Origin of the sequence: Agarivorans albus (assembly GCF_019670105.1) — a bacterium.
Classification (GTDB): domain Bacteria; phylum Pseudomonadota; class Gammaproteobacteria; order Enterobacterales; family Celerinatantimonadaceae; genus Agarivorans; species Agarivorans albus.
Genome location: NZ_AP023032.1, coordinates 437,501 through 898,873, shown reverse-complemented (window position 1 = coordinate 898,873; position 461,373 = coordinate 437,501). Strand labels below are relative to the sequence as shown.

General features: G+C 44.9%; 427 protein-coding genes, 5 tRNA genes, 4 rRNA genes and 2 other RNA genes (2 of these 438 only partly in view). 162 read left to right on the top strand and 276 right to left on the bottom strand.

Annotation, left to right across the window (positions count from 1 at the left end):
• The 3 genes from K5620_RS04240 to yghU all read left to right on the top strand — a co-directional run.
• A protein-coding gene (locus K5620_RS04240) for an MFS transporter (RefSeq protein WP_016400488.1) crosses the window boundary here: on the top strand, nt 1-631 show its 3' portion. Its footprint begins 557 nt before the window's first position; only the last 631 of its 1,188 coding nucleotides appear in the window; the start codon falls outside the window, past its left edge; its stop codon occupies nt 629-631.
• Nucleotides 632-879: 248 nt separating this feature from the next.
• Nucleotides 880-1,470, top strand: coding sequence for a hypothetical protein (locus K5620_RS04235; protein ID WP_016400490.1), 591 nt, complete (start codon nt 880-882; stop codon nt 1,468-1,470).
• A 327-nt stretch (nt 1,471-1,797) separates the two neighbouring features.
• On the top strand, nt 1,798-2,655 hold the full coding sequence (gene yghU, locus K5620_RS04230; protein ID WP_016400491.1) for a glutathione-dependent disulfide-bond oxidoreductase: 858 nt from the start codon (nt 1,798-1,800) through the stop codon (nt 2,653-2,655).
• 103 nt (nt 2,656-2,758) lie between these two features.
• On the opposite strand, the gene K5620_RS04225 is transcribed toward yghU, so the two are convergent.
• The 3 genes from K5620_RS04225 to ygiD all read right to left on the bottom strand — a co-directional run bounded on the left by K5620_RS04225 (nt 2,759) and on the right by ygiD (nt 5,527).
• Nucleotides 2,759-3,364 carry a PEP-CTERM sorting domain-containing protein gene (locus K5620_RS04225; RefSeq protein WP_016400492.1) on the bottom strand — a complete coding sequence of 202 codons (606 nt, stop codon included), beginning with the start codon at nt 3,362-3,364 and terminating at the stop codon, nt 2,759-2,761.
• A gap of 356 nt (nt 3,365-3,720) precedes the next feature.
• Nucleotides 3,721-4,692: a glutathione S-transferase family protein gene (locus K5620_RS04220; protein WP_016400493.1), complete on the bottom strand. Its 972-nt coding sequence runs from the start codon at nt 4,690-4,692 to the stop codon at nt 3,721-3,723.
• A gap of 13 nt (nt 4,693-4,705) precedes the next feature.
• The gene (gene ygiD, locus K5620_RS04215; protein ID WP_016400494.1) at nt 4,706-5,527 is read right to left on the bottom strand and encodes a 4,5-DOPA-extradiol-dioxygenase; all 822 of its coding nucleotides are present in this window, start codon (nt 5,525-5,527) and stop codon (nt 4,706-4,708) included.
• Nucleotides 5,528-5,675: 148 nt separating this feature from the next.
• Between ygiD and K5620_RS04210 the strand changes: the two genes are divergently transcribed.
• Entirely contained in the window at nt 5,676-6,587 is a 912-nt protein-coding gene (locus K5620_RS04210) for a LysR family transcriptional regulator (RefSeq protein ID WP_016400495.1), read from the top strand.
• Nucleotides 6,588-6,611: 24 nt separating this feature from the next.
• Here the strand turns inward: K5620_RS04210 and arsB are convergent, their stop codons facing one another.
• The 10 genes from arsB to K5620_RS04160 all read right to left on the bottom strand — a co-directional run bounded on the left by arsB (nt 6,612) and on the right by K5620_RS04160 (nt 18,310).
• On the bottom strand, nt 6,612-7,628 hold the full coding sequence (gene arsB, locus K5620_RS04205; RefSeq protein ID WP_016400496.1) for an ACR3 family arsenite efflux transporter: 1,017 nt from the start codon (nt 7,626-7,628) through the stop codon (nt 6,612-6,614).
• Nucleotides 7,629-7,681: 53 nt separating this feature from the next.
• Nucleotides 7,682-8,008, bottom strand: a complete 327-nt coding sequence (locus K5620_RS04200) for a metalloregulator ArsR/SmtB family transcription factor (RefSeq protein ID WP_016400497.1) — start codon at nt 8,006-8,008, stop codon at nt 7,682-7,684.
• A 127-nt stretch (nt 8,009-8,135) separates the two neighbouring features.
• Entirely contained in the window at nt 8,136-9,212 is a 1,077-nt protein-coding gene (locus tag K5620_RS04195; protein WP_016400498.1) for a glycerol dehydrogenase, read from the bottom strand.
• Nucleotides 9,213-9,222: 10 nt separating this feature from the next.
• Nucleotides 9,223-10,857 carry a dihydroxyacetone kinase subunit DhaK gene (locus K5620_RS04190; protein ID WP_016400499.1) on the bottom strand — a complete coding sequence of 545 codons (1,635 nt, stop codon included), beginning with the start codon at nt 10,855-10,857 and terminating at the stop codon, nt 9,223-9,225.
• A gap of 533 nt (nt 10,858-11,390) precedes the next feature.
• Nucleotides 11,391-13,061, bottom strand: coding sequence for a choline dehydrogenase (gene betA, locus K5620_RS04185; RefSeq protein WP_016400501.1), 1,671 nt, complete (start codon nt 13,059-13,061; stop codon nt 11,391-11,393).
• 52 nt (nt 13,062-13,113) lie between these two features.
• Nucleotides 13,114-14,568: a betaine-aldehyde dehydrogenase gene (gene betB / locus K5620_RS04180; RefSeq protein ID WP_016400502.1), complete on the bottom strand. Its 1,455-nt coding sequence runs from the start codon at nt 14,566-14,568 to the stop codon at nt 13,114-13,116.
• A 47-nt stretch (nt 14,569-14,615) separates the two neighbouring features.
• Nucleotides 14,616-15,209 (bottom strand): transcriptional regulator BetI, encoded by a 594-nt coding sequence (betI, locus tag K5620_RS04175; RefSeq protein WP_040306845.1) that lies wholly within the window; start codon nt 15,207-15,209, stop codon nt 14,616-14,618.
• A gap of 178 nt (nt 15,210-15,387) precedes the next feature.
• On the bottom strand, nt 15,388-16,416 hold the full coding sequence (locus K5620_RS04170) for a hypothetical protein (protein WP_016400504.1): 1,029 nt from the start codon (nt 16,414-16,416) through the stop codon (nt 15,388-15,390).
• Between the two features lie 10 nt (nt 16,417-16,426).
• Nucleotides 16,427-16,852 (bottom strand): hypothetical protein, encoded by a 426-nt coding sequence (locus tag K5620_RS04165; protein ID WP_016400505.1) that lies wholly within the window; start codon nt 16,850-16,852, stop codon nt 16,427-16,429.
• A 171-nt stretch (nt 16,853-17,023) separates the two neighbouring features.
• Nucleotides 17,024-18,310 carry a DEAD/DEAH box helicase gene (locus K5620_RS04160; RefSeq protein WP_016400506.1) on the bottom strand — a complete coding sequence of 429 codons (1,287 nt, stop codon included), beginning with the start codon at nt 18,308-18,310 and terminating at the stop codon, nt 17,024-17,026.
• Nucleotides 18,311-18,592: 282 nt separating this feature from the next.
• On the opposite strand from K5620_RS04160, the gene dgt reads away from it, so the two are divergent.
• Both dgt and K5620_RS04150 read left to right on the top strand, forming a co-directional pair.
• A complete protein-coding gene (gene dgt, locus K5620_RS04155; protein ID WP_016400508.1) occupies nt 18,593-20,104 on the top strand; it encodes a dGTPase in 1,512 nt (503 codons plus the stop codon).
• Between the two features lie 115 nt (nt 20,105-20,219).
• Complete coding sequence (locus K5620_RS04150) at nt 20,220-20,840, top strand: hypothetical protein (protein WP_016403163.1); 621 nt, start codon at nt 20,220-20,222, stop codon at nt 20,838-20,840.
• A 704-nt stretch (nt 20,841-21,544) separates the two neighbouring features.
• Here K5620_RS04150 and K5620_RS04145 read toward each other — a convergent pair.
• The 6 genes from K5620_RS04145 to gcvT form a co-directional block, all read right to left on the bottom strand.
• Nucleotides 21,545-22,276: a hypothetical protein gene (locus K5620_RS04145; protein ID WP_016403164.1), complete on the bottom strand. Its 732-nt coding sequence runs from the start codon at nt 22,274-22,276 to the stop codon at nt 21,545-21,547.
• 221 nt (nt 22,277-22,497) lie between these two features.
• Entirely contained in the window at nt 22,498-22,950 is a 453-nt protein-coding gene (locus K5620_RS04140) for a hypothetical protein (protein WP_016403165.1), read from the bottom strand.
• Nucleotides 22,940-23,485 (bottom strand): hypothetical protein, encoded by a 546-nt coding sequence (locus tag K5620_RS04135; protein WP_040307506.1) that lies wholly within the window; start codon nt 23,483-23,485, stop codon nt 22,940-22,942. Before K5620_RS04135 ends, K5620_RS04140 begins: the two co-directional genes overlap by 11 nt.
• 97 nt (nt 23,486-23,582) lie before the next feature.
• A complete protein-coding gene (gcvP, locus tag K5620_RS04130) occupies nt 23,583-26,468 on the bottom strand; it encodes an aminomethyl-transferring glycine dehydrogenase (RefSeq protein WP_016403166.1) in 2,886 nt (961 codons plus the stop codon).
• 111 nt (nt 26,469-26,579) lie between these two features.
• Nucleotides 26,580-26,972, bottom strand: a complete 393-nt coding sequence (gcvH, locus tag K5620_RS04125) for a glycine cleavage system protein GcvH (RefSeq protein WP_016403167.1) — start codon at nt 26,970-26,972, stop codon at nt 26,580-26,582.
• A gap of 78 nt (nt 26,973-27,050) precedes the next feature.
• A complete protein-coding gene (gene gcvT, locus K5620_RS04120; protein ID WP_016403168.1) occupies nt 27,051-28,142 on the bottom strand; it encodes a glycine cleavage system aminomethyltransferase GcvT in 1,092 nt (363 codons plus the stop codon).
• A 720-nt stretch (nt 28,143-28,862) separates the two neighbouring features.
• Here gcvT and K5620_RS04115 point away from each other — a divergent pair.
• Together K5620_RS04115 and K5620_RS04110 are read left to right on the top strand one after the other, a co-directional pair.
• A complete protein-coding gene (locus tag K5620_RS04115) occupies nt 28,863-29,591 on the top strand; it encodes a hypothetical protein (RefSeq protein ID WP_221077445.1) in 729 nt (242 codons plus the stop codon).
• Complete coding sequence (locus K5620_RS04110; protein WP_040307508.1) at nt 29,591-30,091, top strand: GNAT family N-acetyltransferase; 501 nt, start codon at nt 29,591-29,593, stop codon at nt 30,089-30,091. The genes K5620_RS04115 and K5620_RS04110 overlap by 1 nt, the downstream gene beginning before the upstream one ends.
• Nucleotides 30,092-30,273: 182 nt before the next feature.
• On the opposite strand, the gene K5620_RS04105 is transcribed toward K5620_RS04110, so the two are convergent.
• The 5 genes from K5620_RS04105 to K5620_RS04085 all read right to left on the bottom strand — a co-directional run bounded on the left by K5620_RS04105 (nt 30,274) and on the right by K5620_RS04085 (nt 35,308).
• A complete protein-coding gene (locus tag K5620_RS04105; RefSeq protein WP_016403170.1) occupies nt 30,274-31,482 on the bottom strand; it encodes an FAD-dependent 2-octaprenylphenol hydroxylase in 1,209 nt (402 codons plus the stop codon).
• A 19-nt stretch (nt 31,483-31,501) separates the two neighbouring features.
• The gene (ubiH, locus tag K5620_RS04100) at nt 31,502-32,722 is read right to left on the bottom strand and encodes a 2-octaprenyl-6-methoxyphenyl hydroxylase (RefSeq protein WP_016403171.1); all 1,221 of its coding nucleotides are present in this window, start codon (nt 32,720-32,722) and stop codon (nt 31,502-31,504) included.
• Nucleotide 32,723: 1 nt separating this feature from the next.
• Nucleotides 32,724-34,019 carry a Xaa-Pro aminopeptidase gene (gene pepP, locus K5620_RS04095; protein ID WP_016403172.1) on the bottom strand — a complete coding sequence of 432 codons (1,296 nt, stop codon included), beginning with the start codon at nt 34,017-34,019 and terminating at the stop codon, nt 32,724-32,726.
• Between the two features lie 24 nt (nt 34,020-34,043).
• On the bottom strand, nt 34,044-34,610 hold the full coding sequence (locus K5620_RS04090; protein ID WP_016403173.1) for a UPF0149 family protein: 567 nt from the start codon (nt 34,608-34,610) through the stop codon (nt 34,044-34,046).
• Between the two features lie 92 nt (nt 34,611-34,702).
• A complete protein-coding gene (locus K5620_RS04085) occupies nt 34,703-35,308 on the bottom strand; it encodes a hypothetical protein (protein ID WP_016403174.1) in 606 nt (201 codons plus the stop codon).
• 269 nt (nt 35,309-35,577) lie between these two features.
• Here K5620_RS04085 and zapA point away from each other — a divergent pair, with 269 nt between their 5' ends.
• Together zapA and ssrS are read left to right on the top strand one after the other, a co-directional pair.
• Nucleotides 35,578-35,892, top strand: a complete 315-nt coding sequence (gene zapA, locus K5620_RS04080; protein ID WP_016403175.1) for a cell division protein ZapA — start codon at nt 35,578-35,580, stop codon at nt 35,890-35,892.
• A 47-nt stretch (nt 35,893-35,939) separates the two neighbouring features.
• Nucleotides 35,940-36,120: non-coding RNA, 6S RNA (gene ssrS, locus K5620_RS04075), on the top strand.
• 280 nt (nt 36,121-36,400) lie between these two features.
• On the opposite strand, the gene K5620_RS04070 is transcribed toward ssrS, so the two are convergent.
• The 3 genes from K5620_RS04070 to K5620_RS04060 all read right to left on the bottom strand — a co-directional run bounded on the left by K5620_RS04070 (nt 36,401) and on the right by K5620_RS04060 (nt 37,793).
• Entirely contained in the window at nt 36,401-36,715 is a 315-nt protein-coding gene (locus K5620_RS04070) for a DUF502 domain-containing protein (protein ID WP_040307510.1), read from the bottom strand.
• 128 nt (nt 36,716-36,843) lie between these two features.
• Nucleotides 36,844-37,068 carry a hypothetical protein gene (locus K5620_RS04065; protein ID WP_215426468.1) on the bottom strand — a complete coding sequence of 75 codons (225 nt, stop codon included), beginning with the start codon at nt 37,066-37,068 and terminating at the stop codon, nt 36,844-36,846.
• Between the two features lie 236 nt (nt 37,069-37,304).
• Nucleotides 37,305-37,793 carry a YcxB family protein gene (locus K5620_RS04060; RefSeq protein ID WP_040307511.1) on the bottom strand — a complete coding sequence of 163 codons (489 nt, stop codon included), beginning with the start codon at nt 37,791-37,793 and terminating at the stop codon, nt 37,305-37,307.
• A gap of 321 nt (nt 37,794-38,114) precedes the next feature.
• On the opposite strand from K5620_RS04060, the gene K5620_RS04055 reads away from it, so the two are divergent.
• From K5620_RS04055 to K5620_RS04045, 3 genes are read left to right on the top strand one after another with little or no spacing between them, the layout of a single operon-like run.
• Nucleotides 38,115-39,296, top strand: a complete 1,182-nt coding sequence (locus tag K5620_RS04055; RefSeq protein WP_016403179.1) for a hypothetical protein — start codon at nt 38,115-38,117, stop codon at nt 39,294-39,296.
• Nucleotides 39,293-40,315 (top strand): sensor histidine kinase, encoded by a 1,023-nt coding sequence (locus tag K5620_RS04050; RefSeq protein WP_040307512.1) that lies wholly within the window; start codon nt 39,293-39,295, stop codon nt 40,313-40,315. Before K5620_RS04055 ends, K5620_RS04050 begins: the two co-directional genes overlap by 4 nt.
• Complete coding sequence (locus K5620_RS04045) at nt 40,303-41,052, top strand: LytR/AlgR family response regulator transcription factor (protein WP_016403181.1); 750 nt, start codon at nt 40,303-40,305, stop codon at nt 41,050-41,052. Before K5620_RS04050 ends, K5620_RS04045 begins: the two co-directional genes overlap by 13 nt.
• Before the next feature lie 72 nt (nt 41,053-41,124).
• Here K5620_RS04045 and K5620_RS04040 read toward each other — a convergent pair whose 3' ends face one another.
• Both K5620_RS04040 and K5620_RS04035 read right to left on the bottom strand, forming a co-directional pair.
• Complete coding sequence (locus K5620_RS04040; RefSeq protein ID WP_016403182.1) at nt 41,125-42,828, bottom strand: solute:sodium symporter family transporter; 1,704 nt, start codon at nt 42,826-42,828, stop codon at nt 41,125-41,127.
• Nucleotides 42,829-42,896: 68 nt separating this feature from the next.
• Complete coding sequence (locus tag K5620_RS04035) at nt 42,897-44,999, bottom strand: alpha-galactosidase (RefSeq protein WP_016403183.1); 2,103 nt, start codon at nt 44,997-44,999, stop codon at nt 42,897-42,899.
• Between the two features lie 265 nt (nt 45,000-45,264).
• On the opposite strand from K5620_RS04035, the gene K5620_RS04030 reads away from it, so the two are divergent.
• A complete protein-coding gene (locus K5620_RS04030) occupies nt 45,265-46,323 on the top strand; it encodes a LacI family DNA-binding transcriptional regulator (RefSeq protein WP_016403184.1) in 1,059 nt (352 codons plus the stop codon).
• 14 nt (nt 46,324-46,337) lie between these two features.
• On the opposite strand, the gene K5620_RS04025 is transcribed toward K5620_RS04030, so the two are convergent.
• Nucleotides 46,338-46,658, bottom strand: coding sequence for an NIPSNAP family protein (locus K5620_RS04025; protein WP_016403185.1), 321 nt, complete (start codon nt 46,656-46,658; stop codon nt 46,338-46,340).
• A 217-nt stretch (nt 46,659-46,875) separates the two neighbouring features.
• Between K5620_RS04025 and K5620_RS04020 the strand changes: the two genes are divergently transcribed.
• A complete protein-coding gene (locus K5620_RS04020) occupies nt 46,876-47,679 on the top strand; it encodes a PEP-CTERM sorting domain-containing protein (RefSeq protein ID WP_016403186.1) in 804 nt (267 codons plus the stop codon).
• Between the two features lie 692 nt (nt 47,680-48,371).
• On the opposite strand, the gene K5620_RS04015 is transcribed toward K5620_RS04020, so the two are convergent.
• A complete protein-coding gene (locus tag K5620_RS04015) occupies nt 48,372-49,028 on the bottom strand; it encodes a cupin domain-containing protein (protein ID WP_016403188.1) in 657 nt (218 codons plus the stop codon).
• Nucleotides 49,029-49,189: 161 nt separating this feature from the next.
• Between K5620_RS04015 and K5620_RS04010 the strand changes: the two genes are divergently transcribed.
• Entirely contained in the window at nt 49,190-49,654 is a 465-nt protein-coding gene (locus tag K5620_RS04010; protein ID WP_016403189.1) for an OsmC family protein, read from the top strand.
• Nucleotides 49,655-50,131: 477 nt separating this feature from the next.
• On the opposite strand, the gene K5620_RS04005 is transcribed toward K5620_RS04010, so the two are convergent.
• Nucleotides 50,132-50,356, bottom strand: coding sequence for a hypothetical protein (locus K5620_RS04005; RefSeq protein ID WP_040307513.1), 225 nt, complete (start codon nt 50,354-50,356; stop codon nt 50,132-50,134).
• A 313-nt stretch (nt 50,357-50,669) separates the two neighbouring features.
• On the bottom strand, nt 50,670-51,290 hold the full coding sequence (locus tag K5620_RS04000; RefSeq protein ID WP_016403191.1) for a PEP-CTERM sorting domain-containing protein: 621 nt from the start codon (nt 51,288-51,290) through the stop codon (nt 50,670-50,672).
• 505 nt (nt 51,291-51,795) lie between these two features.
• Here K5620_RS04000 and K5620_RS03995 point away from each other — a divergent pair.
• From K5620_RS03995 to serA, 8 genes are all read left to right on the top strand, one after another.
• Entirely contained in the window at nt 51,796-52,425 is a 630-nt protein-coding gene (locus K5620_RS03995) for a hypothetical protein (RefSeq protein ID WP_016403192.1), read from the top strand.
• A gap of 9 nt (nt 52,426-52,434) precedes the next feature.
• On the top strand, nt 52,435-53,121 hold the full coding sequence (locus K5620_RS03990; RefSeq protein ID WP_016403193.1) for an ABC transporter ATP-binding protein: 687 nt from the start codon (nt 52,435-52,437) through the stop codon (nt 53,119-53,121).
• Entirely contained in the window at nt 53,109-54,323 is a 1,215-nt protein-coding gene (locus K5620_RS03985; RefSeq protein ID WP_016403194.1) for an ABC transporter permease, read from the top strand. The genes K5620_RS03990 and K5620_RS03985 overlap by 13 nt, the downstream gene beginning before the upstream one ends.
• The gene (locus tag K5620_RS03980; RefSeq protein ID WP_016403195.1) at nt 54,316-55,059 is read left to right on the top strand and encodes an outer membrane lipoprotein-sorting protein; all 744 of its coding nucleotides are present in this window, start codon (nt 54,316-54,318) and stop codon (nt 55,057-55,059) included. Before K5620_RS03985 ends, K5620_RS03980 begins: the two co-directional genes overlap by 8 nt.
• A 201-nt stretch (nt 55,060-55,260) precedes the next feature.
• Nucleotides 55,261-55,980: a YebC/PmpR family DNA-binding transcriptional regulator gene (locus K5620_RS03975; protein WP_016403196.1), complete on the top strand. Its 720-nt coding sequence runs from the start codon at nt 55,261-55,263 to the stop codon at nt 55,978-55,980.
• Between the two features lie 159 nt (nt 55,981-56,139).
• Nucleotides 56,140-56,724 (top strand): 5-formyltetrahydrofolate cyclo-ligase, encoded by a 585-nt coding sequence (locus K5620_RS03970; RefSeq protein WP_016403197.1) that lies wholly within the window; start codon nt 56,140-56,142, stop codon nt 56,722-56,724.
• Nucleotides 56,725-56,860: 136 nt separating this feature from the next.
• A complete protein-coding gene (gene rpiA / locus K5620_RS03965; RefSeq protein WP_016403199.1) occupies nt 56,861-57,514 on the top strand; it encodes a ribose-5-phosphate isomerase RpiA in 654 nt (217 codons plus the stop codon).
• 255 nt (nt 57,515-57,769) lie between these two features.
• Nucleotides 57,770-58,999, top strand: a complete 1,230-nt coding sequence (gene serA / locus K5620_RS03960; protein WP_016403200.1) for a phosphoglycerate dehydrogenase — start codon at nt 57,770-57,772, stop codon at nt 58,997-58,999.
• Nucleotides 59,000-59,070: 71 nt separating this feature from the next.
• On the opposite strand, the gene K5620_RS03955 is transcribed toward serA, so the two are convergent.
• The gene (locus tag K5620_RS03955) at nt 59,071-59,361 is read right to left on the bottom strand and encodes a putative quinol monooxygenase (protein ID WP_016403201.1); all 291 of its coding nucleotides are present in this window, start codon (nt 59,359-59,361) and stop codon (nt 59,071-59,073) included.
• A gap of 133 nt (nt 59,362-59,494) precedes the next feature.
• Between K5620_RS03955 and K5620_RS03950 the strand changes: the two genes are divergently transcribed.
• The 3 genes from K5620_RS03950 (at nt 59,495) to K5620_RS03940 (ending at nt 61,781) form a co-directional block, all read left to right on the top strand.
• Nucleotides 59,495-60,430, top strand: a complete 936-nt coding sequence (locus K5620_RS03950) for a LysR family transcriptional regulator (protein ID WP_016403202.1) — start codon at nt 59,495-59,497, stop codon at nt 60,428-60,430.
• A gap of 95 nt (nt 60,431-60,525) precedes the next feature.
• Nucleotides 60,526-60,804 carry a SemiSWEET transporter gene (locus K5620_RS03945; protein WP_040307515.1) on the top strand — a complete coding sequence of 93 codons (279 nt, stop codon included), beginning with the start codon at nt 60,526-60,528 and terminating at the stop codon, nt 60,802-60,804.
• Between the two features lie 125 nt (nt 60,805-60,929).
• Nucleotides 60,930-61,781, top strand: coding sequence for an ABC transporter substrate-binding protein (locus K5620_RS03940; RefSeq protein ID WP_040307516.1), 852 nt, complete (start codon nt 60,930-60,932; stop codon nt 61,779-61,781).
• A 426-nt stretch (nt 61,782-62,207) separates the two neighbouring features.
• Here the strand turns inward: K5620_RS03940 and K5620_RS03935 are convergent, their stop codons facing one another.
• The 9 genes from K5620_RS03935 to K5620_RS03895 form a co-directional block, all read right to left on the bottom strand.
• The gene (locus K5620_RS03935) at nt 62,208-64,481 is read right to left on the bottom strand and encodes a beta-galactosidase (RefSeq protein ID WP_016403205.1); all 2,274 of its coding nucleotides are present in this window, start codon (nt 64,479-64,481) and stop codon (nt 62,208-62,210) included.
• A 482-nt stretch (nt 64,482-64,963) separates the two neighbouring features.
• Entirely contained in the window at nt 64,964-65,425 is a 462-nt protein-coding gene (locus tag K5620_RS03930) for a NanQ anomerase/TabA/YiaL family protein (RefSeq protein ID WP_016403206.1), read from the bottom strand.
• Nucleotides 65,426-65,455: 30 nt separating this feature from the next.
• Nucleotides 65,456-66,934 (bottom strand): methyl-accepting chemotaxis protein, encoded by a 1,479-nt coding sequence (locus K5620_RS03925; RefSeq protein ID WP_016403207.1) that lies wholly within the window; start codon nt 66,932-66,934, stop codon nt 65,456-65,458.
• Nucleotides 66,935-66,952: 18 nt separating this feature from the next.
• Entirely contained in the window at nt 66,953-67,804 is an 852-nt protein-coding gene (locus K5620_RS03920; protein WP_016403208.1) for a type 2 periplasmic-binding domain-containing protein, read from the bottom strand.
• A gap of 34 nt (nt 67,805-67,838) precedes the next feature.
• Nucleotides 67,839-68,240: a hypothetical protein gene (locus K5620_RS03915; RefSeq protein WP_016403209.1), complete on the bottom strand. Its 402-nt coding sequence runs from the start codon at nt 68,238-68,240 to the stop codon at nt 67,839-67,841.
• A gap of 64 nt (nt 68,241-68,304) precedes the next feature.
• Nucleotides 68,305-71,292, bottom strand: a complete 2,988-nt coding sequence (locus K5620_RS03910; RefSeq protein ID WP_016403210.1) for a hypothetical protein — start codon at nt 71,290-71,292, stop codon at nt 68,305-68,307.
• Nucleotides 71,293-71,366: 74 nt separating this feature from the next.
• Nucleotides 71,367-74,222 (bottom strand): beta-galactosidase, encoded by a 2,856-nt coding sequence (locus K5620_RS03905; protein ID WP_016403211.1) that lies wholly within the window; start codon nt 74,220-74,222, stop codon nt 71,367-71,369.
• A gap of 80 nt (nt 74,223-74,302) precedes the next feature.
• On the bottom strand, nt 74,303-75,712 hold the full coding sequence (locus K5620_RS03900; RefSeq protein ID WP_016403212.1) for a carbohydrate porin: 1,410 nt from the start codon (nt 75,710-75,712) through the stop codon (nt 74,303-74,305).
• 43 nt (nt 75,713-75,755) lie between these two features.
• A complete protein-coding gene (locus K5620_RS03895) occupies nt 75,756-77,024 on the bottom strand; it encodes an oligosaccharide MFS transporter (RefSeq protein ID WP_016403213.1) in 1,269 nt (422 codons plus the stop codon).
• Nucleotides 77,025-77,463: 439 nt separating this feature from the next.
• On the opposite strand from K5620_RS03895, the gene K5620_RS03890 reads away from it, so the two are divergent.
• Entirely contained in the window at nt 77,464-78,546 is a 1,083-nt protein-coding gene (locus tag K5620_RS03890) for a glycoside hydrolase family 117 protein (RefSeq protein WP_016403215.1), read from the top strand.
• 87 nt (nt 78,547-78,633) lie between these two features.
• Nucleotides 78,634-81,105 (top strand): glycoside hydrolase family 2 TIM barrel-domain containing protein, encoded by a 2,472-nt coding sequence (locus K5620_RS03885; protein ID WP_016403216.1) that lies wholly within the window; start codon nt 78,634-78,636, stop codon nt 81,103-81,105.
• A 52-nt stretch (nt 81,106-81,157) separates the two neighbouring features.
• Here the strand turns inward: K5620_RS03885 and K5620_RS03880 are convergent, their stop codons facing one another.
• The 5 genes from K5620_RS03880 to K5620_RS03860 form a co-directional block, all read right to left on the bottom strand.
• Nucleotides 81,158-82,135 (bottom strand): LacI family DNA-binding transcriptional regulator, encoded by a 978-nt coding sequence (locus K5620_RS03880; RefSeq protein WP_016403217.1) that lies wholly within the window; start codon nt 82,133-82,135, stop codon nt 81,158-81,160.
• 95 nt (nt 82,136-82,230) lie between these two features.
• Entirely contained in the window at nt 82,231-85,164 is a 2,934-nt protein-coding gene (locus K5620_RS03875) for a beta-galactosidase (RefSeq protein WP_016403218.1), read from the bottom strand.
• A 312-nt stretch (nt 85,165-85,476) separates the two neighbouring features.
• The gene (locus tag K5620_RS03870) at nt 85,477-86,484 is read right to left on the bottom strand and encodes an Ldh family oxidoreductase (protein ID WP_016403219.1); all 1,008 of its coding nucleotides are present in this window, start codon (nt 86,482-86,484) and stop codon (nt 85,477-85,479) included.
• A 14-nt stretch (nt 86,485-86,498) separates the two neighbouring features.
• Nucleotides 86,499-87,515 carry a zinc-binding alcohol dehydrogenase family protein gene (locus K5620_RS03865; RefSeq protein WP_016403220.1) on the bottom strand — a complete coding sequence of 339 codons (1,017 nt, stop codon included), beginning with the start codon at nt 87,513-87,515 and terminating at the stop codon, nt 86,499-86,501.
• 9 nt (nt 87,516-87,524) lie between these two features.
• Complete coding sequence (locus K5620_RS03860) at nt 87,525-88,997, bottom strand: mannitol dehydrogenase family protein (RefSeq protein WP_016403221.1); 1,473 nt, start codon at nt 88,995-88,997, stop codon at nt 87,525-87,527.
• 341 nt (nt 88,998-89,338) lie between these two features.
• Between K5620_RS03860 and K5620_RS03855 the strand changes: the two genes are divergently transcribed.
• The 4 genes from K5620_RS03855 (at nt 89,339) to K5620_RS03840 (ending at nt 93,901) form a co-directional block, all read left to right on the top strand.
• A complete protein-coding gene (locus tag K5620_RS03855) occupies nt 89,339-90,268 on the top strand; it encodes a sugar kinase (RefSeq protein WP_016403222.1) in 930 nt (309 codons plus the stop codon).
• A gap of 28 nt (nt 90,269-90,296) precedes the next feature.
• The gene (locus K5620_RS03850; protein WP_016403223.1) at nt 90,297-90,926 is read left to right on the top strand and encodes a bifunctional 4-hydroxy-2-oxoglutarate aldolase/2-dehydro-3-deoxy-phosphogluconate aldolase; all 630 of its coding nucleotides are present in this window, start codon (nt 90,297-90,299) and stop codon (nt 90,924-90,926) included.
• 10 nt (nt 90,927-90,936) lie between these two features.
• Entirely contained in the window at nt 90,937-92,028 is a 1,092-nt protein-coding gene (locus K5620_RS03845; RefSeq protein WP_016403224.1) for a mandelate racemase/muconate lactonizing enzyme family protein, read from the top strand.
• Between the two features lie 217 nt (nt 92,029-92,245).
• Entirely contained in the window at nt 92,246-93,901 is a 1,656-nt protein-coding gene (locus K5620_RS03840) for a sugar porter family MFS transporter (RefSeq protein WP_256471410.1), read from the top strand.
• Nucleotides 93,902-93,974: 73 nt separating this feature from the next.
• Here K5620_RS03840 and K5620_RS03835 read toward each other — a convergent pair whose 3' ends face one another.
• Nucleotides 93,975-94,754: an FCD domain-containing protein gene (locus K5620_RS03835; RefSeq protein WP_016403226.1), complete on the bottom strand. Its 780-nt coding sequence runs from the start codon at nt 94,752-94,754 to the stop codon at nt 93,975-93,977.
• Between the two features lie 343 nt (nt 94,755-95,097).
• On the opposite strand from K5620_RS03835, the gene aldA reads away from it, so the two are divergent.
• Nucleotides 95,098-96,546: an aldehyde dehydrogenase gene (aldA, locus tag K5620_RS03830; protein WP_221077444.1), complete on the top strand. Its 1,449-nt coding sequence runs from the start codon at nt 95,098-95,100 to the stop codon at nt 96,544-96,546.
• A 239-nt stretch (nt 96,547-96,785) separates the two neighbouring features.
• Nucleotides 96,786-98,147, top strand: coding sequence for an RICIN domain-containing protein (locus K5620_RS03825; protein ID WP_016403943.1), 1,362 nt, complete (start codon nt 96,786-96,788; stop codon nt 98,145-98,147).
• 91 nt (nt 98,148-98,238) lie between these two features.
• On the opposite strand, the gene K5620_RS03820 is transcribed toward K5620_RS03825, so the two are convergent.
• Complete coding sequence (locus K5620_RS03820) at nt 98,239-99,228, bottom strand: LacI family DNA-binding transcriptional regulator (protein ID WP_016403944.1); 990 nt, start codon at nt 99,226-99,228, stop codon at nt 98,239-98,241.
• 356 nt (nt 99,229-99,584) lie between these two features.
• Between K5620_RS03820 and K5620_RS03815 the strand changes: the two genes are divergently transcribed.
• Genes K5620_RS03815 through K5620_RS03795 form a run of 5 tightly spaced genes read left to right on the top strand, consistent with a single transcriptional unit; the run spans nt 99,585 to nt 105,350 of the window.
• Nucleotides 99,585-100,637, top strand: coding sequence for a sugar phosphate isomerase/epimerase family protein (locus tag K5620_RS03815; protein WP_016403945.1), 1,053 nt, complete (start codon nt 99,585-99,587; stop codon nt 100,635-100,637).
• Nucleotides 100,638-100,646: 9 nt separating this feature from the next.
• Entirely contained in the window at nt 100,647-101,816 is a 1,170-nt protein-coding gene (locus K5620_RS03810; protein ID WP_016403946.1) for a Gfo/Idh/MocA family protein, read from the top strand.
• Entirely contained in the window at nt 101,803-103,338 is a 1,536-nt protein-coding gene (locus K5620_RS03805; protein WP_016403947.1) for a sugar ABC transporter ATP-binding protein, read from the top strand. The genes K5620_RS03810 and K5620_RS03805 overlap by 14 nt, the downstream gene beginning before the upstream one ends.
• Entirely contained in the window at nt 103,335-104,339 is a 1,005-nt protein-coding gene (locus K5620_RS03800; RefSeq protein ID WP_246612311.1) for an ABC transporter permease, read from the top strand. The genes K5620_RS03805 and K5620_RS03800 overlap by 4 nt, the downstream gene beginning before the upstream one ends.
• Nucleotides 104,340-104,375: 36 nt before the next feature.
• Nucleotides 104,376-105,350 (top strand): substrate-binding domain-containing protein, encoded by a 975-nt coding sequence (locus K5620_RS03795; RefSeq protein ID WP_016403950.1) that lies wholly within the window; start codon nt 104,376-104,378, stop codon nt 105,348-105,350.
• A gap of 100 nt (nt 105,351-105,450) precedes the next feature.
• Here K5620_RS03795 and K5620_RS03790 read toward each other — a convergent pair whose 3' ends face one another.
• The 12 genes from K5620_RS03790 to tkt form a co-directional block, all read right to left on the bottom strand.
• Complete coding sequence (locus K5620_RS03790; protein WP_016403951.1) at nt 105,451-106,140, bottom strand: SIMPL domain-containing protein; 690 nt, start codon at nt 106,138-106,140, stop codon at nt 105,451-105,453.
• Nucleotides 106,141-106,165: 25 nt separating this feature from the next.
• Entirely contained in the window at nt 106,166-108,097 is a 1,932-nt protein-coding gene (locus tag K5620_RS03785; RefSeq protein ID WP_016403952.1) for a bifunctional diguanylate cyclase/phosphodiesterase, read from the bottom strand.
• 9 nt (nt 108,098-108,106) lie between these two features.
• The gene (locus tag K5620_RS03780; protein WP_016403953.1) at nt 108,107-108,778 is read right to left on the bottom strand and encodes a transglutaminase-like cysteine peptidase; all 672 of its coding nucleotides are present in this window, start codon (nt 108,776-108,778) and stop codon (nt 108,107-108,109) included.
• Nucleotides 108,779-108,782: 4 nt separating this feature from the next.
• Nucleotides 108,783-109,388 carry an OmpA family protein gene (locus tag K5620_RS03775; protein ID WP_016403954.1) on the bottom strand — a complete coding sequence of 202 codons (606 nt, stop codon included), beginning with the start codon at nt 109,386-109,388 and terminating at the stop codon, nt 108,783-108,785.
• Nucleotides 109,388-110,683 carry a TolC family outer membrane protein gene (locus K5620_RS03770; protein WP_016403955.1) on the bottom strand — a complete coding sequence of 432 codons (1,296 nt, stop codon included), beginning with the start codon at nt 110,681-110,683 and terminating at the stop codon, nt 109,388-109,390. Before K5620_RS03770 ends, K5620_RS03775 begins: the two co-directional genes overlap by 1 nt.
• Before the next feature lie 48 nt (nt 110,684-110,731).
• A complete protein-coding gene (locus K5620_RS03765; RefSeq protein WP_016403956.1) occupies nt 110,732-112,126 on the bottom strand; it encodes an HlyD family type I secretion periplasmic adaptor subunit in 1,395 nt (464 codons plus the stop codon).
• The gene (locus K5620_RS03760) at nt 112,119-114,278 is read right to left on the bottom strand and encodes a type I secretion system permease/ATPase (protein ID WP_221077443.1); all 2,160 of its coding nucleotides are present in this window, start codon (nt 114,276-114,278) and stop codon (nt 112,119-112,121) included. Before K5620_RS03760 ends, K5620_RS03765 begins: the two co-directional genes overlap by 8 nt.
• Before the next feature lie 82 nt (nt 114,279-114,360).
• A complete protein-coding gene (locus tag K5620_RS03755; RefSeq protein WP_221077442.1) occupies nt 114,361-120,963 on the bottom strand; it encodes a retention module-containing protein in 6,603 nt (2,200 codons plus the stop codon).
• A 433-nt stretch (nt 120,964-121,396) separates the two neighbouring features.
• A complete protein-coding gene (fbaA, locus tag K5620_RS03750; protein ID WP_016400870.1) occupies nt 121,397-122,473 on the bottom strand; it encodes a class II fructose-bisphosphate aldolase in 1,077 nt (358 codons plus the stop codon).
• 98 nt (nt 122,474-122,571) lie between these two features.
• Complete coding sequence (locus tag K5620_RS03745; protein ID WP_016400869.1) at nt 122,572-123,735, bottom strand: phosphoglycerate kinase; 1,164 nt, start codon at nt 123,733-123,735, stop codon at nt 122,572-122,574.
• A 55-nt stretch (nt 123,736-123,790) separates the two neighbouring features.
• On the bottom strand, nt 123,791-124,816 hold the full coding sequence (gene epd / locus K5620_RS03740; RefSeq protein ID WP_016400868.1) for an erythrose-4-phosphate dehydrogenase: 1,026 nt from the start codon (nt 124,814-124,816) through the stop codon (nt 123,791-123,793).
• An 85-nt stretch (nt 124,817-124,901) separates the two neighbouring features.
• The gene (gene tkt / locus K5620_RS03735; RefSeq protein WP_016400867.1) at nt 124,902-126,896 is read right to left on the bottom strand and encodes a transketolase; all 1,995 of its coding nucleotides are present in this window, start codon (nt 126,894-126,896) and stop codon (nt 124,902-124,904) included.
• 206 nt (nt 126,897-127,102) lie between these two features.
• Here tkt and K5620_RS03730 point away from each other — a divergent pair, with 206 nt between their 5' ends.
• The 4 genes from K5620_RS03730 (at nt 127,103) to K5620_RS03715 (ending at nt 131,344) form a co-directional block, all read left to right on the top strand.
• A complete protein-coding gene (locus K5620_RS03730) occupies nt 127,103-128,374 on the top strand; it encodes a chloride channel protein (RefSeq protein WP_016400866.1) in 1,272 nt (423 codons plus the stop codon).
• Nucleotides 128,375-128,727: 353 nt separating this feature from the next.
• The gene (locus tag K5620_RS03725; protein WP_016400865.1) at nt 128,728-129,273 is read left to right on the top strand and encodes a YbbN family protein; all 546 of its coding nucleotides are present in this window, start codon (nt 128,728-128,730) and stop codon (nt 129,271-129,273) included.
• Between the two features lie 360 nt (nt 129,274-129,633).
• A complete protein-coding gene (metK, locus tag K5620_RS03720) occupies nt 129,634-130,785 on the top strand; it encodes a methionine adenosyltransferase (protein ID WP_016400864.1) in 1,152 nt (383 codons plus the stop codon).
• Between the two features lie 19 nt (nt 130,786-130,804).
• Nucleotides 130,805-131,344, top strand: a complete 540-nt coding sequence (locus tag K5620_RS03715; RefSeq protein WP_343212555.1) for a SprT family zinc-dependent metalloprotease — start codon at nt 130,805-130,807, stop codon at nt 131,342-131,344.
• Here the strand turns inward: K5620_RS03715 and K5620_RS03710 are convergent.
• Nucleotides 131,341-131,784 carry a hypothetical protein gene (locus K5620_RS03710; RefSeq protein WP_040306939.1) on the bottom strand — a complete coding sequence of 148 codons (444 nt, stop codon included), beginning with the start codon at nt 131,782-131,784 and terminating at the stop codon, nt 131,341-131,343. The genes K5620_RS03715 and K5620_RS03710 overlap by 4 nt on opposite strands.
• 183 nt (nt 131,785-131,967) lie before the next feature.
• Here K5620_RS03710 and rsmE point away from each other — a divergent pair, with 183 nt between their 5' ends.
• From rsmE to ruvX, 4 genes are read left to right on the top strand one after another with little or no spacing between them, the layout of a single operon-like run.
• Nucleotides 131,968-132,699 (top strand): 16S rRNA (uracil(1498)-N(3))-methyltransferase, encoded by a 732-nt coding sequence (gene rsmE / locus K5620_RS03705; RefSeq protein WP_016400861.1) that lies wholly within the window; start codon nt 131,968-131,970, stop codon nt 132,697-132,699.
• The gene (gene gshB, locus K5620_RS03700; protein WP_016400860.1) at nt 132,700-133,656 is read left to right on the top strand and encodes a glutathione synthase; all 957 of its coding nucleotides are present in this window, start codon (nt 132,700-132,702) and stop codon (nt 133,654-133,656) included.
• 27 nt (nt 133,657-133,683) lie between these two features.
• A complete protein-coding gene (locus K5620_RS03695; RefSeq protein ID WP_016400859.1) occupies nt 133,684-134,247 on the top strand; it encodes a YqgE/AlgH family protein in 564 nt (187 codons plus the stop codon).
• Nucleotides 134,247-134,675, top strand: a complete 429-nt coding sequence (ruvX, locus tag K5620_RS03690; protein WP_016400858.1) for a Holliday junction resolvase RuvX — start codon at nt 134,247-134,249, stop codon at nt 134,673-134,675. Before K5620_RS03695 ends, ruvX begins: the two co-directional genes overlap by 1 nt.
• A 71-nt stretch (nt 134,676-134,746) precedes the next feature.
• Here the strand turns inward: ruvX and K5620_RS03685 are convergent, their stop codons facing one another.
• Nucleotides 134,747-136,156: an alanine/glycine:cation symporter family protein gene (locus K5620_RS03685; RefSeq protein ID WP_016400857.1), complete on the bottom strand. Its 1,410-nt coding sequence runs from the start codon at nt 136,154-136,156 to the stop codon at nt 134,747-134,749.
• A 307-nt stretch (nt 136,157-136,463) separates the two neighbouring features.
• Between K5620_RS03685 and K5620_RS03680 the strand changes: the two genes are divergently transcribed.
• Nucleotides 136,464-136,631: a DUF3545 family protein gene (locus K5620_RS03680; RefSeq protein WP_016400856.1), complete on the top strand. Its 168-nt coding sequence runs from the start codon at nt 136,464-136,466 to the stop codon at nt 136,629-136,631.
• Nucleotides 136,632-136,681: 50 nt separating this feature from the next.
• Here K5620_RS03680 and K5620_RS03675 read toward each other — a convergent pair whose 3' ends face one another.
• Nucleotides 136,682-137,239, bottom strand: coding sequence for a hemerythrin domain-containing protein (locus tag K5620_RS03675; RefSeq protein WP_016400855.1), 558 nt, complete (start codon nt 137,237-137,239; stop codon nt 136,682-136,684).
• 416 nt (nt 137,240-137,655) lie between these two features.
• On the opposite strand from K5620_RS03675, the gene grcA reads away from it, so the two are divergent.
• Complete coding sequence (gene grcA / locus K5620_RS03670; protein ID WP_425514907.1) at nt 137,656-138,048, top strand: autonomous glycyl radical cofactor GrcA; 393 nt, start codon at nt 137,656-137,658, stop codon at nt 138,046-138,048.
• A gap of 67 nt (nt 138,049-138,115) precedes the next feature.
• Here the strand turns inward: grcA and tesB are convergent, their stop codons facing one another.
• From tesB to thrA, 5 genes are all read right to left on the bottom strand, one after another.
• The gene (tesB, locus tag K5620_RS03665) at nt 138,116-138,976 is read right to left on the bottom strand and encodes an acyl-CoA thioesterase II (protein WP_016400853.1); all 861 of its coding nucleotides are present in this window, start codon (nt 138,974-138,976) and stop codon (nt 138,116-138,118) included.
• A gap of 355 nt (nt 138,977-139,331) precedes the next feature.
• Nucleotides 139,332-139,970, bottom strand: a complete 639-nt coding sequence (locus tag K5620_RS03660; RefSeq protein WP_016400852.1) for a hypothetical protein — start codon at nt 139,968-139,970, stop codon at nt 139,332-139,334.
• Nucleotides 139,971-140,043: 73 nt separating this feature from the next.
• Entirely contained in the window at nt 140,044-141,321 is a 1,278-nt protein-coding gene (thrC, locus tag K5620_RS03655; protein WP_016400851.1) for a threonine synthase, read from the bottom strand.
• The gene (gene thrB, locus K5620_RS03650) at nt 141,318-142,283 is read right to left on the bottom strand and encodes a homoserine kinase (RefSeq protein ID WP_016400850.1); all 966 of its coding nucleotides are present in this window, start codon (nt 142,281-142,283) and stop codon (nt 141,318-141,320) included. The genes thrC and thrB overlap by 4 nt, the downstream gene beginning before the upstream one ends.
• 1 nt (nt 142,284) lies before the next feature.
• Entirely contained in the window at nt 142,285-144,756 is a 2,472-nt protein-coding gene (gene thrA / locus K5620_RS03645; RefSeq protein WP_016400849.1) for a bifunctional aspartate kinase/homoserine dehydrogenase I, read from the bottom strand.
• A 539-nt stretch (nt 144,757-145,295) separates the two neighbouring features.
• On the opposite strand from thrA, the gene aceK reads away from it, so the two are divergent.
• Together aceK and K5620_RS03635 are read left to right on the top strand one after the other, a co-directional pair.
• Nucleotides 145,296-147,002 (top strand): bifunctional isocitrate dehydrogenase kinase/phosphatase, encoded by a 1,707-nt coding sequence (gene aceK, locus K5620_RS03640; RefSeq protein WP_016400848.1) that lies wholly within the window; start codon nt 145,296-145,298, stop codon nt 147,000-147,002.
• 134 nt (nt 147,003-147,136) lie between these two features.
• Nucleotides 147,137-147,688: a hypothetical protein gene (locus K5620_RS03635; RefSeq protein WP_016400847.1), complete on the top strand. Its 552-nt coding sequence runs from the start codon at nt 147,137-147,139 to the stop codon at nt 147,686-147,688.
• Here K5620_RS03635 and K5620_RS03630 read toward each other — a convergent pair.
• Nucleotides 147,685-148,182, bottom strand: a complete 498-nt coding sequence (locus K5620_RS03630) for a putative 4-hydroxy-4-methyl-2-oxoglutarate aldolase (protein ID WP_016400846.1) — start codon at nt 148,180-148,182, stop codon at nt 147,685-147,687. The genes K5620_RS03635 and K5620_RS03630 overlap by 4 nt on opposite strands.
• Nucleotides 148,133-148,600 carry a DUF3293 domain-containing protein gene (locus K5620_RS03625; protein ID WP_215426355.1) on the bottom strand — a complete coding sequence of 156 codons (468 nt, stop codon included), beginning with the start codon at nt 148,598-148,600 and terminating at the stop codon, nt 148,133-148,135. The genes K5620_RS03630 and K5620_RS03625 overlap by 50 nt, the downstream gene beginning before the upstream one ends.
• Before the next feature lie 344 nt (nt 148,601-148,944).
• Between K5620_RS03625 and arcA the strand changes: the two genes are divergently transcribed.
• Complete coding sequence (gene arcA, locus K5620_RS03620) at nt 148,945-149,655, top strand: two-component system response regulator ArcA (protein WP_016400844.1); 711 nt, start codon at nt 148,945-148,947, stop codon at nt 149,653-149,655.
• Between the two features lie 250 nt (nt 149,656-149,905).
• Nucleotides 149,906-151,318, top strand: a complete 1,413-nt coding sequence (gene pykF, locus K5620_RS03615) for a pyruvate kinase PykF (protein ID WP_016400843.1) — start codon at nt 149,906-149,908, stop codon at nt 151,316-151,318.
• A 58-nt stretch (nt 151,319-151,376) separates the two neighbouring features.
• On the opposite strand, the gene K5620_RS03610 is transcribed toward pykF, so the two are convergent.
• Both K5620_RS03610 and K5620_RS03605 read right to left on the bottom strand, forming a co-directional pair.
• Entirely contained in the window at nt 151,377-151,970 is a 594-nt protein-coding gene (locus K5620_RS03610; protein WP_016400842.1) for a gamma-glutamylcyclotransferase family protein, read from the bottom strand.
• 42 nt (nt 151,971-152,012) lie between these two features.
• Nucleotides 152,013-152,579 (bottom strand): SOS response-associated peptidase family protein, encoded by a 567-nt coding sequence (locus K5620_RS03605; protein ID WP_215426354.1) that lies wholly within the window; start codon nt 152,577-152,579, stop codon nt 152,013-152,015.
• A 113-nt stretch (nt 152,580-152,692) separates the two neighbouring features.
• Between K5620_RS03605 and K5620_RS03600 the strand changes: the two genes are divergently transcribed.
• Nucleotides 152,693-153,148: a methylglyoxal synthase gene (locus K5620_RS03600; RefSeq protein ID WP_016400840.1), complete on the top strand. Its 456-nt coding sequence runs from the start codon at nt 152,693-152,695 to the stop codon at nt 153,146-153,148.
• A gap of 1 nt (nt 153,149) precedes the next feature.
• Here the strand turns inward: K5620_RS03600 and K5620_RS03595 are convergent, their stop codons facing one another.
• The 3 genes from K5620_RS03595 to K5620_RS03585 form a co-directional block, all read right to left on the bottom strand.
• Entirely contained in the window at nt 153,150-153,788 is a 639-nt protein-coding gene (locus K5620_RS03595) for a super-infection exclusion protein B (RefSeq protein ID WP_016400839.1), read from the bottom strand.
• A 114-nt stretch (nt 153,789-153,902) separates the two neighbouring features.
• Complete coding sequence (dusA, locus tag K5620_RS03590) at nt 153,903-154,895, bottom strand: tRNA dihydrouridine(20/20a) synthase DusA (protein ID WP_016400838.1); 993 nt, start codon at nt 154,893-154,895, stop codon at nt 153,903-153,905.
• 188 nt (nt 154,896-155,083) lie between these two features.
• Entirely contained in the window at nt 155,084-155,674 is a 591-nt protein-coding gene (locus K5620_RS03585) for a hypothetical protein (RefSeq protein WP_016400837.1), read from the bottom strand.
• A gap of 195 nt (nt 155,675-155,869) precedes the next feature.
• On the opposite strand from K5620_RS03585, the gene K5620_RS03580 reads away from it, so the two are divergent.
• A complete protein-coding gene (locus tag K5620_RS03580) occupies nt 155,870-156,691 on the top strand; it encodes a glycosyltransferase family 2 protein (RefSeq protein WP_016400836.1) in 822 nt (273 codons plus the stop codon).
• Between the two features lie 216 nt (nt 156,692-156,907).
• Nucleotides 156,908-157,375, top strand: coding sequence for a chemotaxis protein CheX (locus K5620_RS03575; protein ID WP_016400835.1), 468 nt, complete (start codon nt 156,908-156,910; stop codon nt 157,373-157,375).
• Nucleotides 157,376-157,443: 68 nt separating this feature from the next.
• Here the strand turns inward: K5620_RS03575 and K5620_RS03570 are convergent, their stop codons facing one another.
• The 16 genes from K5620_RS03570 to K5620_RS03495 all read right to left on the bottom strand — a co-directional run bounded on the left by K5620_RS03570 (nt 157,444) and on the right by K5620_RS03495 (nt 173,195).
• Nucleotides 157,444-158,049, bottom strand: coding sequence for a peroxiredoxin C (locus K5620_RS03570; RefSeq protein WP_016400834.1), 606 nt, complete (start codon nt 158,047-158,049; stop codon nt 157,444-157,446).
• A 431-nt stretch (nt 158,050-158,480) separates the two neighbouring features.
• Nucleotides 158,481-159,560: an alanine racemase gene (gene alr / locus K5620_RS03565; RefSeq protein WP_016400833.1), complete on the bottom strand. Its 1,080-nt coding sequence runs from the start codon at nt 159,558-159,560 to the stop codon at nt 158,481-158,483.
• A gap of 6 nt (nt 159,561-159,566) precedes the next feature.
• Nucleotides 159,567-160,985: a replicative DNA helicase gene (gene dnaB, locus K5620_RS03560; protein WP_016400832.1), complete on the bottom strand. Its 1,419-nt coding sequence runs from the start codon at nt 160,983-160,985 to the stop codon at nt 159,567-159,569.
• Nucleotides 160,986-161,117: 132 nt separating this feature from the next.
• Entirely contained in the window at nt 161,118-161,411 is a 294-nt protein-coding gene (locus tag K5620_RS03555; RefSeq protein ID WP_040306938.1) for a c-type cytochrome, read from the bottom strand.
• Nucleotides 161,412-161,548: 137 nt separating this feature from the next.
• Nucleotides 161,549-162,166 (bottom strand): ATP-binding cassette domain-containing protein, encoded by a 618-nt coding sequence (locus K5620_RS03550; RefSeq protein WP_016400829.1) that lies wholly within the window; start codon nt 162,164-162,166, stop codon nt 161,549-161,551.
• A complete protein-coding gene (locus K5620_RS03545) occupies nt 162,166-163,854 on the bottom strand; it encodes an ABC transporter permease (protein ID WP_040306937.1) in 1,689 nt (562 codons plus the stop codon). Before K5620_RS03545 ends, K5620_RS03550 begins: the two co-directional genes overlap by 1 nt.
• Nucleotides 163,851-165,032, bottom strand: coding sequence for an ABC transporter substrate-binding protein (locus tag K5620_RS03540; protein ID WP_016400827.1), 1,182 nt, complete (start codon nt 165,030-165,032; stop codon nt 163,851-163,853). The genes K5620_RS03545 and K5620_RS03540 overlap by 4 nt, the downstream gene beginning before the upstream one ends.
• Nucleotides 165,033-165,189: 157 nt before the next feature.
• Nucleotides 165,190-165,642, bottom strand: coding sequence for a 50S ribosomal protein L9 (gene rplI, locus K5620_RS03535; RefSeq protein WP_016400826.1), 453 nt, complete (start codon nt 165,640-165,642; stop codon nt 165,190-165,192).
• Nucleotides 165,643-165,692: 50 nt separating this feature from the next.
• The gene (gene rpsR / locus K5620_RS03530) at nt 165,693-165,920 is read right to left on the bottom strand and encodes a 30S ribosomal protein S18 (protein WP_016400825.1); all 228 of its coding nucleotides are present in this window, start codon (nt 165,918-165,920) and stop codon (nt 165,693-165,695) included.
• 4 nt (nt 165,921-165,924) lie between these two features.
• A complete protein-coding gene (gene priB / locus K5620_RS03525) occupies nt 165,925-166,239 on the bottom strand; it encodes a primosomal replication protein N (RefSeq protein ID WP_040306936.1) in 315 nt (104 codons plus the stop codon).
• 6 nt (nt 166,240-166,245) lie between these two features.
• Complete coding sequence (rpsF, locus tag K5620_RS03520) at nt 166,246-166,680, bottom strand: 30S ribosomal protein S6 (protein WP_016400823.1); 435 nt, start codon at nt 166,678-166,680, stop codon at nt 166,246-166,248.
• Nucleotides 166,681-166,876: 196 nt separating this feature from the next.
• A complete protein-coding gene (gene rlmB, locus K5620_RS03515) occupies nt 166,877-167,611 on the bottom strand; it encodes a 23S rRNA (guanosine(2251)-2'-O)-methyltransferase RlmB (protein WP_016400822.1) in 735 nt (244 codons plus the stop codon).
• A 2-nt stretch (nt 167,612-167,613) separates the two neighbouring features.
• Nucleotides 167,614-170,130 (bottom strand): ribonuclease R, encoded by a 2,517-nt coding sequence (gene rnr, locus K5620_RS03510; protein ID WP_016400821.1) that lies wholly within the window; start codon nt 170,128-170,130, stop codon nt 167,614-167,616.
• 76 nt (nt 170,131-170,206) lie between these two features.
• Nucleotides 170,207-170,926 carry a tetratricopeptide repeat protein gene (locus tag K5620_RS03505; protein WP_016400820.1) on the bottom strand — a complete coding sequence of 240 codons (720 nt, stop codon included), beginning with the start codon at nt 170,924-170,926 and terminating at the stop codon, nt 170,207-170,209.
• 451 nt (nt 170,927-171,377) lie between these two features.
• Complete coding sequence (mdh, locus tag K5620_RS03500; protein WP_016400819.1) at nt 171,378-172,307, bottom strand: malate dehydrogenase; 930 nt, start codon at nt 172,305-172,307, stop codon at nt 171,378-171,380.
• Between the two features lie 180 nt (nt 172,308-172,487).
• Nucleotides 172,488-173,195, bottom strand: coding sequence for a transporter substrate-binding domain-containing protein (locus K5620_RS03495; RefSeq protein ID WP_016400818.1), 708 nt, complete (start codon nt 173,193-173,195; stop codon nt 172,488-172,490).
• A gap of 189 nt (nt 173,196-173,384) precedes the next feature.
• On the opposite strand from K5620_RS03495, the gene argR reads away from it, so the two are divergent.
• The gene (argR, locus tag K5620_RS03490; protein WP_016400817.1) at nt 173,385-173,852 is read left to right on the top strand and encodes a transcriptional regulator ArgR; all 468 of its coding nucleotides are present in this window, start codon (nt 173,385-173,387) and stop codon (nt 173,850-173,852) included.
• Between the two features lie 19 nt (nt 173,853-173,871).
• Here the strand turns inward: argR and K5620_RS03485 are convergent, their stop codons facing one another.
• The 15 genes from K5620_RS03485 to ampD all read right to left on the bottom strand — a co-directional run bounded on the left by K5620_RS03485 (nt 173,872) and on the right by ampD (nt 195,070).
• The gene (locus K5620_RS03485) at nt 173,872-174,930 is read right to left on the bottom strand and encodes an ABC transporter ATP-binding protein (protein WP_016400816.1); all 1,059 of its coding nucleotides are present in this window, start codon (nt 174,928-174,930) and stop codon (nt 173,872-173,874) included.
• 7 nt (nt 174,931-174,937) lie between these two features.
• Nucleotides 174,938-176,620 carry an ABC transporter permease gene (locus K5620_RS03480; protein WP_016400815.1) on the bottom strand — a complete coding sequence of 561 codons (1,683 nt, stop codon included), beginning with the start codon at nt 176,618-176,620 and terminating at the stop codon, nt 174,938-174,940.
• A gap of 101 nt (nt 176,621-176,721) precedes the next feature.
• Nucleotides 176,722-177,756, bottom strand: coding sequence for a Fe(3+) ABC transporter substrate-binding protein (locus tag K5620_RS03475; protein WP_016400814.1), 1,035 nt, complete (start codon nt 177,754-177,756; stop codon nt 176,722-176,724).
• A 134-nt stretch (nt 177,757-177,890) separates the two neighbouring features.
• A complete protein-coding gene (locus K5620_RS03470; RefSeq protein WP_016400813.1) occupies nt 177,891-179,162 on the bottom strand; it encodes an ammonium transporter in 1,272 nt (423 codons plus the stop codon).
• A 45-nt stretch (nt 179,163-179,207) separates the two neighbouring features.
• The gene (locus tag K5620_RS03465) at nt 179,208-179,546 is read right to left on the bottom strand and encodes a P-II family nitrogen regulator (RefSeq protein ID WP_016400812.1); all 339 of its coding nucleotides are present in this window, start codon (nt 179,544-179,546) and stop codon (nt 179,208-179,210) included.
• 351 nt (nt 179,547-179,897) lie between these two features.
• Nucleotides 179,898-180,245, bottom strand: coding sequence for a YacL family protein (locus K5620_RS03460; RefSeq protein ID WP_221077441.1), 348 nt, complete (start codon nt 180,243-180,245; stop codon nt 179,898-179,900).
• A gap of 9 nt (nt 180,246-180,254) precedes the next feature.
• The gene (locus K5620_RS03455) at nt 180,255-181,073 is read right to left on the bottom strand and encodes a winged helix-turn-helix domain-containing protein (RefSeq protein ID WP_040306935.1); all 819 of its coding nucleotides are present in this window, start codon (nt 181,071-181,073) and stop codon (nt 180,255-180,257) included.
• Between the two features lie 238 nt (nt 181,074-181,311).
• On the bottom strand, nt 181,312-183,909 hold the full coding sequence (gene acnB / locus K5620_RS03450; RefSeq protein WP_016400809.1) for a bifunctional aconitate hydratase 2/2-methylisocitrate dehydratase: 2,598 nt from the start codon (nt 183,907-183,909) through the stop codon (nt 181,312-181,314).
• A 233-nt stretch (nt 183,910-184,142) separates the two neighbouring features.
• Nucleotides 184,143-186,359: a patatin-like phospholipase family protein gene (locus K5620_RS03445; protein WP_016400808.1), complete on the bottom strand. Its 2,217-nt coding sequence runs from the start codon at nt 186,357-186,359 to the stop codon at nt 184,143-184,145.
• Nucleotides 186,360-186,440: 81 nt separating this feature from the next.
• On the bottom strand, nt 186,441-187,874 hold the full coding sequence (lpdA, locus tag K5620_RS03440) for a dihydrolipoyl dehydrogenase (RefSeq protein WP_220720298.1): 1,434 nt from the start codon (nt 187,872-187,874) through the stop codon (nt 186,441-186,443).
• A gap of 131 nt (nt 187,875-188,005) precedes the next feature.
• Nucleotides 188,006-189,856: a pyruvate dehydrogenase complex dihydrolipoyllysine-residue acetyltransferase gene (gene aceF / locus K5620_RS03435; protein ID WP_016400806.1), complete on the bottom strand. Its 1,851-nt coding sequence runs from the start codon at nt 189,854-189,856 to the stop codon at nt 188,006-188,008.
• A gap of 12 nt (nt 189,857-189,868) precedes the next feature.
• Complete coding sequence (gene aceE / locus K5620_RS03430) at nt 189,869-192,526, bottom strand: pyruvate dehydrogenase (acetyl-transferring), homodimeric type (RefSeq protein WP_016400805.1); 2,658 nt, start codon at nt 192,524-192,526, stop codon at nt 189,869-189,871.
• A gap of 57 nt (nt 192,527-192,583) precedes the next feature.
• Nucleotides 192,584-193,348, bottom strand: coding sequence for a pyruvate dehydrogenase complex transcriptional repressor PdhR (pdhR, locus tag K5620_RS03425; RefSeq protein ID WP_016400804.1), 765 nt, complete (start codon nt 193,346-193,348; stop codon nt 192,584-192,586).
• Nucleotides 193,349-193,604: 256 nt separating this feature from the next.
• Nucleotides 193,605-194,459 carry a beta-lactamase regulator AmpE gene (gene ampE / locus K5620_RS03420; protein ID WP_016400803.1) on the bottom strand — a complete coding sequence of 285 codons (855 nt, stop codon included), beginning with the start codon at nt 194,457-194,459 and terminating at the stop codon, nt 193,605-193,607.
• A gap of 74 nt (nt 194,460-194,533) precedes the next feature.
• Nucleotides 194,534-195,070, bottom strand: a complete 537-nt coding sequence (ampD, locus tag K5620_RS03415) for a 1,6-anhydro-N-acetylmuramyl-L-alanine amidase AmpD (RefSeq protein WP_016400802.1) — start codon at nt 195,068-195,070, stop codon at nt 194,534-194,536.
• 174 nt (nt 195,071-195,244) lie between these two features.
• Between ampD and nadC the strand changes: the two genes are divergently transcribed.
• The 8 genes from nadC to yacG all read left to right on the top strand — a co-directional run bounded on the left by nadC (nt 195,245) and on the right by yacG (nt 202,339).
• A complete protein-coding gene (nadC, locus tag K5620_RS03410; protein ID WP_016400801.1) occupies nt 195,245-196,084 on the top strand; it encodes a carboxylating nicotinate-nucleotide diphosphorylase in 840 nt (279 codons plus the stop codon).
• A gap of 253 nt (nt 196,085-196,337) precedes the next feature.
• On the top strand, nt 196,338-196,811 hold the full coding sequence (locus K5620_RS03405) for a pilin (RefSeq protein ID WP_016400800.1): 474 nt from the start codon (nt 196,338-196,340) through the stop codon (nt 196,809-196,811).
• Between the two features lie 7 nt (nt 196,812-196,818).
• The gene (gene pilB / locus K5620_RS03400; protein WP_016400799.1) at nt 196,819-198,519 is read left to right on the top strand and encodes a type IV-A pilus assembly ATPase PilB; all 1,701 of its coding nucleotides are present in this window, start codon (nt 196,819-196,821) and stop codon (nt 198,517-198,519) included.
• A gap of 87 nt (nt 198,520-198,606) precedes the next feature.
• The gene (locus K5620_RS03395; protein ID WP_221077440.1) at nt 198,607-199,857 is read left to right on the top strand and encodes a type II secretion system F family protein; all 1,251 of its coding nucleotides are present in this window, start codon (nt 198,607-198,609) and stop codon (nt 199,855-199,857) included.
• 2 nt (nt 199,858-199,859) lie between these two features.
• Nucleotides 199,860-200,741, top strand: coding sequence for a prepilin peptidase (locus K5620_RS03390; RefSeq protein ID WP_016400797.1), 882 nt, complete (start codon nt 199,860-199,862; stop codon nt 200,739-200,741).
• Entirely contained in the window at nt 200,738-201,340 is a 603-nt protein-coding gene (coaE, locus tag K5620_RS03385) for a dephospho-CoA kinase (protein ID WP_016400796.1), read from the top strand. Before K5620_RS03390 ends, coaE begins: the two co-directional genes overlap by 4 nt.
• A gap of 58 nt (nt 201,341-201,398) precedes the next feature.
• A complete protein-coding gene (zapD, locus tag K5620_RS03380; RefSeq protein WP_016400795.1) occupies nt 201,399-202,139 on the top strand; it encodes a cell division protein ZapD in 741 nt (246 codons plus the stop codon).
• Complete coding sequence (gene yacG / locus K5620_RS03375; RefSeq protein WP_016400794.1) at nt 202,139-202,339, top strand: DNA gyrase inhibitor YacG; 201 nt, start codon at nt 202,139-202,141, stop codon at nt 202,337-202,339. The genes zapD and yacG overlap by 1 nt, the downstream gene beginning before the upstream one ends.
• 2 nt (nt 202,340-202,341) lie before the next feature.
• Here the strand turns inward: yacG and mutT are convergent, their stop codons facing one another.
• The 3 genes from mutT to K5620_RS03360 all read right to left on the bottom strand — a co-directional run bounded on the left by mutT (nt 202,342) and on the right by K5620_RS03360 (nt 206,489).
• Nucleotides 202,342-202,746, bottom strand: a complete 405-nt coding sequence (gene mutT / locus K5620_RS03370) for an 8-oxo-dGTP diphosphatase MutT (RefSeq protein ID WP_016400793.1) — start codon at nt 202,744-202,746, stop codon at nt 202,342-202,344.
• A gap of 66 nt (nt 202,747-202,812) precedes the next feature.
• Complete coding sequence (gene secA / locus K5620_RS03365) at nt 202,813-205,530, bottom strand: preprotein translocase subunit SecA (protein WP_016400792.1); 2,718 nt, start codon at nt 205,528-205,530, stop codon at nt 202,813-202,815.
• A gap of 35 nt (nt 205,531-205,565) precedes the next feature.
• On the bottom strand, nt 205,566-206,489 hold the full coding sequence (locus K5620_RS03360) for a M23 family metallopeptidase (RefSeq protein WP_040306933.1): 924 nt from the start codon (nt 206,487-206,489) through the stop codon (nt 205,566-205,568).
• Between the two features lie 17 nt (nt 206,490-206,506).
• On the opposite strand from K5620_RS03360, the gene K5620_RS03355 reads away from it, so the two are divergent.
• A complete protein-coding gene (locus tag K5620_RS03355; RefSeq protein WP_016400790.1) occupies nt 206,507-206,962 on the top strand; it encodes a DUF721 domain-containing protein in 456 nt (151 codons plus the stop codon).
• Between the two features lie 22 nt (nt 206,963-206,984).
• On the opposite strand, the gene lpxC is transcribed toward K5620_RS03355, so the two are convergent.
• The 18 genes from lpxC to rsmI all read right to left on the bottom strand — a co-directional run bounded on the left by lpxC (nt 206,985) and on the right by rsmI (nt 226,148).
• Nucleotides 206,985-207,902 (bottom strand): UDP-3-O-acyl-N-acetylglucosamine deacetylase, encoded by a 918-nt coding sequence (gene lpxC / locus K5620_RS03350; RefSeq protein ID WP_016400789.1) that lies wholly within the window; start codon nt 207,900-207,902, stop codon nt 206,985-206,987.
• A 108-nt stretch (nt 207,903-208,010) separates the two neighbouring features.
• The gene (gene ftsZ / locus K5620_RS03345) at nt 208,011-209,162 is read right to left on the bottom strand and encodes a cell division protein FtsZ (RefSeq protein WP_016400788.1); all 1,152 of its coding nucleotides are present in this window, start codon (nt 209,160-209,162) and stop codon (nt 208,011-208,013) included.
• 38 nt (nt 209,163-209,200) lie between these two features.
• A complete protein-coding gene (ftsA, locus tag K5620_RS03340; protein WP_016400787.1) occupies nt 209,201-210,457 on the bottom strand; it encodes a cell division protein FtsA in 1,257 nt (418 codons plus the stop codon).
• The gene (locus K5620_RS03335) at nt 210,438-211,193 is read right to left on the bottom strand and encodes a cell division protein FtsQ/DivIB (protein WP_016400786.1); all 756 of its coding nucleotides are present in this window, start codon (nt 211,191-211,193) and stop codon (nt 210,438-210,440) included. Before K5620_RS03335 ends, ftsA begins: the two co-directional genes overlap by 20 nt.
• Nucleotides 211,194-211,195: 2 nt before the next feature.
• Nucleotides 211,196-212,119 carry a D-alanine--D-alanine ligase gene (locus K5620_RS03330; RefSeq protein WP_016400785.1) on the bottom strand — a complete coding sequence of 308 codons (924 nt, stop codon included), beginning with the start codon at nt 212,117-212,119 and terminating at the stop codon, nt 211,196-211,198.
• Nucleotides 212,119-213,573 carry a UDP-N-acetylmuramate--L-alanine ligase gene (gene murC / locus K5620_RS03325; protein ID WP_016400784.1) on the bottom strand — a complete coding sequence of 485 codons (1,455 nt, stop codon included), beginning with the start codon at nt 213,571-213,573 and terminating at the stop codon, nt 212,119-212,121. The genes K5620_RS03330 and murC overlap by 1 nt, the downstream gene beginning before the upstream one ends.
• 4 nt (nt 213,574-213,577) lie before the next feature.
• Nucleotides 213,578-214,660, bottom strand: a complete 1,083-nt coding sequence (murG, locus tag K5620_RS03320; protein WP_016400783.1) for an undecaprenyldiphospho-muramoylpentapeptide beta-N-acetylglucosaminyltransferase — start codon at nt 214,658-214,660, stop codon at nt 213,578-213,580.
• On the bottom strand, nt 214,653-215,858 hold the full coding sequence (gene ftsW / locus K5620_RS03315; RefSeq protein WP_016400782.1) for a cell division protein FtsW: 1,206 nt from the start codon (nt 215,856-215,858) through the stop codon (nt 214,653-214,655). The genes murG and ftsW overlap by 8 nt, the downstream gene beginning before the upstream one ends.
• On the bottom strand, nt 215,855-217,159 hold the full coding sequence (gene murD / locus K5620_RS03310; RefSeq protein ID WP_016400781.1) for a UDP-N-acetylmuramoyl-L-alanine--D-glutamate ligase: 1,305 nt from the start codon (nt 217,157-217,159) through the stop codon (nt 215,855-215,857). The genes ftsW and murD overlap by 4 nt, the downstream gene beginning before the upstream one ends.
• 34 nt (nt 217,160-217,193) lie before the next feature.
• Nucleotides 217,194-218,276, bottom strand: a complete 1,083-nt coding sequence (mraY, locus tag K5620_RS03305; protein ID WP_016400780.1) for a phospho-N-acetylmuramoyl-pentapeptide-transferase — start codon at nt 218,274-218,276, stop codon at nt 217,194-217,196.
• Nucleotides 218,270-219,646: a UDP-N-acetylmuramoyl-tripeptide--D-alanyl-D-alanine ligase gene (locus K5620_RS03300; protein ID WP_016400779.1), complete on the bottom strand. Its 1,377-nt coding sequence runs from the start codon at nt 219,644-219,646 to the stop codon at nt 218,270-218,272. Before K5620_RS03300 ends, mraY begins: the two co-directional genes overlap by 7 nt.
• Nucleotides 219,643-221,118 (bottom strand): UDP-N-acetylmuramoyl-L-alanyl-D-glutamate--2,6-diaminopimelate ligase, encoded by a 1,476-nt coding sequence (gene murE / locus K5620_RS03295; protein WP_016400778.1) that lies wholly within the window; start codon nt 221,116-221,118, stop codon nt 219,643-219,645. The genes K5620_RS03300 and murE overlap by 4 nt, the downstream gene beginning before the upstream one ends.
• The gene (locus K5620_RS03290; protein ID WP_016400777.1) at nt 221,105-222,835 is read right to left on the bottom strand and encodes a peptidoglycan glycosyltransferase FtsI; all 1,731 of its coding nucleotides are present in this window, start codon (nt 222,833-222,835) and stop codon (nt 221,105-221,107) included. Before K5620_RS03290 ends, murE begins: the two co-directional genes overlap by 14 nt.
• Nucleotides 222,835-223,152 carry a cell division protein FtsL gene (gene ftsL, locus K5620_RS03285; protein WP_016400776.1) on the bottom strand — a complete coding sequence of 106 codons (318 nt, stop codon included), beginning with the start codon at nt 223,150-223,152 and terminating at the stop codon, nt 222,835-222,837. The genes K5620_RS03290 and ftsL overlap by 1 nt, the downstream gene beginning before the upstream one ends.
• The gene (gene rsmH / locus K5620_RS03280) at nt 223,152-224,087 is read right to left on the bottom strand and encodes a 16S rRNA (cytosine(1402)-N(4))-methyltransferase RsmH (protein ID WP_016400775.1); all 936 of its coding nucleotides are present in this window, start codon (nt 224,085-224,087) and stop codon (nt 223,152-223,154) included. Before rsmH ends, ftsL begins: the two co-directional genes overlap by 1 nt.
• 1 nt (nt 224,088) lies before the next feature.
• Nucleotides 224,089-224,544: a division/cell wall cluster transcriptional repressor MraZ gene (gene mraZ / locus K5620_RS03275; RefSeq protein ID WP_016400774.1), complete on the bottom strand. Its 456-nt coding sequence runs from the start codon at nt 224,542-224,544 to the stop codon at nt 224,089-224,091.
• 341 nt (nt 224,545-224,885) lie between these two features.
• Nucleotides 224,886-225,267, bottom strand: an RNA gene (gene rnpB / locus K5620_RS03270) — RNase P RNA component class A.
• A 41-nt stretch (nt 225,268-225,308) separates the two neighbouring features.
• The gene (gene rsmI / locus K5620_RS03265; protein ID WP_016400772.1) at nt 225,309-226,148 is read right to left on the bottom strand and encodes a 16S rRNA (cytidine(1402)-2'-O)-methyltransferase; all 840 of its coding nucleotides are present in this window, start codon (nt 226,146-226,148) and stop codon (nt 225,309-225,311) included.
• A gap of 139 nt (nt 226,149-226,287) precedes the next feature.
• Here rsmI and K5620_RS03260 point away from each other — a divergent pair, with 139 nt between their 5' ends.
• From K5620_RS03260 to dolP, 4 genes are read left to right on the top strand one after another with little or no spacing between them, the layout of a single operon-like run.
• Complete coding sequence (locus K5620_RS03260; protein WP_040306931.1) at nt 226,288-228,147, top strand: penicillin-binding protein activator; 1,860 nt, start codon at nt 226,288-226,290, stop codon at nt 228,145-228,147.
• Nucleotides 228,140-228,487 (top strand): YraN family protein, encoded by a 348-nt coding sequence (locus K5620_RS03255; protein ID WP_246612310.1) that lies wholly within the window; start codon nt 228,140-228,142, stop codon nt 228,485-228,487. Before K5620_RS03260 ends, K5620_RS03255 begins: the two co-directional genes overlap by 8 nt.
• 1 nt (nt 228,488) lies before the next feature.
• On the top strand, nt 228,489-229,079 hold the full coding sequence (locus K5620_RS03250) for a D-sedoheptulose-7-phosphate isomerase (protein WP_016400769.1): 591 nt from the start codon (nt 228,489-228,491) through the stop codon (nt 229,077-229,079).
• Nucleotides 229,080-229,082: 3 nt separating this feature from the next.
• A complete protein-coding gene (gene dolP / locus K5620_RS03245) occupies nt 229,083-229,655 on the top strand; it encodes a division/outer membrane stress-associated lipid-binding lipoprotein (RefSeq protein WP_016400768.1) in 573 nt (190 codons plus the stop codon).
• 42 nt (nt 229,656-229,697) lie between these two features.
• Here the strand turns inward: dolP and K5620_RS03240 are convergent, their stop codons facing one another.
• From K5620_RS03240 to zapE, 8 genes are all read right to left on the bottom strand, one after another.
• Nucleotides 229,698-230,102: a ClpXP protease specificity-enhancing factor gene (locus K5620_RS03240; protein WP_152780617.1), complete on the bottom strand. Its 405-nt coding sequence runs from the start codon at nt 230,100-230,102 to the stop codon at nt 229,698-229,700.
• 11 nt (nt 230,103-230,113) lie between these two features.
• Complete coding sequence (sspA, locus tag K5620_RS03235) at nt 230,114-230,749, bottom strand: stringent starvation protein SspA (RefSeq protein WP_016400766.1); 636 nt, start codon at nt 230,747-230,749, stop codon at nt 230,114-230,116.
• 86 nt (nt 230,750-230,835) lie between these two features.
• Entirely contained in the window at nt 230,836-231,570 is a 735-nt protein-coding gene (locus tag K5620_RS03230; protein ID WP_040306950.1) for a cytochrome c1, read from the bottom strand.
• Nucleotides 231,570-232,781 carry a cytochrome b gene (locus K5620_RS03225; protein WP_016400764.1) on the bottom strand — a complete coding sequence of 404 codons (1,212 nt, stop codon included), beginning with the start codon at nt 232,779-232,781 and terminating at the stop codon, nt 231,570-231,572. Before K5620_RS03225 ends, K5620_RS03230 begins: the two co-directional genes overlap by 1 nt.
• Nucleotide 232,782: 1 nt before the next feature.
• Nucleotides 232,783-233,373, bottom strand: coding sequence for a ubiquinol-cytochrome c reductase iron-sulfur subunit (gene petA / locus K5620_RS03220; RefSeq protein ID WP_016400763.1), 591 nt, complete (start codon nt 233,371-233,373; stop codon nt 232,783-232,785).
• A gap of 242 nt (nt 233,374-233,615) precedes the next feature.
• A complete protein-coding gene (gene rpsI / locus K5620_RS03215) occupies nt 233,616-234,008 on the bottom strand; it encodes a 30S ribosomal protein S9 (protein ID WP_040306930.1) in 393 nt (130 codons plus the stop codon).
• Between the two features lie 17 nt (nt 234,009-234,025).
• The gene (gene rplM / locus K5620_RS03210; RefSeq protein ID WP_016400761.1) at nt 234,026-234,454 is read right to left on the bottom strand and encodes a 50S ribosomal protein L13; all 429 of its coding nucleotides are present in this window, start codon (nt 234,452-234,454) and stop codon (nt 234,026-234,028) included.
• Between the two features lie 192 nt (nt 234,455-234,646).
• A complete protein-coding gene (zapE, locus tag K5620_RS03205; protein ID WP_016400760.1) occupies nt 234,647-235,762 on the bottom strand; it encodes a cell division protein ZapE in 1,116 nt (371 codons plus the stop codon).
• A gap of 107 nt (nt 235,763-235,869) precedes the next feature.
• On the opposite strand from zapE, the gene K5620_RS03200 reads away from it, so the two are divergent.
• The 3 genes from K5620_RS03200 to degS all read left to right on the top strand — a co-directional run bounded on the left by K5620_RS03200 (nt 235,870) and on the right by degS (nt 238,913).
• Entirely contained in the window at nt 235,870-236,274 is a 405-nt protein-coding gene (locus tag K5620_RS03200) for a Z-ring associated ZapG family protein (RefSeq protein WP_016400759.1), read from the top strand.
• A gap of 79 nt (nt 236,275-236,353) precedes the next feature.
• The gene (locus K5620_RS03195; RefSeq protein WP_016400758.1) at nt 236,354-237,721 is read left to right on the top strand and encodes a Do family serine endopeptidase; all 1,368 of its coding nucleotides are present in this window, start codon (nt 236,354-236,356) and stop codon (nt 237,719-237,721) included.
• Nucleotides 237,722-237,818: 97 nt separating this feature from the next.
• Nucleotides 237,819-238,913, top strand: coding sequence for an outer membrane-stress sensor serine endopeptidase DegS (gene degS, locus K5620_RS03190; RefSeq protein WP_016400757.1), 1,095 nt, complete (start codon nt 237,819-237,821; stop codon nt 238,911-238,913).
• On the opposite strand, the gene murA is transcribed toward degS, so the two are convergent.
• Genes murA through K5620_RS03155 form a run of 7 tightly spaced genes read right to left on the bottom strand, consistent with a single transcriptional unit; the run spans nt 238,897 to nt 243,428 of the window.
• A complete protein-coding gene (gene murA / locus K5620_RS03185) occupies nt 238,897-240,162 on the bottom strand; it encodes a UDP-N-acetylglucosamine 1-carboxyvinyltransferase (RefSeq protein WP_016400756.1) in 1,266 nt (421 codons plus the stop codon). The two genes, degS and murA, sit on opposite strands and share 17 nt — an antisense overlap.
• Before the next feature lie 15 nt (nt 240,163-240,177).
• Nucleotides 240,178-240,432, bottom strand: a complete 255-nt coding sequence (locus tag K5620_RS03180) for a BolA family protein (RefSeq protein ID WP_016400755.1) — start codon at nt 240,430-240,432, stop codon at nt 240,178-240,180.
• A gap of 22 nt (nt 240,433-240,454) precedes the next feature.
• Nucleotides 240,455-240,733 carry an STAS domain-containing protein gene (locus tag K5620_RS03175; protein ID WP_016400754.1) on the bottom strand — a complete coding sequence of 93 codons (279 nt, stop codon included), beginning with the start codon at nt 240,731-240,733 and terminating at the stop codon, nt 240,455-240,457.
• Nucleotides 240,730-241,371, bottom strand: a complete 642-nt coding sequence (locus K5620_RS03170) for an MlaC/ttg2D family ABC transporter substrate-binding protein (RefSeq protein ID WP_016400753.1) — start codon at nt 241,369-241,371, stop codon at nt 240,730-240,732. Before K5620_RS03170 ends, K5620_RS03175 begins: the two co-directional genes overlap by 4 nt.
• Before the next feature lies 1 nt (nt 241,372).
• Nucleotides 241,373-241,840, bottom strand: coding sequence for an outer membrane lipid asymmetry maintenance protein MlaD (gene mlaD, locus K5620_RS03165; RefSeq protein ID WP_016400752.1), 468 nt, complete (start codon nt 241,838-241,840; stop codon nt 241,373-241,375).
• A 14-nt stretch (nt 241,841-241,854) separates the two neighbouring features.
• Nucleotides 241,855-242,631, bottom strand: a complete 777-nt coding sequence (gene mlaE, locus K5620_RS03160) for a lipid asymmetry maintenance ABC transporter permease subunit MlaE (protein WP_016400751.1) — start codon at nt 242,629-242,631, stop codon at nt 241,855-241,857.
• A complete protein-coding gene (locus K5620_RS03155) occupies nt 242,628-243,428 on the bottom strand; it encodes an ATP-binding cassette domain-containing protein (protein ID WP_040306929.1) in 801 nt (266 codons plus the stop codon). The genes mlaE and K5620_RS03155 overlap by 4 nt, the downstream gene beginning before the upstream one ends.
• 147 nt (nt 243,429-243,575) lie before the next feature.
• Between K5620_RS03155 and K5620_RS03150 the strand changes: the two genes are divergently transcribed.
• The 12 genes from K5620_RS03150 to mgtE (K5620_RS03095) all read left to right on the top strand — a co-directional run bounded on the left by K5620_RS03150 (nt 243,576) and on the right by mgtE (K5620_RS03095) (nt 252,774).
• On the top strand, nt 243,576-244,544 hold the full coding sequence (locus K5620_RS03150; protein ID WP_016400749.1) for a calcium/sodium antiporter: 969 nt from the start codon (nt 243,576-243,578) through the stop codon (nt 244,542-244,544).
• Nucleotides 244,545-244,583: 39 nt separating this feature from the next.
• A complete protein-coding gene (locus tag K5620_RS03145) occupies nt 244,584-245,549 on the top strand; it encodes a KpsF/GutQ family sugar-phosphate isomerase (RefSeq protein WP_016400748.1) in 966 nt (321 codons plus the stop codon).
• Complete coding sequence (gene kdsC, locus K5620_RS03140; protein ID WP_016400747.1) at nt 245,549-246,100, top strand: 3-deoxy-manno-octulosonate-8-phosphatase KdsC; 552 nt, start codon at nt 245,549-245,551, stop codon at nt 246,098-246,100. Before K5620_RS03145 ends, kdsC begins: the two co-directional genes overlap by 1 nt.
• Nucleotides 246,097-246,654 carry an LPS export ABC transporter periplasmic protein LptC gene (lptC, locus tag K5620_RS03135; RefSeq protein ID WP_016400746.1) on the top strand — a complete coding sequence of 186 codons (558 nt, stop codon included), beginning with the start codon at nt 246,097-246,099 and terminating at the stop codon, nt 246,652-246,654. The genes kdsC and lptC overlap by 4 nt, the downstream gene beginning before the upstream one ends.
• A gap of 25 nt (nt 246,655-246,679) precedes the next feature.
• Nucleotides 246,680-247,159: a lipopolysaccharide transport periplasmic protein LptA gene (gene lptA, locus K5620_RS03130; protein WP_016400745.1), complete on the top strand. Its 480-nt coding sequence runs from the start codon at nt 246,680-246,682 to the stop codon at nt 247,157-247,159.
• On the top strand, nt 247,159-247,884 hold the full coding sequence (gene lptB, locus K5620_RS03125) for an LPS export ABC transporter ATP-binding protein (protein WP_016400744.1): 726 nt from the start codon (nt 247,159-247,161) through the stop codon (nt 247,882-247,884). The genes lptA and lptB overlap by 1 nt, the downstream gene beginning before the upstream one ends.
• 52 nt (nt 247,885-247,936) lie before the next feature.
• Complete coding sequence (locus K5620_RS03120; RefSeq protein WP_016400743.1) at nt 247,937-249,439, top strand: RNA polymerase factor sigma-54; 1,503 nt, start codon at nt 247,937-247,939, stop codon at nt 249,437-249,439.
• A 24-nt stretch (nt 249,440-249,463) separates the two neighbouring features.
• Nucleotides 249,464-249,751, top strand: coding sequence for a ribosome hibernation promoting factor (gene hpf, locus K5620_RS03115; RefSeq protein WP_016400742.1), 288 nt, complete (start codon nt 249,464-249,466; stop codon nt 249,749-249,751).
• 8 nt (nt 249,752-249,759) lie between these two features.
• Nucleotides 249,760-250,203 carry a PTS IIA-like nitrogen regulatory protein PtsN gene (gene ptsN, locus K5620_RS03110; protein WP_016400741.1) on the top strand — a complete coding sequence of 148 codons (444 nt, stop codon included), beginning with the start codon at nt 249,760-249,762 and terminating at the stop codon, nt 250,201-250,203.
• A gap of 26 nt (nt 250,204-250,229) precedes the next feature.
• Nucleotides 250,230-251,087, top strand: coding sequence for an RNase adapter RapZ (gene rapZ / locus K5620_RS03105; RefSeq protein ID WP_016400740.1), 858 nt, complete (start codon nt 250,230-250,232; stop codon nt 251,085-251,087).
• Nucleotides 251,074-251,343 (top strand): HPr family phosphocarrier protein, encoded by a 270-nt coding sequence (locus K5620_RS03100; RefSeq protein ID WP_016400739.1) that lies wholly within the window; start codon nt 251,074-251,076, stop codon nt 251,341-251,343. Before rapZ ends, K5620_RS03100 begins: the two co-directional genes overlap by 14 nt.
• 69 nt (nt 251,344-251,412) lie before the next feature.
• The gene (mgtE, locus tag K5620_RS03095) at nt 251,413-252,774 is read left to right on the top strand and encodes a magnesium transporter (protein WP_016400738.1); all 1,362 of its coding nucleotides are present in this window, start codon (nt 251,413-251,415) and stop codon (nt 252,772-252,774) included.
• 70 nt (nt 252,775-252,844) lie between these two features.
• On the opposite strand, the gene pmbA is transcribed toward mgtE (K5620_RS03095), so the two are convergent.
• Nucleotides 252,845-254,182, bottom strand: a complete 1,338-nt coding sequence (gene pmbA, locus K5620_RS03090) for a metalloprotease PmbA (RefSeq protein ID WP_016400737.1) — start codon at nt 254,180-254,182, stop codon at nt 252,845-252,847.
• 104 nt (nt 254,183-254,286) lie between these two features.
• Here pmbA and yjgA point away from each other — a divergent pair, with 104 nt between their 5' ends.
• Nucleotides 254,287-254,793 (top strand): ribosome biogenesis factor YjgA, encoded by a 507-nt coding sequence (yjgA, locus tag K5620_RS03085; protein WP_016400736.1) that lies wholly within the window; start codon nt 254,287-254,289, stop codon nt 254,791-254,793.
• Nucleotides 254,794-254,842: 49 nt separating this feature from the next.
• Here the strand turns inward: yjgA and tldD are convergent, their stop codons facing one another.
• The 32 genes from tldD to K5620_RS02925 all read right to left on the bottom strand — a co-directional run bounded on the left by tldD (nt 254,843) and on the right by K5620_RS02925 (nt 290,116).
• Nucleotides 254,843-256,288, bottom strand: a complete 1,446-nt coding sequence (gene tldD / locus K5620_RS03080; protein ID WP_016400735.1) for a metalloprotease TldD — start codon at nt 256,286-256,288, stop codon at nt 254,843-254,845.
• Between the two features lie 5 nt (nt 256,289-256,293).
• Nucleotides 256,294-257,118: a carbon-nitrogen hydrolase family protein gene (locus K5620_RS03075; RefSeq protein WP_040306928.1), complete on the bottom strand. Its 825-nt coding sequence runs from the start codon at nt 257,116-257,118 to the stop codon at nt 256,294-256,296.
• Entirely contained in the window at nt 257,115-260,966 is a 3,852-nt protein-coding gene (locus tag K5620_RS03070; RefSeq protein WP_016400733.1) for a YhdP family protein, read from the bottom strand. Before K5620_RS03070 ends, K5620_RS03075 begins: the two co-directional genes overlap by 4 nt.
• Nucleotides 260,967-260,970: 4 nt before the next feature.
• The gene (gene rng / locus K5620_RS03065; RefSeq protein WP_016400732.1) at nt 260,971-262,440 is read right to left on the bottom strand and encodes a ribonuclease G; all 1,470 of its coding nucleotides are present in this window, start codon (nt 262,438-262,440) and stop codon (nt 260,971-260,973) included.
• Between the two features lie 6 nt (nt 262,441-262,446).
• On the bottom strand, nt 262,447-263,025 hold the full coding sequence (locus K5620_RS03060; protein WP_016400731.1) for a Maf family protein: 579 nt from the start codon (nt 263,023-263,025) through the stop codon (nt 262,447-262,449).
• Nucleotides 263,022-263,507, bottom strand: a complete 486-nt coding sequence (mreD, locus tag K5620_RS03055) for a rod shape-determining protein MreD (RefSeq protein ID WP_016400730.1) — start codon at nt 263,505-263,507, stop codon at nt 263,022-263,024. The genes K5620_RS03060 and mreD overlap by 4 nt, the downstream gene beginning before the upstream one ends.
• Before the next feature lie 24 nt (nt 263,508-263,531).
• Nucleotides 263,532-264,347, bottom strand: coding sequence for a rod shape-determining protein MreC (gene mreC / locus K5620_RS03050; RefSeq protein ID WP_016400729.1), 816 nt, complete (start codon nt 264,345-264,347; stop codon nt 263,532-263,534).
• A gap of 83 nt (nt 264,348-264,430) precedes the next feature.
• Entirely contained in the window at nt 264,431-265,474 is a 1,044-nt protein-coding gene (locus K5620_RS03045; protein ID WP_016400728.1) for a rod shape-determining protein, read from the bottom strand.
• Nucleotides 265,475-265,649: 175 nt separating this feature from the next.
• The gene (locus tag K5620_RS03040) at nt 265,650-269,516 is read right to left on the bottom strand and encodes a DUF6701 domain-containing protein (protein WP_016400727.1); all 3,867 of its coding nucleotides are present in this window, start codon (nt 269,514-269,516) and stop codon (nt 265,650-265,652) included.
• Nucleotides 269,513-269,977: a hypothetical protein gene (locus K5620_RS03035; RefSeq protein ID WP_016400726.1), complete on the bottom strand. Its 465-nt coding sequence runs from the start codon at nt 269,975-269,977 to the stop codon at nt 269,513-269,515. Before K5620_RS03035 ends, K5620_RS03040 begins: the two co-directional genes overlap by 4 nt.
• Complete coding sequence (locus K5620_RS03030) at nt 269,949-270,761, bottom strand: PilW family protein (RefSeq protein ID WP_016400725.1); 813 nt, start codon at nt 270,759-270,761, stop codon at nt 269,949-269,951. Before K5620_RS03030 ends, K5620_RS03035 begins: the two co-directional genes overlap by 29 nt.
• The gene (locus tag K5620_RS03025) at nt 270,761-271,288 is read right to left on the bottom strand and encodes a type IV pilus modification PilV family protein (protein WP_016400724.1); all 528 of its coding nucleotides are present in this window, start codon (nt 271,286-271,288) and stop codon (nt 270,761-270,763) included. The genes K5620_RS03030 and K5620_RS03025 overlap by 1 nt, the downstream gene beginning before the upstream one ends.
• Nucleotides 271,275-271,751, bottom strand: coding sequence for a type II secretion system protein (locus tag K5620_RS03020; RefSeq protein WP_016400723.1), 477 nt, complete (start codon nt 271,749-271,751; stop codon nt 271,275-271,277). The genes K5620_RS03025 and K5620_RS03020 overlap by 14 nt, the downstream gene beginning before the upstream one ends.
• A gap of 48 nt (nt 271,752-271,799) precedes the next feature.
• Nucleotides 271,800-272,261, bottom strand: coding sequence for a prepilin-type N-terminal cleavage/methylation domain-containing protein (locus K5620_RS21790; RefSeq protein WP_016400722.1), 462 nt, complete (start codon nt 272,259-272,261; stop codon nt 271,800-271,802).
• Between the two features lie 36 nt (nt 272,262-272,297).
• On the bottom strand, nt 272,298-272,915 hold the full coding sequence (locus K5620_RS03010; RefSeq protein ID WP_016400721.1) for a pilus assembly FimT family protein: 618 nt from the start codon (nt 272,913-272,915) through the stop codon (nt 272,298-272,300).
• Between the two features lie 58 nt (nt 272,916-272,973).
• Nucleotides 272,974-273,381: a hypothetical protein gene (locus K5620_RS03005; protein WP_016400720.1), complete on the bottom strand. Its 408-nt coding sequence runs from the start codon at nt 273,379-273,381 to the stop codon at nt 272,974-272,976.
• 84 nt (nt 273,382-273,465) lie between these two features.
• Nucleotides 273,466-274,695, bottom strand: a complete 1,230-nt coding sequence (locus K5620_RS03000) for a type II secretion system F family protein (protein ID WP_016400719.1) — start codon at nt 274,693-274,695, stop codon at nt 273,466-273,468.
• Entirely contained in the window at nt 274,695-276,443 is a 1,749-nt protein-coding gene (locus tag K5620_RS02995; RefSeq protein WP_016400718.1) for a GspE/PulE family protein, read from the bottom strand. The genes K5620_RS03000 and K5620_RS02995 overlap by 1 nt, the downstream gene beginning before the upstream one ends.
• 3 nt (nt 276,444-276,446) lie before the next feature.
• Nucleotides 276,447-277,667, bottom strand: a complete 1,221-nt coding sequence (locus K5620_RS02990; RefSeq protein WP_016400717.1) for a tetratricopeptide repeat protein — start codon at nt 277,665-277,667, stop codon at nt 276,447-276,449.
• On the bottom strand, nt 277,664-278,569 hold the full coding sequence (locus K5620_RS02985; protein WP_016400716.1) for an ExeA family protein: 906 nt from the start codon (nt 278,567-278,569) through the stop codon (nt 277,664-277,666). Before K5620_RS02985 ends, K5620_RS02990 begins: the two co-directional genes overlap by 4 nt.
• A 10-nt stretch (nt 278,570-278,579) precedes the next feature.
• The gene (mshL, locus tag K5620_RS02980; protein WP_040306926.1) at nt 278,580-280,295 is read right to left on the bottom strand and encodes a pilus (MSHA type) biogenesis protein MshL; all 1,716 of its coding nucleotides are present in this window, start codon (nt 280,293-280,295) and stop codon (nt 278,580-278,582) included.
• A 3-nt stretch (nt 280,296-280,298) separates the two neighbouring features.
• On the bottom strand, nt 280,299-280,637 hold the full coding sequence (locus K5620_RS02975; protein WP_016400714.1) for a hypothetical protein: 339 nt from the start codon (nt 280,635-280,637) through the stop codon (nt 280,299-280,301).
• Nucleotides 280,630-281,283 (bottom strand): type II secretion system protein GspM, encoded by a 654-nt coding sequence (gene gspM, locus K5620_RS02970; RefSeq protein WP_016400713.1) that lies wholly within the window; start codon nt 281,281-281,283, stop codon nt 280,630-280,632. Before gspM ends, K5620_RS02975 begins: the two co-directional genes overlap by 8 nt.
• Nucleotides 281,276-281,887: a PilN domain-containing protein gene (locus K5620_RS02965; protein ID WP_040306924.1), complete on the bottom strand. Its 612-nt coding sequence runs from the start codon at nt 281,885-281,887 to the stop codon at nt 281,276-281,278. Before K5620_RS02965 ends, gspM begins: the two co-directional genes overlap by 8 nt.
• Nucleotides 281,884-282,765, bottom strand: coding sequence for a hypothetical protein (locus K5620_RS02960; RefSeq protein ID WP_016400711.1), 882 nt, complete (start codon nt 282,763-282,765; stop codon nt 281,884-281,886). The genes K5620_RS02965 and K5620_RS02960 overlap by 4 nt, the downstream gene beginning before the upstream one ends.
• A 191-nt stretch (nt 282,766-282,956) precedes the next feature.
• Entirely contained in the window at nt 282,957-284,849 is a 1,893-nt protein-coding gene (locus tag K5620_RS02955; protein WP_040306923.1) for an EAL domain-containing protein, read from the bottom strand.
• Between the two features lie 147 nt (nt 284,850-284,996).
• Nucleotides 284,997-285,491, bottom strand: a complete 495-nt coding sequence (gene ilvN / locus K5620_RS02950) for an acetolactate synthase small subunit (RefSeq protein WP_016400709.1) — start codon at nt 285,489-285,491, stop codon at nt 284,997-284,999.
• Nucleotides 285,491-287,209 carry an acetolactate synthase 3 large subunit gene (locus K5620_RS02945; protein ID WP_016400708.1) on the bottom strand — a complete coding sequence of 573 codons (1,719 nt, stop codon included), beginning with the start codon at nt 287,207-287,209 and terminating at the stop codon, nt 285,491-285,493. The genes ilvN and K5620_RS02945 overlap by 1 nt, the downstream gene beginning before the upstream one ends.
• Before the next feature lie 283 nt (nt 287,210-287,492).
• Complete coding sequence (locus tag K5620_RS02940) at nt 287,493-287,648, bottom strand: hypothetical protein (protein ID WP_194164074.1); 156 nt, start codon at nt 287,646-287,648, stop codon at nt 287,493-287,495.
• 16 nt (nt 287,649-287,664) lie between these two features.
• Nucleotides 287,665-288,771: an MJ1255/VC2487 family glycosyltransferase gene (locus tag K5620_RS02935; protein ID WP_016400706.1), complete on the bottom strand. Its 1,107-nt coding sequence runs from the start codon at nt 288,769-288,771 to the stop codon at nt 287,665-287,667.
• Between the two features lie 12 nt (nt 288,772-288,783).
• On the bottom strand, nt 288,784-289,272 hold the full coding sequence (locus tag K5620_RS21785; protein ID WP_016400705.1) for a phosphatase PAP2 family protein: 489 nt from the start codon (nt 289,270-289,272) through the stop codon (nt 288,784-288,786).
• Between the two features lie 187 nt (nt 289,273-289,459).
• On the bottom strand, nt 289,460-290,116 hold the full coding sequence (locus K5620_RS02925) for an NAD(P)H-binding protein (RefSeq protein ID WP_016400704.1): 657 nt from the start codon (nt 290,114-290,116) through the stop codon (nt 289,460-289,462).
• A gap of 177 nt (nt 290,117-290,293) precedes the next feature.
• On the opposite strand from K5620_RS02925, the gene leuA (K5620_RS02920) reads away from it, so the two are divergent.
• Together leuA (K5620_RS02920) and K5620_RS02915 are read left to right on the top strand one after the other, a co-directional pair.
• Nucleotides 290,294-291,868, top strand: coding sequence for a 2-isopropylmalate synthase (gene leuA / locus K5620_RS02920; protein ID WP_016400703.1), 1,575 nt, complete (start codon nt 290,294-290,296; stop codon nt 291,866-291,868).
• A 22-nt stretch (nt 291,869-291,890) separates the two neighbouring features.
• On the top strand, nt 291,891-292,853 hold the full coding sequence (locus K5620_RS02915) for a hypothetical protein (protein WP_215426353.1): 963 nt from the start codon (nt 291,891-291,893) through the stop codon (nt 292,851-292,853).
• Here the strand turns inward: K5620_RS02915 and K5620_RS02910 are convergent.
• Nucleotides 292,837-293,115, bottom strand: a complete 279-nt coding sequence (locus tag K5620_RS02910) for a PilZ domain-containing protein (RefSeq protein ID WP_016400701.1) — start codon at nt 293,113-293,115, stop codon at nt 292,837-292,839. The two genes, K5620_RS02915 and K5620_RS02910, sit on opposite strands and share 17 nt — an antisense overlap.
• A gap of 10 nt (nt 293,116-293,125) precedes the next feature.
• Nucleotides 293,126-294,511: a PhoH family protein gene (locus K5620_RS02905; RefSeq protein WP_040306921.1), complete on the bottom strand. Its 1,386-nt coding sequence runs from the start codon at nt 294,509-294,511 to the stop codon at nt 293,126-293,128.
• A 222-nt stretch (nt 294,512-294,733) separates the two neighbouring features.
• Between K5620_RS02905 and K5620_RS02900 the strand changes: the two genes are divergently transcribed.
• Nucleotides 294,734-295,228 carry a hypothetical protein gene (locus K5620_RS02900; RefSeq protein WP_215426352.1) on the top strand — a complete coding sequence of 165 codons (495 nt, stop codon included), beginning with the start codon at nt 294,734-294,736 and terminating at the stop codon, nt 295,226-295,228.
• Between the two features lie 108 nt (nt 295,229-295,336).
• Here the strand turns inward: K5620_RS02900 and K5620_RS02895 are convergent.
• The 3 genes from K5620_RS02895 to K5620_RS02885 form a co-directional block, all read right to left on the bottom strand.
• Nucleotides 295,337-298,137 (bottom strand): 23S ribosomal RNA (locus K5620_RS02895).
• Nucleotides 298,138-298,372: 235 nt separating this feature from the next.
• Nucleotides 298,373-298,448, bottom strand: a tRNA-Glu gene (locus tag K5620_RS02890).
• A 106-nt stretch (nt 298,449-298,554) separates the two neighbouring features.
• A 16S ribosomal RNA gene (locus tag K5620_RS02885) occupies nt 298,555-300,093 on the bottom strand.
• The 16S and 23S rRNA genes sit together here with 1 tRNA gene alongside, the layout of an rRNA operon.
• A 581-nt stretch (nt 300,094-300,674) precedes the next feature.
• On the opposite strand from K5620_RS02885, the gene rapA reads away from it, so the two are divergent.
• The 4 genes from rapA to K5620_RS02865 all read left to right on the top strand — a co-directional run bounded on the left by rapA (nt 300,675) and on the right by K5620_RS02865 (nt 306,194).
• Nucleotides 300,675-303,593 (top strand): RNA polymerase-associated protein RapA, encoded by a 2,919-nt coding sequence (gene rapA, locus K5620_RS02880; protein ID WP_016403724.1) that lies wholly within the window; start codon nt 300,675-300,677, stop codon nt 303,591-303,593.
• 73 nt (nt 303,594-303,666) lie between these two features.
• A complete protein-coding gene (locus K5620_RS02875; RefSeq protein WP_016403725.1) occupies nt 303,667-304,317 on the top strand; it encodes a pseudouridine synthase in 651 nt (216 codons plus the stop codon).
• A gap of 62 nt (nt 304,318-304,379) precedes the next feature.
• On the top strand, nt 304,380-305,156 hold the full coding sequence (locus K5620_RS02870; protein ID WP_016403726.1) for a DUF3530 family protein: 777 nt from the start codon (nt 304,380-304,382) through the stop codon (nt 305,154-305,156).
• 81 nt (nt 305,157-305,237) lie between these two features.
• Nucleotides 305,238-306,194, top strand: coding sequence for a D-2-hydroxyacid dehydrogenase (locus tag K5620_RS02865; RefSeq protein ID WP_016403727.1), 957 nt, complete (start codon nt 305,238-305,240; stop codon nt 306,192-306,194).
• Here K5620_RS02865 and djlA read toward each other — a convergent pair.
• Genes djlA through K5620_RS02850 form a run of 3 tightly spaced genes read right to left on the bottom strand, consistent with a single transcriptional unit; the run spans nt 306,187 to nt 308,662 of the window.
• Nucleotides 306,187-306,990 (bottom strand): co-chaperone DjlA, encoded by an 804-nt coding sequence (gene djlA / locus K5620_RS02860; RefSeq protein ID WP_016403728.1) that lies wholly within the window; start codon nt 306,988-306,990, stop codon nt 306,187-306,189. The two genes, K5620_RS02865 and djlA, sit on opposite strands and share 8 nt — an antisense overlap.
• 2 nt (nt 306,991-306,992) lie before the next feature.
• Nucleotides 306,993-307,673 carry an N-acetylmuramate alpha-1-phosphate uridylyltransferase MurU gene (murU, locus tag K5620_RS02855; RefSeq protein ID WP_016403729.1) on the bottom strand — a complete coding sequence of 227 codons (681 nt, stop codon included), beginning with the start codon at nt 307,671-307,673 and terminating at the stop codon, nt 306,993-306,995.
• Complete coding sequence (locus tag K5620_RS02850; protein ID WP_016403730.1) at nt 307,670-308,662, bottom strand: aminoglycoside phosphotransferase family protein; 993 nt, start codon at nt 308,660-308,662, stop codon at nt 307,670-307,672. The genes murU and K5620_RS02850 overlap by 4 nt, the downstream gene beginning before the upstream one ends.
• A gap of 198 nt (nt 308,663-308,860) precedes the next feature.
• On the opposite strand from K5620_RS02850, the gene lptD reads away from it, so the two are divergent.
• The 6 genes from lptD (at nt 308,861) to K5620_RS02820 (ending at nt 315,467) form a co-directional block, all read left to right on the top strand.
• Nucleotides 308,861-311,089: an LPS assembly protein LptD gene (gene lptD, locus K5620_RS02845; protein WP_016403731.1), complete on the top strand. Its 2,229-nt coding sequence runs from the start codon at nt 308,861-308,863 to the stop codon at nt 311,087-311,089.
• A gap of 62 nt (nt 311,090-311,151) precedes the next feature.
• Complete coding sequence (surA, locus tag K5620_RS02840) at nt 311,152-312,429, top strand: peptidylprolyl isomerase SurA (RefSeq protein ID WP_016403732.1); 1,278 nt, start codon at nt 311,152-311,154, stop codon at nt 312,427-312,429.
• On the top strand, nt 312,426-313,424 hold the full coding sequence (pdxA, locus tag K5620_RS02835; protein WP_016403733.1) for a 4-hydroxythreonine-4-phosphate dehydrogenase PdxA: 999 nt from the start codon (nt 312,426-312,428) through the stop codon (nt 313,422-313,424). Before surA ends, pdxA begins: the two co-directional genes overlap by 4 nt.
• Nucleotides 313,417-314,247 (top strand): 16S rRNA (adenine(1518)-N(6)/adenine(1519)-N(6))-dimethyltransferase RsmA, encoded by an 831-nt coding sequence (gene rsmA / locus K5620_RS02830; protein ID WP_016403734.1) that lies wholly within the window; start codon nt 313,417-313,419, stop codon nt 314,245-314,247. Before pdxA ends, rsmA begins: the two co-directional genes overlap by 8 nt.
• Nucleotides 314,240-314,623 carry a Co2+/Mg2+ efflux protein ApaG gene (apaG, locus tag K5620_RS02825; RefSeq protein ID WP_016403735.1) on the top strand — a complete coding sequence of 128 codons (384 nt, stop codon included), beginning with the start codon at nt 314,240-314,242 and terminating at the stop codon, nt 314,621-314,623. Before rsmA ends, apaG begins: the two co-directional genes overlap by 8 nt.
• 13 nt (nt 314,624-314,636) lie before the next feature.
• Complete coding sequence (locus K5620_RS02820; protein WP_016403736.1) at nt 314,637-315,467, top strand: symmetrical bis(5'-nucleosyl)-tetraphosphatase; 831 nt, start codon at nt 314,637-314,639, stop codon at nt 315,465-315,467.
• Here K5620_RS02820 and folA read toward each other — a convergent pair.
• The 6 genes from folA to rplU all read right to left on the bottom strand — a co-directional run bounded on the left by folA (nt 315,464) and on the right by rplU (nt 319,187).
• Nucleotides 315,464-315,949, bottom strand: a complete 486-nt coding sequence (gene folA / locus K5620_RS02815) for a type 3 dihydrofolate reductase (RefSeq protein WP_016403737.1) — start codon at nt 315,947-315,949, stop codon at nt 315,464-315,466. The genes K5620_RS02820 and folA overlap by 4 nt on opposite strands.
• Before the next feature lie 27 nt (nt 315,950-315,976).
• Nucleotides 315,977-316,444: a threonine/serine exporter family protein gene (locus tag K5620_RS02810; RefSeq protein ID WP_016403738.1), complete on the bottom strand. Its 468-nt coding sequence runs from the start codon at nt 316,442-316,444 to the stop codon at nt 315,977-315,979.
• Nucleotide 316,445: 1 nt separating this feature from the next.
• Complete coding sequence (locus K5620_RS02805; RefSeq protein WP_016403739.1) at nt 316,446-317,267, bottom strand: threonine/serine exporter family protein; 822 nt, start codon at nt 317,265-317,267, stop codon at nt 316,446-316,448.
• 38 nt (nt 317,268-317,305) lie between these two features.
• On the bottom strand, nt 317,306-318,478 hold the full coding sequence (gene cgtA, locus K5620_RS02800; protein WP_016403740.1) for an Obg family GTPase CgtA: 1,173 nt from the start codon (nt 318,476-318,478) through the stop codon (nt 317,306-317,308).
• Nucleotides 318,479-318,600: 122 nt separating this feature from the next.
• Nucleotides 318,601-318,858 (bottom strand): 50S ribosomal protein L27, encoded by a 258-nt coding sequence (gene rpmA, locus K5620_RS02795; protein ID WP_016403741.1) that lies wholly within the window; start codon nt 318,856-318,858, stop codon nt 318,601-318,603.
• A 17-nt stretch (nt 318,859-318,875) separates the two neighbouring features.
• Nucleotides 318,876-319,187: a 50S ribosomal protein L21 gene (gene rplU / locus K5620_RS02790; RefSeq protein WP_016403742.1), complete on the bottom strand. Its 312-nt coding sequence runs from the start codon at nt 319,185-319,187 to the stop codon at nt 318,876-318,878.
• A gap of 243 nt (nt 319,188-319,430) precedes the next feature.
• Between rplU and ispB the strand changes: the two genes are divergently transcribed.
• Entirely contained in the window at nt 319,431-320,402 is a 972-nt protein-coding gene (gene ispB, locus K5620_RS02785; RefSeq protein WP_016403743.1) for an octaprenyl diphosphate synthase, read from the top strand.
• Between the two features lie 66 nt (nt 320,403-320,468).
• Here the strand turns inward: ispB and K5620_RS02780 are convergent, their stop codons facing one another.
• From K5620_RS02780 to K5620_RS02730, 11 genes are all read right to left on the bottom strand, one after another.
• A complete protein-coding gene (locus K5620_RS02780) occupies nt 320,469-321,764 on the bottom strand; it encodes an adenylosuccinate synthase (RefSeq protein WP_040307643.1) in 1,296 nt (431 codons plus the stop codon).
• Between the two features lie 87 nt (nt 321,765-321,851).
• The gene (locus K5620_RS21865; RefSeq protein WP_084682022.1) at nt 321,852-322,040 is read right to left on the bottom strand and encodes a DUF2065 domain-containing protein; all 189 of its coding nucleotides are present in this window, start codon (nt 322,038-322,040) and stop codon (nt 321,852-321,854) included.
• A gap of 32 nt (nt 322,041-322,072) precedes the next feature.
• Nucleotides 322,073-322,948, bottom strand: a complete 876-nt coding sequence (gene hflC, locus K5620_RS02770; RefSeq protein WP_016403745.1) for a protease modulator HflC — start codon at nt 322,946-322,948, stop codon at nt 322,073-322,075.
• 3 nt (nt 322,949-322,951) lie between these two features.
• Entirely contained in the window at nt 322,952-324,139 is a 1,188-nt protein-coding gene (gene hflK, locus K5620_RS02765; protein WP_016403746.1) for an FtsH protease activity modulator HflK, read from the bottom strand.
• A 28-nt stretch (nt 324,140-324,167) separates the two neighbouring features.
• Nucleotides 324,168-325,460 (bottom strand): ribosome rescue GTPase HflX, encoded by a 1,293-nt coding sequence (gene hflX, locus K5620_RS02760; protein WP_016403747.1) that lies wholly within the window; start codon nt 325,458-325,460, stop codon nt 324,168-324,170.
• Between the two features lie 49 nt (nt 325,461-325,509).
• Nucleotides 325,510-325,758, bottom strand: coding sequence for an RNA chaperone Hfq (hfq, locus tag K5620_RS02755; protein ID WP_016403748.1), 249 nt, complete (start codon nt 325,756-325,758; stop codon nt 325,510-325,512).
• Nucleotides 325,759-325,844: 86 nt separating this feature from the next.
• Entirely contained in the window at nt 325,845-326,771 is a 927-nt protein-coding gene (miaA, locus tag K5620_RS02750) for a tRNA (adenosine(37)-N6)-dimethylallyltransferase MiaA (RefSeq protein WP_040307644.1), read from the bottom strand.
• Nucleotides 326,761-328,608: a DNA mismatch repair endonuclease MutL gene (gene mutL / locus K5620_RS02745; protein ID WP_016403750.1), complete on the bottom strand. Its 1,848-nt coding sequence runs from the start codon at nt 328,606-328,608 to the stop codon at nt 326,761-326,763. Before mutL ends, miaA begins: the two co-directional genes overlap by 11 nt.
• 4 nt (nt 328,609-328,612) lie before the next feature.
• Nucleotides 328,613-329,962 carry an N-acetylmuramoyl-L-alanine amidase gene (locus K5620_RS02740; RefSeq protein ID WP_016403751.1) on the bottom strand — a complete coding sequence of 450 codons (1,350 nt, stop codon included), beginning with the start codon at nt 329,960-329,962 and terminating at the stop codon, nt 328,613-328,615.
• On the bottom strand, nt 329,952-330,422 hold the full coding sequence (gene tsaE, locus K5620_RS02735) for a tRNA (adenosine(37)-N6)-threonylcarbamoyltransferase complex ATPase subunit type 1 TsaE (RefSeq protein ID WP_016403752.1): 471 nt from the start codon (nt 330,420-330,422) through the stop codon (nt 329,952-329,954). The genes K5620_RS02740 and tsaE overlap by 11 nt, the downstream gene beginning before the upstream one ends.
• Nucleotides 330,422-331,942 carry a bifunctional ADP-dependent NAD(P)H-hydrate dehydratase/NAD(P)H-hydrate epimerase gene (locus K5620_RS02730; protein ID WP_016403753.1) on the bottom strand — a complete coding sequence of 507 codons (1,521 nt, stop codon included), beginning with the start codon at nt 331,940-331,942 and terminating at the stop codon, nt 330,422-330,424. The genes tsaE and K5620_RS02730 overlap by 1 nt, the downstream gene beginning before the upstream one ends.
• Between K5620_RS02730 and queG the strand changes: the two genes are divergently transcribed.
• Both queG and ppgK read left to right on the top strand, forming a co-directional pair.
• Nucleotides 331,941-333,074, top strand: a complete 1,134-nt coding sequence (gene queG, locus K5620_RS02725; protein WP_016403754.1) for a tRNA epoxyqueuosine(34) reductase QueG — start codon at nt 331,941-331,943, stop codon at nt 333,072-333,074. The genes K5620_RS02730 and queG overlap by 2 nt on opposite strands.
• 59 nt (nt 333,075-333,133) lie before the next feature.
• On the top strand, nt 333,134-333,871 hold the full coding sequence (gene ppgK, locus K5620_RS02720) for a polyphosphate--glucose phosphotransferase (RefSeq protein WP_016403755.1): 738 nt from the start codon (nt 333,134-333,136) through the stop codon (nt 333,869-333,871).
• Here ppgK and K5620_RS02715 read toward each other — a convergent pair whose 3' ends face one another.
• From K5620_RS02715 to orn, 5 genes are all read right to left on the bottom strand, one after another.
• Nucleotides 333,872-334,591 (bottom strand): DNA alkylation repair protein, encoded by a 720-nt coding sequence (locus tag K5620_RS02715; protein WP_016403756.1) that lies wholly within the window; start codon nt 334,589-334,591, stop codon nt 333,872-333,874.
• Nucleotides 334,592-334,888: 297 nt separating this feature from the next.
• Nucleotides 334,889-334,964, bottom strand: a tRNA-Gly gene (locus tag K5620_RS02710).
• A 92-nt stretch (nt 334,965-335,056) separates the two neighbouring features.
• Nucleotides 335,057-335,132 (bottom strand) — tRNA-Gly (locus K5620_RS02705).
• Between the two features lie 91 nt (nt 335,133-335,223).
• Nucleotides 335,224-335,299, bottom strand: a tRNA-Gly gene (locus K5620_RS02700).
• A 224-nt stretch (nt 335,300-335,523) separates the two neighbouring features.
• A complete protein-coding gene (orn, locus tag K5620_RS02695; protein ID WP_040307241.1) occupies nt 335,524-336,078 on the bottom strand; it encodes an oligoribonuclease in 555 nt (184 codons plus the stop codon).
• A gap of 93 nt (nt 336,079-336,171) precedes the next feature.
• On the opposite strand from orn, the gene rsgA reads away from it, so the two are divergent.
• The 4 genes from rsgA (at nt 336,172) to K5620_RS02675 (ending at nt 342,982) form a co-directional block, all read left to right on the top strand.
• The gene (gene rsgA / locus K5620_RS02690) at nt 336,172-337,212 is read left to right on the top strand and encodes a small ribosomal subunit biogenesis GTPase RsgA (RefSeq protein ID WP_016402015.1); all 1,041 of its coding nucleotides are present in this window, start codon (nt 336,172-336,174) and stop codon (nt 337,210-337,212) included.
• 28 nt (nt 337,213-337,240) lie between these two features.
• Entirely contained in the window at nt 337,241-338,095 is an 855-nt protein-coding gene (gene asd, locus K5620_RS02685; RefSeq protein ID WP_016402016.1) for an archaetidylserine decarboxylase, read from the top strand.
• Between the two features lie 134 nt (nt 338,096-338,229).
• A complete protein-coding gene (mscM, locus tag K5620_RS02680; protein ID WP_016402017.1) occupies nt 338,230-341,508 on the top strand; it encodes a miniconductance mechanosensitive channel MscM in 3,279 nt (1,092 codons plus the stop codon).
• Between the two features lie 70 nt (nt 341,509-341,578).
• On the top strand, nt 341,579-342,982 hold the full coding sequence (locus tag K5620_RS02675) for an SLC13 family permease (protein WP_016402018.1): 1,404 nt from the start codon (nt 341,579-341,581) through the stop codon (nt 342,980-342,982).
• Between the two features lie 38 nt (nt 342,983-343,020).
• Here the strand turns inward: K5620_RS02675 and epmA are convergent, their stop codons facing one another.
• On the bottom strand, nt 343,021-343,995 hold the full coding sequence (gene epmA / locus K5620_RS02670; protein ID WP_016402019.1) for an elongation factor P--(R)-beta-lysine ligase: 975 nt from the start codon (nt 343,993-343,995) through the stop codon (nt 343,021-343,023).
• A gap of 197 nt (nt 343,996-344,192) precedes the next feature.
• On the opposite strand from epmA, the gene frdA reads away from it, so the two are divergent.
• The 4 genes from frdA to frdD are packed head-to-tail and all read left to right on the top strand — an operon-like array spanning nt 344,193 to nt 347,477.
• Nucleotides 344,193-345,986, top strand: a complete 1,794-nt coding sequence (gene frdA / locus K5620_RS02665) for a fumarate reductase (quinol) flavoprotein subunit (RefSeq protein WP_016402021.1) — start codon at nt 344,193-344,195, stop codon at nt 345,984-345,986.
• Nucleotide 345,987: 1 nt separating this feature from the next.
• A complete protein-coding gene (locus tag K5620_RS02660) occupies nt 345,988-346,722 on the top strand; it encodes a succinate dehydrogenase/fumarate reductase iron-sulfur subunit (RefSeq protein WP_016402022.1) in 735 nt (244 codons plus the stop codon).
• Nucleotides 346,723-346,724: 2 nt separating this feature from the next.
• Nucleotides 346,725-347,114: a fumarate reductase subunit C gene (locus tag K5620_RS02655; protein ID WP_016402023.1), complete on the top strand. Its 390-nt coding sequence runs from the start codon at nt 346,725-346,727 to the stop codon at nt 347,112-347,114.
• Between the two features lie 9 nt (nt 347,115-347,123).
• Nucleotides 347,124-347,477: a fumarate reductase subunit FrdD gene (gene frdD / locus K5620_RS02650; RefSeq protein ID WP_016402024.1), complete on the top strand. Its 354-nt coding sequence runs from the start codon at nt 347,124-347,126 to the stop codon at nt 347,475-347,477.
• Nucleotides 347,478-347,561: 84 nt separating this feature from the next.
• Here frdD and K5620_RS02645 read toward each other — a convergent pair whose 3' ends face one another.
• The 3 genes from K5620_RS02645 to efp form a co-directional block, all read right to left on the bottom strand.
• A complete protein-coding gene (locus K5620_RS02645; protein WP_016402025.1) occupies nt 347,562-347,924 on the bottom strand; it encodes a hypothetical protein in 363 nt (120 codons plus the stop codon).
• Between the two features lie 326 nt (nt 347,925-348,250).
• On the bottom strand, nt 348,251-348,469 hold the full coding sequence (locus K5620_RS02640; protein WP_016402026.1) for a hypothetical protein: 219 nt from the start codon (nt 348,467-348,469) through the stop codon (nt 348,251-348,253).
• Between the two features lie 225 nt (nt 348,470-348,694).
• Nucleotides 348,695-349,261: an elongation factor P gene (efp, locus tag K5620_RS02635; RefSeq protein WP_040307242.1), complete on the bottom strand. Its 567-nt coding sequence runs from the start codon at nt 349,259-349,261 to the stop codon at nt 348,695-348,697.
• A gap of 34 nt (nt 349,262-349,295) precedes the next feature.
• On the opposite strand from efp, the gene epmB reads away from it, so the two are divergent.
• Both epmB and K5620_RS02625 read left to right on the top strand, forming a co-directional pair.
• A complete protein-coding gene (epmB, locus tag K5620_RS02630) occupies nt 349,296-350,318 on the top strand; it encodes an EF-P beta-lysylation protein EpmB (RefSeq protein ID WP_016402028.1) in 1,023 nt (340 codons plus the stop codon).
• Nucleotides 350,319-350,392: 74 nt separating this feature from the next.
• Nucleotides 350,393-350,707, top strand: coding sequence for a primosomal replication protein PriC (locus tag K5620_RS02625; RefSeq protein ID WP_016402029.1), 315 nt, complete (start codon nt 350,393-350,395; stop codon nt 350,705-350,707).
• Here the strand turns inward: K5620_RS02625 and K5620_RS02620 are convergent.
• Nucleotides 350,697-352,604, bottom strand: a complete 1,908-nt coding sequence (locus K5620_RS02620; protein WP_016402030.1) for a putative bifunctional diguanylate cyclase/phosphodiesterase — start codon at nt 352,602-352,604, stop codon at nt 350,697-350,699. The genes K5620_RS02625 and K5620_RS02620 overlap by 11 nt on opposite strands.
• 12 nt (nt 352,605-352,616) lie before the next feature.
• The gene (locus tag K5620_RS02615) at nt 352,617-353,108 is read right to left on the bottom strand and encodes a putative pterin-binding protein (RefSeq protein ID WP_016402031.1); all 492 of its coding nucleotides are present in this window, start codon (nt 353,106-353,108) and stop codon (nt 352,617-352,619) included.
• Between the two features lie 552 nt (nt 353,109-353,660).
• On the opposite strand from K5620_RS02615, the gene K5620_RS02610 reads away from it, so the two are divergent.
• Nucleotides 353,661-355,652 (top strand): hypothetical protein, encoded by a 1,992-nt coding sequence (locus K5620_RS02610; protein WP_215426413.1) that lies wholly within the window; start codon nt 353,661-353,663, stop codon nt 355,650-355,652.
• A 338-nt stretch (nt 355,653-355,990) separates the two neighbouring features.
• Here K5620_RS02610 and groL read toward each other — a convergent pair whose 3' ends face one another.
• Together groL and K5620_RS02600 are read right to left on the bottom strand one after the other, a co-directional pair.
• Entirely contained in the window at nt 355,991-357,649 is a 1,659-nt protein-coding gene (groL, locus tag K5620_RS02605) for a chaperonin GroEL (protein WP_016402034.1), read from the bottom strand.
• A 52-nt stretch (nt 357,650-357,701) separates the two neighbouring features.
• A complete protein-coding gene (locus K5620_RS02600) occupies nt 357,702-357,992 on the bottom strand; it encodes a co-chaperone GroES (protein ID WP_016402035.1) in 291 nt (96 codons plus the stop codon).
• 331 nt (nt 357,993-358,323) lie between these two features.
• On the opposite strand from K5620_RS02600, the gene K5620_RS02595 reads away from it, so the two are divergent.
• A complete protein-coding gene (locus K5620_RS02595; protein ID WP_016402036.1) occupies nt 358,324-358,506 on the top strand; it encodes a hypothetical protein in 183 nt (60 codons plus the stop codon).
• Nucleotides 358,507-358,578: 72 nt separating this feature from the next.
• Here K5620_RS02595 and K5620_RS02590 read toward each other — a convergent pair whose 3' ends face one another.
• Nucleotides 358,579-359,061, bottom strand: coding sequence for an FxsA family protein (locus K5620_RS02590; protein ID WP_016402037.1), 483 nt, complete (start codon nt 359,059-359,061; stop codon nt 358,579-358,581).
• A 193-nt stretch (nt 359,062-359,254) separates the two neighbouring features.
• On the opposite strand from K5620_RS02590, the gene cutA reads away from it, so the two are divergent.
• Nucleotides 359,255-359,575 (top strand): divalent-cation tolerance protein CutA, encoded by a 321-nt coding sequence (gene cutA, locus K5620_RS02585; RefSeq protein WP_016402039.1) that lies wholly within the window; start codon nt 359,255-359,257, stop codon nt 359,573-359,575.
• Nucleotides 359,551-361,344 (top strand): protein-disulfide reductase DsbD, encoded by a 1,794-nt coding sequence (locus K5620_RS02580; protein WP_040307243.1) that lies wholly within the window; start codon nt 359,551-359,553, stop codon nt 361,342-361,344. The genes cutA and K5620_RS02580 overlap by 25 nt, the downstream gene beginning before the upstream one ends.
• Before the next feature lie 56 nt (nt 361,345-361,400).
• On the opposite strand, the gene K5620_RS02575 is transcribed toward K5620_RS02580, so the two are convergent.
• A complete protein-coding gene (locus K5620_RS02575; protein ID WP_084681860.1) occupies nt 361,401-363,419 on the bottom strand; it encodes a methyl-accepting chemotaxis protein in 2,019 nt (672 codons plus the stop codon).
• 317 nt (nt 363,420-363,736) lie between these two features.
• Between K5620_RS02575 and K5620_RS02570 the strand changes: the two genes are divergently transcribed.
• The gene (locus tag K5620_RS02570; RefSeq protein WP_016402042.1) at nt 363,737-364,633 is read left to right on the top strand and encodes a LysR family transcriptional regulator; all 897 of its coding nucleotides are present in this window, start codon (nt 363,737-363,739) and stop codon (nt 364,631-364,633) included.
• 48 nt (nt 364,634-364,681) lie between these two features.
• On the opposite strand, the gene K5620_RS02565 is transcribed toward K5620_RS02570, so the two are convergent.
• Nucleotides 364,682-365,704, bottom strand: a complete 1,023-nt coding sequence (locus K5620_RS02565; protein ID WP_016402043.1) for a GlxA family transcriptional regulator — start codon at nt 365,702-365,704, stop codon at nt 364,682-364,684.
• Nucleotides 365,705-365,801: 97 nt separating this feature from the next.
• Here K5620_RS02565 and K5620_RS02560 point away from each other — a divergent pair, with 97 nt between their 5' ends.
• Nucleotides 365,802-366,734, top strand: a complete 933-nt coding sequence (locus tag K5620_RS02560; protein ID WP_016402044.1) for an alpha/beta fold hydrolase — start codon at nt 365,802-365,804, stop codon at nt 366,732-366,734.
• 74 nt (nt 366,735-366,808) lie between these two features.
• Complete coding sequence (locus K5620_RS02555; protein WP_246612309.1) at nt 366,809-367,186, top strand: C1orf53 family protein; 378 nt, start codon at nt 366,809-366,811, stop codon at nt 367,184-367,186.
• Nucleotides 367,187-367,215: 29 nt separating this feature from the next.
• Here K5620_RS02555 and K5620_RS02550 read toward each other — a convergent pair whose 3' ends face one another.
• Complete coding sequence (locus K5620_RS02550) at nt 367,216-367,701, bottom strand: ABZJ_00895 family protein (protein WP_016402046.1); 486 nt, start codon at nt 367,699-367,701, stop codon at nt 367,216-367,218.
• Nucleotides 367,702-367,965: 264 nt separating this feature from the next.
• Here K5620_RS02550 and K5620_RS02545 point away from each other — a divergent pair, with 264 nt between their 5' ends.
• Nucleotides 367,966-368,574 (top strand): LysE family translocator, encoded by a 609-nt coding sequence (locus K5620_RS02545; protein ID WP_016402047.1) that lies wholly within the window; start codon nt 367,966-367,968, stop codon nt 368,572-368,574.
• A 62-nt stretch (nt 368,575-368,636) separates the two neighbouring features.
• The gene (locus tag K5620_RS02540) at nt 368,637-369,302 is read left to right on the top strand and encodes a response regulator (RefSeq protein ID WP_016402048.1); all 666 of its coding nucleotides are present in this window, start codon (nt 368,637-368,639) and stop codon (nt 369,300-369,302) included.
• 63 nt (nt 369,303-369,365) lie between these two features.
• Here the strand turns inward: K5620_RS02540 and K5620_RS02535 are convergent, their stop codons facing one another.
• The 3 genes from K5620_RS02535 to K5620_RS02525 all read right to left on the bottom strand — a co-directional run bounded on the left by K5620_RS02535 (nt 369,366) and on the right by K5620_RS02525 (nt 375,179).
• Nucleotides 369,366-370,856 (bottom strand): phage tail sheath family protein, encoded by a 1,491-nt coding sequence (locus K5620_RS02535; protein ID WP_016402049.1) that lies wholly within the window; start codon nt 370,854-370,856, stop codon nt 369,366-369,368.
• A gap of 96 nt (nt 370,857-370,952) precedes the next feature.
• Nucleotides 370,953-371,564, bottom strand: coding sequence for a hypothetical protein (locus K5620_RS02530; RefSeq protein WP_016402050.1), 612 nt, complete (start codon nt 371,562-371,564; stop codon nt 370,953-370,955).
• Between the two features lie 93 nt (nt 371,565-371,657).
• Entirely contained in the window at nt 371,658-375,179 is a 3,522-nt protein-coding gene (locus K5620_RS02525) for a hybrid sensor histidine kinase/response regulator (protein ID WP_016402051.1), read from the bottom strand.
• Nucleotides 375,180-375,823: 644 nt separating this feature from the next.
• Here K5620_RS02525 and K5620_RS02520 point away from each other — a divergent pair.
• The 3 genes from K5620_RS02520 to K5620_RS02510 all read left to right on the top strand — a co-directional run bounded on the left by K5620_RS02520 (nt 375,824) and on the right by K5620_RS02510 (nt 379,239).
• On the top strand, nt 375,824-377,623 hold the full coding sequence (locus K5620_RS02520; protein ID WP_016402052.1) for a DUF294 nucleotidyltransferase-like domain-containing protein: 1,800 nt from the start codon (nt 375,824-375,826) through the stop codon (nt 377,621-377,623).
• A gap of 8 nt (nt 377,624-377,631) precedes the next feature.
• Nucleotides 377,632-378,264, top strand: coding sequence for a 3'-5' exonuclease (locus tag K5620_RS02515; protein ID WP_016402053.1), 633 nt, complete (start codon nt 377,632-377,634; stop codon nt 378,262-378,264).
• 162 nt (nt 378,265-378,426) lie between these two features.
• Nucleotides 378,427-379,239, top strand: coding sequence for a family 16 glycosylhydrolase (locus tag K5620_RS02510; RefSeq protein ID WP_016402054.1), 813 nt, complete (start codon nt 378,427-378,429; stop codon nt 379,237-379,239).
• 122 nt (nt 379,240-379,361) lie between these two features.
• Here the strand turns inward: K5620_RS02510 and K5620_RS02505 are convergent, their stop codons facing one another.
• On the bottom strand, nt 379,362-379,871 hold the full coding sequence (locus K5620_RS02505; protein WP_016402055.1) for a hypothetical protein: 510 nt from the start codon (nt 379,869-379,871) through the stop codon (nt 379,362-379,364).
• Between the two features lie 373 nt (nt 379,872-380,244).
• Between K5620_RS02505 and acs the strand changes: the two genes are divergently transcribed.
• Together acs and K5620_RS02495 are read left to right on the top strand one after the other, a co-directional pair.
• The gene (acs, locus tag K5620_RS02500; protein WP_016402056.1) at nt 380,245-382,197 is read left to right on the top strand and encodes an acetate--CoA ligase; all 1,953 of its coding nucleotides are present in this window, start codon (nt 380,245-380,247) and stop codon (nt 382,195-382,197) included.
• A 200-nt stretch (nt 382,198-382,397) separates the two neighbouring features.
• The gene (locus K5620_RS02495; RefSeq protein ID WP_016402058.1) at nt 382,398-382,760 is read left to right on the top strand and encodes a rhodanese-like domain-containing protein; all 363 of its coding nucleotides are present in this window, start codon (nt 382,398-382,400) and stop codon (nt 382,758-382,760) included.
• 67 nt (nt 382,761-382,827) lie between these two features.
• Here the strand turns inward: K5620_RS02495 and K5620_RS02490 are convergent, their stop codons facing one another.
• Together K5620_RS02490 and K5620_RS02485 are read right to left on the bottom strand one after the other, a co-directional pair.
• Nucleotides 382,828-386,007 (bottom strand): efflux RND transporter permease subunit, encoded by a 3,180-nt coding sequence (locus tag K5620_RS02490; protein ID WP_016402059.1) that lies wholly within the window; start codon nt 386,005-386,007, stop codon nt 382,828-382,830.
• Between the two features lie 23 nt (nt 386,008-386,030).
• Nucleotides 386,031-387,254, bottom strand: a complete 1,224-nt coding sequence (locus K5620_RS02485; RefSeq protein WP_016402060.1) for an efflux RND transporter periplasmic adaptor subunit — start codon at nt 387,252-387,254, stop codon at nt 386,031-386,033.
• A 182-nt stretch (nt 387,255-387,436) separates the two neighbouring features.
• Here K5620_RS02485 and K5620_RS02480 point away from each other — a divergent pair, with 182 nt between their 5' ends.
• The gene (locus tag K5620_RS02480; RefSeq protein ID WP_016402061.1) at nt 387,437-388,087 is read left to right on the top strand and encodes a TetR/AcrR family transcriptional regulator; all 651 of its coding nucleotides are present in this window, start codon (nt 387,437-387,439) and stop codon (nt 388,085-388,087) included.
• A 25-nt stretch (nt 388,088-388,112) separates the two neighbouring features.
• Here the strand turns inward: K5620_RS02480 and K5620_RS02475 are convergent, their stop codons facing one another.
• On the bottom strand, nt 388,113-388,955 hold the full coding sequence (locus K5620_RS02475) for a helix-turn-helix domain-containing protein (protein WP_016402062.1): 843 nt from the start codon (nt 388,953-388,955) through the stop codon (nt 388,113-388,115).
• 142 nt (nt 388,956-389,097) lie between these two features.
• Between K5620_RS02475 and K5620_RS02470 the strand changes: the two genes are divergently transcribed.
• From K5620_RS02470 to accC, 4 genes are all read left to right on the top strand, one after another.
• The gene (locus K5620_RS02470; RefSeq protein ID WP_016402063.1) at nt 389,098-390,483 is read left to right on the top strand and encodes an MATE family efflux transporter; all 1,386 of its coding nucleotides are present in this window, start codon (nt 389,098-389,100) and stop codon (nt 390,481-390,483) included.
• Nucleotides 390,484-390,626: 143 nt separating this feature from the next.
• A complete protein-coding gene (aroQ, locus tag K5620_RS02465) occupies nt 390,627-391,073 on the top strand; it encodes a type II 3-dehydroquinate dehydratase (RefSeq protein ID WP_016402064.1) in 447 nt (148 codons plus the stop codon).
• Nucleotides 391,074-391,109: 36 nt separating this feature from the next.
• Nucleotides 391,110-391,562, top strand: a complete 453-nt coding sequence (gene accB / locus K5620_RS02460; protein WP_016402065.1) for an acetyl-CoA carboxylase biotin carboxyl carrier protein — start codon at nt 391,110-391,112, stop codon at nt 391,560-391,562.
• Between the two features lie 12 nt (nt 391,563-391,574).
• Nucleotides 391,575-392,915: an acetyl-CoA carboxylase biotin carboxylase subunit gene (gene accC / locus K5620_RS02455; protein WP_016402066.1), complete on the top strand. Its 1,341-nt coding sequence runs from the start codon at nt 391,575-391,577 to the stop codon at nt 392,913-392,915.
• A 67-nt stretch (nt 392,916-392,982) separates the two neighbouring features.
• On the opposite strand, the gene K5620_RS02450 is transcribed toward accC, so the two are convergent.
• Nucleotides 392,983-394,011, bottom strand: coding sequence for an MBL fold metallo-hydrolase (locus tag K5620_RS02450; protein ID WP_016402067.1), 1,029 nt, complete (start codon nt 394,009-394,011; stop codon nt 392,983-392,985).
• Between the two features lie 291 nt (nt 394,012-394,302).
• Here K5620_RS02450 and K5620_RS02445 point away from each other — a divergent pair, with 291 nt between their 5' ends.
• The 5 genes from K5620_RS02445 to fis all read left to right on the top strand — a co-directional run bounded on the left by K5620_RS02445 (nt 394,303) and on the right by fis (nt 397,735).
• Entirely contained in the window at nt 394,303-394,698 is a 396-nt protein-coding gene (locus K5620_RS02445) for a hypothetical protein (RefSeq protein ID WP_016402068.1), read from the top strand.
• Nucleotides 394,699-394,805: 107 nt separating this feature from the next.
• Nucleotides 394,806-395,186: a hypothetical protein gene (locus tag K5620_RS02440; RefSeq protein WP_016402069.1), complete on the top strand. Its 381-nt coding sequence runs from the start codon at nt 394,806-394,808 to the stop codon at nt 395,184-395,186.
• 215 nt (nt 395,187-395,401) lie between these two features.
• Nucleotides 395,402-396,280, top strand: coding sequence for a 50S ribosomal protein L11 methyltransferase (prmA, locus tag K5620_RS02435; RefSeq protein ID WP_016402070.1), 879 nt, complete (start codon nt 395,402-395,404; stop codon nt 396,278-396,280).
• Between the two features lie 163 nt (nt 396,281-396,443).
• Nucleotides 396,444-397,400 carry a tRNA dihydrouridine synthase DusB gene (gene dusB / locus K5620_RS02430; protein ID WP_016402071.1) on the top strand — a complete coding sequence of 319 codons (957 nt, stop codon included), beginning with the start codon at nt 396,444-396,446 and terminating at the stop codon, nt 397,398-397,400.
• 35 nt (nt 397,401-397,435) lie between these two features.
• The gene (fis, locus tag K5620_RS02425; protein ID WP_016402072.1) at nt 397,436-397,735 is read left to right on the top strand and encodes a DNA-binding transcriptional regulator Fis; all 300 of its coding nucleotides are present in this window, start codon (nt 397,436-397,438) and stop codon (nt 397,733-397,735) included.
• Nucleotides 397,736-397,869: 134 nt separating this feature from the next.
• On the opposite strand, the gene K5620_RS02420 is transcribed toward fis, so the two are convergent.
• The 3 genes from K5620_RS02420 to udp form a co-directional block, all read right to left on the bottom strand.
• Entirely contained in the window at nt 397,870-398,931 is a 1,062-nt protein-coding gene (locus K5620_RS02420) for an alginate O-acetyltransferase AlgX-related protein (protein WP_016402073.1), read from the bottom strand.
• Between the two features lie 2 nt (nt 398,932-398,933).
• The gene (locus K5620_RS02415) at nt 398,934-400,409 is read right to left on the bottom strand and encodes an MBOAT family O-acyltransferase (protein ID WP_016402074.1); all 1,476 of its coding nucleotides are present in this window, start codon (nt 400,407-400,409) and stop codon (nt 398,934-398,936) included.
• Between the two features lie 305 nt (nt 400,410-400,714).
• Nucleotides 400,715-401,482 (bottom strand): uridine phosphorylase, encoded by a 768-nt coding sequence (gene udp, locus K5620_RS02410; protein ID WP_016402075.1) that lies wholly within the window; start codon nt 401,480-401,482, stop codon nt 400,715-400,717.
• A 242-nt stretch (nt 401,483-401,724) separates the two neighbouring features.
• Between udp and K5620_RS02405 the strand changes: the two genes are divergently transcribed.
• The gene (locus tag K5620_RS02405) at nt 401,725-402,132 is read left to right on the top strand and encodes an META domain-containing protein (protein ID WP_016402076.1); all 408 of its coding nucleotides are present in this window, start codon (nt 401,725-401,727) and stop codon (nt 402,130-402,132) included.
• A gap of 9 nt (nt 402,133-402,141) precedes the next feature.
• Here K5620_RS02405 and K5620_RS02400 read toward each other — a convergent pair whose 3' ends face one another.
• The 3 genes from K5620_RS02400 to K5620_RS02390 form a co-directional block, all read right to left on the bottom strand.
• The gene (locus K5620_RS02400) at nt 402,142-403,191 is read right to left on the bottom strand and encodes an SO_0444 family Cu/Zn efflux transporter (RefSeq protein ID WP_040307247.1); all 1,050 of its coding nucleotides are present in this window, start codon (nt 403,189-403,191) and stop codon (nt 402,142-402,144) included.
• Nucleotides 403,175-403,582, bottom strand: coding sequence for a Zn(2+)-responsive transcriptional regulator (gene zntR / locus K5620_RS02395; RefSeq protein WP_016402078.1), 408 nt, complete (start codon nt 403,580-403,582; stop codon nt 403,175-403,177). The genes K5620_RS02400 and zntR overlap by 17 nt, the downstream gene beginning before the upstream one ends.
• Nucleotides 403,583-403,703: 121 nt before the next feature.
• Nucleotides 403,704-404,120, bottom strand: coding sequence for a VOC family protein (locus K5620_RS02390; RefSeq protein ID WP_016402079.1), 417 nt, complete (start codon nt 404,118-404,120; stop codon nt 403,704-403,706).
• Between the two features lie 131 nt (nt 404,121-404,251).
• On the opposite strand from K5620_RS02390, the gene soxR reads away from it, so the two are divergent.
• The 9 genes from soxR (at nt 404,252) to K5620_RS02345 (ending at nt 414,369) form a co-directional block, all read left to right on the top strand.
• Nucleotides 404,252-404,713 carry a redox-sensitive transcriptional activator SoxR gene (gene soxR, locus K5620_RS02385; RefSeq protein WP_016402080.1) on the top strand — a complete coding sequence of 154 codons (462 nt, stop codon included), beginning with the start codon at nt 404,252-404,254 and terminating at the stop codon, nt 404,711-404,713.
• Between the two features lie 79 nt (nt 404,714-404,792).
• Nucleotides 404,793-404,969, top strand: a complete 177-nt coding sequence (locus tag K5620_RS02380; protein ID WP_016402081.1) for a DUF6435 family protein — start codon at nt 404,793-404,795, stop codon at nt 404,967-404,969.
• Nucleotides 404,970-405,097: 128 nt separating this feature from the next.
• Nucleotides 405,098-406,861 (top strand): sensor domain-containing diguanylate cyclase, encoded by a 1,764-nt coding sequence (locus K5620_RS02375; RefSeq protein WP_084681864.1) that lies wholly within the window; start codon nt 405,098-405,100, stop codon nt 406,859-406,861.
• Nucleotides 406,862-407,156: 295 nt separating this feature from the next.
• Complete coding sequence (gene purH / locus K5620_RS02370) at nt 407,157-408,749, top strand: bifunctional phosphoribosylaminoimidazolecarboxamide formyltransferase/IMP cyclohydrolase (RefSeq protein ID WP_016402083.1); 1,593 nt, start codon at nt 407,157-407,159, stop codon at nt 408,747-408,749.
• Nucleotides 408,750-408,834: 85 nt separating this feature from the next.
• Nucleotides 408,835-410,124, top strand: a complete 1,290-nt coding sequence (gene purD, locus K5620_RS02365) for a phosphoribosylamine--glycine ligase (protein ID WP_016402084.1) — start codon at nt 408,835-408,837, stop codon at nt 410,122-410,124.
• A 155-nt stretch (nt 410,125-410,279) separates the two neighbouring features.
• Nucleotides 410,280-410,876 (top strand): YitT family protein, encoded by a 597-nt coding sequence (locus tag K5620_RS02360; protein WP_016402085.1) that lies wholly within the window; start codon nt 410,280-410,282, stop codon nt 410,874-410,876.
• 9 nt (nt 410,877-410,885) lie between these two features.
• Entirely contained in the window at nt 410,886-412,082 is a 1,197-nt protein-coding gene (locus K5620_RS02355; RefSeq protein WP_016402086.1) for a methyltransferase, read from the top strand.
• Between the two features lie 74 nt (nt 412,083-412,156).
• Nucleotides 412,157-413,788 carry a succinylglutamate desuccinylase/aspartoacylase domain-containing protein gene (locus K5620_RS02350; RefSeq protein WP_016402087.1) on the top strand — a complete coding sequence of 544 codons (1,632 nt, stop codon included), beginning with the start codon at nt 412,157-412,159 and terminating at the stop codon, nt 413,786-413,788.
• Nucleotides 413,788-414,369 (top strand): DNA-3-methyladenine glycosylase I, encoded by a 582-nt coding sequence (locus K5620_RS02345; RefSeq protein ID WP_016402088.1) that lies wholly within the window; start codon nt 413,788-413,790, stop codon nt 414,367-414,369. Before K5620_RS02350 ends, K5620_RS02345 begins: the two co-directional genes overlap by 1 nt.
• Nucleotides 414,370-414,442: 73 nt before the next feature.
• Here K5620_RS02345 and K5620_RS02340 read toward each other — a convergent pair whose 3' ends face one another.
• Entirely contained in the window at nt 414,443-415,609 is a 1,167-nt protein-coding gene (locus tag K5620_RS02340) for an acyltransferase family protein (RefSeq protein ID WP_016402089.1), read from the bottom strand.
• Nucleotides 415,610-415,620: 11 nt separating this feature from the next.
• Nucleotides 415,621-416,061: a hypothetical protein gene (locus K5620_RS02335; protein WP_215426415.1), complete on the bottom strand. Its 441-nt coding sequence runs from the start codon at nt 416,059-416,061 to the stop codon at nt 415,621-415,623.
• A 1,025-nt stretch (nt 416,062-417,086) separates the two neighbouring features.
• Between K5620_RS02335 and K5620_RS02330 the strand changes: the two genes are divergently transcribed.
• Complete coding sequence (locus K5620_RS02330; RefSeq protein ID WP_016402092.1) at nt 417,087-418,040, top strand: NADPH:quinone reductase; 954 nt, start codon at nt 417,087-417,089, stop codon at nt 418,038-418,040.
• Nucleotides 418,041-418,093: 53 nt separating this feature from the next.
• On the opposite strand, the gene dctP is transcribed toward K5620_RS02330, so the two are convergent.
• On the bottom strand, nt 418,094-419,161 hold the full coding sequence (gene dctP / locus K5620_RS02325; RefSeq protein WP_016402093.1) for a TRAP transporter substrate-binding protein DctP: 1,068 nt from the start codon (nt 419,159-419,161) through the stop codon (nt 418,094-418,096).
• Between the two features lie 200 nt (nt 419,162-419,361).
• On the bottom strand, nt 419,362-420,060 hold the full coding sequence (gene aqpZ / locus K5620_RS02320; RefSeq protein WP_016402094.1) for an aquaporin Z: 699 nt from the start codon (nt 420,058-420,060) through the stop codon (nt 419,362-419,364).
• A 279-nt stretch (nt 420,061-420,339) separates the two neighbouring features.
• On the opposite strand from aqpZ, the gene K5620_RS02315 reads away from it, so the two are divergent.
• Nucleotides 420,340-420,879, top strand: a complete 540-nt coding sequence (locus tag K5620_RS02315; RefSeq protein ID WP_016402095.1) for a YfaZ family outer membrane protein — start codon at nt 420,340-420,342, stop codon at nt 420,877-420,879.
• Between the two features lie 67 nt (nt 420,880-420,946).
• Here K5620_RS02315 and K5620_RS02310 read toward each other — a convergent pair whose 3' ends face one another.
• The 3 genes from K5620_RS02310 to K5620_RS02300 all read right to left on the bottom strand — a co-directional run bounded on the left by K5620_RS02310 (nt 420,947) and on the right by K5620_RS02300 (nt 424,031).
• Nucleotides 420,947-422,176 carry an ABC transporter substrate-binding protein gene (locus K5620_RS02310; RefSeq protein WP_016402096.1) on the bottom strand — a complete coding sequence of 410 codons (1,230 nt, stop codon included), beginning with the start codon at nt 422,174-422,176 and terminating at the stop codon, nt 420,947-420,949.
• A gap of 71 nt (nt 422,177-422,247) precedes the next feature.
• On the bottom strand, nt 422,248-423,099 hold the full coding sequence (locus K5620_RS02305; RefSeq protein WP_016402097.1) for a carbohydrate ABC transporter permease: 852 nt from the start codon (nt 423,097-423,099) through the stop codon (nt 422,248-422,250).
• On the bottom strand, nt 423,099-424,031 hold the full coding sequence (locus K5620_RS02300; RefSeq protein ID WP_016402098.1) for a carbohydrate ABC transporter permease: 933 nt from the start codon (nt 424,029-424,031) through the stop codon (nt 423,099-423,101). The genes K5620_RS02305 and K5620_RS02300 overlap by 1 nt, the downstream gene beginning before the upstream one ends.
• A gap of 259 nt (nt 424,032-424,290) precedes the next feature.
• Here K5620_RS02300 and K5620_RS02295 point away from each other — a divergent pair, with 259 nt between their 5' ends.
• Both K5620_RS02295 and leuA (K5620_RS02290) read left to right on the top strand, forming a co-directional pair.
• The gene (locus K5620_RS02295) at nt 424,291-425,394 is read left to right on the top strand and encodes an ABC transporter ATP-binding protein (protein WP_016402099.1); all 1,104 of its coding nucleotides are present in this window, start codon (nt 424,291-424,293) and stop codon (nt 425,392-425,394) included.
• Nucleotides 425,395-425,664: 270 nt separating this feature from the next.
• Nucleotides 425,665-427,344, top strand: a complete 1,680-nt coding sequence (gene leuA / locus K5620_RS02290; protein WP_016402100.1) for a 2-isopropylmalate synthase — start codon at nt 425,665-425,667, stop codon at nt 427,342-427,344.
• 38 nt (nt 427,345-427,382) lie between these two features.
• Here leuA (K5620_RS02290) and K5620_RS02285 read toward each other — a convergent pair whose 3' ends face one another.
• The gene (locus K5620_RS02285) at nt 427,383-427,862 is read right to left on the bottom strand and encodes an FKBP-type peptidyl-prolyl cis-trans isomerase (RefSeq protein ID WP_016402101.1); all 480 of its coding nucleotides are present in this window, start codon (nt 427,860-427,862) and stop codon (nt 427,383-427,385) included.
• Nucleotides 427,863-428,419: 557 nt separating this feature from the next.
• Between K5620_RS02285 and K5620_RS02280 the strand changes: the two genes are divergently transcribed.
• Entirely contained in the window at nt 428,420-428,851 is a 432-nt protein-coding gene (locus K5620_RS02280) for a hypothetical protein (RefSeq protein WP_016402102.1), read from the top strand.
• A gap of 140 nt (nt 428,852-428,991) precedes the next feature.
• Here K5620_RS02280 and K5620_RS02275 read toward each other — a convergent pair whose 3' ends face one another.
• The 3 genes from K5620_RS02275 to K5620_RS02265 form a co-directional block, all read right to left on the bottom strand.
• On the bottom strand, nt 428,992-429,345 hold the full coding sequence (locus K5620_RS02275; RefSeq protein ID WP_016402103.1) for a sirohydrochlorin chelatase: 354 nt from the start codon (nt 429,343-429,345) through the stop codon (nt 428,992-428,994).
• 148 nt (nt 429,346-429,493) lie between these two features.
• Nucleotides 429,494-429,766 carry a nucleoid-associated protein HU-alpha gene (hupA, locus tag K5620_RS02270; RefSeq protein WP_016402104.1) on the bottom strand — a complete coding sequence of 91 codons (273 nt, stop codon included), beginning with the start codon at nt 429,764-429,766 and terminating at the stop codon, nt 429,494-429,496.
• A 165-nt stretch (nt 429,767-429,931) separates the two neighbouring features.
• Nucleotides 429,932-430,519: a YjaG family protein gene (locus K5620_RS02265; RefSeq protein ID WP_016402105.1), complete on the bottom strand. Its 588-nt coding sequence runs from the start codon at nt 430,517-430,519 to the stop codon at nt 429,932-429,934.
• A 115-nt stretch (nt 430,520-430,634) separates the two neighbouring features.
• On the opposite strand from K5620_RS02265, the gene K5620_RS02260 reads away from it, so the two are divergent.
• Nucleotides 430,635-431,567, top strand: coding sequence for a D-2-hydroxyacid dehydrogenase (locus K5620_RS02260; protein ID WP_016402106.1), 933 nt, complete (start codon nt 430,635-430,637; stop codon nt 431,565-431,567).
• Nucleotides 431,568-431,610: 43 nt separating this feature from the next.
• Here K5620_RS02260 and K5620_RS02255 read toward each other — a convergent pair whose 3' ends face one another.
• Nucleotides 431,611-431,847, bottom strand: coding sequence for a TIGR02922 family protein (locus K5620_RS02255; protein ID WP_016402107.1), 237 nt, complete (start codon nt 431,845-431,847; stop codon nt 431,611-431,613).
• Between the two features lie 255 nt (nt 431,848-432,102).
• On the opposite strand from K5620_RS02255, the gene K5620_RS02250 reads away from it, so the two are divergent.
• A complete protein-coding gene (locus tag K5620_RS02250) occupies nt 432,103-432,315 on the top strand; it encodes a DUF4177 domain-containing protein (protein ID WP_016402108.1) in 213 nt (70 codons plus the stop codon).
• A gap of 2 nt (nt 432,316-432,317) precedes the next feature.
• Nucleotides 432,318-432,701 (top strand): TM2 domain-containing protein, encoded by a 384-nt coding sequence (locus K5620_RS02245; RefSeq protein WP_016402109.1) that lies wholly within the window; start codon nt 432,318-432,320, stop codon nt 432,699-432,701.
• On the opposite strand, the gene K5620_RS02240 is transcribed toward K5620_RS02245, so the two are convergent.
• The 6 genes from K5620_RS02240 to nudC form a co-directional block, all read right to left on the bottom strand.
• Nucleotides 432,698-432,865 carry a PLDc N-terminal domain-containing protein gene (locus tag K5620_RS02240; RefSeq protein WP_016402110.1) on the bottom strand — a complete coding sequence of 56 codons (168 nt, stop codon included), beginning with the start codon at nt 432,863-432,865 and terminating at the stop codon, nt 432,698-432,700. The genes K5620_RS02245 and K5620_RS02240 overlap by 4 nt on opposite strands.
• 24 nt (nt 432,866-432,889) lie before the next feature.
• Nucleotides 432,890-433,210 carry a hypothetical protein gene (locus K5620_RS02235; RefSeq protein WP_016402111.1) on the bottom strand — a complete coding sequence of 107 codons (321 nt, stop codon included), beginning with the start codon at nt 433,208-433,210 and terminating at the stop codon, nt 432,890-432,892.
• A 10-nt stretch (nt 433,211-433,220) separates the two neighbouring features.
• Nucleotides 433,221-434,003 (bottom strand): sulfite exporter TauE/SafE family protein, encoded by a 783-nt coding sequence (locus K5620_RS02230; RefSeq protein ID WP_016402112.1) that lies wholly within the window; start codon nt 434,001-434,003, stop codon nt 433,221-433,223.
• A 24-nt stretch (nt 434,004-434,027) separates the two neighbouring features.
• The gene (locus tag K5620_RS02225) at nt 434,028-434,210 is read right to left on the bottom strand and encodes a hypothetical protein (protein ID WP_016402113.1); all 183 of its coding nucleotides are present in this window, start codon (nt 434,208-434,210) and stop codon (nt 434,028-434,030) included.
• A gap of 172 nt (nt 434,211-434,382) precedes the next feature.
• Nucleotides 434,383-435,447, bottom strand: coding sequence for a uroporphyrinogen decarboxylase (hemE, locus tag K5620_RS02220; RefSeq protein ID WP_016402114.1), 1,065 nt, complete (start codon nt 435,445-435,447; stop codon nt 434,383-434,385).
• A gap of 104 nt (nt 435,448-435,551) precedes the next feature.
• On the bottom strand, nt 435,552-436,346 hold the full coding sequence (gene nudC / locus K5620_RS02215; protein ID WP_016402115.1) for an NAD(+) diphosphatase: 795 nt from the start codon (nt 436,344-436,346) through the stop codon (nt 435,552-435,554).
• A 184-nt stretch (nt 436,347-436,530) separates the two neighbouring features.
• Between nudC and K5620_RS02210 the strand changes: the two genes are divergently transcribed.
• On the top strand, nt 436,531-437,010 hold the full coding sequence (locus K5620_RS02210; protein WP_016402116.1) for an Rsd/AlgQ family anti-sigma factor: 480 nt from the start codon (nt 436,531-436,533) through the stop codon (nt 437,008-437,010).
• A gap of 97 nt (nt 437,011-437,107) precedes the next feature.
• On the opposite strand, the gene fkpA is transcribed toward K5620_RS02210, so the two are convergent.
• Nucleotides 437,108-437,875: an FKBP-type peptidyl-prolyl cis-trans isomerase gene (fkpA, locus tag K5620_RS02205; RefSeq protein WP_016402117.1), complete on the bottom strand. Its 768-nt coding sequence runs from the start codon at nt 437,873-437,875 to the stop codon at nt 437,108-437,110.
• Between the two features lie 147 nt (nt 437,876-438,022).
• Between fkpA and K5620_RS02200 the strand changes: the two genes are divergently transcribed.
• Genes K5620_RS02200 through K5620_RS02190 form a run of 3 tightly spaced genes read left to right on the top strand, consistent with a single transcriptional unit; the run spans nt 438,023 to nt 439,729 of the window.
• Nucleotides 438,023-439,000 carry a WD40 repeat domain-containing protein gene (locus K5620_RS02200; protein ID WP_016402118.1) on the top strand — a complete coding sequence of 326 codons (978 nt, stop codon included), beginning with the start codon at nt 438,023-438,025 and terminating at the stop codon, nt 438,998-439,000.
• Between the two features lies 1 nt (nt 439,001).
• The gene (locus K5620_RS02195) at nt 439,002-439,223 is read left to right on the top strand and encodes a SlyX family protein (protein WP_016402119.1); all 222 of its coding nucleotides are present in this window, start codon (nt 439,002-439,004) and stop codon (nt 439,221-439,223) included.
• Between the two features lie 8 nt (nt 439,224-439,231).
• Nucleotides 439,232-439,729, top strand: coding sequence for a GNAT family N-acetyltransferase (locus tag K5620_RS02190; RefSeq protein ID WP_016402120.1), 498 nt, complete (start codon nt 439,232-439,234; stop codon nt 439,727-439,729).
• A gap of 118 nt (nt 439,730-439,847) precedes the next feature.
• On the opposite strand, the gene K5620_RS02185 is transcribed toward K5620_RS02190, so the two are convergent.
• Nucleotides 439,848-440,045 carry a YheV family putative zinc ribbon protein gene (locus tag K5620_RS02185; RefSeq protein ID WP_016402121.1) on the bottom strand — a complete coding sequence of 66 codons (198 nt, stop codon included), beginning with the start codon at nt 440,043-440,045 and terminating at the stop codon, nt 439,848-439,850.
• A 101-nt stretch (nt 440,046-440,146) separates the two neighbouring features.
• On the opposite strand from K5620_RS02185, the gene K5620_RS02180 reads away from it, so the two are divergent.
• Both K5620_RS02180 and K5620_RS02175 read left to right on the top strand, forming a co-directional pair.
• Nucleotides 440,147-442,066 carry an ABC transporter ATP-binding protein gene (locus K5620_RS02180; RefSeq protein ID WP_016402122.1) on the top strand — a complete coding sequence of 640 codons (1,920 nt, stop codon included), beginning with the start codon at nt 440,147-440,149 and terminating at the stop codon, nt 442,064-442,066.
• 73 nt (nt 442,067-442,139) lie between these two features.
• Complete coding sequence (locus K5620_RS02175) at nt 442,140-442,487, top strand: hypothetical protein (protein WP_016402123.1); 348 nt, start codon at nt 442,140-442,142, stop codon at nt 442,485-442,487.
• Between the two features lie 66 nt (nt 442,488-442,553).
• On the opposite strand, the gene mgtE (K5620_RS02170) is transcribed toward K5620_RS02175, so the two are convergent.
• The 3 genes from mgtE (K5620_RS02170) to metA all read right to left on the bottom strand — a co-directional run bounded on the left by mgtE (K5620_RS02170) (nt 442,554) and on the right by metA (nt 448,829).
• A complete protein-coding gene (gene mgtE / locus K5620_RS02170; RefSeq protein ID WP_016402124.1) occupies nt 442,554-443,891 on the bottom strand; it encodes a magnesium transporter in 1,338 nt (445 codons plus the stop codon).
• 226 nt (nt 443,892-444,117) lie between these two features.
• Nucleotides 444,118-447,798 (bottom strand): methionine synthase, encoded by a 3,681-nt coding sequence (gene metH, locus K5620_RS02165; protein WP_016402125.1) that lies wholly within the window; start codon nt 447,796-447,798, stop codon nt 444,118-444,120.
• A gap of 89 nt (nt 447,799-447,887) precedes the next feature.
• Complete coding sequence (metA, locus tag K5620_RS02160; RefSeq protein ID WP_016402126.1) at nt 447,888-448,829, bottom strand: homoserine O-acetyltransferase MetA; 942 nt, start codon at nt 448,827-448,829, stop codon at nt 447,888-447,890.
• A 158-nt stretch (nt 448,830-448,987) separates the two neighbouring features.
• Between metA and K5620_RS02155 the strand changes: the two genes are divergently transcribed.
• Nucleotides 448,988-450,250 carry a cyclic di-GMP phosphodiesterase gene (locus K5620_RS02155; protein WP_016402127.1) on the top strand — a complete coding sequence of 421 codons (1,263 nt, stop codon included), beginning with the start codon at nt 448,988-448,990 and terminating at the stop codon, nt 450,248-450,250.
• An 88-nt stretch (nt 450,251-450,338) separates the two neighbouring features.
• On the opposite strand, the gene rplQ is transcribed toward K5620_RS02155, so the two are convergent.
• The 20 genes from rplQ to K5620_RS02055 all read right to left on the bottom strand — a co-directional run.
• Complete coding sequence (rplQ, locus tag K5620_RS02150) at nt 450,339-450,731, bottom strand: 50S ribosomal protein L17 (RefSeq protein WP_040307251.1); 393 nt, start codon at nt 450,729-450,731, stop codon at nt 450,339-450,341.
• 38 nt (nt 450,732-450,769) lie between these two features.
• Nucleotides 450,770-451,756 (bottom strand): DNA-directed RNA polymerase subunit alpha, encoded by a 987-nt coding sequence (locus K5620_RS02145; RefSeq protein ID WP_016402129.1) that lies wholly within the window; start codon nt 451,754-451,756, stop codon nt 450,770-450,772.
• Between the two features lie 23 nt (nt 451,757-451,779).
• Nucleotides 451,780-452,400, bottom strand: a complete 621-nt coding sequence (gene rpsD / locus K5620_RS02140; RefSeq protein WP_016402130.1) for a 30S ribosomal protein S4 — start codon at nt 452,398-452,400, stop codon at nt 451,780-451,782.
• A 26-nt stretch (nt 452,401-452,426) separates the two neighbouring features.
• Nucleotides 452,427-452,816 (bottom strand): 30S ribosomal protein S11, encoded by a 390-nt coding sequence (rpsK, locus tag K5620_RS02135; RefSeq protein ID WP_016402131.1) that lies wholly within the window; start codon nt 452,814-452,816, stop codon nt 452,427-452,429.
• Nucleotides 452,817-452,829: 13 nt separating this feature from the next.
• On the bottom strand, nt 452,830-453,186 hold the full coding sequence (rpsM, locus tag K5620_RS02130) for a 30S ribosomal protein S13 (protein WP_016402132.1): 357 nt from the start codon (nt 453,184-453,186) through the stop codon (nt 452,830-452,832).
• A 107-nt stretch (nt 453,187-453,293) separates the two neighbouring features.
• Entirely contained in the window at nt 453,294-453,407 is a 114-nt protein-coding gene (gene rpmJ, locus K5620_RS02125) for a 50S ribosomal protein L36 (protein ID WP_000868186.1), read from the bottom strand.
• A 41-nt stretch (nt 453,408-453,448) separates the two neighbouring features.
• The gene (secY, locus tag K5620_RS02120; RefSeq protein ID WP_016402133.1) at nt 453,449-454,774 is read right to left on the bottom strand and encodes a preprotein translocase subunit SecY; all 1,326 of its coding nucleotides are present in this window, start codon (nt 454,772-454,774) and stop codon (nt 453,449-453,451) included.
• 8 nt (nt 454,775-454,782) lie between these two features.
• Nucleotides 454,783-455,217, bottom strand: a complete 435-nt coding sequence (gene rplO, locus K5620_RS02115) for a 50S ribosomal protein L15 (protein WP_016402134.1) — start codon at nt 455,215-455,217, stop codon at nt 454,783-454,785.
• Nucleotides 455,218-455,219: 2 nt separating this feature from the next.
• On the bottom strand, nt 455,220-455,402 hold the full coding sequence (rpmD, locus tag K5620_RS02110; protein ID WP_016402135.1) for a 50S ribosomal protein L30: 183 nt from the start codon (nt 455,400-455,402) through the stop codon (nt 455,220-455,222).
• Nucleotides 455,403-455,408: 6 nt separating this feature from the next.
• On the bottom strand, nt 455,409-455,912 hold the full coding sequence (gene rpsE, locus K5620_RS02105) for a 30S ribosomal protein S5 (RefSeq protein WP_016402136.1): 504 nt from the start codon (nt 455,910-455,912) through the stop codon (nt 455,409-455,411).
• Between the two features lie 10 nt (nt 455,913-455,922).
• Nucleotides 455,923-456,273, bottom strand: a complete 351-nt coding sequence (gene rplR, locus K5620_RS02100; RefSeq protein WP_016402137.1) for a 50S ribosomal protein L18 — start codon at nt 456,271-456,273, stop codon at nt 455,923-455,925.
• A 9-nt stretch (nt 456,274-456,282) separates the two neighbouring features.
• A complete protein-coding gene (gene rplF, locus K5620_RS02095; RefSeq protein ID WP_016402138.1) occupies nt 456,283-456,810 on the bottom strand; it encodes a 50S ribosomal protein L6 in 528 nt (175 codons plus the stop codon).
• A gap of 15 nt (nt 456,811-456,825) precedes the next feature.
• Nucleotides 456,826-457,218 (bottom strand): 30S ribosomal protein S8, encoded by a 393-nt coding sequence (gene rpsH / locus K5620_RS02090; protein ID WP_016402139.1) that lies wholly within the window; start codon nt 457,216-457,218, stop codon nt 456,826-456,828.
• A 26-nt stretch (nt 457,219-457,244) separates the two neighbouring features.
• Nucleotides 457,245-457,550 carry a 30S ribosomal protein S14 gene (gene rpsN / locus K5620_RS02085; RefSeq protein WP_016402140.1) on the bottom strand — a complete coding sequence of 102 codons (306 nt, stop codon included), beginning with the start codon at nt 457,548-457,550 and terminating at the stop codon, nt 457,245-457,247.
• Between the two features lie 13 nt (nt 457,551-457,563).
• Nucleotides 457,564-458,103 carry a 50S ribosomal protein L5 gene (gene rplE, locus K5620_RS02080; RefSeq protein ID WP_040307252.1) on the bottom strand — a complete coding sequence of 180 codons (540 nt, stop codon included), beginning with the start codon at nt 458,101-458,103 and terminating at the stop codon, nt 457,564-457,566.
• Nucleotides 458,104-458,115: 12 nt separating this feature from the next.
• The gene (gene rplX, locus K5620_RS02075; RefSeq protein WP_016402142.1) at nt 458,116-458,430 is read right to left on the bottom strand and encodes a 50S ribosomal protein L24; all 315 of its coding nucleotides are present in this window, start codon (nt 458,428-458,430) and stop codon (nt 458,116-458,118) included.
• Nucleotides 458,431-458,440: 10 nt separating this feature from the next.
• On the bottom strand, nt 458,441-458,809 hold the full coding sequence (gene rplN, locus K5620_RS02070; RefSeq protein WP_016402143.1) for a 50S ribosomal protein L14: 369 nt from the start codon (nt 458,807-458,809) through the stop codon (nt 458,441-458,443).
• Nucleotides 458,810-459,132: 323 nt separating this feature from the next.
• Nucleotides 459,133-459,208, bottom strand: a tRNA-Thr gene (locus K5620_RS02065).
• 40 nt (nt 459,209-459,248) lie between these two features.
• Nucleotides 459,249-459,364 (bottom strand): 5S ribosomal RNA (gene rrf / locus K5620_RS02060).
• Nucleotides 459,365-459,474: 110 nt separating this feature from the next.
• Nucleotides 459,475-461,373: ribosomal RNA gene (locus tag K5620_RS02055) — 23S ribosomal RNA — on the bottom strand (it continues 991 nt past the right edge of the window).

Below are 461,373 nucleotides of genomic sequence, written 5' to 3'. Positions count from 1 at the left end.
AGACAATCAAGAGCACGAACAAGCTGATGAACTAAGCAGTAAGCCTGCTTTCTCCCATCGAGGGAAGGCAGCCTTTTGCGCTTTTTTAGCCACGATTTTTCTTTCGATGCTTACCTCTACCAATTTAATGGAAACCGGCCCGCTGATTATTAAGCAGGTATTTTCTGTAGATTTAGGCCACTCAGCTTTTGGTTTAGCAGCCTCAGCAGTTCTCACCATCGCCTTACTAGAACCTGCTGGACGTTGGGCTGAAAAAAGTGGGCCTTACGTAGTGTGGATAACCGGACTCTGTTGCTATGCGATTACTGCTATTGGTTTATGGCTGGCTGTGGGAACACAGATACCTAGCGCAATACCTGTTCTGTTGATTGTATTGCTGATGCAAGCAATCTCATGGTTTGACATGGTGATTCCCGCCATAGCTGAACAGCTAAGTCCATTTTCTCCGGCACTAACCCAAGGTGTTTTATTGTTTGCCATGTCTTTTGGTTTTGGTACTGGAGCACTTATAGCTGGCGAGCTCATCGACAGCGACGGCTTTGTAGCGGTTGTAGATTTTTGCGCTATTAGCATGCTAATTACTTTAGCCATTGCAGTGCTTACCTTAGGCCTAAAACCGCGCTCAAATTAAAGCATTTGCTATGCAAGTTAAATACGCTAACTTGCATAGCTTTAATGTAGTTATTGCTTGTATCACTAGCCAAACATCCAAACTATCAAGTCTTATGTTTCGCAAAATGCAAACTGAGAATAATCTTTCTTTTTCAACTAACCATGTTAAACAAAAAACCGTCTAAGTATATGTAAGTAAACCTTTAAAAATTTTTGGCTTAATCCCTGCTTAGTGGTTACTGCATCCAATAAACATAGGGAATAGTTATGAATAGACTGTTAGGTATATTTGCAGTAGGCGCGATGTTGCTGGCTTCAAATTTAGCCTCTGCAACCATTATCGGCGATGAGGTGTATTTATCCTGCCAGCAAAGTTCTGGATCTGCACACCAACTGTGTGAGGGTAATGGCGCATTAGCGGCTACCGTAAGTGATGAAATTGAATACCCAGATTATTTCAATTTCGAAAACTCACTAAGCATCGATGTTCTAGCCAACGCACTAAGGGTTGATTTTGATAATGGTCCTTACTGCGGATGGTTTACCTGCGATGGACAGGGCTTATTAAGCTTTGTGCTGTCCGATCTCGATTGGCTAGGTACGCCCAATAAAATGCTCACTGGTCTTGATGTAAGTACCAATATGACAGGGGTACAAACCGACTTTACCGCAGACAGTGTTTCTTTTGCGTTACCTGAAACCTCGGTAACCAGCGATATGTTCCTGCAAATAGATTTTTTAACTAATGCCCCAGCCAGCGTTATTGAGCCAAGCAGCCTTATGGTTTTCGCTTTAGCCGTATTTGGTTTAGCTGCTAGAAAGCTTAGAAATAGCAAACTGAGAAGCAATACTCAGTAATCTCGAATAGACTACATTGCCAGCTTCTGTAGCGGTATCATGCAACACCTGTTGGCATTAGTAGTCTGTTAAACATTATCCGCCGAGTGACCCCAATAGCTCGGCTTTTTTCTCCTTTCTGAACTTAAAATCATTTGCTACTGCTAGTCGTTTCCACCTAAAGTGTAACAACACAGCTAGGTATAGATTCTCGATAATAAGGAGACTTGTTGTGGCTGAATTTTTTTGTTGCTTTAAGCGTTCAAATTAAAACAACCACAACGGTTTTATGTAGCAAAACCATCCCTATATCCATATAGGTAGCACCTAAACAGATAAGGAAACACAATGACAAACCAATACACGCCACCAAAAGTTTGGACTATGGACAGCGAAAGTGGTGGTCAGTGGGCAAGCATTAATCGGCCCGATTCTGGCGCACGGCATGAGAAAACCCTTGCTGTGGGCGCCAACCCTTTACAGTTGCATTCGTTAGCTACGCCAAATGGGCAAAAAGTAACGATAATGCTGGAAGAGTTGCTGGCACTAGGCGTTAAAGAGGCAGAGTACGACGCCTACTTAATTAACATTGGTGAAGGCGACCAATTTTCCTCTGGCTTTGTGGATATTAATCCTAATTCTAAGATTCCGGCTTTAAGCGACCATTCTAGTGACACTCCTATTCGGGTATTTGAGTCGGGGGCTATTTTGCTCTACTTGGCCGAAAAGTTTGGCCACCTGCTGCCTAAAGACCTCGTCACTCGTACCGAAACCATGAACTGGCTATTTTGGCTACAAGGTTCTGCTCCGTATTTAGGTGGTGGCTTTGGACATTTTTATGCGTACGCACCAGAAAAATACGAATACCCTATTAACCGCTTCACCATGGAAACCAAACGTCAGCTCGATGTATTAGATAAACGCCTCGCCAATAATCAGTATTTAGGTGGCAGCGAATATAGCATCGCAGATATTGCTACCTGGCCTTGGTATGGCAACGTTGTGCTTAACACGGTGTATGAAGCCGCAGAGTTTTTAGACGCTGCAAGCTACACCAACGTAATGCGCTGGGCTAAAGAAATAGAGCAACGCCCTACTGTGCAACGTGGCCGTATTGTTAATCGGGTATGGGGCGAAGAATGGGAGCAATTAGCCGAGCGCCACAGCGCCGCAGATATTGATGCGGTATTAAGTAAAAAGCCTTAGGCTCAATTACCCACTAAAAAAGCACCCTAGGGTGCTTTTTCTGTTACCGAGATAAAACTGGCTTAATAATCTAGCGCCCATGCAAGAGCACTCGCATTGCCAATTAAGCTTTACGTTTACGGGAAACACCAAGGCCACATAGTGCTAAACCTAGCATCAGTATTGAAGCAGGTTCAGGCACTGTTACTGCCCCTACGATCGACACCTCAGAACCAAAACCAGCTACGTTAGTTGGAGCGTAAGTACCAAAACGCTGGCTACCGTCAGAAAAAATAGCTAAGGCCGTCGCGCCAAAAAACTGATCGCCATTCAAACCAACTGCATCGGGATCACTTAAGAAATCAGTATCGACACCAAAGGTAAAAAACTCACCCGCATCAAAGTCAGTAAACGAGATGGTTAAAATGCTCGAGCCATTCAAGGCATTGTTGGTAGGGAAAATATGACCTACAGAAGAAGAGGCTCCTAATGTAAGTGGGCTGCTGCTCAAACCAGGGCTCGTATCGGTTGAGTCAAAGAAAGCACCAATTGGGCTTAAGTCCCAAGTTATCGAGGTGATTTTCTCACCCTCTGTAGAATCATTAAAAAACTGAAAAGCATTGTTGCTAGAAAAGGTGGTCCCCTCAATGATCAATCCGCTTGAAATTGGGGTGGCTTGTGCTGCAGTGCTAAATAAAAGCACGCTGATTAAACTAATTAACTTTTTCAAAGTCTGTCCTTAAGTTTTGAAAGTGGAAGTTAGTTGACTAAATTGTCACTCTGGCATCCATAAGCACAAATTAGACCAGTCCAGTAACCAGTTGATATTTATAAAAATATTTTATTACGAAGATTACATTAAGTTCCAAGATGTAAAATAAACTGACAGTTATATCAAATATAATCACTTTAAGTTCATAAGCTTAACTAAATTATTTAGGCCTAAGTCGCTAAAACAGGCTATTTGTTTGCAACAGCTTACTAACTACAAGTTTTCGCTATTTACCTAAAGTATTAAAGCCCAGTGCACTTGGGTAAACTTGCTGCAAGATAGCCTATTTAACAACAAAATCTAGCTTGTCATATTCAACTAAGCACTTCAGCCTTTAGGGCATCAATATGCGCAGGCCCTATTGGCCGCACGCCAGAAGGATTTAAAGCCTTAATCGAATAATATCCGCGAGTAATATGGTCAATACTCACCGTCTCAGCCACACCAGGTATGGCTAGTATTCGCTGCATGTACGCTGATAACTTGGAGTAATCGGCAACTTGTTTGCGATTAGTTTTAAAGAGGCCGTAATAGGCGACATCGAAACGTATTAACGTTACAAAGGTGCGAATGTCCGTTTCGGTAAGCGTGTCCCCGATTAAATATTGTTGCTTTGCTAGCATTTGCTCCAGTTCCTCTAATACTTCAAATACCCCGTTTACCGCTTCTTGGTAAGCAGCTTGCGACTGAGTAAAGCCTGCTTTATAAACGCCGTTATTAAACTGGTGATAAATTCGCGTATTTAGGGCATCAATTTCTTCACTATGTTGCTCTGGATAAAGCCGAATTTTAGAGGGTACTAACTCCTCAAACGCACTATCGAACATGCGCAGAATCTCAGCACTTTCGTTATTCACTATCACATTTTTCTGCATGTCCCAGAGCACTGGCACGGTAGCTCTTCCGGTAAAGTTAGGATCAGCCTGCGTATAAATTTGGTGTAGGTAATTAGCAGAGAACAACGGGTCTTGATCTGCACCTTGGTAGCCGCCAAAACGCCAACCTTGCGGGGTTAAACTAGGGTTAAGCACCGTAACAGGGATTAGCGCTTCTAAGCCTTTTAGCTTACGTGCAATCAGTGTCCGTGATGCCCAAGGGCAAATTAAAGCCACGTATAATCTGTAACGCCCTGCTTCGGCTTTAAAGCCACCCTCACCTGTTGGACCAGGGCTGCCGTCGGCGGTGATCCAATGGCGGAATCCGGAAGTTTGCCTTACAAAACGCCCTTGTTCATCCACTTTTTGTAAAGGCTGCCAGTCTTCCGTCCATACTCCATTTACTAACATAAGTGACTCCTGTTTAAACTTGATGAAAAACAAATGAGCGCATGGATAATGCGCCAAGATCAAAACCTTCGCTTACCATGCTTAGGTAATCGTTATTGTTAGCTGCGCCGGCAACCACAATAGCCGGTATATAGTGCTCTAAACTTGGGTTAGCCATGCGCATTAAACCGCCCATGACTGCTGGGTTGACTAAGTCAGAAAAATTTCGTTGCGCTAAGCGTTTAGCAAAAAAGGCATCAAACTCTTCTGCCCAGTCATAAGGTTGGGAGCTGTGCTTTAGCGCCGCTAGATTATGTACAACATTGCCCGAGCCAATAATCATCACGCCTTCGCGACGCAGCACTGACAAGCTGCGGCCTAGGGCGAAATGCCAACTCAAGTTTTGTGATACATCGATAGAGAGCTGAAATACCGGAACATCCGCTGCTGGATACATCCATTTCAATACCGACCAAGCGCCATGATCAAGCCCCCAACTGCTATCGGTTTGAAGTTGATGATCACTTAACAGTTCAGTAAGCTGCTGCGCCAACAAGGGGTTACCACTGGCTGGATAGCGCTCGGCAAATAAAGCCTCTGGAAAGCCGTAAAAATCGTGAATGGTTTGAGGCTTGGCGGAACTATCTACTAGGCTTACACCGGGTGTCATCCAGTGAGCGGAAACCATCAATATTGCCTGCGGCCTAATTAAAGTTTGACCAAGCTGCGACCAACTTTGGGTAAAGCGATTTTCCTCTAGGGCATTCATAGGATTGCCATGGCCAATAAACACCACCGGCATGGGCGGCGTTGTAGCATTCGCGCCAAGAATATTTAAGCCTTGCTGAGTCGCCATCTCGCCTCTTTCTCCCTTCGGCCCAGTGCCGTTTGGCCTGAGCGAAGCATTAAACGGTAATGCAGCAATTATCAGCCTAAGAGATTCACCTCACAATGGAGAAGATATAGAATGACTATCTCCAATTTGTTCTTAATGGGTAATTAGCATGGACTTGATTGACGGCTTAAAGGCATTTGTTGCTACAGCGCAAACCGGTTCATTTACCGAAGCAGCAAAACGCTTAGGTGTATCCAACCGACTCACCTCAAAATACGTAGCGGAATTAGAAACCAAGCTTGGCGCTCGCCTGTTGCAACGCACTACAAGAAAAGTGGGGCTTACACCTTCGGGTCAGCAGCTACTTAATCGGGCCCCCGCCCTGTTGAACGAATTTGATGATTTGCTGGCGAACATTAATGAGGAAGCCACAAGCTTACACGGTACGTTGCGCATCGCTGCACCAGTGACTCTTGGCGAAATCTACATACAAGGTTTAGTGAGCCGTTTCGCCGCTATCCATCCTGAGCTAAGCATCGACTTGCGTTTAAGCGATCAGCATGTAGATCTGGCAAGCGATGGTTTCGACCTCGCTTTTCGCGTTGGCACTCCCGACGTTTCTACTTTAAAAGCACGTAAGCTATTTGAATTTACCAGCCACTTGGTGGCATCACCCGGCTACTTAAAGCTTAAAGGCACTCCGCTTAGCCCCGGTGACTTAGATACTCACACTTGCATCATCGACACCAATAGGCGCAATGCCAATCGTTGGGTCTCTCAGCAAAACGGCCAAGAATATACCTTTCACCCCACTAGAAACTTGATGGTGAATAGTGCCAATATTGCTCGGGATTGGGCAGCAGAGGGCTGCGGTGTGGCGCTATGTCCCAACTTCGTTTTACATAAACAGTTGAGTGAAGGAAAACTGGTGCGGCTGCTGGAAGACTATCAACTGCCAATGCATCCTCTGTATGCCGTTTACCTAGAAGGCAATGTGCTGCCTCGTAAGGTAAGGGCGCTGATAGATTTTGCGCTTGAAGATGTGCAGAACAACGATATTGTCACCCTCCCCGCGGCTTAGCGCAGAGAGAGTAACTATTTTAGATTAACTAAACCAATGGCGAGTGCGATTGGCAAACCATACCAAAGAGAGCATTACTGGCACTTCAACCAATACACCAACTACGGTGGCTAGCGCAGCACCAGAGTGCAAACCAAATAGCGATATGGCAACCGCTACTGCTAGCTCGAAAAAGTTAGAGGTGCCAATCATGCAAGCTGGGGCAGCAATGTTATGTGGCAAACGCATGCGCTTGGCTAACCAATAAGCCAGCGCAAAAATGCCATAGGTTTGAATAAGCAAAGGAATAGCGATAAGAACAATGGCTTCAGGCTTGGCTAATATTGTTTCCGATTGAAAGCCAAACAACAACACTACAGTGGCCAGCAAACCAATAATCGACCAAGGCTTCATAGTGGCCAAAAACTGATTTAGCCGTGAGTGGTCATTGCTTTTATCTAGCTTTTTACGGGTAATAGCCCCTGCTATTAGTGGTACGACAACGTACAATACCACCGACAATAGCAAGGTATTCCAAGGTACTGTGATATCACTCACCCCAAGCAAAAAGCCGGCTATTGGCGCAAAGGCAAAGATCATAATTACGTCGTTAATCGAAACCTGCACTAAGGTATAATTAGCGTCGCCTTTGGTCAGCTGGCTCCATACAAATACCATCGCGGTACACGGTGCTACGCCAAGCAAGATCATGCCAGCGATATATTCAGTCGCGGTGCTTGGGTCTACCCAATCGGCAAATATACCTTTAAAAAACAACCAGCCTAGCAACGCCATGCTAAAGGGTTTAATCAGCCAATTAATCACAATGGTAAGCAGCAAACCTTTTGGTTTTTTACCCACATCTTTAATCGATGAGAAATCAATTTGCACCATCATCGGGTAAATCATTAGCCAAATAAGTAAGGCAATCACCAAATTAACATGTGCAAACTCAAGGCCAGCCACTACCGCAAATACCTCGGGCACTAGGCTGCCCGCAGCAATGCCAACAACAATGGCTAAACCTACCCATACTGTTAAATATCGTTCAAATAATCCCATTTTGTTACCTTCTTCCCCAGCTAGCTGTGAGGGTGAGTTCTGTGATCAATCCACTAGCAAAGCTGTTGTTTATTCGCTTCAAAGCGCGCTAACTCTGCTTGGTAGTAGTCTTTGTTATTGGCTTGAGTCTCGCGCAACACCCGTTCGGCCCAGCTTGGTAATTCAGGGTGTAATTGGTAATACACCCACTTACCGCGCCGCTGATCGAGCAATACTTGGCATTTGCGTAACTGCGCTAAATGGCGAGAAGTCTTTGGTTGGTCGAGCTGCAAAGCTTGCATCAAATCACAGACACAAGCCTCACCAGCCTCGGCAATAATCATCAAGGCTTTTAGGCGAACATCATCAGCGAGGCATTTATAAAATAATTGAGGGTTCATCGTTCATATGCATTAATTTACATATGTAATATTTTGCATATGTTTGTTTTTTTGTCAACGTTAAAACAAAAAAACCGAGCCTAGTGGCTCGGTAAAAACAACTAAAGTTGTGCTTAAATAGTTGGAGTTAACTACCCAATTGATGGGCAGTTAATATTGCCGACAGTACCGATTGAGCGGTAACAGGGAACGGCATGTTGTGAATGGTTTCGCCCTCTGCGCACGATACTTCGGCTACATTAAGCAACTTATCGCGATCAATCTCTTTAACTCCCATATCGTGCAGGTTAGTAGGCAAACCAATTGATTTACAGAACGCAATCACCTGATTAATTTCCTCTAAAGGTGCATTCTCCAACACCAATTGAGTGAGCGTACCAAAAGCAACCTTTTCACCATGTAGTAAATGGTGACACTCTTCAAGCTTGGTTAAACCATTATGAATAGCGTGCGCTGCAGCTAAACCTGAGCTTTCAAAGCCAATGCCACTTAAATAGGTATTGGCTTCAATAATGTTTTCGACGGCTTTAGTGCTTACCTTGTTCTCTACGGCCACTTTGGCTTTCAGGCCATCGGCCATTAAAGTTTCAAAACACAACTTAGCCAAAGCTTGTGCAGCGCGGGTTGGCGCGCCGCCTGCCATGGTTGTTTTACCCGAGGTCATATTGGCGCGCGCTTCAAACCAGGTAGACAAGGCATCGCCCATGCCGGCAACAATTAAGCGCACTGGTGCTGCGGCAATAATAGCGGTGTCCATAATCACCATATTGGGATTAGAAGGGAATAGTAAGTACTCGCTAAACTCACCTTCTGGGGTGTAAATAACCGCTAAAGCACTGGTCGGTGCGTCGGTAGAAGCAATGGTTGGCACAATCACCACTGGCAACTTGCAATAATAAGCAACAGCCTTAGCGGTATCTAGCGTTTTACCGCCACCAATACCAATAATCACGTCCGCTTTTACCGAATCAGTTTTGTCGATTAAGCGGTTAATTTCTTCTCGCGAGCATTCGCCATTAAAAGTATCAAATTCAACAAGCTGTTCTTTAAAACTCGCTTCAACAGTGCCTTTGGTTAAGCCCATTACAAAATCATCGGCAATCACCAATGGCTGCATACCATAAGTAGCAACATACTCACCAATATTAGCTAATGCTCCTTCGCCCTGAATGTATTTGCTAGGTGAAATAATAATCTTGTCCATGTTCATCTCCCTACTTCGATAATGATTCAAATACTTTTTCAACAGCGAATGCACCAGGGTCTTTTACCCCATTTAAGGTGTCGCTGTTTAAATAAGACGAGCGCCCAGCGTTTGCTTTAGTCATCGTTAGCGTGCTCTCTGCCCCTGCTTTAGCCGCCAGTACTCCCGCAGCAAAACCGTCTTTCTTCCAGGCTTCAAAAGCCGGGAATAAAGCATCGATCATGGTTCTATCGCCTACTGCAGCGCCGCCGTAATGCATCATTCTGGCTAAGCCAGCTTGCAGGGCAGCGACTAAATCATCACTGCCAGCTAACTCTCGACCAGCAGCGGTAAAGAAGATAGACAGCAATACACCCGATGAGCCGCCCATTACCGTAGTTAACTGTTGGCCAATCAAGGTCATCAGCAGTGCAGGCTCGTTTAAAGGCAATTGATTAGCGTCTAATTCGGCAAGCACCTTACGTGCGCCAGAGGCAAAGGTTGAACCGGTATCTCCATCGCCCACGATGGCATCGAGGTGGTTTAGTGCACTTTCGTTATCGATAATGGTGTTACACGCAGTGCGTAAAGCGCTGGCCACTTCATCATTTTGCGAAGCCGCAAATTTAACGGTCGAAGACTGTGACTCACAGGGAGTGAACGCTAAAGGCTGCTTAGTGCTAACGCCAGGCCATGCACTTGTTTGGCTATCAGCAAACAAGGCGGCACGTTTAAGCTCGTCTAGCTTTAACATTGAGATCGAGAAGCCTTTCATATCGATGGCGGTCATCAACGGTGCCGGGCCAATAAAATATTCGGCATTTTCACCCAGCGCAGACTCAACAACATCTTTTGCTACTACGTTCATCTCAATAGGTGATAGGCCGCCTAAGTTGTTAATCAGCACAGCATGGCTGTTGCTAGGGCAAGCGGTTAATAGCTTATCCGCCATTATGCGCACCAACTCTTTACACTGGCTTAGGTCGATAGTTTCTATGCCTGCTTCACCATGAATCCCCAAACCTAACTCAGCTTTACCTTTGGCAATGCGCTCTTCACTGTTATCACTTGGTAAGGTACAACTCTGTAAGGCAATGCCAATGCTTGCCGTTGCATCAATGGTGTCTTGTGCGGCTTTGGTTACGGCGGCTAGATCTTCGCCTTGCTCGGCGACATAACCGGCAACTTTATGCACAAATAAAGTGCCAGCAATACCACGAGGTTTAGGGTTATCCGGAATGGAGATATCATCGCTTACAATTACCATCTCTACCTTGCGGCCCATTTCTTTGGCTTTCTCGCAAGCAAGCCCAAAGTTAAGTCGATCGCCAGTATAATTCTTAATAATCACCAAGCAGCCAGCGTCGCCGGTAACATGCAATATTGCGTTAAGCACTGCGTCTACACTTGGGGCGGCAAACAAATCACCACACACCGCTGCGGTTAACATGCCCTTGCCAACAAAACCGGCATGAGCAGGTTCGTGGCCCGAGCCACCGCCACATATAATTGCCACTTTGTCTTTACGCCAATCTGATCGGGCAATAACTTTAATGTCATTGCCAAAATCTAAGCGGCTAAGGTTATTGTGTTGTTGGGTATATAAGGTTCCATCAATCGAGTCATTTACCCACGATTCTCTGTCATTAATCACTAAATCGGCCATGTAAAAAAACCTCCGTTATTTACTGCTAGTTACTAACTTCTTTAATGCCTTTGCTAGTGCCTTGTTGTTTAATCCGCGTTTCTTATTGTGCTTACACTGTGCAACAAAGCATGCGTAGCAAAACCCACCTCGTTGACTTTTATAGCCATGAACACGGAAATGGAAACGTTTACACACAAAAACAAGAAAACACTGTATTTAGCTTTTAAGGCATAGTGGAGCAAGTAATGAAGAAGCCGCTGCTAAAACACCACAACTGCTAAGCAGTGCGTTAATAACAGTGGAAACTCTATAACAGCTACATTTGGGGTTTAAAAACCAACCAATTGGCAGTGCAACATTTCTGATGTTAATGTGTTCCTCTATAAAAAATAAATCAAGAGAACAAGTGTAAACGTTTACAAAAATGAGATGTACGACATAATTTAGTCGGTAAATAACTGCAAATAATGAAATGATTAGCTGAGGCCAACTAAGCGAGATAGTCGGCCACAGTTGGCACAAAGCTAAGCTTTAGTTAGCGCTATGCAGAGCTAAGTACTTCGCTGTTTAGTTTGCCAATCAGGGGCTATCCAAGTGCTTGCCGTTGAAGGAGCAAGCGGTGGTTTTCCTAAAACAGAGTCCGCTATTTTCTCCGCCACCATAATGGTAGGGGCGTTAAGATTACCATTAGGAATAGTAGGAAATACCGAGGAATCAATCACCCGTAAGCCAGTAATGCCTTTTACTTGGCACTGGCTATTTACCACGGCCATTGGGTCATCATCACCGCCCATTTTACAACTGCACGAAGGGTGATAAGCACTTTCTACATTTTGCCTTACCCACGCATCTATCGCTTCATCGCTGTTAATATTAGCGCCGGGTTGAATCTCTTCGCCGCGATAACCATCCATGGCTGGCTGCGCCAAAATCTCTCGACTTAAACGAATACAGTCACGCCAGTCTTGCTTGTCTTGCTCGGTGCTAATGTAGTTAAACTGAATATTAGGTTTGGCATGAGGATCGGCCGAGCTAATCCACACTCGCCCTCGGCTTTGGGGTTTATTAGGCCCAACATGAACCTGAAAACCATGCCCACTAAAAGCAGCTTGGCCGTCGTAACGCATCGCTGCGGGTAAAAAGTGATATTGAATATTCGGCCATTTCAGTCCAGCCCGCGAGCGAATAAACGCGCAAGATTCAAAATGATTAGTTGCGCCTAAACCATCTTTTCGTAATAACCAACGCGCGCCAATCAAGCCTTTGCTAATTAGCCCTAACTTACTGTTAAGGGTTATCGGCTGGCGACAGGCATATTGAAAATACACTTCTAAGTGATCTTGCAGGTTTTCCCCCACACCTGGCAAATCTTGAACCAGCTCAACACCTGCATCTTTTAAAACGGCTTTCGGCCCAATGCCCGATAACTGCAATAACTGCGGCGAACCTATAGAGCCTGCAGCCAGCAGCACTTCTTTGTTGGTAAACAGCTTTTCTACTTGGCCAGTTCGCTCAATTTCTACCCCAATGGCATGTTGGTCTTTAATTAGTACCTTGCGGGTAAGCACACCTTTTAGCAAGGTGAGGTTGCTGCGCTTAAGGGCTCGGCGTAAGTAAGCGTTTGATGTTGAAGCGCGCACGCCTTTGTCTACGGTCATATGCATGGGGCCAAATCCCTCTTGCTGGTAACCGTTGTAATCACTGGTTGTTGGGTAACCCGCTTGCTGACCAGCATCAATAAAGGCCTGATAAAGCGGGTTTAAGTTCATATTATTACCAGCGCAGGTAGCCAGTGGGCCATCGCCCCCTCGGTAATCATCGGCGCCATCAATCCATGACTCAGCTCGGCGAAAATAGGGCAAGCATTCTTGATAACTCCACCCCTGTGCGCCCTGCTCTGCCCATTCATCAAAGTCGCAAGCATGACCACGCACATACACCATGCCATTAATCGAAGAACTGCCACCGAGCACTCGCCCTCTTGGGCAATGCAAACGGCGATTATCAATACCCGGCTCTGGCTGGCTTTCAAACTGCCATGCATACTTTTTGCTATTCATGGGGTAAGACAAAGCAGTAGGCATTTGAATAAATATACTTTTGTCGCTGCCGCCCGCCTCAAGCAATAAAACCGTATGTTTACCACAAGCACTTAAGCGGTCGGCTAATACACAACCTGCAGAGCCTGCGCCAACAATAATATAATCGTAATTGGTGTTCATCTTATTCCCTGTTTGGCCAACCCAGCCTTAGCAGTGGTTAGTGCTGAATGGCTTATTCGTAAGGGCTTTCTAAGTCACCTAACTCAATCATTACACTCTTATTTTGAGTGTAGTGATTAAGCGTTTCTATGCCATTCTCTCGGCCGATGCCCGACTGTTTATAACCGCCTACGGGCATTTCTGCTGGCGAGCCGCCCCAGGTATTTACCCAGCAAATACCGGCTTCTATTTGTGCAATAACCCGATGAGCACGCGATAAGTTTTGGGTGAACAAACCCGCCGCCAAACCATACTCGGTAGCGTTAGCACGTTTAATCACTTCATCTTCATCATTAAAACGGAGAATCGACATTACCGGGCCAAAAATTTCATGCTTAACTTGCGGCATATCGTCGCTACAATCTGCAAAAATGGTGGGTTGCACGAAGTAACCTTTATCTAAGCCATTGGCCGTTTCACGCTGGCCACCACATAGTAAACGTGCGCCAGAGGCTTTTGCTGCTTCAATAAAACCCAGCACCTTCTCTAAATGCTCGCGCGAGATAAGCGCGCCAATTTGTGTCTCCGTATCACTTGGGTCACCCACCTTTAGCTTGCGTGTTCGATGGGTAATTTTCTCTACAAACTCATCGTAAATGGCATCATGCACAAACACCCGTGTACCGTGAGTACACACCTCTCCTTGGGTATAAAAATTAGCTAGCATGGCTGCCGACACCGCGTTATTTAGCTTGGCATCGTCAAATACAATGAGAGGTGACTTACCGCCCAGCTCCATAGTGATGTCTTTGAGCGTGCCAGCAGCATCGGCCATTACCTTCTTGCCGGTGCCTGATTCACCAGTAAACGAAACCTTGGCGATATCAGGGTGGCGCGACAGCATTTGCCCAACTCGATAATCACCTTGCACCACGTTAAAGACACCTTCAGGCACGCCAGCCTCGCTAAAGATCTCTGCCAATTTGAGTACAGACAAAGGGGTTTCTTCCGAAGGTTTAAACACCATGGCGTTGCCTGCCGCTATGGCAGGGGCAGATTTCCACATGGCAATTTGAATGGGGTAGTTCCATGCGCCTATTCCGGCACATACACCTAAGGGTTCGCGACGCGTATAAAAAAACTGACCGTGGCCTAGGTCTTGTTGCTGGCCTTGAATAGCCGCTGCCAAACCCGCGTAATACTCAATCACATCGGCACCAGTAACAATGTCTACCGCTATCGCTTCTTGAATCGGCTTACCGGTGTCTTTCACTTCTAACTCTGCCAGCTCGTCATTACGTTCACGTAATATGGCAACAGCTCGCATCATAATGCGACCTCGCTCAGCGCCACTCATAGCTGACCACACTTTAAAGCCCTTCTGTGCAGAGGCCACAGCGCGGTCTACATCCTCGGCAGAGGCCTGAGTAATTTCAGCTAGCGCCTCGCCGGTGGCCGGGTTAGTTGTGATAAACGTATCCGCCGAAGAGCCTTCAAGGGCTTCCCCATGGATAAAAAGAGACTTCATTGTCATCAAAATGCCTTAGTAGTTAGCTGTTGTTGCTTAGTTAAAACTTAGCCTAAATAGGGAGCGAGTTGTTTTTCTAGGTAATCTGCTACCAGCTTTTGCGCATAATCAGCAGAAATACCCTCGGGATTAAGTGCCCCGCGCAGCCAAATACCGTCGATAAGTGCTGCTATACCTTGGGCAACAAAAGCGGCTTGTTCGGCAGGTAAAATGTGTTTGAGTTCAAAACGAAGGTGCGACAATAAGCGGCGCTCATTCACACGTTGCAAGCGATGTAAATCTTGGTCGTGCATCGCCTGCGCCCAAAATGCTAACCAGGTTTTAACTACCTTGCCTTCTACTTGGTAGCCATCAAAATTGGCAGCAACAATCGCTTTAACCCTAGCCATTACATCGTTGGGCTCAACGGCTTGCAAATGCGCAATGGAAGCGGCAGATAACTTACGTAACACAGTACGCATAGTTTCTTCTAATAGGCCGTGTTTACCACCAAAATAATGATGAATAATGCCCGAAGACACACCGGCTTTTTTACTAATTAAAGTCACGCTTGCGCCCGACAAACCTACTTCGTTTATTACCGCCATAGTAGCCTCTACCAGCTGCGGTTTACGTATTTCAGGCATCCCTACCTTTGGCATAAGTGTCACTCAAATTTTTATTAATTGAACGTCCAATTAAAAATAAACTACAGTATTTCGAAGGTAAGTTAAAGATTATTCAGAATCGTTTCTGAGATATGAGTTGAGGGAAGGTGTTAAGAAGAAGGCGACAATTAGCTATTTAAATTAAGCAAACCTACGCCTTTATTCATTGGAGCTATATTTGATGCAAATATCTTATACAGTCTTTTTCATCGGCAGACGTCCAACCACTTTCCATTGATTGAATTAAGTAGCTTTTTAAAGATTGATGAAGAGATAAGGCTTGCTTTACCAGCGGGAAGTCACCACTTTTTACCAATTTGGTGTAGTACATTGCAACATCGTCAGCATCAGTTGAATACTTGTCATTTAACTCAACAAAAACACTGAACACTTTATCGAGTTCGTAAGAACACTCTTTCACTAAGGCTGAAGCCATTTGACTTTCTTTAGTAGAGAAAGCATTCGTGAACCTTGGGATAAATGCTTTAGCAAAATCTCCGTCAGGTCCAGCTAACTCAACATACACTTGATCAGAAAGAACTGAACCCAATACACCACCAACGACAACTCCAATTGCCACTCCAATAGGTCCACACCATATGCCTGCTACAGCTCCACCTGCAGCACCGCCAGCGAAACCACCACCAACGTTAGCCGCCTCCCTGCCAGTAGCTTTGAGCTTATTGCTGGCATTACTAATGTTATATACAGCTATACAAGCAGATAGCACCCAAAGAGCGCGCCCCGCTCTGCCTAAGTTGCTCGCTCTCACACTAACTTTAGGGTTGGCTCTTCCTGCACTAGACACGATATTCTTGTAGATAGTTGCAGCTTCAGGCTCAGTTAAATCACTAAAAGCTTTTCCAAAATGCTTATTCGAATATTTATTTAACAGCGTTTCAAGATCTAGCCCCCTAGCCTTAAGCTTTACTACCTTTGCTCGGCCGATATCGCTTGTTTTACTTCGAGCAAAATCCATAATCTCATTGCGCATCTGGTTTGCTGATAACGCTGCTTGCTTTGGTGTAATATGCCCTGATTTGTATGCAGCCTTCAACTCTGTTGCCATGGACTTAGTTTGAGCCATGTATAGAGCACGCACTTTTGAATCATTAATAAAGCGGCTACCAAAGTTAATCGCTGCAACCTCCATTTGCTGGATACAGCTCTCGATATCTTTATCGTTTAAATAAGCATCCATTCTTAATGCCTTACTTCGAAATAGTTAAGTAGCTAGCCTCAAATTTATTTGAGTAATGACAGCCAGCTTGAGGAAAGAAACGAGAAAAACGCAATTTCTTTTGATTTTCTATGGTTACTTGGTGAAAAACGCCTTGCCAAAACTCAAATTGAATAGAGTTATCATTAGCTACAACATCCTTTAGAACACCGGGGGTGTATGGTTTATACAACTCAACTTGCTCAATGAGCTTTAAGTCTTTATCAACTAAACTTATGTGTAGCGTTTCCTCATAAGGCGAATCATCGCTAGTCAACCAAAGAGTACCAATTGCTGGAACGCTAAAACCATGTTCCACAACAACACCTCTTAAGCTAATCTTTTCGCTGGTATCAGATAAAGAAACAACTAAGTTGTCATCTCCAACATCAACGATGAAATCCTTTATCTCTTCCATGTGTACAGTGTTTCCCTTCATACAATATAAAACTCAATCATCAGAAGATAATTAGAGCCCAATAACAATGCTACGAGTACATAGCGATATTACCACTAGTAACACAACAATCAATAAAGTAATTTCAGATTCAGTAAATCAAATAATCGCATTTACCGTTAGTAGATAAGGCTACCTTGTCCGCTTGTTACTTTTAGCACTTCTGCTAGAGCTTTTCCCACTGCGGCTTCCTCGCCCTTTAGATTTACCTTTGTAATCCGCGACAGGGTCTGGCTCAAAATTGCCATACACATCGTCGTCATCACAAGGCGGTTCTGGCTGTTTTTGAGTAGGAGCAAAGCGCGGGATAACATCCAATGTAAACTGGCGGCCAATCAGTCGTTCTATTGCCTTTAGCTGTTTAGACTCATCTTCACTAAACAATGAAATCGCCAAGCCAGAGGCTCCAGCACGCCCGGTGCGGCCAATACGATGCACGTAGTCCTCTGCAACATAAGGTAAATCAACATTAATCACACATGGCAGTTGGCTAACATCAATGCCTCGCGAAGCAATATCGGTAGCCACCAGCACTTTTATGCTGCCACCTTTAAAGCCCTCTAGAGCATTGGTTCGCGCATGTTGGGTACGGTTTGCATGAATAGAAGCAGCCGTAATCCCCACATTCGCTAACTGAGAGACCAAAGCATCGGCACCGCGTTTAGTGCGACTAAACACCAGCACTTGCGTCCATTTATGCTTTTTAAGCAGGTAGATTAACAAGGCGCTTTTACGTGCTTTATCCACTGGGTGAATACGCTGTTTAACCGTATCAACGGTGCTATTTACTGCGGTTACTTCAATAAGCTTGGGGTTATTAAGCATGCCCCTGGCTAGCGCCTTAATCGGTTGAGAAAAGGTGGCAGAGAACAGTAAAGTTTGGCGCTGTTTAGGCAGTAAGCTTTGAATACTGCGAATATCGTCGATAAAGCCTAAATCTAACATCCGGTCTGCTTCATCAAACACTAAAATCTCAAGCTGCTCAAACTTAACAGCCTGTTGTTTATAAAGATCAAGCAATCTACCCGGTGTTGCCACCAGCACGTCTACTCCATCTCGCAGCTGAGCGATTTGCGGCTCAATCCTCACCCCACCAAATACCGCAGCAGTGCTAATGTTCATCTTGTTGCTGTAGTTTTTAACACTTTCGGCAACTTGTGCAGCCAGCTCTCGAGTTGGGGCAATCACTAATGCCCGCACCGCTAAGGCCTGCGGCTTGTTCCCACCCGCTAACAGCTGCACCATTGGCAAGGTAAAAGCGGCCGTTTTACCGGTGCCAGTTTGTGCTGCCGCCATAACATCACGCTGGCTTAACACAGCTGGAATCGCTTCAAGCTGTATTGATGATGGAGTGGCATAACCCTGCTCTGCAACGGCTTTTAGCAAAACATCACACAAACCTAACGCACTAAACGACATAAACAAGCCTTATAAAACAAGGTGCTTTAATAAAAGCACTGTAATACTGGGAGTAAATACTCACCAGCTAAGCGGCTTAGTGTAACCGCCAAGGCCGTAAATACCACGCTAAAACCGTCGCCTTTATCGCAAGTAAATATAAAAACATCACTCCCACTATTATCAACGCCAGCCACTTCTCAGTAATGATCCAAACTACTATTTTCAAAAACCTCACCAATTGATTTTCTATAGATAATACAGCAGTATAAATACTCTAATTGATAGAGAGCGGCTTAGAGTATGACAGTAAATTTCGCTAGCAAAATTCTCGGTACTCGGCCCTACCCAGCTAAGCCAGATCTTAATGCCGACCTAAAGAAGTTTGAAAGCGACCGAGGCCGAATAATTAACAGCGCTGCAGTTAGGCGCTTGCAGCAAAAGACCCAAGTTTTCCCCTTAGAGCGCAACGCCGCAGTGCGCAGTCGCCTTACTCACTCTTTAGAAGTACAGCAGGTGGGGCGTTATATTTCGCAGCTCATTTGCGAAGCCTTAGTAGATGAACAAAACAGCCACCAACTTAAAGGCTTAGAGCGCCAGTTAGAAAGCATTGTTGAAATGTCCTGTTTAATGCACGACATTGGCAACCCGCCCTTTGGTCACTTTGGTGAAGAAGCCTTAATTGATTGGCTAAGTGAAAACCTCAATAGCCTTTACCAAAGCTCGCAAGCAACAGAGCTAGATGAAGACCAGAACGAAAAACCGAAACAAACTCTGCCAGAAGCCATCCACCGAGACTTAGTCAGCTTTGAGGGCAACGCCCAAGGCATTCGGCTTATTCACTCATTATTAAAGCTCAACCTCACCTACTCGCAAGCCTCTGGCATACTCAAATACACTCGCTGCGGAACAGAAGCCAAGCCAGATAAAAGCGCACCGTTTAGTTACTTAAAAAAGAAAGTGGGCTATTACCTTAGCGAGCAAAGTTATGTTGAGGAACTTCGCAACAGCCTAGACATAGACCAATACTGTCGCTCGCCCTTCTCTTACATTATGGAAGCGGCCGATGATGTGTCTTACGGCATCGCCGACTTAGAAGACGCAATAGAAAAAGGCGTGCTGAGCATTAAAGAACTAAAGCACGCGCTATTAGCCACCTTTGCCAAGCTAAGCAGTGAACACGGCTGCTGCAAACCAAAAGAAATGGAAACCATTCTCGAATTTGCTCACCAAAGCAAAAAACAACAGCTAAGTGATGAAGAAAGAGACTCGATGTTTTTTGTTTACCTACGCGTAGCAGTAAACCAACGCTTGCCCGAACATGCCAAAAATCAGTTTGTAGAAAACTTAGAAGCGGTTTATCAAGGCAACTTAAACCGCGCGCTTATCGAAGATGGCAGCGTAAACCACCTGATTGTAGAAACCTTTAAAAGCGTCGCGCTAGAGCGTTGCTTTTGCCACCCAGAGGTAGAAGCCCGCGAACTACAAGGCTACCAAATTATCTCTGGCTTAATGGCCTGCTACCAACCACTACTAGCGCTAAGCCAAGGCCAATTTGAATACTTAGTCGATAACACCAAGCCCAAAGCAAAAATCTCTGCTTACATAAAGCGCCTATTCAAAAAGCTGCCAGCTAAGCATTTGGCGGCCTATCAAAAGGCTACGGGCGAAGCACCAGTAAATGATGCGTTTGGCAACGAACAATGTCGCGAGTTTTACTATCGCACAAGGCTGATTATCGACTACATCAGCGGCATGACCGATCAATACGCCTACGACGAATATAGAGCGTTTAATGTGATAAGTGATTTTTAAAGTTAAGAGACCAAGGCTTTAAAGGTGCAGTTCTTTAAAACTTATAACGGGGTGGCCAAATTTAGTTGACCAGTACACTAATTATGCCAACGACTATAAGAATTTGGGGTGAAAAATGAGATTCTTAGTTATCAGAAAAATTTTGTTAGTTTTAATGGTGACTTTAAGTGCTAATGGATACTCTGGTGAAAGTTTAGAGAAAAAGGCTTTTGAACTTGTCAATAGAAAAGCACTTGAAAGCGAAGGAGTTACTGTACTACTTTTACCTCAAAAAGAGTATGGCGAAAGTGATCTTAGTGTAGATTATTTAAAAAGTGTAGAGTGGTTGAGCCTCGGTGTACTTACTATAGGTTATGTTCGAAGTGATCTCGTTGAAATCGAAGCCATTTCTTACTCAAATAAAGAAAGTATGCAGCGACTCTTTGATGCGAGGGGAAACAAATATCATTTCAATACGAAGAGGGTTCTCAGCAGGAACCTCACTTTCAATTCAGCTTCAATAAGTACACTACCTTATCTATTCGAGAGGGACTGTGATTTGGTGATTGATTCCGTTTCTACAGATAGAACTCGTGTTTTCATAGTGTCAGGATCTATAGAGATACCTGCTAGAGATTATTGCCTTGATATATGGCCGAATATTTTTGCTGCTGGCCGCACCAGAATTAAACTTGATGAAAGTATGAAAAACGATAATGCGGACAACGGGAATGTCATAATAGTGGATTCAAAATAAAAAATTTAGGGCCTCCATAAATAAGAAAATAACAACCAAGGTATAAAAGGGGTCAGAGTAACTATAAATTCAACTGCTCAAACTCTATTACCACAAAGAAAAAAAGCGAAGCATCGCTGCTTCGCCTATCCTCTTAATCCATATCTTTGAATGTGCAAACAGGCTCACCAATCGTGGTTTCACTAATGGGTATACGACAATCCAAATAATAAGAGATTAAATCCAAGGTCACTTCTAAACCATCTGCTGTAAATACTGGAGAAAGGTAATCTACGGCCGCAACGTCTGTTGTTACGTCTACGGTATTACCTTGTTGGTCGGTGTAATTACATAGCGTTTTAGAAACATCTGCATTCTCTAGCCGCAGATAAACACTACCGTTATCAGGCTAACTCGATTAAGCATTGAAACATTCTCTCCAACCAAATGATTGGCTTAAGTGCTTACTGAGATAGAAAGCTAACGTTGAAGAAAGAACACTGGCAGCAAGCTATTGATATGCTTAGAATACTAATAACTAGCCTCGTTGAAAACGAGGCTGGAAAGGCATGAATAAATTTGTGGGGTTCCCTCAGACTCTGCCCCACCTTTATTTACAATGCTAAAGGAGATATCACCTATAAATAATCTAGCTTCGTAATTAGAAAATGGCTCAATTGAGGGTTTTTCTAGATCTTTATTTCTTATTAGGGATATTAAATCATTTAATTTGGTAATTCTTCATTATTTATTAGCTTAAGATTTGAAAATCTAAACAACCAAAAACCCATGAAAGCAAGTATTAATAATAAAACACTTTTCGGTTCTTGCACACTAACTGGTTGTAGTAACTTTATCTCTCCGGAAAACCCATCGGTAAGCTTTAATTGTGTCTCAAATGCCTCTCCATTTTCGAGCACCCCAGTTAATGAATATATGTCTCGTCCAAAATGATCATCCCGACCAATTAGATTGTAATCTAGATTACTCCCTATCACATTTAAAATAGATGCATCAGATAAAGTAATACCTACATCAATGTGCCCCCCCCTGTATGTGATAGAAGAGTTGCCAAAAGCATGGGCATGTCTAACATTACCTGAGTTTATGTTAAGACTGGATGTGTCTCGAGTAAAAGCTGCAAATTCAATATTCCCCCCATCAACGTTTATTATCGAGTCTCTATAACTTGCTACGTTGGCATTAGTTGCGCCACCAATGAAATTGAACTCACTATTATCCCAAAAGTGTAAACGAGAAAAATCCCACTTCCCACTTTGCCAATTTAGTGCAGAATTACCATAAAAGTTGGGATAATCCCAATATGGGTCTTCCCAGATAAAAGGGTTAATGTCTGCATCTAAATCAACATTGATATCAGTGTTGGTAAACGGGTAACTATAAGCTTGTAGTGAAAGTAGAAGAAGACTAAATATGAGTCCTTTCATATAAAACATAATCTTTCCTTAGATTATAAAGTAGTATTTTCAATATTATCATATACTTATGTGATAATCGAGGGCTGAGAAATCTTAAAGTAGGTTAATTATGTAACGATTTTGGTTATATCCTGTGAAGATGAACGAATAAAAACGGCCAGAGTAACTTTAAGCTCAACTAGTTACCCTCACTATACGCACACACAAAGAAGCGAAGCATCGCTGCTTCGCCTATCCTCTTAATCCATATCTTTGAATGTGCAAACAGGCTCACCAATCGTCGATTCGGTAAGTGAAATACGGCAATCCAAGTAATAAGAGATTAAATCTAAAATCACTTCTAAACCATCAGCGGTAAATGTTGGAGAAAGGTAGTCTACAGCCGCAACATCTGTTCTTACATCTACGGTATTACCTTGTTGATCGGTGTACTTACATAGCGTTTTAGAAACATCTGCATTCTCTAGCCACAAAGTGATGCAAGGTTGTTCTTCGGTGTTATATCTCATATAGGTTACGGTTTCACCGCCGACAACACCAACAACTTCATCCCTTACTTGCAAAGATTTATTGTCTTGGGTACAAGCCGCGCCAGAAAGCAATACTAAGCTAAGCGTTATAGCTTTAAATAAGGTCAGTTGACAGCTTGCCCCAATGTAAACTAGCTTTTGTTTTAGCCAATTAGTTATCATATTGCTGGTCTATTATTCGCTCAACAATAGAACCAATACTAATCGATTCACATTCCTCTTTGCTGTACACGTTTCGCTTATGTTTATTTATTTCTAAATAACTTCCATTTATGTACTGTAGTGACTTTGATTCAAAATGACTTTTCGAGCCTTCAAAAGTAAAGAACAAATGAGAAGAACTGCTATCCGCAAGTTTTGGGGAACCAAAACTAAAAAATAGTTCCCGCCAGATTTCCAATTCCTTCGCATTCTCCCCTTCAATTTTTTGTTGAGGATTCTTTAAAAAAGGCCAAACTTCAGACCAGTCCGCCTTATCAGAGTCGTACCAGTTAAATCTGTAATAATAACCATCGACAAACCAGAGACTTTGGCTATCAACCTTAGGACTTAAACTATCGACATAATCACATGAATAGTTTTTCTCATTCGCAGGCATAAATAACCGGCCAATTCGAGTATCAATAAATTCAGTATCAAAACCGGCAAATACTGATGTAGCAAATAGCGACAAAAGATATAAAGCAAAAAATTTCAATCTAGTCACCTATGTCTAACCCTGTGGCAGATAAAACAAAAAAAGCGAAGCATCGCTGCTTCGCTTTAATCATAACACACTGAAAATCTTTTGATTTTTACTCTTGATACGCTTCCATCGGAAGGCACGCACAGAATAAATTCCTGTCCCCATACACATCATCAATGCGGTTTACTGTAGGCCAGAATTTGTTTTGCTTAACTGCGTCACATGGGAACACGGCTAGCTCGCGGCTGTAGTTATGGGTCCACTGGGCGTCGGTTAGGTCGTCTAGGGTGTGCGGGGCAAATACTAGCGGATTGTCTTGTAGCGTCCACTCGCCGGTTTCTACTTTGGCGATCTCGGCACGTATCGATAGCATCGCATCAATGAAGCGGTCGATTTCGGCTAGTGATTCCGACTCAGTAGGCTCTACCATTAGGGTGCCCGCTACTGGGAAGCTCATGGTTGGCGCGTGGAAGCCGTAGTCGTTTAAGCGCTTGGCTACGTCCATTTCGGTAATACCGGTCGCTTCTTTAAGTGGGCGCATATCAATAATACATTCGTGGGCGACTCGGCCGTTTTGTCCGCTATATAAAATAGGGAAGCCTTGGCTTAAACGACTGGCTAGGTAGTTGGCGTTTAGAATGGCTATTTCTGATGATTGGCGCAGCCCTTGGTTACCCAACATAGCTACGTACATCCAACTAATTGGCAAAATAGAGGCACTGCCATAAGGCGCAGCCGATACCGCGGCATTGGCGTGGCTAGCTTTACCATTGCTTACTACGCTGTGGCCTGCCACAAACGGTGCCAAGTGGGCTTTAACACCAATTGGCCCCATACCTGGGCCACCGCCACCGTGTGGAATAGCAAAGGTTTTGTGTAGGTTTAAGTGGCTTACGTCGGAGCCAATAAAGCCCGGTGAAGTAATGCCTACTTGGGCGTTCATGTTGGCGCCGTCCATATACACTTGGCCGCCGTTGTCATGAACAATGTCGCAAATCTCTTTAATGGTTTCTTCGTATACACCGTGAGTACTTGGGTAGGTGATCATCACACATGACAACTGCTCGGCTAGCTCTTCCGCTTTGCTACGCATGTCGTCCATGTCTACGTTGCCCTCTTTATCACAGGCCACTACCACTACTTTTAAGTTAGCCATTTGTGCAGAAGCTGGGTTGGTACCGTGCGCCGAGCTAGGAATTAAACAAATGTTGCGGTGATGGTCGCCGCGGCTAGCGTGGTATTTTTGAATCGCCAATAAGCCCGCATATTCACCCTGCGCGCCAGAATTTGGCTGCATACAAATTGAATCGTAACCGGTAATATTTACTAGCCAGTCTTCTAGCTGGCTAATCATGGCGTGGTAACCCTGCGCTTGGTCACTTGGGCAGAAGGGGTGCATGCTGGAAAACTCTGGCCAAGTTACTGGGATCATCTCGGCGGTGGCGTTTAGCTTCATGGTGCAAGAACCTAGCGAGATCATCGAGTGGTTTAGCGCTAAGTCTTTACCTTCTAACTTGCGAATATAACGCAGTACATCGGTTTCGCTGCGGTAGCGGTTAAATACTTCGTGCTCCAAAATTGGCGTATCGCGTAAAAGCGTTTCTGGTATGCAGGTTTCGCCTTTCACAATATCATCTAAACGCGCGGCGTCTAAGCCGTGATCTTCGCCCAGCAATACCGTGAATAAGTCATTTACGTCGCTTGCTGTGGTGGTTTCATCTAGGCTAAGCGCTACGCTGCCGTCTAAATCCATACGCAAGTTAATACCTAATGCTTCGCTGCGTGCTTTAATCGCCTCTTTATCGCTTACTTTAATGCTTAGGGTATCAAAGTATTGGGCGTGCTCTGGGCTTAGGCCTTTGGCCTCTAGGCCGTGAGCAAGAATAGCGGTTAAGCGGTGAATACGCTGGGCAATAGTGCGCAGGCCGTCTGGGCCATGAAATACCGCATAAAACGAGGCCATGTTGGCTAGCAATACTTGGGCAGTACAAATGTTTGAATTAGCTTTTTCGCGGCGAATATGTTGCTCGCGGGTTTGCAAGGCCATACGCAAAGCAGGCTTACCGCGCCTGTCTTTAGATACACCAATAATACGACCCGGTAAGGAGCGTTTGTAAGCGTCTCGGGTTGCAAAAAATGCTGCATGTGGTCCGCCGTAACCCATAGGTACACCAAAGCGTTGAGCGCAGCCTAGTACTACGTCGGCACCCATGGCACCTGGCGATTTAAGCATTACCAAGGCCATAATATCGGCCGCTACAGCCACAATGCCTTTGTTGCTATGCACTTGTTCGATTAGCTCGCTTAAGTCGCGCACTCGGCCGGTAGTGCCGGGGTATTGTAGCAGCGCGCCAAACACATTGTGCTCAACCACGCTTTCGGCTGGGCCTACTTCAACGTCGAAGCCAAAGAAATCGGCACGCTCTTTTACTACGTCGATGGTTTGTGGGTGCACATCGTCGGCAATAAAGTACAGGTTACATTTTTTATTTTTAGACACACGCTTGGCTAGTGCCATGGCCTCGGCTGCGGCGGTAGCTTCATCCAATAACGAAGCACTAGCTAGCTCTAAGCCAGTTAAATCTAGGGTTAACTGTTGGAAGTTAAGCAGCGCTTCTAAGCGGCCTTGGGCAATCTCTGGTTGGTAAGGCGTATAGGCGGTGTACCAACCAGGGTTTTCAAATACATTACGTAAAATAACGTGCGGTACATGGGTATTGTGGTAGCCCATACCAATGTAGCTACGGTAAACCTTGTTTTGCTTAGCTAGCTTACGTAATGCAGCAAGCGCTTGTTGCTCTGTGAGGCTATCGCCAATACTTAGGTCTTGGTTTAAACGAATTTGCTGAGGCACCGTTTGCTCAATAAGTTGCTCTACAGAGCTTAAGCCAAGCTGTTTAAGCATGGTGTTAACTTCGGCTTGATCGGGGCCAATATGGCGGCGAATAAAGTCTTGGTTTTGCTCTAGTTCGGTTAACGGCAAAGACGGGTTCATTAAACTATTCCTGTATTACTGAAACAAAATGCGTTGCGTTTAGTCGGGTTTATTATTGTGTTACGGATAAAAAAAGCGCCCCGACTAGCGGAGCGCATTTTTGATCAAAGCTTATTCATCTTCTTCGATAGTGGCGGCGTAATCTTCGGCCGAGAGTAAGTTCTCTAGCTCGCTTTCGTCGCTCACTTTAACTTTAAACATCCAACCATCGCCGTAAGCATCGCTGTTTACTTGCTCGGGTGAATCTTCTAGTTCTTCATTAATCTCTACTACTTCACCGCTTAGTGGCGCGTAGATGTCTGAGGCAGCTTTAACCGACTCCGCTACTGCGCAGTCATCGCCTGCGTCTATATCGTCGCCTACGTCTGGTAAGTCAATAAACACCATGTCGCCAAGTAGCTCTTGCGCGTGCTCACTAATGCCAACGGTGTATACGCCATCGCCTTCTGAACGTACCCACTCGTGAGTACTGGCATAACGCAGTTCGGCAGGGATATTAGCCATAATTCCTTTCCTCTATAAGTTCTTACTTAAGGTTTTAATTTAAAGTTAAATCTACAAACAAAATTCGATTATTTGGGCTTACACTTTGGCGCCATTACGCACAAATACAGGTTTTACTACTTTCACTTTAACCTGTTTTTTGCGCATTTCCACTAAGGCTTCTTCTACATCGCAATTGGCGATACGAGCCAAGGCAATACTTTGACCCAAAGTAGGAGAAAAAGTGCCGCTGGTGACAACACCAGGTAACGCTTCGCCATACTCATTCACTACCGTAACCGCTTGGCCTGCACGCATTACGCCTTTGGTTTCCATGACTAAACCAACCAGCTTGTCGGTGCCTTCGGCTTTTTGAGCTTCTAAGGCTTGGCGGCCAATAAAGTCGCGCTCTTGCGGCTCCCATGCAATGGTCCAGCCCATGTTGGCCGCTAGCGGTGATACGCTCTCGTCCATGTCTTGACCATATAAATTCATACCTGCTTCTAGACGCAGGGTATCGCGCGCGCCTAAACCACAAGGTTGTACACCTTGCGCTTCTAGTGCTTTCCAAAGAGCTACCGCTTTATCTTGCGGTACCACAATTTCGTAGCCTTGCTCGCCGGTATAACCAGTGGTAGCAATAAATAAGTCGCCAGCTTGTACACCAAAGAACGGCTTCATGCCTTCTATCGCGAGGTTTTGGTCGTTGTCTAATACTGCAGAAGTCAGCTTTTTAGCCTGTGGGCCTTGTACCGCAATCATCGCTAGCTCTGGGCGCTCGGTAATACTTACTGCAAAATCGCTGGCTTGTTGGTTGATCCACGCTAGATCTTTTTCGCGCGTAGCCGAGTTAACCACTAAGCGGTAATCGGTTTCGCTAAAGTAATAGGTAATAAGGTCGTCAATCACGCCGCCTTCATGGTTTAACATGCCGCCGTAAAGCGCTTTACCTTTAACGGTAAGTTTGGCTACGTCGTTAGCTAATAGTTTTCGAAGGAAGGCTTGGGCTTGCTCGCCCTGCACATCAACAATGGTCATATGGGATACATCAAACATGCCGGCGGCTTGGCGAACAGCGTGGTGCTCTTCTATTTGTGAGCCGTAGTTAATCGGCATTTCCCAGCCGTGAAAATCCACTAACTTTGCGCCTGCGTCGAGGTGCGCTTGATGAAGTACCGTTTGCTGTGTCATGTGCTGATCCCTTTATTATGAGGACGCGAAGGATAAACTCCCCCTGCCAATGCTGAACAATTATAGCGAGATGTGCGCAACAAGAAAGCACCAATCACAAGCTGAGCTAATCTATAAGCTGCACAATTTGCTTACATCCCTTCAACAGCGTGGTGACAAGCTTTAGCTAAAAATGCCCAAAAACAGCAAAAAACACCAACAAACCAAGCCAATTCTTAGTTATTCACTAATTATTGCTAGTCTGCGCAAACATAACCACAATTTAAAAGGCTGACCTAAAACCACAAACCATTAGTTAAACTAATCCACAAGAAAAAACTTAATAAAAATAAATCACCTGTTTGAGCGCATCCAGTTAGACATTTTGGGGATGTAAATCCCTCCAATAACGAATCAGTTATTTCGCTTAGCTTAATACAAGCTAGCTTTACGACACGAAGAGCCTAGCCAAATACAGGCGCAGCCTGTATTAAGTATTTACTGCTCTTCAAAGTAGTAAACGTTAGCGTTGTAACCACTAAATAATAGCCAATTCAAAGCAATAAATAGACATTAAATAAAACTCAGCTGGTTATTCATGAAAGGCCAAGCTTTTATGTGACATCTGTAATAACTAAAAATAACCACCAAAAAAACATCAGCTTTTACTGATTAAGATCAATAATAATAAACATATTTATCATCTAACCTGTAAGTGAATGAATTATGAAGGGATCTCAAATGAATTCACTTAATGAGTTAAAAGGTAAGCTACGATTAATATTTAAATCACCTAACTTAAACATTTCCTTAAAATACAGTCTTGCAAAAAATGAAGGACCTTTTTTTAGCGAGTTCACACGATCATTTTATAAAGAAGTAACAAGACGACATCCTAAAATGCCGATATTTGGCCGAATGACCCGTGGAGTAGCGGTTTGTACGTTGGGTGCCGACTACGATTCATATTTTAACTCTCTAGAAAGTTCAGCTCGAAGAAACGTAAGAAAAGCATTGCGCATGGGTTATGTATTCGAACCTATCATTTACAATGACTACCTTGATGAGATTTACGAAATTCGCTGCTCGACTAGCGTTCGCCAAGGGGCAATGGACGCAGAAATGTTGAATAACAAGCCAAAGCCTAACACTGATAAAAAATCTAAGAGTGGCACCCATAACTATCCATACTTTGGAGTATTTGATAGCAACAGAAAACTAGTCGCTTATGCGGGCTGCATAGTCGCCGGAGAACTTCTTGAGCTTTCACATTTTTTTGGGCACAAAGATTACCAAAAAGATGGAATCGTCCCCTTACTTATTACCGAAATTGCCAGAAAAAGCATTGAGGGCTACTCAGGTGTTAAATACTTCGTTTACGGTTCATATGTAAACTCTTCTGAAACATTAGCTCGATTCAAAAAGAAACTGATGTTTAAGCCTTACCATGTGCATTGGAAATTACACTGATGAAGCAGTTTGTTTATTCACTCGACTTTAATGAAGTTCTTCCTTGTGAAAAGAAAGATCATTCTTCTAAAAGCAAGATGGTGATTATTGATAGTTTCACCTCATTTATTAGAAATATAAGCATGCTGAGTGACCATTTTGGCTCAGGAAGAGCACTCTTAAAGCTTCTGTTAAAAATCTCGTTGAAGAGAAGTTCAATGTATTGCTCTGGAACTAAGAAAACACTTTATAGCCACGGATTCATTACTTATGGCCGCTGCAAGCATTACCCAGTAGAACTCTCCGACGCAGTTATTGGTCCTGTGTTTACTAACAAAAACATGCGTGGACAAGGACTAGCAACCCGAGCTCTCGTTTTTGCAACGCAACACATACAAGCTAGGAACAAATCTAAAAGGATTATTATCGACACTAGTGAAAACAACTACGGGATGCAGATAGCAATAAAAAGAGCAGGATTCAATGGACCGATAATGGAGTTTCAACGTGACGAATGTTAAGCAGCAGTAGCTTAATTTCAAGCCTGACAGAAAAATAGTTACGCGTTGGCAATCTATGCGCTGATGCTCCCGCAGAGTGTTCATCAATGAGTACAACAACTCAATGTCCTCATCGGGCACCACTCTCAATAAGCTTAACAACTAAAAGCGCAGGCACTGTCTCTGAGTGTCAGCGCTAAAACTTAGGCTTTTAAGCTAGCTCGTTTAGGTAAGTCACCTTCTAAACCCAAGGCGCGGCGCATGGCTTGTTGCTTGAGCGGTTCGGCCTTATCTACCAAACTCATGCCTACTCCACGCAGTAACTTAAGTGCTGGGTTGGCGTTGCCAAATAAGCGTTTAAAAAACTCCATTGAGGCGATCATTTGGCTGGCTTCGCTTTTGCGCCAGCGCTCAAAGTGACGTAAATTGGCGTAGTCGTTAATGCTCTTGCCTTCTTGTTGCATTGCAATGAGCTCTTGCGCTAGCGCGGCAGCATCCATTAAACCAAGGTTTACACCTTGCCCAGCTAAGGGGTGAATGGTGTGGGCGGCATCGCCAATTAATGCAAAACCTTTACCGGCAAAATCGCGCGCGTAACGCATCCGCAGCGGGAAGCCGGCGCACTCTCCTACTCGTTCACACAAACCTAAGCGATTATCAAAGGCCATAGTTAGCTGCTTATTAAACTCAGCCTCGCTCGTGGCTTGCAGCTCTGCGGCTCTGTCGGGGGAAACCGACCAAACAATCGAACAGGTATTGGCATCACTTAATGGTAGAAAAGCTAAAGGCCCTTCAGGGGTAAATATTTGACGAGCGCAATCTTGGTGTGGTTCCGCAGTTTTAATGGTGGCCACAATGGCGGTGTGCTGGTAATCCCAATAAGTGAGAGGAATATCTAATTGCTGGCGCAGCCAAGAGTTTGCGCCATCTGCCGCCACCAGCAGTTTAGAGCTTAAGCCTTGGCCGTTGGCAAAACTTAACCATGATTCACTATCGCCGCGGTGTAATTTGTCTACTGCCTGCTCAATAATAGTAACATTGCTCTGCTGGCTAACTTGTTGCCATAAGGCATGACGAATAATGTCGTTTTCTACAATGTGACCAATGTTTGGCACCATCATCTTTTCTGCTTGAAAACGAATTTTAGCAAAGCTGTCGTGCTCCCAAACTTGCATGTCATTATAAGGCGCGATTCGCTGCTCTACTATGCTTTGCCATACTCCTAGCGATTGTAAAAACTGTTGAGAAGACAAACTAAGTGCACTCACTCGCAAGCTGTATTCGCTCAGTTCTGGCGGCTGTGAGGGTTTAGGTTCAACAATGGCAATACGCAATGGGCTGTCGGCCAGAGCGCTGGCTAAGGCCAAACCTACCATTCCACCACCAATAATTGTTAAATCAACCGCTTGCATTTGCCTGTCCTAGTCCTGATTAAGAGAGATATAAACCTAAGCTTTGTTTCGCTAGCAGCGATTTAAAGCGAGGTGAAAGTTGCATAGCCATTAGGCCAAGGTTTCGTGGAACCACCGAAGTTTTGTCGTTGCTGGCAAACAAACTAGCCAGCGTAGATGTCATAGAGATAGTGCGGGCATTATCTTGCTCTCGCGCTTGTTGGTATGCATCTAATAGGCTGTGCGCGCCTAGACCTCCGCCGCAGCTCCACTGCTGTTGAATTAGTTCCGCCAGAGCTGCCACATCGCGCAGCCCTAAATTAAAGCCCTGCCCGGCAATAGGATGCAGCGCATGGGCAGCATTGCCGAGTACCAATAAACGGTGGCTAAATAAGCGTGGGTAGTGGCGCAGCAACAGTGGGTAAGCAACACGTTTGCCTACACCAATAAAGCGCCCAGCTCGGTAACCAAAAGCGCGCTGTAGCTCGGCTAAAAACTCACTTTCACTGGCCGCTTGCAGGCGCTGAGCATCCTCGCCAGTAAGTGACCAAACGACCGACCAACGATTGTCGGTCATTGGTAATAGCGCTAATGGCCCATCTTCGGTAAAGCGTTCAAAAGCGCGACCAGCGAGATCTTGCTCTGCCTGCACATTGGCAATTAAGGCAAACTTGCCAAAATCATGTTGCTGTTGATTGCCTATTTGCTTACCCACCAAAGACTCCGCGCCATCTGCGCCCACTAATAAGCTAGCACTAATGGTTTGCTGCTTATCTAGCTCTACAAGTACTTGCTCTGACTGCTGCTCAATCTTGTTTACCTTGTTGGGACAAAACAACTGCACCTGCTGGCGTTGGCTAAGTAGTGTGTGAAACTCGCGACCCGCGTGTTCTAGCTCTATCACTTGCCCAAGGGCATCAAGCTGATACTCCTGAGCATCTAAGGTGGTATAACCGCAATGGCCACGATCTGAAACATGGATATGCTCTATGGCACAGGTATGTGGCGCTAAGTATTGCCACAAGTTTTGCTGTTTAAGCCACTGCTCTGAGCCAGCCGATAAAGCAATAGCGCGACCATCAAAGCCTGGGTGTTGGCCAAAATTTAGCTCGGCAGCCTCGATTACCGCAATGCGTAATGGCTGCTCAGTTCGGCCATTACTTAAGGCCAAGGCGAGGCTTGCGCCTGCCATGCCCGCCCCCACAATGGCAATATCAAAGTGCTGATACTGCTCTTGGTCTTGGATTTGGGGCTTGCTCATACTAGCCATTTGCCATTAACGCTTCTATTTCGGCAATAGATTTAGGCACATCGCTGGTCAGAATTTCACGACCATCGCTGGTTATAACCACATCGTCTTCAATACGAATACCTATGCCTTGATAAGCCGCTGGCACCTCGGCATCTGCAGGAATATACAAGCCAGGTTCAATGGTGATGGCCATGCCCTCTACCAATGGCCGAGTGCGCTTAACATCGTAATAGTCACCCACATCGTGTACGTCTAGGCCAATCCAATGTCCTAAGCCGTGCATGTAATATTCTTTGTAAGCTTCTTCTTCAATAAGTGTGGCTACATCACCTTGCATAATGCCTAAATCAACCAAGCCACTTACCATAATGTTAAGCACTACTTGGTTCACTTCATAAATCGACACGCCCGGCTTTAACATATCTAAAGCGGCTAACTGGGCGTCTAAAACCACCTTGTAAAGCTTGGCTTGCTCTGGGCTAAACTTGCCGTTTACCGGGAAGGTGCGGGTAATGTCACCGGCATACATTTGGTATTCGGCGCCCGCGTCAATCAACACTAAATCGCCATCTTGCATCACGCTTTCGTTCTCGGTGTAATGCAAAATACAAGCGTTGTCGCCAGCACCAACAATGGTGCCGTAAGCGGGTGCGCGTGAGCCAGCCATTAAAAATTCGTGATGAATTTCGGCTTCTAACTGGTATTCCCACATGCCGACCTTACAACTGCGCATAGCACGCACATGACCAGCGGCAGAAATCTCGCCCGCTTTGCGCATTAGCGCCACTTCGTCGGCCGATTTTATCAAGCGCATTTCATCAACAATTAAGCGCCAGTCTTCGATTTGCTTAGGCGCTTTAAAGCCTTGGCGCAAACCATTGCGTAGGCACTCGATGGCAGCAAAAATTTGTTGATCGTAAGCCGGGTAACGCCCTTGCGCCAAATACACCTTATCTAAACCATCTAGCTCAAGATGTAAGTGCTCGCCTAGCTCTTCTATGGCGTGGGCTTTATCCATGCCTAAGTCGCTAACGGCTTGCTCTTGGCCTAAACGGCGGCCTTGCCAAATTTCGGCGAGCTTATCTTTACGGCGATTAAACAACACGGTGCGAGTTTCGCCAGCGTGTTTGATCAGCAATAACAATGCGCTAGGTTCGTTAAATCCAGAGAAGTAATAAAAGTCGCTGTCTTGGCGAAAGGGAAACTCAGTATCGCGGCTGCGGGTTTGTTCTTCGGCAGCGCAAAAAATCGCAACACTGTTGTCTGACATGGCAGCAAATAACTGCTGACGACGTTGTAAAAACACAGCAACTCCTTGGCTTATGAGTGTTTAATGCAATGTAGGTTGTTGTTGGTCGCTATCACTGGCAGTTAGGTGAGCAAAGATAGTTATAGCGCCAATACGCACGTATTCCACTACTTGGAAAAGTGCTTGTTCGTTTTCTTCTTCGTCATCATCTAAATCGGAAGATAATTGGCTAATTTCGGTGAAGTCTTTAACCAGTTCTTGCACATCTTCCGAGAGTTTATTTAGGTCGTTTTGCACTACCCCAAAACCCACTAAAAAGCTTTGCACCCATTGAGCTAAGGCTTCGGTGCGCTCTTCTACCACTACTTCGTCATCGGGCAGCATTAATTGAAAACCTAACAAGCTGTCGCTCATACCGCTGTGGGTAGCTTCCATTACAATTTTTAGCTGCTTTTTAATCTCAACAGGTAGACCTTGGCCATCGTTAATAAGCGCATTAATCTGGCTCATCCAGTCGCCATCACTGGGCAAACCCGCTGCCAGTAGGCCGCTTAACAGACCATGAACTTCGGCAGGGCTTACCAATATTTTTGAACCTATGAGTAGTTCACCCAGATCTTCGTAATCTGGATATGCAATTTTAGTCACATTAAATACCTAGCTACTTTTAGTTGGCTAATCCTAACACTGCTTAAGGGCAGCAGCCATTTTTAAACTTATATTTAGTGGCAGTTTAAGGGCTATTTCTGCTGAGCTTCTTTCAGCTGTTGGCGGCGCAGGCGCACTCGCTCAATATATTGATCGCGAAACAGTTTAATTAAGGTGCTTTCTTGCTGGCGAATAAATCGCGCCGACATGTGAGTGGTCTTGGTAAATTGCAGACACAACTGTGGGTATGGATCGCGCTTGTTTTCAATCTTGCGAATAATTCTCGCCTCGAACTGATGCTCGTAACCTTCGGTACTGTAAAGCAGGCTCAAATCTTCGAATTCGTCTTGGAGATCTTTGGGCAGGTAATCAACAATTTTGCTTAGGTCTTTATGAAAAATGATCCGCCCCACCAATATTTTGCTGGAAATAGGCAAAGGCTCCGCTGAAGATCGCCATTGAATACGGCAGCCACCTTCAGATACATCTAACACCGGGAAAACATGATCACCTAAGTACATCATCGGCATGAACTGCGCAGCGTAAGCGTCTTTCACTTCTGATTTTTTGCGGCCTTGAGGGTCAACATTGGCAATTTTAGTGTTAACCATTTTTATGAGGAGCTGAATCAAACGCACTGGGTAAACAATGCGATAAAATCTGCGACGTTCATCGGCAAAACTGCCTGCTTGCGCCATGAAGCTTTGTATCCTGTTACCTAAAAAACTTTGTAAACTGGCGTTAGCGTTAACGCTCAAATAATTATAGTTGGCTATGGTGGACAAATCGTTAGTGATATTCAAGCAAACAAACTGGGTTTTATGAGACCGATAACGCAGATTTGTTTAGCTTTACAGCAAACTGCTCGTTATTGCCGCAGCTTGCACCAAGCCGCAGCAACAATGGTTGCAAGTTAACGCGCTGCGCTATATATTCAGTCGATAATAGAGTTTAGCTAAGGCGAATCATGACGCAGGGCGTAGACATAATATTGTTAGGCAAGAACTTCCGAGTAGCTTGCCCGGTAGGTGAAGAAGATAAACTTCGCCAAGCCGCCGACGAATTATCTCAACGTTTAGAAGCGCTCAAAGAAAAGAGCAGCGTTAATAGTACCGAGCACTTAGCCATAATGGTTGGTTTGCACCTCTCTTACGAGCTGCATAACGAACAAGCAAAAAATCAGAATTATGCTGATAACATGAATCAGCGCATAGTAGAGCTACAAAACACCATTGAACGCGCCTTGCTAGAGCAGAGCCAACCAGTGGGTAATGTTGAATAGGGTACTCGCAGGGTATTCGAAGTTTTACTACAGTGTATAAAGAGTTTAGTTTCCTGGGGTGTTCGCCAGTTGGTGATGTCCCTGAGCCGATAATTGTATCTTAAGGGTAATTTTTCCCTGCTATTGAGCATGCTCAGCCCGACTGAGAAGCCTACGGTAGGGTCTTGTTTCCCGCCTTGAACCTCATGGTTCAAGGGCTAAAATCAACAGCGGCACTCTGGGTACTTCTTTCTTCCTCTAATGGTTTCCCCCTTCATAAGAACCTCATGGCTCAAAGGCTAAAAAACACATGTATTCTAATGTGCGAGTTAGTTTTAACGGCACTACAAGTCAGTTGGCAAGATCACTTTAGGGTCAATAGCTTCCGCAAACACGTAGTTATGTGAGTAGTAAATTTAGGGTAAGAAGAACTGCGAAGACCTGAGTAGGTAATAACAGATTCCCTGGGTAGTTAAACCTCCATTTAATCAACTGAGAACCTTCACTCTTAAGCCACTCATCACAATAACTATTCTTCAACATTCTCTGAAACACCTTTAAAAACTATAGTTACCCCACTAAAAAATGAATTTATCCACAAGCCTAAGATGCCGATTAACCAAACAAAACAAGTGAAAATCAACCCTAAAACGAAGCCAAGGGGCAATGATACTAATAGCCCTTTGATACCAGTGTAATATTGCTCATTGAAAGCGATTGTTTCAAAGCCGAAAAGAGATAATACCCCCAGTAGCAAACAGTATGCGATTAAGCCGTAACCAACACTTTTTAACAAAAATTTAAATAGTGATTTTTTAGATATATTTTTCGCCGAGATTTCCATTGATGCAAGTCCTTGAGGTACTTATCGCCTCAAAAATGGGTCAGTGCAGCGGCTCCGCCGCGTAGTGGCACTTGTCGCCGCAAGGAGCGCAGCGACGAGTGCTTGATTATTTTGTTTGTTAGGCTTCGTTACCACACAGATGAAGCCAGTTCACGGGCTGGCCCCATTACGAGCAGTATGGCGCTACAAAACGCAACTAAAAATACACCCGACTTTCGCTCCCCTTCACGGCCCCTGATGAGGAGAAATAGAGAAGTGAGCCCAGCAACACCTATCAGTGCCATGAACAACAAGCCCAAGAAGAATTCAATGATGTCAGAAATACCGTAAGGATCGCCTGGAGCTATATACATGTATGGATACACGAATGCTCGAAAAGCCAACGAGAAAAGAAATAGCCCGCCAATTAACCAGAACAAAATTTTAGAGAACTTAAGCACAATTACTCTTCCGTAAGCCTTATGCCGCCAACAGAGGCAGCCGTAGCGTAGCACCTTTGTGTAAATTTAGAGCGACAGCAACAACACAAAGGTGCGCAGTGTAGGCTGTCCAAGCCGGTGCTTTTTAAGGCTACATCTGCTTGGCCTTGTTACACAACTTTGGCACCAACCTCTTCCAGCCTGGTAAGAATAAATTCTAAATTTTCGCCACTGATATTCTCTGTTGGTAAAGTCATAAACTCGCCGGCACTAAAGAATAAGAGCCATAAGCCATCAAATTTCCATACTTGTTTAATTAATGACCATTCAATTTCAGAGCTGCCAGCCCCTGATGCCACACGAAAACGATAGCTTTCTAGCTCTAGAGTTGCTTCAGGTTTACCCATAGACGCAAGCTTAGCAATTGATCTTTTATAATGCACAAAATATAACGCGGTCATAATTGTAACAGCCATTACAACTACCGTACCGGAAAGCCCCACCAACCAGGAACGATCACCGTTTGATATTAAATAAATCAAATAGCCCGCCAAACTTATGGTAAACAAAATAAAGGTTGGCCCAACTTGGCGCCACCAATAAGACCTTATAGCTTTCTTTATCAAAGACTTTGAATATTCTAACTTTATCGTTTCCATAGGTACTCACTAGGGGGTAACAACTTTGCTCTTATCATACATTTAACAAAACCCAATTTATCACCTTTCCTAAGCCGCATCAGCCACCTAGCTAGAAAAATAACAAAAACATCAGCACAAAAGTATGCAAGCCTTTGTGGAAAGAAGGAATAGTAATTCACGTTCCAATTAATCCACACAACACCCCCATAATTCCCTTACCACTTATCCCTGCTTGATGCACTTTATCAACTTAGCTAACCGTTTATCGCATTCAAAACCGTTCCCTTAGCCACCCTCGTAAGCTAATGCTCAAAGGACAGAATTTAATTAGGATACGTTTTGACTAGGTTTGCTTTATCTTGGTTTTTATTGCTGCTCAGTAGCGTTAGCCAAGCAGCTTGGCAGCAACAGTGGCAATTGGAGTTGGATGTTGGTTTTGCTAGCGCTTCAAATAGCCCGGTGTTCGCCAGTGAAGAACAGTGGTTTGGCGATGCAGCCCTGCGCTGGTTTCCTCAATATGGCAATGTACAAGGGCAGCTAGTTGCTTTAAGCCAAGCCAAACAAAAGCAAGATAACCAGCATGATTTAATTGTGGCCGAGCTATTCTGGAAAACCGAGCTAGCCGAGCGAGACTTGTTAGTTGGTAAACAACGCATCGACTTAGGCGTAAGTTATGGTTTTCGCCCTTTAGATATGTTCCTGCCTTATCGGCGTAATCCGGTAGCTATTCAAGTAGAAGAAGGAGTGGGCGTATTAAGCCTTAGCCAGTTTAGTGGTAATGGTGAATATGCTTTATTTTATACCGACTCTTACCTAGCAACCGAATCCGAAGGTCTACAACAACGGGGCCTAGGTTTACGTTGGTACCAACTTAATAACGATAGCGAATGGCAGGCAGTAAGCTATTACGATAATAAACGCGCGCTTAACTTAGGTGGAACTTGGGTCACCACCTTTGGCGATGCTTGGGAAGTACATGCCGAGAGCCGTTACCAGCAGCATTATCAGCGCAGCGTTAGCCAACTAAACAGCAGCAACATTGGTCAAGTATCACCAGTAATCGAACAAGAATTTAATCATGGTTTTCAAGCACTAATAGGCATGACCTGGGCAAATTTAAATGGTGATAACCTTATCCTAGAATATTGGTTTGATAACCGCGCGCTAAACCAGACACAATGGCAACAAGTCGCCGATATTAGTTATTACTTGCAGCAACAAAGTGGCGACATTAGCAACTTACGTTTTTCCCAAGGGGAAGTGTTTAATGGTCAAAATTTGCTGCAACACAATGTAATGCTGCATTGGCATCGTGACATAGAAGATTGGCAACCGGCGTTTGATTTAATGCTAGCGCCAGAAGATGGTGGCGTGATCGCTACAGCAAGGCTGGATTACGAATTTAGCCAAGGATGGACGCTTGGCGCAAGGCTGCGCTATCTTGGTGGAGCGAGTGATGCGGTATATAGCTTATTACCAGAAAACAAAGTTGGTTTAATAAAACTCGAGGGACTCTTTTGAACAATAAATGCCTTTTATCAGTGTGGCGCTCGTTGGCAATTTGCGCGCTGTTTTCCTTCCCCATTGCCTACCTCACCAATGCAATTTGGGGCGGTCCCTATTGGATGCATTTTGTTATTGCCTTAGGCTTTGGCACGGTAGGCACTTGCACCACTATGTTGATTGATACCATGTTTCCCAAAATGAGTAGCTTTTGGGCATTTGTGCTGAGCGCCCCACTCACCTTAAGCATTGGTAGCGCCCATACTTGGTATTGGATAAGCCCTTATTACGACGATTTTGATTGGCCCTTAATGCTTAAAGTAGTGATTATTGGCCTATTTTTCTGTGCCGTTATTTACTACTACTTCTTTAGCCGTGAGCAAAACCTAAGTATGGCTTCGGCGCTACAACAAGCTGAGTTAGAAAAGCTAAAAGCGGAGCAAGCACTTACCTACAGCCAACTAAAATTACTGCAAAGCCAAATTGAGCCGCACTTTTTGTTTAATACTCTAGCTAATTTAAAAGCACTCATCGCAGTAGAGCCCAAGCAAGCAGAAATTCTGTTAGATAAATTTACCGAGCTATTAAGAGTTACCCTTAAAAAAAGCCGCCAAGAGAGCATTAGCCTAGAAGATGAGGTAGCAGGTATTAGTGCTTATTTAGCGATTCAACAAATTCGCTTAGGTGAGCGTTTGCAGTATTCAGTAACGCTTACTTCGCAAGAGCTTAACCAGCGCCAATTGCCACCGATGTTATTGCAGCCTTTAGTTGAAAATGCGGTTTTTCATGGCATTGAACCCAAGGCTGAAGGCGGCCATGTAAATGTGCGCATTAATGTGGACGAGCAGCGCTGGCAAATAACTATCGAAGATAACGGCATTGGCTTTAAGCAAGCTGCCAAACAAGGCCATGGTTTGGCCTTAAGCAACATCCAAAAACGGCTAGCGAGCTTATTTCCCAATCAAGCTAGTTTACATATTCAAGCTTTAGAAACCGGCGGCACCTTGGCCAAATTGGAGTTTCCATGCGAGCAATAATTGTTGATGACGAACCCTTACTGCGTTTTCATTTAGACAAAATGCTGGGGGAATGTTGGCCAGAGTTAGAGATTGTAGATAAGGCCGGCGATGGCCCAAGCGCCTTAGCCGCTGCCGAACAACTGGCCGCCGACGTGGTATTTCTGGATATTCGTATGCCCGGCATGACCGGTATTGAAGTGGCACAAAAGCTCAATCAGCTAGCTAAACCACCACATATTGTATTCACCACGGCCTTTGATGAATATGCGATTCAAGCCTTTGAACAACAAGCCGTTGATTATTTGCTTAAACCCATTGATGAGCAGCGCTTATTGCAAACCTGCCAACGTATTCAGCAGCGCCAAACAAGTGCTGATGCTAGCCCCAGCTACGACCTTCAAGCATTAGTGCAAGCACTAGACGAAAAGCCCGAATACTTGCAGTGGATAAGAGCCAGTAAAGGAGAGGCGGTAGAACTTATTGCCATCGATAACATTTTGGCCTTTGTGGCGGAAGACAAGTACACCACGGTACGCAGCCAACAAGGTGACTACGTTATTCGAACGCCATTAAAAGAGTTGCTAGGCCAAATTGAACCGGGCTTGTTTTGGCAGATTCATCGCTCAACCTTAGTTCGAGTTAACGCCATTAAACGGGTGAACAAAAACATGCTTGGCAAACTCACGGTTGCATTAGAAGACAATAGCGAATATCCGGTAAGCCGCAGCGCCAACCATTTGTTTAAAGCGATGTAAGCTTTAACGGTTAACCTTGTTTCTAGACATAAAAAAGCCCAGCGCTAAGGCTGGGCAAAAGCCTGCTAAGAATTAGCTTGCTTCAGCTTCTGGCTGAAGTTGTTTACGTTTAAGGTGTCTGAAGAAAATACCCACCAGCATAATCAAACCGCAGAATCCGTAAGTTTGCAGCAATGTAGGATCATCTGACATTAAGCCGATATCTGAGAACATGATGAACGCGCCCAATACCATGTAAAGCACAATGGCCGATGCTTCAAAACGAAACTCCCAAGGTGTTACATCCATGTCTTTGTTAATAGGCATAACGTAGTCTTGTTCGCGTGGTTTAAAGGCACCAATTACAAACATTAAGATGGTACAAACCACAAACAAGATGGCTAATTGGTGTAGGAAGTGCAAAGGCGTTTCAAACACTAACTGCATCGCAGCGTAAGACGATACAAACACCACCAAGGCTACTTTGGCAGCGATAGCTGGAACACGCTTAGAAATGTAGCCAACAAATACAATGGTAAAGATTGGCACACTAAAGAAGCCAGCAACCATTTGTAAATATTGGAATAAACCTTCTGGCGCAAACATAATAAATGGTGCAATACACACTGCAATAATCGCAATAAGTACGCCAAACACACGGCCCTTAGCCACCAACTCTTGGTCTGATTTACCATGACCAAACAAAGGCTTGTATACGTTAAGGGCAAACAAAGTAGTTGAGCTATTCAACACTCCGTTAAAGGTACTGAGAATGGCACCAAACATTACCGCCACAAAAAAGCCCACTAGTGGTTTTGGTAATACTTCGTTCACCAAGCGGGTATACATTGTATCTGGGTTACCTGCATCGGCACCGAACATATGAAAGGCGATAATACCGGGAATAATTAAGAACAATGGTGAAATAACTTTAATACCACCGGCTAAAATTACCCCTTTTTGTCCTTCTTTAAGGTTTTTAGCCCCTAAAGCACGCTGGATAATAGATTGGTCGGTTCCCCAGTAGTACAAGTTTACTAACAGCAAACCGGTAAACAAGGTTGAGAATGGTAGTGGATCAGTTGAGGTGCCCACCGACTGCAGCTTCTCTGGTGCAACCGTAACAATTTGATGTAAGCCATCACTAAAGCTACCGCCACCTAACACCATTAGGCCAAATACCGGAATCATTAAGCCGCCAATAATTAAGCCTACACCGTTAATGGTATCGGCAATTACTACCGCTTTTAAGCCACCATAAATGGCATAAAAGAAGCCTAAAACACCAATAGTGGCAGAAATAATCGCAATAGCTGCAAACTCAGACACACCCAGTAAAGTTTGAATATCGAAGATTTCACCTAATACCACTGCACCGGCGTACAAGGTAGTAGGCAGAATGTTAATCACGTACTGGCATAGGAACAGCAAGGTGACAAACTTCTTCACCGATAAGTCATAACGGCTTTCTAAAAAGTCTGGAATGGTGGTAATACCTTGCTTTAGATAGCGCGGCACTAACAGCAAGGCAATAATAATCAGGGTAACACCCGAGGCTACTTCCCAGCCCATTACACTCATATTGTGCGTGTAAGACTGGGCACTCATACCCACAAAACTGGTGGCACTTAAGTTAGTTAAAATTAACGAGCTGGCAATTAAGCCACCGGTTAAGCTGCGGCCACCCAAAAAGTAGCCATCTTGGGAATCGTGCTTGTTTTTCTTAACTTTGTTGTAGGTAAATACCCCCACAAAGCCAGTAAACAGCAGGAACGATAAGAACACTGTTATAGACATGGTTAATCCTTCAAAAAGTTGGCGAGCGGCAATCACTGACCACTCGGTTGATACTAAAAACTCAATAACTAAATTCGTTTCAGGTGCACCATTAGCGCTGACTCGGGGTCGAGAATCGGCAGGGTTAAGCCAATTTCACGCAGGTTATCGCCACTCAAAGTGAGGGTTTTATCTAACCAACTTGGGCGCTGTTTCATTAACTGGAAACTGGTCTCTGGCATTTCTACCAACTTAACTTGGTAGCTTGCTCCCGGCTCTACACAGCTAATCCGCAAGGGTGCAGGTAAGGCGTAATCTGGCATCGCTAACTGGCATACCGTGATCAACATTTCGTCGTCACTTTGTACACCATTAATGTGTTGGCGATGATCCGAAGCATTTAAGCGAAAGCTTCGGCCACTGTGTAACAACTGGCGATATTCTTTGTGCAGCGCAATGTAGTGAGCAAAGGCTTGTTTTTCTTCACTAGCCACTTTAACTGGGTCTAGCTCTACCCCCATGTGTCCGCTTAATGCTGTCATGCCACGCATGTTAATGTGATGGCAACGACGGGTTGTATGGCTCTCGTCTGGGCCGATGTGTGCGCCCATCACTTCTGGCGGGAAGAAATAGCTCATGCCACGCTGAATGGTTTGGCGCTCTAATGCATCATTGCAATCTGAGGCCCAAAAACGATGAGTACGTTTTAGAATTTCAAAATCAATGCGGCCACCGCCGGATGAGCAAGACTCGATTTCAACCTTAGGGTGTGTTGCTAGTAATTTGTCTAGTAAGGCATATAGCGCTTTAGTTTGGCCATTAACCGCTGGTCGTCCAACATGACCTGGCTGTACTAATTCGCGGTTCATATCCCACTTTAAGTACGCGATGTTGTAGCGAGTAAGCAGCTCACTTAAACGCTCGAACAAGTAGTCAAAACAATCTTGGTTTTGCAGGTTAAGAACGTACTGCCAACGGCCAGAAGGTTGATGATAGCCTTTAAGCTCTAGCACCCACTCTGGATGTTCGCGGAATAGGATAGAGTCTTTACTGATCATCTCTGGCTCAACCCAAAGACCAAACTCCATACCTTGTTGATTTACATGCTCAATAACCGGCTCTAGGCCATTGGGGTATTTTTTCTCATCTAAATACCAATCACCTAAGGCACTGCGCTCGCCACTGCGACCGACAAACCAACCATCGTCAATAATGAAACGCTCCACGCCCATTTCGGCGGCTTCGCTGGCCATTTTCATGATGTATTCAGGATCGTGCTCAAAATAAATACCTTCCCAAGTATTTAGGTGTACTGGGCGAGGTTTATTCTCAGGGAACTTAATAATGTTGGCGCGAACATAGCGATGGAAGCGATCTGAAATACCATTTAAACCGGTATTGCTAGCACAGGCATACAACCAAGGAGTGCTGTAACTTTGCATGTAATCTAAACGTACTTCGCCAGCCAACAATAACTCACCAGCTTGCACAAAACGTCGGCCATCACTTTTTACGTCAGCGCGTAACTGGTGGTTACCACTCCACCCTAAGTGGAAGCCCCACACCTGACCATTCTGCTGGTCGAAGTTATTGCTACCGGCAAACAAGCCAGGGAAGTTTTCATGCGAAGTACGGCCACGACGGTTTTCTTGCATAAAGCCACCATGGGAGAACGCCTGACGGTGCGTTTGGAACTCGCGGCTCCAGCGACCATGAAAAGTCATCAACTCATTGGCGTGATGCGGTAAGGGCAAAGTGGCGGAAAGCTTAGTGAGATAGTACTTGGTGTGTTCCAAGTTGGTTACGCTAATGCGCTTTTTCACCACATCACTGTCGTAATCAAGCTCTATTTCAATCTTAAGCTCTAAGTGCGCAACGTCGTCTCGTAAAGTGAATACTGCACAGCCTTCACTTGAATAATGTTCCGTGGTGGTAAAAACCGGCGCCCAGTCGTAACCATTGCGATGCCCTTCTATTCCGGGGGCATTAAAGTGGCCACTACCCAGTTCAGGGCAAAGGCTTAAAGGCACATCCACATCTAAACGGGCTTGTGAAATTGGCCGCTCTGTCGATAGCAGAATATCTTCATCTATCTGCTCTATTTTATTGCCCCAATGCAAAATTTCTGGCACTCGCGCCAGCTTAATAATGAGGCTGCAATTTTTGCTACAAAGGTGAACAATCTGACTCATGACAACATCCAAGTGTTTGCGTAAACATTTAGCCGAAATATGCGCCTATTTGGTGTGTAAGGCTATTTAATCGCCAGCACAATGTGATCGAGATCGACAGGGAAAACGTTTACTTGTGACATTGATCGAGTTATGTTTTCGAAAACACAGTAACTACTGTAGCGCTAAATCGCGTTTTATTGGCTCAACTAAGATTTCCCTTAAACTGGGTGTTACAATTTGCTTGCTAAAGCGAAACAGTGAACTAAAAACAAGGGATTTGCAGGTGAGCGTTACATTTAAACAGGTTGCCGAGTTGGCGGGCGTATCTACACAAACGGTTTCTCGGGTAACCAACGGTGCCAGTAATGTTGCCCAAGAAACACGTGACAAAGTAAATGCCGCTATCGACAAACTTGGTTACGTGCCTAATAAAGGAGCGCAGCTATTAAGTGGGGCTAAATCTAAGGTTATTGGTTTAATTACCCTTGATGTATCGCTGCATGGCATTTCGATCATTGCCAACAATATTCGCATTCAAGCCCAATTGCACGGCTACGGCACCTCGTTTGCGGTGGTGGATGAACACGCCTACCAAAAGATCGTAACAGCAACTCGAGAGTTAAAATCACAACGTATTGAATACATCATTGTGAACCTGCCCCTCACTAAAGAAGAAGCCGAGCAATTGGTAGAGCTGTTCACTGATCTGCATTTTGTCTTTATCGATGTTCCCAATAACAGCCAAGTTAACTCGGTGAGTGCCGCTCATTATCAAGGTGCCAGTGAAGCTGCTCAGCTAATGCTTAAGCAGCAACGCCAACGTTTGTTGCTTATTACAGGCCCTCACGATTCAACTGCTTCAACGCTGCGTTTACAGGGGTGGCTTAGCCAAATTAAGCACTTTGAGGCTACTGTGGTTGCTCAACTTGAGGGAGACTGGCTGGCCAGCAGTGGCTATCAACTTACTCGTGAAGCATTAAGCAATGGCGCGGTTATCGACGGCGTATTAGTTGCCAGTGACCAGATGGCCTTGGGAGTATTACGCGCCCTGCACGAGCATAGCCTAGCGGTACCGCAACAGGTTGCGGTAATTGGTTTTGATGACAGCGCCGATAGCGCCTACTTCTACCCTCCGCTTACCACCATTAAGCAAGACTTTGCGGCAATATCGGCCCAGGCGGTAGACATGTTGTTTAATGATTCGGCCAGCGAGCCGCCATTTAAAGCCTTTGTAGCAACCCAGCTAATTGAGCGAGCCAGCACGCAAACCTTAGACTCAAAAACTTACAATAAGGCACAAATCGAGCAGCTACTACAGCAAGTTAAAAATGCATTGCCTTAGTGAATACAATTAGTTTAGTTTGCGCTAAAAGCCGCTTGTAGCGTGCGTACTTTTACACTCCTCTCTTCAATTAAACTAAACACCTTGGGACGTACTTCGTTAATCCACCATTGATCATACAGCTGGCTGCAAATCTCTTGGCGACTTTGCTCATCTTTAAACTGCCTCAACCAAACAAACCATTCATCGCCATTGTCGTCACAATATAGATAGCTATTAATCACCTCCACTCCCTTACTTCGTTGGTAGGGCAATATTTCCTTTTCCATCAAATTAAGCCATTGAGCGGTTTTTCCAGGTTTAATTTGGTACTCACGTAATTCAATCACATTCATTTTAGATCCTTTATCCCTAGGGCAATTCGCTTAAACAAATCCCTGTCGGCTTTTTTTACATTATATAAGTCTTTGATGCATCAATTAAAAATCAATATCCATATTTTTTATAAGGTTATATTGATAGGTCTGTTTTTTGCTTAACAACAAATAAGTCAGCAATTATTGTAAAACGGAAAAGCTGATTACTATCATCAACTTATAATGGAAATGTAAAATGAAGATACTCCCTTCTTGCTGCTGGGCCTTGGTGCTCGCGGCTAGCATAAACGTAGCCCATGCGGTGCCCTTCTACTTAAATTTAGGTGGTACTAGCACAGCCAAGGCAGACTACTTAACCACTAACATTCATGCTACTTCGGCTCTGCAAAATGGCAACTGCACAGGTGGCTTATGCAGCCCAGATGTCAACTCTAGCTTTACTGAGTCTGGCAACGGCAATGCTACAGGTTTATACCGAAATCCTAATACCCCACTCTATAACGCTGGCTTAAATAATAACTGGGCGATGACCTTTGACTACAACGATTTAAGCGGCGGGTTTACCGATACGGGTGGCGTTAGCTTCGACCAGGGTGGCAACATCAATATTAACTTCACTAGCGTTCTAGGTTACGACCAAAACAGTGGAGAGATTATTTATGGTGACAGCATTAAAGTGGCGCAGCTAGTTGTTAACTCTGGCAGCGCGGTAATGGGTGATGTATCGCTAACCGGGTCTTTTGACTACAGCTGGTACGATGCAGCCATAGACGATGCGCTAGCTGAAGACTTTTTCTCTACCGATTACGGCAGCTTATTTGAGCTTTGGGAAAATGGAGACAACCTAGTGTGGCAGCTTAACTTTAACATCACCGACAATATGAATACTCCTTACCTTGGTGATGAAGATGAAGCCTATCGCGATACCATTCTTAACGGTCAATTTGCCATTGTCTCGGTTTCGGAGCCTGGAACCTTGGCTTTATTTGGCATCGGCCTTATCGCACTAGGTTTACGACGCCAACACAAAAAAATCTAATCCTTTAGATCTTGTTATGGGCAGGTGTAGGTTTTTTTACGCACCTGTTTTTTTTGCTTATCGCAATTGAGCGCGACTTTGTTGTTAGGGCCTGTTGAGCTTTGCTGATGGTTTTTACAGCAATTTCTTAGCCATTTAGGCAAGGCAGTGAGTGTGCAGTTAAGTGGGCTTAATAATCACTCGCTAACACTGAATAAATGGCTAAGAAATGCTGCCCGAAGGGCTAAGATAAGCGAACTTTACTCTTCGTTGAACACTTTTCACTTAGCCCACTAGGTTTCAAAGTGCTCGCCGCGATTAAAGCCCGCTTATCTTGAATAAAATTTCAACACCAAAGATTAACAGGCCCTAGTCACTAACGACTAACGTCGTCATCGCTAAGATAAACAAAAACAAAATAATCGCTGCTTTTGTAAGCTAAATCACATATTGTAATACAATAATAGAATATACTATTTTGGTCGCTCAGTCATATGGCAGCTCGCTTGACTCTTTAAACAAAGCTAATTGGGTCAAAGCCTTATCCACATAGGTATAGAAGCCGGTGATTACAACCAAGTTAGCTTTTACAAATGAGCACACGATCAGTAAACAGTTTTGTAGGGGCGGTGCCCGCCCGACTCTCCTCATTGGGCACCGCTCTTACTTCTTTCTCGCTAAGTCCTGATTCATCCCCCTGCCTACGATTGTGCTTAACTCTCTACCGGTAAGTGACCCGTTTTCACCAAGATAATCGTTTCCTGCTCAACAAAAGGGTGATGCTGACTCATATGCGGGCTGCGCAGCCAAGTGAGTTTAGGATAACTACCATGTTCGTCTTTAAACTCTCCCGACAAAACTAAAATTTCTTCCCCACCAAAATGACGATGGGGCTGGAAAATCTCACCGGCTGGCCACTTAACCAATGCAACATGTTCATGCTCAAACTCATGCAAAGGCATTACTTCCAAGCCCCCAATGCCCGGCAACCAAGGTGTTTGCTTAGTATTAACTCTTACCTGAGTAAGGTCGCGCACATCAAACTGATTAAGTTTCACAAATATCACGCAGCCTTGTTTGCTAAAAGGGCTATGTTTGCTGTCTGGCGGATTACGAATATAGGTACCCGCTGGGTAATCGCCATGCTCATCAGAAAACACGCCTTCTAATACCAAGATTTCTTCACCTTGTGGATGTGGATGTTCAGGGAAAAAAGACTCTGGCTGATACTGCACAATGCTGGTGACATGGCCAGACTCTTTGGCTTCTCGCTCTAGCGGTTTACGCAATACCCCAGCAGAGGGGCTAGCTAGCCAGTCCATTTGTTCGGTATCGATCGCCAAGGCTTGGTCAAAATTCATGTTGAGCATAATGGTTCCTAAAAAACGCTGTTAACCATTAGAGTTGCTTGCTTGGCAATAAATTTCAAGCCCATGCCCTTAAGCTTGAATTTGTCATTGCCAAGCACTAACGACTGCAGCATGCTAAGGCCGTGTTGTTTTAACTTTACTAACTCACCGCAGGAATGCTTATGTCTGAATACTTCGCCATTGTAGAGTGGCAACGCCAAACCGATGAAGCTTATACCGACAACCATTACAGCCGAGGCCACCATTGGCACTTTGATGGCGGCCAAACTGTTGCAGCCTCGTCGTCACCGCATGTGGTGCCGTTGCCTTACTCGGTAGAAGCAAACGTTGACCCAGAGGAGGCCTTTGTTGCCTCACTATCTAGCTGCCATATGTTATTTTTCTTATCTATCGCGGCGAAAAACCGTTTGGTAGTGGATAGCTATGAAGACAAAGCGGTAGGAATAATGGCCTTAAATGAGCAAGGAAAAATGGCCATGACAGAGGTAAAGCTCAACCCTAAAGTGACTTTTTCAGGGCAAGAGGTGAGTCTAACTAAGCTTGAGAAAATGCATCATCAAGCCCACCAGCAATGTTTTATTGCTAACTCGGTGACCACTAAAATAACAACCAATATTGTGGTTTAGCTTCGCCATAAACGGCGAGTGTTTTTTGCGAATCTAGCGCCCTAAGGGCGCGATGTTTTATGTCTTTGTCATGCGTTTCCGCAAGAACTCGCTAGAGGCAAGTTGAAATACTCACCATTTTCAGCTGAAAATCGCAATGTGCCATCCATGTACACTATGTTTGTATAAGTGCTAAACAAATGAATATTAACATATTTTTCTGGAATCTCACTTCCATCAAAGAAAAACAACTCTTCGTTATGTACTACAGTTATGCAGCCATAAGACCAGATGATTTCAATAGCCTTATTGGTCGGTATTTTATAGGCTGAGCCTGTGTGATTTCCTGAATAATAAATAACAATTGGATTATCAGAGCGATTCTCTACGACACCCCGTGTAATTGCAGGGCACCCGACGAGAAAAATTATAAAAAAAATCAGACCTAAGAACTTCATAGCACCCTTACTGTATAGTCATACCGTCTTTAACGCTTTGTTATGTTTTATAGCCGTATACCTTCATTAAATTGGAGCATATAACTGCCAGTTTCGCATCTGCGTTAACTACGTGTTGTCGCGCATCGTCCCACATACAATAAATTTCACCTTCTTCTGCATGCTTACCTTTTTCAAGGTATTCGAGAACTTCCATATTCCATAACCGATAATCGTTGGTATCAAAGCCAGAATCAGGGAAGTATAAACCGCATAACATTTCCATTTTTCTAAGGATATTTTGAATTTCCCTTCTATGCTCTTTATTAACTGCCGGGTAGTTAACTTTCTAGTGCTGAACATCATCAAGAATTTCAGTACAAAGGTTCGTATATTTTATTGACGTTTTATATAAATCTTCAATTTTGGACAGTAGTAAGTCACGCTTATTTCTCTTGGTATTGATGTATTGGTTTAACAGAAGCACAGAGACTGCAAGAAGGGCTGACAGGAGAAAAGTAACCAATCTTACTTGGTCTGCTTTATCAGAAAACAGCTCTATAAAATACATCGATACTTCCTTGATACATAACGCCGCGTTAACCGCGCGCGTCGAAGGCGCGTCCGGTTGAACGCTTTGTTATGAGCAGTACCAGTCCCCCTAACAACAAAAGAGCACTTGAAGGTTCAGGAACTTTAGTTACATATGTTCGAAATATTTGGTCTCGATTTTCTACAAATGTACCTTCTGGATAGTAAGTGTTACGAATAAAACGGTCGCCGTTCTCGTAAGCAAAAGAGTTATACCTCCATTTAAAGTACCCTTCGGAGCTCCATAACATTAACAACTCATCTCCAGCTTCGACAGAAATATTGAAACCGCTGAAATCGAAGTTAAACCATTGCTCTGAATAACCTTCAGCAGTTTGTGTGATAGTGGCAAGAGCATTACCGGGAGTATACTCTGTACCAACCTTAAAAAGGCTTAACTCATGCTCTCGGCTTGCTTCAAAAGCAGTAGCCTGATTCCATCCAAGTAACTCGATACTATCAAGAGTACCGGATATACCAACTGTAAATAATTGACCAGCATCAGCATTAGGATTTGGAGCACTCACTGTGCCGTAAGGATTATAATCATTGCTCTGATCTAATATAGGTGTTGCGAAACTTATCGCAGGCATCAACATTACGATTATTGCATACTTCATTACTTTCATACTTAACTTCCTACTTGATTTAAAAAATCATAACGACTTATTAAGAGGAAAAACCCCTTGCTTAAACAAGGAGCTCTTCCTCCTTTCACGCATTTGATAAATCCAATATTATCACCTTTTATTAGCAGAATCAGCCACCTAGCTAGAAAAGTGACTAAAACATCAACATAAAAGTATGCAATCTTTTGTGAAAAGTAGGAATCCCAGATTTCTGTATGTAATCACAGCATTGATCAACCCACAGAGGGATATTAAAACGAAAACGGTTAAATCTTATTGGTCATCTTCAAGAGCTAAGCAACGATAGGTCAAGAGTGATTGCGAGCCACCACCAAACACTAAGACTATTTATGGAGTAAGCACGTTAAGCCTCACTCTGCGCTCCGCTCATTCATCAGCTCAACATTCCATTAATCTGCGCCAGTTACCTTTTATCGCATCATGCAGCTGTAAGGGAATATCAATCGTAATCTTGCTCATGTACTCACACTGACAAGGATTGATCATGAAAAAGCTTACTTTAGCCAGCCTACTACTTGTTTGCTCTTATTCAGCAAGCGCTAGCATTAACGAGCAACAACTTACCACTTACTTTCAAGCTGCCCAAGGCGACTACTCGCAGCTAGATTCACTGTATAAAGAGTTACAACTCGCCCATCAGCAGCAACCTTCAGACCCTTGGACCTTGTTTTATCTAGGTGGCACCGAGACTTTAAAAGGTGACGATGCTTGGATGCCTTGGAGCAAAATGCGCTACACCGAAGATGGCTTAGCACGCATGGATAAAGCCTTAAATATGATTGGAGAAGAGCAATGGCAGCAGCAATATCGCTACCTTCCTCAAGCGATATATATGCAGGCAACGGCCGCAGTTACCTTTACCAGCGTGCCAGACTTTTTTAATTACCAAGACCAAGGTATGCAGTTGTTCAAACAAGTACTTAATGACCAGCGCTTTTTGCAATCTCCTGCGCAAGCCACTTCTTGGGTGTACCGCTTTGCTGTAGAGGCGGCCTTAAACAATCAGCAACCGGCACTGGCTCAACAATGGTTTAAGCAACTTAAGCAAAGCGGTGTAAATGATGATTACAGCCAGCTCACCGCGCAGCTAATGGCTAAGCAAAACAAGAGCTAAGGATAGAATATGTTGCAATTTAAAGGCTTAAGTAAGTTTTACCAAACCGGCCAAGTAAGTCAGCAGGCGTTAAGCAATGTTAATGAACATATTCGTGCTGGTGAAATGATTGCCCTTTGCGGCCCATCAGGCTCAGGCAAAAGCACCTTACTTAATATTTGTGGCTTGTTAGATCTTAACTACCAAGGCGAGCTGTATTTTGATGGGGTAAAACTGGATAAAGACCCGCAGCATTGTATGCAGCTACGGCGACAACAGCTGGGCTTTGTATTCCAACGCTTTAATTTAGTGCCAGTAATGAGCGCCTACGAAAACGTAGAGTATCCGCTAATGCTAAATAAAGTGCCTAGCCAACAACGCAAACAGCGCATTATGCAAATTTTAGATGCGGTAGGCATGGCCGACTTTGCGCAAGCTAAACCCGACCGTTTATCGGGGGGCCAACAACAACGCATTGCTGTGGCACGAGCTTTGATTCACCAGCCACGCTTGGTCATTGCCGATGAACCAACAGCTAGCCTCGACAGCCACACCGCCCACCAAGTGGTGGAGCTGATGAAGGCCATTGGCAAAAGCCACAACACCACCTTTGTGATCGCCACTCACGATAACCGTATGAGTGAACATTGCGACCGACAAATAGAACTACTAGACGGACAGGTATTATCCAAGGAGGTTAGCGCATGCGTCGCCTAAAACATGCATTACTTAATGTGCAACGAAATCGCCGCCGCAGCATTATGTCGGTGCTTATTATCGCCATTGCCGTAATGGCCTTGGTCACCTCTGGCGGATTTGGCTTGTTTACCTATCAATCGCTAGCCGAAGCCGCCGCACGCGACACAGGCCATTTAACCTTGTCTAGCCCAGAGTATTTTAACCAGCAAGAAGATACTCCCCTGCAATATGGCTTAGCGAATTGGCAACAGCAGCGCCAAGACTTAATGGCCTTAAACGGCATAAAAGCGGTGCAACCTCGCATCGAATTTAGCGGCCTAATTAGCAACGGCGACAAATCGGCAATTTTTGTAGGCCAAGGCGTATTGCCCAGCGAGTTCACCCAGAAAGGGCCCTTTTTAGACCTAAAGGCTGGTCAATTGCTCACTCAGCAAAGTGATCAAGACTTGCCACAAATTCTGCTAGGCGACGAGTTAGCTCGCAACATGAAGGTACAACCTGGTGATTGGCTAACGCTGCTTAGCACCACCACAGAGGGCGCGCTAAATGCCTTCGACTTTACCGTGCAAGGCATTGTTTCTACTGGTGTTCCAGAGATGGACAAACGCCTAGTGTATATCTCCTTAAGTGATAGCCAAGCCCTGCTCGCCACCGATAAGGTGAGCTTAATGTCGGTATTTGCATTTGCCAATCAAGATATTAGCCAGCTCAAACAACAAGTTGAACAACAGCAACCAAGTTTGTTGGTAACGCCATGGTGGGAACAGGCCTTCTTCTACGAAGCAGTAAAAGGCTTGTACAACCGCATCTTTGGAGTGATGGGCTTTATTATGGCGCTAGTGGTGTTTGTGTCGTTATTTAATACCTTGAGCATGTCGGTCACTGAGCGAACCCGAGAAATAGGCACCCTATCAGCCCTGGGCACTGCCAATTCGGAACAGCTAATTGGCTTTGTATTAGAAGCTGTAGTCCTGGCCTTAATTGGCAGCCTAATAGGTGTGCTACTTAGTGGCTCGGTATCATTAACGCTGCTATTTGCTGATATTCAAATGCCTCCTCCACCGGGGCGCAGCGTAGGCTACCCACTACATATTACGTTCTCATTCATGTTGGCTGCCATCGTCTCTTTAGGCGTGGTGTGTATATGCGCATTGGCGTCTGCCATTGCTGCGAACAAAGGCTTAAAAAAGCCTATTACCGAGGCTCTTATTTATGTTTAGTCTATTTAAACTGTGGTTATTAGGTAGCTTATTTAGCATTGGTTTAGTGCAAGCGAATGAGGAAGTTAGCCTTCGCTTGCTTGAAGCCGACAGTTACCGCTTACAAAGCGCATCGGCCAAAGTAGTCACCGAGGTGAGTCAATTTGATAAACAGCAGCTAAAAAAGAAACACCGTTACAACGTGTATATTCGCCCAGAACGCGAATCATTAGTGGTATTTAAAGCGCAATCGGAGCTGGGGCAAAAAATGCTGATGCTTGGCGACAATTACTGGCTGCTTATGCCAAATAGCCGCAGGCCAATTCGCATTACACCCATGCAAAAGCTATTGGGAGAAGCCTCGGTAGGCGACATATCAACCCTCACCTGGAGTGAAGACTACCAAGGCGAATTGGGTGAAATTAGTGAGTTAGATGGGGTAACGGCTCTGCACTTACAATTACAGGCTAAAACCAGTGGTGCCAGCTATCAAAAAATAGACTTGTGGGTGGATCACCGCAGCAATTTTCCACTTAAAGCCGACCTCTACTTAAAGTCTGGCAAACTGGCAAAACAAGCTTACTTTGAGCAAGGCCAGCGAGATGGTCGAACCGTAGTAAAAACCATGACCTTGGTTGATAGCATTCAAACCAATAAAAGCACGGTTATTGATTACGAGTCGGTACAAGCGCATAGCCTTGCCGACAAATACTATAACCCTGCCTATTTAAGTAAGCAGTCTTTAGAGCAACTTTAAATATGCTACAAACAGCTATTTAGTCGCAAAAGGCTATTAAGCACCTAGATAATCGTGAGGATTTAACAGTTAAATACCTCACGATTTAACTAAATTAACCGCATTATTGATCGAGAACCCGCGCCAGCCCTTGTTCCTTGTATTTCAGCTGGTAAAATCCTTTCCCAGAATTTTTAAGCATCGAACAAAAAGAGCATCCCTATGGGCAGAAGTTTTGAAGTACGTAAGGCCTCAATGGCCAAAACCGCTGGTGCAAAAACCAAGGTTTATTCTAAATACAGTAAAGAAATCTACGTTATCGCTAAAAATGGCGGTGCCGATCTAGAAGCTAACTTACAACTACGCAGTGTTGTAGACCGCGCTAAAAAAGATCAAGTTCCTAGTCACGTAATCGATAAAGCTATCGACAAAGCCAAAGGCGGCGCTGGCGAAGACTACGTTCCAGCACGTTACGAAGGTTACGGCCCAGGCGGCTGTATGGTAATTGTTGACTGCTTAACCGATAACAACAGCCGTACCTTTACCGACGTTCGCCAAGCCTTTGTAAAAACCAAATCTAAAATTGGTAACCAAGGCAGCGTGGCGCATATGTTTGACCACCAAGCTATTTTTGCCTTTAAAGGTGACGACGAAGACGCCATTCTAGAAATCCTATTAATGGACGACGTGGAAGTTACCGATGTAGAAAGTGAAGACGGTATGATTACCGTATTTGCTCCACACACTGAATACTTCAAAGTTAAAACTTCATTAACTCAAGCCTTGCCTGAGTTAGAGTTTGAACTAGAAGAAATTAGCTTTATTCCGCAAAACTACACCACTATTAGCGGTGATGACGTAGCGATGTTCGAGAAATTTCAAGCCATGCTTGATGACTGTGACGACGTGCAAAACGTGTATCACAACGTAGAGCAAGAATAACTCTACTGGTTTTTACCAAGCCTGTTCATCAGGCTTGGTGACCTTTACTTCCTCTTTTCGGTATCGACCCAAATTTTGGCTTAATGTTTTGCAGCGCCTTGCTTGATTGCCAATATAGATACACACTAAAAGTCTAATTTGTCATTTAAGTCTGTTTATATGCCCCAGCTAGATCCTCGCCAGCAATTACGCAAACAGATACGCCTACAACGTAGCGCCTTAAGCCCTTTGCAACAGCTAGAGGCCAGCCAAGCCATTCTTGAATACTTGCAGGACGATCCCGAGTTTATTCCGATGCAACGGGTAGCGCTCTATTTAGCCTTTGACGGCGAGCTTGATTTAAGCTTGCTGATTAATTGTTTATGGCAACAAGGCAAACAGGTTTATGTGCCCCTAGTTGACCCCACGAAAAATGGCGAGATGTGCTTTCATCGTTACCAAGCCAGCAGCCCCTTACAAGCCAATAGATTTGGCATTGGCGAACCCATCTTCGATGCCAAACAGGTAATTGACGCTCAGCAACTGGATTTAATCCTAGCCCCCTTGGTAGCCTTTGACTCGCAGGGTAACCGCCTAGGCATGGGTGGCGGCTACTACGACCGCTTGCTGGCACAAATTAGTGGAGATAAACCTTTAGTTATTGGCCTTGCTCACGATTGCCAGCAAATAAACGAAGTGCCGGTGCAAGCATGGGATCAACCACTTAAACGGATTATTACTCCTAGCAGATATTGGTGCTGGTAATAACTAAAACAGTAATAATAAAAGCGCCGAAAAAAGCGCCTAACGAGCATGGCGTTAACGCCAGCGCTTGGTTATAATCCGCGCCAAACAAGCGGGCTTCTGTTGCCCTCCCCCTCACTTTGCTCGGAGCACTGTAATGACACAAGATGAAATGAAAAAAGCCGCTGGCTGGGCCGCATTGGAATATGTTCAAGAAGACACCATTGTTGGCGTAGGCACAGGCTCTACCGTGAACCATTTCATTGACGCCTTAGCGACCATGAAAGACAGCATTAAAGGGGCGGTTTCAAGCTCTGAAGCGTCTACCGAAAAGCTACTCGCTTATGGCATTGAAGTGTTTGATTTAAACAGTGTGAGTGACTTGTCGGTTTACGTAGACGGTGCCGATGAAATCAACGAACAAAACCACATGATCAAGGGCGGTGGTGCAGCCCTAACTCGTGAAAAGATTATTGCCGCTGTTGCCGACCAATTTATCTGTATCGTAGACAATACCAAAGAAGTGCCAGTATTAGGTAACTTCCCTCTTCCGGTTGAAGTGATTCCAATGGCCCGTAGCTATGTAGCGCGCGAGCTGGTTAAGCTTGGCGGCGACCCAGTTTACCGTGAAGGTGTAGTAACCGATAACGGTAACGTGATCTTAGATGTTCACAACATGAAGATTGTAGATCCAGTGAAAATGGAACGCGACATTAACGCCATTGTAGGTGTAGTAACTAATGGCCTATTTGCAGCTCGCGGCGCAAATGAAGTGATCATTGGCACCCCAGAAGGCGCGAAAAAACGCTAATCAACTAAGACCTTAAAAAAAAAGAGTGCATTGCGCGCTCTTTTTTTTGTGAAATATTCCAACACCCCATAAATAATCTCGATCAAGCACTAAACTAAACCCTCATTGCAACATTAAAAACTACAAAATAAATAATATAGAGAATAATAATCACATCATGAATAAAATTTGATGTAATAAAATTACATTCCCTAAGTGCTGCTTTTTTGCTAAATTTAGCCGCTCGAGCGGTAACATGGGTATTAGGAAGCAAACATGGCAAAGTATTCGTTAGGCAAGGAAAAAATCAAAGTATTGTTGTTAGAGGGTTTACACCCTAGCTCACTGCAATCTTTCCAATCTGCGGGTTATGAAAATGTAGAAATGATCAAAACCTCGCTAGCAGAAGAAGAACTGATTGAAAAAATTAAAGACGTTCACTTCATTGGTATTCGCTCCCGTACAGACCTAAACGAACGTGTGCTAGCAGCAGCAAACAAGCTTGTTGCAATTGGTTGTTTCTGTATTGGTACTAACCAAGTTGACCTTAAAGCTGCTCAGCAAAAAGGTATTCCAGTATTCAACGCACCGTTCTCTAATACTCGTAGCGTAGCTGAACTAGTATTAGGTGAAATTATTTTACTACTACGTGGCATTCCAGAGAAAAACGCCAAAGCACATCGCGGCGAATGGATAAAATCGGCCGACAACTCTTATGAAGCACGTGGTAAAAAGCTAGGCATTATCGGTTACGGCCATATTGGTACTCAGCTGGGTATTTTGGCTGAAACCCTAGGCATGCAAGTTTACTACTACGATATAGAAAACAAGCTATCTTTGGGTAACGCCACCCAAATCGCCGACCTTGACCAACTACTAACAATGAGTGACGTGGTAAGCCTACACGTACCAGAAACCGCACAAACCAAGTACATGTTTGGTGAAGCGCAGTTTGCCGCTATGAAGCAAGGTTCGATTCTGATTAACGCCTCTCGCGGTACGGTAGTTGAGATTGAATCTTTGGTATCAGTATTAGAAAGCAAAAAGCTTGCTGGTGCGGCGATTGATGTATTCCCAACTGAGCCAAAATCAAACAAAGAAGAGTTTGTGTCTAACTTACGTGGCTTCGACAACGTAATTCTTAGCCCACACGTTGGTGGTTCAACCCAAGAAGCGCAAGAGAATATCGGTATTGAAGTAGCGTCTAAACTGGCTAAATACTCTGACAACGGCTCAACCTTGTCGGCAGTTAACTTCCCAGAAGTAGCACTACCAGAGCACACTGGCACTAGCCGTTTGTTGCACATTCACCACAACCAACCGGGTGTGCTTACCAAAATCAACTTGGCCTTTGCCGAAGACTCAATCAACATTGCAGCGCAGTACCTGCAAACCAATGACAGCATTGGCTATGTAGTGATTGATGTAGAAACAGCGCAAGCCGAACAAGCGATTACTAAGCTTAAAGAAATTGACGGCACTATTCGCGCCCGTATTCTTCACTAAGCTTTATTGCCTGTATAGAAAAAGCCAGTCATTCGACTGGCTTTTTTGTTGCTCATTTCAAAGCAAACAGCCTAAGCAATTTGCGTCATTTCATTCAAGGTAAACTCTGCTACTGCGCCTTCGGTTGCCGCCATGTACTCTGCTAAGTGAGTATTGCCCATGTGGGTTTGCCATAGTTCACGTGACTCCCAATTTTCGTAAAACATAAAGTGCGCTGGGTTTTCGTTGTCTTGATGCAAATCGTAGTTAATACAGCCTTCTTCGGCTCTAGTGATATCTATCAGCTTAAGCAGCTCTGCTTTTACTAACTCAATTTTGTCTGCATTTGCTTTAATGTTTGCAACGATAGTTAACTTGGCCATTTGGCTATCCTCTAAATAAGTAAATTGCTGGTTCGCTTTAACGGGTTAAATAGTAGCCTTTTGCATACAGCTCAATAAACAGGGTAATATTTGAATCATTATCAAAAATAAATAGACAATAAAAGGTGCCGTTATGCTACTGGAAGATTTACAGGTAGTTTTAAAGGTAGCAGAATGCCGCAGTATTACAGCCGCTGCAGCCAAGCTAGATATGCGTTCTGCCACGGCTAGTGCAGCACTAAAGCGTGTAGAAAGCCAACTAGGTGCGGAGCTATTTATTCGAACAACCAGACACCTGCGTTTATCTGCCGCGGGTGAGCGTTATGTTCCGCAATGCGAACAAGCGCTGCAAATGCTTGAACAAGCCAAGCAAAATATGAAACACGACTTGGATGTGATTGACGGTGAGCTACGAATCGCTCTTTCATCTGATCTGGGAAGAAATGTAATCAGCCCCTGGCTAGATGAGTTTATGTCGCACTACCCCGCGCTAAACCTACGCAGCAGCATTAGCGACAGCAATATCGACTTTTATCGTGATTCAGTAGATATGGCTTTGCGCTATGGTTCACCCAGCGATGCCAGTGTTTACGGCTTCAAAATATGTAACGCTCCACGGCTATTGTGCGCCAGCCCAGAATATCTATTAAAACATGGGACGCCCAAGCACCCTAAAGAGCTAAGCAAACACAACGGCTTGCTCTATCAGCTGCACGACATTGTTCATGATGTTTGGCGCTTTAGTGATGAGCAACAAAGCTACAAGATTAAAATGACAAGCAACAGAGCAGCAAACGATGGCGATTTAGTAAGGCGCTGGTGTGTAGCCGGCCATGGGCTGGCGGTTAAATCTAGCTTAGATATGGCTTCTGATATCTTAGCCGGTAACTTAGTGAGTGTGATGCACGATTACCAACCTACTCCCACCGAATTATGGCTTATTTGCCCCAGCCGCCAATCAATTACTCCAGCGATGCGTTTGTTACGGGATAACTTGCGGGAGAATACCCAGCAACTACTCAAAAAGCTGGTTAGTCAAAACATCCTAGAAGCTAGTGTACTTAACTAAGTGATGAGTGCAGGGTTTAATCGGTTTCATTATTTACAAGGTTAACCAAAAAGGTATAATTCACCCAAATTGGTTTACCAGTAAATGAAGTTTAGATGACAGCCCTTACGGTTCTTGGATTAATAGCAGCTAGCTGCACCACTTTGTCGTTTGTCCCGCAGGTAATTCACATTATTAAGACCAAGAATGTTGCTGGAATTTCATTAACCATGTATTCCATATTAACCACTGGCGTAGGTCTGTGGATGATTTACGGCTTCTTAATACAAGATCTATCGGTTTTTTTAGCCAATATTATTACTTTTATCCTCGCCTCCTGGGTGCTGATTCTCACCATTATTCAGCGTATTAAGTCATCTAAAAACAAAGCTTAATCGCTCCTTAAACCACTGTTCCTAATAGCGACTGTGAAGCGGTCTACACTTTAAGTTGTTATCTTACGCTACAGTAAGTAACTGCCAAATTAGTTAAGGCCGCCCTAAACAAATAAGGAGCAATAGTGAGATCGTGGATACTCAGCATTTTATGCCTGTATAGCTTTTCTTCTTTCGCCGCTATAGAAGTGTCGATTATTGGTGACCAAGGCACCTTCTCAAATTACCAGCAATTGCTTGAGCTAAAAGGCGACAACCCAGCCCAAATCAATGATTATGAGTCACCCTATTCAGATCGCGCAACCGTAAGCTTGCTGCTGTTAACTCAAGCCCTCAGCTATAGCGATTTACAGTATTCGCTCACCTTTGTAACCTCGCCGAATACCGGTCGCAGCCTGCGAGAGTTGAAACAAGGCAATGTGGCGGTATATCAGGCCGACATCTGGGAAAGTGACTTTGATGACAGTACCTACAAGTCGGTGGCTATTATCCCTAAAAATACCTTTGAAAAAGGCTTTTATGTTAACCAAGGTTCTCCCCTGCTCAGCCAAATTTTAACTCATGAACAGCTCAGAGAATTACCCATCAGTGTGGGAAGTACTTGGTATCAAGACATAGCCCAGTTGCAGCGTAGTGGCTTTAACAACATAGATAAACTCAACCGTAATCAGTCATTGTTTGGCATGTTAAGTAAGGGCCGAATTAACGTTGCCTTTTTAGAGTTCCCGAATACCCCAGACCTAGCCATTCAAGATAGTTATGGCAGCTTTTATCCGATCCCGAATATGAAAATAGAATTTCAAGAAAGCCGTCATTTTATGGTGTCGAAACAGCACCCACATGGAGCTGAAATTGCTCAAGCCATTGATCAAGGCTTAGCAGAGATCATTCGCTTAGGTTTAGTTGAAAAAGCCATTCAGCAATCGGGAGTTAAACAGCAGCGGGTTAGCCACTGGCAATCAATAAGCGCCCCTTAGTTGAAGCATACTTGAGCCACCAGCATCATACTAAACAGACATCACACAGCTCTATAAATGACTCAGCGATTAAGCCATCAGCTTGTAAGACTATCATGAGCCAAGAGTAATGAGTCACAAGCTAATTGTTGAAGTTTAGTAACGAGAGTAGGAAGGACAAAAAAACACCAGAAGCCGATCTTGCACTTCTGGCGTTATAGCCACACTGGATTATTTAACAAACGGATTCATTAAGGTGTGGCTACAATTCTTATATCACTTGGCGCAAAGCCAATCATTACATCAACATGCTTACCGCTGGTCGTATTAACCAAGATAAACAAGAAGTAGCAACAGACTTTCCCAGTAGATAAACCACGTATTGGTATATCAATGAAAAGGAGACCGAAGTCCCCTTTCTTAGTTAAGGTTAAACGTCAAAACGCACTACTTTTTCGCATTTTTAAAACGGCGCTGATACATGCCGCCATTTACCCGTTTAGCAGCATCAACCATTGGCTGATATGGCACATCGGTTATGCCCACAAAACCCACATTGTAGTTTTCGCCGTCAAACGAACGCCCAGTAATCGGTGAATCAATGTATTGGAACCAATGTGCGCCGACAAAATATGGGTTATCAATCACTGAGTTTAAGTAATCTTCAAACATCTCGCCGCGCTCGGTTTGGTCATTAGCCGTCACCAAACCTGCGTGGAAGAAACCTTCTTTAACGCCAATATGAAACTCACCAATAATGCTCGGCATGTCTACTTCAGCCAAAAACTTCCAAGGTTCTGGATGTAGCCCTTCTTTGTAGTAGTTGTAACTTACAACATCCACATGTTTTGCCGCCGCTCTTACCACCTCTGGATTACAGCCCCAATCAGCAAATCGAGCCCCCAAGTACAAGTGATTAGGTAATTGAGCTTTAAGCGACTCGTTTACCACTTTGAAGTATTCGCTGGCGTACAACTCTAATAACATGGAGTAGTCACTAAGCTGTGCTTCGTTATGGGCTAAATCACTAACGCCACCAGCTACTGCTTGCCAAGAGTCGATGTTCGTCCCCCAAGCTTGGTTAAGCTGTTCTACAGTGCCGTACTTGTCTTTTAAGGCTTGAGTGAATACCGCCTTAGTTGGGCTCTCTTCATCGCTGCGACCTAGAGTATGGATCGTAATACCATAATGGCCATTAATGGTGCCCATTCGGCCCCAGCTTTTCTCATTATCAATGAAAATACCCACACACCATGGTGAACCTTGCATTTCGGCTTTAACTTGGCTTACCGTTGCTTCGGCGCGCTCTCTAAATACCGGGTCGAAAGGATCAGGCAGTGGCGCCCAAAAATCATCGCCACTAGTCACTGTTTTAAAGTCTCCAATAATCCAGCCATTGGCGAAATAAGGAATTTTGTCGTTACTGTAAAACTCTGGAGCAGTCCAATTACCTAAACAAGAAAAGCCCCAGTTAAGCATGCGGTCCATGGTGACTTCGCGCCACTTGCCCATGTAATCGGCGCCATCTTGACCGTACTTGCGCTGTAGATTTGCCGAGTAAAAACTAAAGATTTCGCCGCGATCAACTGGGCCTTCAAACAGCTCACGCATATAGCTGTAATGCTCAGCTAAGGGGTCGTCGTAGCTAGGCAACCAATCAAAAAAGTCTCGGCGAGTTTGGTTGGCAACATAGGCTGAATCAAAGGCTTCTTGGCTAATTTCGAGCTTTTCTTTAGAGTCTTCAGGAGTAACATCGTCATCGCTACGCGCAGCCACTTTTGAGTGGTCGTAATCAATACCGGTAATAGTAAATGAGTTTGCTAGGCGAATAATGTCGAGGCCGGTAGCAAAGTATGGGTAACCATCTGGGTCAACTAACGACCATTTACCGTCGATTTTTTCGGTACGGAAAAAGCCGGTTGCCTCTAGCTGCGGACCTCCAGTGTAACCACTAAAGCGCGAACGCTGGGGCATAGCACCTTGCTCTAAGGCTTTAAGCTCTTTGGCTGTAACCGCCAATAACTCTTCTTCAGAATGTACTTTTTCCGCGGTTTCCACTAAAGCATTTTGACCAAACTTATCTAAACAACCTTTAAGAAAATCGGGATTACATTCCGGGGTAAAAATCACTCTAAAGTTATCTAACACCAACTGATGATCAATCAAAGTACCGTGAATGCTTAATTCAATTTTGGCAACGGCACTTAAATCGATGTTCATCTCACCCCACATCCACGTTGCATAGTGAAATGGCGTATCCCAGGCTGCTGGGTTAGAGCGAAAACCCGATTCATAGTTAAGCCCCCCCTTTAAAAACTCACCTTTAAGCTCGTTTAAATAAGTTTTGCAAGAGCCACCGGCTACGTTAATGCTGCGGCTATGCATTTGCCCTTGTTTGTCGAAGATATTGATGAAAATCTGTGTTGAACGACGACCTAAGTTTGTGACGTCAAATGCAAAACTAAAGTTAGGAAGCGCACTCCAATCAAAAGGCTGCTCAGGTTCGATAAAGATTGAGGTGTAAAAGTTTTCTTTGCTATGTGTAGTAACTTTTAAGGCTTGCGAACCAGTAGTAATGCCGTTGCCTTCACTTACCAATTCTGCGTCCACGTTGCTAAAACTAAAAGCCTTAGGAATTTGCTCAGCAAAATCATAAATCAAAATTGATTGCTCATGCTCAGATATAGTTTTAGCTGAGTCAGCCCTTAAGCGCGTTTCCATTATGTATCCTCAAATGATTAGCGTCCTGATAGCCATGGCAGAGTCTAGGCAATATAACTAAGCCATAGAGAAAACTTAACTAACAAACCTTAAGTATTAAACTTTCTAGCTGCCAAGCGACGCGTTAAAACAGAAAAATATCTAAGGGTAATAATGACTTCAGCCAATCAAATGTCAACCAATCTAAATTATTGGAAAACCAATTTTTACAAACTTGTGAACCATGCCTCGTGTTAGCCAAGCTTAAGCGTAAACGAAGTGCTAAGCCTTAATGCTTTAACCCTAAGTCAATAGAGGTATCACTATGGGTATCGGCTAGCACAACAGTCTATATTGCTGGGATTTTTTATGGTGAAGTAAACAGCAGCGCGCAGGTTAACTGGCATTAATCAAGGAATATTAGTAGTGATGGGTGAAAGGCTAATAAGCGAGTAACATCAAAAAAGAATCCACTTAGCCTTGGCTAAGTGGATTTAGTGCACTTACAAAGCACTAACAGGGATCTTAACCACCGCTTTGCGCACTTGGCGAGGTTCGGCTACCGCGCAAAGAGGACGATGAACTTCGTCTGGGTAAAACACTGCAAAGTCACCTTTGCCAAGCTTAACCATTTGCTCATTGCTCGCTTGCTCAAAAAACGCCACATCATTTTCAAGTTCGGTTAAGGCTAAAGCTTCTTCGGCTAGTTCGTGGGTATAGCCAATTTGCTCTTCACCGTCTAACAGGATTTGAATATCTAAATGCTGTTTGTGAATTTCTGCTTTACGCTTAGCAAATCCTTCAGTTTCTGGCGACATTAGTAATACAAATACACCATCACCTGAAAGCTCATATCTACCGTCTTCTTTCTCAGCAGCTAAAGCCATCGCTTCATCAATCCAAGTAACAAAGGATGGATTTACATATTTTACTAAAGAGAGCTTATTCACGTTTCCAAATAACATTGATTACTTCCTACTATTTAAGTTTATTTGTCATACTTTAAAACGTTTGATATTTACTACAAGCTCATTGTTGTGTTCTTCGAGTGAGATCACTTGTCCGTTCACATTTTTTGCATTATTTGCAATAGAACTAGCCAGGGTATTTAAGGTGGTAACATTTTCAGCAATGGTCTGAGTAACGCTGTTTTGTTGTTTGGCAGCTACCGCAACGTGGGTGTTCATTTGGTTAATGTTCTCAATGTGCTCGCAGATATCTTGTAAGGCTTGTGAAATAGACCCCGCCGCATTGTCCACCTCTTTACTCGATTGCAAACTTGCCCCCATAGAGCTAGCCGCATTTGAGGCATTGTCTTGCAGCGCAGCAACAATAGATTCAATTTCTTGGGTAGACTCTTGGGTTTTCTGGGCCAGAGCTCTTACTTCATCGGCAACCACCGCAAACCCTCGCCCTTGCTCACCAGCTCGAGCTGCTTCAATTGCCGCGTTTAAGGCAAGTAGATTGGTTTGTTCGGCGATGTTACGAATAACCTCCACTACAGAGCCAATCGCTGAGCTTGAATCAATTAACTTATCGATGCGTGAAGACGTATCGGTAATGCTTTGCGATAAACGGGTAATTAATTGGCTGTTTTCGCGCACCAACTCTACACCTAGCAAGGTTTGCTCGCGGGCTGTTTGCGACTTCTCGGCGGTTTGCTCAGCGTTTACAAACACTTCTTCTGCGGAGGCACTCATTTCTTGCAGTGAGGTAGCGGCCTGCTCCATCTGATCTTGTTGCGATAAAGAATCACGCTGAGATTCGCTAGAAGATGAACTTAACGAATGAGACACCGAGCTTACCTGCTCACTCACCGAACGAATGCTATTAAGCAGGTGCGATAGGTTGTCCATCAGTAAATTGAAGTTGCTACTAAGTACACCTATCTCGTTATCGTTGTTCACTGGAATACGTCGGGTAAGGTCCCCGTCACCAGTGGCAATTTGGTGCAAAGAGTTTGCCACGTCGTTGATTGGAATTACCACCAGCTTACGCACGTAGAAAAACACGGCTGCAACCACAACGGCTAATACCAATATAATGTTGAGCATTACATTGGTTATTTCGCTGTTTAGCGTGGCAATCACACTGCTATCATCAAATTGCAGCTTTAACGTACCAATAAAGTCCTCGCCACGTTGCAGCTCAATTAGATTGAAGTCTTGCTTTTGATTGGCAATGCTGGCCTGAGAAATAGCTTTACCACGCTGGTCCACTACTTCCACTGCATTTAGGATCGGGGATTGAACCAAAGCATCTACAATGGCTTGCGCTTGTTCAAAATCATAAACAAACACCGCTTCTATTAATGATGCTTTGGCCATCTCGGTAATGGCTTGTTGCTCTACTAAGTAGCCTTCAGCCAATTTGCTTTTGGTATTTAAGTAGCTAACGCCACCGCCTAATAACAGGCCTAGCAAACCAAATAGCAGTAATATAATAATTAGGGATTTACTCAAACTTGCTTTCACGTTTAGTCTCGCTTATGTCTATCTTTCTTGAATGTCCAACCACAACTCTTCGCGGTGCAAAGGTGCGTCTGCGGGCAGTAAAGGATTATCTATTTTTATTATTCGGCGCTCGGTAAGGCGCGCTGTTTCAAAGGTTTTTGAGATAAGGGGAGATTGATAAAACAGCTGGTTATAGCTGCCATCAGCAATGGCGGTTTCTAAGCCATCGTTAATCGCATCATATAAGGCGCGATTCTTAGGGTTAACGTAGAGATACATCGCCATTGGGTAGACCAACAGAATGTCATCTTCTACGGCGAGGTTTACTTCCTTTTGGGTTTCTACCACTTCCCAGGCTTCGTGCACAGCTAAAGGTAGGTAATCAAAACGTCCGCCATCTACCATGTAGAATAAGCTTTGTGCTTTAACCGGTTTAACTACTTCTAGTCCGGCATTTTCTAGGATTTCGGTATCGCCCCAAAAACGGCCTAAGCCTGCTTTTAAGCGCTTTAGCGTGGCTAAACTAGACACACCTTCAAAGGCTGCTTGATTGCTTTTTTCAATAACAAAAACGCGGTGGCCCAATAATCCTTTAAAAATAGGGATCTTGATGGCTTTAAGCTGTTGCTGCATCGAGTTTGACGCACCAGCCCAAATCACACTCACCTGATCTTGTTTTACTTCTTCAACTAATCGAGCCTCACTGTAATAGGTATCGATGGGTTGAATTTTTTGCGAATAGTTACTTTTTTCAAATGCTAATTTAATCAAATCAACGACTAAGCGGTCGCGTTCGCCCAAAACCATGGGCGTTGTTACCTGTGCTAGAACGCTATTAGATAAGGTTAAACCGCAAAACAAAAAGAAGCTGGCAATGGTTATTTTTTTCATACTTTTTCTCTTACCAAAACGCTATCAATTGCTGTTAAAAACCTTGGTGGAATACCACGCTATTTTTTAAGTTGATAATCTGTTTAAGCACCACATCTTCTGGCGCGTCACGTTTGTATTCTTCGCTATTTTGATTTTCCATCACCAGGGTGAATACTTTGTATTCATGCAGGTTGGCGGCTTCAAGGTAAAAATCTAAGTCACTAGATTTAGAGAAGGAGTTAGTCACGGCGATGCTGTTAACGCCTTTTTCCATTAACTCAGCAACAGAGGCACGACAATACTCATCGGCATGCGGCTTAAGCTCTTCATTCCACTTGTTTTGGCCATATTGAGCGTAGTAATCCCAGCAGGACACCACGTCATTGGTGATGGTTTTTGCAAACTCGGTTTTACCGCTGCCAAATGGCCCGCGGACAATATATAGATACTTCATATTTCTTCCTGAAAATAAAAAGGCCGCCTCGCAATACAACTTAATTTACGAGGCGGCACAGTCCTTACACTTTACGACGTCTTAGTAAAAATACGCCGGCCAAACCTAGTAGCGATAACCAACCTGCGCTACCGCCACCGCCAGTTACGCCACCCGTTGGTGGTGTTGGCGGATCAATTGGAGGATCAACTGGCTCACCTGGATCTGGCGCTTCTGGGCCAGAGTGGCTAACACCAATATTGGTACCGGTATACAACTCACCCGCTCTCGAAGCAGCTTCAGTAGCATTGCTTAAGCTAGAGCAGTCAGTGCCGTACATGCCACAGTTAAACTCACGCGCAGCATCTGTCATCAATGTATATGGCGTGTCAGTATTGCTAACAAAACCAACGTTGTAGTTTTCGCCATCCCATGCACGACCCGTTAATGGTGAATCGATGTATTGGAACCAATGCGCACCTACAAAGTTTTTATGGGCATTTACTGATTCGTAAAAGCTAACCATTTTGTCTGCACGATCTTGTTGCGAAGTGGCATTTACTACACCTTCTGCAAACGAACCACTATCAAGCGCACCGAAGTGGAACTCGCCAATAATTACCGGCTTATCAATGGCTTCGATTTGACTTAAGGCATCAGCATCCCAATCGGCAGCTGCAATGCTGTCTTTGTAGATGTTGTAGCTCATTACATCAACAACAGCCGCAGCAGCACTTACTACATCAGGAGTACGTCCCCAATCTGCAAAGCGAGAGCCCAAGTACAAGTGGTTTGGTAACTCAGCTTTTAATGCTGTGTTTACGGTGTTGAAGTACTGGAAAGCAAACTGCCAAGCAAGGAACTGCATATCAGCTTCCATGCCAGCCACATAAGCTAACTCTTGCGCTGGGCGCATCGCATCCCAAGACGCATAATCGGTTCCCCAGGCTGCGTTTAGGTCAGCAATGCCACCGGTATAACGCTGGTTTTCTAAGAACCAAATAAAGCTATTTTTGGCAGGGCTAGTTGTTGCATCAGTGCCGTCGGTATTGAACACCGCTAGCGTTTGCGCATAACGAGAGCCTTCAACATCAGTGACATTGCCCCAGCTCATTTCGTTATCAACAAAAATACCCACTAAGTACTCTTCGTTGCCTTCAACCTGAGCTTTGATCTCTGCAGCCATTGTGGCGGCATTGGTAGCAAAATTAGCATCCCACGGATCAGGAAGTGGTCCCCAGTAGCCGCTGCCAATTTGTTTAACTGGAAGACGATCGGCACCAGAGGTTGACCAACCATTTGCCACGTAAGGAACGCTACCGTTTGCATACAAGGCTGGATCGGTCCAGTTACCTAAGGTGTTAAAGCCCCAGTCTTTCATACGCTTAACAGTAATGTCTCGCCATACGTCTTCGCTAGCGTGGCGGGTAATTAAGTTATTAGCGTAAAAACTTACAGCTTGGCCTTGAGAAACAGGTCCACTATGCACAGGGCCATAGTTTTCATTGACATAATCACTTGGAATTTCTGTAAACATTGACTGGCGAAGTGCAGACTCAGATTCGGCGTCACTCGACACGCCGGTCATGGTGTAAGTATCTTGCAGACGAATGTTATCAACACCGGTTGAGAAAAACGCATTACCAGCAGGGTCGACCAATTGCCAGTTACCATCAGCGTCTTTACAAGCGTTAAACGAGGCAGGCGTAGCTAGCACACAGTCTGTAGCTGGCGACGAATCTGGGTTACCACCGTACATATTGCGGTTGGTTAACTCACCCAAAGCAGCCATTTCCGGATCACTTAACTTAGCTAACTCTTCTTTGCTGGCAACTTTACCTGCATAAGTGACTAAGTTGTTTTGCCCCATAGCATCAGTCATTTCTGCATAGGCTGATTCGTGGTTAAGGTCTTTAATCACGCGCATGTTATCAAACACAAGTGTTTGGCTAGTCTCACCACTGGCTAATTCGCCAATGAAGTAACGAATAGCGGTAATTTGAGATTTGTCTAAAGCAACAAAATCACCCCAGCCATTTTGGGCGCTCATTGGGTCTGCCGGAATATCGCGTAAGCCTAAAGCTGACACACGCTCATCTTGAGTAAGCAATGAAGGATTGTCATTTAAGCTGGTGTAGATAGTTTTCGATTCGCCAGCTTTAACCAATACGCCACGAGTCGCAGTTTCGCCCTGGCTATTTACGTCTTCGATACGTGAGTACAACCAGATATTGCTATCGCTAGTATTTGAAACGTCAACGGCGACTGCGGTGTGTTCACCTAGTTCTGCCCAATTCCAAGTACCTGCAAACACTAAACCGTTCCAACCTGCAGTAAACTCAGCAGCCATTGCTGCAGCACCTTTAGTCACAATCTCAGTAGTAGTTGAAACGTTTACCCCACCATCAGGTCGTAAGTAATCTGGAATTGTTTCAAAGTCTTCGATTTGCGCTAAGGTGGCTACAGGCGCGGTTTGCGTATTCACTGCACCATCACTTGGTGGCGGAGTGACTGCTTCGCCATCAACCATAATGTTGTCAAAGTACAACACTTGAGGATCGTTTTCAGAGAGCATGAACTGCACACCGATAACTTTATCTTTACTAAAGTTTTCGCCATGAGTTTGGAACTCGTTCCCGCCATTTAAGTTAAAGCTAAAGGTCTGCGTGGTATTAGCTGAAACCGTAAAGTAGTCCAATGAAGTTTGAGACTCATCTACCCAATCAGGAAGAATATCACTATCAATTAGCTTAATAGCAAAGGTAACGTCAGTGTCGTTAGGGTTAACAACATCTACTGACATAACATCTTCAGCGCCCCAGTTCCAACTTCCCCAATTCCAAACAACCATTGGTTTGAAAGCCGCGTCAAAAGACGCCTTAATCGATTGATTACCATCGGTAGCTTGTTCAGTTGAAACTTCAGAAGTGGCATCTCCAGACACTTCCAAAAATTCAGCATTGTTTTCAGAGCTGCTGTAGTCGGCTTCCTCAAAAGAGGTGACTAAGGTAGCAGCACTTAATGGCAATGCTAAGCTTGCAGCGATTGCTGCAGATAAAAATTTAATCTTCATATTTCCTGCCCATTCCTTGTACCTAGCAGATTGCACTCCCCACCTAACTGAGGAGTGCTAAATCGTTGTTGCGATTATTTTTTGTAACGAAGCATGTAAACGTCTTGGTTGAATTTCTTAGCGGCTTCAACCAGTGGAACGTATGGTGTATCAGTGATTGAAACAAAACCTACGTTGTAGTTTTCACCATCCCAAGCACGACCCGTTGTTGGAGAGTCAATGTATTGGAACCAGTGAGCACCTACGAAGTAAGGGTTGTCGGCAATACTGTTCATGTAGTTGGTGTATTTCTTAGCGCGATCTTGCTGGCTAGCTGCCGACACGATACCGCCGTGGAATAAGCCTGAGTCAGTTGAACCGAAGTGGAACTCACCAATAATGCTTGGCTTATCTAGCTCTGCTAACTTGCTCCAATCACCCTTTGAGTTAAGGTCTTCGGCGTACAAGTTGTAGCTCATCACGTCTACGTAAGGTGCAGCACCTTTGGCAATCTCTGGCGTAACACCCCAGTCTGCAAAGCGTGCGCCTAGATATAGGTGATTAGGCAGTACTTTCTTAAGCTCAGCACGAACCGTTGAGAAGTATTTAGCAGAAAGCATTTCTAGCATTTCGGCATAATCTTTCTTCATGTTCTTGCTTAAGCGAGAGCGGTGATCAAATGACTTCTCAAACTCTGCCCACGACGCAACTTTCACGCCCCAGCTAGTGTTTAGATCTTCAATGGCCCAGTACTTCTCTTTTAAGTGCTCGGTAAAGGCTGCTTTAGCCGGGCTCTTCTTCATGTCGTAGCTAAGCGCATTAACCACCAAACCGTAGTGGTTTGCGTCGTTTTTGGTGTTACCCCAGCTAATCTCGTTGTCGACAAACACACCCATCATCCATGGGTCATTTTTGTCTACTTCTGTCATTAGCTTTTTAGTCATCGCTTTAACGCTATTTACAAACTCTGGGTCAAACGGATCGTGAATAGGACCCCAGTAGTCGTTACCAGTGCTAATGCGTGCGTGGTCGCCAAAAATCCAACCGTTTGCTACGTAAGCAACTTTTTTGTTGTCGTAGAACATTGGGTCAGCCCAGTTACCTAGGGTTGTGAAGCCCCAATCAACCATGCGATCTATGGTGATGTCTTTCCACACTTTTTCAGCTTCTGAGAAAGTACCGCCATATTTACGTTGCAAGTTAGCACCATAGAAACTAAATACTTCGCCTTTCTTAAGTGCCCCTGAATGCACCCAGTTTGCGTAGTCATAGTTCTCAGCTAATACATCGTCATCTTCTGGTAACCAAGTAAACATTGAACGGCGAACTTCAGAAGCCACTTCTTTACCGCTACGTTTGTCTTTGTCGGCAAAGTCGTGGCCAGTAATGGTTACTGTGTCGTCCATACGAATGTTGTCGACACCAGTTGCGAAGAACAAGTTGCCTTGTGGGTCTACTAACGACCATTTACCGTCTACTTTTTCAGTACGGAAGAAGCCTGTGCCTTTCAGCTTAGGACCATCGGCCCAGCCACCATAAATGCTTCGACCTGGCATTTGGCTGGTTGATTTAAGCGACATTTTTGCCAGCTTACCCATGGTTTCTAGTTCTTCGTCTTCGCTAATTTTCTTCGGCCATTCAGAACCAGTAAACTGACCATATTGGTCAATCAAACCTTCATAACGGGTTGCATCTGCATCAATATTTGGAATAAGTCGAACGCTCTTAATATTGAATTCTGCATCTTTAGTTGGGTTTTGCAGGTATAGCTGGAAAGATACAATGTTTGACGTATCTAAGCTCTTTTCACCCCAGCCATAACTAATCGCTTGCGCGTTGTAGGACTTTTTAGGTGGCTCGGCACGCATACCAGAAACGATTTGGCTACCAGTTTGGCCTAGCGGCAAGTAGAAGGTACCGTCGTCACCAGGTGCTAGCGTTACGTAGCTAGACATACTGTCGACTACGCCATTTGCAGTGCCGCCCCAGTTTTCATTTTCTGCGTCATCCACGCGAACAAACAACTGTAAAGGCTCGTCTGTTTTACTTTCTAGATCAAACGCTAAACTAAAATCACCGTACTCGCTCCAATCCCAAGGTTGTGGCGCTTTAAAAGTGATATTAGGGTAGGCGTTAGTCGCCGCTAATTTAACAGCTAGCAAACCGCCCATGTCGGTTTTTAACTCAGTTACCGTTGCTGCTGCACTGCGGTCAAAAGCAACAAAGGTAGGTTGACCTTCATCAAAGCTAGTAACTGAAGCAACCGTTGGAATAGGACCACTTACCTTAACCTCTTGGCCAGAGGCTTCAATAAAGTCGCCGGTAGCATCCACCAAGTTAAAGTTATCGATAATGACTGTTTGTGCATCCATTGGACCTTGCACAAAGATTTGGAATTCTACAATGTTACGTAAGTTGATTTTCTCGCCACCCCAGTAGCCATCTAACTTACGTTTGGTGCCGTTAAATAACATCTCAACTGGCACAGTTTCGCCAGCGGGTACATTAACCGCATAGTTTAATTGGTTGTCACCAGAGCCCATTACGCCCACGTTGTCAGCCAATTTTAGAATGATGTTTGCTGGGCTATCAGTTGGGTTGGTAATGTCTAGGCTTAAGCTTCCTTTCGCATTCCAGTTCCAAAAGCCAGAATCTGGGTGTACTTTAACATTTGGCCAGTACTTAAATTTGTTAGCCTCGGATACCGAATCAAAGTTTACTTTTAGCGCACTACTTCCGCTAGTAACACCTTGGTCGCTAACCACTTCGGCTTTAGCATGGTCTTTTTTAACTTTTTTGAAAAAAGCGGCAGATTCAAAATCTGGAATCGTTCCGCCTACATCTTCAACAGCGCCTTCGGCGTCGCTCGAGCTAGGAGTTGAGCCACATCCGTACACACCCAACAAAGTGAGCGATAACAGCGCAGCAATTTTATTTTTTGTAAATTTCATAACTTCTACCATTACGAGTGGGAGGCCCGTAAGCCGCGGCTTACGGGCTCTAGTGCTAAGTGGGTATAACTATGGGCGGCCTACCACCACGTTTCGAATTGTGCGCCAACTGTAGTAGCAGAGTTTTTACCCTTCTCTGTTACGTAAGGGTTGTGACGCCATTCCCAACTTGGGTTCTCTACACCTTCACCATGGCGGTTGTTGTAAACCGTGGTTTGAGTATCAGATTGACCGTAAGTCACGAAGAAACGCAGTACCGGGCGATCCCAGAAGGTGCCACCAATGTGTACGTTTTGCGACAGCGTAACTTTGTAAGATGAGTTAGTACCGCTCTCGCCGTAACCTTCACGAGCATTTAGCTTGATTTGGTCGTAGCTCAATTCTAAATCCGTAGAGAAGCGATCATCCCAGATGTAAGTAGGACGAATGGTAATGTTGCCCCAATCAGACTTATCAATAGACACTAAGTTGCGTTTTAGCGCTTCGTCATCAAACTTCTGTCCTTCATATACCAATGCGTATTGAAGTCGGAATGAGTCACCTAGCTCTTGCATACCTTGGAAGAACGCACCAATCTGAGTTGATGGAGTATCTAACCAATCTTGAGTCATCGACTTACCAATGTCGCTGCTGTAACGAACGACAAATTCATTAAAGTCAGCCCATTGGCCCTGCTTAATTTGGAAACCAGCCTGGTAGCTATTTGGGTTCATATCTTTGGCAGTCATGCTGCCATTTTCGCTCAAAGTAGTATCAGAGCCTGCGTAGAAGCCATAGTTAAAGAACAAGCCCGCAGCAATGTTGTCGGTAATTTTCATACCATGTAAGCGAGTATTTACCGAGTGGTAACCACCGCGGTAACCCGAACGACCGCTGCTGTCACAAGCATAAGTTGGATCGTTGATTGAACAGAAATCTTGACCGTAGCTATCGCCATTCTCTTGCTTGGTAATACCTAGGTTAAATTTAGCAAAACCAAAGTCCCAATCATCAATACCAGCACCTACGCCATCATTTTGCAGCATGTGGTAATCGAGGATTTCAGCTTTGTAACGCTGGTAGTAACGCTTACCAACCCAAATTACCGCACCAGGATTAGATTTGAATACGCCTTGGCCTGCTACCCACCACTCATCCAGATTGAATTTCTCCATATCTGTAGCGATGTTGGTTTTGATTACCCAGTTCATGTCGTTAAGAACTAAACCGTAATCGATATGGAATTCAGCAAAGTTACCTTCGTTACCCAAACGGCCGGTTTGAGCGTGTGGGTTACCAGCAGTTTCGATAATGTTAAAGCCGTTGTTGGCTAAATCTGAACGTAAGCCCAGTACTTTATCTGTAGAAGTACCTGTACCACCACGGCCGTAGCCCCAGAAGCGAGCGCCTTCAACCACTTGTGCTCCTAAGTAGTCTAAAGCAGCTTCTTGAGCATGAGCCATGCTGCAAGATAGCGCTAAAGCGGATAGTGCAAAAATACGTGTTTTCATACGTTTACCTAACATCCTTATTTAAAAATAGTGTTTCGATTGTTTAAGCTGCTACGGTTTCTTGTTGATCTGTTGTAGTCAGCGTCTTCTTGGAACTTAGTGTGAACATCGCCAATACCGTGGCAACAGCAGCGAACACACCAAAATAGATATAGCTATGTGGGAATCCATGTTGGTCGTACATCACACCCATCACTGGCGCAGCAATGGCCGTCATCAGGTTATTAACCACTTGGAATCCAAACATGTAAGTAAAGGAATTTACTTTCTTATCAAACTGCTCAGCGGTGTAAGCAAATACCGACACAATCAACAGCGGATTAACGATGCCGAACAGCAATTTAGCAACAATGGCTAAGTAGAGGTTTTTCTCACCTAAGCCTGCAAAACCAATCATTAGCAAGAAAGAGGTGATACCAACAGCGGTAAGAATAAGGCTGCCTTTAGCACCAATTTTACGAATAATAAAAGGCACACCAGCACTCACAAAGAACAGGAAGATAGCGGTAAGCCCGTCCATGTTAGAGCTAAAAGAAATACCTTCTTCTTGGGTAGGAAAGAAACTAATAAAGTAGCGAGTAAACTGGCTCATTGAAGTCCAGAACACCACCGAAATAGTGCCCGCGTAGGTCATGAAGGCCCACATTTTAGGGTTCTTCAATAGGCGAATAACATCTTCTTTTTGAATTTTGTCCTGCGAGATAACTTCGTTATCAACATTTTCTAAGTGGCTTACTTTAAGTAACCAAGCACACAACAGCATTAAGAAAGCAGCAATACTACAGGCGTAGAAAATGAAGTCTGGGTTGATGTTATACAAGTAACCAGCCAATACTGCCGAAACACCCCAAGCCGCGATACCAAAGCCGTTAACCAGTCCGAAATCGTTATCATGGCAACGCGCAAAACGGTCACTATAAGAAGCGATAACACCACTGCCGGCTTGGAACAACATACCCAAATACACAGAACCAGCCACAATACCCAATACAAATGTTGAATCGTTACCCAGTAGTGGGCCGTAAACATAAATGTAGAAAGGACCAATTAACAAGCTTAAGAAAGAGATGAAGTATATAAGGTGTTTTTTAAGACCAAGCTTATCGAGGATATAGCCAAAAGCAGGTTTAAACAAAACCGCAATACCGGTTTGCAAGCCAAACAATACGCCAATCTGAGAGCCATCAATGCCAACTTTGTCGTTTAGCCATACAGCAAATAAAGAACCTGAGCTTAACGACCAGAAGAAGTTGTAAAAAAAGTACATAAGGCAAACTTTGCCCATGGCGACTCGGTTAGAATCGGTTTTCATGATTACTCCATTAATTTTGCGATAGCTACTCAATGCCTAGCACACTGGTAAACCAATATCTAAATAACTTGCTTCATCGTACATAATGATCAACCAATTTAAAGTGACACCGCTAACATTTCGACATAAATACGGCTATTGGTTGGCAAAATGCTAGGTCTTACAGCCAATTGGTTGATGAGTTAATAAGCGTTAACATTCGCCAAGCCTTTATTCATGGGGGTTTGCGGCCGGAAAGCTTGTCATACAAAAAGATTGTCAAATTAAACAAGTGGGTTATGAAAGCTAAAAATTAAGTTACAAAAGTGTGTCATTGGTCACTTTTCTTTCATCTCAATAGCTGCTTTAGAGTAAGTTAATGTACCATTACTTGAAATTGGTTTACCTTTGTAGCCAGTAGTTATTAAGCAATTTAGATTTTCGACAAATAGAGGTAGATATGTCAGGGACAGGTAGCAAGCTAAGCTTGGCCAGTAAACGCGCTATTGAGCGTGGTTACGATAAAAAAGGGCCTGAGTGGATGGTTGAGTTTGAAGAGCAAAGCTTACAAGGTGACTTTGCTTTTGAAGAGGGTGTGATTCGTCGTGACCCCACCGCAGTAATAGAGGTAGAGGGTGTTTACCACTGCTGGTATACCAAAGGTGAAGGCGAAACTCTCGGCTTTACTGGCAACCCTCAAGATAAGGTTTTTCCTTGGGATCTGACCGAAGTTTGGCATGCCAGTTCTGAAGATGGCATTACTTGGAAAGAGCACGGTTGTGCTATTGCCCCAGGTGAAGCAGGAGCCTACGATGACCGCGCCGTATTCACCCCAGAAGTTTTAGCCCACGACGGCAAATACTACTTAGTTTACCAAACTGTTCAGGCGCCTTACACCAACCGACAATTTGAAGAGATTGCCATTGCTTGGGCCGATAGCCCATTTGGCCCATGGACCAAATCACCAGCTCCAATTGTAAGCCCAGCTAAAGATGGCGAATGGCGCACCGAAGAAGACAATCGATTCTTGGTCAATTCAAAAGGCAGTTTCGACAGCCATAAAGTGCACGATCCCTGCCTAATGTTCTTCAAGGGTGAGTTCTACCTTTACTATAAAGGTGAAACCATGGGTGAAGAAATGAACATGGGCGGCCGCGAAATTAAACACGGCGTGGCGATAGCAAAAGACATTCTTGGCCCGTATGTGAAATCGGAGTACAACCCTATTTCAAACAGTGGCCACGAAGTTGCGGTTTGGCACAAAGATGGCGGGATAGCCTCGCTAATCACCACCGACGGCCCAGAAAAGAATACCGTGCAGTGGGCAGCTGATGGTATTAACTTCGAAATCATGTCTTATATTAAAGGCGCGCCAGAAGCGCTAGGCATATTCCGCCCAAATCAAGAGACAGCCATCGAGTCACCAGGCCTTGAGTGGGGCTTGTGCCACAAGTATGACGCCTCGTGGAACTGGAACTTTATTTGTCGCTACCGGGTGAAGAAACAAGTTCTTGATGCTTCAACTTATCAAAATTCAAATTAAGTAAGCTGTTAGCCCACCGCCCGGTGGGCTAACTATTTCCCCTTAGCTCAGCAGCTATCACTCCCTATTTTTGTACGTCGAGATTTCATGTCTATTTCCAGCAATACGCCTAAAGCATCACGCCAAACTAGCGATTTTAATGCTGATTGGCAGTTCCAATTACAAACAGCTAACCAAACAACAATTGAAGCAGACTGGCGTAGCGTTACCCTGCCCCACGACTGGAGCATTGAGCAGCCATTTTCATCTGAACTGGAAGGTGCAACGGCCTACTTGCCAGGCGGTATTGGCTGGTACCAAAAAAACTTTGATATGAAAGAGCTAAAAAAAGGTCAACGGGTGTTTATCTTGTTTGACGGGATCTACAACAACGCAAGCCTTTGGCTAAACAAGCAATTACTAGGTAAACAGCACTATGGTTACTCACCATTTTACTTCGAGATAAGCCAGTATTTAAAAGCGAGCGATAATCAGCTGAAGATAAAAGTAGACCGCAGCCGGATAGCCGACAGCCGTTGGTATCCCGGAGCGGGCATTTACCGAGAAGTAAAACTGATAACCGTAAACCCTGTGCATATTCCCATTTGGAGTAGCGTTGTTGATAGCATAGAAATAAACCAAGGCTTCGCTCAAATACTGCACAAGTTTAAGGTAGTTAGTGAGCAGCTAAATCAACGTATTCAAATAGATAGTCATATTGTTGAGTTAGACACTGGGCGCCCGGTTGCCAGTTATCAACATCAAGCAACACTAAGCAATAAAGAACAAGCTTTTGCCTTTAGCTGTGACATATTGCAACCCAAACTGTGGTCTCCCGATTCCCCAACCCTCTATCAAATGACCACTAAGCTAACTGCTGGATCTAAAGAGTTAGATTGCATCACTACACGCTTTGGCCTTAGAGATTTTCATTTTAACAGCCAACAGGGCTTCTTTTTGAATGGGCAAGCCACCAAAATTAAAGGTGTTTGTTTACATCACGATGGTGGCTTAGTGGGCGCAGCTGTGCCAGAAGCGGTATGGGAACGTCGACTCACTAGGCTAAAAGAAGCTGGCGTAAATGCGATTAGAATGGCGCATAATCCTTCATCTGAAGTGCTTCTATCACTGTGTGACCGTTTAGGCTTTTTAGTTCAAGACGAGTTTTTTGATGAATGGGACTTCCCCAAAGACAAACGCCTAAACATGAATGAGCAGCATAATGATGCAGCCTCGCGAGGTTATGCGGAGCATTTTCAAACTCACGCTAAACAAGATCTCAAAAATGCCTTAAGAGCACACATCAACCACCCATGCATTTTCATGTGGAGCATCGGCAACGAGATAGAATGGACCTACCCAAGAAATGTAGAAGCAACCGGCTTTTTCGATGCCAACTGGAATGGCAATTACTTCTGGAACTTACCGCCAAACTCTCCCCAACAAATCAGCAATAAACTCAAGACCCTGCCTCATCATAACTACGACATAGGCAAAACAGCCCATCAATTAGCGCAATGGGTGCGCGAAGAAGATGTATCAAGGCCCGTTACCGCCAACTGTATATTGCCCTCGGTAAGCTATTTAAATGGCTATGCAAAATCCTTAGATGTAATTGGCTTTAGTTACCGACAAGTACTTTACGATTATGGCCATCAGCATCATCCCCAACTTCCTATTATAAGTAACGAGGCATTGCCCCAATGGCACGAGTGGAAGGCGGTAAGTGAGCGCTCACATGTTGCGGGTTTATTCCTATGGACCGGTATTGATTATTTAGGTGAAGTGCATCAGCAGTGGCCAACTAAGGCGCTGGCAGCTGGTTTGCTCGATACAGCTGCCTTTAAAAAAGCCCCCTACTATCTGTTTCAATCACTGTGGACCAACAAGCCCATGGTGCAAATTCATAATCAGGTATTTGATGAAGAACGCTTTGTATACAAAACCGATAGTTTGAGCCTGGAAGAGCGCGACCCGCAGGCTTGGAAGAAAAAACTGTGGATTTGGCCAGAGCAACAACAACATTGGAATTTTAGCAGCAACCAATTAATCGCCATTGAAGTCATCAGCAATTGCCAAGAGGTAGAGCTGCAACTTAACGGGCGAACAATTGGCAGTAAGCAACTTGCTGACCAAGCCGATAGAATGTTTCGTTGGGCCTTGCCGTTTCAACCTGGCGAGCTAGTCGCTCTAGCTAAAAACAATAGCAAAGTGTTGGCAACCCACCGCCTTAGCACCACTCAAACCGCCAGTGACTTAGTGGTGACTGTTGAAGGCACGCCATTACAAAAAGGCCAACCGGGTTACCAACACTTGGTGGTACAACTTGCAGATAGTGAAGGAAAATGGGTTAGCCATCAAAACACCCAACTAAGTTTTGAGCTAACCGGTCCAGCCGAGTTAGTAGGGCTAGATAATGGCCACCCTGCCAGTGTGCAAACCTTTAACGCAAGCCAGATAGACACCCATCAAGGTCGGGCCCTAGCGTTAATAAAATACACTGGAGAAGAAGAAAATATTCTAGTGAGAATTACCACGCCCGAGGGCTTCTTTAAAGTACAACGCTTTATACTTGAGTAAGTCTAGGCGATAAAGAACGGCAAGCTAGCCTAACTAGCTTGCTGTTCTAGCATTAAGCGGTTGCTCCTAAATCACTTAAATAACCCAATTCTTGGTCGGAGTAACGCTCTTGAAGCTGTGCCATAAACACTTTCGGAATAGCCTGCTGTTCGCTACTTAAGAAGCTTAAGGCTTGCTGCGCCATTGCCTGCACTGGGTAATAGAGAGTGCTATAGCTGGCTTTGCTGTCTGCTGCATTATTGGATGAGCCAATAAATTCAAAAGGATTAGTGCAGCCCAACTGCTCTTTTAGCTGTTGCCATACCGGCCAACTTAAACGAGCAGACAAACAAACAAAAGCCGAAGCAGGCGATGATAAGGCATCACTACTTAAGCAGTCGTTGGGATCATGGGATAAGCGACTAAGGGCAATATTAGCTTGCTTAAATGGGCTATCGATATGGCTTAAGCCTTGCTCAATAGCGCAGTACTGCTGCGCTTCGCACATTACCGTAATATGCTTGTGACCGTGCTCTACCAACAGCTTTACTGCCAGCCAAAGGCTGGTAACAATGTCTAGGTGCAAACACTGTTTGGCATAGCTTGGTAAGTGACGTTTAGCCACCAATAAACCGGGATGTAAACGCATAAACTCGCCCAGTCTCGCTTCTTCCATATAGACACTTTCAAAATATAACGACTGCACGCCAAGGCTTAAGTAGTTTTCTAACATCTCAATTTCTTGTGCTTCTGAATGCGCACCAGAAACCAAGTGTAGCGGCATTGAGTTACTGGACGCTTCTGCCGACAAAGCCTTTAGCAAGGTTGCGGTAAGCGGATCTTGTATCGACTGCACAATCATCGCTGGACCAATTTTGGGGTTGTTGGTGAGATTTTGCGCATGATAATTTGGAATAAAATTTAGTGCTTTTATCGCCTGATTTACTTTTTCCACCTTGGCTTCGCTAACAAAGGTAGTTTGATTAATTATTCGCGATACTGTGGCAACAGACACGCCAGCTTTTTTTGCTACGTCTATGATAGTGGGCATATGTTTCCTTACTACGCGTTTAGTGTAATGATTTTTATAGTGATTTAGATAAAACAAAAGACGAGCTAGGCTCGTCTTTTGGCTACAAACAGAGCCTACTTCACCAGCTCTGGGTAACGCTGTGGATACAGCTTACGGTTAACTTCTGCAGCTCCTGCTACCAGTTTTTCATAGGGCGAGTCAGCTACAGTGACAAAACCATTGTTGTAGTTTTCTCCGTCCCAAGCTCGACCAGTAGTTGGCGAATCTAGGTACTGGAACCAATGCGCACCAACAAAGTAAGGATTAGCAATAACACTATCCATATAGTGGGCATACTTCTCGGCACGCCCTTGCTGGGTATCGGCAGCCACTAGACCAGGGTGGAACATCCCGCTGTCGGTAGCACCAAAGTGGAACTCACCAATAATGCTTGGCATATCCAACTCAGCAAGGTGGCTCCAATCGCCCTTCGACATGTCGTTGCCGTAGAGGTTGTAACTCATTACATCTACATATTGGGCAGCACTATTTGCAGCTTCAGGAGTGATCCCCCACTCGGTAAAACGCGCACCTAGGTAAAGGTGGTTAGGTAATACCTGCTTCATCTGTTGCTGTACAATCGCAAAGTAACGATCAGAGTGGTCAGCCAAGAACATACTGTAATCGGCCTTAAGTGCGTCGTTCAAATCACCTTGATGCACATAGCCTTTAGCCAGTTCATCCCATGATTTAAGTTCGCTTCCCCATGCCTTGTTCAGCGCCTGGATATCTTGCGCATATTTCGCTTCTAACAAGCCAACAAATGCAGCTTTAGCAAAGCTATCTTTAGCGTCAGCACGCAAAGCAGCAATCGCTAAGGCATAGTGGTTAGCGTCAAACTCGGTGTTACCCCAGCTCATTTCGTTATCCACAAAGGTGCCTATACACCAAGGGTCTTGCTCTACTTCTGCGGCAACTTGCTTAGCCATTGTTTTCACAGACTCAACAAACTCTGGGTCGTATGGGTCGTGCATTGGGCCCCAGTAATCGTTACCGGTATTAATGCGTTGGTGGTCGCCCACAATCCAACCGTTTGCTACGTACGCAACTTTTTGATTACCGTAAAAACTTGGATCGGCCCAGTTACCTAACGAGGTAAAACCCCAATCCAACATACGAGCCAGCGTTACGTCACGCCATACCGCAATCGCTTCATCGCGAGAATCGGGCGCATATTTACGCTGCAAGTTAGCACTGTAAAAGCTATAAACCTCGCCATGCTCAAGCGGGCCGGTGTGAATCATGGTGGAATATTGATAGTTTTGCGCCAAGGCATCTTGATAGCTAGGTAACCAAGTAAACATGCTGTTACGTAACTGCGAAGCCACTGAACGAGCATCTTGATTATCTACATAGCTGTCTTGAGAAATCTGGCTAGGACGCAAGCTAAGATCTTCCGACAACACCAAATCGGTAAAGCCAACGCCGGTGGTGGTGTAGGTATCATCCATGCGAATGTTGTCTAAACCTGTGGCAAAATACAGGTAACCGCTTGGGTCAACTAAAGACCATTTCCCATCTACTTTCTCAGTTCTAAAGTAACCCGTCGCTTCTAGTTTAGGTCCATTTTTCCAACCACCATATGGCGTACGGTCGTCCATAGGTTTGGCCGAATCAATCAACTTAACATCAGCTTTTGCATGCGCCTGTAGCTCTTCAGCTGAGTGAATTTTTTCTGCCCAGTCTTCATTGGTAAACTGACCAAACTCATCCAGCAAACCTTCATAGCGGCTGGTATCGGCACTCAAATTAGGCACTAAACGAATGTTATCGATAACTAAACTCAGGTCTTTTTGCAGATCTTGCATATAGAGTTGGAAGCTAACAATATTGCTTAGATCTAGCTTCTGCTCACCCCAACCAAAGTTGATTGCTTGCGCTTGATAAGACTTCTTCGGTGGCTCGCCTCGCATTCCAGAATCAAGCGTTTTCGCTAGCTCTTCTAATGTGAAGTAGTAAGTACCCGCTTCGCCTGCTGGCAACTGAACATAACCAGTACGACTATGGATAACACCATTTGCGCTACCCCCTTGCTTCTCATTTACGTCATCGTCTACGCGAATAAATAGTTGTGCGCCGGCATCACCAATATTTTCAATATCAAGGGCTAAGGTAAAGTCACCATGTTCAGACCAGTTCCAAGGTTTATCTGCACTAAAAGTTACGCTGGGGTAAGACGCGTCTGCGGAGTAATCAATTTTAAGGCCTTTACCCTCATCACGCTTCACTGAGGTGATGGTTGTGCCATGAGTCTTGCTAACAATGCCTTTTGAGCCATCATCAAAATCAGACAACGCTAAAAGAGTTGGAATAGGTGCAGCAATAACTTCCGCTTCACGCGCTTCCGATTTCACAAAATCGCCGGTACGTTCAATAAAGTTAATGTCACGAATTACCACTTCTTGCGCAGCGATAGGCCCCACTGAATAGAATTGGATTTCGGCAATGCTTTTTAGGTTTAACTTAGCACCACCGCGGTAGCCGTCGATATTCATTTGCGTACCGTTAAACAAAAAGTCTACGGTGGTAGTTTTGCCCGCTGGCAAAATAATTGGTAAATCAACTTGGTTGTCGGCCGATCCCATAATGCCAATGTTATCGCTCACTTTCATTTCGATGCGAACGTCTTCACTGCCTGGATTTTCTAGGGCTACTTTTAAGCCGCCTTTGGTATTCCAATCCCAAGGGCCTGCCTTAGAGTGGATTTTTACGTTTGGCCATTTAGATTGCGCCTCGGCTTCAGAGATCGCATCAAAATTCATCTTTAAGCCATCTTTACTTTGCTCTGCGGTTTTCTTAAGCACCGAGAACTGACTATGACTATTGGTAATTTTTTCTAATACTGCTGGCTCGGTGAAATCAAGCGGCGTTGCCGCGCTGGTCATATCACCCGAAGTGGCTGCATTTTCACTAGACTGCTTAGTGTCATCTGCAATGACGTTTGATGTAGATACCCCAGCTAATACAACTGATACTAGGATTGCTAAGTTGCTCTTTTTAAACAACACAATATTTCCTCCCTTAAAAGGATAACCAAAACCAATATTTGGACAACCACTAAGCAATATTGGATAACCAGATTACAAAATTAGCACACCAATTCAAGTTCTAATGTGAGCCAAAGCGATATTTGGAAAACTCAATACCAATAAAAAAGTCATTAAAAACAATAAGTAATACCAATAAGAAAGGCACCGTAACTAAGGGCTAGTCACAGATAAAAAGAGGAGAAACCTAGGTGCCCGCGGAACCATTGCAGGAGAGCACCTAGGCTAGTAGCAACACAGAGCGACACCATATTGCTACCTTTTTTAAAACACTTAGCTCACTAGGTAGTCGTAAACACCTTGCGCAACAGGAATGCCATTAAGGTCGCACTCGGCACGATAAGCCACTTGAAGGTCATTTGGCGCAAGCACTTTATCAACACCCGGAACCGGTGGAACTTCGTGCAGTTCTTTCACCATTGCAGCCATCATCACTGCAAACATAGGGTTACCGAGTTTCTTAGGATCAATCACTATCACTAAGCTCGCCAACTTACGCATTTTTTCGTAGTCACCATACATTTTCACAATGTGGTTACCGAAATTAGCGCCCATCAAAATGCCCGTTAGCGCGTCAATCGCCAGCGCAATGCCTGAACCTTTATGCCCACCAAATGGCAGTAAGTTCGCCACTTTATGCGGATCGGTGGTTTCGTTACCCTCTGCATCAATAGCTAAACCTTTGCCAATAGACTTACCGGTTTCTTTGGCGTGCAGTAACTTGCCGTATGCGGTTGCACTTGTAGCCATGTCGATAATCATTGGCGTTGAGCCTTCAACCGGAAAACCAAAGGCAATTGGGTTGGTTCCCAAAAACTTAGCTGCGCCACCATGGGGTGCTACACAGGTATCGGTTTGAGTCATACCAATGGCAATCATACCCGCATTTGTGGCTTGCTCCATGAAGTATGAAAGCGCCCCACAATGCGAGGTATTCTTGACACTTACAAAACCTAAGCCGGTATCAGAAGCTAGGTTTATGCCGTGTTTGGTGGCAGCAATAAGCGCCGAGTGGCCCATGCCGTCATCAGAGTCTAATACCGCTACCGAAGGCGATACTTGCTCTACTGAAAATGTTGCTTTAGCGTTTAAGCCACCCTTGGCTAAACGCTCACAGTAATGTTCTACGCGCATAACTCCGTGTGAATGAACACCGGTAGCATCCGCATGTATTAATACTTCGGTTACTTCCTTGGCCGTGTTTTCATCAAGGCCAGCGGCGATAAGTTTGTTAAGCGCAAGTCCTTTTAACTCGGCTTCCTTTACGTGTACTGTTGTCATATTTACCTGCGCGACTAAAAATTAATAACGCCCTTAATAAGCGTTGCGTTGTTCACTACATCTTGTTGGTAAGAAAGACCAACTGTGTCAAAGTCATAATCACGGTTTTTCATGATGTTCTCGTCGATTTCGCCTTTGCTCATTAACTCAATCACGCGCTCAAAATCTTCACGAGTGGCGTTGCGACTGCTTAATAATGTGGTTTCTTTTTTGTGGAATGTTGGGTCATCTAGCACCAAGTCACCGATGTATAAACCGATGAATACAATCTTGCCGCCATGGCGAATTAGCTCAACACTGCGGCTCATAGAGCCTTTGTTCCCAGTGGCGTCTAATAAGGTACATGCCAAGTTGCCGCCAAAGGCTGCTTTTAGGTCATCCACATAATTTTCCGCAAGAGGATTTAAGGTTTTAATGCCCAAGGCTTTTTCTACATGTGCGCGGCGCTCATCACTTACGTCTGCAACTACCACTTCTGCGCCATTAGCTTTAGCAATAGCAGCTGCCGCTAAACCGATTGGGCCAGCACCAACTTGCAGCACTCGTTGGCCAGCTTTAACTTCGGCGCGACGCACCGCATGAGCACTAATAGCGAAACATTCGATTAATGCACCTTGGCTATCGCTAACGGTTTCTGGCAATTTAACCAGGTTGCTTTCAAGTACGCTTAGGTACTCTGTAAAGCCGCCATCTTGGTGTACGCCATATAAAGAAACATTCTCACAGCAGTTGGTTTTACCTTCTGCACAAGCTGAACATTCGCCACAAGGAATACACGGAATAACCGAGAAACGCTCGCCCACTTTAGCGGTGCTACAAGCACTGCCAGTGGCTTCAACTACACCACTAATTTCGTGGCCAAGTACCCGCGGGTAGCTAAAAAATGGCTGACGACCAGCAAAGGCATGAATGTCGGTGCCACAAATACCTACTGCTTTAACTTTCAGTAGTACTTCGTTTTCGGCATAAGACGGTTTCTCTCGCTCTACATACTCAATTGAGAATGGTTCGTTACAAACTAATGTTTTCATTGATATTTCCTAATTCGCTGCAATGGAGTCTACAACTGACTCAATGCCGTATTCTTCGATAGAGGCAAATGCTGATACCACCTGTTGGCTAAACTTGGCGTTATCTTTAGCAAGCGTTCCAAATATTTTGTTAATAGCTAACAAGGCTTTCGCTTGGTCTAGCGCTTCGCCGTTGCTTTCTACAATCTGTTTAAACTCGTCGGCTAATGGGTCAACAATTTGCTCACCCGCTTTTACAGCGCGAATAACTGAATGCATCCAACCTGCAATAAGAATTGGCAAACAAGTGACTTTTAAGCCGGCGTTTTGTAGGTGTAATAAGGGATCAACCGCGCGTTGTGGAAGCTTTTGAGAGCCGTCCATCGCGATCTGTGCAGTTTTGTGTTTTACGTTGGCGTTACTAAAACGCGCTATCAATAGATCGGCGTATTCCGGCAAATCAACGTTAAGGCTCGGGCTTAATGACTTAGCTTGCTCCTGAGTCATCAGTTTTAGTGTTGCCGCTTTAAATGCTGGATCTTGCATGCATTGGTATATGTACTCGTAACCTGCAAGCGCGCCGTTATATGCTAAGAACGAGTGACTACCATTTAACATGCGCAGTTTCATTTCTTCGTAAGGCAATACATCAGCAACAAACATTGCACCGGCTAAATCCCAATCTGGGCGACCAGCTACAAAGTTGTCTTCTACTACCCATTGACGGAAATCTTCACATACCACGCCACACGGGTCGGCATAACCAACTTCAGCTTCAATCGCGGCAAAGGCTTCGGCTGTCATAGCTGGACAAATTCGGTCAACCATAGTGCTAGGGAAGCTAACATTTTGCTCAATCCAGCTGGCCAGCTCTTTATCTAACTTACGAGCGTAAGACAACAAAGCATTCTTGGTTAGGTGACCATTTTCAGGAATGTTGTCACAAGACAATACGCTAATTGGCGCTAAGCCATTGTCACGACGAATTCGCAGCGCTTCGGTAATTAAACCTAAGGCCGATTGCGGTTGCTGCGGATTTGCTAAGTCATGTTTAATCAGTGCGTTTGCTTCATCAAGCTCACCCGATTGTGGGTCAACGCAGTAACCTTTTTCGGTAATGGTTAGCGACACTATCGCTACTTGTGGTTCGGCTATTTTAGCAATGGCCGTTGCAATACCACTTACAGGCGTATGAATAGCTTCGGTAACGGTACGAACTAAGCGAGAAGTCGTGGTGTCTTTAGATTTTTCAACAACACTAAACAAACAGTCTTGAGCAACTAAGTTGGCAACTAAGTCTTCGCTACCAAACATGTTAATTTCACAAATGCCCCATAACTCGCCAGATGCTTGGTTAGTTAAGTCGTTGTACACCGCTTGGTGGCCGCGATGAAACGCGCCAAAACCTATGTGAACAATCTTAGTGCTTAACTGTTCCCTGTCGTATGTTGTTGCTTCATTAAACCGATCTTTACACTGGCTTATTTGATTACTTGCTGCCATTCACTCACCCAATTGTTCAACCAATACGGCATTTATACCGACAAAGCGGTTAGATAGCCGTGACTATAATCACAAAATGGTAAACCAATGCAGCTAGAATGGCTAACAATAATACAGTAAATAGCAGTCCAATATTGTTTAAGATCAATAAAAATAATCAACAAAAAGACATAAAATACAATTAAAACAACAACTTAAAATACACCCATTAAGATTGAATTTAATTTATCCGTGTTGAGGCTCTAAAAACCATTTTGGTTGACCAAAATAAATTCATCCCATACCATCAACATCATTAAGGGATTAACCCTTCTTATTAATTCAATCAAATAGGACAGGTCATGTTTAGCGAGATATTAAGTTTTGGCGAACCCATGTATGAATTCAGCCAAATAAAGCAGTCTAAAGCCATGGAGCCAGATTTTTTAAGCGGCTTTGGTGGCGATGTTTCTAACTTCGCCATTGCAGCAGCACGTCAAGGCGCCAACGTAGGCATGATCACCCACTTAGGGGACGACGAATTTGGTGAGCAATTTAGAGCGCTGTGGAAACGTGAATCTGTAGCAAGTGATTTAGTAGTAAGTAACGCGAGTGCACACACGGGCGTCTATTTTATTACTCATAATGAAGAAGGGCATCACTTTTCATTCCTAAGAAAAGGCTCTGCAGCCAGCCTTATTAGTAAGCAGCAACTTCCTGTTGAAGCGATAGCCAATGCTAAACTGCTACATACTACTGCAATTACCCAAGCCATTAGTGACACCAGCTGTGACGCAGTTTTTGCCGCCATTGAGCTGGCGCGTAAAACCGATACCTTGGTCTCTTACGATACTAACCTACGCTTAAAACTGTGGTCGCTTAATCGTGCTAAAGCCATCATCAATGAAACCATTAGCCAGGTAGACATTTGCTTCCCTAGCATTGATGAAGCACAACTGCTTACCGGCCTTACACATGCCGATGAAATCATCGATCATTACTTACAGTTAGGCGCCAAAATTGTTGTGCTAAAACAGGGCTCTGAAGGCGCAACAGTAGCTAACCAACACGAGCGATTTAGCATCAAACCCCACAAGGTAAGCGCTGTAGACGCAACAGCCGCAGGTGACTCATTTGCTGGTTCATTCTGTACCCATTATGTACGCGGCGCAGAACTACAAGAATGCCTTAAATACGCTAATGCTACCGCTTCTATCACCATCACTGGCTATGGCGCTGTAGCGCCGCTACCTACTCTTGCTCAAGTAGAGCAACGTATCGGCCTTAGTTAATTTTACTTTTAATATTACGGACAAAAACATGGAAAATTTAAACTCTCTGCTGAAGCAATTTAAAGTAATTCCAGTAATTGCTATCGATAAAGCCAGCGACATCGTGCAACTAGGCGAACAGTTAAGTAAAAATGGTTTGCCAGTTGCCGAAATCACCTTCCGCTCAGACGCGGCAGCAGAGGCAATTCGCCTACTTCGCGAAGCACAGCCAGATATGCTAATTGGTGCAGGAACCATCTTAAACGAAGAACAAGTAATAGCTGCTAAAGAGGCCGGAGCTAGCTTTATTGTTTCTCCAGGTTTAAACCCAAATACCGTTAAAGCCTGTCAGAAGCACAACATTGCTATTATTCCTGGCGTTAATAATCCGTCAACGGTAGAGCAAGCATTAGAGCTAGGTTTAGATACAGTGAAGTTCTTCCCAGCAGAAGCCTCTGGCGGCATTGCCATGCTTAAGTCTTTACTTGGTCCATATACCAACATTCAAGTAATGCCTACTGGCGGCATCAATCAAAACAACATTGAAAAATACTTGGCATTACCCGGCGTTTTAGCCTGTGGTGGCACTTGGATGGTAGATAAATCACTTATTAATAAGGGCGAATGGGATACCATCGGTCAATTAGTGAAAGACATTGTGGCGCAACTTGCCGAGTAAGAGAACAAACATGAATACAGCAATTAAATCAGTTACAGCGCGTTTGTTTAAAATTCCTTTAGCGGAGATTTTATCGGACGCCAAACACGGCGATCACGACCACTTTGAGTTAGTGACCACCACCATTACTTTAGAAGATGGCAGTGAAGGTACCGGTTATACCTATACTGGCGGTAAAGGCGGCTATGCCATTAAAGCAATGGTTGAGCACGACTTAGCACCAGCTCTTATCGGTAAAGATGCCAGCCAAATCGACGAAATTTACGACTTTATGGAGTGGCATATTCACTATGTAGGCCGTGGTGGTATCGCTTCTTTTGCCATATCTTCGGTAGATATTGCCCTTTGGGATCTAAAAGGTAAGCGTTTAAATCAACCTTTATGGAAAATGACTGGTGCTAAAAACTCTAGCTGTAAAGCGTATTGCGGCGGTATCGATTTACAATTTACCACCGAAAAGCTATTGGCCAATATTCAAGGTTACTTAGATAAGGGCTACAACGCGGTTAAAATCAAAATTGGTCGCGCCGATGCCAATGAAGATATTGCTCGTATTAAAGCGGTGCGTGAGCTAATTGGTAAAGACGTTACCTTTATGATCGATGCCAACTACTCATTAAGTGTTGAGCAAGCCATTGCTTTATCTAAAGCCGTAGAGCAATACGATATTACCTGGTTTGAAGAGCCAACCATTCCAGATGACTACCTAGGTTACGGCAAGATTGCCGATGCCACTTCTATTCCTTTGGCTATGGGCGAAAACCTACATACCATTCACGAATTTGAATATGCCTTCGAGCGCGCCAAACTTTCTTTTGTGCAACCCGATGCTTCAAACTGTGGCGGTATTACTGGCTGGCTTAAAGCCGCCCGCTTAGCCGACCAACATGGCATTCCGGCATGTTCTCATGGCATGCAAGAATTACATGTGAGCTTAGTGTCTTCTCAGCCAAATTCTGGCTGGTTAGAAGTACATAGCTTCCCAATTGATGAATACACCAAGCGTCCATTGGTGGTTAAAGATCATCGTGCTGTAGCACCAGATACCCCAGGCGTGGGTGTCGAGTTTGACTGGGATAAGATTAAACCTTTCGAAGTGTAAATCGCCCCTTCTTTAAACACCGCCCTAGCGCGGTGTTTTTTTATGCTTGTTTTATCGCTCCCCCCGCTTCAGCGTTTACTCCTTTCTGATCTGTTCCGCTCCCTTCCCCTTCTAACAACAAAAAAATCAATAAAACACCACAATTGATAACCAATACACACAAAAGATCAACCAATGTCGATCTTGATCGACAAATTGGCTAACCAAACATGCTTAAATAACTTCCGAAAATAACCTTCTAAGAGGAACAAAGATGGACATAAAAACATGGAATGCTTACAAGTATGCGTTAATTGTGGCTATTGGCGGCTTTGTATTTGGCTTAGATGCCGCCATTATTTCCGGCACAGTGCGCTTTATCGCGTCGGAGTTTTCCCTCACTGATTTGCAAATTGGCACTGTAGTAGGCGCGCCAAGTTTAGGTGCAATTTTGGCCTTGCTAGTCGCCGGCAAAACTGCCGACGCCCTGGGCCGTAAAAAAACCCTCATAATTATTGCTGGTCTTTACGTTGTCTCAGCCTTGCTGTCAGCTTTAGCAACTAGCTTTATGATGTTAACCATGGCGCGCTTTATTGGCGGATTAGCCTTTAGCTCGCTTTCTTTAGCCTCTATGTACATTGGTGAAATAGCCCCCGCTAAACAGCGTGGCAAACTCGTCTCGGCGAACCAATTTAACATTGTGATTGGTTTATTAGCGGCTTACTTCATTAACTACTATTTAGTGCTACATGTTAGCGAGAATTCCTTATTGTTTGCCCCCGATACCGTATGGCGAACCATGTTAGCTTCGGAGCTTATTCCAGCGGTGCTTTGGGTAATCTTACTTTGCCGCGTGCCAGAATCTCCTCGCTGGTTAATGATGAAAAACAAACAGGAACAAGCTAAAGAAGTACTGCTAAAACTATTGCCAGAGCAACGCGCCGAAGAAGTACAGGCTGAGATTGAGCAGAACCTAAAAGAACATCAGGACACCAGTAGCATTACCGAACAACTTAAGCTGTTGTTCTCGTCGCCAATGAAAACTATTTTTGCTATTGGCTTTATCATGGCGGTTGTTCAAGGCATTACCGGTATGAACGCAATTTTGTTTTATGCTCCCACTGTGTTCGAACAAATTGGTTTTGGCTTAAATGCCTCGTTCCAACAAGCTATCTACATTGGCATAACGAGTGTGGTATTCACAGTATTAGCTGTTTTCTTCATTGATAAAGTTGGCCGAAAGCCACTGCTTATCTTTGGGCTATTAGCGGTTGTACTAAGCCACGCAACTTGTTGGTACGGCTTTAGCAACGCCAGCTACAGTATTAATCAACAAACCATCGATAAACTTGAAGAGGTAATCGATACTACTCCACTTAAAGCGCAGCTAAATAGCCAATATGCTGATGATGTTAGCTTTAAGGAAATGCTAGCAACTAACTATGATGCCGACACGCTGCGACTAAGCGAAGGGCATATTATTGAAGCCGCTATTTCAGTGAACCCAATTGTTATTTTAGTGGGCATTTTGGCCTTTATCGCGGCTTTCCACATTTCTATTGGGCCAATTATGTGGGTACTGTTTTCGGAGATTTTCCCTAACTCGGTACGAAGTGTTGCGATCCCATTGTTTGCATTGGTCACCAGTGTTGCCAGTTACTTAATCCAGCAGTTTTTCCCTTGGCAATTAGCTAACCTAGGTGCAGCAAATACCTTCTTAATGTACTCAGTGTTTGGCTTAATTGGCCTATTGCTGCTGTGGCCACTGCTGCCAGAGACTAAGAATAAGACCATTGAGGAAATTGAAGATACGTTAGTAAATAAGCGCAACCAGCCAACCACCAGCGCAGAAGTATCAGATAACCCGGTAGGCAGTAACGCACCTAGTGCATAACGTTTAGCTGTTAAAGCCAAATAAAAAAGCCGCTAAATGTTCATTTAGCGGCTTTTTCTTATAACAATTGTAATTAATGGCTTTCGGTAAAGTTGCTATCAAATTCCATTGCGAAGAAGTAATCGTCTAAATCAGTATCGCTATTGTCAGAGCTAGCTATCTTAAGTAACTCTTGCTTACTGTTCTCGATATGTTGCCACACTGCCTGCTTAGCATCTTCTGGAGAGCGTTTTTGCAAGGCTAACAAAATGCGCTTGTGGTCATTAATCCACATCGACTGCAAACGTTCTTCGTGTAAAAACTGATGATTAAGCTCATTCCACAGCGGGTTGGTGGTACGTACCGTGCTCCACATGTCAACCGCTTGGTTAATCAGCACTCGGTTTTGAGTCGACTCAGCAATTAAGCTATGGAATTGCTGATCCAGTGCTTCAAACTTCTCGCTGTCGCCATTTATCTCACTCTCTTGCAGTTGCAGTACCTTTTTAAGTTCACGTAGCTCGTTAAACTTAATTTGAGTGGCGGCAAATCCGGCAATGCTGCTTTCGATGATCTGGCGCGCCTGGAGCAACTCAAAAGGTCCTACATCACTTTTTGGCAATATAGTACGCTTGTTAACTTTTTCAGGAGAATCAATGAAGTAAATACCAGCACCTTGGCGAACCACAACCAAGCCTTTCAACTCAAGCATAATTACAGCTTCTCGGATAGTTGCGCGGCTGGTTTCAAATCGTTCACTTAGCTCTCGCTCTGATGGCAGTCGTTCACCCGCTTTAAACACGCCTGAAAACAACAATTCCTCGATTTGCACGCCAATATCATAGTAGCGACGCTTGGTATCCATCTTAGCCATAATGTCATTTAACCTTTGGGGAAATATAGAAACTATCTAACTTTTGGTAAATCAATTCAAGTAAGTTCTAGACCGAAGCCTGAATAGTAACGCCTTTTAGCGCGTATCGGTAGTCAACCACAACTACCGATGTCTCATTTTGATCTAAATTGTACGACTAATAATAAATCACGCCTTAAATACATGAAATTTAGAAAATATTCATTTACCAAATGAATTTCTACAAAATTGACAGAATAACTTGTGAACCTCATCACTTTAAAGGTTAACCTTTATGGCGTAGAATGCAGAAATTGGTTTACCAAATTAGTTTTATCTCCACTGGGAATCTAAAGGAAGTTAGATGAGCATAGTTACTCACAAAATGTTTATCAATGGTGAATGGTTAGAATCAGCTACCGGCAACACCATTGAAGTTGTAAATCCAAGTAACGAACAGTTGGTTGGCTATGCTCCGCAAGCGAGCCGTGAAGAAGCAGCTAATGCTTTACGCTCATCAGAAGCGGCTCAAAAAGACTGGGCTAAATTACCGGCACAAAAACGTGCAGAACTAGTAGCAGCACTAGCAGACGAACTAGAAGCAGACGCTGAGCGTTACGCTGAAATGATTACCCAAGAACAAGGCAAACTGCTAAGTGATGCACGTGGCGAAGTAGCCGGTTCTGTTGGATTTTTGCGTTACGCTGCTGAATCAGCTCGCCGCATCGAGGGCGAGATAGTAACCAGCGAAAATCAAGATGAGCAGATTTGGATCCAACGTGTGCCTTTTGGCGTAACCGTGGGCCTGCTAGCTTGGAACTACCCGCTAGCACTAGCGGCACGCAAACTAGGTAACGCCTTAGTCACCGGCAATACCATGGTAGTAATGCCACCAGCAGACACTCCGCTCACGGTATTAGAGTTCTCAAAACTAATCGCTAAAGTAGGTTTCCCTAAAGGCGTCGTAAATATTGTTTCAGGTTTAGGTGGTGAGGTAGGCGACGAGCTAGTGCGCAACCCTATTACTAAGCTTGTGACTCTAACCGGCAGCTCGGAAGTGGGTTCTATTTTATACCGCTCTGCATCAGAGAACATCACAGCACTAAACCTAGAGCTTGGCGGCAAAGCGCCGTTTATTGTGTTAGACGACGCCAACATCGACGAGGTGGTTGAGATCGCGGTTAACTCAGGCTTTGGCAACTGCGGCCAAATTTGTACGTCTAACGAGCGCATGTATATCCATAAAGCGATTTACGCAGAGTTTATGGATAAGTTCATCGCTAAAGTGAAGCAACTTAAGATAGGCGACCCAATGTTAGCAAGCACTAATGTTGGCCCTAAAGTAAATGCTCGTGAAGTAGAAAAACTGGTTGAGATGATCAGCAAAGCCAAGGCCGAAGGTGCAACCATCGCTTGTGGTGGTGGTAAACCAAGTGGCGAAGAGTTTGCCAATGGTTACTGGTTTGAACCTACCGTGGTTACCGATGTAAACAACCAAATGGACATCATGAAACAAGAAGTGTTTGGCCCAGTTGTGGCAGCAATGCCAATTGATAGCCTGGAGCAAGCATTACAGTATGCCAACGACATCGACTTAGGTTTGTCTGGCTACGTATATACCAACGACATGCGCAAAATAATGCAAGTTGTTAACGAATTAGAGGTCGGCGAAATCTATGTTAATCGCCCTAATGGTGAGCTATTAAATGGCTTCCATACAGGCTTTAAACGCAGTGGTATCGGCGGCGAAGATGGGAAATACGGCTTGGAGGGATACTTGCAGAAGAAAACCATTTACCTGAACTACCAGTAATCTTTTTTAATTCCTTTTGACAATTGTTAGCACTTTGCCTTGGTAGTCATACCAAGGCCTTTTTTTATCTGCCCTTCCGAGATCTTGCGCACCAAAACCGCACTTCAGCAAAACAAAAACAATAACTTGATCACACACCTTACAACAGGTTAACAACTAACATAAATTGATCGACCAGATCGCATAAATAGGTTAATAACTGTGCGATATTTGTTATCACACTAAACAGGGAGATAACAATGAAAGGATTCACTAAGCACCCACTACTATTAGCCTGCGGTTTAGGTTTATCACTCAGTACTTATGCAGCGGACTGGGATAATATCCCAATTCCAGCAGAGCTAGACCCAGGACAAAGCTGGGAGTTACAAGAAAGCTATTCAGACTCTTTTAACTATTCGGGTAAGCCAAGCTCTTTTACCAGCAAATGGAAAGACGCTTACTTTCATAACTGGACAGGCCCTGGCCTCACCTACTGGTCAAGCGATGAATCGTGGGTTGGTGATGGTAACTTAATTATTAGCGCATCTCGTCGCCAAGGTACTAACCAAGTTAATGCTGGGGTAGTCACCTCTAAAACCAAAGTGAAATACCCAATTTTCTTAGAAGCCAACATTAAGGTAAGCAATTTAGAGCTTTCTTCCAACTTTTGGTTACTAAGTGAAAACGACCAGCGCGAGATTGATGTTCTGGAAGTGTATGGCGGTGCGCGCCAAGACTGGTTTGCCAAAAACATGTCAACCAACTTCCACGTATTCTTCCGTAACAACGATAACTCAATTAGCAGTGACTTTAACGATCAAACACACAATACCCCTACTTGGGGCAATTACTGGCGTGAAGGCTTCCACCGTTTTGGCGTTTACTGGAAAAGCCCCACTGAGGTGACCTTCTACATTAATGGCCAAAAAACCACTAAAGGCGCTTGGAGCCAAGTGGTAATGAAAGATAAAGATTATACTGGTGCCATACTAGATAAAAGCCGTTACAACATGGATCAAGAAATGTTCATTATTCTTGATACCGAGGACCATTCTTGGCGCTCTGAAGCAGGCCATATTGCCACCGATGCAGACCTAGCAGATGGCGATAAAAACAAAATGTACGTAGATTGGATTAGGGTTTACAAACCTACTGGTGGCAGCACTACTCCGCCAACAGGCGGCATTACTCCACCTAGCGGTTATACCAACCTTCAAGTGGCCCACTCTAACTTATGCCTAGATGTGAAAAGCGGCGCATTATGGAACGGTAGCACCTATCAACAGTGGTCATGCAACACCGGTAACAATAACCAGCGTTTCCAATTTACTGCTTTAGGTAATAACGAATACAGCATTAGCGCAAAAGTAAGCCAACTATGTATGGAGCTAGCATCTGGCAGCTCTGCAGACGGCGCTAAAGTTCAACAATGGGTTTGTAACCACGCCAATACAAGCCAAGTATGGAGTCTTGTAGATAAAGGCAGCAATACCTTTGAAATCCGCAATAAACAAAGCGGCAAGTGTTTAGAAATAGCCAATAATTCGGGCGCTAATGGCGCAGATCTTAGACAATGGTCATGTGATGGAGGTACCAACCAACGTTTTAAATTCCAGTAGTATTTTTTAGCAATTCCTTCCTTTGGCCAGTGGTGATAATACCACTGGCTTTTTTTCATTCCCGATAGCAATGCTTAGACAAACGACATTGTTACTTACTTGGCGAACAGCAACTAGAGCGAACCAATAGCTGAGTTGGCACAATGGTATCTTGGCTGGCTTTGCTGCCCTGCAGAATCTTCATTAGCGTGTTGGCTGCTGTCTTACCAATATCTTCTTGTGGCTGACGAATGGTGGTGAGCTCTGGGTTGGTATATTCGGCAAATAACAGGTCATCAAAGCCCACTATTGATAACTGTTGCGGCACCTTAATACCCAGTTGCGTTGCCGCTTTCATTGCCCCTAGAGCCATCATGTCGTTAAAGCAAAATAACGCAGTCATTGAGTAGTGTTCGTGTAGACGCATGAACGCGCTATACCCCGACTGAAAACTAAAATCACCGTCTTCAAAAGCAGCTTCGTCAACGGCAATATTTAGCTGCTGCAGACTGTCTTGATAACCGGCTTTACGATCCACACAAATTGGGTTTTCCATAGGGCCGGTAATACAGCCAATTTGGCTATGCCCAATATCTAATAAATAATCTACAGCTCGCTTAGCCGAGCCGCGATTATCAATACGCACCGTGGGAATAGGAAAACCAGGAAAGTACTCACACGCCATCACCATTGGAATTTCGGTACCTTGGCGGATCTCCATAGGCAGCTCAGCGGTAAGCGAAATAATGCCGTCGGCTTGCTTGCTGCGTACCAAGTCCATATACACTTTTGCTTGCTCAACCGTATGAATTGAGTCCCCAAGCAACACCTTGTAGCCATTTTGCAAGGCAACCTGCTGGATCCCACGCACAATGCTGGCGAAAAACATATTGGCAATATCAGGCACAATAATCACGATGGTTTTCGATTCGCTACGCCTTAAATTTCGTGCAATCACATTGGGAGAGAATCCCGACTCGGCTACCGCTAACTCGACCTTCAAACGGGTTTTCTCGGATACTTTTTCTGGGCTCATCATCGCCCGAGATACCGTTGCGGTAGATACGCCTGCCAATTTGGCCACATCTTTTATGGTAGGCATTTACTGTCCTTAGATTGGTAATAAGCAAGGCTAACGTTAGTGAAAGCTTAGCCCAAATGTAACGGATTACATCAATTATCATAAAGTACTTTATTTTAAATCACTTAAGAACTCAATCAGCAATTTGTACAAAAAATAAACTTTTAAACTGATCACATTTTCGCAACATACGCTAGATAAACACTATTTTATTGTATAAGTTTTATTCAACTACTAAATAAATGCCATGCAGTGCGGCTTTATACGCCTCCAGCTTTGAACAGCGCATGGTTTTTTTATGAGACCAAATGTAATCGATTACATTTGATCTCAACAAAATACGACATTTGGTTTGAACTTCGATAAAAGGATTGCCGATGAAAACCCTACAAGGACCCGCGCTGTTCCTCGCCCAGTTTGCTAGTGACGAAGCGCCCTTTAACTCACTAAGTTCAATTGCCGCTTGGGCAGCTAGTGTGGGTTACAAAGGGGTGCAAATGCCCAGCTGGGATAAACGTTTGTTTGATTTGGAGCGCGCCGCAGAAGACCTAAGCTATTGCCAAGAGGTATTAAGCCTACTTGCCGACAACGGCCTCACTCTCACCGAGCTGTCGACGCACCTGCAAGGCCAACTTGTTGCAGTACACCCAGCCTACGATGAAATGTTTGACGGCTTTGCTCCTGAATCCGTAAGGGCTAACCCAAGCGCCCGTCAAGAATGGGCGGTAAACCAAATGATGTTGGCGGCAAGGGCTTCTAAAAACCTAGGTTTAAGTGCTCATGCTACCTTCTCTGGCGCGCTGCTGTGGCCATATATGTATCCATGGCCACAACGTCCTCAAGGCTTAGTTGAAACTGGCTTTGAGGAATTAGCTAAGCGTTGGTTACCGATCCTAGACGCCTTTGACGCGGCTGGCGTAGATGTATGTTACGAAATTCACCCAGGAGAAGATTTACATGACGGCGTTAGCTTCGAAATGTTCTTGGATGCAGTTAACCAGCATCCGCGTTGCAATATCTTGTATGACCCTAGCCATTTTGTGCTGCAGCAGCTGGATTATCTAGACTTTATCGACCGCTATCACCCTCGCATCAAAATGTTCCACGTAAAAGACGCGGAATTTAACCCCACTGGTCAACAAGGCGTATATGGCGGCTACCAAAGTTGGACTGAACGTGCGGGTCGATTCCGCTCTTTAGGCGACGGCCAAGTAGATTTTGTAGGGATTTTTTCCAAACTCGCCCAATACAACTTTAGTGGCTGGGCGGTGGTTGAGTGGGAATGTTGCCTTAAACACCCTGAAGCTGGCGCGCTGGAAGGTGCAGCCTTTGTACAGCAACACATCATTGAAGTAACCGATAAAGCCTTTGATGATTTTGCCGACAGCGCCATCGACCAAGCAGCAAATCTGCGAATTCTGGGTTTATAGGAGTAACTCATGGATAAAATTAAACTAGGAATGGTAGGCGGTGGCAGTGGTGCGTTTATTGGTGCTATTCACCGTATTGCTGCGCGCTTAGATAACCAATATGAATTAGTTGCTGGCGCATTAAGTGCCGATCCAGCCAGAGCGCAACAATCAGCCAAGGATTTAGGCATTGCTGCCGACCGCTGTTACCTAAGCTATCAAGATATGGCTGAGGCCGAAGCCGCTCGCCCTGATGGTATTGAAGCGGTAAGTATCGTAACGCCTAATCATTTGCACTTCCCTATAGCTAAAGCATTTTTGGCCGCAGGTATTCATGTGATTTGTGACAAACCCATGACCTGCTCTCTTCACGAGGCAATGGAACTCAAAGAGCTGGCGAATAATAGCGGCAAGCTGTTTGTGCTCACTCACAACTACAGTGCTTACCCCATGGTGCGCCAAGCCCAACAAATGGTTGGGGAAGGTTTGCTTGGCAAGCTGCGCTTGGTTCAAGTGGAGTATGCCCAAGATTGGCTCACTACCGCAGCGGAAAATACTGGCAATAAACAAGCCGAATGGCGCACCGATCCAAAGCGCTCGGGACCAGCTGGTTGCTTGGGCGACATTGGCACTCATGCCTTTAATCTAGCGGCCTTTATAAGTGGCTTACAGCTAGAACAAGTAAGCGCAGAGCTGTCTACTTTTGTAAATGGCCGAGTACTAGACGACAACGTGCATGCCATGCTGCGATTCGAGCAAGGTGTACGCGGCATGTTATGGAGCTCGCAGGTGGCCCCAGGTAATGAAAATGGCCTGCGGATTAGGGTTTATGGCAGTGATGGAGGGCTTGAATGGTCGCAAGAGCAGCCCAACCAACTACTCTACAGCCCATTCTCCCAGCCTAGCCGAATTATTAGCCGTGCAGGTTATGGATACAACGCTGAGCCTGAACATTTGGTGAGAACCCCAGCCGGCCACCCCGAGGGCTACTTAGAAGGCTTTGCCAATATCTACACCGAAACCGCCAAGGCTATTCGTACAGCACGCAATGGCTCATCGGCCACCGACATTCTTGCCGATAGTTTATTGCCGGGAGTGAAACAAGGTGTAGAAGGCTTACAGTTCATCAATGCCATGATCCACTCCTCGCAAAACAATGGTAAATGGACCGCTTTGGAGAACGTTCATGAGCTTGCCTAAACCTATTCTTAGCTTGGATAAAATCACTAAAAGCTTTTCTGGAGTACAAGTTTTACACGGCATTAGCGTTGAGGTGCAACCAGGCGAAGTAATGGGCATTCTTGGTGAAAATGGCGCGGGTAAATCCACCCTGCTAAAAATTATCTCTGGCATTTATCAGCGTAGTAGCGGCCAAGTGCTAGTTAATGGCAAAGCCGTTGAGATAAACAGCCCAGCAGACGCCAAGGCCTTAGGCATTGCGATGATTCCACAGGAATTTAACTTAATCGCCAGCCTAAGTGTGTTTGAAAATATTTTTTTAGGCCAAGAGTTAAAAGGCAGCTTGTTTCTTAACAAAAAAGCCATGCGCCAACGTACCCTCCAACTATTAAGTTTATTAGAAACAGACTTATCGCCAGATGCGCTAATTGAAGCACTGAGTGTGGCCGAAAAACAAATGGTGGAGATAGCAAAAGCATTAGTAAATGATGCGCGTATTCTGATTATGGATGAACCCACCACGGTATTAACCAGCCAAGAAGTTACCGTGCTATTCAAGCTTATCGATAAGCTAAAAGCGCAAGGCGTAACGATTTTGTTTATCTCGCACAAGCTTAAGGAAGTTAAACAGCTATGCGATCGCCTAATTATTTTGCGCGATGGCGCGTTAATTTCGGTTGACCAAGTGAGTGACATTGACGAACAAGACATGGCGAAAAAAATGGTTGGACGTGAGCTTAACCAAGTATTTCCGCCACGCTCTAAAGTACAAAGCAAAGTGGCACTTAAAGTCGATGATTTGAATGTTAAAAACTTACTTAAGCAAATTAGCTTTGAAGTGCGCCAAGGTGAAGTATTGGGGTTTGCCGGCTTAATTGGCAGCGGGCGCACCGAAACAGCAGAAGCGATAATGGGGCTACGCCGTCGCCAAAGCGGCAAAATCTTTATTCATCAACAATCCGTCACCATTCACAATATTAAAGATGCGGTAAAACATGGCTTGGCCTATCTAAGCGAAGATCGCCAAGGCTGCGGGTTAACCATGAGCTTTAATTTACCCGAGAACATTAGCCTTATTTCACTAGGAAACTATTGCAAAGGCTTAATTAACCACGGCAAGGCTCGCCAACAAGCTCAGCAATATGTGCGTAAATTCGACATTAAAGCGGCCTCCTTAGATACCGAGCTTCTTTACTTAAGCGGGGGCAATCAACAAAAGGTGTATTTATCGAAATGGATGGATACCCAGCCGCAGATACTGATTCTCGACGAACCCACTCGGGGCGTTGATGTAAATACCAAGAAAGAAATCTACCACTTTATCCAAAGCATGACCGAGCAAGGTTTAGCAGTTGTGGTGATTTCATCAGACATGGAAGAACTCATTGGCCTTGCCCACCGAGTTTTGGTGATGCGCGAAGGCCAAATTCAAGGAGAGCTGCGTGAACAAGAAATCAACGAACAACAAATCATGTTTTTGGCCGCAGGTCTGCAAAGCCAGGCAACGCCGGTATCTACGCCGATGCAGGAGAGCCCCCAATGAGTGAGGTTGCTAAAATGAATCAAAAATCTGGGTTAAGCCCTAATACCAGTTGGTTAAATAAGCTGCCTAAATTTACTCTGTCTAACTGGGCCCCTTTAGTCGCGTTACTCATTTTGGTGGTGCTGTCGGCCATGGCCAGTGACCACTTCCTTATCCCAAGAAATCTTACCAATGTGCTTAGACAAGTCTCCTATACCGGCATTATTGCCCTAGGAATGACCTTTGTGATTATTGCCGGCGGAATAGATTTATCGGTGGGTTCAATGGTCGCCTTAGTGGGTGTACTGGTGATTATGCTGCTCAACTATTTAGGTGATGGTTGGATGGCAGTGACCGTTTCTATTGCTGCGTCGATGGCCATGGGTGCAGCTTTTGGCGCGGTAAATGGTTTACTCACCACCAAAGGGAAAATCACCGCGTTTGTCGCCACCTTGGCAACCATGTCTATATTCCGCTCCTTAACCCTATACATTAGTGATGCCGGAGAAATGGTCTCGCAAAATAGCCACTACCCCGACATTGGCGGTGGCTATTGGCTGGGCATTCCTATTCCAGTTTGGCTGTTTATCGGCCTCGCATTTTTAGGCCACCTTATCTTGCGGCATACCGCTTTTGGCCGCCATGTATGTGCGGTGGGCTCTAACCCCAAAGTGGCCACCTATTCTGCGATTAATGTACAGCGCGTTTATTTTCTTACTTTTGTGATTGTTGGTTTCACCGTGGGTTTGTCTGCGGTGATGCTGTCATCACGACTAAATTCGGTGAGCCCTGGTGATGCGGGCTTGTTTTACGAACTCGACGCCATTGCAGCGGTTGTAATAGGCGGCACTTCGCTGTCTGGCGGCAAAGGCACCTTATGGGGCACCGTTATCGGCGCCATCATATTAGGCATTATTAACAACATGCTGAATTTAATGGGGGTGTCCCCCTACTTACAAGGAACGGTAAAAGGCTTAGTGATTTTGATTGCAGTGCTCATGCAATTTAAACGCGACCGCTAAACCAACACCGTACATTAATACAAAGGAGAGTAACTCATGCGTTTATTGCAACACATAGGAAAATTACTACTTGCCGCCACTTTTATTGCCTCACTGGGATTAAACGCCGCAGTAGCTAAAACCTTAAAAGTGGGTGTATCCGTTCCCTCGGCAGACCACGGTTGGACCGCAGGCTTGTTGTGGTGGGCAGAAAAGGCCGCCGACGACTTTAAGAAAAGTGAAGACGATATAGAGTTTTACGTAGTGGCTGCCAGCTCTGGTTCAAAGCAAGTTGGCGATGTGGAAGATTTGATGATTAAGGGCATTGATGCCTTGGTTATTTTGCCGCACAACCCCGCCACCTTACAAAAAGTGATTGAAGAAGCCTACGGCAGCGGCATCTACACCGTAGTAGTAGACCGCGAATTAGAAACACCAGCGCAAAATGTATTTATTGCTGGTGACAACGCAGGTTTAGGCAGTGTGAGTGGCGAATGGCTGGCTAAAGAAATGGATGGCAAAGGCAAGGTAGTAGTTATTGAAGGCATGTCTATTCCTATTAACAAACAACGGGTAGACGCGTTTAACGAGGTGATTGCTCAGCATAAAGGCATGAGCATTCTCGATAGCCAGCCTGCCGATTGGTCTACCCAGAAAGCACTAGCCGTAATGGAAAACTACTTACAAAAACACCCAGAGATTGATGCGGTTTGGTGCCAAGATGATGACATGCTAAAAGGCGTGATGCAGGCGATTAAAGAATCTGGTAGAACCGACATTAAAACCGTATTAGGTGGAGCCGGTTCGCAAGACATCATCAAAATGGTGGTAGATGGTAACCCAGTAGTTCGCGCTACCGTCACCTACCCACCAAGCATGGTAGCCTCTGGCATTGCTTTAGCGATTACCGGAGCTCGCCATGAAATGCTAGGCAAGATGTACCACAGTGCACCTTCTCGAGTTATCTTGGCGGCCGAGCTTATCGACACCAATAATGCTAGCGAATTTGTGGTAACCGACGCTGCTTACTAGATTTCACTAAGAAGCAAAAGCCCAAACAAATATTGTTTGGGCTTTTATTTATTCAGCTAACTAACATAGCAATAATAAGCAAATCACTAGGTTGGCGCAGCTACTCTTCGGTTAGCAATTCAAAGCTCACATCAACACTATCTCTATAAATAAGTTGAGCAGCCTGATAGGAGCCGGCGTTAGTATCGGTTGCAGCTAGAGTGGCGCGTTCTATCTTCATCACTGGAATAGCAGATTGGTTACGGTAATTAACTTCAACCACCGGTCCTAGTTGGCCTTCATAGCCTTCTGCCAACTGCTTAGCCTTAACATAAGAATCGTTCACAGCCATAGCGCGCACTTGTTGCTTGTACTGTTCTTCTTGTGAGCTTTTGTATTGTAGCTGACGCACTTCATTCACCCCACTCAACATAGCTGCATCAAGTACTTGAGTTAGCCCGTCTAGGTTGGCCAGCTCAACAATAATACTGCGCTGCGCGCGATAACCCACAAACACCCGTTCTCTGTCTTGGTATTTGTATTCAGCCTGAATTTGCAGTTGGCTGGCTTCAAAGCGGTCTGAGTCAGTTAATAAATTGGCGAGGTTTGATTGAGTAACTTTAACTATTTTATCTACCTGCTGTTTTGCATCACTGGCCGTTTTTGCCAGACTAGTAGCATGTAAATCCACCTGCACTTGGTCGGCAATCACCACTAACTTAGCCTCGCCACTAGTATGTAGCAAAGCGGCAAATGCCGGAGAGATGCTAACACTGCAGGCAACCAAGCCCATTAACAATAATTTGTTCATTACTTACCTCTGCTCATTAGTGCACTTAATCATTCAACGTAAAACGCTGAGGAGGAGCAACATAACCTTGATAGGCGTCTACTGGCAAGGCCGACAGCAGCTCAACTTGCTGTTGATTTTCGACTCGCTGTGCCACCGTGATAATTTGTAAATTGCGTGCGGCTCTACATATCGCACTTAAGAAGTGGCTATCGCCATCTTCGGCCAAGGCCTGTGCTGTATAACCATAGTCAATTTTAACGTAATTAGGTTTAACCCGACTTAAGTAGTTTAGGGAGTTTAGATTACGCCCGTATTGATCAATACCAATTTGGAAACCCAAATCTCTTAAACTGTCTAAACTGGCTTCTAACTGGGTATTCTCTTGCAAAAAAGCCGTTTCTGGAATTTCAAAAGCCATTCGCGATGCCACCGTTTGATACTGCTGTGCCAGTTCGACTAACCACGCTAAAAAACTCGCTTCGCTAATGGCCGATAAAGTTAAGTTAATTGCCAAGCTTAAGTTATTGTCTTGCTGCAAAGCTCGCGCGGCTTGCTCAACCACCATTTGGTCAAACTGAGCGCCCAATCTAAATTGCTCAACCGCCGGCATAAACTGACCCGCTGCGTAATGCTGAGCATCCACTTCAATGGTGGTAAACAACTCGTGGTGCAATACTTTGTCGCTATGAATAAAGTTAACTACCTGCGCCTTGTAAGCCAAGCTTTGGCGACTAATGGTATTTTCGAGTAGCTGCTTCCATTGGCTGCGCGGAATATGCGTATGCTCAACATCGGCCAAACTAAAGAAGCCTTCGCGCAACTCGCGAGCGTTATGTAACGCGGTATCTGCCGCAGTTAATAGCTCGCCTATGTTTTCATCTTTCTGGCGCAATACTAAGCCCATCACCAATGGTCGAGGCATGTACTGCTTCCACGTAGCTAAGCGGGACAATAAATCTTTATTAATTTCCTCTGCAAGACCTAACAGTTGTTGCTGATCGAAACCCTCGGCTAATACTGCAAATTCTAAATTGCTAATGCGGGCAAATACCAATTGCTGCTGTTGCTGGGTATAAGCGGTAAACAGCTCCCCTACAGAATGAATAAACTCATCCCGAGCACTAAAACCATCACGCACGTGAATGGCTTCAATAATATCGAGAGACAATAGCGCAACCCCACCCACTCCGGACTCAGCTAACCAAGATTTGCTTTGATTGATGAAGTAAGCGCGATTACCTAAGCCTGATACCGAGTCTTGAAACGCTTGCTGGCGCAAAGCGCTAGCTTCTTGTACTTGGCTTTCAAACTGCTGGGCAATGTTATCCGACATATGGTTAATTGCACCCACTACACTGCGCAACTCTTGAGTGTGTGGCAAGGGAATAGTTTGGCCAAAATTACGCTGCTCAATTAACTTAGCTTGCTGTTGAATTTGCTCCAGTGGTTTTAACAAATAACGTAACGCCCGCATTAATAGCAACACCGTTGCTAAGTACCCCACGACAAACAGCTTTGCTAAATCAACCATGGCGTTCCACAGTTGCAAATAAGCAAAACCAGGGTGGCCAACTACTTTTAGTTCGCCTAGCTGCATCCAACCACTGGTTAATACCTGTTCTTGAGCGCTGGGCTGAAATAATTCAAGTGAAGTAAACCACTCGGGCACGCCATCAATAGAGCGAGAATTTTGGCGGTCGATCAGGCTGTCGTCAGCAAACAACTTAAGACTAATTTGCTGATAGTAGCCACTGTCGAACATGGCGTTAATTACCGACTCGGCACCAATTACATCTTCATCTTCTAGATAGGGGCTTAGGGACAAACCTAAAGAAGTGCTTGTATTGTTTACATCTGATAGTTGCTGCTCAGACAAGTAACTACGGGTATTGCCGATTTCGATACTAAATACCACAGCCAGCAGGCCGCCGTAGATAAGCAGTACCACAATTAACAACTGGCGATATAAGGTCATAGTGTTCCCCTAAGCATCGAAATTCTTTACTGGTTTTTTGAGTTTATTTAGCCGCCAGCGTTGCTGGAGATCGGTCCAAAGCTTAAGACGACTAGATTTGCCGGCTAACTGACCACGGCCTTTTTCTTTCATCAACCACAAGTGCTGACCATTAAAACTGTATATAGGTACTAAATCGCCACGTTGCGTCGCCGGCAATATATTTGGATTGATGTTATCGAGAATAATCGGTATTGATGAAGGCGTTTCATAGTATGCCACCACCATATGAAATTGGTTGTAAGTAAGCGACTTTACATAAACCAAGCGCATCTTTTCATCACTCACGCCCAGTTCTATTAACGAGAAGTATTTGGCAATGCTAAAGTCGTCACAATCTCCGGCTGCGGCGCCCAAGAATTCGACGGGAGTGGCCCAGTAGTCTTCTTGCCCCCACACATCAATATCATCAACAAATTGCATTTGATTGAAGAAATCATTAATGGAGCGAAGCTGGTCTGCTTCGCTTAAGTCATGACCATCATTGATGGTTTGGCGCCAAGCTCGAACTCTAAGTTCGGCTTTTTCACCATAGAAATTGCGAACTGTGCTGGCGAGTTCTTCTAGCTGGTAAGCGGTAGCAAATAACAATATTGGCCAAGCCAATACTGCTATCCACCACCTAGCTAAAAGCCCTCGCATTAGCCTATTGCTGCTTTAAGTGCGGCGTATAAATTGACCAGCGAGGAACCGCTTCACGGTATTGTTCTTGTACAAAAATTCGAGCTCGGCGATTAGCAGCTTCTGCCTGTTCTGAATCACCAGCAGCCAACAACTCTTCTTCCCCAATTGCTTCTAGCTCAATGCGCTCTGCGCTCACAGCGTAGTCGTCGATTAATTGCTGGCGTACACTTGCGGCACGACGTTTAGACAGCTTAAGGTTGTAAGACTTACTGCCACTAGCGCTAGCGTAGCCTTCAACACTGATTTTCACCTCTGGATACTTTTGCATAAAGTCGGCAACTTGTTGAAGCTGCGGAGCATATTCATCGGTTAGTTTGCTTGAATCGTGGCCAAAAAAGACCATCAACTCATAACCATCATCTACGCTTTGAAACTCTGAACAGCCATCGTTATCAACCGCTGCACCCGCTTCGGTATCCGGGCAAAGATCGCGCTCATTGATAACGCCATCACCATCTTGGTCTTGGCGGTCGTAATTAGCAGGCTCAGCCTGGTAAGTATCAGCAGTTTGACTACACGCAGTTAAGGCCAAAACAGCCGCTGCGACAATTAAGCTCTTGTTTTTCATTAAAAAGTCCAGTCCTCTGGTCGATTAACACGTAAGGCCTCAAGCAATAAGCCTGTGGCATTGAGTAAACGGTATTTCGCGCGAAGTTCATCAATGTCGGCACTAATGAATTCATTTTGCGCTTCAAATAGTTCATTTTCGGTATTCAGTACATCTAACAAGCTACGTTTGCCTAAGTTAAATTGCTTTTTGTAGGCCTCAACGGTTTGAAAGCTCGCCTCAACATGCTGTTGCAGAAAGGATTTTTGACGAACCAATACATCCCAAGCATTCCAAGCTAAACGGGTACCCTCGCTAACTTGACGATGCGCGTCTTCGCCCACAGCTTTTGCACGATTAACATCGTAAGCACTGCGGCGAATTTCAGCGGCATCACTGCCACCGTTAAACAAGTTGTAACGCAGGCGGAGCATCGCGGCTAACTCATAATCTTTAGTATCATCCAAACCGTTTTGGTTACGATCCCAGTTACCATCTAACTCCAAGGCAATTTCAGGATAGTTATTAGCTTTAGCTACGGTAGTTTGTGCATTCGCGGCAGCAACGTCGTATTGAGCCGACTTAAGGGTTGGGTGCACATCTAAAGCCGCGGCAAGCGCTGCATCAAGGTCTGCAGGTAGCAAGGCGACATCGGCACCCGGTTGTACTAAATCTTTGGGTAACTCGTTAACCACTCGCAAAAACTGAGTTTGCGCGTCCATCAGGTTATTTTTTGCCGATAACGAGTTGGTGGTTGCTCGGGCAACACGGCCATTTACTTGGGTTAAATCAGCACTAGAACCAACGCCCGAATCGGTGCGTTTTTTAATGTCTTTTTGAATGGCCAAGTGAGTTTGCAGATTACTTTCGGCAAGTTCCGATAACTGTTGCTGCTTTATTACTTCTAGGTAAACATCAACCACTCGCAAGGCAATGTTTTCGGCATCGTTATATAACAGCCATTGATCGGCCAAGGTTTCGTTTTCAGTACGAGTAACCTCTCCTGACGTAGCAAAACCACTAAATAGAAGCTGGCGAATACTCACGCCAATTTCTGTGGGATTAGCACTATTTACGCCCAGAGTTTCAGTTTCCCGTTGGCCCCAACCTGCACCAGCGGTGAGATCTACCGTTGGGTAGTAACCGCCTTTGGCACTTTGGTATTGCTCGCTGCTGGCCTTAAATTGATTAAAAGATGACTGCAGCTGTGGATGCTCGGTAAGCACTTTAGCTACCGCTTGCTCCAATGACTGTGCTGAAGCCAAGTTACAAGACATCAATAGACCAGACGCTAGGGTTAAGGTCAGCTTATTCATTAACACTCCTTGTCGTAGGCTAACCAAAGGGTTAGCAAACAGACTTTCTTATCGTTCGCGTAGCGCTGATTGTTGCGCTTTAATTATTGGTTTTAGCAAATAATCTAAAATACTTTTCTTGCCAGTGATGATATCTACACTAGATAGCATTCCGGGAATAATAGGCAATGGCGCTTCATCATTCCCTAAATAGTTTTTATCGGTTCGTACCCTGACCAAATAATAACTATTCCCTTCTTCATCCAAAATGGTGTCGGCACTAATATGTTCTAGTTGGCCGTCCAATCCACCGTAGATAGAAAAATCGTAAGCACTGAATTTAACAACAGTTTTAAGCCCTGGCCGAAGAAATGCAATATCTTTTGGCTGAATTTTCGCCTCAACCAAAAGGTTATCTTCGATCGGGACAATTTCCATGATGCTCATACCTGGCTGGACGACGCCGCCAACGGTATTGATGTAGATTTTCTTTACCGTGCCTTTTACCGGAGAAACCACCGAGGTTCTATCAACCCTATCACGCAAGCCAACCTGCCCCTCGCTTAAAGGTTGTAGCTCTGCTTCAATTTGGTTGAGCTCACGGCGAGCCTCACTAAGAAAGTTAAGAGCGATATCTCGGCGCTTATAAATGGTTTCGCCGATGGCGCTGTTGATCTTAGGTTCTAACAACTTGCTACTTTGCAACTCACCATTTAAATCGTTGGCTTGGCGGCGTAGTTTTAATATCTCAACTTGCGAGACAATGCCTTCTTCGGCTAAAGGCTTGGTAATTCGCAATTCTTCTAGGACGAGATTGTAACTGGTATTTACATGGGTAATTTTGGACTTAAGCTCGAGTAGCTCTTGCTGCTTTTGCTCTATTTGACCAGCAGTAATGGATAACTGATTTTGTAATGCGCTTAAACGTGCTGACTTTTGCAGCTGCTGGCCGGTGACTTCTGAGGGGTATTGCTGTTTAAACTCATCATCAAAGGCGATGTCGACCTCAACAACTTGCACTTGATCACGCCACTGCTGCGTTGGTAATTCAGGGTTTAATTGAATACTGGCAATTTCACTTTTAAGACGAGCCACGTCGCCTTCTAGGTTAATCACCCGTTGTTGTTGTTCTCTAAAGTCGGAACGAAAGCGGGTATCGTCAATTAGCAATAAGGGCTGGGCTGGCTCGACGTGCTCTCCTTCTTTAACCAAAATCTGCTTCAGAATACCGCCTTCTAGATTCTGAATGGTTTGAATTTGTTGCGAAGGAATAACTTTACCGCTGCCTACTGTAACTTCATCAACTTTGGCCCAGTGAGCCCAATACAGTGCGCAAGCTAGCAAAACAAAAATAAGCCACAACAAACGCTTAGAACGACGTGGCGTTTTCATCAAAATAGCAGCATTAATATCGTCAACAAACTTTAGCTCAGCTTCCGAGAGGTCCTGCTTGCGCTTACTCATTTGGCGCCCTCACTTTGCCACTACGCAACAACTCTAGTACTTCTGCTTTACTGCCATCGGCAACCACTTGGCCTCGTTCGAGTACAATAATCCGATCAACTAAATCCAACATCGACATCTTGTGGGTAATCAATACAAAAGTTTTATCTTCAGCGACTTGCTTCAAGCGTTTTTTGACGAGGTTTTCTGAGTAGGCATCCATGCTGCTGGTTGGTTCATCCAATACCAATACTGGTGGATTAAACAGCAGTGCTCGTGCTAAGGCGACAGCTTGGCGCTGCCCACCCGACAGATATTGACCCCGTTCACCAACTTGTCTGTCTAAGCCTTCTGGGTCCACATCGGTAAATTGAGTAACACCAGCCAATTCGGCAGCTCGAAAGATTAACTCATCTTCAATATGCGGCACACCTAAGGTGATGTTTTCGCGAATAGAGCCAAAAAACAGATTGATGTCTTGCGGTAAACAGCCCATTTTTTGTCGAATATCTGCAGGGCTAATTTGGTTGAGATCTACACCATCGAGGCGAATAGCACCATGCTGAGGTGTATAGAACCCCAATAAGACTTTCTCTAAACTGGTTTTCCCAGCGCCAATTTTGCCAATAATCGCAACTTTTTCTTTGGCTTTTAGAGAGAAGCTTACATTCTTAAGTACTTGCTGATCGCTACCAGGATAGGTAAAGCTCACATCCGTAAAACTGATTGCTCCGTCAAAATGAGAACGATGCATATAACGCTCTAAGTTCTCATCTGGCAATTGCATTATATCTTCGAGATTTTCTAATGCAGATTGTGCTTGGTTATAACGTGTTGCGAGTAAAGATACTTGAGAGAATGGCACTAAGGCACGGCCAGTGAGCATAACAGCGGCAACCAAACCGCCCATCGATAACTCACCTTGAGAGATTTGGAATACCCCAACAACCACTATCAATACCGTGGTACTTTGTGAGACAAAGGCGTTAACGTTACCTACCGATGTAGCCAGTTTGCGAATAGCCATGTTCCAAGTGGCAATGTTACCCACTAGCTCTTCCCACTTGTGTTGAAACTGACTCTCGGCCCCAGCTAACTTCAAGGATTCAATGCCGTTTAAGCTTTCGATGAGATGGGCATTTTTTTGGCTGGCAAAGCGACTACCCAACTCAACTTCTTGATGCATTTTGCGTTTAATGTAAAAAGAGTAAAGTAGCATCAGTAGAGCGGCACCAGCAGGCACCAGAGCTAATGGCCCAGCCACCATGGCGATGACCAATAGGAACAGCAAGGAAAACGGTACATCGACTAGGGCAGCAATGGTTGACGAAGTAACAAACTCCCTAATGGAATCAAACTCTTGTACGTTCTTAGCAAAAGCTCCCACCGAAGGCGGCCGCACTTCCGCTTTGATATTGAGTAGTTTTTCGAAGATCCGCGCAGAGAGCAAAATATCAGATTTTTTCGCCGCTAAATCTAAGGTGTAAGCGCGCATTTGCTTGAGAGCGAAATCAAACACCAGCACCAAGGCCATACCTGCGGTAAGTACCCATAAGGTATCAATCGCCGAGTTAGGCACCACCCGATCATAAACATTCATTACAAACAGCGGAGAGGCTATAGCAAACAAATTGAGGAACAAGGAAGCGACTAAGGCATCGCGATAAATGGGCGCTGAGCGACGCAGGGTATTCCAAAACCAATGGCCTTGTTTATTGCTTAATGACTCTGGAGAACGAGCATCAAAGCGATAACGCTTGCGAACATAACAGCAAAAGCCAGTGTAATCTGGTGCAAGCTTATCTAAAGAGATGTGTTCATGACTATCGGGAAGCTCCGGCCAAGCGACTTCTATGCCTTCTTCAGTTCGTGAAAGCAGCACACAAGAACGACCATCTTTTAGCAGCAAAATACAAGGTAAGAGCAGTTCAGGTATTTTGTTAATTGGCTTTTTAACAATAGAGGCGTCCATACCGGCACGCAAAGCGGCACGAGGCAATAAGGCTGGTGTAAGCAAGCCTTCCTCTAAAGGCAGGCCAGCAGATAGCGCGCGCGCAGAAAAAGGTTTACCGTAATACTTAGATAAAAACACTAAACTACTCAGTAAAGGGTCTGTTCTTTCTGCGGTTAAATCTAAATCGCGATATTGCTGCTGTGGGTTAGCGTCCTGCACCGAGCGTCCTTTCCATAAACAAAAACATCAAGAGTAAGCCTTAGCTTACTCTTGAATCTACAATTTCCCAAACCTTAAGCGGCTAGTTATCTACATTAAGCTGTTGATCTTCAATTAATTGGCTCAAAATTTCACTATCGCTCATGCCTGAGAAGTCGACATCTTTAAGGGTAATAGTTTGATGAACACTTTCACCATTGCTGGCGCCGTCTTTATCGATTGAGATAATCGTCTCAACATTGCCGCCATTATTGACGGTTTCAAAAGACAGATACGATTCTAAGCTTGCCTCTGTTTCACCTTGCAGCAAATCACTTAAATCAAGCACGTCAGGCGAATTATCTGGATCACTATCATCCTTTAGCGTGAAGTCGGTAATTGTGTCATTGCTGCTACCTTGATCATCACCCTCTAACCAAGCAAACATGTCACTGTCATCACCACCGGTAAGAATATCATTACCTTGGCCACCTATCAGCAAGTCTTCACCAACACCACCATCAAGTTGGTCGTCACCCGCATAACCAACTAAGGCATCATCTCCGGCATCACCATCGATAACATTAGCCGCCTCATTGCCTACAAGTACTTCATCACCCTCGCCACCATCAATTGAGCTACCTTGAACGCCAATAAGCTCTGCAGTGGTTGTATCTAAGGCACCACCATCACCTATGATGCTGTATTCAAATTCTTCTTGGGTATCGGTAAGCGCTGATTTTTGATAAACAGCACTGCTGGCATCAATGGTTAGATGCATCTGATAAAAACCGCTATCGGTGTCATCATCGGCAACGATTTGTATGTAATATTCACCTTCTTCGGTTGCAGTAAAGCTACCTCTAGGTCCCTGCCAATCTTCTTGGAATTTGGTAGTGCCGTTATCAGTGACTAAAAGATTCCCCTCTGCATCATAAATGAAAGCATCTACTTTGACTCTTTCTTGACCAGAAATAGTGGCCATATTTGCCCACAGCACTTCACCTTCCGCTAAAGTTACTTTAATCCAATCTTCATCGGCATTTGTTACTGGGTCGTTATCATTTACCAACTCACTTTGGTAGGTGAATGAATAACCACCCGATACGATTTGAGGAATATTTCCATCATTTAGACTAAATAGGGAACGGTCACTTAAATCCACTGCATCGTGGCCATTAAAATCAACAAAGCTTACATCTTCAGCAGTTGCGATAATCGATAACTCTTCGGTTTCAAAGTTGCTATCGTGAATACCTAAGCCAACTCCGTCATCTGAATCAAACAAGATTTCATCACTACCGCTTACCGAACCACCAACGGCATTACCTACTCCATCAAAACTGATGTCGTCGCCAGTATCGTTCCAGAGTAGTGCTAGGCTTGGTACGCTTATGGTGCTGCTACCATCTTGATTGGTAATAATCACATCGCGGTTAGCATCAACCACTGCTTCAAATACAGTGTTAATTTCGATGTTAATAGAGCTTGTGTCACCATCAAAATCGGTTACGGTTACAGCGATGTTTTCTTGTTGTCCCCATCCATCGCCACCAACATCAAGCTCATAAGAGTATGCACCGGTTACAAAGTTAAGCAGCAGTACTCCGCCTAAAGCAGTAGTAATACTTACGTTTTTCTCTTGCTCTGGAACTGCACTAGGATCATAGCTATACGTCACATCGTCTACTGTAATGGCACTTACATAACCATCATCAGCACCAACCATGAAGCCGTCTGTAGAGGCGGTTTGCAGTAAACCAAGTGAAGCATCAACTTCAGCTTCAAGGTAGCTTTCAACAAGTGTGGAAGATAAGTCTGTTACATCATCAACGATGAAGGCAAATTCATCTGTCGCGGATTCTGAAGCCACATCCTTCAATACATCTAAATCTGCCTGACCAATACCAATGCCGTAGCTTGTATCAATATTGTCTTGAACAAACTCATCCCATGCTGCAAGGCCATTGGAGCCGTTATATTCAACGGTATCATCAATACCGTAACCAAAGTTTGGCTCACCATCAGAGATAAAATACAGCAAGGTATTATCAGCATCTGGCTGCTGAGCACTGGTACTGCTTGAAATCACCTCATTAAGCGCAATATCGTAGTGAGTACCACCACCTGAGCTTAAATCTTGTAAATAGCTTAAAGCGTCTTCAACGTTGTCGCTGATCCAACCGCTGCTTATTACAGAATCAGAGAAGCCAACAATTTGTACATTGACGTTACCTGCAGCATCAGCTTGTTCTATTAAATTAGACAAAGCTTTAACGGCGATTTCTAGGTAGTTTAAGCCATCGCCGTGTTCACCATTAGTCATACTGGCAGAAGTATCTAAAACCAAAACAAGGTTGGTTGTTACCAATAAGGGGCTTGATTCTAAGCTATGAGAAAGGTCGTGGCCAACTGGAGCATCGTCTTCAATACTTATCTCTAAGTTTGCTTGAGTAACAAAGCCCGAAGCTGGATTAGCCACCAAATAGTTGAAGCTTTCGCTTACTCCATCACCGGCTAAACTTGAACTCTCTAGCTGATACTCGTAGTCACCCTTGCTAAAACCATTGTAGTCTTGGGTATAAACGCTTAACTGCCCTTGAGCAGTATCAATTGTAATTACGCCATTCGCGTCAGCAGTATGCGGAACCCCTTGATATTCCACACTGCTTAACTCTAAACCGTCAACTAAGCCATCATCATTTGCTAATAAATTACCTGTGGCTGAGCTAGTTTCAGCACTAGGTGCAGAACCACTAGCCAAACCTGACTCATATACTTGAGCGCTGTCGTTAGACAAGTTAACGACATTGCCGCTTACATCAGCGCTGCTTTCAGCGCCATGCTCATCTTGTAATACGTATGAAAACTCGACTAAGCCACTACCATTTGCACTGGCTGTATAGCTGATAACTCCAGCAGCAGAAACATTCACCACTCCATTTGGTACAGAGATACTTTGAGCGACACCAGGAGTTAGATCTGTACCGTGAATTGATTTAACGCTGATTGCATCGCCTTCCAAGTCGCTATCGTTAGCAACAAGGTCAAGCAAAATTGTCTCTGATGATGCGATGTTAGCAAAGCTATCATCTTGTGCGTCTGGCGCATCATTCACAGGCGTAATGTCTAGGTCGGCAGTACCTGTGCTAATGGTGGCGTCACCATCGCTAATGTCGTAGCTAAAGCTAACACTGCCGTCATCGTTCTCAGCTGGCGTATAGGTCCAAGTGCCGTCGTTGTTATTAACCAGGCTACCGTTACCAATCAGGCTTAGGTTGCTCACCAATAAATCGGCTAGGTCATTATCAATATCACCGGCATTAGCTAAGAGCTCGGCTTCGGTGATCACTCGCCCACCCACTGCATCTTCAGCCACTGGGTCTAACACTACGTTACTGGTGGTAGGTGCATCGTTCACAGGCGTAATGTCTAGGTCGGCAGTGCCTGTGCTGATGGTCGCTTCACCATCGCTAATGTCGTAGCTAAAGCTCACGCTGCCATCATCGTCTTTAGCAGGCGTGTAGGTCCAGGTGCCATCGTTATTGTTGGTGAGAGTACCGTTACCAATTAGGCTTAGGTTGCTCACCGATAAATCCGCTAGGTCATTATCGATATCACCGGCATTAGCTAAGAGTTCGGCTTCGGTGATCACTCGACCACCCACTGCATCTTCCGCCACTGGGTCTAACACCACATTACTGGTGGTAGGCGCATCGTTCACAGGCGTAATGTCTAGGTCGGCAGTCCCGGTGCTGATGGTCGCTTCACCATCGCTAATGTCGTAGCTAAAGCTCACACTACCGTCATCGTTCTCAGCTGGCGTATAGGTCCAAGTACCGTCGTTGTTGTTGGTGAGAGTACCGTTACCAATTAGGCTTAGGTTACTCACCGATAAATCTGCTAGGTCATTATCAATATCACCGGCACTAGCTAAGAGTTCGGCTTCGGTGATCACTCTACCACCCACTGCATCTTCTGCCACTGGGTCTAACACTACGTTACTGGTGGTAGGTGCATCGTTCACTGGGGTAATGTCTAGGTCGGCAGTGCCTGTGCTGATGGTGGCGTCACCATCGCTAATGTCGTAGCTAAAGCTCACGCTGCCGTCATCGTTCTCAGCTGGCGTGTAGGTCCAAGTGCCATCGTTATTGTTGGTGAGCGTGCCATTACCAATCAGGCTTAGGTTGCTCACCGATAAATCCGCTAGGTCATTATCGATATCACCGGCATTGGCCAAGAGCTCTGCTTCGGTGAACACTCGACCACCCACTGCATCTTCCGCCACTGGGTCGAGAACCACATTACTGGTGGTAGGTGCGTCGTTCACAGGCGTAATGTCTAGGTCGGCAGTACCTGTGCTGATGGTCGCTTCACCATCGCTAATGTCGTAGCTAAAGCTTACATTGCCATCATCGTCTTCAACTGGGGTGTAGGTCCAAGTGCCATCGTTGTTATTAACCAGAGTACCGTTACCATTAAGGCTTAGGTTGCTCACTGATAAATCCGCTAAGTCATTATCGATATCACCGGCATTAGCTAGGAGCTCAGCTTCGGTGATCACTCGACCACCCACTGCATCTTCCGCCACTGGGTCTAACACCACATTACTGGTGGTAGGTGCGTCGTTCACAGGCGTAATGTCTAGGTCGGCAGTCCCGGTGCTGATGGTCGCTTCACCATCGCTAATGTCGTAGCTAAAGCTCACGCTACCGTCATCGTCCTCAGCTGGCGTGTAGGTCCAGGTGCCGTCGTTGTTATTAACCAGAGTACCGTTACCAATTAGGCTTAGGTTGCTCACCGATAAATCCGCTAAGTCATTATCGATATCGCCGGCATTAGCTAGGAGCTCAGCTTCGGTGATCACTCGGCCACCCACTGCATCTTCAGCCACTGGGTTTAACACTACGTTACTGGTGGTAGGTGCATCGTTCACTGGCGTAATGTCTAGGTCGGCAGTGCCTGTGCTGATGGTCGCTTCACCATCGCTAATGTCGTAGTTAAAGCTCACGCTGCCATCATCGTTTTCAGCTGGCGTGTACGTCCAAGTGCCATCGTTGTTGTTGGTGAGCGTGCCGTTACCATTAAGGCTAAGGTTACTCACCGATAAATCCGCTAGGTCATTATCAATATCGCCGGCATTAGCTAGGAGCTCAGCTTCGGTGATCACTCGGCCACCCACTGCATCTTCAGCCACTGGGTTTAACACTACGTTGCTGGTGGTAGGTGCATCGTTCACCCGAATAACTTCCGCCGTATCGCTGGCAGAAGCAGTCTTGCCATTGGCAGTAACTTCTACACTAACGTTAAGCTCTGATAAATTCAGCTGGTCATTGTTAACCGCGGCCACACCGGCATCGGTGAGTTTTACTTGGTTGCCATCAAGCACCAAGTAGCCATCGCCATTGTTGAGCAAGGCGTAGGTCTGCGCATCACCTTCTGGATCGCTAGACGTAAAGTTAGCTACTACAGTATCAGTAGAAACGGATTCTTCGGTGAGCGTTTCTGCAGCGACACTAATGCTTGGACCTTCATCCACGCGAGTAATGGCGGCTGTATCACTGTCGCTGGCAGTTTGACCATTGGCGGTTACTTCTACACTAATGTTAAGTTCGGAGAGATTGAGGGTATCGTTGTTAACCGCGGCCACACCGGCATCGGTCAGTTTGACTTGATTGCCATCAAGCACCAAATAGCCATCGCCATTGTTGAGCAAGGCGTAGGTCTGCACATCACCTTCTGGATCGCTAGACGTAAAGTTAGCGACTACAGTATCAGTAGAAACGGATTCTTCAGTGAGCGTTTCTGCGGTGACACTAATGCTCGGACCTTGGTCAACCGGAGGTGTGACTCCATCGTCAGTGCGAGCGATGCTTACATCAGCGCTGTCACTTGCAGTCAATCCATTTGCTTCAGCTTGTATTGTAATGTTTAGAGACGTCAGGTTTAGCTGATCATCATTTACTGCTGCCACTCCCGCTTCAGTTAGCTTTATCTCATTGCCATCGATGACAAAAAAGCCTTGAGGATCATTAACTAGGCTATGAGTGATCTCATCACCATCGGGATCGCTAGAGCTAAATGTAGCCACAACAGTATCAATATCAACGCTCCCTTCGGTAATAGCTTGTACGCTTAAGCTAATAGTTGGCGCTTGATCAGGGCTTGGTGCTGGAGGGGTTGGCTCATTGGATGAGTTATTTATTGCTAAGGGCTCTGTAGCTTCGTTGTCTGTGTCTGCGATTTCAGAACTGGTAGCTGGAGGTTGCGTATCAAAACCAGCTTGAGCGATGGTCTCAACGCCAATTCTTTCGATAGTTACAAATCCACCATTACCGGCCGAGGAGCCATCTCCTGCGGGCGCGCCACCTGCAGCAGTGGCCTCAAATAGTTCGGTCGGGTCGGCCCCTTCCAAAATGGCTTGTTGTAGCGCTTCTACATCAAGGTCATTGGCTGCATTTAACTGCGAAAGTGTTTGGCTTGGGTCAAATTCAGGTAATTGAGTAGCGCTATTATCACCCAGCACATATTGGTCATCACCATAATAAAAACCAAGTTGCGCGCCTTGAGAAGTTATAATCAATTCTCCAGGCGCAATAGTATCTCCCGCTTGGAGGGGTCTAATGTTGCCTTGGGCATCTACGGCAAACGCTTGACCCTGAATAGATACAATCGTTGCACTTGAAGTTGCAATGCTCTGTTCCATTTGATTATTCCTTTCAATCTTTTTCGATACGCTTGCTGTCCGCAGCCCGCGACTCACGCCAATTCATTGGACTTAGAGTATAAATTTTAGCCAACACTGCTAGTTTTAACGAATGAATTTTTCTAATCTTGCTCTAACAAGCACCATAAACGCTTGAATCACATAGTTATTTTTTACATCGAACAAAAATAAATAGAGTTAATTCATTATCTTATGAAGCTAAAGTAAAACAATCATGAACTAAAAGCGAGAAAAATGAAATGCTTGGAATTGTTTAGAAATGGAGAATAGAGAACCAGAAAAACTGTATAAAAAAGTTTACAAAAAAGAAAAGTGTTAGATTATTAATTAGTTTAAAAGTATTTACTAGGCGGCTAAAAACAATTAAGGCCCACCGAAGTGAGCCTTAACTGATAAAGCCTTGATGACTAAATTACAGTACGTCTACTGCATTTAGGTCAGCAAAAGCTTTTTCTAGGCGAGTAACCATGCCTGATTGACCAGCGCGTAACCAAACACGAGGGTCGTAGAACTTCTTGTTAGGTTGGTCAGCACCTTTAGGGTTACCGATTTGACCTTGCAAGTATTCACGGTTAGCCGCTTCATATTCACGGATACCATTCCAAGTTGCCCACTGAGTATCAGTATCGATGTTCATTTTGATAACACCGTAACCAATTGACTCTTGGATTTCAGCTTCTGAAGAACCTGAACCACCGTGGAAAACAAAGTTAAGTGCATTTGGTGCAATACCAAATTTCTCTGCACAGTAAGCTTGAGAATCACGAAGAATAGTAGGAGTAAGTACAACGTTACCCGCTTGGTAAACACCGTGTACGTTACCGAAAGAAGCCGCAATAGTGAAACGAGGGCTAATTGGGTTAAGTTTTTCGTAGGCGTAAGCTACGTCTTCTGGAGAAGTGTAAAGCTCAGACGCGTCCATATCAGAGTTGTCTACGCCGTCTTCTTCACCACCAGTACAACCTAGTTCAATTTCTAGCGTCATGTCCATTTTAGCCATGCGCTCTAGGTACTTACCACAGATCTCAATGTTCTCTTCTAGAGACTCTTCACTTAAGTCAATCATGTGAGAAGAGAATAATGGCTTGCCAGTTTGTGCGAAGAACTCTTCACCAGCGTCTAGTAGGCCGTCAATCCAAGGTAGCAATTTCTTAGCAGCGTGGTCAGTGTGAAGAATCACAGGAACGCCGTAAGATTCAGCAATTGCGTGAACGTATTTAGCACCAGCTACAGCACCTTTGATTTGTACTTCTTGTCCTTCAAGTTTCAGACCTTTACCAGCGAAGAAACCTGCACCGCCGTTAGAGAACTGAACTACAACTGGAGCTTTAACTTTAGCAGCAGCTTCTAGAACACCGTTGATTGAGTCAGTGTTAACTACGTTAACTGCTGGCAAAGCGAATTTGTTTTCTTTAGCAATTTCGAAAACTTTCTGTACGTCATCACCAGAGATTACACCTGGCTTAACTGCGTCAAAGATCTTAGACATAGCAATGGTTCCATTTAGTCTTATTGATTAAAAATTATTCATTTCTGCATAGAACATTCTAATACAGAAAACGGGAGCCGAAGCTCCCGATCAAGTAATTAGCCTTTTGCACGCTCTTCAAGCATGGCTACAGCTGGTAATACTTTGCCTTCTACAAACTCTAGGAAAGCGCCACCGCCAGTAGAGATGTAAGAAACATCGGCTTTAATACCAAACTTGTCGATGGCCGCTAGTGTATCACCGCCGCCCGCTACAGAGAAGCCCGCAGATTCTGCGATGGCTTTAGAAATACCTGCAGTACCAGCTTCGAAGTTTTTGAACTCGAATACGCCAACTGGGCCATTCCAAAGGATTGTTTTAGCATTGCCAATAATTTCAGCTAGTGCTGCTGTAGAATCTGGACCTAAGTCGAAGATCATGTCGTCGTCTTGTACTTCAGATACTGGCTTAATTTCCGCTTCTGCGTTTTCGTCAAATGCTTTAGCACATGCAACATCAGTAGCTACTGGAATCGCACACTCTTTCATTAGCTTTTTAGCAGTATCTACTAGGTCAGCTTCGTATAAAGACTTACCTACATTGTGGCCGTCAGCAGCGATAAAGGTGTTAGCAATACCACCACCTACTACTAGTTGGTCAGCAATCTTAGATAAAGACTCAAGTACGGTTAGTTTAGTAGAAACTTTAGAACCACCAACAATTGCTACTAATGGACGCTCTGGGTTGTCCATCGCTTTACCTAATGCTTCTAGCTCAGCAGCTAAAAGAGGGCCAGCACATGCTACAGGAGCGTGAGTACCTACACCGTGAGTTGAAGCTTGGGCGCGGTGAGCAGTACCAAATGCGTCCATAACGAAGATGTCACACAATGCAGCATACTTCTTAGATAGCTCTTCTTCGTTTTTCTTTTCGCCTTTGTTGAAGCGAACGTTCTCAAGAACAACCAATTCACCCGTGTTTAGCTCTAGGCCATTTAGGTAATCTTTAGCTAATTTAACGTCACAGTCTAATGCGTCGTTTAAGTAGTTAACTACAGGAGCTAGAGAGAACTCTTCTGCGTATTCGCCTTCAGTTGGACGACCTAGGTGAGAAGTAACCATTACTTTAGCGCCAGCTTCTAGACAACGCTTGATGGTAGGAAGAGATGCAAGAATACGCGCATCTGAAGTTACTTTTCCGTCTTTTACTGGAACGTTTAGATCAGCACGGATAAATACGCGTTTGCCTGCAAGATCTAAGTCGGTCATTTTGATAATTGACATTATCTGTCCTCTATAGTTTCAATTTAAACTTACAGTTTAGCCAGCATGGCTAAACCTACAATTCCGTGTTACTCATTAACTCTGCGGTGTCTAACATACGGTTGGCAAAGCCCCACTCGTTGTCACACCAGGCCAACACTTTTACTAAATGTTCGCCGCTTACCCGGGTTTGTGAACCGTCTATAATGCTTGAATGACTATCGTGATTAAAATCGATAGACACCAATGGTTCTTCGGTATAACTCAAGATGCCGCTTAATTTACCGCAAGTTGCCGCTTGGATGGCTTGATTTATATCAGAAACTGTAACTTTTTTACACAATGTTACACTTAAGTCCATCGCCGTAACGTTCTGCGTTGGCACCCTTACCGCAATTGCTTCAAATTTACCTGCAAATTTAGGCAAGATCCGCTCTACACCTTTGGCCAGCTTAGTATCAACCGGGATAATTGACTGCCCTGCTGCACGGGTTCTACGTAAGTCTGTATGGTAGGCGTCAATCACTTGTTGGTCGTTCATTGCCGAGTGAATTGTAGTAATAGTACCACATTCAACCCCAAAGGCTTCATCTAAGACCTGTATCACCGGCACAATGCAATTGGTGGTACAAGAGCCATTTGACACCACTTTATCGGCTGCACTTAATAGCTGGTCATTTACACCATAGACTACTGTTTGGTCTACGCAAGGATCGGCAGGATGAGAAAACAAAACTTTCTTAGCACCCGTGTCAATATGCATTTGCGCATCGGCTACCGAGCTAAAACGGCCAGTACACTCCATCACAATGTCTACTTCCAGATCTTGCCAAGGTAGCGTGCTGGGATCGCTTTGATGTAGCAGCTGTATAACTTGCCCTTCCACCAGCAATGTTTCGCCTTGAAGTAGTACATCTTCGGCGAAAGTACCGTGAGTAGAATCGTACTTAAGCAGATGAGCCATAGCTTCTGGGCTTGCCAGTTCGTTAATCGCGACAATTTTAATTTGATGCTGACGATGAGATTCAAAAAGAGCGCGAACCACACTACGGCCTATTCGACCAAATCCGTTGATGGCTACTCTAATAGCTTGCTTAGGCATACATATCGCCTTTTGATAACGCTGAAACAAAGAACCCTCTTAGCAGAGGGTTCTATTTTTTACTGAACTTACACCAAGCTAGCGCTTATAGTAGTTCGTTAGCCATGCTCACTAAGTTTTCTTTAGTGAAGCCAAATAGCTTGAATAGTTCACCAGCAGGCGCTGATTCACCAAAGGTAGTCATACCTAAAACTTTGCCGTCGAAGCCAACGTACTTGTACCAAAAGTCAGCAATACCGGCTTCTACTGCAATACGTTTACGCACAGCATTAGGTAATACCGATTCACGGTATTCAGCAGATTGCGCATCAAATACATCGGTAGCAGGCATAGACACTACTCGTACTGCTTTACCTGCAGCAGTCAGCTCTTCGTAAGCCGCAACTGCTAGTTCTACTTCAGAACCGGTGGCAATTAAGATTAACTCTGGTGTACCTGCACTGTCTTTAAGCACGTAACCACCACGTGCTACGTCTGCTAACTGCTGAGCATCACGCGCTTGCGGCGCTAGACCTTGGCGAGAGAAAATTAGTGAGGTTGGGCCGTCGCTGCGCTCTACCGCATGACGCCAAGCCACTGCAGACTCAACCGAGTCACATGGGCGCCAGGTGCTCATGTTAGGCGTTAAACGTAAGCTTGCAGTTTGCTCTACCGCTTGGTGAGTTGGGCCATCTTCGCCCAAACCAATTGAATCGTGCGTGTATACAAAGATCGCAGGTTGCTTCATTAATGCAGCCATACGTAAAGCGTTACGCGCGTATTCCATAAACATTAAGAAGGTTGCACCGTAGGCCTTTAGGCCGCCGTGCAAAGTAATGCCGTTCATAATGGCCGACATACCAAACTCACGAACACCGTAGTGCATGTAGTTGCCTGAAGCATCTTCAGCAGTAACAGCTTCAGAGCCAGACCACATAGTAAGGTTAGATGGCGCTAAGTCAGCACTACCACCTAGTAGCTCTGGCAATTTAGGACCAAAGGCTTCTAGTGTTTTTTGTGAAGATTGGCGGGTAGCAATTTTAGCTTGGCTTTCTTGCAACTCGCTAATGTAGTTATCGGCAAACTCTTTCCAGTCGGCAGGTAGTTGACCATCAACACGACGCTTAAATTCAGCGGCCAATGCTGGGTGAGCAGCTTCATAACCGGCAAATAACTGGTTCCACTCTGATTGCGCTTTTTCACCATTAGGTTTGGCATCCCACGCTTGGTAAACATCTTGTGGAATATCAAACGCAGCGTGTGGCCAGTTTAAGAATTCACGGGCAGCAGCGATTTCTTCAGCGCCTAGTGGAGCACCGTGACAATCGTGGCTACCAGATTTGTTTGGCGAACCAAAACCAATAACGGTTTTACAACAAATCATGGTTGGGCGAGTAGTTTCAGCTTGAGCCGCTTTAATTGCAGCGCTAATCGCTTCACTGTCGTGACCATCTACGCCACCAATTACGTGCCAGCCGTAAGATTCAAAACGCTTAACGGTGTCATCGGTAAACCAACCTTCAACCTCACCATCAATCGAGATGCCATTGTCATCCCAGAATGCGATAAGTTTGCCTAGGCCTTGAGTACCCGCCAAAGAACACGCTTCGTGCGAGATACCTTCCATCAAACAACCGTCACCAAGGAAGGTGTAAGTGTAGTGATCAACTACAGGGAAGCCATCGCGGTTAAATTGAGCCGCTAAGATTTTCTCGGCTAGCGCCATACCTACTGCGTTGGTAATACCTTGGCCTAATGGACCAGTGGTGGTTTCTACGCCAGGTGCATAACCGTATTCTGGGTGACCAGGCGTTTTAGAATGCAGCTGACGGAAGTTTTTAAGCTCTTCAATAGGTAGCTGATACCCAGATAGGTGCAGTAGAGAATACAGCAACATTGAGCCATGGCCGTTAGATAGAATAAAGCGGTCACGGTCTGCCCAGTTTGGGTCAGTTGGGTTGTGTTTCAAAAAGTCGCGCCATAGAACTTCAGCAATGTCGGCCATTCCCATTGGTGCACCAGGGTGACCAGAGTTAGCTTGCTGAACTGCATCCATGCTTAAAGCACGAATAGCGTTGGCGTATTGACGACGAGAAGACATGAATTTCTCCTGCAAATATTAGGGCTATTGGGTATCGAGAGGCGCGTATTGTCACAAAGTCAACGGTGTTACTCAATATTTATCTAAAAAGAATCTCCAGTTTTATGCATTTTTTCTGCTGAATGCTTAAGCAATCGCATATTTACAGTTTGAATCTTCGTGATAAAGTCTTGATATAAGAACCAAACAAGGACGTTAAACAAAAAATGGCGAACAACTTTGCTTTTCGCAGCCGCAGTTTTTTTGTTTACCTGTTCATAGGTTTGTTCTCCAGTGGCTTAGCATTATTGTTTAGTGATCTCGCCCACCTCAACCCTAATCAGTTTCTTGATTCGCCCTTACCAGCTTATTCACTGCCCTTTATTGCAGCTATTTGTATTCTGTTGTTTGAGCGCTTATTTAGTCGTTACAAACAAGTGGGTTTAATTTTTGTGGTGAAGGCATATCACTTTGATGAGGGGCAGCTGCACTGGGGTAACCTGATATACCAGTTTGCTATGGGCCTGCTATTAACGTGGGGTGGCTATGCTGTGGGAATCGTAGGCCCAGCCTGTTATCTAAGTGCGGTTGTTGCCAGTAACTTGTCTTACTCCGCGCGCTTAACCGAAGGTCAAGTACGCTTAAGTGTTGCATGTGGCACTGCCGCGGCAGTAGCGGCTTTATTTAATGCGCCATTGGCCGGTACGGTGATAGCTTATGAGTTAGTCATGCGTCGCTTTAACTGGCGCTCTATCGCCACCATTGCGGTGGTGGCAGCAACAGCAAGCGTTATATCGCAATTACATGGTGGAAGCATGTTAACAATTAACCTGCCTCCACAGTCTTTTGAATGGCATGGTTTAGCGCAGTTTGCCTTACTCGGCATGTTGTGTGGTGTATTTGCTACTTTGCTGGTTAAGCTTATTCGCGCCATGCCTAAACTTAACCGCAACTATGCAGTAACTATTGCGGCTAGTGTGACCGCTTTAGCAGGGCTACTAAACCCTCAATGGTTAGGTTTAGAACCTATTACGCCAAACGGTTTACTTTATTGGGAGTTAGACCTTGGCCAACAGCACCTCTGGTTATTGGCTAGGATCGTCTTAACCACTGTAGCTCTAGCCTTTGCCCTACCCGGTGGCAGTTTAGGCCCCATGTTGGTAATTGGCGGTATTTTAGGCAGTATTATTGGCGAGGTTATTCCTGATAGTGCAGACTTAATGCTCGTTATAGTAGGTATGGGCGCCATGTTTGGCGCAGTATTTCGCACCCCCTGGGCAGCGTTTTTACTCATTACCGAACAAACCATGCAGGTTGAAATTGTTATTCCAGCCATAGTGGCGTGTTTGTGCGCCAGTGCCATTGCCAAATATATCTTCCGTTCACCCAGTTTGATTGAGCAGCAACTACTCAATGCGCAAATCCGCTTAATCAATAGCCCCGTTCTAGTTAAAGAAGAAAACAAAACGCTAGATAGTGAACAATTGCAGCAAAGTTAAATGTAAGACCCAGCAATAGCGGCGACGACAAAGAGACAAGCTTAAATACAAGTACCCTCGCATTCTCTATTACCAAAACAACTCGCTAGCTAGATAAACTGAGCAGCGCTCTCCCAACAAATGTGTGAAACGAATAGCCCAGTCCCAGCACTACAGATAGCAAAACCCTAACCAGCAAAAATGAGCCGATAATACCTGTCAAATAAGACAAGAAAGGAGCTATTCACCGGAAAAACTAGGCGAAATGAAAATGAGAACGGTATCACAGAAAAATACGATAGGCTTGCAGGCTTAAGTGTTCTAGAATGACACGGATATTAATAGTGGCTTTGTATTTTATAGGGATTTTTTTTATGCGCCGCCCAGTTGTACTGTTAATAATGGCTTGGTTTTCAGGTCAAGTTTTTGCTGCCGTAAATACCGACACCACCACCTTCCAAGCTAATAGTCGAGTGATTAAAAGCTTCAGCGATGAACATGGTGAAACCACCAAGCACATACCTAGCATCAAAAAGTTCGATGCTGGCCAATACTTCTATTCGCAAACTCTTAAGTACCACGACTTTGTTTGGTCATGTAAAGAATACGATGATGGCGGCCAGTGCCTAGATTTAACCCGTAGCCCTCGTCCTCCGATTCGCTTAGTCTCTTTTGTGCATGACCGAAATGACCAAAGTAAAATTCAAGCTGATTTAGTGCTGCTTTATAACCAGCAGAATGACAAAAAAATTGAGCTAATTAACTTGAGTGAAGACAGAACCGCTCGTAGCAAGTATCAAGTTTCTACTCTGCCGGTTGTTGTAATTGTGCGTGGTGACGAAGAAATCGCTCGCAAAACCGGACTCGAAACCAGGCAAAACATGAGTAACTGGATTAAGCACGAGCTGAGCAAACCCTAATAACGCAACTTGCATTCAAACTTGTACACTTAGCCGCTTTAAAAGTGGCTAAGTGATTTGTAGTTCAAGCTAAGATCTAACAGCCACCACTTTTAGGCTTTTCTAAGCAGTACTCTGTATCTGCCGTTCTGACATACCATCAGCCCCTAAAGATAGCTAAGCGATTAGCAACAAAATAGTTTTTGCTAAGATCTTAAAGTTGAAAGCCTGCGTATTAATGGGCAAATTCAATAAAACTAATCTGCCAATGTGAATTATTTTCATTAATAAGCGCTAGCAAATCTTTTACCCCTCACTTAGAATAGACGTCCAGATGGTAAAACATCCATACGTATATAATTCCATTTACGAGATATAAACATGGCTACTCATTTATTTACTTCAGAATCAGTGTCTGAAGGGCATCCAGACAAAATTGCAGATCAAATCTCCGATGCAGTATTGGATGCAATCTTAGAGCAAGACCCAAAGGCACGTGTAGCCTGTGAAACCTACGTAAAAACCGGCATGGTAATGGTAGGCGGCGAAATCAATACCTCAGCCTGGGTTGATATCGAAGAACTTGCTCGCTCAACAGTACGTGACATTGGCTACACCCACTCAGATATGGGTTTTGATGCTGACTCTTGTGCAGTGCTTAACGTTGTGGGCAAACAAAGCCCAGACATTAACCAAGGTGTAGACCGCTCACGCCCAGAAGATCAAGGCGCTGGTGACCAAGGTTTAATGTTTGGTTATGCTACCAACGAAACCGATGTATTAATGCCTGCACCAATTACTTACTCTCACTTGCTGGTTAAGCGCCAAGCAGAAGTGCGTAAAAATGGCACACTTGACTGGTTACGCCCAGACGCTAAATCACAGGTTACCTTTGCTTACGAGAATGGCATTATCACTGGCATTGACGCGGTAGTTTTGTCTACACAGCACTGTGACAGCATTTCTACTGCCGATTTACGTGAAGCCGTAATGGAAGAAATCATTAAGCCAGTACTACCTGCACAGTGGCTTAACGATAAGACCCAGTTTCACATTAACCCTACTGGCCGCTTTGTAATTGGTGGCCCAATGGGTGATTGTGGCTTAACCGGTCGTAAAATTATTGTAGATACCTACGGAGGCATGGCACGTCATGGTGGCGGTGCATTCTCTGGTAAAGATCCTTCAAAAGTTGACCGCAGTGCCGCATACGCTGGCCGCTATGTAGCTAAAAATATTGTTGCCGCAGGTTTAGCCGATCGCTGTGAGATTCAAGTATCGTATGCAATTGGTGTAGCGGAGCCGACTTCAATCAGCATTGACACCTTTGGCACTGGCAAAATTGCCGATGACAAATTAGTGGCTTTAGTGCGTAAGCACTTTGACCTGCGCCCTTACGGTATTTTAAGCATGCTAGATTTGGAACGCCCAATCTATAAAGCAACCGCTGCTTACGGTCACTTTGGTCGTGAAGAGTTCCCTTGGGAAGCGACTGATAAAGCAGAACTACTAAAGAGTGAAGCTGGCTTATAAGCTATTGCTCACTCGTTAAATTAAGCCGAAAGCGTATAATCGACGATTATCCTTTCGGCTTTTTTATTGGCTAAGTCTAAGAATTCAATTTGTGCAGCAAATAACTCATCAAGTAGAACAGTGCTTTAGGCTGGCTGAAAGCTATTTTAAGCAAAGCTTTCAGCGCCCCGAGCTTGTGCTGTCATCGCGAAAAAGTAAAGTGGCGGGCAGTGCCAATTTAAGCCAATGGCGCTTGCGTTTTAACGCCCACTTTTATCAGCAGCAACCGCAACACTTTTTAGCCCAAACCGTCCCTCACGAAGTAGCTCATCTAGTCTGCCACGCGGTTTACGGCCGAGTAAAACCCCACGGAGTAGAATGGCAACAGATAATGCAGCAAGTTTTTAACTGCCCCGCTGCTACCACTCACAACTACTCACTAGAACAACTACAGCTAAGCAGTTATGAATATCGCTGTACCTGCCAAGTTCATCAATTAAGCGTTCGGCGTCATAATAAAGTGTTAAAAGGGGCTGCTTACAAATGTCGAAACTGCCAACAACCACTCTTTCAATGCTAAGTTTGTTCACTCGCTATACAACTCTTTTTTGAAATCACCTTCGTAGGTAACCCATTACGACCACCTTTAAGGTCAACCATAAAACCTAAGCCATCGTTAAGTGCAGAGTTCTCTAAGTAATTACTTTCGTCACAAACAACTTTAGTAAGCCAGCTTTCCATTATACCAACTGAATTTGCAGTCCAGCCTCTACGTTTATCACGAAGCCTGCGTTCTATAACCAAAACATCTCCTTTGAAATAACATTGCTGGCGTAAATAAGGAGGAGTTTCCACGTTGGTATTACAATGGCTTAATACCAGCTCCTTGGTCTCTTCTGATATTGAAAATGCAGGATCAGCTTGATAAGCCAACGCAATGCTCTCTGCATTTTGATTTAGGTTCGCACAGCCACTAAAGAGAAATAAAGAGGCTAGAGGTAAAGTCCATTTAATAAACAACACGATTTCCTTTTCGTTATCGACAAAAGCAACAATATGAAGGAATCAGGATATAAATCAACAAATAATACAAAATAACTGTAATTCTAGTTTTGCTATTCTAGGCTTAACTACTTTTTAGGTTTATCCTTTAACAGTCAAATCCTTAACCAATACAACAACCCAAAGGGCCTATTTTTCACCATGCGCATTCCACGAATTTTCCACTCTCTGCCGCTCTCGCTAAACATGGTCACAGAGCTTGATGATGAAGCAGCCAATCACGTTGGGCGGGTACTGCGCATGGAAGCTGGCCAGCAACTGGAGCTGTTTAATAACGATGGCAATAACTACGCAGCACAAATAGAAAACGCCAGTAAGAAGCACGTGTCGGTGAAAATTACCGCAGTTGCCGCTAACCCTAGCGAGTCTCCTCTGCATATCCATCTAGGCCAAGTGATTTCTCGTGGTGACAGAATGGAGTTTACCATTCAAAAATCCGTGGAGCTGGGAGTAAATAAAATCACCCCACTCACCAGCGAGCGTTGTGGGGTCAAGCTCAACCAAGAGCGCTTTGAGAAGAAGCGCCAACAATGGCAAAAAATTGCTATTGCTGCTTGTGAGCAGTCGGGGCGCAGTGTTGTGCCAGAAATAGCGCCACTGCAAAGCCTAGAGCAATGGGCCAGTGAAGAGTCTGCCGCTATGAAGTTGAATTTGCACCCAAAGGCCCCATATAGCATTAAGACCCTGCCAACTCCTGAACACGGAGTAAGGCTACTTATTGGGCCAGAAGGTGGCTTAAGCGAGCAAGAAATTGAGAACTGCAATCAGCATCAGTTTCAAGAGACAATTTTAGGGCCGCGGGTACTGCGAACCGAAACCGCTGCCCTTACGGCTATTACCGCTTTGCAATGTCAATTTGGAGACTTAGCATAAATGAGCATTAAACTTGGTATCGTGATGGATCCCATCGCCGACATTAACATCAAAAAAGATTCTAGTTTCGCCATGTTGCTAGAAGCTCAATCACGCGGCTACGAGATTTACTATATGGAGATGCAAGATCTCTATTTAGATGGCGGCAGAGCTGCAGCTAATATGCGCCCATTAGCCGTACAACATGACGAGCAATCTTGGTATGAATTAGGCAGTGAAGTGGATCAAAGCTTGAGTGAGCTAGATGTCATTTTAATGCGTAAAGATCCTCCATTTGATACCGAGTTTATCTACGCCACATATATTTTGGAGCGCGCCGAAGCCGAGGGCAGCTTAATCATTAACAAGCCGCAAAGCTTACGCGACGCTAACGAGAAATTGTTTACAGCCTGGTTTGCCGAGTTTACCCCAACCACGCTAGTTAGCAGTGATATGCCGCGCTTAAAAGCTTTCCACCAGCAGCACAAAGACGTCATCATGAAACCACTAGATGGTATGGGTGGAGCGTCGATCTTTCGCCTAAAAGAAGGCGATCCAAATGTTGGCGTGATACTCGAAACTCTCACTAATCATGGTCAAGAGTACTGCATGGCGCAGAAGTTCATCCCAGAGATTGTAGATGGCGATAAACGCATTTTGATTGTAGATGGAGAGCCTATGCCCTATTGCTTGGCGCGCATTCCATCGAAAGGCGAAACCCGTGGCAACCTGGCTGCAGGTGGCCGAGGTGTTGCTCAACCACTTTCAGACAGCGACTGGCACATCGCGAATGCCATAGGCCCGGCTCTAAAAGAAAAAGGCTTAGTATTTGTAGGCTTAGATGTAATTGGCGATAAAGTGACTGAAATAAACGTCACCAGCCCTACCTGTATCAAAGAAATTGAAGCAGCCTACGATATTTCCATTACCGGTAAGTTAATGGATGCAATAGAAGCTAGACTTAAATCATCAACCTAAGTAGTTAAAAGGGTTAATTTGGACGCAATGAACACTTTGCAGAATCAGTTTTTAATCGCCATGCCGAGCTTAGAAGACCCTTTCTTCAAGCGCTCTGTAGTCTATATGTGTGAACATAATGAAGAAGGCGCAATGGGCCTGGTGATTAATGTACCGGTAGACTTGTCGGTGGAATCGCTGCTGCAACAAATAGAGCTGCAAGACCAAGTAGAAATGATCCGAGAAGATTTGGACCGCCCGGTTTATCAAGGCGGTCCTGTGTCGCAGGAGCGAGGCTTTGTGCTGCACTCACCGGTAAAAGGCTTTAGCAGCAGCTTAAAAGTGAGTGAAGAGCTCATGGTCACCACATCTAAGGACGTGCTCGACACCTTAGGCACTGATTCCCAGCCCAGTGATTATATCGTCACCCTTGGTTATGCCAGCTGGGAAGCCGGACAGCTGGAGCAAGAGATTGCTGAAAACTCTTGGCTAACCTTACCGGCCAGTACCGACATTATTTTCTCAACCCCCATTCATAAACGCTGGGAAGCCGCGGCCAAAAGTTTGGGCATTGATATCTGGCAATTGTCTAACCAAGTAGGTCACGCTTAATGGCCAGATCTGGAGAGCGCTCAGCCCTTGCTTTTGACTTTGGAACCAAAAGTATTGGTGTTGCCATCGGTCAAGAGTTAACGGGCTCAGCTAAGCCGCTGGCCGCCATCAAAGCTCAAGATGGCATTCCAAATTGGCAAACTTTAGAAGAACTGCTCAAGCTATGGCAGCCCGATCTACTGGTAATTGGTTTGCCACTTAACATGGACGGCACCGAGCAAGATCTCACTAACCGAGCTAAAAAGTTCGCCAACCGCCTACATGGCCGTTTTGGCTACCCAATAGCGATGCAAGATGAACGCTTGACCACGGTAGACGCCAAAGAAAAGTTATTTGAGTTAGGCGGTTATAAAGCCTTAGAAAAAGGCGCTGTTGATAGCCTAGCCGCCGCCTTAATTTTTGAAAGCTGGTGCGCCGAGCAATACTAGTAGTTCACTTAAATTAGTTAATAAAAAGCCTCGATACTATCGAGGCTTTTTTGTTTGAAGAACTAAGCCTTCTATTTACTTGAGCCAGACCAAATATCTTTATCTATTTGCTGTTTCAATTCTGGGTACTCGTCGCTGTTGAAACTTGGCACTTTACCGGCGTCTAGCTGACGATTGTAGTCAGAGGCTAGTTTCACTACCACACCAGAGAGCATCAAAATAGCCACAAGGTTGACTAGCGCCATAAAGCCCATCGATACATCAGCTAAATTCCAAATAATGTCGATTTTGACCACTGCGCCTACCATTACCATTGCTAGTACCAATAAGCGGAAGATCCACAAACCGGCTTTATGGTTGTGCTCTAAGAAGATTAAGTTAGTTTCTGCATACGAGTAGTTACCCACTATCGATGTGAAAGCAAAGAAAATAATCGCAATACCTACAAAGTAGCTTCCCCAGGCACCCACTTGACCACTTAAAGCTTGCTGGGTTAGTGCAATGCCATCACCAGTAAGTTGTTCATTGTGGCTAAGCAAAATAATCGCTGCAGTGGCAGTACAAATCACCACAGTGTCGATAAATACCCCAAGCATCTGCACATAGCCCTGAGAAGCAGGGTGCGGCGGATAAGGCGTTGCTGTGGCCGCTGCGTTAGGCGCGCTACCCATACCAGCTTCATTGGAGAATAAGCCACGCTTAATACCGTTCATCATCGCCGCGCCTAAAGCACCAGCACCAGCCTCCTCAAAACCAAAAGCCGAGCGGAAAATAAGGCCGAACACCTCTGGCATTTGTTGAATATTCGCCAATACAACCAGTAAGGCCACTACCACATAAGCTAAGGCCATCACTGGCACCACCAACTCAGCAAAGCGAGCGATGCTGCGAATACCGCCAAAAATAATCAGCGCGGCCGCTATCACCAGTACTAAGCCCACTAGGTATTTCTCAAAGCCAAATGCTTCATGCAAAGCAGAAGCGATAGAGTTAGCTTGTACGGCGTTAAACACCAAGCCAAACGCAATAATTAGACAGATGGCAAATACCACGCCCATCCAACGCTTGCCTAAGCCTTGTTCCATGTAATAAGACGGGCCACCGCGAAAATTACCATCGCTGTCTTTTACTTTATAAAGCTGGGCTAAGCTGCTTTCAGCAAAGCTAGTTGCCATACCCAACAAGGCGATTAGCCACATCCAAAATACCGCACCAGGTCCACCTAAGGTTACCGCAACAGCCACACCGGCTAAGTTACCGGTACCTACCCGCGCCGCAAGACTAGTACATAAAGCTTGAAATGAGGAGATACCACTAGCATCACATTTACGGCTAGACTTCATTACCGAAAACATATGGCCAAAATGGCGAAATTGAATAAATTTAGTTCTTACGGTGAACAACACACCCGTACCCAACAACAAGTAGATGAGCAAGTTGCCCCACAGCACATCGTTTAACCAGTTCACAATCTCATTCATGGTTCAGATTCACCTTACGTATAATGTTGGTTAAAAACCTAAGCTAGGTTTGAATGGACGCGGATTTTAAGGAACTGCGCGCGACTATGCTTTGATATATAACAAAAACAAGATAAAAACTCACATCGATATAAATTAACGGTATAAAAATCCATGACTACAAATAGCAACTACAGATAAAGCTTAGAAAATCTCGCAAAAAAAGCCTAAAAAAGTGAGCCGCTGTAACTATTTTGCAACATTAGTATTTTACTTTTTGTGCTCGTATGGTACTTATTAAATTGCAACAACATACAAGGAGATAACCATGGATAGGCTAGACTTGGATACTGTTGAAACCAGCAAATCTTCTCGCAGTTCAAATAAGAAACGTAAGTGGCGAGAGATTGAGGCAATTAAAGATAAGATTCGCTTACAAAAAGAACTACAGTCAATCGACCACAGTTTTGATCTTCAATCAGAGTACGAATACTAAACAAAAAACCCGGCTTTAGCCGGGTTTTTTATTTGCTTAAATTATACTCTTTACTCTTCTTCTTGAGGTTGAGACAGCTTAATTCGCTCAGACAAGGCTTTGTATTGCTCATGAACACGGTGACCAAATAATGGGTCTTCGTAATTACCGTGCTGCCAGCTTTGTTCAATTGCGCGCCAATCATCCGCTGTAAGGTGGCGCTTTAAGGCAGGAAAAACAACATCCTCTTCGTAATTAAGGTGTTCCCACTGAGCATTAATAAAGGCTTCCAGCTTGTCACTAAATTGATCCAGCGGAACCACTGCGTCAAGCAAGATGATATCTAAGATATCGCTCAACTCATCAGTCATCGCCATAAGATTTTCATGCTGCTTCTTAAGTTGATTGGATAAATCATCCTCTACTACACGGTATTTCACGTAGTAATCATAAATAAGATCTTCTTTAGGGTGGTGATAACGGTCTGCGTACTCTTGCATGTAGCTAATGATATGGGCGATCAACTTATATTTAACCGCTTTTTCATTGCGAATATGAGCCAACTTCTGCTCTAACACCTTCAGCAATTTAGCGATATTTTGATGATCTTGTTGAAGACTTTGTAACATTGCTTCTCCTTGGCTAACCAGCACTTTTCAAATCAGTATAAAGGACTCACCGTTGTACTATTATTGCGCTAGATCGTTTATTAGACAGATTTGCTTTTCGCTCAGTTCACACTTTTTAAGATAAACACGCCAAAAAGCGGGTTTGTACTGTTTGTTAACTACTAAGCCATAAAAAACAAATGCTTGTATAACACATCAATGATAAACGCTTATTTCTTATTCAAGCACAGCTCAAGGCACTAACACAAGCAATCAAACCTCCACTTAACCTTAATCAACAAAGATAATAATAAAATTCAAAAAAAACCCTTTTTTGATTAAGGTCAATTGTAGTATAGTTACAGCAAGTGGCGATAATGATTCGTAAGTGGCTCAAGGATCGCTATATTCTGTAATAAAATTACAACTTTTAGCTAATGAGGTATGTTATGACCACCGGTATTCAAATCACTAAAGCAGATAACGACGCACTATTAGGTTCTTTTTGGCTACTAGACAACGAGCAAAATCAAGCTCGCTGCCTATGTGTAAAAGACGAGCTATACGCTGAAGATGAAGTGGTAGCCATCGATAAACTAGGTCAAATCGAATATCGCGAAGTACCAATGAAAGCTCAGCCAATCGAAGAAGGTGGCCAACACCTAAACGTTAACGTTCTTCGTCGCGAAACGTTAGAAGATGCAGTTAAGCACCCAGAGAAATACCCGCAGCTTACTATTCGTGTTTCTGGTTACGCTGTTCGCTTCAACTCTCTTACTACTGAGCAACAACAAGACGTAATTACGCGTACTTTTACTGAATCACTATAAGACTCAGTAACTAAAACGAAAAAAGCATGCCTAGGCATGCTTTTTTGTTATCTAGGCTCTACAAAAGCTAAGTTCGTTCTCTAATTACGCCTTCCTGGATGGTAGACGCCACCAGCTTGCCATCTCTAGTAAAGAACTGCCCTCTTACCAATCCTCGGCCATTAGATGCTGCAGGGCTATCCACCACATACAATAACCATTCATCTAAGCGAAAATCATGGTGAAACCACATACTGTGATCAATGGTTGCAGTTTGCATCTGCGGCTCAATAAATGAACGTCCATGAGGCTGCAAAGCGGTAGGCAAAAAGTTGAAGTCAGATGCATAAGCCAATAAGTAACGATGAATCCGCCCGTCATCGGGCATTTGGCCATTTGCCTTAAACCATACACAACGTTTAGCGGCGAGCTTTTCTGGCTGGAGAGGATTAACAAACTCCACCGGACGCATCTCTAGCGGCTTATCACAAATGAACTTGTCACGCACAGCATCGGGTAGCATGTCACGCAGCTGAAATGCATACTCTTGCTCTGATTGCAGTTCTTCCGGAGCTGCGACGTCAGGCATCTCATCTTGGTGTTCAAAACCAGTAGACGGCTGCTGAAAAGACGCTGTCATATAGAAAATAGGCTTACCAAATTGAATCGCTTTAACACGGCGAGTAGATACGCTGCGACCATCACGAATGCTTTCTATATCGTAAACGATACGATGATTGGGATCGCCCGGTCGTAAAAAGTAAGAGTGAAAAGAGTGAACCTGGCGCTTTTCACTCACTGTTTCTTTAGCGGCAGACAAGGCCTGCCCCATTACTTGGCCGCCAAATACTGCCCCAAAGCCTAAATCTTGGCTATGCCCGCGAAATAGGCCTTCTTCAATGCGCTCTAAGCTTAATAGCTCGAGCAAATCTTTTAACACTTTACTCATAGTTTTCGTATTTTGTTCTAGCAATCTTTGCAATATGCGTGAGAACGCTGCAAAGATCAACTTGATAGCTAGGCGATATTTATTTGACTAACTAGGGTCTGTTGATCTTTGGTGTTGAAATTTTGTTCGAGATAAGCGGGCTTTAATCGCGGCGAGCACTTAGAAGCCTAGTGGGCTAAGTAAGAAGTGCTTAACAAAGAGTAAAGTTCGCATATCCGAACCCTTCGGGCAGCATTTCTTAGCCATTTATTCAGCGTTAGCGAGTGTTTATTAAGCCCACTTAACTGCACACTCACTGCCTTGCCTAAATGGCTAATAAATTACTGCAAAAACCATCAGCAAAGATCAACAGACCCTAGTCACTAATCAGCAAAGGCACTTGCGTTAATTGAGCCAACTGAGTGGCGAAATGTACCAGCTGCTCAATGGCTTGCTCGATATCATTAACTTGTTGAAGCTTACCAGCAATACGTGCCGCAACGAGCTCTTGGCTTAACTTCTCAGCCAACTCGTCATAAGAAGCTTGAAAAGCCTCTGGGCATTGCTGAATCACTTGGCTAATCGCGGCTGTGTCGTGATACAAAAACTCTATGCCAGCAAAGTCATTGCTCGACCAACGCATCTGGGAATGCTGCATAATAGTAAAGTACAGCTCAAACCAGCTGTTATACCCCGCCCCCAGCTGATAATAATCGTCATCAAAGTGATGATAGAGAACATTAAAACTAGTTAGCTGATTCTGCGGCTGGGTGAATTGCCAATCCATAAAGTTATACGCTGGCTGCAAAGGCCCATTTGCAAGGCGCATTAAGCTATCCAGCTCGCCATGAATACAACGAAACATTAGACTAACTTCGCCAGATGTATCAACTAATTCCGCATAACTCAATTGCTGCTCAGCACTTTGTTGGTAGTGCCAAGCATTGCTGGGTTCAGCGTTTGTAGTAGCGCTTAGTAAACCACTCACTATGCTAATTATCAGGCTGGCTTTCATGCTTTCACCATTTCTTTTACAAACAAAAACAGCGCCATAAAGGGCGCTGTTTTACGTCGTTTAGCCAATCAGCTTAGATGCTCATTAATAAAGTACGCAGTTGAGCAAAATCAGCGGGCATTTCTTTAGATAACAAGTCTAAGTCTGCTCGGTCAGCTAGCGGTTTTGGTAGGTCAATTTCACGTTCTAGAATCTCTTCTACGCTTTCTTTAAACTTAGCTGGGTGAGCGGTACACAGGAATAAACCTTGTTCGCCATCGGCTAGTTGCTCGGTAAGCTGCTGGTAAGCAATCGCGCCATGCGGCTCACACACGTAACCTAAGTCATCTAGAGCTTTAACTGCTTCAGCAGTTTGCTCATCAGTCATGGCCCCTTTGCCTAGGTCACTTAGCGGCCAGCCTTTGGTTTTAAACAGCTCTTCAACACGTGGCCAGTTGTTTGGTTGGCTCACGTCCATCGCATTAGATAAGGTAGCTTGTGTTGGTTTAGGCTCCCAGTTACCTGACGCTAAGTAACGTGGCACCGTATCGTTTACGTTAGTGGCAGCAATAAAACGCTTAATCGGTAAGCCCATAGCTTTAGCAATTAAACCGGCGGTTAAGTTACCAAAGTTGCCCGAAGGCACTGCAACCACTAGTTGCTCACGTTGCGCTTTAGGTAGCTGTGCAGCAGCTTCAAAGTAGTAACAAACCTGCGCCACCAAACGGCTAATATTGATAGAATTTGCCGAGTTTAGGCCAATAGCTTGTTTAAGCTCTTGGTCGTCAAAGGCTTGTTTAACCATGCTTTGACAAGCATCAAAATCAGACTCTACCGCTACCGTAGTAATGTTGCCACCAAGGGTACAAAACAGCTTTTCTTGCAGTGGGCTAATCTTACCTTTCGGGTAAAGCACCACTACGTTAATGTTTTCCATGCCATAAAAAGCATGTGCCACAGCTGCGCCGGTATCGCCCGAGGTAGCGGTTAAGATAGTGGTTTTATTACCATTAGAGAACTTGGCTAAACACTGAGCCATAAAGCGGCCGCCAAAATCTTTAAAGGCTAAAGTTGGACCATGAAATAGCTCTAGCGCGCTGATTTGCTCAGTCACCTTATTTAACGGTGCAGTAAAAGTGAAGGCCTTGCTTACCATGTCAAATAGCTCAGCTTCAGACAGCTCGTTGTCTAATAAAGCCGCAAGTAATTTAGCGCAACGGGCATGAAAATCTAGTTCCAGCACCGCATCAATATCATCAAATGCAGGAATGCTATCGGGAAAGAATAAACCTTGCTGTTTACCCAAGCCTTGTTTTACTGCCTGAGTAAAGCTCACCTGCTCTTCGTTGTGTTTTAAGTTATATAAATTCATAGCGACGTTCCTGTTACTCGTGTGCCTTGCTCATCAATTTTACAAACATGGCAAAATCCATCTTCGTTTTGAATAAAGTGTTGTTCTAACCAAGCCTTGGTTCGCTCAGCTTGTTCTAATACTGGGGTAACAATATAAACCGTTGGCCCAGAGCCTGAAATACCGCTGGCTAATGCACCACTTTGCGCTGCATAGCTGCGTACTTCATCAAATCCTGGAATCAATTTCGCACGGTAAGGTTCAGCCACAATATTGTCCTTTAATAAGGCTGCGGCTAACTCTGGCTGCTTACTATAACTGGCATGAACAAAACCTGCCAAATTACGGCCGAATTCTAAGGTGTCTTGGCGGCGATACTGCGCCGGCAAAATAGAGCGTGCTTGAGCGGTTGAAATATTAATGCCTGGGTAGGCAACAATCCAATACCAATCTTCAAAATGGGGAATAGCTTGGCTAGTCACCCCGGCTTCTTGCAACATGAGCTGCATGCCACCTAAATAACATGGCGCTACGTTATCGTAGTGCACGCTGCCGCTAATTTGGCCTTCTAACTCGCCCATCATAATTAGCATTTGCTCTTTATTAAATGGCGAATCAAGGTAGGCATTTAAGCCCTCTAACGCAGCCACTACCGAACACGCACTAGACCCCAAACCACTGCCAATAGGCAGGTTCTTTTCTAGGGTCATCTTAACGCAGCCAAGTACCTTGCTATGATGCTCTGCATACTGCTTAACAAAGTAGTGGTAGCAATCATAAAGGATGTTCTGTTTAGGATCGGCTGGCAGTTTATGTGCGTATGGACCAACATTTTCGATGATCACATCATCACCGCTGGCAGCTTCAACCAATACTCGGTCACCTAATAGTTGCCCATCAATTGGCGAAAGCGCTGCACCTAAGCTGTCGAAACCTACACTTACATTGGCCGTAGAGGCTGGAGCATAAACAACAACACTCATATTACACCTCTTGGTTCCAGTTAAGCGTTCTTAATACGTCGGCAAATACGCCCGCTGCTGTTACTGCAGTACCCGCACCATAACCACGCAATACTAATGGAATTGGCTGGTAGTAACGGCTGTAGAAGGCCAAGGCATTCTCACCGTCTTTCACGCGGTGTAATGGGTCATCTGCCGCAACGGCACTTAACGACACTTTGCAAACACCCTTATCGATGCTGCCTAGATAACGCAGTACTTTGCCTTCGGCGGCCGCTTCATCCATAAGCTTAGCGAAATAAGCGTCGGCTTCAGGCAAGCGTTGCATAAACGCCTCGGTATCTCCGCTTGAATCAAAATTTGGTGGCAAGGCCATATCAATTTGAATATCTTCAATGCTTAGTGGCATGCCTGCTTCACGCGCGAGTATTAGCAGCTTGCGCGCTACATCCATACCCGATAAATCATCACGCGGGTCTGGTTCGGTAAAGCCATTTTCACGGGCGATTGTAGTGGCCTCAGAAAAGCTCATGCCTTCGTCTAGCTTGCCAAAGATAAATGACAGAGAACCAGACAAAATACCGTTAAAGCGCTCTAATTTATCGCCCGCTTTTAGCAGGTTCTGTAGGTTTTCAATCACTGGCAAACCAGCACCTACGTTAGTGTCGTATAAGAACTTACGGCGCATTGCCATGGCCGTTTTACGTAGCTGCTGGTAGTACTCCATGCTCGAAGTGTTGGCTTTTTTGTTGGCCGTAACCACGTGGAAGCCATTCGCTAAAAATTCTGCATATTTACCGGCGATATCATCGTTGCTGGTACAGTCTACGATCACAGGATTAATTAAGTGGCTTTGGTCTACCAAGTTAGTGACATTATCTAAAGTAAAGCCACCATTTTCTTCGGTTGCAGCCAATTGCTCTTGCCAGTGCTCAAGATCCAAACCTTTTGAATCTAATAGCAACTTACGGCTGTTAGCTACGCCACAAACACGAATACCGATTTGCTGTTCTTTTAAATGACTCTGCTGCGCATGAATCTGCTCTAACAAAGCGCCGCCAACACCACCTACCCCAATTAGGAATAAGTCGATAAAGTGCATGCTGTTAAAGAAGTTTTGATGACAGGCGCGAATCGCTTCAGCTGCTTTGTCTTGCGACACAACTGCAGAAATTGAACGCTCAGACGAACCTTGAGCAATAGCAACAATGTTAATCGCCACTTCTGCCAGTGAGGTAAAGAAGCGAGCGGCAACACCTTTACTGCGGCGCATGCTGTCGCCCACTAAAGAAATAATCGCTAGCTTATCAATGGCTTCAATTGGCTCTAATAGCTGGTTAGCTAACTCGAGTTCAAACTCTTCGTTTAGCGCAGCCAAGGCACGCGATGCATCAATACTGTGAATACAAAAACTTACGCTGTATTCGCAGCTAGATTGCGTAATAAGGGCAACCGATACTTTACTGCGCGAAATGCTCTCAAAGATCCGCCCGGCCATGCCAACCATGCCTTTCATGCCAGGGCCAGACACCGTCAGCATGGTTAGTTCTGATAAGCTTGATAAAGCTTTAACAGGCAAGTCATCTTGTGCAGGGCTTTGCGCGCCAATCAAGGTGCCTTCACCTTGTGGGTTAAAGGTGTTCTTAATAAGGCAAGGAATATGGTATTGAGCAATTGGGGCAATGGTTTTGGGATGAAGTACTTTAGCGCCAAAGTAGCTAAGCTCCATCGCTTCTGGATAACTTAAACTGCGCAGCAATCGAGCATCTTCAACAATACGAGGATCACAGTTGTAAACACCATCTACATCGGTCCAAATCTCGCAACATTCCGCATCTAAACAAGCTGCCAAAACTGCTGCGCTGTAATCAGAACCGTTACGCCCAAGCACTACAGTTTCACCTTGCTCGTTACCCGCAGTAAAACCAGGCATTAGGTAGATGAGATCTTCTTGAATCATCGCCTTGTTCAAACGCTGTTTAGAGGCTTGAATATCAACAACCGCCTCTAGGTAACCACCGGAAGTAGCCACTAACTTTTGCTGAGGAATGATGATTTCGGCGCTATGACCACGAACCGACAACAAGTGGTTCATAGTATGAATGCTGAGCTTTTCGCCAGTAGACAGTACTTTGGCGCGAATGTTGTCTGGGCACTGCTGTAATAACGCTACGCCTTTCAATAGTTGGCGAAGCTCGCCCAACTCTTGGTGCACCATTAACTGCATTTGCTCTATGGCAAAGCCAGCGTATTTCTCTTTTAGTTTTGACAATAGCTCTTGGAAGGTAGCGTCAATGCGGGTCAAATAGCTTTCGCCATCGTTACCGTGACTAACTTTATCGACTACAGCAACCAAATCATTGGTTACCCCAGCAGGGGCAGACAATACCACTGCCATTTGAGATTGATGCTGATTGCTTAACACAATGTCTGCTGCGCGATTAAAGCGCTCAGCGTCAGCTAAAGATGATCCACCAAATTTTAAGACTCGCATTATTCCTCCCAAAAAAAAACCCGTATCGTGGTTGATACGGGCTTTCTTCGATGTAGTAAGTTGCTACAACCAGCCCGACCCGCATGTGGTGGTGCGGGTAATAGTTCCGGTGGTTGTGTAAGCAAAACGTACTAGCATCTTAATAAAAAACTAAATCCAATTTATGGCCATACCTTAACCAGCTGAGGTGGATAGTCAAGCTTTATTTATCTAAGCCAAATGCATAAAAGTGCGCTTTTAGCCTTATTTATGCTTTAAAGGAAGGTTTTTTAAAGAATAAGCTTGGCTCCGCATAAAAGATACTGAGCATAACAAACAGCTTAAAATAGCAGCTTTTAATCGAAAATTCAGGGCACTAGCGCCTTTTAACCTTAGCGCTTGAAAGCAACCTTTACTCGATGTGCGAAAACTAGACGAAACGACCGAGTAAGGTGCTAGATATGGAGATGAATACCACAGCCGCAACTTCACAACAAAAATTTGAACAGGTGTTTAAATCCTGCCATAGTGGATAAAAAAACAACAATAAGAAATAGCCGATGACGCAATTAATGGAACACCAAGCCGCCCACGCCATGCTGCAGCGCTTCAATAGCTTTTATCAATGCTTCCTGGAAGTAACTAGAGGTGCTCAAAAACGCTTTGAAGAAGCTGACTGGATGTCGGTGCAGCTTGCCTCACGAGAACGTATTCGCCTTTATGACCACCACGTAACTGAGGCACGAGCAGCGATTAAACAGCTCACCGGCCACCTACAACGAAGCGATGCCTTTTGTGCAGCGGTAAAATCTCATTACTCAGAGTTGCTTAAACAGCATGATAATTTTGAAGTAGCCGAGTCGTTTTTCAATTCTGTCTATCAGCGTTTATTTCATCATCGCTATATAGAAGAAAGCCAACTGTTTATTCGCCCTAGCCGATGCAGCAAACTGTTTGATTACCAACTGCTTACCCATACTTATCAGAATACCTCGTTGGATACCTTATTAAAGCAGCTCTTCGAAGACTATCGCTTTAATATCGAATACGAAGATTTACCTCGCGACATAGAGTTTATTAAGCAACGCTTGACGGAACTTCCGCAGCTGGATCAGCAACAGCTACACAAAATAACGATGTTACAACCGGTGTTTTACCGAAACAAAGCCGCTTACCTTATTGGCCAATACACCAGTGAAGCTCATAGTTTTCCCATAGTGTTTCCCTTACTTAATCAGCAAGGCAAAGTGGCTGTTGATAGCGTGCTAATTGATAGTGACGAAGTGAGTATTATTTTTGGCTTTGCGCGCTCTTATTTCATGGTAGATGCCCCAGCCCCGCGCCGGATAGTCAATTTTCTTAAGCAACTGTTGCCCAATAAAACTGACTACGAGCTATTTACCGCCATTGGCTGTCAAAAACATGGTAAAACCGAATTATATCGCCACTACCTCAATCACTTGCACAATTCCAGTGATCAATTTGAGCTAGCACCCGGCATTAAAGGCATGGTGATGAGTGTATTTACCCTGCCCTCGTATGATGTTGTATTCAAAATTATTAAAGATGAATTTACCCCGCCCAAAGACGTAAGCCACGCCATTGTAAAAGAGAAATACCGACTGGTAAAACAGCACGATAGAGTGGGAAGAATGGCGGATACTCAAGAGTTTTCTAACGTTGAATTTCCACTAGCGCGCTTCAGCCAGAGCTTACTAGATGAACTGCAAGCGGTTGCGCCTTCGGTGCTGCATATCGAGGGAGATTCCATCACCATTAAACACTTATATACAGAACGGAAAATGATCCCGCTTAACATGTACCTGGATCAAGCTGACGAAGCGCAAACTCGGCAAGTTATTGATGAGTATGGCAATGCCATTAAACAGCTAGCTGCTGCCAATATTTTCCCCGGAGATATGCTGTTTAAGAATTTCGGGGTCACCCGTCATGGTCGTGTAGTATTTTACGACTATGATGAAATCTCCTATATGACGGAATGTAATTTTAGAGAGTTTCCAAAATCTCAATATCCTGAAGATCAATGGGCGGCACAACCCTGTTATTCGGTGGGACCTAACGATATCTTCCCTGAGGAATTTGCCACCTTTTTATTGGGAAAACCCATCGTTAAACAGGTATTTAAAGAGTTACATGCAGAGCTTTTTCAAGCCAGTTTTTGGCAAGATCTGCAGCAAAACATTAAAAACGGCCAGTTTGAAGACGTATATCCATACAGAAGACGCCGTCGATTTATTAACCGCTAGACGATTGTGCTAGAAAATTTGGCTTTAAAATCATTTATTGGGCTTTCTGCAAATTTTTGAAGATCCACAATGATCTTAAAGTGATGATCAACCATACTACTGTTACTAAGAAAAATAATAACAAGGAGACGGCAGTGGCTAAGTTACTATTCCAGCATTCGATTGCTGCTGTGCTTGTTATTGCCAGCGGCTCTTTAGCGGCTGCTGAAGTAGAAAATGAAATGAGCTTAAGCTACGGCGATGGCGAACACGTTCAGCTATCGTCACGTAGCCAGGTGAAAAATTGGTACATCACTGGTTACAACAACAGCCAATTTGTGAGTACCGGTGAATCCAATGATGTTGATTCGTGGTTTTTCAACGGTGGTTATCAACACAAGCTTCGCAATGAGCTATCTTTGTTCGTTGAAGCTGGGGTTAACAACCAATACGACGACATTGCCACACGTAAAGGCTTTAACCTTTCAACTGGGCTTAACTACCAACCCTTAAAAAGCTTGTCTATCCAAAGTAAACTCGTGCAAGTTCACCAACCCAAGTACGACAATACTGAGCATAGCTTAGAACTATCTAGCACCTACCACCTGCTGAAGAACATTGATGTGAAAGCCGTTTATCAAGTTGAGGCTCAACAAGATAAAGAGACGCAACAACAAGTGCAGTTTGGTTTAGGCTATCGCTTTTAAGCAAACCCTTCCGGCAACTGCAACGCTTGATCACTCACTAAAATTCCATTTTCATCAGCATATAAGTACATACCCGGCTGAATAGTTTGGCCAGCAAAACTTACTGACCCGGCTGTTTCCCCCAAGCCCTTACGCTCTGTTTTCATTGGGCAAGCTGCTAATGCCCTAACCCCCAATTCCATAGTGTTAATGGCAGCTACATCTCTAACAGCACCAAAAATTACCACGCCCGCCCAGCCCTGTATGTAAGCAGAGTCTGCAATGAGATCTCCCATTAAGGCTCTTTGGGTACTTCCTCCGCCATCAACAACCAATACCCTCCCCTCACCAGGGCTGGCCAATAACTCTTTTACTCGGCTGTTATCTTGCCAACATTTAGCGGTTTCCACTTGGCCATGAAACAGCTTTTTAGCTCCATAAATCTGGAAAACGGGCTCGAGTAATTTAACTTGAGTTGGATATAGGTCGCACAGTTCCGGTAGTAGATCTTGCATAGTGATAGTCCTCTATCATCTTGTTGTAAGCCCAAGGGTTATTAAACCAGCGGGGCGGTATTTCTCCGAGGCTAGAATGGGCGCTCGCTAAACGCTTAGTGTCGTAAAGGTAACATTCGTTATCTAACCAATAAAAGGCCTTTTGTCTGAAAGCCTTTGCAATATGTTGAGCATCAATTAACGAGCAGTCAACAATTGCACTATATTCGTAATGATTTAGATCCCTTGAGCCAGCAAATACCCAAAAGTGACGAAACTGATGACGCTGCAAAAATGAAATAAAATGACAGTCAAGCCAGTGATTAAATCGTCGAGTTCGCGTCACACCATCAGGATTACTCGCGGTGATAACAGCAAGTTCTTGATATTTAAAGTCGGTATTTGCCAGAAAAATGGTGTTTTGATACAAATTAAACATGTAGTTTATTTTCAGTATTGATTAGTAAAATTCGCTTTATTCGCAATTTTCGATTGATTTGAATCAAAAGCACCGCAGAAAACGTAAGCTTTTTTCAGACTCAAGTTGTTATATCACTGTTAAGCCCATAGAATATGTTTACTGCTTGTAACGAACAATGCATGTGGAAGGTCTCGTACGCTGATTTATCACGCGTTTTAGACAAACTATTTGTCTATTTTTTTGCCATTCAACGAGTTTTAACACAAACTCAACATGGATGAATAAGTAGCCATTGCCTCACCTTCTATATAGCGCTACCTGTTCACAAGCCAACTTTATTCTAAACAGCATTGGGGAAGACCATGACACCAAATATTCTAATTGTCGAGGACGAACTGGTCACTCGTAATACGCTAAAAAGCACTTTTGAAGCCGAAGGTTACAATGTGTTCGAAGCGATTGACGGCAATGAAATGAACAGCGTATTAGAAGCGCATTCTGTTCACTTAATTATCATGGACATTAACCTTCCTGGTAAGAATGGTCTGTTATTAGCGCGTGAGTTGCGCGACCGTGAGCAAATTGCATTAATGTTCCTAACCGGACGCGACAACGAAGTAGATAAGATCCTTGGCTTGGAAATTGGTGCCGATGACTACATCACCAAACCATTTAACCCACGTGAATTAACTATTCGAGCTCGCAACCTACTTAACCGTACCGTAAATGGTCAAGTAGCTAGTGAAGATAAAGGCACGGTTGAAGAATACCGCTTCAACGGTTGGACCTTAGACATTAATAGTCGCTCATTAGTTAGTCCAAACCAAGAGACTTACAAACTGCCACGTAGTGAGTTTCGCGCTATGCTGCACTTTGTTGAGAACCCGGGACAAATTCAAACCCGCGCAGACTTATTAAAGAAAATGACTGGTCGCGAGCTTAAACCACACGATCGTACAGTTGATGTGACAATTCGCCGCATCAGAAAACACTTTGAGTCGATCCCGGAAACACCAGAAATTATCGCCACCATCCACGGTGAAGGTTATCGTTTCTGTGGTGAAATTGAATAAGCGATAAAATCGCATCAAAACCTCGCAGTTTGGCGAGGTTTTTTTATACTTGCTAGATGCTCAAATAATGAGCAAAACAGCGAGCTTTTACAAAATTGCACAATTAACAAGCCACATTTGTGAATTATAAATCGACATTATTTTGATCGACATTCGGATTTGTAGTTATTTTTCTACATATCCTTTTGTGATCAATCTTGTATAATGTGCGCAGATTTTTTACTAGCATCCTTAACGGAGAGTCACTTCAATGAAGAAAACCAAAATAGTTTGTACCATTGGTCCAAAAACTGAATCGGTAGAAATGCTAACTAAGTTAGTTGAGTCAGGCATGAACGTAATGCGCCTTAACTTCTCTCACGGCGACTTTGCTGAGCACGGCACTCGCATCAACAACCTACGTGAAGTTGTTAAGAACACTGGCAAATCTGCTGCTGTTTTATTGGATACCAAAGGTCCAGAAATCCGCACTATTAAACTAGCTGGCGGCGAAGACGTTAGCCTAGTTGCTGGTCAAGAGTTCACTTTCACTACAGACCAAACTGTAATCGGCGATGCAACTCGCGTAGCGGTAACTTACCCTGGTTTTGCTGCTGACTTGAAAGTAGGCAACATCATCCTAGTAGATGACGGCCTAATTGAAATGGAAGTTATCGCAGTATCTGATGACGAAGTTAAGTGTACTGTTCTTAACAACGGTGACTTAGGCGAAAACAAAGGTGTTAACCTTCCTGGCGTTATCGTTCAACTTCCTGCTCTTTCTGCTAAAGATAAAGGCGACTTAATCTTTGGTTGTGAGCAAGGTGTTGATTTCATCGCAGCATCATTCATTCGTAAGAAAGAAGACGTACTAGAAATTCGTCAACTTCTTAAAGAGAATGGCGGCGAGAAGATCCAAATCATCTCTAAAATCGAAAACCAAGAAGGTGTAGATAACTTCGACGAAATTCTAGAAGTTTCTGACGGCATCATGGTTGCTCGTGGTGACTTAGGTGTTGAAATCCCAGTTGAAGAAGTAATCTTCGCTCAGAAGATGATGATTGAGAAGTGTAACCGTGCACGTAAGTTGGTTATCACTGCAACTCAAATGCTTGATTCAATGATCAAAAACCCACGTCCAACTCGTGCAGAAGCGGGCGACGTTGCTAACGCAATCCTAGACGGTACCGATGCAGTAATGCTTTCTGGTGAGTCTGCTAAAGGTAAATACCCTGTAGAAGCTGTATCTATTATGGCAACTATTTGTGGTCGTACTGACGCAGTAATGCCTTCTAACTTAGATCCAGCACGTGATAGCGGTAAACTACGCATCACTGAAGCGGTATGTAAAGGTGCTGTAGAAACTTCTGAGAAGCTAAGTGCTCCTCTTATTGTTGTTGCTACTGAAGGTGGTAAGTCTGCGAAATCTGTTCGTAAATACTTCCCACAAGCTAACATCTTAGCAATTACTACTAACACTAAAACTGCTGCTCAACTTTGCTTAACTAAAGGTGTTATTCCTCACGTTGTTGAAAGCATTGAAAGCACTGACTCTTTCTACGCGCTTGGTAAAGATTTAGCGATGGAATCAGGCCTTGCAAACAAAGGCGACATCGTAGTGATGGTATCTGGTGCCTTAGTACCTTCTGGTACTACTAACACTTCTTCTGTACACGTACTGTAAACTACGTTTATAGAAGCTAAAAAAGGCGCCTTAGGCGCCTTTTTTTATGCCCAAATTCTTAGCTATGAGCGACCGGGTTGTAATCAGCCAAATGCGCCATATCATTTAGTATCGAATCAATTTGCTCTAAGGCTAGAGCATCCATATTAATGGCCCTTGGGTAAATAGGTTGATGACGGTCATCTAACCAGTGGCTTACCCAATAATTGGTCGAAAGCAAAAACTCACGCGCGTATTGCTCATTTACCGCCAAACACCCTCGCAAACACACATCTAAATAAGACTGTAAAATAGGGCTATTGCTCTGTGGATGCCAATACTCTTTAGCCACATAGGTATATATTTTAACCGCTGGCTTTGGCAGCGTATCTAAGAGATCAAGCTGTGAAACATCGAGTAATACTCTATCGTAATCTTCTTCGCGTTTATCCAGTTCAGGCAAGAAGCTTTCATCAAAAGGAATCAGCACCCCATTCACACTAGCATTATTATCGGGGGTAATTACAACAGCGGAACGGTCATCAGCGCTTTTCAAACCACTCCAATAACGTTGGTAGCCATGTAACCGCGCAGCATACGCATGTTCACCAGGAAAGGTACACTGTCTGCAATCTGCATCAATTAAACTGCCATAACCAAAAATGTAAATCATCAATCACTCCTAGAAACTTGATGCGACAAAATATACTTGCAACTAAAACAAGCTAATCTGTGGGCTATTGCTCGACACATGATAATGAAACTGCTCCGCCTTATATTTACAAGGATCCCCGGCCAACCAGCGCAAGCCTTGCTCAAGTTCAAACAACAAAGGCATGCGATGATGATATTGCTGTAAAGCGCTCGCTGCAGCTTGAGTAAGAACAACTAAGTGCTGTTTTCCCTCAGGAGCCTGCAAATACAAACCGCCCAGCAATAATACATTTTGATGCTCCAAACTAAACTCAAAACGTTCTTGATTACGCCATTCATGCCACGCTTTTACTGGCAGTAAACAACGCTGGGTTTTCCAGGCGTTTTGAAACATAGCTTTATTAGCAGCGCTTTCTACTCGAGCATTAATAACAAGTTGGGGATGTTGAGGGTGCTTTATTCCCCAGATAAAAGGCTTACAACGCAGGGTTTCCTGCTCAATAATCAAAGCTGGCAACGACTCGCTAGGGCGATACTGTTTGGTTTCGCCAAAATCTAGAAATAACGAATCCACACCTACGGCTTGTCGTATTTCATATTCACCGCCAATCATTACGCTACCGCACACGTTTTTGTTATCCCACCTTGATTATCTGCTGGCTGTTGCTAGCTAATAGTAAATACAAACAGTAACATAATCTGTAGTAAACGCTTTCAAACTAATCGTATTTAAGAGGTAACATGGATACAACCACCCGCACCATGAACGTTCGCAAACGTATTGCATTGGTAGCCCACGACCATAAAAAAACGGCGTTAATTAACTGGGCGAAAAATCATCGCGAAGATTTAATTAAACATCAACTATTTGGAACAGGCACCACCGGCACACTGTTGTCACAGCAAGGGTTTGAAGTAGAGGCCTTGTTAAGCGGTCCAATGGGTGGTGACCAACAATTAGGCGCAATGATTGCGGAAGGTAAAATAGACTTAATGATCTTCTTCTGGGATCCACTAGACGCGGTTCCGCATGACCCTGATGTAAAAGCGCTACTGCGTTTGGCTGCGGTATGGAATATACCAATGGCTACCAACCAAGCGACGGCTGAATTTATCTTGGCCAGCCGTCACTTTAATCAGGAGTTTTCGGTAGATGTCCCCGATTACGCGGGTTATCTAAAACAGCGTACTAGTTAAACTACGCTGCCGTTTGGCTTTCGGTATCACCGGCACGGATCCTAAATAGTTTCCCAGAGTGAGTACGATTTGCTTTGTAATCTGGCTGTAAAAAGCGAGGGCGAATTGATTTCAAATGTTCAATTTGCTCTTCGTTTAACTTACCAACCGGTAAGCCTAAAGCTTTGTAACTCAATAATGGCCGCGCCGCTAAATTTATCATCATGTCCACATTGCTTCGCTGCTCGTGAACATGTTGATCATTCATTGGCTTTAACACACCATTTTCCATTAAGTTTGCTACGGCAGGCTCTTTTAACGGCAGACTTAATACGCTGCGACGAGTAATAATAAACTCGCGTAAAATAGCACGCTCAGAATGATCCAAACACGAGATCATCGAAGCGAGTCGTTGTAATTCTCGACGATGCTGAACGGCTCCCGTAATACTGGTCATAATCAACAACAACCCGCGGCTAAGAAAATAAGCCAAGCCCGTTACACAACTAATAGTTAACACCATACTCAGTTGCGCGTTTAAGCCTGCTTCAGGTAACCACTGCTTGGGAATAACCAGTAACATGCCACTGGCGGTAAGCACCCACGCCATAAAAATGTCTAATATGCCCCAGCGGGCGATTAAACGTCCTAAAAATTCCATTGTTTTGCACTCCTGACAAAAAGCTGACTCTTCGCAGGTAGTGATAGCAAGGGCTGTGCCAGATAATAATAAGGCCGCATAAAGCGGCCTCAATTAAACAAGTAAGCAAGCTAACTAGGCTTCTTGATGCTCTGGAACTAAGTCCATTGCGGCTTGCATCACTTCAATGCCAGCACCTTTCTTATGCGCATTCTCGCTTAAATGCCTACGCCAAGCACGCGCTCCCACACAACCTTGGAACAACCCCAGCATGTGGCGGCTAATATGCTGTAAACGGCCGCCTTGTGCCAAATGGTTTTCAATATATGGCAGCATTAACTCAGCCACTTGATGGCGGCTTAATGCTGGCTGCGGATCGTCAAAGATCTGTTGATCCACATCCGCTAATAGGTAAGGGTTTTGATAAACCTCGCGGCCTAGCATAACGCCATCAAGATGCTTTAAGTGTTCTTGCACTTGTTCCAAGCTAGCAATTCCGCCATTTACGCTTATGGTTAGCTGCGGGTAATCAGCTTTTACTTGGTAAGCTCTTGGGTAATCTAACGGAGGAATATCTCGATTCTGCTTTGGACTAAGACCAGACAACCAAGCTTTACGCGCATGAATAATAAAGGTTTCGCAACCAGCTTCAGCCACCGGCTCAATAAAGTCTTTTAGAAACTGATAACTATCTTGCTCATCGATACCAATCCGTGTTTTTACCGTCACTGGAATCTTAACTTGTTGCTGCATTTTACTAACACATTCCGCCACCAGCTCAGGCTCGGCCATTAAACAAGCGCCAAAACGGCCATTTTGCACGCGATCTGATGGACAACCAACATTCAGGTTTACTTCGTCATATCCCAAATCTTCAGCGCGTTTTGCACATTCGGCTAATTCCTGCGGATTTGAGCCGCCCAGTTGTAAAGCTAGTGGATGCTCTTGCTCAGAGAAGCCTAAGTAATCCCCTTTGCCATGTAAAATCGCACCTGTTGTTACCATTTCAGTGTAAAGCAGAGTATTTTTGCTCATCAAACGGTGGAAGTAACGACAGTGACGGTCAGTCCAATCGAGCATAGGCGCAACAGAAAAGCGATGAGGTTGGTAAGGTGAAACTTGGGTCATGGGCTCAACATAATAATAAAAAGCTAAAAGATCAAAGCACTACGTTCGTAAGCCAAGCTTGTTTTAGCTAGCCGCTATCAAGTGCATCTAAATACCTGAGTTAACTTAACTCAGCCAGCAATTATACTACGGCTGAGTAGGTATTGCCCAATCTTGTCAGAGAATACTTTGCCTTAACTAAGCTTTACTTATTCGAGTAAAAATTGAAATTCGCCAGCTTTAACCCACTCGGCTAACCAGCTTGCACGGCCTACAAGTTTGCCTTCATAACGCTGCTCTCCATTAACTGAGTACACGCCACGTTTTGGCACGATACTAAAAGCCAGCTGCCAATTAGAATAGCCATTGATAGAGCTATCTTTTTGGGGCTCGGGGAGCCTTGCAAACTCACCAACAAACTCATACACCTCTGCTCCACTTCTATCAATAAACGAACCGCTTAAATCAGGCTGAATAATCAGTGATATAGTCCAGTTTTCAGCCGCCAACTGCTCAGCATTTGGGTAAACAAACACCCTACCATGTGCTTGTTTTCGCAACTCAAGTTCGCCATTAAATACTGTTATCCAGCCATTGTGGTAAACGGTTTTATCATGTACCACTGAGCCCATATTCCATTCATCGCCGTCGCGAAATGGCTCGGTATAACGAATGGTTCGCAAATAATCAGGGCCTTCAAAATTGAGCACAAACATTTCATCATGGTTTATCTCTGCAGCAGCATAAACAGCGCCTTCAAAAAGAGAGAAAAGAAAAGCTGCAGCGATTAATTTCTTCATTTCACTTCCTTGTATTTAACCATGCAATAGGCAAGGTCTGTTGAGAGTGCTAGTTCAAACTCTACGCCGGCATCATCGATAAACTTATCTTAAGTCACTTGCTCAACTAACTTTAACTGGTAGTCTGGCATTTGTAATAACTAGCACAACTGTATAAAACCTGATTAAGGTGATGAAACTTTCAAGGATGAAAGAATGGAAGCCAAAACCTCGGTGGTGATCCCATATTTTAATAATCAGCAGTTTATTTCTAAAACTGTGAGCTCTGTAATCGAACAAACTCAGCCAGCGCTAGAACTAATCATTGTGAATGATGGTTCAAGCAAGGAAGCCCGACAATACCTAGAGCAATTTAGCTCGGTGGCGACTATTGTTGATCACCCCAGTAATCTCGGAATAGCTGAAGCACGAAACAATGGAGTTAAGGCTGCCAAAGGTGAGTTCATTGCATTTCTAGATGCCGATGATTATTGGGATAAACACAAACTTGCACTTCAACAGCAAATTATGGAGAGCGAGCCGGAACTCTCTGGTTGTCACTGCGCCACCAATATCTTTTCTGAAGAAGGTGAAGCCAGCGAAACCTGCGACGCTAAACCACTTTATCTTAGTATGAGTGATAGCCTGGTAGACTCGCATATTGTTCCTTCGAGTTGGCTAGTTAAACGAAAAGACTTTATCGAGGCTAAGGGCTTCGATTCTCAGGTTATCGCAGAAGACTATGATTTGTTTCTCACACTGCTTGCCAAAGGTCATCGATATAAGTTTATTGCGAAACCACTGGTGTGGTTTCGCAGAGCAAATCAAGGCAACGAGTCTGGTCGTTGGCAATACATTTTTTACGGGCGCTTAAAGGTGTTTAAAAAACACTGGCAAGATTTATATAAAACAGGGGGGACTTGGGCACTGTGTAATAACTTACAGCGAACCTTTGAGCTAGCAGCTTGGAGATCCAGCGGCATTCATTATTATCTTTTTAGGCTTTTCGCGACGATAATTCCTAACAACTATAAATGAGCCGAAGGCTAAAAGGATATAAATGAGAATATCAACTGAGTCTCAACGATTCAGTGAAACACTTCTTAAAAATATGACTAATAGTTGCAGCTCATCGGATCTCGTGCGATTCTTATAATAATTCTCAATAGTTTTTGTGGCTTTGGTCTTCAGCCTGTTTAAGCGCTTGATTTAAATTTGACCAAAATCACCCACAGTAGGAAGTTATCGGTCACTATGGACGTAAATTTTGTTAACCCTTTTCTAAAGTCTCTTTTAAACGTGCTCGAAACCATGGCTCAACTAGAGCTAAAGCCAGGTAAGCCAGGGCTTAAAAAAGATGAAATTGCACGCGGTGATGTTTCTGGACTGATTGGTATGGTTGGCCCACAAACTAAAGGCTCTTTATCAATCAGTTTTGATAAAGGCTTGGCTATTGAAATTATGCGCCGCATGTTAGGTGAAGCGCCAGAATCTATTAATGAAGAAGTCACCGACATGGTTGGTGAAATTACTAACATGGTGACTGGTGGTGCGAAACGCTTACTGGCTGAAGATGGCTACGATTTTGATATGGCGACCCCGGTGGTAGTATCAGGTCCGTCTCATACCATTACTCATAAAACTGAAGGACCTAAAGTGTTGATCCCTTTCACTTCTATTCATGGTCACGCCACCATAGAGATTTGTTTCGAAAATATTTAGTTTTATGCGATAAATACAAAAAAGCCCGCTGTTGCGGGCTTTTTACTTTCTAGCTAACTAGCGGCTTATTATAGGCCTTCAGCGTTAGCAGATAAGTACTTAGCAACGCCTTCAGGGCTTGCGTCCATACCTTCTTTACCTTCTTCCCATTGTGCAGGACATACTTCGCCGTGCTTCTCGTGGAAGTTTAATGCGTCAACCATACGTAGCATTTCGTCAATGTTACGGCCTAAAGGTAGGTCATTAACTACTTGGTGACGAACAACACCGTTAGTGTCGATTAGGAAAGAACCACGGAAAGCAACACCAGCTTCTGGATGCTCTACATCGTAAGCCTGACAGATTTCGTGTTTAACGTCTGCTACTAGTGGGTATTTAACTTGACCAATACCGCCATCTTCAATAGCAGTGTTACGCCATGCGTTGTGAGAGAACTGAGAATCGATAGATACACCGATTACTTCAACGCCTTTATCTTGGAAATCTTGGAAACGGTGATCAAAAGCGATCAACTCAGAAGGACAAACAAAAGTAAAATCTAGTGGGTAGAAGAATACTACCGCAGCTTTACCTTTGATGTGCTCACTTAGCGTAAAGGCATCAACAATTTCGCCGTTACCTAGAACAGCAGCGGCAGTAAAGTCTGGAGCAGGACGACCAACTAATACACTCATTTCGTATTCCTTGTTAAATAGGTTATCAATTTCGCTATAAATAATGCGCCAAAATTGTCGACTTGACGAATTGATCTAATCAATTAATTCGATAGGCTGTAACTATCAAAATATAGATTAATAATTCAGCACCCAATTAATAGCCTAATTTGATGAACTTGTAAATACTAGGATCTGTTGATCTTTGGTGTTGAAATTTTGTTCGAGATAAGTGGGCTTTAATCGCGGCGAGCACTTAGAAGCCTAGTGGGCTAAGCAAGAAGTGCTTAACAAAGAGCAAAGTTCGCGTATCCGAATCCTTCGGGCAGCATTTCTTAGCCATTTATTCAGCGTTAGCGAGTGATTATTAAACCCACTTAACTGCACACTCACTGCCTTGCCTAAATGGCTAATAAATTGCTGCAAAAACCATCAGCAAAGATCTACAGACCCTAGTTTGTGTAAGTTATACGAACTCTTGAAGTCAACTTAGTGACCAGCTCATAAGCGATAGTGCCAACCGCCTTTGCAATCGTCTCAACGGGTAACTCTGGCCCCCAAAGTATTACTTTGTCGCCGACCTTATCCTTACAATCTGGGCCAAGGTCAACACACAACATATCCATAGAGACCCGTCCAACAATAGGCACTAAGCGACCGTTAAGCCACACCGGCGTGCCATTAGGGGCGCTACGCGGATAACCATCTCCGTAGCCCATAGCAACTACGCCTAACCGAGTATCTTGTTCTGCTTGCCAAGTAGCTCCATAGCCTACCGACTCACCTTTTGGGTGTTCACGCACCGCGATAAGATTAGTTTGCAAGGTCATGGCTGGAATCAAACCAAAATCCGCACCGTTATTATCCACTTGAGGAGAAATACCGTACATGGAAATCCCTGGACGGTTCCACTGCGCATGAGCCTCTGGCCAAAGAAGAATTCCAGCCGAATTAGCTAACGAGCATTCCACACCAAGCTCTTTGGTTAATTCGCTAAACAATGTAATTTGCTGGGGTGTTAAAGGATGTTCTAGCTCATCAGCACAAGCAAAATGACTTATCAGCTTGAAAGGTGCCTGAATATTTTGGCACGTGCGAATTCGTGGTAATAAATGCTTAAATTGCTCGGGCAACAAACCCAAACGATGCATTCCTGTATCGAGCTTAATCCACGTCTCTAAGGGCTGCTTTAATGATAACTGTTCTACCAGCTCTAATTGCTGCTCGCTATGAATGACCGTAGCAACTTGATGTTGCGCTAACTCTTGTGCTTCTGCACCATCAAAAAAACCTTCTAGCACCAGGATATGCGATTTAATCCCCGCTTTGCGCAACGCGATCGCTTCTTTACAACGAGCAACGGCAAAACCATCTGCTAATTCCGCCAAAGCCTCTGCCACTTGCAACATGCCGTGGCCATAAGCGTTAGCTTTAATAACAACTAAAATTTTGCTACTAGGTGCACGTTGCTTTAATACTGCGTAATTATGTTTTAAAGCAGATAGCGAAACTTGCGCGTTAGCGATTTCCATTAGTACCTATTCGTCGTCGTAAAATTCGCCAGCCCAGTTATCAAAACGAGAGAACTGACCTTGGAAGGTAAGTGGAACACGGCCAATCGGGCCGTTACGCTGCTTACCAATAATGATTTCGGCAAGGCCTTTGTTATCCGTTCCTTCGTTATAAACTTCATCACGATAGATAAACATAATTAAGTCGGCATCCTGCTCAATAGAGCCCGATTCACGTAGGTCGGAGTTTACTGGGCGTTTATCGGCGCGCTGCTCCAAACTACGGTTAAGCTGAGAAAGCGCCACAACCGGTACGTTTAATTCTTTCGCCAGCGATTTAAGCGAGCGGGAAATTTCGGCAATTTCTAAGGTCCGGTTTTCACTTAAACCCGGTACTTGCATCAGCTGCAAGTAATCAATCATGATCATGCTAAGCCCGCCTTCTTCTCGCGCAACACGGCGAGCACGAGAGCGAACTTCGGTGGGGGTTAAGCCAGAAGAGTCATCCACATACATCTTCGATTTCTCGGCCATAAGGCCCATAGTGGAAGATAAGCGAGCCCAATCGTCATCATCTAGGGCGCCGGTTCTGATCTTAGTTTGATCAATTCGACCTAGAGAGGCCAACATACGCATCATGATTTGCTCAGAGGGCATCTCCAAACTAAAAATCAGAGCTGGTTTATCCTGGGTCATTGCTGCGTATTCACATAAGTTCATCGCAAAGGTGGTTTTACCCATCGATGGACGGGCAGCAACAATAATAAGATCGGAACCTTGTAAGCCTGCGGTTTTTTTGTCTAAGTCAGCAAAACCGGTAGATACACCGGTTACCCCGTCGTTAGGCGCTTTGTACAACTCTTCAATTTTATCAATGGTTTCGGCCAGCAAACCTTTTACTTCTTTAGGGCCTTCGTTGGCATTGGCGCGCGACTCAGCAATTTTAAATACTTTGCTCTCGGCAAAGTCCAACAAATCACTACTCTTTCGACCAGCCGGCTCATAGCAGCTATCGGCAATTTCATTAGCCACTGAAATTAGCTCTCTAGTTACCGCTCGCTCGCGAACAATTTCGGCATAGGCACGAATATTAGCAGCACTTGGGGTATTTTTAGCAATCTCCCCCAGATAAGCAAAGCCACCAATATCGTCTAATTGTTCTTGGCGCTCTAGTTCTTCCGATACTGTCACCAAGTCGATAGGCTGACCGCTTTCCGCCAAACGGTGCATGGCCGAAAATGTATATTGATGAGCACGTTGATAGAAGTCTTGCTCAACCACCAGCTCCGACACATTGTCCCAAGCGTTATTGTCGAGCATTAAGCCACCTAATACTGCCTGTTCAGCTTCTAACGAGTGTGGAGGCACTTTAAGCTGATCAATTTGCGAATCTTTAGGCTTTCTATCTTTATCTTTAAACTTACGAGAGGGCGCGCTGGCTGCCATAATCTTTCATTGCGGTTGTTTGTTACTGGCGCCTATTATGCGGGAATTATGCAGCCACACCAAGTAACATTTCTCCCAGGTTCAGAAACTAAAAAGCCAGCTCTAGGCTGGCTTATTGCAAAAAACGGCTGCTTACATTTTAGCGTAGTAGGCAGCTAATTCGGCAATTTCGGCGTCGGTTAAGTTAGCCGCTTGGCCCTGCATTACAACAGCTTGTCCACCATTACGCTGCTTATCACGATAGGCTTTAAGCGAAGATACTAGGTATTGCTCATTTTGGCCGGCTAAATGCGGATAGCCCGGAATCATAGCCTTTCCTTCAGCTCCGTGGCACGCAGCACATAATGGCGCTTTAGCTGGAGCCGCGCTTGCGGTTGATGCGACAAATGGTAGTGACAATGCCAACGCAATAATCAATTTGTTCATCTTCATCCTCTTTATTGTTATTGGGGATCTCTATGTGAGTCCTGACGCTTTCGCTCCACACAATAAAGCCTCAGGAAAATTAAGCTTATCAAATAAAACTCAACAGCAACAGCTTAATACTTAGGCAAAAACCACTATCAAAAAATCGAAATAGGCGGAGCTTGTAAACTGTCCTCAGCATCATGGGTAACTAACAGAGCCGGAATTGACAGCTCTTCAATTTTATCTCGCACAAACTCGCGAAACTGTTTGCGTAAGGGTTTATCTAGCTTGCTAAAAGGCTCATCAAGCAATAACAATTTCGGCTCTGCCAATAAACTACGTAATACACTTACCCTCGCCCGCTGACCGCCCGACAAACTAGCAATATCACGCTGCTGATAGCCAGGCATACCAGCATCAGCTAAAGCTTGTTCTATAAGTTGAGCTGCTTGGCCTTGTTTGGCATGCGCTAAGCCGTATTGCAGGTTTTGAGCAACATTAAAATGCGGGAACAGCAAATCATCTTGAAACAGCATTCCAACTTGGCGTTGCGCTTGCGGCATGTTCAGCAAAGATTTCCCGGCCAGACTCACTTCTCCCGAGCAAGTAAAGCCTTCGTTTAAAGTGCCGGCAATAGCCGCTAGAAAACTAGATTTACCACACCCACTCGGCCCCATAATAGTCACTATTTCGCCACCGGCCACCGACATATTAAGCTTGCTTAAAAAGTGCTGCTGAGCAAACGCCAAACCAAAATCTTTAATCTCTAACATTAACTATGCATCCCTCGAAAATGCCGGTAGCGCCATTTAGGCCAAGCAATAGCAGCACTGTACACCAGCAGTGGCAGTAAAGTTTGCCATATCACCATAACTGCAGTGACTCGCCTATCACCACCAGAAGCCAGCGCGACTGCTTCGGTGGTTAGAGTACTCACTCGCCCTGCTCCCACAAACAAAGTAGGCAAGTATTGAGCAATACTCACAGCAAAACCAATAGCAAAAGCCAAGCCTAAAGGACGAGTAAGCATGGGTAGTTTTACCGCCATAAAACTGCGCCAATAACTATGCGACAAACTAACCGCTGCCTGCATATAACGCTTATCAAAGGCCCGATAACTGCCAACCAAAGATAAATACACATAGGGTAGAACAAAAATAATGTGTGCCCAGATAACAGTAATGAGGTTGCCATCTAGGCGATACTTAAACAGCTGAACTTGCACACCAAATAAAAACACCACTTGAGGCAACAACAAAGGCAAGTACATCATTACTGACCACCAGCGCGACGTATTGGCTTGTTTTAATTGGTACTCCAAGCAGCCAACAACCAGTATTAAACTAATGGCGGCCGAAGAAAACGCAATGCCTAAACTATTAAATAATGGGGATAGCAAGTAACTCCCTGCTTGCTGCCAATAGTGCAAGCTCCACTGTGCAGGCAATACATCAGGAAATCGCCATCGCCAAGTTATTGACCAAATAAGGATCACCAATAAGCTCAATACTAAGCTAAGCACCAGTGTCACTAACAAACCACGGGCGAGTTTGCCGCGACTCGCTGATTTGCGAACACCTTGCATGGCTTTATTTAGTTGCCTAGTGAGATAGAGCTTTTCTAAGCCTAAAGACAACAAGACACTCAATACCACTACAGCAAGCAGCAGCAATGAGCCCGCTGCTCCCACTAAACGCAGATCGATATTGCTATCGCTAAACCACTGCCAAACCAGTAGTGCCAGGGTTACAGGCTTACTCGGGCCGATAATTTGCGCCACATCCACAACCGTAAGTGAGAACGCAAGCACCGTAAAAAACGGCAAGCGAATACGTTTAATTAACTGCGGGAACAAAATATCTTGCCATACTTGCTGGCTCGAATAAGCAAAGCTTTGGCCAAGTGCCAAACTGCGTTTTACTGGCAATTGAGAACAAGCAGACATTAATACCAGTAACATGAATGGTAACTCTTTCACCCACAAAGCGAGTATTAAGCTTAGCCCCCAAGCATCTTGAGTGGTTTGCCATAAAGGCGGATAGTTAAAGTCGGTTAACCAAGGGGAGACCAAACGCATCAGCCAGCCACTTGGCGCTAATAGAAATAATAAAGCAATGGCCATTGCAGCATGTGGGATGGCCAAAAATGGGGCCAGCGTTTTTTCTAGAAACTGCCACCAACGGCTTTGATAACAGTGCATGATTAGCCAAAGCGCCGATATCAATGACAATAAAGCAGCAGCCCAACCAGTAAACAGCGTAAGCAATACCGATTGCCATAATGAAGAATAACTAAATAGCTGTTGCCAAACGCTTAAGCTAAATTGGTGTTTTGACGCAATTGGAAAGTAGCCAAAAGCAGGTAAAAGCGTATCAATAAAACCAAACAGCAAAGGCAGCATCAGCAGTGCACAGGTCACCACTGGAAATAACACTGCTGCCTTTTTGGAAAATAGACTCATTGGCTATAGCGACGCAACCATTCTGCTTCTAATAAAGCGACCCAAGTAGCATGAGGTTCGCCTAAAACCTTGGCGCGATCTGCAGCACTTAAACTAGCTTGGTTTTGCTGTCCAGCAAAAAACTGCTGTTGTTCAGCGCTAAGTTTGTCCAAAGCCAATACCGTAGGGTCACCCCAATAGGTTAAATCGGCTTTACGTGCTTGCGCTTCAGGCGACAATAAAAAGTTGGCCACTACCATCGCACCTGCGCTGGCGTCACTATTAAACGGAATAGCCAAGAAATGAGTATTCCCTACTGTACCTACCTGATGCACATAACTACGTACCGATTCCGGCAATAAACCTTGTTCAATAGCAGCGGCAGGATCATTAGGGTTAAAGCTAAAAGCGATACTTAGCTCGCCATCATTTAGGAGCTGCTGCATTTGCCCGCTACCACTAGGGAAACTTTGGCCACGGCGCCACATTAATGGGTGTAACTGGTCTAAATAAGCCCATAGCTTGCTGGTAGCCTTATTAAAGTTTTGTTTATCAACCGGCTGATAAAGCTGCGCGGTGTCATCAATGGTTTCAAACAAGGCTTGTTTTACAAAAGTGGTACCATAAAAGCTTGGCGGAGCTGGATAACTAAATAAACCTGGGCTTTGCTGCAGGTAGCCAAGTAATGCTTGCATCGACGTTGGTGCTTGCTTAATCCGCGCACCGTCATAATAGAATGTCAGTTGGGCGCCTCCCCAAGGAGACTCGTAGCCTTCTACAGGTATGGTGAAGTCATACTGCAAGGCTGGGCTATTGGTATCGGTAAGTGCTAAATTTGGCAAGTCCTGGCTAAATGGACCATAGAGCAATTTGGCCTCTTTTAAAGCGCGAAAGTTCTCGCCGTTAACCCACACCAAATCAACGCTGCCACCGTTAGTTCTGCCACTCACTTTCTCTGCCAAAATACGGCTGACAACATTGGCGGTATCGGTAATTTTTACATGCTCAAGTTCAACACCATAGCGCTGCTTAACTTGCTCACCTGCCCAGCGAATATAGGCATTAATATTATCGGCTCCAGCCCAGGCATTAAAATACACGGTTTGCCCTTTAGCTTGCTGCTCTATGTCTGACCAGCTGTTATTGGCATGGGAAAAAACACTGATAAAGGCGGTCGCTAAAACCAAAAATAAACGCACTCTAACTCTCCTTGTTCAAGTAACCAATTTGCGACAACGAAATACTTATAGTCAAAACCGGATTTATCTCAACTATCTTTCAAAATCCTTTAAAATCATAGCCAATATACAAAAAAACCGCGCCTAGGCGCGGTTTTTTCAAGCTATTTAGCTGAAATTATTCAGCAGCAACAACTTGTAGAGTAACAGTAGCAGTTACGTCAGTGTGAACTTGAATAACAACTTCAACTTCACCTGTGTTACGTAATACACCGTTTGGTAGGCGAACTTCAGATTTAACTACTTCAACACCAGCAGCAGTTACAACATCAGCGATGTCGCGAGTACCGATAGAACCGAATAGTTTACCTTCTTCACCAGCTTTAGCTTCGATAACAATTGCTTCTAGAGCATTTAGTTTCTCAGCGCGAGCTTCAGATGCTTTCAAAGTTTCAGCTAGTTTAGCTTCTAATTCTGAACGACGAGCTTCAAAAACTTCTACGTTAGCTTTAGTTGCTGGAACAGCTTTACCTTGTGGGATCAAGAAGTTACGTGCGTAACCTGCTTTAACATTAACTTGATCGCCCAAACCGCCTAAGTTAGCGATTTTGTCTAATAGAATAATTTCCATTACCTTTCCTCGATTAATTCGATTGAGTTAGGCTAGTTGCAAACGCCGATTTACTTATGTAAATCAGTGTATGGCAATAGAGCCAGGTAACGAGCACGTTTAATAGCGCGTGCAAGTTGACGTTGGTATTTAGCGCTTGTACCAGTAATACGACTAGGTACAATTTTACCACTTTCAGTGATGTAGTTTTTTAATGTTGCTGTATCTTTATAATCGATCTCAACAACACCTTCCGCTGAAAAGCGGCAGAATTTACGACGACGGAAAAAACGTGCCATAACATTATCCTCGTGATAACAAATCAATTTCAGAAGCATGAAGTACCAATCGATATGAACCGTTGGCCGCTTTGTGGCTATTTATAAAACCACTTACTCTTACTTCACACCCCATACTTATATGCGATGAATCTTGCTTCAAAATATCGCCACTGGCAACTACTGCTATTTGGCAATAGGCTTGGCGAGAAAATCCAGCTTCTTGTTGCTGCGAACGATGCTCTAGCCAAAATTGGCAATGTGCAACACCGGCCGGACTGGTAGAGCGTTTTGGTGCGCGTAATACTCGCCCCTGCAAAACCAACCTATTTTCAGACATAAGGTCTTATTCTTCGCTAGCTGACTCTTCTTTAGCTTCTACTGCTGGAGCTTCTTCAGCTGCTGGTGCTGCTTCTTCACGACGAGCTGGACGCTCTTCGTCACGACGAGCTGGACGCTCATCTTTAGCTTTAGCAATTGGAGAGATCTCTGTAACAGCAGACTTAGTGCGCATGATCATGTTACGGATAACAGCATCGTTGAAACGGAAAGCAGTTTCCAATTCATCAACAACTTCTGCGCTAGCTTCGATGTTCAAAAGAACATAGTGGGCTTTGTGCAATTTTTCGATTGGGTAAGCCAATTGACGGCGGCCCCAATCTTCCAAGCGATGGATGCTACCGCCGTTATCTGTGATAACTGCTGAGTAACGCTCGATCATACCTGGAACTTGTTCGCTCTGGTCTGGGTGGACCATGAATACGATTTCGTAATGACGCATGATTGCTCCCTACGGGTTATAGCCTCGTTCATGGTACAGCCGAACCGAAGAGGCAAGGAACTAAAAGTAAAATGGCTGTTTTAGGGGCGCTGATTTTATGTGAAGGCGAGAATTTAATCAAGCTAAATTAAAGCCTCTGAATGATATTCCACGCAGAGGCTAGTAACTCAGTATTTCTGGCAGGGTAAATTGGGTATTAACGGCGCTGGCGCACCGCTTCAAACAGACAGATTCCTGCTGCAACCGATACGTTTAAACTTGATACTGCACCTAGCATTGGCAACTTCACTAGTTCATCGCAGGTTTCACGCGTTAAGCGGCGCATCCCGCTGCCCTCAGCGCCCATCACAATCGCCATTGGACCCTGTAATTTGCTGTCGTAGATAAACTGTTCGGCCTCACCCGCCGTGCCAACTACCCACACGCCTAGCTGCTGCAGTTCGCGCAGTGTTCTAGCAAGGTTAGTTACCACTACTAGAGGTACGGTTTCGGCCGCGCCGCAGGCTACTTTGCGCACAGTGGCATTTAATTGAACCGATTTATCTTTTGGCACAATTACCCCCGCCACGCCGGCAGCATCGGCATTACGTAAACATGCCCCTAAGTTATGTGGGTCGGTTACTCCATCTAATACCAAAAACAGCGGAGCCGAGCTAGATTCAACCAGCTGCTTTAAATCATTTTCGTTATAACCACGACCTGCTTTTACTCGCGCCACAATGCCTTGGTGTTGCGAACTTTCGGCTTTGTCGTCTAGGGCTTTACGTGGCATAAACTGAACCGAAGCGCCCAAACGACGCAACTCATTCAGCAAGGGTAATAAACGCTCATCTTGACGCCCTTTTAAGGCATACACTTCAATAATTCGCTCGGGGCTGCGCTCTAGCAAAGCTTGCACTGCGTGCAAACCATAAATAACTTGTTGGCTCATGTTTAATTCTTCTGTTGTTTAACAGCGTTACGCTCTTGTTTACCAGGGCGCTGCTTACGTTTCTTTTTAGGCTTTTTGCGCGTTTTGGCATTAGCCTCATTATTTGATTTTGCCTTTTTAGCCGCAGGATCACGTTGCTGCCAAGGGCTAAAGCCACCTTTGTTCTCGCTGCTACTCTCATTGCTCTTCGATTTAGCAGTGACGCGGCGTTTACCTTTATTTTTACTATCGCGATGGCGTTGTTTCTTTTTACCATCCCTAGAGCGTTCGGAATCCCCGGTTGATTTAGCAAAGCGTTTGCCGCGACCGCCATCTTTGCCAGTTCGCTCTGGGCGGTCAAATTCGTCTGCCTGACCATCTTTATTAACGATGACAAATTCCATTTTACGATCGGCCATGTTTACCGAGGCTACTTTAACTGTAACCGCATCACCTATTCTGAAGCGCTTTCCGGTTTTCTCTCCCACCAAGATCTGACGAGCGGCATCATAATGATAATAGTCGCCACGTAAAGAGTTGATATGTACTAACCCATCAATATGAAACTCATCCAAGCGGGCAAAAAAGCCAAAACCGGTGACTGCAGCAATGGTTGCAGGTAACACGGTGCCCACATGATCTTGCATGTATTCACATTTAAGACTGTCGGATACTTCGCGGGTGGCATCATCGGCGCGACGTTCGGTCATTGAACACACTTCGCCAAACTTATCCATTTCATCATCTTGATAAGAGTAACCACCGGTAACCGTCCATTTGTTTTTAACGGTTTTGCCGGCGGCCTCAGCTTCTAACTTATTAACTAGAAACTTAATCACTCGGTGCAATAACAAGTCTGGGTAACGACGAATAGGTGAAGTAAAGTGCGCATAAGATTTAAGCGCTAAACCAAAGTGGCCAATGTTGTCGGGTTGGTAGACCGCTTGCATCATAGAGCGCAATAACATGGTTTGAATCAGCTCAAGATCAGGTCGCTCTTGAATGGTTTCAACTAATTTAAAGTAGTCACTCGGCTGTGGCTCTTCGCCTCCGCCTAATGGCAGGCCTAACTCGTTCAGGAAACCTCTAAAACTAGTCAAACGCTCTTTACCGGGGCGATCGTGCACCCGATATAAAATGGCTTGCTGATGCTTTTCTACAAACTTAGCCGCTGCCACGTTTGCCTGAATCATGCACTCTTCAATCATTTTGTGTGCATCATTACGGGTTAGCGGAACAATTTGCTCAATTTTGCGCTGGGCATTAAAGATAAAACGGGTTTCTTGCGTTTCTAGCTCAATACCACCGCGCTGGGCACGGCTTACTTTTAAAGCACTGTATAAGCGATGTAACTCTTGCAAGTGCGGAACTTGCTCGGCGTAGCGCTGGGCTAAAGCTTCATCACCATCCAGAATCGCCGCCACTTTGTTATAGGTAAATCGCGCATGTGAGTGCATTACCGCTTCATAAAATTTATAACCCGATAAACGGCCAGCAGCGGAAATTGTCATCTCTGCCACCATACATAAACGGTCTACTTTTGGGTTAAGTGAACACAATCCATTGGAGAGTTGCTCTGGCAACATAGGGATAACTTGGTCTGGAAAATACACCGAGTTACCACGATTTAGCGCTTCTTTATCGAGTGCTGCATCGGGACGTACGTAATAAGACACATCTGCGATAGCTACCCATAAACGCCAGCCACCAGACTTTTTGGCTTCACAAAATACTGCATCATCAAAATCACGAGCATCTTCACCATCAATGGTAACCAATGGTAGCTCACGCAAATCAACGCGGTTTTGTTTAGCCGCGTCATCCACATCTTCTTCAAGCTTACTAACGGCTTTAGTGACCGCTTTTGGCCACTCATGTGGAATATCGTGATTACGCAAAGCAACTTGCACTTCCATGCCCGGTGCCATTTTCTCACCGAGAATATCAATCACTTTACCTACAGCTAGCTTGGGAGCCGAAGGGCGACTAAGCACTTCAATCACTACCACTTGGCCTTGACGAGCACCCGCTGTGTCATTTTTGCCAATGAGAATATCTTGGTTAATTCGAGAATCGTCCGGCACGACATAGCGGTGATTGCCCTCAACAAAAAAGCGCCCCACTAACTCTAATTTACCTGGTTTTAATACACGAATGACTTGGCCTTCACGGCGACCACGCTTATCCATGCTAGATGGCGCAGCCAACACAAAATCGTTATGAAAGACCTTACGCATTTCTTTTGCGGGTAAGAATAAATCGGTGCCTTCTTGGGTGGTTTTTAAGAAACCAAAACCATCACGATGACCAATAACGGTTCCGGTCACCAAGCCTAAACGCTCAGGTAAGGTATAAGCACCAATCCGCGTAGTCACCAAAGCACCTTCATCAAGCAACTCAGCAAGACTTGCCGAGAATTGGCTACGTTGTTCTTCACTACACAAGGCTTTGAGCCAGTCTTTAGAAACGGGGGCCATTTCTTCTGTTAAGGCAGCGAGTAAGGTCGATTTTAGTGTGGCCGACACAGCCTGATTTTGCATTAACTAACCTACTAAGTTGAGCAATAAAAAGTACACTCTTCAAGAATAGCTCTATGTTAATGCTTTGCGCGTGGCTTTAGTAGGGTTGGTTGCTTGCTTTAGCTTTAACCACTACATATTCAGGCATTTTGCTAGCGAGAGCAGCCAATAATTGGCTGGCTTCACGGTGAGTTTGTTTGTCGGCAATGATTGAATGATGTAACCAGCGATAGGCATCTTCATAATCGTAAGGGCTGCCTTTGCCTTCCACATAGAGTGACACTAAGCGCAACTGAGCAGGTAGAAAACCTTGTCCTGCTGCTTCACGTAATAGTGGAATAGCTTTGGCGTAATCTTGCTGAACTAAGGTACCCGTTGCGTAATAGCGACCTAGCTGCTCCATGGCAGCTGCTAACCCTTGATTAGCCGCTCGCCACATATACATGACGCCAAGCTCAGGATTTGAATCAACACAGACTCCCCATGCCAGCATATCGCCCCATAAAAACTGATAGGCGGGAATCGCGACTTTTTCGGCCCGTGCCTCAATATCTTCAACTAACTGGCAATCGTCTGCTTTCACCCGAGCAAGGTGCTGATTGTTGTTAATCCAAGTGATTAACTCGTCTTGCTTATAAAGCTGAACCGCTTCAATATCTGATGGACTAGTGTACTCGGTAGGATCAATAGTAACCGGCTCAGCTTGCTGTGCTGGCGTATCTAATTCATCATCCACTGACAAGGCATCAATAGATTCTGCAAAGGCCGCTGAACTTATTCCCGCAGCAAGAAGTAGTGAAATGATCTGCTTATTCATAGCCGTTCCTATCGTCTTAACACTTAAGCTATCGGCATCATGCAAAAAAACTAAAGCCACTTTTATCTCTGATAATCTAAATGGCCATTTCTACGCTAACGCTAGCTTTGAAGCTTGTTTAAGATTAGTTTAGCTCAAGTATTGCAGCGCAAATAAGTGGGCAACAACAGCTTTATATTTAACTTTAACTCGGGATAAGGAAGTGACGATAACTCTGCAAGCCAGTACTCAATCTCGCTTCATGTTTCTCGCGAGATAGGTTTGCTTAGTTCAAGGCGAAGCTGCTCGCCAATAGCTAGCTTATTGCAAGTAGCTTAAAACACCGAAATAAGTAAAAGAGGCCGTCAGAAACCATTTATTATCCCAAGCCTAGCTTAGTTGGGTACTTCGACAACATGCGGACACAAAAAAGGAGTGCATTGCACTCCTTATTAGGATTTAAAATTTGTAATTAAACAAATTCTACGCCTTTATCGATGTCACCGTGTAAGGTGTCTAACATGCCGTCAATTGCAGCTTTCTCAAATGCGCTAATCTCACCGTAAGGTAAGATTTCAGCAACACCTTGAGGGCCCAAACGCACTGGTTGAGCAAAGAACTTAGCATGTTCACTGCCGCCATCAACGTAGGCACACTCAATTACGTCTTCGCCTTGAGCGGCTTTAACTAAAGACAAACAGAAACGTGCAGCTGCTTGGCCCATAGAAAGTGTAGCGCTGCCGCCACCCGCTTTAGCTTCAACTACTTCAGTACCGGCGTTTTGAATGCGCGTGGTCATCGCGGCAATCTCTTCATCGGTGAATGAAATACCATCTAGCTGAGATAACAATGGCAAGATAGTTACACCACTGTGGCCACCAATAACGTTTAAGTTAATGTCGGCAGGGTTTAAGCCTTTTGCTTCAGCAATAAATGTTTCAGAGCGGATTACGTCAAGTGTAGTTACACCAAACAATTTAGCTGGATCGTATACACCGGCTTTTTTCAATACTTCTGCAGCAATTGGCACAGTAGTATTAACAGGGTTAGTGATAATGCCGATACACGCTTTAGGGCAAGTAACAGCAACTTTTTCGATAAGGTTTTTAACAATACCAGCATTGATGTTGAATAGATCTGAACGATCCATACCTGGCTTACGCGCCACACCAGCTGAAATAAGAACAATATCGGCACCTTCTAGGGCCGGGCTTGGGTCTTCGCCTGCAAATCCTTTAATGGCCACTTGTGTAGGGATGTGGCTCAAATCTACAGCAACACCTGGTGTTACTGGGGCGATGTCGTAAAGCGAAAGTTCAGAACCAGCGGGTAACTGAGTTTTTAATAGTAATGAAAGGGCTTGGCCAATTCCGCCTGCAGCACCTAATACGGCAACTTTCATCAAACTTCTCCATGCTTTTTGTAGTTGTAGAGGGGATGTCTATAGAGACAGCTGACAAGATAACGGAATCCGCCTCAAAATACAATTTAGCAACATTTTTAAAGCAAGTTTAAAACAGGAAAAGGTTGCCTTAATCACACTTTAACAATATGGCTTAAGACCTTGGTCTAACAGTATTTGTTAGTTAAAAAAGGACTGATATATTGTTTGGTAAGTGCCATTATTTTTTAACACTTTAAGCGCATGGTTGATTTGATTCAGCAGGTCTTCGTCTTGCTTGGAAACAGCCATACCCAAACCACTAGCAGGATAGCTTTCATCCACTTGAGTAACAAAGTTGGGATGACTCGCTAACCAGTAATGCGCAGCAGCGGCATCCAAAAACACCGCATCTATTTTCGTTTGTTCTAAATCATTAAGTGCCAATTGATAACTGGGGTAAGCAATCGACAAAATATCTGGTCGTTGCTCACGTAAAAAACGCATAAAGCTGGAACCGCTTTGCACTGCCACAACAGCGTTATTAGCCAAGGCTTGGTCAGAGCTAGTTATATATACCGCCATATTGTCAAAATACGCATCGCTAAAATTAACTAACTGTTTTCGCTGCTCGGTGATATCTAAAGCTGAAATCGCCAAGTTATAGTGCCCTGCCGCAACACTCGTCAGCAAACTGTCAAAAGGCTGATGGTAAAACTCACATTCTCTGTTTATTTGTATACACACCGCTTTGGCTAGTTCGATATCAAAACCTACTAATTGCTTTTGCTCGTCAAAGGCTTCAAATGGTGGGTAAGAGGCTTCGGTAACAATTCGTAAGGGTTTATCTTCAGCAAAGGCTGAACTAAACACAAAAACAGGAAAAAGAATGAAAAGTTTAATCCACATAATCAACTACTCATCGAGTCGGATGGGGTTATCATAATTCAGCTTAGCAAAGGCTCACAACTAATTGTTATTAAATGCAATAATAATTCTGTGTCAGAGTATGCATTTATATGCATAAAACTAGAATAAAGTTGAATTAGAGTAAAAAGTTGGCGACAATGGCAACGGATTTATAAGCTCGGATCACCGATGAAATATAGCGATAAACAAGAACAGTTAATAAAAGCCTTTAAATCACTATTAAAAGAGGAACGATTTGGCTCGCAAGCCGAAATAGTGACCGCCCTGCAAGAGCAAGGTTTCGAAAACATTAATCAATCGAAAGTGTCACGCATGCTAAGTAAGTTTGGCGCAGTGCGTACTCGTAACGCAAAAATGGAAATGGTTTACTGCTTGCCGGCAGAATTAGGGGTTCCAACCGTTTCTAGCCAACTAAAAATCTTAGTATTAGAAATGGATTTCAATGACGCTCTCATCGTTATCCACACCAGCCCCGGCGCAGCTCAACTAATAGCCCGTTTGTTAGATTCATTAGGCAAAGCTGAGGGTATTCTTGGCACCATTGCTGGTGATGACACGATTTTTATCACCCCTACTCGCCAAGTAGATATTGCCGATGTCTTCCAGTCAGTGAAAGAACTCTTCGAGGTTGGCTAACGAAGCCTAATTAGCTTCCCTAAAGCGATGCTTTAGGGAAGACAAATGCCGCATCCCCATCTACCGATAACCACACTTTTGTGCCAGCACTCGCCTGCCAATGATCGCGCATACGCGCATGAATCACTCGCTCAGGCATATTGCTTAGCTGCAATCTAAAGTGGGTTTCATTTCCCATTGCATGCACTGATATCACTGTAGCTTCTATCTGGTCTTTGTTTTCGAGCTGGTGTACTACGATATCTTTAGCCCGCACAATAATCTCTGCCATCTGCTGATCTTCGATGTCAGCTGCAGCAAACGCCCCAAGTGGCGTGTTAACTTTGTGCCCTTCAACTTCCACTTCAAAGCGATTGCTAGGGCCAAATAACGCTGCCACAAAGGCGTTTTTCGGATTATTGTAAATTTCTTGAGGGCTAGCATTTTGCACAATCTCCCCCTTTTCCATCACTACAATTTTGTCGGCGATAAACATTGCTTCTAATGGATCGTGGGTCACCATTACCGCAGGGGTATTGGTTTTCTTCAGTACATCAAGGGTTTCTTCACGTACTTGCTGACGAAGATGCTCATCAAGCGCGGAGAAAGGTTCATCTAACAGTAAAGTGCTTGGCTCTGGAGCTAAGGCACGAAGTAGAGCTACCCGCTGCTGCTGGCCACCCGACAAGGTATGCGGAAAGCGTTCTAACAAACCTTGCATGCCCATATTATCTAGGCTTTCCTCAATCCAATTACGCCGCTTAACAAGATCTTGCTGTTTACGTAAACCATACTCGATGTTTTTACGCACACTCATATGAGGGAATAAGGCATAGTCTTGGAACATCATGCCAATGGCTCGTTGCTCTGGTGCTAGATGAATCGCTTGCTTGGGCGCAGCCACTAGCCTGTCTTGCAAGTAAAGCTCGCCACTTTGTAGTCGCTCTAAACCAGCGATAAGGCGTAGCAGTGTGGTTTTACCACAACCCGATGGACCCAATAGCGCAACGATTTGATTTTCGCTCACTTCAATGCTGACATTTTTTAATGCCTGTTGTTCGCCGTAAAAATGATTAACTTTGCGTAAAACAATACTCATTGCAGGTTTATTGTCCTTGTGGGCGACGTTCAGAAGAACCGATATTTCGACTCATGATAATAACCGGGATAATGCCCGCCAGTAATATAGTTAATGCAGCCAAAGCGCTTTGCTCAAGCTGTTCTAAAGAGGCTAAATCCCATACTTGGGTAGATAAAGTATCAAAATTAAACGGCCTTAGTATCAGGGTGATAGGCAACTCTTTCATGGTGTCTACAAACACCAGTAGCATGGCGGTGAGCACACTTGGTCGTATTAAAGGGAGATGAATTCGCCATAGCGTCTTACCTGAACGACTGCCAAGAATACGTGAGGCGTCATCCATTTCAGGAGTGATTTTGGTAAGGCTAGCGTCAAGAGTACGATAGCTTAAAGCGATAAAACGCAGCGAATAGGCTAATACCAAGGCGCCACCGGTGCCAGTGAGCAATAAGCCGGTGGGATAATCAAACCAGGCTTTCATTACGCTATCAACCGCATTATCAAACACACCAAGCGGGTACAAAATGCCCACTGCTAGCACCGCACCAGGGATGGCATACCCCAAGGTTGCAGCCTCGGCGATGCTACGCATTTTGTTGCTTTTAGATAAGCGGACCCCGTAGGCTAGCAACAACCCCAAAATCGTTGTTAGTAACGCGGCCATAATTGCCAGAGAAAAACTGTTCCAAGCACTATTTAAGTACTGCTCTAATCCTTGGTCTAAATTGCGTAATGCATAATTAGTTAACACCGTGATAGGCAAGATGAAACCAAGGCTAATAGGCAACAAACATAAAGCGGTAGCTAGCCACGCTTTAAAGCCCGAAAGCGGTTCGGCAAACATAGCGGGAGATTGACCGGTCAGCTTATAAAACTTACCAGCGTTGCGGCTGTAGCGCTCTAAACCCAGCAGCAAGATAGAAAAACTCACCAGCATTAAAGCTATTTGAGCGGCGGCTGAAAGGCTGCTCATGTTTAGCCACACATCAAATATTCCCGCGGTTAACGTAGGCACTGCAAAAAACTCTACCGTACCGTATTCATTAATGGTTTCCATAAGCGCTAATGTAACCCCAACCACAATGGCAGGTCGCGCTAGTGGCAATGCCACTTTGAAAAAGCTCTGAGTTTGACTTTTGCCTAGGCAGCGGCTCATTTCAAAAAGCTGTGCAGCTTGCTCTACAAAAGCAGCTCGCGCTAACAAATACACATAGGGATACAGCACTAAACTCAATACCGCAATGGCGCCCTGAATGGAGCGAATTTCCGGGAACCAGTAGTCTCGTGCGGTTTGCCAGCCAAATAGAGCGCGCAAGCTTTTTTGCACAAAACCTGCGTATTCAAGCTGGTCAGTAATAACAAAGGCGAGAATGTAACTTGGTACCGCCAAGGGTAGCAATAGCGCCCATACCAAAACCGATTTCAGGGGAAAATTAAAGCGCGTGACCAACCAGGCCGCACCGGTACCCATTAAACTGGTAAATAAAGCCACGCCCAAACACAGCATTAAAGTGTTTTTAACGTAAATCCAAAATACCGTATCCAGTAAGTGTTGCCAGATTTCTTGGTTGTCGGCCCATGAGAGCATCAAAATGGTGGCAATAGGGACAATGGCTAAGGCAGCAATTGCTAAGGCAAGCCATACCCAAGGGTCAAAGCGTAAACGAGCTAACGAGAAAGGCGAAGTAGAATTGGCGGTAGTGCTCATAGCTTCCAAATAAAAAAACGGCACAGAGCCGAAAACTAATAAAGCTGACCTAAGGCCAGCTTTATTGACGCTTGCTAATAGAATAGCAAGTTTAACAACCTTTACATATCATAGCCAACACGGTCAACTAAGCGTGCTGCTGCAGCACGTTGGTCTGCCACTTCTTGTAAGGAAATACGGTCAGCTTTGAAATCACCTAGGCTTTCAATAAACTCATCAGTTTTGATACCGGTACGAACTGGTTCTTCGTAGTTAGCAGTAGCGTATAAACCTTGAGCTTTTTCACCAACTAAGAACTCTAACAACTTAATGGCATTGTCTTTGTTTTTAGCTGTTTTCAATAAACCAGCACCAGAGATATTAATGTGTTGACCACGGCCGCCAATGTCTTGGTCTAAGTATACAACGCGGATCTGCTCGGCCCACTCTTGCTGCTCTGGGCTCTTAGTGTTGTAGAACATCTTGCCCATGTAGTAACGGTTAGCAATCGCTAAATCACATTGGCCTTCGAAGATGGCTTTAGCTTGAGCGCGGTCGTTACCCTGTGGCTTGCGTGCCAAGTTAGCTTTTAGACCTTTTAGCCACGTTTCTGCGGCAGCTTCACCGTCTTCTGCAATCACTGAAGCAATTAAACCGATGTTGTAAACATGCTTACCAGAACGGGTACAAATACGACCTTGCCACTTTGGATCGGCTAAGTCTTTAAGTGAATTAAGCTCGCCTTCTTTAACGCGGTCTTTATGAGCATAAATAACTCGAGCGCGTGTGGTTAAGGCAAACCATAAGTTATCTGGGTGGCGTAAGTGAGCCGGAACAACTTCATCAATAACTGGAGAGTTAACGGCTTCAAATAAACCAGCAGCGCGCACTTCTTCCAAACGACCGATATCAACGGTTAGTACTAAATCAGCAGGATTGTTTTCGCCTGCCGCTTTGATCTTTTCAGCTAAACCTTTAGCAGCATGCACAACATTCACTTTAATGCCCGTTTCTTCGGTAAACGCATCAGTTAAAGGTTGTAACAAGCTTTGTTGGCGGTAAGAGTATAAGTTTACTTCTTCTGCAGCTAAGGCTGGAGTGGCAACCACTAGTGAAGCCACCATGGCCACTAATGAAGAGAATACTGATTTATTCACAAATGAGTCCTTCAATATATGTTAAACGCAAATCGTTATCATTTGACTTTAGATTAACATGGGACAACATCTTTCGCTATGTTTTAAAACAAAAAAAGGCCCGCAATGCGGGCCTTTTTTATTACTTTTTAATCTTAGCTAGAAGACTTAACTGTTACGAACTCTGGGTATGCATCGATACCACAATCAGCAATGTCCATACCGTTCATTTCTTCTTCTTCAGAAACTCGGATACCCATTACAGCTTTTAGGATGCTCCATACGATGAAGCTTGCTACGAATACCCATGCAAAGATAGTTAATGCACCGATGATTTGGCCAGAGAAGCTTGAACCATCGTTAGTTAGTGGAACAATCAATAGACCGAATAGACCAACTACACCGTGAACTGAGATAGCACCTACTGGATCATCAATCTTAATCTTATCGAAGAATACGATAGACGCTACAACCAATACGCCAGCTACAGCACCAAACAGAGTGGCTTGAAGCGCAGTAGGAGTAGAAGGTTCTGCAGTAATCGCTACTAGACCAGCTAATGCGCCGTTTAATAACATTGTTAGGTCTGCTTTACCCCAAGTAAGCTTACATACTAGTAGTGCAGCGATTGCACCAGCCGCAGCTGCAGCGTTAGTGTTTAAGAATACCATTGCAACAGAGTGAGCGTTTGAAGCATCAGCAAGTTTCAATACAGAACCGCCGTTAAAGCCAAACCAACCCATCCATAAGATGAAAGTACCTACAGTAGCTAGCGGCATGTTTGAACCAGGAATTGGGTTAACAGAACCGTTTTTACCGTATTTACCTTTACGAGCACCTAGTAGTAGTACACCGGCTAATGCTGCTGCAGCACCTGCTAAGTGAACAATACCTGAACCAGCGAAGTCAGAGAAACCAAGGTCGCCTAGGTTGTATAGACCGAATACGTCTGCACCGCCCCATGTCCAGCTACCTTCTAGAGGGTAGATGAAACCAGTTAGCACTACAGCGAAGATTAGGAATGCCCAAAGCTTCATACGCTCAGCAACTGCACCCGAAACAATAGACATTGCAGTTGCAACGAATACTACTTGGAAGAAGAAGTCAGAAGCACCTGAGTATACGCTGCCGCCTTCAAAGCCTTCTTCAGCTTTAGAAGCTAATACGCCACCTAGGTCAAAGGCTTCGATGCCTGATAAGAAGATACCGCCGTCGTACATGATTGAGTAACCACAAATCAAGTACATGATACAAGCGATAGAGTAAAGAGCGATGTTCTTAGTAAGAATTTCTGTGGTGTTTTTAGCGCGAACTAAACCAGCTTCTAGCATAGAGAAACCAGCGGCCATCCACATTACTAATGCGCCACACACCAAAAAGTAGAAGGTGTCGATGGCATATTGCAGTTGATAAATTTCGTTTTCCATAATTACTTCCCCGTAATCCCTGTTTTAAGCTTGCTAAGGTTGCCCTTAGATAGCCTCTGCATCCATTTCGCCAGTACGAATACGTACTACGTTGCTTAAGTCGTATACAAAAATCTTACCGTCACCGATTTTTCCGGTGTAAGCAGCACTAGAAATAGCTTCAATAATGCGGTCTACATTTTCTGAGCTAGTAGCAATCTCTAGTTTTACCTTAGGTAGAAAGTCAACTTGGTACTCGGCACCACGATATAATTCGGTGTGACCTTTTTGACGACCAAAACCTTTAACTTCAGATACGGTTAAACCATCTACGCCAACTTCGGCGATGGCTTCACGCACGTCATCCAATTTGAATGGCTTGATTATCGCGCTAATTAGTTTCATTTGAGCTCCTCCAAAGAGTCATCGATTAACTTTTCTCGAATAACAAAATACAAGGCTTGTGCCAAAACAAAATTAGCGATACAAAACAATAGGTTAAGAAACAAAACATAAAATAGAACAAATACAGTCGCACCATTATGGTGCTATATTTTTTAACAACGCTCCAACATGGTTCACATTTTGGTAGTGGTATTTCTATCAGCACTAATAAAGTGCAGCTAGCGAAGAATATGTAGCAACTTGGCAGTTAACCCGCATATAAGTTAGGGTTAAAGTAATGAATTGGCTGAATAAAAAGAGCTGAAGAAGGGTTTAGAACATTTTCGAGCCAGATGCTAATTTTGCACCATGTTAATAAGTCTCGATAGAATTTAACAATTCTAGAAAATCGTCGTAACCGCAAGCACTATGCGCCGCATCTAAACTCAAGGCATCTTGCAAAAGCGCTGGATTATCTGAAGCATCGTCTTGAGAAACCTCGATGCTAACTTCATCTAGATTGGCCACGAAACGGAACTCATCACTGTCTATGTGTAGCTCTGCTAAGCCAGATAGATTGTTCAGCCGGACGAGTAAGGAAGAAATAAACTGACGATCTTTATTCAATTCGCGCTCTAGCCACATCGAAAAACACCGATGTTCATCACCGCAATCAATAAAAAATGCGCCGTCCAATGAACGGCGAATCGTCAGTTCCATAGTTTCAGTCTAGTTACTTAAACAAGCAGACTGTAAGTTTACGCTAGCTGCGCTGTTTAACATAGTAGGAACAAGATCATAAGCGGCATTTGGCTTTAGTTTAAAGCGCATTGCTACGGCTGTTTTGATTTGTTTTTCCAATACTTCAATGTTAACAGGCTGAACGATTAAGCCTTGCACGTCCATCAATACATTAAAACCAAGTAATTGCTTAGTGGCTTCAGATGCTAAAGATAGAATAGCAATATCAGAGCTAGCTAAAGTTTGGCCAGTTCGAATTGCCTTAATTAGCTTTAAGCCTTCGGCATTAGCTAACTCGGTGTCGATGATCACAGCTTGGAACTCGTTGCTCATTAGTCGCTCATGCAACAAACCAGCATTAGAGAACATTTCTAACTGTTTTAACTCGCCATCTGCCTTCAGGTTTTGAATTTTCTGGCAGGTCTCAGCATCACTTAGTAACAAGGCTTTAGCTTGATTTTGAACCAGCTCCGGTTTTACTCGGTTTGGCTGACCTACTGCTTCACATCTTGCTATGTAACCCTTTTTGGGAATGGTAGCGATAGTGAGTTCAGTATTGTTCAAAGTAGTGATTACTTTTCGTAACTGAGATATATGCTGGTTAATTGTATGGTCTGAGACACTACGCCCCCACACAGCATCAGACAAGTCGTCTCTCCCCACAACTTGATTGACATGTTTACACAAATATCCCAACAAATGGGTTCTTAATGGTCCCAAATAGGCACTTTTATCCTTAAACGTAATACTATTTTGGCTCATATCTACGGCCAACGGGCCAACTACTACAACATCATTAAAGGACATATTGTCTTCCAACTGCAAGCGAATGAGCTAGTAAATCTAGCGGGCTCCTTTATACCAGTAAATGCTAAAATTATCCATATTTTGCAGCACATAATAACGTAAATTATATTTATTTTATAATAAAATGTTCATAATTTTACTTATTTAGGCGTATATATAGTACCACCTCAGTGTGTTACTTGGCTATTGTGCAAAAAAAAACGCAGCCAAAGCTGCGTTTTTATGCGGTGTGAAAAATCTACACGGCGGCTTGAATAATTACTTCATCAGCCACTTTAGTGTAATCAGTGATTTCATCAAAGTTGAGGTAACGATAAGTATCAGCTGCAGTAGCGTCAATTTGCTTCGCATACTCAAGGTACTCCTCTGGAGTAGGTAACTTACCTAAAATTGCCGATACAGCAGCTAACTCGGCAGAAGCCAAGTAAACATTAGCGCCAGTACCTAAACGGTTAGGGAAGTTACGCGTAGAGGTAGAGACTACCGTTGAGTTATCGGCCACGCGTGCTTGGTTACCCATACACAAAGAACAACCAGGGATCTCGGTACGTGCACCAACACGACCATAAATACCGTAGTAGCCTTCTTCGGTAAGCTGCTTCTGGTCCATACGTGTTGGAGGAGCAACCCACATACGTGTTGGCAATGAGCCAGTATGCTTGTCGAGTAACTTACCTGCTGCACGGAAGTGACCAATGTTAGTCATACATGAGCCTAAGAACACTTCATCAATGCTCTGGCCTGCTACTTCAGATAGCAAACGCGCATCATCTGGATCATTTGGCGCACACAATACTGGCTCGTTAATATCAGCCAAATCAATCTCAATGATTTCTTTGTATTCTGCGTCTTTGTCCGCTTCCATCAACTCAGGGTTAGCTATCCACTCTTGCATAGCAGTGATACGGCGCTCGATAGTACGACGGTCGCCGTAGCCTTCAGCAATCATCCACTTAAGCATCACAATGTTTGAGTTTAAGTACTCAATGATTGGAGCTTTACCTAACTTAATAGTACAACCTGCAGCACTGCGCTCAGCAGATGCATCCGACAATTCAAAAGCTTGCTCAACTTTTAGCTCTTCTAAGCCTTCAATTTCTAAGATACGACCTGAGAAGATGTTTTTCTTGCCTTTCTTCTCAACCGTTAATAGACCTCGTTGAATCGCAGCATAAGGAATTGCATGCACCAAATCGCGTAAGGTAATACCTGGCTTCATTTCGCCTTTAAAGCGAACCAAAATTGATTCCGGCATATCTAAAGGCATAACACCAGTAGCAGCAGCAAATGCCACCAAACCAGAACCTGCAGGGAATGAAATACCAATTGGGAAACGGGTATGCGAGTCACCACCAGTACCAACCGTATCTGGTAACAACATACGGTTTAGCCAAGAGTGGATAACACCGTCACCAGGGCGTAGAGATACGCCGCCACGGTTCATGATGAAATCAGGAAGCGTGTGGTGAGTATTCACATCTACTGGTTTAGGGTAAGCAGCGGTATGACAAAATGACTGCATGGTTAGGTCTGCAGAAAAGCCCAAGCAGGCTAAATCTTTCAGCTCATCACGGGTCATTGGGCCTGTAGTATCTTGCGAGCCCACTGTCGTCATCTTCGGCTCACAGTATTGACCAGGTCGAATACCGTCTACACCACAAGCTTTACCTACCATTTTCTGGGCAAGCGTAAAGCCTTTAGTTGAAGCAGCTACGTCTTGAGGGCGCTTGAATACTTCCGAAGGCTCTAGGCCTAAAGATGTACGAGCGCGGTCAGTTAAGCCACGGCCAATAATGAGAGGGATACGACCACCAGCGCGAACTTCATCAAGTAATACGTCAGTTTTTAGCTCAAAGGTTGAGATAACTTCGTCAGTACCTGATTTTTTCACTTCACCAGCAAACGGGTAAATGTCGATAACATCGCCCATGCCTAGTTTTTCTACGTCTAGCTCAATAGGCAATGCGCCAGCATCTTCCATGGTATTAAAGAAGATTGGTGCAATTTTTCCGCCTAAACAAAAGCCACCGCCACGCTTGTTTGGTACATGAGGAATATCATCGCCCATTAACCACAACACAGAGTTAGTAGCAGATTTACGCGAAGAACCGGTACCTACAACGTCACCTACGTAAACTAGCGGATGGCCTTTTTCTTTCAAGGCTTCAACTTGCTTCATTGGGCCAATTGAACCCGCTTGATCAGGTTCGATACCTTCTCTGGCATTTTTAAGCATAGCTAATGCGTGCAGTGGGATATCTGGTCGAGACCAAGCATCAGGAGCAGGCGATAAGTCATCGGTGTTAGTTTCACCGGTCACTTTGAAAACAGTAAGTGTTGATTTTTCAGCAAGCTCAGGGCGGCTTAAGAACCACTCTGCATCGGCCCAGCTTTGCATCACTTGTTGTGCAAAGTTGTTGCCCGCTTTGGCTTTTTCTTCCACGTCGTGGAAAGCATCAAACATCAATAAAGTATGTGATAAGGCTTTAGCTGCGATAGGTGCAAGCTCAGTATTATCAAGTAATGAGATAAGTGGTTCGATATTGTAACCACCTTGCATTGTACCCAACAGCTCAGTGGCATACGCGGCAGAAACAATAGGAGAGCTTACTTCTCCAGCTGCTACAGCAGCAAGAAAACCGGCTTTGACATAAGCGGCTTCATCTACACCTGGGGGAATTCGGTTTGCTAACAAATCGAGTAGAAACTCTTCTTCACCGGCTGGCGGAGCTTTTAATAACTCTACTAATCCTGCGGTTTGTTCAGCATCGAGGGGTTTAGGTACAATACCTTCAACAGCACGCTCTTCGACGTGTTTGCGGTAGCTTTCTAGCACGGCTCGCTCCTTATTGTAATAATGCCCGTAGGGGATATCCATATATATGGGCCAGAGCTTTGCTGGCCTCATGGGGCTGAGATTATAGCCGTTTTAACTATAAATTAAAATATCGACGTTTCAGCCAAGCTAACAAAAAAAACGTTAAATCATTTTATAACAACAACTTACAACCTTTATTATACTTTAGCCACAAGCGGAAAAGTTACAATTTATTCACATTTATCACTTATTTAGAAGTCATTGCCGATAAATAAATATAAAGTTTGCTCCGATTCGTTGTGCCCATAGGCAAGTACCACCGGCCCTAATACACTGGTGTCTAGAGCAGCAAAAATACTGCCGGCCCACAGCGCACTACTATAAGAAATTTCATCAGAGCTATTCCACACTCCGCCGTTTTCTAAAGACCCCCCGACAAAAACAGGCGCTTGCAATACTGGAGATTGAAAATAGTGCAGCTGATAAAAGTACATGAGGCCCGTTAGCGCCTTATAACGACCCGATAACTGTTCATACTTAAAGCCCGAAAGACGTAAAAAACCACCTAGATCCTGAGCATCAGTTGGCACAACAAAGTCACTACCGGTGCTGCCATATTCACCAAACCAATTTAAATTATGCTTATCCCAGCCAAATGGCACTTTCCAGCGAGCCTCAAAACTGGGCGCTAATACACTAGAAAACCCTTGTACATCTTCATGATAAAGGGTTAAACCGACATCCAACATTTTACCTTGAGTAGGAAAAGCCCAGCTGTTTAGGGTGTCGTAGTCAAATCTAAAGTAAGGACCATACAACCAATAGCTGGCATCGCCACTAAATCCTTTTAATTCGATATCACCGTGCCTAGCCGCTAAGCCTAGCCCCCACTCTTGCCAAGGTTTATAGTTCCAGGCTAGTTGAGTGCGAAAAGTGGCATCACTAAAATCGGCTTCTAGGTATTCAATGTCTTCACCTAAACCATATAAGCGACGGCTACGTTTATCGTACTCTGCCGATATTAACCAAGCATATTTAAGGTTATTGGTAAATGGCGTGTAGTATTCTGTAAATAGACGCTTTATCGAACCGATTTCAAACTCATTACGCCACTCTGCGCCATACTCGTTTAGGTTAGTTAAGGTAAACCCAAGCCCTAAATTCGCTTCGGTGCGATCCGAAAAGTTTTCCTGCAAACCAAGCTTCATATCAAAGTAGCCTGGCCCCCAGCGCTTTTCTTGAGTGTCCACGTGAATCACATTAGCGCCCTGCTCACTACTAATTCGATAGTCGACTCTCTCAAAGGTTCCTAAGGCATACAACTGACTAATTTTTTCTTCAAGTTGAGCTTTGGAAAGCAACTCACCTTGATTGAGTTGTAAACGAGATAAAATAACCTCATCGCTCAAACCTGAGTTGTTATTGAGTTCAATTTTACTCACCACAAATTGCTCATGTAATTTAAGTGTGGCTCTGCGATCTTTAACCTTTTGTTGATAGGCTAAATATACCTTTTCTTGATCATCACTATGAATACGCTTAGCTAACTGTGCTATCGGCTCTGCTGACGCTTGCTTACCACGTTCAATCGCTAAAGGCATTAATGCAAAGTCAGCGGTATCGATGCCAGTTACATCGGGTGATATGAGTAAGTCATCAGCCCCTAGCAAGGCAATTTGTCGCTCGGTACCAGATCGAGTAAGAAAGATAGAAAGCTGGTCTACCACGTCAACCGCGGTGTTAAGCTCGTCTTGAGTTTTTAGCCGCGCACCAATATCTACCGCGATAATGATATCTGCGCCCATGTCTTTTAATACATCCACAGGCATGTTGTTAACCACGCCTCCGTCAGAAAGCTGTTTACCATCAAGCTCTACCGGGCGTAACGCACCGGGCACCGACATACTCGCTTGCATAGCAACGGCTAAGTCACCACGCTTGAGGATATAAGGGCTCATAGCAGCCATATCGGTGGCTACTGCGCGATAAGGAATGGCCAACTCATCAAAACTTTCTAGCGCTTCTAAGTTACTGGTGGCATAACGCAAAATCTCGGCCATAGTTTGGCCCTGCACAGCGCCTTTAGGTATTTGAACGCCGTCTTTATTAACCCCAATTGGCAAGGCTATTTGGTAGTCATCTTTTTGCTTTTTACTTCGCAGCGATAACTCACTGCGAGTGACATCGTCAACAAAGCCACTCTCCCAATAAATAGAAAAGGTTAAATCTTCAATGTCTTGCGCGCTATAGCCCATCGCTAACATGGCGCCAAAATAAGCGCCCATACTGGTTCCAGCTATGTAATCGACAGGAATTTGGTTTTCTTCGAGTAATTGAATAACCCCCAAATGCGCCGCGCCTTTTGCCCCTCCGCCACTGAGCGCCAAGCCTATTTTGGGGCGAGCAATAACAGAAGAAGAAAAAAGTATTAGCAATATAAGCCACAAGGCTTTACGCAATAGCCGCATGCAGAGTCATTCCTTTGAAATCTAAACAATAAAGGCAGCCTAGGCTGCCTTTATAACTGTAGTTTTTTAGACTAATTCAGTCTATTTTTTCTTTTTCTTGGCTTTCGCATTTGGAAGGTCGGTAATGCTTCCTTCAAAAATCTCTGCAGCCAAGCCAACCGATTCATGCAAGGTTGGGTGAGCGTGAATGGTTAACGCGATGTCTTCAGCATCACAACCCATCTCAATCGCTAAGCCAATTTCACCTAACAATTCACCGCCGTTGGTACCTACTACCGCACCACCAATTACACGACCAGACTCTTTATCAAAGATCATCTTAGTCATGCCATCTGGACAGTCTGACGCAATTGCACGGCCCGATGCAGCCCAAGGGAATACTGAGGCTTCGTAGTTAATGCCTTGTGCTTTAGCTTCTTTCTCGGTTAGACCTACCCATGCCATCTCTGGCTCGGTGTAAGCAATCGAAGGGATCACTTTAGGATCAAAGAAGTGTTTCTTACCAGAGATAACCTCTGCCGCTACATGGCCTTCATGCACCCCTTTGTGTGCCAACATAGGTTGCCCTACGATGTCGCCAATAGCGTGGATGTGAGGAACGTTAGTGCGAAGCTGTTTATCAACTTCAATAAAGCCACGCTCAGTCACTTCGATACCTGCTTTCTCAGCATCTAAACCTAAGCCATTTGGTACACGACCTACCGCAACCAATACTGCGTCGTAACGTACTGGCTCATGTGGTGCTTGCTTACCTTCGTAGGTTACGTATAAACCGTCTGTTTTCGACTCAACGGCTACCACTTTGGTTTCAAGCATGATGTTGAATTTGTCTTTCACTTTTTTGGTATAAGCGCGAACAACATCTTTATCAGCTGCTGGTACAAGTTGGTCAGCAAATTCTACAACGTCAATCTCACTGCCTAGTGCGCCGTATACTGTACCCATTTCTAGGCCAATAATACCACCACCTAATACTAACAACTTACCAGGAACTTCTTTAAGCTCTAGCGCGTCAGTTGAATCCCATACACGAGGGTCATTGTGCGGAATAAACGGCAATTTAACTGGGCGAGAACCCGCTGCAATAATTGCGTTGTCAAAGTTAATAGTTGTGGCTTCGCCATCGTCACCAGTTACTTCTAGTGAGTTAGCGCCGGTAAACTTACCTAAGCCTTGTACTACTTTAACTTTACGCATTTTAGCCATACCATCGAGGCCACCAGTCAACTGACTGATTACTTTCTCTTTCCAGGTACGGATTTTATTAATGTCGGTTTGTGGCTCACCAAACACAATGCCGTGCTCAGCCAGTGATTTTGCTTCTTCAATCACTTTAGCTACATGCAACAAAGCTTTTGATGGGATACACCCCACATTCAAACATACTCCGCCGAGGGTGGCGTAGCGTTCTACAATTACTGTTTCCAAACCTAAATCGGCAGCACGGAAGGCAGCAGAATAACCTGCAGGGCCTGCACCCAGTACTACCACCTGGGTCTTGATTTCCTTACTCATTGATGACCTCTTGGTATTGTTATGTTGTAAAGCTGCTGTAGGGTAAAAGTGTCAACCATGCAGCTAAACTGAGTTTACGGTTAATCGGTATAAAAAAGAAGAGCCGGGTGATAAACACCCAGCTCTTATTACTAAAGTACTAGTCGGCGAATGTCGCCCAACAAGCCACTTAATGTTGAGATAAATCTCGCGCCGTCGGCCCCATCAATCACTCGGTGATCGTAAGACAGTGCCAATGGCAACATTAGCTTCGGTACAAAATCTTTGCCGTTCCACTTTGGTTTCATTTCGCTGCGCGAAACACCCAAAATGGCTACCTCTGGCGCATTTACGATAGGTGTAAACTGGGTACCACCAATACCGCCAAGGCTAGAAATAGTGAAACAACCGCCCTGCATGTCTGAGGCAGTAAGTTTACCAGCACGTGCTTTCTTAGAAATTTCTACCAACTCTTCAGAAAGCTGATAAATGCCTTTCTTATTCACATCACGCACTACTGGTACAACCAAGCCATTTGGCGTATCTACAGCAATACCGATATGGATGTACTTCTTCATGATGAGGCTATTGCCATCGTCAGACAGTGCCGAGTTAAACTTAGGCATGCTTTCTAAAGTTTTAGCTGCGGCTTTTAGCATGAATACTAGCGGCGTGATCTTAAAGCCTAACTGTTGCTTCTCTGCGATCACGTTTTGTTCTTTACGGAAAGCTTCCATTTCTGAAATGTCGGCTTCGTCAAACTGAGTAACGTGAGGGATTTTCACCCAGTTACGGTGCAGTGCTGGACCAGAGATTTTCTGAATGCGTGATAGTGGTACTTCTTCCACTTCACCAAACTTAGAGTAATCAATGCTTGGCCATGCTGCTACGTCCATTCCTGAGCCACCAGCGCTAGCGCCAGACTCTAGAACTTTAACCGCTTGCTTAACGTAAGCTTGAACGTCTTCTTTTACGATACGCCCTTTACGGCCCGAACCTTTAACTTTGGCTAAATCGACACCAAACTCACGCGCTAAACGGCGAATTACTGGAGAGGCATGTACATAAGCACTATTCTCTACAAATTCACCCGATTTAGCTGGAGCACTAGCAGGCTTACTTGCTGGTGCAGGTGCTGCAGCTGGTTTTGGTGCTTCAGCCGGAGCGCTTGGTGCGCTGGCAGCAGGTACTGCAGAAGTTACTTCAAACACCATAATCAGCGAGCCAGTCTTAACTTTATCGCCAACAGCTACTTTAAGCTCTTTCACTACACCAGCGAATGGTGCAGGAACTTCCATTGCAGCTTTATCACCTTCAACAGAGATAAGCGTTTGCTCTAGCTCTACGCTATCGCCAACAGAAACCGCAACTTCAGTCACTTCAACTTCATCATCGCCAATATCAGGAATGTTAACTTCTTGAAGCTGCGAAGCTGCAGGAGCAGCGGCTGGAGCCTCTGCCACAGGCGCAGCAGGTGCAGAACCAGCAACTTCAAATTCCATAATTAGCGTACCAGTAGACACTTTATCGCCTACTGCAATGCTAATGGCTTTAACCGTGCCAGCAAATGGCGCTGGTACTTCCATTGCCGCTTTGTCGCCCTCAACCGAAATAAGCGTTTGCTCTGCTTCAATTACATCGCCAACACTTACCGCTACTTCGGTCACTTCAACTTCATCATCACCAATATCTGGCACATGAACCAGTTCAACTGAACTTGCAGCAGGAGCAGCGGCTGCTGCCGAAGCTACCGCTGGTTGCTCGGCTGCGCCTTCAGCTTCAAAGATCATAATCAATGCGTTGGTGGCTACGCTGTCGCCTACCGCTACTTTAATTTCTTTTACAACGCCAGCTTGAGAAGCCGGAACTTCCATTGCCGCTTTGTCGCCTTCTACCGAAATTAACGATTGCTCTAATTCTACGCTATCGCCAACTTCAACAAGGATCTCGGTCACTTCTACTTCATCAGCGCCAATATCTGGTACAAAAATTTCAATACTCATAGCTATTCGCCCTTACGCGTAGAGAGGGTTAGTTTTGTTAGTGTCGATGTCGTATTTTGCAATCGCTTCGCTCACAACTTTCTTGTCTAAAGTGCCAGCTTTAGCTAGCTCTGTAAGTGCAGCTACTACGATGTAGTCAGCATTTACTTCAAAGTGACGACGTAAGTTCTCACGGCTATCACTACGGCCAAAGCCATCGGTACCCAATACTTTGTAGCTACCTGGTACATAAGCGCGAACTTGCTCTGCGTATTGCTTCATGTAATCGGTCGCAGCAATAGTTGGTGCGTCAGTTAGCGCCTCAGTGATGTAGGCCACTTGCGCTTCGCTTTCTGGGTTTAACATGTTGGCACGCTCAACGGCTTGACCTTCACGGGTTAGCTCGTTGAAAGACGTTACGCTAAATACGTCAGATGCAATGTCGTACTCTTCGCTCAATACTTTGGCAGCTTTCAATACTTGCTGCATGATGGTGCCCGAACCTAGTAACTGAACTTGGCCTTTAGCACCTTTGTTTTCTTCAAACTTGTAAATACCCTTACGAATACCTTCTTCTGCGCCTGCTGGCATAGCTGGTTGATGGTAGTTTTCGTTCATTAAGGTTAAGTAGTAGTAAACATTCTCTTGGTCACCGTACATGCGGCGTAAACCATCTTGCAGAATTACCGCAACTTCAAAAGCAAAGCTTGGATCGTAAGAAATACAGTTAGGGATGGTGTTAGCCAAAATTAGGCTGTGGCCATCTTCGTGCTGCAAACCTTCGCCGTTTAGCGTGGTACGACCTGCTGTAGCACCTAATAGGAAACCACGCGCTTGTTGGTCACCCGCCATCCAACACATATCACCCACACGTTGGAAACCAAACATAGAGTAGTAGATGTAGAATGGAATCATTGGCACGTCGTTGGTACTGTACGAAGTAGCAGCCGCTACCCACGAACTCATAGCACCTAATTCGTTAATACCTTCTTGTAATACCTGACCGCTAGTATCTTCTTTGTAGTAAGACACTTGCTCTCTATCTTGCGGAGTGTAAGTTTGGCCACTTGGGTTGTAGATACCAATTTGGCGGAACAAACCTTCCATACCAAAAGTACGTGCTTCATCGGCAATAATTGGCACTACGTTTTTACCAATGCCTTTGTTTTTAAGCATTACATTTAGGGCACGAACATAAGCCATAGTGGTTGAAATATCGCGTTTTTGCTCGCCTAGTAGCGCGTCAAATTCGCTTAGTTCTGGAATCGCTAACTCTTGAGTGAAGTTAGGTAAACGCGATGGCGTGTAACCGGCTAGCTCTTTACGGCGAGCATGCAAGTAGTCGTGCTCTGGTGTACCCGGCTTAAGCTCGATGTACGGCAAGCTAGGTAACGCTTCATCACTAACATCTACACCCAAGCGGTCACGGAACTGCTCAACATGAGTCATGTCCATTTTCTTAACTTGGTGAGCAATGTTTTTACCTTGAGCCGCTTCACCCATGCCATAACCTTTAACGGTTTTAGCAAGAATTACTGTTGGAGCGCCAGAGGTTTTGCGTGCTTTATCAAAGGCTGCGTAAAGCTTAACTGGATCGTGACCGCCGCGACGTAGAGCAAAAATCTCGTCATCAGACATATCTTTAACTAAGTCAGCCGTTTCACTGTACTTACCAAAGAAGTGTTCACGCACGTACGCACCGTACTTGGATTTAAAGGTTTGGTAATCGCCATCAACAGTTTCGTTCATCAGTTGCAACAACTTACCTGAGCTGTCTTTGCTTAGTAGGCTATCCCACTCACTGCCCCAAACCACTTTAATCACATTCCAGCCAGCGCCTTTAAATAGGCCTTCTAGCTCTTGAATGATTTTACCGTTGCCCATAACCGGGCCGTCTAGGCGCTGCAAGTTACAGTTGATAAGGAAACATAAGTTATCTAATTTCTCACGCGCTGCGAAAGAAATTGCGCCACGTGATTCTGGCTCGTCCATTTCGCCGTCACCAAGAAAGGCGTATACACGTTGGCCAGAACAATCTTTTAAGCCGCGACCAGTTAGGTACTTAAGGAAGCGAGCTTGATAAATGGCAGAAATTGGACCAAGACCCATAGATACTGTTGGGAACTGCCAGAACTCAGGCATTAACTTAGGGTGTGGGTAAGAGCTTAAGCCTTTACCGTCTACCTCTTGGCGGAAACTGTCTAGTTGCTCTGCGGTTAAACGACCTTCAACAAAGGCACGAGCATAAATACCAGGAGAGATATGACCTTGGTAATAAACTAAATCGCCACCATCTTTTTCATTACGCGCTTTAAAGAAGTGGTTAAAACACACTTCGTAAAATGCTGCAGAGGACTGGTAAGAAGCCATGTGGCCACCTAAGTCGAGGTCCTTTTTAGAGGCACGCAATACAATCATAATCGCATTCCAGCGAATAATTGAACGAATACGACGCTCTATTGCGCTGTCACCCGGGTATTCAGGTTGTTCTGCCACCGAAATGGTGTTGATGTAATCACTAGTGATTGACCCACCTGGGCCAGCGAGTCCATCAATGCCCGCGTTAGCGATGACCTGCTCCAACAAGAACTGGGCACGTTCAACGCCTTCTTCACGGATCACAGATTCAATGGCGTCTATCCACTCACGAGTTTCTAGTGAGTCAACATCATGCTTCAGTACCTCTGACATGGCTGTTTCCTTATCAGTTATTAATAGTTTCCAAACCACTGCAACGCAGCTTTTGGGTTACACTTTCAATTGTTTTAAACGGCGATTAGAACGCTCAACTCGGCTTTCTTCTCGTTCGATTTGTAACAGCGTCTCTTCAATAAACGCTAAATGCTTGTGTGAGGCTTCTCTGGCGTCATCAGGCTTACCATCGAGAATGGCTTGTAACATAAGTGACCGATGATGGCGGATTTTGTCTGCCACATTAGGACGCGTATACAACACCTGAAAATTGTCCATGATGTTTTTTTCTAACAATGGACTCAAACCTCTAATTAAATGAAACAATACTAAGTTGTGTGACGCCTCAGTAATGGCTTCATAAAAACGTAAAACGGCTTTTGCTTCACTAATGGTATCGCCGTCTTGTTGTGCAAGTTCAATCCGTTCATGACTGGCTTGCACTTTTTCTAAATCAGCCTCGGTGCCGCGCAGTGCCGCGTAATAAGCCGAGATGCCTTCTACCGCATGACGAAACTCCAACAAGTCTAGTTGGCTTTCATCATGATTGGACAATAAATTAAACAGCGGATCGGTTAGCGCTTCACGCAGCTTTTGTTGCACATAAGTGCCGCCGCCTTGGCGCCTTACAACTAGACCTTTTGCTTCAAGTTGCTGAATCGCTTCGCGCAATGATGGGCGTGATACATCGAATTGTTTGGCCAACTCGCGCTCAGCAGGTAAGCGTTCACCCGGCGGTAAACTTCCTTCTAAGATCATTCGCTCTAATTGCTTTGCAATAACATCAGCGAGTTTAGGTGGCTTAATTCGTTGGTAGCTCATTAATTTCCGTTGCACTTAATATTGGTAATACCAATTTACACGCAGCAAATTAACAAATCAGAAACACACTGTCCAGAAATATTGACCCACATCAATTTAGCCAGCACTTATCACAAAATAAGTAAAGTCTTTTGTACGACAAATATAATTGGTCAGACCTTTTTTTGTGCACAAGATCGGGCAAATGTAACAAGGAGAAAGGAATTTACAAGATTATGTAAAAATAGATGAAAACAGGAAGCCGCTGAGCAGCGGCTTAAATAAGCCAGCCTGCAATGGTTAAAATAGCAATAATCACAATAGCCAGCATAATGCCGCGCTTGGCTAAACTTACAAATCGACAAGTGGTTGCCACACATAGCATTTCGTGCTCACTTTCTTGCTCTGAAAGCTCTGCTGCCACTGCTACTTTCGCCAACCAATAACCATTGCTGTACTTGGTATCACGCAAAGCGTGTAACCAAATAGGTAGTGCTTCGCTGGTATTGCCAACCGCCAAATAACACAAACTGGCTAAACGAGAGGGTAACCAATCAAGATAATGCATATAGTTGTTAACCGTAGGTTCTAAAGCCTGCACCTCAGTACTTTTATGCAAGTGCAAGCCCCGACTGCAACCATAGAAAATTGCACCAGCAGGGCCAGCCAATACATAAAAGAAAATCACCGCAAAATAGTAACGATAATTCAGCCACATTAATTGGGTACCAGTGGTAAGGGCAATCGACTCCTGCTCACTCACCTGATGCAAAGGGTGAATTTGTTTTAGCAGCTGCTGATTAAAGTCACTACAGGCCTGTTCGTCGCCACTAGCAGCAGCACGTAGGTAGTCTCGATAGCCTTGCTGAATTGGTGGGCAGCCTAGTGTGAGTAACGGGATAAAGATCCATAGTGCAAGATTTGCTAAGCCAAATAGCAAGCCACTGATGCTTACTTGTAGCCACGCAATCAATAGAGTGGGTAACACCACTGCCATAGCAATTTGCCAAATCGCTGAAGCGCGATCAAAGCGCTGTAACCACCAATGAAAAACATGTTGCCACCACCAGCTAGCACCAATGCGACGAGCGCGTTCTAAACTCAATGCCAACAGTAAGGAAATAAGAGACATGTTACTGATTTTGCTCCATAAACATCAGGCGACCTTTAAATAATAAGCTAATTACTCAAGCAAACCAAGTAGCTTCAAAGCGCTTCTAAATAAGCAGACCAATCAAAATACTCACCAGGATCAGTTTTTCTGCCGGGCGCTATATCGCTATGCGCGACAATGCGTTGTTTAGTGAGTTTAGGATATCGGCGCAGCAATAATTGACTAACCTTAATTAAACTTTGGTATTGCTGCTTGGTATATTCACTATGGTCGGTGCCTTCCAACTCGATGCCGATAGAATAATCGTTACACCCTTCTCGACCTTCAAAGCTAGATACCCCCGCATGCCACGCTCTTTTATCAAAGTCGACATACTGAGTCACTTCGCCGCTGCGGTTTATCATTAAATGAGCTGAAACTTCTAAACCTTGCAAGTCGTTAAAGCTTGGTTCCGCGTTACAATCAAGCTTTCCACAAAATAATTCATCTATATGCGGCAAGCCAAAACAGCCTTCCGGCAAGCTAATACAGTGGATAACCAGCAAACTAATTTCAGCCTTAGGTCGCTGATTATAGAACTTACTTTCTAGCCACTTAACGCCGGTCAATCGATGTTGTTTTATCTGCAAGAGCTACTCCATTCAAGCATATTGTTTAGCTTTCTAACCAAGCCAATAGCTATTGTCTAGCATAAACAGCTTATTTGACCATGCAAGTGCTGAACTTCTGCGCTAAAATGCGCCACACTTAAGTGACAGCCTTTAAATACTGTCTCCTCCTGCTAACCATCAGAGATACGATGCATGAACGCCGAACAACTACGGGCCAATGTAAGCGCCGCTTTAATTGAAGATTTAGGACAATTAGACCCGCAACTAGACATTACCGCCGCACTAATTCCAGAGCAACAAATTAGCAAAGCAAAAATCATCAGCCGTGAAAGTGCAACCTTCGCAGGAAAAGCCTTTGCCGATGAGGTATTTAGGCAGCTAGGCGAGCAAGTAGAGATTGAGTGGTTGGTAGCAGACGGTGACAAAGTAGTTGAAGATCAAGCCTTATGTTACTTAACCGGCCCTGCACGTATTCTACTTACCGGCGAGCGCTCGGCGCTAAACTTTATTCAAACCCTATCGGGCATTGCTACCCAAGTAGCCGAGTACATGGTTTTGCTGGAAGGAACCAATTGCAAGTTATTGGATACCCGTAAAACCCTCCCCGGCTTACGTTACGCCTCTAAATATGCGGTAACCTGTGGCGCAGGCACTAATCACCGCTTTGGCCTACACGACGCATTCTTAATTAAAGAAAACCACATTATGGCTTGTGGTGGCATTAAAGCTGCCATAGATAAAGCCCGCCAGCTTTCGCCAGGTAAAAAGGTGGAGGTAGAAGTAGAAAACCTAGAAGAACTAGAGCAAGCATTGGCTGCTAACTGCGATGTAGTAATGTTAGACAACTTCTCGGTAGATTTAATGGAACAAGCAGTGGCACTTAACCAAGGCAGAGCAAAATTAGAAGCCTCTGGCAATATGACCTTAAGTACTATTCGCCAATATGCAGAAACCGGCGTAGACTTCATTTCGGTGGGCGCTTTGACCAAACATGTCAAGGCCTTAGACCTAAGTATGCGATTTGTCGCATAGAAAATGTTAATGCTAACATTAAGCTGTACAAAATTTTGTACAGCGCGTTTTTTATAAGTGCTGCTAAGATCACGATTTTATTGCCTTTTTACAATAATCACTATACTTATATGTCACGTGTGCTTTAATGAGAATCACATTTATAGCACCGTGGTATCAGGGATGTTACTGAATTAAAAGTTGTTTCAATGCAGCTCTGATAAAAACAACGGTAAATAAATAACTTCAAAAACTTGTGTAAAGGAAAGACGCAATGAAAACCATCCAAAACCTTCAAGCCAAAGCTGCTAACAAGCAAGCTGGTTTTACCCTAATTGAATTGATGATCGTAGTAGCGATTGTGGCTATCTTAGCTGCAGTAGCACTGCCTGCTTATCAAACTTATACTAATCGAGCTAAGTTCTCCGAAGTAATTGCTGCCTCAGGCCCTGTAAAAACCGCATTTGAAGTGTGCTGGCAGACCTCGCCAACAGCCTCTAATGCAGCAACTACTGGTAGCGAATGTTTAGCTGCAGCTTCGGCAGCAGCGGGCACTGCCACTAATGGTCAATATGTGAATACAGTTACACCTTCAGTTCCTAGCACTAATAACTTCCGTATTGTCGTTCAAAGTGCAAATATGAGTGAGGGTACTACAACACCTGAGTACCAACTTGAAGCTACAGTTTCTGCAGGTAACGGAAATGTAAACTGGAGTAAAACATGTACTCCAGCAACAATGTGTTAATAGCCAAATGAGCTCATTACTAAACGGCCTTGCTTCAAGCTTGGCCGTTTCTTTTCCCGAAAAAAAAGAGAAACTTGTTGAGCTGTACAAACGCAGCGTACAAGAGCAAACCGCGTTTACTACCGTTCTGGTAGAGAACGAGCTTATTTCCAGTAGAGAGCTGGCTGACTTCTGTGAAGCTCAGTTTGGCATTCCGCTATTAGATTTGGATGCAATTGAGCTTAGCGAGATCCCGCAAAACTTCCTCAATGAAAAGCTGATATTTAAACATCACGTATTGCCGGTTTATAGCCAAAACCAAACCCTTTATGTTGCCATGGCCGACCCCAGCAATGTTACAGCACTCGAAGATTTTGGTTTTAGTTTTGGACTGCATGTTGAAGCACTACTAGTTGAAGAAAATAAGCTAGCAAAAGCTATTCAAGCTTTAGTTAGCGATGGTTCGGACTTAGAGCTGGGCGATATTTCCGACGACGACATTAGTGATTTAGAAGTAAGCGAAGAAAGTTCGAGATTAGATGAGCAACAAAACGGAAAAGAAGATGACGCACCGATTGTTGTTTACATCAACAAGATATTGATGGATTCGATTAGACGTGGTGCATCGGACTTACACTTTGAGCCCTACGAGCATAAATACCGGATCCGTTTTCGCATAGACGGCATCCTGCATGAAATTGCCAGCCCTCCTATTAACTTAGCTAATCGCTTCTCAGCTCGCCTTAAAGTAATGGCGCGAATGGATATTGCAGAGCGCCGCTTACCGCAAGATGGTCGCATCAAGCTAAAAACCGGCCGCAATAAAGCTATCGACATGCGGGTTAACTCTCTTCCTACAATGTGGGGAGAGAAGATTGTGATACGTATTCTTGATTCTTCTGCCGCGAATCTAAACATTGATATTCTTGGTTATGACGACAAACAGAAGAAACTCTATTTAGATGCGCTAGCTCGACCACAAGGCATGATTTTGGTTACTGGACCTACCGGCTCGGGTAAAACAGTTTCGTTATATACTGGCTTAAACATTCTTAATACCGTTGAAACGAATATATCAACGGCGGAAGACCCAGTAGAAATCAACTTACCAGGGGTTAATCAAGTACAAATTAATAACAAAGCAGGTATGACCTTCGCCAGCGCTTTGCGCGCTTTCCTTCGTCAAGATCCCGATATTGTAATGGTGGGTGAGATTCGAGATTTAGAAACTGCCGAAATCTCGATTAAAGCGGCGCAAACCGGTCACTTAGTATTATCTACCTTGCATACCAACTCTGCCGCAGAAACCTTAACCCGTTTACTTAACATGGGCGTTCCTGCTTTTAACATTGCCTCTTCAGTAAGTTTGATTATTGCCCAGCGCTTAGCGCGTCGTTTATGCGAAAAGTGTAAGAAGCCAAAAATGTTAGAAGCTGAACTACTGCCTAAAATTGGTTTTAGCCAAGAGCAACTAGATGCCGGAGTAAAGCTATTTGACCCTGTAGGTTGTGACGAATGCACTGGTGGTTTCAAAGGTCGAGTAGGTATTTACGAAGTAATGCCAATGAGTGCTGCCATATCAAAAATTATTATGGCCGAAGGTAACTCTATCGAAATCGCTGAGCAAGCGGTTGCAGAAGGCATGTACTCGCTTCGCATGTCAGCCCTAGAAAAAGCCCGTTTAGGCGTAACCAGCCTTTCAGAAGTAGAGCGGGTCACAAATGTATAAGTGTTTTCTTCTCTGTCACTAAAGATCTGATAAATTTAAGTAATTACTTTATTGCCGCTATGAGCGTATTTTCTTAGCAAGGATGTTATGGCTACCGCAAGTACTACCAGCAAACGAAAAATTGAAGTTAAAAAAATCAATGCTTACACTTGGAGTGGAGTTAACCGTAAAGGCGCCAAAGTAAGTGGCGAGTACCAAGCAGAATCAATTAGCCAAGTAAAAGGAGACTTGCGCCGCCAAGGCATTACAGTTACCAAAATTAGAAAGAAAACAGAAAGTTTTCTTTCTAAAATGGGCAACAAAATTCAGCCCATGGACATTGCCGTGGTATCTCGGCAAATTGCCACCATGCTGCAGGCTGGTGTCCCCTTAGTTCAAAGCTTCAACATTATTTCCAAAAGCGTAGAAAAGCCGGCAATGCGGGAGTTAATTGCCGAAATTGCTGCAGAAGTTGAATCTGGCACCGCGCTTTCTGAAACGCTACGCAAACACCCTTTGTATTTTGATCAGCTTTACTGCGATTTAATTGAAGCGGGTGAGCAAAGTGGTGCTTTAGAAACCATTTATGATCGCGTTGCGATATACAAAGAAAAAGCTGAAGCACTAAAGTCAAAAATTAAAAAGGCGATGTTTTACCCAGTTTCGGTGATTATTGTCGCGATTATTGTTACCACTATTCTACTGTTATTCGTGATCCCCCAGTTTGAAGAAATTTTTGCTGGTTTTGGTGCCGAGTTGCCGGCCTTCACCCAGTTTGTGATTGGTATATCCCGCTTCTTACAAGATTATTGGCCCTATATATTCGGAGGTATATTTGCTCTTGGCTTCGGATACGTAAAAGCACACCGGCGTTCCCAAGCGGTAAAGGATGCTACCGACAGGTTTATTCTTCGAATTCCTGTGATCAACCCTATTTTGCATAAAGCAGCAATGGCTCGTTTTGCTCGCACCTTATCAACCACCTTTGCAGCCGGTATTCCGCTAATTGATGCACTGCGCTCTGCCTCTGGTGCATCAGGTAACGTAGTCTATCGAAATGCCGTAGACGCGATAAGAATTGAGGTTACTGGCGGTATGCAAATGAACGTGGCTATGCGAACCGTGGATTTATTCCCCGATATGGTGACGCAAATGGTGATGATTGGTGAGGAGTCCGGTTCACTTGATAGCATGTTAGATAAGGTGGCCAACATTTATGAGCAGCAAGTTGATGATGCTGTAGACGGCCTAACCAGCTTGATTGAGCCACTAATTATGGCTGTGCTTGGTGTGCTAGTTGGTGGTATGGTGATCGCCATGTACTTACCTATCTTTAAACTCGGATCAGTTGTTAGCTAAACATGCTTAGTTTTATTGAACTCTACCCAGCCACTGCGCTGGGTTTCTGCCTTTTAATCGCCCTATGCATAGGCTCCTTTCTCAATGTAGTGATTCATCGCTTGCCCATCATGTTAGAGCGACAATGGAAAAATGAATGCCGCAGTTTCTTGTCTGAAGAATTGAAGTCAGAGCCCCCCTCAGAGCAAGAAATGTATAACCTGATGCTGCCACGCTCAGCCTGCCCCAAGTGCAAAAGCTTGATTACAGCCTGGCAAAATATTCCAGTTATTAGCTGGCTAGCTCTTCGTGGCAAATGCGCTAATTGCAGCAACCCCATTAGTATTCGCTACCCTTTAGTTGAGCTAGCATCTGCAGGCTTAACCTTGGCATGTTGGTGGCAATTTGGCCTTACTTTACCTTTTGTATTTGCAAGCTTGTTTTGCATTATATTGTTGTGTCTAACACTTATCGATTTAGACACTATGTATTTACCCGATCAGCTTACTTTACCCACCTTGTGGCTAGGCTTGCTGATAAATTTAGATTCAGGTTTCGTTAGCCTACATGACGCCGTTCTGGGTGCATCCATTGGTTATGGCTTTTTGTGGAGCCTGTTTTGGCTATTTAAGCTATTAACCGGAAAAGAAGGCATGGGCTATGGTGACTTCAAACTGCTAGCAATGATAGGCGCTTGGTTTGGCTGGCAAGCCCTTCCATTAACAATTTTGCTTTCATCTTTTGCTGGTGCGCTTATAGGCATTAGCCTGATAGTGTTTGGAAAAAACCAACAAGGACAAGCCATTCCTTTTGGACCGTACCTAGCTTTAGGTGGTGCTTGCTACTTGTTTTTTGGTGAAGCGATTCATGCTTGGTATTTCTCATACCTAGGTTTTGCATCGTGATAATCGGCTTAACAGGCGGTATTGCTAGCGGTAAAAGCCAAGTATCAAAACTATTCGAAGAGATTGGAATTAAGGTTGTAGACGCTGACATTGTTGCTCGCCAGGTGGTCGAGCCGAGTCAACCAGCCTTAAGCAAAATATCGCAGCACTTCGGTCAATCAATTTTGCTCGCTGACGGCTCATTAAACCGCAGTAAACTGCGTGAGATTGTCTTTGCGCAGCAACACCAGAAAGAATGGCTAAATGAGCTATTACATCCCTTAATCCGACAAGAGATGCTGCGCCAACTTGAACAAGCTAAGGGCGCATACAAGATACTGGTTGCGCCGCTTTTGTTAGAAAACAAGCTGAATCAGCTAGTCGATCGCGTTTTAGTTGTAGATACGCCGGTAGATATTCAACTCAGCCGAACTATGGCACGTGATGCAGTCGAACTGCATCAAGCGCAACAAATTGTTGACGCACAAATGAGTCGAGAGCTAAAACTACAAGCTGCAGACGATGTTATCGAAAATAACAGTGACCTAACTAACCTTAAACGGAAGGTGGCTGATTTACACCAATTCTACATGGATATAGCCAAAAGCCATGACAGTTGATTGCTCAATGGTTACACTAGTTTGGATACTTCCTAAAAAGCTGTGAATTTGAGCCGCTATGACCGCATTGATCTTTGAGCACCCTTTAAACGAAAAAGTACGTAATTACTTACGCTTAGAGCAATTGTTCGAACAATTAATGCTATCTAAGGCACTGCAACATCCCTTACAGCAACAACAATTCTTTCGGGTACTGTTTGAAGTATCTGAGGTATTGGAACGTTGTGAATGGCGGGCAGATCTTCTCAAAGATTTAGCCAAACAAGCAGAGAAACTCGACCATTGGGCTTCTATGCCTAATGTGGATACCAGTAAGATTGAAGAGTTGCTATTACAAGTTAAAACGTTAATTGCAGCTATTTCTAAGCATGCGCGGGTATCCGACCACTTAAAAAACGACCGTCTATTAGCCAGCATTCGCCAGCGCTTGTGTTTACCCGGTGGCAACAGTAGCTTCGATCTCCCCTATTTGCATTTATGGCTGAATCAGCCTCAAGCGCAGATTTATCAGCAAGTACAGCAATGGTTAGGCCCTTTCCAGTTAGTCGCAGAAGCAATTAGTCATTTACTTAAACTGCTTAGAGAACAGCACAGTGATATTGAAGTGATGGCTCACAAAGGGTTTTATCAAGGTGTGGCTGCCGATTGTGGCTTGTTACGAATTGAAGTAGATACCGAATATCAATGTTACCCAACGGTGAGTGGCCACAAGCACCGCTTCGCCATCAAATTCATCAGTGCTTTAAACCAAGAAATTGAAGACATTCCTTGCCGACTCTATTGTTGTAAAATTGCTTAATGAAAACTAAAAATCAAGCCACCGTAAAATGTCCGACCTGCAGCGCTAAAGTCGTTTGGCAGCCAACTAGTGAATTTAGACCCTTTTGTAGTGAACGCTGCAAACTGATCGATCTTGGCGAATGGGCCAACGAAGAAAAATACATAGCCGGGCAAAACCTGCAAGAAGATGAAGACAAGCCCGACAGCTGGGAATTTTAAACTTAGGCTAGAAAGTCGGGTTTAAGAATTTGCGCCAGAATAGGCTCATTTGCATCTGGAAATGCCAAGTTAGCTAGCTTGGTTCTGCTTACCCAACGAATCTCTTGTTGTTCAGCACCCTGAGGCTCACCCTCAAAGCGAGTAAGTGTATAAACATCTAAACATACCTTTTTATCGCCATAGTCGTGCTCAACGCGAATAAGAGGCTTACAGCTAGTTGTATCAATGTTAATCCGCAGCTCCTCTCGCAATTCTCTCGCTAAAGCTTCCACTGTTGACTCTCCAGCCTCAACTTTACCGCCGGGGAATTCCCATTTTCCGCCTTGATGCTGTTGCGGGTTACGTAGGCTAAGTAAGATCTCTTCGCCTTTAACAATTACACCGACAGCTACATTTACAACCTTCACTGAGTACTCCTTGAGTTGATAAAAAAGGAGAGCCTAAGCTCTCCTTTTTTGTTGCCAAACTAAGCCTTAAGAAAGTTTACCATGACATTGTTTGTACTTTTTACCTGAGCCACAAGGACAAGGATCGTTTCGCCCTACTTTTTGCCCTTCACGAATAACGGTCTTACCCGCTTCGCTTGCTTGCTCATCAGCTTGCTGGGCTGCTTGTTGCTGGCGGAATTGCATCGCGCGCTGCTCGGCTTCACGACGTTTTGCTTCCATTGCCTCAACTTCTTCAGGCGCTTGCACTTGCACACGGCTCAAAATGCTCACTACGTCAAGTTTTAGCGCCTCTAGCATTTGGGTAAACAACTCGTAAGACTCACGCTTGTATTCTTGCTTAGGGTTCTTCTGAGCGTAACCGCGTAAGTGAATACCTTGACGTAGATGGTCCATCGCCGCTAGGTGCTCTTTCCAAAGTTGATCTAAGGTTTGCAACATCACCGATTTTTCAAACTGTTTAATCGCATCTGCACCAACTTTATCAATTTTTTCTTGGTAGTCAGCGACAGCAGCTTCGATAATTTTTTCGCGAAGCTTGTCTTCGTGTAATTTGTCATCTTCATCCAACCACTGCTGAATAGGAAGATTTAAACCAAAATCACTCTTCAAGCGCTGCTCTAGCTCGCTAACTTGCCACATTTCTTCAAGCGATTGTGGTGGAATATACTCATCAATAACCGACGAATAAACATCTTCACGAATCACTTCAATGGTTTCTGAAATACTATCGCTATCCATTAAGTCATTACGCTGCTCGTAGACCACTTTACGTTGGTCATTCGCCACGTCATCAAACTCAAGTAATGACTTACGCACGTCGAAGTTACGGCCCTCAACCTTACGCTGTGCATTCTCGATGGCACGAGTTACCCATGGGTGCTCGATAGCTTCGCCTTCTTCCATGCCTAGCTTCTTCATCATGCCAGTAACACGATCAGACGCGAAGATGCGCATTAAGCTGTCTTCCATAGATAAATAGAAGCGCGTTGAACCGGCATCACCTTGACGACCAGCACGACCACGTAGCTGATTATCGATACGGCGTGATTCATGACGCTCGGTACCAATAATATGCAAACCACCTGCTGCTAATACTGCATCGTGGCGCTGTTGCCATTTTTGCTTAACTTCAGCTAATTGCTGCTCTGTTGGGTTTTCGCCTAGAGCATTAATTTCAACCTGTAAGTTACCACCCAACACAATATCGGTACCACGTCCCGCCATGTTGGTTGCAATGGTCACTGCGCCAGCTACGCCGGCTTCTGCAACAATGTCGGCTTCCTTTTCGTGGAACTTAGCATTAAGCACGTTATGCTTAATTTTCTCTTTCTTTAGAATGTTGGATAGCAGCTCTGAGTTTTCAATCGACACAGTACCCACTAGCACTGGACGCTCTGCTTTCACACACTCGCGAATATCGTTAATAATCGCTTGGTATTTTTCTTCCGCAGTCAGGTAAACCAAATCGCCTTGGTCATCACGTACCATTGGCTTGTTAGTTGGAACAACTACTGTGTCTAAACCATAAATTGATTGGAATTCAAAAGCTTCGGTATCCGCAGTACCAGTCATGCCTGAAAGCTTGTCGTATAAGCGGAAGTAGTTCTGGAAGGTAATAGACGCCAGCGTTTGGTTTTCGTTTTGAATTGGCACACCTTCTTTAGCTTCTACAGCTTGGTGTAAGCCTTCAGACCAACGACGCCCTGGCATAGTACGGCCGGTGTGCTCATCAACGATAACAATCTCATTGGTTTCACTAACAATGTAATCAACATTGCGCTCGAACAAAGTATGCGCTCGCAATCCTGCATTAACGTGATGCAGCAAGCTAATGTTAGCAGCGTTATAAAGTGAATCACCTTCTTCCAACATACCGCGCTGTTGCAAGGTTTCTTCAACAAAAATCTGACCGTTTTCTGTTAAATGAACCTGTTTGTTTTTCTCATCTAGGGTGAAGTGACCATCACCTATCTGCTCTTCGGTGTCCTCTTCCTCTTGGCGAACCAACAGCGGAATAACATCGTTAATCTGTTTATAAAGCTCAGAGCTATCTTCTGCAGGACCAGAAATAATTAGAGGAGTTCGCGCTTCATCAATTAAAATCGAATCCACTTCATCCACTACTGCGTAATTTAGCGGGCGCTGTACGCGTTGCTCTGGCGCAAACGCCATGTTGTCGCGTAAGTAATCGAAGCCAAACTCGTTATTTGTGCCATAAGTAATGTCGGCTGCATAAGCGGCATTTTTTGCCTCATGATCCATACCAGAAATATTTACTGCAACACTTAAACCTAAGTATTCAAATAAAGGACGGTTCCAATCAGCATCACGCTGTGCAAGGTAGTCATTCACGGTAATCACGTGAACGCCTTTACCAGTTACACCGTTTAGGTAAGCAGGCAATGTAGCGGTAAGCGTTTTACCTTCACCGGTGCGCATTTCAGCAATTTTGTTGTCATTGAGCACCATGCCGCCCAACATTTGCACATCAAAATGGCGCATTTCAAATACTCGCTTTGATGCTTCGCGCACCACAGCAAAAGCTTCTGGAAGAATCGCTTCAAGCGTTTCGCCTTTTTCCAAGCGCTCCCTAAATTCGCCCGCCTTAGCTTTAATTTCTTCAGCAGACAACTTTTCGTATTCAGGCTCTAGCGCATTAATAGTATTCACTACTTTGCGCATTTTTTTGATGGTACGGTCATTTCGAGTACCAACGATTTTTGTTACTAATTTACTAATCATGAAAAACTACTTTTGCTAAGACGAAATCCAATTTTCTAGGCACTGGCTTTGCGGTAAATAAACTTACTGGGATTTAGTGGACGACCATTTTTAAGCACTTCAAAATGTACGTGAGACCCGGTTGAACGCCCAGTGCTGCCCATTAAGGCAATCTCATCCCCTTTACTTACTACATCACCCTCTTTTACTAATACAGCTTTAGCATGCGCGTAACGTGTTACCATCCCGTTACCATGCTCAATTTCAACTAAGTTACCGTAACCAAAGCGACTTCCGGCCCAAACCACTACGCCGGCTCCTACAGAGCGGATTTTAGTCCCCTCTTTGCCCGCGATATCTACACCTTTATGGCGTGCTTTACGTTTGGTAAAAGGATCTATGCGGGTACCAAATGGCGAAGAAATCCAAATGCCCGGCCCTTTCGCTGGCCAACCTGATATATAACTACTATTTACTAGATGGTGACTTTGTTGCCAAGATTCAAGCAAATTAAGTGATTTTTTCTTAGCCTCGACTTGCTGCTCGAGCAAAGATAAGTCTAAAAACAGGTTGTTTGGTTGATGGCTGGTATCTTGAATGTCTAACATCGGGCCGCCCATCGGAGGCATTGACTCAAAATCAAACTCAGCAGCGAACTCGGTATCTTCAATCAAACGCGCGCCCAATGCATTAAGGCGAGTCATCTCAACTTGCATTTGGCCCACTTTAACCGCCAATTGACTATAACGGTGACGCAGTTGCTGCTCGAACTGCTCAAGCTTTGGCTCTGCTTTCAAACTATCCAGCTGCGATAACAACTGAGTTTGCTGCTTAGCTAAATTTTGATATTGCTGTACACCCCATAAGGCAATACTGCAAATAAGTGATACCAACAAAAACGCAAACCACGCTAAACGTAGCGGATTTAAACGAACAGTTCTTGTCTCGCCCTTATGGGCGTATACTAAAGTTAATTTCATACCTAACTATTAAACTTATGTCCAAACGACAGCACCAACCCATTTCGATAGAGCGTCTATTTCATCAGAAACAGTTTGCAAAAATCGAACAACCACTGCAGCAACGCGTTCAGTTACAGCAACTGGGTGGTGAAATTTTGGCACGCTACAAACTACAGCAATGCCGTATCGTTAATATGCGTCAAGGAGTCGCTATTATCGAGGCTCCTAGTTCGGCTTGGTTAACCCGCTTAAAACAGTTTCGATTCGATCTGTTAAGTGAGTTGCGAAAAGCCATACCAGGGGTTGTCAGTTTGGAACTTAAAATAAATCCCGAATTGAAAAACATTAAACCAGAAGCTGAGGAAAAAAGCACTGGAAAACGCCAGCTAAGCACCCAAGCAGCCAAACATATCACAGAATTAGCGAAACACGTACCGGATGAACTGAGGGAAAAGCTAGAAAAATTAGCGGCGCTGAGCGGAGAGAGTTAGTCAGCGCCGACAATATTGTTATTTAGAAACTGAATACCGGTTGTCGGTATGCAGCTGGTGCTTCGGCTTTGTCTTCGAAAGTAACAATTTCCCAAGCATGTTGTTGCTCAAGCATTGCACGCACTAGGTTATTGTTTAGTGCGTGGCCAGATTTATGAGCGCGTAAATGACCTAGGATGGGTAGTCCTGCCATGTACAAATCACCCACAGCGTCTAACAACTTGTGTTTAACAAATTCATCATCATAACGAAGGCCATCTTCATTAAGAATTCGATATTCATCTAACACTACTGCATTTTCTAAACTACCGCCTAAGGCTAGGTTCTTCGATTGCAAATACTCGATGTCACGCATGAAACCAAAAGTACGCGCGCGGCTAATATCTTTAACAAAGCTATCAGCTGAGAAGTTCATCGAAATCGATTGATTACGACCTTCCATTGCTGGGTGGTCAAAATCGATTGAGAAATCGATAGTAAAACCGTCATTACCCGGCAATAACTCAGCCCATTTATCTTCGTGTTCAACACGAATAGGCTGTTTAATGCGAATAAATTTCTTAGCCGCTGCCTGCTCTTCGATACCCGCAGATTGTAATAAGAATACAAACGGGCTTGAGCTGCCATCCATAACCGGAAGCTCAGGAGCATCAACGTCAATAATCAAGTTATCCAAGCCTAACGCAGCAACTGCAGCCATTAAGTGCTCTACCGTTGAAATACGGTTACCCGCATCATCGATAAGGCATGTACATAACATAGTGTCACGCACTAACTCTGCTTTTGCAGGGATCGTTACAACCGGATCAAGATCGGTACGGTTAAACAGGATGCCTGTATTTGCAGGAGCAGGACGTAAGACCATGGTGACCTTGTGCCCGGAATGCAAACCGATCCCTGTCGCTTGTACTGACTTTTCAAGAGTCCGTTGTTTAAGCATAAAAATTCCTCTGCTTTACGACCAATAAACTAGAATGGTCGGACATCTTAACATAAGTTTGAGACACATCACAAACTTTTGTCTAAAACTTCACCATTTCCTAACAGATTAATCTGCTTGGCGACGCAAAAATGCTGGGATGTCTAAATAGTCACCATCCCCTGCGGTATTACGCGGCTCAGCGTTCACAACTGCTGCAGGCTCTTCAACCATTGGCGCTGAATCCATAGGCGTAGTGCGAGCAACTGGCTCAGCATTTACTGCTTGTTGCTGAGGTTTAACGATAGAAATATCTGGGCGACGCTCTGCGCCAATACCAGTAGCAACTACCGTTACACGCAATTCATCACTCATTTCTGGGTCGATTACCGCACCAACTACTACCGTTGCATTCTCAGAGGCAAAACCTTTAACCGCATTACCTACAGTTTCGAACTCTTCGATGCTCATATCAAAGCCAGCAGTGATATTAACTAAGATACCGCGAGCGCCAGCTAAATCAACGTCTTCTAGTAATGGGCTAGAGATAGCTAGCTCAGCTGCTTCTTCAGCACGATCTTCACCAGATGCGATCCCGGTACCCATCATTGCAGTACCCATTTCACGCATTACCGTACGAACATCGGCGAAATCCACGTTGATTAAACCTGGGCGTGTGATTAGCTCTGCAATACCTTGTACAGCACCAAGCAATACGTTATTTGCTGCTTTAAATGCATCCAGTAAAGATACACCTCGGCCCAATACCTTTAACAGTTTGTCGTTCGGAATTGTAATCAAGGAATCAACGTTTTTACTAAGCTGCTCAATACCTTGCTGAGCATAGCTAGTACGTTTTTTACCTTCAAAGCCAAAAGGTTTAGTTACAACAGCAACAGTAAGAACACCCAATTCTTTTGCTACTTCTGCAACTACTGGTGCAGCACCAGTACCAGTACCACCGCCCATGCCGGCTGCGATAAATACCATATCGGCACCTTGCAGCTGGCTCATAATCGCATCGCGATCTTCCATTGCAGCTTCACGCCCTACTTCAGGGTTAGCGCCAGCGCCTAATCCTTTAGTGATAGCACCACCAATTTGCAGGGTGTTGTCTGCACCAGAATTACGCAATGCCTGAGCATCGGTATTAATGGTAATAAACTCTACACCTTCAATTGATTGTGCAACCATGTGCTCAACAGCGTTACCGCCGCCACCGCCCACACCTACAACTTTAATTACCGCTTCATCGGTATGACTATCCATAATCTCAAACATAGTTCTCTCTCCGCTTGATTTTCGCTATTTAGCAAAAACTAAAATTCACCCTTAAACCAACTGTGCAATCGCTTGGCGATATTGCTAACACTGCTAATGTTCTTTACTTCAATTGGTTTTTCACTTTGGTTTTCCATTCCGTAATGCAACAAACCTACTGCTGTTGAGTAAGTTGGCGCTTGTACGTATTCTGTCAGGCCAGCCACATTGTTGGCAGAGCCAACCCTAACCTGACACTGTAAAATCTTTTCGGCGCATTCAACCACGCCTTCTATTTGAGCCGCGCCGCCAGTCAACACTACGCCGGCACCAAGCTGCAACTTAGTCCCCTGCGCTTGCAAGTCTTCGGTAAGCTCATCGAGCTTGGCTTTAATCATGCCAAACAGTTCGCTATATCGTGGCTCGATAACTTCTGCCAAGGTTTGTCGTTGCAAACTGCGTGACGGCCTTCCACCCACACTTGGCACTTCAATGGTATCGTCTCGGCTTACCATGCTGCCTAAGGCGCAGCCATAGCGCACTTTTACCGCCTCGGCGTCGTTAAGTGGTGTGCCAAACACAGTAGCAATGTCACGAGTAACCGAGGTTCCTGCAAACGGTACTACCGAGGTGTGGCGCAGCGCGCCACTGGTGTAAACTGCGATATCCATGGTCCCTGAGCCAATATCAACCACACACACACCCAATTCTTTTTCATCTTCGGTTAACACCGCATAACTAGAAGCCAAGGCTGAAAATATCAACTGATCAACTTTCAAGTCACAGCGTTCTACACACTTAACAATGTTTTTAACCATGTCGTTATGGCAAGCAATTAAATGCACTTTTGCTTCCATACGAACACCAGACAAACCAATCGGATTTTTAATTCCTTCTTGGAAGTCGATGGCAAACTCTTGTGGCAATACATGTAGAATACGGTGCTCATCTGGCAATTTTACTGACTTAGCCGTATGAATCGCGTTATCTACATCATCTTGAGTGACTTCTTCGTCGCTAATTGGCACCATGCCCTTTTCGTTCAAACAACGAATATGACGACCAGAAACACCTAAGTAAACAGAACTAATTTTGCAATCAGCCATCAATTCCGCTTCTTGCAGCGCGCGCTGAACGGTCTTCACTACAGAATCAAGGTCATTTACACCACCTTTATCCATACCTTTAGCCGGATGACTACCTACACCGATAATGCTCATCTCGTTGCTAGGCAAAATCTCGCCAATTAAGGCGGTGATTTTGGCACTACCAATATCGAGGCCAACGATCAGTTTTCTATCCGTTACTTTGGTCATCTATTGCCAAACCTTCCTGTTTCTTCCATCCCACTGAAAATCCAGTGTCATAGCGTAAATCTATATAATCCACCGCATTCGGTTTTAATCTCGGATATACCGATACAAAACGCTCTATGCGATTTAACTTATCTTCTTTGCCCAGCTTTAAAACAATTCCGCTGGCTAATTCTACTTGCCATGCATGGCGCTCGTTTAGCGCCAAACTAACAATGCTTAACTGGCGAGCGTGCAATACTTGCTGCAGCTGGCGAAAAGTCGCTAGCACAGCTTCTGCCTGTTCATCGGGTCCACTTAGTGAAGCCAATGCTTTGGTCACTCGCTGTTGCGGCGCTTCAAAAATCTGCCCTTGCTGATTAAGCAAAGCGGCATTATTCCATCGCGCCACTACCTCTTGTTCTTGTAAAGCAATCGACAGTTTATCTGGCCATTGCTTACGAACGGTTACCTGCTTAACCCAAGGCAACTGCTCTAAAGCAAGCTTTACCTCAGAAACATCAAGGCTAAAAAAATTACCCGCTTCTGGCAAAGCCGCTAAGCTTTGCTGCAGTTCTTGATCGAGCACGTAATCACGTTTACCCGATACCAACAACCGAGTCATTGGACTCAATTGCTTATCACTTACACTGCTGTACACCGAGTGCACTGAGTAAGCCAAACCCAACAACACAACACAAAAAAATACCACTCCAGCCCAGAAGCTTGCTCGCTGCTTTTGCTGGTCACTTAGCGTCATGACTAGTGCGCCAAATCCAAAATACTGACGACAAGCTGGTCAAAACTTAAACCATGCTGCTTTGCAGCCATAGGCACTAAACTTTTTTCAGTCATACCCGGTGAGGTATTCACTTCCAACAAATACCAATTGCCTTGTTGGTCGGCCATAAAATCAACGCGCCCCCAACCTTCACAATCCACAGATTTAAATGCCTTTAAGGCAATATCGGCTAACTGTGACTCTTGCGCCTCAGTTAAACCACTAGGGCAGAAATATTCGGTAGAACTGCTTTGGTACTTAGCGCTGTAATCATAAAAACTATGTGGCGTTTGCATTCTAATTGAAGGCATTACCGTACCACCAACAATTGACACCGTGTATTCTGCGCCAGTAATCCACTGTTCAATCAATACTCTAGAGTCGTATTCAAAGGCATTTTCAATCGCTTCTTGTAACTCTTCAACACTGTTGGCTTTAGCCATGCCAATGCTAGAACCTTCTAGCGCCGGCTTTACAATAACCTCGCCAGATAACTTGGCTAAAATGCTCGCTGCTTCGTCTGGCTTGTAATTGTCTCGTTCAACAATCGCGTATGCCGCTGTTGGCAAGCCAATATTCTGCCAAATTTGCTTACAGCGAATTTTGTCCATTGCTAAAGCCGAACCAAGCACTCGACTACCGGTATACGGTAAACCTAAATACTCAAGTGCACCTTGTAAGGTTCCGTCTTCGCCACCTCTACCATGCAAGGCAATAAATACATGACTGTATTTTTTTTGCTTAAGCAAATTTAAATCAAAACCTTTGGTATCTACGCCTTCCGCATTAATACCAGCACGAAGTAAACCCGCCAGCACTGCGCTACCCGATTTTAAAGACACTTCACGCTCAGCTGAATCGCCGCCATACAGCACTGCTACTCGATTCATTCGTAAACTCGCCATTAACTTTCACTACCTTTAAGCTTGCTAATGTTTAACTGTAACTCGCCCAACTGACGCGCTAAAACGCCAATGTTGCCCGCGCCTTGGGTTAACACCACATCGCCATCTTCAATTACATCAGCCAATAAGCCATTTAGTTCACTCGGCTGTTTTACGTAGATGGGCTCCAAACCTCGCTGGCGCAGACTTCGACACAATGCCCGACTATCAGCACCGGCAATGACTTCTTCACCAGCCGAATACACCTCAAGCAGCAGCAAGCTATCTACTTGCGCTAATACATCCACGAAATCTTCATATAAGTCGCGAGTACGTGAATAGCGGTGCGGTTGAAATGCCATCACTAAACGACGCTCAGGCCAAGCGGCACGTGCAGCCTTAACCGTTGCCAGAACTTCTGTTGGGTGATGCCCGTAGTCATCCACTAGCAAGGCTGAGCCATTACCTGTCGCAAACTCGCCGTATTGTTGAAAACGACGACCAATGCCGGCAAAACGATTTAAGGCTTCTACAATTGCAGCATCTTCAATGCCGTCTTCGCTGGCTACAGCAATGGCTGCCGCCGCATTTAGGGCATTGTGCTCACCTGGCATATTCAACGATATATCAAGTTGCTCACAATCTTTGCGGTTTACCGTGAATGAGCAGCGATCACCTTGCTGAGCAAAGTGAGTAATACGAACATCAGCTTCTTCTGAGAAGCCATAGGTAATAATCTGACGACCAATTTGTGGCAGTAAAGCCTGTACACCTGGGTCGTCAATACACATCACCGCCACTCCGTAAAATGGCAAGTTATGTAAGAAGTCGATAAACGTTGCATGGAGCTGAGCTTCGTCACCGCCATAGGTTTCCATATGGTCGGGCTCTACATTAGTGACCACTGCAACCATTGGCTGCAAATGCAAAAAAGATGCATCACTTTCATCGGCTTCTGCAATTAGGTAACGGCTATTGCCTAAACGTGCGTTGGTACCTGCGCTATTTAACAGACCACCAATAACAAAAGTAGGGTCTAACTCTGCTTGCCCATAGATGCTGGCAATTAAGCTGGTTGTTGTGGTTTTACCGTGGGTACCGGCTACAGCAACGCCGTGACGATAACGCATCAATTCAGCTAGCATTTCTGCACGACGAACCACTGGAATACGCGCAGCTCTGGCGGCTTGTACCTCGGGGTTATCTTCTTTAATAGCAGTTGATACCACCACTACATTAGCACCCTCGATATTGCTTTCACTGTGCTCGAAGAACACCTCGGCGCCAACGCCTTGCAAGCGCTCTGTCATGGCACTTTCGGCTTGGTCTGAACCTGAGATTTGATAGCCCTCATTAGCCAATACCTCGGCGATACCGCCCATGCCGGCACCACCAATTCCCACGAAGTGAATTCGCTTCACTTTGCGCATTTCTGGAATCATGGTTCGTAATTTGGCTAACTCAACTTTACTCATCTAACTACTCTTTAATTAACGCTTGGCACACCGCTGCTACTTTGTCAGTGGCATCGGTGATTGCCTGCTTTCGTGCATTGCGAGCACAAGACAAACGCAATGCAGGATCAGCAAATTCATTCAGTACTGCAGCAATATTTTGCGGCGTAAATTCCGTTTGTTTTAACAAACGTGCGGCATCAGCTTTAACCAAAAACTGCGCGTTTTTGGTTTGATGATCATCAACGGCATAAGGCAGCGGAACAAAAATAGCCGGGATCCCCGCTGCAGCCACCTCTGACACCGTTAGCGCGCCAGCGCGACAGAGTATCACATCTGACCATTGATAGGCTGCTGCCATGTCATCAATAAATTCGACAATTTTAGGTGCTTCGCTCAAATTTTTATCAAGTTCTTGCTGACGGTAAGCATCCACTGCGCTGCTATGTTTGTTTTTACCCGCTTGGTGCCAGATTTTTAAATCAAGTTGGCTTTGTTTTATGCCCTCGGCTAACTGCTCGTTAAACACCTGTGCCCCTAAACTGCCGCCAATAACTAACAAGTTAAAACTAGCTGAATCACTTTCACTCTTTTCGTCTAAAGCTAATACCGACTCACGCACTGGGTTGCCAACCACTTCGGCTTTATCTAAGGCTCCCGGAAACGCCATTAGTACTTTGCTGGCAATTTTACTCAGCATTTTGTTGGTTACACCAGCAGCCGCGTTTTGCTCATGCAAAACCAATGGTTTTCCTAGCAGCCAGGCCGCTATACCACCTGGGCCACTGGCAAAGCCGCCCATACCTAATACAACATCGGGTTGATATCGCTTAATGACTGCTCGTGCCTGACGAACCGCGTTAAGCAATTTAAACGGCGCCGCCAGTTTGCGCAGCAAGCCATTGCCACGAACCCCTTTAATGCTAATAAAGTCGATAGGGTAACCATGTTTAGGCACCAATTGAGCTTCCATACGCTCGGCTGTTCCTAACCACGACACATCCCAGCCCTGCGCCGCCAATTTATCGGCGACAGCTAAGCCCGGGAATACATGACCTCCAGTGCCACCTGCCATTACTAATAGTTTGTTTTGCTTAGCATTAACCATGAGCATCTCTCTTATAGGCCTGACAGTTAGCCAATCGAAGTTCATGATCAATTCGCAGTAAGATAGCGACTGCTATCGACATCGCCAATAAGCTGGAGCCACCATAAGAAATCAACGGTAAGGTTAACCCTTTAGTTGGCACCAAGCCTGAAGCAGCGCCAACATTTACCATGGTTTGAAAACTAAACCAGATACCAATACCGCAAGCTAAGTAACCGGCAAACGCTTGCTCTGCCAGTAAAGCCTGCTTACCAATTTTCATGGCGCGGCTTACCAACAAAATAAGTAGCAACAAAACCGCACAGACACCTATAAATCCGAGTTCTTCGGCTAATACAGCAACCACAAAATCGGTATGCGCTTCTGGCAAGTATTCAAGCTTCTGAATAGAGTTCCCCAAACCTTCGCCTAGCCAGTCGCCTCGACCAAAAGCCATTAGAGATTGAGTTAACTGATAGCCACTACCAAAAGGATCTTGCCAAGGGTCTAGAAATGAAGAAACACGGCGCATCCGGTAAGGTTCTGCGATAACCAAAGTCACCACCGCTACCACACCGGTAAAAATCAAACCAAAGAACTGAATAAGCTTGGCGCCAGCTAAAAACAGCATGCCTACAGTGGTTACAAACATAACTACCACACTGCCCAAATCGGGTTGAGCCAGCAGCAATACCGCCAAGAAGAAAAAGACGATAAGTGGCTTTAAAAAGCCTTTTAAGTTCTCACGTACCTGCTCATGGCGACGCACTAGATAACCGGCTAAATATGTGAACAATGCAAGTTTGGCAAACTCGGCAGGCTGTACATTAATAGGCCCTAAGCCAATCCAGCGACTACTACCGTTAATATTACGGCCAATCAGCAATACCAATACCAATGCAACACCAGACAATAGCAGTAATTTGGCATTATGAGATTGCCACCATGCCAGCGGGATTTGCACCACAAAAGCCATAGCGGCTAAACATAACAACAAATAAATACCGTGCCGTTTAGCAAAACGGAATGGATCGTCGTTAATCGCGATGCCTTCTGGAATAGATGAAGATGCAACCATCACTAGCCCCATCACCATTAGACACAAGGCTAACCACAATAAATGACGGTCGAACAAAAGCGGCTCTTGGCTTTCTTTAGCGGCTGGGTTTAACCACTGTAAGGTATTCTCGAACCAAAGTGGTTTAGACATTACTTTCATAGCGCCTCCACCAGTTCGCAGAAGTGTTGCCCGCGCACTTCAAAATTCTTATACATATCCAAGCTGGCGCAGGCTGGAGACAACAAAACTATGTCACCCTCTTTTGCTTGTTGCTGGCACCAACTAAAACTCTCTGCCAAATTTTCTTTTAGCTCGATACGCTGATCTAAATCTTTAAAACGTTGCTTATCTTTACCAAAGGCAACAACGCCGGCAACGTGGCTAAAGGCAGCTTTTAACTCACTTAAATCGCCGCCTTTGGCATCTCCACCAGCAATTAACCAAAGCTGACCTTGGCCACCAGCTAAGCCATTTAAGGCGGCTAAGGTAGCGCCAACGTTGGTAGCCTTAGAATCGTTAATCCAAGCAATACCTTGTTTGCGAGCTACCAACTGACAGCGATGGGCTAAACCTTGGTAATTTTTTGCAGCTTGTAAACAAGCGTCAATGTTAAGCCCTGCTGCCTCTGCTAAGGCTAATGCAGCAAGTATATTGGCAAAATTATGGGTGCCAACCAGCGACAACTGATTGGTGGCTAATAGTGCTTGTTGCCCACGCATTAGATATTGCTGATCTTCACTTAAGCGATAATCAGCATCTAAATGAACAGAAAAACTCAAGCTGTGTTCGGGCTGGACTTGCGGCTGTGATAATTCGTCATCCAAGTTGATAACCGCATATTCAGCATTTTGGTAAACTGTTTGTTTCGCGGCAATGTAGTCGCCCATGCCTTGGTATCGGTCCATGTGGTCTTCGCTAACATTTAGCAATGTAGCGGCTTTAGCGCGAAGACTGTTGGTGGTTTCCAACTGGAAGCTAGACAACTCAAGAACATATAATTCGACCTGCGGCGAAAGCAAATCTAGGGCAGGCACCCCAATATTCCCGCCTACAGCAACATTAACCCCGGCGTGTTTAGCCATCTCGCCCAACAAACTAGTGACCGTACTTTTACCGTTTGAGCCAGTAATCGCAACGATGGGGGCTTCGGCATAGTGACAAAATAACTCAACGTCACCGATTAGCTGAACTCCAGCTTTCGCCAGGCTTTGTAACTCTGGCGTGGCTAAAGCAATGCCTGGACTAACAATCACCACGTCACATTCAAGCAATTGCTTAAGGGGCAGCTCGCCACACACCACTTGCAAACTAGAGGGTAGCGAAGCTAAGCCAGGAGGCTGCTGGCGAGTATCACAAACTAAGGGCAACACTTCGTGCTTAAGTAAAAAGCGCACAGAGCTAAGCCCGCTGGCACCAAGGCCAACGACCGCGTAGCGTAGTTGTGGCTGTAACTTACTCACTGTAATTACTCTTCCTATGCTTTAAACAGCTCGCCTAACGCACCTTAAGGGTGGCTAAGCCAATCAAAACCAAAATTAATGAAATGATCCAAAAGCGCACGATTACTCTAGGCTCTGGCCACCCTTTAAGCTCATAATGGTGGTGAATCGGCGCCATTCGGAAAATGCGCTGTCCACGTAACTTATACGAGCCTACTTGCAGAATTACCGAAACCGTTTCCATCACAAATACGCCGCCCATAATCACCAGCAACAACTCTTGGCGAACCAATACAGCTACAGCGCCCAATGCTGCGCCTAGGGCTAGCGAACCGACATCGCCCATAAATACTTGAGCTGGGTAGGTATTGAACCAAAGAAAGGCTAATCCTGCTCCCACCATGGCGGTACACACCACCACTAGCTCACTGGCTTGTGGGATATAAGGGATAAACAAGTAGCTTGAAAAGTTTACGTGGCCGGTTAAGTAGGCAACGAGAGCAAAGGCTGATGCCACCATCACGCTTGGCATTATCGCTAGGCCATCTAAGCCGTCCGTTAGGTTAACGGCGTTGCTACTGCCTACAATGACCAAATATGTGAGAGGGATAAATAGCCAGCCTAATTGCGGCATAATGTCTTTGATAAACGGCAACACCAGTTGGGTTTGAGCCGCAGAGTCAGAACTCCAGAATAGATAAACCGCAACAATTAGCGCAACAACTGATTGCCAAAAATACTTCCAACGGGCAATTAAGCCCGCAGGGTCTTTACGGATAACTTTGCGGTAGTCATCAACAAAGCCAATTGCGCCATAGCTACCAAATACAAATAACATCACCCATACATAGGGGTTGTCTAAACGCGCCCATAATAAGGTAGACAAAAACACCGAGGCAATAATCAGCACACCGCCCATTGTGGGAGTACCCGACTTGCTCAAGTGAGATTCTGGCCCATCGTTACGCACGGTTTGACCAATTTGTAACAACTGTAAGCGACGAATAAGCTTTGGCCCCATCCATAGTCCAAAGACTAAGGCGGTCAAAATGCTGACAATTGCTCTAAAGGTTAAATACCCAAATAGCGAAAATCCACTAAAGTATTGCTGCAGATATTCCGCTAACCAAACTAACATTCCAAACCCTTTTTATAATATTGCTGTAACTGTTTAACGACTTTTTCCATGTGGGTCGAACGAGACCCTTTAACCAACACAAGACACGGAGAATGTTGCGCTTCTAAGGCTGTGATAAGCTGCTCACAAAGCACTTCATGGCTGTCGAAACCGAGTGAAGACCGACCGATTTCGGTCAGCACTTCGTCAAAAGACGCGCCATAAGAATACAAGCTGATGTCACTGTCAAGTGCCCGTTTAACTAAGTCGTTATGCACCTGTTTAGTTTGCTGTCCCATTTCCCCCATGGCTCCAGCGATAAGGAAGCGCTTACCTTCAAAATTGGCCAAAATATTGATAGCCGCATTAAATGACGCCGGGTTAGCGTTATAGCTATCATCAATTAGCTGGACGCTGTTATTTAACGATTGTACGTTCACCCGACCCGGCACTTTATCTAATTGTGCCAAGCCTTGGCTTACTTGCTCTAGCTTGGCTCCCATATTCAACGAAAGCGCAGCCGCAGCGACAGCATTTTTAACATTGTGCTCGCCCGCCAAATTAATTTGGATAAGCGCCTCACCGTTTGGCGTGTGCAATACAAAACGGCTGCCACTTAAACCTAGAGACTCAATAGCGCTGGCATAATAATCGGCATTAACGTTATCTAAAGAAAAATGCCCAATTTTAGCCGGACGAGCTACTTCATCTAAGTACTCTTGATAGCTAGATTGGTACTCACACAGCGCTAACTGCTCAGCACCCAGCTCGCCAAATAACTCAGATTTAGCTTTCAGCACGCCGTTTTGAGAGCCAAAGCCTTCAATATGCGCAGCAGATACATTATTGATTAAGGCAACCTTGGGTTTTACCAAGCTCACTGTGTAGGCAATTTCACCGATATGATTTGCGCCTAACTCTAATACACCCAACTGATGCATCTCGGTCGCGCGAAGCAGCGATAAAGGCACCCCAATATCGTTGTTAAAATTGCCTTTGGTGGCTAATACCTCGAAACCCTGTGACAAAATGGCCGTGGTCATTTCTTTCACCGTGGTTTTACCATTGCTACCAGTAATGGCGCAGCAACTTAACGCCAACTTCTCTCTTACATAACTGGCTAGTTGTCCGAGCGCTAAACGGGTGTCTTTAACTAACAACTGAGGCACATCAAGTGCTAATTCACGCTCGACTAGCAGCGCAGTTGCGCCTTGCTCAATAGCTTGTTGGGCGTAGTTATGAGCATCAAATCGCTCACCCACCAAAGCAATAAACAAGGCTTGAGACATCTGCTCGCGAGTATCAGTACTAATTGACTGAATAATTAAACTATCGCCCACTAGCTGAGCATCTAAGGCTTGTGTGAGTTCGTTAAGGCTTAAGGCAATCATGCTTTAGCCCCCACTAGCTGCTTAACGACTGCGCGTTCATCATAGTCACGCACTTCAGCACCAATAATTTGATAGCTTTCATGGCCTTTACCAGCCACCAAAATAATATCTTTATCACGAGAGTGCGTAAGCGCATGTGCAATCGCCTCACAGCGATCGTGAATAATGGTTACGGCTTCAGCTTGATTAAAGCCAAGCAATATATCGTCGGTAATCGTTTGAGGATCTTCAAAACGAGGGTTGTCGTCGGTAACAATAACTTGGTCTGCCAAGCGCTCGGCTATTTCTGCCATTAAAGGCCGTTTACCCTTATCTCTGTCGCCGCCGCAACCAAAAATACAAATAAGCTCGCCGCTACAATGCTGGCGCAGGGCTGTTAAGGCTTTTTCTAAGGCGTCAGGCGTATGCGCGTAATCAACCACCACCGAACGTTTACCGGCAAATAACTCCATTCGACCAGGTACCGCGCTAAGAGCAGGTAACTGAGTAAGTAAACTTTCTAATGGAAGACCTAAGAACTGCAAACAAGCTATAGCACTTAGTAAATTATCAGCATTAAAACGCCCTAAAAGCGGACTCTTAAAAGTAAGCTTTTCATGCCTTGTTTGTGGGCTAAACAAATAACCGCTTGCCCCTAACTCGCTGAACTGCAGGTTAGCGATTTGCCAATCAGCAGTGCTATCTTCTAGCGACAAAGATTGAGCACTTGGATAGTGCTGTAGCAACTGCTTGCCAAAACCATCATCGGCATTGATTAAACGACATTCTAAACTTGGCCAGTTAAATAAGGCTTGTTTCGCGCGGCCATACTCAGCCATGCTGCCATGGTAATCAAGGTGGTCTCGGCTAAGGTTAGTGAATATAGCAACCTTGAATGGCACACTCGCCACTCGCTGCTGCACCAAACCGTGCGACGATACTTCCATAGCGACTAGTTCATAACCTTGCTGATTCATTTCACAAAGCTGGCGCTGAATAGTAATCGCGTCAGCAGTGGTGTTTTCACTCGCAACCAGCTTACCTGGCTCACCATTACCCAATGTTCCCATCACTGCAGCACGAATGCCACTTAGCTTTGCCAAGTTAGCAATTAAATGGGTTACAGTGCTTTTGCCGTTGGTACCAGTAACACCGACTAAAGTAAGCGGATTGCCGTCTGGGAAATAGGCCGCTGACGCCAGTTGTGATAACTGTTGGTTCAAGCGCCAAAAGTAAATGCAGGCAACTTGCTTGTGCCATACTATTTGACCATGAGATTTTTCATCATCCGCATCAGCAAGTACCGCCACAGCTCCAGCACTAATCGCTGAATCAATATAGTTACGACCATCAACTTGGTGGCCTTTAACCGCAACAAATATATCGCCTTGCTCAATCTCTCTGCTATTTAGAGAGAGGTGGTTAAAGCCGATGTCTGGGGCAACCGTTACCGAAAATTTCGCTAACAATGTAGACAAACTAGGTTTCACCATTATTGCCTCCATTTAGCTGTACCACTTGGCTGGTATTGTCATCGGGGGCAACATTTAAATACTGTAATCCGCCTTGCATCACTTTCGAGAAAACTGGAGCAGCAACATCGCCGCCATAATAGCGGTCGGTTTGTGGTTCATTAACAAATACAGCAATGGCAAGTTTAGGGTTACTCACTGGAGCAACACCTGCAAAAATAGCAACGTAATCATCACCATAGCCACCACGAACCGCTTTACGGCTGGTACCAGTTTTACCGGCTACACGATAACCAGGTACTGCGGCTTTCTGCCCGGTACCACCATCTTGAATAACCGATTCCATCATCTCCAATACAGCTTGTGCTTTGTTTTGCTCAAACACTCTCTCGCCTGTTGCTGGCTGCTGTAACTTAATGATGGATGTTGGTCGAAATACTCCACCAGCTCCCATCGTTGCGTAAGCTTGGGCGAGTTGCAGAGGAGTAACCATTAAGCCATAGCCAAATGACAAGGTAGCTAGTTCAAAATCTGACCAACGGCGACGCTGCGGCATTTGACCGCCCGATTCGCCGACTAAACCTAAACCAGCATCGTTACCAAAACCCACATCGTAAAATGTATCAAGCATCCCCTCTACGCCCACTTTTAGGGCTAATTGGCTAGTGGCAACGTTGCTCGATTTTTGAATGACTTTGGTTAAACTAATTTCACCGTAGTTACGCGAATCTCGAACTCTACGCCCGCCAATCTGCATCCAACCAGGGCTGGTGTTAATCATACTGTTTGAACGAATATGGTCGCGCTCAAGCGCCGCAATAACCGATAGTGGCTTAACCGTAGAGCCCGGTTCATAGCTATCGGTTATTGCACGATTACGATAGCGATAACTTTGAAACTCGTTACGATTGTTAGGATTAAAAGACGGGCTATTAGCCATAGCTAATACTTCACCAGTTTCAATATCTAACACGACCACACTGCCAGACGTAGCTTTGGTCTCGGTGACGGCTTTTTTGAGCTCACGATAAGCGATTGCTTGAATCCGTTGGTCAATACTTAAAGCAATATTCTGCGCTTGTTTGGCTTGATGAATAACATCCAGATCTTCAACTACGCGACCTAAGCGGTCTTTGCGTACTTTACGCTTACCCGGTTCACCAGTAAGCCAGTCGTCATAGCTACGCTCAATACCTTCTAAGCCGTGGTCATCGATATTAGTGAAGCCAACAAGGTGAGCACTCACTTCGCCGGTAGGATAAAAACGACGGGATTCAGGTTTTAAGTAAACCCCTTTAATTTTGAGTTTGGTAACATAATCAGCAACTGCCGCACTCACTTGACGCTGTAAATAAACAAAACGACGTTTCGGATTGCTAACTCGTTGTTGCAAGCTATCTACGTCGGTATCTAATACTTTAGCCAAGGCCGCCCAAGCATCACGATTTGCTAAACTATTTTGGTCTGCCACATGTTTAGGATCGGCCCAAATAGCGCGCACTGGTACACTCACGGCTAGCTCGTTTCCTAAACGGTCAGTAATTACACCACGTTCTGCATAGCCAGTTTTGGTGCGAATCGAGCGTAAGTCACCTTCATAAATAAGCTTATCCGGTGCAATAACTTGAATATAAGCCGCACGACTCACCAATGCAGTAAACACTAAGCAAACCACTGCCATCACTAGCACAAAGCGCCAGTGGATGAACAGTCCTTGTTTATTTGCCTTAGCATTCATTAGTTTGTGATTACCACTTGTTCTTCAATTTTGGGTCGGTGCATATCTAAACGCTTTTTAGCTATGCTCTCTACGCGGCTGTGTTCAGCCAGCGCATTTTGTTCTATTAATAAATGTCGCCATTCAACATTGAGTGCATCCCGGCTCATCATTAATGATTCTCGTTGTTCGACAAACATTCTGGTGTGGTGAGTTGTCCACACCACACAAAAGGCCGAAACCACCGCAGCCACTAACAACAAAAAGTGCTGCTTGTTACGCCACACATCTTTCAAAATCGCCCGCAATAAATTGGGCTGGCGGCTAACCTCGTCCATTACAAACGTTTTGCTACCCGCAACACCGAGCTACGTGAGCGCGGGTTTACTTCAATTTCTGCTGCGCTAGGTTTTATCGCCCTGCCAATACTCTTTAGATAACGTCCGCTAGCTAACTGCTCTTCAGTAAGCGGCAAGCCTCTAGGAAACTGCTGGCCTTTTTCTTGCTTTCTAATAAAGCGCTTCACCATACGATCTTCTAAAGAATGAAAACTAATCACCGCTAAACGGCCATCGGTCGCTAAACTATTCATGGCGCCGAGCAAGGCTGTGTCTATTTCATCTAACTCGCTGTTAATATAAATACGAATAGCTTGAAAGCTGCGAGTCGCTGGGTGTTTGTATTTATCTTTAACAGGGCAGGCTTCATCAATAATTTTGGCCAGCTGCAAAGTGCTAGTAAGAGGCGTCTCTTCACGGGCATTCACAATCCCGTGAGCAATTCGTTTTCCAAACTTCTCTTCGCCAAAGGTTTTAATCACCCAGGCAATGTCTTCTTCCGCGGCATGAGTTAGCCATTGAGCGGCAGTTTGTCCTTGCGAAGTATCCATTCGCATATCTAAAGGGCCATCGCGCAAAAAGCTAAATCCACGCTCAGCGTCATCAAGTTGCGGGGACGACACGCCTAAATCCAGCAATACGCCATCAATTTTTTTCGCTAGACCCAACTCTGTAATGTATTGTTCAATGCCAGAAAAAGGGCCATGAACAATTTGAAAACGAGGGTCGTCGGCAAACTGCTTAGCGGCTTCAATTGCGCGAGGGTCACGGTCAATAGCAATCAAACGTCCTTTAGGACCTAGTTGCTGTAAAATAGCGCGACTGTGCCCACCTCTGCCAAAGGTGCCATCCACGTAAATGCCATCTTCTTTAATGGCTAGGCCGTCGATACACTCTTGTAACAGTACCGAGGTGTGAACAAATTCAGTACTCATACTAAAGCGAAAAATCTTTTAGGTTATCAGTTAACATATCAACGTCCTCTTCTAGGGCTATATCTGCAGCAATTTGTTGCTGCCATTGCTCTTCTGACCACAGCTCAAATTTGTTGAGCTGGCCAACCAGCATTATTTTTTTCTCCAAACTTGCGTGTTGACGCAACGGAGGTGGAATTAACAAACGACCATTTTTGTCCATCTCGCAATCATCGGCATAACCCAATAGCAAGCGTTGCAAACGACGCTCAGCCGGGTTCATGCTAGATAAACGTTTGAGTTTACGCTCAATTTCTTCCCATTCAGCTAAAGGGTAAAGCAGTAAACAGCGATGATTTATATCAATGGTGCACACCAATTGACCGTGACACTCTTCCATCAACCACTCGCGATATCGGGTCGGCATAGTCATGCGTCCCTTCGCGTCTAAGTTGATTGAGCTAGCGCCGCGTAACATCAGTGTTAATTCCCCATTTATCCCTAATTAATTCAGTTGTTGGGCAAACAGATCCACTATGATCCACTTTATCCCACAATTCACTAAGTTTAAGGACGAGTCTCGCCCTTTGCAAGCGACCTTGAGCAAGAAAATGAACAAAATTCCACCAACCCAAATAAAGAAAAGCCTAAAGACTTGATATACAAAGCGGCCACGCTACTTTTGGCCAAAAAATAATTAAAATTTAATGTCATATTAATTTTGAGGAATAGCGAACTGGAGGCATTAAAAAGGTAGTGAGTACGAATTGTGTGATTGAATTGAAAAAGCCCTGTTGCTAAACAACAGGGCTTTAATAAAAAGGGAGTTGGCCGATAAGCCGGGTTTTGTCGTGAACAATCATTCGTCTAGGCCATTAATCGCTTAATGGCTCAAGCAGCCTACCCGCCCCCAACGCGGGTCGCGCCTTAAGGGGGCCTATTTGGCCTTGCTCTGGGTGGAGTTTACCTCGCCGCATACTGTTACCAGACGCGCGGTGCGCTCTTACCGCACCCTTTCAGCCTTACCTGTACTCCAAGGAGCCATCGGCGGTCTTCTCTCTGCTGCACTTGTCGTGGGCTCGCGCCCCCCAGGCGTTACCTGGCACCCTACCCTATAGAGCCCGGACTTTCCTCCCCTTCGCCCGTCTGCCACTCCCGAAAGAGCGCACAACGACGAAGCAGCGATTGCCTAGCCAACTCCGGTGGCGGACTATAGCAAACAATTATCAGCAAGAATAGCGCTTATTCGCCGTGCTTTAGTCCGTAGTCATAAAGGGCGTTTTTCTTTAAACCGTAAATTTTAGCGGTAAGTGCTGCGGCCTTCTTTAGTGGCAACTCTGTTTGCAATAACTTAAGCGTATCTAAGGCATCTACCGGTAACAGCTCACTGTCTTTTTGGTAACCGGCCACAATTAGTACCATCTCCCCTTTTTGTTGGTTGGGGTCGGCTTTAACCCAAGCAAGCAGCTCTGCAACGGGCAATGATTTAATGGTTTCAAAGGTTTTAGTTAGTTCGCGAGCAAGCACCACTTGCCTACCTTCCCCTAAGCAACTAACTATGTCGGCGAGGCTATCTAAGATACGGTGAGGCGATTCGTAATACACTACTGTGCGAGTTTCTTGACGAAGTTCGTCTAATCGCTCTTGGCGTGCTTTGGTTTTTGCTGGTAAAAATCCTTCGTACAAAAACCTATCTGTAGGCAAACCCGCTACCGACAATGCAGCAATAGCCGCGCAAGCGCCGGGTAACGGCACAACCGGGTAGCCTTTAGCGCGAAACGCATTAACTAGGTGGTAGCCGGGATCATTAATCAGTGGCGTTCCTGCATCGGAGACTAACGCAATGTCATTCCCATCTAGCACTTGCTGCTCTAACCAAGCTATTTTTTGTTGCTCGTTATGATCGTGTACTGCCACACAGCGAGTACCAATTTCATAATGACTCAATAACCGGCCAGTGTTGCGCGTATCTTCGGCTGCAATCATCGACACATCCTTTAGCACTTGAATAGCACGCTGTGTGATATCTGCTAAATTGCCGATAGGAGTGGCTACAATATAAAGAGTACCGATGGCTGACATAAACTCACCTCTGATAAAAACGGCCTCTACTTTAATCAAAAGCCTCACTTGCCTCAATCTTTCACCACTTCGATTGTAGATTATTTAGCGTTTGGCTCTTAATATATGCACTAACTAATCAATACTAGTGGTATAAACCTTGAAACATAACCTGATCTCAGCGCTACGTTATCTCAGTTTAAGCCTTATGCTTTTGCTCGCAGCCTGTAGTAGTGGCCCAACCAAGCCGCCTATTGTTGCTATAGACCTTCCTTCTATTGCTGTTGCGCCTGAACATAATGCAGAGTTTTATTTGGATCAGGCTAGCATTGCGCCAGTAGAGCAAACCTTTGAATGGGAGCTCCTTGCAGCTAAGGCATACTACCAACAAGGCATGTTCCAAGCTGGTGATGCTGTAACCACATCCTTAAATAAACAAGCAAACACGGTACAACGTGGGGCAGGCTTGCGCTTAGTAAGCGCCTACGCTTTGGAGCTTCAAGGCCAATACACCCCGGCTTTAGCATTATTAGATTTTGACCCAGCCTGGCAACTACCCGATGACTATTGGTACGCCTATTTCCAAGCCCGCGGCAACATTTATCAAAAACAAAATAATCCTTTAGCTGCTTCTGGCGCTTTTATCGAGTTAGACCGTTATCTATCAGAAGAAGCCCGAGAAGCAAACCATCAAACCATATGGCAACTGCTTAAACCGCTTACCGCGTTTACTCTTCGCAGCTTTCAGCAGCCAGGTAACGAATTACGCAACGGCTGGTTAGAAATTGTTGCGATAAGTAACGAACCCAAGCAATCACCGGAGAAACTGGTAGCTAAACTACAAACTTGGAAAACCGAATATCCAGCTCACCCAGCGCTAGATTATGTAGCTGGTGACCTAGCGAAAGCGCTAAGCATTACTCCTTATACGCCACAAAAAGTTGCAGTTTTGCTGCCGTTAAGTGGTAAATACCAAAATAACGGTTTGGCGGTAAAAGACGGTTTAGTATCTGCCTTCTTAGATAGCCAAACAGAGTTTTCCAGTGATACCGAATTGGTGTTTTACGATACCCAATCCCAAGCAATGGAAACGCTCTATCCCCAGCTTGAGCAAGACCAAATCGATTTCATCGTTGGGCCGCTATTAAAATCGCAGTTACGCAGTTTATTAAACCTTGCTCCAACCCAGCCAGTGTTCGCTCTTAACGATGTGCAAGCTGGTGAACAGGAGCAACAGTTTTTCTTCCCACTCTCGCCTGAGGATGAAGCCAAACAAGCCGCTCAGTTTATGGCGCAACGTGAAGAGCAAAATCCACTGCTGTTAGCCCCACAAAGCAGCTTGGGCAAGCGCATGGCTGAGTCATTTACAGAAGAATGGCAAACCCTTTCTAGCTCTCCTGTAGATGTTATCTACTACGCTAACCGCAACGATCTACAGCGCGCAGTACGTAAATTGTTACATACCGATATGAGCCAGCAGCGTATTAGCCAGTTCAAGCAGATTTTGGGACAGGATTTAGAAGCTGAAGTACGCTCTAGAAGCGATGCAAACTCTCTGTATTTGGTGGGCAACAATACTGAAACTAAGCTAATTAAGGCGTTTATTGATGTAACCGTAAGCCCATTTGCAGTAAGCCCACGCTTATATGCCAGCTCGCGCAGCTACGACAAAAATGATGAAACCAGCGAAAACGAGTTAGACGGCATCTACATCAGCGAGATGCCTTGGATATTAGAGCAACAGTCGGTAAATGCGATTCGCCATCAGCAGCTTTGGCCTAGCTCTTCAGACTCGCAGAAACGTTTGTACGCTTTGGGTTATGATGCCTACTCGCTAATTAGTCAACTAGCTCAAATGCGCGGCTATTCAGACTATCAGCTAAATGGTTTAACCGGAAAACTCAGTGTTAACCAACAAGGTTTAGTGATACGACAACTCACGTGGACTCAATATAAAGATGGCCAACTGGTTCCCTTGGAAATCCAAGCTAACACGCTTCAAGACCAAGATATTGAATAAAGGGCAAGCTGCAGAGCAGCAAGCGGCTAGCTATCTAAGCAAGCAGGGTTTACGGCTGATTGAGCAAAACTATCATTGCCGCCGCGGCGAGATAGACCTAATTTGTAAACAGGGCGACACCTGGGTTTTTGTGGAAGTTAAATACCGCAAAAGCCTTAGCCATGGCGGAGCGGCTGCAGCGGTCGACCAGCACAAAATGCACCGTATACTGCTTAGCGCACAACACTATTTACAACAAAAAAATTTGAACCAATTTGATACTGCAATGCGTTTTGATGTTGTTGCTATTCAAGAGCAAGCACCTTACCTAGAATGGTTTCAGAACGCGTTTGGGGAATAACATGCAAGAACGAATCAAAGAAATATTTAGAGAAAGCATACAAACCAAGATTGCCGCTGCAGAAGCACTACCCGATGCGATCGAAAAAGCTACAGTGATCATCGCTCAAGCATTGCTCAACGGTAACAAACTGCTCATTGCAGGCAATAGCGCAGGAGCGGCACTTGCTCAGCAGTTTTCAGCTAACTTGGTTAACCGCTTTGATACCGAACGCCCTAGCCTTCCAGCTTTAGCACTTAGCACCGACAGCTCAGTGCTAAGTGCCATTGCGAATGATTACTCCTTTGACGAAGTATTTGCCAAGCAAATTCGCGCATTAGGCCAGCAGGGCGATGTACTTGTTGCCATCTCCGATTCAGGTAACTGTCGCAACGTAATTAAAGCCATGGAAGCGGCAGTAAACCGCGACATGACAATTATTGCGCTAACCGGAAAAGATGGCGGTGAAATGGCCGGTCTGCTTAGCGAGCAAGACGTTGAAATTAGAGTGCCAGGTGAACAGAGCGTACGCATTAACGAAGTACACTTACTGGCCTTAAACAGTTTATGTGATTTAGTAGACCGTACGTTGTTTCCCCAACAGGAGGATTAAAGGATGTTACGTATCATCACCGTTGTTGTTTTGGCAGGGCTACTACAAGCCTGTGCTGGAGCAGTTGTAGTGGGTGCCGGAGTAGCAGCAGGTGCAGCAACAGATAGGCGCACCATAGGCACTCAATTTGATGACCAAACGATAGAACTCCAAGCACTAAGTGAACTGGGCAAAGAAGAGAATATTTGGCGAGAAAGCAAGCTATCGGTGGTTGCGCTTAACGGCAGAGTACTGGTCATTGGCCAAACTCCGAATGAAGAATATTTCAACAAAATCACTCAAGTTGTCCGCGATGTAAGTGGTGTACAACAAGTGCTAAACGAAGTACGCATTAAAGCACCTGTATCTTTAGGTGTACGTAGCAATGACTCTTGGATTACCACCAAAATCAAGTTTAAGATCTACGAAGACAGTAAGCTTCCACCAGGTAAGATAAAAGTCATTACCGAAGACAGTGAAGTGTTTCTCATTGGTTTTGTTACCGCAGAAGAAGAACGCTTAGCGATTGATATTGCCCGCCACGAGACAGGCGTAGCCAAAGTGATTAAAGTATTTGAGCTGATAGAAGCCAGCTAACAAATTTAAAGTAGATACAAAAAAGCGCCTTTCGGCGCTTTTTTATTTTACGATGGTGAGTGTCGGCTTCTTCGGAGTATCCTCTTTCACCGAAACATCTTCAGGCTGACTCTCAAGCTCTTCCACTTGCTCGTAAGCAGCTTCTGGCTCAAACACGGTACCTGCACCATTTTCTCGGGCATAAATCGCGACAACGGCTGCCATAGGCACATAAACCTGAAACGGTTTACCACCAAAGCGTGCGCTAAAACTTACGTGCTGTAAGTCCATATTAAAGGCCGCAATTGCCGACGGAGCAATGTTTAGAACAATCTGTCCATCATTAACAAATTGGCTGGGCACGGTCACGTTAGCTTGGGTAGCATCCACCACCAAGTGAGGAGTCAACTCGTTGTCTAACAACCAATCAAAAAAAGCCTTAAGCAAATAAGGCCTATTTGGGGTCATCTCTTCACTCATTAACCTAAAAACCCATCGCGAATTTCACGCTCTGCATCGGTCAGTGAAGCTTGGAAAGATTCACGATCGAATACACGGATCATATAAGATTTGATTTCTTTAGAACCCGCACCTTCAAGCTCGATGCCTAAAGTTGGCAAACGCCATAGTAGTGGTGCTAAGTAGCAATCTACTAAGCTGAATTCTTCACTCATAAAGTAAGGCATTTCAGCAAAAACCGGTGCAATGCTTAACAGACTTTCTGTTAATTGCTTACGTGCAGCCTCGGCGTTCTCACCTTTTTCAATTTGCGCAACCAAGGTGTACCAGTCGTTTTTGATGCGGTGCATCATAAGGCGGCTTGAACCACGCGACACAGGGTAAACCGGCATTAGCGGTGGGTGAGGAAAACGCTCGTCTAAGTATTCCATGATGATCTGCGATTGGTACAACACCAATTCACGATCAACTAAGGTTGGAACAGAGCTGTACGGATTCAAATCAATTAAGTCTTCCGGTAAGTTGTCCGGATCTACCTGATTAATTTCTACGCTGACGCCTTTCTCAGCCAAAACGATACGTACCTGATGACTATATAAGTCGTTAGCACCAGAGTATAGCGTCATTACCGAACGCTTGTTGGCAGCTACAGCCATTGAATCCTCCAAAAACCATCTAAAATAAATACACAAACGGCAACAGCATAAATGCTATTGCCGATAATTAAATACTAGCTCAAGACTTAATGTACGTCGCGCCAGTATTCTTTCTTCAATAGATAACTAATAATGAAGAAAATGAATAAGAAACCAAGCACCCAGTAACCAAGACGTTTACGCTCTAGCTGAATAGGTTCAGCAGAGTAAACTAAAAAGTTAACTAGGTCTAAAACAGCGTGGTCATACTCATCATCACTCATCTCACCGCTGCCATCTGATTGGATGCCAACGTAGATTTGCTGATCTTCACCATCAATCATTCTTGTTTCATAAACCGCGTTTGGCACACCTTGCAACTCTTGCAATACATGCGGCATACCAACACTTGGGAATACTTTGTTATTCACCCCAAATGGACGCGTCTCATCAACATAAAATGAACGTAAATAGGTATATACCCAATCAGCTCCACGAACTCGAGCTACTAAGGTTAAATCTGGAGCTGGCGCACCAAACCACTTAGCAGCGTCTTTTTCTTGGATGGCATTTTGCATCAATTCACCTGGTTTTACCCCGGTAAAAATCAAGTTTTCTTCCATTAACTTAATTGGAATACCTAAATCTTCTGCTACACGATTATAACGCTGGTATTGAGCACTATGACAGCCAAAACAGTAATTCATAAACAACTTCGCGCCGTTTTGTAACGAAGCTTTATCACTTAAGTCATAGTTCGCTTTGTCTAAAGGAACGGTCGAACCAGCGGCAAACGCCAAGCTAGGAACCAGCAACGCGAATGCTAAAAAAATATTTTTCATCATTTGGTCACCCTTTCTGGAACTGGCTTAGTTTTCTCGTTTTTACTGTAAATCCACAGTAGTAGGAAATAACCAAAGTAACCAACAGTTGCGATACGTGCGATCCAAGTTAATAGGTCGGTCGAAGGTAAGGCACCTAGCACCCCTAGAATCACAAAACATATAACAAACTGAGCGATGTTAAGCTTATGTATGACACTACGGTAGCGAATTGACTTCACTTTACAGCGGTCTAACCACGGTAATACAAATAACACCGCAATAGATGCGCCCATCATCACTACACCCAGTAACTTATCGGGTACCGCACGCAAAATTGCATAGAAAGGTGTGAAATACCAAACCGGCGCAATATGCTCTGGCGTTTTAAGCGGATTAGCTGCTTCAAAGTTTGGCGGCTCTAGGAAGAACCCTCCTCCTTCTGGGAAGAAGAACATCACCCAACAGAAGAAGAACAAGAAGCCAACAATGGCGGCTAAATCTTTAACCGTAAAATAAGGGTGGAAAGGAATACCATCCTTCGGCCAACCATTCTCATCTTTGTTAGCTTTAATCTCGATACCATCCGGGTTGTTAGAGCCAACTTCATGCAACGCTACAATGTGCAAGAACACCAACATAACCAACACCAAGGGCAATGCAATAACATGCAAAGCGAAGAAGCGGTTTAAGGTTGCACCAGAGATAACATAGTCACCACGGATCCACAGGGTTAGGTCATCACCAATTACCGGAATAGCCCCAAACAGTGAAATAATTACCTGTGCGCCCCAATAAGACATTTGTCCCCAAGGAAGCAAGTAACCCATGAATGCTTCGGCCATCAATACCAAGAAAATTAACATCCCGAACAACCAAATCAGTTCACGAGGTTTTTGGTAAGAGCCATAAATCAAACCACGATACATGTGCAAATAAATCACCACAAAGAAGGCTGACGCCCCGGTGGAATGCATGTAACGCAGTAGCCAACCATATTCCACATCACGCATGATGTATTCAATAGAGGCAAACGCTCCATCACCTGATGGGTTGTAATTCATAGTTAGCCAAATACCTGTAAGTATTTGGTTAACTAATACCACCATGGCAATAAAGCCAAAAATATACCAAAAGTTAAAGTTTTTTGGTGTTGGGTATTGGCCCACATGTTTATTGTAGGTCTTGGTCAACGGGATCCGTTCATCGATCCAACCGATAAGTGCCTTCATCTTATGCCTCTCCCTGGTCCAAGCCGACCAAAATGGTGGTTTCATCAACATAGTGATGTGGAGGAACAACCAAGTTTAGTGGTGCAGGTACACTTTGGAATACTCGTCCGGCCATATCAAACTTCGAACCATGACAGGGACAGAAGAATCCATATTCAACACCTTGAACTTGCTCAGCAAAGCTGCCAGGTAAATAGGTGGGTGAACAGCCGAGGTGAGTACATAAGCCCACACCTACAAACAACTCAGGTTTGATTGAGCGGTGTACATTGACTGTGTAATCGGGTTGTTGAGGCTCCTCGGAATCGGGGTCACGCAACCTATCACCAATGGTGTTTAGGTTATCTAGAACCGATTGAGGACGGTTAACCACCCAAACAGGTTTACCACGCCATTCAACACGTAGTAATTGTCCAGGTTCTATTTTGCTAATATCCACTTCTACCGGTGCTCCAGCTGCTTTAGCTTTGGCACTCGGATTCCATGAACTGATAAAAGGTACTGCGGCAAACGTAGCTCCTACACCACCGACAACAGCTGTTGTCCAGGTTAGGAAGCGACGGCGGCCAGCATCGACAGGAGCGTTGCTCATCCAATGTCTCTCCGGTAAGGATCCGCGCAATTATTGTAATTTTCCTTGCGGCATGCTGCACAAGGTAGCGTTTTTCTGCTACTGGTAGCGTTTACTTGCTACTACATTATTGCAGGTAAATGCGAACAAAATAGTAATAAAAAACACACAAATTGACAAGGGAAATCAAGGTTTTTAACCTTTTAGAATAAAGAAAAGCCCGGCATAGCCGAGCTTTTTTGTAACACGAATGTGTATAGCAATTAACGTTTAGAGAATTGCGGACGACGACGTGCTTTACGTAGACCAACTTTCTTACGCTCAACTTTACGCGCATCACGGGTAACGAAACCAGCTTTACGTAACTCAGGACGTAGACTTTCGTCGTATTCCATAAGAGCACGAGTGATACCGTGACGGATAGCACCAGCTTGACCAGTTGTACCACCACCTTTAACGGTAACTAGTAGGTCAACTTTTTCTAACAATTCAGTTAGTTCAAGTGGTTGACGAACTACCATACGAGCAGTTTCACGGCCAAAGTAAACGTCCAAAGTACGGTTGTTTACAGTGATGTTACCACTACCTGCTTTTAAAAATACGCGAGCAGTAGAGCTTTTGCGACGGCCAGTGCCGTAGTATTGATTCTCAGCCATTATTCAAATTCCGTAACTTAAATGTCTAATACTTGTGGTTGCTGAGCCGCATGAGTGTGCTCAGGTCCAGCGAATACTTTCAGTTTACGGAACATTGCACGGCCTAGAGGACCTTTTGGCAACATACCTTTCACTGCAGACTGGATAACACGCTCAGGAGCTTTTTCGATTAACTTTTCAAAGCTAATTGATTTTAAGCCACCTGGGTAACCAGTGTGCGAGTGGTAAATTTTACCTTTCGCTTTGTTGCCTGTTACGGCTACTTTCTCAGCGTTAATTACGATGATGTAATCACCAGTATCAACGTGAGGAGTATATTCAGCTTTATGCTTACCGCGTAGGCGAGAAGCGATTTCAGTTGCGATACGACCCAGAGTTTTACCATCTGCATCTACAACGTACCAGTCGCGTTTAACGCTGTCTGGCTTGGCTACAAAAGTTTTCATTTGTATATATAACCCAAAATAACTGTTACACATGTGTTTGTGATAATCACAAACGTGAAAGTAGCCACTCATAGTATCCCTTCGAATACGGAGTAAGCTGGATTGTTAGTATCACCAAATCGGTGACATGTAACGTGGGGTGGCAAGATTATAGGGGAAGTACAAAAAAAAACCACCCCTAATTAAGATTATTTAAGGTAAGTGCTCTCTTTCCAAGTATTCATGAGACTGCATTTCTTGTAAGCGAGATAAACAACGTTCAAATTCAAAACTCAATCGCCCACCCTGATAGAGTTTTTCTAAGGGTACTTCAGCAGCAATAATTAAAGTAACGTTTCGCTCATAAAACTCATCAATTAAAGCAATAAAGCGTCGAGCGGCATCATCATTTTTAGCGCCCATTGCCACTACACCCGATAACAACACTGTGTGATACAGCCTTGCTAGTTCTATGTAATCCAGCTGGCTCCTCGCCCCTTCACATAACTCACTAAATTCAACGTGTAACACACTATCGGCTTCATTCACAAAATTAATCATCCGCTGATTAATTTCAATCTGACCTAGCGCTTGGCGCGGTTCGTTAGACAATTGCAAAAAGTATTGGGCTAAGTTTTGCTCCGCTTGTTGATCTAAGGGGTAATGATAAATCTCTGCCTCATTAAGGGTGCGCATTCGATAATCACTGCCGCCATCTACATTGATGATTTGGCAATGTTGTTGAATCAACTTTATGGTTGGCACAAAGCGTTGGCGCTGCAAACCATTTCGGTACAAATCTTCAGGCGGTATGTTTGAAGTAGCAACAAGCGTTACTCCTCGTTCAAATAACGCTTCGAATAGCGTTCCCAAAATCATTGCATCGGTAATGTCTGAAACAAAAAACTCATCAAAGCAGATAACCTCTGCCTCTTTATATAAACGATCTGCCACGACCTCTAAGGGATTAGTTTGAGCAGTTAAGCTTTTTAACTCTTGATGCACCCGCTGCATAAAACGGTGGAAGTGCACTCGCATTTTACGTTGCTGGGGTAAGCAGTTAAAAAAAGTGTCCATGAGGTAGGTTTTTCCTCGGCCAACTCCTCCCCACATGTAAAGCCCTTGAACAGGAGATTTAGTAGATACATCTGCGTTGGAAAATCGACTTTTTAACTTGGAAAAAAAAGATGAAGGAGCTGCAGCGGAAGTGGGCCTTTCGCTCAACTGATCAAATACGCGTTGCAATTGAGTAACGGCAAATGCCTGGGCATTGTCTTTTATAAAATCATGAGCTTGCAGATCTAGCTCGTATTGTTGCTGTGGAGTCATCCTTTCCCTATTCCCAGAACCCGCTAAAATTAGTCGAAAATTGATAGTACCATGTGAAAGCATTCTCAAGTATATTGAAAGTTCATCAAGACCAACAAAGGAATAATATGAGCGCAATTAGCAGTATGATTTTTCTTCTTATTGGTGTCGCTATTGGCTTCTTCCTTAGTCGTATAGCATCAAAGCCGGTTGGTAGCGATGCCAATATGAAGCAAGAACTCGAACAAAATAAAGCTGAGCTAGACAGTTATAAAGAGCAAGTTCAAGAGCACTTTGCAACCAGTGCTCAGCTACTCGAAGACATGGCCAAGCAATACCAAGGCATATACGAACATATGGCCAGCCAGTCAAAATCATTAATCAGTGAAGACGTAGCTCAACCGCAGCTATTTGCCGATTATCAAGAAAAATTAGAGCTAGACGAAACGGTTGAATCAAGCGAAGCTCAACCTAAAGATTACTCTAATCAACCATCTGGTTTATTTACCGAAGCTCAGCGTAAAGCTAGCTAAATCATTGAACTTTTTAAACTAAGCAGGGTCATTAAGATCCTGCTTTTTTATAATGACATGTGTTTATTGAGGTATTTAGATGAGTGTTTCCACTAAGAAATTTGTCATTGTATTGTTGTCACTGTTTCTTGGCATCAATACCTTCCAAGCTCACGCTGCCCTACCATTCTCAGTGGGCGGCGAAGAACTTCCCAGCTTAGCTCCAGTGCTTGAACAAGCCACCCCCGCCGTGGTTAATATCTCTGTTGCTGGCACCAAGGTTTCTCAACAGCAACTTCCAGAGTTGTTTAAGTACTTCTTCGGCCCAGAAGGTAATCCAGGTAACGCCGAACAAGAGCGCCCCTTTCAAGGTCTGGGTTCTGGTGTGGTAGTTGATGCGAAAAAGGGTTACGTAATCACCAATTACCATGTGATTCACGAAGCTGACGAGATTGTTGTCACCCTCAAAGATGGCCGCACCTTTGAAGCAGAAGTATTGGGTAGTGATCGTCATACCGATATCGCATTACTGCAAATAGAAGCCGATGAACTGGTTGATATTAAGCTGGCAGATTCTGATGAGCTTCGTGTAGGTGATTTTACTGTTGCTATTGGTAACCCTTTTGGCCTAGGCCAAACCGTAACCTCTGGCATAGTGAGCGCATTGGGGCGAAGTGGTTTAAACATTGAAAACCTAGAAAACTTCATTCAAACCGATGCCGCGATTAACAGCGGTAACTCAGGTGGCGCCTTAATCAACTTACGCGGTGAGCTTATTGGCATCAACACAGCAATTATTGCGCCTAACGGTGGCAACATCGGTATTGGTTTCGCCATTCCAAGTAACATGGTGCGTAACTTAGCGGATCAAATTATCGAGTTTGGTGAAGTACGTCGCGGCGTGCTGGGTGTAACCGGTGGCGAGCTTAACAGTGATTTAGCCAAGGCTTTTGGCACCGACTCGCAACATGGCGCGTTTGTTAACCAAGTTATGCAGGGTTCAGCGGCCGATAAAGCCGGCATTGAGCCAGGCGACATCATCATTGCCGTTGATGATAAAAAGGTGAAAAGCTTTGCTGAACTGCGTGCCAAAATTGGCACCATGGGCGCAGGTAAAACCATTAAAATTGGCGCAATTAGAGACGGTAAACCTATCGATTTTAAAGTGACCTTACAGCAGGCAGAAGAGCAGAACATTAATGCCAAGGTAATGCACCCTGCCCTTGAAGGCGCAAGTTTGAGTTCTACCGGTAAAGACGCCGACATATCAGGCGTGCGAGTCAATAAAGTTGCGCGTAACTCTAAAGCCTTTGCTAACGGCTTAGAAGAAGGTGATATCATTATTGGCATCAACAAAATTCGCATCACTAGTATCGCTGATTTGCGCGCCCTCTTAGAAACCGAGCCCAAGGTGCTAGCCGTAAACATTCAACGCGGTGATGAAAACCTCTACCGAATCATTCAATAGATTGAGATGATTAACAATAAAGGCGACTTATTAGTCGCCTTTTCTTTTGTCTCCAGTATCTGCGTGCTATGCTGAGAATCTAGCTGGAGAAGAACAATTGTTAGCTATAATCAAGTATTTACTCAAGCCCGCTTTTTTTGGATTAGCAATAGCACTGGGCATTTTGTTTGCGTTTCCGGAATTTCGTGAAAACAGTAAGCAACTGCTCGATGACTATACCGATACGCCGCTAGTTAGCTACGCACAAGCGTCTAGGCGCGCGGCGCCCGCAGTGGTAAATATCTATACCCGCAGCTTCTTACAATCTTATGTGAATGTAGACACTCAACTCGAGTCTCAAGGTTTAGGCTCTGGCGTTATTATGTCTAAACAAGGTTTTGTATTAACCAACCTTCACGTTATCGCCAATTCCGATCAAATTGTCATCGCCTTACAAGATGGCCGGGTATTTAACGCCGATTTAGTGGGGGGCGACATGATCACCGACCTCGCAGTATTAAAAATTGAAGCCTCTCCAGATCTCCCAGTTATTCCGCAAAACGACCAATTGGCGACACAGGTTGGTGATGTAGTGTTGGCAATTGGTAACCCATACAACGTAGGTCAAACCATTACCCAAGGCATTATTAGTGCTGCTGGACGCAGCGGTATGAGTTCAACCGGCCGCCAAGACTTTTTACAAACCGATGCGGCGATTAACCGTGGTAATTCTGGTGGCGCTTTGGTGAATACACGTGGTGAGTTAGTGGGAATTAATACCTCTGCCTATCACTTAAACGATGCAGCTGATACTTACGGGATTAGTTTTGCTATTCCCTATGTATTAGCCAAAAAAATCATGCAGGGGCTAATTAAAGACGGCACCATTGTACGCGGTTATCTAGGTTTAGACGGGCAAAAAATTACGCCTTTACTTGCCTCTCGCTTAAAGCTTAATGAAACCCGTGGGGTAATTGTGAGTGGACTCGACCCAAGTGGCCCTGCTGGTGAAGCAGGTATTCAAGCAAATGACATATTGGTGAGCATTGCAGGGACAGATATTGAGTCAATCAAACAGGCCATGGATATAGTGGCGGAAACGCGTCCAGGCTCAGAGATTATGGTTCGCCTATATAGAAACGGGGAACTACTTGAGCTCCCCGTTAAAATTACTGAGTTAAAACTGCCTACTCGACCTACGAGCGGTCGTTAAAACGAGTAATTTTTGCGCCTAGGTTGGCAAACTTGGTTTCGATGTTTTGATAACCGCGGTCAATATGGTAAATCCGGTCGACTACGGTTTCGCCTTCAGCTACCAATGCAGCAATCACCAAGCTAGCAGAGGCACGTAAATCGGTCGCCATTACCTGCGCGCCAGTTAAGTGCTCTGAATGCTTACAAATAGCAGTATTGCCTTCTAACTCAATTTCCGCACCCATACGCATTAACTCCGGCACGTGCATAAAGCGGTTTTCGAAGATAGTCTCCGTCACATGTCCGGTACCTTCAGCAACAATGTTTAACACGGTAAACTGTGCTTGCATATCGGTAGGGAATGCAGGGTGAGGTGCGGTTTTCACGTTTACAGCTTTCAGCTGACAGCCTTGCATATCAACTTCAATCCAGTCTTTACCACTAGTAACCTTAGCGCCCGCTTCTTCCAACTTAGAAAGCACCGACTCCATTAAACCTGGATCAGTATGGGTACAACGCACTTTACCACCCGTTACCGCAGCACCAACCAAGTAAGTACCGGTTTCTATGCGGTCAGGTAAAACACTGTATTCGCCACTGTGTAAGCTCTCTACGCCATTAATTACTATGGTGTCGCTACCAGCACCTTTAATGTCGGCACCTAAGGTATTCAAGAAATCGGCTAGGTCGACCACTTCAGGTTCGCGAGCGGCGTTTTCAATAATGGTTTCGCCCTCAGCAAGCGCAGCAGCCATCATTAAGTTTTCAGTACCGGTTACACTCACCATGTCCATAAAGATGCGAGCACCTTTTAAACGGCCATCTACGCGAGCTTTAACATAACCATCTTCCACACTCATGTTAGCTTGCATAAGCTCTAGGCCATGAATATGTAAATTAACTGGGCGCGCACCAATGGCACACCCGCCAGGTAGTGATACATCGGCTTCACCATAACGCGCCACTAATGGCCCTAAGGCCATAATAGAAGCGCGCATGGTTTTAACTAATTCATAAGGAGCAACAAAATCATTGGCTTTGCCCGCTTTAACAATAACGGTTTCGCCCTTAACTTCTACTTCGCGCCCAAGATGCTCAAGCATCTTACAAGTAGTGCCAATATCTCTTAGCTGAGGAACATTGTGTAGAGTAACTTGCTCTTCACATAATAAGGTTGCAAAAAGGATTGGCAGAGCCGCGTTTTTTGCGCCCGAGATAGCCACTTCACCCTCTAGGCGGCAGCCACCTTCAATTCTAAACTTATCCACTAAAACTCCTAAAGACTACAATTGGCCAAACTTCTGTTGCTTTTGCCATTCATCAGGAGTGAACGCTTTTATTCCTAAAGCGTGAATCTCATTACTCGCAATGTACTCTTTCAGTGGTGCATAAACCGCTTGTTGTTTTTTAACTCGCGATAAATCCGTAAACATTGCACCAACAGCAACAACTTGAAAGTGATTACCTTCACCACTAACTTGCACATGCTCTAACTCAAGCGCTTGCGATAAAATTTCTTCGATTTGTTCTGGTTGCATAATTCGCTCCGCGTTAAGTGCGTTAATCTTCAAAGTGCAGCAAGCTGTCTAACTCATAGAGTTTAAATAACAACTTGGCTTGTTCAGGACAGCGCTTAATTAATAAGCGCTTACTGGGTTCCGGTTTTAAGGCGGTGATAATAGCGGCTATTCCTGCAGAGTCAATCCGCTTGAGCTTGGCAAGATCTAATTCTTGAGCTTGGCAAGTCAGCAATTCGTTCCACTTAAGTGCAACTTGTTGGCTATCCCAATCTCCGCTAAGCGATAAACACTGCTGCTCAACGCTCAATTCTGCCTTCATGATTTAGACTCATTAGCCGCAAAGTTTTTGTCTTGTAGCAGCTTAATAACCCCATCAATACCATTGGCGCGAATCAGGCTATCCATCTCAGATTGTTTTGTTGAAAGTAAACTAACACCCTCTGCGATGAGATCGTAGGCCAGCCAACGGTCGGGGCTGTCAGGTGTTTTGTTCTTAAGCTTACGGAATTTAAACTCCAACTTGATCGGTGGACGTTCACCATCAACAAATTGCGCTTTAACGCCAACTTTAGATTTTCCTTCTACTGAGCGTTCTGGCTCAATATTTACTTGTTGTTGCTTGTATTGACCCAAAGCTTGAGTGTAAGTGCTTACCAAATATTCTTTAAAAGCGGCGGTAAACTCTACCCGTTGAGGCTTAGTGGTTTTTTTAATTTGCTTGCCTAACACGACAAAAGAGGCGTAGCGATAGTCGATGTGCGGCATTAATTGTTCGCGCACAATATCTTCAATTTGCTGAGCTGAATCCGCGGCGTCTCGATCAACTTCAGCCAAACGACTAAAGGTTTGCTCTGCCACATAGCTCATCAAACGATAGGGGTTTTCGTTTACTTGTTCAGCTAAAGCACTAACACTAAACAGTAGTGTTACTACCAACATCAAGCGTCTTATAAACATGCTATTTCTCCGTTATAGAAAACAGGAATTGCCCAATTAGTTCTTCAAGTACTAACGCTGATTTGGTGTCTTCGATCACATCACCGTCATTCAGCTCTTCAATGTCATCCAATACAAAACCCGGTGTCAGACCAATATATTGCTCACCCAACAAGCCGGCTGTAAGAATCGACAATGAACTGGTCTCGGGGTAAAAACCATATTGACGATACATGCTTAAGGTGACTTTTGGCATGTAATCCTCGGTATCAAGATGAATCTTCTCTACACGACCAACAACCACTCCGCCCACTTTCACTGGCGAGCGTGCTTTTAGCCCGCCGATATTGTCGAATTTAGCATACAAGGTGTAGGTATCGGTATTTTTACCTAATTGGCTATCAGCTATCTTTAGTGACAAGATCAGTAAGGCTGCAATGCCTAGCAATACAAACAAACCAACCGACAATTCTAATTTATTTACTTTCATGTTATTCCCTAAACCTAGCTGCCAAACATCAAGGCGGTTAGTACAAAATCCAAGGCTAAAACCAACAAAGAGGCATGCACTACGCTGCGTGTAGTCGCTTGGCTAATTCCCTGAGCGCTCGGCATCGCATCGTAGCCATTAAATAACGCCACCCAAACTACTGTTATAGCAAACACCGCGCTTTTAATAATGCCATTGCCAATGTCTTGACCAAATTCAATTGAAGCTGCGGTAATTGACCAAAAGCTGCCGTTATCCACACCAAGCCACTCAACACCAACCAAAAATCCGCCCCATATACCTACTAGGTTGAACATTAAAGTAAGCAGCGGCATGGCAATAAAACCAGCCCATAAACGTGGAGCAATTACCCGTTTAAGTGGATCAACGGCCATCATTTCCATACTCGAAAGCTGTTCGGTGGTTTTCATCAAACCTATTTCAGCCGTTAAAGCTGAGCCAGCCCGACCTGCAAACAACAATGCTGTAACCACTGGGCCAAGCTCGCGTAACAGCGACAACGCCACCATAGGACCAAGACTAGTCTCGGCGCCAAAATCTACCAAAATGTGGTAGCCCTGTAGGGCGAGAACCATGCCGATAAATAGACCGGAAACCACAATAATAGGCAGAGACTGCACACCTACTACGTAAATCTGGCGGATAGTATCTTTAAGTAATTGTTTGCTTGGTAAACATAGTAGAGCATGCCAAAGCATTAAGCTGGCACGCCCTAGCGCACCAATACGTAATAAGGTGTTGCGGCCTAAGGCTGCAATAGCATCAATCATAAACTCGCCTTTAATGCTTGCGCGTAATCTTCAGCAGGATAGTGAAATGCCGCGGGTCCATCAGCCTGACCTTGCAGGAATTGGGCTAAACGAGGGTCTTGATTATTGGCAATTTCTTCAACCGTCCCTTGTGCTAGAACACTGTGGCCATCAATAACAAAGACATAATCAGCAATGCTTAGCACCTCATTCACGTCGTGAGAAACGATTACAGATGTGAGTTGCAGGCTTTGATTCAAACCTTGAATAAGCTTAATCAGTACCCCCATCGAGATAGGATCTTGACCAACAAAAGGTTCATCATAAAGAATAATTTCTGGCTCTAAAGCAATCGCACGAGCTAGCGCCACACGACGCGCCATACCACCAGATAAATCGCCAGGCATTAACTCGGCTGTTCCGCGTAGGCCTACTGCCTGCAATTTCATCAACACTAAGTTACGCAGCACGGGCTCGGGTAGCTTGGTATGTTCACGCAATGGAAAAGCAACATTTTCAAAAACGTTAAGGTCGCTAAATAAAGCGCCACTTTGAAACAACATGCCAATACGTTTACGCAACTTGAACAAATCACTGCGCTTTAGTTGATGAACATCTTGACCATCAATCAGCACTTGGCCAGCAGTCGGCTTTAGCTGACCACCAATTAATTTAAGTAGTGTTGTTTTGCCAATTCCACTAGGCCCCATAATGGCTGTCACTTTGCCGGTTGGGATATGTAGGTCCAAGCCATCAAAAATGACTTTATCACCGCGCTGAAACGCCAGTTGTTTTACTTCAATCAAACTATCTGCCACTCCGTGAGCAATCTTGATTGGCCAAGGCAGACATATTATTGAGATAATTGCTTACACTCAAGGCTAAACTCTTCCCTTTTACCGGGAAAATGCCGACAATGCCTCGATTTTTTTGCATCGCGGATATTTTTTAATTTAAGGACTTGCATGCTAGTTGAATGTTTATTGTTAATTGTTGGCTTAGCATTATTGGTATGGAGTGCCGACCGTTTTGTTTTTGGTGCGGCTGCTATCGCCAATAATTTTGGTTTATCACCAATGATTATTGGCTTAACCATTGTGGCCTTAGGCTCGTCGGCGCCCGAAATTATGGTTTCTGCCACCGCATCTTTAGAAGGCAAAATGAATACCGCGGTGGGTAATGTCATTGGCTCTAATATTACCAACATTACCTTGGTTCTAGGTTTAACTGCGCTGCTCAAACCCTTACTGGTATCTTCTTCTACTCTGTTTAGAGAATTACCGATGGTGTTAGGTGCTACCGCAGTAGCGGGCTGGGTATTACACGACCAACAACTGGGTTACCTTGAAGGGGTTGTTCTACTTACCTTATTTATAGCGCTTATGGCCTACTTAATCGTTAACTCCCTACGCCAACGTAATAGCAACACCGTAGACCCAATGGTTGAGGAAGCAGAGTCGGAAGTGCCCAATGATGTGCCAACTGGTAAAGCATTGTTTTGGTTAGCAGTAGGTATGGTAGTGCTACCTCTTAGCGCCGACTTATTAGTAGGTTCGGCCTCCGAAATTGCCCGCTACTTTGGTATGAGTGACTTAGTTATCGGCTTAACCATCATTGCCATCGGCACCAGTTTGCCAGAGCTAGCTGCTTGTATCGCAGGCGTGATAAAAAAAGAAGACGATTTGGTTTTAGGCAACATTATTGGTTCTAACCTTTTCAATATTTTGGCTGTATTGGCTGTACCTGCCATGTTGGCGCCAGGTCCTATCGACGCCAACGCTGCGGGCCGCGATTTTTATGTGATGATGGGTGTAACCGTAGTGCTGTTTGTAATGGCCATGGGTTTTGGTAAAAGCCGTAAGATTTCTCGATGGGAAGGCGGCTTATTGTTAAGCGGCTTCATAGGCTACCAAATGCTATTATTCTTAGCATAAGCCGCTGTTGTCACTAATTTTAAAACTAAGGGGAAGTGAGTGTCATTTGATTACATCGCTGTTGCTAAGCGAGTACTAGAAATTGAAAGCTTAGGTATTGATAACCTTCACCAATATATCGACCAAGAATTTGCGGCTGCCTGCGAAATGATACTGGCCTGTAAGGGTAAAGTTATCCTCACAGGCATGGGTAAATCAGGTCATATTGCTAACAAAATTGCTGCCACCTTAGCATCTACTGGCACACCCGCTTTTTTTGTCCATCCTGGCGAAGCCTGCCACGGTGACTTAGGCATGATCGCCGCCGACGATATCGTATTAGCCTTGTCTAACTCAGGCGAATCTGAGGAAATATTGTCTCTTTACCCAGTGTTTAACCGCATTGGTGTGCGCTCTATTGCCATGACTAGTAACCCCAACTCATCTATGGCAAAGCAGGCCAACTATCACTTATGCATCTCGGTGCCACGTGAAGCGTGCCCCTTAGGGCTAGCACCAACAGCAAGCTCTACAGCTACCTTAGTAATGGGCGATGCTCTAGCAGTTGCTTTATTGGAAGCTCGCGGCTTCACAGCCGATGACTTTGCCCTGTCTCACCCAGGCGGAACTTTAGGCAAAAAACTGCTACTCAGTGTGAGCGACTTAATGCTAACTGGGGAACAAATTCCGCTAGTAACAGTCGAACAAACTATTCGCGAAGCGCTATTCGAAATCACTGCCAAAGGTTTAGGCATGGTGGGAGTACTTGATTCTAAGCAGCAGCTGGCAGGCATTTTTACCGATGGCGACTTGCGTCGTATCCTTGATCAGCGCATCGACATTCACGATACCCAAATTGGCCAAGTGATGACGCAGAACCCCAAAGTAATTGACGACAATTGGCTAGCCTTTGATGCCTTAAAGTTAATGAAAACCAAGTCAATTAACGGCTTGTTTGTGCTAAACAATAAAGCCGTTGTGGGTGCATTTAATATGCATACCTTATTACAAGCCGGAGTTTACTAGTGACAATTAACACGCCCTATGGCGCGGTTAGCCAAAGCAATTTTGACGCGGCAGCAAAAATTAAACTTTTAGTTTGCGATGTAGACGGGGTTTTCTCCGATGGTCGCATTTATATGGGCAATGACGGAGAAGAACTTAAAGCCTTTCATACCCACGACGGATTTGGCATTAAAGCGCTACTGAATATCGGCGTCGAAGTCGCTATCATCACCGGCCGCCAATCAAATATTGTGCAACAGCGTATGCAGGCTTTAGGAATTACTCGTATCTACCAAGGCCAACAAGACAAACTCGTCGCCTACCAGCAAATGCTTGAACAATTGTCACTAGCTCCTGAAAACGTAGCCTATATTGGTGATGATGTGGTCGACACCCCAGTAATGCACGACTGTGGTTTAGGTGTAGCCGTGCAAGATGCTCACCCCTTGTGTAAACAACGTGCCAACCTTATCACCCAAACCCGTGGCGGTTTTGGTGCGGTTCGAGAGCTTTGCGATCTAATACTGCAAGCAAAAGGCGAGCTTGATAATGCTCAAGGTATGAGTGTATGAATCGCCCAACCTGGTTCTTTGCAGGCTTATTTCTCTTGGCCTTGGTGCTGTGGCAGCTTAGTCCTTCGGAAACTCAGCAGCTAAGTGCTAAACGCGAAGCCAGCAAACCAAACTTTGTTGCCGAAAAGCTCTACAGCGTGAGTTTTGGCGAAGATGGTAGCCCGCGCTATCGGATCTATGCTGAGGAAATGGAGTTTTTTGAACAACTTAAGCACACAACTTTTGCTCAACCAAAGATCTTAGTGTACCCAGATCCAAGCCAACCTGTATGGCAAATTGTGGCCGATCACGCTACAGTACAGCAGCAGCAAAACGTCATTTTAAATGACAATGTAGTAATTAAAAATTTAAGCCGTGGCGAGTATGTTCGCGACTTAATAACCGAAAAATTGGAGATCGACCTGCAAACAGAAACCATGAGCAGCGATCAACCTGTTACCGTTTATGGCCCTTCATACGAACTGTATGGCGTTGGCATGGACGGTGATTTAGCCAACGAAATAGTGACTTTATTAGATGATATCGAAGCGGTTTACCACAACCCACAAGAGTAAGTTAGCACTTGCGGCTAGCTTGTTTATGCTTTCTTGGGGTTCACAAGCACTAGAAGACGACTTCAACAAACAAATTATTGTTGATGCTGACCGCCAGCAGGTCAATATCAAAGAAAACCGAGTCACCTTTTACAATAATGTTGTGGTGACTCAAGGCTCGATTAAAATGCACGCCGAAGAACTCAGTGTTATTGGTAGCGAAGAAAAAGGCAGCGAAGTAATGATCGCTAAAGGCGAACCCGCAACGTTTTATCAATTACTTGATAGTGGCAAGCCAATTGAAGCTGAAGCGAACGAAGTGCGTTACGACCTAAAAACCCAAACGCTAACACTCACCACCAATGCTCAACTCAAACAAGAAGAGAGCTTGGTAAAAGGTAAAATGATCAAATACAGCATCAACAAACAAGAAATGGTGGCACAAGGCGACGAAAATAGCCGTGTAACTACTATTTTCCTGCCTCAGCAGCTTGACGAACTAACGCCCAAGGAAGACCAGCAATAATGAGTACGCTAATTGCTGAAAACCTAGCTAAAGCCTACAAGGGCCGTAAGGTAGTTAAAAACGTTAGTCTAAATGTAGAAACCGGTAAAATTGTTGGCTTGTTAGGTCCAAACGGCGCTGGCAAAACAACCACTTTTTACATGGTGGTGGGCTTGGTGCCTCGTGACCAAGGCCGAATCCTCATCGATGATGACGATATTTCTAGTACAGCGATGCATACCCGCGCACGCAAAGGCATTGGCTACCTTCCGCAAGAAGCGTCCATCTTTCGCCGCTTATCTGTGGAGAAGAACATACTCGCCGTATTAGAGACCCGAAAAGACCTCGATAAAGAGCAACAAATTGGTGCATTAGACGACCTTCTTGAAGAGTTTCACATTGGCCATATTCGCAAAAATCTAGGCATGAGCTTATCGGGTGGTGAGCGTCGAAGGGTTGAGATTGCCCGAGCGCTAGCCGCCGCACCTAAGTTTATTTTGCTTGACGAACCCTTCGCAGGGGTAGATCCTATTTCTGTTATCGATATTAAAAAGATCATTGAACACCTACGTGATCGCGGTCTAGGTGTACTAATTACCGACCACAATGTTCGAGAAACTCTCGATGTTTGTGAGCATGCCTATATCGTTAGCCAAGGCGAATTGATAGCCTCAGGAAAGCCAGAAGAAATTCTCGAAAACGAACATGTGAAACGAGTTTATCTCGGAGAACAATTCAAGCTATAGTTAAAGTGCAAGTTTAAAAAAAGACAATAAGAAGAAGGAACAGCGGTAGTTAATGAAAGCATCTTTGCAGTTGCGTCTTGGTCAGCAGTTAACCATGACCCCCCAGTTACAACAGGCCATTCGCTTACTCCAGCTTTCAACACTGGATTTACAGCAAGAGATTCAAGAGGCTCTGGAAAGTAACCCTCTGCTTGAGGCGGATGAGTCTCACGCCAGTGATAGTGACGCAACCGACGCTAAATCTGCCAATGAGAAGTCTACCGAGGCCGAATCCACTGCGGACATAGACAACAGTCAAATTGAAGCAGGCGATGCCATTAATCAAGAAACTGTTTCTGACGACCTCCCTGTTGACTCTACTTGGGACGATATCTACAGCGCCAGTTCTGCCCCAGCCAGCTCATCTGGCAGCGCCGTGAGCGATGACAACGATATGTTGTTTCAGGGCGAAACTGTCGACTCTTTACAAGACCACTTATTGTGGCAAATGCAACTCACTCCATTTAGTGAAGTAGACCAAGCTATTGCTTTAGCCATTATTGATGCAGTAGATGAATCGGGCTACCTCACCCAAGACTGTGAGCAGCTACTAGAAGGCTTACGTTCAAGCGATAACAATGACTTAGATGTAGAGCTAGATGAAGTAGAAGCAGTACTTAAACGCATCCAACATTTCGATCCAGTTGGTATAGCAGCGCGCTCGCTGCAAGAGTGTTTACTAATCCAATTAAGCCGTTTTGCCGAAGACACCCCTTGGCTAAATGAAGCCAAAGATGTAGTTTCAAATCACATTGATGTATTAGCTAATCGCGATTTTCGTCTATTAGCCCGCAAAACCAAACTTAAAGAAGACCAGTTACGCGAAGTCATGCGTTTGATTCATACGCTTGAACCTCGACCAGGTAACGCGGTAGAGCCTAACCAAGCCCAGTATGTTATCCCGGATGTATCGGTTGTAAAACGCCAAGGCCGCTGGGTTGTAGAGCTCAACCCAGATGCAATGCCTAAGTTGCGTGTTAACTCCCACTATGCATCTTTAAGTAAAACCTCTACCAACGCTAACGATACCCAGTTTATTCGTAGCCACTTACAAGAAGCCAAGTGGTTTATTAAAAGTATCGAGAGCCGAAATGAAACCCTATTAAAAGTATCCAACTGCATTGTTCATCATCAACAGGCGTTTTTTGAATATGGCGAAGAAGCCATGAAGCCAATGGTACTGAACGATGTGGCAGAAGCTGTAGAAATGCACGAATCCACCATTTCCCGGGTAACCACCCAAAAATTCATGCATACACCTCGCGGCATCTTCGAGCTTAAGTATTTCTTTTCTAGCCATGTGGCTACCGATGGTGGAGGTGAGTGCTCATCAACCGCTATTCGTGCATTAATCAAGAAACTGGTAGCTGCCGAAAATACCAGTAAACCACTCAGCGACAGCAAAATTGCTGATATTTTGGCAGATCAGGGGATCAAGGTGGCAAGACGTACGATTGCTAAATATCGTGAGTCTTTAGCAATTCCACCTTCTAACCAACGTAAGAGCCTTATCTAAGGCCACTAAAAGGGGAAGATATCTATGCAAATTAACCTTACTGGACACCACGTAGAAATAACTGAATCTTTGAAAGAATATGTCCACACCAAGTTTGCCAAACTCACCCGACGATTCGATCAGATCAATAACGTTCACGTCATCCTCAACGTAGAAAAACTGAACCAAATTGCTGAAGCCACATTACATTTAAACGGCGGCGAAGTATTTGCAACCTCTGAGCATTCTGACATGTATGCCGCCATCGACAGCCTGATTGATAAACTTGATCGCCAAGTCATCAAACATAAAGAAAAACTTAACAAACGTTAGCCACCCCCATGCAACTAAATAAAGTACTTAGCTTGGACTGCACCCAAAGTGCAGTTCAATGCTCTTCAAAAAAACGCGCCCTAGAAATAGTAAGCGAACTGGCTGCCAAGCAGCTTGATACCACTACCCAATGCATTTTTGAAAGCTTGTTAAATCGAGAAAAAATGGGCAGCACAGGTATTGGCCAAGGTATTGCTATTCCTCATGGCCGTATCGACAACCAGCATCAAGCCACAGCGGTTTTCTTGCGTTGCGATCCCCCTATTTCCTTCGATGCTATAGATAACAAGCCGGTAGACTTGGTATTTGCATTACTAGTACCCGAAGATCAATGTAAGCAACATCTTAATACTCTAGCTCAAGTAGCTGAAAAACTTAACGATAAGCAAATATGTAAACAACTTCGTTGTGCACAAAGTGATGACGAATTGTACGACATCATGGTAGCCTAATACTCTAATCAGCCTTAGGGATTATCATGGAACTGATCATCGTTAGTGGGCGCTCGGGTTCAGGTAAAACCGTCGCCTTAAGAGTATTGGAAGATCTCGGCTACTATTGCGTCGACAATTTGCCGGTTGTGCTTTGGCAATCACTTATCGACAACTTAAAAAAAACCTATTCTAAAGTAGCAATTAGCATTGATATTCGAAATCTTCCCGATGAGCTATCACCGGTAGGACAGCTAATACGAGACGCTGGACCAGACATTAATCTGTTAAGCATTTTTTTAGATGCGAAGGATGAAGCGCTGATCCGCCGTTACAGCGAAACACGCAGGGTACACCCGCTTAGCCAAAGCAATTTATCTTTAGCAGAAGCGATTGAATCAGAAACCGAGCTATTAGCCCCCATTTCTAGAAATGCCGATTTGCGTATCGACACTTCCCGTTTATCGGTACACGAGCTAAGCGGCTTAATTCGCTCGCGCGTTACTGGTGACCAACAACAACAGCTAATTTTGGTGTTCGAATCCTTTGGATTTAAAAATGGTGTGCCTAACGATGCCGACTACATGTTTGATGCGCGTTTTTTACCTAACCCACATTGGCAAGAGGAGCTACGTCCTCTAACCGGCTTAGATAAAGCCGTGCAAGAATACTTGGCTGCGCAGCCTTTAGTTACCCAATATATCGAGCAGATTAGCCAGTTATTGCAATCTTGGTTACCGCATTTAGAGGCTAACAATCGTGCCTATTTAACCATTGCTATTGGCTGTACTGGCGGACAACACCGCTCGGTGTATGTGGCCGAGCGACTTGCTAGCCTCTTTAGCGCTCATCGAAAAGTGCAACGACGCCACCGAACTTTGGAACATCGCCTTGAAGCTCACTAGACAAGTAGTAGTAAAAAACAAATTAGGTCTGCACGCACGTCCTGCCACCAAGTTGGTTGAGCTGGCACAGCAATTTGACGCTGAGCTGAGTATTATAGATGGTGAGAAAACGGCTTCTGCTGCCAGCGTTATGGGTTTACTGGTGCTAGCCAGCGCGCAAGGAAGTACGCTAACCATAGTATCTGAAGGTGCAGACGCAGAAGCCGCTCTAGATGCGGTTCAAGCCCTAGTAGAAGCTAACTTCAACGAAGAATAAATCTATACGCAATAAAGCCAAGCTACAATTAGCAAGCAGCACATAACAAAATAACAATAGGGATCGCTTATGCCAGAAGAGATGGAGTTAAACCCTAATCAGCACAAACGCTTACAGGAGCTAAATCAAGCCCTCGACAGTGGTATGTTCGTGCATGTTAGGCGCATGCTTCATCAAATGCCTCCCTGTGACGTAGCACTATTACTAGAATCTAGCCCACCAGCAGGGCGTAAAGTATTATGGCAACTTACCGACCCCGAGCAACATGGTGAAATTCTCGAAGAGCTAAACGAAGATGTAATGGAAGGGGTACTTCAGTTAATGGCACCAGAAACACTGGCCGCCGCAACTGAAGGCATGGACACCGACGACATCGCTTATGTACTAAGAAGTCTGCCCGACAGCGTGTACCAAGAAGTTCTTGAGCAAATGGATGGTCAAGACAGGCACCGTGTAGAAGCGGCCCTAGCTTACCCTGAAGATACTGCTGGCAGTATCATGAATACCGATACCATTACCTTGCGGGCCGACGTAAGTATTGATGTGGTATTGCGCTATTTACGTTTACGTGGCGAACTGCCAGAGGCTACCGACGCCCTGTACGTAGTTGACGAAGATGACCTACTACTGGGCGATATTCCTTTATCTACTCTGCTTACGGTAAGCCCCAACGTTAATGTTCGAGAAGTAATGGATGGAAACGCAGAAACCATCCATGTATCTATGGATGAAAACGACGTTGCAGCATTATTTGAACGCCATGACTGGATTTCGGCTCCAGTAGTTGATGAACAAGGTAAACTGCTAGGTCGGATCACCATTGATGATGTGGTCGATATTATTCGCGAAAATGCTGAACACAGCATGATGGGTATGGCGGGCATGGACGATGATGAAGATACCTTTGCCCCAGTGGTTAAAAGTACCCAACGCCGCACCTTTTGGTTAGCAGTAAACCTGTGCGCGGCCTTAGTGGCGGCCTCCATCAGCAATATGTTTGAATCTACCCTAGAGCAGTTAGCCACCTTGGCCATTTTAATGACGATTGTACCCAGCATGGGAGGAATCGCAGGCAATCAGACCCTTGCTTTGGTTATTCGTGGTTTAGCCGTGGGTCATATTGGTGAAGGTAACTCTCGCTGGTTAATAGGCAAAGAAGCTGCGATTGGCATGCTAAACGGGATTATCTGGGCAACTGTGATTGCCTTAGTAGTGACCCTATGGAAAGGTGATTGGACCTTAGGGGTTATTATTGCTGGTGCGATGTTTATTAACATGTCACTGGCCGGTTTAGCCGGCGTAACTATTCCGCTGTTAATGAAGAAGTTTAAAATTGACCCAGCACTAGCAGGCGGTATGGCATTAACCACCGTGACTGATGTAATGGGGCTATTTTCTTTCTTAGGGATGGCCACCTTAGTGCTGGCCTAAACGACAGAGTTATCTGGTCAACGGCTCTTAACCTGTTCAAACAACAAGGTTAAGAGCTGAGAATTAACGCTTAGCTACCTGCTACTTTCATCGATGAAATCAGCACCGAGCCCGACTGAATTGCGCTTTCTTTATCAAAGTCATCAGCGATCGCCACAATATTGGCAAACATCTCTTGCAGAGTGCTGGCCACTGTAATTTCATGCACGGGGAAAGCAATCTCGCCGTTTTCGACCCAGTAACCTGCTGCGCCACGTGAATAATCACCGGTTACTGTATTTACCCCTTGGCCCATCATTTCTGTAACTAGCAAGCCGGTGCCCATTTGCTTAAGTAACTCTGCGCGACTTATACCACTGTGCTTAACCTTCCAGTTATGAATACCACCAGCATGGCCGGTGCTTTGCATTCCCAACTTACGCGCCGAATAACTGGTTAGTAAGTAAGTTTCTAATTTACCGTCAGCAATAATGTGTTTCGCAGTTGGTGCTACGCCTTCACTATCAAATGGCGTACTCGACAAGCCTTTTTTAATAAATGGGTCTTCATAAATCGACAACCAACTAGGGAATAATTGCTTGCCTAAACTATCTAACAAGAACGACGAACGACGGTACAAGTTGCCACCACTAATGGCCCCAACTAAATGACCAAATAGCCCACTGGCTACATCTTGGTCAAAAACCACGGGTACTTCGCAGGTAGAGATTTTTTGGCTATTTAAGCGCCCTAAGGTTTTTTGCTGGGCTTTAGCTGCGATGGTTTCAATACTATCAAGATCTGCAAAATCACGCGCCACACTGTAGGCATAGTCACGTTGCATCTCTTTTTCACCAGCAATTAGCATGCAACTAATGCTATGACGACTAGTTGGATAACCGGCTAAAAAGCCGTGACTATTACCATATACCTTCACACCATAATGGCTATTGATGTTAGCGCCATCACTCGCCTTAATTTGTGGGTTACGCAAAGCGATATCTTCGCACTGCTTAGCCACATCAATAAAATAATCAGGTTCTAAAGGATGAGGATGAAATAGCTCAAGATCAGGGATATCGCTAGCTAGAAGTTGCTTGTCGGCAATTCCAGCTGCAGAATCTTTAGAGGTGTATTGCGAAATATCATAGGCAGCTTTCACTGCATTTTTAATCGCTTCTGGGCTTAAGTCTGAGGTTGAAGCACTGCCCTTACAATTAGCTGAGTATACGGCAATGCCTAAGGCGCCATCGTGATTAAACTCCAAAGTCTCAACCTGTTGGTCACGGGTTGCTACACAAATCCCGGTTTGCTTTGAAATCGATACTTCCGACTCATCGGCACCCAACTGTTTGGCTTGCTCTAAGGCGAATTCCACCGCCTGCTTCAATTGACTTAACTCTTGGCTAACTTGTTTTTCAGGGCTCATTGTTATTCTTCATCTCCATGCATGGCACTAGCATAACAAAACTCATCGAGCGACCATATGCAAGAACTGGTAAGATATGAAAAAAAGTACCACGAGAGTTAAAAATGAAGAATCAGCAGCCCTATGATGATGAAGACGATTGGATCAGCAAGTCTGAAATCAAACGTGAAGCAGATCGGCTGAAAAAAATTGGTGCCGAGTTAGTTGCCCTTACCAACCCGCAGCTCGCCACTATTGAAATGAGCCCAACACTCCGCGAAGCCATTGCCTTAGCTAAACGCCTAAAAGACAAGCGGGAAGCGGCGCGTCGCCATATGAATTACATTGGCAAGGTAATGCGTACCGAAGATGAAGAAGCGATTAGTGCAGGCTTAGATAAAATTCGCAACAAGCACATTTATCAAGCTCAAGCGCAGTTAGCGTTGGAAAAACAGCGAGATTTGTTGGTTGCCGAAGGCGATGCTGCAATTAATCAGTTGCTTGAGCAAAACCCAAGTTTAGAACGCCAAAAACTACGCCAATTAGTGCGCCAAGCCAAAAAAGAAGCCGAGCAAGAAAAGCCAGCGAAGGCTCACCAAGATTTAGCTAAGTATTTAAAAGAAAACGCTTAATAAGCTAAGAACAAAAAAGGGGCCTAAGCCCCTTTTTTACGCAATTTATTTACGCCGTACCGCCAACCGTTAACTCATCGAGTTTAACACTGGGTTGACCAACTCCAACAGGTACACTTTGGCCTTCCTTGCCACATACCCCAACCCCTTGGTCAAGAGCGAGGTCATTGCCTACCATAGACACCTGTTGCATTGCTTCTGGACCACAACCAATCAGTGTTGCACCTTTAATTGGCGTAGTGATCTTTCCATCTTCGATTAAATAAGCTTCTGAAGCGGAAAATACAAACTTACCCGAAGTAATGTCCACCTGTCCGCCACCAAAATTAGGCGCAAAGATCCCTTTTTTCACCGAGGCAATCAATTCTTCAGGTTCACTTTCGCCAGGTAACATATAAGTATTAGTCATACGAGGTAAAGGTAAATGCGCGTAAGATTCACGACGACCATTTCCAGTAGAGCGTGTATTCATTAACTGAGCATTATGCTTGTCTTGCATATAGCCTTTCAGTACACCATTTTCGATCAATACATTGTATTGTCCTGGCGTGCCTTCATCATCAATATTTACAGAGCCTCTGCGCTGCCCTAAGGTACCGTCGTCAACAATAGTACATAGGCTTGAGGCCACTTGCTCACCCATACAACCACTAAAAGCCGAAGAGCCCTTACGGTTAAAATCGCCTTCTAGGCCATGACCGACAGCTTCGTGCAATAACACACCAGGCCACCCAGCACCTAATACCACAGGCATTAAACCAGCTGGAGCATCTACAGCCTCTAAGTTTACCAAGGCTTGGCGCACAGCTTCATCAACAAAGCCCATGGCCCGCTCACGCCCATTAACATCTTCTAAAAAGTAACTGTAATTTCGACGTCCACCGCCACCAGCAGAGCCTCGTTCTCTGCGCTGATTACGTTCTACCAACACACTACAATTAAAGCGAATTAAAGGGCGAATATCGGCCGCTAAGGTACCATCACTAGCAGCAACCAATATCTCTTCATAAACACCGCTCAAGCTAACAATTACTTGAGTAACCGCAGGATCTAAGCTGCGCGCATATTTGTCTGCTCGCTCCAATAAGGCAATCTTTTGCTGGTTAGACAGACTCACTAAAGGGTTATCTGCTTGATAAAACTGTTCGGCAGAAACCTTACTAAAAGGTTTAATCTTGGCGTTTACACCTTTTGAGCTGATGCCTCGTGCTGCTTGGCAAGTTTGTAATAACGCGTTGTTATTAATCACATCGGAATAGGCAAAACCGGTTTGCTCGCCACTTATTGCGCGAACTCCTACACCTTGCTCAATGTTATAGCTTCCTTCCTTTACAATACCGTCTTCCAACACCCACGATTCGTGGCGGCTATGTTGGAAGAACAGATCAGCATAATCAATTTGGTGTTTTGCCACTTCGGTCAGCGCCATACTTAGCTCTTGTTCGCCAATGCCTCCCGGCACCAGTAATGACTGACTGACTTTTTCAAACGACATAGTGTTTATTCTCTCCACCCTAGTTGTAATTGACCATGCAACGGCACGGGCATCCGGTCCCTAACTTGCTGTAATAGCTGCGGATTAAAATCGGCTCTTGCTGGCCCCGTTCCGCTTGGCTGTAGATCCAAACAACGCCCCCATGGGTCAACAATCATCGAGTGCCCCCAAGTTTGGCGTTGATTTTTATGTGTTCCTGTTTGATTGGCGGCCACTAAATAGAGTTGGTTTTCTATGGCTCTGGCTTGCAGTAACGCTTGCCAGTGGGCTTCCCCAGTTAATGCAGTAAATGCAGCAGGAAGTAATACAATATCACAGCCCTGTTGGCGCAGCAGCTGAAATAAGTAAGGAAAACGTAAATCAAAACAAATCGCCATTCCTACTCGAATTGCGCCCATATCAAACCAAGCGAGCTGCTCTCCAGCAACAAAACTGTCTGATTCTCGGTAACTCCCCACGTTGTCAGCCACATCCACATCAAACAAGTGGAGTTTGTGATAATGCTGTAATAACTCTCCAGCGGGTGAGAAGGCTAAACTGGTGGTGTAACAACGGTGCTGTTCTTCAGCTTTTGTAGGCACGCTACCAGCCACCAAATAAATGCCATATAACTTGGCTTGTTGGCTAAGCCAAGTTTGAATAGGCCCTTTGCCTAAATGCTCAGCGATAGACATATAGGCCTTATCGCCACCACCATAACAAGCAAAGTTTTCGGGCAATAGCACTAAGTCACCAGCCTTAGGCTTAGCCTGTTGCAGTAAACCTTCAGCCTGCTTGAGATTGTCTTCGACCACACCGTTTGAGGTCATTTGTAGGGAGATTAGTTTCATTGGCGAGACTCGCTGGCTCTAAACTCATCGGGTACTTTAATTTCTTGTTTCACCCGCTCAAGCTCGATAAGCTCTGGCTCAGCAAGATTACCGGTAAGGGCGAAATCAATTTGCGTCACCACTTCCACCACCGGCTCTAGCAGTTTAGACAATGCCAACACTGCAACCCCAGTCGCAGGTGTTACCAAAAAGGCGGCAAGTACCGGTAGACTGGATGTCACTTTAGGTGAGTAACTCACTCGATAATCAATTTGGCCATCGCGGAAGTCAACTTCACCTTTACCACGCATTGCGCCAGCTACGCCATCCAGGTAAAAGTCTTGATTATTACCCACGCCATTATCAAAATTAATGCTGCCGCTCATTGAATCAAAGTGCAGCCCTTTTTCAAATACATCACTAAAATCGAGCTGTAAGCGGCGTCGGATAGTGTCTAGACTAGCGAGAGTGAGCAAGCGCGTACCCTTGTCGCTCATCTCAGTAACAACACCCTTATCGGTCTTCACCGATATAGAGCCATCCAAGCTGTTCATTTGTGGTTTAAGTAAGCTGTCTTGCCAACTTACATCAAAGGTAAAGCGTGCAGGTGTGCCTTTTAAAGGGCTATCTCGGCCTAAATCTTCAATCAGTTGTTCCATATTAGAGCTATCGAAGCTGCCTGCAAACCCGGCTTGCTCTTGCTCGTCTACTATGTTCCAAAACATCGCTGCGGTAAGTTGGCTATGACCCCAATCAACCCATAAACGGCCATTCTCCATCGCTTGGTTTTCTATTGGCAGGTCTAGTTTAACGTTACCGATACGATAGTCACCAAACTGACAGTCGTTACAGCTAATCGCTATTGGTGGCAATACTTCAAGCAAAGAACTGCCTTGCTGTTCAGCCACTGCTTGGGTTTGCTCAGCTTCACTATCCAGTTGGGAAAAATCTAGCTCATTCAGCTGTGCTTTCTCAATGTTTATCTTCACGGCTTCTTCGATGCTTGGCGCATCAGGCGCCGCAACACTAGCTATCAACTGTTCAGATTCAATTTGCAGTTGGGTTTTACTGCGCGGCAAATAAGCAATATTGAGGTTGTTTAGTTTTTGGCCGAGTAACTGCGCTTCATCAACGGATCCGCGGATAAACATCAAAGGCGGCACAGTGAGACTCACGTTGGTGTAGCTCGATTCTGGCTTTTCTGGGGTGAACTTAATTTGTTGCTTTGACCACTTTAACCATGGCTCTAAATCTAGCTGAGCGAAATCAAAAGACATCGCTAAGCCTTCGCCCTGCCACAGTAAATCGTTATCTTTACCTAAATTAAGCAAGGCATATTTAAGATGTTTCTGCTCATCGACAAAATCAACTTGAGCAGCAGCAGAGATCAACTGGTTAGATTCCAGCTGCAGTTTTCCACTTAAACCATCGCCACTAATACTCAGTGCGGTAGGCCAAGTTTCTGCTGGGCGTTTTTGAATAGGTTCAGGAAGCGTAAGGGCGAGCCCTAGCAAGTCACTTCGAAAATCGCCCTTATAATCGAACTGGCCTTCGGGTTTTAAGCGAATATCTAAATCGCCCTGCCAATTAAGGCTACCAGAAGTATAATCGCTAAGTGGTATACCAAAGGCTCGCTGCGCATCACGCAGCGGCCAACGGCCTACGAGATCGAAGTTAAGCAAGTAGTTATCTGCCGAGGCTTGAGTACTAAATTTAATGTCCAGCGGCATGCCGCGCCACAGTGCACTTAAGTTATTGGTACGTAACTTTTCATTTTGAAAATATAAGCGGCCATTCACCTGGCTCAAGCTCATGCCGGCCGGCTTAACATCAATGCTGTTACCATTAAAATCAACATGACCATTTACCTCAACCTCGCCATCATAAAGCGGGATGTTCAAGTAAATCTCACCAGCTACGTCTCCGCCACCTAAAGGCAATTGCGCTAAGCTATCGCTAAGCGCTTCGATGGGTGACTGCAATAGATAGTCTTGCACGCCTTCCGCCGGGCCAGCAATTTCACCGGTAATGAAAAGCTCCGAACGACTTTGAAATTGAGGAATACTAGCGCTAATACGTTGCGCGGGGACTTCGCCTAAACGTGCGCGGTTACTTTCCATGAATAGGCCATCATTTTGAAACAGCAAATCTAGCTGCAACTCTTCCAGTGCCGGCCAATCTGGGTCAAATTTGAAAGTGGCATTCTCTAGTGGAACAAAGGCTTGGAAGATGCCGTTCTTCGCATCATAGGGGTAGTTATTAAGTTGGCCATACCACAGTACTTGGCTATGCTTTGCCTGCCCTTCCACCAAGGCATCTTTTAAGTAAGAAAACACCTTATCTGGCATGACTTCTGGATAATACCAATAAGCTTTACCTGCATCTCTAATTTCAGCGTTTGCCATTAAGCTCAATACTGGCCACGCGCCATCTTTTGGCCAAGTTAGCGACCACATGCCAGCAAAATCTAATTCAGGAGTAATTAAGTGAGTATGGTGACTGCGTAAACTCAATCCGGGATCAGCAAAACGAATCACTATATCAGAATCGAGCTTTTCAATTTTCCAGGTTTCTTCAAATTGTACTCCTAGGTGAAAGTCGCCCTGTTGCTGCAACCTAACGTTAGCCTGATGTTTATCGCCTTGCACCTTAGCATTTAAGCCGCTAAGACTAGGAATGAACGCTTGGCCTTGGGTACTCACATCAAGTAGCTCAGCTTGATAAGTGAGTTGCTTAGTGGCTTGCTGATATTCAAGCTCCAGCTGGCTAAGTTGCCCTCCCTTTAGTAACTGAGACCACGCTATGCTCGACTCGCTGTCTTCTAGCACTGCTAACACCGGTGACCAAGTCGCTAAATCAAGCTCGGCCAAGCGCCATGCCTGTTGCTGTTTGCTCACCAAACCTTGTAACGAGAAATCGGTGCTTTTATCGTTAACACTTAACTGCCAAGGTAGCTTATCAATTCGCCACTTATCAGCCACCTTCAGGCCCTGAACAAGGCCGCTGTCAATACGCAGTACTTGTTGGTTCTGTTTGCCCCACGATAAATGGCTAGGTTGCCACTGGCTTAGCCAACGTTGTTGCTGCTCTGCGCCAAATTCTGCCCATAGCGAAAGGTTCACATCACTCTCGAAATGCTGTGCCGAAGCACCCAGCAATCTGCGCATGGCTTTTAAATTAAGATGCTCAACCTTAGCGAATAACTTCCCCGTTAAGCCACTTACATCGGCAGCATCGCCGATTAGGTCAATGCGAAAACTTACTTGACCATTTTGCAAATCTTGGCCAATCAGAATTTCACCATTACCTTGGTGTAAATCCCCCTTGTTCACCCAATCTAAACTAGCAATATCAAAATTCATGCTATGTTCTGGGAAGCTCAGCTCAATGAGGCTATTGGTTAAACTAAATTGCGCCAACTGCCCCAAAAACACATTACTAATGGCTTGATAGCTTTGGCTAAAATCGCGGGAAGACCTACTGTTGTTGGGATCAACACTAAGTTTTAAATGGAATTCATCAAGCACCAAATCTTTGAATACCACTTGGCGTTGCTCCAGTGTTTCCCAAAGATCTAGTTCTAGCATTAAGGCCCCAACGCTGAAGCGGGTATTGCGGTCTTCGCCAATCGCTACCTCGGAATCTTCAAACACCAGCATTGGTCTAAAGTTGCGCAGCCGAGCACTCAGCTGACCAATACGTAACTCGGCGTCTTGATCGGCCACTAACCACTGTGCAAGGTCATCTTTATAGTTGCTGGCAAATGATAAAATGCCGCGTGCAATACTTAAGCACACGGCAATAATCACTAATACTATTGCAAGGCCGTACCAGCATTTTCTGGCGCCACGGCGTAAAGGAGTTGCCATAAACCTACATTAATACCACGTCAAATTGCTCTTGACTGTACATTGGTTCAGTTTGAACTCTAACTTGCTTTCCAATAAACACCTCTAATTCTGCTAGGCTGTGAGACTCTTCTCCCATCAACATCTCTGCCACCTTGGTCGACGCATAAACAATGAAGTTATCGGCGTCATAAGCGCGATTAACCCGAATGATTTCACGCAGCACTTCGTAACATACTGTCTCAACTGTTTTTACCGTACCGCGACCACGACAGGTTGGACACTCGCCACACAGAATATGTTCAATACTTTCGCGAGTACGTTTACGCGTCATCTCTACTAAACCTAACTGAGAGAAGCCGCTAATGTTAGTTTTGGCCCTATCTTTAGCTAAAGCCAGTTCTAGACTATGCAGTACGCGGCGCTGATGTTCGGAATCAGCCATATCGATGAAATCGATAATCACAATGCCACCCAAGTTGCGTAAACGCAGCTGGCGAGCAATTGATTGAGTAGCTTCAATATTAGTATTGAAAATAGTTTCTTCGAGGTTTCGGTGGCCAACAAAAGCGCCAGTATTGATATCGATGGTGGTCATCGCTTCGGTCTGGTCGATAATCAGGTAGCCGCCAGACTTAAGATCCACGCGTCGTTTTAGGGCGCGTTGAATCTCATTCTCTACATCAAACAAATCAAAGATCGGTCTGTCGCCAGCATAGTACTCGAGAATTTCGGTAAACTCGGGCACAAACTCAGCACTAAAAGAAACCAGTTGTTCGTAAGTTTCCCGTGAATCCACCCGAATTCGATCTAAGTGAGTCCCCACAAAATCACGAATAATCCGCAGCGCTAAATTTAGCTCTGCGTACAGCTTACTTTTACTTGGCGAGCTCTCTTTACGCTGCAGAACCTTGCGCCATACTCGTTTTAAAAAAGCAGCATCTTGTTCAAGCTCATCGGCGCCAATGCCTTCTGCGGCTGTGCGAATAATAAAACCGCCCAGCTCATCAACAAAGTCGCCACAAATCTCTTTTAAGCGCTCGCGCTCTTCTTCGCTTTCAATGCGTTGTGATACCCCTACATGGCTACTGCCAGGCATAAATACCAAGTAACGAGAAGGCAAAGTAATATCGGTGGTTAAGCGGGCACCTTTGGTACCCAGTGGGTCTTTAACCACCTGCACCATAATGTCTTGGCCCTGCCTAACTAGCTCGGCAATATTTCCCGCTTGGAAATGCTCCTGCTCGGTAATATCGACACATTCAGTATGAGGAACAATGTCAGAGGCATGTAAAAATGCCGCTTTTTCCAGACCAATATCAACAAAAGCCGCCTGCATACCGGGTAATACCCGACTCACTCGGCCCTTGTACATGTTACCAACTATACCGCGCCGCGCATCACGTTCTACGTGGGTTTCTTGCAAGATCCCGCTATCCACTAAAGCTACACGAGTCTCGGTTGGGGTAACGTTAATCAATAATTCTGCTGACATAGTAACCTAGCGAGTTAAATGTAAATGGAGTAAGCGGTCGGTCTCTACCAATGGCAGACCAACCACCGAACTATAACTACCTTCAATACGTTCGACAAACCTACCGCCAAGCCCTTGAATGGCATAACTTCCGGCCTTATCTGCCGGTTCACCACTGGCCCAATACTCAGCGATTTGGCTATCTGAAACCTCACAGAAGAATACCTCTGTGGTCACTAGCTGAGTATGCGCCCGACCTTGATAATACAGGCATATTGCGGTCATTACTTGATGCTGCTTAGCACTTAGCAAACGTAACATCGTTTTGCTGTGGTTGGCGTCTTTTGGTTTACCCAGCACTTGGTCACCACAAACCACAATCGTATCTGAGCCAAGCACCGCTACCGAATCCGCTTGATACAAACTTGCAACAGCTGCGGCTTTCTCTTCGGCTAAGCGGCACACTAAGCTTGCAGCCGCTTCATTTTCTTTTGGTGATTCGTCAATATCCGCGGCTTGGGAAGTAAACACCCAGCCTAACTGGCCTAGTAATTCAATTCTTCTTGGCGAAGCCGAGGCTAAAATAAGTGGGCACTGTGGTGTCATGAAATCTTCCACTGGCGGCGCAATTTACGCAGCAGTAAAAATATCCAAGGCCAAGCAACAGTAGTGGTAATAACCGGATAAAAGTAACCATAAGGCAACTGAATATCTTGAACGAGGTATTCCGCCCAAAAAACCACTATTTTAGCTAAACCTGTTAACCCGCCTACCACAAGTGCTTGTTGCCAAACCGAAAAATTACGCAAACGGGTAAAGTTAGTGGCGGCAATATAAGCCACTATCGACATTGCCAAGGCCCGAACACCTAAGGTTGAGCCGAGCAAAAGGTCTAGAATAAAGCCTACAACGAAGGCAATGCCCACGTTACTGCGATGGGGTAAAGCGATTGTCCAGTAGAACACACACACCAATACCCAATCCGGGCGAAAGGCGTCAGCAATCAAAGGCAAAGGTATGATTGCCAATATCAATGCGATGAATAAACTGCCGATAATGGCACCACGGCCATTAATTTTTTCAATCATGCTATGCCTTTACCAAGCGAATGTTTAGGGCCAAATAAGTAATAAGTAACGTAAGCGGTCTAACTCAACTACCGGTGTAGCCATTACGTCGGCATAGGGTTTGCCTTCCTGATAGTCAAAGCGATTAACGACCGCCACCGGGTAGCCTTCAGGAAATACACCACCTAAACCAGAGGTAACCAACACATCACCTTCACCTATGTCGGTACTTCGTGGAATATGCGGCAACTGCAAACGATTTAACTCACCAGTGCCGGTAGCCACTGCGCGAATGTCATTTCGCGCAATACGCACCGGGATGCCATGACTCGCATCGGTGATAAGCAATACTCGACTGGTGGTAGTGCCTACGTGCAATACTTGACCAATAACACCAATATCGTTGATGACAGGTTGCCCTTCAAACACCCCATCTAGTTTACCTTTATCAATAACCACCTGATGCGAAAATGGATCGGAGTCCACGGCCATAATTTCGGCCACCAGTTTTCGGCTATCATTGCGCACAGGAGAGCCTAATAAAGCCCGTAAACGAGTATTTTCTTTGGCTAGACTTTCCATCAATAATTGATCTGCGCGATTAAGCAAGAGCTGCTCTCGCAGGCTACTATTTTGTTTTTTCAGCTGTTCACGGGTAATCACTTGATTGGACATTGAGTCCATAAGTTGACCCGGCATATTGGCAATGTATTGCAAGGGACTCACAGCGGAATGCAAATATACACGCACCTGCTTAAAGGCAATCAGTTTACTGTCGATGAAAATCAAAGAAATGGACAACAAAATAGCGAGCACAAGGCGAAGCTCTAAAGATGGACCTGGGCCGAAGATAGGTTTCATCGGTCGTTACCTAAGTAGTTGTCTGTTTGGAACAAAGTTAAATAAAACGAAGAACACAAGGCGTGTTCTTCGTTAGGTGTTACTTATTCGTAATGGAACAAGTCACCGCCGTGCATGTCGATCATTTCAATAGCTTTACCGCCACCTCGAGCTACACACGTTAGAGGATCATCGGCAACTACCACGGGGATACCGGTCTCTTCCATCAATAAGCGATCTAAATCGCGAACTAAGGCGCCACCACCAGTTAACACCATGCCGCGCTCTGAAATATCAGATGCTAGCTCTGGAGGACTTTGCTCAAGCGCTACCATTACTGCACTTACAATACCTGAAAGTGGCTCTTGCAAGGCTTCTAGAATCTCGTTGCTGTTCAGAGTAAAGCTTCTTGGCACACCTTCAGCAAGGTTACGACCACGCACTTCAATTTCACGAACCTCGTCACCTGGGTAGGCAGAACCAATAACATGCTTAATGCGCTCGGCAGTTGCTTCACCAATTAAGCTACCGTAGTTACGACGCACGTAGTTGATAATGGCGTCGTCAAACTTGTCACCACCAATACGTACTGAAGAAGAGTAAACAACCCCGTTTAGCGAGATAATCGCTACTTCGGTAGTACCACCACCAATATCTACCACCATAGAACCGGTAGCTTCTGATACTGGCAAGCCGGCACCAATCGCCGCAGCCATTGGTTCGTCAATTAGGTAAACCTCGCGTGCTCCAGCTCCCATAGCCGATTCACGAATTGCACGGCGCTCAACTTGGGTAGAACCACAAGGAACACAAACCAAAACCCGAGGGCTTGGGCGCAAGAAGTTATTATCGTGAACTTGTTTAATAAAGTGCTGCAGCATTTTTTCAGTAACATAAAAGTCGGCAATTACGCCGTCTTTCATTGGTCGAATCGCCAAAATGTTACCAGGAGTACGGCCTAGCATTTGCTTAGCGGCGTGACCTACCGCAGCGACACTTTTGGGGCTACCAGCGCGCTCTTGGCGAATCGCCACTACTGAAGGCTCGTTAAGAACGATCCCCTGATCTTTTACATAAATAAGTGTATTGGCTGTTCCTAAGTCGATAGACAAATCGTTAGAAAACAAGCCTCGGAGCTTTTTAAACATAGCTGGGCGAATCCTGAGAAATAGTGTCGATGATAAGCGATTAAAACTTGGCTCACTTTACCAATGCAAACCGCGACTAGCAAGCATACTCTAGAGAGATGCAAAGGATAGTGAAGGCAATCACTTGCCTTTGGTTAAATCCTTGGTTTGGATTGCGCATTTTTCAACCAATTCACTACTGATAACGCATCCTGCGATCAATAACCCGATCACTTTGACGAAATACGCCAAAAGTTACTTGGCCACTTCCAATAGCATCATCTGCACTTTCAAAGCTACCATTGCCATTCCAATCTTCACGTAACCAATTAAGGTTACTGTCTAAATTAAACCAATAATCCACTTGCCCAGTATTGCTGTCACCCGGAGCAGTAAAGTCGACCCAAATTACGCCTTGCTCTGCGATGCCTGGAGAACGAAGTGAAACATCAGAACTGCCTCCACCAACTTGGGCTGTGTCGGAATCAACTTTAGGTAAAAACTCTAAGCTAGGAAGATTGAAATTACTGCAAACATCATCAGCATTTCGGATGTACTGACTGCCATCGTAATACTGCAATTCGCCATTAACTGCTATAGCTTGAAGCTCTGAGCCAAAGCCGTTATTAAGCTTAATGCGACCATGACGCAATTCTGGAGCAGTACCCAACACACAGCTATAAGCAGTATCATCATCTCCCACGCACACATAGGTGCCATCGGTAGATTGAATACCCGCATCGCTATGTTGATAAAATAAGCTAATAGCACCGTCTACTACCGGAGCTTGTGCCGTTACCGGCTTTTCAACGCCAGAAAGTAAATCAGTTTGGGTAAATACGCCATCAGCCCATGTACTGGTAGATTCCTCTATCATAAAGCCATCATCAAAATCCGCCACCGCAGAGCTACTAACAAAACTCCAATCATCATTGGGGTTTCGGCCTACATTCGTTACCTGGAATTTGCCCTCGGAATAGTTTTGAGTTGTAGTACCAAATGCATTCTCAGCTACAAGGGTCCAACTAACTAGCTGCTCTTGCTGGCCAATGTAAGTAAAGTCACCAAGTAAACAGGCAGCTTGAATGCTCGCCGAGGTTAGTTCAAAGTGATGTGGATAAAAACTACCAACCACATCACTGGCTTTTCCTACTGCATAATCTTCCAAGACATAACCTAGATACTCAGTCACCTCGCCAGTGTAATTAATGCTGCCCACTTCCGAATAGTTGGTATCGATGATTTGCATCACACCTGCTGATTGGCTATCAATTGTTCCATCGCTAAGTGTTCCTAGCTCTCCATTTGAAGGACTTTCTAAGCTAGCTTCCTGCTCCAAGTAATCAGGGTCTGCAACAAAGTTAGGTGCATGACAGTCTTGTCCTTGTGTACTGATATCGCAGTTGTCTATAACCGCAATCAAGGATGAAATGAAAGGGTCTCCTGCTTTAGTGAAGTAAGTTGCAGGATTGACTCTGCTTTCATCTGCTTGATTTTTGATGTCTTGCCATTGGAAACCCGCTGGTATTAGCTCCGCAGTAGCGCTTCCCAACAAGGTTGCGGTTGAGCCATCAATTTCCGAGCCTTCTTCATCCCAAAAGTTAATACCCAAACGACCAACATCGGGATAGCGTAAATTAAGCTGAGATTCGCCACCGGAAAATACTGTTTGAATCGTAGTTCTAGTATTTTGATTGGTGCCTACATTTTCAAAGCTATTGCTTAGCTGATCTTGTACCGCGAGTTGCCGCGTTCCTGATGCAGGTTGGATATAATCAGTCCAAAAACGCAGATTTTTGGTACCTTCATAATTACCAATTTGACTACAGCCAGCGCCTCCTGCAGGGTCTTTCCCGACAGCGGTAAGCTTGAGGATAAACTCAGTATTGGCTTTATGTGGATTCTCTCCCCAGGTTCCAATTAGCTCATCTTTAAACCCATAGGCATTAAAGGTCACAACGGTAGTGGCACTAATTCCGCCATCGGCTACAGTAAGTGTTACTGCGCCTTCTAAGGGATGTAGTAAGCCCAAAGTCACTTCACCTAAATCATTAGGTACAAAACTATAGCTGGCTTGGCCGTTGTCGGCTCCAGCTTGCAAGCTGCCTTGACCATCACCTTGCGACCACGTACCACGATTAGTTGAAGTACTCAGTCCAACGGTTCCTTGAAAGTTCTGGTCAATTTGCCCATCTAAAGTCGCTTGGATAGTCACCTCATGGATATCACAGGTAAGCCCAGCGCTATCAGCAAAGATATTAAGGCCAGGCACCTGCACCGAAGAATTAGAGGCGAATGCCATATAGCTATATTCCTCCGCTAAGTGACTTCGTTCGTTATCTAGGTATTGATCTTCTTCAGTGATCATCGAAAAGTCGGCAGCATTGTGCTGACATCGCCTTAACCAACCGCCGTTGTTGCCTCTTCGCTCATTTTTGCTACCCACCAAGATAGGTGGAGTAGAAAACAGATTCGTTTGATAACTGGTGGTGTAGTTACAAGTGGCTGCAGGGTTGATAGTGCTGCTGCCACTGCCATGAGTAACAGAGTTGCCAAACTGATAATTGACCACCTGATTGTCTACAGTTATAGCGCCTACCGTTGGCTCTGTAGCAAGGTAGGCGACTGTTTCATCCTGTAAATCTTCGTAATAGATTGAAGCATTGTCCGACACACAATAGCGCGAGAAAAATCGAAAGTCATAGGCTTCACTGCTATCTATCGCTAGGCGAATGCCGTTATTGTTGTACTCTGAGTTTGAGGTTAACCAACAGTTGTTATTACGTGATTGCATTTGATGCAAAACTACTGTGAGATAGTTCGGCATATCAACATTGAAGTAGTTTCTATCTGGGAAGGGGAAGGCTTCATTAGTATCAATGGTGCCCGCTCTTAACTCAGTACCATCTTCCAGAAAATGTTCACCTTCATTCACAGCAATCCAATCAACCGCTTGAATATTCTTCGAAGGAGTGGTGTTTCCTGGTGGCTCTTGTCGTGCCCAGGTAAAACCCGTCCACTCTCCGTTGCTTTGAATTACGCTGGTTAAAATCGCCGCCACAGGACCATCGTTATTTGGGTCACTGGCATCCATTGGCGTCATCAAAAAAACTAAAGGTTTAGACTGATACGCTTGATCAAAGGTGACTGTTCCACCGTTTTGACCTGCACCTGAATTACCAAACTGTAATAGCAGGGGCTCCACTAATGAGCCATCACATACAGGTGCAAAATCGACTTCTCCGGCGTTGCTAATCCCACGAACTTGCACTTCGTTGGCTAAAATCACATCCCGCTGTTGAGTGAATAATGCGCCGTCTACCTGAGCCTGATAGCCAAGTGAGACATTTCGTCTAGCATAAGCAATAAAGGCAGATTTAGTCTCATTTGCCAGGTTAATATCTTCACGAGAGTAAATAGCTAAGCGGAGAGGGTCACCTCCCCGATTAATTTCAGTTTGGTAGAAAACACTGACATCCCCCTTCACAAAAATCTTTACTGTGCCGCTACCTCCTAATACTTGGAGGGTCGCTTCAGAGCCTATTGAAAAGCTTCCATCAACCCAGTAAGTCCCAGGATAAAGATTTAAAGTGCTTTGATAGCCAAGGTTTATATTTTCAATAAAATATTCATCTTGGTTAGCTGAAAAAGTGATGGTACTTTGAGTTCCACCTCCAACATCGGCAAAGTTATTCGTATCGTAGCTGCCGCTGCCTAATACCACGCTTTGTTGATAACCGGCATTAACTGATTGACCATTGTTTATTTTCTCGATGGAAACATTATTACCGGAGCTGGCTCGATCTCCACTAGGGATACAATCGGTATTCGCATCTGGGCAGGTATCCCCAGAGGTATCTTGATTATCCACTTGGTCGATATCTAAGCGACCTTGATTAGAACCATAAATTCTAGACAGCCAATTAATTTCCAAGCGAGCATTGTTTTGTGAAGATGCGATCGGGCTAGAAAACACCTCTCGACACTCAATCGCTTGAACAGGCTGAGCTCCTAACAGAAGGCTTATGCCTAAACAAATCGCAAATAAGGACCACAACTTCATAAGGCACTCCTTGCTTGAATACTTTGGCTACGCTGGACCAATACCTCTCCAGAGCCACATTGGCCAGTAGCTTGAAGATCAAAGAAACGCGCACTCAAATCTGTGATGTCTTTTTGCTGGCAAGTCACGGTAACATCGCATGACGACAGCCCTTGACCATTAAGAGTAGGTGCATAAGTCACATTACTACATTGGCCCAAAGTTGCGGCAGGAACGTTGAGAGGAAATAATTCTGACAGTGCTTGCTCTAAACCAGAATAAGCCGCTAACTCAGCACGCGTTCCTAGAACATCCCATGCGGCATTGCGGGAGGTGTCTTGAATCATCGCCGTTAATCCCACGCTGATTAGTGCCATGACCACTATAACAAAAATAGCCACCACTAAAGCGCTACCACTTTGGCGGGTAGGAAGTGCTTGGTAAGCCTTTATGTTAGGGCTGATTAAGAACGACGATGTCATGATTAAATTCCACTACTTCTCTATTCTCAACAAAGCGCAAGCGAAGGTTCACCAAACCATTTCGCGTCAAGCTAGCAGGCGTAACTTGAAATGGCTGAACAGCACTGCTTGCTTCAAGCTTACTGGCCATTAATACCCCATTGCCACTATCAGCCGGCTGAAAGCGCAGCAAGTTACTGCCTTCCACACAATAACGGATCGGTTCATCCAATATAAATGCGCGCTGTGACGGAGAATCGGTACTTACACTAACCGAGCCAGCAAAACTAATCGTGCTAACACCAGAACTGGCATCGGCAGTTATATCACTTAAACAAAACACCTTGCCTGTGGCTGCGGTGCAATTGGCATCTAACAAGGCGCCATTGGCATTTAGCACTTCATCACTGTTTAATACATAGACTCCCAACCAAGCATTGCCAGTCGCGGCAACAGCCGGTTGATTAAGTGAAGTGACCACCGAGCCAGAAGCTGCACTGCTAGGTGTAATCGGTAAATCAATATAGGTATGACTAGAAAAAGTAGGCACAAAGGTTAAACAATGATTAGCTTCGCCAGCACTATTTTGGCCAAGCATAGCACTGTTTGGTAAGCTGTTGTGTAACTCGCGATTTAAACGCTCGATGGCAAAACGTGCTTCCCCCAGCAATACTTGGCGGTCTGCGCCTTGGCGGTAAATCAAACTACCCGTGCGCAAAAAATCACTAGTAGCAATCGCTAAAATCGCCAACAACACCATGGTAATAACCAGTTCAATTAAGGTAAAACCTTGCATGCGGCGCATTAGTAATTCCACCGATAAGCACTAAAGGCGTAATCGACGCCATTAGGAGCTCTTATTATTACGTCGATACGTTTGGCTGCATTGATGCCATGCTCACTGCTATCAACGTTAACTAGGTAAGAAAAATTACGATAAATATCCGATAAATCAACACCTAAACTATCATCAATAGTAATGAAGTTGCCGTTGGTGTGATAATCATCTACATCATTGTATTGTCCACGGTCTTCTCCTTCAGGACCATAATCACTGGCTGCCGTGCAGCTCAACTGCCCAGTTTCACTGCAGCGCCAAAGCCCTCCACCGGTGTGATCAGAGTTTTCATCAAATGATTTGCCAAGAATTTCATTCATTAAACTTGAACCAAGCTCGGCCGAGCGCACCTCGTAGACCGGGTCAACACTTTTGAGCGCTTGTGGTGCTAGAAAAGAGGTAATCACCACCAGCGATATGGCCAACACAACAATGCCTACAATTAATTCGATAAGGGTAAAACCACCAGCAAAAGGCTGCTTATAAGGGCGCATGAATATAGCCCTCTGATTCTATAATAATAGTGTGAGTATCATCGCCTTCTACGCTTATCACACAAGGGAACTGACTGCACAATGATGAATCGGCAAGCCTTACTCGCCCCATGCCATCAAAACGAATGGTTCCTTGGCTCACCAACAAATCGCTAGAATAAGAAACAGCTTCCAAAGGAGGAGATGTATTGGCGCAGCTACCATCGGTAGACAACTCGCCAGAGAAATAGTTATCAGTATTTACTTGCAGAAAGAAGCAGTCTTGATAATGATTCATTGCTTGGGTTTGCACAAGATGCAAGCGACTTAATAGTTGCTCCCGCAGGCTAATTTCAGCAAAGCCACCGCGAAAGAACTTAGGTAAAACTGTGATGGCAAGAATGCCAATTAAGATGAGCGTAATCACCAGCTCAATAATGGTAAAGCCGGAGGTTTTAGGATGAGGTATTCGCGGAAGTTCCAATTTCTACATTAACAAGTAAAAGGCTAGCCGAAGCTAGCCTTCAAACTATTAACAACCGTCGGTTAAGTCAACCTCTGCTTTAGCAGGAGTGTTGGCATCAGTCGCTTCTGTGTAAACAACAGTACAGTTAGCATCTGAGGCTACAGAGCTTGGGCGGAAAGTGATTTCACCATCGGTATCTTGATCTGCATTCCAGTCGTTTGTATTAGCATCTACCCATAATAGATAGTCTGAACTTGCTTTCGGGTAACCATAAACAGTATCGATGGTGTTACCTGCATCTGAAACTGAGCTATCGGCTTGACGCTCAACACCAGCAATCGCAGACTTACTATAAACTAAGTTAGCCCCGCCTTTAAGCGCAGCCTCTAAACCACTTAAGGTTGAAACTCGCGCATCAGTTTGTAAGTTCAAAAACTTAGGTGCAGCTGTTACTGCCAAAATACCTAAGATGATAATCACAATCACCAATTCAATTAGCGTAAAGCCTTGCTGTTTAATTGCCTTCATTTCTATATCCTTAGAAAATTATTGATTTATAAATCGTTAGTTAGGAATGTTAGTAAAAACCCGCCCTGCGGCTGGTTGATACGTGAAATTGTTATATGAACCTTCATCGTTACCAGGATCCACGTAGGAACCGTCACTATTTTTAGCCAAAGAGTTTACTTGATAGAAAATACATCGCGTCTCCTCTGCGGCTCCCGTTACCGTGGTGTAATACTTGAAATAATCACCTTGGTTAGCTACCTCAGAGAAGGTAGCCGTAGCGCGGGCTGGATTTTGTAAAATTGCGTCCCACACTTTCAAGCACTTATCCCCGGATAAAGTACCAGGGTCCACGTCTTCATCGTCGCTGGTCATAGGATAACCAGGAGCAACACTGCCATTGCTAATTTGCGCTGCAGTAGGCGTGGTTAAATACACTTTCTGAGTATCATAAATAACGGCATTTTTGCCATTTTCACTAGGGCGACCTTCAGCCTCCCATTGGGCGCGGGCTAACGAGACACCAGTAGCAAAACCGCCGGCTACGCCCTCTAAGCTCGCTACCTTGGCTTCTTCTGTAACATCTAAAAATCGCGGCAAAGCGGTAGCAGCTAAGATGCCCAGAATAACAATTACAATCACCAACTCAATCAGCGAGAAGCCAGCTTGTCTCATTGTAGATCTTGATACCGTAGAAATTGTTGTCACTGTTAGACTACCTCTTAAATCGGCTTTACAGCCATTCCTTTGTCATCAAACCTTGTTGCGGGTCATATATCAGTATGGCCACACCTAAAAACTCATAATGGCATTGCTGGTTTTTATAGGCTGCTGTCACGTCATTACCTTGCCCACTTAGTTCAGCACCAACAATGTCACGCCACAAATCTTGGCACTGCTGGTTTGAGGCAACCTTAGGCCACCCCGCTTTACTCATCGCTAAGCGTATTACTTCTAACGGCTTTTGCTCACCGCTAAGTGCATCGCGCTGGTATAAATTTATCTCCAGCTGTTCAGGGCGGAATCTAGCTATCCACAAACCATGAACTTGCGCCAGTTGTCTCACCCAAGTTTGAGCATATTCTTCTACGACTTGCTGCTCTGCTTGATTAATTGTCCTAATAAAGCTAATTAAAAGCAATAATACAACTAATAAAACTATGCAGAAGGTCACAAGCCAACTGAAGCGCGAGCGATTGTTGTCCAATAACTCATGCTGATTCAATTAACCACCTCTTACCGCGCGCATCATGTCCCACATTGGGGTAAAGATGCCAAGTGCAAGAATCAGTACCATACCTGCGACCACTGTAATCAGTATTGGTTCAATACGCGCTGTTAAGCTCTTTAAATCATAGTCTACTTCGCGCTCGTAAAACTCGGCCGCTTCAGTAAGTAATTCATCGACTTGCCCGGTTTCTTCGCCCACCGAGATCATCTGTAATACCAAAGGTGTAAATAACTCACTGGCAATCGCGTTACGCAGTAAACTTTCGCCACGTTCAATGCCGCGGCGCATTTCAACAATTCGCTCAGCCATGAACGCATTATCAACAGCGCTAGCCACTAATGACAAGGCTTGGTTAAGCGGAACCCCAGCTCCCACCATCATCGCAAAACTGCGCGAGAAACGAGCCAGTAACGAGCGCTCTATCACCGAGCCAACAACTGGTAAGCGCAATCGCGTTTTGTCCCATAACATACGGCCTTTGGGAGTACTTACATACCAGCGCACCAAAAATACCGAGCCGATAGTTAGCACCAGTAACAAGGGCCAATAGTTAACAAAAAAGTTGGAGGTGCCAATCAAGATCCTTGTAGCTAAAGGCAGTTCCACGTTAAAACGGCCAAAGATTTCAGCAAACTGGGGGATCACAAAAATGTTTAGAATCACCATGGCGATAACAATCGCTAAAATCACAAAAGTGGGATAACGCATCGCCGTTTTGATTCGCTTACGAGTATCCATTTCAAGCTCAAGATACTGAGACAGCTGCAAAAATGCTTGCTCTAACTGACCGGTATTTTCGCCAACATGAACAATACTCACAAACAATTGAGAGAATACTTTAGGGTACTCCGCCATGGCGGTAGACAAGGTTCGCCCGCTACTCAACGCATCAGATACGCCAGCCAAGGAACGACGTAACAGCTTACTATGAGCGGTTTCGGCTAAGCCATTAATGGCGCGCATTATTGGAATGCCAGCCTTAGTTAACGAATACATTTGTCGAGTAAATACCACTAACTCATCAAGCTTTATTCGCCCTTCCCACAAAGTACTAACATCTAAAGAGCCTAAGCCTTCGCCCTTGCCTTTACCCTCTGCGATTTTAATTGGGGTAAGCCCACGGCGCAGCAAGCTCTCTGCCGCAGCATTTTGATTGGCAGCTTCAATGTCGCCATTAATCAGGCGACCAGTGCTATCGCGAACTTGATAGCGAAACAAAGCCATTATTGAGCATCTTCCTGAGCATTAGTAACGCTGCCATAAACGTCAATTTCTTCTACCAAACGCAGCACCTCTTCAACCGCAGTAACCCCTTTTTTAGCGTAATCTAAAGCAGCTAATGACAAGGGGCGGTAATTTTTCGAGGCTTTTGCAGCCTTAGAAAACTCATCTGGGTCATCTCTACGCAAACCTTCCATCATTGCGTCATTGAGCTCAAGCATCTCAAACACACCAATTCGGCCTTTGTAGCCAGTGTAGTTACAGCTTTGGCAACCGTGCCCCTTGTAGAAGACCTGTTGGCTTAAATCTTCATTACTAATGTGCTCTAGCCAAACTTTTTCTTCTAGTGAACTCGTATGTTCCTGCTTACAGTTTTCACATAGTCGGCGAACCAATCGCTGGGCGATAACCGCTCTTAAAGAACTTGCCACCAAGTAACCCGCTGCACCCATATCGATTAAACGTAAGGCGCTGGTTATCGCATCATTGGTGTGCAGTGTTGTTAATACCAGGTGACCGGTTAATGCGCCTCGCAAGCCAATTTCCACGGTTTCTTGGTCACGCATCTCCCCCACCAGCAAAATATCAGGGTCTTGACGCAAAGTTGTACGCAAAATATTGGAGAAATCGAGGCCAATTTTGCTGTTTACTTGTACTTGGTTAATCCGTGGCAGTCGGTACTCAACCGGATCTTCCACGGTAATAATTTTCGACTCAGGCTGGTTCAACTCACTCAAGGAACCATACAAAGTGGTTGTTTTACCACTACCTGTTGGGCCAGTTACCACTATCATGCCGTGAGGGCGATGAAGCTGACGACGATAACGCTCCATAATGTCAGCTGGCATACCGGTTTGCTCAAGCGACAATATACCTGCCGATTGATCTAACAAACGCATCACTACTGATTCGCCGGCCTGAATAGGCATTGTTGATAAACGTACATCGATGGAATGGCCACGTACTTTAATATTAAAACGGCCATCTTGTGGTAAACGTTTTTCGGAAATATCCAAGCCCGACATCAACTTTAAGCGCAACACCATGGCCGAGGCAATTTGCACCTCATTAAGCACACTTTCTTGCAACACGCCGTCTACCCGTTGACGTATTCGCAGTACTTTTTCATCTGGCTCAATGTGAATATCTGAAGCGCCCACCTGCACCGCATCCTCAAACAAGGACTGAAGCAGCTTAACAACGGTGGTTTCGTTACTCTCATCATCTGCGGTAGCGAGGCCAATATCAAACTCATCGCTACTGGCATATTCTTCTTTTAGCTCTTGAGCAAAACCTTCAATTTCGCGGGTTCTACGATAAAAACGGTCAAAGGCTTCGACAACCTGAGACTCCCTTGCCACCACATATTTAAGCTGATGAGGAGCCAACAACGATGCTAAGGTGTCAATTGCCGAGAGGTCGGCGGGATCGGAAATAGCGACGGTTAACACGTCGCCATCTTTGTGAATCACCAATGCGCGCAAGCGGCGAGCATGCACTTCGCCCAACAACACCACTGCGTTGGCATCTACCGAAATCTGCGCTAAATCAACAAACGGGATACCTAACTGACGCGCCAAAAACTCCAGCAATTGCACCTCGGCAATTACTCCAAGCTCAATTAAGGTTGCACCTAGTTTTCGACCCGACTGTTTTTGCTGCGCTAAGGCACTCATTAAATCGGCTTCACTGATCACCTGCTCGCTAACCAACAAGTCACCTAAGCGCATTCGTAATTTGGGTTGTGCCATCGATTACTGCTCCAACTGTCGAATGCGATTAACCACAAAATCGCGAGAATTACTGGAAAGCTGTCCCATAAGTTCAGCTTGCTGATACGCAGCTAAGGCTTCTTGATAACTGCCAAGCTTATCGTTGGCAATGGCGTACCCCAGCCACCAGCGGGCGCGTGAAGGTTCATGCTTAACGAGTTTTTGATAGCTAGTTAAAGCCAATTCCTGTTTATCTAAACGTTGCGCTAAACCCGCTAACATCGCGTAATAATCTACATTGCCGATTATGCTAGGTTCAGCACTTTCTAAATAATAAATAGCCTGCACTAGATTGTCTTGTTGTACAAAAATTCGCGCTAGCATCACTCTAAACGAGCCACGCATTGGGCTTAGTTGTAAACCTTCTTCAAGCAAGCTAACGGCAGAGCGCAATTCTCCACGACCAAACATAAGGGCTGCAAGCTGCTCTCGTACTTCATGCGCTTGGTGGTCAAGCTGCAAGGCTTTTTGGAACTCTTTGCGGGCTTCGTCCGGTAGATTTTTATCTAAAGCCTGAAAACCGCGGCGAGTGTATAAGGCCACTTGCTGCTCACGGGTAAGCTTTAAAGGTTTAATCTCTAGCGCTGATTCTTGTTCGGCTTGCGGCTTGTCTTTAGCTTCAGCCGAGGGCTGCTTAGCCATAGCGAGCTCAGTCTTTTTCGGTTCTTTTGCTTTGGCTTCCACCGACTTATTGTTTGGCGCTTGTTTTGTTTCAGGCTCGGCAAGCACTTGAGAAGTTGTTTCCACTGCCACTGTTGGCTCAACTTTAGGCGCTGTTACAACTATTGCAGCTGTAGGCTCAGCTACCTGTTTATTTGAGTCGGATTCAAGGCCAGATTGTTCGGCTGAATTAGCATCTACGCTAACTAAAGCCTGCGGTGTAGCAGCCTGGCTAATCGGCTCAGCCAGTTCTACATCAATGGCTTCGGCCACCGCTTGTAACTGTTCAGTTTCGGATGAAACGGCCAATGGATTAGCTTTTTGAGCTGCTTCAGCCACTACTTCAACGTCACTGCCCACTTCAATATTCTTAAAATAACGCAGTGCTAACCAAGCCGAGATAGCCAAGGCGATTAATACTAAAGCCATTAGTATATAAGCTCTGGCACTTTTGCCGCTATCTTCAACCAAAGGAGACATGCTTTGCGGATTGCTATTTTGACGCTTATCCAGATCTTTTAGCATTTGGTTAATTACGCTCATAGTGACAAACTCCACCATGCTGCTGCCGCAACTGCGACACAGGCGCTTGCCGCGAGAACTAACCAGGTTGTTTGGCTTTGTGGCCTTACCGCATCTTCTGTATCAGCCACTGCTTGTTTAACCATTTTCACACTAACCTGTTGAGCGCCCTGACCATAACAAAGCATTAATACTTTATGGGCCAATATATTGATTAATCGAGGGATCCCGCGGCTAGCTCGTGTAAGCATCTTTAAGGAAGCAGCAGTAAACAAAGGGCCACCTCGATAACCGCTTAAGTGCAAGCGATGCTGAATATAGCTGGCCACTTCATCCTTTTCTAAAGCCCGTAGGCGATAAGAAAAGGTTATACGTTGGCGTAATTGACGTAATTGTTGGCTAGCCAAGCGCTCATCAAGTTCTGGCTGACCAAATAAAACCACGTGCAACAACTTGCGCTGCTCTGTTTCTAAGTTACCTAATAAGCGAATCACCTCCAAGGCCTCATCGCTTAGGGCTTGCGCCTCATCAATAAGCAGTACAACTGGGCGCTGCTTGCTGGCTAAATCAATTAGGTGATGATGAATGCTTTCTAATACACTATGAGATGACGCTGCCGCATCAACTTGCAAACCTAGCTCACTGGCTAGCGCCGCATGAATTTGCTCTGCAGATAAGCAAGGATTTGGCAAATAAGCAAACTGGTAATCATCGCTCATTTCATTAAGCAGTTTTCGACATAACAGGGTTTTGCCTGTGCCTACTTCACCACTTACTTTAATAAAACCTTCACCCGATTTAAGCGCCGTTTGCAACACTTGAATAGCTTCGTCATGAGGCAACAAGGCTTGGTACAAACCGGTATTTGGTGTTAAACCAAAAGGGGCTTGTGAGAGGCCAAAATGTTCGAGATATACCGCCACCAATGTCCGCCTAGTTATCTTCTGGATACCAAGTGTTTAACAACTCTTGTGATTTTTGCAGTTCGTTTTGCCAAGTATCTTGGGTAACCACTGTTGGCTGAATCAAAATCACTAGCTCGGTTTTTTGGTTTGATACCGCACGGTTGGTAAACAACTCACCTAAACCAGGAATAGAACCAATAAACGGCACTTTAGAGACTATTTCTTCCTGTTTAGAACTCATTAGGCCACCAATAACCACCACATCACCAGAGCTAGCTTTAATTACCGTATCTGTTTCTCGAATATCGCTTTGTGCCAGTGGTAAATCCAGGCTATCCGCATCGCTACCAAAGCTAATTACTTTACGTTGCTCTTTTACATCGGTAACCGAAGGGTGAACATGCAACAACACTTCGCCTTGGTCATTAATTTGTGGGGTAACATCTAAGGCAACGCCAGAGAAGAACGGCGTTAGCTCCACACTTGGATTAGTAACAGGGTTAGTACCGGTAATAGTGGTATTGGATACGTCGGTGACAAAGTACTCATCGGTACCTACTTTAATCACCGCTTTTTGGTTGTTGGAGGCTGTGATTCGTGGGCTAGACAGTACGTTTACATCACCCTGAGTTTGCAACAGTTTTACCACAGCTTGGAAGTTGCCGTCGGTAACCGTTAAGGCACCGCCGCCACCCAGCACGCTACTGATGGCATCGCCAGGAATTTGCGACACGCTGTTAAACAATACTTCTGTAGAACCAAATACGTCACCAGCATTGGTCCAATCAATGCCTTGCTGGTAACCGTCGCTCAAGGTCACTTCAATAATCTTGGCCTCTAACACCACTTGGCGTTGCAGGTTTTTCTCTGAGTGACTTAAGAAGGTTTTAATGGTACGAATTTCGTCAGGAAAAGCGCGAACCGTCACTAAACCGGCTTGCGGGCTAACCACAACCATTCTTCCATCGTTGGCGTAAGAGGTATCGTTACCACGATCACGGCGCATGTTTATGCCTATCATGCCGCGTAGGGTTTCTTCTAATTCATACCAAAAACGCGTTTCAGTAGCCGACTCAATCTTGGTACCGTTGAAGCTATCACTGCGATTAGAGCTGCTGTTGTTATTGTTGTTATTCGAATAGTTGTTAGACGAATTATTACTTGATGAGTTATTCGAGTAGTTGTTACCCGAACTGTTATTGTTGTCGCTGTCACTGCCGGTTATACCGCCGGAATTAATACGCGTACGAGTATAACCATAACGCTCTAGCATCAAGTAGTTTAATGGAATGGTTTCGATGCGCATGCCGGCCGGATATACATGCAAAATTTTGCCGCGACGCTTAATGTCGTAACCATACATATCAGCTACTACATCAATCGCTTCTTTAAGCGTTACCTCTTTAAGTTTTAAGGTAATTTGACCTTCTACACCTGGATGTAAAGCCACACTCAGCGGCGAGCCTTTAATCAGTGCGGGGAAAAACGCTTTAGCATCTACATTACGGGCATTCACATCGAAGCGGTGTTCAACTTGCAATAAGTTACCGGGCTGCAAGGCTAGCTCTGGCATTAGCTCAGCTTCAACTTCCGCTGGAAGCTCAGGAGCACTGATGGCGTTATCCGTTGGCACTTGGGCCTCGGAAATTGCTTGCTTAGCTTCTACAGGATCGGGGCGATTAGTGCTTTGACAAGCACCCACCAATACCACCATACAACCTATAAAAATCCGTTTGATATACATGTATTACTGCCCCTGCACAGTGACGCGTTTTACCGACACCTTGTCCAATTTGATTTTATATTGCTTACCCGCTCGGGCTAACACCACATAATCTTGGTGAAGTCGGCTTAAAGTAAAGCCGGAAATATTTTGATTTACTGCTACAAAGCGCTGATTAAGAATAGCGCCTGGTTGCTCACCACCGACAATAATTGCCTGTAAACTCGGTAACGCTGCTCGCTTGGTGGTGCTAGTATGCTTGCTGTTGTTTGGTGGCGCGGTAGGATCGCTCAAAGAGCTAGCGTAGCCATTGCTAGCTATTAACGAACACCCCAGCAATATCAAGCAAAGAGATTTAACCACTGATAAAGTCCTTATTGGTACTTAAGGTATATATGTCGATAGTGATATCTGCCTTGGGATACTCGTCTACTTGATAATCAATTAGTTGCCACAAAAATCGCTGCGGAAGCTCTTCAACAATCTGTAAATACTTAAGTAATGGAAAATACCCGCCACTGAGTTTTAAGCGGATCCCATGTCGATAAAAATTTAAACTATCGGGATTGCTTTCTTCACTGCTTAATACTGGCTTTGGTGCTAAAGAGTCCATAGCCACTAATACTAAGCCTGGGCTTTTTTGCAATAACTGCTCGAGTACTTCCGCCATTTGCTCAACAGGAATCAAGCCAGCTTGCTGCTGCTCTAGTGACTGGTCGATTTGCGCCAATTGTATTTTTAACTGTTTTAGCTGTCGGCTAATATCCTGGTTGGGATCTTCACGTAATTTGTTGTTACTAAACTCGATCAGGTTTACGTTTTCGTTGTACTTTGCATTTGCTTGTACCAGCTCTTTTTCTGCTCGCGCTTGCTTTAAGCTCGCAGGCTCTATCCACAGGTAATAACTGGGAAGCACTACAATAACCAATCCGGTTATGAAAATAAGTACCCGTTCTCGAAGGCTTAAGGCGGCAAAACGTAGCTGCCATTGTTGCCATTGCTCACTCACTGGCACCTCCTAGCATACGCTCGTCATGGTTAGAGCCGCTTAAACTGAAGTGCAATTGTTGTTGCTCATCGCGATAAATTTTCAAACCGGCAAACTGCTGCTGTGACAAATCAGGATAATGTTTAAATTGCTTCAGCCATTTGGGCACCGCATCGCTACTAGTTGATTGACCAGCCAAAGCCATTTTGCCTCGCTGGATGCTAATTTGGGTTAGCCAAATCTGCTGGTCTTGAATAGATGCCAAGGCCGATAAAGAAGAAGAAAAGCCGTTGTTCGCATAACTTTGACCTTGCAAGCGTTGTTCAAGCAGCCGTTTTAGTTTCAACTCTTGCTCAGCTAAGCTCAGTTGCTGTTGCAATTTCGGGTCCACAGCTCGTTGTTCTATCGCTGCTTTTAGCTGAGCAAGCTGCTGCTCTTGCGAGTTAACTAGTTTACGTTGAGCGGCAGCCTTAACAACGGCGGAACCTGTTTGTTGCTGTTGCCAAAAACCCCACGCTAAAGCAATTATACCAACCAATAACCATAGTCCTACGGCTTGCCTTAAGGAACCACGCTCTGGTTTGGGTCTGAACTCTTCGGTATAGAGGTTAATCCTTGTTTTCACGACAGCACCCCTTCTTGTAAGCCGGCAAGAGCAGGGATTTTATAGTATTGGTCACTAGACTCTATCGCCGAGATATCCAACAAGGCGACGTTGGGGGTCAGATTCTGCTGTAGCTGTTGGGCTATTTCATCGCAAAAGCGGCTAGGAATGGCTAATTGAATATGGCTTACATCGGGCAGTTTCAAAGTGGCACTAATGTAGTCGATAGAACGTTGTAGCTCTAAACTTAAACTGTCGAAGAAAGTTTGAGTAAATTCAATCTCCTGCATTTTTCCTAAACCAGAAAATGCCCGCAGTTGCCGAGAAAAACACACTTGCCCTTGGCGCACTACTATCAGCTCTAAATCTCCGGCTTTTGGTTGCCACAGCAGCATTTGGCAACGGTCGTTGTTTTCCAACAAGTTAACTGCAGCCAACGTTTCAATTGTAATACCTTCAAGCTGAATATCTTGCTGCAGAGCTATTTGCACTAGCTGCTGAATAATCTGTTTACGCACACAAACAACATTCAGCTTTTCGCTAGCCATGGGAGTGGTAGGAGCTTGATAGTAATCGATAGCTAAATCGGGGATTTGTTCGGCGACCATATCTTTGATGGTCCAAGGCACTGCGCCTGCTAACTCTTCATCAGGAACGCTAGGCTTTTCAACCTGAAACTGCTGGTAGTGCTGGCTACCCAATACAAACACAATTTGATGGTCACTGGATAACTGAGCTTCCTTGCATAAACTAGCAAAGGCTGCAGGCCATTGTTCAATAGAATCAATAGCTTGCTCAAAGGTTTGTTCATTTTGATTAGCCAGAACCAAAAAGTCAGGGCGCAAATAAGCACTACAACGAGTTTTTGCGGTATTTCTTCGCCAAAACGCTAAGCCCATCGAGTCACTGTCCTTTGATGATATCCATGTCAAACACTAGTCATCTAGTCTAAACTTTTCTTTTATTTTTTAAAGCATTGGCCGACAAATATGTGCTAATTCTCAAGATTAAAAGCGGTATATCTAGTAACTGTAGATTAGCTATACAAATACCACACTTATTCATCAAATAAATCTAAGCTAAGTGTGAGTTAAATAGGCTCGGGTTTACTAAACAAAAAGCCTTGAGCATGATGAACGCCTAAACGCTGCAAAACTCGCCACTCTTCATTACGTTCAACACCTACTGCCATCACTTGCACCCGACCTGCACAACTGGCTACCAATGAGCTCACGGCTAACTGATTAACTTGCCGCACTTGAATATCTCGAACCAAACTAGTGTGCAGTTTTAAGTATTCCAACTTAAGCTCGCTAATGTATTGAGTGCTAACAACACGCTGACCTGCGCGCTCAACAGCCAGCTTAATACCTTTTTTATTTAAGGCTTTTAAGCGTAGCATTTCAGTATCGTTGAGTTGCGATAGCTGGGTTTCAGGAAACTCCAGCACCAGCTTTTGGCATTCTTTAAATGGAACAGAAAATACCCATTGTAGTAAATCACGCATTACCGACTGCTTAATCACAGTCGCTATGTTTAAGTTAATACTAATGGGCTGGCGAGAGTATTTAACCTGTTGCATCGCAAATTTTAAGGCATGCTGATCAAAATCAGCCTGCAAACCACTTTTTTCAGCCCAAGGTAAAAATACACCCGCGTTAATCACTTCACCTTGGTAGTCGGTAATACGCGCAAGCAGCTCTTTGTAACAAACGCGTCCATCCTCATCAAAAACTTCTTGTTGATAATAGTGCAGCGCCTCGTTACTAAGCACATGCTGCAGTAAAGTACGCCAACGCACCGACCCCTTGCCGGTTTGGGTAGAACTCAACTCACGAGGGATCGCATACCAACCATTATGTCGCTGCATCTGCGCAACTCTTAAGGCATCCTCAGCTTGCTCAATAACCAACTGCGCGTTATCACCATATTCATAACCCGCGATACCGATGTAGAAGAAGTCATCGGCCTCGGCCACTTCAGGCAGGGGAATGCGCTCGAGTAATTTTAAGATACCTGCTGCGGTATCTTCAGCTTCATCCAAGGTAGATAGCGGCATTAACAAGGCAAAGGCATCACCGCTGTAGCGTGCTAGGTTCACATCAATATTACGACGGGTGTACTGCTTTAAAGCCTCAGAGCTTTGCTGCAAAATTGCATCGCCTTCGTTACGTGCATATTGGTAGTTAACATCGTCCATGCCACGCAGATACACTAACAACACCGCGCCGGTGTGCGCATCGGCATCGCCAATCTCCGCTTCTAGCTGATTTAGAAAGTGAGTGCGATTTGATAGCTGAGTAAGTTCATCAACAAAGGCATTATTGCGAATAATACAATCAAAGCGACTACGCTCTTGGCGAGCTTCAATAAGTTGGGTGATCAACTGCTCAATCGCCTTGCTTGCAGCATTGGGCCATTCTTTGCCACTACCTTGCTGCACATCCCGCAGGCGACCAGCAAGAATTTGATTGCCGCGTGTTTGCAGTAGTTCAGCACCGTACATAATGCTTTTTAGCCAGCGAAATACAGCGATTAACCCTAAGGCAACAATCAGTACACCACCACCAATACCTAACATCGCTTCCGGTTCATAGGTGAGCTGTTTAAAGGGTTGTTCGACCCAAATTTGAATAAAAAAATCAGGATGAGCCGCCAAGGGATAACGGTAAGGAATTAAGTTATTGCTGTTGCCAGTGTAATTAAGCTCACGAAAGGTATAAATAACCCCGCCGCGATTAGCTACCTCAAGCACTTGAATATTATGCGCACGCAGCCAATTTGGTAACCATTGGGCAAATTCTGGTGTTTCCGGTTGAACACTCAACTGACCATCGATCACTTCAACGACTGAGCGCAACTGATGTTGTTGCTGATTAAATGCTAACTGACGGAAGGTAAGCGCACCCCCAAGCAATACCAATAGCACTGCCACCACTACGCAGCTAATGGTAAATACTATGATCCGACTGGAAAATTTCATTAAGGGTGTTCCTCACCTTCAAGCTCTTAGTCGCACCATCCTTTGGTATGACCATTGCTTGAGTATATCAGTAAATTGCAAATAGCTTGGTAATCACAAACAAAAAGACCAGCCGAGGCTGGTCTTTAGCTCAAAAGTGACCAGATATTAGGGTCGTAGCATTCTCTCGCCACGGCTCATGCCACATACACCACTACGTACAACTTCTAAAATTTCAGTTGATTGAGATAGTGTCTTTAAGCAGGCATCTAACTTCGCGCTGTCACCACTTAACTGCATCACATACATGCTTGGTGTAACGTCGACGATTTGACCGCGGAAAATGTCACAAGTTCGCATCACTTCTTCACGGGTTGAACCCGCTGCACGCACTTTAACCAACATGATCTCACGTTCTACATGCTCAGCTTCGGTGAGTTCAGATACTTTTAGCACGTCGACTAGCTTGTTCAGCTGCTTAGTAATTTGCTCGATGGTGTTTTCATCACCAAAGGTACAAATAGTCATACGTGACAAGGTTGGGTCTTCCGTGGTTGATACAGTTAGTGAATCAATGTTGAAACCACGCTGTGAAAACAATCCGGTTACGCGAGACAAAGCGCCGGCTTCGTTTTCTAATAATACTGAAATAATTCGGCGCATTATGTTCTCTCCGTTTTGCTTAACCACATATCTTTCATTGACTCGGTTTTAATCTGCATTGGGTAAACATGCTCTTCAGGATCAACCATGATATCCATAAATACCACGCGATCTTTCATCGAGAAGGCTTTCTCCATGGCTTCATCTAACTCATCAGGATGATTAACTTGCATACCAATATGGCCATAGGCCTCTGCTAGTTTCACAAAATCAGGTACCGAGTCCATGTAAGAGTGAGATTGACGGCCATCGTAGAACATTTTTTGCCACTGCTTAACCATGCCCAGCGAACGATTGTTTAGTGAAACAATTACTACCGGTACGTTGTATTGCAAACAAGTGGAAAGCTCTTGAATATTCATTTGAATCGAGCCATCACCGGTTACACAAGCAACAGTTGCATCAGGAAAGGCAAACTTAACCCCCATAGCAGCCGGGAAACCAAAGCCCATGGTGCCTAAACCACCAGAGTTAATCCAACGACGTGGCTTATCAAAGGGATAATACAAGGCAGCAAACATTTGGTGCTGACCCACATCAGAGGTTACGTATGCATCGCCCTTAGTAGCGCGATACATTGATTCGATCACTTGTTGCGGCTTAATTAACGTATCGCTTTTGGCGTAGTTTAAGCACTTACGGCTGCGCCATTCTTCAACTTGTGCCCACCAATCTTTAAGACTGTCAGCATCGTTTTTAGCGTCAGTTTCTTTAATGCATTCCAGCATTTGATCGATAACCGAATCAACCGAGCCAACAATGGGAATGTCTGCACGGATCGTTTTCGAAATAGACGTTGGGTCTATATCAATATGCAAAATAGTGGCATTAGGACAGAACTTCTTCACGTTGTTGGTTACACGGTCATCAAAGCGTGCACCTACGGCAAAAATAACATCTGCATTATGCATCGACATGTTGGCTTCGTAAGTACCATGCATACCCAACATGCCCACAAAACGTGAGTCTGTAGAAGGGAAGGCACCTAAACCCATTAAGGTTGAGGTAACCGGCATGTTGAATATTTCAACTAGCTTGCTAATTTGCTCGCCAGCTTCAGCCATAATTGCGCCACCACCAATGTATAACACCGGTTTTTCGGCTTCGGCTAAGGCTTTAACCGCTTTCTTAATCTGCCCTTTGTGACCCGTTAGCGTTGGGTTGTAAGAACGCATGCTAACTGATTTAGGATATTCATAAGGGAACTTAAGTAGAGGGTTTTGAACATCTTTAGGCAAGTCGATAACCACCGGACCAGGACGACCAGTAGATGCGATGTAATAAGCCTTTTTGATAGCCGCTGGGATTTCCTCGGCCTTTTTAACTAAAAAGCTATGTTTTACTACGGGGCGCGAAACGCCGATCATGTCGGTTTCTTGGAAGGCATCTTGGCCAATCAAGCCTGTTGGTACCTGACCAGATAACACCACCATTGGAACCGAATCCATATAAGCAGTAGCAATACCGGTAATGGTATTTGTAGCGCCAGGTCCAGAGGTAACCAATACCGTACCTACTTCACCAGTTGCTCGTGCATAGCCATCGGCCATGTGCACAGCAGCTTGCTCGTGCCTTACCAATACATGTTCAATATCGCTACTATCAAACAGCGCATCATATACATCTAATACTGAGCCACCAGGGTAGCCAAAAATGTGTTTAACACCCTGATCTTGCAAACAGCGGACGACCATTTCGGCGCCGGATAACTTCTCCATGTTCAAGCCTCCAGGCTTTATTTATTGTAATTGTGGGGATAACTCTATTGTGTTGCGGGAAATGGGACTTAATATCCTGTCTTCCAAGGCTAGCACTTTAACGTTTCTTTACCCCCAGCGTCTACGCTTTTGTCTGCTCTTTCTATTCTTTTAAGCAGCTAATCATATAAAACAGCTCAAGCTTCTTGTAGCCACCTAAGAGTTATCTTCTAAGCAAGGCACAAAAAACCGGATGATAAGCAAGTTAACACCCGGTGATTCAGCACTACCTTAAAGCACTTAACTACTTAATAGTATCATGCTCTTCTGTTAGCCAAATTTGCTGTTCAGGATCAGAATCTTCACTCAGGGAAATACTCACCCCCATGTCGTATAGCTCTTGGATGGTCATATTGTTAGCTAACTCCATGACCTCACCGTCTTCATTAGTAAAACGCATGTTCCCTCCAAATCGTTTACCCAGACACTTTTATTTTAGTCAAGGATTCTGCAGATACCGTGCTGTCGCTCATGATATTGGCCATCAATAATTGACTCGCCGCCGGATAACTTACTTGCTGCCACATTTCACGCGCCATAGCATCTAAATCTTGCCAGGTATTGTTTCTAATGTGCTCTGCCAGAATGTTGGCCACATCGGGATAATATACCGGCTCACTTTGATCTAGCTGAAGCCATGAATCTAGTATGTAAGGTTCTAGGCTTTCGGCTATATGTGCCAGGCCCAAGCTTTGCAAAGTATAGGCATTGGTAACTTGTTCAAACTGGCCAAATAATGGCTTAACCAACAATTTTTTACCTGCCGCCATGGCTTCTGAGGGTAGTTCAAAACCAGCGTTACAAAACACCCCGGCACAGCTGCGCAAATGCTCAAGAAAGTTTTCCCGATGAATGGGTTGTAACTCTAAGTTCTCTTCTTTTCCAACTTGCTTAATTTCCGGGTGAAAACAGACAAATTGATGGCCCGTGAAACGAGTTAACAAGGGGCGGATTTGCTCTAGAGACTCAAATGGCAAATACACCAGAATTTTGCCATTGTTTGTTAGTTCATCCAGCTTTTCCACTAAGGGCGGCGCAATAGTTTGCTTAAAGTCGCACCAGTGAACACCGAGGTTATATTCACATGGCGCAAAATTACGGACTAATAATCGATTCCATAAGCCCATCTCTTTAGTGGGAATATCATGTAAAAACGCTGCTTGGTGAGAGATAGATATACTGGTTAAACCTTGCTTTTTGGCCGCCCAAGCACTCACCGGTTCAAAGTCATTAATCAGTAAGTCATAACCAGACAAATCGAGTTCGGCAAGGTCTTTGCGAAATTGTTTTAAAGAAAGATCCTTGAAGGTAGCCCATTTATCTACTTTGCCGCCCTGATGATGAAAACTAATTCCCTTAAGGCTTTTGTATTCACCAAATTCTGCCACTTTAGGCGCTTTGCCAACCCGCCCAGACATCAATACATCTACCTCGATGCCTTGCTTTTTTAAAGCGCTACATAGCAAACGAGCTCGCGTAATGTGGCCGTTTCCTGTTCCTTGTACACCATAAAGAATTCGCATTATTTGGCTTACCTAATTAATACCGTAAACAATTAACAAACCTAAACTGGCACCCGCGATAACGTCGCTAATAAAGTGCACCCCAAGCAATACTCGAGAGCAGGCAACCAAACTCGCCCAGGTAAAAGCCACACCCGCCCAAGACGGAAATATCTGAGCCACGCTGCCAGCCATAACAAAGGCCCCAGCACTATGGCCGGAGGGAAAGCTAAATCGATCGGAAGGGCGAATAAACACAGGTAAAGCTTGTGGTCGGTCTCGTCGGAAAATTTGCTTAAGCAGCAGATAGCACATTAGTTCAATAACAAATGCAGGTAAGGCGAGGCTCCAAAAGGCGCCGGCATATGAAGTGAAGGCAATAATGCCACCAAACAAGGCATAGTAATAACCATCACCAGAATGCGATACTACTCTGGCTAGGCGGGCCACCTGCGCATTAAAACGGTGCCCCAAACAGGTTGCTGAGATTGCATAATCCCACTGGCTCAATCGTTGTAACATACCAAGCTCCTTCTCGTGCTTTTCCACAGACTGGATAAAATGCTTTACCGAGAAATGAAACTAATTTTACAAATCCATGACAAAGACCCACTTGGTGACAAATTACACAAGTAGAGCTAGGTGCTTTTGCTGTAGAAGAAAATAGAACGGAGCCCAATAATAGAGTTAGAGTGTGAGGTTTATTGACTCAGCGTGGAGTAAAAAGCGCCTCTCCTTGAATAACTACCCTCACTTCAGATGGCGGCTTGTGCGCGTAGCTAAGCATGGTTGTGGCTAATTGAACTGCTTCGATACCACGCCAGCGCCGCAAAGGTGACAAATTAGCGGAGAATACCGGTTGCAGTGCTGCCACTACTTGCTCGGAAAAACGCGCCTGTGTGCGCTCGCCGAGCAATGGCCCAGGGCGAAACAGCATTAAGTGTTTAAAACCAAGGCAAGCTAACTGATTCTCTAACTCTCCTTTTATGCGCAAGTAATGAGAAGGAGACTTGGCGTTTGCGAACAAAGACGAGATAAGCAAACAGTCTTCAACATGATTGCGCTTTGCCGCTGTGGCAAAAGCTAAAGGAAGTTCTAAATCAATGGCTCGCATTGCAGCTCTGCTGCCGGCTTGGCTAAGCGTAGTGCCAATGCAAATAAATAGGCTGTGACCTTGAATCAGCTGCTGCCAACTGTCTATCATGGCAAAATCTACAACATGCTCTTCCAGTTTATCCGCATTCACACCCGTGCTTTTGCGGCCAAATACCCGGACTTTATCCCAACTTTCATCCGCTAATAGTTGCTCTAGTAAGGCACTTCCAACTAGGCCTGTAGCACCAATTACAATTGCAGTTTTAGTCAATTTATCTCTCCTGATTCAAGCTAAATTCATGCCACTACATTTGCTGTTAGCCAGTTTGCCGAGAGCTTGTTAAACTAGCCGAAAACTTGTGCATAGAAAGGCCTAAAACAATAATAAGCCTAATCGTAAACTTGTGCAGTGAAGCAAACACAAATAACAATAGACAAGGATTAATGAATGTCTGACCTAGTCAAAATTTTTGATACCACCCTACGAGACGGTGAGCAAGCGCTGGCTGCCAGCTTAACAGTAAAAGAAAAGCTGCAAATTGCCTTTGCCTTAGAGCGCTTAGGTGTAGACATTATGGAAGTAGGTTTTCCTATTTCGTCACCTGGTGATTTTGACTCAGTGCAAACCATTGCGCGTGAAATCAAAGATTCAACGGTTTGTGCACTATCGCGCGCCTTACCCAAAGATATTGATGTAGCTGCCGAAGCCTTGAAAGTGGCAGATGCTTTTCGAATTCATACCTTTATCTCAACCTCAACTGTACACGTTGAAAGCAAACTAAAACGCAGTTTTGATGATGTGCTTGAGATGGCGGTAAACGCAGTAAAACACGCGCGTAACTATACCAATGATGTTGAGTTTTCTTGTGAAGACGCAGGACGAACTCCTATCGATAACCTATGCCGCATGGTAGAAGCGGCCATTAAAGCTGGTGCAACTACGGTAAACATTCCTGATACCGTAGGTTATACCGTACCTAGCGAATTTGGCGGTATTATTTCAACCTTATTTAACCGAGTGCCTAATATCGACCAAGCGGTAATATCAGTTCACTGTCACGATGACCTAGGTTTATCGGTAGCAAACTCTATTTCAGCGGTACAACAGGGCGCACGCCAAATTGAATGTACCTTAAACGGTATTGGCGAGCGTGCGGGTAATTGTTCGCTAGAAGAAGTAGCCATGATCATCAATACCCGTAAAGATCAGTTAGGCGGTCTAACTACTAACATTAAATCTCAAGAAATTTACCGCGCCAGCCAATTGGTAAGCCATTTGTGCAATATGCCGGTGCAAGCCAACAAAGCCATTGTGGGCAGTAACGCCTTTTCTCATTCTTCAGGTATTCACCAAGATGGCATGCTGAAGAACGAAAATACCTACGAGATTATGACGCCAGAGAGCATAGGCTTAAATAAAAATAGCTTAAACCTTACCTCTCGCTCTGGTCGCCACGTAATTAAACATCGCATGCAAGAACTAGGTTACAGCGAAGAAGACTACAAGCTAGATGAGTTGTACGACAGCTTTCTTGAACTGGCTGATCGTAAAGGACAAGTATTCGACTACGACCTTGAAGCCTTAGTCTTCTTCAATAATCTACAAGATGAATCAGAACACTACCGTTTAGAGTATTTAAGCGCGCAAAGTGGCTCGGACGTTGTTTCCACAGCCACAGTTAAGCTGATAGCTGGTGAAGAAACCATACTAGAAGCGTCTACAGGTAATGGTCCTATCGATGCGGCTTACCGCTGTTTACGTAAAATCACTGGTTACGACATTAAGATAGATGATTACACCATCGAGGCTGCTGGCGGCGGAACAGCAACCGCCGAGAAAACCGATATTAAAGACGCCTTAGGTAAAGCAGATATCGTAGCCAATTACCAAGGGCGAAAATACCATGGTATGGGTTTAGCTACTGACATTGTTGAAGCATCGGCCAAAGCTTTTGTTCACGTGCTTAATCATATTCATCGCGCCGAGCAAGTGGCAAAACAAAAGCAGTCTAAATTGGGCTAGCATGTAAACAACCGGAGTCGTCATGAAAAGATTATTACTGTGCTTTATCATGATCTCCGGTTGCCTTTCGTTGTCCGCTCAAGCAGAACAGCTTCGTTTTGAAAGGAATGCCGGACACTACAACTACCTTTGGAAGGACTACCGCAACAATACTCAAACGCTTAGTTTTAGCCTATTAAATTATCCACATAAACTCACCAAATTTACCCAATATCGTCCCGAGCAAGCTCAGCAATATGTGTTAAGCAAGCTCAAGCCTAGTCTACGTAAAATAGACCCCAAACAAGCTAAAGTGAGCTTTAATACTCAACACGGTCAGCTGAGTTATCAACTGCAAGGAAATGACCAAGAGTTTATTCAAGAGCTATCACAAAAACTCGGTAAAGAAGTGCAGCAGCATTATCAAGATTACTTAACTAAGCACTATTTTGTAGAAAAACAAACTGCCGATGGCGCGATGGGAATAATGCCCGACCATAATAGGCTTGCCCAGGAAAGTGCAGAGTATTTGTTTAGCTGGCTTAATAACAGTTTGAATCAACTCGAAGACCAAGCCAAGCAACGGGAAGTAAGCAATTACCTACTAAGTTTTGTTCAATCCATTCCTTATAACGAACTGCGCTCAAAGGATCGTTTACGCGGAGCAGGCTTTCTCACACCTATTCAGGTAATTAGAAATAATGTGGGCGACTGTGACAGCAAAACAACCTTGCTAGCCAGCGCATTGAAGACCCTCTATCCACGCTTAGATGTTGCCATTATCTATGTGCCTAATCATGCTCTACTTGCATTAAACATGGCACCGCAAGCTGGTGATGAAACTGTGAGAATAGAAGGGAAGCAGTATGTATTACTAGAACCAACCGGGCCGGCCTTATTCGAGCTAGGAAAGGTGGCAAAAGAAAGTGCCCAGTACATTCATTCAGGTTTGTATACCTATCAACAAATGGACTGGGTTCCACCAGAATTTAAGAGAGAGAAGTAAACTCTACTGCGTAGTCAATATCACCATCTCCGGCGCAACGAACTACTTTACCTTTGGCGCTGAAAGGCGCAACACCTTCACCACTCAAAGCCACTTCAACTTCGTCGCCAATAGCGAGCTTTACGTCTTTAACACTAATGCCCATCCCAGTTGCACTTAGGTCTTTACATAAACCAGCATAATGCTGTTGACCAACCACAATTCGCAACTCTGCGTTAATTAGCATACGGTGAAATGCACGCTTGTTTGCTTCTCCAATCATGTTCTACCTTCTATAGTTTTTCTTCTGCAAACGAGGCTAAACGGCTCCTTACCACCCCATTCAAATACACATTTGCACTACCATCAAAATCTTTAAAACGCTCTACAATGTAGGTTAATCCCGAGGTAACGGCCGACAAATAGTTGCTGTCGATTTGCGCTAAGTTACCACAGCATACCAATTTGGTTCCTTCGCCGCAGCGGGTAATAATAGTTTTAAGCTGGGAAGCTGTTAAATTTTGACATTCATCTAAAAACACAAATGCGTTCTGAATACTGCGTCCACGCATAAAGTTTACCGATTTAAACTGAATGTTAGCCTTCTCCATAATGTAATTCATAGAGCCAGACATAGATTCATCGTGTTTATGCAACACTTCTAGAGTATCGGTAATTGCGGCTAACCACGGAGCCATTTTTTCCTCTTCAGTACCCGGTAAAAACCCAATAGATTCAGCAATTTCAGGGGTATTTCGGGTAACTATAATTTTGTCGTAGATACCTTTTTCCACCACCATTTCAAGCGCAGCAGCCATCGCTAATAAGGTTTTACCACAACCGGCTGGGCCAGTGAGAATCACCAAGTCAACATTAGGATCGAGCAAGGCATCAAACGCCATACCTTGGTAGATGTTTTTGGGATGAACTCCCCAAGCATGTTTGGCCATCAAGCGCTCATAACCCAAGTCGAGCAATTCGACATTTTGCTCGTCTTTTTTTACCACTCGCGCCGCAAAGCTTTCGGTGTCATCGATGATGTATTGGTTTACGTAACAAGGGCCAAGAATTTCGGCATCAATCACATGGTGGGTATCTCGCCCTTCTGAACTACTTTCACAATCTTTAACTCGCCCCCAAAAGCTACCTTCTAACTCAGTGAAGCCTTTTGCTAGCAAACGAATATCATCGATTAGCTGGTCGGTTCGATAGTCTTCTACACGCTCTAAGCCTGCACCTTTTGCTTTCAGGCGCATATTAATGTCTTTAGTTACCAACACCACCTGACGAGGAGCGTGTTTGTCTTGCAAATAAATAGCTGCGTTGATGATACGATTATCGGGCTCATCGGCAGTAAAGTTTTGCTGGTTCTTTTCAAGTGTATGATCTGCAAAAATCGATAACTTACCACTCACTTGGTTGTCAGCATCATTCTTCAGCTCTACACCATTTACAATTTGCTCTGGTGAGGCTGATGCAAATACGTCTTCTAATGAACGAATAGCCACTCGCGCATCTCTGCTAACGTCTTTTTGCCTATCTTTAATTCGGTCTAATTCTTCTAGGACAGTCATTGGAATAACGACGTCATGTTCTTGGAAAGAGTATATTGCGAGGGGTTCGTGCAGCAGCACGTTAGTGTCGAGAATGAACAGTTTACTTGGAGCGTTATTTTCCATATTTGCCCTCCATAGGCCAACAGGCGATGTGAGAAGTATTGCAAACGTTCAATCTCAGGCTAATTCATCCAGATAGGCATTACAAACATTTCATCTAACAGAAATGCTGACTGCTCACATTTCAGACAACTGAGTCTTTTATCACGAATTGGTAATAACAATAAATCATCATTTAGTTAGCAATGATATATTACAAACATCTTAATTCATGGACGTTATATTTTGGACCAAGCTCAACAAGCACAACACGACTCATTGACGACAGGAAAAATGTTATCAGCTCTATTTTGTATCATCATAGGTATCGTTATGCTTATGTCTAAAGACGAAGCAATAAGCTATTTAGCAATAGAATCTAACTTTGAAAGTGCAGTCGGAAAGATAGGTCGCTTAGATAGCCATAAGCACGGTGTCGATATCAGGATAAGTTATATTTTTGAAACAACTAGCGGTGATGAAATTAAAGGGGAAAGCAAAATCCTAAAAAACAGTGCCAAGTCATACTCCCAAGGTAAAGGCGTGAATATCGTTTACTCTAAATGGTTTCCAACATTTAACGAAGAAATCACTGCTCATGGCCAAAATCAAGGAAATGTTTACATTTTTCTATTTAGTCTTCTAGGGATAATCATCAGTGGGATCCACTTTATTAAATGCTCGCTTATCCAATTAAAGATTAAACAGAAATCTGATCTCCGGCAGTACCAAAACAGTTAGTTATTTTGTCTTTACCGTAATTTCGGCTTTATGCTTTTCTAAAGATCATCAGGCTAACCTTTGTATACTTATCAGGGCGATATCACAGAGTCAACTGGGTTCGAGTAGTTGATTGAGCAGTCGTTTTCTATGATATCGGGGAGGTTGTTATTTGCGGCTGTTCGCCTCACTAGATAAATGCTTTCAGCGGTTATCAGTTCGAACGTAGCTACTGGGCAATGCTATTGGCATAACAACCCAAACACCAGCGGTTCGTCCACTCCGGTCCTCTCGTACTAGGAGCAGCTCCCTCAATTCTCAAACGCCCACGGCAGATAGGGACCGAACTGTCTCACGACGTTCTAAACCCAGCTCGCGTACCACTTTAAATGGCGAACAGCCATACCCTTGGGACCGACTTCAGCCCCAGGATGTGATGAGCCGACATCGAGGTGCCAAACACCGCCGTCGATATGAACTCTTGGGCGGTATCAGCCTGTTATCCCCGGAGTACCTTTTATCCGTTGAGCGATGGCCCTTCCATACAGAACCACCGGATCACTATGACCTACTTTCGTACCTGCTCGACGTGTCTGTCTCGCAGTTAAGCTGGCTTATGCCATTGCACTAACCGTATGATGTCCGACCATACTTAGCCAACCTTCGTGCTCCTCCGTTACTCTTTGGGAGGAGACCGCCCCAGTCAAACTACCCACCAGACACTGTCCGCAATCCCGATAAGGGACCAACGTTAGAACATCAACACTACAAGGGTGGTATTTCAAGGTCGGCTCCACATCATCTAGCGACAACGCTTCAAAGCCTCCCACCTATCCTACACATGTAGGGTCAATGTTCAGTGTCAAGCTGTAGTAAAGGTTCACGGGGTCTTTCCGTCTAGCCGCGGGTACACCGCATCTTCACGGCAATTTCAATTTCACTGAGTCTCGGGTGGAGACAGCTTGGCCATCATTACGCCATTCGTGCAGGTCGGAACTTACCCGACAAGGAATTTCGCTACCTTAGGACCGTTATAGTTACGGCCGCCGTTTACCGGGGCTTCGATCAATAGCTTCGTCCAAAGACTAACCACATCAATTAACCTTCCGGCACCGGGCAGGCGTCACACCGTATACGTCATCTTTCGATTTAGCACAGTGCTGTGTTTTTAATAAACAGTTGCAGCCAACTGGTATCTGCGACTCTCAGCAGCTTAGGGAGCAAGTCCCATCACCATCAAGAGCGTACCTTCTCCCGAAGTTACGGTACCATTTTGCCTAGTTCCTTCACCCGAGTTCTCTCAAGCGCCTTGGTATTCTCTACCCAACCACCTGTGTCGGTTTGGGGTACGGTTTCGTATAATCTGAAGCTTAGAGACTTTTCCTGGAAGCAGGGCATCAACCACTTCGTGTCCGTAGACACTCGTCATCAACTCTCAGCGTAATGTAAACCCGGATTTGCCTAAGTTTACCGCCTACTGCCTTTCACGTGGACAACCATCGCCACGCTGGCCTAGCCTTCTCCGTCCTCCCATCGCAATTATACGAAGTACAGGAATATTAACCTGTTTCCCATCGACTACACTTTTCAGTCTCGCCTTAGGGGCCGACTCACCCTGCCCTGATTAACATTGGACAGGAAACCTTGGTCTTTCGGCGAGGGGCTTTTCACCCCTTTATCGTTACTCATGTCAACATTCGCACTTCTGATACCTCCAGCAAACCTTACGATTCACCTTCAACGGCTTACAGAACGCTCCTCTACCGAGCATGCAAGCATGCTCCCGTAGCTTCGGTGGTATGTTTAGCCCCGTTACATCTTCCGCGCAGGCCGACTCGACCAGTGAGCTATTACGCTTTCTTTAAATGATGGCTGCTTCTAAGCCAACATCCTGGCTGTCTAAGCCTTCCCACATCGTTTCCCACTTAACATACACTTTGGGACCTTAGCTGACGGTCTGGGTTGTTTCCCTTTCCACGACGGACGTTAGCACCCGCCGTGTGTCTCCCGGATAGTACTTAGTGGTATTCGGAGTTTGCAAAGGGTTGGTAAGTCGGGATGACCCCTAGCCTTAACAGTGCTCTACCCCCACTAGTATTCATCCGAGGCGCTACCTAAATAGCTTTCGAGGAGAACCAGCTATCTCCCGGTTTGATTGGCCTTTCACCCCCAGCCACAAGTCATCCGCTAATTTTTCAACATTAGTCGGTTCGGTCCTCCAATTGGTGTTACCCAATCTTCAACCTGCCCATGGCTAGATCACCGGGTTTCGGGTCTAATCCCAGCAACTATGCGCGCAGTTAACACTCGGTTTCCCTACGGCTCCGCTATTCGCTTAACCTTGCTACTGAAATTAAGTCGTTGACCCATTATACAAAGGTACGCAGTCACCCCACGAAGGGACTCCCACTGCTTGTACGTATACGGTTTCAGGTTCTATTTCACTCCCCTCACAGGGGTTCTTTTCGCCTTTCCCTCACGGTACTGGTTCACTATCGGTCAGTCAGGAGTATTTAGCCTTGGAGGATGGTCCCCCATATTCAGACAACATATCACGTGTGCCGTCCTACTCGATTTCACTTAAAGTAGATTTTCATGTACGGGGCTATCACCCTGTATCGCTGTCCTTTCCAGAACATTCCACTAATCACATAAAAGCTTAAGGGCTAATCCGGGTTCGCTCGCCGCTACTACCAGAATCTCGGTTGATTTCTTTTCCTCCGGGTACTTAGATGTTTCAGTTCCCCGGGTTCGCCTCGCAACGCTATGTATTCACGTTACGATACTGCATAAAATGCAGTGGGTTTCCCATTCGGAAATCCATGTCTATTACGTCTTTTATCGACTCAACATGGCTTATCGCAGATTAACACGTCCTTCATCGCCTCTGACTGCCAAGGCATCCACCGTATACGCTTAGTCACTTAACCATACAACACCTAAATGTTGTCGCTTAAATCACTTGAATAGTCAGGCTGTATAAGTCCTGCTATTCGAGTACGATCACCTATTTTTGAATACCAAAAACACTTGTTATTTAACTCGTATTTTTGAGATATTTTTATCAGCTTTTCCAAATTGTTAAAGAGCAATTGGCTTCTAGAAACCAAAGCTAAGCACTGTATTAACTAATGCTTAGCTTTGTATTCTTCAACCAAAGAGAGATGGTATCCCGTACGAGATTTGAACTCGTGTTACCGCCGTGAAAGGGCGGTGTCCTAGGCCTCTAGACGAACGGGACACTGCGTTAGCTGTTCTCGTTGGTTCTACACCACACTAGAACTTCTCTCTTTATCTTTTCATCAAGCAATCTGTGTGAACACGTCACAAGGACATAAGCATCATAATAAGGAGGTGATCCAGCCCCAGGTTCCCCTAGGGCTACCTTGTTACGACTTCACCCCAGTCATGAACCACAAAGTGGTGAGCGTCCTCCCGAAGGTTAAACTACCCACTTCTTTTGCAGCCCACTCCCATGGTGTGACGGGCGGTGTGTACAAGGCCCGGGAACGTATTCACCGTAGCATTCTGATCTACGATTACTAGCGATTCCGACTTCACGGAGTCGAGTTGCAGACTCCGATCCGGACTACGACATGCTTTTTGGGGTCCGCTTGCTCTCGCGAGTTCGCATCCCTCTGTACATGCCATTGTAGCACGTGTGTAGCCCTGCCCGTAAGGGCCATGATGACTTGACGTCGTCCCCACCTTCCTCCGGTTTATCACCGGCAGTCTCCCTAGAGTTCCCACCATTACGTGCTGGCAAATAAGGATAGGGGTTGCGCTCGTTGCGGGACTTAACCCAACATCTCACGACACGAGCTGACGACAGCCATGCAGCACCTGTATCTGAGTTCCCGAAGGCACCAAGGAATCTCTTCCAAGTTCTCAGTATGTCAAGGGCAGGTAAGGTTCTTCGCGTTGCATCGAATTAAACCACATGCTCCACCGCTTGTGCTACCGTCAATTCATTTGAGTTTTAACCTTGCGGCCGTACTCCCCAGGCGGTCTACTTAATGCGTTAGCTGCGTTACCCACGAGTTAAACTCACAGACAACTAGTAGACATCGTTTACGGCGTGGACTACCAGGGTATCTAATCCTGTTTGCTCCCACGCTTTCGTACATGAGCGTCAGTTTTTGTCCAGGTGGCCGCCTTCGCCACTGGTATTCCTTCAGATCTCTACGCATTTCACCGCTACACCTGAAATTCTACCACCCTCTACAAAACTCTAGCTTGCCAGTTCCAAATGCCATTCCCAGGTTGGTTCGGGGATTTCACATCTGGCTTAACAAGCCGCCTGCGTACGCTTTACGCCCAGTAATTCCGATTAACGCTCGGACCCTCCGTATTACCGCGGCTGCTGGCACGGAGTTAGCCGGTCCTTCTTCTGTCGCTAACGTCAAAGATATAACGTATTAAGCTATACCCCTTCCTCACGACTGAAAGTGCTTTACAACCCGAAGGCCTTCTTCACACACGCGGCATGGCTGCATCAGGCTTTCGCCCATTGTGCAATATTCCCCACTGCTGCCTCCCGTAGGAGTCTGGGCCGTGTCTCAGTCCCAGTGTGGCTGATCATCCTCTCAAACCAGCTAGGGATCGTCGCCTTGGTGAGCCATTACCTCACCAACTAGCTAATCCCACTTGGGCTAATCAATACGCGAAAGGCTCCGAAGAGTCCCCTCCTTTGGTCCGAAGACATTATGCGGTATTAGCAGTCGTTTCCAACTGTTGTCCCCCACGTAAAGGCATATTCCCAAGCATTACTCACCCGTCCGCCGCTCGTCAGCAAAGTAGCAAGCTACTTTCTGTTACCGCTCGACTTGCATGTGTTAAGCCTGCCGCCAGCGTTCAATCTGAGCCATGATCAAACTCTTCAATCAAAAGTTTTTTCGCTCAAAGTTAAAAACTGAAATTATTACTGTGTTTTACAGTGCAAGACTCCAGTTCACTTAAGCTTAATTTTTTCGCTTAAGGTCCTGTGAGTGCTCACACAGATTGCTTGATAAATTGTTAAAGAGCGTTGCTTCTCAATCGAAGCGAGGTGCGCATTCTACGCTTTCCTCTGTGGCTGTCAACCGCTTTTTAAAACATTTTAAAAAGAAGTTTGAGAGCCGGCTAACTTAGCCCTAGGCCTTGCTAACCCTGACGTAGCCTTGCTTTGCTTTAGCGCGCTGCGTGCCGTGTCAGTGGAGGTGCATTATAGGGATCGATTCCCGCGGCGCAAGCGTTTTTTGAAGAAAATCACAGAAACACGTTTAAGTGTTCAGATAGCAAACAAATTGCACCTTTTTTGACTGAATTCGCCAGATTTGAGCCCAATAACTATAGTTTAGTTTTAGTGCTTTATTATGGGCCTTAGCTACCTTGACCATATATATGTTGGTTTTGTTGTAATACTGGGTTTACTTCACCTGTGTATTGGATACCATAGCCGCCCTTTTTCCTGTGGAGTCTCTTGCTGATGTCATTTTCTATCGGCCAACGCTGGATCAGTGATTCAGAATCTGAGTTAGGTTTAGGTACCGTAGTTGCTATTGAAGGTAGGATGGTTACCTTGTTGTTCCCTGCTAGCGGTGAGAATCGCTTTTATGCCATGGCGGACGCACCAGTTACTCGAGTGGTATTTAATGTTGGTGATGACATAACCAGTACTGAAGATTGGTCGATGACCATTACAGAAGTGGAAGAAGCGGATGAGTTGATTGTTTATCATGGCGTTCGTCACGATACTGAAGAAACGGTTCAGCTACGTGAAATGTTCTTAAGCCACTTCCTCAAGTTTAACAAACCTCAAGACCGACTTTTTGCTGGCCAAGTTGACCGCTTTGATAGTTTTGTTGTGCGTTACCAAACCTTAGTGAAACGCTTTGAGCAACAGCAGTCTGAGTTAAAAGGCTTAATGGGCGGTAAAGTTAGCCTAATTCCACACCAGCTTTATATCGCGAGCGAAGTGGGTCGGCGTATTTCTCCTCGGGTATTGCTGTCTGATGAAGTGGGTTTAGGTAAAACCATTGAAGCAGGCTTAATTATCCACCAGCAGCTTATTTCAGGCTTAGCTAAACGAGTATTGATTGTTGTGCCAGACGCGCTGCAATACCAGTGGCTAATAGAAATGCTGCGCCGCTTTAACATGCACTTTAGCTTGTTTGATGAAGACCGCTGCATTGAAGCTTATGCCGAAGCAGACAACCCTTTTGAAACCGAGCAATTAGTATTATGTAGCCTTAGCTTTTTACGCGGTAGCAAAAAACGTTTTGAACAGGTTGCCGAAGCTGATTGGGATTTGATGATTGTAGATGAAGCACATCACCTGCAATGGGATGAAGCAACACCAAGTCGTGAATACCAAATTATTGAAACACTGGCCAAACAAATTGCCGGCGTTTTGCTACTTACCGCGACACCGGACCAACTTGGCCACCAAAGTCACTTTGCCCGTTTAAGGTTGCTCGATCCTGACCGCTTTTACGACTATCAAGCCTTTATAGATGAAGAACAGCACTATCAACCGGTAGCGGAAGCTGCCCAGTCTTTGCTGGCCAGTAGCCTACTAAGCACCAAGCAAGCTAATCAACTTAGTGAACTGTTAAGCGAAAATGATATTGAGCCTTTGCTCGCGCTCATAAATGACAGCGCTTCAAGTTATGAACAGCAACAACAGGCGCGTGAAGAATTACTGCAACATCTTTTAGATCGCCACGGCACAGGCCGAGTATTGTTTAGAAATACCCGCAGCGCGATTGAAGGATTTCCGATGCGCCAATTGGCTAACTACCCTCTCAGCTTACCTAGCCAATATAAAACTGCATTAAAAGTACAACAAATGATGCAAGGCAGTAACGCTGGTGCCAATAATCAATTAATGTTCCCCGAAGAGCTCTACCAGCAATTTGAAGGTGAAAGCGAAGGGGAAGCCAGCTGGTGTAAGTTCGACCCACGTATCGACTGGTTAATTGGCTTTTTACTGGCACATAAACAAAAGAAAGTGTTATTAATCTGCGCTAAAGCTGCCACAGCGCTAGCTATAGAAGATGCAGTACGCACTCGCGAAGGTATTCGCGGTACCGTGTTCCATGAAGACATGTCGTTAATTGAACGTGATAAAGCCGCAGCTTATTTCGCTCAAGACGAAGCCGGCGCACAATTAATGGTGTGTTCAGAAATTGGCTCTGAAGGGCGCAACTTCCAGTTTGCGCACCATATCGTGTTATTTGATTTGCCAATGAACCCTGATCTTCTAGAGCAACGAATTGGTCGCCTGGATCGTATTGGCCAACAAAACGATATTCAAATTCATGTTCCTTATTTAGAAGGTACACCACAACAAACACTGTTACGTTGGTACCATGAGGGTTTAAACGCCTTTGAACAAACCTGTCCAGCTGGCTCAGCCATTTTTGCTGAATTTGGTGAAACCTTAACAGGCCTGCTTGGGCAAAATACGCCAGACGAAGCAGAACTAAACACACTAATAAAAGAAACAGCTAAGCGTTACCAAGAAGTAAAAGCCAAGTTAGATGCTGGTCGTGACCGCTTGTTAGAAATACACTCAAGTGGTGGCAACAAAGCTGCAGAACTCATTGAGAAAATTCAAGCAGCAGAGCAAGACCCACATTTTGTGACGTTTAGCCTACGTTTGTTCGATACCATTGGCATTAATCAAGATGACAAGGGTGAAAATGCCTTGGTATTGCATGCGAGTGAACAAATGCTAGTGCCGTCTATTAATGGCTTGCCGGAAGACGGTTGCACCATTACTTATGACAGAGACACGGCACTTAGCCGAGATGAGATTCAACTTATGTCTTGGGAGCACCCGCTGATTCAAAGCTGTATCGATACTATCTTGGGGGCCGACTTAGGCACAACGTCAGTAGCCTTACTCAAGAATCGCGCCTTACCAGTAGGTAGCTTATTTGTTGAAGGGATCTTTGTAGTAGAAACCAGCGCACCTGCCGAGTACCAAATTGAACGATACTTGCCCGCTACACCGGTGCGCATCTTGCTGGATAAAAACGGCGGAAACTTGTCTGCCAATGTTGATTTTGAACAGTTCAATCAGCAGCTTTCTGCGGTTAACCGCCACTTAGCCGCTAAGTTGATTAGTGCTTCACAAACACAAATTCATCCTTTGCTTGCACAAGCCAATGAGCTCGCCCAACAACAATTAGCAACTATTGTTGAACAAGCCAGTGAGCATATGAAGCAAAGCTTAAATGGCGAGCTTGAACGCCTTGAAGCCTTAAGCGCAGTAAACCCAAGCATTCGTAAAGATGAATTAGATACCTTACGAAGCTTACGTGACAATGCTGGCGACTACCTACAGAAAGCCCAAGTAAAATTAGATGCGCTGCGGGTAATATTGGTTTCGCACAACTAGCAAATCGAAATTCTATTTTATTTAATAGCAGGCCTTAGCTTACACTAGGGCCTTATTTTTTAGAGCTGTACTGATGCCAGATTTTGTTTATCGCCCTCCAATGTCCCCCTACTTTAGTGTTGTTTACCAAGACGAAGCTGTAATTGTATTTAACAAAGCCAGTGGTTTACTGTCGGTACCTGGTCGGCTTGAGAAAGATAGCTTGTGGGATCGCGCTCAACGAGTTTGGCCAGACATTAAAGTTGTGCACCGGCTAGATATGGCAACCTCAGGGCTAATAGTTATGGCCTTAGGCAAGCCAGCCCAAAGCCACTTGAGTCGTCAGTTTCAGCAACGACGCACCACTAAAACCTACTATGCCGAAATCTTTGGTCATCCAGAACAAGAGCAAGGCGAAGTTAACCTACCACTACGTTGTGATTGGCCTAATCGCCCCAAACAAATTGTAGATTTTGAACAAGGCAAAGACGCTTTAACACACTGGCAGATTATTGTGCAAAGGCCTCAAACAAGCTTAGTTGAACTGAAACCGATCACTGGACGAACCCACCAACTACGGGTGCATATGCAACAACTAGGCTGCCCCATTGTTGGCGATGGATTTTATGCATGCCAACAGTCAAAAGCGCTAAGCGAACGCTTACACCTTCATGCTGCCAAATTAGGTTTTTATCATCCAGAAACAGAGCAATTTATGGAATTTGAGTGTGCTCCGCCATTTTAGTTAAAGCAAAGCTGGGTATTGTCCGATACATTAAGCATACACCCCTCCAAGGAACCCAAATTGTGCAGCTTGCTAAGTATTGCTTTCTCTCCAGTTTATTAGCAATAAACTGCGCATTTGCTGAGGTTCAACCTCAAGATTTTAGCCATTGGCCAGTAAATGGTGAATTAAAACAGCTGGATGTAGAGCAACAACAATTTGTTAGTTTGTGGCTAGAAGAAGAAACCCCGCAAAAACGTGGCACCATTATTTTACTTCCCGATTGGGGTATATCACCAAGCGCTCCCAACAGTATTGATTCACTTCGCCAGGCTCTTCCCAAACTAGGCTGGGAAACTGGGGCTATTTTACCTCCTAAGCCCATGTCAGGTTTAATACAGCAAGCAGAAACCGAGAATGATGAGCAACTGCAGCAATACAAACAAAGCTTACAAGCGCTTATTCAAGCAGCTAAACAAAATCAAGCTGAGCAGTTTGGTTTTCAAGTGATTATTGCACAGGGTGTTATGGGAGCATGGCTGGTTGAATTGCTAGCCGAAGACGAGCTAGAACAACCCGATGGCATTGTACTTATTAGCGCTTATTACCCTAACCAAACGCTGAATAAAAAACTGGCCGAGCAAACTGCAACACTGGCTATTCCAGTGCTAGATATTTATGCCGAGCACTATAACCATTGGCAGCAACAAGCCCGAGAGCAACGTTTAATAGCCAGTAACAAAAATCAAAAGCTAAACTACCGACAAACCCATTTACCCGCCACCGCCGACACCGCGCCTAATAGCGCAAAACTAAATAAAACCGTTTACGGCTGGTTCAACGCACTAGGCTGGTATTAAGCTAAGACTCCTCTCTAGTGCTGGAGGCAACCACAAGATATTGCTAAGCTGAGGGCCACAAACTCTCGCTAATAGCTTGCCATGAAAATAGTTTTTTTAGATCGCCTCACCCTAGCTAGCCATATCAACTTGGCGCGTCCCAGTTTTGCTCATCAATGGCAAGAGTACCCCAGCACCACACCACAACAAGTACTTGAGCGCTGCCAAGATGCAAGCATCATCATTGTGAATAAAGTGCAATTAAGTAGGGATACATTAACTCAATTGCCACAGCTAAAAATGATTGCGGTTGCAGCTACCGGGACTAACAATGTGGATCTAGCGGCAGCCGAAGAACTTGGCATCGTTGTTAGTAATATAAGAAATTATGCCGCTCAAAGCATTGCCGAACACTGCTTGGCGCTGATGTTTAACCTGAGGCGGAATGTATTAGCCTATCATCAGGCGATTCAACAAGGTCGTTGGCAACACGCTAAGCAATTTTGTTTTTTTGATTTCCCCATCGATAACTTGGCTAAGCAAACACTAGCAATAATAGGCGGCGGCAACTTGGGCCAAGCGACCGCACAATTAGCCAGTAATTTAGGCATGGAGGTGGTAATGGTAGAACACAAAGGCCAAACTCCTCGCCCTGGCAGAGTTGCCTTTGAAGAAGCAATTAGCAGTGCAGATGTGATTAGCATCCATTGTCCACTGACTCCGCAGACTAAGGATCTATTTGGCGAGCTAGAGTTGGCGATGATGAAGGAGACGGCCTTACTGATTAACACAGCCCGCGGTGGAATAGTTAACGAACAGGCTTTGTTGCAGGCTTTGCAAAACAAGCAAATTGCTGGCGCGGCAAGTGATGTCTCTGAATGTGAACCACCTACGCACGACAGCCCACTGATGCAGGCACTTAGCCTAAATAACTTTATACTTACCCCACATGTGGGCTGGGCGAGCAGCCAAAACATGCAAGTTTTGGCTGACCAATTGATCGATAATATCGAAGCATTTGTAGCAGGAAAACCACGCCACCAAGTATTCGCTAATTAGCGCTCTTACGTTGTTGTTTGACTAACTCGTAAGCCTGTTGAATATCTTGAGTACGCTGCTTAGCTAGCTCCATCATTTCTGGTGGTAAGCCCTTGGCGACTAACTTGTCGGGATGATGCTGACTCATTAGTTTGCGGTAAGCACGTTTGATTTGCTGGTAACTATCTTGTTGGTTAACGCCTAAGATTTGGTAGGCTTCTTCTAGCTGCTTAGCGCTACTTTGCGCGCTTTGGCGTTGACCACCATGGCGATGGAACTTGAGCTCGGCTTCCCAACGTGAAATCATCGCCTGAAGCTCTGCTTCCGAGAAGCCTAAAGCCTTGGCTACACGCTTCAATAAAGCATGTTCACTGTCGTCGATTACGCCATCAGCAAACACCCCTTGCAGCTGAATTTCCATGAACATTTGCAGCAAATCGCGACGTCCATTGACCGCACTAACAAATTGAGAAATCTGATCTTCTAAGGGAAAGTCTGCGTCTTTGCCTTGGCGAAAAGCATCTTGAGCTTGGCGCCTAGCTTCGCCTTGCAGCCGCATTTGATCCATCAAAAAGTTAGCGACCTGAATCTCTTGTTGAGTCACCACGCCTTTTGACTTAGCAATATGGCCAAGTACCGCAAAGGTAGAGAACAAAAAGGCTTGCTGAGCAGCTTGGCTACTCGCTGCCGAAAAGGCAAAATTGCCGCCTACCGCTTTATCAAACCGATGGCCTAGCCATAGGCCAAGCAAGGCACCAAAAGGCCCACCAAACATAAAGCCAAAAAATACGCCTAATACTTTTCCCCAAATTCGCATCACTATTCTCTATCTTTGGTTAATTGCTGGTCTAGTTGTTGAAGCCGCTCAGGTGTCCCCACATCTACCCATTTGCCGCCTTGTAGTTGACCACTCACTTGTTGGCTTAACATTGCTGCACGCAATAAAGGTGCAAGAGCTTGTTTACCGCTAGGCACATGCTGAAAAAAGCGTTGATGATAAATGGCTACACCACTAAATGTAAACTCAGGCTTATCTATCACCAAACCTTGCTCCAAGCTAAAATCACCGGTTAAGTTGTGGCTCGGATTAGTCACCAAGTATAAATGAGCATCACTGTCGGTTTGACTATTTTGGCAAATAGCTTGGTAACCCCAATCATTCCAAACATCCCCATTAATCACCAAGAACTGCTCGCTAGCGATAATGGGTAAGGCGTTAACAATGCCCCCGGCCGTTTCTAAGGCACTAGATTCATGACTATAAAGCACCTCGATTCCCCATTTGTCACCTTGGCCCACATGTGCTTCAACCATCTCGCCTAAATAAGCGGTATTTATCACGATGCGTGTTACGCCTGCAGTAACCAACTTGTCGATATGCCAGTTAATCAAGGCTTTACCAGCAACTTTTAACAATGGTTTTGGGCAATTATCAGTTAACGGACGCATCCGCTCGCCGCGTCCCGCAGCCAAAATCATTGCGGTGCGAATTTGGCTCATGCTTTAAACTCTTTTGCTATAGGACTAATCCACTGATGAAATGCCTGTAATTCAGGATAACGCTTGGTCACTTGAAGTACATATTCGAGTGTTTGAGGAATGGCTTCACGATAGGCAGTTTTACCATCCCTATGATCTAATCTGCAAAATATCCCTAGCGCTTTTATATGCCGCTGCAATCCAGTGAGATCAAACCAGCGCTGCCAAGTGCTCGGTTCGATACCCTCAACCAAATATGCCGACTTTTGGTTGAGGTATGTTTGCTGCAAGTGACTCACTAACTCTGGTGGCCAAGCGATATAACAATCACGCAGCAATGAAACCACATCGTAAGCAATAGGCCCCCAAACCATATCCTGAAAATCGATCATCACCATTTGCTGCTGATTGAGCATCAAATTTCGACTATGAAAATCACGATGCATAGGTGCATAAGGCTGTTCTAAAATAGCTTGGCTGACATTGTTACATAAGCCTTGCCAATCACAACGCTGCTGCCAACCCTCTCCCGCCTGCAACTCTGCTTCAACAAACCAGTCGGCAAATATATCTAATTCACGTTGAATAAATGCTTGGTCAAACTCTTCCATTTCTGCCAAATCTTCACGCTTAGTAGCCTGAAGTTGAACGATTAATGCAAGCGCTTGTCTATAAAGTTCAGAAGCAGTATCGGCACTTAGCACTTGCTCAAGCATGGTGGAGCCGAGGTCTTCAACACATAGAAAACCGGCATCAATATTTGCTGCTAGCACCTTAGGTACAGGCAGCGCTTGTGCACTTAAGGCATTAGCAATATCAACAAACTGTTGGTTTTTCTCGGTGGAGGGCGGCGCATCAACGGCAATGGCAGTGTCACCATTAGAAAGTTGAAAACGAAAGTAGCGCCTAAAACTGGCGTCGCCACTGATCATCGTTAGCTCAGGAGAAACAATGTCTAAGGTTTTTGACAGCCATTGCTGTAAAGCAGATTCGCGCACTAAATTACTCATAATTTCTTATACTAATAACAGCCTTTAAATAGCCGCTCACCAATAAATCCAGTATTATAAGCGGCTAACTTTAACCACAGAATTCATTAAGCACAACGTTGACGTTACAAGCTTGGAATTTGTTTATATCAGGGAATGGTTCACATTTATATGTTCGTAACTAAACGGTGCCTGCAAACATCGCTAGGATTAGCGGCGTTGCTTTCCAGCCTCAGTGCCTATGCAGAAACACCGTTATCTATGCCTCAGTGCCGAGCACACATCCCAGAACGCGTTAAATCCGGCCCGGTAGATCCTACCGCGCCTTATGTTATTGCCGCCGATGAGTTACATGCGAAACAAGGTGATAAAGCCAGTTTCAGCGGTAATGTTGAGTTCTCTCAAGGTCCTCGCGCATTAAAAGCCGAAAACACTGTATTAGATGAGCAAGCGCAAACCCTAAAAGCTAGCGGCAACATTGAGTTTAAAGACAACTTAGTGAGCGTGAAAAGTGATACTTTTGACGCCAACTTAAAAGATCATCAAGCCTCGCTTAACTCTGCTGAATACCAACTGTTTGAACAACAAGGTCGTGGCGAAGCCAGCAACCTGAAGATCAATGATGAGCAGAACTTATCATTAGAAGATGCCAGCTATACCGCTTGCCCCCCTGATGATGTTACTTGGGAAATTCGCGCAGAGAAAATTGATATCGACTCAAGTGAGCAGTGGGCAACCACAAAAAATGCTACTGTTAGGCTATTTAACGTGCCGGTAATGTACTTACCGTATTTCTCTTACCCCATCGGCGACCAACGCCACAGTGGTTTTTTATTTCCGAGTATCTCTACTTCCACTAAAAACGGTGTGGATGTCTCCACCCCCTACTACTGGAACATTGCTCCGAATTTTGATGCAACCATTACCCCACGTTTGATGACACGCCGCGGTTTACAACTGCAAACTGAATTCAGGTATTTGCTTGGGCAAAACAACGGTAACTTAAATGTAGAATATCTAGCCGATGACCGTGAACTAGACCGCGATCGATACTTACTTCACTGGGACCACAAAGGGCAATACCAGCGTCATTGGCGCTTTAATACTGATTACACCCGTATTAGTGATGATAACTACTTTAATGACTTAGGCGACAAGCTTGGAAAGGTTAACGAGAACCAATTGCTGCAAACGGGTGATGTGGGTTATCACACAAAAAACTGGTATACCGAGCTGTTAGTGCAAGACTTTCAGGTACTTGGTAACACCGAGCAACCACATACTCTACTTCCGCAGTTAAGCTTTGTGGGAGACTGGGATTTAAACTGGCAAACGCTGCAGTTTGGCTTTGATTCAGAAATCAGTAATTTCACCCACAGTGACAGTAGCTTATACACTGCTCAACGGGTGCATTTTGAACCTAGTTTAAGCTTGCCATATGTGGTGCCAGCAGGCTTTTTCAAAGCTGACTTAGCCTTAATGCATACCTACTATAGCCAAGATAAAGGTAGTAACTTTGAGTATGATTATTTAGCCAGCTCGGTTAATCGCACCTTACCAAAAGTGAGTGTTCAAGGTGGCTTAAACTTTGATCGAAATACCCTTTGGTTTGGTGATAACTACACCCAAACCCTAGAACCGGTGATTAAATACTTGTACATCCCTTATACCAATCAAGATGATATTGGGATTTATGATACCGATAACCTGCAACAAGATTACTACGGCTTATTTAGAGACAAACGCTATAGCGGCTTAGACCGGATTGCCGATGCGAATCAAATCACTCTTGGGGTGCATTCGCGCTTTTTATCGCCCAGTAACCAAGAGACATTGCGTTTGAGCCTAGGTCAAATCATTTACTTTGAGCCCAGCCGTACCACCTTAATTCCGGGTAGTGAGCCTTCTGATAACTCTAGCTCTGCGCTGGCTTTTGAAGCGGACGCCAATATTCAAAAAGATTGGTACGGACATACCGGCTTTCAAATTGATACTTTGGAAGGTCGACTTAACAAGGCCAATGCCGCTATAGAATGGCGCCCAGAAGCACAAAAATTGGTGCAAATGAATTACCGCTATTCGCAAGCCACTGAAACCATGGTGAGCGACGTAAACCAACTAGGTACTAAGGTTGCTTGGCCAATTACCGATAGCGTTTCTGCTGTAGGTAGTTACTATCGCGACATGATTTTAGACCGCAGTATCGAAAGCTACTTGGGTGTGCAATATAACTCTTGTTGTTGGGGCATTCGCCTTACATATCAACGAGGCTTGCAAAGCACCTATGTGGATGACTCCTCAGGCGTTGATCGAGTGGGCGAGTTTGACACCTCACTACGCCTCGACTTTGAAATTAAAGGCTTAGGTGGCAGCGATACCAGTAGCCGAGAAGAAATGCTAGAAGGTGGCAATTTCAAATACGGGCGCCCCTTTTACCTCAACAATTAAAACCTTTAACCCAAATATGGTAGAGTAAGCGGCGTTTTGCTCGCAGTAATGATAGGAACGAAATGAAAAGATTAATTTTGCTTAGTGTAAGTATGTTTATGCTTACTACTGGGCTGGTTCAGGCTCAAGAGCAATTGCTCGATAAAGTTGTCGCCATTGTCAATAATGATGTGATCACGCAGAGCCAAGTTGATGAACTCACCAATAAAGTTCTGCGCAATGCCCAAGGGGCAGAACAAGAGCTACCACCTCAAGATGAATTACAGCAACAAGTAATGGATAGGCTTATTCTAGAAAGCCTGCAGCTTCAGCTAGCAGACCGACTGGGCATTAGAATTAGTGATAGCCAACTAGAAAACACCATCGATAACATTATTGCTGGTGAAAACAAAAGTCGTGAAGAATTCTTAAATGACTTAACCCAGCAAGGCATTAGCTATAACCAGTTTCGTGAAGATATTCGTACCGAAATTGTTCTTGGCGAAGTAGGTCGCAGCCAAGTACAGCGTCGAGTTAATGTTTCAGAGCAAGAAATTGATGCCTTAATGAAACTGATTGAAGAGCAAGATAAAGGCACTGTTCGCTATCATGTTGGTCACATCTTACTGCGTATCTCTAGTGACGAACAAGCCACTCAACAGTTGGCAGAGAGCCTAGTTAAACAGCTTAAAGATGGGGAAAACTTTAATCAATTAGCAATGACTCATTCACAAGGTCCTAAAGCCTTGGAAGGCGGTGATTGGGGGTGGATGACCATTGAAGAAATGCCTACTTTATTTGCGGGTGTGGTAAGAAACCAGCACCAAGGGTCAGTAATGGGCCCTATTCGCACAGATTCTGGTCTACATATCATTATGGTTTTAGACGCTGAAGGTTTACAAAAAGTAGAAACCTTAGAAGTGAACGCACGTCATATTCTGATTAAACCTTCGATTATTCTAAGCGATAAGAAAGCGCAGAGTTTGTTATCTGAGTTCCGCCAACAATTGATCTTAGGTGAAGTTACATTTGAAGAGCTAGCGCGCCAATACTCTGAAGACCCAGGCTCGGCAGTGCGCGGTGGTGAATTGGGGTGGTCTGATCCTAGTGTATTTGTACCAGCATTTAGAGACACAGCAACCCGTTTGGAAGTGGGAGAATTAAGCCAACCTTTCCGTTCTACCTTTGGCTGGCATTTGATGGAAGTTCTAGACAAACGCACCACCGACACGACCAATAAAGCCAGCAAAAACCGGGCTTATCAGATGATCTTCAATCGTAAGTTCAATGAAGAAACCCAATCATGGCAAGAAGAGCTACGCGAAGAAGCATACGTGGAAATTTTGGACGGTGATGCATGAGTAAGGCCGTTGCTAGAATAGCCATCACCCCTGGTGAGCCGGCAGGTATTGGTCCAGATTTAGTGCTGGCCATTAGCCAGCGTGATTGGCCAATGGAGTTAGTGGTGGTTGCCGATCCTCGCTTGCTAAAAGAGCGTGCCAATGAGTTGGGAATGGATATTACTCTACTCCCCTTTCAGCCAGAACAAGCTGCTAAACCTCAAGCGGCTGGCACCTTAACGGTTGCGCCAATTGCGATGGCAAGTCCGGCGGTAGCAGGTCAGTTAGATGAGGCCAACGGCCACTATGTGCTAAATACCTTAAAATTTGCTAGTGATGGCAACATGAATGGCCAGTTTGCTGCGGTCGTTACTGGTCCCGTGCACAAGGGTATTATTAATAAAGCTGGCGTGTCTTTTAGTGGTCATACCGAATTTTTTGCCCAGCAATCGGGTACTGCCGATGTGGTTATGATGCTGGCAACCGAAGGCTTGCGGGTTGCCTTAGCAACCACTCACCTGCCCTTAGCCTATGTAGCCAAAGCCATTACTCACGAGCGCCTACACAATATTATCAGCATTTTACATCACGACCTGCAAACCAAGTTCGCGATTAAACAGCCTAAGATCTTTGTCTGTGGCCTAAACCCCCATGCCGGCGAAGATGGCCACCTTGGTCGCGAAGAGCTAGATATTATTATCCCTTTGCTTGATGAAATGCGTGAACAACATGGCATGAACTTAATCGGTCCATTACCTGCAGATACACTCTTCCAAGATAAGTATCTGGCAGAAGCTGATGCAGTATTAGCCATGTACCACGACCAAGGCCTACCAGTGCTAAAATATAAAGGTTTTGGCCAATCAGTAAACATTACCCTTGGTCTACCCTTTATAAGAACCTCAGTTGACCATGGAACAGCCTTAGAGCTAGCGGGAACTGGTGAAGCCGATCATGGAAGTATGATTACCGCCATCGAACAAGCCATTGATATGGTAGAGCGAGAACATGAATAAACAAGTTCATCAAGGGCACCGCGCCCGTAAACGTTTTGGTCAAAACTTCCTTAACAATGACTCGGTTATTAGCCAAATTGTCGCCACAATTTACCCTCAAGCAGGTGAAAACCTGGTCGAAATCGGCCCTGGTTTAGGCGCTTTAACTGAGCCTGTTGCTACCACTGCTGGCCACCTACAAGTGGTAGAGTTAGACCGCGATTTAGCGCAGCGCTTACGCGAGCACCCGACTCTAGCAAGCAAACTGACTATTCATGAAATTGATGCACTTAAATTCGACTTCATGCAGTTGGCGAAGCCTGAGCAGAAAATGCGGGTATTCGGAAACTTACCTTACAACATTTCTACGCCGCTTATTTTCCACTTATTAAGCTTTACTAGCGCTATTTCTGATATGCACTTTATGCTGCAAAAAGAAGTAGTGAAACGCATGGCTGCTGGCCCTGATAGCAAAGCGTACGGCCGTTTAAGTGTAATGACCCAAGTGCAATGTAATGTAATGCCAGCTCTAGAAGTACCGCCTGAAGCGTTCGCGCCACCACCAAAGGTTGATTCAGCGGTAGTTCGCTTAGAGCCTTACGAAACGACTCTTTATCCGCTGAACTCATTGGCAACCCTAGATAGAGTGTGTAAAGAGGCCTTTAATCAGCGCCGTAAAACAATTCGTAATGCATTAGGCAATTTACTTACGGTTGAGCACCTCGCCGAGCTCGATTTAAAGCCCACGCTGCGACCAGAAAATTTAACTATTCAGCAATTTTGTGATATTGCTAATTACATTGATAAAAATCAGTTATTGCAGGCTTCTAGCAGCGATGAGTAATACGCCAGAATATGATTTAGATATTGAAGTTGAATCAGGTTTTTTACCTGAGCATTCTGTTCCAGAAAAACAACAATTCGCTTTTTTTTACACCATCACTATTCGCAACTGCAGCGCTGAAGCGCTACAACTATTGCGTCGCCATTGGGTAATCACCGATGGCGACGGTAAAGTAAATGAGGTGAAAGGCGACGGTGTAGTGGGTAAGCAACCCCACCTTAAGCCGGAAAAACCTTTTTCCTATACTAGCAGCGCAGTGTTAGCGACCGAAGTAGGCGTAATGCAAGGCAGTTACACCCTGATTGACGAAGCTGGTAACGAGTTTGAAGCGGAGATCCCACCGTTTCGTTTATCACTTCCAAATAAGCTCCACTAGTTATAGGTGAGCCATGGCGACTTATTTTGTTGGTGACATCCAAGGTTGCTTGGATGAATTAATAGCACTGTTAAAACAGTGCAAATTCTCCACTAAAAAAGATCAACTCTGGCTCGCTGGAGACTTAGTTGCTCGAGGCCCTAAATCTCTAGAAACCTTACGCTTCGTTAAGGAGCTAGGCAGCGCTGCTCAGGTGGTTTTAGGTAATCACGATTTGCACTTGTTAGCGGTAGCCAACGGTATTCACCGGGCTAAACGTCGCGACAAGATACAAGATTTACTCGAAGCCCCCGACAAAAACGAATTACTGTATTGGCTGCGCCAACAACCCTTAATTAAGAAGCACCCAGACTTCGATGTAGTAATGGTGCACGCGGGCATTTACCCCAAGTGGAAAGTCAGCAAAGCACTCAAACTCGGCAAGGAAGTTCACAAACAGCTTTCAGGTAATGACTACTTGTCGTTACTAAAGAATATGTACAGTAATGAACCTGCTCATTGGAGTGATGAATTAGTGGGATATGACCGCCTAAGGTGCATTATCAATGTGTTTACCCGGATGCGTTATTGCTTCCCTGATGCTAGCCTTGATTTTGAATCAAAGCTGCCTCCCAACAAAAATACTAACCCTAACCTAAAACCTTGGTTTGAAATCCCCGGAAAGCACCTTAAAGAAACGCATATTGTATTTGGGCACTGGGCTGCGCTAATGGGCAAGAGTAAGCACGACTTAGTCTCTGGGCTAGATACAGGCTGTGTATGGGGTAATCATTTATCCATGCTGCGCTGGGAAGACCAGCGCATGTACACTCAAGATTGCCTAGACAAAAATATAAGCAACTAAACGCGCTCTAAGGTAACAAACTCATAGTTGTAAGGATTTTTCTCATCAGCTAGGTGCTTTTCGCTAGCAAGTTGTTGCCATTGATACTTTTGGTAATCTGGGAAGTGGGCGTCTCCTTCCACCTCTTTTTCAATAAAGGTTAAATACAGGGTATCGGCAAACGCTAAACACTGTTGGTAAATATTTCCGCCACCAATAACCATCACCTCAGCTTCGTCTTTAACTAAATCTAAAGCCGCCTGAACGGTGTTAACTACCGTAACCCCCTCTATGACTAAATCCACATTGCGACTTACCACTATATTTAATCGACCCGGCAGTGGGCGACCAATAGACTGATAAGTTAAGCGCCCCATAATAACCGGCTTGCCCATAGTAACCGCTTTAAAATGCTTAAGATCAGCCGGTAAATGCCAAGGCATTTGGTTATCTTTGCCGATGACTCGTTGCTTTGCCATTGCGGCTATCATTGCTACTTTCACTGTTTTACCTTTTTTAAACTTAGGGCTCTAAACAATTGGCCGACCACGGTATATCACTACCGATGGTATCGCCAAGCCAAAACTCAAGGCCATTAAAATAAACATTGTTCTTAAACCATTTTCGATAATGGTAGCTAATAAAGGTTCACTAAAACCATTGCTGTATAAGCTAATAATTCCCACCATGGTAGTAAACGCATAGCTACCCGGAATCATCGGAATGATAGAGGCTACCGTAAATACAGGTCGTGGAATTAAGTAACGACGTGACCAATAAACGCCAATTAAGCCCACGCTGGTAGACGCCACTAAGGTTGCCCATTCAAGTGGCACTCCCCAGTAAATACATAACGTTCTGAGGCTATGTGCAAACGCACCACCAATGGCACAAAAACCTAACATGCGAGTAGGCACATTAAACACCATAGCGAAGCCAACCGCCGGCACCGCTGAAAACAGCGCATCTTCGAGTAGTAATGCTAGTAATTCAATCATCTTATAACCACCCACTTACGCCAGTGGCCCACATCGACAATGCGATTCCCATGGCCACGCCCAAACTAAGCAGAGAGGCAAAAAACCAGCGTGAAATCCCCATACTGATATGACCTTTTACCATGTCTGAAACAGCATTAATCAATGGGAAACCTGGTACCAACAGCAACACCGATGCTGCCATTACCGTTTGTGGTTGATTGCCGATATCATAACGTACCGCTAAACCGGCGATAGTAGTAGCCACAAAGGCGGTCATGCCAAAATTAAGAATGGGGTTATGGTGGCGATGCGCCATTTCTTGGCGAAACAACATAGCAACAGCAGAGGCGACAAAGGTCATTGCAAATACCGCCCAATCACCGCCAAATAATCGGCTAAAGCACGCGCAAGACATACCAATCATAAACACCACTAACCAGCGATTATGTTTGTATGGCTGCAAGCGTTCTAAACGTTTAACTACGTCATCAACATCTAATAGCTGCTTCTCCGCCATAATGGTGATCCGCTGCACTTCGCATACCATATGCATGTTAATGCCGCGATCGTACACCCGGCGAGTAGTTGTAATACAACGCCCTTGAGACAAACCTGTGAGGATCAGCGCATTAGCAGTGATTGCCAACTCTACGCTATCCAGCCCTAAAGCTTTGCCTAAACGGACTGTCGTTTCTTCAATTAGCTTACTTTCAGCGCCATGCTGCTGCATGATTCTGCCAGCTTGCACTGCAACACGACAAATTCGAGTTTGTTGTTCTAGAGAAATGGTACGAACCGGAGCCTGAACAGGCTCCGGAGAGTTCCTAAATGAGCGTAACATGTAACGATCCAAGTAATACTACCACTAGTGATAGCTTACTATGGCTGGTAGATAACCTCTACATCATAATCGTCATCATCCCAATCATCATCGTCGTCTTCATCATCCCAATCTTCTTGGTTTGCTTTGTCGATTTGTTGTTGATGATAGTCATCCCACTGGAATTTAACTTCTTCACGCTCGGCCATTTCTTCTTCAACCACTGGTAGGGTTTCAATAAATTGACCAATCGCTTTACAAATGTCTTTAGTTCCATTGTTTTCTAAAGCAGAAATTGAGAAAACCTCACCTTGCCAATCTAGCGCTTCAATCACTTTTTGGCGGATCTCTTCAGCTTCTTCTTCAAGTACTAAGTCGACTTTATTAAATACCAACCAACGTGGTTTTTCGAATAGCTTTTCGCTGTATTGCTCTAGCTCGTTGATAATAGTGATGGCATTTTCCGCTGGGTCGCTACCATCAGCCGGTAGTACATCCACCATATGCAACAATACACGACAACGCTCTAGGTGCTTTAAGAAACGCACGCCAAGCCCTGCTCCATCTGCAGCGCCCTCAATCAAACCGGGAATATCAGCAATAACAAAACCGCGGTTTTCTGATTGACGCACCACGCCTAAATTAGGAATAAGTGTAGTAAATGGGTAATCAGCCACCTTAGGTTTAGCTGCAGATACGCTGCGAATAAAGGTGGATTTACCCGCATTTGGCAACCCCAACATACCTACGTCGGCAAGTAGCAATAGCTCCAATTGAAGGTTGCGAACTTCACCGGGAGTACCGTTAGATTTACGACGAGGCGCACGGTTAGTACTGCTCTTAAAGCGAGTATTACCTAAACCATGAAAACCACCTTTAGCCACCAACAAACGTTGTTTATGTTGGGTAAGATCGCCAAGGATCTCTCCAGTGTCTTGATCACGCGCTCGCGTACCAACCGGCACAGGCAGCTCTAAATCCTCACCACGCTTACCAGTACAATTAGAACCCTGGCCATTTTCGCCACGCTCTGCTTTATGAAAACGTTCAAAGCGGTAATCAATCAAGGTGTTTAGGTTTTCATCGGCTACTAAATATACACTGCCGCCATCTCCGCCATCACCACCATCAGGACCGCCACGTGGAACATACTTCTCACGACGGAAACTAATGGTGCCATTGCCGCCGTCACCGGCGTCTACTTTAATTACCGCTTCATCTACAAATTTCATTTTTCACTCCAGCATTATCGCTTAACTATAATGCACCACGCCTACTTCGTAAGCGAAATAGTGGTTTCTTGGAAAAAAAAAGCCCCGCAGTTGCGGGGCTTTTCAAATATCGAGTTGGACGTTTATTCAGCTTCGATGCTTACAAACTTACGGTTTTTAGGACCTTTAACTTCAAATTTCACTTTGCCTTCGGCAGTTGCGAAAAGAGTATGGTCTTTACCGATACCAACGTTAGAGCCAGCGTGGAACTTAGTACCACGTTGACGAACAATAATGCTACCCGCTAATACAGACTCGCCACCGAAACGCTTAACACCTAGGCGTTTGCTTTCCGAATCGCGACCGTTACGAGTACTACCACCAGCCTTTTTATGTGCCATGAGTATTTTCCTCTAAATTAACCGTTAATGCCTGTAATGCGAACTTCAGTGAACCACTGACGGTGGCCCTGTTGCTTACGTGAATGCTTACGACGACGGAACTTAACGATTTTAACTTTATCGCCACGACCATGAGAAACAACTTCAGCTGTTACTTTGGTACCATCTACATAAGGTGCGCCTACTTTAACGTCTTCGCCATTAGCAACTAGTAATACGTTATCAAATTCAACTGTGTTACCAGTCTCAACGTCTAGTTTCTCAAGGCGAAGTGTTTGACCTTCGGCCACACGGTGCTGTTTACCACCACTTAGGATAACCGCGTACATTTTCTTCAAACTCCGCTTACACCTGATATTTCAAGGTGTCTATAATTCTCAACAATGACGGCGGATTCTACGGAAAAAGATCTGTTCCCGCAAGGGGAATTTCAAAAAAGTTTAAAAATCACGCAAGGCCAAGAATTTTAAGCGGTGAAAGCTGCTTAAACAAAGGAATTGAGATACTATTACAGCATTAAATTATCACCATAATATTGCTGAATCATCGGCAACAACCTCTAATAAGAAATTATGCAATTGGATGCGATAAAAAAGCTGTCTGATCAAGACATGTCTGCGGTAAACGAGCTTATCTTTAAAGAACTCGAATCAGATGTGGCTCTTATAAACCAAATCTCTTTTTATATTGTAAATAGTGGTGGCAAAAGGATCCGACCGCTGTTGACCGTATTGGCAGCGCGAGCTTTAGGTTATCAGCAAGATCAACACATCAAACTTGCGGCCATTATTGAATTCATTCATACCTCTACTCTCTTACACGATGATGTAGTTGATGAATCCGAATTACGCCGCGGTAAAGATACTGCCAATGCACGCTTTGGCAACGCAGCCAGTGTATTAGTTGGCGACTTCCTCTACTCACGCTCTTTCCAGTTAATGACCCAACTGCAAAACCTTAAAGTGATGGACATACTAGCCGATGCCACCAATGTAATTGCGGAAGGTGAAGTATTACAGCTAATTAACTGCAACGACCCTGATACAGATGAAGCACGTTACTTTGAAGTTATTTATTGCAAAACAGCCAAATTGTTTGAAGCGGCGACTCGCTTAGCAGCAGTAATTGGTGAACAAAGCGCTGAGATAGAACTTGCAATGCAAGACTACGGCAAATACCTAGGCACAGCATTTCAAATTATGGATGATGTATTGGATTATGTTGCAGACCAAGCCGAGATGGGCAAAAACGTGGGTGACGACCTAGCAGAAGGTAAGCCAACCCTACCGCTTATCTACGCCATGGAACAAGCTGAGCCAGCCGATAAGGCGCTAATTAGCGAAGCCATTAAACAAGGTGGCTCGCGCGACCAACTCGACGCGATATTAGCGATTTTAGACAAAACCAAGGCACTTGATTACTGCCGAGAGCGCGCAGCTGAAGAAGCACAAAAAGCGATTGACGCTTTAACCTTGATTGCTGACAGTGACTACAAGCAAGCGCTTATGAGCCTAGCCAATATCGCAGCCGACCGCGCCGCTTAGCTAGTTTTATTAAATGGATACAAAAAAGGCTGCCTAAGGGCAGCCTTTTTATTAGCTCAACATTAATTAAGCAAAAGGATGGCGTAAAATAATAGTTTCTACACGATCTGGGCCAGTTGAAATAATGTCAACCGGCACTTCTAATAGCTCTTCAATGCGCGCTATGTAGTTTAATGCTGCTTGTGGCAGTTGCTCGCGAGCAGTTACACCAAAGGTGTTCTCCGACCAACCAGGCATTGATTCATACACAGGCTCAGCCACTTCGTAACCTTCAGCTGCCATAGGCGGAACTGACAGAACATCGCCATTAGGCATTTTGTAACCAGTACAAATCTTTAACTCTTCCAAGCCATCTAGTACATCTAGTTTGGTTAAACACAAACCTGACAAGCTGTTAATTTGTACTGCGCGACGCATTGTTACTGCGTCTAACCAACCACAACGGCGTTTACGGCCAGTCGTTGCACCAAACTCATGACCTTTCACGCCTAAGTGTTGGCCGATGTCATCATCAAGCTCTGTAGGGAAAGGACCAGAACCCACACGCGTGGTGTAAGCCTTAGTAATGCCCAAAACATAATCTAAATGGCAAGGGCCAAAACCACTACCCGTAGCTACGCCACCAGCAGTAGTATTTGATGAAGTAACAAACGGATAGGTGCCGTGGTCAATGTCTAATAAAGTGCCTTGAGCACCTTCAAACATAATTGAGTCACCACGACGACGAGCCTTATCTAGCAAGTCAGTAACGTCAGTTACCATAGCCGTAATTACTGGCGCCATCTTGGTCATTTGCTCAAGCACTTCTTCATAACTTACGCTTGGCGCGTCGTAGTAATGATTAAGTTGGAAGTTATGGTACTCCATCACTTCTTTTAGCTTGGTAGCAAATTGCTCCATGTCGAACAAATCGCCAACACGTAAACCGCGACGAGCAACTTTATCTTCATAAGCTGGACCGATACCACGACCAGTAGTACCAATAGCGTTTTTACCACGCGCTTTTTCGCGCGCCATGTCTAAGGCAACATGGTAAGGCAAAATTAGAGGACAAGCCTCACTGATCACCAAGCGTTCTTTTACAGGAACGCCGCGCTCTTCGAGCATAGCCATTTCTTTAAATAGCGCATCAGGTGCTAATACCACGCCATTACCAATTACGCAGGTAACGTTATCGCGAAGTACACCAGATGGTATTAAGTGGAGGACAGTTTTTTCACCGTCAATAACTAAGGTATGACCAGCATTGTGACCGCCTTGATAGCGCACCACATAGCTTGATTTGTCGGTAAGCAAGTCTACGATCTTACCCTTGCCTTCGTCTCCCCATTGGGAGCCAAGGATCACTACGTTCTTTCCCATTGTCTTTTGTCGTCTCAGTTAAAAAGCGATTCTAGCAGAAATCGGACAGTCAAGGGGTGCATGTTATACCGATTTTATGTGCCAAGGTCAAAGATTAATCACATACAAGAGTATAATAGAAACACCCACTAAGCCGAGTCCAATTTGCCGAATATTACTCGCCGGCGCTTCCGATAATGTTTTTAGTAGACGTTTCCAACGCTTAGGAAACAATAAAGGCCCTAGGCCTTCGATAAGGCACACTAGAGCCAATGCAAGTAATACAGAATCTGTCATAAAAAAGCCCAGCGTTAACTGGGCCCTCAGTATTATTGTTTCGCAGGTTCTTTCATATAACGGAAGAATTCGCTATCTGGTTCTAACACCATTACGTCTCCGCCGTTATCGAAACTGGTGCGATAGGCCATTAAGCTACGCCAGAACTTATAGAACTCTGGGTTCTTAGTATAAGCGTCTGCGTAAATTTTAGCGGCTGTAGCATCACCTTCACCACGCATTTCACGACCACGCTTATCTGCATCGGCCAGCAATACATTTACACGGCGGTCAACGTTAGCGCGAATAATCTCGGCTTGCTCTTGACCTTGCGAACGGTGCTCTTTAGCTACTGCTAAACGTTCTGCACGCATCCGTTGGTAAATACTACTACTTACTTCATCAGGTAAGTTGATTTGCTTAATACGCACATCGGTAACTTCGATACCAATCTCAGAAGAACGCGCCATACGTTTAAGCGCATCTTCCATTACTTGGCCACGTTCACCAGATACGATATCGCGAATAGTACGAGCACCAATTTCGCTACGAAGACCATTGTTAATCTTGCGTGTTAACAGAGACTCAGCTTGCAGTACTGAACCACCTGTTGATAGGTAGAATTGTGAAAAATCAGCGATTCGCCATTTCACGTAAGAATCAATAATTAAGTCTTTTTTCTCAGAGGTTACAAAACGGTCAGCGTTGCCATCTAAAGTTTGAATACGTGCATCTAAAGTACGCACAGAATCAATAAATGGAACCTTAAACTGTAAACCCGGTGGGTAAACCTTGGTTGCGCCATCAGCGGTACGTTTTACTTTACCAAACTGAATAACAATACCACGCTCGCCTTCGTTCACTACAAATACCGACGAGTAACCCACTAACAAGGCTAAAATAATGCCAAAAATAGCTAATTGTTTCATGGCTTAGTTTCTCCCCGAACTAGAGCGGTCACTGCTTCGAATCGACGAAGGGCGTGACGGAATCGAGCTAGCAGGCTCTGAACTTATAGTAGATGGTTTATTGCCCGAGCTAGATTTACGTTGAGTAGGCTGCTGGCCTTGCTCCATTAGCTTGTCGATAGGCAAGTAAAGCATGTTGCTGTTATTAGAAGCATCAATCAGCACTTTGTTCGACTTACCGTAAATCTCTTCCATCGTCTCTAGATATAAACGGTGGCGAGTTACGTCTGGCGCATTTTCGTATTCTGGAAGCAATTGCTCAAAACGAGCCACTTCACCTTGTGCACGCAATACAATCTGCTCTTGATAACCTTGGGCTTCTTGCTCAATACGCTGAACTCGACCACGTGCTCGTGGTTCAATTTCACGTTGATAAGCTTCAGCTTCACGAATGAAACGCTGCTCATCTTCTTGTGCAGAGATAGCATCATCGAAGGCATCTTTAACTTCTTCTGGCGGACGAGCCGGCAGGAAGTTCACGTCAACCACTTCAATACCTAAGTTATAAGGTTCGATGATTTTGTTTAATAAGGCTTCGGTTTCGCTACGTACAACTTCACGACCCGTGGTTAAAATATCATCCATGGTGGTGTGACCAATCACGTAACGCAAGGCACTGTCGGTAGCTTGTGCCAAGCTATCATCTGGCGCAGTCACACTAAACAGATAAGCATGTGGACGAACCACTTTGTACTGTACATCCATCTCTACACGTACAACGTTTTCGTCTTCAGTCAGCATAAAGCCCGATGCTGGTAAAGAGCGAATAGCCTCTACGTTCACTGGAATCACTTCTTGAACAAAGGTTGCTTTCCAGTTCAAACCAGAATCTACCAAACCTGATTCAGGGTCGTATTTACCAAAGGTAAGAATTACGCCCTTTTCAGCTTCTTTAATGGTGTAGAAACCGCTCGCTACCCAAATAACAGCCAAGATGACCACTACTACAGCAATGCCAAAACCACTCACACCACCGCTGCTGCCACCAGATGATGGCTTTTTACCACCACCAAAAATGCCACCAAACTTACGGCTTAGCTTAGTAATTACTTCATCTAAATCAGGCGGACCCTGATTACCATTCTTATTGTTATTGCCCCAAGGGTCACGGTCACCGCCGCCACCTTTGTTGCCAGGCTCATTCCAGGCCATCTGTGTCTCCAGAAATTAAAGTTAATGCCTACTCACATTGAGCAATAAAACTTTCCAAACTATGGTCGAACTGTTTATCTAACCGTTGCCATGCAATAGCATCAAGTCGGATATCTACAACGATATTTCCTTCATCGTCTAAACGTTCACCTGCTACGCAGTCTAACTGATACAGACGACTACGCAAGCGCCCTTCACTAGGAGGCAAACGTAAAGTGTGGTTAACCATGTCACCGACTAAACGCTCGCTGATTGCCTTAAACAACAAAGGCAAACCTTCTCCCGTTAACGCCGATACCCACACTTTTTGGGGTAAACCTTGGTCATCACGCTCAATACGTGGACTCATATCAGGGTGTTGATCTACTTTATTGTAGACCTGCAAGAAAGGGATATCTCCTGCCCCTATTTCATCTAATACTACCTCAACCTGCTCAACGTTTTCAGCCATTCTTTCATCACTACAATCAATCACATGTAATAATAGCTGGGCTTCACGGGTTTCGGTTAGGGTGGCTTTAAAAGCCGCCACTAAGTCATGAGGAAGGTGGCGAATAAAGCCCACGGTATCGGCAAGTATCACCTTACCTACGTCCTCAATATCAATTTTCCGTAGTGTTGGATCTAGGGTTGCAAACAACTGATCTGCGGCATAAACCTTAGATTCAGTAATTCGATTAAACAAAGTCGACTTACCTGCATTGGTATAGCCAGCTAAGGAGACAGTGGGTAACTCGGCACGTTGCCTTGCTCTTCTGCCCTGCTCTCGTTGTTTACCAACCTTTTCTAAACGCTGTTGAATTTGTTTAATACGCGCACGCAATAAACGTCGATCGGTTTCTAACTGAGTTTCACCTGGGCCGCGTAAACCGATACCGCCCTTTTGTCTTTCTAGGTGAGTCCAGCCGCGTATTAATCGGGTCGACATATGGCGCAATTGCGCTAGCTCAACTTGCAACTTACCTTCGTGGGTTCGCGCGCGTTGGGCAAAAATATCTAAAATGAGGGTGGTACGATCTAAAACCCGCGCCTCACAGAGCATTTCTAAGTTTCGCTCCTGTGCTGGCGATAAAGCGTGATTAAAAATAATCACATCCGCTTGGGCACTTTTCACTAATTCTGCGATTTCTTCTGCTTTTCCTGCACCTACAAAGTACTTAGGGTGGGGAGAAACTCGGCTACCGGTGATGGTAGCCACCGCATTTACGCCTGCAGAGCTGACTAACATCTTCAGCTCTTCCAGGTCTTCTCGCTCATCTTCGTCACTAAAATTTACATGTACTAAGATGGCTTGTTCACCTGCTTCATAACGGTCAAACAAGCTATTTTACTCCTTGGCATTTACCAAGGCTGATAAGCCTTCGCAAATGCTATTCGTCGTTCTTCGAGTCGTCAGATACTGGGGTATGGTGTGGAACAGCGCGAGCTGGCACCACAGTAGAGATAGCATGTTTGTATACCATCTGGCTGACAGTGTTCTTCAACAAGATGACAAACTGATCAAATGATTCAACTTGGCCTTGCAACTTAATACCGTTTACTAAATAAATTGAAACGGGAATACGCTCACGTCGTAACGCATTCAAAAATGGGTCTTGTAATGATTGCCCCTTCGCCATGTTATTGTTCCTTTTTTCTTATTAATTAATTGGCATAGATCAAATTCGATTATATACCACTAACTTGGAGCCTTATAGCGACAATTTCAAGTATCACTTAGCGAATTAGTAATTATTTTGTTATTTCTTGGATCACCACTCTGTAACCAAGTGAGATCTGACCAGCTTTTTAACCAATTCATTTGTTTTTTAGCCAGTTGCCGTGTAGCCACTACACCACGAAATACCATTTCATCATAATCCATCTCGCCACTTAGATATTGCCACATTTGGCGATACCCAACGCTCCGCATAGACGGCAAACTTAAATCTAGATCCCCCCTCTGCATCAGCGATTTGACCTCGGCTTCAAAGCCAAGTTCCAACATCATCTTAAATCGCACTTCTATGAGATGGTGCAGTTGGGCTTTTTCTTTCGGCGCTATAGCAAACTGGTGGATTTTATAAGGTAAGGGGGCAAGCGGTTGATTATTAATCTCAGTCAGAGATTTACCGGTTAAACGATATACTTCAACCGCCCTCATTAAGCGCTGATGATCGTTTACATTGATCCTTGCTGCGGAGGTGGGATCGTATTGGCTAAGTTCTTGATGCAAACTTTCCCAGGAACCGTCTGCTGCTTGCTGCTGAATCTCACTGCGTAAGGCTGCATCAGCTTCTGGCAAATCTGCAATGCCGTCCACTAAGGCTTTAAAATACAACATGGTGCCGCCCACCAACAGCGGGACATTGCCACGCGCATGAATGGCATCAATTTGCTCTAGAACATCGCGACGAAAATCGGCGGCTGAATACACTTCAGTAGGATCGCAAATATCAATTAGAGCGTGTGGGGCTTGCTGCTGTTCTTCGGCAGTAGGCTTAGCGGTGCCGATATCCATTCCACGATAGATTAATGCAGAATCAACACTAACCAATTCAGCACCCATTTGCTGATGAAGCTGAATAGCTAAAGCGGTTTTGCCTGAGGCCGTAGGCCCCATCAACGTAATAACAGGCAGGCTAGTTGTCATGATTAAAACTCTCGATGCTGGCACTTAAATCTACCGCTCGCCACAGATGCTTAGGCAGTTGACTCGGATTGTGACTATGCAATTGTTGGCTTAACTCTATCGCCTGTTGCCAAGTGTGCTCTTTAGGTTTGCTTTGTAGCTTAATTAGCCCACTTAACAAGGCTTCGGCTTGCTGCCATTCTGAATCGGGAAGTTGACTCATCGCAGTTAATAAGCTTGGGATTAACTGAGCAAAGTCGGCTTTGCGTATCAACTTTGGCACTTGAGCCACGATAACTTGCTGCTTGTTAGCAATATTAAACACAAAGCCGATACGCCGCAGTGCTTCTTGCTGTTGGCTTAGTAAAAGATGCATTGGCTCATCTAAAGCTAGTTTTAACGGCAATAGCAAAGGAACGCTATCTAAGCCTTGCGGCCACTGTTGCATTGCTTGGCTATAGGCTAAGTGTTGCTGGCAAGCCCAAAGGTCAAGCAATATCAGCTTCTCGCCAATACGCGCTAACAAATAGGCGCTTTCAACTAAATGCAAAGGATAAAGCGCAGCGGCCTGTGGCTTAGCACTCACAGAACTTACTTGGCTAGTAGAGTCAGCTCTAGTTGCTTCACGAGTAAAATCGGCAGCACTGCTCAACCACTGATGATTAGCTGATAACTCTGAGGATCGCGGCTTATCGGCTCGCTGAAGGCTTGACTGGTAGCTCTGGCGACCTTCGCTCACTCTCGGCGTGGCAGGAGCTGCACTGGTGTAGCTATGAGCAACTTGCGCTAGTGGTGGAGCGAATATTTCATTTACCGGTTCATCTTGGTAAACCAGCAGTTCACCAGTGTGATTATGAGCCGGAATTTTACTCAAGGCTGATGCCAGTACTTGTACGATGTAGTCATGCACCAAACGGGCTTGATGAAAGCGCACTTCATGCTTAGCCGGGTGCACATTCACATCGACTTGGTCTAATGGCAACTCCAGAAATAATACATAACTGGCATATTGTTCATCGGGCAAATAGGCTGCAAATGCTTGGCGAATAGCGTGTTGTAGCAACTTGTCGCGCATCATCCGACCGTTCACATAAAAATACTGCTGGTCGTTTTGCGCACGAGCCACTTCCGGTAAACCTAACCAACCGTGTAAACGTAGTTGGTCATGCTGATTATCTAGGTGCAAACAGTGGTTAGCAAAAGGGGCACCAAATACTGTGCTTACTCGCTTCAGCTGCTTACCCAAGTCTGTGGCTATGCGATACTGGCGGATTAATTTGCCATTGTGTTTTAAACTCAGCGCCACATCAAAACGGCTTAAGGCTAAACGCTTCAACAGCTCATCAATGTGCGAAAACTCGGTTTTCTCAGTACGTAAGAACTTGCGCCGTGCAGGCGTATTAAAAAACAAATCGAGCACGTCTACCGAACTGCCAATAGGATGAGCGCAAGGTTGCAAACTAACTTGCATGTCACGACCAGCAGCTTGAGCTTGCCAAGCTTTTTCTTGCTCAGCAGTACGAGAACTTAAACTTAAGCGAGAGACCGAGCTAATACTTGCCAAAGCTTCACCGCGAAACCCCAAGGTGGCTATAGCACTTAAATCATCAAGGCTGTCTATTTTGCTGGTTGCATGGCGACTAAGCGCTAAACCCAACTGCTCTTTAGCAATGCCGCTGCCGTTGTCGCGAATTAGTATGCGTTTTGCGCCACCCTTATCAATTTCGATATCGATACGTGTTGCGCCAGCATCAAGGCAGTTTTCAATTAGCTCTTTAACCACCGAAGCAGGACGTTCTACCACTTCTCCGGCGGCAATTTGGTTAGCCAGCTGCGCTGGCAATATTTGAATAGGCATCGAATTAACTATTTGGGATGGTCAGCACTTGACCGATACGCAAGGTATTTGAAGTTAGTTTGTTGGCCTTTTTCAAACCCGCAACGCTGGTATTGTAACGAGCAGCCAACACCGATAAAGACTCGCCCTTTCTCACGGTATGCTTACGCACGCCATAGGTTTGCGCATACAAAGTGCCCGCCAAAGGCTTAGTGCGGTAATGGGCTTTAATGCCTTTAACTACCGCCTTGGCAATCTTTTCTTGGTGATTACCCGTTTTTAGTAACTTTTCTTCTTTGTGGTTGGTAATAAAACCGGCTTCCACCAAAATAGAAGGAATGTCTGGCGACTTAAGCACCGCTAGGCTGGCATGCTCGGGACGTTTTTTATGTAGCGAGGTTACTTTGCCTAGCTCACCCAATACTTTTTTAGCTACTTCATAAGCGGTGTTCATTGAGTAGTCCATCTGCATATCAATTAAAGCGAAGTTAAGATGCGCATCATTTTCCACACTGCCCATTACTTCACCCACACCACCCAAAAGGTCAGATTCAGCTTCATGCTGCTCTAAATGTCTACCTACTTCACTTTTAGCCCGGCGAGTAGATACCACCCAAACTGAAGCACCTTTTGGTTGAGAGGAGGTAAATCCATCAGCATGAATCGACACCAAAAAATCGGCTTTGTTTTTGCGGGCTATTTGCGAGCGCTTATTTAGATTAACAAAGTAGTCACCTTCTCGAATCAACACCGCTTTTAAACCGGGCTCTTGATTAATTAGGCGTTGTGCACGCTTAGCGATAGCCAGCGTGATGTGTTTTTCGTAGGTTCTTTTGTTGCCGATGGCGCCGGGATCTTCCCCACCGTGGCCAGCGTCGATAGCAATAATAATGTCGCGATTGCCCGCTAACTGCTGCTGCGTTTTAGCTTTAGAAATCTGCTGTTGTTGCTTTTTAATTTGCGCGCTACCAGCTTTGTCTGGCAAGTCTATCACCAAGCGATGGCCATAATTTCCGGTAGGCTTAAGAGCAAATACGGTAGGATTAACCGCTTGTGAAAGCTCTATAACCAAGCGAAAATCGCCTTTAGCCTTTGGCGTACTAGGGCGGATTTTTTTAACCAAGTCGCCAGATAAGGGGACTTTGCTCAAATCACTGAGCATTTTACTAGCGGAGAGATCCAAGACTAGGCGGTTAGGTTTACTTAAGTTGAAATGGCTAAACTGTGGCGCACCAGATAAATCCAATACAATACGAGTATTATCAGGGCCGCTCCAAACACGCACCCCAGATACATCGCTACTGGCCATTGCCAGCCCACAAAGCAAATACAATCCTAAGCCTATCCAGCGACTTAATCTAAAACTACCCTGCATGTTGACTCAACCACTCCACTACTTTTTGTCCTTGCTCGCTCAATGCTTTCACTTGAGCACTGCGCTGCTCGCCTCGATAAGCTAGCTCAACCAACAAGTCTGCTGCTGGTAAAAAGCCCAGCCCCTTTTCAGGCCACTCCACCAAACACAAACAATCGTCGGCAAAGTAATCGCGAATACCAATAAATTCTAGCTCTTCAGGGTCGGCCAAACGGTACAAATCAAAATGATTGACTCGCCACTCACCTAATTCATAAGGTTCAACCAAGGTGTAGGTTGGGCTTTTTACCTTACCAGTGTGGCCTTTACCTTGAATAAAGCCACGGGTTAAAGTGGTTTTCCCAGCGCCTAAATCACCTTCTAAATATATAACTGATGCCTGCCGACAAGCCTTAGCTAATAATGCGCCTAAAGCTACGGTTTGTTCTGCGTCAGCTAATTCAATATGCCACGTTTTCATTACAATTTTGGATTCACTAGTTGTCTTATAAAAGGCATTAGATCTGAGGCCAGCATGCCTCTTTCTCCCTGTTCTGCAGCTTCATCTGCAGCCATACCATGAATACACACCCCAAGGCAGGCAATATCAAACAATGAGTGCTTGGCTGCAAATTGGGCGATTAAGCCGCCGATTATACCAGACAAAACATCTCCCATCCCGCCCGAAGCCATGCCGGGGTTACCTACAGTACAAATCTTCACTTGTCCTTGCGCGCCAGCTACAACGCTGCCGGCACCTTTTAATACACATACACCGCCAAAACAGCGCTGTATGTTTTGAGCAGCGGCAATTCTATCACTTTCTACTTCTGCCACAGAGCAATTCAACAAACGCGCTGCCTCACCTGGATGTGGAGTTAGTACCCATTGCTCATGCTGCATCGGTGCTTTAGCCAACAGATTAAGTGCATCGGCATCGACCAAGCAGGCTTTGTCTTCACTTAATACAGCTGAAAACAGCGCTTGCGCCCACTCATCTTGTCCCAAGCCGGGACCTATCACCTTACAGCTAGCCTGGATTAAACTCCTATCTAGCAGCTGCAGAGAATGCTTAGTCACTGCTGCAACCATTAACTCTGGTCGTCCGCTACTCACCACCGACTGATTTTGCGCCTGAGTAAATACATTAACCAAGCCAGCACCAGTGCGTAAACAGGCTTCGGCAGCCATGCGAATAGCGCCAGCCATTCCAGTATTCCCACCCACTAAAGTCACTCGGCCACAACTACCCTTGTGAGCTATTTTTGCCCTAGGCGCAAGCATCGAGCGTAACTGAGCATAATCTACACGGCTAACTTCAGTAGTATTTTGTTGCTCGAACAAATCACTTAGCCCCAAACCGGCAAATAGCAATTTACCAACATATTCAGGTGCTTGCCCGGTAAACAAGCCTTGTTTGGCAGCGATAAAACAAATCGTAGCGCTAGCTTTTATCGCACTGCCTAACAGCTTTCCGGTATCAGCAGATAAACCTGAAGGTAAATCTAAGGCAAGCACTGGCACGCCGCTTTGATTGACTTGAGCAAACAGAGATCGCAATGGCGCTCGCACATCACTGTTTAAGCCAATGCCCAACACGCCATCAATAATCACATCACAAGGCCAATCAAATTGTTTGCTAAGATCAAGCTGTCCGCCCTCGGCTTGCCAGGCAGCTAAGGCTTGTTGTGCATCACTAGGCATTCGGTCTAAATCACCTAAGGCAAGCACTTTTACCTCTTTACCAGCTTGCTTGGCCAACCGCGCAACCACCAAGGCGTCTCCGCCGTTATTGCCACCACCCGCTAATACCAAAATACGCTTGGCATTGGGCCATTGGCATTGCATCAGTTTAAAGGCAGCCAAACCCGCCTGTTCCATCAAAGAATACAAGCTAATACCTTGCTGCTCAGCCAGCACTGCTTCTTGGCGTTTCACTACTTCGGCGCGCCATAAACTCTGTGGTAAACTGTGCGAAAACAATCGGTGCTCTGGAGCCATGTCCCTACTATCCGAAATAGACCTAAAACAGCTGGTTCAACATATCAAGCTAACCGCTAAATCGCTAGGTTTTCAGCAGATCGGCATAACAGATGTGGATCTCAGTCAACATCATCAAGATGTTGAGCAATGGCTGGCAAAAAACTACCACGGAGAAATGGACTATTTAGCCCGTAACCTTGAGCTTCGTAAACATCCAGAGCAGCTGCATGAAGGCACTCAACGGATCATTTCGGTGCGCATGGATTACCTACCAGAGGACGCTAAGTTTGCCCAAAGCCTCAGCGCCAGCGATCAGGCATATATTAGTCGTTATGCGCTGGGTCGTGACTACCATAAGCTAATGCGCAAGCGGCTAAACCAACTGGGAAAATCGATTAATGATTACTGCCAACAGCAGCTAAATATGCGCCCATTTGTCGACTCAGCCCCGGTAATGGAGCGCCAACTGGCCACTAAAGCAGGCTTAGGTTGGACTGGTAAACACAGCTTAATCATCAACCAAGATGCTGGTTCGTGGTTTTTTTTAGGTGAGTTATTTGTTGATTTACCCCTGCCCATAGACCAACCAGTAGACGAGCAATGTGGTGATTGTGTTGCCTGCATCACCATTTGTCCCACGCAAGCCATTGTTGAGCCCTACCAAGTGGATGCACGTCGCTGTATTTCTTATCTCACCATTGAATACGATGGGATCATTGAGGAAGAATTACGACCGCTAATGGGCAATCGCATCTACGGCTGCGATGATTGCCAACTTACCTGCCCCTGGAATCGCTACGCCCAGCTCACTCAAGAAGCCGATTTTGCTGCCCGAGAACAACTGGATCAACCAACACTGTTAGCGTTATTTGCCTGGACCGAAGAAGAGTTTTTAAAGAAAACCGAAGGCTCGCCTATTCGTCGGATCGGCTATCAACAGTGGCTACGTAATATCGCGATTGCCTTAGGCAACGCCGCCTATTCACAACAAGCTATTGACGAGCTAAGCGCCAAGCAAGGGCTTGAAGCCGTTGCCCAACACCACGTTAATTGGGCGATAGAGCAACAACAGAATAAAGCGGCAAAAGCTTCTCGCAAAACCGCCCGTTTGATCCGTATTATAGAAAAAGGATTAACTCGTGATGCTTAATGCATCGGTAGAATAAGTTCTGTTACACTTTTTAAGAACAAATAAAATGGAAGCAGCTCATGCACTTACTTGGCGTTGATATTGGTGGCACCGGCATAAAGGCAGCCATCGTAGATTCTACCACTGGCGAGCTTATTAGCGAGCGTCACCGTATTGCCACCCCACAACCTGCCACGCCCGAAGCAGTAGCCCAAAGCTTAAAGCAGATGGTTGAGCATTTCTCTTGGCAAGGTCCTATTGGTTGCGGCTTTCCTGCAACGGTTCACCACGGGGTTGCCCAAACCGCCTCTAATATTGATAAAAGCTGGATTGGCACCAACGTTGAAGCCCTATTCGCTGAATATACCGACTGCCCGTGTTATGTAGTGAACGATGCCGATGCAGCCGGTATGGCCGAAATGGCCTTTGGCGCAGGTCACAAACACCAAGGTGTGGTAGTGATTATTACCGTTGGCACCGGCTTAGGTAGCGCAGTGTTTGTAAATGGCGAATTGCTTCCCAACACCGAGTTTGGCCATATTATTTTGGAAGGGCGAGTAGCCGAGCACTATGCCAGCGCCAGAGTGCGCGAAGCAGAAGAGCTAAGCTGGAAGAAATGGGGCAAGCGCTTCAACCTTTACTTACAGCGCCTCGAGTTTTTAATGTCGCCCGATTGCTTCATTATTGGTGGCGGTGCCAGTAAAAAATTCGAAAAGTACCAAGCGCAGCTCAATTTAAAAGCTGAAGCTTTGCCAGCACAGGGCTTAAACCAGGCTGGCATTGTTGGCGCAGCCATGTACGCCCAGCATCAAAGCTAATTAAGATTCGAGAATAGAGCCGCTTAAATAAGATTGGCGAAGCGGTTCGTCAAAATGCTCAATGCTATAGCGAAGCAGCTCTCTGGGCAGTTCGCTAAGGTGCTGTTGCAAAAATGCCTCTACCGCTGGCTTATCTCGCTTGGCCAGCTCTCTCAGCATCCAGCCCACCGCTTTGTGCATTAAGGGGTGAGCATGGGTATGAAAACGCTTTGCTAGCGTAATTGTTAAATCAACATCATTTTGGCGTATATAGTAAAAGCAACTCACCATAGCAATACGTTGCTGCCACATACTACTGCTGCTAGCGAATTGCTCAAGCAGCTCCCAATCTTGATGCTGCCAGATATAAGGGCCAACAATTTTAGGCGCAGAGCAGTCAACCAAATCCCAATTATTCACATACTTTATGTAGCGCTGGTAAAACGCCAACACCGCTTGTTGTTGCTGATGATTTTTCGCTTTTTGATAATGTTGACACATGACTACCAAGGCAAAAAAGCGCTCCTCATGAAAGGCAGAAGAGATTAAGTCTGTGAGCTCCTCTAGAGGTAAAGGATAGGCTTTGGCAACCCTTCTGGTATTAGGCACACGAACACCTAAAAACTGATCACCTTCGCCATAACCACCTGGCAATGCTTGAAAAAACTTTGGCAAGTAAGCCGCTTTCTCTGGCTCAGCATATTCGCGTAAAGCTTTTTGAACTTGTTCGACTTGATTCATCACCCACCCTTTACGGTCAACAAAATGCTTATGTTAAACACAAGCTTATACCAATCACACTAAGTAAGTGATCAGAAATAACCCAGGAAAAATACTCGAGAATAAGGCAGAAATTTTCGATAAGCAGTTATTCTACAATCAAAAATTCTAACGCAGTGGTCGAGCATTTTAACCAGATAGAATGAACCGTTACTTAGTACGATTGGTATTAACCCACCAACAACGGCTTGAGTATTTAATTGACCATAAAACAGCAGGCAAAAAAAAGCCCCGCATCAATGATGCAGGGCTTTAATTTGGAGCGGCACATCGGGTTCGAACCGATGACCTCAACCTTGGCAAGGTTGCGCTCTACCAACTGAGCTAGTGCCGCTTAATTTTTATCACTATTGAGTGCGGTGTTCTTCCACGCTGAGCTAGTGCTGCTCAACTTCAACTACTTGGTACTAGTTAAAATTTTAAATTTGGAGCGGCACATCGGGTTCGAACCGATGACCTCAACCTTGGCAAGGTTGCGCTCTACCAACTGAGCTAGTGCCGCTTAATTTTTATCACTATCTAGCGCTGTGTTCTTCCACGCTGAGCTAGTGCTGCTCAACTTCAACTACTTGGTATTAGTTAAAGTTTTAATTTGGAGCGGCACATCGGGTTCGAACCGATGACCTCAACCTTGGCAAGGTTGCGCTCTACCAACTGAGCTAGTGCCGCTTAATCTTTATCACTATTTAGTGCGTTGAGAGCCTAACCAAAGGTTGCGCTACTCTTTGTTACCACACTGAGCTAGTGCCGCTTAATTTTTATCACTAATCAAAGTGACAGCCTAAACTGTCTAAGGCCATGCCTTCACGTTGTTTAGGGCTGCGAATTATACGAGGAAATTTTGCCTTTGCAAGAGCTGCAAAAGAAAAAATTACAGCTCTTAAACTGTTTGTTTAGTTTTCGCCCAGTTTAAAGAAGGTTTTTTGATAATGCTGCATTTCTGCTATTGATTCGCGAATATCATCCAAAGCTAGATGAGTACCGCTTTTAGTAAAGCCATCTAAAATTTCTGGCTGCCAACGGCGAGCCAATTCTTTTACCGTACTTACATCTATATTTCGGTAATGAAAGAACTGCTCAAGCTCAGGAAGGTACTGGTGCATAAAGCGACGATCTTGACCAATGCTATTGCCACACATCGGAGATACGCCCTTAGGCACCCATTGCTTGATAAAATCGATAGTTTGCTGGGCAGCTTGCTTCTCATCAACACTGCTGGCACGAACTCTAGCAACCAAACCAGATCCAGTATGAGTGTTGGTACACCACTCATCCATGCCCGCTAAAACTTCGTCAGATTGGTGAACAGCAATCACCGGCCCTTCTGCAAGAATGTTTAATTGAGCGTCGGTAATAATCGTCGCGATCTCTAAAACGCGATCAGTCATGGGTTCGAGACCTGTCATCTCCATATCAACCCAAACTAAGTTCTGTTCACTAACAGTCATGTTGACCCTATTTATATTTCGGAAATATTTTCCGCAAATCTTTGATAAGCGGTATCATAGCGATTTATTACACTTACTTGAATAGCAGTTTTCGTGACAAAGAGAAAGAAACTGAGCCAAGGTCAGCTTCGCCGTGTGCGCAGCAACCAAGAAAAGCGCTTAAAAAAACAAGATAGCCACCAATGGTTAGATGACCAATTAGGTCCTCAACAAGAGGGAACTATCATTAGCCGCTTCGGCCAACATGCCGATGTGGAAGCTAACAATGGAGAAATATTCCGTTGTAATATGCGCCGTTCAGTAGGCTCTTTAGTCACTGGAGATGAAGTTGTATGGCGAGCCGGCAACGAAGAACAGTCCGGTATTCGAGGGGTTATTGAAGCCTGCCACGAACGCCGTTCTGTGCTTACCCGCCCTGATTTTTACGACGGTATTAAAGCCATTGCCGCCAACATCGACCAAGTAGTGATAGTTTCTGCAGTATTACCCGAATTCTCCACCAGCATTGTAGATCGCTACCTAGTTGCCGTTGAAGATGTAGATCTTGAACCCATTATCCTGCTGAACAAAGTTGATCTGCTTGATGCCGAGCAACGCAAAATAATTGAAGAGCAACTCAAAAATTACCAGCAGCTTGGCTACAAAGTTATTTACGCTAGCACCAAACAAGCTGAAGGGCTTGATGATTTAAGCCAACAATTAAGCAATAAAACCAGTATTTTTGTTGGCCAATCAGGCGTAGGCAAAAGCTCGCTGGTAAATAGTCTTCTGCCAGAGCAAAGCATCGATACCAAAGAAGTATCTGAAGTATCTGGCCTAGGCCAGCACACTACCACTACCGCTCGTTTGTATCACTTAGTATGTGGCGGCCGCTTAATCGACTCCCCCGGAGTACGTGAATTTCAACTTTGGCATCTTGAAAAAGACCGAGTAGCTTGGGGCTTTATCGAATTTCGCCCTTGGTTAAATCAATGCCGTTTTCGTGATTGCAAGCACCAAGGAGACCCTGGTTGTGCGATGCAAGAAGCGATAGACTCAGGCAAAATTTTGCAACAGCGTTTCGACAGCTACCAGCGTATTCTCGAAACGATGGAAAATAACAAACCTTCTCGGGTTATTCCCGGAAAGAAATAATTAAACCAATAAACAACGAGAACCTAGCGTGTTAGACAAAATTAAAGTTGCCGCCCAGTACTGCTTCCCTCAACACGGTTTATCCCGTTTAGTGGGTAAGCTTGCTCAAGCTGAAGCAGGAAAGTTGAGTCATTGGATCATTAAAAAATTCATAAACCACTATCAAGTAGATATGAACGACGCGGTTCACAGCGAAGCCAATGCTTACCCAAGCTTCAATGCGTTTTTTACTCGCCCGTTAAAGCCTGGCACTCGCCCTATTGTTGAAGGCGACAACAAGCTTGCTCACCCGGTGGATGGCGCAGTAAGCCAACTTGGTCCCATCCAGCATGGTCAGTTAATTCAAGCCAAAGGTCATGACTACAGCGCCCGTGAACTACTTGGTGGAGATAAAGCCTTAGCAGAAGAATTTAGCGACGGCGACTTCGCAACCATCTATCTAGCTCCCAAAGACTACCACCGCATTCACATGCCTTGTAAAGGCAAATTGCGCAAAATGGTCTACGTACCAGGGCAACTTTTCTCGGTTAACCCTCTCACTGCTGCTAATGTGCCGAATCTGTTTGCCCGCAATGAGCGTGTAGTTGCCATTTTTGATACTGAGTTCGGCCCAATGGCCGTGGTATTAGTAGGTGCAACCATTGTTGCTAGCATAGAAACTATTTGGTCTGGCACCGTAACGCCGCCGGGCGGAAAACAAGTATTCACTTGGGATTATCAAGACCAAGACATTAGCCTAGATAAAGGCGCCGAAATGGGCCGCTTTAAACTAGGCTCCACCGTGGTGATGCTATTTGCCAAAGACGCCATAGAGTTTGAACAATCACTAGCGCCAACAGTTGCCACCGTAATGGGGACTCACTTTGCAACTAAAGCTGAATAGCTGCTATAAGCCTTGGCAATTCTTTACCAAGGCTTATTCAATTCTGCTTATTATTACGCTATTTCAAATATTTAATATAAAATAACTAACAAAGCTAAGCGCAATGATGCGGTCTTAACCATGGCTGTTTACCAATGACTTTATCGATTTTCTCTCGCGGTTTCCTCGTATCGCTACTGTTCTTTTGCTTAGCGGCACAAGCAAACGTGGGCGGAGAATCTCATCTCAAAGGCTTAATCAGCTCGCTAGATACCCAGCCTAGCAACTTAAACACCCAGCAACAGCAACTCATCTATGAAGAATCCTTAGCGCTATTAAAAGAGGGCAATAGTTACCGCGAAAAAGCAAAATACTACCGCGGTATTATCAACAACTTCTCTCGCCTACGAAAAGAGCAACAAGAGCAACTTAATCAATATCAAGCGCCGGTCATTGAAAACTTAGCTGAGCTAAACTCGAATCAATTAAATGAACAACTCACTATTTGGCAGGCTAAGCTCAGCAATACCAATAGCCAAATTGACGAGCTAAAACAGCGCCAATACCGTATCGATTTAGACGTAAGCGAAAACCACCAGCGCAGTGGACCGCTGCGCGAGCAGTTAAACACCGTTCGCGCGAAGCTAGAGCAGCTTGAGTTTGGCGTGCTTAACGAAGTGGAAGAAGCCGAGCGAGTTCGCGCTCAAGTTAACGAAGCCAGCCTAACTGCCCAGTTGGCGATGCTGGAACTCGCTGCGCAAAGTGCCAACCACCGAAACGAGCTGCTGCAGCTTGAAATAAGCTTGCTACAACGCACTCAGTTGGCAGAAAAGCGGATTGTAGAAAGTGTTAAAAATCGCTTGTCACTAGAGCATCGCGCAGAAGCTCAACGGCTATCTGATCAGCTAGCTTTTGCCGCTCCCGAGTTACTTAATGACCCGATAGTGAAAAACTTAGTAGAACAGAATCAGTTACTACAAACAGAGCTATCAGCCTTATTTGAACAAAGTGAAGAGATTGCCGACCTACAGGAGGAAGTAAACGACGAGCTTGAACACATCAAACTCACCTTCGCTAATTTTAAAGAACAAGTATCCTGGTTAAAGGTCACTCGCTCCTATGGTGAATACCTACGAGAACAGATCTCTAGTTTGCCAAAATTCAAAGCAGTTGCGCCAATAGAGCAACAGATTATTGAAGTGCGGATCAGTAAACATCGTCACCAAAATCTACTTTATACCCAACGTAATCAAAGCCAAAGAAAGGCTCAGCGCGAGTTCATCGCCACCTTAAACGAAGAACAAGCCAGAATATTTAACAAGCATTTGAAGCTTAACCAGCAGCTTTCAGACAAATACTTACTGGAGTTAGACGCAAGACTATTTGAGTTAGCTCGACTTAAACTGGATTACTCAAAACTAAACAGTCAACTGAACACCATTAACCAAGAAGCCAACCAAGAGCTATTTTGGACGGCCGATGTAAAAGCCATCGATTTAAGCTTTTTCAGTGATATTCGTTACTCTTTGATATGGTTATTTAGCGCTCAGCAATACTCACAACTCAGCGATGCCATCGCCAAACTGTCTTGGCTATGGTTAGGCTGGTTATTGCTAGTGGCAGCCAGTGTTGCTTACATCTACTATTTAAAAAAGCATTGGCTTAAAGGCTACCTGCAGCGCATCGATTCAAAAACCGGCAACATTACCCGCGACAAATTTAGCTATACCCTTGCCAATTTGTTAGTCAGCGCGGTATTTGCTACTCCCGTGGCGCTATTTATTGGCAGTGTGGGTTTTGCCCTGATGTATGAATGGGAGTCTTCCTTCGCTCGCGACTTGGGAGATGCCCTATTTAACGTTGCCATCGTGTTATGGCTATTTCATTTGTTACAACAGTTTTGCCAAAAAAATGGCCTGCTAAATACGCATTTCAAATGGCCTTTGGTAAACATCAGCCAAGCAATTACCTTAATCCGCCGCGTGGTTTACGTAAGCTTGCCCTTAGTATTCATCCTTAATCTGTGCATATTACAAACCAGTCAGCCGGCCTATAGTGGCTTGGCACGTTTGGCCTTTATTGCATTGTTATTGTGGGTAGCTTACGGCTTTCACAGTATTTATCGCATAGAGCTTCCGGTGAACTATCACTTAGACATTTTTAAAGCGCCACAATTAGCGAAAAAGCTGATTTGGGGCGCCGCCATTAGCATCCCCTTAATGGCAGCACTCGCCTCTGCAGCAGGCTTTTTTGCCACCGCATTTACGGTTTATTGGCAGGTAGTGCTTAGCTTCATCATCGCTGCGGTTTTCTTATTGGGCTATTTGCTTATTCACCGTTGGATGCTACTACAACGCCGCCGAATTGCTTTTGACCGAGCAAAAGTGCGCCGCGCTGAAATGATTGCTCAACGCCAATCTGAAGAAGACGACTCTTCTAGCTCAAATGAGGGAGTGATTGATTCAATCGAGGAACCCGTCATCGACCTCGACACCATTAGCGCCCAGTCTTTGGGCCTATTGCGTGCTGCCTTGGTACTGTCTCTAGTATTAGTTCTGCTTTTGAGTTGGTCGGAAATGACCAGTGCGTTTTCGTTTCTAGACAACATCACATTGTGGGAAAGCAGCTCTAGCCGCGCCGGTGTAGCCACGGTAGACGCCATTACCCTGCGCTCTTTAGGCTCTGCCCTATTGGTATTCTTTTTTGCAGTAGTGCTTATCCGCAACTTACCTGGTTTGTTAGAACTGATGGTCTTGCAGCATTTATCACTTAACCCCGGCACCGGCTTTGCCATCACCACCATGATTAATTACATGGTAATACTGTTTAGTATTTTCAGCGGTTTTGGTTTGTTGGGCATCGAGTGGTCGAAACTGCAGTGGTTGGTTGCTGCACTTACCGTAGGTTTAGGTTTTGGTCTGCAAGAGATTTTTGCTAACTTTATTTCAGGCTTAATTATTCTGTTTGAAAAACCAATTCGCATTGGCGATACCGTGACAATTCGCGAACTTACCGGCACGATTTCTAACATTGAAACTCGCGCTACCACTATTGTCGATTGGGATCGCAAAGAAATAATCGTACCTAACAAGGCCTTTATCACGGAACAATTTATTAACTGGTCGCTCACCGATCCTATCACCCGTGTGGTGCTAATGGTGCAAGTTAAACAAGGCTCTGATAACCAGCTAGTGAACAAACTATTGCAAGAAGCGGTAGATGCTAACAGCTTGGTACTAGCCAACCCCGCACCAGAAATATACTTTACCGAATACACCAACAACGGAATGAAATTTGAAATGCGTGTTCACGTGAGTGAAATGCGCTACCGCTTACCGATGACCCATGAACTGTACACTTTGATCAATGACAAGTTTAAGGCGAATAACATAGAGATAGCCTACCCACAATTAGATATATCTCTCAATCCCTGAGCACGGTTTTGTTATCTTAAGGGCTATAAAAAACCTCTATTTCAATTAATTAGCCCAGAGACCCTCGATCATGGCCGTGCAAAAACATTTCAAGCTGCTGGTTTGTTTTATTGTTCCCCTGTTAATACTGGCACTTCCCACTAGTGCCATTCCACTACCAGAGTTAACCGTGGTTCAACACCGTATCATTGCTATCTTTGTACTGGCGGCGCTGTTATGGATTTTTGAACCCGTGCCAGTGTTTGCTACTTCATTATTAATTATCACCTTGGAACTGGTGCTTATCTCTAATCAGGGAATTAGTGCCATTGTGGCCGATACTGGGCCAGCACCAATGGGTGAACTGCTGCCCTATACCAGTATATTTAATGCCTTTTCATCGCCAATTATCATCCTGTTTATGGGCGGCTTTGCTTTAGCGATTGGCGCATCTAAGTTTGAGCTAGACAACAACTTAGCCCGTGTACTTCTCAAGCCATTTGGCAAACGCATTCCAATGATCATGCTCGGCATTATGCTAATTACTGCCGTGTTCAGTATGTTTATGAGTAACACCGCTACCACCGTAATGATGCTGGCCATTGTAGGCCCCTTAATTGCCGCTGCGCCGCGTAATGACTTGGGCATGAAAGGCTTGATTTTAGCTATTCCAGTAGCGGCTAATACCGGTGGCATAGGTACTCCAATTGGTACGCCACCCAACGCCATTGCCCTGCAATATATTCCAGAGGGGCAAATTACCTTCGCTTCTTGGATGGCTTTTGGTATTCCTTTTGTGATTATTCAACTAGCAATTGGCTGGTTTTTGTTGTGCAAGCTCTATCCCTCAAAAACCGGTGTATTAGAGCTGAATCTGAAAGGCCATTTTCAACGAAGTACTCGCGCTTACATTGTGTATGCCACGTTTGCGCTCACTATCTTATTATGGCTAAGCACCGCGTGGCACGGCATGAACAGTTACGTGGTAGCAATTATTCCTTTAGCGGTGTTTACCTTAACGGGAGTCATTGGCAAAGACGATCTCAAGCTATTTAACTGGGACGTATTATGGTTAGTGGCCGGTGGTATTGCCATGGGTATGGCATTAGAAAAAAGTGGCTTAGCCGCCAAAATAGCTACATCTATCGACTTTGCTAGCCTGCCCACCTTAGCCGTAATTGTGGTGCTATCGATTATTTGTGTGGTGATGGCGAACTTTATGTCGAACACGGCCACCGCCAACTTAATTATGCCCATCGCGGCGGCAGTTGCCACCAGCTTGCATGGTTTGGATGGTGACGGCGGCATCACAACCCTACTAATTATTGTCGCCCTGTCGGCTTCCTTAGGCATGATGTTACCCGTTAGCACCCCGCCCAACGCCTTGGCTTACTCAACCGGCTTTATTGAAACCAAAGACTTAATAAAAGTAGGCGGGATTATTGGCTGTACCGGCTTGGCGCTACTGTATGTGGCTATGATGATATTCCTATAACACCAAAATAAACGGGAGCACAGCTCCCGTTTATTTGTTTACGCCCTGTCTACACTAAAGCTTTGCACCGCTTGAATGTTAGGCGTGCCTAATGCCAACATCAACAGGCGGTCGATGCCTAGAGCAACGCCTGCACAAGCGGGGAGGCCTGCCGCTAAAGCAGCTAAAAAATGCTGATCCACTTGCGCAGCAGCCAAGCCCATATTTTCCCGCACCTGCTGGTCTTTAGCAAAACGCGCGGCTTGCTCCTTAGCGTCGGTGAGTTCATGAAAGCCATTGGCTAACTCTATGCCTTTAAAATACAGCTCAAAGCGCTCTGCTACTTGCGGGTCTTTTGCTGAAATTTTAGCTAGCGCGGCTTGTGATGCTGGAAAGTGATAAACAAAGCAAGGGCGCTGCTGGCCAATTTTAGGCTCAACGCCCAAGCTAAATAACAGCTGCAAAATGGTGTCTCGATCAGGCTCATTCACCACTAAATCTTCAACCGATAGGCGTTTAGCTACAGCAACAAACTCAGCTTGGCTAGCATTGATGGGATTGATACCAAGGTGTCGCTCAAAGGCTTCAACATAGCTTAAACGCTCTGCCTTATTACAAGCCAAGACCTCGGTGATTAACTCATCCATTTCATCCATTAAGGCAAAATGGTCAAAACCAATACGGTACCACTCCAACATAGTGAACTCTGGGTTATGAAAACGCCCAGCCTCTTCATTACGAAAAGCTTTTGCCAGCTGATAAATGCAGCCACTACCAGCAGCTAATAAACGCTTCATATGAAACTCGGGCGAGGTTTGTAAATACAAAGGCATGGTTTTGGGTGCAGCCGGCCCAGACAAAGTTGTGCTGAAGCTATGCAAGTGCACGTCACTCACGCAGGCCTGGCTTAAACAAGGTGTGTCTACTTCCATCACTTCACGCTTGGCAAAAAAACATCTGATTTTGTTAATGATTTTTGCTCTTTGCTGAAGTGTTTGAATACTTGCAGAGGGTTGCCAAAGTGTTTCAGACATGCAAATTTTTTCCTGCATTGAGTTAGAAATTGTCGCGGGGTTTTATACCACTTTGCTAACAAAAGCGGGAGTTATATCTCAAAAGCTAAATTATCTCAGCAGCTTGCACAAAGTAGCGTCAATATTTGATTTTAGTCAAGCATCAAAAAGCTAATACCCGCACAATCATTGTAGGCTTATTTCGTATGGAGAAAAGCGTGGAAGTAATCAAAACTGATGTCGCCATTGTTGGCGCTGGGGGCGCAGGTTTACGCGCCGCCATTGAAGTTGCAGAACAACACCCCGAGTTAGAAGTAGCATTAATTTCAAAAGTATATCCAATGCGCAGCCACACCGTTGCCGCAGAGGGTGGTGCTGCAGGTGTAGCTCAAGATCACGATAGCTTTGATAACCACTTTAACGACACCGTATCGGGTGGCGATTGGTTGTGTGAACAAGACGTGGTGGACTTTTTTGTTGAGCGCGCTCCCAAAGAACTTACTCAACTAGAGCACTGGGGTTGCCCTTGGTCACGTCGTCCCGACGGCAGTGTAAACGTACGCCGTTTTGGTGGCATGAAAATCGAGCGAACTTGGTTTGCAGCCGATAAAAGTGGCTTCCACATTCTTCATACCTTGTTTCAAACTTCAACCAAGTATCCCAGCATTAAGCGCTACGACGAGCATTTTGTGCTCGACCTAGTCGTAGAAGACGGCCAAGTAAAAGGGGTTATCGCCTTAGATATCGCCGAAGGCGTAGCCAAGCTTATTCAAGCTAAGTCGGTGATTATTGCCACTGGCGGTGCAGGTCGCGTTTATCGCTTTAATACCAACGGCGGCATTGTGACTGGTGACGGTATGGCCCTAGCTTATCGTCATGGCGTAGCACTGCGTGATATGGAGTTTGTCCAATATCACCCTACTGGTTTACCCGGCTCAGGCATTTTAATGACCGAGGGCTGTCGTGGTGAAGGCGGCATTCTTACCAACAAAGATGGCTACCGTTACTTACAAGACTACGGCCTAGGGCCAGAAACGCCAGTTGGCGAACCTAAAAACAAATACATGGAGCTAGGGCCTCGAGACCGTTTAAGCCAGTGCTTTTGGCAAGAAGCGCAACTTGGCCGAACCATTGAAGGGCCAAATGGCGACTACGTAAACCTCGACCTTACTCACTTAGGCGAAGACTACTTACTAGAACGCTTACCGTTTATTTGCGAATTGGCAAAAGCCTATATGGGCGTAGACCCCGTTAAAGAGCCGATTCCAGTGCGCCCAACCGTGCACTACACCATGGGCGGTATTGAAACCGACGGCCGTTGTGCCACATCACTAAAAGGCTTATATGCCGCAGGTGAATGTTCATCAGTTGGCTTGCATGGCGCTAACCGTTTAGGCTCTAACTCACTCACCGAAATAACCGTATTTGGTCAGGTGGCGGGCGAATCAGCAGCACGCAATGCCATTGTGAGTGAGCATAGCGACAGTGCTTCATTGCTTGAGCAAGCAGAGCAAACTCTGGCTAAGTACCAAGCCTTAAAATCGAATCAAGGTGATGAAAAAACCTCAGACATTCGCAACGAGTTAGGTCGTACCATGGAAGCTGGTGTGGGCATTTACCGCACCGCAGAAACCATGCAACAAACCATCGATAAAATTGCCGAGCTAAAACAGCGCTACAAAAACATTAAGTTGGTAGACGACAGCGAAGTGTTTAATACCGAATGGCTCTACGCTGTAGAACTTGGTTACTTATTAGACGTAGCCGAAGCGATGGCTGTCTCGGCGATTAACCGCAAAGAGAGCCGCGGCTCGCACCAGCGTATTGATGGTTATGAGCAGCGTGATGATGTGAATTTCCTTAAACACACTTTAGCTAATTACCGCCCTGACAGTGCACCAGAGATTAGCTACAGCGATGTGAAGATCACCAAATCTCAACCTGCCGAACGTGTTTACGGCGCAGCCGCCGATGCCCAAGAAGCAGCCAAAAAACAAGCGGAGGCAAATTAACATGGCCGAAACGATGAAAATCGATATTCTGCGCTACCGCCCAGAAAGCGACCACGAGCCGGTATGGCAGAGCTACGACGTTCCTTACACCCGCGAAATGTCGCTGCTAGAAGCCTTGGCTTACATTAAAGACGAACTTGACCCTACCCTTAGCTACCGCTGGTCTTGCCGCATGGCTATTTGTGGTAGCTGCGGCATGATGGTAGATGGCGTTCCTAAGTTAGGCTGTAAAACCTTCTTGCGTGATTACCCCAATGGCATGAAGGTAGAAGCGCTAGCAAACTTTCCCATCGAACGTGATTTAGTGGTAGACATGAGCGACTTCATTGAGAAGTTAGAAGCCATAAAACCTTACATCATCAACGATAATCCACGCGCTTTAGAAGATGGCTGTCACACCCAATCACCTAAGCAAATGGCGCAATATCGTCAATTCTCGATGTGCATTAACTGTGGCCTTTGTTACGCGGCATGTCCGCAATATGGCTTAGACAAATCTTTCACTGGACCGGCTGCACTCGCACTATTACACCGCTACAACCAAGACAGCCGTGACGCAGGCAAGGCCGAGCGAATGAAAATAGTCAACGCTGAAGAAGGCGCATGGGGCTGTACCTTTGTGGGTTACTGCTCAAAAGTCTGTCCGAAAGACGTCGATCCGGCCGCCGCTATTCAACTCGGCAAAGTAGATAGCGCTAAAGACTATGTGATAGCCATGTTCAAGCCAGGAGAGTAAGCATGAGCAAACGTAAACCTTATGAACGTAAGATGGGTGCAACTTGGTGGCTCAAAAATACTTTTCATACCAAGTACATCATCCGTGAAGGCTCAAGCCTAGTGATTGCCATTTACAGCTTTGTATTGCTGTTTGGTCTATTTCGTTTAAGCCAAGGGGCCGAGGCCTTTAACGGTTGGCTAGATGCAATGAGCCAACCAGGCTGGGTAGTATTTCACTTACTTAGCCTTGCCTGGACGCTTTATCACAGCATTACCTGGTTTAGCTTAGCCCCTAAAGCCGCCAACATTTGGCTAGGCCAAAAGCGCGTACCCGACAGCTGGATAGTAAGTGGAATGTACGGCGCTTTGGCTGTGATTAGCTTAGCTGGCTTAATCTTGGTTTTGATTTAGGAGACACCAATGAAACGTTCTAATGAACCTGTATTTTGGGGAATGTTTGGCGCTGGCGGCATGGTTGCTGCGCTATTCACTCCTATCGCTATTTTAATTACTGGCTTACTGGTGCCTATGGGGATTATTCCGGGCGAACAATTCTCCTATGAGCGACTCCTAGCCTTCTCCCAACACTGGTTAGGCGCAGCAGTAATTTGGATAGTGATTAGCCTGCCGTTATGGTTATGTATGCATCGCCTCTATCACACCCTGCATGACTTCGGCATTCACGCTGGCAACTTAGTAAAAGCATTGTGCTATGGCGTAGCCTTCGCTGGCTCAATCGCCTGCGCAACACTGCTGTTACTGGGCTTAGTATAAATAGCTAAAAACAAAGTGGGCTAAGTTAATTGCCCACTTTGTTTCACCACTACATCATCCCTAACTGCTCGCAATTTATTGCTGCTACCCGCTAAGTGCCTCGATAAAACATATCGTACTAATCAGCCCAAATGCCAGCCAAGACAAGTGTTTAGCCTTGGTAAAAAATAGGGCTAGCAAAGCACTTAGAAAAAACACACTGCCTATAATTAATAACAACAAAGTGTCGGCGGGTGAAGCGGTAAACAATAGAGCGGCGAAGCCCAGTGCGCATACCGACAATATGTGCCAACAAAACCGCAGAGTACCCTTGGTAAAATGATCACCGCCCAATAAATGCGGAATGTTATCGCGCTTGAACAAACGGATAAGAATGTACTTTTCACCTAAATAGGAATGCACCACCGCAATTAAGAGCAATATCAGTGACGCAACAACAAGCAGCATATCTACTCCTTGGATTCGGAATTTAAAAAGACTTAGTACTTAACATACCTTGTCAAAACATAGAACAGCGTAACACTGCTGCTAAGCGTTGCTAGAGGAGTAAAGACAACTGACTCCCTATAGCAAAACCCAAGTTTAGTCATTTTGGTGGTGAATAAATGTCGAGGGGAATTGCGATAAAGCTGCTTTAGCTGCGGATGCCGGAAGGAATAAAATATAGTTAAGCCTAGTAAAAGGGCGGCCAGTGCAACAATACACTCAGTCAAAAACCAATTATCACAGATAACACTTTTACTAGCTTAAAGAGTAAATACGCTGAGTTGGGGTCAGCCTACTTTCAAGTCTCGTTGGCAATTACGTTTAAGTAAACGAATTTCTGATTCTAACTGCATCTCTCGCTGTTTAAGCATATCCAATTCTGCTTCTTTACAAGCTAACTGCTCAAACACCCCGGTTGGGTAATCACCTGCGCCTTTTGCAAAACTCAGTTTATGGGAGTAACGCTTACTTACATGCCCTACAGGTGCTTCTATCACTGCTTCCATACTGATAACCTTTTTGTCATTAAGTGGGTCGTTGATTAAGCATTGCAGACAAATGGCGTTTGCGCAAAGTTTAAAATTGACTTAAATCAAAGCGATTAACGAGGAAATTTTATTCAACTAGCAAACATATTTTTCATCTAAAAAGTTAGTTGATCAAACTAGATCTTAAACAAAAAACGAAATAAAAAAGGGAGCCGAAGCTCCCTACTATTTTTTAAGTAGTGATTACTTTACACGGCCTACATATTCGGCGCTGCGAGTGTCAACCTTAACCACTTCACCAATCTGAATAAACAATGGCACACGCACAACCGCGCCAGTGCTTAGAGTTGCGGGTTTACCACCAGTACCGGCAGTATCACCCTTAAGGCCAGGGTCTGTTTCTGTCACTTCTAACTCTACAAAGTTAGGTGGCATTACAGCAATTGGATTTTCGTTCCAAGTGGTAATAACACATACGTCTTGCTCAACTAACCACTTGGCCGTATCGCCCACTGCTTTTTCGTCAGCGGCAATTTGCTCAAAAGTATCGTTGTTCATGAAATGGTAGAACTCGCCATCGTTGTATAAATAGGCTAATTCGTAATCCATTACGTCGGCAGCTTCTACAGATTCGCCCGACTTAAAGGTTTTTTCTAATACTTTACCGGTTAATAAACGGCGTAACTTAACGCGGTTAAATGCTTGGCCTTTGCCTGGTTTTACAAATTCGTTTTCTAGAATTGCGTATGGTTCGCCGTCGAGCATAATTTTTAGCCCGCCTTTGAATTCACTGGTACTATATGACGCCATTTGGTCCTCTACTTACAAGGTAATATCAATTTCAATGTTGCGAATAATACCGCGAAACGACGCTGCTGTGCAGGGTAATTGGCAAAAAGAGCTGGCAAACGCCATCACAGATCCCAAAGATCTGCTGCAATTTTTGCAATTAGACCCGGAAAACTTCCAATCAGACATTGCAGCCCGCAAATTATTCCCAATGCGTGTGCCTTTAAGCTTTGCCAAACGCATGCAAAAAGCCAATCCTAATGACCCACTGCTACTGCAAGTTTTGCCTCAGCACGCTGAGTTTATTGAAGTAGCAGGCTTTAACGAAGATCCCTTAGAAGAGCACCAAGCCGCTGTACCCGGTTTACTGCATAAATATAAAAGCCGAGTATTATTTATTGTACGTGGTGGTTGTGCGGTTAACTGTAGATATTGTTTTCGTCGCCACTTTCCTTATCAAGATAACAGCCCAAACAAACAGGGTTGGCAACAAGCGCTAAATTATATCGCACAAGATCAAGCAATTAATGAAGTAATTTTTAGTGGTGGCGACCCACTAATGGCTAACGACCAACAGCTTGCTTGGTTAATAGAACAACTAGAACAAATTCCCCACTTAAAGCGGCTGCGTATTCACACTCGATTACCAGTGGTTATTCCAAGCAGAATTACTATCGAGCTGACTCAGCTACTGGCACAAACTCGTTTGCAAACCATTGTGGTAAGCCACATCAATCACCCCAACGAGATAAACCAAGAGCTAAGCAGCGCCTTTGCCAAATTACATGAAGCAGGCATTACTTTGCTTAACCAAGGAGTGCTGTTAAAGGATATAAACGATGATGCCAGCATTCTAGCGCAATTAAGTGAGGCCTTATTCTCGGCTAATATTTTGCCTTACTATTTATTTTTGCTCGACAAAGTTGCCGGTGCAGCCCATTACGATATTGACGAGCAAAGCGCAGTAACGATAATGCAGGACTTATATCAACGCTTACCTGGCTTCTTAGTTCCTCGCTTAGCCCGCGAGCAAGCAGGCAAACGCAGTAAAACACCCATAGATATTGGCTTGAGCTAAACTAAAGCAACAGAACAAGGCTTAACTCCTTTTTAAGTTAAGCACGTATTCACCCAAATACAGCGACCACATTCATGGATAAAACCAAGCTCATTGAGCAAATTCAAGAAAACCTCAAAGACATCTACCACAAGGCCATTGATGCCGACACGGTGATTCAGCAGCAACAAGAGCAAGGCAAAGCCAAGTATACCGAGTTGTTTAAAGACAGTTTATTTAAGGCCAAAGATCGTCAGTTTTTGCCCTATGTGGAAGAGTTAGCAAGTGATTTGGTGCTACTACAAGAAAGCCAAGACGATGAGCACTTTGTGACTCAACTAAAAGTAATGGTTGCCAAACTAGAGCAAATCCACGGCTTACTGGCCAACTTTAAACAGCTTACTCGCTAGGGCTTTCTGCAAATGCTCTCAGGTAGGGGGAGAACTCTTCGGCTGGCGCCCAAGCAGCGACAGCCGCTCCCAATACCAACACTTCTTTTGTAATCTCTTTAAGCTGCTCTAAATGCTGTTGATTCTCTACGCCATCTACCACTAATTTCACTCCCAAGCGATTGGCAAACATCACCGTGGCGATCAACATAGGCTGTTTGTCGCTGGCATTGAGCAGATCCGACATTAAGGATTTAGCACCGCGCAAGTACTGTACTGGCAGGTGATTAAGCAATTCCAAGGGACATTCTGCACTACCAAAATTATCCAGTGATAAACTCACTCCAATGCGGCGTAACTCTCGAATCGCATCCACACAATCTAACAGCATTTGTTGGTCACTATCGATAATGTTAATGATTAAGCGATGCGGCAATATTCGGCTCTCAATTAATACTTTGTTCACCAGTACTAATAAATCGTTGTGTAAAGTTGATGAAGAAATCGACACCGCCAATTGCAAGTTGGTATTTAAGCCATGCTGCCAACGCTTAAGTTGCTGAGTAGATGCACGAAGTACCCAAGATTCTAACGCCACTACACAGCCACAAGCGTGGGCAATGTCCACCAATTCGGCCTGCTCTACCCAGCCATAAACCGGATGCTCCCAGCGCGCTTGCACCTCGGCACCCACTACTTTGTCATTCGCTAAGTCCAAAATAGGTTGATAAAACAAGCTCAAATGCTGGTTTTCTAGAGCATCACGAAACTGGCTAAGTAAATGCTGCTCTCGCTCTTTGGCCAATTGCATTTGCCCTTCGAAAAACTGCCAAGAGCTGCAACGTGACTCTTGCTTAGCCTGATACATGGCGGTATCTGCTTGGCCCAATATAGTGAGCCAGTCATCCTGGCTGTCTAAGGCGGTGCTAATACCAATGCTGGTGCCTACAAAGCATTCTCGGTCTTCCAAAGACATTGGTTTTTCTATCACGTTAATTAAACGCTGCGCAAAGCCAGAGCAGTCTTCACTTGAACGCACGCGTGTTTGTACAATGGCGAACTCATCACCACCTAAACGCACCGCGTAATCACAATGGCGCATTTGCCCGTTTAAACGCTGCGCCACCACATTTAAGATGCGGTCGCCATACTCGTGACCATAACTATCGTTAATGCCTTTAAAGCCGTTAAGGTCTAGCACCATAATCGCGTAATCTCGGCGATTGTTCTCTAGGCTCGCAATAAATTCTCGTAAACCGGCCCGGTTAGGTAAGCCGGTGAGAACATCGTGATTTGCAAGATAGCGATTAATATGATTCTCGCGCACTATCATCACAATTAAAATGGAGCCGCTAATTAACAGCGCACCAATGGCAAAAGACAAAATCAGCTGCAGTTGTAATAACTTAAAGTCAGTTTTCTTATCAAACTCGCTGTTTCGCTGAAACTCTTTATTCACCAAGGTATTGATAGGGGCAGAATACATGTTCAGCCGTTCAATCACCTGTACAAACTTCTCGTGACTAGGCGGTAAGGCTTGTAGCAGAGGCTCGATGCGCTGAACCTCTTGAAACAGCTCTCTAACCAGTTGTCTGGCAGACTTTATATTGTGAAAACCGGCGTTTTCTTGGCCTTCTAACAGCACCGGAAAACGGCTCCACAAAATGTCATAACGCAGCATTAAATCAGAATGCTTTACGCCACCAAGTCGGTAAAGTTGCAGCGCATTAATAAAGCGGCGATGCTCCATTTGCAACTGAACCACAGACCAAGACGTCGACGACTTAGGCGACTCAAGTAGCTGAATAATTTGTCTTAATTGATAAATACTGATGACCGCACTAACTACAAACAGCGATACCACTAAGGAAATTAAGAACTTCTTATATTTTTGCGGAAGCTGGGTAAGCCAATTCATCAATAGCTAGGCTCACTTAACAATAATGCTGCGCAACTGCCAAATCATAAAATCGTTATAAGGCATTTGCAGTAGTTCTGGGTGGTCGTCTATCGGCAGCATTAACCATAACGGGCCTTTATCGCGCACCCGCATTGGGCGATCGTTATCAGACCAAGCCAAAATAGGCTCAAACTTTTTAATGTCGGAAAAGTCGATTTCAACTTCATAGTTATTTAAGGCCACTAGGGTAAGCTTGCTCGATTGGGCTCCCGCTAACTCTAGTACTTCGGCTACTTTTGGGCCTTTGTAGTGATGGCGGGTTTCAACCCAAGGATGGCGCGTAACAATGGTGTGCTGCGGCAAGGCCTGTAGCATCTTTAGATCAAAGTCAGCTGCGCCTTGGTTGTTTCCATGCAGAATAAGCCCGGCAATAGTTAATATAGGTTCGTCTTGTGGGCTGGGTAATTCAGCAGAGCTGAAAGAGGAACATACCAATAAACCTAATGCTAACAAAAATCGCATAACTCGTTCTCCTTAACGTGGTTAGCTGCGCTATATCTAGTTACTTCATCATAAACCATAGCGCATTTGCTGCAGTTGTATCCTGAGTATGCGGGAGTTTTAGCCAATAAAAAAGGGCAAGCTAAAAAGCCTTAGCTTTTTAGCGGTTAAGAAAGCCAATTAAAGCAAACCATCAATCACAAACCAACAAACTAGTTTTTGATTGGCTATGGATGCCCCCAACATCAGAAAGTTAGTCAGAAAAGTGATAAGCGGCTTAACTCGCTGGCTCTCCTTTGTTTATTCAGAGCACTTTTTAGCTCTCTATTACGCCAAGCTAGCTAAGTTTTGAACGATAACGAGAACATTATTTCAGGCTTAGATAACTACCCTCATCACTAATCACCAACACTTTCATCAATAACTCGAACTTAGCTGTTTGTTTTTGGCTCTAGTTGATGCAATATTACGCAGTATTTACTGATATTTGGTGTAAGTTGTTGTTAGTAAGCCAATTAATCATGTAATCACCAAACAAAAAACAGCCAATGCTAAAATGGAGTTTTACATTAGATGAAATGCAGAAATATTACTCAATTCACTCTTCTGGGATTGAGTATCGCTTTAGTGGTCCCTATTGCTCAGGCAACCGACGCCGACATGAACAAATGTATCGACCGAGCTGCACAAGCGGTTAGCGGAAACAAACTCGCGGGAGCTAAATCAGCCATCCCTCGCTGCTGGCGAACGTTACAGTCCAGCATCAACCAGCAAAACAATATTGATGTTGAAGCGTATAGCAGTCAGCTAAACCAAATCCAACAAGATTTTGAGCAAGCAGGCGGTGATGCACTAGGCAAATTCTTGCTAATTACTGAAGTTGCACCACTAGACACTAAGTACCATAAAGTCTTGGAGCAGATGCAAAATGAGCTGCGACAGTTGCAGCGAGCTATTCAAAAGGGAAGCAGCGACAAGACGGTTAATCGGCACAATGAGCGCTTTGAAGGCTACGCTAAGCGCGTTAAAAAAGCCGATCCCGATTATGACTTAAGCAGCAGCTATGCCCTACGCGACCAGCTTGTTGCAAAAACTGCACAGGCTGAGCCAAGTGCAAGTGCAACCGCAGCTTCAGTAACTGCATCTTCAACTACCACAAAGCAAGCTGAAGTTGACCAACAAGTTGTTAACAGCTCCGAGCAAAGCTCTAAGCAAAAGAAGAACACTGCGCGCAGCACTGGTAACAAGACTAACGACGCTCTAAACAAATGTTTTAGCCAGTTAGATAGCGAGCTTCAATCTTCTCGTAACGATGGCTTTAGTCGTCAGTTCACCCGCTGCCAACGCGATCTGCAAAAAGCAATTAACGCCAAAGATACCGACAACGCAGAGCACTATATTGCTCAATTGGACAACTATCATAAACGTGGCACTAACGAGCTAAAGATAGAGCTATTACCACCGCTAGTATTCTACCCACTTGAGCCGATTGACCGTAAAGCTAACACCCAAGTAAAGAACTTACAGAATGCCCTCCAGCAAATCCATCGTGATATTTTCAAAGGAGCACCACTCGCTTCCTTGTCCAACACGGTCACTCGCTATGAACGTACACTTCAAAAACTTCAGACTGATTATCCAGACTATGATTTCAGCTTATACACCGAGCTAGCAGCCCGCTTGGACGCACAAGCCAATGCTGCCGATGCCGAAGCACAAGAAGTTCGCCAGCAACGCCTGATGCTCCAACAGCTAGATAGACAACTAATGACCTTATCCAGCCAGTTCTACATCTCAGACAGCTACATCGAGCAATGGGAAGCGATTGGCCCCTCTAGCGAATACACTGAAGGCATCGCAGAGTTCCGCGAGTTGTACGCCGATGATGAAAGTATTCAATTCTCCTTAGGCTTTATCGAAAAGTACTTTGCAGCCCTAGAAGACAATGCAGATAAACACTATCAGAAAGATCTGCTACCAATGCTGACAGCAATGGCCGATTACCAAGATAACTCCGCGCAACGCTACTTCAGTAGCGCGCAAGCCGATAAGATGCGTGATGCCGATGCCCAGCTGAAGGCCCTTTTACCCCGCTTGCAAAACGTGCATGGTCACTCAGAGGTTCTCAAGGACATCATCGCTAACCACCAAGAGCTATCAGCCGCACTTGAACAAAAAATCTCAGCTGGAGAGGCTACCATGCGCCAGCGCCTAGAGAGTGAGTTAAAAGACGCACGTATGCCAAAAGCAGCCAGCAGCCAAGATAAGACCCATCAACAGCAAGTTGAAGAACAGCTAGCCAAGGTAATTGGGCGCACCGAAAGCTATGGCAAGCTAATATCGACTCCCATACGTACCAACAGTAACTGGACGCAAGAGAACCACCCGTTAACCGGCTTACCACAGCTGCAAAAAACTGTCTTCCATGCAGCAATGCAAGACCCAGAAGGTAATTGCCACATTATGCAATTGCACGTTGAGCGTGTTTACACAGGTGACGGCTGGAGCGGCCTAAATCTCACCAACTGGTGGAACGAATACCCCATCATGTGCTCAAAGACTTAAGCCTCATGATGTAACAACAAAACGCTCGTCTATCGAGCGTTTTGTTTCCTTTCGCCAAACACCACAACTAGAAATAAGCCCCTTGGTTCAAATAGTGTTTTACTCAGCTTTAAATGGCTTGAATAAATTGGTGATAGTTCTTTCGTAGCTAAGCGACTTGTTACCTCAATTTCTTTATCACAGGCCCTCTAACACCTAGTCTTGTGGACACAACCTTATTCACAGCTAGCCCACGCAATACTAATCGCCCAAGGTTTAAGCATAAAAAAAGCCCGTAAAGCAATGCCTTACGGGCTTTAAGAAACTTTATGAGTTTCTATGAATAGCTGAAGCGATGATTACATCATGCCGCCCATGCCACCCATACCACCCATGCCGCCCATGCCGCCCATATCTGGAGCGCCACCAGCAGCTTTGTCTTCTGGCTTATCGGTGATCATACATTCGGTAGTGATCATCAAACCAGCAACAGAGCCAGCAAACTGTAGTGCAGAACGGGTTACTTTAGTTGGGTCAAGAATACCCATCTCAAGCATGTCACCGTATACGCTAGTTCCAGCGTTGTAACCAAAGCTAGCTTCGCCTTCTTTCACTTTGTTAGCTACTACAGACGCTTCGTCACCTGCGTTAGTTACGATTTGACGAAGTGGAGCTTCCATAGCGCGAAGTGCTAAGCGAATACCTACGTTTTGGTCTTCGTTGTCACCTTCTAGGCCAGCAACTTTAGCTGCAGCGCGAACTAGTGCAACACCACCGCCCGCTACAACACCTTCTTCTACTGCTGCGCGAGTAGCGTGAAGAGCATCTTCTACGCGGTCTTTCTTCTCTTTCATTTCAACTTCAGTGGCAGCACCAACTTTAATTACTGCTACACCGCCAGCTAGTTTAGCTACACGCTCTTGAAGTTTTTCTTTGTCGTAGTCTGAAGAAGTATCTTCGATTTGCTGACGAATTTGAGAAACACGGCCTTGAATAGCAGCTTCTTCACCAACACCATCAATGATAGTTGTGTTGTCTTTAGAGATAACTACACGCTTCGCGCTACCTAAATCTTCTAAAGTAGCTTTTTCTAGCTCTAGGCCAACTTCTTCAGAGATAACAGTACCGTTAGTTAGAATAGCGATGTCTTGAAGCATGGCTTTACGACGGTCGCCAAAACCTGGAGCTTTAACAGCAGATACTTTAACAATTCCGCGCATGTTGTTAACTACCAAAGTAGCTAGCGCTTCGCCTTCTAGATCTTCAGCAATGATAAGCAATGGCTTACCCGCTTTAGCGAGTGCTTCTAATAGAGGAAGCAATTCGCGAATGTTAGAGATTTTTTTATCAGCCAATAGAATGAACGGGTTGTCTAGTTCAACAGTGCCGTTTTCTTGGTTGGTGATGAAGTAAGGAGATAGGTAACCACGGTCAAACTGCATACCTTCAACTACGTCTAACTCATCAGTTAGCGCTTGGCCTTCTTCAACAGTAATTACGCCTTCTTTACCTACTTTTTCCATTGCTTCAGCAATGATGTTACCAACAGTAGTATCAGAGTTAGCAGAGATAGTACCTACTTGGGCAATCGCTTTAGTATCTGCACAAGGAGCAGACAAACCTTTAAGCTCTTCTACAGCAGCTACAACTGCTTTGTCGATGCCGCGCTTAAGATCCATTGGGTTCATGCCAGCTGCAACGGCTTTTAGGCCTTCGTTTACAATGGCTTGAGCCAATACTGTAGCAGTAGTGGTACCGTCACCGGCAGCATCGTTGGCTTGAGAAGCAACTTCTTTCACCATTTGTGCGCCCATGTTTTCGAACTTGTCTTCTAGTTCGATTTCTTTAGCTACCGAAACACCATCTTTAGTGATGGTTGGTGCGCCAAAAGATTTGTCTAGCACTACGTTACGGCCTTTAGGACCTAATGTAACTTTAACTGCGTCTGCTAGTACGTTTACACCCGCTAGCATTTTGCTGCGAGAATCATTTCCAAAAATTACGTCTTTAGCTGCCATGATACCTTTCCTAATATTCGTTCAGCTTTTTCTTAACCAGAAAAAAGGGAGATTATTCTACAATTGCTAGAATGTCTGACTCAGACATGATCAGCACTTCTTCGCCGTCAACTTTTTCAGTTTTAACGCCGTAGCCTTCGTTGAATACAACAGTGTCACCAACTTTTACGTCTAAGGCTTGGATTTCACCATTGTCAAGCATACGACCTTTGCCTACAGCAAGTACTTCACCACGAGTCGACTTTTCAGCCGCAGAGCCAGTAAGCACGATGCCACCAGCTGATTTACTCTCTTGGTCTTTACGTTTGATGATAACGCGGTCATGCAACGGACGGATGTTCATTGCTATCTCTCCTTAAATAAAACAATCGTGTTTTGTCTATGAAAATGCAGCCAAGGGCTACAAAGCTTTAATGTTGAATTTAAGATGGGGGCGTAAACGCTGCATACAAGGGTTGCTAGCAATTTTTTTTTGGTTTTCTGTCTTAAAAACTTGGCCAATATCAAAATGAAAACATTTTCAGTTACAAATTTTACAAAAAACACTTGAACCCAGACAAAAATTTGAGCAGGATCACAGCGACTGGTCGTACTAGACAGTTATACCAACAATTAGATAACAAACTAATAACAAATGTTGGTTTTATTTGGCGTAACAGCGGGAGCACTTGATTATGCAGCAAATCTATATTGCATTTGAGCGTTTAAGTGGTTTTCTAAGCAAAGAGAAAACTGTTTACTTACCTTTTCAAGGTAGCGTTAAAGAAGCCGAAGAGCATCTACGTTCCGACGAGTTTGATTCGTTTTTGTCTACCAGCAAAGGCTTGAATCCTCGAGTGGTAACACAAAGGCACTAATTGCCTGAGCAACAATTATCGATAAAAAAAGAAGGGCTATTGCCCTTCTTTTTTTATATCCAAATTTTGTTATTAATCGTCTTTTCTTTCAAACTCACCCTCAATGGTGCTGCCTGGCTTATTATCAACCTTGCCACTAGGTGGATTGGCGTCTTTCACATTGCCCTCCCCTGGTGTTTGAAAACGCATAGACTGCATTTTTAAGGCCTGAGACTTTAACACTCGAGCAGCCAATAGGGCTCGTAGTGGCGGTAGTAAAATAAGCAAACCGAAGAAATCGGTAATAAAGCCTGGCATCACTAACATTGCACCTGCAATGATTAGCATTAGGCCTTCAATCATTTGTTGAGCAGGGGTTTCTCCTCGCTCCATTGCCGAACGCGCCTGAAAAGCGGTTTGTAATCCTTGGCTACGAACTAGAGATGCACCAACCAATGCAGTAAGAATGGTTAAGGCAATAGCGCTTAACGCGCCCATCTGGCTGCCCACCTGAATTAACACATAAATCTCTGCGTAAGACAGGCCAGCAAACAATAAAAATACATATAAAAACAAGGCGTAGTTCCTCAAAGTCATGGAGAAGCTGAAAATCTGCTTCACCTTAAGGGTAAAATATGAGGGCAGTTGGAGCAAATTTAAAGGCTTATGCTCAATAAACCAGCAAACAACAGGACATTTCGCTTATTTAATGGCGCTTCAATAGCTACTTTCTACACTCAAAGTGACATCTGCTTACCAGAGGCTCAATATGGAAACCGCTTGCTATTTAGTTCTCACCACTTTTGATAATGTAGATGCTGCTCAGCGCTTTGCGCAGCAGCTTGTAGAAAAAAAATTGGCGGCTTGTGTTAATATTTTGCCGCAAGTCAGGTCTATTTATCGCTGGCAAGACAATATTGAATCCAGTAGTGAGGTACAGCTGCAAATTAAAACCAATTTGCGCTGCTTACATTCCTTACAGTGTTATTTTAAACAGCATCATCCCTATGATTGCCCAGAATTTATTGCGCTACCCATTGAACAAGGAGCGAGTGACTACCTGAAATGGCTAAACGATTCTTTACAATAGTATTTTTGCTCTGCTTGAGCTTACCGAGTATTGCCGACAACCTACTCGACCAACTGCCCGGCCTAAAGGCCTCTCCTAGTTCTAATGCAAATGAATTCTTACCTGTAGATAGCGCTTTTGCCTTCAACTTTATTGAGCAAGACGGTGCCCTGCACCTTAGTTGGCAAGTTGCCGAGCAATACTATCTTTACCAAGCTCAGTTTAAAGTTGTGGCAGACGGCCAGTCGATTGATTTAAGCAAACTACTGCCACAAGGTAAGCTATATAACGATGCTTACTTTGGTGAAGTGTTTATTTACCCGCAAGATGTCTCTTTCTCTGTACCGCTTAACCAGCTAAATCAAGCCAATAATATTCAGGTCACTTATCAAGGCTGTGCCGAAGCCGGCTTATGTTACCCGCCAGAAACCAAGCCAGCTTTTCTTTCACAATCTTCAGCTGCTAATGCTGCAACACAAGCGCCCAGCACAACACCAGCTGCACCAATTGCAAACAACGAAGGCTCGGTTCCCATTAGCCAACAATGGGTGCTGGCCGATCGCCTCACCAACAACAATATTTGGCTAAATGTATTGCTGTTTTTTGTATTAGGCATTGGCCTCGCTTTTACGCCTTGTGTATTTCCTATGTATCCCATTCTTACCGGCATTATTGCCGGTGCGGGAAAACAGCTAAGCACTAAGCGCGCCTTTAGTTTATCGATGGCCTATGTGCAAGGTATGGCGGCTACCTTTACCGCCTTAGGCTTAGTGGTGGCCAGCGCGGGTTTACAGTTTCAAGCGGCGCTGCAACACCCAATCATATTAGGCGGCTTAGCCGTGCTCTTTGTGGTGCTAGCGCTGTCTATGTTTGGCTTGTTTAACCTACAACTGCCCAGCAGCCTGCAGCAAAAGCTAAATAGCTTAAGTAACCAGCAGCAGGCAGGTTCGTTATCAGGTGCTGCCATAATGGGCATGATATCTGGCCTAGTTGCTTCTCCTTGCACCGCCGCCCCACTCTCTGGGGTACTGATTTACGTAGCGCAAAGTGGCGATCTCGCCTTAGGCGCGATTACCCTATACAGCTTGAGTTTAGGTATGGGCTTACCCTTGTTACTGTTAGGCGCTAGCAGCGGTCGTTTACTGCCAAAAGCAGGGGCGTGGATGAACCACGTAAAAACCTTCTTTGGGGTAATGCTGCTTGCGGTTGCCATTTTAATGCTAGAGCGTTTTTTATCTGCCGAAGCGATTCGCATCCTGTGGGCAGCATTAGTCATTGGCGCCAGTGGTTATTACTATCATCAAAACCGCTTAGCCCTATTAAGTGGCTGGCAAACCTTTAGGCAACTATTGCTGCTAGCAATAATGGCGATCAGCTTGTTGTGGGCCGCTCAACCATGGTTTGCACCTGCGCCAGCCCAGCAGCAGGGAGAGTTTATTCAAGTGGCCAACCTAGAAGAAATGCAGCAACAGCTGCAACTAGCGGCACAGCAAGGAAAACCTGCTTTAGTGGATTTTTATGCAGACTGGTGCACCGCCTGTAAAGATTTTGAGAATAAGACTTTTCACGCTCCGCAAGTTGCTGCCAAGCTGGATAAGATGGTGCTAATCCAAGCTGATGTTACTCAAACTAATGCCACAGCCATTAAGCTGCTCAATCATTATGAAGTGCTAGGTTTGCCCACCATATTGCTGTTTGACCAAAGCGGTGAGGAGTTAAAACAAGCCAGAGTCACCGGCTTTATGAACGCCGAAGCCTTTACCGCACATTTAATCCTTAACGGTTTATAAGCCATAAAAAAGCCACCCTAGGGTGGCTTTTTACTATTCATTATTGCGAGTCAAGCTTAAGCAAATTTAAAACCTTGTACTAAGTCTACCTGCTCTTTAGCTACAGATTCCAAATCATCGCTCAAGCGGTTTAGCTCAGTTACTACTGTAAGGTTTTGCTGAGCAGCGCTAGAGATGGTTTCCATACTGCAAGACACATCCACACTGGTGGTTTGCTGTTGGTTAGTTGCCACACTAATCTCTTCGTTAAGCAGCGATAAATGCTCAATGTGGCTAGCAATATCACCAATTTTTTGGTTAATCGCATTCACGTTACTCGCATTTAGCTCCATGCTCTTATTACACTGCTCAATTTCCTTCACCGCTAGCTCAGTATCTTGCTGCAAACCACCAATCATGGTTTGAATTTCGGTGGTAGAGGAAGCTGTGCGCTGGGCTAACTGGCGAACTTCGTCGGCTACTACCGCAAACCCTCGGCCTTGCTCACCCGCACGTGCGGCCTCAATGGCGGCATTAAGCGCTAACAAGTTGGTTTGCTGGGTTATGCCTTCAATCACTTCTAGTATGCCAAAGATAGCGTTGCTGCTTTCGCTCACATGTTTCACTCTGTCGGTTGAGCTAGCAATGTTGGAGGCCAAAGCTTGGTTGTTTTCTAAGGCTTCTTCGGTTAGGCGAACGCCATCTTGCGTGCTATCGCTGATCTCTCGCATACCTTGTGCAGCAGAGTCTGCTCGGCGTGCTACATCTTGAATCGCCTGTTCCATTTCGGTCATGGCGGCCGACACTGTGATACATTGGCTACGCTGCTCGTCCAGCTGCTTCATTATGTCGCTACCGTGCTGACGGTTTACGGTAGAAGCTTGCCCTAGTGCTTCACTCTTTTCACGCAAGCCCGTTACGGTGTCTCGCTGCTGTTCAATAACCTGGTTTAGCTGGTTGCTCAACATGCCAAACTCGTTGCCACTTTGATACTGACAGCGCTGGCTCAAATCACCATCTGCTAAGTGCTTAAGGGTATTAATCAATTGCTTCAGCGGAGTTCTAATCAACTGCTGAATAATTAAACCCATGGCGATACAGAACAAAATAGTAAGTGGAATAACCACCGCACCACTGTTTATCAAGGTAGAAATGCTGCCAGAAGCTTCTTCGATTTGCTGCTCGGTGGCGCTTTGGCTCTCTGCAGTAAGTGCACTTAAATTACTATTCACATCTTGTAGCTGATCAGTAATTGATGCTTTAAGCTTCATCAGTTTGTTTTGCTTAATTAGGTATTGTTGGTATTGGCCTAACAGGCCACCAAACGCAGTCACTTCGTTAAGTAACCAAGGAATTTGCGTTACTAGTTCATGCTCGCCCTGAACGCCTTTCAGCTCTTTCTCAACGATCAAGTCACCAAAGTCTTCTTCTACGTAGCTTTTAGTTTCATTATTGCTAGTAATCACCTTACCAACTTCACGAGGATCGGTTGAGTTGAGCACATTAATGGTTGCCAGTTGCATTGCCGAGAGATCGGCACTTACTGCGTCTAGCAATACTTTAAGCATATTAGGATCTGCTTCATCAAACAGTTGGCCTAACAACAAGTTAATACGTAAGGAAATGCCTTGGAAAGTTGCGGTACGCTCAGACAGGGATGTGCCACTAGAGATAACATCTTGATGCAACTCAATAAGGTATTCTGCATCTTCGAATAACAATTCATTTTGCTGTTGAACAAGGCTAAAGTTTTCACTTTCTACGCCATTTTCCGACAACCAATTTACCAATACTTGCTCTGCCGCTTGGTAATCGGCCACGCGTTGATGGTATTGCGCAATAAGTTGATTAACTTTTTGTTCATCGCGTTCTTGAATGGTGTTATTCAGCACACGTTCAACCGCGGTTAAACTACGATCAAGCTGGTTCGTATGCCCCATTAAAGGGAAAGCTTGAGTGATCACTTCACCCATTGTGTTTTCTGCTTGTTGCATTTGTTTCCATGCAACTAAACCGAGCACCAGCAATACGATACATAGCATTGAAAATGTCGCCAGAATCAACTGGGTAATGGACAATTTTTTATGTACTAGCATCTTTAATCTCACTTCTTTAATTAGTTCACTTCCGTATGTAAGCGCTTACATAATAACCGTGCGACCAGCTGCTAAAGATTATGTTTTCATAATATAAATTTATGAAAACACGTTTTCGAGAGCTGCTCGATCTTTATGCTGAGGTTAATAATATGTTACTGATTAAAAGGGTGATTTGGCTCATAAAACCAGAATGGGCAAGGCTTAAGCCGTGGCACAAAGCACATTCTAGTTATGAAATAAAATTAGTTTTGGCTTGCTATACAGAATCGCTATAGCCGAGTAAGCTAGGCACGTAGACTAACGATGAGCTCAATATGCAACTTGGAAAAATTAACTTAAATTTACTCAGTGCATTATATTATTTACTGCAAGAACAAAGTGTTACTCGCGCTGCAGAAAAAATGCACCTAAGCCAGTCCGCCATGAGTAAACACTTAGCAAAATTACGCGAAGTATTTGGCGATCCTTTACTGGTGCGAGTGCAAGGACAACTACAGGCAACGCCTAAAGGCATTGAGCTAAAAGCCCAAGTAGCACCGTTATTAGACTCTGTGGAAAACTTGCTACACCAACAAGCCTTTGAGCCTAGCTTATGCCAGCGTACTTTCACCATTGCTACCTCAGACTATGTAAGTGAACACTTACTGCCAAAAGTTCTCGGTGGTATCTACCAGCAAGCGCCTCAGCTAAATATTGAGCTATGTAACTGGGACCATACCACTAATAGGCTATTACACAGTGGCGAAGTAGACCTAGGCATGACACTGCCTCCCCGGGATAGCACTGAGTTACACGCTACCACCTTAGGCACCGATCACTTAGTGTGTTTAATGCACCAACAACACCCCTATTTATCGATAGCGCAACCCAGCATGAGCGACTACTGCCGCTACCCACACGCCATCATTACTACTGGTGCAGACAAAAACAGCCATATTGACCGCCACCTTAGCCAGCAAGGTTTACAGCGCCAAATTCAATTTCGTGCCTCTTCCTATCCAGCCACAGTACAAATTCTCAGTGAGACAAGATTCATTCTTACCTTGCCCGCCAAAATCGCCAAACAACTGCTAAAACAGCGCCCCTTAGCAATGGTTGCTTTGCCCTTTGAGGTTAGCCCTTTTGACTACTCGTTGATTTGGCATCATCGCAACCATCACGATCCCGCTCACACTTGGTTTAGACAGCAAATCCATCAAGCAATGACTTAGCCATGTAAGCACTTACTTACCCTCTTACTCATAAATTAAATGGCTTTGCTAACCAACAGCCATATGTTGCTGATGTTGAATACCAAATTGCTGCCGGTAGCTTTCCATGGTCATTGCCATTTGTTTTTTAAATAAACGACGAAAACTGCTTTCGTCTTGATAGCCAACTTCCAACACAATTTTATTGCTAGGTAATTGGGTCGCCTCGAGTAGGCTGCAAGCTTGATTTACCCTAAGCCGCTGAAGGTACTGCAAGGGGGAGCAATCTAGGGCCGCAGCAAAGCGGCGCTTTAGTTGGCGATCACTAATGTTTAATTCTTGAGCCACTTCCACCATGCTAATGTCTTGGCTGCTATTTCGCTGCAAGTAAAGCTGGGCCTGTTGCACTAAGGCATCTTGATGTTCTGGTTGGTACTGGTGAGCACGATAAGGCGCAGCTGGCGGGGCATTAAGATCCATCATCAGCAACTTGGCGGTATTGATGGCTGTTTGATGCCCGGCAAAGCGCTCTACAAGACGCAGCACTAAATACTCATAAGCCATACTGCCACCAATCGAACACAGTAAATTGCCATACTCAGCAATGGTATTCTGGCTATCAATGCTTAAGTGCGGAAAGGCACGGCGGAAGTGGTGCTCATTACGCCAATGCATTAATGCCGGATTCTTGCCCAGCAAATCGGCTTGCGCTAGCAAAAAAGCGCCAGTGCACATACACACAATCATTTTGTTATCTGCTACATGCTGCTGAAGCACAGGTATCATTACTTCGCTTTGGCGCATCGCCGTTTGCACTTTTTCAAAGTTGCTAGCCGATTGATAAATGCCAGGAATGATCCATATGTCGGGTTGTTCAGGACGCGCTATAAAACTAGCTAAATCGCAATCGGCCTCAATGCGCAATCCATTGGTGGGAGTAACCCTATTACCATCTAGCGACACCAGTTCCCACTCAAACAGCGGCATGGCACCAGATTTAATCAAGCTGTAATTAGCCGCAATAAGCGCATCTAATATGCCATTAATGCCCGTGCCAAAGCAGTTATCCATTAACAAAATTGCCGCTTTCATAACCCTGTCCATTTTCACCATCACAATGGCAAATATGACACTTTTTAAGCTTATCAGCAAATAGGATACTAGTGACTAAATCTCAGGGAGAGACTATATGACTCAGCCAAATCAAGCCAACTCACTAAACTGTGATACCCCTCAACCGAGTAACAAACAAAAACGACACCAGCGAGTGGTGCCCTTACGTTATCAAGCAGCAGGGTTAGCATTTAACCTGGCTGGCATGGTAAACCATGCCTGGGCAGCAAACACATTGGCTAAGTTGTGGTTTCGTGTTTTCAAGCGGAAGGTTAGCCCTAATACTCAAGCCTTTTGGCAAAGTGCCGAGCAAACCATCACACTCAAGGTAAACCAACATAAGCTACCCTTGCACTTATGGGGGGAAGGACCTTTAGTGGTTTGCTTGCATGGCTGGAGTGGCAGCGGCGTGCAGTTTCGCCATTTTGTTCAACCTTTGGTTGATGCTGGCTACCAAGTTGCGACATTTGATGCCCCCGGACACGGCAGTCACCAAGATTCGCATAGCCACTTACTCGAATTTAGTGACAGCTTGTTAGCCATTCAACAGCAAGTTGCCAAGGTGCATTGTGTACTTGCTCATTCCTTTGGTGCTATGGCCACTACCACAGCCCAGTTACGTGGTTTTGCTCCAACCAAGCTAGTTATGTTGGCCCCTCATTTAGATGTAGAAGAGATGTTTTCTACCTATGCCAATCTGCTAAGCCTACGCCAGAAGCTTAAAGCTACCTTTAAAGAACAAGTGGGACAAAAAATGCAGAAGTTGTTGGCGGGTGACGATCCTTGGCAATTGTTTAGTGTAGAGCGCTTAACCCCGCAAGCTACGCCAGGTTTGTTGATTAGTGATAGCCAAGACCAAGAAGTTAGCCAACAACAATTTAAGCTAATTCAACAGTGCTGGCCAAACGCAAAACACCAGCAAACAGAAGGACTAGGCCACTTTCGCCTGCTAAAAGACCCTCATGTTATTGCTGAGACTGTCAGTTTTGTTGGAAATCAAAGCCACTAAATGCAAACTCACATAGGAAGCAAAGGCTAAATACTTTATGCTCGAGTTAAAGACATTAACCAAGAAACATGCTCGTGGCACAACAAGTCCCTTCAGATTGCCCAGGCTGCGGAGCCTCAGTCGGCTGCACAGCCAATGAACAATGCTGGTGTATGAATATGCCAGCTATTTTGCCGGTAAGCGCAGATCTCAATGAGCGGGCATGTCTTTGTCAAACATGCTTATCCAAAAAGTTGGCCGAGAAATTAACGCTGTTGATAGCCAATACGCCTCATCATGAACTATTAGAATTAGCGGCGCGCTACCGAACACCAGCTAACCAACAAGCTGCCTTGCAAGAACATCTAGATTTCAGCATGGAAGATGGCTTAATGGTTTTTAGCGCTTGGTATCACTTAAAACGAGGCACCTGCTGCGGTAATGGCTGTCGACATTGCCCTTATCCTAAATAAACTCAAACAAACCCAGCAGCAAATAACAGTTAAGCCAAAGTGTTTACTTGCTTAGTGAAAGCTTTATTAGCAAAGCCATAGGCTAAGCGAGTTAGTCCCCAGAAGATGAGCAATACAACGGCAATAATTGCATAAAGTGCGTGCAGGTCAATCGACAGTTCAAACAATAAAGCAGCTAGCTCGGCTTGCACATCTAGCCATGCGATAACGCCATAAATCTCGTAAAACGAATAGGCAAATACCGCTAATAGCTCTGCAACAGAGATAAACACCGAGGCAAGCCACGACCAAAAGCTCAAGTAGCGTAGCTCTGCACGCATAAGCGCCCGTTGATGGTCTTTCACAAACAACTGCACCGCAATGGAGGCCGACAGCATAAGGACAATAATGCCCAAAAAACTATTCGACTCTAAATCCAACCACGACACTACTGTGCCAAAAACTAACGAACTGGCTAAATAAACCAGTGCGAACCACATTAGGTATTTGTTAAGTGATACTTCAGCCGTTTGCATGCTCTTCCTTTAACCTTACTGCCTAAACTACCCGCGCATATTAACACTAAGACGACAAAATTTAGCATTAGCCCAAACACTTCTACTTACGCAATATCAATTTAATCTGCGCTGAAAAATTCCAGCTCACAGTTTTAAATTGTTTACTCACACATAATTCCAAATTGGAATATTAAAAATACCTACAATTCCATTTTTATAAGCAGTAGCAACTTCTACACTAGTCGCAGTTTTTAAATCTCAATACTTTTCAGGGATGAACGCGTGTTAGAAGCATTAAGCGCACTTTTATTAATCAATTTATTAGGCATGTTAAGCCCTGGCCCAGACATGGTAATGGTATTGCGCCATGCCAGCAGCGGAAAACGCCAAGCAGCATTGTGTGTAGCGGGCGTATTGCTAGGCTTTAGTATCCATATCGCGCTAGCCATTGGCGGCTTATCTATCATCATTAAACAATCGCCTTTATTGTTTGAAGTATTGCGTTGGGGCGGCGCAGGCTTTTTGGTATTCCTAGGCTTAAGAACCTTATTTAGTCGCTCCGAGCTGATTGAACTCGCCAGCCAAGGCAAACCTAAGCGCGCTAAAAAAGTGGTGCTAAGCGGCATTGCTTGTAACCTACTCAACCCAAAGATTTTAGTTTTTGTAGTAAGCGTATTTAGTCAGTTTATTGGTAGCGAAACACTACTCAGCGAAAAGCTGATGCTCGGGGCAGCTTTGTTACTAGAAACCGCATTGCTGTGGTACCTATTAGTGCGCATTTTGTCGCATCATAAAGTGCAAATGCAGCTACAACGCTACCAACAATGGGTGAATAAATTTAGCGGCACAACCCTACTTGGAATGGGAACTTTGCTCGGTCTTCACAGTTAAGCCCTCTGCAAATTGAAACCCGCAGGGCTTGGTGCTATGGTCAAAAAAAAGGCAGATGAATCATGGTTATGGAAGATACCTACAAGATCATTATCGCTGACGACCACCCCTTGTTTCGTAGTGCTCTTCAGCAGGCAGTACAAACTGCCGTTCCCGATGCTCAGTTACTAGAAGCTGAGAATGTTAACGACCTACTTAAACTGCTCGAACTAGAGCGCGAACCCGACCTACTGTTATTAGATTTGAAGATGCCCGGCGCTAATGGCTTCTCGGCATTTACCCATTTGCACGGTCAATATCCAGAGCTACCGATTGTGGTGATCTCGGCCAGCGAGGAAGTAAGCGTAGTGCAAAAAGCCAAGCAGCTTGGCGCAACTGGTTTTATTCCTAAATCGACCCCACTACAACAATTGGTTGCCGCCATTCAACACATTATTGAAGGCGACGACTGGTTCCCAGAAGGCATAAGTTTTAGCGCTCAAGCTGAGGAAGACCCTCTAGCCGAACGCTTAGCCAGCCTTACCCCACAGCAATACAAAGTATTGGTAATGCTTAACGAAGGCCTGCTAAACAAGCAAATTGCCTACGAGCTAAATGTATCGGAGGCCACGATTAAGGCCCACGTTACTGCGATTTTCCGCAAACTTAACGTGAAAAACCGCACCCAAGCAGTAATCGCTTTGCAACAATTAGAGCTAGAGCCAAGCCCAGAAGATAACGAGATTTAAATAGCTTCTGAAAAATTAGAAAGCCCGCTGGTCGGGCTTAGTGTTTTATGCAATAAATTAAGCTTAAGATTTTTGCATTTGCTGCTGGAAAGTAATTTCAATAAATTCGGCTGGGCGAGTGATCGCAACAAGTACCGTAATCTTTAAAATCCCTTCAAGAATATCTTCACTGGTCATGGTTTCACCCAAACCAACATGCACGCTAAAAGCTTCAGCTGGCGCTGTTCCAGCTAAGCCTCCTTGTTTCCAGATTCCTGTAAGGAAGTTAGAAATCATGCTTTTAATCGTGACCCAAGTTTGTGCATCGTTTGGCTCAAATACATATGCTTTAGCCGCTAGTTTTAGCGATTGTTCGAGCATAATCATGGTGCGGCGCACATTAACGTAACGATAATCCAAGCTATTTCCATCCAGAGTTCGAGCCCCCCAAACTAAGGTTCCTTGACCTATAAATGAGCGGATCGCATTTATCGATTTACCATTGCCATCTACGTTTAAGCTTTCTTGCTCTTCGACGGAAACAATCAAAGCAGGTGAAGTGACGCCAACTACTTCAATATTCGCAGGCGCTTTCCATACACCTTGCATATTGTCGCTCATGGTATACAAACCGGCCATCGCGCCTGATGGAGGCAGCAAATTGAGTTGACTGCAAATTTCTTTAACAAGTGCTGGGTAAGTAATACAAGATGCACGTAAGCCTTTATCAATAACTTCGGGAGTAGGATCGTCATCACCCGTTTCGGTAGCAGTAAGTCCTGCCAACATTTTACCTATAACTGACGAGGCATCAGGCGCACCAAGCTCTGCGTTTATAGCCGCTTGCAATACCGCTTTACCTTCGTCACTTAAAAAGCCGAAGTGAACATCTGAATGACTAAACAAAGTGCTGTTTAGCCATGGGAAATACACTGCGCCAAAATCACCAATCTCTTTATTTGATATTCCAGCTCTAAACGCTGCCACACTATCTTCTTCGTCTTGAAAACCGTTATGAACATCTAACAGAGCAATACGGCTGCGCATTTTACTGCCACAATGCATCAGCATTTGCTGCTGCACCGCGTAACAATCGGCAGCTGCAAGACTGACTGCATCAGGAATCACCACCAGGGTAGGCTCTTGCTCTTCAACTAAGGTAGTAATGCCAGCTAACATTGCGTCTTTAGCCAAGTCTGTCGTGTAATCACCAACCGATACGATGTAGCAAGGACCGCCGCCATTTAAGAAAAACATCTGCATACTTTGGTACAAACGATACTTATTGCCGCTTGCTGCAACCGTATAGTGCTTGTCATCTAAAGACATATCTGCGCTTGCGGCGTCAGCGGCTTGTGCAAAATCAAACTGCAAACTAGCTCCAAAGCCAAAAACACTTTGAAACTCAGCCATAGAGCTTATCCGAATAGATTTGTTTAGTACTGACTTGTTATTTTTACTGGCGGTTTGGGTATAGCCGATAAATGCCGGTACTGCAGTTGCTACCTCCACGACTGAATTTGGAAACGCATTTTTTTCAACAATATACACACCGGGAGTTTTTATGTTTCTCATGCCGTTTTCCTCTTATAGAGCCACTAATATTTCTGAGGCTTTGGTCTTCTTTGCTGCGTCGAGGTAGATATAACAAACCAAGAAAACTACGCATACTCAAAACATCTTAGTCACATGCTCCTCAGCCGGAGGGATAAATTTGCTGGTACGATGATAACGCTCTCCATCAAACGACAACCACCCGAGCTTAGTAAGAGCACGTAGATCACGGCTCACTAGTGGCTTAGCAAATGCTGGTTCGAGCTGCTCACATCGCCATTCAGCTATATGTGAACTTGTTTTACTGTGATAACTCAGCTCTTCTGGATACTGATCCAGCGCTTGCAACCACCAGAGTTGATGAACATTAATTCCCAATTGGCGCGCTCGTTTTACTTCTTGAGGGTGACTCTCTGCCTCTAATACTAGCTTCTGGACTTCTTGGCGGAGCATCGTTTGCACAAAACCTTTACTATATTCAGCCATCAATGGGATTAGTTCTGCCCAACTAACTTGCAACTCTCGAGTAACCAAAGACAAATACAAGGTTCTTTCAGCAGTTTCAAAAATTTGCCAACTGCCGGTTGGAGATAGCTTACAAGTTGGAGCGGGTAAGGTTTTAGGTTTAGCCACTATAAAACAATCGAACACCTGCCAAGCACTGCCATTCCAATTGGCCATCAGCCGCATATTAGTGCTAAGAAAACTATTTACTCCCCACCTAATCAAGCTACCCCTCCCGTTTATAGAAATGAAAAATTAGCGACATCGTAAGACTATTGTTGTTCAAGTACGCGTTAAAACATCAACCATTCTGTCCACTTAAGAGCTCGGCTTTAGCCAATCATTAGCGCCTTTTTGGCTATTAAGCAGCTGCTGGCAGAGTTTTTTCAAACGTAATGGGCGTAGTGGTTTACTTAAGTAGGCAAAGCCTTGAGCGCGTACGCGATCGATTAGATCAGTTTGCCTATCGGCGCTAATAACTATGCCATGACAAGAGAGTTGGCCTTGATGAATTAAGCGCTGCAGCGCTTCTAATCCGGTTTTGTCATAGTCGAGATGATAATCACTAAGAATTAATTCTGGCACCCAACCGCCCTCTATTACCTCTGCGGCGGTATCAGCATCTTCACAGCAAATCACTTCGTAGCCCCAACGGCTTAGCAGACTTTCCATGCCGGCAAGAATGTCGGGCTCATTATCAATACAGAGTACTTTTGCGCCTTGAGTAGTGCTAATGGGAGCACCTTCTAATTGCTTAGCTTTATAGATATTGGCTGCTTCAACCACAGGAACAGTAACGTAAAATACCGAGCCTTTGCCAAGTACCGACTCAACACCAATGGGAATTTCCAATAACTCGGCAAAGCCTTGGGCAATTGCTAAACCTAAACCTAAGCCTTCTTCTCGAGCCCGGCCAGACTTTTGTAACTGTTGAAACTCTTCAAAAATTTGCTGCTGTTTGCTTTGCTCAATACCTGGGCCGTTGTCCCATACTTCCAAACGTAAGCTATTGCCTTTGCGACGCGCCCCCAATAAAACCTTACCTTTAGGGTTGTAACGTAATGCATTGGTGAGAAAGTTCTGCAAAATGCGGCGTAATAATTTACTGTCGCTGCTTACGGTAAGCTTGCTGGTATGTAACTTGAGCTCCACCGCTTGTTGCTGGGCTAAGGGGATAAATTCGGCATGAATATGGTCAAGCAAATGGCCTATTTCAAACTGCTCTTTACTCACCACCACGCGGCCTGACTCAAGACGCGAAATATCTAGCAAATCACTAATGATTTCCTCGGCAGAATACAGCGACTTATCGATGCTCGCAGCCAAAAACTTGGTGTCGTTTTCTAAGTCGGCCTCAAGCAAAGAGCCAGCAAACAGCTTAGCGGCATTTAACGGCTGCATAAGGTCGTGGCTTACCGCCGCCAAAAAGCGCGTTTTAGATTGGTTAGCTTGCTCGGCGGCATGGGTAGCATGCACTAATTGTTGGTTAATAGACGATAACTGTTGAGTACGCTGCGCAACTCGCGCCTCAAGAATTTCGTTAGCTTGCTTGAGCATGTCTTCTGCTTGGCGAAAGGTGGTAATGTCACTAAAGGTCATTACATAGCCACCATTTGGCATCGGGTTACCTTGCACTTGGATCACTCGACCATCACGCCTGATCCGTGAAGATGTGTGGCTATTGCCACGACGCAAATGCTCTACCCTACGTTCTACATGTTCTTCAATATCACCCGGACCACACAAACCATTAATAGCATTATGGCGAATCAGATCTTCAATCGGCCGACCTACTGCAATCATGCCATTAGGAAAATCAAATAGCTCGGTATAACGGCGATTCCACGACACCAATTTTAACTCTTTATCTACAATGGCAATGCCTTGATCAATGTGCTCAATGGCACCTTGTAGCAAGTGTTTATTAAACTGCAGTAGCTCCGAAGCTTCTTCGGCTATCGAGGCAAACTCTTCAAGTTGAACTTGCTTACCTTGCAGGGCAGAACCCAGCACTAAACGCGCCGACGATGAACCAAATACCCCACCTAACATGCGTTCCGTTTCGGCAATCAGCTCCACCGGTGCTTGTTGATTAGGGCTAAGGTCCAGATCTCGAGAGCTCGCATATTTACCAAATGCCTCGCTTATGCGTTGAGTCCCCAAAAAGCGTGATGCCAGCATGTGAAGCTCTTCTACGCTCACCTTTGATTGGTATAGAGCACCGGCATCATCACTTTTACCAGTTTGGCCAACAAAGTTACTGGCTTGCAACCATTCGGAAACGGCTGGGCTAGATAACTTAGACACCAATAAATACGCCAACAGGTTACCCAACAAACTAAGCACAATGCCCCAGTTTTCATTGGAGATCAGCGCGTGACCAGCAAGTTGCGGCGCAGTCAGCCAATCGGCAATCCATTGGTTAAAAATCAAGGGATTTAGGCCATCAGTCATATTGAGTAAATTGAGTAGCCATAAGCTCATGCCCACTAACAAACCAGCATAAACGCCGGTTCGATTGCCTTCTCGCCAGTACAAACCAAAGATAAGTGGAATCGCTAATTGAGCGATTGCAGCAAAAGATAAGAAGCCAATGTCAGCAAGGTTTGTTAGCTCGCCCAACATCAAGAAGGTGCCCCAAGCTAGCAACAGAATCACCAAAATGGTGGTGCGACGGACATTAAGCAGTAGTTCGCTAAACTGAGCAAAATTGCGACGGCTCAAACCGCCTTGTTTTAGCAGCAGTGGTAACACTAGGTCATTGCTAACCATAATGGCTAAAGCAATGGTAGACACCACCACCATGCCACTGGCGGCGGAGGTTCCACCTAAAAATGCCACCATTCCTAACCAATCATGCCCTGCCGCAAGCGGTAAACTAATCACATAGTTATCGGCGGGCGTATTCGCTGGCAATAAAACATCACCAGCAAAAGCGATGGGTAATACAAAAATCGCCAGCAACACCAAATAGGCAGGAAATAGCCAACGCGCGGTTTTTAAATCATTAACTTGGTTGTTTTCTACCACGGTTACATGAAATTGGCGGGGTAAACAAATAACTGCCGACATCGCTAACAGCGTGGCAATTACCAAATCTGTCACATCGGCAACGCTAATCTCTTGCCATTTAAAGCTAAAGGACTCACTTACCGCTTGCTGGGCGCTAAGCGGCAAATCCCACAATATCGATACCGCTAGCAAACCCACACAAACAAAGGCCACCAGCTTAACCAGCGACTCAAAAGCAATCGCTACAATCACCCCACGGTGATGCTCTGTGGCATCAATATGGCGAGTGCCAAATAACATGGTGAATATCGCCAAGGCGATACTCACAAACAAGGCGATTTGCGAGCTACTGCCTTTACCCACTGCTTCTCGCATTGCATCGCCGCCAAACAAGTCTAAACCCATCACAATGGCGCGTAATTGCAATGCGATATACGGCAATACACCAATAATACAAATAAGTGAAATAACTACCGCTAAGGTTTGTGACTTACCATAACGTGCTGCGATAAAGTCGGCAATTGTTGTGATGTGTTCGCGTTTAGCGATTAACACCACTCTGGCGAGTAGTTTCCAACCAAACAGAAATAGCAATACCGGACCAAGGTAAATGGGAATAAAAGATAAGAAGTTCTCGCTGGCTTGGCCCACGGTGCCGTAAAAGGTCCACGAGGTACAATAAACAGCAATAGAAAAGCTATAAAAAGCCGGTTGCCAGCGCAAACGGGCACTGGCATTTTGATCGGTAAAATAGGCGATCACAAATAGCAAACCCAAGTACGCCAACGACAGCGGGATAACTAACCAGCCCTCACTTACTATTTGCATCTATTCTTTCTATCCTTGTGATCACTAAGCCATTTAATACAAGGCTTAACCCAGCCTTCACTATCAGCAACTAGAACAACATCCATTTTCTATCTGCCTACAAACATTGATTTACTGCTGATTTTATCTGCAGCTCGTTCACTTAGCTTACGCTAGCAAAAAAGATTGTCGATAACTGTGATTAATACAAAGAGTTATCAAACTATTACTAGGGTCTGTTGATCTTTGCTGTTGATCTTTGCTGATGGTTTTTGCAGCAGTTTATTAGCCATTTAGGCAAGGCAGTGAGTGAGCAGTAAGGTGGGCTTAATAACCACTCGCTAACGCTGAATAAATGGCTAAGGAATGCTGCCCAAAGGGTTCGGATAAGCGAGCTTTACTCTTTGTTAAGCACTTCTTGCTTAGCCCACTAGGCTTCTAAGTGCTCGCCGCGATTAAAGCCCGCTTATCTCGAACAAAATTTCAACACCAAAGATCAACAGACCCTAGGAAAGCAGGGAATTTAGACTTAACAAAACTGCATTTTCTAGCTGCCAAAATCCGCTTAAGGCCGCGTTTAGACTAAAGTCGTCTAGGTTCGCTAAGCAAAAAATATCATGCTAAATGCGGATAAATACCTGAGTTAAACACGACTAGGTGAGGCAATGAGTACCGACTTTAATTTTCAGCACCCGCCCTTTGATCAGCTTGAGCCCAAGCAGCGTGAACTGGTGTCTAGCAATCTAGACATTCACTACTTTCAAAGCCAGCAAAAAATAGTTACAGCGGGCGCGCAGGCCTCCAGTTTGTTCATAATTATTAAAGGCCAAGTTGAAGAGCGCGCCGACAATAATGATGAGGTATTTGCCCACTACACGCTAGAAGACTGGTTTGATGTACGCTCGCAATTTGGCGGCTATGCAAAACATGACTACATCGCCCTAGAAGAAACCCTTTGTTACGCCCTGCCTAGCCAAATCTTTCGCCGCTTAGTGAGTGAAAACAGCGATTTTGGTGACTATTTTCAGCGTGACTTAGCCACCCGTCACCAACTGGTAGAGTCTCGCGAAGGCAATAAGAACTTGGCAGAATTCATCCTCACCACCATTGATGAACGCAACGTACAACCCGCAGTGGTCATTGAAGGAGAGACCTCGCTGCAGCAAGCCACCCTAATTATGCGCGAGCAAAAGCTGGAGTCATTACTGGTCAATCACGACGGCTGCTTTGGCATGCTAACAGGTACCGACTTACTCCATGCTGCGGTACTGGTGCAGCAATCTCTCGATACTCCGGTTTGCCAGCTAGCCAACTTCAACTTAATCAGTGTGAATAAAGGCGACTTTTTGTTTAACGCCATGCTGTTAATGACGCGCAACAGCATCGAGCGGGTGGTGGTAAAAGACCAGCAAAAGATCATTGGCATACTGGAGATGGCGCATCTGCTTAGCTTGTTCTCGACCCACTCTCACGTATTGGCTTTACGCATTGCTCGCGCCTCAAGTATTGAAGAACTCAGCGAAGCGGCACACACCCTCAATAAACTGGTAGAAAACCTCTGCAATAACGGCATTCGCACCTTATTTATTATGAAGTTGCTCGCTACCATGAATGAGCAAATTATTAGCCGAGTGTTTGAACTGAGCATCCCACACCAACATCACAACCACATATGTTTGATGGTGATGGGCAGTGAAGGTCGTGGCGAGCAAATCGTTAAAACCGACCAAGATAACGGCTTAGTCATCGAAGATGGATACGATTGGCCAGAGCGACAACAGCAACTAAATCAGTTTAGCGAATACCTACTCGAGTTAGGTTACCCGCCTTGCCCCGGCAACATAATGGTGAACAACCCAGATTGGGTGCAGCAACAAAGCCAATGGAGTAAAACCATTGCCAATTGGATAGAAACCGGCCACGGCGATGCCATGATGAACCTCGCCATAGTATTAGATGCCCACGCCATTGCGGGTAATAAAAGCCTACTGCGTAGATTACGCAAAGATCTAATGGCACAAATGGCTAATCGCAGCGTTACCTTGGCGTTTTTTGCTCAGCCAGCCTTAAAGTTTCATACCCCACTCACCATGTTTGGCAATATTAAATCCAAACAAGCAGGCTTAGATATCAAGAAAGGCGGGATTTTTCCTATTGTGCATGGGGTACGCGCCCTAGCCTTAGAACATGCAATTAGCGCGACCAATACCCTAGAGCGCATAGAACAGCTCGCCTCATTAAAAGTGATAGACGAGGACAGTGCAGCTAACCTTAAAGAAGCACTATTGCTGTTTTTTAAACTGCGTATTCAACAGCTATTCCCGGCTGAAGAGGGCCAAGACTATCACGTACTTAAGCTAGACAAGTTAAATCACAGTCAGCGAGATTTATTACGCCATGGCTTACACGTAGTGAAAAAGTTTAAGCAGCTATTAGCGCTACACTTTAATATTCGCGATTACTAGGCGGTTAAATGTTGCAGCGTTTGCTTTACCAACGAAAATATAAAGACAGCGAATTCGCCACGTTGTTTGCCCCTTATCGCGGTAAAGAATACGTAGCATTAGATCTAGAAACCACCAGCTTAGACACCAAACTGGCCGATATCGTCTCAATGGGTGCGGTCATCATCAGTGAAAATCGTATTTTGGCCAGCCAGTGTTTTGATATAAAAATTCGCGCTACCGATAAACTTGCTGGCGACTCAATTAAAGTACATCGCCTTCGCCACAGTGATTTAGCCCAAGCCTGCAGCATTGAAGAGGCTTTGCCAAAACTGCTGCAGTTTATTGGCGCTCGGCCAATCGTGGGTTACAACATTGGCTACGACCAACGGATTTTAAATCGCCATTGCAAACAACGTTATGGTTTCAAATTGGTGAACCCACTCATCGATGTAGGTCGAATGTTTGCCGACAAAGTACATGTAGACCACGTGGGTATAAGCCCCAACCAAGACTTAGTGCATATATGTCAAAGTTTAGGTATTCCGCTATCTGGCCGCCATCAAGCAATTGACGACGCCATAACTGCAGCGATGATATATTTGCGATTACAACTGGGCCCAAGGCCAACCAGTGCGCTGCCTCAAGCCATATCGGCTTAACCACCCTGTTGATAAAATAAACGCTAGTATGAATGGGATTTCATCGTTCAATTAAGCTATAAGCGCTTAATCACAGCTCTGTGATTTGCCAAGAAAAGCCGCTAGTTCCAAGCATATTTTAAGGCTACATTAGCCTTAGTTTTCTCCAGTTTGGAAGGTTAAATGAAAAAACTCGCCCTATTAGTTTTACTTGCCAGTTCAGTCTCTTACTCCGCCTTTGCAGAGCAGCCAAACCAAGATACCTTGGCTCAAACCGGTGCGCTAAACAGCAGTAAAACGCCGCTATTTGGCGCCGAAGTTTACAGCAACGACAAAGTGCTTTACGGCAAATTTGTGGTACGCATGAAGTTAGTATCCGAGCCCGGAGTAGTTTCGTCGTTTTTCACTTACGACAACGAATCTTGGCAAGGCAATGGCATTCCGTGGAGCGAAATAGACTTCGAAGCCATTGGTAAAACGCCTCATCAGCTGCAAACCAACCTCATCACTGGCCAAGCCAATAAACGCAAACACAGCGAAAAGAAACACAAAGTTCCACAGCTAGAAGAGTTTGTTGAATACGCCATTACCTGGACACCAAACGAGATTATTTGGGATGTTGATGGCGAAACAATCCGACACGACACCGCCGAAAATTCAAAGCAAGTTATCGCCATGCGCGACATTCCACAAAGCTACCGCATGAACATTTGGATTTCGGAAGCCATTGGCTGGGTAGGTCGCTTTAAAGCCAGTAGCTTGCCACTTCACCAAGTTGTAGATTGGATTGAGTATCACGAATACCAAGATAACGGAGAGTTTGCCTTAACTTGGCGTGACGATTTTGACAACTTTGACCAAAAGCGCTGGGGCAAAGGCGATTGGGGCTTTGAGTCAAACTTAGTCACCTTCTCACCGAACAATGCCAACATTGTTAACGGTAAGCTAGTTCTTAGCCTAAGCGCCGAAGGCATGGATTTAGACTACAGCGAGTAACTCAATCAAGGATCCCAGCCAACTAGCTGGGATTCTTTAAAAACTAGTTAACCTGAACCAGGGATAAGGAAGACTTTGCCCCCAAGTACTTAATCTAGTGTCATGTTTCTGGCGAGCTCAGCTTAGTTATATTGAGTCTCACTGGTTCTATCAAACACCTCACCTTGAGTGTTATCAACAGTGAGTTTAATTCTGCCAGTATTGTAGCGGGTAATCATAACCTTTGAGTTGGTCTTCAAAGCCACTTCATCGGCTTGAGTTATTTCCATCACCTCACCTGAGTTAGACTCCACCAAGTACTGAAAAGCCTCTATCTCTTTATTATTGTTGGCTTCAATTGCCGCACCCACTAAACCAATTACCGCTAACGCCGCTCCCGCATCTCGTGCGTTTTCACTACGCCCTGCACCAGCCATAAGACCACCAGCAGTCGCGACAGCGAGTCCAGTATGTAGGCCTTGCTTATCTATATCAGAGGTTTTTACTCTTACCTGCTTAACACTAAGAACCACTGCTCGTGTCACCTGAACCGCACTTTCATCAGAGTTATGTACATCTGGATCATAACGATCGGCCATACTTGAGCACGCGCTGGTAACAATAACCATGGCAATGACGAGAAGTTTTTTCATAGTGTTTCCCATTTGAGCTTGTTAAAAAACCCAAATGTACCCGCACTTGAACAAGTTATTAAACGAACACCTTTAAGCGAAACTAACAGCTGAATCCGTTTCCCTTAGCTGCAAAAACCACCAAAGCAAAATAGCGTTAATTAGGAAGTGTTGCTTTAGCTCGCAAATTAATCCAACACAGGCCGTGAGCCGCCTCTCAGTTTCATCGCGCAACATAAAAAATCACTTTGATTAATAAAGCATTTTACTATTCTTCACAAATAATTAACCAAAAGTCTAATTGTCGACAACCTGTGTCAGTGCGAGTCTAGATTAAAATCCGAGACGTCAATGACGATATCCCGCCTCACATCGAGGAAGCAAGGAGAGGAAGATGAGTGAACAAAAGCTGTACCCCGTTAAAGCTAACATTGCAGACAACTGCTTACTAAACGATCAGCAATATCTAGATATGTATCAAGAATCTATCACCCAGCCTGATCAGTTTTGGGGGAAGCACGGTAGCGAGTTACTCGATTGGATCCAGCCTTATACTAAAGTAAAAAACACCTCATACGACCCTGGTCATGTGAGCATCAAATGGTTTGAAGATGGCCTGCTAAACGTAAGTGCCAACTGTATTGACCGTCATCTTCAAGAGCGCGGTGACGAGGTAGCAATTATTTGGGAAGGCGACAACCCAGAAGAAGACAGCAAACTCACTTACAACGAACTGTACCAACAAGTTTGTAAGTTCTCTAACGCGCTTAAACAGCAAGGCGTTAAAAAAGGTGAAGTAGTATGTTTGTACATGCCAATGGTACCAGAAGCAGCTGTGGCCATGCTGGCTTGTACCCGTATTGGCGCGGTGCACTCGATTGTATTTGGCGGCTTCTCTCCAGAAGCACTAGCGGGTCGCATTATTGATTCAAATTCTAAATACGTGATTACTGCCGACGAAGGTGTTCGTGGCGGGCGTGGCGTACCACTTAAAGCCAACGTAGACCAAGCCTTAGAAAACCCAGACTGTGAGTTTGTTAAAAGTGTTGTGGTACTAAAACGTACCGGCGGTGAAGTAAACTGGAATGCCAACCGCGATGTATGGTGGCACGACATTACCGAAAACCAAGCGGCCGATTGTCCGCCAGAACCAATGAATGCCGAAGACCCGCTGTTCATCCTTTATACCTCTGGCTCCACCGGCAAACCTAAAGGCGTATTACATACCACGGGTGGTTACCTGCTTTACGCCACAATGACCTTTAGGTATGTATTCGATTATCATCCAGGCGACATATACTGGTGTACCGCCGATGTCGGTTGGATTACTGGCCACAGTTACTTGGTATACGGGCCATTAGCCAATGGTGCGACCACCATCTTGTTTGAAGGTGTGCCTAACTACCCTACCTCAGCACGTATGAGCGAAGTATGTGACAAACACCAAGTGACGATTTTATACACGGCTCCAACCGCTATTCGCGCCCTAATGGCGCAAGGTGATGCCGCCGTGCAAGGTACCAGCCGCAGTAGCCTGCGGATTATGGGCTCGGTAGGTGAACCGATTAACCCGGAAGCGTGGGAATGGTATTACCGCACCATTGGTGACGAGCGCTGTCCAATTGTAGACACTTGGTGGCAAACCGAAACCGGCGGTATTTTAATTACTCCGCTACCAGGAGCAACCGCACTTAAACCTGGCTCGGCAACTCGCCCATTCTTTGGCGTGCAACCAGCCCTAGTAGATAACGAAGGTAATGTGCTAGAAGGCGCTGCCGAAGGTAACCTGATTATTAAAGACAGCTGGCCAGGACAAATGCGCACCGTTTATGGTGACCACGAGCGTTTTGAGCAAACCTACTTTTCAACCTTCCCTGGAACCTACACCACCGGAGACGGCGCTCGCCGCGATGAAGATGGCTACTTCTGGATTACCGGTCGCGTAGATGACGTACTAAATGTAAGTGGCCACCGCATGGGTACCGCCGAAATTGAAAGCGCACTGGTTGCCCACCCTAAAATTTCAGAGGCTGCAGTGGTAGGTGTTCCTCATGAAATTAAAGGCCAAGGCATATATGCTTACATCACCCTTAATGCCGGTGAAGAGGCCAGCGCTGAACTACATAAAGAAGTGAAAGCCTGGGTACGTAAAGAGATTGGTCCAATTGCCACACCGGACATTTTACACTGGGCAGAGGCTTTACCTAAAACCCGTTCAGGCAAAATTATGCGCCGTATTTTGCGTAAGATTGCCACCAACGAGACCGACTCTCTAGGTGATACTTCGACCCTAGCGGATCCATCGGTGGTTGATAAGCTGATAGAAGAAAAATCGAATGCAGCTTAACTGCTAAAACCAAAAAGCCGCTTTAGTTAGCGGCTTTTTTCTGACCAAAATTATGCAACTTGGTATCTATCTGTATCCAAAAGTTAACAGCAAGCTTAAAAAATCGTTTAACCAGATCAAGAATTTCGTCATCAATTACCGATACACTATTAAGCAATTTCACATCACCACGCTAACTTCTGAACAAGGATGAGAAGAAGATGATTAATGTACTTAAAAGCCTAGTGCTTTGCGGTTTTATAGGTCTATTGTCACAAGCTCACGCTTCAGAGCGCTCCGACCTTGCTTGGCAAAGTGTAGAGCAGCAACACGCAATACTCATTGATGTTCGCAGCGAAGGAGAGTTTAGCCAAGGGCACTTGAGTAACGCACAAAACATTCCGCACACCGTGATTGCCCAGCAGATCACCGCCATCACCAAAGATAAAAGCCAGCCTATCGTGGTTTATTGTCGTTCGGGTAATCGTTCTGGTTACGCCTTACAAGTATTACAAGCTATGGGTTACCAGCAGGTGGTAAACGGTGGCGGCTTAAAGGAAATGCTCGCCTCAAAGAGTCATTGAACACCCAATACAAAAACGCCGCTACATAATCTGTAACGGCGCTTTAGAGTAATTGCCACTGTCTGTGTTACTTAGCAGCCAATATATCAGCGTCTAGCGCCAGCGGCTCGGCTTGCTCACTGGTTTTAGGGTTACGTTTTGCAAGCAAGTAGTAAAATAGTGGGGTAAGTAGCAATCCAAAAATGGTAACCCCAATCATGCCAGAGAACACCGCCACGCCCATAGCTTGACGCATCTCTGCCCCTTCACCAGTAGAAAACACCATTGGCACAACCCCCATAATAAAGGCGATAGAGGTCATTAGAATTGGCCGTAAACGTAAGCGTGAAGCTTCTAATACCGCTTCCATAACTGTGCGACCTTGGTCTTGTAACTCCTTAGCAAACTCGACAATTAAAATGGCATTCTTGGTAGCCAAGCCTACCAATACAATCAAACCAATTTGAGTGAAGATGTTGTTGTCTCCACCCCAAAGCAATACCCCACTAATGGCCGATAACAAGGTCATAGGAATGATTAAAATAATCGCCATTGGCAAACGCAAGCTCTCGTACTGAGCAGCTAACACCATAAATACCAAAATAATCACCAAGGGATAAATCAGCATTGCAGTATTACCCGACAGCTTTTGTTGATAGGTAAGCTCGGTCCACTCAAAGGTCATGCCGATGGGCAAAGTTTCCGCCAAAATCTGCTCGATGGCAGCCTGCGCTTCACCGGAGCTATAACCCGGCGCTGGCCCACCATTGATCTCGGCAGTGGTATAGCCGTTGTAGTGCATCACTCGGTCTGGGCCCGCCACATAAGAGACATCAACAAAGGAGCCTAGCGGGATCATCGCACCATCGGCATTTCTCACCTTAAGTTGGCTAATTTGCTCTGGCGATTGCCTAAAGGACTCATCGGCTTGAATGTTCACCTGATAAGTTCTGCCAAACTTATTAAAGTCATTTACATAGGTTGACCCCATGTAAGCTTGCAAGGTAGAAAATACTTCATCTATCGCCACCCCTTGTTGCATGGCTTTGGTTCTATCCAAATCCAAATCAAGCTGCGGCACATTTACTTGGTAACTAGAGAAAATGCCAGTAAGTGCCGGTGTTGCCCAAGCTTTTTGCATCACTTGCATGGTGACATTGGCCAACTCTTCATAACCAAGGTTTGCGCGGTCTTGGATTTGCAATCTAAAGCCGCCAATAGTGCCTAACCCCTGCACCGGCGGTGGTGGGAATATCGCAATAAAGGCTTCTTGAATACCAGCAAACTGTTGGTTAAGCGCACCAGCGATGGCATTAGCCGAAAGGCTAGGGTCTTGGCGTTGGTCAAAATCGGCCAAAGGTGTAAACAAAATCGCGCTGTTTGGGCTGTTGGTAAAGCCGTTAATGCTTAAGCCAGGAAACGCCACAGCGTGTTCAACCCCAGGTTGTGCCAAGGCAATCTCAGACATTTTTTTCACTACCGCTTCGGTGCGCTCTAAAGAGGCAGCATCAGGCAACTGAGCAAACGCCACTAAGTATTGTTTGTCTTGCCCTGGCACATAGCCAGTAGGAGTGGTGTCAAATTGATAAGCCGTAAGCCCTAATAAACCCACATAAATAATGCCTACCAAAGCCGACAAGCGAATTGTCTTTTTGATGATGCCGCCATATACATTGGCACCTTTATTGAATAAGCGGTTAAACGGCACAAATATAAACCTGCCAAACAAGCTGTCCATAATGCGAGTTAAACGGTCTTTCGGTTCGTCGTGACCTTTTAGCAACAAAGCAGACAAAGCAGGACTCAAGGTTAATGAGTTAATCGCTGAAATAAAGGTAGAGATAGTAATGGTTAAGGCAAACTGCTTGTAAAACTGTCCGGTTAAGCCAGACATAAAAGCAGTAGGAATAAACACTGCCGCCAATACTAAGGTAGTTGCCACAATTGGCCCCGTCACCTCTTTCATGGCGCGCTGGGTAGCCGCTACCGGGCTTAAACCTTCAGCAATATTTCGCTCTACGTTCTCCACCACCACAATGGCATCATCCACCACAATACCAATCGCCAATACCAAACCAAATAACGACAAGGCATTGAGCGAGAAACCCATAAGGTGCATAAAGGCAAAGGTACCGACTAAAGAAACCGGTACTGCCACTAATGGAATGATAGAAGCGCGCCAAGTTTGTAGGAACAGCACCACCACTAATACCACTAGTAGTACCGCTTCAAACAAGGTTTTAACTACCGCTTCAATAGAGCCACGCACAAACACGGTTGGGTCGTAAACGGTGTCGTAGTTTAGACCTTCCGGAAAGCTTTTCGCTAACTCGGCCATACGCGCACGTACATCTTCAGAGATCTGGATAGCGTTCGAGCCAGATGCTTGAAACACACCAATGGCAATTGCATCCTTGTTGTCGAGTAACGAGCGCAATGCATAGCTGCTAGCACCCAACTCAACCCGAGCAACATCTCGCAAGCGGCTAACTTCGCCTTGCTCGCCCACTTTAATGATGATGTTCTCAAACTCTTCAGTAGTACTTAAGCGCCCCTTCACGTTGATCAAAATCTGAAAATCAGACTCACCGCTAGGCTGTGCGCCCAAACTACCGGCAGCGGCTTGCTGGTTTTGCTCTCTAATTGAGGCGATAATTTGGTTTGGATTTAAACCTAGAGCTGCCACTTTGTTAGGGTCTAGCCAAATTCTTAAGCTGTAATCACCCGCACCAAACAAACGCACAGCACCCACACCTTCAATTCGGGCTAACTCGTCTTTAACATTAAGCGCCGCATAGTTGGACAGGTACAATAAGTCGTAGCGATCTTCTGGTGAACTAAGGTGAACCACCATAGTAAGATCTGGTGATGACTTTTCGGTCACAATACCTAAGCGCTGCACTTCTAAGGGCAAACGCGGTGTGGCGCGATCAACCCGGCTTTGAACCTGCGTTTGAGCTTGGTCGATATCGGTGCCAATGGCAAAAGTAACGGTCAGCGTCATGCGCCCGTCAGAGGTGGCCTGAGAAGACATATACAACATGTCTTCAACACCGTTAATTTCTTGCTCAAGCGGTGAAGCCACGGTTTCGGCAATCACCTTAGGGTTTGCCCCAGGGTAGTTAGCTGTAACTACTACTGTTGGTGGCACCACTTCTGGGTACTCGGTAATGGGTAATTGCCATACGGCAATGGCACCGCCAATAAACATCAGCAGCGATATAACGGCCGCAAAAATCGGCCGTTTAATAAAAAACTGAGAAAACATGGGCGAATCTATCCTTGTTGAACTTACAACTTAGCGTTAAGGCTTAATTGCTGATGTTGTTGGTCAAGTAACTGTTGAGACTCACGCAAGGCAGAAACAACCTCTTCGCTAGCCATCGCGGTGGCAATTGGCGTTACCTGCATCTGCGGCCGTACCCGCTGAATACCGTTAACCACAATTCGCTCTGAACCCGATAAACCTTGGGAAACAATCCGCAAGCCATTAATTCGCTCACCTAATACTACCGGGCGATATTGCACTTGGTTGTTTTCGTCCAATACCAATACAAACTTGTTATTTAGGTCGGTACCGACTGCTTTGTCATCAATTAATACCGCTTGATAAGAACTACTTCCTGCAATTTGTAAACGGGCAAACATACCTGGCAGTAATTCCCCACTAGGATTACCAAAGCTGGCACGTAAACGGATAGTACCGGTGCCGCTGGCAACAGCATTATCGATAAAGTCTATCTGGCCCAAGTGCTTAAATATTTGCTCATCAGCCAAAGCCATTTGCACTACCGCTACAGTTTCTTGCGCGCCTTGCAGCGGCAATACGTTGCTTAACTCTTGGTATTTCAAAAAGCTTTGCTCATCTACATCAAAGTAGGCATGCATATGCTGGGTAGACACAATACGAGTAAGCTGGCTAGCGCCAAGGTTTACATAGTTACCCTCGGTGATTAGCGCGTTAGACACTCGACCGCTAATAGGAGCGCGCACCTCGGTAAAGTCTAAATCCAAGCGAGCTCGCGATAAGGCTGCAGTAATCGATGCCACTGCCGCTGCGCCCTGTTCTCGCGCCGAAAAGCGATTATCTAAAATTTCATCAGAAATGGCGTTTTGCTTATTCAAGGCTTGGGCCCGCTTGTACCCTTTTCGCGCCAGTTCTAAACTACTTTTAGCACTTTGAAGTTCAGCTTCTAGGCGAGCCACTTCGGCGGCAAAAATGCGGCTGTCGATTTTAAACAGCACTTCACCTTTTTCTACCAAGCTACCTTCGTTAAACAGCACTTGTTCGATGTAGCCCGATACTCGCGGCACCACCATCACGGTTTGTGGTGCTTGCAGGCGACCGGTATACACATCGGTTTCGGTAATGCGTTCAAGCAATACTTCGGCTACATCTACACTTGGTGGTGGAGGTGCTTGATTGGTCGCAGCTTCCGGTTTTCCGCAAGCCACTAGGAAAATGCTTAAAGCACTTACTGCGATGAGTTTTGTTAGATCAAAAACTGATGCCATCTTCGTTCCCTCAAGTGATGATAAATTGATATATGGATGATATTTTGTTTTGTACTGGCTGGTATATTAATCACGAAGTATGATCGAGATCAAGATCTTTTTGTACCAAGTGGTATTTAAATATCTAGACAGGTCTGAGTGGCTTAGCTATGATCAGTTTAATGATAAATTGAGGTAGAAAAATGTCCCCCAAGTGCTGTTCTCACATTGGTCGTCCACGCAGCTTTGACGCAAACCAAGCGCTAGAAAAAGCCTTAGAAGTATTTTGGCAAAAAGGCTACGAAGGGGCATCGTTAAATGATTTAACCCAAGCCATGGGCATTAATAAACCCAGTATGTATGCGGCTTTTGGCAATAAAGAACAGTTATTTTTGCAGGCCATAGAGCTTTACGAATCTCGTCCTCAAGCCTATTTCTATCCCGCCCTTGAGCAAGATACCATTTACGACGTAGTGGATTACATGTTGAAAGGTGCAGTGGCCAATTTAAGCGATCCCTCGCAGCCGCAAGGCTGTGTGATTGTGCAAGGTGCTCTGTCGTGTAGTGAGTCTGCAAGCACCATTAAACAAGCCTTGCAGGAACGTCGTGCCCAAGGCAGCGTTGCCTTACAGCAACGTTTCGAGCGCGCCAAAGAAGAAAAAGATCTCACCGCCGATGCCGACCCAGAAGCGCTAGCCCACTACTTGGCAACTGTGTTACAAGGTTTAAATGTTCACTCCACCAATGGCGCAACAGAAAAACAATTGCAGCAAGTCGCTTCACTCACTTTAGACACCTTTAAGCGAGTAAGCAGTGCAAAAATAGCCGCCAGCTTGCAAAGCATGAGTAAATAAGGCGCACCACCAATCCAGCTAGTTGTTATTTGTTGAAGCTGCGCCGATAACGTCCAGGAGAAACCCCAAAGCTTTTCTTAAAGCGATGCGCAAAGGCAAAACCATCTTGGTAACCTAGTTGACTGGCGATCACGTCTATCGACCAGCGGCTTTCGCGCAGCAAATAACTGCCATGCTCCAAACGTAAACGGCTTAGATACTGCTTGGGGCTGCATTTAAACTCTTGCTGAAACAAGCGATAGCAGTGCGCTTCCGATACCGACAAACGTTGCGCCATCTCGGCTACTGTCCATGGATAGTGTAAAGAAGAGCGCAATTGCTGCTCTAGTTTGTGCAATGGGCTTGGCTCGGCATTTTTTAGCGGCTTAAGCAACTGCAATAAATAGCGTTTGATAAGTTGGGTTAAGGCCGATTCTACTAGAGGATCTGCCTTGGCTTTAGTTTCCTCATCCAATAACAACTTCATGCACTTATCAATATTTTGACTAGAGTTGATTTTCAATACTTTGGCGTTTTTGGGAAAGCGATACCAACTAATGTCTGAAGAAAACTGAAACCAATTATGCCGCCAAAAGTGGCTAGCCAAGCTGAGCGAGTAATTAACCCCAGCAGGCAAAATAACAAAGTCGTTTGGTCCCAAGCGCTGACTAAACTCTGAAGTATGTAAACTGCCCGCTCCCGCCATAGAAAACAACAAAGTGTGTTCCTGTGGAGCTTTGCGGCTAACAAAGTACTCACCTCGCAAATACGACACCCCAGATAAGTTAATCTGCAATTTAGTTAACTCTGAAAATCGTTCGGTGGTTAAAAAGCGCTCAACACAGGCGGGGCCTATCTCGAACTTATCTTGCCAATGTTGCTCAGCCATAAATGATAGTTTTGAACATATTTTTGATAGCTTCAATTATGTGGAAAGCCCAATATATAAGATAGTATCGCGCCCATAATTATTTACCACCACTTATAACTAGATAGCTTTTATCTGATGCAAGTCACATTTTGAGGTTGTTATGTACGCATCTCCTATTACTTTGAATCGCTCATGGCTAGAGCAGTTCTGGCGCCTAGCTTGGCCAATATCTTTACAAGCAGTATTACTAAGCTTATTAGGCTTAGTAGACGTACTAATGGTTGCCACTTTAGGTGATGCCGAAGTCGCCGCAGTAGGTTATGCCGGTCGCGCATTCTTTGTGGCAATCGTAATCTTAAATGGCTTCTCGACAGCGTGCGCCATTTTAAGTGCGCAACACTGGGGCACTAAAAACTGGACAGCCATTGGCCGCACTGTGGCTTTATCTTTTTATGCTGGACTTATTTTTACCCTGGCAACCTTAGCCTTCATGCTTTTCAGCCCTAGCACCATTATGCAATGGGGCAGCAGCGATGCGCATTTAGTTGCTATTGGCAGCGATTATATTCGCGCAACCGCCTTGATGATTCTGTTCACCTTGCCAGTGATTGTGTTTGAGTCTGCACTACGTGCTAGCGGCAATACCAAGCTGCCGCTGTACATTAGTGTTTTTGCTGTGGTCGCCAATATCGCGCTTAACCAAGTATTAATTTTTGGTTTTGGCTCGATCCCAGCTATGGGTATTGTAGGCGCAGGTGTTGCTACCGTTATCGCACGTTTACTGCAACTCGTTGTATTGTGGGCCAGCCTTTGGTGGCAAAAACACCCATTACTAAAAGTATGTTTAATTGGTTTTTGGCAGTTTAAACAAGCTGAGCTAATCAAATACGCCAAGCTTGCTGTGCCACTAGTGATTAACTTTAGTATTTGGTCGAGCGGTGTATTTGTATTTGCCACCTTGTATGGTCAATTGGGAACGAACGCATTGGCGGCTATGAGCCTAATTAGCCCAATAGAAGGTATCGCCATCTCGTGTTTCATGGGATTCTCAGCAGCTTGCTCAATAATGGTGGGCAACAAATTGGGGGCTAACCAATTTAACCAAGCTTGGGTAGATGCACGCTTAGCCTTGTTAGTTAGCCCTATTGCCGCCATTGGTATTGGTGTTGCTATTTGGTTATTGAGCTATCCTTTATTGAACTTGTTTGGCGCTTTAGAGTCAGAAACTTTGCAACTTGCCCAACAATTAGTGTTAGTGCTGGCAGCCTCTACTTGGCTACGCATTTTTAACATGGTGCTAATTAACGGTATTTTGCGCAGCGGCGGCGACAATAGCTTTTGCTTAATGTCGGATACATTCTGCCAATGGGGTGTGGGTTTAATGCTTACTTCTATTGCCATTTTTGTGTTCGATGTAAGCTTAATCACCGCCTTCTGTATCGCATTAAGTGAAGAAGTATTTAAAGCTATGTTGTGTTTTTGGCGCATGAACCAGAAAAAATGGCTACGTAACCTAACTACCGAGCCTCTCGCCGAAACCAACTGATTAGACCAGAAAAATGCTGCCATTTTCTGCGAAAACCCTATAATTGTCGAAAATGTCGATGACATAGCACATTTATCTTTGATAAATGTGCTAATCTTAAGAAATCGACAAGTTCTATAATTTAAGCTGGTTTTTCAACGAAAATGACTGATAAATTCTCTATTTTGTTACTCAATGGTCCAAATCTAAACTTACTGGGCAAACGTGAACCTGAAGTTTACGGTCACCAGAGTTTAGACGACATTGTTGAACAGCTACGCCAGCAAGCCAATGACCTGGGCGTAAATCTGCAAGATTTCCAATCTAATGTCGAAGGCGAACTTATTAATCGCATTCATCAAGCCATGGGCGAGATCGATTTCATCATCATCAACCCTGCGGCTTTTACTCATACCAGCGTAGCGCTGCGCGACGCGCTATTGGGTGTGAACATTCCGTTTATAGAAATTCACCTATCTAACGTGCATGCACGTGAACCCTTCCGTCATCACTCTTTCCTTGCCGACAAAGCAGAGGGAGTGATATGTGGTTTAGGTAGTCAAGGATATCAATTTGCTTTAACTGCAGCGCTAAACAAGCTGCAGAAATAGCTATTTAATTAACCTAATACGATAAAGAGAGCCCTTATGGATATTCGCAAGATTAAAAAATTAATCGAATTAGTTGAAGAATCTGGTGTTGCTGAACTAGAAATCACCGAAGGTGAAGAGGCAGTACGTATCAGCCGTAACTTCAGCGGTGCAGCTCAAGCCGTATACGCTCCAGCACCTGTTGCAGCTCCAGCCCCAGTTGCTGCAGCTCCAGCCGCAGCACCTGCTGCTCCAGCTGCTAGCGAAGTAGCTTCTGGCCACCAATTACTATCGCCAATGGTAGGTACTTTCTACCGTTCTTCATCTCCAGAAGCGCAACCATTTGTGCAAGAAGGCCAACAAGTTAACGTAGGTGACACCCTATGTATCATTGAAGCCATGAAGATGATGAATCAAATCGACGCCGACAAATCTGGCGTGATTAAAGCCATTTTGGTTGAAGACGGTGACGCCGTTGAGTTTGATGAACCGCTATTCATCATCGAATAAAGAGGCATTTGTATGCTAGATAAAGTAGTTATTGCTAACCGTGGTGAAATTGCCCTGCGTATTTTACGTGCATGTAAAGAGCTAGGCATTAAAACGGTAGCTGTGCACTCAACAGCCGATCGTGACCTTAAACACGTATTGTTAGCCGACGAATCAATTTGTATTGGTAAGCCCGCGGCAACTGAAAGTTACCTAGACATTCCGCGCATTATTGCTGCTGCCGAAGTTACCGATGCCGTGGCCATTCATCCGGGTTATGGTTTCTTATCTGAAAACGCTGAGTTTTCTGAAATAGTAGAGAAAAGCGGGTTTATCTTTATCGGTCCTAAAGCTGAAACCATCCGCATGATGGGTGATAAAGTTGAAGCGATTAAAGCCATGAAAAAAGCCGGTGTACCTTGTGTACCGGGTTCTGATGGCCCACTAGGCAGCGATGAAAAACAAAATGCGGCCATTGCCAAACGCATTGGCTACCCGATTATCATTAAAGCTGCTGGCGGCGGTGGTGGTCGTGGTATGCGCGTTGTTTACAGTGAAGACGAGCTACATACCTCTATCGATTTAACCCGTACCGAGGCTGGCTCATTCTTTGGTAACGACATCGTCTATATGGAGAAATACCTAGAGAACCCTCGCCACGTAGAAGTTCAGGTATTATCAGACGGCCAAGGTGGCGCTATTCACCTAGGTGAACGTGACTGCTCAATGCAACGTCGCCACCAAAAAGTGGTTGAAGAAGCTCCAGCACCAGGCATTACCGAAGACATGCGTCGCAACATTGGTGAACGCTGTACTCGTGCATGTATCGAAATTAACTACCGCGGTGCAGGCACATTCGAGTTCTTGTATGAAAATGGCGAGTTCTACTTCATTGAAATGAACACCCGTATTCAGGTTGAACACCCAGTAACTGAAATGGTTACCGGCATCGACTTAATTAAAGAGCAGTTACGCATTGCTGCTGGACAACCTTTGTCATTTAGCCAAGAGCAAGTGAAGTTAACCGGCCACGCGATTGAGTGTCGTATTAATGCTGAAGATGCGGAAACCTTTATCCCATCTCCAGGTCGCATTAACCGTTTCCACCCACCGGGTGGCATGGGCATTCGTTGGGATTCACATGTATATGCGGGTTACTCAGTTCCGCCTTACTATGACTCGATGATAGGTAAACTAATTACCTACGGAGAGAACCGTGACATCGCCATAGCGCGTATGAAGAACGCCCTTTCTGAGCTGGTGATCGACGGTATTAAAACCAACGTTCCGCTGCAAGAGAAAATTATGCAGGACGAGAACTTCCAGTTTGGTGGAGCGAATATTCACTACCTAGAGAAAAAACTCGGTATGTAATTCGCCAGCTGTTAAAACTAAAAAAGGCCTTAAGAATACTTAAGGCCTTTTTCTTTGTATAGCGAGACTAGTTAAGAGCTCGCCACCACGCTTCTGTACCTTGGCTTTGCCCAACAGTGAACACCTCACCTATTTTAGGTGTCACTAGTTGCACATTGGCTTGCTCGCTTAGCTGACTAATTCTCTCAAGCGGTTCATACCAAGAGTGAAAAGCCAAATCAAAGGTGGAGTTATGCGCCGGCATTAAGGCCTTCCCTTTTAAATCCAAGTGAGCTTGCAAGGTTTGCTCTGGCGTCATGTGTACCGCTGACCAATCTTTGTCATAAGCACCGGTTTCCATCATGGTTAAATCAAAGGGGCCATAACGCTCACCAATTTGCTTAAAACCATCGAAGTAACCAGAGTCACCGCTAAAAAATATTCGCTGCTCCGGCGCATCAATCACATAAGATGCCCAAAGCGTTTGGTTAGCATCAAATAAGCCGCGACCAGAGAAATGCTGAGTAGGCGTAGCTGTCACCGTTAACTCACCAAAATTGGCCGACTGCCACCAGCGTAAGCGTTGAATTTTTTGGCTATTCACGCCCCAATCTAGCAGGTGTTGATCAACCCCTTCAGGTACCACAAAATGCTGAACCTTATCTTTTAACAGCTTGATGCTGTGCTTGTCTAAATGGTCGTAGTGATCATGGGAAATAATTACCCCATCAATACTGTCCAACTCACTGAGCTCGAGCGGGGGTTGATGAAAACGCTTTGGGCCAATAAAGCTAAAAGGAGATGTTCGCTGCGAAAATACCGGGTCAATCAACCAGCGTTGCCCAGCCACTTGCATGTAAACACTCGAATGACCAAAGCGAATAACACTGCTTTGATCGGCAGGTAAAGCGTCAAGCTGAGAAGCGCTCAAAGGCATCACAGGAATGCCATTACTTGGCGTGGCATCTACACGCTGCTCACTCACATATCGCCACAAAATACCCCAAGCCGAGGCATTAGCTGGCATTGCTTGTGCGTTTTGGTACTTACCATTATTAACTTGGGTGGTAAAAACCGTGTTGTCAGCCGCTAAGGCTGAAGCGAATGGTGTACTCATTAATCCTCCCAAACAAAAACTAATTACCTTGTTTCGTGTGCTCAACGTGGCGCCCTCTTAAATTACACCGAGGAGTTTACTTTCAACAAACACCAAAGTAAACCCATTGGTTTACTTTATTTTGAGACGTCAAATGTAAGCAAGTTGTTACAGCAATATCTAACTGGGCGATGGCTTGAGCCTGCAGTTTCCAAAATTTGTCTTACACTTAAACCATCTTAGTTAGAGCAAAGTTATGCTTTGGGAAGTGATAATTTAGCCAACACCTAGAACAGAAATGAGTGCAATGCCATGATTATTAAACCAATCTATGAAATATTGCCGAGCCTTTACTTGGCTGCCGGCTCAAGCTCGGTAATATGGATAGACTCTACCCTGGGAGTAGCAGGTGGTGTGCTGCTATTTTGCCTTGGCTCGCTTATTTGGGTAATGCGCTCTAACTTTCGACGTTTAGACCAAGCGGATCATGCTGGTAAACGCTTCAATATTCCTGAATCTTTATACGAATTTATGCCCTTTTTGTTTATTGGCTTGGCTCTCTCCTTAGCATCTACACAGCAATCTATTGCCGCCTACGCCATTGCAGCACTGTGTTTATACCGAGGCTGTTCCTTACTTTACATGCGTCATCGTTACCGTCGACATACTTGGCAAAAAGTGCCCAGCGCCGTAAAAACCAGCAACTAGCCTTAGTTACCAATAAACATACAAACAGACAATTTGGCTAACTCTCGTAATTGAGTCTATGCTTAATTATGTTAATGGAAGGTTGCTACATGTAACAGGGAGGGCTTATGTTGCCACGTGCCATATACGAGATTTTGCCAAGCGGATATTTATCTGCTGGTACTGGGTCAATGCTATTGCTTGAACCTTGGCTAGCTCATGTTGGTGGTGCATTACTATTTTGTATGGGCGCGCTTATTTGGGTGCTTCGCTCAAACTACCGCCGTTACGATAAGTACAAAAAATCATTTACCCGCAAAACCAAGGCGATTCCCGAGCCAGTTTACGAATTTATTCCCTTTTTATACCTTGCCTGCAGCGTACTGGTATTAAGTCTTATGTTTAATACACCTGCGCTAATTGTTGCAGCTTTAGCGGGATGTCGTGGTTTAGTTTTATTGTACAAGCGCGCGCAGTATCGCAATCGCGGCTTAAGCCCTGCCAATTAACCAGCAAAAATCTGTTTAAAAAAAGGCTAGCTTATCCCTAGCCTTTTTTGTTTACTCAAGCCAATAAATAGCGGCCTTGGCTTATAAACAAGCTCTCCCATTAGAGACAACAAATGCTAGTTGCGCTCTCTCCGCATTAAGGGATTTCAATTTTTAGATGATAAGCCTTATCTAACGCAGTACACTTGCCGCCTAATCTAGAAGAGGAGCGGACAATGCCTTGGATCCAGCTAAAAATAAACGCCACTAAAGATACTGCCGACGCCATTGGAGACATTTTAATGGAAACCGGCTGCCAAGCCGTGACATTCTTAGACCGCCACGACACGCCTGTATTTGAGCCCTTGTTAGGTGAAACGCCGTTATGGGGAGATACCGATGTGCAGGGCCTATACGATGCCGCTACCGATATGTCGCCTATCCTTAACTTCTTAACCGAAGCGCTTATTCTAGAGGAAGGCAACTACAAACTAGACCAACTAGAAGACAAAGACTGGGAACGCGAATGGATGAAAGACTTTCATCCGATGCAGTTTGGCGAACGCTTGTGGATTTGCCCTAGCTGGACAGACGTACCAGATCCTAGCGCGGTAAACGTAATGCTAGACCCAGGCCTAGCCTTTGGCACAGGTACTCACCCAACCACAGCACTTTGCTTAAAATGGTTAGACCAGCTCGACCTTAGCAACAAAACCGTCGTGGACTTTGGCTGTGGCAGCGGCATATTAGCCATTGCCGCGATTAAGTTAGGCGCTAAACGGGTGGTTGGGATAGACATTGACCCACAAGCAATTTTAGCTAGCCGCGACAATGCCGAACGCAATAGCGTGGCCGACAAGCTCGAACTCTACCTACCTAAAGCCCAGCCTAAAGATTTCCAAGCAGACATTGTAGTTGCCAATATATTAGCTGGCCCACTTAAAGAGCTCAGCGAAATCATCCTAGCCTATTTAAAGCCGCAAGGTTCAATTGCCCTATCAGGCATTTTAGAAGAACAAAGCGATGAAGTAGTTGCCGCCTATCAAACACAGTGCAATATGGATCCGGTTGTTCTTGATCAAGAATGGTGTCGATTAAGCGGAACAAAGCGCTAAGTTCACCAATAATGTGGCACAAACCCTCTACTAAAGGGTTTGCTGCCATATTCTGTAGCTAAAAATCCAGCTTTTTTTTTGAAAAATGTTCAAAATATAGCCTTTTCAGCGTGCCTAAAAAGTCGTAAACTACGCCGCCCTGAGATTGAGAAGAACGACAGTCATGCAAATAGGCAGTTACAAGCTGGACAATCCGGTGATACTAGCGCCTATGGCTGGAATTACCGATCAACCCTTTCGTCGCTTATGTTGGCGTTTAGGTGCGGGGCTTACGGTTTCGGAGATGGTGTCCAGTAACCCACGGGTTTGGAACAGCCAAAAATCACTAAACCGTATGGTTCACCTAGATGAATGTGGCATACGCAGCGTTCAAATAGCAGGTTCAGATCCAGAATTGATGGCTCTCGCCGCCCAACATAATGTGGCAAATGGCGCGCAAATCATCGATATCAATATGGGTTGCCCCGCTAAAAAGGTAAACAAAAAGTTAGCTGGTTCGGCGCTATTACAGCAACCCGAGTTAGTTAAACAAATTCTTGATGCTGTTGTACAAGCAGTTGATGTACCTGTGACACTTAAGATTCGTACTGGGTGGTCACCAGAACATCGCAATGCTTTGCAAATTGCCAAGCTTGCAGAAGCTGCCGGTATTCAATCTTTAGCCATACATGGTCGGACGCGAGCGTGTATGTATAAAGGTTTAGCCGAGTACGACACCATCAAAGCAGTAAAACAAGAGGTTTCGATACCTATTGTGGCAAATGGTGATATCACCACACCGGAGCAAGCCAAGCATGTTTTGGATTACACCGGCGCGGACGCCATCATGATAGGTCGAGGAGCGCAAGGTAACCCTTGGCTTTTCAGAGAAATTAATCACTTTTTAAGCACCGGGCAGCATTTAGATGCACCCAAAGCCGAAGAAGTGAAGGAAGTAATGCTTCACCACTTAGACAACCTATATTCACATTATGGGGAGTACCAAGGGGTTCGTATCGCTCGCAAACATGTGGGGTGGTACTTGAAGCAATTAGCGGACACGGATGAGTTTCGTAGCCAGTTTAACCAGCTTGAATCAGCCCTGGTACAAACGTCCGCGATTGAACAGTTTTTCGAATAGTTGTGATCATTAATTAATTAAAAAGAGCGTCAAGTATGTTTGATTCAAATACCACCACAAACACACTTTCTACTATGACTAGCAGTGCAACTAGCACTGAAGTGAAAGAACGTCCATTACGCGATTCAGTTGAGCAAGCATTGCGCAACTACTTCGCACAGTTAAATGGCGAAGATGTGTCTGAATTGTACGAATTAGTACTATCTGAAGTTGAAGCTCCGTTGCTTGACGTAGTTATGCAATACACTCGCGGCAACCAAACCCGCGCTTCAATCATGTTAGGTATCAACCGCGGTACTTTACGCAAGAAACTAAAAAAATACGGCATGAACTAAACATCTGTTCATAAGGCATTGATTAAAAAGCCAAAGTGAGTAATTTCACTTTGGCTTTTTTATTTTTTCTAGCTATTACAATGTACTAACTTGAGCTTAAATCATTCATTTTCCTGACAGCTCACTTCCTTAAGCTAAGGTCTATTAGCACTCGAATTTAGATAATCGATTAACTGTTCTGCTGCAAATCTATATCCTTCAGATCCCCAGTGTGTGTCATTCGGCAAGTAAATATCAACAGTTCCACGTTCAACTTCGTCCTGAATCAAACTATCCAATCGAAGCATCGATAACTCAGAGTATTTACCCAATGAGGGAATAAGGCTGAAGTTTGCATATTGCTGATCAGCAAGAACCTTCGAATAAGCTGATAATTTGTCGGGTGCGATCATTAACACAAATCGAGTTTTACCATTTTTCTCAACAGCTTTCTGAATAGCTAATAAATTACAGGCCATAAGTTCAAGATCTTCAGCCTCCAAATATTGCTTGTCGAAGTCGTTTTCATGTATCAACAGCTGGTGTTGCACCTGGCTAGAAAACAGCCCCAGGCGCGTAACCTCAAGAGCAACAGTGTCACTAACGTTTAGCCCAATCGTTCGGGATAAAGCTTTTAATAGATAATGGCTAGCCTGATCTAAATCTAAGCTAAAGTGATTAACCTCTCTAGCTACAGAATAAGTTGAATAGTGGCGATTATTGTCTAGTTGAATTGTTGGTAACTCTGAGTGAGAAATTTTCTGTGGGAACTGACAGTCTTTTTGTGAGGAACGTTTATATAAGCTTGCTTCTACACTTTGAAAAACAAATAGCTTTGGTGGTTTTTCCAGAAACAATGGGCTAGATAGCAGTCGACTGGCTCCACCCTGATTAAAGTGTAGCACTTGTGCGGTAAGCCCAGTAGCTTCAACAAAGTAGTTCACCCAGTTGTTATTAAGATCATCCTGTGAAAATGAATCACCTAGCACGACTACGTCACTATAGAATTGGTAGCTTTTCTTATTTTTTTGAAAAAGTGCATCGCGATAAAAATTTTGGGGCAGGTTCCATCCAAAATCATTCTCACTGAATCCGGCAGTTCGAGTTAAGTTGCCTATGGTCGGTGATTCCAAATATGCACTAGTCGCCACCAATACAATACTGAAAAAACCAATAGACAAAATGACAAGACAATTAAAACGATGAAAACTAGACATAATCAAAACCGAAAATACAGGAACTCACTAACGTTATTCATATTAAGAATGACATGTAGTGCAAGAATTGAAATCAAAACAGCCCAAACAAAGTTAGCTCGGAATCTAACTTTATCAGCACCGGGAAGTAAACCGACAATCTGCAAGCTATTTGGTAAAACCAATACAGCAACAGTTAACCCCAATATCCATTTAGTTACAGAAAAATGCTTTCTGAATAGGTCATTGTAGAATAAGCTCCCACTACTATCATAAAATGGACTAAGCCCTAGCATAGATTTCCATATCTGCATTGCTACCTCTAAAGACTCTGCACGAAATACTACCCATGCAAACACTACACATGTAAAAGTAATAAGCCAGCTGATGCCTATACTCACCTGTCGTGGTAAATAATAATTTGCTTTAAACCTAGTTAATTGATGCCACTGATGATTAACAACCAACATCACACCGTGCATCCCCCCCCAAATAATGAATGTCCATCCAGCCCCGTGCCACAAACCTCCGAGTAACATAGTTATTAGCAAATTTTGGTATCTTCTGAAGCTTCCTAAGCGATTACCTCCCAAAGGTATATAAACATAGTCTCGTAAGAAACGAGAAAGAGTAATATGCCATCTTCGCCAAAACTCTATAATGTTTAACGATTTATATGGAGAATTAAAGTTAAATGGAAGGGATATACCAAACAGTAAAGCTACACCTATAGCCATATCTGCATAGCCAGAGAAATCAAAATACAGCTGAAATGTATAACTTAAGGCTCCATACCAAGCTTCAATAGGGGCTAATACAACTCCCTGTTCTGCTGCTGTAAATACCTGAGACACATAAACCGACAACTCATCTGCAATCAGCACCTTCTTAGCTAAGCCCAAAATAAACAAACACAATCCGGTAGCAACTTTTTTAGGGTTATATTGGTAGCAACTATCATCCAAAAACTGCGGCATCATTTCTTTGTGGTGAACAATAGGGCCTGCTATAAGCTGAGGGAAAAACGTCACGAATAAGCAGTATTGAAGAAAATTATACTCTCTTGTCTCTTCACGATAAGCATCTATAAGGTAGGCGACTTGCTGAAAAGTGAAAAAAGAAATAGCCAAAGGAAGAACAATCGATTCTAAATGAATATTGCCTGAAATAACGAGGTTGAAGTTATCTACAAAAAAATTGGCATACTTATAATAAGCCAATAAAGCCAGGTTCAAAGTTATTCCAAAAACCAGAATCAGCTTTCTATTCGAATGGCCACTTGCACGATGATTAAGTTGCACCCCTATTGCGTAATTGAACAACATAGACCCCATAATGAGTCCCAAATACGCTGGGTTCCACCATCCGTAAAAAAATAAAGATGCCCCCACCAACCAAGAAACAGCAACCCGATGATGCCCTCGGTTTCCAATCCAAAAATACACTAAGCATACAGTGGGTAAAAATAGGAAAACAAAAGCGTAAGAATTAAATAGCATTAAATTGTTGACGCCACCGACAAAGTTTTTTTTATTCTAGCTTGAGAACGCTTCAAGATCTTTACTTTACATTTTTTAGATAAATGCTGAAGAGCAATACGCTAAACATCAAAACCCATCAAAGCAAGCGCTTAAGTTACACCTCTACAAATTAAGACGCTGATTTAAATGCTATTATTTTTACAGAGATCGCCGATAACTCCGTTAGAGCGAACAAAAAAGCCCAGTAGACCTTAGCGATTTACTGGGCACAAATTTGGAAAGGACTGCCAATACATCAGACAAAATGTATTGGCACTTTGTGTTTAGCCGAGCATCTTACGTGCGGCTTCAACAACAATGTTTACTGCTTGGTGTTCGGTGTTTTTCATCAAGCTTTCGTCTGGGATCTCTTGCTGGGTTCTATTCACAATCACGCCTGCTACACAGCCTGCTTTTAAGCCTTGCGAGGCACACATAGTAAATAAAGTGGCGCTTTCCATTTCAAAGTTAAGTACGCCCATGGCTTGCCATTCTTCCATTGAACCTTGGAAGGCTTTAACTACGCGGCCAGACACCGTGTCGTAACGCTCTTGGCCTGGGTAAAAGGTATCGCTAGAAGCAGTTACACCCACATGGCAGGTTGCCTTGGCGTCTAATGCCGCACTATTTAAGGCTTGCATACAAGAAAAGTCGGCTACCGCAGGAAACTGCATGGGAGCAAAGTGGCTGCTGGCGCCGTCTAAGCGAACCGAAGCGGTAGTTACGATTACATCACCCACATTAATATGTGGCTGAATAGCGCCGGTAGTACCTACCCGCAAGAAGGTGCGAATACCTAGTTGTGCCAGCTCTTCAACTGCAATTGAAGTGGACGGCCCGCCAATGCCGGTTGAACATACTACAACGGGTGTACCGTCCAATTTACCTAGGTAAGAGGTAAATTCACGCTGCGAGGCTAAAAATTCCGGTTCTTCTAATAACGAGGCAATACGTTCTACGCGCTGCGGGTCGCCAGGAATAATGGCTAAAGTTGCGCCTTTTAGCATCTCTGGGTTTAAGCCAAGATGAAATACACTCGCTTGCTGGTTCATGTTTACCTACTTAATATCGTCCAATGATTGATGAGCAGAGCATAGGACGAGAACTGAGCAATAAGTGTGAAACATCTCGCATTTGAAGCGAACTTAGCAGCAAATAGCCTAATAGTTACTGCTTGTGTTGATCAAAACGCCTGCTCAAAAAAACATTAAATTTATCAATAATCGAACTTTTCTTGGCCGCTGTGTTCTACAATAGCCTGAAATAGTTTTTGTGCTTACTTGAGGTAACAACCATGAATAAACAGCTACTTATTGGCTTAACTTTAACCCTAGGTTTAGCCGGCTGTGCCAGTAAACAATCGGAGCCAAGCATGGACTTAGCAGATAGCCGTTGGTATATGACGGGTGATTTCTACAACATTGCAGATATTAAGCTGCCAGCATTTACCTTAGAAGAAAATGAAAATGGCTTTAAAATTTCTGGCACCACAGGCTGCAATAACTTTTTTGGCCAGGCAGAGTGGGATGGAAAGCAACTCAACGTTACCCAACCAATAGGCATGACCCGCATGTTGTGTGACGATATGGCAAACAAAATTGAAATGGAATTTGTGCAAGCGCTAGAAAAACCCTTAGTGAGTGATGGCGAGAACTTACGCTTAAACAACGGTGCAATGTTTAAGCGCGTACCTAAAAGCTAAGTCTTAGTTTTATACGGTAGCGCTAAACCAGCGCTGCCGTGCATCTTTAATCCCCGCAACAGCCATCAATACTGCAATCACGGCACTACTACTCAAGACCCACCAGCTAGTAACAAGTTGATGCTCTTGCCACTCTACCGGGTTTACTTGCCACTGCCATTGAGCAACGGCCCAATCTAATCCCCAACCAAATGCCATAGCACTAGCAACCACCCCAACCAAATAAGCGACTAATGCCCGCATGCCCATTTCTTGGCGAACCAACATTAGTGTTGCGATGTTAGTGGCTGGGCCAGCCAACATAAATACCAAGGCAGCTCCTGGAGAAATACCCGCAATAATTAAGCCCGCGGCAATTGGGGTTGAAGCAGTGGCACAAATGTACATGGGGATCCCCACCAACACCATTATCACCATGGTGATCCATCCTTGCCCCCATCGAGTCATAAAGCTTTCGGGCAAGTAAGTTTGAATGAGTGCCGCAAAGACTAAGCCCAACACTAGCCACAAGTAGCTATCTTCCACTAACTCTACAAAACTTTGCAGCCATTGTTTGGTATTAACTTTTTTCCTGCTCTGCGCTGGCGAAGGCTTGACCTCACTGGCACAACTATTTTTGCCACTACAACAGCTTTTAACCTCGGTAGTGCTGGCTGACTCGTCCTCGCCTTTGCCAACCAATAAGCCGGCTACAATTGCACTTACTATTGCCGCGATTGGCCTCACAACCGCCATTACCGGCCCTAACAGGGCATAAGAAACGGCTACTGAATCTACCCCAGTTTCTGGAGTGGCAATTAAAAATGAGGTAGTGGCACTTTTAGACGCGCCAGCGCGGCGCAATCCCATGGCCGCGGGAATCACCCCACAAGAACACAAAGGCAGCGGCGCACCAATAAATGCGGCTTTAACTGTGGTGCTGGCTTTACTGTTACCCAAGTGCTTAGCTAACCAACGGCTAGGTAAGCCTAACTTAAGGCTAGCTGCAATCACAAAGCCCAAAAACAACCATGGGGCTGCGCTTAAGAAAAGGTTTATAAAGTTATTCAATAGCATCATCTAAGGCCTTTAGTATTGAACAGGAACGTGCACTTTCTTCTCCGCCACAGCAGGCATCGTGAAGAGTTTTAAGGGTTGTTTCGAAGGCTTTTAGCTCTGCTAGTTGCTGCTGCACCTTAGCCAGTTTTTGCCCTACAACATTGCTAACATCGTTACAGCTGGCGGTTTCTGCATGCTCTCGCAGAGTAAGTAGCTCCAATATATCTTTTATTGATAAACCGGCTTGTTTAGCGCGCTGGATAAACCTCAACCGCGCTAAATCTTGCTTGCTGTACATACGGTAGAGGTTCTCGCCACGTGCAGTCGGCACCAACAAACCTTTGCGTTCGTAAAAACGCAAGGTTTCCACCGTCAAACCACTTAGCTTTGCTAGCTCACCAATCTTGTACATAACCATCCTCCATTTCTTTTATGATAAACCCTGTAGCTAGGTATAGGGTCAAGAGTTTTATGAAAGAAACAAAAAAGCCTGATAAAAATCAGGCTTTTGGGATAGTGAGTTAGGCCTTGCGCTACTCGTAACGATTACGCTCTTCGGGCAAGTCTGATGAATACTCAACAAACTCCACTTCAAAGTTATTCGGATCGCGAAAATACACATTACGACGATGGCTACTTTGGGCCCCTTCATGGTGAATCTGAAAGCCTGCATTTAACATACGAGTAATTAAACCGTCTAAATCAGCCGTAATATAAGCAAAATGCGCCATACCTATTTGATTCCCTTCAAGCGGCCGATTCTCCCCATAACCTTGATCGTTAAACGTAAGGTATTGGTCATCATCGCCAAAATGTAACCAATGCCGCTCTACCCCATACCAAGTTTGCTTACCCTCTCCTCTCACTTGCCAATGAGGAAAAGCCGCCTGATAAAAAGCCAAGGTTTGCTGCATGTCTTTTACCACTAAGTTCAGATGTTCTAATTGCATCGTGTTCTCCTTTGCGCTTTTAGTGCTAATTAAAGCTATTTATTGATACTGTGCTTATCAGCCTAAAACCTGAACTTAAGTTGAGGTAAAGAGATTTTTTACCTAATCTTTAAAATTTGTAGGAAGTAGCTATGCAAGATCGACCTAAACAGGCCTTGTCTGTTGGTATTGTGGCTAAACGCTGTGGTATTAAGGTGTCTACACTGCACTTTTACGAAACTAAAGGTTTAATTAATAGTTGGCGTAATCACGGTAATCAGCGGCGCTATCATCCCGATGTACTGCGGCGGGTATCGGTCATTAAGGCTGCTCAAAAAATGGGGATAAGTTTGGCAGAGATAAAAGCAGCTTTCGCCAAACTCCCCAATCAACGTACCCCTAATAAAACCGACTGGGAAGCGCTCTCACAGCAATGGCGCGATATACTAAACCAACGTATCAAACAGCTGGAGAATTTACGCGACTCCCTCACTGGCTGCATCGGATGTGGTTGTTTATCCATGAAAAGCTGCCCGCTCTATAACCCCGATGACCAACTCGCCAGCGAAGGACAAGGACCGGTTATTTTAAACCGCAATAACCAGTCCTCATAAAAAAGTCATCTTTTTCCCGCATACTTGAGAACTATTTACTGCCTTAAAGCGTTCTATTGTTAATAACAAAGGAGTGTCTATGTTTAGTTTTCTAAAACCTAACCCGCTTAAGCGCAAGCGCCAAAAGTACGATGCATTGTTGGAGTCTGCAATGCTGGCTCAGCGGCGTGGCGACATTATGACTTACTCAATGTTAAGTGCCGATGCTGACGAACTATGGAAAGAAATAGAGCAACTTGAATCACAGCAAAAATAATTAACAAAAACCACAGCAACAGCTTCGCAAGTTGCTGATATAAAAGTTATTTTCTTCTATACGGTTGAGTCATTTCACTAAGCCGTCCATACTGGTTAAAAATCAAGCAAACATAAACAACTAGTCAAATGGCCGACAGAAAGACCGCTCCACCTCAGTTCAAGACAAAATACATAAAGCTCGGAACCGTTGTGGCAATGGTGTCTATATTCAGCTTGGCTATTTTGGCGATTGTCTTTACCGCGCTTGAAAACATTGAACAAGAAGTAGAACACAAGGTTAAAGAGTCACTGCAAACGGTACTGCGAGCAACTCAAGAAGCCCACCATATCTGGATTCAGCACCGGCTTTTGGAATTAAGCAATGCTGCTCAGTCAGAGTCGGTAGTGCGTTCTGCTAGCATAATTAGTCAGCCAGACAGCCCCTCAATCATGCGCGCCAACGCAGAAGCCAGCGTTAAGCGAAGCTTTGCGCTGATGATGGAGACCTATCAAGATAAAGCTTATTGGTTAAGTGACTTAAACGGGCAGGTGCTCTATTCCAATAGGTCTAGAGACATCCACCAAACTCACCCCTTGTTTGAATTTAAAACCGACAAAATGGAGCAAGTACTCACCGGCGAAACCTTATTTATTACCGGCTTGCCGCAACAAACTAAACACAGTAACAACATGTACTTTAGTGCCCCGGTATTTAATGCAGATAAGCAGTTACAAGCGGTGCTTATTGTGAGTGTTAACCAAAGTGACCACTTCAGTCGAATTACTCAATTGGGTCGAATTTGGGACTCTGGTGAAACTTACGCTTTTGATCGCAATGGCTTAATGCTTTCGGCAAGTCGCTTTAATGAGCAGCTGCACCGCTTAGGCTTGCTGGAACCAGGTCAAGATGCCATCAACAATTTGCATATCACTGATCCCAACTCAGCCAACCACGAGAACAGTAAAACCCTCACTTTGATGGCCCAAAGCGCCACCCAAGGAATTACCAGTTACAACCTTAAAGGCTATCCCGACTATCGGGGGATACAAGTAGTGGGAGCTTGGACATGGCAACCCACTTATGATTTTGGCTTAACCACCGAAATCGACAAAGCCGAAGCTTTTCAAATTTATTATCGAACCCGCAACATCGTGCTGCTGGGTATCATCAGCTCTTTGCTGGTAGCGGTGAGCTTATTTTTATTACTCTACTTTAGCCAACGCAACGCAAAACAAGACTTGCGCCAAGCAAGAATGGTATTGGAAGATCGAGTAAAAGAGCGCACGGCGGATTTAGAAGCCTCGCAACAGGAGCTACGCACCGCCTATCGCGAACTAGAAAAACTGGCGGTTACCGACAGCCTTACCGGCATTCCTAACCGGCGTTGTGCCGATGAATTTCTTGAACAAGAATGGCGACGCGCCCAGCGTGGTGGCTACCCCATTACTATTATGCTTATCGACATTGACCACTTTAAACAATACAACGACCACTATGGCCACCCAGCTGGCGACGTATGTTTAGAGAAAGTGGCTCAAACCTTAATTGCTACGGGGATTTGTAAACGTCCGGGCGATCTTATCGCTCGCTACGGTGGTGAGGAGTTTATTGCGATTTTGAGCAATAGTGATTTCGACTATGCGGAATTCTCTGCCAAGCGACTAGTAAAGGCCATTAACAAGGCCGAAATTCCACACCAGTTTAGTTTGGTAGAAAAGCAAAATCACATCACTATCAGTGTGGGCGTATCCATTGCCGAAAGTGCTGATATAGGTTTAACAGAGATTATAGATTTGGCCGATAAAGCACTCTACTTGAGCAAGCAAAACGGCCGCAATACCTTTCGTTTTCAACTGCCACCAGCTGATTCATCCACATTACACATAGATTCAAGCTCAAAGGTAGATTGATATGGCTCTAGTTGGTAAGGGTAAAAGTGAAAAACAGTCACTTAAGCTTATACTCCATCTAAAGCTGCAGTTTGTGTTTACCAAGTGGTCAACTATCGCTATTTAAGCGCTTGGCGTAACGGTTAATTTAAGCTTTTGTTTCACTCAATTTGCCCTCCATACCAACATTTCTCAGTTAAAAACGGCGCATTCTTCACACTTTTGCTGTAAAATGCGCGCCTCAAACCTAAGTTGTTTATTTTTCGGGCAACTTGTACCGCTAGCGCATGTAACTGCTAATGAGGATAAAACCCCAATGGAAAACGCTCGACCGATTCGACGTGCACTGATTAGTGTTTCAGATAAAACAGGCATTATCGAATTCTCACGATCTTTAGCCCAACAAGGTGTAGAGATCTTATCTACTGGTGGCACCGCAAAATTACTGGCCGAAAACGGCATCGAAGTTATTGAAGTATCTAACTACACTGGCTTCCCAGAAATGATGGATGGACGTGTTAAAACTTTACATCCAAAAGTACACGGTGGCATTTTAGGTCGACGCGGTACCGATGATGAAGTGATGAACAACCACGGCATTAATGCTATCGATATGGTTGTTGTTAACCTTTATCCTTTTGCAGCAACAGTAGCCAACCCAGATTGTAGCCTTGAAGATGCAGTAGAAAACATCGACATCGGCGGCCCAACTATGGTGCGTAGTGCGGCTAAAAACCACAAAGACGTAACCATTGTGGTTAATGCATCAGACTACGATCGCGTACTCGCCGAAATGGCAGCCAACGATAAGTCGCTAACTCACGCTACTCGCTTTGATTTAGCCATTGCAGCCTTTGAACATACCGCAGCTTACGACGGCATGATCGCCAACTACTTTGGTACTATGGTACCTAGCTACGGTGACAACAAAGAAGGCGACGAAGACAGCAAGTTCCCACGTACCTTCAACAGCCAATTCGTTAAAAAGCAAGACATGCGCTATGGTGAAAACAGCCACCAAGCAGCAGCTTTTTATGTTGAAAACAACATTGAAGAAGCTTCAGTATCTACTGCCACTCAACTTCAAGGTAAAGCCTTGTCGTTTAACAACATTGCCGATACTGATGCTGCACTAGAATGTGTGAAAGAATTCGACGAGCCTTGCTGTGTAATTGTAAAACACGCAAACCCATGTGGCGTAGCGCTAGGTGGCAATATTCAAGAAGCTTACGAGCGCGCATACAAAACCGATCCAACTTCTGCCTTTGGCGGCATTATTGCCTTTAACCGCGAGTTAGATGCCGATACTGCTGAAGCCATTGTGTCTCGCCAGTTTGTAGAAGTAATCATTGCCCCTAAAATTTCTGAAGCCGCTGCACAAATTGTTGCTGCTAAGAAAAACGTACGTTTATTAGAGTGTGGCGAATGGTCAACTAAAACCACCGGTTTGCAGCTTAAGCGTGTTAACGGCGGCTTATTGGTTCAAGATCGCGACCAAGGCATGGTAACTCAAGACGAACTAAGCGTTGTTAGCAAGCGCCAGCCTAGCGAAGAAGAGTTGCGTGATGCACTATTCTGCTGGAAGGTAGCCAAGTATGTTAAGTCTAACGCCATTGTTTACGCAAAAGGCAACATGACTATTGGCGTGGGCGCGGGCCAAATGAGCCGCGTATATAGCGCTAAAATTGCTGGCATTAAAGCCGCCGACGAGAAGCTAGAAGTAGCAGGCAGCGTAATGGCATCGGATGCATTCTTCCCATTCCGCGATGGTATCGACGCAGCAGCTGAAGCTGGCATCACTTGTGTGATTCAGCCTGGTGGCTCAATGCGTGATGACGAAGTGATTGCAGCAGCCGATGAACATGGCATGGCCATGGTGTTCACTGGCATGCGCCACTTCTACCACTAAAAAACCACAGCCAGCCTCGCGCTGGCTGTTTTGTATTTCGGCTTGGTAAGCCAAGCCCCGTTTACTCAGTATTGGATAGACAAACATGAACGTACTTGTGATTGGCGGCGGTGGCCGCGAACATGCTCTAGCATGGAAGGCTGCGCAATCTCCTTTAGTTGAAAAAGTATTTGTTGCCCCAGGTAACGCCGGTTCTGCACTAGAGCCTAAGCTAGAAAACGTAGCCATTGGCGTAGAAGACATTGCTGCTTTACTTAGCTTTGCTCAGCAAAACCAAGTTGAACTCACCATTGTTGGCCCAGAAGCGCCATTGGTTATTGGTGTGGTTGATGCCTTTAGAGCCGCAGGCCTTAAAATCTTTGGCCCTACTGAAAAAGCTGCTCAACTAGAAGGCTCGAAGTCATTCACTAAAGACTTTTTAGCCCGTCACGACATTCCAACTGGTTACTACCAAACCTTTACTGAGGTTGCCTCTGCAATTGCCTACGTAAAAGAGCAAGGCGCACCTATTGTGGTTAAAGCCGATGGTTTAGCTGCAGGTAAAGGCGTAATTGTAGCCATGACCGAAGCCGAGGCAATTGCCGCTATTGAAGACATGCTTGCCGATAATGCCTTTGGCGAAGCTGGTTCTCGCGTAGTGATCGAAGAATTCTTAGACGGCGAAGAAGCTAGCTTTATCGTAATGGTAGATGGCAGCAACGTATTGGCCATGGCCACCAGCCAAGACCACAAACGTGTTGGCGATGGCGATAGCGGCTTAAACACTGGCGGCATGGGTGCTTACTCGCCAGCTCCAGTGGTTACACCAGAAATCCACCAGCGCATAATGGATGAAGTGATCATGCCTACGGTTAAAGGCATGGCCGCTGAAGACAATGAGTACACTGGCTTCCTATATGCTGGATTGATGATTATGGCTGACGGTTCGCCAAAAATCATCGAATACAACTGCCGCTTTGGTGACCCAGAAACTCAACCAATTATGATGCGTATGCAGTCTGACATTGTTGAACTGTGTTTAGCTGCTGTTGACCGTAAATTGGATACTAAAACTGCTGAGTTTGATCCTCGCGCAGCAATGGGCGTAGTGCTAGCTGCTGCTGGCTACCCTGGCTCTTACCCTAAAGGTGACGTAATCACACTGCCATGCCTTAGCGAAGAAACCAATAGCGCTAAAGTGTTCCATGCAGGTACTAGCGAAAAAGACGGCAACATTGTAACTAACGGCGGCCGCGTATTGTGTGCTACCGCTCTAGGTAACAACGTTACCGAAGCCCAAGCAAATGCCTATGCGCTAGTGAAAAAAGTATCTTGGGATGGCATGTTCCACCGTAACGATATTGGTTACCGCGCAATCGCCCGCGAAAAAAGCTAAGTAAACCAAGCCGCTTGGCAACAAGCGATATATCAAGCCACTGTAAATGACATTTATAGTGGCTTTTTTTGTTTTAAATCTCTCTGCCAGTTCTTTATCTCAATTATCAAACAGCGATGCTATTATTCACTTGTCGGTATTAACTAGAGATATTTATGGAACAGCATAATTGGCTAGAAGATATATTAGCCTTGCTTATTGGCACTACCATGGTGGCCTTAGGCGTGTTCTTTTTTAAAGAAACCCAACTTCTTACTGGCGGTACCGCCGGTTTAGCCTTGCTTGCTAGCCAATTTATGAATTTGTCTTTTGGGCAAATGTTCCTGCTCATAAACCTGCCCTTTTTTGTACTAGGTTTTGCCAAAATGGGGGCAGCCTTTACTTTTAGAACCGTAGCTTGTGTACTTTTAGTGTCGGTGTTTACTGATTACATGCATCTAGTCATCGACATCGCCCAACTCAATAGGATTTATGCGGCACTGAGTGGTGGATTTTTAATCGGCACTGGCATGCTTATTCTTATTCGCCATAAAGGCAGTTTGGGCGGTGTGAACATCTTGGCCCTGTATCTACAAAAGCGTTTTGCGATTCGTGCTGGACATGTGCAAATGGGCTTAGATGTGGTGATAGTAACCGCCTCTTACTTCTTAGTACCACTTAGTGTGTTACTGTGGTCTATTGCTGGTGCATTTGCCTTGAACATAGTAATTGCACTTAATCACAAAAGTGGTCGCTACCAAGGGTTGTCTTAATCTTTCGCTATGTTTAATCAATCACTCGAAGCGGTTTTTCTCCACCACGACCAATTACTCCAAAGCTACCAGCAATACTGGCAGTTCAGCCCTTTTCGGCAACACAGTTTACCTTGGCAAAACCACGCGCTAGTGGACCAAGTAAAAAACTTAAACACAACGCAAATTCAACAACTTGAACAATCCCCAGAACAAGCGGTTGAGTTGTTTGCTAAGTACTTCCCCGAGCTAAAGCCATGTTTAGAACGATGGCACCCCCAAGCGGCAAAAAGCGCCGATTTGGAGACCCCTTTTTGGTTAACTAACGGAATAAAGGGGCGAAAGGCAGCGCAAATTCAAGCCTTTAGCGAACAACTACAAGATGAAAACTTACCAATACTCGAGTGGTGCGCCGGCAAAGGGCATTTAGGACGTTTAATTAGCTTTCACCATCAATTGCCAATAAACAGTTTAGAGTGGCAAGCAAGTTTGTGTGACAGCGGCCAGCAACAAGCTAATCAACTTAAACTGCCACAACAATTTCATCACTGCGATGTACTTGAGCCAAGCGCCCAGCAGCACCTCAAAAGTAAGCAACATGCGGTAGCCTTGCATGCCTGTGGGGAGTTACATCTGCAGCTACTGCGCTTAGCCGCAAATCATAAGCCGCAAAAACTTAGTATTTGCCCCTGTTGTTATCATTTGATCAACAGGCCTCACTACCAGCCTTTATCAAAGCTGGCTAAGCAAAGTGCTCTTACCTTAAGCAAAACAGATTTGCGATTAGCGGTGGCGCAATCAGTCACCTCTGGGAAGCGAGTGCAAACTCTACGTCAGCGCGAAATACACTGGCGACTCAGTTATCAAAGCTTACGCGAAGAGCTCACTAACACCGAACACTACCAAGCGCTGCCTTCTGTTGGTAAGCAGTGGTTCAGTCAAGATGCCCAATTTTCAGACTTTGCGCAGTGGGCCTGCCAACAACATCAAATAGGCTTTCCCGATAGTTTTGATCAACAGCTTTACCTGGAAAAAGGCCAACAACGCCACTTGTTAGTAAGGCAACTCGAGTTAGTACAACTGCTATTTCGTCCTATTATGGAGCGTTGGCTATTGTTAGACCGTTGTTTATTTCTTCAACAACAGGGTTATCAAGTTGGATTAATGGAACTTTTTCCCTTTAAAACCAGTCCACGTAATGTATTAATACAGGCGCAGCTCAGCTAACTCTGGTTTACACTTTTAATTGCTACACACGCGGCTTGATAATTATTGTCGCTTGTTCAAACTTTGGAGACGCTATGTCACGCCGTTTAATTTTGGTTTTGTTATGTTTCTGTTTCAGTGCCGCTGCGACAGAACAAGAAAATCAATATGAAGAACTCTACGATCAAAAGCTTTCTGACATAGAAGAAACCACAACAGAGATTGGCGAGCAGCAAGCAGAAGTAGACTCGAACTTAACAGAGCCAAACACAGAAGATGATTCAGTTGAAGTTGAAGCTGAAGCAGGCAGCGTTAGCGAACCGCAAGCAGAACTGGCTTTGCCCGAACCACCTAAGCCAATCATTCCTATCGTAGCCGGTAAAACAGACCAAGCCAGCGCCAGCCAAACAACCGAAGAACAGCCACAAGAAGAAACTTGGGGGCCACTGTCTTTACTCAACACCGAGCTTAGTCCAAACAGTAGCGCCACCCTAGACTGGTACTCTGGCCACCTACCAGGCGGCTTTGAGCTAGCCACCCCAGTAGTAGTGATACACGGTAAAGAGCCTGGTCCACGCGTTTGTATCACTGCGGCGGTACACGGTGATGAAGTAAACGGCGTAGAAATAGCGCGCCGGGTGGTTAAGCAGCTGGAACCTGAGCAACTAAAAGGTACGGTTATCTCTGTGCCAGTGGTAAATATTGATGGTCTGTTTCGCAAAGATCGCTATATGTCTGATCGCCGTGACCTCAACCGTGCATTCCCAGGTAGCCCAAACAGCTCAACTGCTTCACGAGTCGCCTACAGCCTCTTCAATAGCATCATTCGACACTGCGACAGCTTGGTTGATTTGCATTCAGGGTCAATGTTTCGCGAAAACCTCACTCAGCTTCGCGCAGATTTAACCATCCCAGAAGTCTCTGAGTTAGCCAACCAATTTGGTGCCATTCCGGTACTACAAAGTATTGCACCCTCGGGCAGCTTGCGCGGCGCAGCTACCGCAGCTGGCATTCCTACGGTAGTGATGGAAGTAGGTGGCCCCTACACTGTGGACGAGAAGCAAGTAGATACTGGAGTAAAAGCGGTGCAGAGTTATTTAAGCTCTGTGAACATGTTGCCACGTTCGTTCTTTTGGTCTTCACCGCAGCCGGTGTTTTATGCCTCGCAATGGTTACGAGCCCGTGATGGCGGTATCCTGTTAAACAGGGTCGAGTTGGGTGCTAGAGTAAACAAAGGCCAACTACTCGGCACTATCTCCAACCCCATTACTGATGATGTAGAAGAGGTCTTCTCGCCCTTTAATGCAGTGGTGATCGGCCGTGCTCAGAACCAGGTAGTGAGTGCTGGCTTTGCCATCTTCAACCTAGGTGAACGTCGGACCATTGAAGACCTAGAACAAGAAGGCGAGCAGATTAAGAAACAAGTGGCCGCGCAAAATGCTGAACAATTAGGCATGGCTGAAGGCCAGACAGAACAGCCTGCGCTAGATAGCGAGCAGCAAACCGAGCAAACGCCAGCAGCAACTGAAGCCGCAGGGCCGGAAGTAACCACCGAGTCAAGCCAAAACAGCGCAAACCAAGAAGCAAGCGTTGAAGAGCCTGCAGCCACAAGCGAAGCGGCTCCAGCAGAGCCAGCAACAGCTGTTCAGCCGGCCGCAGACGCTGCGCCTGTTCTTGAACCTATTCCGGAAGAGCGCATGCCGCAACCCGAAGATGAGGATGGATAATGAGCCAACAGCAACGCTGCCCATGGTGCGGGGATGACCCGTTCTATCAGCAATATCATGACCAAGTTTGGGGGCGTCCAGTCTACGACGCCAAAGACTTATTCGCCAAGCTTTGCTTAGACGGGCAGCAAGCTGGCTTATCCTGGATCACCATCCTGCGTAAGCAGCAGACTTACTATCAAGCCTACGCGGATTTTGAGCCTAGCGAGATCGCTAAGTTTGACCAAGCTAAAGTTGAAGAGCTACTGCAAAACCCCGGCATTATTCGCAACAAGCTTAAAGTTAATTCGGTGATCCGCAATGCCAAGAGCTACTTGGCGATGCAAGAACAAGGCATCAACTTTAGTGAGTACTTGTGGAGTTTTGTTGGCGGGAAACCCATTCAGAATAGCTGGACCAGCATGGCCGATATCCCCACAGAAACAGCCGAATCACAAGCCATGTCGAAGGCGCTAAAAAAAGCGGGCTTTAATTTTGTCGGCCCCACTATTTGTTATGCCTTTATGCAAGCAGTAGGCATGGTGAATGATCACCTCGTTGATTGCCATGTATACCAAGAATGCCTTGAGCTAGGCCGTTGATAATAACGGCTAACATAACAACTAAGCCATGGGAGCAGAGCATTATCACTTTTAGAGATAGTGTTAACAGCCCCTAGGCGCTGCGATTCATTTTGTTTGAACCACGGGCCCAGTTAAGTATCGGCTTTTCCAACAAGTAGAAACTTAATGCGGCAATAGTCCAAGACAAACACACTACCAATGCCCCAATTTGCAAACCAAAGGTAATATCCTCCATGCCCATATAATGGTATTGCGGCACCCACAAAATACGAATGATCTCCATAATCAAATAATGCCAAAGATAAATACCGAAGGATAAAGTTGCGATGTGGGAGAACAAGCGATTATCTAACAGCCAGCTGCAATAACTGCTAAAATGGGCGGCCAGCAGAGCGACAGCACACAACATCGAAAACAATGGGGCTAAATAGGCTTGACCAAGGCTTTGGCTAGGCGCCCCAGGAACCAAATAATTTAAGCTCATCCAACTAGCCAAACCAAAGGCACCGAGAAAAGCCAGATCAAAATAATAATGCCTCAACTGCTGTTGCTTCTCATACCAAGCAATACCGGCAGCAGCGATAACACCACACAAAAACTGCCCCATAAAACTGGCTATATTCCAGTAAGGCAGCCACTGTTTTGCTCCGCCAATAATTCCGTACTGCCAACCTTTACCTTCTTGGTCGGTCATAAAAAGTAGAACAATTAAGTAATGCAAAAACTGCATTACTAGTAGCAACGCGACTCCCCATGCTATTGCCACTTTCAGGCTTGATGTTTTACGTCGCCACAGCGGCATCAATAAAAGTGGCAGCAATAAGTAACAACTCACCTCTAAACCTATTGACCATAACGGACCGTTTATATCACTGGGGAAAAAACTAATGTAGTGATAAGGCGCAATAAAGCTTAAGCCAGCTAATAAACGTGGCAAGGCATACTCTTGAGGCGCAACTAGCATGTTTAATAAAACGCTAACAAGCAGCACCAAGTAATACGCAGGAATGATGCGAGCGGCTCTTCGTTTTATGTATTCTTTAATGCGTGGCAGAGTTTGAGCAGAAAAATGCGCTTGCCAAAATGGGTAAGCTAGCAAAGCCCCAGATAACACAAAAAACAAACTCACACCTAACTCACCAGCATGCAAGCCCTTAACTAACCAGTGATGTGAATCTAAGCGTTGTGCTAAGTGATGCGCAAGTACAGCTAAACAAGCTAGGGCTCTCATCCCATCGAAACCACGTAAGCTATGCATGTTTCCCCCGATCAATTTACTCGACTCATAACGGTGATAGCGTGCTGCTTACCCGTTAATTCGGCCCATAACTCGCTTCCTTTAAACCAATATCGAGTTTGGTAGTCAGTATCGCGATAAGACACTTCACCCTGTTTAAAATCAGCAATAAAGTGCCGAGGCTTGTCGTCTATACCCAAAGCAGCGTTGGCGACATGTTGCAGTACCACTTCAATCTGCTGCGCATTAGGCTGGCGTTTAAAATCAATGGTAAATTCCACGACACCACTCCAACTGCCTTGCCACTTTCCCAAAAAGGCACTGGCATCTTGGCTTGCCCGATCTTGCTCTACACCTTTAGGCCGGTCATTAAGCCACCACCGATATAAAGGCAATGCCAAGCTCATAATAAGACTAAGCAAGCATAAATGTCTTAAGTACGACCATGGGATAGTTTGTGTTGATTTCAACATAGGCTCGCCTCCTAGGTGTAGTTTTCCACAACTAGGCCAAGCTAAGCAGCCGGATTACTGGTTTTGCGAGCAAACAATATAATTTTTCTTAAATCGAAGAAAAATTCGTACCGCCATGAAAAAAAACTGCTTCGAATTGAGGCTTTTAAAGAGTATCTCGAGTTGGATAGCTAATCGGGATCTAGGTTGTAACGTTCAAGCAATTAGTTGTGGGAAGATTCAAATCTAGTTGTTGATTGAAAAATACTACTGGGGATTGTATTTGCTTCCTCAGGGAGGTTGAGGAGAGCTGGTTCGCCTGATCGGCGATTACATCATTCTTACTGTAAAACTATTTCTATTTAACTATTTCGGTTTAGCGTTGTTCTGAAATTAACGGCTTAATTCAGCAATGCGTTGTTCTTCAGTTTTTTTGTTTTGTAGGTAGCTTAGTGCAACCCAACCCATAAAATCCATCATAATCATTCTCTCTATATTAGTGTTTAATTTAGCGGCTACGTTCTTGAAGTTTTTGTTCTTCAGTTTTGCTGTATCCAAAGTAGTTAAGGGCTACTAATCCAAATAAATCGTACATAATTTGTTTCCTATTGTTACTTGTTTAACTAGCGGCTACGTTGAGCTACTGTTTGTTCGTTGTTAACGTTTTTAGCGCGAAGAGCGTAATATAATCCGAATAATTCCATAATATGTTCACCTTTATGTTTAAGTTGATTCTGAAAGAAAATAACCTCTGGCAAATGCTTTTTGTTACTAACTTTCTCTTACGGTTTTAATTTTATGCGACACAACGCACATTTAGTATTATGAAATTTAATTTTTACATTATTAAATTTATCTTTTGGTAATAAAATTACCAAGCCGCCTCTTTGAAAACACTTTCATTACATTTTTCTTAGCACGCTATTCAAAAATTCTTTGCTAACTAACAGCAAAAAGATCATTAAGCTGTTACTTCACTCAGCTTTTCCTGCAATTAATTGAGCTACGCTAGGAAAAAACAACGCCCCTAAATAAAAGGAGTAACAATGCAAGCTATCCAAGCTCAACATCATGGCGACACACTGAGCCTTAACCAAATTGACGACTTACAAGCAAATGCCGAGCAGATCCTCATAAAGGTTGAGGCCGCTGGCGTGAACCCTGTAGATACTTACATCGTTGCTGGTACTAACAATTACACCGCTACGTTTCCCCATACTCCGGGAAAAGACGCCGCAGGTACTATTGTCCAGTTGGGCGCCAAGGTAACAGGCTTCGAGTTAGGGCAACGCGTGTATTGTGCAGGTACCATAAGTGGCGCCAGTGCTGAATTATGTTTAGCTAGCCCACAGCAAGTTCACGCCCTTCCCGATGGCTTAAGCTTTGAACAAGGCGCGTGTTTGGGCACACCTTACGCAACAGCTTGGCGAGCTTTGTTTATTCGCGCCAAGGTTCAAGCAGCTGAAACAGCATTGATTCATGGCGCTAGTGGCGGAGTAGGTTTGGCGGCAATTCAATTAGCCAAAGCGGCAGGGTGCAGAGTATTTGCTACTGCAGGTAGTGATGCAGGTTTAGCCTTATTGAAACAACAAGGTGCAGACGTTGTGGCCAATCACCACCAAACAGAACATTATCAAGCACTACAACAAGCCGGAGCGGTTGATGTCATTTTGGAGATGCTGGCAAATCAAAACCTAGGCGATGACCTCCCCTTGCTTAATAAAGGTGGAAGAGTAGTAATAATAGGTAGTCGCGGCAGCGTAGAAATTAATCCGCGCGATTTAATGGCGCGAGACGCCTGCGTAATGGGTATGGCGCTAGCAAATGCCGATAGCAAACAGCTCACTCAAATACACTCGGCAATATATGCAGGTGCCACAGCCGGTTTTGTACGTCCAGTAATAAGCCAAAGCTTTAAGTTGGCCGACACCACTTTAGCCCATCAAGCAGTTATGCAAGCAGGTGCTACTGGTAACATTGTTATTCAAATTAACCAGTAAGCAATATCAAGTACAAAAAAGCGGCTTAAGCCGCTTTTTTTATTATTCGCTATTTACAAATCTTTAGTGCTCTCTAGGTAACCAAGATCAGAAATAAGTGTGTAAGCACGCGCTTTTTCAGTGAAGCTTTGCTGCGACTCGATAATCTCTTTAGCCAATGGATCACGAGCGGCGTGTTCCGCTAGCAACTCATCATTGGCTTTTTTCAATGCAGTGAGAACTTCTTTAGGAAAGGTGCGCACTTTAATGTCTGGGTATTCTTGCAACATGGTTGCCCAGTTATTGGTGCTCATTGCTGTGGCTTCTACATAAATATCAAAGGCTGTGGCGCGCATTGCCGTTTCTAAAATGGCCTGCAAATCTGCTGGTAGAGATTCAAACTTCTTCTTGTTCACAAGAAACATGTTCTCTGAACCTGGCTCATGCCAACCGGTGTAGTAGTAAGGGGCAATTTTGTGAAAGCCCATACGTAAGTCTAGCGAAGGCCCAACCCACTCTAGGGCGTCAATAGTATTACGCTCAAGCGCGGTATATAACTCAGCTGGCGGAATGTTTACTGGCGTAGCGCCTAGTTTAGCCAGCACTTCACCAGCAAAACCTGGGATACGCATTTTCAGATTTTGTAGATCATCTACACTGTTAATTTCATTGCGAAACCAGCCGCCCATTTGCACCCCAGTATTGCCACCTGGGAAGGTTAGCAAGTTATGCGGCTCATACACCTTTGCCATTAGCTCTTTGCCACCACCATAGCTATACCAAGCGTGTTGCTCCATCGCCGTCATACCAAAAGGCATGGTGGTAAAAAACATGGTGTTAGGCACTTTGCCTTTGTAGTAGTAAGACGCCGAGTGGCCCATGTCATACTGGCCGCTTTTCACAAGATCAAAAATACCCAAAGGCGCTTTGTGCTTGTTGGCAGAATCAACACGAATCACCAGCCGCCCATCCGACATCTGTTCGGCCATTTTGGCAAAGCGTTGCACCCCAGTATCAAGCAACGGGAATTTAGTTGGCCAAGATTCAGCTAGCTTAAGCTTATAAACCTTGCCTTCTGCAATAGCATTAATAGACAAACAGCTCGCCAATAACGCAGTAAAACAGAGCAATCCTTTTCTCATGGTAAATCCTTATGTGTAGGTAGTACTTTAGTGATTATTATTATGTTGTGTCGCTGAAACCTAAAGTCATACTTTAGTTTCATTAACAGAATGATAACAGAGCCTTAGCCTGACTCATACTGCGTTTAAGCCCTAAACCAAGCGCAATAAAAAAGCCTTTCAAATAAGAAAGGCTTTAAAGTGTTGAACCGAATAAACAGCTAGTTTTTAGCCGACACTTGCTTGTACATAAGTGCAGCACACACAGCCCCAATAATAGGAGCTACCCAAAATAACCAAAGTTGCCCCAAGGCAATGCCACCCTCAATTAGCGCAGGGGCGGTGCTTCGTGCTGGGTTAACCGAGGTATTAGTAACCGGAATAGATATCAGATGAATAAGAGTTAAACCCAGGCCAATTGCGATAGGGGCGAACCCCGCTGGTGCGCGTTCATCGGTGGCACCTAAAATAATGAATAGAAACATAAAGGTCATCACTATCTCACATACCAATGCGGCCACTAATGTATAACCACCCGGTGAGTGCATGTCGTAGCCATTGCTGGCCAAACCATGACTTGCTAGGTCGTAATCACCGCTACCACTGGCAATTAAATACAAAATAATCGCCCCCACAAAGCCACCCAGTAACTGGGCACAAATGTAAGGAAACACATCAACTTTAGAAAAACGCCCAGCAACCGTTAAGCCTATGGTAACGGCAGGGTTTAAATGACAACCAGAAATGTGGCCAATGGAGAAGGCCATAGTCAGCACGGTTAAACCAAAGGCTATCGACACACCTACTAAACCAATACCTACTTCTGGAAAGGCTGCGGCTAAAACTGCGCTACCACATCCACCTAATACCAACCAAAACGTGCCGATCCCTTCGGCAATTAATCGATTAAACAACGGCATGTTTGCTCTCCTTTTCAAACATTTAGTGACAAATGCAAGTCATCTTGCTGCAGCCTAACTATAGGCCACAATTAGCATCGTCACTGATTTTTGCTACAGATAAGTGATTTACTTTGTTTTAAAAGCCTAACGCAGTGCTTAAGCAGCTTGTGTAAATAACCTGAAGACTTAGGTTTGTTAGATTTTATATTCGATAAATGCAATGTAATCAGATAATAACTTAGATAAATGGTATGATCGCCGCGTTTTTGTCTGATTAGAGCTTATTGTAGGAGAATTATGTTTAAGCGTTCTTTGTTAGCGGCGAGTCTATTCGCTGTAAGTAGTACCGCAGCCTTGGCGAGTTCAATTAAGTTTGATCTTAATAACGACGTTTTTGAAACAGGTTTTGCAACGCAAATTGCACCTGGTGCAGAGATGTCAGCTAACTACATGTACTCTCGCCCAGAGGGTGATTTAGCAGATTTCGGCATAAAAGCGACTCACCAACAAGACATCCATAAATTTGCCATTGGCGCAAAATTTACCAAGCTGTGGGCTAACCACCGTGAAAACCCACATGCCTTTGCCATTGGTGGCGATTACAGCATTGCCGTTGCCCAAAACCTAAAAATATCGGGCAGCGCCTATTATGCTCCTTCGGTATTAACCAGCAGCGAGCTAAACCGTTACTACGATTTAGACGCTAAGATTGCTTACTCAATCATGCCGCAGGCAGATGTATACCTTGGCTATCGCGCCATTCAATTCCGTTACGCTAACGAACCAGATTTAGATTTTACTAAGGGCCTGTATATTGGTGCAGCCTTTAACTTCTAAACAAGAAAAGCCCTGTTAAACAGGGCTTTTTATTATGGATATATAGTTAAGGGAAGTTTATCTGGGATTACTTAAACGTACGCTGACGTGTTTTTTCAAGACCTTTTAAAATCTTATCTAAGCGATCTGGGTGTACCATAAACTCTTGGAAACCTTTCATACCGGCTTTAGCCATAGCAGGATCAGTATCGCGGTCATAGAACTGCGCCGTTCCAGATGCCGAGCCTAACATCGCCACACCTTTATTTAAGAACTCATTGTCCTCAGCTTTAGCTTTTTTGTTAGGTGGAATTTGTAATAAGGCTTTGTTGATCTTAGTTTGATTCTCAGGACGCGCCATAAACGCTAGGTATTTTCTAGCATCTTCTTTGTTTTTGGCTTTAGCTGGAATATGTAAGGTATCCATCGGTGCATCTTCTGCTACACCTACCGTTGGGTCGATAATTGGGAACTGGAAGAAGCCCATTTTATCTTTCACTTCATCTGGGAAGTTAGGGGTAATGAAGTTACCAATTAAGTACATCGCCGCTTCACCGTTGTATAAGAACGGCTGTGCTTCCTGCCATGAGTATGATGCGTGGTTCTCTAAGAAGTAACCAGGTTCAATCATCTCTTTCCATTTTTCCATGGTTTTCACAACACGAGGATCAGTGTAAGGCACTTTGCCATCCATCAATTCCATGTGGAAATCCAAACCATTTACACGGAGGTTCATGTAATCAAACCAACCGGCGGCAGTCCAAAGGTACTTAGTACCAATAGCGATAGGCGCTACGCCATTCTCTTTAAGAATTTTTGACGCCTCAACTAACTCTTCCCATAGGTAGGGTTCTTCGATGTCATATTTTTCAAAAATGTCTTTACGGTAGTAAATGCCCCATTGGTAATAGGTATAAGGAACACCCCATTGCTTACCATCAATAGTCATCGCAGGCGCAGCTGTTGCAAAATCTGCAGCCATGTCGTTTTGTTGCCAAAGGTCACTCACATCTTCAAACAAGCCCTTATCAACAAAGGCTTTCATACGGTTACCTGCATACCAATGCACAACATCAGGCGGCGAGGTTACTAGCCAGTTACGAATGGTAGTTTTGTAGGCTTCGTGATCGTACAAGTTGTACTTCACTTTAATGTCTGGGTACTCTTTTTCAAATTCAGCAATGATTTCTGCAAATGCGGCTTTAGGTGCAGGGTCAGAAGCGTCAGAGTTAATAATCAGTTCGCCAGCGTTAGCATAGCCACCAATTAAAGTAGCTAGCGCTAAGGCTTGACCACATTGTTTTAGTTTACTCATCATTTACATTCCTTTAGTTTTGTTGTCCTTGAGCAGGATTTATTTACTTCCCTCATTATTGCTTGAGGGTGTGTTTAGCCTTTAGTTGCCCCGAGGGTCAACCCAGCAATAAAATGACGTTGCATGGTAAAAAATAGTATGACCGGAGGTAAGGCCGCTACTACTGCACCAGCTGAGATCAACTGCCATGATGCCAACCACTGACCTTGCAACGCACTGAGACCGGCGGTAACTGGTCGCACTTCATCGCTTTGTACCAGTACTAAGGCCCAGAAAAAATCGTTCCAAATAAAGGTAAATACCAGTACCGCTAACGCTGCTGTAGCCGGTTTTACCAATGGCAATACAATGTGCCAAAAAATCTTAAATTCACTTACACCTTCTACTCGCGCAGACTCAATCAGCTCGGTAGGTAAGCCAACAATAAAGTTACGCATGAACAAGGTACAAAACCCTGTTTGAAAGGCCACATGGAATAAAATAAGCGCCCAGTGAGTATCGTATAAACCAAACTGAATGGTTAAATCACGCACTGGAATCATCAAAATCTGAAACGGCACAAAGTTACCCGCAATAAAGGTGGCAAAGATCCAAATGTTAGCCTTAAAGTTGTATTTAGCTAGGGCAAATCCCGCCATGGTAGACAAGGCTACACAACCGGCTACTGCTGGTAGAGTAATGATTAAGCTATTCATCAGGTACTGGAACATCGGCGTTGAAGTAAATACCTGAGTGTAGTTTTCAATTAACATCCACTCACTTGGCCAGCCCCAGTAATTACCTTGGTTAATATCGTTAAGCGAGCGCACCGAGGTTGCCATTACTGCTAGCAATGGCAGTAGCCACAAAACAATCGAAATGGGCAATGCCACACGGTAGCTAATGTTAGTGAAGGCAGACGCCTTTTCTATAGGACGTGGGTACATTATTTCTCACTCCTTATCATCCGCCACAAGAAGTAAGCGATATAGATATCCATAATTAAAAATAGCACTACAGCCACCGCTGCGCCGTAACCCATGCGATAGTTGAAAATTGATTCTTCATACATCATGTATGCTAATACTGTTGAGCTGCCCCACGGACCACCCGCGGTCATAGTGGCCACTAAGTCGAATGAACGTAGTGCGCCAATCACGGTTACCACAATGGCAATAAACGTTGCTGGCCTTAATTGCGGTAACACGATGTACCACAGCATTTTCCAGCCCTTGGCGTTGTCTAAACGCGCAGCTTCAAGTTGCTCATGATTTAAGTTATTGAGGCCTGTGAGGTACAAAATCATGCAATAAGCGATTTGAGGCCAAAGCCCGGCGGCGATAATGCCGTAAGTCACCAAGTCTTCGTCGGCAAGAATAGAAACCGGATCGCCACCAAAGAAAGTGATCACACTATTCAAAACACCAAAGCTTGGGTCATAGAACCAAGAGAACACCAAACCTACAACAACTTGCGAAATAACAAAGGGGAAAAAGAACAAAGCTTTTACCAGGCGAATTCCGTAAACCTGTTGGTTAAGAAATAGTGCAATAGCTAAGCCCATGGGCGGCGCCAGCATAAACAACACCATCCACATAATGTTGTTGGTTAAGGCTGTCCAAAACTGATCGCTGTCGAACAATTCGATGTAGTTTCCAAACCCAATAAAGGTTTTTTCACCCAGGCCATCCCATTCAAAAAAGCTGAGCCAGATACTTTCTAAAACTGGAAACAACACATAAATGGAAAAAATGATTAATGCCGGACCTAAAAACATCCAAGGTGCGACATCACTAGCGCGTAATCGTTTACCCGCAACCAACTCAGAGGCTGAATTAACAGCATTTTCTGGAGATTTATTTGAAGAACTCGACGCCATTCCATGTTCCTTATTTGCCTGCAGGTATCAAACAATATAGCTATAAATAGCGGTTTACCCTTGATACACATCGCATTTCAGCAATTTTAACCACCCTTACGAGTAGTCAATTAACTATTGTTATAATCAAACTTAGATCAAAAATTGTGACAAGTAAACGTTTTCACAAGGAGAATGTTAAGGTAAAGTAAGATTTATGATCAACATCATACTTGTTCCGTTGCTAAGATTTAAAAGCAACCAAAGATAGGGATAGAAAATGGCAGATATAACACTTACCGGCTTAGTGAAACGCTACGCCAAAATTGAAACGATTCACGGCGTTGACCTAGATATTAAACACGGAGAGTTTGTAGTATTTGTTGGGCCCTCGGGCTGCGGTAAGTCTACCCTACTGCGTATGATTGCTGGTCTAGAAGACATTTCAGGCGGCCAGTTAAGCATTGATAATCAAGTAGTTAACAATGTTGACCCCGCAGAGCGCGGGGTTGCAATGGTATTCCAATCTTATGCCCTTTACCCACACATGACGGTTGCCGAGAACATGGGTTTTGGCATGAAGATGAACGGCGTAGAAAAAGCTGAAATCGATAAGCGGGTGAACATGGCTGCAAAAACTTTGCAGATGGAAAACTTGTTACAAAGAACCCCTAAAGAGCTATCTGGTGGTCAGCGTCAGCGGGTTGCGATAGGACGCGCGATCGTTCGTGATCCTCGTGTTTTCCTCTTTGATGAACCTCTTTCTAACCTAGATGCTGAATTGCGGGTTGAAATGCGTTTACAAATAGCCAAGCTACATAAAGAACTTCAAACCACGATGATTTATGTAACCCACGATCAGGTTGAGGCAATGACTTTAGCCGACAAAATTGTGGTGCTACGGGCCGGTAATATTGAACAAGTAGGCTCGCCACTTGAGCTCTACAACTACCCTGAGAATCTGTTTGTAGCTGGCTTTATTGGCTCACCAAAGATGAACTTTATGCCTTGTAAAGTTCATGCCTTGGAAGGCGACCAAGCTGATATCCAATTGGCAGATGGCCAACACATCACTATTACAGTTCGCGATAACAGCGTAACCGTAGGCGAAGAACTCAAGTTGGGCATACGCCCCGAGCACTTGCGTTTAGATGATACAGGCGCACTAAAACTTGGCTTCAAAAACGAAGTAAGTGAACGCCTAGGTAATGCTACCTACTTATTTGGTCAGCTAGGTGATATTGATGGGATTAAAGTGCACGTAAATGGCGATCACCAAGTTGCTCGCTTTACCGACATTACGCTTAGCTGTGAACTGTCGGATTGTTATTTATTTAACCACTCCGATGAAGCGGTTCGTGTTTACAACAAAACTGTTCAGTAATCTTCTCGACACTACAATAAAGTCCCTATAGAGACAATTATTGCTTACCTTTTCACAAAGGCAAGCAATAATTGCTCAAAACACTTCATATCCAACAATCTTAGCAAGCACTCTCCCTAGGTTTTTCTTTACACTTTATCCATATTAGTTTTCTGGGATAAACACTATGACTTTCACTCTGCGACTAAGCCACAGTCAGCGCATTAACTAGCCAAGCGCTGGCTGCAAACTGGCTTTTCTATTTTTCTTTCCAATATCAAGGATGTCGCAATGTCTCAGTTTAATCACAATAAATACGCTTCATTTAAACCGGTCGCGTTGACCAATCGCCAATGGCCAAACAACAGCATTAATCAAGCTCCACAATGGTGTAGTGTAGATTTACGTGATGGCAACCAAGCCCTAATCGAGCCGATGTCGGTAGAGCAAAAACAGCGTTTGTTTGCCTTGCTAATAAAATTAGGCTTTAAAGAAATAGAAGTGGGCTTTCCAGCCGCCTCTACAACAGACTATGATTTTGTACGCTGGTTAATTGAAACAAATCAAATACCTGATGATGTGTCGATTCAAGTATTAACTCAAGCTCGTCCGGCCTTGATTAGCCGTACTTTTGAAGCCTTGAAGGGAGCAAAAAATGCCATTGTGCATTTGTACAACTCCACCTCAAAAGTGCAGCGCGATAAGGTTTTTAAACTAGACAAAGCTGGCATCATTAATATTGCAGTGCAAGGCGCTAAAGAGCTACAAAAACATGCCGATCAAAATCCACACACTAATTGGCAATTTCAGTACTCCCCCGAGAGTTTTACCGGCACTGAGTTAGACTTTGCCGTGGAGATTTGCAACGCGGTTGTGGCCCAGTGGCGCCCCAAAGCACAGCAGAAAATCATTCTTAATTTGCCCGCTACCGTTGAGATGTCTACTCCCAATGTATATGCCGACCAAATCGAATGGTTTATTCAGCACATTGCCCATCGCGAAGACATTATTATTAGCCAGCATACTCACAACGACAGAGGTTGTGGCATTGCAGCAGCTGAGTTGGGCCAACTAGCCGGAGCCGACCGCGTTGAAGGGACTTTGCTAGGCAACGGCGAGCGCACTGGTAACATGGACATCGTAACCATGGCAATGAACCTTTATAGCCAAGGTATCGATCCTAAACTAGATCTAGCCGACATCGACGAAATAGTACAAGTAGTGAAGTTTTGCACCCAATTGCCGGTTCACCCACGCCACCCTTATGTGGGCGAGCTGGTATTTACTGCCTTCTCGGGCAGCCATCAAGATGCAATTAAGAAATGTTTAGATATTCAACAAGCCGACCAACACTGGGATGTTGCCTACTTACCTATAGACCCGGCTGATTTGGGCCGCGATTACCAGGAAGTGATCCGCATTAATAGTCAATCGGGTAAAGGCGGCATTGCTTACATTTTAGATAAGGATTACGGCATTCAGTTACCTCGTTGGGCCTTAATTGAATTTAGCGCGATAGTGCAAGCCGATGCAGAAAAAAGTGGTGAAGAAATCAGTCCTGAGAAAATTTGGAGATTGTTTAACAATCACTATTTGGAGCAAGCGCAGGGCTACAAGTTAACTAATTATCAGGTTAACTACCAACAACAAGAGCAGATCCAAGTATTGATTGAGCGTAAGCAGCAGCGCTGTGATATTCAAGCCAGTGGTAACGGCGCTTTAGCAGCCTTTGTGAATGGATTAGCCGCCGAGTTTAAGCAACAGATAGAAGTGCTAGACTATAACGAGCATGCCTTGAGTAAAGGCGCTGAAGCAGAAGCAGTATGTTACATAGAAACCAAAATAGCCGGCAAACGCTACCTAGGTGTAGCAATTGATAAAGACATACTAACCGCCAGCCTTAAAGCCCTGTTGTGTGCATTCAATCAGCAACTAATCACTGAGGAACAACGCCAGCCACAACCCGCTTAAACTAACGCTCGCGCAGCATTGCTGCGCGAGTAGACCGTTTAGTGCTGATGACCACCAGCACCATGGGCGTGGCCATGAGAGATCTCTTCTTCACTGGCGGCTCGCACTTCAACTAACTTAATAGCAAAGTCTAAATGTTTGCCTGCATAGGGGTGGTTGGTGTCAATAGTCGCCATAAACTTGCCAACCTTAACTACCGTAACTTGACGTGGCCCTTGCTCTGTTTGCACAACTGCTGGCATACCGGCCTTCCAGTTTTTAGCGCCCTGTAAGTGCTTAACAGAAATTCGCTCCACGGCTTCTTCGTTGCGCACACCGTAGCCATTTTCTGGGGCTAAGCTCAAGGTTACTTCAGCACCGGCTTCTTTACCTTCTAAGCCTTCTTCAATGGCAGGAATCATCGACTTGTGCCCGTGTAAATAAGCTACAGCTTCGCCATTAGTGCTCTCTAATAGAGCACCATCGGTTTCATGTAAGGTATATTCAAAGCGAACCACTGTGTCTTTAGCAACTTTCATAACTATCTCTCAAAATAAACGTTGCCACACTACAACAAAACGCAGCCGCTTTGCCAAGTATTATCAGCAAACGTAGCCGCTACTTAGTTAGCAGACCTAGATCTCAGTCTAAGCACTGAGCAATACAACTCTCGGAGACAGTGGAAAATGCTCTCTTATTAACTTGCTGATTGTCTCTAAGCTTAGTGGAAACGTTTACATCTAGGTCCGATTTAGCCAGAGAATTTCTTCTATTGCGTCGTCTTCTTGTGGGTAATAATGACAACGCCATGTCTTTGGCTTGGTAGTCTTGCATTGTGTGCTCCCTGCAACTGGTGTTTCTAGTTATTTTAGAGATGATAAACAAACAGCCTAGACGAAGTTTATTACATCTACACCTCGACCTTAGTCTTATTTACTTTTTCTTGTAAAAGTTTTCTTGGGTTTAATTAACTTATTCATTTTTTACATACCAGCAATAACCGTGATTTGCTTGATTGAGTTTTTGAAAGCGCTATCATTCACTCAATAACGCTGCAATATTAATCAACAAGGAGGTTGAAACTAGGAGATAGCCGATGAGTATCGACAACGTAGTTCCCTACCCGTCCAACCAAACCCCGTCTAATGCATCGCAAGCATTAATGGAACATTTGTTCTCTCTGCGCAGCTTGCCACAGCAACATCACATTGATGAGTTAGCCGGCATAAGCCTAAGCATTCGCTCACTTGATCAGCTAAACCAACTGGCCGTACTTAGAGAAACAGCCGAGCGCCAGCAGCTTTTTGAGCATTTCGAATCGAGTTCTTGGTTTGTACAAGAGGGAGGTGACTACCTGTATCGTCCAGAGCTACTTAGATCGGCCCCGCTAACCAAAGTAGTGTTGCTGCTAAAAGAAACACTCACTTATCGCAATTGGAATGATTTACTGCGCTTGGCACACCCGCATTATTTATCTCAGTTGCTAGAGCGACTACGCGATTTTTCAGAGTCTAAGCATACGGCTTAAGTAAACCCAACTAGACAGGCCACATAAAGCTTTTGGTATAAAAGCTCGGCTAAGTTGCCACAGCGAACTTGAAGCTGTGGCTTGCTACTTTTAGCAAACTATAAGGCCAAGCCGAGCGAACTCAGCTCAACCAATATCAACTAGAGCGCTTGGCTAATATACTCGGCCAAGCCATCAAAGCCGCCCAAATGTGGCAACAGCTCTATAGTTAGGTCTGGATGCTCGTTGGTGGCTTGTTCGATAATACGTGGCAGGTCATTCACCACATGTGTACCAGCGGCTAAAAAGTGCGGATACAAAGTTATTTGCTTAGCGCCAGCCTGGTAACAACGTTCTATCTGTTGTGGAATCGTAGGCTCAACCAATTCCAAAAAAGCAGCATGTACTTGAGAGTAATGACTTAGCTTTTCAGCCAACTGTTTTGCAAGCTCAACCACTTCTTGATTTGATTGAGGACGGCGGCTTCCGTGTGCCACGACCAATAAGGCTTTCATACAATTCCTAAGAGTTACAAGATTAATTCAATTTAGGCGCTAGCCAATTGAGTAGGTATTGCAGGTATCTTACTGAAAGTGTCTAGAGATGGGAAAGGAGATATCGAAGAAAACCAGCCCTCAGAGTTGAGGGCTGGTTTTAAAGAAACTATTTAACAGCGTCTTTTAATGCTTTACCAGCTACAAAGGCAGGTACATTGGCTGCTGCAATTTGAATCTCAGCGCCAGTCTGAGGATTGCGACCAGTGCGCGCTGCACGATGATTAACTTTGAATGTACCAAAGCCGATTAGCTGAACTTGGTCGCCTTCTTTAAGCGCGTCAGTTACTGCACCTAAAGTTGTTTCTAGTGCTAGTTTAGCTTGAGCTTTAGATAGGTCAGCTTTTTCAGCAATAGCATCAATTAGTTCAGTTTTGTTCATAATGTCTAAATCCTTTATGTTCGTTTTTAAATAATCCAGCTTCACTTTAAGAGAAAAAAAAACGCTGCGCAAAGAGTTTTTCTTCTTTAGAGCCTTGTTTGGCGGGGCTTTAACCAATTTATGCGTAAACAGTCACAAAAACACCGCTTAAAAGAGGATTATTCCTTAAGCATTGTCTTCTAAACAGATCCCTAAATTGCTCACACCTTGGTTAGCAGCCAGCGTTTTCAAGGCTTGCATAGACGCTTTGCCTAGTTCAAGTTGCTCGATTAGGTCAAGTAATTCACTTTGAAAAGCCAACTCTTGTATCACTAAATCTTGCGCCAAGATCTCTTGTTCTGTTTGTTCTCCAAATTGCAGCTCTAACAAGCTTAAAACACTAGCTAATGAGGTTTGACTAGCTTGTTCAGCTTCTTGACCAGTTGGTTCAAGTAAAGCATTAAATAGGCACTCCACCACCACACAACAATCTAAGGCAGGATAAACGCCATACATGTCGTAACTCTGTGGGTCTGGGATTAAGCTATCAAAGCGCTCACGCTGAGCAGAAAAGTTAATTTTGGTTTTAGGATGAAGCGCGCTTTCCCAAAATAGACTGAGTAATTTGTTAAAGTCACTGTCATGTTCCAGCTCTACAGCTTGGCAAAACAATAAGTAATTTGGCGCCATGCGTTGGCATAAAGCTAAACAATAAAGTGATTGTTGCTTACTGCTTAACTGGGCTAAACGGTCGATATCACAAGGGGTAAGCATGGTTTGCTCCGCACTCAATAAAACGATTAAGATAATCAGGGCTAATTTGCTATTCAGCTTAACACCAGCACGCTTGCTTAGCGAAGTTTAGTCTTATTCAACCACAAGGTGCCCTATGCAAATTACCATTGTAACTCCTCAAGCTCAGCGGTATGTCGAGGCTTTAAGCCCGCGTTTCCCTCAATGCCAATGGTTTTACGCAGAACAAGCAAGCTTGTTGAACAAAGCAGCGTTGGCGAGTGAAATCCTATTAGCTACTCCTAGCGAGGCAGCCAACATCATCACCCAAATGCCAAACTTGAAATGGTTGCACTCTAGTTTTGCGGGTGTCGATGCGCTACTAAAAAATCACCTACCTCAACATTACATACTTACCAATAGCCGCGGTGTATTTGGCCCCTTGATGAGCGAATATGTATTTTCTTACCTATTAGCTCACACTCAGCAGCATCAAACTTATCAATATCAACAACAGCAAGCGCTATGGAAAACTCAACCAGGCCTTAGTTTGCAAGGTCTTACATTTTGCAGCGTTGGTAGTGGCAACATTAGCCAACACTTGGCAACCACCGCTAATCATTTTGGCATGCGCACGGTTGCTCTAAGCCACAGCGGCGCAGCCAAAGCACCGTTTACCCAAGTAGCCAGCTTTGAACAACATAAACAAATATGTGCCACCGCTAAAGTAGTGGTTGCGGTGTTGCCTAATACTCCGCAAACCCTTGGTGTATTAAACGAGAAGTTTTTTGCTAGCTTGGCCGATGAGGTGGTGTTTTTTAATGTCGGTCGCGGAGACACAGTAGACCAAGCGGCATTGCTCGCCTTTTTAAAAGCCAAGCCCAAAGCTACCGCTATTTTGGATGTAACTAGCCCAGAACCGTTGCCTAAAAACCACCCTTTATGGTCGCAATGTAACTGTATTATTACGCCCCATATCGCAGCACCCAGCCGAGTGAGCGATATCATTGAGCTATTTGCTAGCAAGTTGGAGAACTATTTAGCAGGGGAAGAATTAACCGATAGAGTAGATTTTTCGAAGGGCTATTAGCCAGAAACGGCAGGCAGCGAAGGCTCGCTGCCTTTAGCTGTGTTTACGAGTCACCTTCAAAAGCAATTTGCTTTTCTAAGTCAAAAGCCGCAAACGCGCGATCTCCCAGAGAGTTAAGCACCTTCACCTCTCCATCAAGAATAGCGATAATAATTTTACCCACTTTATCGTCATTAGGAATAATCACCCGGCCTTTACTGCTTTGGTTTAGCCCCGACAATACCTGCTGTTGCAACAACAACGGGTTATCCTCATCGTAATAAAGCATGGTTACTTTCATAGTAGGTCCCTAAGGCTTAGCCATTTACGTAACAATAGCAACAAATAAACCAACAAATAGCAACTTTAGCCTAGCTAAAGCACTTCTACCTATGTACTCAGTTCCGGACGCTGCCTAACAACCCCTTTAAAAACATATTGTTCAAAACAACATCCGTTAATTAACATTAGCATAGCTTTTGTTTAGTGGTTAATGATGGTTTTGCTTTTAAGCATAGCTTATAGTCGACGCTAAAGTTAAATGAAGAGAGAAATCATGGCGTTTAAAGAATACAAAGTTTTAGCAATTACCGAAGGCGCTCTTGGCACCCTGTTTTTAGGCGCATCGGGCATGCCCTTGCAAAAAGTAGAAGCTACCTTAAATAAAGAAGCCGCTGATGGCTGGCAGTTGGTGTTTCAGGTAATCGAAAATCGCCGTTTCTGGCTTTTTTGGAGCCGCGAAACGGTAATTGTCACTTTAGGTCGTTAAAGGTGTTGAATCGCGAGCAAGTCGAACAGCGGCAAGAGCAATTGCGGGAGCAAATTGCTCTGTTGCCTCAAGAGCAACGCAAGCATTTTTATCAGCTCTGGCAAAAACAAGTGAAAGATCCCGACAGCTACGCAGTGCTTAACTACCTGTTATTGGCTGGCTTGCATCATTTTTATTTGGGGAAATGGCTACGTGGTGCGGTTAATTTAGTAATATCCATAATTGCAATACTACTGGTAGCCTTAGGTGCTGGGCTGCTTGGTTTAGGCTTATTGGTGGCAATTACAATAGTAGAACTGCCTGCTCTATTTCGCTCCGAATTAGTGGTGTTAGATTATAACAACCAACAAATGCAGCAATTATTAGAGCAGGTTAAATCGGCTTAATCTTTTGGCCCTTTAACTAACCACAGTAAAAAGCCAGCCAATGGCAGCAAGCAAATCAAAAATACCCACAAATACTTACGCCCTACTTCAGCGCTACTTTTTATGATTTTTACGATGGCAAATACATCACACACCAAAATGGTGATAGCTAACAGTAACGACATGCATACTCCTTGTTGAAATCGGGCTTATTCTAAATCAATTTGACGGCGTAAGTTGAAAAGAATTTGTTGGCGCGCTTTAGCTGCTTCATCGTCTGGCTGTAGGCTTATTTTTTGGGTCACCATTTGCAACTCAAAGTACAACCAACTTCTCACAAAAACGCTATAACGCGTGTCTAAACCAAAAGCGACTAAACGCGCATAATCTTGCTCGGGAGGATCTTGATAAAGGCCTTCTCGAGACTCCACCAGCACTTCGCCCAAATACTCTTGAGATACCTCATCGTTTGCATAAGCGCCATAAATACTACTCAAGGAAAACAATATGCCCAACATCAACTGCTTCATATATAAAACCTTATTCTGTGAGTAACTTAATTGCCATTATTAGCAACAATAGTGCAAAGGCTTGTTTCAAGCGTCGCGCTGGCAAGCGATACGCCAAACGACTGCCCAAACGAGCAAAAATAGAACTGGTTAATACTATGCCACACCATGCCGGCAAATAAACATAACCCAAACTCCAGCTAGGTAGTTCGGCAACATGCCAACCGTTGTAGATATAAGATATCGTGCCTACCAGCGCAATGGGTAAGCCACATACCGCAGAAATTGCCACGGCTTTGGGAGCTGGCACACCAAACCAGCTAAGGCTAGGAAAGGTTATGGTACCGCCACCAATGCCAAACATTGCTGAAATGCTTCCTACCAGTGTGCCTAACAGTCCTGTACCAAGCGGCCCAGGTAAACTTTTTTGTGCCTTAGGAGTGCGACCAAACGCCATGTAAGCAGCCATAAACAGCAAAAAGCCAGCAAAATAAGTACTTAAGTGATCGGCGTGTAATTGCGTGGCAAGCCAAGCGCCAAACATTGAGCCAACAATTAGTCCAATGCCTAAACGATTCACTACTTGCCAGTCAATCGAGCCTCGGCAGTAATGGGCATAGCTGGCACTACTTGCGGTAACAATAATCGACGCTAAAGAGGTACCAATAGCGAGGTGAATGGCTGAATCACTGGCAAAGCCCATTGCGCCAAAGCTACCAATTAACACCGGCACAATAACTAGACCGCCGCCAATACCAAACAGTCCCGACATTAAGCCAGCAATGGCACCAATAAGCAGAAAGCTTAAAAACATCACAACAATTACAGCGCTATTTGTTTAGTTAATGCGCTCAGTCTGCGTTAAGCGTAAAGGTTGCGCAAGATTTTCTGGTTCGCTTTTAGAAAAATGCGAAGAAATATAAGGATGTAGATTCGATTCACCAACACTTTTTAGTTTGTAGGTGACAACAACGATCAGCACTAATACAACAACAATGCTTATTTGTAGTGGGGATTTCATAACATCAAGCTCTCTGTTACGGGTATAAACGAACTTCATCCGTAAAGAGTTCTAAGATGCTCACTATAGCAAATTAACTTGCAATAGCGAGCGATTTTCAGTGTAACAACTAAGCATACAGCTTATATGTGTTATTTAACTTTGTAATATGTGGACAGGGCCACACAAAAATCTACTTGTGGTATTTAGCACTAAACTCATGCACAGCATCAATAAACGCCCCAGCATGCTCAGGGTTTACGTCTGGGTGAATACCGTGACCTAAGTTAAATACATGGCCACTCCCCTCACCAAAGCCTGCCAGAATAGTTTGTACTTCTTCACGAATCCGTTCTACTGGCGCATACAACATTGATGGGTCCATATTACCTTGCAGGGCAACCTTGTCGCCTACGCGCTTTTTAGCGTCTTCGATATTTATAGTCCAATCTAGGCCTACCGCATCACAACCAGTAGCAGCAATTTGCTCTAACCACTGACCGCCATTTTTAGTAAACAAAGTCACCGGCACAGCTTGGCCGTTTACATTGCGGGTTAAACCACTCACGATTTTGTGCATGTATTGCAAAGAGAACTCGTTGTAATCACGTGGCGACAACACCCCGCCCCATGTATCAAATACCATCACCGATTGTGCACCAGCAGCGATTTGGGCGTTCAGATAAAGAATTACTGAGTCAGCTAATTTATCTAACAACATATGCAGGGTCTTTGGCTCACTAAAGGCCATTTTCTTAATACCTGCAAAAGATTTGGTTGTACCGCCCTCAACCATGTAAGTTGCCAAAGTCCAGGGACTACCAGAGAAGCCAATCAAAGGCACTTCACCTTTTAGCTCACGTTTAATGGTGCGAACTGCATTCATTACGTAACCCAGCTCTTGCTCAGGATCTGGCACACCTAAGGCCTCTACCTGCGCTTTGCTAGTGACAGGGCGTTCAAACTTAGGGCCTTCTCCTGTTGAGAAGTACAAACCTAAGCCCATAGCATCGGGAATGGTAAGTATGTCTGAAAATAAAATGGCGGCATCTAGATCAAAACGACGTAAAGGCTGCAAGGTCACTTCACAGGCCAAATCGGCATCACGGCATACCGACATAAAATCACCGGCGCCAGCGCGAACCTCGCGATACTCTGGCAAATAACGCCCAGCTTGACGCATCATCCAAACTGGTGTCACATCAACTGGCTGCTTTAACAGTGCACGCAAATAGCGATCGTTTTTGAGTTCCGACATACCTTTCCCAATTATCTAAAATTTTAGCTAGAGCATTGTAACTAGCTGCCTTAACAACTCAAGCCTTTAGCACTAGCAATGGGTAATTCTGCACCGGATTATCACTAATTGTGGGTAACTTGCTCACTCCAATGGTCAATCATTTCGCGAGCAATGGTGCCGGGTGGTGGCAAATGTGGCAGTTGGCTTACATCAAACCACTGTGCGTCGGCTAATTCTCGACGGTCTATCTGTATTTCGCCCTCATCGTATTCAGCAAAATAAGCGGCCATTAAAGAATGCGGGAATGCCCAAGGTTGGCTTTTCCAATAGCGCAGATTTTTTATCCGTAAGCCTGTTTCTTCGCGTACCTCGCGGTGAACAGTATGCTCAAGGGTTTCGCCCGCTTCCACAAAGCCAGCAATGGCTGTGTAAATCGGTTGTTCTTGTTTTTGATGACGCCGATGATTTGCCAACAGCACTTTATTACCGCGGCTAATTAATACAATAATGCTCGGAGAAATACGTGGGTAAGCGCGAAAGCCACACTGTTGGCATTGCATTGCCAGTTCCCAGTCCACTCGCTCTAAAGCCTCTCCACAACTCCCACAAAAACGATGCGTTTTAAGAAATAAAGCAAATTGTTGGGCTTTTCCCACTAAGTCAAACAGCTGGCTATTTAGTAACGCCATGCTAGCACGCAGCTCTATCCACTCCCCCATGCCTAAATCAATAGGCTCGGCAAGTTCAAGCCGTAAACATGCTTCCCCCTGATAATGGGAAAAACGTTCAACTTTGGAAAAATCCAAGTCAGGCAATGGTAAATCGTCAACATCGCCATAGGGGATCCGCTCCCCTTGAGGAATAACTAATATTTGGTTACCACAGGTGAAAAACCACCAGCCAAATTGCTTATTCACGGTTGGTCCTTTTTATCGCGCGCTTGCTCAATTAGCGAATAATGACCAAGCTTACACTACATAACAAGCTTTTCCCGACTGACAAATGTTTAGCCAAGCCGCACTTAAACTAAATATCGGTTGACGAAAGCCGCGATTTTATTTAGTTATAGTTACATAAATTAGGGAACTAGGAGCAAGGGCGATGCTAAGCAAACTAGAACAAGCTCAAGCCAAATGGGGAGGCGCCAGTCAAGTTATTGATGCTTGGCTAGATGCCAGAAAACAATTACTCATCGCTTATTGTGAATTAGCAGGGCTGCCACCTTACGACAGTGACGAGCGCTCTTTACCTGCACTGCCTCAAATTACCCAGTTTTGCCAACAGTTAGTTGACTACGCCTCCACTGGGCATTTTGAAATCTACGAGCAAATCGTTAGTGAATGTGCCAACGATGGCGATACTCTTCCAGGAGAAAAGCTGCTCCCTCAAATCACCGAAACAACCGACACTGCCCTAGCCTTTAATGATAAGTACGCTGAGGTTAACGAAGATTTAGAACTTGGTAGTTTTGATAAAGATTTATCACTACTGGGTCAAGAGATGGAAGTTCGCTTTGCTATCGAAGATGAGCTACTGGATCATCTTTACCAACATAGCCAGCAAAGCGCAGCCGCAGAATAATTTTAAGTAAAGGCCTATGACGGTCTTTTTTATTTTTGCTTAGCCATAAAAAAACGCAGCACCTAGTGCTGCGTTTTTTGTTTAGCTTAACGCTTAATTAGCTAGCTGGCGTTTCTTCAGCTGGAGCATCAGCTTTCTCGATGTCAATTAGCTCAACTTCGAATACCAAGATAGAGTTTGGTGGAATGCTACCAGCACCGTTTTCACCGTAACCTAACTCAGAAGGGATGAAGAATTTGTACTTCGCACCTTTAGACATTAGCTGAACGCCTTCTGTCCAACCAGGAATTACACGGTTAAGTGGGAATGTTGCTGGCTCGCCGCGATCGTAAGAACTATCAAAAGTAGAACCGTCAGTTAGGGTACCTTTGTAGTGAACAGTTACAGTATCTGCAGCGCTTGGCTTATCGCCTTCTGCATCAGTTAGCACTTCAAATTGAAGACCTGAATCAGTAACCGTTACGCCTTCACGCGCTGCATTATCAGCTAGGTACTTATCGCTTTCTGCTTTAGCAGCTGCTGCATCTTCAGCAGCTTTTGCTTCAACTAAACCTGCTAGCTTTTCGTCTAGTGCTTTAAGAGAAGCTTGAATATCTTCTTCAGACATAGCAACTTCGCCGCTAAGTCCATCTTGCATACCTTTAAGAACCAATGCGTTGTCTAATTCAAGACCAAGCTCTTTTTGCTGTTCTAGAGTTGTCGCAATGTAGCGAGAAACAGACGCACCGATCGCGTATGCTTGCTGCTGGTCTACATTTTCTAAGGCAACTTGCGCTGCCGCTGGAGCTTCAGCTTTTTCTTCCTGACAGCCAGTTACGGCAAAAATCGAGGCGGCTAAAACCGACACGGCAAAATACTTTTTCATTCATTTATCTCCAATAGAGTCGCATTAAATCTGTGGCATTGCGTGCAAGATCATTATGAATAATTAAACACTTAGCCGACAAAGCCCTTATACTAACCCTATTAGTCAACACAACCTAGTGACAGTTCCGTAAAAAAACGTAAAAAAATGACATTTATTAAGTTGTTTGTGATTTATGGCATCGCTTTGCTACTCAGCAGTTGTAGTGACGATGCTCCCCCGCTAAGTAGCTGGCAACAAGCTACCGACGGTGCTTATGCTGCCGATTTTTCGAGTGATGGTAGCTTGAGTTTGGTTTCTTCTATTCATCATGGTTTAAGCCTTTGGGATGTAAAGCAACAACGTCAGCTGTTTCAATGGGATCATCAAAACCAGCAAAATAACCAAGTATTTTTAGTTAAAATTGCCGAAGGCCAACAGTTTGCTATTAGCGCCAGTCGTGATGATTTTGTGGTGTGGGACATAAATAGCGGACAAGCGCTAGGCTATTGGAAGCTTAGTGAATCAAGCATCCGTGATATCGCGTTATCGAGTAATGGTCAGCAGGTACTTATTGGCCTAGGCGATGGCAAAGTTATTCACCTTAACTTGGTATCTGGCCGCCGCTTAGAGTTTTTAGGCCACAGCGAAAAAATCAACGCTGTTGCGCTGTCGGCCAACGGGCGCTATGCGCTCACCGGCGGCAACGACTACCAAGCTTTATTTTGGGATACCCAAACCGCGCAAGTTATTTTGCGTTTCCCTCATCAAGGACGCGTTTCCTCGGTGGCTTTAGAATCTGACGGAAAGTATGCCTTTACTTCTGACAACGGCAAACTTGCGCGAGTATGGGCCTTACCTAGCGGCGAGCAAGTGAGTAAGCTCAAGCTCACTGCCAGACAAAACATATTCTCTTACGTTAGCTTTACTAATAATGGTGAATGGCTAATCACCGGTTCAGCTGCCAGAAAGCTTAGCCTTTGGCATGTTGCCAGTGGCCAAGCCTTACAAGATTGGTTGGTCACCCCTACCAAGAAAACCCGCCCCAAAAGCGCTGTTGTGTATAGTGCAGCGATGCTTGATAATGGCCAACTAGCGAGCGCAAGCTCCAGTGGGTTAGTCGAAATTTGGCAGGTTAAAAAGTAGTATGAATCAGCAAGAATTAGAAAGTGTTATTGAACGCTTAGAAACAAAACTGGCCTTTCAAGAGGACACTATCGAGCAACTAAACCTTGCATTGCAAAGCCAACAAAGCCAATTAGAGACCTTAGAGCACCAGTTTAAATTGATTCGCGCCAAACTGTTTGAAGGTGATGGCAGCGCAGCAGTTGCTCCGCAAGAACAAGAAACGCCTCCTCCTCACTATTAAGCGCGGCCATGTCTCATTCATTTCGTTTAGCCCAGCAGGCCGATCTGCCCAGCATCGTTGAGATCTATAACTCAACGATAGCCTCACGCAAAGTAACGGCAGACACAGAGCCACAAACGGTGACCTCTCGCCAAGCTTGGTTTGAGCAGCACCAAAATCCTAAGCGCCCCTTATATGTGCTAGAACAAAAAGGAGAGGTGATTGCTTGGTTAAGTTTTAGTGATTTTTATGGTCGGCCAGCCTACCAACATAGTGCTGAGATAAGTTTATATCTAGCAGAAAGCCAACGTGGTAAAGGTTTAGGCGGTAAGTTGTTAATTGAGGCCGAAAGCTTAGCCCAAGAGCTAGGAATAGAAATCCTACTTGCCTTCATATTTAGTCACAATACCCCTAGCCTAGCCCTATTCGAAAAGCTTGAATATCAACGTTGGGGTCAACTGCCTAATGTAGCCCGAATGGATCAGCAAGACTTCAGCTTAACAATACTGGGGAAATCTCTCACTTAAAGTCAGATGAGCTAACTGGACTAAAATAAGCATTATGATCATGGCTTACCGAAATCAACGGGTATGCTATGCCTTAATAGAGCCGCAAATTGCTTAAGTCGATAAGGCTAAAACCTCATTAAGGCTTAAACAAACCTATGATATCTTGCTCTGCTTTTTCTGCAGCTTGCTTGGGACGCTCGGCGCGGTAATCACAGCTTACGCACTCAATATGCTCGCGCTCTTCACCGTCGATTTGCTCAACGATTAAACGAATAGAATCTTGTTCACTACATTCTGGGCATACTGCGCCAGCAATAAAACGATGTCTTGCCATAGTTAACTCTAGTTTGCACTACCATGTTGCTATGCGGCATTCACCGCATCGGTTATCATAGCGGCATTATTGCATACTTTTAGCAGCACATAGCAACAACCATGATCGTAGCCAACAACATAAGCCTGCAGCGCGGCAGCAAATTTCTATTAGCAGAAAGCAACCTCACTATTCACGCTGGTCAAAAAGTGGGTTTAGTCGGTCAAAATGGCTGCGGTAAGTCTTCGTTATTCGCCTTGCTTAAAAATCAGCTGCAAGTTGATGAAGGCGACCTAAAAGTACCGAGCAAGTGGGAAATTTCCAGCGTAGCCCAAGAAACACCAGAGCTACAACGCAGTGCTATTGATTACGTGCTTGACGGCGACCAAGAGTTTCGCCAATTGGAACAAGATATCGCCGCCGCTGAAGAATCAGGCGAAGGCGAGCTTATAGCCACCTTGCACACCCAAATGGATACCATTGGCGGCTACCAGATAAAAACCAAAGCTGCCGAACTACTGGCTGGTTTGGGTTTTAGCGAAGCCGGCCAACAACAAAGTGTGAGTGATTTTTCTGGTGGTTGGCGAATGCGCCTAAACTTAGCCCAAGCGTTGCTGGTTCGCTCCGATTTATTGTTACTGGATGAGCCAACCAACCACTTAGACTTAGACACTGTTGTATGGCTAGAGCAATGGCTAAAGCGCTATCCCGGAACCTTAATCCTTATTTCGCACGATCGTGATTTTCTCGATAACATCGTTAATCGCATCGTGCATATTGAGCATCAGAAGCTCAACGAATATACCGGTGGTTACTCCGACTTTGAGCAAATGCGTGCTACTCAGCTTGCTCAACAACAAGCCATGTATGAGAAACAACAACGCGAGCGCGCCCACATGCAAAGCTTTGTGGATCGTTTCCGTTACAAAGCCAGCAAAGCTAAGCAAGCGCAAAGCCGCTTAAAAGCGCTAGAGAAAATGGAAGTGATAAGCCAAGCACATGTCGACTCGCAGTTTAGCTTTCATTTTAGAGAGCCCGACAACTTGCCGCTGCCCTTGCTCACTATGGAAAAGGTGAGTGCCGGTTATGAAGACAAAACCATTTTAGAACAGGTTAAATTTAACTTAGTTCCCGGCAGCCGAATTGGCTTGTTGGGGCGTAATGGCGCTGGTAAATCAACCTTTATTAAGCTGTTATCAGGCGAACTTAAAGCACTTGCTGGCAATGTTGAAATAAACAAAATGGCAAAAGTGGGTTATTTTGCTCAGCACCAGCTTGAAACACTGCGCCCCGACGATACCCCCATGCAGCATTTGCAACGCTTAGCACCAAATTCCACCGAGGCTGAACTACGCAAGTATTTGGGCAGCTTTGGTTTTCAGGGAGATAAAGCGCTCGAGCAAGTTGCACCCTTTAGCGGTGGCGAGAAGGCCCGCTTAGTATTGGCCTTGGTAGTTTGGCAAAAACCTAACTTGCTATTGCTGGATGAGCCAACCAACCACCTTGATTTAGAAATGCGACACGCGCTAACACTGGCTCTGCAAGAGTTTACCGGAGCAATGATTATTGTTTCGCACGACCGAGCCCTACTACGTGCGACCACCGATGAGTTTTACTTGGTAGATAGCCAACAGGTCTCTCCATTTAACGGCGACTTGGATGATTATCAGCAGTGGCTTACCCAAGCCAATAGATTAGAGAACAGCAGTGCTAGTGCTGCAAATAGCGCTAACCCGGTAAGCCAACGCAAAGAACAAAAGCGTCGCGAAGCCGAGTTTCGTCAGCAAACTAAAGGCATTCGTAAAGAATTAGAAAGTTTAGAAAAGCGCAGCGCTAAAGCCCAAAAAACGCTTGATGACATCGAGCAAAAAATGGCTGAACCAGAGCTGTACGAAGCCGATAACAAAAATCAGCTACAAAAATTGTTAAAACAACAAGCAGAACTTAAGAGCGAACTCGAAGAAACTGAGCTAAGCTGGTTTGACCTGCAAGAACAGCTAGAAGAGCAACAACAGGCTTTTGGCATCGAGCAGGCTAATTAAGCCACTTGACCAATTTTGTTAGTACAGTAAGGTAACTAACAATAAAACTATTAGTAAAAATTCAAGGATGTATATGAACACGGCGTTAGACCGCTCACGATTGATTATTGCCATTGTGCTTATTGTGGTGGGTATTGCAGTAATAGCCTATGTATTACCTCAAACCATCAGTTTAGTATCACTGCCTCATGATGCCCCATTTATGCAAGGCTTCTTTGAATGGCTAATGGCAGATACCGACGCGATTAACGAGCAAGTAAGCGAAGAATTTTTCGAGATATTTCAAACCTTTATTAAGGTTATTGTATTAGTTGTATTCCTTTGGGTTTGTGTGAAGCTAGTCAGCGTAGGCCTAATGATTATTCGCGAAGGTGTTGGCTTAATAAAACCAGCTAATAGCAGCGAAAAGAAAGCTAAATAGCCCTTATAAAGGCAACAAAAAAGCGAGTGTTAGTACTCGCTTTTTTGTTTCTTCGCTATGGCAGCTTTATAAACCTAGCACCATGCTGGCCAGCCCAAAATACACCAATACCCCAGATACATCAGCAATGGTTGCCACTAAAGGCCCCGATGCTGTGGCAGGGTCCATCTTCATCTTATTGAGCAAGAACGGAAGACTCAAACCGACTAGTGAGCCTACTAGTACAATAATAATCATCGACATTGAAACGATCATGGCGACATCTGGTCCACCACGAAATACACCAACACTATAAACTGCCGCTGCCATGGTTAAGCCTAAGGCCAAACCAACCAGTAGCTCTCGCGCAAATAATTTGGACCAATCATTTTTGTCTACTTCACCGGTTGCTAATGCACGTACCATAAGCGCAGCCGCCTGCGAGCCTGCGTTACCGCCACTGCCAATAAGCAAAGGTAAAAAGAACACTAAGGCAACATGGCTGGCAATGGTATCTTCAAAGTGAGCAATGCCAGCACCCGAGAACATTGCGCCAAACACCAGTAATACCAGCCACATTACCCGCTTTCGATACAGCTCCCAAATGCTCACGCGATCGACGGTTTCATCTAACTTGCCTACCGAGGCACTTTTTTGCGCATCTTCGGTGGCTTCTTCAACGGCTGCATCCATCGCGTCATCGTAAGTCACGATGCCCACTAACTTTTGCACCTCATCAACCACCGGTAAAGCCAGTAAGTCGTAATGACGAATTTGCTTAGCGGCCTGCTCTTGGCTCTCTTCAACGGTTACCGATACCACTTCGGTACGCATTAACTCACGTACTTGAGTATCTGGAGAGGCCAAGATCAACTCACGCAAAGACACAGTACCGCGCAAACGGCGCTGGCCATCAATCACGTAGGTTTGATAAATGGTTTCTTTATCTGGCGCTTCTAAGCGCAACTGCTTAAGCGCACGGCTAACTAACCAATGCTCTTTTAAGGTGGCGTAGTCAGAGGTCATTATCGCCCCTGCTGTACCTTCTGCATAACTTGACAGCTTACGTAAATCTTCACGTTCGGCTTGCGCTAAACCCGGTAGCACCATAGCGCGCTGCTCTTCGTCTAAGTCATTATATAAATCAGCCCGCTCATCGGCGTCCATACGCGAAAACAAGGCAGCCAATTTATGGCGCTTCATTAAACCGGCAACATCGGCTTGCAGGTAGGGCGGCAAATAAGAAAAAACCTTGGCGCGATCACCCAAGGAGAACATAGAGATTAGCGGCAACGCTTCTTTAGGTTCGAACTCAGCTAAAGCTTGGCCAATATCTGCAAAGTGATACTCATCAAGGGTAGAACGAAGAGTTGGTTTATCGAGATTAACTAGGGCTAGCTCTAGTTTTTGTTGAAGTTGTGCCATGTACTGCTCCAGCTATCGCATAGAGCCAGACATCAACGAGACGGACTACACGAAGGAAATTTTTTGTATAAGATTTAAAAAACAATAAAAGTTTCGACTGTCGGGGTCCGGGTTCATAGAAGATTCTCAGTGATAAAATCGGCGCAAATTGTAGGGGGGAATCGCCTTTAATTCAAGCAATTTCCGCTCTGAGAACAGCGCCTCAGAGCAGAAATATGTAGTTGTTTTAGCTGTTGTAACCCAAGTTAGGCGCTAACCAACGCTCAGCGTCTTCCAAGGACATGTTTTTACGCTGGGCATAATCTTCAACCTGATCTTTTTGAATAGACGCTACTGCAAAGTAACGACTCTCTGGGTGCGAGAAATACCAGCCAGATACCGCTGCACCAGGCCACATTGCGTAGCTTTCGGTTAACTGCATACCAATGCGTTGTTCAACATCAAGTAGCTCCCAAATTAAGCCTTTTTCGGTATGCTCTGGGCATGCCGGATAACCCGGCGCAGGACGAATACCTTGATAGTTTTCACGAATCAGCTCTTCGTTGCTTAACGCTTCATCGGCAGCATAACCCCAATACTCTTTACGCACTTGAGCATGTAGGTATTCGGCAAACCCTTCTGCTAAACGATCAGCCACCGCCTTCACCATAATCGCGTTGTAATCATCGCCATCTTCTTTGTAGGCTTCAGCTAATTCGTCTTCACCAATTCCGCCGGTCACGGCAAATGCGCCAAAATAGTCTGCCTTGCCAGAAGACTTAGGCGCAATAAAGTCGGCTAAACAATTGTTGGCTCCCTTTTTCTTTTCTGTTTGCTGACGAAGCTGAGAGCTTACACCCAGCAATTCGCTACGCGACTCATCGCGATAAATTTCGATATCGTCACCCACGCTGTTAGCAGGGAATAGTCCAAATACACCGGACACTTTTATTTCGTCCTTGGCTTTAAAACGCTCTAACATTACCTTTGCATCAGCAAAGATACGTTTGGCTTCTTCACCTACCACTTCATCTTCTAATATACGTGGATATTTACCGGCCAAAGACCAGGTCATAAAGAATGGAGTCCAATCGATATAAGGTTCTATCTCGGCAATCGATACATTCTCAAATTGCTGAATGCCCAACTGCTTAGGCACGGGGGGCGTATAGTTTTGCCAGTCAATATCTACTGCATTATCGCGTGCGGCTTCCAATGTAACTGGTGGTGTACGAGGTCGCTTACGTGCATGCTGCTCGCGCACAATGTCGTAATCTTTATCGAGCTTTTCAACAAAGGCAGGGCGCAGCTCGTCTGATAACAAACTTTGGCACACACCTACTGCACGAGAGGCATTAGATACGTAAACAACTGGCTTTTCGTAATTTTGTTCAATTTTTACTGCTGTGTGCGCTTTAGAAGTCGTCGCGCCACCAATTAGCAGTGGGATATCTAGGCCAGTACGTTGCATTTCTTTAGCAACGTGCACCATTTCATCCAGCGAAGGTGTAATCAAGCCAGATAGACCAATCATGTCTACCTTCTCTTCTTTGGCTACTTTTAAGATTTTATCGCAAGGCACCATCACACCTAGGTCAATCACTTCAAAGTTATTACATTGCAGCACCACACCAACAATGTTTTTGCCAATATCGTGTACGTCACCTTTTACCGTGGCCATAACAATCTTGCCGTTAGAGCGTTGTCCTTCACCTTTTTCGGCTTCGATATAAGGTTGCAGATAGGCCACTGCTCGCTTCATCACTCGCGCCGATTTAACCACTTGCGGAAGGAACATTTTACCGGCGCCAAATAAGTCGCCCACTACGTTCATACCATCCATCAATGGCCCTTCAATCACATGCAGCGGACGCTCTGCAGCTTGGCGAGCTAGTTCCGTATCCTCTTCGATGAATTCGGTAATACCTTTAACTAAAGCGTGCTCTAAGCGCTTGTTTACGTCCCACGTCCGCCACTCTAAATCTTGAGCACTTTCTTGCTGAGTTCCGTCACCACGGTACTTCTCGGCAATCTCTAACAGCTCTTCGGTTGCGTTGTCATGGGTATTTAGTACAACCGCTTCAACTTTGTCTTTAAGCTCTTTGGGAATGTCTTCGTAAATGGCTAGCTGGCCTGCATTTACAATACCCATGTCCATGCCATTTTTAATGGCGTAATACAGGAATACCGCGTGAATAGCTTCACGTACAGGGTTGTTTCCGCGGAATGAGAAACTTACATTTGAGACGCCGCCCGAGATCATTGCATGAGGCAAGTTATCTTTGATGTCTTTAACCGCTTCGATGAAATCAACCGCATAGTTGTTATGTTCGTCGATACCGGTAGCTACAGCAAAGATATTAGGATCGAAGATGATATCTTCTGGTGGGAAGCCTACTTGATTCACCAAAATATCGTAAGACTTGCTACAAATCTCGAACTTACGCTCTCGCGTATCAGCTTGCCCCACTTCATCAAAAGCCATCACAATCACGGCAGCGCCATAACGGCGAAGAATTTTGGCTTGCTCAATAAAAGGCTCAACACCTTCTTTCATAGAGATGGAGTTAACTACAGGTTTACCTTGCACACACTGTAAACCCGCTTCAAGAATGTCCCACTTAGATGAGTCGATCATTACCGGCACTTTGGCAATGTCTGGCTCTGAAGCAACCATGTTTAAAAAGCGCACCATGGCAGCTTTAGAATCAAGCATGCCTTCATCCATGTTCACATCGATGATTTGCGCGCCGTTTTCTACCTGCTGCAAGGCAACCTCGATGGCTTTATCGTAGTTTTCTTCTTTAATTAAGCGCTTAAACATGGCCGAGCCAGTAACGTTGTTACGCTCACCCACATTTACAAACAAGGTTTCAGGGGTAATGGTTAGAGGCTCTAGTCCAGATAAACGACAGGCAATGTCTATTTCTGGCAATTGGCGCGGCGTAACACCTTCTACCGCATCGGCCATCGCTTTAATGTGTTCTGGCGTTGTACCACAACAACCACCTACAAGGTTTAAGAAACCAGCGCGAGCCCATTCACCAATATGTTCCGCCATTTCTTTGGCTTCTAGATCATATTCACCAAAGGCATTAGGTAAACCCGCATTAGGGTGAGCCGACACATAGCTCTCGCTTACCCGGCTTAGTTCTTCAACATATTGGCGTAGCTCATCGGGACCAAGCGCACAGTTCAGACCCATGCTAATTGGTTCTGCGTGGCGCAAGGAGTTATAAAATGCCTCAGTTGTTTGGCCACTTAAGGTGCGGCCTGACGCGTCGGTAATAGTACCGGAAATCATTATGGGTAAATCGATGCCCAACTCATCGTAAACAGATTTAACCGCAAACACTGCAGCTTTAGCATTTAAGGTATCGAAGATAGTTTCGATAAGGATCAGGTCGCTACCGCCTTCAATTAAAGCCTTAGTCGACTCTTCGTAAGCTTCTACTAACTCGTTAAAAGTAACGTTTCGGTAACCTGGGTCGTTCACATCAGGAGATATAGAACAGGTACGGTTAGTTGGCCCTAGCACCCCCGCTACAAAACGTGGGCGCTCTGGGTTTAGCGCGGTAACTTCGTCGGCCACCTCACGGGCTATTCTGGCTGCTTCTCGGTTTATCTCAGCAGAATAATCTTCCATGTCATAATCAGCCATGGCGATAGTGGTGGCGTTAAAGGTATTAGTTTCGAGAATATCAGCGCCAGCAAGTAGGTAATCGCGGTGGATATCGGCAATGATTTTAGGCTGAGAAAGGACCAACATATCGTTGTTACCTTTCACATCGGTATGCCAATCGGCAAAGCGTTCTCCGCGGTAATCGGCCTCTTCCAACTTGTAAGATTGAATCATGGTTCCCATGCCGCCATCAATAATCATGATGCGTTGAGAAAGTTGCTTTTCTAATTGAGGCCTTGCTGACACGGGAACATCCTATTTCTTTCGCTGGTATTACGACACGGCAGTGTAGCACACTGCCTTTAAAGGCTTAGCTGCGATAAAGTTATATGAAATTATTTCAAGATATTATCGGATTTTGGTTTTAGCTCTGTTAAGTCGTACGGCGTGATTTGGTACACACAGTAATTTAGCCAATTGTTGTAAAGCAAATGACCATGACTGCGCCATGTAGCACAAGGTGAGTTGCCACAATCATCTTGCGGGTAGTAATTCTCTGGTAACTGAGGATTCAAACCTTCTTGGCTGTCACGCTGATATTCGTTATCTAAGGTGTCGGCGGCGTATTCTGGATGCCCAGTAATAAATACTTGACGGAAATCTTCACTGGCAAACAAATAACTACCGGCTTCGGGGTTATCGGCCAATACTGTTAAGTCAGTTTCTTCGGTGATCAAATTAGAATCGAAGTGAGCATAACGTGACAAAGGCGCTAAAAAAGCATCGTCAAAACCGCGCACTAAGGGGTTATGCTTATGCTTAGTTTGATGCCAATACACCCCTGACAACTTCTTCTCACGCGTCTGTTTTTCTAATCCATATAAATGATACAAAGCAGCTTGCGCCGCCCAACATAAGTACAACGTTGAAGTTACGTGAGTTGTCGACCAATCGATGATTTCTTTTACTTGGTCCCAGTAATAAACGTCTTCGAATGCAACTTGACCAAGCGGTGCGCCAGTAATAATTAAGCCGTCAAAATTGCGCTCTCGCAATTTCTCGAAATCCCGATAAAACTTGTCAATGTGCTCTTGCGGGGTGTTTTTAGACACACGATGATTAATCCGTAATAGCTTTACGTTCACTTGCAGCGGCGAGTTAGAAAGCAAGCGAAGGATCTGATTCTCGGTCTCGATTTTCTTTGGCATCAAGTTAAGCAATACCACTTCTAAGGGACGAATGTCCTGATGAGCTGCACGGCTCTCTGGCATTACAAATATGTTTTCATTGCGCAATACTTCAGCAGCGGGTAACTGATCAGGAATACAAATTGGCATATAAAGGTTCCTTGCTAACAACAGGCAATGTATGTCTAGACATCTAGATACCTATTTTAGTTAGATTGTAGTGTATGTCTAGAACTTGTTAAAAGCAGCTGATTTTGTGTGCCAAATTCTTCATAATGCAGGCTAGACGGATGAAGTAGAAAGGAAAAATGGCAGAGTTAAAGCTAAATGTTGAACGCTTACAGATAGGAGTTTACGTAAAGCTTCCTGTTAAGTGGGGCGAGCACCCATTTATGTTCACCAGCTTCAAGATTAAAAGCCAAGACCAAATTGAGGTTATTCATAACCTAGGTTTAAAACATGTCATCGTTGTTCCCGAAAAGAGCGACAAACCACCGCTGCCCGTTGACCAAGAAAATGGCGATAGTAAAAAAGCCGACCCCAAAGCCCAAGAGAAAGCAGAAAAAGCCCTTTGGGAAGAGAAGCGCGCCCGTATCGAAGAACTTAAAAACTACCGCCGTAACTTGCAAAAAGTAGAAAAAGAGTTCGATCGCTCGATGGCGCAAGTGCGGGCGGTAATGTCTAAGCTCAAAAGTCGCCCGCTAAATGCGGTAGACGACGCAACTAGCCTAATTAACAACTTAGCCGATGACTTACTGTCCGGCGAAAACGTTGTACTTCATCTAATGAACGACAGCAAAGACGCTGACAGTTTTTATTACCATAGCCTCAACGTTTCTATCCTTGCGATGATGTTGGCTAAAGCAGCCGGTTTTTCCGAGCGTGATATTAAGATTTTGGGTCTTTCGGGATTATTCCACGATGTGGGTAAAATGAAGATCCCAGATAAGATTTTACGTAAGCCCGGCAAGCTAACTGCTCAAGAAGCAAACTTACTTAAAATGCACACCAAGTACGGTGCTGATTTTCTAAAGCTCTCTGAAACGCTACCGGCCAAAGTTAAGTTAATTGCTGAGCAACACCACGAGTTTTTAGATGGAAGTGGTTATCCCAAAAAACTTAAAGGTGAGCAAATAGATCGCTTGTCTCAGCTAATTTCAGTGGTAAATGAATACGACAGTTTGTGTCATCCACGAGATGTGAAACAAACTCGCATTCCTTTCACTGTTATTTCATATCTTTATAAACAGCGTAAAGAACAGCTAAATACAGCAGACTTAGGCATTCTGATCCGCTTGCTGGGTATTTACCCACCTGGCAGCGTAGTGCAGCTTAGTTCAGGCCAAATAGGCTTGGTGATGTCGGTTAACTCTGAACGCTTGTTATTTCCTGCGGTACAAGTTTACGATGCTAATATTCCTCGCACCGAAGCGCCAATTATCGATTTAGAAGCTGCTGGGTTAACCATTGAAAAAGCCTTAAAGCCGAGCGCATTGCCGGACGCAGTGTTTGAGTACCTGAACCCTCGGGCACGTATTTCATACTACTTCGACCACAATAAACGTTTGTAAGCATCACCCCCTAGTTAATAAGCGATAGCAAATTTTAGACAAAAAAAAGCCGGACCTAAGTCCGGCTTTTTAAGCTTGGTGTCTGAGTTTACTCAGCAGCTTCTTCAACTACTTCTTCAACTTCAGGACGGTCCAATAATTCAATGTATGCCATAGGAGCATTGTCGCCAGCACGGAAACCACATTTTAAAATGCGAGTATAACCGCCTGCACGTTCTTTGAATCGTGGGCCGATTTCAGCAAATAGCTTACCAACAACTTCTGCATCGCGAGTACGAGCAAAAGCTAGACGACGGTTAGCTACACTGTCATTTTTAGCCAATGTAATTAATGGCTCAACAACACGGCGAAGCTCTTTGGCTTTAGGCAATGTTGTCTTGATAACTTCATGGCGAACCAATGAACTGGCCATATTCCGGAACATAGCCTGACGATGGCTGCTATTTCGGTTCAATTGACGACCACTCTGACGATGGCGCATGACCTTATCCTTCTATATTAAGACGTTAAAACCAGTGACTACTTATCAGCGATGCTAGCAGGTGGCCAGTTTTCTAGGCGCATACCTAGAGATAGACCACGTGATGCTAATACATCTTTGATTTCTGTAAGCGACTTCTTACCCAAGTTAGGGGTTTTAAGTAACTCAACTTCGGTACGTTGTACCAAGTCACCAATGTAATGAATCGCTTCTGCCTTCAAACAGTTAGCAGAGCGTACTGTCAACTCTAGATCATCGACAGGACGAAGCAGGATTGGATCAAACTCTGGCTTCTCTTCTTTTTCTTCTGGCTCACTTACGTCACGTAAGTCAACGAAGGCATCCAACTGCTCTGCAAGAATTGTTGCACTGCGGCGGATAGCTTCCTCTGGATCAAGAGTACCATTGGTTTCCATATCGATAACCAATTTGTCCAAGTCAGTACGTTGCTCTACACGTGCAGCTTCAACAGTATAAGCAATACGCTCTACTGGGCTGTAAGCCGCATCTGTTAGCAAACGACCAATTGGACGCTCTTCATCTTCAGAGTGAACCCGAACTGAAGCTGGTACGTAACCACGACCACGTTCTACCTTAATACGCATGCTGATTTCAGCGTTGCTGCTAAGGTGACAAATAACGTGCTCAGGGTTAGTGATTTCGACATCAGCGTCGTGCTGAATGTCGCCTGCAACCACAGGACCTGCTCCAGACTTGGTAAGACTTAACGTTACTTCGTCTTTACCTTCTAACTTTACAGCAATACCTTTTAGGTTAAGCAAGATTTCCAAGATATCCTCTTGAACACCTTCCTTACTGCTGTACTCATGCAACACGCCATCGATTTCTACTTCAGTTACCGCACAACCTGGCATAGAAGATAAAAGAATACGACGAAGAGCGTTACCTAAAGTGTGGCCAAAACCACGCTCTAACGGCTCAAGCGTAACTTTTGCACGAGTTGGGCTAACTTGTTCGATCTCAACTAGCCTTGGTTTTAGAAACTCTGTTACAGAACCCTGCATTGTGTCCTCTCTATAATTCAACTTTACTTAGAGTAAAGTTCGACGATCAGCTGTTCGTTAATTTCCGCAGACAAGTCAGCGCGCTCAGGTAGGCGCTTGAAAGTGCCTTCCATCTTAGTTGCGTCTACTTCTACCCACGATGCCGCTTCACGTTGTCCAGCGATTTCTAAAGATGCAACGATACGCGCTTGCTTCTTAGATTTTTCGCGAACACTGATAACGTCTTCTGGTAGTACCTTGTAAGAAGGAATGTTTACCACTTTACCGTTTACTAGAATAGCTTTGTGGCTAACTAGCTGACGAGCTTCGGCGCGAGTTGCACCAAAACCTACACGGTAAACAACGTTATCCAAACGACTTTCTAACAATTGCAACAAGTTTTCACCGGTGTTGCCTTTAAGGCGAGCAGCAGCTTTATAGTAGTTGCGGAATTGCTTTTCAAGAATGCCGTATAAACGACGAACTTTTTGCTTCTCACGAAGCTGTAAACCGTAGTCTGAAAGACGCGCTTTACGTGCACCGTGTTGTCCAGGTGCTGTATCCAGCTTACACTTTGTGTCGATCGCACGTACGCCACTTTTCAAGAAAAGATCGGTACCTTCACGACGGCTAAGTTTAAGCTTTGGACCTAAATATCTTGCCATTTTTCTTTCTCCAATCTATCCAGAAACTACACGCGGCGTTTCTTAGGTGGACGACAGCCATTGTGTGGAATCGGAGTCACGTCGGTGATGTTAGTCACACGGAAACCCGCAGCATGTAATGCACGGATTGAAGACTCACGACCAGGACCTGGGCCGTTTACAAACACTTCTACGTTCTTAAGGCCGTAGTCTTTAGCTGCTTCAGCAGCACGTTCAGCAGCAACCTGTGCAGCGAACGGAGTAGACTTACGAGAACCACGGAAACCTGAACCACCTGCGGTAGCCCAAGAAAGCGCGTTGCCCTGACGATCAGTGATAGTCACGATAGTATTGTTGAAAGACGCATGGATATGAGCCATGCCATCAGCAACTTGTTTTTTTACGCGTTTACGAGCGCGAGTCGGAGTTTTAGCCATTATCACTCACCCCTTATTTCTTAATAGGTTTGCGAGGACCTTTACGGGTGCGCGCATTAGTTTTAGTGCGCTGACCGCGAAGGGGCAAACTGCGACGATGACGAAGTCCACGGTAACAACCGAGGTCCATCAGGCGCTTAATGTTCATAGATACTTCACGGCGTAGATCACCTTCAACGGTGAATTTAGCTACTTCGTCACGAAGTTTATCGATTTGTGTTTCGTCAAGTTCTCTGATCTTTACATCTTCAGCGATACCAGCTGCCGCACAGATTTTCTGTGAACGGGTTAAGCCAATGCCGAAGATTGCAGTTAAAGCAATAACTGCGTGCTTCTGATCAGGAATGTTAATGCCGGCTATACGGGCCATTGGCACACTCCTATTTTTCGTGTTAAACGAAGGCCATCTGTGAAAAGCCCGTAAGGATACTCAACAGATGACCACATTGCAAATAATATTGTCTTGAAATCTACTAACTAGCCTTGGCGCTGTTTATGCTTTGGCTCACTGCAAATTACACGCACAACACCGTTGCGCTTAATAACTTTACAGTTACGGCAGATTTTCTTAACGGATGCACGTACTTTCATTGCTATCTCCGCAAAAGTTAAAGTCCAATCTCAAGGGCGCCCTATCGGCCGTAACCTTTAAGATTAGCTTTTTTCAGAACCGAACCATATTGATGAGACATCAAATGGGTTTGGACCTGAGCCATAAAGTCCATGATAACCACCACTACAATAAGTAGCGAAGTACCACCGAAGTAGAACTGAACGTTCATTCCGATCATCATAAACTCAGGAATTAAACATACAAACGTGATGTACAAAGCACCAGCTAGGGTTAAACGAGTCATCACCTTGTCGATGTATCGCGAGGTTTGTTCACCAGGACGAATGCCTGGAATGAACGCGCCACTCTTCTTCAAGTTGTCTGCTGTTTCGCGAGGGTTAAATACCAACGCAGTATAGAAGAAGCAGAAGAAGATAATGGCTGCTGCATACAAGAACACATATAACGGTTGCCCAGGTTGTAGCGTTAGCGATAAGTCAGATAAGAAAGACAAGCCTTCATTTTGACCAAACCACTGAGCTAATGTGCCAGGGAACAGAATAATACTTGAAGCAAAAATAGCTGGGATAACACCCGCCATGTTTACCTTAAGTGGTAAATGTGTGCTTTGCGCAGCAAACACTTTGCGACCTTGTTGGCGTTTTGCATAGTTAACAACGATACGACGTTGTCCACGTTCTACAAATACCACAAAGAAGGTCACCGCAAATACAAGAGCAACGATGAACAAGAGTAACAACAAATGTAACTCTCCTTGACGCGCCTGCTCAGCCGTCTGACCGATTGCAGAAGGCAATCCTGCCACAATACCAGCAAAAATCAGAATCGAGATCCCGTTGCCAATACCGCGTTCAGTAATTTGCTCACCTAACCACATTAGGAACATAGTTCCCGTTACCAAGCTAACCACCGCAGTGAAATAGAATGGTAGGCCTGGATTAATAACCAGACCAGCCATCATATTTGGTAAGCCAGTAGCAATACCAATAGCTTGGAAGGTTGCTAGAACCAGTGTGCTATAACGCGTGTATTGACTAATTTTACGTCGACCCGACTCGCCTTCCTTTTTAAGTTCGGCAAGCGTTGGGTGAACAACAGTCAATAGCTGGATGATAATCGATGCCGAAATATACGGCATGATACCTAACGCGAAAATAGACGCACGAGAAAGTGCACCACCTGAAAACATATTAAACATTTCCAGAATGGTACCCTTCTGCTGGTCAAACAACGCGGCCAGTACAGCGGCATCAATCCCAGGTAACGGCACAAAGGAGCCGGCTCGGAACACAATAATGGCTCCAAGCACAAATAATAAACGACTCTTAAGCTCGCTTAAGCCGCCTTGTGCACTTGCTGATGCTGTTCCTGGATTCTTAGCCATGTTTTGTACTATTCCTCGATTTTACCGCCAGCAGCTTCAATAGCTGCCAGTGCGCCTTTAGTTACACGCAGGCCACGTAAGGTAACTGGTGCTTTAACTTCGCCAGATAGTACTACTTTTGCAAACTTAATGTTGCGAGTAATAAGACCAGCCGCCTTCAAAGCGTCCAAATCTACCACGTCAGCAGTAACTTTAGCTAGCTCAGCAGTGCGAACTTCAGCAGTTACCATTGATTTACGTGAAGTAAAACCAAATTTAGGCAAACGTTGTTTCAATGGCATTTGACCGCCTTCGAAACCTGGACGAACACTACCGCCAGAACGAGACTTCTGACCTTTGTGACCACGACCACCGGTTTTACCTAAACCAGAACCAATACCACGACCTACACGCTTAGCATTTGGCTTAGAGCCAGCAGCTGGAGAAAGAGTATTCAAACGCATGATTATTCTCCCTCAACCTTAACCATGTAAGAAACTTTATTAATCATACCGCGAACACAAGGAGTATCCTCTAGTTCTACAGTGTGATTAATGCGACGAAGACCTAGACCTGTTAAAGTCGCACGGTGCTTAGGCAAACGCCCGATACCGCTTTTAGTCTGTGTTACTTTAATTTTGTTCGACATGGCTTATTACCCCAGAATTTCTTGGACGCTTAGGCCACGCTTCGCAGCAACGTCTTGTGGAGAATGCATATTCTCAAGAGCGTCGATAGTAGCGCGAACAATGTTAATTGGGTTAGTAGAACCGTATGCCTTAGACAATACGTTCTGCACACCCGCAACTTCTAGAACAGCACGCATCGCACCACCGGCAATAATACCAGTACCCTCTGATGCAGGTTGCATGTAAACACGCGACCCAGAGTGGCGACCCTTAATAGGATGCTGCAGTGTAGTGCCTCTCAGCTGTACACTAGTAAGGTTACGACGCGCTTTTTCCATTGCTTTTTGAATAGCAGCTGGAACTTCACGTGCTTTACCATAACCAAACCCTACGCGACCGTTACCGTCACCCACTACTGTTAGAGCAGTGAAACTGAAGATACGACCACCTTTAACTACTTTTGACACACGGTTTACAGCGATAAGCTTTTCGTTCAGATCACTACCGGCTTGTGCTTCAAATTTAGACATGACTCACTCCTTAGAACTGAAGACCAGCTTCACGTGCTGCTTCTGCAAGCGCAGCAACGCGGCCGTGGTACTTAAAGCCTGAACGGTCAAAAGCTACAGATGTAACGCCTTTTTCAGCAGCACGTTCAGCGATTGCTTTACCTACTGCAGTAGCGGCAGCTACATTACTTAAACTTTCAAGACCGTTAGCAACGGCTTTATCTACTGTTGATGCTGCGGCAATAACCTGTGCATCAGGTGCAATCACCTGCGCGTAAATATGGCGCGGAGTACGGTGAATCACCAGGCGGGTTTTACCCAACTCTTGCATAGCTTTGCGAGTGCGTGTTGCACGACGCAGACGAGCAATTTTCTTTTCCATAGTGTTAACCTACTTCTTCTTAGCCTCTTTACGGCGAACATTTTCGTCAGAGTAACGAACACCTTTACCTTTGTAAGGCTCTGGTGGACGAAACGCGCGAATGTCTGCTGCTACCTGACCAACAACTTGCTTATCAGCACCTTTCAGTACGATTTCAGTTTGTGATGGACACTCTGCTGTAACACCTTCTGGTAAGGTGTAATCTACAGGGTGAGAAAAACCTAAAGTTAGGTTAACTACCTTGCCTTTAACAGCGGCACGGTAACCAACACCTAATAGTGTCAGTTTTTTCTCAAACCCGTCTGTAACGCCAACAACCATGTTGTTGCTAAGAGCACGAGCTGTACCTGCTTGAGCTGAAGAACCACCTTCAACTACAGCAAATTTCAATTCGTTTTCTTCTTTCGTTACAACAACTGCGTCATTAAAAACGCGAGTCAATGTACCTTTGCTACCTTTAACCGTTAATTCTTGGCCGTTGATATTTACTTCAACGCCAGCAGGAATTGTAACGGGAGCCTTGGCTACGCGAGACATATTACCTACCTCCGGTTAAGCTACGTAACAGACGATTTCACCGCCCATGCCAGCTTTACGTGCTGCACGGTCAGTCATAACGCCTTTAGATGTAGAAACGATTGCAACGCCAAGGCCACCCATAACTTTAGGTAGGTCTTTAGCACCTTTATAAATGCGTAGGCCTGGACGGCTTACACGTTCAATCTTTTCAATAACTTTTTTACCTTCAAAGTACTTGAGGGTAACTTCTAATGACTTTTTCACGTCACCAGTCACAGCGTATCCTGTGATGTAACCTTCTTCTTGCAACAAGTTAGCAATTGCCACTTTTACTTTAGATGAAGGCATAACAACAGATACTTTATTTGCTGATTGACCGTTGCGAACGCGAGTCAACATATCTGCAATAGGATCTTGCATGCTCATAATCGTTTACTCCGTAATTAAGTGGATTACCAACTGGCTTTCTTAAGGCCAGGAACCTCACCGCGCATCATAGCTTCACGCAATTTAATACGGCTTAAGCCGAATTTGCGTAGGTAGCCATGTGGGCGGCCAGTTACGTTACAGCGGTTACGCTGACGAGACCGACTTGAATCACGAGGTAACGATTGCAATTTTAACACTGCGTCCCAACGCTCTTCATCAGAGCTGTTCACGCTGCTAATAATCGCTTTAAGCGCAGCGCGCTTTTCCGCGAAGCGAGCAACGGCTTTTTCACGTTTCACTTCACGAGCTTTCATTGATTGTTTAGCCATAACTAACTCTACCTTACTTACGGAATGGGAAGTTAAAGGCAGCCAGCAGAGCGCGGCCTTCCTCGTTGGTTTCGGCAGTAGTAGTGATAGTAATATCCATACCACGAACCTTATCAACTTTGTCATAATCGATTTCAGGGAAGATGATTTGCTCACGTACACCCATGCTGTAATTACCACGGCCATCGAATGACTTAGCATTCAAACCACGGAAATCTCGAACACGAGGAATAGCGATCGAAATCAAACGCTCTAAAAACTCCCACATACGCTCACCGCGTAGAGTCACTTTACAACCAATTGGGTATCCATCACGGATTTTGAAGCCTGCTACAGATTTACGAGCTTTGGTAGTAAGTGGTTTTTGACCTGAGATAGCCGCTAGATCAGCAATTGCGTGCTCTAGTACTTTCTTGTCATTAACCGCTTCACCCACACCCATGTTAAGGGTGATTTTCTCAATCCGAGGGACTTGCATGATGGATTTGTAACCGAACTCCTTTAAGAGTTCAGGCGTTACAGTTTCCTTATATAGGTCATGCAGTTTCGCCATCGTTAACTCCAGTTACTTTACAATTTCATTAGACGATTTGAATACACGAACTTTTTTGTCGTCTTCAAATCGGAAACCAACGCGATCAGCCTTGCCAGTGGCAGGGTTAAAAATCGCTACGTTTGATGCATCAAGGGCCGCTTCTTTCTCAACAATACCGCCAGCAACACCCAATTGTGGGTTTGGCTTTTGGTGCTTCTTGATTACATTCACGCCTTCAACGAATAGTTTTCCAGTAGGTAAAACTTTGGTTACGCTACCGCGCTTGCCTTTGTCTTTACCTGCAATAACTATTACTTCATCGCCTTTTTGGATTTTATTAGCCATTTTGGACTCCTTAAAGTACTTCTGGCGCTAGAGACACAATTTTCATGAACTGTTCATTTCGCAGTTCACGTGTCACAGGACCAAAGATACGAGTACCAATAGGCTGATTGTTTGCATTCAAAATAACCGCTGCATTGCGGTCAAAACGAATTACAGAACCATCAGGACGACGAACGCCTTTTCTAGTACGCACTACCACAGCATTCATAACGTCACCTTTCTTAACTTTACCGCGAGGAATTGCTTCCTTAACAGTAACTTTAATGATGTCGCCAATTCGTGCATAACGGCGGTGCGAACCACCTAGGACCTTAATACACTGTACAAGGCGCGCGCCGGAATTGTCCGCCACGTCCATAGTAGATTGCATTTGGATCATTTCAGTGCTCCGCTATATATTACAACTGACCCCAGCAATTAGCGCTGAGATCTCTGGCTGCCTAATTAAAGGGCGCGAAATTATAACACCCTAATTTTTTAATTGGTAGGATTGTCTAAATTTTGTTTGATTTAATTAAAAAAACAATAATAAACAAAGAGTTACCACGCAAGCTGCAAGTAAAAAACAGCTAAAAAGAGGCTAATTTCACGCTTGGGTCATTAGAGTTGAAGCCATTAGCCCCAACCTAATCAGATAAACCGACCAATAATTGGCCGATAAAAACAAAAAAGCCCAGCAATAGTGCCGGGCTTAATTGAATATGGTGCTGATAGGCAGATTCGAACTGCCGACCTCACCCTTACCAAGGGTGCGCTCTACCAACTGAGCTATATCAGCGAAATAAAAACCCAGCTATAAGCTGGGTTTTTAATTTGGCGCCTGGCGGTGACCTACTTTCACATGGGGAAGCCCCACACTATCATCGGCGCAGTTGCGTTTCACTTCTGAGTTCGGCATGGAGTCAGGTGGGTCCACAACGCTATTGCCACCAGGCAAAAACTGTTGTCTTTAACATTCGAAAAAGCTGAAATACCTCATGAGCACTAACAAGTATTCATGGTTTCTAAATAAAGTATCTATAAGCAACACCCTTTAGGTGTTGTATGGTTAAGCCTCACGGGTAATTAGTACAAGTTAGCTCAATGCCTCACAGCACTTACACACCTTGCCTATCAACGTTGTAGTCTCCAACGGCCCTTCAGAGGACTTAAAGTCCTAGTGAGAATTAATCTCGAGGCCTGCTTCCCGCTTAGATGCTTTCAGCGGTTATCAGTTCCGAACGTAGCTACTGGGCAATGCTATTGGCATAACAACCCAAACACCAGCGGTTCGTCCACTCCGGTCCTCTCGTACTAGGAGCAGCTCCCCTCAATTCTCAAACGCCCACGGCAGATAGGGACCGAACTGTCTCACGACGTTCTAAACCCAGCTCGCGTACCACTTTAAATGGCGAACAGCCATACCCTTGGGACCGACTTCAGCCCCAGGATGTGATGAGCCGACATCGAGGTGCCAAACACCGCCGTCGATATGAACTCTTGGGCGGTATCAGCCTGTTATCCCCGGAGTACCTTTTATCCGTTGAGCGATGGCCCTTCCATACAGAACCACCGGATCACTATGACCTACTTTCGTACCTGCTCGACGTGTCTGTCTCGCAGTTAAGCTGGCTTATGCCATTGCACTAACCGTATGATGTCCGACCATACTTAGCCAACCTTCGTGCTCCTCCGTTACTCTTTGGGAGGAGACCGCCCCAGTCAAACTACCCACCAGACACTGTCCGCAATCCCGATAAGGGACCAACGTTAGAACATCAACACTACAAGGGTGGTATTTCAAGGTCGGCTCCACGTCATCTAGCGACAACGCTTCAAAGCCTCCCACCTATCCTACACATGTAGGGTCAATGTTCAGTGTCAAGCTGTAGTAAAGGTTCACGGGGTCTTTCCGTCTAGCCGCGGGTACACCGCATCTTCACGGCAATTTCAATTTCACTGAGTCTCGGGTGGAGACAGCTTGGCCATCATTACGCCATTCGTGCAGGTCGGAACTTACCCGACAAGGAATTTCGCTACCTTAGGACCGTTATAGTTACGGCCGCCGTTTACCGGGGCTTCGATCAATAGCTTCGCGCGAACGCTAACCACATCAATTAACCTTCCGGCACCGGGCAGGCGTCACACCGTATACGTCATCTTTCGATTTAGCACAGTGCTGTGTTTTTAATAAACAGTTGCAGCCAACTGGTATCTGCGACTCTCAGCAGCTTAGGGAGCAAGTCCCATCACCATCAAGAGCGTACCTTCTCCCGAAGTTACGGTACCATTTTGCCTAGTTCCTTCACCCGAGTTCTCTCAAGCGCCTTGGTATTCTCTACCCAACCACCTGTGTCGGTTTGGGGTACGGTTTCGTATAATCTGAAGCTTAGAGACTTTTCCTGGAAGCAGGGCATCAACCACTTCGTGTCCGTAGACACTCGTCATCAACTCTCAGCGTAATGTAAACCCGGATTTGCCTAAGTTTACCGCCTACTGCCTTTCACGTGGACAACCATCGCCACGCTGGCCTAGCCTTCTCCGTCCTCCCATCGCAATTATACGAAGTACAGGAATATTAACCTGTTTCCCATCGACTACACTTTTCAGTCTCGCCTTAGGGGCCGACTCACCCTGCCCTGATTAACATTGGACAGGAAACCTTGGTCTTTCGGCGAGGGGGCTTTTCACCCCCTTTATCGTTACTCATGTCAACATTCGCACTTCTGATACCTCCAGCAAACCTTACGATTCACCTTCAACGGCTTACAGAACGCTCCTCTACCGAGCATGCAAGCATGCTCCCGTAGCTTCGGTGGTATGTTTAGCCCCGTTACATCTTCCGCGCAGGCCGACTCGACCAGTGAGCTATTACGCTTTCTTTAAATGATGGCTGCTTCTAAGCCAACATCCTGGCTGTCTAAGCCTTCCCACATCGTTTCCCACTTAACATACACTTTGGGA

Bases quoted from the DNA above. Each gene is read 5' to 3' on its own strand.
- rpsF (WP_016400823.1), bottom strand. From the start codon at position 166,680: ATGCGTCATTACGAAATCGTATTCATGGTCCACCCAGACCAGAGCGAA.
- hflK (WP_016403746.1), bottom strand. From the start codon at position 324,139: ATGGCCTGGAATGAGCCTGGCAACAAAGGTGGCGGCGGTGACCGTGAC.
- K5620_RS02315 (WP_016402095.1), top strand. From the start codon at position 420,340: ATGTTTAAGCGTTCTTTGTTAGCGGCGAGTCTATTCGCTGTAAGTAGT.
- K5620_RS02730 (WP_016403753.1), bottom strand. From the start codon at position 331,942: ATGGCTCCAGAGCACCGATTGTTTTCGCACAGTTTACCACAGAGTTTA.
- mgtE (WP_016402124.1), bottom strand. From the start codon at position 443,891: ATGGCACAACTTCAACAAAAACTAGAGCTAGCCCTAGTTAATCTCGAT.
- K5620_RS03800 (WP_246612311.1), top strand. From the start codon at position 103,335: ATGAGTGAGGTTGCTAAAATGAATCAAAAATCTGGGTTAAGCCCTAAT.
- K5620_RS03630 (WP_016400846.1), bottom strand. From the start codon at position 148,182: ATGCAAGATCTACTACCGGAACTGTGCGACCTATATCCAACTCAAGTT.
- arsB (WP_016400496.1), bottom strand. From the start codon at position 7,628: ATGGGATTATTTGAACGATATTTAACAGTATGGGTAGGTTTAGCCATT.
- rplX (WP_016402142.1), bottom strand. From the start codon at position 458,430: ATGGCTAATAAAATCCAAAAAGGCGATGAAGTAATAGTTATTGCAGGT.
- K5620_RS04110 (WP_040307508.1), top strand. From the start codon at position 29,591: ATGAAGCAGTTTGTTTATTCACTCGACTTTAATGAAGTTCTTCCTTGT.
- K5620_RS03580 (WP_016400836.1), top strand. From the start codon at position 155,870: ATGGAAGCCAAAACCTCGGTGGTGATCCCATATTTTAATAATCAGCAG.
- serA (WP_016403200.1), top strand. From the start codon at position 57,770: ATGGCAAAGTATTCGTTAGGCAAGGAAAAAATCAAAGTATTGTTGTTA.
- ilvN (WP_016400709.1), bottom strand. From the start codon at position 285,491: ATGCGCCGAATTATTTCAGTATTATTAGAAAACGAAGCCGGCGCTTTG.
- argR (WP_016400817.1), top strand. From the start codon at position 173,385: ATGAAATATAGCGATAAACAAGAACAGTTAATAAAAGCCTTTAAATCA.
- sspA (WP_016400766.1), bottom strand. From the start codon at position 230,749: ATGGCTGTAGCTGCCAACAAGCGTTCGGTAATGACGCTATACTCTGGT.
- K5620_RS03860 (WP_016403221.1), bottom strand. From the start codon at position 88,997: ATGGCAGCAAGTAATCAAATAAGCCAGTGTAAAGATCGGTTTAATGAA.
- K5620_RS03330 (WP_016400785.1), bottom strand. From the start codon at position 212,119: ATGGCGAGTTTACGAATGAATCGAGTAGCAGTGCTGTATGGCGGCGAT.
- aldA (WP_221077444.1), top strand. From the start codon at position 95,098: ATGAGCATAGTTACTCACAAAATGTTTATCAATGGTGAATGGTTAGAA.
- gcvP (WP_016403166.1), bottom strand. From the start codon at position 26,468: ATGAACCCGTCTTTGCCGTTAACCGAACTAGAGCAAAACCAAGACTTT.
- rplN (WP_016402143.1), bottom strand. From the start codon at position 458,809: ATGATCCAAATGCAATCTACTATGGACGTGGCGGACAATTCCGGCGCG.
- K5620_RS02265 (WP_016402105.1), bottom strand. From the start codon at position 430,519: ATGCTTACCCCTTGTGATATCGACCGTTTAGCCCAGTTAAGCAGTAAG.
- K5620_RS03480 (WP_016400815.1), bottom strand. From the start codon at position 176,620: ATGAGCACTACCGCCAATTCTACTTCGCCTTTCTCGTTAGCTCGTTTA.
- K5620_RS02510 (WP_016402054.1), top strand. From the start codon at position 378,427: ATGAAAAAACTCGCCCTATTAGTTTTACTTGCCAGTTCAGTCTCTTAC.
- K5620_RS03995 (WP_016403192.1), top strand. From the start codon at position 51,796: ATGAAAAAGCTTACTTTAGCCAGCCTACTACTTGTTTGCTCTTATTCA.
- purD (WP_016402084.1), top strand. From the start codon at position 408,835: ATGAACGTACTTGTGATTGGCGGCGGTGGCCGCGAACATGCTCTAGCA.
- rlmB (WP_016400822.1), bottom strand. From the start codon at position 167,611: ATGAGCCAACAAGTTATTTATGGTTTGCACGCAGTGCAAGCTTTGCTA.
- K5620_RS04200 (WP_016400497.1), bottom strand. From the start codon at position 8,008: ATGAACCCTCAATTATTTTATAAATGCCTCGCTGATGATGTTCGCCTA.
- K5620_RS03885 (WP_016403216.1), top strand. From the start codon at position 78,634: ATGTCTATTTCCAGCAATACGCCTAAAGCATCACGCCAAACTAGCGAT.
- K5620_RS03455 (WP_040306935.1), bottom strand. From the start codon at position 181,073: ATGTCCTTTAATGATGTTGTAGTAGTTGGCCCGTTGGCCGTAGATATG.
- yjgA (WP_016400736.1), top strand. From the start codon at position 254,287: ATGAAGAATCAGCAGCCCTATGATGATGAAGACGATTGGATCAGCAAG.
- K5620_RS03470 (WP_016400813.1), bottom strand. From the start codon at position 179,162: ATGGAAAACGAAATTTATCAACTGCAATATGCCATCGACACCTTCTAC.
- accB (WP_016402065.1), top strand. From the start codon at position 391,110: ATGGATATTCGCAAGATTAAAAAATTAATCGAATTAGTTGAAGAATCT.
- rpsI (WP_040306930.1), bottom strand. From the start codon at position 234,008: ATGGCTGAGAATCAATACTACGGCACTGGCCGTCGCAAAAGCTCTACT.
- murE (WP_016400778.1), bottom strand. From the start codon at position 221,118: ATGGTGAAACCTAGTTTGTCTACATTGTTAGCGAAATTTTCGGTAACG.
- mutL (WP_016403750.1), bottom strand. From the start codon at position 328,608: ATGCCTATTCAAATATTGCCAGCGCAGCTGGCTAACCAAATTGCCGCC.
- K5620_RS02520 (WP_016402052.1), top strand. From the start codon at position 375,824: ATGAGTACCGACTTTAATTTTCAGCACCCGCCCTTTGATCAGCTTGAG.
- rpsR (WP_016400825.1), bottom strand. From the start codon at position 165,920: ATGGCACGTTTTTTCCGTCGTCGTAAATTCTGCCGCTTTTCAGCGGAA.
- K5620_RS04160 (WP_016400506.1), bottom strand. From the start codon at position 18,310: ATGTCGTTTAGTGCGTTAGGTTTGTGTGATGTTTTGCTAAAAGCCGTT.
- K5620_RS03040 (WP_016400727.1), bottom strand. From the start codon at position 269,516: ATGAAGTTGTGGTCCTTATTTGCGATTTGTTTAGGCATAAGCCTTCTG.
- K5620_RS03785 (WP_016403952.1), bottom strand. From the start codon at position 108,097: ATGACCTTATATCGCCAGTTGTTAATTGTGGTACTGCTTATCTACGGC.
- rplF (WP_016402138.1), bottom strand. From the start codon at position 456,810: ATGTCTCGCGTAGCCAAGGCTCCCGTTACAATTCCTGCTGGCGTTGAA.
- K5620_RS03820 (WP_016403944.1), bottom strand. From the start codon at position 99,228: ATGCCTACCATAAAAGATGTGGCCAAATTGGCAGGCGTATCTACCGCA.
- K5620_RS02335 (WP_215426415.1), bottom strand. From the start codon at position 416,061: ATGTTGAAATCAACACAAACTATCCCATGGTCGTACTTAAGACATTTA.
- K5620_RS03945 (WP_040307515.1), top strand. From the start codon at position 60,526: ATGACAGCCCTTACGGTTCTTGGATTAATAGCAGCTAGCTGCACCACT.
- mraY (WP_016400780.1), bottom strand. From the start codon at position 218,276: ATGTTAGTTTGGTTAGCGGAATATCTGCAGCAATACTTTAGTGGATTT.
- K5620_RS02200 (WP_016402118.1), top strand. From the start codon at position 438,023: ATGACATTTATTAAGTTGTTTGTGATTTATGGCATCGCTTTGCTACTC.
- K5620_RS02865 (WP_016403727.1), top strand. From the start codon at position 305,238: ATGAAAATAGTTTTTTTAGATCGCCTCACCCTAGCTAGCCATATCAAC.
- rsmI (WP_016400772.1), bottom strand. From the start codon at position 226,148: ATGTCAGCCATCGGTACTCTTTATATTGTAGCCACTCCTATCGGCAAT.
- K5620_RS02330 (WP_016402092.1), top strand. From the start codon at position 417,087: ATGCAAGCTATCCAAGCTCAACATCATGGCGACACACTGAGCCTTAAC.
- K5620_RS21785 (WP_016400705.1), bottom strand. From the start codon at position 289,272: ATGTTACAACGATTGAGCCAGTGGGATTATGCAATCTCAGCAACCTGT.
- K5620_RS02195 (WP_016402119.1), top strand. From the start codon at position 439,002: ATGAATCAGCAAGAATTAGAAAGTGTTATTGAACGCTTAGAAACAAAA.
- apaG (WP_016403735.1), top strand. From the start codon at position 314,240: ATGAGTAATACGCCAGAATATGATTTAGATATTGAAGTTGAATCAGGT.
- K5620_RS03730 (WP_016400866.1), top strand. From the start codon at position 127,103: ATGGCGAACAACTTTGCTTTTCGCAGCCGCAGTTTTTTTGTTTACCTG.
- K5620_RS04070 (WP_040307510.1), bottom strand. From the start codon at position 36,715: ATGGAAATCTCGGCGAAAAATATATCTAAAAAATCACTATTTAAATTT.
- K5620_RS03990 (WP_016403193.1), top strand. From the start codon at position 52,435: ATGTTGCAATTTAAAGGCTTAAGTAAGTTTTACCAAACCGGCCAAGTA.
- miaA (WP_040307644.1), bottom strand. From the start codon at position 326,771: ATGACAACTAGCCTGCCTGTTATTACGTTGATGGGGCCTACGGCCTCA.
- K5620_RS03920 (WP_016403208.1), bottom strand. From the start codon at position 67,804: ATGAAAAAAATAACCATTGCCAGCTTCTTTTTGTTTTGCGGTTTAACC.
- aqpZ (WP_016402094.1), bottom strand. From the start codon at position 420,060: ATGCCGTTGTTTAATCGATTAATTGCCGAAGGGATCGGCACGTTTTGG.
- K5620_RS02155 (WP_016402127.1), top strand. From the start codon at position 448,988: ATGGCAGAGTTAAAGCTAAATGTTGAACGCTTACAGATAGGAGTTTAC.
- K5620_RS02440 (WP_016402069.1), top strand. From the start codon at position 394,806: ATGTTGCCACGTGCCATATACGAGATTTTGCCAAGCGGATATTTATCT.
- K5620_RS02300 (WP_016402098.1), bottom strand. From the start codon at position 424,031: ATGGCGTCGAGTTCTTCAAATAAATCTCCAGAAAATGCTGTTAATTCA.
- K5620_RS03555 (WP_040306938.1), bottom strand. From the start codon at position 161,411: ATGAACAAATTGATTATTGCGTTGGCATTGTCACTACCATTTGTCGCA.
- K5620_RS03150 (WP_016400749.1), top strand. From the start codon at position 243,576: ATGCTAGTTGAATGTTTATTGTTAATTGTTGGCTTAGCATTATTGGTA.
- K5620_RS02995 (WP_016400718.1), bottom strand. From the start codon at position 276,443: ATGGCACAACCCAAATTACGAATGCGCTTAGGTGACTTGTTGGTTAGC.
- pdxA (WP_016403733.1), top strand. From the start codon at position 312,426: ATGAGTAAGGCCGTTGCTAGAATAGCCATCACCCCTGGTGAGCCGGCA.
- K5620_RS02655 (WP_016402023.1), top strand. From the start codon at position 346,725: ATGAGCAAACGTAAACCTTATGAACGTAAGATGGGTGCAACTTGGTGG.
- rpsE (WP_016402136.1), bottom strand. From the start codon at position 455,912: ATGTCTAAATTTGAAGCACAAGCCGGTAGTGATCTGAACGAAAAGCTT.
- tkt (WP_016400867.1), bottom strand. From the start codon at position 126,896: ATGTCTTCTCGTCGTCAATACGCCAACGCTATTCGTGCTTTAAGCATG.
- K5620_RS02230 (WP_016402112.1), bottom strand. From the start codon at position 434,003: ATGTTTTTAAGCTTTCTGCTTATTGGTGCCATTGCTGGCTTAATGTCG.
- K5620_RS03660 (WP_016400852.1), bottom strand. From the start codon at position 139,970: ATGAAAGCCAGCCTGATAATTAGCATAGTGAGTGGTTTACTAAGCGCT.
- rplE (WP_040307252.1), bottom strand. From the start codon at position 458,103: ATGGCGAAACTGCATGACCTATATAAGGAAACTGTAACGCCTGAACTC.
- K5620_RS02540 (WP_016402048.1), top strand. From the start codon at position 368,637: ATGGTTATGGAAGATACCTACAAGATCATTATCGCTGACGACCACCCC.
- K5620_RS02355 (WP_016402086.1), top strand. From the start codon at position 410,886: ATGTTTAATCAATCACTCGAAGCGGTTTTTCTCCACCACGACCAATTA.
- K5620_RS02285 (WP_016402101.1), bottom strand. From the start codon at position 427,862: ATGAAAGTTGCTAAAGACACAGTGGTTCGCTTTGAATATACCTTACAT.
- hupA (WP_016402104.1), bottom strand. From the start codon at position 429,766: ATGAACAAAACTGAACTAATTGATGCTATTGCTGAAAAAGCTGACCTA.
- betI (WP_040306845.1), bottom strand. From the start codon at position 15,209: ATGCCAAAGGTAGGGATGCCTGAAATACGTAAACCGCAGCTGGTAGAG.
- gcvT (WP_016403168.1), bottom strand. From the start codon at position 28,142: ATGACACAGCAAACGGTACTTCATCAAGCGCACCTCGACGCAGGCGCA.
- K5620_RS02715 (WP_016403756.1), bottom strand. From the start codon at position 334,591: ATGAATCAAGTCGAACAAGTTCAAAAAGCTTTACGCGAATATGCTGAG.
- K5620_RS02400 (WP_040307247.1), bottom strand. From the start codon at position 403,191: ATGATGCTATTGAATAACTTTATAAACCTTTTCTTAAGCGCAGCCCCA.
- frdD (WP_016402024.1), top strand. From the start codon at position 347,124: ATGAAACGTTCTAATGAACCTGTATTTTGGGGAATGTTTGGCGCTGGC.
- K5620_RS04005 (WP_040307513.1), bottom strand. From the start codon at position 50,356: ATGGAAATGTTATGCGGTTTATACTTCCCTGATTCTGGCTTTGATACC.
- zapD (WP_016400795.1), top strand. From the start codon at position 201,399: ATGACCGCATTGATCTTTGAGCACCCTTTAAACGAAAAAGTACGTAAT.
- ubiH (WP_016403171.1), bottom strand. From the start codon at position 32,722: ATGAGCAAGCCCCAAATCCAAGACCAAGAGCAGTATCAGCACTTTGAT.
- K5620_RS02935 (WP_016400706.1), bottom strand. From the start codon at position 288,771: ATGCGAATTCTTTATGGTGTACAAGGAACAGGAAACGGCCACATTACG.
- groL (WP_016402034.1), bottom strand. From the start codon at position 357,649: ATGGCAGCTAAAGACGTAATTTTTGGAAATGATTCTCGCAGCAAAATG.
- rpsH (WP_016402139.1), bottom strand. From the start codon at position 457,218: ATGAGCATGCAAGATCCTATTGCAGATATGTTGACTCGCGTTCGCAAC.
- mlaD (WP_016400752.1), bottom strand. From the start codon at position 241,840: ATGAAAGTAAATAAATTAGAATTGTCGGTTGGTTTGTTTGTATTGCTA.
- tesB (WP_016400853.1), bottom strand. From the start codon at position 138,976: ATGAGTAAAGTGTTAAAAGATTTGCTCGAGCTATTAAGCTTAGAGCGC.
- fis (WP_016402072.1), top strand. From the start codon at position 397,436: ATGTTTGATTCAAATACCACCACAAACACACTTTCTACTATGACTAGC.
- aceK (WP_016400848.1), top strand. From the start codon at position 145,296: ATGACGCAATTAATGGAACACCAAGCCGCCCACGCCATGCTGCAGCGC.
- K5620_RS04140 (WP_016403165.1), bottom strand. From the start codon at position 22,950: ATGATAACTAATTGGCTAAAACAAAAGCTAGTTTACATTGGGGCAAGC.
- rng (WP_016400732.1), bottom strand. From the start codon at position 262,440: ATGTCAGCAGAATTATTGATTAACGTTACCCCAACCGAGACTCGTGTA.
- prmA (WP_016402070.1), top strand. From the start codon at position 395,402: ATGCCTTGGATCCAGCTAAAAATAAACGCCACTAAAGATACTGCCGAC.
- K5620_RS03810 (WP_016403946.1), top strand. From the start codon at position 100,647: ATGGATAAAATTAAACTAGGAATGGTAGGCGGTGGCAGTGGTGCGTTT.
- K5620_RS21790 (WP_016400722.1), bottom strand. From the start codon at position 272,261: ATGAAGGCAATTAAACAGCAAGGCTTTACGCTAATTGAATTGGTGATT.
- K5620_RS02620 (WP_016402030.1), bottom strand. From the start codon at position 352,604: ATGAATTGGCTTACCCAGCTTCCGCAAAAATATAAGAAGTTCTTAATT.
- K5620_RS02515 (WP_016402053.1), top strand. From the start codon at position 377,632: ATGTTGCAGCGTTTGCTTTACCAACGAAAATATAAAGACAGCGAATTC.
- surA (WP_016403732.1), top strand. From the start codon at position 311,152: ATGAAAAGATTAATTTTGCTTAGTGTAAGTATGTTTATGCTTACTACT.
- K5620_RS02640 (WP_016402026.1), bottom strand. From the start codon at position 348,469: ATGGAAGCAGTGATAGAAGCACCTGTAGGGCATGTAAGTAAGCGTTAC.
- ptsN (WP_016400741.1), top strand. From the start codon at position 249,760: ATGCAACTAAATAAAGTACTTAGCTTGGACTGCACCCAAAGTGCAGTT.
- leuA (WP_016402100.1), top strand. From the start codon at position 425,665: ATGTCTCAGTTTAATCACAATAAATACGCTTCATTTAAACCGGTCGCG.
- K5620_RS04015 (WP_016403188.1), bottom strand. From the start codon at position 49,028: ATGCTCAACATGAATTTTGACCAAGCCTTGGCGATCGATACCGAACAA.
- K5620_RS02675 (WP_016402018.1), top strand. From the start codon at position 341,579: ATGGCCGTGCAAAAACATTTCAAGCTGCTGGTTTGTTTTATTGTTCCC.
- K5620_RS02480 (WP_016402061.1), top strand. From the start codon at position 387,437: ATGTCCCCCAAGTGCTGTTCTCACATTGGTCGTCCACGCAGCTTTGAC.
- K5620_RS02305 (WP_016402097.1), bottom strand. From the start codon at position 423,099: ATGTACCCACGTCCTATAGAAAAGGCGTCTGCCTTCACTAACATTAGC.
- K5620_RS02190 (WP_016402120.1), top strand. From the start codon at position 439,232: ATGTCTCATTCATTTCGTTTAGCCCAGCAGGCCGATCTGCCCAGCATC.
- K5620_RS04165 (WP_016400505.1), bottom strand. From the start codon at position 16,852: ATGGAAGAGATAAAGGATTTCATCGTTGATGTTGGAGATGACAACTTA.
- K5620_RS02380 (WP_016402081.1), top strand. From the start codon at position 404,793: ATGTTTAGTTTTCTAAAACCTAACCCGCTTAAGCGCAAGCGCCAAAAG.
- K5620_RS04035 (WP_016403183.1), bottom strand. From the start codon at position 44,999: ATGAGTCAGATTGTTCACCTTTGTAGCAAAAATTGCAGCCTCATTATT.
- K5620_RS02210 (WP_016402116.1), top strand. From the start codon at position 436,531: ATGCTAAGCAAACTAGAACAAGCTCAAGCCAAATGGGGAGGCGCCAGT.
- K5620_RS04060 (WP_040307511.1), bottom strand. From the start codon at position 37,793: ATGGAAACGATAAAGTTAGAATATTCAAAGTCTTTGATAAAGAAAGCT.
- K5620_RS04000 (WP_016403191.1), bottom strand. From the start codon at position 51,290: ATGAAAGTAATGAAGTATGCAATAATCGTAATGTTGATGCCTGCGATA.
- K5620_RS03835 (WP_016403226.1), bottom strand. From the start codon at position 94,754: ATGGCTAAGATGGATACCAAGCGTCGCTACTATGATATTGGCGTGCAA.
- K5620_RS03300 (WP_016400779.1), bottom strand. From the start codon at position 219,646: ATGATTGCCTTAAGCCTTAACGAACTCACACAAGCCTTAGATGCTCAG.
- K5620_RS02905 (WP_040306921.1), bottom strand. From the start codon at position 294,511: ATGGAAAATAACGCTCCAAGTAAACTGTTCATTCTCGACACTAACGTG.
- K5620_RS02740 (WP_016403751.1), bottom strand. From the start codon at position 329,962: ATGCAGGGTAGTTTTAGATTAAGTCGCTGGATAGGCTTAGGATTGTAT.
- K5620_RS03045 (WP_016400728.1), bottom strand. From the start codon at position 265,474: ATGTTTAAAAAGCTCCGAGGCTTGTTTTCTAACGATTTGTCTATCGAC.
- zapE (WP_016400760.1), bottom strand. From the start codon at position 235,762: ATGACTCCACAGCAACAATACGAGCTAGATCTGCAAGCTCATGATTTT.
- cutA (WP_016402039.1), top strand. From the start codon at position 359,255: ATGGAAACCGCTTGCTATTTAGTTCTCACCACTTTTGATAATGTAGAT.
- K5620_RS03485 (WP_016400816.1), bottom strand. From the start codon at position 174,930: ATGAGTATTGTTTTACGCAAAGTTAATCATTTTTACGGCGAACAACAG.
- K5620_RS03445 (WP_016400808.1), bottom strand. From the start codon at position 186,359: ATGCGGCTATTGCGTAAAGCCTTGTGGCTTATATTGCTAATACTTTTT.
- dusA (WP_016400838.1), bottom strand. From the start codon at position 154,895: ATGACCCAAGTTTCACCTTACCAACCTCATCGCTTTTCTGTTGCGCCT.
- K5620_RS03765 (WP_016403956.1), bottom strand. From the start codon at position 112,126: ATGAGTAAGCGCAAGCAGGACCTCTCGGAAGCTGAGCTAAAGTTTGTT.
- K5620_RS03390 (WP_016400797.1), top strand. From the start codon at position 199,860: ATGCTTAGTTTTATTGAACTCTACCCAGCCACTGCGCTGGGTTTCTGC.
- K5620_RS02360 (WP_016402085.1), top strand. From the start codon at position 410,280: ATGGAACAGCATAATTGGCTAGAAGATATATTAGCCTTGCTTATTGGC.
- K5620_RS03900 (WP_016403212.1), bottom strand. From the start codon at position 75,712: ATGAAAACACGTATTTTTGCACTATCCGCTTTAGCGCTATCTTGCAGC.
- K5620_RS03625 (WP_215426355.1), bottom strand. From the start codon at position 148,600: ATGTTTAATTTGTATCAAAACACCATTTTTCTGGCAAATACCGACTTT.
- K5620_RS03870 (WP_016403219.1), bottom strand. From the start codon at position 86,484: ATGACAACAGTACACGTAAAGGAAGCCGAGTTAAAAGGACTTGCGCTT.
- hfq (WP_016403748.1), bottom strand. From the start codon at position 325,758: ATGGCGAAGGGGCAATCATTACAAGACCCATTTTTGAATGCGTTACGA.
- rapA (WP_016403724.1), top strand. From the start codon at position 300,675: ATGTCATTTTCTATCGGCCAACGCTGGATCAGTGATTCAGAATCTGAG.
- pmbA (WP_016400737.1), bottom strand. From the start codon at position 254,182: ATGAGCCCTGAAAAACAAGTTAGCCAAGAGTTAAGTCAATTGAAGCAG.
- K5620_RS03545 (WP_040306937.1), bottom strand. From the start codon at position 163,854: ATGAGTCTATTTTCCAAAAAGGCAGCAGTGTTATTTCCAGTGGTGACC.
- soxR (WP_016402080.1), top strand. From the start codon at position 404,252: ATGCAAGATCGACCTAAACAGGCCTTGTCTGTTGGTATTGTGGCTAAA.
- K5620_RS04115 (WP_221077445.1), top strand. From the start codon at position 28,863: ATGAATTCACTTAATGAGTTAAAAGGTAAGCTACGATTAATATTTAAA.
- K5620_RS03070 (WP_016400733.1), bottom strand. From the start codon at position 260,966: ATGGCAACTCCTTTACGCCGTGGCGCCAGAAAATGCTGGTACGGCCTT.
- K5620_RS03395 (WP_221077440.1), top strand. From the start codon at position 198,607: ATGGCTACCGCAAGTACTACCAGCAAACGAAAAATTGAAGTTAAAAAA.
- K5620_RS03250 (WP_016400769.1), top strand. From the start codon at position 228,489: ATGCAAGAACGAATCAAAGAAATATTTAGAGAAAGCATACAAACCAAG.
- efp (WP_040307242.1), bottom strand. From the start codon at position 349,261: ATGGCGTCATATAGTACCAGTGAATTCAAAGGCGGGCTAAAAATTATG.
- K5620_RS02600 (WP_016402035.1), bottom strand. From the start codon at position 357,992: ATGAACATCCGTCCGTTGCATGACCGCGTTATCATCAAACGTAAAGAC.
- yacG (WP_016400794.1), top strand. From the start codon at position 202,139: ATGAAAACTAAAAATCAAGCCACCGTAAAATGTCCGACCTGCAGCGCT.
- K5620_RS04025 (WP_016403185.1), bottom strand. From the start codon at position 46,658: ATGAATGTGATTGAATTACGTGAGTACCAAATTAAACCTGGAAAAACC.
- rpsN (WP_016402140.1), bottom strand. From the start codon at position 457,550: ATGGCTAAACAATCAATGAAAGCTCGTGAAGTGAAACGTGAAAAAGCC.
- mdh (WP_016400819.1), bottom strand. From the start codon at position 172,307: ATGAAAGTTGCCGTATTAGGTGCTGCAGGCGGAATTGGCCAAGCCCTT.
- K5620_RS04040 (WP_016403182.1), bottom strand. From the start codon at position 42,828: ATGTCTATAACAGTGTTCTTATCGTTCCTGCTGTTTACTGGCTTTGTG.
- rplR (WP_016402137.1), bottom strand. From the start codon at position 456,273: ATGGAAAAGAAAATTGCTCGTCTGCGTCGTGCAACACGCACTCGCAAA.
- fkpA (WP_016402117.1), bottom strand. From the start codon at position 437,875: ATGAAAAAGTATTTTGCCGTGTCGGTTTTAGCCGCCTCGATTTTTGCC.
- cgtA (WP_016403740.1), bottom strand. From the start codon at position 318,478: ATGAAATTTGTAGATGAAGCGGTAATTAAAGTAGACGCCGGTGACGGC.
- K5620_RS04190 (WP_016400499.1), bottom strand. From the start codon at position 10,857: ATGGCCGATTTAGTGATTAATGACAGAGAATCGTGGGTAAATGACTCG.
- K5620_RS04220 (WP_016400493.1), bottom strand. From the start codon at position 4,692: ATGTTAGTAAATGGAGTATGGACGGAAGACTGGCAGCCTTTACAAAAA.
- K5620_RS02225 (WP_016402113.1), bottom strand. From the start codon at position 434,210: ATGAAATCCCCACTACAAATAAGCATTGTTGTTGTATTAGTGCTGATC.
- hflC (WP_016403745.1), bottom strand. From the start codon at position 322,948: ATGAAACAATTAGCTATTTTTGGCATTATTTTAGCCTTGTTAGTGGGT.
- betA (WP_016400501.1), bottom strand. From the start codon at position 13,061: ATGAACACCAATTACGATTATATTATTGTTGGCGCAGGCTCTGCAGGT.
- dusB (WP_016402071.1), top strand. From the start codon at position 396,444: ATGCAAATAGGCAGTTACAAGCTGGACAATCCGGTGATACTAGCGCCT.
- K5620_RS02660 (WP_016402022.1), top strand. From the start codon at position 345,988: ATGGCCGAAACGATGAAAATCGATATTCTGCGCTACCGCCCAGAAAGC.
- queG (WP_016403754.1), top strand. From the start codon at position 331,941: ATGTCCCTACTATCCGAAATAGACCTAAAACAGCTGGTTCAACATATC.
- K5620_RS03775 (WP_016403954.1), bottom strand. From the start codon at position 109,388: ATGAAAAACAAGAGCTTAATTGTCGCAGCGGCTGTTTTGGCCTTAACT.
- K5620_RS03915 (WP_016403209.1), bottom strand. From the start codon at position 68,240: ATGAAGTATCTATATATTGTCCGCGGGCCATTTGGCAGCGGTAAAACC.
- K5620_RS03825 (WP_016403943.1), top strand. From the start codon at position 96,786: ATGAAAGGATTCACTAAGCACCCACTACTATTAGCCTGCGGTTTAGGT.
- epmB (WP_016402028.1), top strand. From the start codon at position 349,296: ATGTTGCGAATAATACCGCGAAACGACGCTGCTGTGCAGGGTAATTGG.
- K5620_RS03180 (WP_016400755.1), bottom strand. From the start codon at position 240,432: ATGCAACCAGAACAAATCGAAGAAATTTTATCGCAAGCGCTTGAGTTA.
- rpsK (WP_016402131.1), bottom strand. From the start codon at position 452,816: ATGGCTAAAACTCCGACTCGCGCTCGTAAACGCGTAAAAAAACAAGTT.
- K5620_RS02955 (WP_040306923.1), bottom strand. From the start codon at position 284,849: ATGAAATTTTCCAGTCGGATCATAGTATTTACCATTAGCTGCGTAGTG.
- rplQ (WP_040307251.1), bottom strand. From the start codon at position 450,731: ATGCGCCATCGTCAGAGTGGTCGTCAATTGAACCGAAATAGCAGCCAT.
- K5620_RS02260 (WP_016402106.1), top strand. From the start codon at position 430,635: ATGCAAATTACCATTGTAACTCCTCAAGCTCAGCGGTATGTCGAGGCT.
- rplO (WP_016402134.1), bottom strand. From the start codon at position 455,217: ATGCGTTTGAATACTCTTTCTCCAGCTGCTGGCTCTAAGCCAAATGCT.
- K5620_RS02310 (WP_016402096.1), bottom strand. From the start codon at position 422,176: ATGATGAGTAAACTAAAACAATGTGGTCAAGCCTTAGCGCTAGCTACT.
- K5620_RS03120 (WP_016400743.1), top strand. From the start codon at position 247,937: ATGAAAGCATCTTTGCAGTTGCGTCTTGGTCAGCAGTTAACCATGACC.
- K5620_RS04170 (WP_016400504.1), bottom strand. From the start codon at position 16,416: ATGGATGCTTATTTAAACGATAAAGATATCGAGAGCTGTATCCAGCAA.
- betB (WP_016400502.1), bottom strand. From the start codon at position 14,568: ATGAAGTCTCTTTTTATCCATGGGGAAGCCCTTGAAGGCTCTTCGGCG.
- K5620_RS03895 (WP_016403213.1), bottom strand. From the start codon at position 77,024: ATGAAAACCGATTCTAACCGAGTCGCCATGGGCAAAGTTTGCCTTATG.
- K5620_RS02485 (WP_016402060.1), bottom strand. From the start codon at position 387,254: ATGGCATCAGTTTTTGATCTAACAAAACTCATCGCAGTAAGTGCTTTA.
- thrC (WP_016400851.1), bottom strand. From the start codon at position 141,321: ATGAATTTATATAACTTAAAACACAACGAAGAGCAGGTGAGCTTTACT.
- K5620_RS02645 (WP_016402025.1), bottom strand. From the start codon at position 347,924: ATGCTGCTTGTTGTTGCGTCACTGATATTGCTCTTAATTGCGGTGGTG.
- K5620_RS03905 (WP_016403211.1), bottom strand. From the start codon at position 74,222: ATGAAATTTACAAAAAATAAAATTGCTGCGCTGTTATCGCTCACTTTG.
- K5620_RS03460 (WP_221077441.1), bottom strand. From the start codon at position 180,245: ATGGAACTGACGATTCGCCGTTCATTGGACGGCGCATTTTTTATTGAT.
- ppgK (WP_016403755.1), top strand. From the start codon at position 333,134: ATGCACTTACTTGGCGTTGATATTGGTGGCACCGGCATAAAGGCAGCC.
- K5620_RS02345 (WP_016402088.1), top strand. From the start codon at position 413,788: ATGAGCCAACAGCAACGCTGCCCATGGTGCGGGGATGACCCGTTCTAT.
- K5620_RS02610 (WP_215426413.1), top strand. From the start codon at position 353,661: ATGAAATGCAGAAATATTACTCAATTCACTCTTCTGGGATTGAGTATC.
- K5620_RS03175 (WP_016400754.1), bottom strand. From the start codon at position 240,733: ATGAAGGCAGAATTGAGCGTTGAGCAGCAGTGTTTATCGCTTAGCGGA.
- K5620_RS02550 (WP_016402046.1), bottom strand. From the start codon at position 367,701: ATGCAAACGGCTGAAGTATCACTTAACAAATACCTAATGTGGTTCGCA.
- grcA (WP_425514907.1), top strand. From the start codon at position 137,656: ATGAGGTATGTTATGACCACCGGTATTCAAATCACTAAAGCAGATAAC.
- K5620_RS04010 (WP_016403189.1), top strand. From the start codon at position 49,190: ATGTCTGAATACTTCGCCATTGTAGAGTGGCAACGCCAAACCGATGAA.
- K5620_RS03790 (WP_016403951.1), bottom strand. From the start codon at position 106,140: ATGAACAAATTATTGTTAATGGGCTTGGTTGCCTGCAGTGTTAGCATC.
- K5620_RS03025 (WP_016400724.1), bottom strand. From the start codon at position 271,288: ATGCGCCCTTATAAGCAGCCTTTTGCTGGTGGTTTTACCCTTATCGAA.
- murG (WP_016400783.1), bottom strand. From the start codon at position 214,660: ATGGTTAATGCTAAGCAAAACAAACTATTAGTAATGGCAGGTGGCACT.
- K5620_RS03195 (WP_016400758.1), top strand. From the start codon at position 236,354: ATGAGTGTTTCCACTAAGAAATTTGTCATTGTATTGTTGTCACTGTTT.
- K5620_RS02575 (WP_084681860.1), bottom strand. From the start codon at position 363,419: ATGCTAGTACATAAAAAATTGTCCATTACCCAGTTGATTCTGGCGACA.
- mreC (WP_016400729.1), bottom strand. From the start codon at position 264,347: ATGAAACCTATCTTCGGCCCAGGTCCATCTTTAGAGCTTCGCCTTGTG.
- K5620_RS03725 (WP_016400865.1), top strand. From the start codon at position 128,728: ATGCGCCGCCCAGTTGTACTGTTAATAATGGCTTGGTTTTCAGGTCAA.
- rsmH (WP_016400775.1), bottom strand. From the start codon at position 224,087: ATGAGTACTGAATTTGTTCACACCTCGGTACTGTTACAAGAGTGTATC.
- K5620_RS03550 (WP_016400829.1), bottom strand. From the start codon at position 162,166: ATGTTAGAGATTAAAGATTTTGGTTTGGCGTTTGCTCAGCAGCACTTT.
- K5620_RS04235 (WP_016400490.1), top strand. From the start codon at position 880: ATGAATAGACTGTTAGGTATATTTGCAGTAGGCGCGATGTTGCTGGCT.
- K5620_RS04085 (WP_016403174.1), bottom strand. From the start codon at position 35,308: ATGGCGCAAGCAGGCAGTTTTGCCGATGAACGTCGCAGATTTTATCGC.
- zapA (WP_016403175.1), top strand. From the start codon at position 35,578: ATGACGCAGGGCGTAGACATAATATTGTTAGGCAAGAACTTCCGAGTA.
- K5620_RS03970 (WP_016403197.1), top strand. From the start codon at position 56,140: ATGCCCCAGCTAGATCCTCGCCAGCAATTACGCAAACAGATACGCCTA.
- K5620_RS03770 (WP_016403955.1), bottom strand. From the start codon at position 110,683: ATGAATAAGCTGACCTTAACCCTAGCGTCTGGTCTATTGATGTCTTGT.
- K5620_RS04045 (WP_016403181.1), top strand. From the start codon at position 40,303: ATGCGAGCAATAATTGTTGATGACGAACCCTTACTGCGTTTTCATTTA.
- alr (WP_016400833.1), bottom strand. From the start codon at position 159,560: ATGGAAATCGCTAACGCGCAAGTTTCGCTATCTGCTTTAAAACATAAT.
- K5620_RS03075 (WP_040306928.1), bottom strand. From the start codon at position 257,118: ATGAAACTAATCTCCCTACAAATGACCTCAAACGGTGTGGTCGAAGAC.
- K5620_RS02185 (WP_016402121.1), bottom strand. From the start codon at position 440,045: ATGGCAAGACATCGTTTTATTGCTGGCGCAGTATGCCCAGAATGTAGT.
- K5620_RS03060 (WP_016400731.1), bottom strand. From the start codon at position 263,025: ATGACACCACAGTGCCCACTTATTTTAGCCTCGGCTTCGCCAAGAAGA.
- zntR (WP_016402078.1), bottom strand. From the start codon at position 403,582: ATGTACAAGATTGGTGAGCTAGCAAAGCTAAGTGGTTTGACGGTGGAA.
- K5620_RS02450 (WP_016402067.1), bottom strand. From the start codon at position 394,011: ATGAGTACACCATTCGCTTCAGCCTTAGCGGCTGACAACACGGTTTTT.
- hemE (WP_016402114.1), bottom strand. From the start codon at position 435,447: ATGTCGGAACTCAAAAACGATCGCTATTTGCGTGCACTGTTAAAGCAG.
- K5620_RS03600 (WP_016400840.1), top strand. From the start codon at position 152,693: ATGGATACAACCACCCGCACCATGAACGTTCGCAAACGTATTGCATTG.
- hpf (WP_016400742.1), top strand. From the start codon at position 249,464: ATGCAAATTAACCTTACTGGACACCACGTAGAAATAACTGAATCTTTG.
- ruvX (WP_016400858.1), top strand. From the start codon at position 134,247: ATGGCCAGATCTGGAGAGCGCTCAGCCCTTGCTTTTGACTTTGGAACC.
- mgtE (WP_016400738.1), top strand. From the start codon at position 251,413: ATGCCAGAAGAGATGGAGTTAAACCCTAATCAGCACAAACGCTTACAG.
- aceE (WP_016400805.1), bottom strand. From the start codon at position 192,526: ATGTCAGAGGTACTGAAGCATGATGTTGACTCACTAGAAACTCGTGAG.
- ftsL (WP_016400776.1), bottom strand. From the start codon at position 223,152: ATGGACGAGGTTAGCCGCCAGCCCAATTTATTGCGGGCGATTTTGAAA.
- K5620_RS02445 (WP_016402068.1), top strand. From the start codon at position 394,303: ATGATTATTAAACCAATCTATGAAATATTGCCGAGCCTTTACTTGGCT.
- K5620_RS02280 (WP_016402102.1), top strand. From the start codon at position 428,420: ATGAGTATCGACAACGTAGTTCCCTACCCGTCCAACCAAACCCCGTCT.
- K5620_RS03935 (WP_016403205.1), bottom strand. From the start codon at position 64,481: ATGGAAACGCGCTTAAGGGCTGACTCAGCTAAAACTATATCTGAGCAT.
- K5620_RS02350 (WP_016402087.1), top strand. From the start codon at position 412,157: ATGTCACGCCGTTTAATTTTGGTTTTGTTATGTTTCTGTTTCAGTGCC.
- K5620_RS02470 (WP_016402063.1), top strand. From the start codon at position 389,098: ATGTACGCATCTCCTATTACTTTGAATCGCTCATGGCTAGAGCAGTTC.
- rplI (WP_016400826.1), bottom strand. From the start codon at position 165,642: ATGGAAATTATTCTATTAGACAAAATCGCTAACTTAGGCGGTTTGGGC.
- accC (WP_016402066.1), top strand. From the start codon at position 391,575: ATGCTAGATAAAGTAGTTATTGCTAACCGTGGTGAAATTGCCCTGCGT.
- rpmJ (WP_000868186.1), bottom strand. From the start codon at position 453,407: ATGAAAGTACGTGCATCCGTTAAGAAAATCTGCCGTAACTGTAAAGTT.
- ampE (WP_016400803.1), bottom strand. From the start codon at position 194,459: ATGTCTCTTATTTCCTTACTGTTGGCATTGAGTTTAGAACGCGCTCGT.
- metK (WP_016400864.1), top strand. From the start codon at position 129,634: ATGGCTACTCATTTATTTACTTCAGAATCAGTGTCTGAAGGGCATCCA.
- tsaE (WP_016403752.1), bottom strand. From the start codon at position 330,422: ATGAAAACGTGGCATATTGAATTAGCTGACGCAGAACAAACCGTAGCT.
- K5620_RS04150 (WP_016403163.1), top strand. From the start codon at position 20,220: ATGAGATTCTTAGTTATCAGAAAAATTTTGTTAGTTTTAATGGTGACT.
- K5620_RS03930 (WP_016403206.1), bottom strand. From the start codon at position 65,425: ATGTTATTTGGAAACGTGAATAAGCTCTCTTTAGTAAAATATGTAAAT.
- djlA (WP_016403728.1), bottom strand. From the start codon at position 306,990: ATGCGAATTTGGGGAAAAGTATTAGGCGTATTTTTTGGCTTTATGTTT.
- K5620_RS03585 (WP_016400837.1), bottom strand. From the start codon at position 155,674: ATGAAGAAATTAATCGCTGCAGCTTTTCTTTTCTCTCTTTTTGAAGGC.
- rpiA (WP_016403199.1), top strand. From the start codon at position 56,861: ATGACACAAGATGAAATGAAAAAAGCCGCTGGCTGGGCCGCATTGGAA.
- K5620_RS03890 (WP_016403215.1), top strand. From the start codon at position 77,464: ATGTCAGGGACAGGTAGCAAGCTAAGCTTGGCCAGTAAACGCGCTATT.
- pilB (WP_016400799.1), top strand. From the start codon at position 196,819: ATGAGCTCATTACTAAACGGCCTTGCTTCAAGCTTGGCCGTTTCTTTT.
- K5620_RS02990 (WP_016400717.1), bottom strand. From the start codon at position 277,667: ATGAGCGTAATTAACCAAATGCTAAAAGATCTGGATAAGCGTCAAAAT.
- rpmD (WP_016402135.1), bottom strand. From the start codon at position 455,402: ATGTCGAACAAAATTAAAGTAACACAGACTAAAAGCGGTATCGGGCGT.
- mreD (WP_016400730.1), bottom strand. From the start codon at position 263,507: ATGATTGAAAAAATTAATGGCCGTGGTGCCATTATCGGCAGTTTATTC.
- K5620_RS02915 (WP_215426353.1), top strand. From the start codon at position 291,891: ATGAAAAGATTATTACTGTGCTTTATCATGATCTCCGGTTGCCTTTCG.
- dctP (WP_016402093.1), bottom strand. From the start codon at position 419,161: ATGAGAAAAGGATTGCTCTGTTTTACTGCGTTATTGGCGAGCTGTTTG.
- K5620_RS03010 (WP_016400721.1), bottom strand. From the start codon at position 272,915: ATGAGACAAGCTGGCTTCTCGCTGATTGAGTTGGTGATTGTAATTGTT.
- K5620_RS02535 (WP_016402049.1), bottom strand. From the start codon at position 370,856: ATGAGAAACATAAAAACTCCCGGTGTGTATATTGTTGAAAAAAATGCG.
- mraZ (WP_016400774.1), bottom strand. From the start codon at position 224,544: ATGTTACGCGGCGCTAGCTCAATCAACTTAGACGCGAAGGGACGCATG.
- epmA (WP_016402019.1), bottom strand. From the start codon at position 343,995: ATGTCTGAAACACTTTGGCAACCCTCTGCAAGTATTCAAACACTTCAG.
- lptB (WP_016400744.1), top strand. From the start codon at position 247,159: ATGAGTACGCTAATTGCTGAAAACCTAGCTAAAGCCTACAAGGGCCGT.
- udp (WP_016402075.1), bottom strand. From the start codon at position 401,482: ATGAACCAGCAAGCGAGTGTATTTCATCTTGGCTTAAACCCAGAGATG.
- pykF (WP_016400843.1), top strand. From the start codon at position 149,906: ATGAAGAAAACCAAAATAGTTTGTACCATTGGTCCAAAAACTGAATCG.
- K5620_RS03200 (WP_016400759.1), top strand. From the start codon at position 235,870: ATGAGCGCAATTAGCAGTATGATTTTTCTTCTTATTGGTGTCGCTATT.
- ftsZ (WP_016400788.1), bottom strand. From the start codon at position 209,162: ATGTTTGAGATTATGGATAGTCATACCGATGAAGCGGTAATTAAAGTT.
- K5620_RS03030 (WP_016400725.1), bottom strand. From the start codon at position 270,761: ATGCGCCGCATGCAAGGTTTTACCTTAATTGAACTGGTTATTACCATG.
- thrA (WP_016400849.1), bottom strand. From the start codon at position 144,756: ATGCGAGTCTTAAAATTTGGTGGATCATCTTTAGCTGACGCTGAGCGC.
- K5620_RS03610 (WP_016400842.1), bottom strand. From the start codon at position 151,970: ATGATTTACATTTTTGGTTATGGCAGTTTAATTGATGCAGATTGCAGA.
- K5620_RS03595 (WP_016400839.1), bottom strand. From the start codon at position 153,788: ATGGAATTTTTAGGACGTTTAATCGCCCGCTGGGGCATATTAGACATT.
- K5620_RS04145 (WP_016403164.1), bottom strand. From the start codon at position 22,276: ATGTTTTATATGAAAGGACTCATATTTAGTCTTCTTCTACTTTCACTA.
- K5620_RS03230 (WP_040306950.1), bottom strand. From the start codon at position 231,570: ATGAAAAATATTTTTTTAGCATTCGCGTTGCTGGTTCCTAGCTTGGCG.
- K5620_RS03805 (WP_016403947.1), top strand. From the start codon at position 101,803: ATGAGCTTGCCTAAACCTATTCTTAGCTTGGATAAAATCACTAAAAGC.
- K5620_RS03985 (WP_016403194.1), top strand. From the start codon at position 53,109: ATGCGTCGCCTAAAACATGCATTACTTAATGTGCAACGAAATCGCCGC.
- rnr (WP_016400821.1), bottom strand. From the start codon at position 170,130: ATGCAAAATCAGGCTGTGTCGGCCACACTAAAATCGACCTTACTCGCT.
- K5620_RS02180 (WP_016402122.1), top strand. From the start codon at position 440,147: ATGATCGTAGCCAACAACATAAGCCTGCAGCGCGGCAGCAAATTTCTA.
- rpsM (WP_016402132.1), bottom strand. From the start codon at position 453,186: ATGGCCCGTATAGCCGGCATTAACATTCCTGATCAGAAGCACGCAGTT.
- K5620_RS02525 (WP_016402051.1), bottom strand. From the start codon at position 375,179: ATGCAAATAGTAAGTGAGGGCTGGTTAGTTATCCCGCTGTCGTTGGCG.
- secY (WP_016402133.1), bottom strand. From the start codon at position 454,774: ATGGCTAAGAATCCAGGAACAGCATCAGCAAGTGCACAAGGCGGCTTA.
- dolP (WP_016400768.1), top strand. From the start codon at position 229,083: ATGTTACGTATCATCACCGTTGTTGTTTTGGCAGGGCTACTACAAGCC.
- K5620_RS03755 (WP_221077442.1), bottom strand. From the start codon at position 120,963: ATGGAACAGAGCATTGCAACTTCAAGTGCAACGATTGTATCTATTCAG.
- mlaE (WP_016400751.1), bottom strand. From the start codon at position 242,631: ATGATTGATGCTATTGCAGCCTTAGGCCGCAACACCTTATTACGTATT.
- K5620_RS03850 (WP_016403223.1), top strand. From the start codon at position 90,297: ATGGAAAATTTAAACTCTCTGCTGAAGCAATTTAAAGTAATTCCAGTA.
- K5620_RS02255 (WP_016402107.1), bottom strand. From the start codon at position 431,847: ATGAAAGTAACCATGCTTTATTACGATGAGGATAACCCGTTGTTGTTG.
- murU (WP_016403729.1), bottom strand. From the start codon at position 307,673: ATGAGCCAAATTCGCACCGCAATGATTTTGGCTGCGGGACGCGGCGAG.
- K5620_RS03675 (WP_016400855.1), bottom strand. From the start codon at position 137,239: ATGTTACAAAGTCTTCAACAAGATCATCAAAATATCGCTAAATTGCTG.
- K5620_RS02810 (WP_016403738.1), bottom strand. From the start codon at position 316,444: ATGATTGAATTACTAGCATTACTACTCGAAGATGCGCTGTTTTCAGCG.
- gcvH (WP_016403167.1), bottom strand. From the start codon at position 26,972: ATGGCTAATATCCCTGCCGAACTGCGTTATGCCAGTACTCACGAGTGG.
- K5620_RS02565 (WP_016402043.1), bottom strand. From the start codon at position 365,704: ATGAAAGCGGCAATTTTGTTAATGGATAACTGCTTTGGCACGGGCATT.
- pdhR (WP_016400804.1), bottom strand. From the start codon at position 193,348: ATGAGCTACCAACGAATTAAGCCACCTAAACTCGCTGATGTTATTGCA.
- gshB (WP_016400860.1), top strand. From the start codon at position 132,700: ATGAGCATTAAACTTGGTATCGTGATGGATCCCATCGCCGACATTAAC.
- acs (WP_016402056.1), top strand. From the start codon at position 380,245: ATGAGTGAACAAAAGCTGTACCCCGTTAAAGCTAACATTGCAGACAAC.
- K5620_RS03855 (WP_016403222.1), top strand. From the start codon at position 89,339: ATGTTTAGCGAGATATTAAGTTTTGGCGAACCCATGTATGAATTCAGC.
- K5620_RS03950 (WP_016403202.1), top strand. From the start codon at position 59,495: ATGCTACTGGAAGATTTACAGGTAGTTTTAAAGGTAGCAGAATGCCGC.
- K5620_RS02175 (WP_016402123.1), top strand. From the start codon at position 442,140: ATGAACACGGCGTTAGACCGCTCACGATTGATTATTGCCATTGTGCTT.
- K5620_RS03335 (WP_016400786.1), bottom strand. From the start codon at position 211,193: ATGACGCTAAGTGACCAGCAAAAGCAGCGAGCAAGCTTCTGGGCTGGA.
- K5620_RS03495 (WP_016400818.1), bottom strand. From the start codon at position 173,195: ATGTGGATTAAACTTTTCATTCTTTTTCCTGTTTTTGTGTTTAGTTCA.
- K5620_RS03975 (WP_016403196.1), top strand. From the start codon at position 55,261: ATGGGCAGAAGTTTTGAAGTACGTAAGGCCTCAATGGCCAAAACCGCT.
- tldD (WP_016400735.1), bottom strand. From the start codon at position 256,288: ATGTCGTTTGAAAAAGTCAGTCAGTCATTACTGGTGCCGGGAGGCATT.
- ftsA (WP_016400787.1), bottom strand. From the start codon at position 210,457: ATGACCAAAGTAACGGATAGAAAACTGATCGTTGGCCTCGATATTGGT.
- K5620_RS03465 (WP_016400812.1), bottom strand. From the start codon at position 179,546: ATGAAACTAATTAGCGCGATAATCAAGCCATTCAAATTGGATGACGTG.
- K5620_RS03980 (WP_016403195.1), top strand. From the start codon at position 54,316: ATGTTTAGTCTATTTAAACTGTGGTTATTAGGTAGCTTATTTAGCATT.
- K5620_RS02875 (WP_016403725.1), top strand. From the start codon at position 303,667: ATGCCAGATTTTGTTTATCGCCCTCCAATGTCCCCCTACTTTAGTGTT.
- petA (WP_016400763.1), bottom strand. From the start codon at position 233,373: ATGAGCAACGCTCCTGTCGATGCTGGCCGCCGTCGCTTCCTAACCTGG.
- K5620_RS02780 (WP_040307643.1), bottom strand. From the start codon at position 321,764: ATGGGAAAGAACGTAGTGATCCTTGGCTCCCAATGGGGAGACGAAGGC.
- priB (WP_040306936.1), bottom strand. From the start codon at position 166,239: ATGTCTGAAAATAGGTTGGTTTTGCAGGGGCGAGTATTACGCGCACCA.
- aceF (WP_016400806.1), bottom strand. From the start codon at position 189,856: ATGAGTATTGAAATTTTTGTACCAGATATTGGCGCTGATGAAGTAGAA.
- K5620_RS02805 (WP_016403739.1), bottom strand. From the start codon at position 317,267: ATGTTACGCTCATTTAGGAACTCTCCGGAGCCTGTTCAGGCTCCGGTT.
- K5620_RS02375 (WP_084681864.1), top strand. From the start codon at position 405,098: ATGGCCGACAGAAAGACCGCTCCACCTCAGTTCAAGACAAAATACATA.
- K5620_RS03745 (WP_016400869.1), bottom strand. From the start codon at position 123,735: ATGTCAATTATCAAAATGACCGACTTAGATCTTGCAGGCAAACGCGTA.
- metA (WP_016402126.1), bottom strand. From the start codon at position 448,829: ATGCCAATTTGTATTCCTGATCAGTTACCCGCTGCTGAAGTATTGCGC.
- dgt (WP_016400508.1), top strand. From the start codon at position 18,593: ATGACAGTAAATTTCGCTAGCAAAATTCTCGGTACTCGGCCCTACCCA.
- K5620_RS03290 (WP_016400777.1), bottom strand. From the start codon at position 222,835: ATGAATGCTAAGGCAAATAAACAAGGACTGTTCATCCACTGGCGCTTT.
- K5620_RS03910 (WP_016403210.1), bottom strand. From the start codon at position 71,292: ATGAAGATTAAATTTTTATCTGCAGCAATCGCTGCAAGCTTAGCATTG.
- K5620_RS03695 (WP_016400859.1), top strand. From the start codon at position 133,684: ATGAACACTTTGCAGAATCAGTTTTTAATCGCCATGCCGAGCTTAGAA.
- dnaB (WP_016400832.1), bottom strand. From the start codon at position 160,985: ATGGCAGCCAGCGCGCCCTCTCGTAAGTTTAAAGATAAAGATAGAAAG.
- K5620_RS02945 (WP_016400708.1), bottom strand. From the start codon at position 287,209: ATGGAGAAGTTATCCGGCGCCGAAATGGTCGTCCGCTGTTTGCAAGAT.
- K5620_RS03780 (WP_016403953.1), bottom strand. From the start codon at position 108,778: ATGCGAGGGCTTTTAGCTAGGTGGTGGATAGCAGTATTGGCTTGGCCA.
- K5620_RS02390 (WP_016402079.1), bottom strand. From the start codon at position 404,120: ATGCAATTAGAACATCTGAACTTAGTGGTAAAAGACATGCAGCAAACC.
- purH (WP_016402083.1), top strand. From the start codon at position 407,157: ATGGAAAACGCTCGACCGATTCGACGTGCACTGATTAGTGTTTCAGAT.
- K5620_RS02275 (WP_016402103.1), bottom strand. From the start codon at position 429,345: ATGAAAGCCTTATTGGTCGTGGCACACGGAAGCCGCCGTCCTCAATCA.
- K5620_RS03680 (WP_016400856.1), top strand. From the start codon at position 136,464: ATGGATAGGCTAGACTTGGATACTGTTGAAACCAGCAAATCTTCTCGC.
- K5620_RS03955 (WP_016403201.1), bottom strand. From the start codon at position 59,361: ATGGCCAAGTTAACTATCGTTGCAAACATTAAAGCAAATGCAGACAAA.
- rplU (WP_016403742.1), bottom strand. From the start codon at position 319,187: ATGTACGCGGTTATCCTAAGTGGTGGTAAACAGCACCGTGTGGCCGAA.
- K5620_RS02960 (WP_016400711.1), bottom strand. From the start codon at position 282,765: ATGGGCTTAGCGTTTTGGCGAAGAAATACCGCAAAAACTCGTTGTAGT.
- K5620_RS02850 (WP_016403730.1), bottom strand. From the start codon at position 308,662: ATGAGTAATTTAGTGCGCGAATCTGCTTTACAGCAATGGCTGTCAAAA.
- K5620_RS03575 (WP_016400835.1), top strand. From the start codon at position 156,908: ATGGACGTAAATTTTGTTAACCCTTTTCTAAAGTCTCTTTTAAACGTG.
- K5620_RS02615 (WP_016402031.1), bottom strand. From the start codon at position 353,108: ATGCGATTTTTGTTAGCATTAGGTTTATTGGTATGTTCCTCTTTCAGC.
- K5620_RS02820 (WP_016403736.1), top strand. From the start codon at position 314,637: ATGGCGACTTATTTTGTTGGTGACATCCAAGGTTGCTTGGATGAATTA.
- K5620_RS02145 (WP_016402129.1), bottom strand. From the start codon at position 451,756: ATGCAGGGTTCTGTAACAGAGTTTCTAAAACCAAGGCTAGTTGAGATC.
- K5620_RS02570 (WP_016402042.1), top strand. From the start codon at position 363,737: ATGCAACTTGGAAAAATTAACTTAAATTTACTCAGTGCATTATATTAT.
- K5620_RS03225 (WP_016400764.1), bottom strand. From the start codon at position 232,781: ATGAAGGCACTTATCGGTTGGATCGATGAACGGATCCCGTTGACCAAG.
- K5620_RS04065 (WP_215426468.1), bottom strand. From the start codon at position 37,068: ATGTATATAGCTCCAGGCGATCCTTACGGTATTTCTGACATCATTGAA.
- mscM (WP_016402017.1), top strand. From the start codon at position 338,230: ATGACTTTATCGATTTTCTCTCGCGGTTTCCTCGTATCGCTACTGTTC.
- K5620_RS04195 (WP_016400498.1), bottom strand. From the start codon at position 9,212: ATGGACAAGATTATTATTTCACCTAGCAAATACATTCAGGGCGAAGGA.
- K5620_RS02405 (WP_016402076.1), top strand. From the start codon at position 401,725: ATGAATAAACAGCTACTTATTGGCTTAACTTTAACCCTAGGTTTAGCC.
- K5620_RS03355 (WP_016400790.1), top strand. From the start codon at position 206,507: ATGTCCAAACGACAGCACCAACCCATTTCGATAGAGCGTCTATTTCAT.
- rapZ (WP_016400740.1), top strand. From the start codon at position 250,230: ATGGAACTGATCATCGTTAGTGGGCGCTCGGGTTCAGGTAAAACCGTC.
- fbaA (WP_016400870.1), bottom strand. From the start codon at position 122,473: ATGTCTAAGATCTTTGACGCAGTTAAGCCAGGTGTAATCTCTGGTGAT.
- nadC (WP_016400801.1), top strand. From the start codon at position 195,245: ATGAACGCCGAACAACTACGGGCCAATGTAAGCGCCGCTTTAATTGAA.
- lptC (WP_016400746.1), top strand. From the start codon at position 246,097: ATGAATCGCCCAACCTGGTTCTTTGCAGGCTTATTTCTCTTGGCCTTG.
- K5620_RS03170 (WP_016400753.1), bottom strand. From the start codon at position 241,371: ATGTTTATAAGACGCTTGATGTTGGTAGTAACACTACTGTTTAGTGTT.
- K5620_RS03815 (WP_016403945.1), top strand. From the start codon at position 99,585: ATGAAAACCCTACAAGGACCCGCGCTGTTCCTCGCCCAGTTTGCTAGT.
- K5620_RS03360 (WP_040306933.1), bottom strand. From the start codon at position 206,489: ATGAAATTAACTTTAGTATACGCCCATAAGGGCGAGACAAGAACTGTT.
- K5620_RS04020 (WP_016403186.1), top strand. From the start codon at position 46,876: ATGAAGATACTCCCTTCTTGCTGCTGGGCCTTGGTGCTCGCGGCTAGC.
- K5620_RS02235 (WP_016402111.1), bottom strand. From the start codon at position 433,210: ATGAAGCAGTTGATGTTGGGCATATTGTTTTCCTTGAGTAGTATTTAT.
- K5620_RS02505 (WP_016402055.1), bottom strand. From the start codon at position 379,871: ATGAAAAAACTTCTCGTCATTGCCATGGTTATTGTTACCAGCGCGTGC.
- K5620_RS02295 (WP_016402099.1), top strand. From the start codon at position 424,291: ATGGCAGATATAACACTTACCGGCTTAGTGAAACGCTACGCCAAAATT.
- K5620_RS03505 (WP_016400820.1), bottom strand. From the start codon at position 170,926: ATGAATAAGCAGATCATTTCACTACTTCTTGCTGCGGGAATAAGTTCA.
- K5620_RS02240 (WP_016402110.1), bottom strand. From the start codon at position 432,865: ATGTCGTTACTGTTAGCTATCACCATTTTGGTGTGTGATGTATTTGCC.
- K5620_RS03405 (WP_016400800.1), top strand. From the start codon at position 196,338: ATGAAAACCATCCAAAACCTTCAAGCCAAAGCTGCTAACAAGCAAGCT.
- K5620_RS02420 (WP_016402073.1), bottom strand. From the start codon at position 398,931: ATGTCTAGTTTTCATCGTTTTAATTGTCTTGTCATTTTGTCTATTGGT.
- ftsW (WP_016400782.1), bottom strand. From the start codon at position 215,858: ATGAAAGTAATGTCTAAACCACTTTGGTTCGAGAATACCTTACAGTGG.
- lptA (WP_016400745.1), top strand. From the start codon at position 246,680: ATGCTTTCTTGGGGTTCACAAGCACTAGAAGACGACTTCAACAAACAA.
- K5620_RS02910 (WP_016400701.1), bottom strand. From the start codon at position 293,115: ATGATTGGAGAAGCAAACAAGCGTGCATTTCACCGTATGCTAATTAAC.
- murC (WP_016400784.1), bottom strand. From the start codon at position 213,573: ATGAGTAAAGTTGAGTTAGCCAAATTACGAACCATGATTCCAGAAATG.
- K5620_RS02340 (WP_016402089.1), bottom strand. From the start codon at position 415,609: ATGCATAGCTTACGTGGTTTCGATGGGATGAGAGCCCTAGCTTGTTTA.
- K5620_RS02625 (WP_016402029.1), top strand. From the start codon at position 350,393: ATGGATAAAACCAAGCTCATTGAGCAAATTCAAGAAAACCTCAAAGAC.
- K5620_RS02495 (WP_016402058.1), top strand. From the start codon at position 382,398: ATGATTAATGTACTTAAAAGCCTAGTGCTTTGCGGTTTTATAGGTCTA.
- K5620_RS03685 (WP_016400857.1), bottom strand. From the start codon at position 136,156: ATGAATGAGATTGTGAACTGGTTAAACGATGTGCTGTGGGGCAACTTG.
- K5620_RS02940 (WP_194164074.1), bottom strand. From the start codon at position 287,648: ATGCGTTTTACTAATGAAGACGGTGAGGTCATGGAGTTAGCTAACAAT.
- rsmA (WP_016403734.1), top strand. From the start codon at position 313,417: ATGAATAAACAAGTTCATCAAGGGCACCGCGCCCGTAAACGTTTTGGT.
- K5620_RS04105 (WP_016403170.1), bottom strand. From the start codon at position 31,482: ATGCAAGCGGTTGATTTAACAATTATTGGTGGTGGAATGGTAGGTTTG.
- K5620_RS02475 (WP_016402062.1), bottom strand. From the start codon at position 388,955: ATGGCTGAGCAACATTGGCAAGATAAGTTCGAGATAGGCCCCGCCTGT.
- K5620_RS02580 (WP_040307243.1), top strand. From the start codon at position 359,551: ATGGCTAAACGATTCTTTACAATAGTATTTTTGCTCTGCTTGAGCTTA.
- K5620_RS03845 (WP_016403224.1), top strand. From the start codon at position 90,937: ATGAATACAGCAATTAAATCAGTTACAGCGCGTTTGTTTAAAATTCCT.
- K5620_RS03000 (WP_016400719.1), bottom strand. From the start codon at position 274,695: ATGGCTTTGTTTCGCTATCAAGTTCGCGATAGCACTGGTCGCCTGATT.
- rsmE (WP_016400861.1), top strand. From the start codon at position 131,968: ATGCGCATTCCACGAATTTTCCACTCTCTGCCGCTCTCGCTAAACATG.
- K5620_RS02595 (WP_016402036.1), top strand. From the start codon at position 358,324: ATGCAGCAAATCTATATTGCATTTGAGCGTTTAAGTGGTTTTCTAAGC.
- ygiD (WP_016400494.1), bottom strand. From the start codon at position 5,527: ATGGCGACTCAGCAAGGCTTAAATATTCTTGGCGCGAATGCTACAACG.
- rpmA (WP_016403741.1), bottom strand. From the start codon at position 318,858: ATGGCACATAAAAAGGCTGGTGGTAGTACTCGTAACGGTCGCGATTCG.
- orn (WP_040307241.1), bottom strand. From the start codon at position 336,078: ATGACTGTTAGTGAACAGAACTTAGTTTGGGTTGATATGGAGATGACA.
- arcA (WP_016400844.1), top strand. From the start codon at position 148,945: ATGACACCAAATATTCTAATTGTCGAGGACGAACTGGTCACTCGTAAT.
- K5620_RS02415 (WP_016402074.1), bottom strand. From the start codon at position 400,409: ATGCTATTTAATTCTTACGCTTTTGTTTTCCTATTTTTACCCACTGTA.
- K5620_RS03795 (WP_016403950.1), top strand. From the start codon at position 104,376: ATGCGTTTATTGCAACACATAGGAAAATTACTACTTGCCGCCACTTTT.
- K5620_RS21865 (WP_084682022.1), bottom strand. From the start codon at position 322,040: ATGACAGATTCTGTATTACTTGCATTGGCTCTAGTGTGCCTTATCGAA.
- K5620_RS03880 (WP_016403217.1), bottom strand. From the start codon at position 82,135: ATGCCCACTATCATAGACGTAGCAAAAAAAGCTGGCGTGTCTGTTGCC.
- K5620_RS03570 (WP_016400834.1), bottom strand. From the start codon at position 158,049: ATGAGTGTATTAGTTGGTCGTCCTGCTCCAGACTTTACTGCCGCTGCT.
- epd (WP_016400868.1), bottom strand. From the start codon at position 124,816: ATGCCTAAGCAAGCTATTAGAGTAGCCATCAACGGATTTGGTCGAATA.
- lpdA (WP_220720298.1), bottom strand. From the start codon at position 187,874: ATGAGTAAGGAAATCAAGACCCAGGTGGTAGTACTGGGTGCAGGCCCT.
- ispB (WP_016403743.1), top strand. From the start codon at position 319,431: ATGCAATTGGATGCGATAAAAAAGCTGTCTGATCAAGACATGTCTGCG.
- aroQ (WP_016402064.1), top strand. From the start codon at position 390,627: ATGACTGATAAATTCTCTATTTTGTTACTCAATGGTCCAAATCTAAAC.
- secA (WP_016400792.1), bottom strand. From the start codon at position 205,530: ATGATTAGTAAATTAGTAACAAAAATCGTTGGTACTCGAAATGACCGT.
- K5620_RS02560 (WP_016402044.1), top strand. From the start codon at position 365,802: ATGACTCAGCCAAATCAAGCCAACTCACTAAACTGTGATACCCCTCAA.
- K5620_RS03035 (WP_016400726.1), bottom strand. From the start codon at position 269,977: ATGACATCGTCGTTCTTAATCAGCCCTAACATAAAGGCTTACCAAGCA.
- rpsD (WP_016402130.1), bottom strand. From the start codon at position 452,400: ATGGCAAGATATTTAGGTCCAAAGCTTAAACTTAGCCGTCGTGAAGGT.
- thrB (WP_016400850.1), bottom strand. From the start codon at position 142,283: ATGAGTGTTGTTGTTTATGCTCCAGCCTCTACGGCCAATGTAAGTGTA.
- leuA (WP_016400703.1), top strand. From the start codon at position 290,294: ATGTCTGACCTAGTCAAAATTTTTGATACCACCCTACGAGACGGTGAG.
- yghU (WP_016400491.1), top strand. From the start codon at position 1,798: ATGACAAACCAATACACGCCACCAAAAGTTTGGACTATGGACAGCGAA.
- mshL (WP_040306926.1), bottom strand. From the start codon at position 280,295: ATGTATATCAAACGGATTTTTATAGGTTGTATGGTGGTATTGGTGGGT.
- K5620_RS03240 (WP_152780617.1), bottom strand. From the start codon at position 230,102: ATGACCCCAAATAGGCCTTATTTGCTTAAGGCTTTTTTTGATTGGTTG.
- K5620_RS02490 (WP_016402059.1), bottom strand. From the start codon at position 386,007: ATGTTTTCTCAGTTTTTTATTAAACGGCCGATTTTTGCGGCCGTTATA.
- lpxC (WP_016400789.1), bottom strand. From the start codon at position 207,902: ATGCTTAAACAACGGACTCTTGAAAAGTCAGTACAAGCGACAGGGATC.
- K5620_RS02250 (WP_016402108.1), top strand. From the start codon at position 432,103: ATGGCGTTTAAAGAATACAAAGTTTTAGCAATTACCGAAGGCGCTCTT.
- K5620_RS04210 (WP_016400495.1), top strand. From the start codon at position 5,676: ATGGACTTGATTGACGGCTTAAAGGCATTTGTTGCTACAGCGCAAACC.
- K5620_RS03865 (WP_016403220.1), bottom strand. From the start codon at position 87,515: ATGAAAACATTAGTTTGTAACGAACCATTCTCAATTGAGTATGTAGAG.
- rplM (WP_016400761.1), bottom strand. From the start codon at position 234,454: ATGAAAACTTTTGTAGCCAAGCCAGACAGCGTTAAACGCGACTGGTAC.